This window comes from Mycobacteroides immunogenum (assembly GCF_001605725.1).
Lineage (GTDB): Bacteria > Actinomycetota > Actinomycetes > Mycobacteriales > Mycobacteriaceae > Mycobacterium > Mycobacterium immunogenum.
The window spans coordinates 568450-1029822 of the sequence record NZ_CP011530.1 but is presented as its reverse complement, the minus strand read 5'-3'; the positions used below and the strand labels follow the sequence as shown (position 1 = coordinate 1029822).

At 64.6% G+C, this 461373-nt stretch carries 434 protein-coding genes, 7 tRNA genes, 6 pseudogenes and 3 riboswitches (2 of these 450 cut by a window edge); of the genes and pseudogenes, 191 read left to right on the top strand and 256 right to left on the bottom strand.

Annotated elements, in window-relative coordinates; genetic code table 11:
* On the bottom strand, positions 1-887 hold the 5' portion of the coding sequence (locus ABG82_RS05135; RefSeq protein ID WP_043078865.1) for an MBL fold metallo-hydrolase. 214 nt of this gene lie to the left of the window's left edge; the window shows 887 of its 1101 coding nt (coding positions 1-887); the start codon lies at positions 885-887; its stop codon lies off the left edge, out of view.
* Positions 888-889: 2 nt separating this feature from the next.
* Positions 890-1621, bottom strand: coding sequence for an enoyl-CoA hydratase (locus tag ABG82_RS05130; RefSeq protein WP_043078866.1), 732 nt, complete (start codon positions 1619-1621; stop codon positions 890-892).
* A gap of 15 nt (positions 1622-1636) precedes the next feature.
* On the opposite strand from ABG82_RS05130, the gene ABG82_RS05125 reads away from it, so the two are divergent.
* Complete coding sequence (locus ABG82_RS05125; RefSeq protein ID WP_043078867.1) at positions 1637-2737, top strand: NAD(P)-binding domain-containing protein; 1101 nt, start codon at positions 1637-1639, stop codon at positions 2735-2737.
* A gap of 3 nt (positions 2738-2740) precedes the next feature.
* Here the strand turns inward: ABG82_RS05125 and ABG82_RS05120 are convergent, their stop codons facing one another.
* Entirely contained in the window at positions 2741-3232 is a 492-nt protein-coding gene (locus tag ABG82_RS05120; RefSeq protein WP_174544350.1) for a hypothetical protein, read from the bottom strand.
* 255 nt (positions 3233-3487) lie between these two features.
* Between ABG82_RS05120 and ABG82_RS05115 the strand changes: the two genes are divergently transcribed.
* Both ABG82_RS05115 and ABG82_RS05110 read left to right on the top strand, forming a co-directional pair.
* A complete protein-coding gene (locus ABG82_RS05115; RefSeq protein ID WP_078343550.1) occupies positions 3488-4189 on the top strand; it encodes a response regulator transcription factor in 702 nt (233 codons plus the stop codon).
* 105 nt (positions 4190-4294) lie between these two features.
* A complete protein-coding gene (locus tag ABG82_RS05110) occupies positions 4295-5608 on the top strand; it encodes a sensor histidine kinase (protein ID WP_043078916.1) in 1314 nt (437 codons plus the stop codon).
* A 13-nt stretch (positions 5609-5621) separates the two neighbouring features.
* Here ABG82_RS05110 and ABG82_RS05105 read toward each other — a convergent pair whose 3' ends face one another.
* The 4 genes from ABG82_RS05105 to ABG82_RS05090 are packed head-to-tail and all read right to left on the bottom strand — an operon-like array spanning position 5622 to position 8639.
* The gene (locus ABG82_RS05105; protein ID WP_043078869.1) at positions 5622-5981 is read right to left on the bottom strand and encodes an FKBP-type peptidyl-prolyl cis-trans isomerase; all 360 of its coding nucleotides are present in this window, start codon (positions 5979-5981) and stop codon (positions 5622-5624) included.
* Positions 5978-6799, bottom strand: a complete 822-nt coding sequence (locus ABG82_RS05100; RefSeq protein ID WP_043078870.1) for a GntR family transcriptional regulator — start codon at positions 6797-6799, stop codon at positions 5978-5980. The genes ABG82_RS05105 and ABG82_RS05100 overlap by 4 nt, the downstream gene beginning before the upstream one ends.
* Before the next feature lie 25 nt (positions 6800-6824).
* On the bottom strand, positions 6825-7601 hold the full coding sequence (gene fabG, locus ABG82_RS05095; protein WP_043078917.1) for a 3-oxoacyl-ACP reductase FabG: 777 nt from the start codon (positions 7599-7601) through the stop codon (positions 6825-6827).
* A 21-nt stretch (positions 7602-7622) separates the two neighbouring features.
* Positions 7623-8639: a phosphotransferase enzyme family protein gene (locus tag ABG82_RS05090; RefSeq protein ID WP_043078918.1), complete on the bottom strand. Its 1017-nt coding sequence runs from the start codon at positions 8637-8639 to the stop codon at positions 7623-7625.
* Positions 8640-8897: 258 nt separating this feature from the next.
* Here ABG82_RS05090 and ABG82_RS05085 point away from each other — a divergent pair, with 258 nt between their 5' ends.
* Genes ABG82_RS05085 through ABG82_RS05075 form a run of 3 tightly spaced genes read left to right on the top strand, consistent with a single transcriptional unit; the run spans position 8898 to position 13269 of the window.
* Positions 8898-10457, top strand: coding sequence for an APC family permease (locus ABG82_RS05085; RefSeq protein ID WP_043078871.1), 1560 nt, complete (start codon positions 8898-8900; stop codon positions 10455-10457).
* Positions 10454-11773: an aspartate aminotransferase family protein gene (locus ABG82_RS05080; RefSeq protein WP_043078872.1), complete on the top strand. Its 1320-nt coding sequence runs from the start codon at positions 10454-10456 to the stop codon at positions 11771-11773. The genes ABG82_RS05085 and ABG82_RS05080 overlap by 4 nt, the downstream gene beginning before the upstream one ends.
* Before the next feature lie 26 nt (positions 11774-11799).
* Positions 11800-13269 (top strand): phytoene desaturase family protein, encoded by a 1470-nt coding sequence (locus tag ABG82_RS05075; protein WP_043078873.1) that lies wholly within the window; start codon positions 11800-11802, stop codon positions 13267-13269.
* Positions 13270-13276: 7 nt separating this feature from the next.
* Here the strand turns inward: ABG82_RS05075 and ABG82_RS05070 are convergent, their stop codons facing one another.
* The 8 genes from ABG82_RS05070 to ABG82_RS05035 all read right to left on the bottom strand — a co-directional run bounded on the left by ABG82_RS05070 (position 13277) and on the right by ABG82_RS05035 (position 32172).
* The gene (locus tag ABG82_RS05070; protein ID WP_043078874.1) at positions 13277-13702 is read right to left on the bottom strand and encodes a MarR family winged helix-turn-helix transcriptional regulator; all 426 of its coding nucleotides are present in this window, start codon (positions 13700-13702) and stop codon (positions 13277-13279) included.
* Positions 13692-15104, bottom strand: a complete 1413-nt coding sequence (locus tag ABG82_RS05065; RefSeq protein WP_043078875.1) for an MFS transporter — start codon at positions 15102-15104, stop codon at positions 13692-13694. Before ABG82_RS05065 ends, ABG82_RS05070 begins: the two co-directional genes overlap by 11 nt.
* Before the next feature lie 87 nt (positions 15105-15191).
* Positions 15192-16475: a citrate synthase gene (locus tag ABG82_RS05060; protein ID WP_162269186.1), complete on the bottom strand. Its 1284-nt coding sequence runs from the start codon at positions 16473-16475 to the stop codon at positions 15192-15194.
* Between the two features lie 72 nt (positions 16476-16547).
* Positions 16548-17315, bottom strand: coding sequence for a DJ-1/PfpI family protein (locus ABG82_RS05055; RefSeq protein ID WP_043078876.1), 768 nt, complete (start codon positions 17313-17315; stop codon positions 16548-16550).
* Complete coding sequence (locus ABG82_RS05050; RefSeq protein WP_078343521.1) at positions 17312-18289, bottom strand: GlxA family transcriptional regulator; 978 nt, start codon at positions 18287-18289, stop codon at positions 17312-17314. The genes ABG82_RS05055 and ABG82_RS05050 overlap by 4 nt, the downstream gene beginning before the upstream one ends.
* A gap of 62 nt (positions 18290-18351) precedes the next feature.
* Complete coding sequence (locus ABG82_RS05045) at positions 18352-19728, bottom strand: DUF2252 domain-containing protein (RefSeq protein WP_043078877.1); 1377 nt, start codon at positions 19726-19728, stop codon at positions 18352-18354.
* A gap of 9 nt (positions 19729-19737) precedes the next feature.
* On the bottom strand, positions 19738-20943 hold the full coding sequence (locus ABG82_RS05040; protein WP_234708052.1) for an MFS transporter: 1206 nt from the start codon (positions 20941-20943) through the stop codon (positions 19738-19740).
* Between the two features lie 150 nt (positions 20944-21093).
* Positions 21094-32172: a type I polyketide synthase gene (locus ABG82_RS05035; RefSeq protein ID WP_043078879.1), complete on the bottom strand. Its 11079-nt coding sequence runs from the start codon at positions 32170-32172 to the stop codon at positions 21094-21096.
* A gap of 299 nt (positions 32173-32471) precedes the next feature.
* On the opposite strand from ABG82_RS05035, the gene ABG82_RS05030 reads away from it, so the two are divergent.
* From ABG82_RS05030 to ABG82_RS05015, 4 genes are read left to right on the top strand one after another with little or no spacing between them, the layout of a single operon-like run.
* Positions 32472-33893 carry a condensation domain-containing protein gene (locus ABG82_RS05030; RefSeq protein ID WP_062826714.1) on the top strand — a complete coding sequence of 474 codons (1422 nt, stop codon included), beginning with the start codon at positions 32472-32474 and terminating at the stop codon, positions 33891-33893.
* A 33-nt stretch (positions 33894-33926) separates the two neighbouring features.
* A complete protein-coding gene (locus ABG82_RS05025; RefSeq protein WP_043078881.1) occupies positions 33927-36935 on the top strand; it encodes an MMPL/RND family transporter in 3009 nt (1002 codons plus the stop codon).
* A gap of 53 nt (positions 36936-36988) precedes the next feature.
* Positions 36989-38161: an acyltransferase PE gene (gene pe, locus ABG82_RS05020; protein ID WP_043078882.1), complete on the top strand. Its 1173-nt coding sequence runs from the start codon at positions 36989-36991 to the stop codon at positions 38159-38161.
* Positions 38162-38174: 13 nt separating this feature from the next.
* Positions 38175-39926, top strand: coding sequence for an AMP-binding protein (locus ABG82_RS05015; RefSeq protein WP_078343524.1), 1752 nt, complete (start codon positions 38175-38177; stop codon positions 39924-39926).
* 11 nt (positions 39927-39937) lie between these two features.
* Here ABG82_RS05015 and ABG82_RS05010 read toward each other — a convergent pair whose 3' ends face one another.
* A complete protein-coding gene (locus ABG82_RS05010) occupies positions 39938-40591 on the bottom strand; it encodes a GAP family protein (RefSeq protein WP_043078884.1) in 654 nt (217 codons plus the stop codon).
* A 5-nt stretch (positions 40592-40596) separates the two neighbouring features.
* A complete protein-coding gene (gene pdxH / locus ABG82_RS05005) occupies positions 40597-41244 on the bottom strand; it encodes a pyridoxamine 5'-phosphate oxidase (RefSeq protein ID WP_043078885.1) in 648 nt (215 codons plus the stop codon).
* A gap of 110 nt (positions 41245-41354) precedes the next feature.
* Between pdxH and ABG82_RS05000 the strand changes: the two genes are divergently transcribed.
* Both ABG82_RS05000 and ABG82_RS04995 read left to right on the top strand, forming a co-directional pair.
* Positions 41355-42491 (top strand): citrate synthase 2, encoded by a 1137-nt coding sequence (locus tag ABG82_RS05000; RefSeq protein ID WP_043078886.1) that lies wholly within the window; start codon positions 41355-41357, stop codon positions 42489-42491.
* A gap of 73 nt (positions 42492-42564) precedes the next feature.
* Positions 42565-43008 (top strand): VOC family protein, encoded by a 444-nt coding sequence (locus ABG82_RS04995; RefSeq protein WP_162269231.1) that lies wholly within the window; start codon positions 42565-42567, stop codon positions 43006-43008.
* 107 nt (positions 43009-43115) lie between these two features.
* On the opposite strand, the gene ABG82_RS04990 is transcribed toward ABG82_RS04995, so the two are convergent.
* Positions 43116-44795, bottom strand: a complete 1680-nt coding sequence (locus tag ABG82_RS04990) for an FAD-dependent oxidoreductase (protein ID WP_043078888.1) — start codon at positions 44793-44795, stop codon at positions 43116-43118.
* On the bottom strand, positions 44795-45850 hold the full coding sequence (locus ABG82_RS04985; RefSeq protein ID WP_043078889.1) for an AurF N-oxygenase family protein: 1056 nt from the start codon (positions 45848-45850) through the stop codon (positions 44795-44797). Before ABG82_RS04985 ends, ABG82_RS04990 begins: the two co-directional genes overlap by 1 nt.
* A 200-nt stretch (positions 45851-46050) precedes the next feature.
* Between ABG82_RS04985 and serC the strand changes: the two genes are divergently transcribed.
* A complete protein-coding gene (gene serC / locus ABG82_RS04980) occupies positions 46051-47166 on the top strand; it encodes a phosphoserine transaminase (protein ID WP_043078890.1) in 1116 nt (371 codons plus the stop codon).
* Positions 47167-47258: 92 nt separating this feature from the next.
* On the opposite strand, the gene ABG82_RS04975 is transcribed toward serC, so the two are convergent.
* Positions 47259-49151, bottom strand: a complete 1893-nt coding sequence (locus ABG82_RS04975; protein WP_043078891.1) for a glycosyltransferase family 39 protein — start codon at positions 49149-49151, stop codon at positions 47259-47261.
* Positions 49148-50371, bottom strand: coding sequence for a bifunctional glycosyltransferase family 2/GtrA family protein (locus ABG82_RS04970; RefSeq protein ID WP_078343527.1), 1224 nt, complete (start codon positions 50369-50371; stop codon positions 49148-49150). Before ABG82_RS04970 ends, ABG82_RS04975 begins: the two co-directional genes overlap by 4 nt.
* Positions 50372-50496: 125 nt before the next feature.
* Between ABG82_RS04970 and ABG82_RS04965 the strand changes: the two genes are divergently transcribed.
* From ABG82_RS04965 to ABG82_RS04950, 4 genes are all read left to right on the top strand, one after another.
* Positions 50497-50943: a MarR family winged helix-turn-helix transcriptional regulator gene (locus tag ABG82_RS04965; protein ID WP_043078922.1), complete on the top strand. Its 447-nt coding sequence runs from the start codon at positions 50497-50499 to the stop codon at positions 50941-50943.
* Positions 50940-51362, top strand: a complete 423-nt coding sequence (locus tag ABG82_RS04960) for an organic hydroperoxide resistance protein (protein ID WP_043078892.1) — start codon at positions 50940-50942, stop codon at positions 51360-51362. The genes ABG82_RS04965 and ABG82_RS04960 overlap by 4 nt, the downstream gene beginning before the upstream one ends.
* A gap of 97 nt (positions 51363-51459) precedes the next feature.
* On the top strand, positions 51460-52464 hold the full coding sequence (locus ABG82_RS04955) for an alpha/beta hydrolase family protein (RefSeq protein WP_043078923.1): 1005 nt from the start codon (positions 51460-51462) through the stop codon (positions 52462-52464).
* Between the two features lie 5 nt (positions 52465-52469).
* Positions 52470-52853 (top strand): hypothetical protein, encoded by a 384-nt coding sequence (locus tag ABG82_RS04950; RefSeq protein ID WP_043078893.1) that lies wholly within the window; start codon positions 52470-52472, stop codon positions 52851-52853.
* Here the strand turns inward: ABG82_RS04950 and ABG82_RS04945 are convergent.
* Both ABG82_RS04945 and ABG82_RS04940 read right to left on the bottom strand, forming a co-directional pair.
* Positions 52846-53706, bottom strand: coding sequence for a PaaX family transcriptional regulator C-terminal domain-containing protein (locus ABG82_RS04945; protein ID WP_043078894.1), 861 nt, complete (start codon positions 53704-53706; stop codon positions 52846-52848). The two genes, ABG82_RS04950 and ABG82_RS04945, sit on opposite strands and share 8 nt — an antisense overlap.
* A gap of 72 nt (positions 53707-53778) precedes the next feature.
* Complete coding sequence (locus ABG82_RS04940) at positions 53779-55008, bottom strand: saccharopine dehydrogenase family protein (RefSeq protein ID WP_043078895.1); 1230 nt, start codon at positions 55006-55008, stop codon at positions 53779-53781.
* A gap of 189 nt (positions 55009-55197) precedes the next feature.
* Here ABG82_RS04940 and ABG82_RS04935 point away from each other — a divergent pair, with 189 nt between their 5' ends.
* The 5 genes from ABG82_RS04935 (at position 55198) to sepH (ending at position 57948) form a co-directional block, all read left to right on the top strand.
* Positions 55198-55542, top strand: a complete 345-nt coding sequence (locus tag ABG82_RS04935) for a YidH family protein (protein ID WP_043078924.1) — start codon at positions 55198-55200, stop codon at positions 55540-55542.
* Positions 55539-55844: a DUF202 domain-containing protein gene (locus tag ABG82_RS04930; protein ID WP_043078896.1), complete on the top strand. Its 306-nt coding sequence runs from the start codon at positions 55539-55541 to the stop codon at positions 55842-55844. The genes ABG82_RS04935 and ABG82_RS04930 overlap by 4 nt, the downstream gene beginning before the upstream one ends.
* Positions 55845-55933: 89 nt before the next feature.
* Positions 55934-56410, top strand: a complete 477-nt coding sequence (locus ABG82_RS04925; RefSeq protein WP_043078897.1) for a lipoprotein LpqH — start codon at positions 55934-55936, stop codon at positions 56408-56410.
* A 79-nt stretch (positions 56411-56489) separates the two neighbouring features.
* Positions 56490-56984, top strand: a complete 495-nt coding sequence (locus ABG82_RS04920; protein ID WP_043078898.1) for a lipoprotein LpqH — start codon at positions 56490-56492, stop codon at positions 56982-56984.
* 151 nt (positions 56985-57135) lie between these two features.
* Complete coding sequence (sepH, locus tag ABG82_RS04915; RefSeq protein ID WP_043078899.1) at positions 57136-57948, top strand: septation protein SepH; 813 nt, start codon at positions 57136-57138, stop codon at positions 57946-57948.
* Positions 57949-57960: 12 nt separating this feature from the next.
* Here sepH and ABG82_RS04910 read toward each other — a convergent pair whose 3' ends face one another.
* The 4 genes from ABG82_RS04910 to ABG82_RS04895 are packed head-to-tail and all read right to left on the bottom strand — an operon-like array spanning position 57961 to position 60831.
* On the bottom strand, positions 57961-58233 hold the full coding sequence (locus tag ABG82_RS04910; RefSeq protein WP_043078900.1) for a DUF2537 domain-containing protein: 273 nt from the start codon (positions 58231-58233) through the stop codon (positions 57961-57963).
* On the bottom strand, positions 58230-59042 hold the full coding sequence (locus ABG82_RS04905; protein WP_043078901.1) for a TrmH family RNA methyltransferase: 813 nt from the start codon (positions 59040-59042) through the stop codon (positions 58230-58232). The genes ABG82_RS04910 and ABG82_RS04905 overlap by 4 nt, the downstream gene beginning before the upstream one ends.
* A complete protein-coding gene (locus ABG82_RS04900) occupies positions 59043-60365 on the bottom strand; it encodes an MFS transporter (protein ID WP_043078902.1) in 1323 nt (440 codons plus the stop codon).
* Between the two features lie 34 nt (positions 60366-60399).
* On the bottom strand, positions 60400-60831 hold the full coding sequence (locus ABG82_RS04895) for an Rv0880 family HTH-type transcriptional regulator (protein WP_043078903.1): 432 nt from the start codon (positions 60829-60831) through the stop codon (positions 60400-60402).
* 93 nt (positions 60832-60924) lie between these two features.
* On the opposite strand from ABG82_RS04895, the gene ABG82_RS04890 reads away from it, so the two are divergent.
* Both ABG82_RS04890 and ABG82_RS04885 read left to right on the top strand, forming a co-directional pair.
* Complete coding sequence (locus tag ABG82_RS04890) at positions 60925-61170, top strand: DUF2530 domain-containing protein (protein WP_043078904.1); 246 nt, start codon at positions 60925-60927, stop codon at positions 61168-61170.
* Between the two features lie 42 nt (positions 61171-61212).
* Positions 61213-61674 (top strand): SRPBCC family protein, encoded by a 462-nt coding sequence (locus ABG82_RS04885; protein WP_043078905.1) that lies wholly within the window; start codon positions 61213-61215, stop codon positions 61672-61674.
* Positions 61675-61737: 63 nt separating this feature from the next.
* On the opposite strand, the gene ABG82_RS04880 is transcribed toward ABG82_RS04885, so the two are convergent.
* Positions 61738-62475, bottom strand: coding sequence for a DUF3027 domain-containing protein (locus ABG82_RS04880; RefSeq protein WP_043078906.1), 738 nt, complete (start codon positions 62473-62475; stop codon positions 61738-61740).
* A 139-nt stretch (positions 62476-62614) separates the two neighbouring features.
* Here ABG82_RS04880 and ABG82_RS04875 point away from each other — a divergent pair, with 139 nt between their 5' ends.
* The 5 genes from ABG82_RS04875 to ABG82_RS28135 all read left to right on the top strand — a co-directional run bounded on the left by ABG82_RS04875 (position 62615) and on the right by ABG82_RS28135 (position 67702).
* Positions 62615-64147, top strand: a complete 1533-nt coding sequence (locus ABG82_RS04875; protein ID WP_043078925.1) for an MFS transporter — start codon at positions 62615-62617, stop codon at positions 64145-64147.
* Positions 64144-64656 (top strand): DUF2771 family protein, encoded by a 513-nt coding sequence (locus ABG82_RS04870; protein WP_043078907.1) that lies wholly within the window; start codon positions 64144-64146, stop codon positions 64654-64656. Before ABG82_RS04875 ends, ABG82_RS04870 begins: the two co-directional genes overlap by 4 nt.
* A 272-nt stretch (positions 64657-64928) precedes the next feature.
* A complete protein-coding gene (locus ABG82_RS04865; RefSeq protein ID WP_054173157.1) occupies positions 64929-65480 on the top strand; it encodes a hypothetical protein in 552 nt (183 codons plus the stop codon).
* Positions 65481-65511: 31 nt separating this feature from the next.
* The gene (locus tag ABG82_RS04860; RefSeq protein WP_131676279.1) at positions 65512-66039 is read left to right on the top strand and encodes a hypothetical protein; all 528 of its coding nucleotides are present in this window, start codon (positions 65512-65514) and stop codon (positions 66037-66039) included.
* Between the two features lie 427 nt (positions 66040-66466).
* Positions 66467-67702, top strand: a complete 1236-nt coding sequence (locus ABG82_RS28135; RefSeq protein WP_131676281.1) for a hypothetical protein — start codon at positions 66467-66469, stop codon at positions 67700-67702.
* Between the two features lie 44 nt (positions 67703-67746).
* Here ABG82_RS28135 and ABG82_RS04850 read toward each other — a convergent pair whose 3' ends face one another.
* Together ABG82_RS04850 and ABG82_RS04845 are read right to left on the bottom strand one after the other, a co-directional pair.
* On the bottom strand, positions 67747-68442 hold the full coding sequence (locus ABG82_RS04850; protein ID WP_043078926.1) for a DNA alkylation repair protein: 696 nt from the start codon (positions 68440-68442) through the stop codon (positions 67747-67749).
* A gap of 25 nt (positions 68443-68467) precedes the next feature.
* Positions 68468-68881 (bottom strand): cold-shock protein, encoded by a 414-nt coding sequence (locus ABG82_RS04845; RefSeq protein ID WP_005063636.1) that lies wholly within the window; start codon positions 68879-68881, stop codon positions 68468-68470.
* 92 nt (positions 68882-68973) lie between these two features.
* Here ABG82_RS04845 and moaA point away from each other — a divergent pair, with 92 nt between their 5' ends.
* The 4 genes and pseudogenes from moaA to ABG82_RS04825 all read left to right on the top strand — a co-directional run bounded on the left by moaA (position 68974) and on the right by ABG82_RS04825 (position 72615).
* Positions 68974-69966, top strand: coding sequence for a GTP 3',8-cyclase MoaA (moaA, locus tag ABG82_RS04840; RefSeq protein WP_043078911.1), 993 nt, complete (start codon positions 68974-68976; stop codon positions 69964-69966).
* A gap of 6 nt (positions 69967-69972) precedes the next feature.
* A complete protein-coding gene (locus ABG82_RS04835) occupies positions 69973-70227 on the top strand; it encodes a MoaD/ThiS family protein (RefSeq protein ID WP_043078912.1) in 255 nt (84 codons plus the stop codon).
* Positions 70228-70518: 291 nt separating this feature from the next.
* Positions 70519-70698, top strand: a riboswitch (cyclic di-AMP (ydaO/yuaA leader).
* Positions 70699-70708: 10 nt separating this feature from the next.
* A pseudogene (locus tag ABG82_RS29200) lies at positions 70709-71718 on the top strand (transglycosylase family protein).
* A 189-nt stretch (positions 71719-71907) separates the two neighbouring features.
* Entirely contained in the window at positions 71908-72615 is a 708-nt protein-coding gene (locus ABG82_RS04825; protein ID WP_043079186.1) for a class I SAM-dependent methyltransferase, read from the top strand.
* A gap of 26 nt (positions 72616-72641) precedes the next feature.
* Here ABG82_RS04825 and ABG82_RS04820 read toward each other — a convergent pair whose 3' ends face one another.
* The 4 genes from ABG82_RS04820 to ABG82_RS28545 are packed head-to-tail and all read right to left on the bottom strand — an operon-like array spanning position 72642 to position 74188.
* A complete protein-coding gene (locus tag ABG82_RS04820) occupies positions 72642-73070 on the bottom strand; it encodes a molybdenum cofactor biosynthesis protein MoaE (protein ID WP_043079187.1) in 429 nt (142 codons plus the stop codon).
* Complete coding sequence (locus ABG82_RS04815; RefSeq protein WP_043079188.1) at positions 73067-73546, bottom strand: MogA/MoaB family molybdenum cofactor biosynthesis protein; 480 nt, start codon at positions 73544-73546, stop codon at positions 73067-73069. The genes ABG82_RS04820 and ABG82_RS04815 overlap by 4 nt, the downstream gene beginning before the upstream one ends.
* The gene (gene moaC / locus ABG82_RS04810) at positions 73531-74010 is read right to left on the bottom strand and encodes a cyclic pyranopterin monophosphate synthase MoaC (RefSeq protein WP_264031018.1); all 480 of its coding nucleotides are present in this window, start codon (positions 74008-74010) and stop codon (positions 73531-73533) included. The genes ABG82_RS04815 and moaC overlap by 16 nt, the downstream gene beginning before the upstream one ends.
* A 4-nt stretch (positions 74011-74014) precedes the next feature.
* Complete coding sequence (locus ABG82_RS28545) at positions 74015-74188, bottom strand: hypothetical protein (RefSeq protein WP_052511072.1); 174 nt, start codon at positions 74186-74188, stop codon at positions 74015-74017.
* 63 nt (positions 74189-74251) lie between these two features.
* On the opposite strand from ABG82_RS28545, the gene ABG82_RS04800 reads away from it, so the two are divergent.
* Positions 74252-76477 carry a helicase-associated domain-containing protein gene (locus ABG82_RS04800; RefSeq protein WP_043079190.1) on the top strand — a complete coding sequence of 742 codons (2226 nt, stop codon included), beginning with the start codon at positions 74252-74254 and terminating at the stop codon, positions 76475-76477.
* 118 nt (positions 76478-76595) lie between these two features.
* On the top strand, positions 76596-78248 hold the full coding sequence (locus ABG82_RS04795) for a DNA repair helicase XPB (RefSeq protein WP_043079252.1): 1653 nt from the start codon (positions 76596-76598) through the stop codon (positions 78246-78248).
* On the opposite strand, the gene ABG82_RS04790 is transcribed toward ABG82_RS04795, so the two are convergent.
* From ABG82_RS04790 to ABG82_RS04770, 5 genes are read right to left on the bottom strand one after another with little or no spacing between them, the layout of a single operon-like run.
* Complete coding sequence (locus ABG82_RS04790) at positions 78245-79360, bottom strand: acyltransferase family protein (protein ID WP_052511073.1); 1116 nt, start codon at positions 79358-79360, stop codon at positions 78245-78247. The two genes, ABG82_RS04795 and ABG82_RS04790, sit on opposite strands and share 4 nt — an antisense overlap.
* A 27-nt stretch (positions 79361-79387) precedes the next feature.
* Positions 79388-80740, bottom strand: coding sequence for a PA14 domain-containing protein (locus ABG82_RS04785; RefSeq protein ID WP_052511074.1), 1353 nt, complete (start codon positions 80738-80740; stop codon positions 79388-79390).
* 23 nt (positions 80741-80763) lie between these two features.
* Positions 80764-81249, bottom strand: a complete 486-nt coding sequence (locus ABG82_RS04780) for an SRPBCC family protein (protein WP_043079191.1) — start codon at positions 81247-81249, stop codon at positions 80764-80766.
* Positions 81250-81290: 41 nt separating this feature from the next.
* A complete protein-coding gene (locus ABG82_RS04775) occupies positions 81291-82286 on the bottom strand; it encodes an LLM class F420-dependent oxidoreductase (protein ID WP_078343531.1) in 996 nt (331 codons plus the stop codon).
* A 1-nt stretch (position 82287) separates the two neighbouring features.
* A complete protein-coding gene (locus tag ABG82_RS04770) occupies positions 82288-83757 on the bottom strand; it encodes an FAD-dependent monooxygenase (protein ID WP_043079192.1) in 1470 nt (489 codons plus the stop codon).
* Positions 83758-83822: 65 nt separating this feature from the next.
* On the opposite strand from ABG82_RS04770, the gene ABG82_RS04765 reads away from it, so the two are divergent.
* A complete protein-coding gene (locus tag ABG82_RS04765) occupies positions 83823-84494 on the top strand; it encodes a TetR/AcrR family transcriptional regulator C-terminal domain-containing protein (RefSeq protein WP_043079193.1) in 672 nt (223 codons plus the stop codon).
* On the opposite strand, the gene ABG82_RS04760 is transcribed toward ABG82_RS04765, so the two are convergent.
* The 6 genes from ABG82_RS04760 to ABG82_RS04735 all read right to left on the bottom strand — a co-directional run bounded on the left by ABG82_RS04760 (position 84418) and on the right by ABG82_RS04735 (position 95446).
* The gene (locus tag ABG82_RS04760; protein ID WP_043079194.1) at positions 84418-87552 is read right to left on the bottom strand and encodes an MMPL/RND family transporter; all 3135 of its coding nucleotides are present in this window, start codon (positions 87550-87552) and stop codon (positions 84418-84420) included. The two genes, ABG82_RS04765 and ABG82_RS04760, sit on opposite strands and share 77 nt — an antisense overlap.
* Before the next feature lie 2 nt (positions 87553-87554).
* The gene (locus ABG82_RS04755) at positions 87555-88919 is read right to left on the bottom strand and encodes a hypothetical protein (RefSeq protein ID WP_043079195.1); all 1365 of its coding nucleotides are present in this window, start codon (positions 88917-88919) and stop codon (positions 87555-87557) included.
* Positions 88916-90115, bottom strand: coding sequence for a serine hydrolase domain-containing protein (locus ABG82_RS04750; RefSeq protein ID WP_043079196.1), 1200 nt, complete (start codon positions 90113-90115; stop codon positions 88916-88918). Before ABG82_RS04750 ends, ABG82_RS04755 begins: the two co-directional genes overlap by 4 nt.
* A gap of 51 nt (positions 90116-90166) precedes the next feature.
* Positions 90167-91558 (bottom strand): condensation domain-containing protein, encoded by a 1392-nt coding sequence (locus ABG82_RS04745; RefSeq protein ID WP_043079197.1) that lies wholly within the window; start codon positions 91556-91558, stop codon positions 90167-90169.
* Between the two features lie 500 nt (positions 91559-92058).
* The gene (locus ABG82_RS04740; RefSeq protein WP_043079198.1) at positions 92059-94218 is read right to left on the bottom strand and encodes a 3-hydroxyacyl-CoA dehydrogenase NAD-binding domain-containing protein; all 2160 of its coding nucleotides are present in this window, start codon (positions 94216-94218) and stop codon (positions 92059-92061) included.
* Between the two features lie 19 nt (positions 94219-94237).
* Complete coding sequence (locus ABG82_RS04735) at positions 94238-95446, bottom strand: acetyl-CoA C-acetyltransferase (RefSeq protein WP_043079199.1); 1209 nt, start codon at positions 95444-95446, stop codon at positions 94238-94240.
* A 381-nt stretch (positions 95447-95827) separates the two neighbouring features.
* Between ABG82_RS04735 and ABG82_RS04730 the strand changes: the two genes are divergently transcribed.
* Together ABG82_RS04730 and ABG82_RS04725 are read left to right on the top strand one after the other, a co-directional pair.
* Positions 95828-96235, top strand: a complete 408-nt coding sequence (locus tag ABG82_RS04730; RefSeq protein WP_043079200.1) for a hypothetical protein — start codon at positions 95828-95830, stop codon at positions 96233-96235.
* 54 nt (positions 96236-96289) lie between these two features.
* The gene (locus ABG82_RS04725; protein ID WP_043079201.1) at positions 96290-97459 is read left to right on the top strand and encodes a pyridoxal phosphate-dependent aminotransferase; all 1170 of its coding nucleotides are present in this window, start codon (positions 96290-96292) and stop codon (positions 97457-97459) included.
* On the opposite strand, the gene ABG82_RS04720 is transcribed toward ABG82_RS04725, so the two are convergent.
* The 6 genes from ABG82_RS04720 to ABG82_RS04695 all read right to left on the bottom strand — a co-directional run bounded on the left by ABG82_RS04720 (position 97448) and on the right by ABG82_RS04695 (position 103563).
* The gene (locus ABG82_RS04720; protein WP_043079202.1) at positions 97448-98518 is read right to left on the bottom strand and encodes an alpha/beta hydrolase; all 1071 of its coding nucleotides are present in this window, start codon (positions 98516-98518) and stop codon (positions 97448-97450) included. The genes ABG82_RS04725 and ABG82_RS04720 overlap by 12 nt on opposite strands.
* Before the next feature lie 69 nt (positions 98519-98587).
* The gene (locus ABG82_RS04715) at positions 98588-99679 is read right to left on the bottom strand and encodes a CaiB/BaiF CoA transferase family protein (RefSeq protein WP_043079203.1); all 1092 of its coding nucleotides are present in this window, start codon (positions 99677-99679) and stop codon (positions 98588-98590) included.
* Positions 99680-99721: 42 nt separating this feature from the next.
* Complete coding sequence (locus ABG82_RS04710; RefSeq protein WP_043079204.1) at positions 99722-100759, bottom strand: hypothetical protein; 1038 nt, start codon at positions 100757-100759, stop codon at positions 99722-99724.
* A complete protein-coding gene (locus ABG82_RS04705) occupies positions 100756-101550 on the bottom strand; it encodes a hypothetical protein (protein ID WP_043079205.1) in 795 nt (264 codons plus the stop codon). Before ABG82_RS04705 ends, ABG82_RS04710 begins: the two co-directional genes overlap by 4 nt.
* On the bottom strand, positions 101532-102578 hold the full coding sequence (locus ABG82_RS04700; protein ID WP_043079206.1) for a hypothetical protein: 1047 nt from the start codon (positions 102576-102578) through the stop codon (positions 101532-101534). The genes ABG82_RS04705 and ABG82_RS04700 overlap by 19 nt, the downstream gene beginning before the upstream one ends.
* Positions 102568-103563: a hypothetical protein gene (locus tag ABG82_RS04695; RefSeq protein ID WP_043079207.1), complete on the bottom strand. Its 996-nt coding sequence runs from the start codon at positions 103561-103563 to the stop codon at positions 102568-102570. The genes ABG82_RS04700 and ABG82_RS04695 overlap by 11 nt, the downstream gene beginning before the upstream one ends.
* 239 nt (positions 103564-103802) lie before the next feature.
* Between ABG82_RS04695 and ABG82_RS04690 the strand changes: the two genes are divergently transcribed.
* From ABG82_RS04690 to ABG82_RS04660, 7 genes are all read left to right on the top strand, one after another.
* Entirely contained in the window at positions 103803-104768 is a 966-nt protein-coding gene (locus ABG82_RS04690) for an ABC transporter substrate-binding protein (protein ID WP_054173201.1), read from the top strand.
* Between the two features lie 140 nt (positions 104769-104908).
* Positions 104909-105364, top strand: a complete 456-nt coding sequence (locus tag ABG82_RS04685) for a PhlB family protein (protein ID WP_043079208.1) — start codon at positions 104909-104911, stop codon at positions 105362-105364.
* Positions 105361-105837, top strand: coding sequence for a Zn-ribbon domain-containing OB-fold protein (locus ABG82_RS04680; protein WP_043079209.1), 477 nt, complete (start codon positions 105361-105363; stop codon positions 105835-105837). Before ABG82_RS04685 ends, ABG82_RS04680 begins: the two co-directional genes overlap by 4 nt.
* Positions 105830-106900, top strand: a complete 1071-nt coding sequence (locus ABG82_RS04675) for a thiolase domain-containing protein (protein ID WP_043079210.1) — start codon at positions 105830-105832, stop codon at positions 106898-106900. Before ABG82_RS04680 ends, ABG82_RS04675 begins: the two co-directional genes overlap by 8 nt.
* Entirely contained in the window at positions 106897-108051 is a 1155-nt protein-coding gene (locus tag ABG82_RS04670) for a thiolase domain-containing protein (protein WP_043079211.1), read from the top strand. The genes ABG82_RS04675 and ABG82_RS04670 overlap by 4 nt, the downstream gene beginning before the upstream one ends.
* Positions 108048-108833 (top strand): enoyl-CoA hydratase-related protein, encoded by a 786-nt coding sequence (locus tag ABG82_RS04665; protein ID WP_043079212.1) that lies wholly within the window; start codon positions 108048-108050, stop codon positions 108831-108833. The genes ABG82_RS04670 and ABG82_RS04665 overlap by 4 nt, the downstream gene beginning before the upstream one ends.
* A complete protein-coding gene (locus tag ABG82_RS04660; protein WP_043079213.1) occupies positions 108830-109474 on the top strand; it encodes a TetR/AcrR family transcriptional regulator in 645 nt (214 codons plus the stop codon). Before ABG82_RS04665 ends, ABG82_RS04660 begins: the two co-directional genes overlap by 4 nt.
* On the opposite strand, the gene ABG82_RS04655 is transcribed toward ABG82_RS04660, so the two are convergent.
* The 5 genes from ABG82_RS04655 to ABG82_RS04635 form a co-directional block, all read right to left on the bottom strand.
* Positions 109471-110283, bottom strand: a complete 813-nt coding sequence (locus ABG82_RS04655) for an enoyl-CoA hydratase/isomerase family protein (protein WP_043079214.1) — start codon at positions 110281-110283, stop codon at positions 109471-109473. The genes ABG82_RS04660 and ABG82_RS04655 overlap by 4 nt on opposite strands.
* A complete protein-coding gene (locus tag ABG82_RS04650; protein WP_043079215.1) occupies positions 110280-111050 on the bottom strand; it encodes an SDR family NAD(P)-dependent oxidoreductase in 771 nt (256 codons plus the stop codon). Before ABG82_RS04650 ends, ABG82_RS04655 begins: the two co-directional genes overlap by 4 nt.
* Before the next feature lie 13 nt (positions 111051-111063).
* Entirely contained in the window at positions 111064-111645 is a 582-nt protein-coding gene (locus tag ABG82_RS04645) for a TetR/AcrR family transcriptional regulator (protein ID WP_043079216.1), read from the bottom strand.
* A 68-nt stretch (positions 111646-111713) separates the two neighbouring features.
* Positions 111714-112151 (bottom strand): SRPBCC family protein, encoded by a 438-nt coding sequence (locus tag ABG82_RS04640; RefSeq protein ID WP_043079217.1) that lies wholly within the window; start codon positions 112149-112151, stop codon positions 111714-111716.
* Between the two features lie 28 nt (positions 112152-112179).
* Complete coding sequence (locus tag ABG82_RS04635; RefSeq protein ID WP_043079218.1) at positions 112180-112923, bottom strand: SDR family NAD(P)-dependent oxidoreductase; 744 nt, start codon at positions 112921-112923, stop codon at positions 112180-112182.
* A 106-nt stretch (positions 112924-113029) separates the two neighbouring features.
* Between ABG82_RS04635 and ABG82_RS04630 the strand changes: the two genes are divergently transcribed.
* A complete protein-coding gene (locus ABG82_RS04630) occupies positions 113030-113920 on the top strand; it encodes an alpha/beta hydrolase (protein WP_043079219.1) in 891 nt (296 codons plus the stop codon).
* Positions 113921-113947: 27 nt separating this feature from the next.
* Here ABG82_RS04630 and ABG82_RS04625 read toward each other — a convergent pair whose 3' ends face one another.
* The 5 genes from ABG82_RS04625 to gabT are packed head-to-tail and all read right to left on the bottom strand — an operon-like array spanning position 113948 to position 120684.
* The gene (locus ABG82_RS04625; RefSeq protein ID WP_043079220.1) at positions 113948-115468 is read right to left on the bottom strand and encodes a PucR family transcriptional regulator; all 1521 of its coding nucleotides are present in this window, start codon (positions 115466-115468) and stop codon (positions 113948-113950) included.
* An 18-nt stretch (positions 115469-115486) separates the two neighbouring features.
* Positions 115487-116602 (bottom strand): CaiB/BaiF CoA transferase family protein, encoded by a 1116-nt coding sequence (locus tag ABG82_RS04620; protein WP_043079221.1) that lies wholly within the window; start codon positions 116600-116602, stop codon positions 115487-115489.
* Positions 116599-118065, bottom strand: coding sequence for an aldehyde dehydrogenase family protein (locus ABG82_RS04615; RefSeq protein WP_043079257.1), 1467 nt, complete (start codon positions 118063-118065; stop codon positions 116599-116601). The genes ABG82_RS04620 and ABG82_RS04615 overlap by 4 nt, the downstream gene beginning before the upstream one ends.
* A 29-nt stretch (positions 118066-118094) precedes the next feature.
* Entirely contained in the window at positions 118095-119288 is a 1194-nt protein-coding gene (locus tag ABG82_RS04610; protein ID WP_043079222.1) for an acyl-CoA dehydrogenase family protein, read from the bottom strand.
* Between the two features lie 37 nt (positions 119289-119325).
* A complete protein-coding gene (gene gabT / locus ABG82_RS04605; protein WP_078343532.1) occupies positions 119326-120684 on the bottom strand; it encodes a 4-aminobutyrate--2-oxoglutarate transaminase in 1359 nt (452 codons plus the stop codon).
* Positions 120685-120850: 166 nt separating this feature from the next.
* Here gabT and ABG82_RS04600 point away from each other — a divergent pair, with 166 nt between their 5' ends.
* Positions 120851-123955, top strand: a complete 3105-nt coding sequence (locus tag ABG82_RS04600) for an NAD-glutamate dehydrogenase domain-containing protein (protein ID WP_043079223.1) — start codon at positions 120851-120853, stop codon at positions 123953-123955.
* Here ABG82_RS04600 and ABG82_RS04595 read toward each other — a convergent pair.
* From ABG82_RS04595 to ABG82_RS04575, 5 genes are read right to left on the bottom strand one after another with little or no spacing between them, the layout of a single operon-like run.
* On the bottom strand, positions 123952-124752 hold the full coding sequence (locus tag ABG82_RS04595) for a carbon-nitrogen hydrolase family protein (RefSeq protein ID WP_043079224.1): 801 nt from the start codon (positions 124750-124752) through the stop codon (positions 123952-123954). The genes ABG82_RS04600 and ABG82_RS04595 overlap by 4 nt on opposite strands.
* Complete coding sequence (locus ABG82_RS04590; protein ID WP_043079225.1) at positions 124749-126431, bottom strand: flavin monoamine oxidase family protein; 1683 nt, start codon at positions 126429-126431, stop codon at positions 124749-124751. Before ABG82_RS04590 ends, ABG82_RS04595 begins: the two co-directional genes overlap by 4 nt.
* 58 nt (positions 126432-126489) lie before the next feature.
* On the bottom strand, positions 126490-127842 hold the full coding sequence (locus ABG82_RS04585) for an aldehyde dehydrogenase family protein (protein ID WP_043079226.1): 1353 nt from the start codon (positions 127840-127842) through the stop codon (positions 126490-126492).
* Between the two features lies 1 nt (position 127843).
* Positions 127844-129361 carry a GMC family oxidoreductase gene (locus ABG82_RS04580; protein ID WP_043079227.1) on the bottom strand — a complete coding sequence of 506 codons (1518 nt, stop codon included), beginning with the start codon at positions 129359-129361 and terminating at the stop codon, positions 127844-127846.
* Complete coding sequence (locus ABG82_RS04575; protein ID WP_043079228.1) at positions 129354-130934, bottom strand: APC family permease; 1581 nt, start codon at positions 130932-130934, stop codon at positions 129354-129356. Before ABG82_RS04575 ends, ABG82_RS04580 begins: the two co-directional genes overlap by 8 nt.
* Before the next feature lie 103 nt (positions 130935-131037).
* Here ABG82_RS04575 and ABG82_RS04570 point away from each other — a divergent pair, with 103 nt between their 5' ends.
* The gene (locus ABG82_RS04570; RefSeq protein WP_043079229.1) at positions 131038-131829 is read left to right on the top strand and encodes an IclR family transcriptional regulator domain-containing protein; all 792 of its coding nucleotides are present in this window, start codon (positions 131038-131040) and stop codon (positions 131827-131829) included.
* Here ABG82_RS04570 and ABG82_RS04565 read toward each other — a convergent pair.
* Together ABG82_RS04565 and ABG82_RS04560 are read right to left on the bottom strand one after the other, a co-directional pair.
* Positions 131768-132520, bottom strand: a complete 753-nt coding sequence (locus ABG82_RS04565; RefSeq protein WP_043079230.1) for an IclR family transcriptional regulator — start codon at positions 132518-132520, stop codon at positions 131768-131770. The two genes, ABG82_RS04570 and ABG82_RS04565, sit on opposite strands and share 62 nt — an antisense overlap.
* 30 nt (positions 132521-132550) lie before the next feature.
* The gene (locus tag ABG82_RS04560; protein ID WP_043079231.1) at positions 132551-133450 is read right to left on the bottom strand and encodes a DMT family transporter; all 900 of its coding nucleotides are present in this window, start codon (positions 133448-133450) and stop codon (positions 132551-132553) included.
* On the opposite strand from ABG82_RS04560, the gene ABG82_RS04555 reads away from it, so the two are divergent.
* The 3 genes from ABG82_RS04555 to ABG82_RS04545 all read left to right on the top strand — a co-directional run bounded on the left by ABG82_RS04555 (position 133449) and on the right by ABG82_RS04545 (position 139143).
* Complete coding sequence (locus ABG82_RS04555; protein ID WP_043079232.1) at positions 133449-134894, top strand: aminotransferase-like domain-containing protein; 1446 nt, start codon at positions 133449-133451, stop codon at positions 134892-134894. The two genes, ABG82_RS04560 and ABG82_RS04555, sit on opposite strands and share 2 nt — an antisense overlap.
* Positions 134895-134994: 100 nt before the next feature.
* Positions 134995-136449: a PPE family protein gene (locus tag ABG82_RS04550; protein WP_043079233.1), complete on the top strand. Its 1455-nt coding sequence runs from the start codon at positions 134995-134997 to the stop codon at positions 136447-136449.
* Positions 136450-136848: 399 nt separating this feature from the next.
* Positions 136849-139143, top strand: a complete 2295-nt coding sequence (locus tag ABG82_RS04545; protein WP_043079259.1) for an FdhF/YdeP family oxidoreductase — start codon at positions 136849-136851, stop codon at positions 139141-139143.
* Positions 139144-139223: 80 nt separating this feature from the next.
* Here the strand turns inward: ABG82_RS04545 and ABG82_RS04540 are convergent.
* The 4 genes from ABG82_RS04540 to ABG82_RS28130 form a co-directional block, all read right to left on the bottom strand.
* Positions 139224-139294, bottom strand: a tRNA-Phe gene (locus ABG82_RS04540).
* A gap of 61 nt (positions 139295-139355) precedes the next feature.
* Positions 139356-139835 carry a hypothetical protein gene (locus ABG82_RS04535; RefSeq protein WP_043079234.1) on the bottom strand — a complete coding sequence of 160 codons (480 nt, stop codon included), beginning with the start codon at positions 139833-139835 and terminating at the stop codon, positions 139356-139358.
* Positions 139836-139931: 96 nt separating this feature from the next.
* The gene (locus ABG82_RS04530; RefSeq protein ID WP_052511076.1) at positions 139932-140537 is read right to left on the bottom strand and encodes a hypothetical protein; all 606 of its coding nucleotides are present in this window, start codon (positions 140535-140537) and stop codon (positions 139932-139934) included.
* Positions 140538-142373 carry a hypothetical protein gene (locus tag ABG82_RS28130; RefSeq protein ID WP_131676291.1) on the bottom strand — a complete coding sequence of 612 codons (1836 nt, stop codon included), beginning with the start codon at positions 142371-142373 and terminating at the stop codon, positions 140538-140540.
* A 581-nt stretch (positions 142374-142954) separates the two neighbouring features.
* Here ABG82_RS28130 and ABG82_RS27490 point away from each other — a divergent pair.
* Positions 142955-143215: pseudogene (locus tag ABG82_RS27490) on the top strand (tyrosine-type recombinase/integrase); the annotation flags it as partial.
* A gap of 38 nt (positions 143216-143253) precedes the next feature.
* Here the strand turns inward: ABG82_RS27490 and ABG82_RS04510 are convergent.
* The 3 genes from ABG82_RS04510 to ABG82_RS04500 all read right to left on the bottom strand — a co-directional run bounded on the left by ABG82_RS04510 (position 143254) and on the right by ABG82_RS04500 (position 143546).
* Positions 143254-143330: transfer RNA gene (locus ABG82_RS04510), tRNA-Phe, on the bottom strand.
* 37 nt (positions 143331-143367) lie between these two features.
* Positions 143368-143444 (bottom strand) — tRNA-Asp (locus ABG82_RS04505).
* A 29-nt stretch (positions 143445-143473) separates the two neighbouring features.
* Positions 143474-143546, bottom strand: a tRNA-Glu gene (locus ABG82_RS04500).
* A 139-nt stretch (positions 143547-143685) separates the two neighbouring features.
* Between ABG82_RS04500 and ABG82_RS04495 the strand changes: the two genes are divergently transcribed.
* Together ABG82_RS04495 and ABG82_RS04490 are read left to right on the top strand one after the other, a co-directional pair.
* Positions 143686-143761, top strand: a tRNA-Lys gene (locus ABG82_RS04495).
* 69 nt (positions 143762-143830) lie between these two features.
* Positions 143831-145111, top strand: coding sequence for an MFS transporter (locus ABG82_RS04490; RefSeq protein ID WP_043079238.1), 1281 nt, complete (start codon positions 143831-143833; stop codon positions 145109-145111).
* A gap of 53 nt (positions 145112-145164) precedes the next feature.
* Here the strand turns inward: ABG82_RS04490 and ABG82_RS04485 are convergent, their stop codons facing one another.
* Positions 145165-145857: an alpha/beta hydrolase gene (locus tag ABG82_RS04485; protein WP_043079239.1), complete on the bottom strand. Its 693-nt coding sequence runs from the start codon at positions 145855-145857 to the stop codon at positions 145165-145167.
* 111 nt (positions 145858-145968) lie between these two features.
* Here ABG82_RS04485 and ABG82_RS04480 point away from each other — a divergent pair, with 111 nt between their 5' ends.
* On the top strand, positions 145969-146886 hold the full coding sequence (locus ABG82_RS04480) for an AraC family transcriptional regulator (protein WP_043079240.1): 918 nt from the start codon (positions 145969-145971) through the stop codon (positions 146884-146886).
* 7 nt (positions 146887-146893) lie between these two features.
* Here the strand turns inward: ABG82_RS04480 and ABG82_RS04475 are convergent, their stop codons facing one another.
* On the bottom strand, positions 146894-147796 hold the full coding sequence (locus tag ABG82_RS04475; protein ID WP_043079241.1) for a DMT family transporter: 903 nt from the start codon (positions 147794-147796) through the stop codon (positions 146894-146896).
* A gap of 54 nt (positions 147797-147850) precedes the next feature.
* Complete coding sequence (locus ABG82_RS04470) at positions 147851-148309, bottom strand: DUF2269 family protein (protein ID WP_043079242.1); 459 nt, start codon at positions 148307-148309, stop codon at positions 147851-147853.
* Positions 148310-148412: 103 nt separating this feature from the next.
* Between ABG82_RS04470 and ABG82_RS04465 the strand changes: the two genes are divergently transcribed.
* Complete coding sequence (locus ABG82_RS04465) at positions 148413-148910, top strand: DUF1772 domain-containing protein (protein ID WP_043079243.1); 498 nt, start codon at positions 148413-148415, stop codon at positions 148908-148910.
* A gap of 39 nt (positions 148911-148949) precedes the next feature.
* The gene (locus ABG82_RS04460; protein WP_043079244.1) at positions 148950-149807 is read left to right on the top strand and encodes an SDR family NAD(P)-dependent oxidoreductase; all 858 of its coding nucleotides are present in this window, start codon (positions 148950-148952) and stop codon (positions 149805-149807) included.
* Here ABG82_RS04460 and ABG82_RS04455 read toward each other — a convergent pair.
* The gene (locus ABG82_RS04455; RefSeq protein WP_043079261.1) at positions 149804-150952 is read right to left on the bottom strand and encodes a PucR family transcriptional regulator; all 1149 of its coding nucleotides are present in this window, start codon (positions 150950-150952) and stop codon (positions 149804-149806) included. The genes ABG82_RS04460 and ABG82_RS04455 overlap by 4 nt on opposite strands.
* Positions 150953-151228: 276 nt before the next feature.
* Here ABG82_RS04455 and ABG82_RS04450 point away from each other — a divergent pair, with 276 nt between their 5' ends.
* From ABG82_RS04450 to ABG82_RS04440, 3 genes are read left to right on the top strand one after another with little or no spacing between them, the layout of a single operon-like run.
* Positions 151229-152122, top strand: a complete 894-nt coding sequence (locus ABG82_RS04450) for a 3-hydroxyacyl-CoA dehydrogenase NAD-binding domain-containing protein (protein ID WP_043079245.1) — start codon at positions 151229-151231, stop codon at positions 152120-152122.
* A gap of 28 nt (positions 152123-152150) precedes the next feature.
* Positions 152151-153071, top strand: coding sequence for an SMP-30/gluconolactonase/LRE family protein (locus tag ABG82_RS04445; protein ID WP_043079262.1), 921 nt, complete (start codon positions 152151-152153; stop codon positions 153069-153071).
* A gap of 40 nt (positions 153072-153111) precedes the next feature.
* Positions 153112-153996, top strand: a complete 885-nt coding sequence (locus ABG82_RS04440) for a 3-hydroxyacyl-CoA dehydrogenase family protein (RefSeq protein ID WP_043079246.1) — start codon at positions 153112-153114, stop codon at positions 153994-153996.
* A gap of 8 nt (positions 153997-154004) precedes the next feature.
* Here ABG82_RS04440 and ABG82_RS04435 read toward each other — a convergent pair whose 3' ends face one another.
* Positions 154005-154679, bottom strand: coding sequence for a GAP family protein (locus ABG82_RS04435; RefSeq protein WP_043079247.1), 675 nt, complete (start codon positions 154677-154679; stop codon positions 154005-154007).
* A 55-nt stretch (positions 154680-154734) separates the two neighbouring features.
* On the bottom strand, positions 154735-155739 hold the full coding sequence (locus ABG82_RS04430; protein ID WP_234708066.1) for an oxygenase MpaB family protein: 1005 nt from the start codon (positions 155737-155739) through the stop codon (positions 154735-154737).
* Positions 155740-155825: 86 nt separating this feature from the next.
* On the opposite strand from ABG82_RS04430, the gene ABG82_RS04425 reads away from it, so the two are divergent.
* Complete coding sequence (locus tag ABG82_RS04425) at positions 155826-156458, top strand: TetR/AcrR family transcriptional regulator (RefSeq protein WP_043079249.1); 633 nt, start codon at positions 155826-155828, stop codon at positions 156456-156458.
* Here ABG82_RS04425 and ABG82_RS28420 read toward each other — a convergent pair.
* Positions 156415-156762, bottom strand: coding sequence for a hypothetical protein (locus ABG82_RS28420; protein WP_043079250.1), 348 nt, complete (start codon positions 156760-156762; stop codon positions 156415-156417). The two genes, ABG82_RS04425 and ABG82_RS28420, sit on opposite strands and share 44 nt — an antisense overlap.
* 213 nt (positions 156763-156975) lie before the next feature.
* Here ABG82_RS28420 and ABG82_RS04415 point away from each other — a divergent pair, with 213 nt between their 5' ends.
* The 4 genes from ABG82_RS04415 to phoU all read left to right on the top strand — a co-directional run bounded on the left by ABG82_RS04415 (position 156976) and on the right by phoU (position 162414).
* Positions 156976-157983, top strand: coding sequence for an acyl-ACP desaturase (locus tag ABG82_RS04415; protein WP_054175751.1), 1008 nt, complete (start codon positions 156976-156978; stop codon positions 157981-157983).
* A gap of 6 nt (positions 157984-157989) precedes the next feature.
* A complete protein-coding gene (gene dusB / locus ABG82_RS04410) occupies positions 157990-159165 on the top strand; it encodes a tRNA dihydrouridine synthase DusB (protein WP_078343536.1) in 1176 nt (391 codons plus the stop codon).
* A gap of 148 nt (positions 159166-159313) precedes the next feature.
* Complete coding sequence (locus tag ABG82_RS04405; RefSeq protein WP_043080449.1) at positions 159314-161623, top strand: LCP family glycopolymer transferase; 2310 nt, start codon at positions 159314-159316, stop codon at positions 161621-161623.
* A gap of 113 nt (positions 161624-161736) precedes the next feature.
* On the top strand, positions 161737-162414 hold the full coding sequence (phoU, locus tag ABG82_RS04400; protein WP_005064270.1) for a phosphate signaling complex protein PhoU: 678 nt from the start codon (positions 161737-161739) through the stop codon (positions 162412-162414).
* A 5-nt stretch (positions 162415-162419) separates the two neighbouring features.
* On the opposite strand, the gene ABG82_RS04395 is transcribed toward phoU, so the two are convergent.
* From ABG82_RS04395 to ABG82_RS04365, 7 genes are all read right to left on the bottom strand, one after another.
* Positions 162420-163346 (bottom strand): NADP-dependent oxidoreductase, encoded by a 927-nt coding sequence (locus tag ABG82_RS04395; protein ID WP_043080450.1) that lies wholly within the window; start codon positions 163344-163346, stop codon positions 162420-162422.
* A 38-nt stretch (positions 163347-163384) separates the two neighbouring features.
* Positions 163385-164161: a phosphate ABC transporter ATP-binding protein PstB gene (pstB, locus tag ABG82_RS04390; protein ID WP_043080451.1), complete on the bottom strand. Its 777-nt coding sequence runs from the start codon at positions 164159-164161 to the stop codon at positions 163385-163387.
* A 10-nt stretch (positions 164162-164171) separates the two neighbouring features.
* The gene (pstA, locus tag ABG82_RS04385; protein ID WP_043080452.1) at positions 164172-165080 is read right to left on the bottom strand and encodes a phosphate ABC transporter permease PstA; all 909 of its coding nucleotides are present in this window, start codon (positions 165078-165080) and stop codon (positions 164172-164174) included.
* The gene (gene pstC / locus ABG82_RS04380; protein ID WP_043080453.1) at positions 165077-166141 is read right to left on the bottom strand and encodes a phosphate ABC transporter permease subunit PstC; all 1065 of its coding nucleotides are present in this window, start codon (positions 166139-166141) and stop codon (positions 165077-165079) included. The genes pstA and pstC overlap by 4 nt, the downstream gene beginning before the upstream one ends.
* Positions 166142-166219: 78 nt before the next feature.
* A complete protein-coding gene (gene pstS / locus ABG82_RS04375; RefSeq protein WP_043080454.1) occupies positions 166220-167350 on the bottom strand; it encodes a phosphate ABC transporter substrate-binding protein PstS in 1131 nt (376 codons plus the stop codon).
* Positions 167351-167515: 165 nt separating this feature from the next.
* Positions 167516-168406 (bottom strand): mycothiol synthase, encoded by an 891-nt coding sequence (mshD, locus tag ABG82_RS04370; RefSeq protein WP_043080455.1) that lies wholly within the window; start codon positions 168404-168406, stop codon positions 167516-167518.
* Positions 168407-168428: 22 nt separating this feature from the next.
* The gene (locus ABG82_RS04365; protein ID WP_043080472.1) at positions 168429-169223 is read right to left on the bottom strand and encodes a winged helix-turn-helix transcriptional regulator; all 795 of its coding nucleotides are present in this window, start codon (positions 169221-169223) and stop codon (positions 168429-168431) included.
* 176 nt (positions 169224-169399) lie between these two features.
* Between ABG82_RS04365 and lmeA the strand changes: the two genes are divergently transcribed.
* The 6 genes from lmeA (at position 169400) to ABG82_RS04340 (ending at position 172480) form a co-directional block, all read left to right on the top strand.
* The gene (lmeA, locus tag ABG82_RS04360) at positions 169400-170203 is read left to right on the top strand and encodes a mannan chain length control protein LmeA (RefSeq protein ID WP_162269228.1); all 804 of its coding nucleotides are present in this window, start codon (positions 169400-169402) and stop codon (positions 170201-170203) included.
* A gap of 44 nt (positions 170204-170247) precedes the next feature.
* On the top strand, positions 170248-170667 hold the full coding sequence (locus ABG82_RS04355; protein ID WP_162269227.1) for a thioredoxin family protein: 420 nt from the start codon (positions 170248-170250) through the stop codon (positions 170665-170667).
* A gap of 10 nt (positions 170668-170677) precedes the next feature.
* Entirely contained in the window at positions 170678-170767 is a 90-nt protein-coding gene (locus ABG82_RS29300; RefSeq protein WP_354535866.1) for an Ms5788A family Cys-rich leader peptide, read from the top strand.
* A gap of 69 nt (positions 170768-170836) precedes the next feature.
* Positions 170837-171310, top strand: a complete 474-nt coding sequence (locus ABG82_RS04350; protein WP_043080457.1) for a DUF4395 domain-containing protein — start codon at positions 170837-170839, stop codon at positions 171308-171310.
* Between the two features lie 28 nt (positions 171311-171338).
* The gene (locus ABG82_RS04345; RefSeq protein WP_043080458.1) at positions 171339-172172 is read left to right on the top strand and encodes a sulfurtransferase; all 834 of its coding nucleotides are present in this window, start codon (positions 171339-171341) and stop codon (positions 172170-172172) included.
* Positions 172173-172174: 2 nt separating this feature from the next.
* Positions 172175-172480 (top strand): DUF1416 domain-containing protein, encoded by a 306-nt coding sequence (locus ABG82_RS04340; protein ID WP_005064245.1) that lies wholly within the window; start codon positions 172175-172177, stop codon positions 172478-172480.
* 86 nt (positions 172481-172566) lie between these two features.
* Here ABG82_RS04340 and ABG82_RS04335 read toward each other — a convergent pair whose 3' ends face one another.
* From ABG82_RS04335 to ABG82_RS04320, 4 genes are all read right to left on the bottom strand, one after another.
* Positions 172567-173136, bottom strand: a complete 570-nt coding sequence (locus ABG82_RS04335) for a hypothetical protein (protein ID WP_043080459.1) — start codon at positions 173134-173136, stop codon at positions 172567-172569.
* 35 nt (positions 173137-173171) lie between these two features.
* The gene (locus ABG82_RS04330; RefSeq protein WP_043080460.1) at positions 173172-173744 is read right to left on the bottom strand and encodes a hypothetical protein; all 573 of its coding nucleotides are present in this window, start codon (positions 173742-173744) and stop codon (positions 173172-173174) included.
* A gap of 18 nt (positions 173745-173762) precedes the next feature.
* Positions 173763-174419, bottom strand: coding sequence for an MspA family porin (locus ABG82_RS04325; protein ID WP_016341812.1), 657 nt, complete (start codon positions 174417-174419; stop codon positions 173763-173765).
* Positions 174420-174612: 193 nt separating this feature from the next.
* Positions 174613-175047, bottom strand: a complete 435-nt coding sequence (locus ABG82_RS04320) for a hypothetical protein (protein WP_162269226.1) — start codon at positions 175045-175047, stop codon at positions 174613-174615.
* Positions 175048-175334: 287 nt separating this feature from the next.
* Between ABG82_RS04320 and ABG82_RS04315 the strand changes: the two genes are divergently transcribed.
* On the top strand, positions 175335-175952 hold the full coding sequence (locus ABG82_RS04315) for an FABP family protein (RefSeq protein WP_043080462.1): 618 nt from the start codon (positions 175335-175337) through the stop codon (positions 175950-175952).
* 330 nt (positions 175953-176282) lie between these two features.
* Here the strand turns inward: ABG82_RS04315 and ABG82_RS04310 are convergent, their stop codons facing one another.
* Entirely contained in the window at positions 176283-177137 is an 855-nt protein-coding gene (locus ABG82_RS04310) for an aminodeoxychorismate lyase (protein ID WP_043080463.1), read from the bottom strand.
* Between the two features lie 69 nt (positions 177138-177206).
* Between ABG82_RS04310 and ygfZ the strand changes: the two genes are divergently transcribed.
* Complete coding sequence (gene ygfZ / locus ABG82_RS04305) at positions 177207-178313, top strand: CAF17-like 4Fe-4S cluster assembly/insertion protein YgfZ (RefSeq protein ID WP_043080464.1); 1107 nt, start codon at positions 177207-177209, stop codon at positions 178311-178313.
* Positions 178314-178428: 115 nt separating this feature from the next.
* A complete protein-coding gene (locus tag ABG82_RS04300) occupies positions 178429-178608 on the top strand; it encodes a DUF3073 domain-containing protein (RefSeq protein WP_005064225.1) in 180 nt (59 codons plus the stop codon).
* Positions 178609-178639: 31 nt separating this feature from the next.
* On the opposite strand, the gene purM is transcribed toward ABG82_RS04300, so the two are convergent.
* Positions 178640-179719 carry a phosphoribosylformylglycinamidine cyclo-ligase gene (gene purM / locus ABG82_RS04295; protein ID WP_043080465.1) on the bottom strand — a complete coding sequence of 360 codons (1080 nt, stop codon included), beginning with the start codon at positions 179717-179719 and terminating at the stop codon, positions 178640-178642.
* Between the two features lie 57 nt (positions 179720-179776).
* A complete protein-coding gene (locus ABG82_RS04290) occupies positions 179777-180394 on the bottom strand; it encodes a TetR/AcrR family transcriptional regulator (RefSeq protein WP_052511144.1) in 618 nt (205 codons plus the stop codon).
* A gap of 89 nt (positions 180395-180483) precedes the next feature.
* Between ABG82_RS04290 and ABG82_RS04285 the strand changes: the two genes are divergently transcribed.
* Entirely contained in the window at positions 180484-181368 is an 885-nt protein-coding gene (locus tag ABG82_RS04285) for an oxygenase MpaB family protein (RefSeq protein WP_234708120.1), read from the top strand.
* 4 nt (positions 181369-181372) lie between these two features.
* On the opposite strand, the gene ABG82_RS04280 is transcribed toward ABG82_RS04285, so the two are convergent.
* Positions 181373-182446, bottom strand: coding sequence for an NAD(P)H-dependent amine dehydrogenase family protein (locus tag ABG82_RS04280; RefSeq protein WP_078343538.1), 1074 nt, complete (start codon positions 182444-182446; stop codon positions 181373-181375).
* On the bottom strand, positions 182443-183441 hold the full coding sequence (locus ABG82_RS04275) for a Rieske 2Fe-2S domain-containing protein (protein WP_043080469.1): 999 nt from the start codon (positions 183439-183441) through the stop codon (positions 182443-182445). Before ABG82_RS04275 ends, ABG82_RS04280 begins: the two co-directional genes overlap by 4 nt.
* Before the next feature lie 92 nt (positions 183442-183533).
* Between ABG82_RS04275 and ABG82_RS04270 the strand changes: the two genes are divergently transcribed.
* A complete protein-coding gene (locus ABG82_RS04270; RefSeq protein WP_054417050.1) occupies positions 183534-184169 on the top strand; it encodes a TetR/AcrR family transcriptional regulator in 636 nt (211 codons plus the stop codon).
* Positions 184170-184171: 2 nt separating this feature from the next.
* Here ABG82_RS04270 and ABG82_RS04265 read toward each other — a convergent pair whose 3' ends face one another.
* A complete protein-coding gene (locus ABG82_RS04265; RefSeq protein WP_043080596.1) occupies positions 184172-185410 on the bottom strand; it encodes an ISL3 family transposase in 1239 nt (412 codons plus the stop codon).
* A gap of 141 nt (positions 185411-185551) precedes the next feature.
* On the opposite strand from ABG82_RS04265, the gene ABG82_RS04260 reads away from it, so the two are divergent.
* Both ABG82_RS04260 and ABG82_RS04255 read left to right on the top strand, forming a co-directional pair.
* Entirely contained in the window at positions 185552-186958 is a 1407-nt protein-coding gene (locus ABG82_RS04260) for an amidase (protein ID WP_043079928.1), read from the top strand.
* 96 nt (positions 186959-187054) lie between these two features.
* On the top strand, positions 187055-189049 hold the full coding sequence (locus ABG82_RS04255; protein WP_043079929.1) for an esterase/lipase family protein: 1995 nt from the start codon (positions 187055-187057) through the stop codon (positions 189047-189049).
* Here the strand turns inward: ABG82_RS04255 and ABG82_RS04250 are convergent.
* Genes ABG82_RS04250 through ABG82_RS04235 form a run of 4 tightly spaced genes read right to left on the bottom strand, consistent with a single transcriptional unit; the run spans position 189046 to position 194178 of the window.
* Entirely contained in the window at positions 189046-190692 is a 1647-nt protein-coding gene (locus tag ABG82_RS04250) for a dipeptide ABC transporter ATP-binding protein (protein WP_043079930.1), read from the bottom strand. The two genes, ABG82_RS04255 and ABG82_RS04250, sit on opposite strands and share 4 nt — an antisense overlap.
* Positions 190689-191630 carry an ABC transporter permease gene (locus tag ABG82_RS04245; RefSeq protein WP_043079931.1) on the bottom strand — a complete coding sequence of 314 codons (942 nt, stop codon included), beginning with the start codon at positions 191628-191630 and terminating at the stop codon, positions 190689-190691. Before ABG82_RS04245 ends, ABG82_RS04250 begins: the two co-directional genes overlap by 4 nt.
* Entirely contained in the window at positions 191630-192655 is a 1026-nt protein-coding gene (locus tag ABG82_RS04240; RefSeq protein ID WP_043079932.1) for an ABC transporter permease, read from the bottom strand. The genes ABG82_RS04245 and ABG82_RS04240 overlap by 1 nt, the downstream gene beginning before the upstream one ends.
* Complete coding sequence (locus tag ABG82_RS04235; RefSeq protein WP_043079971.1) at positions 192652-194178, bottom strand: ABC transporter substrate-binding protein; 1527 nt, start codon at positions 194176-194178, stop codon at positions 192652-192654. Before ABG82_RS04235 ends, ABG82_RS04240 begins: the two co-directional genes overlap by 4 nt.
* A gap of 239 nt (positions 194179-194417) precedes the next feature.
* Here ABG82_RS04235 and ABG82_RS04230 point away from each other — a divergent pair, with 239 nt between their 5' ends.
* The gene (locus ABG82_RS04230) at positions 194418-195389 is read left to right on the top strand and encodes an NAD-dependent epimerase/dehydratase family protein (RefSeq protein WP_043079933.1); all 972 of its coding nucleotides are present in this window, start codon (positions 194418-194420) and stop codon (positions 195387-195389) included.
* On the opposite strand, the gene ABG82_RS04225 is transcribed toward ABG82_RS04230, so the two are convergent.
* Positions 195386-196276, bottom strand: coding sequence for an SDR family NAD(P)-dependent oxidoreductase (locus ABG82_RS04225; protein WP_043079934.1), 891 nt, complete (start codon positions 196274-196276; stop codon positions 195386-195388). The two genes, ABG82_RS04230 and ABG82_RS04225, sit on opposite strands and share 4 nt — an antisense overlap.
* A gap of 72 nt (positions 196277-196348) precedes the next feature.
* Between ABG82_RS04225 and ABG82_RS04220 the strand changes: the two genes are divergently transcribed.
* From ABG82_RS04220 to ABG82_RS04210, 3 genes are all read left to right on the top strand, one after another.
* On the top strand, positions 196349-196816 hold the full coding sequence (locus ABG82_RS04220; RefSeq protein WP_043079935.1) for a MarR family winged helix-turn-helix transcriptional regulator: 468 nt from the start codon (positions 196349-196351) through the stop codon (positions 196814-196816).
* A gap of 55 nt (positions 196817-196871) precedes the next feature.
* Positions 196872-197885 carry an AraC family transcriptional regulator gene (locus tag ABG82_RS04215; RefSeq protein ID WP_043079936.1) on the top strand — a complete coding sequence of 338 codons (1014 nt, stop codon included), beginning with the start codon at positions 196872-196874 and terminating at the stop codon, positions 197883-197885.
* Positions 197886-197959: 74 nt separating this feature from the next.
* Positions 197960-198475, top strand: coding sequence for a hypothetical protein (locus ABG82_RS04210; RefSeq protein WP_043079937.1), 516 nt, complete (start codon positions 197960-197962; stop codon positions 198473-198475).
* Here the strand turns inward: ABG82_RS04210 and purF are convergent.
* Positions 198472-199986: an amidophosphoribosyltransferase gene (gene purF / locus ABG82_RS04205; protein ID WP_043079972.1), complete on the bottom strand. Its 1515-nt coding sequence runs from the start codon at positions 199984-199986 to the stop codon at positions 198472-198474. The genes ABG82_RS04210 and purF overlap by 4 nt on opposite strands.
* A 114-nt stretch (positions 199987-200100) precedes the next feature.
* On the opposite strand from purF, the gene ABG82_RS04200 reads away from it, so the two are divergent.
* A complete protein-coding gene (locus tag ABG82_RS04200) occupies positions 200101-201417 on the top strand; it encodes a hypothetical protein (protein ID WP_043079938.1) in 1317 nt (438 codons plus the stop codon).
* Here ABG82_RS04200 and ABG82_RS04195 read toward each other — a convergent pair.
* From ABG82_RS04195 to ABG82_RS04170, 6 genes are all read right to left on the bottom strand, one after another.
* Entirely contained in the window at positions 201414-201800 is a 387-nt protein-coding gene (locus tag ABG82_RS04195) for a sterol carrier family protein (RefSeq protein WP_043079939.1), read from the bottom strand. The genes ABG82_RS04200 and ABG82_RS04195 overlap by 4 nt on opposite strands.
* 31 nt (positions 201801-201831) lie before the next feature.
* Positions 201832-202434 (bottom strand): hypothetical protein, encoded by a 603-nt coding sequence (locus tag ABG82_RS04190; protein ID WP_043079940.1) that lies wholly within the window; start codon positions 202432-202434, stop codon positions 201832-201834.
* A 35-nt stretch (positions 202435-202469) separates the two neighbouring features.
* A complete protein-coding gene (locus ABG82_RS04185; RefSeq protein ID WP_078343943.1) occupies positions 202470-203111 on the bottom strand; it encodes an Rv0804 family intramembrane glutamic endopeptidase in 642 nt (213 codons plus the stop codon).
* The gene (locus tag ABG82_RS04180; RefSeq protein WP_043079941.1) at positions 203111-204913 is read right to left on the bottom strand and encodes an alpha/beta hydrolase; all 1803 of its coding nucleotides are present in this window, start codon (positions 204911-204913) and stop codon (positions 203111-203113) included. Before ABG82_RS04180 ends, ABG82_RS04185 begins: the two co-directional genes overlap by 1 nt.
* Positions 204910-207195 (bottom strand): phosphoribosylformylglycinamidine synthase subunit PurL, encoded by a 2286-nt coding sequence (gene purL / locus ABG82_RS04175; RefSeq protein WP_043079942.1) that lies wholly within the window; start codon positions 207193-207195, stop codon positions 204910-204912. Before purL ends, ABG82_RS04180 begins: the two co-directional genes overlap by 4 nt.
* A gap of 107 nt (positions 207196-207302) precedes the next feature.
* Positions 207303-207722 (bottom strand): DoxX family protein, encoded by a 420-nt coding sequence (locus ABG82_RS04170; protein ID WP_043079943.1) that lies wholly within the window; start codon positions 207720-207722, stop codon positions 207303-207305.
* 85 nt (positions 207723-207807) lie between these two features.
* Between ABG82_RS04170 and ABG82_RS04165 the strand changes: the two genes are divergently transcribed.
* Both ABG82_RS04165 and ABG82_RS04160 read left to right on the top strand, forming a co-directional pair.
* Entirely contained in the window at positions 207808-208821 is a 1014-nt protein-coding gene (locus tag ABG82_RS04165; RefSeq protein ID WP_043079944.1) for a hypothetical protein, read from the top strand.
* Between the two features lie 18 nt (positions 208822-208839).
* The gene (locus tag ABG82_RS04160) at positions 208840-209658 is read left to right on the top strand and encodes a maleylpyruvate isomerase family mycothiol-dependent enzyme (protein WP_043079945.1); all 819 of its coding nucleotides are present in this window, start codon (positions 208840-208842) and stop codon (positions 209656-209658) included.
* Here the strand turns inward: ABG82_RS04160 and ABG82_RS04155 are convergent.
* Positions 209648-210916 (bottom strand): M18 family aminopeptidase, encoded by a 1269-nt coding sequence (locus tag ABG82_RS04155; RefSeq protein WP_043079974.1) that lies wholly within the window; start codon positions 210914-210916, stop codon positions 209648-209650. The genes ABG82_RS04160 and ABG82_RS04155 overlap by 11 nt on opposite strands.
* 42 nt (positions 210917-210958) lie before the next feature.
* On the opposite strand from ABG82_RS04155, the gene ABG82_RS04150 reads away from it, so the two are divergent.
* Positions 210959-211966 carry a Dyp-type peroxidase gene (locus ABG82_RS04150; protein ID WP_043079946.1) on the top strand — a complete coding sequence of 336 codons (1008 nt, stop codon included), beginning with the start codon at positions 210959-210961 and terminating at the stop codon, positions 211964-211966.
* Positions 211963-212763: a family 1 encapsulin nanocompartment shell protein gene (locus ABG82_RS04145; protein WP_043079947.1), complete on the top strand. Its 801-nt coding sequence runs from the start codon at positions 211963-211965 to the stop codon at positions 212761-212763. The genes ABG82_RS04150 and ABG82_RS04145 overlap by 4 nt, the downstream gene beginning before the upstream one ends.
* A gap of 80 nt (positions 212764-212843) precedes the next feature.
* Here the strand turns inward: ABG82_RS04145 and purQ are convergent, their stop codons facing one another.
* Positions 212844-213518, bottom strand: a complete 675-nt coding sequence (purQ, locus tag ABG82_RS04140) for a phosphoribosylformylglycinamidine synthase subunit PurQ (protein WP_043079948.1) — start codon at positions 213516-213518, stop codon at positions 212844-212846.
* Entirely contained in the window at positions 213515-213754 is a 240-nt protein-coding gene (gene purS, locus ABG82_RS04135) for a phosphoribosylformylglycinamidine synthase subunit PurS (RefSeq protein ID WP_005064165.1), read from the bottom strand. The genes purQ and purS overlap by 4 nt, the downstream gene beginning before the upstream one ends.
* Positions 213755-213804: 50 nt before the next feature.
* Here purS and ABG82_RS04130 point away from each other — a divergent pair, with 50 nt between their 5' ends.
* A complete protein-coding gene (locus ABG82_RS04130) occupies positions 213805-214443 on the top strand; it encodes an MBL fold metallo-hydrolase (RefSeq protein ID WP_043079949.1) in 639 nt (212 codons plus the stop codon).
* Here ABG82_RS04130 and ABG82_RS04125 read toward each other — a convergent pair.
* The 3 genes from ABG82_RS04125 to ABG82_RS04115 form a co-directional block, all read right to left on the bottom strand.
* Positions 214440-216098 carry an FAD-binding dehydrogenase gene (locus ABG82_RS04125; RefSeq protein WP_043079975.1) on the bottom strand — a complete coding sequence of 553 codons (1659 nt, stop codon included), beginning with the start codon at positions 216096-216098 and terminating at the stop codon, positions 214440-214442. The genes ABG82_RS04130 and ABG82_RS04125 overlap by 4 nt on opposite strands.
* Before the next feature lie 115 nt (positions 216099-216213).
* A complete protein-coding gene (locus tag ABG82_RS04120) occupies positions 216214-216918 on the bottom strand; it encodes a DUF2334 domain-containing protein (protein WP_043079950.1) in 705 nt (234 codons plus the stop codon).
* Positions 216919-216989: 71 nt separating this feature from the next.
* Entirely contained in the window at positions 216990-217478 is a 489-nt protein-coding gene (locus ABG82_RS04115; protein WP_043079976.1) for a glutathione peroxidase, read from the bottom strand.
* Between the two features lie 68 nt (positions 217479-217546).
* Between ABG82_RS04115 and ABG82_RS04110 the strand changes: the two genes are divergently transcribed.
* Positions 217547-218950, top strand: a complete 1404-nt coding sequence (locus tag ABG82_RS04110; protein ID WP_043079951.1) for a sugar porter family MFS transporter — start codon at positions 217547-217549, stop codon at positions 218948-218950.
* Here the strand turns inward: ABG82_RS04110 and ABG82_RS04105 are convergent.
* Genes ABG82_RS04105 through ABG82_RS04095 form a run of 3 tightly spaced genes read right to left on the bottom strand, consistent with a single transcriptional unit; the run spans position 218943 to position 222779 of the window.
* Positions 218943-219764: an SDR family oxidoreductase gene (locus ABG82_RS04105; RefSeq protein ID WP_043079952.1), complete on the bottom strand. Its 822-nt coding sequence runs from the start codon at positions 219762-219764 to the stop codon at positions 218943-218945. The genes ABG82_RS04110 and ABG82_RS04105 overlap by 8 nt on opposite strands.
* Positions 219765-219771: 7 nt before the next feature.
* Positions 219772-221889, bottom strand: coding sequence for a S9 family peptidase (locus ABG82_RS04100; protein WP_043079953.1), 2118 nt, complete (start codon positions 221887-221889; stop codon positions 219772-219774).
* Positions 221886-222779: a phosphoribosylaminoimidazolesuccinocarboxamide synthase gene (locus ABG82_RS04095; RefSeq protein ID WP_043079954.1), complete on the bottom strand. Its 894-nt coding sequence runs from the start codon at positions 222777-222779 to the stop codon at positions 221886-221888. Before ABG82_RS04095 ends, ABG82_RS04100 begins: the two co-directional genes overlap by 4 nt.
* Before the next feature lie 115 nt (positions 222780-222894).
* Between ABG82_RS04095 and ABG82_RS04090 the strand changes: the two genes are divergently transcribed.
* Positions 222895-223755: a DUF559 domain-containing protein gene (locus ABG82_RS04090; RefSeq protein ID WP_043079977.1), complete on the top strand. Its 861-nt coding sequence runs from the start codon at positions 222895-222897 to the stop codon at positions 223753-223755.
* A 45-nt stretch (positions 223756-223800) separates the two neighbouring features.
* Positions 223801-224427 (top strand): hypothetical protein, encoded by a 627-nt coding sequence (locus ABG82_RS04085; protein WP_043079955.1) that lies wholly within the window; start codon positions 223801-223803, stop codon positions 224425-224427.
* A 164-nt stretch (positions 224428-224591) separates the two neighbouring features.
* Here the strand turns inward: ABG82_RS04085 and purB are convergent, their stop codons facing one another.
* The 3 genes from purB to ABG82_RS04070 form a co-directional block, all read right to left on the bottom strand.
* The gene (purB, locus tag ABG82_RS04080) at positions 224592-226010 is read right to left on the bottom strand and encodes an adenylosuccinate lyase (RefSeq protein ID WP_043079956.1); all 1419 of its coding nucleotides are present in this window, start codon (positions 226008-226010) and stop codon (positions 224592-224594) included.
* Positions 226011-226019: 9 nt separating this feature from the next.
* On the bottom strand, positions 226020-226691 hold the full coding sequence (locus tag ABG82_RS04075; RefSeq protein WP_078343929.1) for a TetR/AcrR family transcriptional regulator: 672 nt from the start codon (positions 226689-226691) through the stop codon (positions 226020-226022).
* 70 nt (positions 226692-226761) lie between these two features.
* Positions 226762-227877, bottom strand: a complete 1116-nt coding sequence (locus ABG82_RS04070; protein WP_078343942.1) for a pyridoxal phosphate-dependent aminotransferase — start codon at positions 227875-227877, stop codon at positions 226762-226764.
* Positions 227878-227976: 99 nt separating this feature from the next.
* Here ABG82_RS04070 and ABG82_RS04065 point away from each other — a divergent pair, with 99 nt between their 5' ends.
* Together ABG82_RS04065 and ABG82_RS04060 are read left to right on the top strand one after the other, a co-directional pair.
* Positions 227977-228792, top strand: coding sequence for an alpha/beta hydrolase (locus tag ABG82_RS04065; protein ID WP_078343941.1), 816 nt, complete (start codon positions 227977-227979; stop codon positions 228790-228792).
* A 52-nt stretch (positions 228793-228844) separates the two neighbouring features.
* Entirely contained in the window at positions 228845-229642 is a 798-nt protein-coding gene (locus tag ABG82_RS04060; RefSeq protein ID WP_162269225.1) for an alpha/beta hydrolase family protein, read from the top strand.
* Here the strand turns inward: ABG82_RS04060 and purD are convergent.
* Both purD and ABG82_RS04050 read right to left on the bottom strand, forming a co-directional pair.
* The gene (gene purD, locus ABG82_RS04055; protein ID WP_043079959.1) at positions 229639-230898 is read right to left on the bottom strand and encodes a phosphoribosylamine--glycine ligase; all 1260 of its coding nucleotides are present in this window, start codon (positions 230896-230898) and stop codon (positions 229639-229641) included. The genes ABG82_RS04060 and purD overlap by 4 nt on opposite strands.
* Positions 230899-230942: 44 nt before the next feature.
* Positions 230943-231572 (bottom strand): TetR/AcrR family transcriptional regulator, encoded by a 630-nt coding sequence (locus ABG82_RS04050; RefSeq protein ID WP_043079960.1) that lies wholly within the window; start codon positions 231570-231572, stop codon positions 230943-230945.
* Between the two features lie 65 nt (positions 231573-231637).
* On the opposite strand from ABG82_RS04050, the gene ABG82_RS04045 reads away from it, so the two are divergent.
* On the top strand, positions 231638-233410 hold the full coding sequence (locus ABG82_RS04045; RefSeq protein WP_043079961.1) for an N-acyl-D-amino-acid deacylase family protein: 1773 nt from the start codon (positions 231638-231640) through the stop codon (positions 233408-233410).
* Positions 233407-234252, top strand: a complete 846-nt coding sequence (locus tag ABG82_RS04040; protein ID WP_043079962.1) for an alpha/beta fold hydrolase — start codon at positions 233407-233409, stop codon at positions 234250-234252. Before ABG82_RS04045 ends, ABG82_RS04040 begins: the two co-directional genes overlap by 4 nt.
* A 3-nt stretch (positions 234253-234255) precedes the next feature.
* On the opposite strand, the gene ABG82_RS04035 is transcribed toward ABG82_RS04040, so the two are convergent.
* Complete coding sequence (locus ABG82_RS04035; protein WP_043079963.1) at positions 234256-235149, bottom strand: LysR family transcriptional regulator; 894 nt, start codon at positions 235147-235149, stop codon at positions 234256-234258.
* A gap of 72 nt (positions 235150-235221) precedes the next feature.
* Between ABG82_RS04035 and ABG82_RS04030 the strand changes: the two genes are divergently transcribed.
* Together ABG82_RS04030 and ABG82_RS04025 are read left to right on the top strand one after the other, a co-directional pair.
* Positions 235222-236199, top strand: a complete 978-nt coding sequence (locus ABG82_RS04030; protein WP_043079964.1) for an EamA family transporter — start codon at positions 235222-235224, stop codon at positions 236197-236199.
* Between the two features lie 9 nt (positions 236200-236208).
* Entirely contained in the window at positions 236209-236613 is a 405-nt protein-coding gene (locus ABG82_RS04025) for an HIT family protein (protein WP_043079965.1), read from the top strand.
* Here the strand turns inward: ABG82_RS04025 and ABG82_RS04020 are convergent.
* Both ABG82_RS04020 and ABG82_RS04015 read right to left on the bottom strand, forming a co-directional pair.
* Positions 236585-238099 carry a sensor histidine kinase gene (locus ABG82_RS04020; protein WP_174544327.1) on the bottom strand — a complete coding sequence of 505 codons (1515 nt, stop codon included), beginning with the start codon at positions 238097-238099 and terminating at the stop codon, positions 236585-236587. The two genes, ABG82_RS04025 and ABG82_RS04020, sit on opposite strands and share 29 nt — an antisense overlap.
* Positions 238100-238130: 31 nt before the next feature.
* Entirely contained in the window at positions 238131-238871 is a 741-nt protein-coding gene (locus tag ABG82_RS04015; RefSeq protein WP_109475921.1) for a response regulator transcription factor, read from the bottom strand.
* 116 nt (positions 238872-238987) lie between these two features.
* Here ABG82_RS04015 and ABG82_RS04010 point away from each other — a divergent pair, with 116 nt between their 5' ends.
* Entirely contained in the window at positions 238988-239737 is a 750-nt protein-coding gene (locus ABG82_RS04010) for a hypothetical protein (RefSeq protein WP_043079967.1), read from the top strand.
* Between the two features lie 9 nt (positions 239738-239746).
* Here the strand turns inward: ABG82_RS04010 and ABG82_RS27480 are convergent.
* The 5 genes and pseudogenes from ABG82_RS27480 to ABG82_RS03990 all read right to left on the bottom strand — a co-directional run bounded on the left by ABG82_RS27480 (position 239747) and on the right by ABG82_RS03990 (position 243269).
* A pseudogene (locus ABG82_RS27480) lies at positions 239747-240152 on the bottom strand (HNH endonuclease).
* Between the two features lie 44 nt (positions 240153-240196).
* A tRNA-Thr gene (locus ABG82_RS04005) sits at positions 240197-240268 on the bottom strand.
* Positions 240269-240329: 61 nt separating this feature from the next.
* On the bottom strand, positions 240330-240677 hold the full coding sequence (locus ABG82_RS04000) for a YidH family protein (RefSeq protein ID WP_043079968.1): 348 nt from the start codon (positions 240675-240677) through the stop codon (positions 240330-240332).
* Positions 240674-241711 carry an NAD(P)/FAD-dependent oxidoreductase gene (locus tag ABG82_RS03995; RefSeq protein ID WP_043079981.1) on the bottom strand — a complete coding sequence of 346 codons (1038 nt, stop codon included), beginning with the start codon at positions 241709-241711 and terminating at the stop codon, positions 240674-240676. The genes ABG82_RS04000 and ABG82_RS03995 overlap by 4 nt, the downstream gene beginning before the upstream one ends.
* 145 nt (positions 241712-241856) lie before the next feature.
* Positions 241857-243269, bottom strand: coding sequence for a PPE domain-containing protein (locus tag ABG82_RS03990; RefSeq protein ID WP_078343928.1), 1413 nt, complete (start codon positions 243267-243269; stop codon positions 241857-241859).
* A gap of 167 nt (positions 243270-243436) precedes the next feature.
* On the opposite strand from ABG82_RS03990, the gene ABG82_RS03985 reads away from it, so the two are divergent.
* A complete protein-coding gene (locus tag ABG82_RS03985) occupies positions 243437-244243 on the top strand; it encodes a class I SAM-dependent methyltransferase (protein ID WP_043079982.1) in 807 nt (268 codons plus the stop codon).
* A gap of 36 nt (positions 244244-244279) precedes the next feature.
* Here the strand turns inward: ABG82_RS03985 and ABG82_RS03980 are convergent, their stop codons facing one another.
* The 16 genes from ABG82_RS03980 to ABG82_RS03905 form a co-directional block, all read right to left on the bottom strand.
* Positions 244280-244504 carry a heavy-metal-associated domain-containing protein gene (locus tag ABG82_RS03980; RefSeq protein ID WP_043079970.1) on the bottom strand — a complete coding sequence of 75 codons (225 nt, stop codon included), beginning with the start codon at positions 244502-244504 and terminating at the stop codon, positions 244280-244282.
* A 58-nt stretch (positions 244505-244562) separates the two neighbouring features.
* Positions 244563-244853, bottom strand: coding sequence for a WXG100 family type VII secretion target (locus ABG82_RS03975; RefSeq protein ID WP_043080603.1), 291 nt, complete (start codon positions 244851-244853; stop codon positions 244563-244565).
* Between the two features lie 24 nt (positions 244854-244877).
* The gene (locus tag ABG82_RS03970; RefSeq protein WP_062826675.1) at positions 244878-245168 is read right to left on the bottom strand and encodes a hypothetical protein; all 291 of its coding nucleotides are present in this window, start codon (positions 245166-245168) and stop codon (positions 244878-244880) included.
* Between the two features lie 39 nt (positions 245169-245207).
* On the bottom strand, positions 245208-245516 hold the full coding sequence (locus ABG82_RS03965) for a PE family protein (protein WP_043080191.1): 309 nt from the start codon (positions 245514-245516) through the stop codon (positions 245208-245210).
* A gap of 33 nt (positions 245517-245549) precedes the next feature.
* Positions 245550-249713 (bottom strand): AMP-binding protein, encoded by a 4164-nt coding sequence (locus tag ABG82_RS03960; protein WP_043080192.1) that lies wholly within the window; start codon positions 249711-249713, stop codon positions 245550-245552.
* Positions 249710-249961 carry an acyl carrier protein gene (locus tag ABG82_RS03955; RefSeq protein WP_043080193.1) on the bottom strand — a complete coding sequence of 84 codons (252 nt, stop codon included), beginning with the start codon at positions 249959-249961 and terminating at the stop codon, positions 249710-249712. Before ABG82_RS03955 ends, ABG82_RS03960 begins: the two co-directional genes overlap by 4 nt.
* Positions 249954-251462, bottom strand: a complete 1509-nt coding sequence (locus ABG82_RS03950) for an AMP-binding protein (RefSeq protein ID WP_043080194.1) — start codon at positions 251460-251462, stop codon at positions 249954-249956. Before ABG82_RS03950 ends, ABG82_RS03955 begins: the two co-directional genes overlap by 8 nt.
* Positions 251463-251491: 29 nt before the next feature.
* Entirely contained in the window at positions 251492-252046 is a 555-nt protein-coding gene (locus tag ABG82_RS03945) for an FcoT family thioesterase (protein WP_043080195.1), read from the bottom strand.
* Complete coding sequence (gene scoE, locus ABG82_RS03940) at positions 252043-252912, bottom strand: (3R)-3-[(carboxymethyl)amino]fatty acid oxygenase/decarboxylase (protein WP_043080196.1); 870 nt, start codon at positions 252910-252912, stop codon at positions 252043-252045. The genes ABG82_RS03945 and scoE overlap by 4 nt, the downstream gene beginning before the upstream one ends.
* Before the next feature lie 205 nt (positions 252913-253117).
* The gene (locus ABG82_RS03935; RefSeq protein ID WP_043080197.1) at positions 253118-254074 is read right to left on the bottom strand and encodes a tetratricopeptide repeat protein; all 957 of its coding nucleotides are present in this window, start codon (positions 254072-254074) and stop codon (positions 253118-253120) included.
* Complete coding sequence (locus ABG82_RS03930) at positions 254071-255123, bottom strand: vWA domain-containing protein (RefSeq protein ID WP_043080198.1); 1053 nt, start codon at positions 255121-255123, stop codon at positions 254071-254073. The genes ABG82_RS03935 and ABG82_RS03930 overlap by 4 nt, the downstream gene beginning before the upstream one ends.
* Positions 255120-256184 (bottom strand): hypothetical protein, encoded by a 1065-nt coding sequence (locus ABG82_RS03925; protein WP_043080199.1) that lies wholly within the window; start codon positions 256182-256184, stop codon positions 255120-255122. The genes ABG82_RS03930 and ABG82_RS03925 overlap by 4 nt, the downstream gene beginning before the upstream one ends.
* Positions 256175-256648, bottom strand: coding sequence for a hypothetical protein (locus ABG82_RS03920; RefSeq protein ID WP_043080200.1), 474 nt, complete (start codon positions 256646-256648; stop codon positions 256175-256177). The genes ABG82_RS03925 and ABG82_RS03920 overlap by 10 nt, the downstream gene beginning before the upstream one ends.
* Positions 256638-257537 (bottom strand): DUF58 domain-containing protein, encoded by a 900-nt coding sequence (locus tag ABG82_RS03915; RefSeq protein ID WP_043080201.1) that lies wholly within the window; start codon positions 257535-257537, stop codon positions 256638-256640. The genes ABG82_RS03920 and ABG82_RS03915 overlap by 11 nt, the downstream gene beginning before the upstream one ends.
* 6 nt (positions 257538-257543) lie before the next feature.
* Positions 257544-258545, bottom strand: coding sequence for an AAA family ATPase (locus ABG82_RS03910; RefSeq protein ID WP_043080223.1), 1002 nt, complete (start codon positions 258543-258545; stop codon positions 257544-257546).
* Positions 258542-259774: a DUF4878 domain-containing protein gene (locus ABG82_RS03905; RefSeq protein WP_043080202.1), complete on the bottom strand. Its 1233-nt coding sequence runs from the start codon at positions 259772-259774 to the stop codon at positions 258542-258544. The genes ABG82_RS03910 and ABG82_RS03905 overlap by 4 nt, the downstream gene beginning before the upstream one ends.
* 203 nt (positions 259775-259977) lie before the next feature.
* Between ABG82_RS03905 and ABG82_RS03900 the strand changes: the two genes are divergently transcribed.
* Positions 259978-260850: a DUF2189 domain-containing protein gene (locus ABG82_RS03900; protein ID WP_062826681.1), complete on the top strand. Its 873-nt coding sequence runs from the start codon at positions 259978-259980 to the stop codon at positions 260848-260850.
* Between the two features lie 137 nt (positions 260851-260987).
* Here ABG82_RS03900 and groL read toward each other — a convergent pair whose 3' ends face one another.
* Positions 260988-262613, bottom strand: coding sequence for a chaperonin GroEL (gene groL, locus ABG82_RS03895; RefSeq protein ID WP_043080204.1), 1626 nt, complete (start codon positions 262611-262613; stop codon positions 260988-260990).
* 290 nt (positions 262614-262903) lie between these two features.
* Between groL and ABG82_RS03890 the strand changes: the two genes are divergently transcribed.
* Entirely contained in the window at positions 262904-264079 is a 1176-nt protein-coding gene (locus ABG82_RS03890) for an FAD-dependent monooxygenase (RefSeq protein ID WP_043080224.1), read from the top strand.
* Here the strand turns inward: ABG82_RS03890 and ABG82_RS03885 are convergent.
* The gene (locus ABG82_RS03885; protein WP_043080205.1) at positions 264070-265137 is read right to left on the bottom strand and encodes a hypothetical protein; all 1068 of its coding nucleotides are present in this window, start codon (positions 265135-265137) and stop codon (positions 264070-264072) included. The two genes, ABG82_RS03890 and ABG82_RS03885, sit on opposite strands and share 10 nt — an antisense overlap.
* 46 nt (positions 265138-265183) lie before the next feature.
* Positions 265184-265747 carry a TetR/AcrR family transcriptional regulator gene (locus tag ABG82_RS03880; protein ID WP_043080206.1) on the bottom strand — a complete coding sequence of 188 codons (564 nt, stop codon included), beginning with the start codon at positions 265745-265747 and terminating at the stop codon, positions 265184-265186.
* A 101-nt stretch (positions 265748-265848) separates the two neighbouring features.
* Here ABG82_RS03880 and ABG82_RS03875 point away from each other — a divergent pair, with 101 nt between their 5' ends.
* The 3 genes from ABG82_RS03875 to ABG82_RS03865 all read left to right on the top strand — a co-directional run bounded on the left by ABG82_RS03875 (position 265849) and on the right by ABG82_RS03865 (position 269111).
* A complete protein-coding gene (locus tag ABG82_RS03875) occupies positions 265849-266760 on the top strand; it encodes an SDR family NAD(P)-dependent oxidoreductase (RefSeq protein WP_043080207.1) in 912 nt (303 codons plus the stop codon).
* Positions 266761-266896: 136 nt separating this feature from the next.
* The gene (locus ABG82_RS03870) at positions 266897-268591 is read left to right on the top strand and encodes a DEAD/DEAH box helicase (RefSeq protein WP_043080208.1); all 1695 of its coding nucleotides are present in this window, start codon (positions 266897-266899) and stop codon (positions 268589-268591) included.
* Positions 268592-268610: 19 nt separating this feature from the next.
* On the top strand, positions 268611-269111 hold the full coding sequence (locus ABG82_RS03865; protein WP_043080209.1) for a cupin domain-containing protein: 501 nt from the start codon (positions 268611-268613) through the stop codon (positions 269109-269111).
* Here the strand turns inward: ABG82_RS03865 and ABG82_RS03860 are convergent.
* Positions 269108-270022, bottom strand: coding sequence for an SDR family NAD(P)-dependent oxidoreductase (locus ABG82_RS03860; RefSeq protein ID WP_078343938.1), 915 nt, complete (start codon positions 270020-270022; stop codon positions 269108-269110). The two genes, ABG82_RS03865 and ABG82_RS03860, sit on opposite strands and share 4 nt — an antisense overlap.
* Before the next feature lie 182 nt (positions 270023-270204).
* On the opposite strand from ABG82_RS03860, the gene ABG82_RS03855 reads away from it, so the two are divergent.
* Both ABG82_RS03855 and ABG82_RS03850 read left to right on the top strand, forming a co-directional pair.
* The gene (locus ABG82_RS03855; protein WP_052511135.1) at positions 270205-270807 is read left to right on the top strand and encodes an MspA family porin; all 603 of its coding nucleotides are present in this window, start codon (positions 270205-270207) and stop codon (positions 270805-270807) included.
* Positions 270804-271169: a hypothetical protein gene (locus ABG82_RS03850; protein WP_043080212.1), complete on the top strand. Its 366-nt coding sequence runs from the start codon at positions 270804-270806 to the stop codon at positions 271167-271169. Before ABG82_RS03855 ends, ABG82_RS03850 begins: the two co-directional genes overlap by 4 nt.
* Here the strand turns inward: ABG82_RS03850 and ABG82_RS03845 are convergent.
* Complete coding sequence (locus tag ABG82_RS03845; RefSeq protein ID WP_043080225.1) at positions 271166-271555, bottom strand: VOC family protein; 390 nt, start codon at positions 271553-271555, stop codon at positions 271166-271168. The genes ABG82_RS03850 and ABG82_RS03845 overlap by 4 nt on opposite strands.
* A gap of 361 nt (positions 271556-271916) precedes the next feature.
* Here ABG82_RS03845 and ABG82_RS03840 point away from each other — a divergent pair, with 361 nt between their 5' ends.
* On the top strand, positions 271917-272567 hold the full coding sequence (locus ABG82_RS03840) for an MspA family porin (RefSeq protein ID WP_043080213.1): 651 nt from the start codon (positions 271917-271919) through the stop codon (positions 272565-272567).
* Between the two features lie 11 nt (positions 272568-272578).
* Entirely contained in the window at positions 272579-273400 is an 822-nt protein-coding gene (locus ABG82_RS03835; protein WP_131676351.1) for a hypothetical protein, read from the top strand.
* 46 nt (positions 273401-273446) lie between these two features.
* Here the strand turns inward: ABG82_RS03835 and ABG82_RS03830 are convergent, their stop codons facing one another.
* Positions 273447-274247: an HAD-IIA family hydrolase gene (locus ABG82_RS03830; protein WP_043080214.1), complete on the bottom strand. Its 801-nt coding sequence runs from the start codon at positions 274245-274247 to the stop codon at positions 273447-273449.
* A 116-nt stretch (positions 274248-274363) separates the two neighbouring features.
* On the opposite strand from ABG82_RS03830, the gene moeA reads away from it, so the two are divergent.
* The 10 genes from moeA to mnhG all read left to right on the top strand — a co-directional run bounded on the left by moeA (position 274364) and on the right by mnhG (position 285603).
* Positions 274364-275557: a molybdopterin molybdotransferase MoeA gene (moeA, locus tag ABG82_RS03825; RefSeq protein ID WP_043080227.1), complete on the top strand. Its 1194-nt coding sequence runs from the start codon at positions 274364-274366 to the stop codon at positions 275555-275557.
* Between the two features lie 69 nt (positions 275558-275626).
* Positions 275627-276340 (top strand): phosphatidylserine decarboxylase, encoded by a 714-nt coding sequence (locus tag ABG82_RS03820; protein ID WP_043080215.1) that lies wholly within the window; start codon positions 275627-275629, stop codon positions 276338-276340.
* Positions 276337-277224 carry a CDP-diacylglycerol--serine O-phosphatidyltransferase gene (gene pssA / locus ABG82_RS03815; protein WP_043080216.1) on the top strand — a complete coding sequence of 296 codons (888 nt, stop codon included), beginning with the start codon at positions 276337-276339 and terminating at the stop codon, positions 277222-277224. Before ABG82_RS03820 ends, pssA begins: the two co-directional genes overlap by 4 nt.
* A gap of 6 nt (positions 277225-277230) precedes the next feature.
* Positions 277231-279420: an AAA family ATPase gene (locus tag ABG82_RS03810; RefSeq protein ID WP_043080217.1), complete on the top strand. Its 2190-nt coding sequence runs from the start codon at positions 277231-277233 to the stop codon at positions 279418-279420.
* An 86-nt stretch (positions 279421-279506) separates the two neighbouring features.
* Positions 279507-282356, top strand: coding sequence for a Na+/H+ antiporter subunit A (locus ABG82_RS03805; RefSeq protein ID WP_043080228.1), 2850 nt, complete (start codon positions 279507-279509; stop codon positions 282354-282356).
* Positions 282353-282817 (top strand): Na(+)/H(+) antiporter subunit C, encoded by a 465-nt coding sequence (locus tag ABG82_RS03800; RefSeq protein ID WP_043080218.1) that lies wholly within the window; start codon positions 282353-282355, stop codon positions 282815-282817. The genes ABG82_RS03805 and ABG82_RS03800 overlap by 4 nt, the downstream gene beginning before the upstream one ends.
* Positions 282818-282822: 5 nt before the next feature.
* Positions 282823-284415 carry a Na+/H+ antiporter subunit D gene (locus tag ABG82_RS03795; protein WP_043080229.1) on the top strand — a complete coding sequence of 531 codons (1593 nt, stop codon included), beginning with the start codon at positions 282823-282825 and terminating at the stop codon, positions 284413-284415.
* Positions 284412-284990 carry a Na+/H+ antiporter subunit E gene (locus ABG82_RS03790; protein WP_043080219.1) on the top strand — a complete coding sequence of 193 codons (579 nt, stop codon included), beginning with the start codon at positions 284412-284414 and terminating at the stop codon, positions 284988-284990. The genes ABG82_RS03795 and ABG82_RS03790 overlap by 4 nt, the downstream gene beginning before the upstream one ends.
* A complete protein-coding gene (locus tag ABG82_RS03785; protein WP_043080220.1) occupies positions 284987-285280 on the top strand; it encodes a monovalent cation/H+ antiporter complex subunit F in 294 nt (97 codons plus the stop codon). The genes ABG82_RS03790 and ABG82_RS03785 overlap by 4 nt, the downstream gene beginning before the upstream one ends.
* A complete protein-coding gene (gene mnhG / locus ABG82_RS03780; protein ID WP_043080221.1) occupies positions 285277-285603 on the top strand; it encodes a monovalent cation/H(+) antiporter subunit G in 327 nt (108 codons plus the stop codon). Before ABG82_RS03785 ends, mnhG begins: the two co-directional genes overlap by 4 nt.
* Here the strand turns inward: mnhG and ABG82_RS03775 are convergent.
* The 7 genes from ABG82_RS03775 to ABG82_RS03745 all read right to left on the bottom strand — a co-directional run bounded on the left by ABG82_RS03775 (position 285600) and on the right by ABG82_RS03745 (position 295541).
* A complete protein-coding gene (locus ABG82_RS03775; protein WP_043080222.1) occupies positions 285600-287501 on the bottom strand; it encodes a MinD/ParA family ATP-binding protein in 1902 nt (633 codons plus the stop codon). The two genes, mnhG and ABG82_RS03775, sit on opposite strands and share 4 nt — an antisense overlap.
* 6 nt (positions 287502-287507) lie before the next feature.
* A complete protein-coding gene (locus ABG82_RS28540; RefSeq protein WP_052511134.1) occupies positions 287508-287657 on the bottom strand; it encodes a hypothetical protein in 150 nt (49 codons plus the stop codon).
* Positions 287658-287680: 23 nt separating this feature from the next.
* Positions 287681-290788, bottom strand: a complete 3108-nt coding sequence (locus tag ABG82_RS28415; protein ID WP_054417027.1) for a MinD/ParA family ATP-binding protein — start codon at positions 290786-290788, stop codon at positions 287681-287683.
* A gap of 394 nt (positions 290789-291182) precedes the next feature.
* Complete coding sequence (gene dmpG, locus ABG82_RS03760) at positions 291183-292259, bottom strand: 4-hydroxy-2-oxovalerate aldolase (protein WP_078343925.1); 1077 nt, start codon at positions 292257-292259, stop codon at positions 291183-291185.
* Between the two features lies 1 nt (position 292260).
* Positions 292261-293169 carry an acetaldehyde dehydrogenase (acetylating) gene (locus tag ABG82_RS03755; RefSeq protein ID WP_043079736.1) on the bottom strand — a complete coding sequence of 303 codons (909 nt, stop codon included), beginning with the start codon at positions 293167-293169 and terminating at the stop codon, positions 292261-292263.
* A gap of 10 nt (positions 293170-293179) precedes the next feature.
* Positions 293180-293965 carry a 2-keto-4-pentenoate hydratase gene (locus tag ABG82_RS03750; protein WP_043079737.1) on the bottom strand — a complete coding sequence of 262 codons (786 nt, stop codon included), beginning with the start codon at positions 293963-293965 and terminating at the stop codon, positions 293180-293182.
* The gene (locus ABG82_RS03745; RefSeq protein ID WP_043079795.1) at positions 293958-295541 is read right to left on the bottom strand and encodes an FAD-binding protein; all 1584 of its coding nucleotides are present in this window, start codon (positions 295539-295541) and stop codon (positions 293958-293960) included. Before ABG82_RS03745 ends, ABG82_RS03750 begins: the two co-directional genes overlap by 8 nt.
* Before the next feature lie 145 nt (positions 295542-295686).
* Here ABG82_RS03745 and kstD point away from each other — a divergent pair, with 145 nt between their 5' ends.
* Positions 295687-297375, top strand: coding sequence for a 3-oxosteroid 1-dehydrogenase (gene kstD / locus ABG82_RS03740; RefSeq protein WP_043079796.1), 1689 nt, complete (start codon positions 295687-295689; stop codon positions 297373-297375).
* A 9-nt stretch (positions 297376-297384) separates the two neighbouring features.
* On the top strand, positions 297385-298242 hold the full coding sequence (locus tag ABG82_RS03735; protein WP_043079738.1) for a MaoC/PaaZ C-terminal domain-containing protein: 858 nt from the start codon (positions 297385-297387) through the stop codon (positions 298240-298242).
* Between the two features lie 5 nt (positions 298243-298247).
* On the opposite strand, the gene ABG82_RS03730 is transcribed toward ABG82_RS03735, so the two are convergent.
* Complete coding sequence (locus tag ABG82_RS03730; RefSeq protein ID WP_043079739.1) at positions 298248-299006, bottom strand: hypothetical protein; 759 nt, start codon at positions 299004-299006, stop codon at positions 298248-298250.
* 221 nt (positions 299007-299227) lie between these two features.
* On the opposite strand from ABG82_RS03730, the gene ABG82_RS03725 reads away from it, so the two are divergent.
* Positions 299228-299911: an Rv3717 family N-acetylmuramoyl-L-alanine amidase gene (locus tag ABG82_RS03725; RefSeq protein WP_043079797.1), complete on the top strand. Its 684-nt coding sequence runs from the start codon at positions 299228-299230 to the stop codon at positions 299909-299911.
* 5 nt (positions 299912-299916) lie between these two features.
* On the opposite strand, the gene ABG82_RS03720 is transcribed toward ABG82_RS03725, so the two are convergent.
* Genes ABG82_RS03720 through ABG82_RS03695 form a run of 6 tightly spaced genes read right to left on the bottom strand, consistent with a single transcriptional unit; the run spans position 299917 to position 305957 of the window.
* Positions 299917-301080, bottom strand: a complete 1164-nt coding sequence (locus ABG82_RS03720; RefSeq protein WP_043079740.1) for a lipid-transfer protein — start codon at positions 301078-301080, stop codon at positions 299917-299919.
* Positions 301077-301493, bottom strand: coding sequence for a MaoC family dehydratase (locus ABG82_RS03715; RefSeq protein ID WP_043079741.1), 417 nt, complete (start codon positions 301491-301493; stop codon positions 301077-301079). The genes ABG82_RS03720 and ABG82_RS03715 overlap by 4 nt, the downstream gene beginning before the upstream one ends.
* Positions 301463-302413: a bifunctional MaoC family dehydratase N-terminal/OB-fold nucleic acid binding domain-containing protein gene (locus ABG82_RS03710; RefSeq protein ID WP_043079742.1), complete on the bottom strand. Its 951-nt coding sequence runs from the start codon at positions 302411-302413 to the stop codon at positions 301463-301465. Before ABG82_RS03710 ends, ABG82_RS03715 begins: the two co-directional genes overlap by 31 nt.
* Positions 302414-302441: 28 nt before the next feature.
* On the bottom strand, positions 302442-303605 hold the full coding sequence (fadE29, locus tag ABG82_RS03705) for an acyl-CoA dehydrogenase FadE29 (RefSeq protein ID WP_043079743.1): 1164 nt from the start codon (positions 303603-303605) through the stop codon (positions 302442-302444).
* Positions 303606-303614: 9 nt separating this feature from the next.
* A complete protein-coding gene (locus ABG82_RS03700) occupies positions 303615-304676 on the bottom strand; it encodes an acyl-CoA dehydrogenase family protein (RefSeq protein WP_043079744.1) in 1062 nt (353 codons plus the stop codon).
* Between the two features lie 21 nt (positions 304677-304697).
* Entirely contained in the window at positions 304698-305957 is a 1260-nt protein-coding gene (locus tag ABG82_RS03695; protein WP_043079745.1) for a cytochrome P450, read from the bottom strand.
* 217 nt (positions 305958-306174) lie between these two features.
* Here ABG82_RS03695 and ABG82_RS03690 point away from each other — a divergent pair, with 217 nt between their 5' ends.
* The gene (locus ABG82_RS03690) at positions 306175-307335 is read left to right on the top strand and encodes a steroid 3-ketoacyl-CoA thiolase (protein WP_043079746.1); all 1161 of its coding nucleotides are present in this window, start codon (positions 306175-306177) and stop codon (positions 307333-307335) included.
* Between the two features lie 46 nt (positions 307336-307381).
* Here the strand turns inward: ABG82_RS03690 and ABG82_RS03685 are convergent, their stop codons facing one another.
* Positions 307382-308635, bottom strand: coding sequence for a cytochrome P450 (locus tag ABG82_RS03685; RefSeq protein ID WP_043079747.1), 1254 nt, complete (start codon positions 308633-308635; stop codon positions 307382-307384).
* A gap of 115 nt (positions 308636-308750) precedes the next feature.
* Positions 308751-309137 (bottom strand): hypothetical protein, encoded by a 387-nt coding sequence (locus ABG82_RS03680; RefSeq protein WP_043079748.1) that lies wholly within the window; start codon positions 309135-309137, stop codon positions 308751-308753.
* A gap of 17 nt (positions 309138-309154) precedes the next feature.
* On the opposite strand from ABG82_RS03680, the gene ABG82_RS03675 reads away from it, so the two are divergent.
* Positions 309155-309655, top strand: a complete 501-nt coding sequence (locus ABG82_RS03675; RefSeq protein WP_043079749.1) for a nitroreductase family deazaflavin-dependent oxidoreductase — start codon at positions 309155-309157, stop codon at positions 309653-309655.
* A gap of 27 nt (positions 309656-309682) precedes the next feature.
* Here ABG82_RS03675 and ABG82_RS03670 read toward each other — a convergent pair whose 3' ends face one another.
* Both ABG82_RS03670 and ABG82_RS03665 read right to left on the bottom strand, forming a co-directional pair.
* Complete coding sequence (locus tag ABG82_RS03670; RefSeq protein WP_043079750.1) at positions 309683-310594, bottom strand: SDR family oxidoreductase; 912 nt, start codon at positions 310592-310594, stop codon at positions 309683-309685.
* A 3-nt stretch (positions 310595-310597) separates the two neighbouring features.
* Complete coding sequence (locus tag ABG82_RS03665) at positions 310598-311380, bottom strand: SDR family oxidoreductase (RefSeq protein ID WP_043079751.1); 783 nt, start codon at positions 311378-311380, stop codon at positions 310598-310600.
* A gap of 94 nt (positions 311381-311474) precedes the next feature.
* On the opposite strand from ABG82_RS03665, the gene ABG82_RS03660 reads away from it, so the two are divergent.
* The 4 genes from ABG82_RS03660 to ipdC are packed head-to-tail and all read left to right on the top strand — an operon-like array spanning position 311475 to position 314934.
* Positions 311475-312233 carry an enoyl-CoA hydratase family protein gene (locus ABG82_RS03660; RefSeq protein WP_043079752.1) on the top strand — a complete coding sequence of 253 codons (759 nt, stop codon included), beginning with the start codon at positions 311475-311477 and terminating at the stop codon, positions 312231-312233.
* A 3-nt stretch (positions 312234-312236) separates the two neighbouring features.
* Positions 312237-313118 carry a cholesterol ring-cleaving hydrolase subunit IpdA gene (ipdA, locus tag ABG82_RS03655; RefSeq protein ID WP_043079753.1) on the top strand — a complete coding sequence of 294 codons (882 nt, stop codon included), beginning with the start codon at positions 312237-312239 and terminating at the stop codon, positions 313116-313118.
* Positions 313115-313864 carry a CoA-transferase subunit beta gene (locus tag ABG82_RS03650; protein ID WP_043079754.1) on the top strand — a complete coding sequence of 250 codons (750 nt, stop codon included), beginning with the start codon at positions 313115-313117 and terminating at the stop codon, positions 313862-313864. Before ipdA ends, ABG82_RS03650 begins: the two co-directional genes overlap by 4 nt.
* On the top strand, positions 313861-314934 hold the full coding sequence (gene ipdC, locus ABG82_RS03645) for a (3aS,4S,5R,7aS)-5-hydroxy-7a-methyl-1-oxo-octahydro-1H-indene-4-carboxyl-CoA dehydrogenase (protein WP_043079755.1): 1074 nt from the start codon (positions 313861-313863) through the stop codon (positions 314932-314934). Before ABG82_RS03650 ends, ipdC begins: the two co-directional genes overlap by 4 nt.
* Positions 314935-314949: 15 nt before the next feature.
* On the opposite strand, the gene ABG82_RS03640 is transcribed toward ipdC, so the two are convergent.
* Positions 314950-315852, bottom strand: coding sequence for an endonuclease domain-containing protein (locus ABG82_RS03640; protein WP_043079756.1), 903 nt, complete (start codon positions 315850-315852; stop codon positions 314950-314952).
* Positions 315853-315993: 141 nt separating this feature from the next.
* On the opposite strand from ABG82_RS03640, the gene ABG82_RS03635 reads away from it, so the two are divergent.
* Positions 315994-316332, top strand: a complete 339-nt coding sequence (locus ABG82_RS03635) for a hypothetical protein (protein WP_043079757.1) — start codon at positions 315994-315996, stop codon at positions 316330-316332.
* On the opposite strand, the gene ABG82_RS03630 is transcribed toward ABG82_RS03635, so the two are convergent.
* Genes ABG82_RS03630 through ipdE1 form a run of 5 tightly spaced genes read right to left on the bottom strand, consistent with a single transcriptional unit; the run spans position 316329 to position 320464 of the window.
* Complete coding sequence (locus tag ABG82_RS03630; protein WP_043079758.1) at positions 316329-316631, bottom strand: hypothetical protein; 303 nt, start codon at positions 316629-316631, stop codon at positions 316329-316331. The genes ABG82_RS03635 and ABG82_RS03630 overlap by 4 nt on opposite strands.
* A gap of 25 nt (positions 316632-316656) precedes the next feature.
* Positions 316657-317805, bottom strand: a complete 1149-nt coding sequence (gene fadA6, locus ABG82_RS03625) for a steroid 3-ketoacyl-CoA thiolase FadA6 (protein WP_043079759.1) — start codon at positions 317803-317805, stop codon at positions 316657-316659.
* Between the two features lie 11 nt (positions 317806-317816).
* Positions 317817-318464, bottom strand: a complete 648-nt coding sequence (locus ABG82_RS03620; protein WP_264031442.1) for a TetR/AcrR family transcriptional regulator — start codon at positions 318462-318464, stop codon at positions 317817-317819.
* Between the two features lie 59 nt (positions 318465-318523).
* Positions 318524-319312 (bottom strand): (5R,7aS)-5-hydroxy-7a-methyl-1-oxo-2,3,5,6,7,7a-hexahydro-1H-indene-carboxyl-CoA reductase, encoded by a 789-nt coding sequence (gene ipdF / locus ABG82_RS03615; protein WP_043079761.1) that lies wholly within the window; start codon positions 319310-319312, stop codon positions 318524-318526.
* Positions 319313-320464, bottom strand: coding sequence for an acyl-CoA dehydrogenase IpdE1 (gene ipdE1 / locus ABG82_RS03610; protein ID WP_043079762.1), 1152 nt, complete (start codon positions 320462-320464; stop codon positions 319313-319315).
* A gap of 78 nt (positions 320465-320542) precedes the next feature.
* On the opposite strand from ipdE1, the gene ABG82_RS03605 reads away from it, so the two are divergent.
* The 5 genes from ABG82_RS03605 to ABG82_RS03585 are packed head-to-tail and all read left to right on the top strand — an operon-like array spanning position 320543 to position 325577.
* On the top strand, positions 320543-322117 hold the full coding sequence (locus ABG82_RS03605) for a FadD3 family acyl-CoA ligase (protein WP_043079763.1): 1575 nt from the start codon (positions 320543-320545) through the stop codon (positions 322115-322117).
* Positions 322117-323268 (top strand): acyl-CoA dehydrogenase family protein, encoded by a 1152-nt coding sequence (locus ABG82_RS03600; protein WP_043079764.1) that lies wholly within the window; start codon positions 322117-322119, stop codon positions 323266-323268. Before ABG82_RS03605 ends, ABG82_RS03600 begins: the two co-directional genes overlap by 1 nt.
* A complete protein-coding gene (locus tag ABG82_RS03595) occupies positions 323265-324230 on the top strand; it encodes an acyl-CoA dehydrogenase family protein (protein WP_043079765.1) in 966 nt (321 codons plus the stop codon). The genes ABG82_RS03600 and ABG82_RS03595 overlap by 4 nt, the downstream gene beginning before the upstream one ends.
* Entirely contained in the window at positions 324227-325180 is a 954-nt protein-coding gene (ipdE2, locus tag ABG82_RS03590) for an acyl-CoA dehydrogenase IpdE2 (protein ID WP_078343923.1), read from the top strand. Before ABG82_RS03595 ends, ipdE2 begins: the two co-directional genes overlap by 4 nt.
* 22 nt (positions 325181-325202) lie before the next feature.
* Positions 325203-325577: a DoxX family protein gene (locus ABG82_RS03585; RefSeq protein WP_043079766.1), complete on the top strand. Its 375-nt coding sequence runs from the start codon at positions 325203-325205 to the stop codon at positions 325575-325577.
* A gap of 26 nt (positions 325578-325603) precedes the next feature.
* Here the strand turns inward: ABG82_RS03585 and arr are convergent, their stop codons facing one another.
* A complete protein-coding gene (gene arr, locus ABG82_RS03580) occupies positions 325604-326029 on the bottom strand; it encodes an NAD(+)--rifampin ADP-ribosyltransferase (RefSeq protein ID WP_043079767.1) in 426 nt (141 codons plus the stop codon).
* A gap of 144 nt (positions 326030-326173) precedes the next feature.
* Between arr and ABG82_RS03575 the strand changes: the two genes are divergently transcribed.
* Both ABG82_RS03575 and ABG82_RS03570 read left to right on the top strand, forming a co-directional pair.
* Positions 326174-327445 carry a hypothetical protein gene (locus ABG82_RS03575; RefSeq protein ID WP_043079768.1) on the top strand — a complete coding sequence of 424 codons (1272 nt, stop codon included), beginning with the start codon at positions 326174-326176 and terminating at the stop codon, positions 327443-327445.
* A 59-nt stretch (positions 327446-327504) separates the two neighbouring features.
* Complete coding sequence (locus tag ABG82_RS03570) at positions 327505-328617, top strand: agmatine deiminase family protein (RefSeq protein WP_043079769.1); 1113 nt, start codon at positions 327505-327507, stop codon at positions 328615-328617.
* Positions 328618-328621: 4 nt separating this feature from the next.
* Here ABG82_RS03570 and fmdA read toward each other — a convergent pair whose 3' ends face one another.
* The 5 genes from fmdA to hsaA form a co-directional block, all read right to left on the bottom strand.
* A complete protein-coding gene (gene fmdA / locus ABG82_RS03565) occupies positions 328622-329878 on the bottom strand; it encodes a formamidase (RefSeq protein WP_043079770.1) in 1257 nt (418 codons plus the stop codon).
* A gap of 14 nt (positions 329879-329892) precedes the next feature.
* A complete protein-coding gene (locus ABG82_RS28120) occupies positions 329893-330177 on the bottom strand; it encodes an FmdB family zinc ribbon protein (protein ID WP_109475910.1) in 285 nt (94 codons plus the stop codon).
* An 85-nt stretch (positions 330178-330262) separates the two neighbouring features.
* Positions 330263-330829: a 3-hydroxy-9,10-secoandrosta-1,3,5(10)-triene-9,17-dione monooxygenase reductase subunit gene (gene hsaB, locus ABG82_RS03555; RefSeq protein WP_043079772.1), complete on the bottom strand. Its 567-nt coding sequence runs from the start codon at positions 330827-330829 to the stop codon at positions 330263-330265.
* Positions 330826-331737: an iron-dependent extradiol dioxygenase HsaC gene (gene hsaC, locus ABG82_RS03550; RefSeq protein ID WP_043079773.1), complete on the bottom strand. Its 912-nt coding sequence runs from the start codon at positions 331735-331737 to the stop codon at positions 330826-330828. The genes hsaB and hsaC overlap by 4 nt, the downstream gene beginning before the upstream one ends.
* Positions 331738-331764: 27 nt before the next feature.
* Entirely contained in the window at positions 331765-332958 is a 1194-nt protein-coding gene (gene hsaA / locus ABG82_RS03545) for a 3-hydroxy-9,10-secoandrosta-1,3,5(10)-triene-9,17-dione monooxygenase oxygenase subunit (protein ID WP_043079774.1), read from the bottom strand.
* A gap of 277 nt (positions 332959-333235) precedes the next feature.
* On the opposite strand from hsaA, the gene ABG82_RS03540 reads away from it, so the two are divergent.
* Positions 333236-334288: a ferredoxin--NADP reductase gene (locus ABG82_RS03540; RefSeq protein WP_043079775.1), complete on the top strand. Its 1053-nt coding sequence runs from the start codon at positions 333236-333238 to the stop codon at positions 334286-334288.
* 8 nt (positions 334289-334296) lie between these two features.
* Positions 334297-334833 (top strand): hypothetical protein, encoded by a 537-nt coding sequence (locus ABG82_RS03535; RefSeq protein WP_043079776.1) that lies wholly within the window; start codon positions 334297-334299, stop codon positions 334831-334833.
* An 82-nt stretch (positions 334834-334915) separates the two neighbouring features.
* Here the strand turns inward: ABG82_RS03535 and ABG82_RS03530 are convergent, their stop codons facing one another.
* Positions 334916-337063, bottom strand: coding sequence for an acyl-CoA dehydrogenase (locus ABG82_RS03530; protein WP_043079799.1), 2148 nt, complete (start codon positions 337061-337063; stop codon positions 334916-334918).
* A 207-nt stretch (positions 337064-337270) separates the two neighbouring features.
* On the opposite strand from ABG82_RS03530, the gene kstR reads away from it, so the two are divergent.
* From kstR to ABG82_RS03500, 6 genes are all read left to right on the top strand, one after another.
* Positions 337271-337948 (top strand): cholesterol catabolism transcriptional regulator KstR, encoded by a 678-nt coding sequence (gene kstR, locus ABG82_RS03525; RefSeq protein ID WP_043079777.1) that lies wholly within the window; start codon positions 337271-337273, stop codon positions 337946-337948.
* 59 nt (positions 337949-338007) lie between these two features.
* Positions 338008-340542, top strand: coding sequence for a trehalose-phosphatase (gene otsB / locus ABG82_RS03520; RefSeq protein ID WP_043079800.1), 2535 nt, complete (start codon positions 338008-338010; stop codon positions 340540-340542).
* Between the two features lie 98 nt (positions 340543-340640).
* Positions 340641-341519 carry a metal ABC transporter solute-binding protein, Zn/Mn family gene (locus ABG82_RS03515; protein WP_043079778.1) on the top strand — a complete coding sequence of 293 codons (879 nt, stop codon included), beginning with the start codon at positions 340641-340643 and terminating at the stop codon, positions 341517-341519.
* 36 nt (positions 341520-341555) lie between these two features.
* On the top strand, positions 341556-342341 hold the full coding sequence (locus ABG82_RS03510; RefSeq protein ID WP_043079779.1) for a metal ABC transporter ATP-binding protein: 786 nt from the start codon (positions 341556-341558) through the stop codon (positions 342339-342341).
* Entirely contained in the window at positions 342334-343164 is an 831-nt protein-coding gene (locus tag ABG82_RS03505; RefSeq protein ID WP_043079780.1) for a metal ABC transporter permease, read from the top strand. The genes ABG82_RS03510 and ABG82_RS03505 overlap by 8 nt, the downstream gene beginning before the upstream one ends.
* An 18-nt stretch (positions 343165-343182) precedes the next feature.
* The gene (locus tag ABG82_RS03500) at positions 343183-343899 is read left to right on the top strand and encodes a LamB/YcsF family protein (RefSeq protein WP_043079781.1); all 717 of its coding nucleotides are present in this window, start codon (positions 343183-343185) and stop codon (positions 343897-343899) included.
* On the opposite strand, the gene ABG82_RS03495 is transcribed toward ABG82_RS03500, so the two are convergent.
* From ABG82_RS03495 to ABG82_RS03470, 6 genes are all read right to left on the bottom strand, one after another.
* Positions 343896-344894 (bottom strand): glycerophosphodiester phosphodiesterase family protein, encoded by a 999-nt coding sequence (locus ABG82_RS03495; RefSeq protein WP_043079782.1) that lies wholly within the window; start codon positions 344892-344894, stop codon positions 343896-343898. The two genes, ABG82_RS03500 and ABG82_RS03495, sit on opposite strands and share 4 nt — an antisense overlap.
* Before the next feature lie 84 nt (positions 344895-344978).
* On the bottom strand, positions 344979-345926 hold the full coding sequence (rlmB, locus tag ABG82_RS03490) for a 23S rRNA (guanosine(2251)-2'-O)-methyltransferase RlmB (protein ID WP_043079783.1): 948 nt from the start codon (positions 345924-345926) through the stop codon (positions 344979-344981).
* A 2-nt stretch (positions 345927-345928) separates the two neighbouring features.
* The gene (gene cysS / locus ABG82_RS03485) at positions 345929-347341 is read right to left on the bottom strand and encodes a cysteine--tRNA ligase (protein ID WP_043079784.1); all 1413 of its coding nucleotides are present in this window, start codon (positions 347339-347341) and stop codon (positions 345929-345931) included.
* Positions 347342-347352: 11 nt separating this feature from the next.
* Complete coding sequence (gene ispF / locus ABG82_RS03480) at positions 347353-347829, bottom strand: 2-C-methyl-D-erythritol 2,4-cyclodiphosphate synthase (RefSeq protein WP_043079785.1); 477 nt, start codon at positions 347827-347829, stop codon at positions 347353-347355.
* Entirely contained in the window at positions 347826-348503 is a 678-nt protein-coding gene (gene ispD, locus ABG82_RS03475; protein WP_165589760.1) for a 2-C-methyl-D-erythritol 4-phosphate cytidylyltransferase, read from the bottom strand. The genes ispF and ispD overlap by 4 nt, the downstream gene beginning before the upstream one ends.
* Positions 348493-348981 carry a CarD family transcriptional regulator gene (locus ABG82_RS03470; protein WP_005064991.1) on the bottom strand — a complete coding sequence of 163 codons (489 nt, stop codon included), beginning with the start codon at positions 348979-348981 and terminating at the stop codon, positions 348493-348495. The genes ispD and ABG82_RS03470 overlap by 11 nt, the downstream gene beginning before the upstream one ends.
* 380 nt (positions 348982-349361) lie before the next feature.
* Between ABG82_RS03470 and ABG82_RS03465 the strand changes: the two genes are divergently transcribed.
* The 4 genes from ABG82_RS03465 to radA all read left to right on the top strand — a co-directional run bounded on the left by ABG82_RS03465 (position 349362) and on the right by radA (position 352512).
* Positions 349362-350054, top strand: coding sequence for a hypothetical protein (locus ABG82_RS03465; protein ID WP_043079787.1), 693 nt, complete (start codon positions 349362-349364; stop codon positions 350052-350054).
* A gap of 77 nt (positions 350055-350131) precedes the next feature.
* Positions 350132-350587, top strand: a complete 456-nt coding sequence (locus tag ABG82_RS03460; RefSeq protein ID WP_043079788.1) for an MmpS family transport accessory protein — start codon at positions 350132-350134, stop codon at positions 350585-350587.
* A gap of 82 nt (positions 350588-350669) precedes the next feature.
* Positions 350670-351035, top strand: a complete 366-nt coding sequence (locus ABG82_RS03455; protein WP_043079789.1) for an MmpS family transport accessory protein — start codon at positions 350670-350672, stop codon at positions 351033-351035.
* A gap of 55 nt (positions 351036-351090) precedes the next feature.
* Positions 351091-352512 carry a DNA repair protein RadA gene (gene radA, locus ABG82_RS03450; RefSeq protein ID WP_043079790.1) on the top strand — a complete coding sequence of 474 codons (1422 nt, stop codon included), beginning with the start codon at positions 351091-351093 and terminating at the stop codon, positions 352510-352512.
* On the opposite strand, the gene ABG82_RS03445 is transcribed toward radA, so the two are convergent.
* Positions 352502-353017, bottom strand: coding sequence for a PaaI family thioesterase (locus ABG82_RS03445; protein ID WP_078343920.1), 516 nt, complete (start codon positions 353015-353017; stop codon positions 352502-352504). The genes radA and ABG82_RS03445 overlap by 11 nt on opposite strands.
* Positions 353018-353067: 50 nt before the next feature.
* Here ABG82_RS03445 and disA point away from each other — a divergent pair, with 50 nt between their 5' ends.
* Positions 353068-354153, top strand: coding sequence for a DNA integrity scanning diadenylate cyclase DisA (disA, locus tag ABG82_RS03440; RefSeq protein ID WP_043079791.1), 1086 nt, complete (start codon positions 353068-353070; stop codon positions 354151-354153).
* Here disA and ABG82_RS03435 read toward each other — a convergent pair.
* The 3 genes from ABG82_RS03435 to ABG82_RS03425 form a co-directional block, all read right to left on the bottom strand.
* The gene (locus ABG82_RS03435) at positions 354150-354893 is read right to left on the bottom strand and encodes a hypothetical protein (RefSeq protein ID WP_043079792.1); all 744 of its coding nucleotides are present in this window, start codon (positions 354891-354893) and stop codon (positions 354150-354152) included. The genes disA and ABG82_RS03435 overlap by 4 nt on opposite strands.
* A 125-nt stretch (positions 354894-355018) precedes the next feature.
* Positions 355019-356563 (bottom strand): LCP family protein, encoded by a 1545-nt coding sequence (locus ABG82_RS03430; protein WP_043079793.1) that lies wholly within the window; start codon positions 356561-356563, stop codon positions 355019-355021.
* Positions 356564-356714: 151 nt separating this feature from the next.
* Complete coding sequence (locus tag ABG82_RS03425) at positions 356715-357329, bottom strand: carbonic anhydrase (protein WP_054173205.1); 615 nt, start codon at positions 357327-357329, stop codon at positions 356715-356717.
* A gap of 26 nt (positions 357330-357355) precedes the next feature.
* On the opposite strand from ABG82_RS03425, the gene ABG82_RS03420 reads away from it, so the two are divergent.
* Positions 357356-358198, top strand: coding sequence for an HhH-GPD family protein (locus tag ABG82_RS03420; RefSeq protein WP_078343918.1), 843 nt, complete (start codon positions 357356-357358; stop codon positions 358196-358198).
* Here ABG82_RS03420 and ABG82_RS03415 read toward each other — a convergent pair.
* Positions 358195-359151, bottom strand: a complete 957-nt coding sequence (locus tag ABG82_RS03415) for a helix-turn-helix domain-containing protein (RefSeq protein WP_043080495.1) — start codon at positions 359149-359151, stop codon at positions 358195-358197. The genes ABG82_RS03420 and ABG82_RS03415 overlap by 4 nt on opposite strands.
* A 71-nt stretch (positions 359152-359222) precedes the next feature.
* Between ABG82_RS03415 and ABG82_RS03410 the strand changes: the two genes are divergently transcribed.
* Entirely contained in the window at positions 359223-359420 is a 198-nt protein-coding gene (locus ABG82_RS03410) for a hypothetical protein (protein WP_043080496.1), read from the top strand.
* Here ABG82_RS03410 and ABG82_RS03405 read toward each other — a convergent pair.
* Both ABG82_RS03405 and ABG82_RS03400 read right to left on the bottom strand, forming a co-directional pair.
* On the bottom strand, positions 359417-360844 hold the full coding sequence (locus ABG82_RS03405) for an alkaline phosphatase family protein (protein ID WP_043080497.1): 1428 nt from the start codon (positions 360842-360844) through the stop codon (positions 359417-359419). The genes ABG82_RS03410 and ABG82_RS03405 overlap by 4 nt on opposite strands.
* 4 nt (positions 360845-360848) lie before the next feature.
* Positions 360849-361640 carry an alpha/beta fold hydrolase gene (locus ABG82_RS03400; protein WP_043080515.1) on the bottom strand — a complete coding sequence of 264 codons (792 nt, stop codon included), beginning with the start codon at positions 361638-361640 and terminating at the stop codon, positions 360849-360851.
* A gap of 52 nt (positions 361641-361692) precedes the next feature.
* On the opposite strand from ABG82_RS03400, the gene mhuD reads away from it, so the two are divergent.
* Both mhuD and ABG82_RS03390 read left to right on the top strand, forming a co-directional pair.
* Positions 361693-362010, top strand: a complete 318-nt coding sequence (gene mhuD / locus ABG82_RS03395; RefSeq protein ID WP_043080498.1) for a mycobilin-forming heme oxygenase MhuD — start codon at positions 361693-361695, stop codon at positions 362008-362010.
* Positions 362007-363347, top strand: coding sequence for a serine hydrolase (locus ABG82_RS03390; protein ID WP_043080499.1), 1341 nt, complete (start codon positions 362007-362009; stop codon positions 363345-363347). Before mhuD ends, ABG82_RS03390 begins: the two co-directional genes overlap by 4 nt.
* Before the next feature lie 68 nt (positions 363348-363415).
* Here ABG82_RS03390 and ABG82_RS03385 read toward each other — a convergent pair whose 3' ends face one another.
* Complete coding sequence (locus tag ABG82_RS03385) at positions 363416-364216, bottom strand: CbtA family protein (protein ID WP_043080500.1); 801 nt, start codon at positions 364214-364216, stop codon at positions 363416-363418.
* A gap of 15 nt (positions 364217-364231) precedes the next feature.
* The gene (locus ABG82_RS03380; RefSeq protein ID WP_043080501.1) at positions 364232-364438 is read right to left on the bottom strand and encodes a CbtB domain-containing protein; all 207 of its coding nucleotides are present in this window, start codon (positions 364436-364438) and stop codon (positions 364232-364234) included.
* A 156-nt stretch (positions 364439-364594) separates the two neighbouring features.
* A riboswitch (cobalamin riboswitch) is annotated at positions 364595-364816 on the top strand.
* A 97-nt stretch (positions 364817-364913) separates the two neighbouring features.
* Here ABG82_RS03380 and ABG82_RS03375 point away from each other — a divergent pair.
* Genes ABG82_RS03375 through ABG82_RS03360 form a run of 4 tightly spaced genes read left to right on the top strand, consistent with a single transcriptional unit; the run spans position 364914 to position 368633 of the window.
* On the top strand, positions 364914-365972 hold the full coding sequence (locus tag ABG82_RS03375; protein ID WP_043080502.1) for a FecCD family ABC transporter permease: 1059 nt from the start codon (positions 364914-364916) through the stop codon (positions 365970-365972).
* Complete coding sequence (locus tag ABG82_RS03370; protein ID WP_043080503.1) at positions 365972-366751, top strand: ABC transporter ATP-binding protein; 780 nt, start codon at positions 365972-365974, stop codon at positions 366749-366751. The genes ABG82_RS03375 and ABG82_RS03370 overlap by 1 nt, the downstream gene beginning before the upstream one ends.
* A complete protein-coding gene (locus tag ABG82_RS03365) occupies positions 366748-367740 on the top strand; it encodes an ABC transporter substrate-binding protein (RefSeq protein ID WP_043080504.1) in 993 nt (330 codons plus the stop codon). Before ABG82_RS03370 ends, ABG82_RS03365 begins: the two co-directional genes overlap by 4 nt.
* A gap of 26 nt (positions 367741-367766) precedes the next feature.
* The gene (locus ABG82_RS03360; RefSeq protein WP_043080505.1) at positions 367767-368633 is read left to right on the top strand and encodes an LLM class flavin-dependent oxidoreductase; all 867 of its coding nucleotides are present in this window, start codon (positions 367767-367769) and stop codon (positions 368631-368633) included.
* Here the strand turns inward: ABG82_RS03360 and ABG82_RS03355 are convergent.
* From ABG82_RS03355 to ABG82_RS03270, 18 genes and pseudogenes are all read right to left on the bottom strand, one after another.
* Positions 368611-369780 carry a DUF2306 domain-containing protein gene (locus ABG82_RS03355; RefSeq protein ID WP_078343917.1) on the bottom strand — a complete coding sequence of 390 codons (1170 nt, stop codon included), beginning with the start codon at positions 369778-369780 and terminating at the stop codon, positions 368611-368613. The genes ABG82_RS03360 and ABG82_RS03355 overlap by 23 nt on opposite strands.
* Entirely contained in the window at positions 369773-370285 is a 513-nt protein-coding gene (locus tag ABG82_RS03350; protein ID WP_052511149.1) for a nitroreductase/quinone reductase family protein, read from the bottom strand. The genes ABG82_RS03355 and ABG82_RS03350 overlap by 8 nt, the downstream gene beginning before the upstream one ends.
* A gap of 29 nt (positions 370286-370314) precedes the next feature.
* Positions 370315-370947, bottom strand: a complete 633-nt coding sequence (locus tag ABG82_RS03345) for a TetR/AcrR family transcriptional regulator (RefSeq protein ID WP_052511150.1) — start codon at positions 370945-370947, stop codon at positions 370315-370317.
* Positions 370948-371031: 84 nt separating this feature from the next.
* Positions 371032-373329, bottom strand: a pseudogene (locus ABG82_RS03340) (ATP-dependent Clp protease ATP-binding subunit); the annotation flags it as partial.
* A 292-nt stretch (positions 373330-373621) separates the two neighbouring features.
* Positions 373622-373966 (bottom strand): histone-like nucleoid-structuring protein Lsr2, encoded by a 345-nt coding sequence (gene lsr2, locus ABG82_RS03335; RefSeq protein WP_043080508.1) that lies wholly within the window; start codon positions 373964-373966, stop codon positions 373622-373624.
* A 161-nt stretch (positions 373967-374127) separates the two neighbouring features.
* Positions 374128-375630, bottom strand: a complete 1503-nt coding sequence (gene lysS, locus ABG82_RS03330) for a lysine--tRNA ligase (RefSeq protein ID WP_043080509.1) — start codon at positions 375628-375630, stop codon at positions 374128-374130.
* Between the two features lie 65 nt (positions 375631-375695).
* A complete protein-coding gene (locus ABG82_RS03325; RefSeq protein WP_043080510.1) occupies positions 375696-376511 on the bottom strand; it encodes a type III pantothenate kinase in 816 nt (271 codons plus the stop codon).
* Between the two features lie 2 nt (positions 376512-376513).
* The gene (gene panD, locus ABG82_RS03320; RefSeq protein WP_043080511.1) at positions 376514-376936 is read right to left on the bottom strand and encodes an aspartate 1-decarboxylase; all 423 of its coding nucleotides are present in this window, start codon (positions 376934-376936) and stop codon (positions 376514-376516) included.
* Positions 376937-376948: 12 nt separating this feature from the next.
* A complete protein-coding gene (gene panC, locus ABG82_RS03315; RefSeq protein WP_043080512.1) occupies positions 376949-377893 on the bottom strand; it encodes a pantoate--beta-alanine ligase in 945 nt (314 codons plus the stop codon).
* Positions 377894-377902: 9 nt separating this feature from the next.
* Positions 377903-378844, bottom strand: a complete 942-nt coding sequence (locus ABG82_RS03310; protein ID WP_043080513.1) for a Rossmann-like and DUF2520 domain-containing protein — start codon at positions 378842-378844, stop codon at positions 377903-377905.
* Between the two features lie 89 nt (positions 378845-378933).
* Positions 378934-380469: a DUF6779 domain-containing protein gene (locus ABG82_RS03305; RefSeq protein ID WP_235631180.1), complete on the bottom strand. Its 1536-nt coding sequence runs from the start codon at positions 380467-380469 to the stop codon at positions 378934-378936.
* 70 nt (positions 380470-380539) lie between these two features.
* Entirely contained in the window at positions 380540-381007 is a 468-nt protein-coding gene (locus ABG82_RS03300; protein WP_043079530.1) for a DUF3180 domain-containing protein, read from the bottom strand.
* Positions 381007-381519, bottom strand: coding sequence for a 2-amino-4-hydroxy-6-hydroxymethyldihydropteridine diphosphokinase (gene folK, locus ABG82_RS03295; RefSeq protein WP_162269184.1), 513 nt, complete (start codon positions 381517-381519; stop codon positions 381007-381009). Before folK ends, ABG82_RS03300 begins: the two co-directional genes overlap by 1 nt.
* Positions 381520-381530: 11 nt before the next feature.
* Positions 381531-381911 carry a dihydroneopterin aldolase gene (folB, locus tag ABG82_RS03290; RefSeq protein WP_043079528.1) on the bottom strand — a complete coding sequence of 127 codons (381 nt, stop codon included), beginning with the start codon at positions 381909-381911 and terminating at the stop codon, positions 381531-381533.
* A complete protein-coding gene (gene folP, locus ABG82_RS03285) occupies positions 381908-382960 on the bottom strand; it encodes a dihydropteroate synthase (protein WP_043079527.1) in 1053 nt (350 codons plus the stop codon). The genes folB and folP overlap by 4 nt, the downstream gene beginning before the upstream one ends.
* Positions 382957-383571 (bottom strand): GTP cyclohydrolase I FolE, encoded by a 615-nt coding sequence (gene folE / locus ABG82_RS03280; RefSeq protein ID WP_043079526.1) that lies wholly within the window; start codon positions 383569-383571, stop codon positions 382957-382959. Before folE ends, folP begins: the two co-directional genes overlap by 4 nt.
* Position 383572: 1 nt before the next feature.
* On the bottom strand, positions 383573-385825 hold the full coding sequence (gene ftsH, locus ABG82_RS03275; RefSeq protein WP_043079525.1) for an ATP-dependent zinc metalloprotease FtsH: 2253 nt from the start codon (positions 385823-385825) through the stop codon (positions 383573-383575).
* A gap of 173 nt (positions 385826-385998) precedes the next feature.
* Complete coding sequence (locus tag ABG82_RS03270; RefSeq protein ID WP_043079524.1) at positions 385999-386424, bottom strand: hypothetical protein; 426 nt, start codon at positions 386422-386424, stop codon at positions 385999-386001.
* Between the two features lie 130 nt (positions 386425-386554).
* Between ABG82_RS03270 and ABG82_RS03265 the strand changes: the two genes are divergently transcribed.
* On the top strand, positions 386555-388204 hold the full coding sequence (locus tag ABG82_RS03265; RefSeq protein WP_043079523.1) for a substrate-binding domain-containing protein: 1650 nt from the start codon (positions 386555-386557) through the stop codon (positions 388202-388204).
* On the opposite strand, the gene ABG82_RS03260 is transcribed toward ABG82_RS03265, so the two are convergent.
* A complete protein-coding gene (locus ABG82_RS03260) occupies positions 388201-388863 on the bottom strand; it encodes a TetR/AcrR family transcriptional regulator (RefSeq protein ID WP_043079522.1) in 663 nt (220 codons plus the stop codon). The two genes, ABG82_RS03265 and ABG82_RS03260, sit on opposite strands and share 4 nt — an antisense overlap.
* 62 nt (positions 388864-388925) lie before the next feature.
* Between ABG82_RS03260 and ABG82_RS03255 the strand changes: the two are divergent.
* A pseudogene (locus ABG82_RS03255) lies at positions 388926-389366 on the top strand (Coq4 family protein); the annotation flags it as partial.
* 19 nt (positions 389367-389385) lie between these two features.
* Here the strand turns inward: ABG82_RS03255 and ABG82_RS03250 are convergent.
* Positions 389386-390624: an ISL3 family transposase gene (locus ABG82_RS03250; RefSeq protein ID WP_043080596.1), complete on the bottom strand. Its 1239-nt coding sequence runs from the start codon at positions 390622-390624 to the stop codon at positions 389386-389388.
* A gap of 125 nt (positions 390625-390749) precedes the next feature.
* On the opposite strand from ABG82_RS03250, the pseudogene ABG82_RS03245 reads away from it, so the two are divergent.
* Positions 390750-391142, top strand: a pseudogene (locus ABG82_RS03245) (Coq4 family protein); the annotation flags it as partial.
* A 460-nt stretch (positions 391143-391602) separates the two neighbouring features.
* Here the strand turns inward: ABG82_RS03245 and ABG82_RS03235 are convergent.
* Positions 391603-392949 (bottom strand): amidase, encoded by a 1347-nt coding sequence (locus tag ABG82_RS03235; RefSeq protein ID WP_043079539.1) that lies wholly within the window; start codon positions 392947-392949, stop codon positions 391603-391605.
* Between the two features lie 119 nt (positions 392950-393068).
* Here ABG82_RS03235 and ABG82_RS03230 point away from each other — a divergent pair, with 119 nt between their 5' ends.
* From ABG82_RS03230 to ABG82_RS03210, 5 genes are read left to right on the top strand one after another with little or no spacing between them, the layout of a single operon-like run.
* Positions 393069-394034: an alpha/beta fold hydrolase gene (locus ABG82_RS03230; RefSeq protein WP_043079519.1), complete on the top strand. Its 966-nt coding sequence runs from the start codon at positions 393069-393071 to the stop codon at positions 394032-394034.
* The gene (locus tag ABG82_RS03225; RefSeq protein ID WP_043079518.1) at positions 394034-395236 is read left to right on the top strand and encodes an LLM class flavin-dependent oxidoreductase; all 1203 of its coding nucleotides are present in this window, start codon (positions 394034-394036) and stop codon (positions 395234-395236) included. The genes ABG82_RS03230 and ABG82_RS03225 overlap by 1 nt, the downstream gene beginning before the upstream one ends.
* Positions 395236-396267 carry a zinc-binding dehydrogenase gene (locus ABG82_RS03220; RefSeq protein WP_043079517.1) on the top strand — a complete coding sequence of 344 codons (1032 nt, stop codon included), beginning with the start codon at positions 395236-395238 and terminating at the stop codon, positions 396265-396267. The genes ABG82_RS03225 and ABG82_RS03220 overlap by 1 nt, the downstream gene beginning before the upstream one ends.
* A 28-nt stretch (positions 396268-396295) precedes the next feature.
* Positions 396296-397045 carry an SIMPL domain-containing protein gene (locus ABG82_RS03215; RefSeq protein WP_043079516.1) on the top strand — a complete coding sequence of 250 codons (750 nt, stop codon included), beginning with the start codon at positions 396296-396298 and terminating at the stop codon, positions 397043-397045.
* 3 nt (positions 397046-397048) lie between these two features.
* Entirely contained in the window at positions 397049-397657 is a 609-nt protein-coding gene (locus tag ABG82_RS03210; protein WP_043079515.1) for an SIMPL domain-containing protein, read from the top strand.
* Here ABG82_RS03210 and hpt read toward each other — a convergent pair.
* Entirely contained in the window at positions 397654-398235 is a 582-nt protein-coding gene (gene hpt / locus ABG82_RS03205) for a hypoxanthine phosphoribosyltransferase (RefSeq protein ID WP_043079538.1), read from the bottom strand. The two genes, ABG82_RS03210 and hpt, sit on opposite strands and share 4 nt — an antisense overlap.
* An 89-nt stretch (positions 398236-398324) precedes the next feature.
* Here hpt and ABG82_RS03200 point away from each other — a divergent pair, with 89 nt between their 5' ends.
* Positions 398325-399821, top strand: coding sequence for a flavin-containing monooxygenase (locus tag ABG82_RS03200; protein WP_052511084.1), 1497 nt, complete (start codon positions 398325-398327; stop codon positions 399819-399821).
* Here the strand turns inward: ABG82_RS03200 and tilS are convergent.
* The 3 genes from tilS to dacB are packed head-to-tail and all read right to left on the bottom strand — an operon-like array spanning position 399814 to position 403210.
* Positions 399814-400695 (bottom strand): tRNA lysidine(34) synthetase TilS, encoded by an 882-nt coding sequence (gene tilS, locus ABG82_RS03195; protein WP_043079514.1) that lies wholly within the window; start codon positions 400693-400695, stop codon positions 399814-399816. The two genes, ABG82_RS03200 and tilS, sit on opposite strands and share 8 nt — an antisense overlap.
* Before the next feature lie 56 nt (positions 400696-400751).
* Positions 400752-401813 (bottom strand): zinc-dependent metalloprotease, encoded by a 1062-nt coding sequence (locus ABG82_RS03190; protein WP_043079513.1) that lies wholly within the window; start codon positions 401811-401813, stop codon positions 400752-400754.
* On the bottom strand, positions 401813-403210 hold the full coding sequence (dacB, locus tag ABG82_RS03185) for a D-alanyl-D-alanine carboxypeptidase/D-alanyl-D-alanine endopeptidase (RefSeq protein ID WP_043079512.1): 1398 nt from the start codon (positions 403208-403210) through the stop codon (positions 401813-401815). Before dacB ends, ABG82_RS03190 begins: the two co-directional genes overlap by 1 nt.
* Positions 403211-403301: 91 nt before the next feature.
* Between dacB and ABG82_RS03180 the strand changes: the two genes are divergently transcribed.
* On the top strand, positions 403302-403790 hold the full coding sequence (locus ABG82_RS03180; RefSeq protein ID WP_043079511.1) for an inorganic diphosphatase: 489 nt from the start codon (positions 403302-403304) through the stop codon (positions 403788-403790).
* On the opposite strand, the gene ABG82_RS03175 is transcribed toward ABG82_RS03180, so the two are convergent.
* Complete coding sequence (locus ABG82_RS03175) at positions 403787-404473, bottom strand: MmpS family transport accessory protein (RefSeq protein ID WP_043079510.1); 687 nt, start codon at positions 404471-404473, stop codon at positions 403787-403789. The genes ABG82_RS03180 and ABG82_RS03175 overlap by 4 nt on opposite strands.
* A gap of 114 nt (positions 404474-404587) precedes the next feature.
* Between ABG82_RS03175 and ABG82_RS03170 the strand changes: the two genes are divergently transcribed.
* Complete coding sequence (locus tag ABG82_RS03170; protein WP_043079509.1) at positions 404588-405109, top strand: 2-oxo-4-hydroxy-4-carboxy-5-ureidoimidazoline decarboxylase; 522 nt, start codon at positions 404588-404590, stop codon at positions 405107-405109.
* Positions 405110-405129: 20 nt separating this feature from the next.
* On the opposite strand, the gene ABG82_RS03165 is transcribed toward ABG82_RS03170, so the two are convergent.
* From ABG82_RS03165 to ABG82_RS03155, 3 genes are all read right to left on the bottom strand, one after another.
* The gene (locus ABG82_RS03165; RefSeq protein WP_043079508.1) at positions 405130-405549 is read right to left on the bottom strand and encodes a hypothetical protein; all 420 of its coding nucleotides are present in this window, start codon (positions 405547-405549) and stop codon (positions 405130-405132) included.
* A gap of 92 nt (positions 405550-405641) precedes the next feature.
* Positions 405642-407231, bottom strand: a complete 1590-nt coding sequence (locus ABG82_RS03160; RefSeq protein ID WP_043079507.1) for a flavin-containing monooxygenase — start codon at positions 407229-407231, stop codon at positions 405642-405644.
* A gap of 83 nt (positions 407232-407314) precedes the next feature.
* A complete protein-coding gene (locus ABG82_RS03155; RefSeq protein WP_043079506.1) occupies positions 407315-408610 on the bottom strand; it encodes an aminotransferase class V-fold PLP-dependent enzyme in 1296 nt (431 codons plus the stop codon).
* Positions 408611-408642: 32 nt separating this feature from the next.
* Positions 408643-408787: riboswitch (SAM riboswitch) on the bottom strand.
* 255 nt (positions 408788-409042) lie between these two features.
* Here ABG82_RS03155 and ABG82_RS03150 point away from each other — a divergent pair.
* The 4 genes from ABG82_RS03150 (at position 409043) to ABG82_RS03135 (ending at position 416760) form a co-directional block, all read left to right on the top strand.
* Entirely contained in the window at positions 409043-410008 is a 966-nt protein-coding gene (locus ABG82_RS03150; protein ID WP_043079536.1) for a TerC family protein, read from the top strand.
* An 85-nt stretch (positions 410009-410093) separates the two neighbouring features.
* Positions 410094-414122, top strand: a complete 4029-nt coding sequence (locus ABG82_RS03145) for a Pls/PosA family non-ribosomal peptide synthetase (RefSeq protein WP_043079505.1) — start codon at positions 410094-410096, stop codon at positions 414120-414122.
* Positions 414119-415471, top strand: a complete 1353-nt coding sequence (locus ABG82_RS03140) for a M1 family metallopeptidase (protein WP_043079504.1) — start codon at positions 414119-414121, stop codon at positions 415469-415471. The genes ABG82_RS03145 and ABG82_RS03140 overlap by 4 nt, the downstream gene beginning before the upstream one ends.
* A complete protein-coding gene (locus tag ABG82_RS03135; protein ID WP_043079503.1) occupies positions 415468-416760 on the top strand; it encodes a polysaccharide biosynthesis protein in 1293 nt (430 codons plus the stop codon). The genes ABG82_RS03140 and ABG82_RS03135 overlap by 4 nt, the downstream gene beginning before the upstream one ends.
* Positions 416761-416767: 7 nt before the next feature.
* On the opposite strand, the gene ABG82_RS03130 is transcribed toward ABG82_RS03135, so the two are convergent.
* Both ABG82_RS03130 and ABG82_RS03125 read right to left on the bottom strand, forming a co-directional pair.
* Positions 416768-418153, bottom strand: coding sequence for a WS/DGAT/MGAT family O-acyltransferase (locus ABG82_RS03130; RefSeq protein ID WP_043079502.1), 1386 nt, complete (start codon positions 418151-418153; stop codon positions 416768-416770).
* A gap of 69 nt (positions 418154-418222) precedes the next feature.
* On the bottom strand, positions 418223-418630 hold the full coding sequence (locus ABG82_RS03125) for a DUF2628 domain-containing protein (protein ID WP_043079501.1): 408 nt from the start codon (positions 418628-418630) through the stop codon (positions 418223-418225).
* A 67-nt stretch (positions 418631-418697) separates the two neighbouring features.
* Here ABG82_RS03125 and ABG82_RS03120 point away from each other — a divergent pair, with 67 nt between their 5' ends.
* Positions 418698-419396, top strand: coding sequence for a glycosyltransferase family 2 protein (locus tag ABG82_RS03120; RefSeq protein ID WP_043079500.1), 699 nt, complete (start codon positions 418698-418700; stop codon positions 419394-419396).
* Complete coding sequence (locus ABG82_RS03115) at positions 419393-419761, top strand: DUF2304 domain-containing protein (protein WP_043079499.1); 369 nt, start codon at positions 419393-419395, stop codon at positions 419759-419761. Before ABG82_RS03120 ends, ABG82_RS03115 begins: the two co-directional genes overlap by 4 nt.
* Here ABG82_RS03115 and ABG82_RS03110 read toward each other — a convergent pair.
* Positions 419705-420649: an NAD-dependent epimerase/dehydratase family protein gene (locus ABG82_RS03110; RefSeq protein WP_043079498.1), complete on the bottom strand. Its 945-nt coding sequence runs from the start codon at positions 420647-420649 to the stop codon at positions 419705-419707. The two genes, ABG82_RS03115 and ABG82_RS03110, sit on opposite strands and share 57 nt — an antisense overlap.
* Positions 420650-420719: 70 nt before the next feature.
* Here ABG82_RS03110 and ABG82_RS03105 point away from each other — a divergent pair, with 70 nt between their 5' ends.
* From ABG82_RS03105 to ABG82_RS03095, 3 genes are read left to right on the top strand one after another with little or no spacing between them, the layout of a single operon-like run.
* Positions 420720-422510, top strand: a complete 1791-nt coding sequence (locus tag ABG82_RS03105) for a hypothetical protein (protein WP_078343784.1) — start codon at positions 420720-420722, stop codon at positions 422508-422510.
* A 10-nt stretch (positions 422511-422520) separates the two neighbouring features.
* Positions 422521-424167: a CocE/NonD family hydrolase gene (locus ABG82_RS03100; protein WP_043079534.1), complete on the top strand. Its 1647-nt coding sequence runs from the start codon at positions 422521-422523 to the stop codon at positions 424165-424167.
* Positions 424164-424727, top strand: a complete 564-nt coding sequence (locus ABG82_RS03095) for a DUF4352 domain-containing protein (protein ID WP_043079497.1) — start codon at positions 424164-424166, stop codon at positions 424725-424727. The genes ABG82_RS03100 and ABG82_RS03095 overlap by 4 nt, the downstream gene beginning before the upstream one ends.
* Here ABG82_RS03095 and ABG82_RS03090 read toward each other — a convergent pair.
* Positions 424724-425284 (bottom strand): TetR/AcrR family transcriptional regulator, encoded by a 561-nt coding sequence (locus ABG82_RS03090; protein WP_043079496.1) that lies wholly within the window; start codon positions 425282-425284, stop codon positions 424724-424726. The genes ABG82_RS03095 and ABG82_RS03090 overlap by 4 nt on opposite strands.
* A gap of 82 nt (positions 425285-425366) precedes the next feature.
* On the opposite strand from ABG82_RS03090, the gene ABG82_RS03085 reads away from it, so the two are divergent.
* A complete protein-coding gene (locus tag ABG82_RS03085) occupies positions 425367-425801 on the top strand; it encodes a DoxX family protein (RefSeq protein WP_043079495.1) in 435 nt (144 codons plus the stop codon).
* Here ABG82_RS03085 and ABG82_RS03080 read toward each other — a convergent pair.
* Positions 425798-426493: a CPBP family intramembrane glutamic endopeptidase gene (locus ABG82_RS03080; RefSeq protein WP_162269221.1), complete on the bottom strand. Its 696-nt coding sequence runs from the start codon at positions 426491-426493 to the stop codon at positions 425798-425800. The genes ABG82_RS03085 and ABG82_RS03080 overlap by 4 nt on opposite strands.
* Before the next feature lie 216 nt (positions 426494-426709).
* On the opposite strand from ABG82_RS03080, the gene ABG82_RS03075 reads away from it, so the two are divergent.
* Positions 426710-427402 carry a GAP family protein gene (locus ABG82_RS03075; protein ID WP_078343783.1) on the top strand — a complete coding sequence of 231 codons (693 nt, stop codon included), beginning with the start codon at positions 426710-426712 and terminating at the stop codon, positions 427400-427402.
* A 262-nt stretch (positions 427403-427664) separates the two neighbouring features.
* Positions 427665-428087 carry a helix-turn-helix transcriptional regulator gene (locus ABG82_RS03070; protein ID WP_043079492.1) on the top strand — a complete coding sequence of 141 codons (423 nt, stop codon included), beginning with the start codon at positions 427665-427667 and terminating at the stop codon, positions 428085-428087.
* 1090 nt (positions 428088-429177) lie between these two features.
* Here the strand turns inward: ABG82_RS03070 and ABG82_RS03060 are convergent.
* From ABG82_RS03060 to ABG82_RS03045, 4 genes are all read right to left on the bottom strand, one after another.
* Positions 429178-430302, bottom strand: a complete 1125-nt coding sequence (locus ABG82_RS03060) for a hypothetical protein (RefSeq protein WP_234708078.1) — start codon at positions 430300-430302, stop codon at positions 429178-429180.
* A gap of 23 nt (positions 430303-430325) precedes the next feature.
* Positions 430326-430847, bottom strand: coding sequence for a hypothetical protein (locus ABG82_RS03055; protein ID WP_043079490.1), 522 nt, complete (start codon positions 430845-430847; stop codon positions 430326-430328).
* A gap of 279 nt (positions 430848-431126) precedes the next feature.
* A tRNA-Thr gene (locus tag ABG82_RS03050) sits at positions 431127-431202 on the bottom strand.
* A gap of 57 nt (positions 431203-431259) precedes the next feature.
* Positions 431260-432465, bottom strand: a complete 1206-nt coding sequence (locus ABG82_RS03045) for a DNA polymerase III subunit delta' (protein ID WP_043079489.1) — start codon at positions 432463-432465, stop codon at positions 431260-431262.
* Between the two features lie 161 nt (positions 432466-432626).
* Here ABG82_RS03045 and ABG82_RS03040 point away from each other — a divergent pair, with 161 nt between their 5' ends.
* Positions 432627-434117, top strand: coding sequence for an adenylate/guanylate cyclase domain-containing protein (locus tag ABG82_RS03040; protein ID WP_043079488.1), 1491 nt, complete (start codon positions 432627-432629; stop codon positions 434115-434117).
* Between the two features lie 63 nt (positions 434118-434180).
* On the opposite strand, the gene topA is transcribed toward ABG82_RS03040, so the two are convergent.
* The 3 genes from topA to ABG82_RS03025 all read right to left on the bottom strand — a co-directional run bounded on the left by topA (position 434181) and on the right by ABG82_RS03025 (position 438079).
* The gene (topA, locus tag ABG82_RS03035) at positions 434181-436946 is read right to left on the bottom strand and encodes a type I DNA topoisomerase (RefSeq protein ID WP_043079487.1); all 2766 of its coding nucleotides are present in this window, start codon (positions 436944-436946) and stop codon (positions 434181-434183) included.
* Positions 436947-437131: 185 nt separating this feature from the next.
* Positions 437132-437719, bottom strand: a complete 588-nt coding sequence (locus ABG82_RS03030) for a hypothetical protein (protein ID WP_043079486.1) — start codon at positions 437717-437719, stop codon at positions 437132-437134.
* Between the two features lie 156 nt (positions 437720-437875).
* Entirely contained in the window at positions 437876-438079 is a 204-nt protein-coding gene (locus ABG82_RS03025) for a cold-shock protein (protein WP_005064941.1), read from the bottom strand.
* 341 nt (positions 438080-438420) lie between these two features.
* Here ABG82_RS03025 and ABG82_RS03020 point away from each other — a divergent pair, with 341 nt between their 5' ends.
* Positions 438421-440730: a DEAD/DEAH box helicase gene (locus ABG82_RS03020; RefSeq protein WP_043079485.1), complete on the top strand. Its 2310-nt coding sequence runs from the start codon at positions 438421-438423 to the stop codon at positions 440728-440730.
* Here ABG82_RS03020 and ABG82_RS03015 read toward each other — a convergent pair.
* The 3 genes from ABG82_RS03015 to ABG82_RS03005 form a co-directional block, all read right to left on the bottom strand.
* Positions 440727-441830, bottom strand: coding sequence for an NADH:flavin oxidoreductase/NADH oxidase (locus ABG82_RS03015; RefSeq protein ID WP_043079484.1), 1104 nt, complete (start codon positions 441828-441830; stop codon positions 440727-440729). The genes ABG82_RS03020 and ABG82_RS03015 overlap by 4 nt on opposite strands.
* A 92-nt stretch (positions 441831-441922) precedes the next feature.
* Positions 441923-442882: an alpha/beta hydrolase gene (locus ABG82_RS03010; RefSeq protein ID WP_043079483.1), complete on the bottom strand. Its 960-nt coding sequence runs from the start codon at positions 442880-442882 to the stop codon at positions 441923-441925.
* 41 nt (positions 442883-442923) lie between these two features.
* A complete protein-coding gene (locus ABG82_RS03005; protein ID WP_043079482.1) occupies positions 442924-443823 on the bottom strand; it encodes an acetoacetate decarboxylase family protein in 900 nt (299 codons plus the stop codon).
* 209 nt (positions 443824-444032) lie between these two features.
* On the opposite strand from ABG82_RS03005, the gene ABG82_RS03000 reads away from it, so the two are divergent.
* On the top strand, positions 444033-444473 hold the full coding sequence (locus ABG82_RS03000; protein ID WP_043079481.1) for a nitroreductase/quinone reductase family protein: 441 nt from the start codon (positions 444033-444035) through the stop codon (positions 444471-444473).
* A gap of 2 nt (positions 444474-444475) precedes the next feature.
* Here the strand turns inward: ABG82_RS03000 and ABG82_RS02995 are convergent, their stop codons facing one another.
* Entirely contained in the window at positions 444476-445063 is a 588-nt protein-coding gene (locus ABG82_RS02995) for a TetR/AcrR family transcriptional regulator (RefSeq protein WP_043079480.1), read from the bottom strand.
* Positions 445064-445164: 101 nt separating this feature from the next.
* Between ABG82_RS02995 and ABG82_RS02990 the strand changes: the two genes are divergently transcribed.
* From ABG82_RS02990 to ABG82_RS02975, 4 genes are read left to right on the top strand one after another with little or no spacing between them, the layout of a single operon-like run.
* A complete protein-coding gene (locus ABG82_RS02990) occupies positions 445165-446439 on the top strand; it encodes an NADH:flavin oxidoreductase/NADH oxidase family protein (protein WP_043079479.1) in 1275 nt (424 codons plus the stop codon).
* Positions 446432-447067 carry a TetR/AcrR family transcriptional regulator gene (locus ABG82_RS02985; protein WP_043079478.1) on the top strand — a complete coding sequence of 212 codons (636 nt, stop codon included), beginning with the start codon at positions 446432-446434 and terminating at the stop codon, positions 447065-447067. The genes ABG82_RS02990 and ABG82_RS02985 overlap by 8 nt, the downstream gene beginning before the upstream one ends.
* Before the next feature lie 40 nt (positions 447068-447107).
* Complete coding sequence (locus tag ABG82_RS02980; RefSeq protein ID WP_043079477.1) at positions 447108-448028, top strand: carbon-nitrogen hydrolase family protein; 921 nt, start codon at positions 447108-447110, stop codon at positions 448026-448028.
* Positions 448025-448393, top strand: a complete 369-nt coding sequence (locus tag ABG82_RS02975; RefSeq protein ID WP_043079476.1) for a hypothetical protein — start codon at positions 448025-448027, stop codon at positions 448391-448393. The genes ABG82_RS02980 and ABG82_RS02975 overlap by 4 nt, the downstream gene beginning before the upstream one ends.
* A gap of 103 nt (positions 448394-448496) precedes the next feature.
* Here ABG82_RS02975 and ABG82_RS02970 read toward each other — a convergent pair whose 3' ends face one another.
* From ABG82_RS02970 to ABG82_RS02950, 5 genes are all read right to left on the bottom strand, one after another.
* Positions 448497-449339, bottom strand: coding sequence for a class I SAM-dependent methyltransferase (locus ABG82_RS02970; RefSeq protein WP_043079475.1), 843 nt, complete (start codon positions 449337-449339; stop codon positions 448497-448499).
* Between the two features lie 81 nt (positions 449340-449420).
* Positions 449421-450515: an NmrA family NAD(P)-binding protein gene (locus ABG82_RS02965; protein WP_043079532.1), complete on the bottom strand. Its 1095-nt coding sequence runs from the start codon at positions 450513-450515 to the stop codon at positions 449421-449423.
* Between the two features lie 66 nt (positions 450516-450581).
* Complete coding sequence (locus ABG82_RS02960) at positions 450582-451022, bottom strand: MarR family winged helix-turn-helix transcriptional regulator (protein WP_043079474.1); 441 nt, start codon at positions 451020-451022, stop codon at positions 450582-450584.
* Between the two features lie 116 nt (positions 451023-451138).
* Positions 451139-454066 carry an MMPL/RND family transporter gene (locus ABG82_RS02955; protein WP_054173177.1) on the bottom strand — a complete coding sequence of 976 codons (2928 nt, stop codon included), beginning with the start codon at positions 454064-454066 and terminating at the stop codon, positions 451139-451141.
* Positions 454063-454524 carry an MmpS family transport accessory protein gene (locus ABG82_RS02950; RefSeq protein WP_234708126.1) on the bottom strand — a complete coding sequence of 154 codons (462 nt, stop codon included), beginning with the start codon at positions 454522-454524 and terminating at the stop codon, positions 454063-454065. Before ABG82_RS02950 ends, ABG82_RS02955 begins: the two co-directional genes overlap by 4 nt.
* A gap of 206 nt (positions 454525-454730) precedes the next feature.
* Here ABG82_RS02950 and ABG82_RS02945 point away from each other — a divergent pair, with 206 nt between their 5' ends.
* Positions 454731-455363: a TetR/AcrR family transcriptional regulator gene (locus ABG82_RS02945; RefSeq protein WP_043080568.1), complete on the top strand. Its 633-nt coding sequence runs from the start codon at positions 454731-454733 to the stop codon at positions 455361-455363.
* 12 nt (positions 455364-455375) lie between these two features.
* Here ABG82_RS02945 and ABG82_RS02940 read toward each other — a convergent pair whose 3' ends face one another.
* The 5 genes from ABG82_RS02940 to ABG82_RS02920 form a co-directional block, all read right to left on the bottom strand.
* On the bottom strand, positions 455376-455765 hold the full coding sequence (locus tag ABG82_RS02940) for an Rv3654c family TadE-like protein (RefSeq protein ID WP_078343781.1): 390 nt from the start codon (positions 455763-455765) through the stop codon (positions 455376-455378).
* The gene (locus tag ABG82_RS02935) at positions 455719-456021 is read right to left on the bottom strand and encodes a TadE family type IV pilus minor pilin (protein ID WP_179948709.1); all 303 of its coding nucleotides are present in this window, start codon (positions 456019-456021) and stop codon (positions 455719-455721) included. Before ABG82_RS02935 ends, ABG82_RS02940 begins: the two co-directional genes overlap by 47 nt.
* Before the next feature lie 23 nt (positions 456022-456044).
* Complete coding sequence (locus ABG82_RS02930; protein WP_162269182.1) at positions 456045-456212, bottom strand: DUF4244 domain-containing protein; 168 nt, start codon at positions 456210-456212, stop codon at positions 456045-456047.
* Between the two features lie 75 nt (positions 456213-456287).
* Positions 456288-456872, bottom strand: coding sequence for a type II secretion system F family protein (locus ABG82_RS02925; protein WP_043080567.1), 585 nt, complete (start codon positions 456870-456872; stop codon positions 456288-456290).
* On the bottom strand, positions 456869-457627 hold the full coding sequence (locus ABG82_RS02920) for a type II secretion system F family protein (RefSeq protein ID WP_078343790.1): 759 nt from the start codon (positions 457625-457627) through the stop codon (positions 456869-456871). Before ABG82_RS02920 ends, ABG82_RS02925 begins: the two co-directional genes overlap by 4 nt.
* Positions 457628-457985: 358 nt before the next feature.
* On the opposite strand from ABG82_RS02920, the gene ABG82_RS02915 reads away from it, so the two are divergent.
* The 4 genes in view from ABG82_RS02915 to ABG82_RS02900 are tightly spaced (at most 58 nt apart) and all read left to right on the top strand, a layout consistent with a single transcriptional unit that may run on beyond the window.
* Positions 457986-458753 (top strand): hypothetical protein, encoded by a 768-nt coding sequence (locus tag ABG82_RS02915; RefSeq protein WP_043079362.1) that lies wholly within the window; start codon positions 457986-457988, stop codon positions 458751-458753.
* A gap of 58 nt (positions 458754-458811) precedes the next feature.
* Positions 458812-460014, top strand: coding sequence for an ImmA/IrrE family metallo-endopeptidase (locus tag ABG82_RS02910; RefSeq protein ID WP_043079361.1), 1203 nt, complete (start codon positions 458812-458814; stop codon positions 460012-460014).
* A gap of 16 nt (positions 460015-460030) precedes the next feature.
* Positions 460031-461239 carry a tyrosine-type recombinase/integrase gene (locus ABG82_RS02905; RefSeq protein WP_043079391.1) on the top strand — a complete coding sequence of 403 codons (1209 nt, stop codon included), beginning with the start codon at positions 460031-460033 and terminating at the stop codon, positions 461237-461239.
* Positions 461226-461373, top strand: the 5' portion of a protein-coding gene (locus tag ABG82_RS02900) for a tyrosine-type recombinase/integrase (RefSeq protein WP_043079360.1). 2108 nt of this gene lie beyond the right edge of the window; 148 of the gene's 2256 nt are visible here — the first part of the coding sequence; it begins with the start codon at positions 461226-461228; its stop codon lies beyond the right edge, outside the window. The genes ABG82_RS02905 and ABG82_RS02900 overlap by 14 nt, the downstream gene beginning before the upstream one ends.

Here is a 461373-nt window from a genome sequence, read left to right as displayed (position 1 = left end):
ACTGCCTCTTCCGGATTCATGTGAATATCGGCCCACGACGTGTTGTAGGCGCCGACCGGCAGCAAGGTGAGATCGAACGGGCCGTAGGTATCACCAATCACTTTGAACGCCTTGGTGTATCCGGTGTCGCCGCCGAAGAAGACCTTGTGGCGGGGGCCGGTGAAGGCCCAGGACGCCCACAGGGTGGTGTTGCGCGTGATCGACCTACCGGAAAAGTGGCGGGCCTGTGTGCAGGTCAGGGTCAGCTTTCCGAGCTGATGACTCTGATCCCAGTCGAGCTCGACGACCCGCGCCGGTGAGACGCCCCAGCCGCGCAGGTGCGCCCCCACGCCCAGCGGCACCACGAACACCGCGTTCTGGCTCCGGGTCAGGGCGATGATCGAATCCATATCCAGGTGGTCGTAGTGGTCATGGCTGATCACCACCGCGTCCAGCGCGGGCAGTGCCGCCAGCTCCACGGGCACCGGGTGCTGCCGGTGCGGGCCGACGACCCGCGAAGGCGAGCATCTATCGCTCCACACCGGATCGGTGAGCACGCGGTAGCCATCAATCTCGACCAGCACACTGGAATGCCCAAACCAGGTGGCCGCCAAATCGGCAGGCGGGCCGGACAGTTCCGGCAGCGCCAGCGGCACATCACCTTTCGGAGAGCCCGCGCTGCGGCGGGTGAGCACATCCCACACCACCGTGCCGGCCTCGGCATCGGGAGAGAACTGCCGCGCCGGTTCGGCGTTGTGGAAGGTGCCGCCCCGGTACTGCGGGGATCCCTCGGCGACCTCGGCGATGCGCTCCTTGCTGGCACCCAGCGTCTGCGGAACGTCGCGCAGGGCGCGCCCGATCCACGTCGACGCGATCGCCGCGCCGGCACCAACCCAGAGCGCCCGCACGCTCAGGCTCCCTGGAAGTTGGGCGGACGCTTCTGGATTCGCGCGACCTGGGCCTCGATGATGTCCTGACTGCCCCAGGCCTTGTCGAACAGCTCCTTATGCTCGGGCCACTGGTCTTCGAAGGCTCCGTCATCGTTGAGCACACGCTTTGCGTGCTTGAGCGCCAGCGGCGCGAATCCGGCGAGTTCGGCGGCCCAGGCCTGCGCGTCCGCAAGCTCGCCGATGCGGTTAGCCATTCCGGTCTGGAACGCGGTCTGCGCGTCGAGCGGTTCGGCGGCCAGCAGCATGGCACGCGCGCGCCCGTACCCGACCAGCGAGGAGAGCCGCCGAATGCTCCAGTTATCCAGGGCGATACCGTATTTGGCGACCGGGAACTGGAAGCGTGCGGTCTCGGAAACCACCCGCAGATCCGCGACCATCGCGAGCATGACGCCGGCACCGATGGCGGGCCCGTTGACGGCGGCGATCACCGGAACGTCTGCGGCATCGACGCTCTTGATCGAGTGCTGCCAGGCATCGGCGAACTTATCGGGATCAGGAGCGCCGCTGGACAGGTCGGCACCGGCGCAGAACGAGGTGCCCTGTCCGGTGATGACGATGGCACGCGCTGTTTCCGCGGCCTTCCTGACCTCCTCGGCGAAGGCGAGCGCAAGCTCATAGGTCACCGCGTTACGCCGTTCGGGGCGCTGCAGCTCAATGGTGGTGACGGGACCGTCGCTAGTTACACCGATCATGGCAACCACCCTAATATGACGACCATGACTACCGTCGCCGTGATTGGTGGCGGGCAGGCCGGGATCGCGGCGGGGTACTTCCTCCGGCGCCGCGGACTCGAGCCGCTGCCCCGGCGACGCCCCGCCGATGACGCACCCGGGCACGGTTTCGTCATCCTGGATCACGCGCCCAGCCCGGGCGGTGCCTGGCAGTTCCGCTGGCCGACGCTGACGCTCGACAACACCAATCGCATCTATCAGCTGCCCGGGATGCCCTTCGACGAGACAGGAACCATCAGGGCCTCCACGGCGATGCCCCGATACTTCGGCGAGTACGAGCACCGCTATGACCTTGACGTCCGCCGGCCCGTACACGTGCGGGCGGTGCGGCCGGCACCGGATGGGTTCACGGTGGAAACCTCCGCAGGCGCGTTCGGTGTCGACGGACTCATCAACGCGACGGGGACCTGGGACAAACCGTTCGTGCCCTTCGTGCCGGGCGCGGGCACTTTCCGGGGACGTCAGCTACACACGCGCGACTACCAGCGCCCGGAGGAGTTCGCGGGTCAGCATGTACTCGTGGTGGGCGGCGGGATCTCGGCCGTGCAACTGCTCATGGAAATCTCCGGGATCGCCTCCGCCACCACCTCCTGGGTCACCCGGCGCGAGCCGGTGTTCGTCACCGATCTCACCGTCGACCGGCTGCGGGCCGCGGTGGCGGGTGTCGATGAACGATCGCGGCGCGGCGAACCACAGCGATCCGTGGTCTCGGCAACGGGACTGCCGTGGACCGCGCAGACCGCCGACGCGTCGCGGCGCGGGATCCTGGCCCGGCGCCCCATGTTCAGCCGCATCACCCCCACCGGGGTCGCCTGGCCCGACGGCAGCTCGCTGGATGTCGACGTGATCCTGTGGTGCACCGGGTTTCGGCACGCGCTGGATCACCTGGCACCACTGCACCTGCGCAACGGCCGGGGCGGCATCACGATGACCGGCCGGCTACTCACCCAGGTCGCCGGTCAACCCGCCATCCATCTGCTGGGTTACGGCTCATCGGCCAGCACCATCGGGGCCAACCGGGCATCCCGGGCCGCCGTCGTCGAGCTGCTGGACTATTTAGAAGGCGGTGCTTCCTGAGGGTTAGAAGGCGGTGCTTCCTGAGGGCTGCAGCACGAAGCCGTGCTTCTGATCGCCCGTCGTCACCTGGCACGCGGTCACGCTGCCCGCGCCGACCGCGCATGTGACGTTGCCGTAGGTGAGCTTCTGCCCGACGTTGAGCTGCGGCGCCTCGGGTTTGGTGCCACAGGACCAGGCACCCTTGCTGATCTCGAAGGCGCCGTCACCCTTCTGCGCGACGGTGCCCATCGGACACGTGCCGATACCCGGGAGGTTGACGCCGCCCAGTCCGGGCACATTCGCGCTCGCACCACCGATACCGGGCACGTTCGGGGCGTTCGGGGCGTCCCCGGGAATCCCGGGAACCGCGCCATCGCAGCTGAGACGCTGACGCGAGGTGGGCGTCATATTGGGCGACGCACGGAACATGCAACCGATCCCGTCGGGGGTGGAAAAGTGGATCGACCGCACCGAGGAGTTCTCGTTGGTGACGAAGAATCCGTCGGGCGGCACCACGGCGAACCCGCTCAAATCGGGGAACGCGGGATCGGCGTGCGCAACGGTCACACCCCCGGAAAGCAGCCCCACGCCCAGCGCAGCGCAAACGCCAGCAACGTAAGAAACTAGTTTTACAGGTACTGATGTTGACATGCGCAAGCTTTCGGTATGGGACGCCGGATTATCAGCTTTCATGATACTGGCGACTCACGGCACAGCACCGGCGGCGATAGTTCGAACGTTTTACCCATCTCATCGGGCAAGATGGCAGACATGGTTGATGGCCCAGGCTCCCCGCGCGTACTGGTGGTGGACGACGACGCCGACGTGCTCGCCTCGCTGGAACGCGGCCTGCGTCTGTCCGGGTTCGAGGTGAACACCGCCAGCGATGGCGCCGAAGCACTGCGCTGCGCCACCGAGCATCGGCCGGATGCGATCGTGCTCGATATCAACATGCCCGTGCTGGACGGCGTCAGTGTGGTGACCGCGCTGCGGGCCATGGACAACGACGTGCCCGTCTGTGTGCTGTCCGCCCGTACCTCGGTCGATGACAGGGTCGCCGGCCTGGAGGCCGGGGCCGACGATTACCTGACCAAACCCTTCGTACTCGCCGAGCTGGTGGCCCGGGTGAAGGCGCTGCTGCGCCGCCGCGGCGCGGTGGCCACCTCGTCGACAGAGACCATCGCTGTCGGGCCGCTTGAGGTGGAGATCCCCGGCCGCCGCGCCCGCATCAACGGTGTCGAGGTGGACCTCACCAAGCGTGAATTCGACCTGCTGGCGGTGTTGGCGGAACACAAGACCGCGGTGCTGTCTCGCGCCCAGCTCCTAGAGCTGGTGTGGGGCTACGACTTTGCCGCCGACACCAATGTCGTCGACGTGTTCATCGGCTACCTGCGCCGCAAGCTAGAGGCGGGCGGCGCACCCCGTCTGTTACACACCGTGCGCGGTGTCGGGTTCGTGCTGCGTTCGCAGTAACGACGGATGAGCAGCTTGCACGAGAATCAACCAGTCATGGGCCGCCCGAGTAAGCACCGCAGCCAACGGATCACCGATCTGTCCTACCGGTTACTGGAAAAGCCCATGCGAATCTTCTCGCTCCGCACCCTGGTCGCCATCGCCGCGCTGGGAGTGATGGTGCTGGTGGTGACGCTGGGTACCTGGGTGTGGCTAGGCGTCGAAGAAGACCAGTACAGCCAGCTGGATCGGCGGCTGGATTCGGTGTCCAGTCTCGGTGCCGTCTCGGATCTCCTGAAATCCGTGATCAACTCGGACACCAAGCTCAACAGTCCCGACGGTTTGGTGCTCACCGCGCGCGTCGCCGGCCTGGCCAAATCCATTCCGGCCGACACCGAACTTCCGCTGCTGGAGCCCGGGTACGCCAACACCAAGATCAACGGCGTCGAGTACCGCGTCCGGTCATTCGTCGCTCCGGGGAACATTCCCGTCGCGGTCGGTGCGCCGGTCGCGGAGACGCAGCGCCAGATCGACCGCTATCACCTGCGCATCCTGGCAATCTGCGGCGGCGTGCTGATCGGCACCGTGATCGTCGGCTGGGTCATCTCGCTCATCGTGGTGAGCCCATTCCGGCTGTTGGCACAGCAGGCCCGGCTGATCAACGCACAGTCCAACCCCGACGACGTGAACGTTCGTGGTGTGCGCGAGGCGGTCGAGATCTCCGAGGCCGTCGAAGGGATGCTCGAACGCATCAACACCGAGCAGGAAAAGACAAAGGCGGCACTGGAATCCGCGCGTGACTTCGCGGCAGTCGCCTCGCATGAGTTACGCACCCCGCTCACCGCGATGCGCACCAACCTCGAGGTGCTCTCCACCCTCAATCTGAGCGATGACCAACGCGAGGAAATCATCGAGGAGACCATCCGTACCCAAAGCCGGGTAGAGGCAACACTTTCCGCGCTTGAGCGGCTCGCCCAGGGCCAGCTGACCACCGAGGACGACCACGTACCCGTCGACATCACCGAGCTGCTGGACCGGGCCGCCCACGACGCTGACCGCAGCTACCCCAATCTCGAGATCTCGCTGGTGCCGTCGTCCACGATTCTGATGCTGGGGCTGCCCGCGGGGCTACGGCTGGTGATCGACAACGCGATCAAGAACGCGGTGAAACACGGAGGCGCGACCAAGATCCGCCTCTCGGCGACCAGCACGGTGAACGGGGTGGAAATCGCGGTCGACGACAACGGCAGCGGCATTCCCGAGGCCGAACGCGTGCAGGTGTTCGAGCGGTTCTCGCGAGGCTCCACCGCCTCGCATTCGGGCTCCGGCCTGGGCCTGGCGCTGGTCGCCCAGCAGGCCGAACTCCATGGCGGCACAGCCGCTTTGGAGTCGAGCCCGTTGGGAGGCGCACGGCTGGTGCTGCGCCTCCCCGGGCATTGATCCTGGCGAAGCCCTAGCGAGCGCCCAGCAGGTCGATCACGAACACCAGCGTCTTACCCGACAGCTGATGTCCGGCACCGGCCTCACCGTAGGCCTGCGCGGGCGGCACGGTCAGCTGACGACGGCCGCCGACCTTCATACCGGGGATACCGTCCTGCCAGCCCTGGATGAGCGCCTGGAGCGGGAACTCGATGGACTCACCGCGGTTCCACGAGCTGTCGAACTCCTCGCCGCTCTCGAATTCGACACCGACGTAATGCACGTCAACGACCGATCCGGGCGTGGCCTCGGCACCGTCACCGACGGTGATGTCCTTGATGACCAGTTCGGTGGGCGGCGGGCCTGGCTGAAAGTCGATCTCGGGTTTCGTCATGCCAGCAGCGTATCGTCCGGCCGCCGGTGGGCCGCCAGTCTGCTCACCACACGTTCCACCTTCCCGTCCACACCACGGCTTTCCTGGGCGACGGCCGATGACATGGTGGCCGTCAGCCGCACCCGGTCCGCGCGGAACAGGTCATAACTGAATTCGAAGGGCCGGCCGTCGGTGTGACGGGTCACCCGGGTGATGGCCAGCAGCGGTCTGCGATGGGGCACATCGAGCCACTCGGCCTCACGCGGATTGGCGCTCACCACTTCGATCGTCTCGGTCGATGAGTCCGCGATCAGGCCGTACCGCACCTGACACAGCTCGTACAGGGAGCCGCCGAGCGGTTGCTCCAGCAGATCCGGCACCAACTCGGCAGGAAAATACGCGGTGTCGACCGATAACGGCACACCATCGGCGTAGCGAAGCCGCCGTACATCGAAAACCTCTGCCCCCTCCCCAATCTCCAGCGCAGACCGCTCGGCCGCAGTGGCGGGCCGCCGGGAGGTACCGAGCACCCGGGTATCGCTGGTGTGGCCCCCGATGTGCAGCCGGGTGGGCAGACCGACGAGCTCGGCGACGTTGCGCTGTACCACGTCGGCGCGTACGAAGGTGCCGCCGCCGCGGCCGGTCTGCCGCTCCAGGATGCCGGCCCGGCTCAACGGCACCAAGGCGCTGCGCACCGTCGCACGCGACACCGCGAACCGCTCCGCCATCTCACGCTCGGACCCCAAGCGTGAGCCCGGATGCAGGGTGCCCTGGGCGAGCATAGACAGGATCCGCCGCCGCACGTCCTCGGCTACCGGGCCGCCTTCCGACTCCTCCATCTGCTCAGTATCGCCGCAAGCGCACTTACGGGCTGACCGCGTCCGGCGATTCGGGCAACACCTGCCCGCCGTCGACCACGATGGCCTGGCCGGTGATGTACCCGGCCTCATCCGTGGCCAGGAAGGCCGCCAGATGCCCGATGTCGATGGGGCTGCCCAGCATGCCCAGGGGAATCGAGCGCGCCATCCCGCTGATGTATTCCTCACCCATGTCCACCAAGCCTTCAGTGAGAATGTTGCCGGGCAGTATCGCGTTGACGGTCACCCGGCGCGGGGCCAGCTCGATCGCGGCCGTGCGCATGAAGCCCAACTGGGCCGCCTTGGACGCTCCGTAATGCGACCAGCCGGGATATCCGGTGACCGGCCCGGTGATCGACGAGGTGAGGATGACCCGGCCGCGCCCTGACGCGGTGAGCGACTCCAGGCATGCCTGCACCGTGTAGACGGTGCCCTTGACGTTGACGTCCAATACTTCGGAGAGCTGCTCGGCGGTCATGGTGTCCAGCCGTGCCTCAGGGAAGATCCCGGCGTTGGCGCACACCACGTCCAGGCCGCCGAACGCGCCGGCCACGGTCCGCACGGCATCCGTGCACGAGCCCGGATCGGACACATCCAGTTGCACACCGATGACATTGCCCTCCCCCAAGTCATCCAATTCAGTGGCCACCTCCGCTATCTCACGCGAAGATCGTGCCGCCACAGCCACATTGGCACCCGCGCGCGCGAACACCGTGGCGATGCCGCGGCCGATTCCCTTGGTACCCCCGGTCACCAGTACTGATCTGGTGGACAAGTCGAACATCACAACTTCCTCTCTGCCGGCTCAGCCGACTCGACGACCGAAAACTGCCTCCCGCAACCAGGTCTGGTCGGTGAGGTAACGCTGCGCGAGCCGGGCCGTGCGCGCCCCGAACCCGTCACTGACCCTGATCGCCGCATCGGCATCGGCATGTGAGGCGATCCAGGCGGTGAGCATGACCCGCCGCAGCATCACGAAAACCGGGATCATCGCGAGGTGTTCATCGGAGAGACGACACACCCGTCGGTAACCCTCAAGCCAATCCGCGACGGCCACCTCGGCCTCCGGAGTGTCTTCCACCCACGACACCACGGCGCCGAGGTCGGCCATGAACCAGGACCACCCGCAGTCGTCGAAGTCGATGACCGTGATGTCAGAGCCCGGCCGGCCGGGGTCGACCATGAGGTTGGACAACCTCATGTCGGCATGTATCAGACCGAATCGGTCAGGGCCGTAACCGTATTCGGTGATCCGGCCAATGATGTCCCGCACCGCGGCATCGACCGTCGCACGATCCTGGTCGGTCATGCCGGGCGCCTGCCGCCAGTCGCCCCAGCGCGCCCGCGGACCGAACATCGATTCCAAGTCCCACCGAAACCGGGTGAACTCCTGCGGCACGCGCCAGCGCTGGGCGTGGTCATGCATGTGCGCGGTCAGTTGACCGAGCTTTCCGTAGCCGACCACACCGGAGGTTTCTTCGGCCGTACAACCGGGCACGAAACCCATGCCGTCGACGTGCAACGTGACCCCGTCGACCTCGACACCGAGCACATCTGACCCGTCCCGCGCCCGCACGAGTTCCGGTGTGATGACGGGGGTTTCGGTCCGGAGCGCGCGCATCCAGGTCAACTCCGAGCGGATCGCCGGCAACGAGTGGTACCCGGGCCGATGTACCCGCAGCACCATGGGCCGCTCATCGTCCACCAGATAGGTGGCGTTCTCGGAGAGGCTCAACAGTCGCAGCGGCGCATCCGGATCGCGGCCATAACTCGAGAGAGCGGCGTGCGCGAACGCGCTGTGATTCGGCGGTAATCCCGGCATGGGTCTGAGTGTGCACCACGCGAGGCCCTCAAGCGGACCAAATCGGACCATTTAACGTCAACGAACCCTAAACGACCAAGATCGAAACTTTCCCGAAACCCACCGGGGCGAATTCCCTGATTTCCTTTCAACCTGGGCACTAAGCCAGGTATAAATGACCGCGTCGCACCCAAACAGCACCACCGGAGCCGACCAGCAGACTTGGCCGGCCGCGGAGAACCAATCAAAACCAGACCAAATACGGAGAAGGGATCTTCCGTGAGCGACACCATCGACCCACCCACCACCGTCACCGAAGCCGGCAGCATGCAGCGACTCAAACCCAATGCCGTCGGCTTGATCGGGGTCCTGTTCATGGCGGTCGCCACCGCCGCGCCGATCACCGCGATGGTCGGCAATGTGCCGATGGCGGTGGGATTCGGCAACGGCGCCTACGCCCCCGCCGGGTATCTGGTGGCCACCATCGTGCTGACACTCTTCGCCATCGGTTATGCGGCGATGTCCAGGCATATCGTCGCTACCGGCGCGTTCTACGGCTACATATCGCACGGCCTCGGCCGCATCGTCGGGCTGGGCTCAGGATTTCTGATCACCTTGGCCTACATGGTCTTCGAGGCATCCCTGGTAGGAATCTTCTCCTTCTTCGCGAACGATCTGTTTCACACCTTCTTCCACCTGGATGTGCCATGGGTGGTCTTCGCGCTGGTCATGCTGGCCACCAATGCGGTACTCACCTACTTCGACCTCAACCTGGCAGCGCGGGTGCTGGGGGTCTTCCTGGTGACCGAAATTGTCATGCTGTCACTGCTGGCGCTCTCGGTGCTGTTCACGGGCGGCGGGCCACAGGGCTGGTCCTGGGGATCGCTGAATCCACTCAACGGCTTTCACGATCTCAGCGGCGTGGTTCATGGTCCGGCGGGTCCGCTCGCGGTTGCGGGTTCGGCCGGTGTGGGCCTGTTCTTCGCGTTCTGGTCCTGGGTCGGATTCGAATCCAGCGCGATGTATGCCGAGGAATCCAAGAACCCCAAGAAGATCATCCCCATCGCGATAGTGACCTCGGTGGTGGGCGTCGGGCTCTTCTACGTGCTCGTCTCCTGGCTCGCCATCGTGGGTACCGGGCCCGATAATGCCGTTGCGCTGGCTCAGGATTCGGCGACGGCGGGCAACATCTTCTTCGGCCCGGTCCAGAGCCATTTCGGAGTGTGGGCCGTCGATCTGTTCAAGGTGCTGCTGATGACGGGATCGTTCGCCTGCGGCATGGCCTTCCACAACTGCGCCGCACGCTACCTGTACGCGATCGGCCGCGAGAACGTCATTCCGGGCATGCGTAAGACGATCGGCGCTACCCATTCCGCCCATGGCTCTCCGCACGTGGCGGGCTTTGTGCAGACAGTCTTCGCCACGGCGGTGGTGCTGTTTTTCGCAGCCACCGGCCGCGACCCGTACACCGGGTTGTACGGACTGATGGCGCTGCTCGGTACGACCGCGATCTTGATCGTCCAGGCGCTCACCGCTTTCGCGGTGATCTCGTACTTCCACGTGCTGCGCAACCATCCCGAAACCGCACACTGGTTCCGCACTTTGGTCGCACCGCTGCTGGGTGGGCTGGGCATGGTCTACGTGGTCTACCTGCTGGCCAAGCACGCCTCGTTCGCGGCAGGAACCGCCGCCAGTGACTGGATCTTCTCGGCGATTCCGTGGGTGGTCGCCGCCGCCGGATTAGGCGGTGTCGCACTGGCTCTCACCCTGAAATACACCGCTCCCAACCGCTACGACGACCTTGGTAGAACAGTGCTCGAGGAGGCACACGAACGATGAGCTTTTCCAACATCATGGATTCGAACAGTTACGCCGGAGAACTCGACGACCCGGCCACCGAGTCACTCATCACCGCCCGGGAGCGAGTCCTCGGACCGTCCTATCGGCTGTTCTACGAGAGACCCGTGCATCTGGTGCGCGGACAGGGCAGCCATCTGTTCGACGCCGAGGGCAATCGCTATCTGGATGCCTATAACAACGTGGCCAGCGTGGGCCACTGCCACCCGCACGTCGTCGACGCGGTGACCCGGCAGATGTCTACCCTCAACACCCACACCCGGTATCTGCACGAGGGCATTGTCGGCTACTCCGAGCGCCTCCTGGCGACCATGCCCAGCTCCATCGATCAGGTGATGTACGCATGCACCGGTTCCGAGGCCAACGACTTGGCGCTGCGGGTGGCCCAGATGTACACCGGCCATAAGGGAATCATCGTGACCAGCGATGCCTACCACGGCAACACCGAGGCGGTCACGGCGATATCCCCGTCACTCGGCGGGAACTCGCTGGGGCCGCACGTCCGTACCGTACCGGCGCCCGACAGCTACCGAACTCCGCCGGGCCAGCTAGCCGCGCGCTTTGCCTCCGACGTATCGCGGGCCATCGACGAACTCTGCGCCGCGGGTTACGGATTCAGCTGCCTGGTAGTCGACACGATCTTCTCCTCGGACGGAATCTATCCCGACGCCTCCGTGCTGGAACCGACAGCCGAGGTGGTGCGCTCGGCCGGCGGTGTGCTGATCGCCGACGAAGTGCAGCCCGGATTTGGGCGCACCGGTGAAGCCATGTGGGGATTCCTCCGCCACGGCGTGGTGCCCGACCTGGTGACCATGGGAAAGCCGATGGCCAATGGCATTCCGGTTTCGGCGCTGGCGGCCACCTCCGAGGTTCTTACCCCGTTCTCGCTGGATGTGCCGTATTTCAACACCTTCGGGGGCAACCCCGTCTCCATGGCCGCGGCCGCGGCCGTGATGGATGTGATCGAGGACGAGAAGTTGCAGCTGCATGCCGCGGAGGTCGGCGCGATGCTGCGTACCGAGTTGCGGGCCCTTGCCGCCGACCACGTCAGGCTGGGCGATATCCGCGGTACCGGCCTCTACACCGGGGTGGAGGTGGTCGACGACCCCGCCGCCCGCACCCCCGACCGCGCCGGTGCGCTACACATCGTGAACGAGCTGCGTAATCGGCGAGTGCTGATCTCGGTCTGCGGACAAGACGGCAATGTTCTGAAAGTTCGTCCCCCACTGGTTTTCTCGCGGTCAGATGTGGATTGGTTCTGCACCGAGCTCGAGGACGTACTGAAAAACACCGACTGATCGCGCCCAGGCCGTACAGTCCTTTCATGGGCGTCATAGCATCCGATAGTTTTGACACGGTCATTGTCGGCGGTGGACACAACGCGCTGACCGCCGCCGCATACCTGTCCCGCGCGGGCCAGCGTGTGCTGCTGCTGGAGCGCCTCGATGTGCTTGGCGGTGCGGCTATCTCGGCGCCCGCCTTCGCGGGGGTCGAGGCGCGATTGTCCCGGTACTCGTATCTGGTGAGCTTGCTGCCGCGCCAGATCATCGATGACCTGGCGCTGGACGTGCGGTTGGCGCGCCGCACGTTCGCCTCGTACACACCCGACCCGGCCGACGGCGGTCGCAGCGGATTTCTCGCCAGCACCCATGATTTCGCGGAGTTCGGGGCGCTGTGCGATTCGGTCACCCGGCCGATATGGGATTCGATGCTCAAGCCGCTGCGCCGGCGCAGCGCCGCGCGGACCGGGGCGTGGGAGCAGTTCATCGAGACACCCATCGGCGAGGTGATCCGTGCGGCCACCCCCGATGACCTGCGACGCGGGGTGCTGCTGACGGACGCACTCATCGGAACCTTCGCGAGTGCCGATGACCCTTCCCTGCAACAGAACATCTGTTTCCTGTACCACCAGATGAATCCCTGGGACGTCCCGATCGGTGGCATGGGTGCCGTGACCGGTTCGCTGGAGGCCTCCGCCCGGCGACATGGCGCCGAACTACGCACCGGCGCGGAGGTTCTTTCGGTATCACCCGATGGAGAGGTGCGATACCGCACCGGCAGCGGCGAACACACCGTGGCGGGTGCCAGGGTTCTCAGCGGTGTCAGCCCCACGGTGCTGGCCGGCCTGCTCGGGGAAGCCCCACCCGCGGGCCAGCCGGGCGCACAGGTGAAGGTGAATCTCCTGCTGAACCGGCTCCCCCGGCTCCGCGATGAAAGTGTCACGCCTGAGCAGGCTTTCGGCGGAACGTTTCACGTCAACGAGACCTACACCCAGCTGGAGAGCGCGTATCGGCAGGCATCCAGCGACCGGATTCCGCAACCGTTACCCTGCGAGATCTATTGCCACTCCCTGGCCGACTCGAGCATCCTGTCACCGGAGTTGCGCGCGTCGGGGGCGCAGACGTTGACGGTCTTCGGCCTGCACACGCCGCATGGGCTGGGCGCAAGCGCCGAACAGCTTCAGCACGCGGTGCTCGCTTCACTGAATTCCGTACTCGCCGAGCCGATCACCGATGTGGTGGCCACCGACGCAGACGGCCGGCCGTGTATTGAGACCAAGACCACCGTCGACCTGGAGGATGCGCTCGGCATGACGGCAGGCAACATCTTCCACGGCGGGCTGCAGTGGCCGTTCGCCGAAGACGATGAACAGTTGGAGACCGCCGCACAACGCTGGGGCGTGGCCACCGATCATGACCGGATACTGCTGTGCGGATCGGGTTCTCGCCGAGGTGGTGGAGTATCCGGACTGGGCGGCTATCACGCCGCGATGGCGGTGCTGGACGCGGACTAGGCGCCGTTCACGAACGACCGCCCAGCGCCTTCCGCAAGAGGGCGTGCAGAGAATTCAGATCCGTCTCGTCCAGCGCGGTCAGTGCGGCCGGTGCCGGGTCGTCCAGATCAGCGATAGCTTCCACCAACTCTCTGCCCTCGTCGGTGAGCGACACCCGTTTACAGCGGCGGTTCTCCGGGTCGACGCGGCGTACCACCAATCCCCGCCGCTCCAGATCACTCACTGCCACCGTGGCCGCGGGTGCGTCCAGCGCGGTCGCTTCGGCGATCCCTTTCATCGTCATGGACTGCCGGGCAAGCCTTCTCAGAATGCGGACCCGGCTGAAGGGCAGCCCGGTCATTTCCACGACGGTGCGGCGCCAGCCGTCGCGGTTGTCGAGCACCAGGCTGGCCATGGTGCGCCACACCTCGTCCGCGAGCGGTCTATCCGGCATGCGAGACCTCCCGCGGCGCGGTGCCCTCGATCAACGGGGCGAGTCGTTGCGCGGACCGCACCGCGACCGGTGACGTGGACACGATTCCCAGGGTAGCGATGAGCAGACCCAGCGCCGCGCACATGTACCAGAGAACGGGCGCACCGATCGAACCGCACAGCGCCACACCGATACTCACCCCGACCTGACGACTGGTGGAAGTGACCGCGGAGGCGGCACCCGCGCGGTCCAGCGGCATTCCGCTGACGGCGGCGTTGGTGATCGGCGCATTCACCATGGCGAACCCGGCGCCGAAGATCGCGAAGGTCACCAGTAGCTCCCATACCGGCGTCGCTGCCGTGACTCTGGTCAGCAGCATTGCGGCGGTGAAAAACATGCCGCCCGCGGCCAACAGTGATGGCCGGGCACCGAACCGGCCCACCATACGGCCCGATATCGGCGAGAAGACCACCGCCCCAACGGCAATCGGGAGATAGATCAACCCGGTGTGCATCGCCGAGAAGTGCCGCTGCCCCTGTAGATACAGCGACATGGTGAACAGGAACGCACTCCAGGCCATGCACGCGCATATCGCGGTGAGCGTGGCCGAAGCGAATGGGATGCTGCGAAAAAAGCGCAGATCGATGAAGGGATGCCTGCGCCTCGACTCGTACCTGAGGAACACCGCGAACGCCACCAGCGCGGCGGCCAACACGGTGATCAATCCGGGCGTCGCCCATCCCAGGGACGGTCCTTCGATGAGGGTGAACACGATGCCGAACAAGAACAGCACCGCGAGCACCTGGCCGATCGGATCGATGTCACGCATGGTGGCCGATTTGGTCTCCGGCACGAAGACCGCCGTCAGCACGAAAGCGAGCACGCACACTGGCAGATTGATCCAGAAGACGGCGCGCCAGCCCACCCATTCGATCAGCAGCCCGCCGGCGATCGGACCCAGCGCCATCGATATTCCCACCACGGCGCCCCAGAATCCTAGGGCTCGCGCACGTTCCACCCGGCCGGTGAACACCTGCGAAATGATCGACAGCGCAACCGGATTCAGCATCGAGCCGCCCACCGCCTGCAGCAAGCGCGCGGCGATGAGCAACCCGACGGTGGGTGCCAGGCTGCACAGTAGCGAGCCGATCGCGAAGATCGACAGCCCGATGTGGAAGACCTTGCGGCGACCCAGCCGGTCGCCCGCGGCGCCCGAGAGCATCAGCAGCGAGGCCAGCCCGAGGGTGTAGATGTCGATGACCCACTGCAGCTGCGAGGTGGTGGCCCCGAAATCTGCCCGGATGGTCGGCAGCGCGACGTTCACGATGGTGGAGTCCATCGACACGATGAGCAGACTCAGGCAGCAGGATCCCAGGATAACGATCTTGCGGCGCTCACTGAGTACACCCACGGTCGCGTCCACACAACCATTGTGAAACTACAACTGTTAGCGATGCAAAAAGATTTGCGTCACACTGTCAGCTATCGGCCGAAACGCCATCGGCCGAGATCAGGGGTACTGGCGCTCCCCGTAGCCGGTGTAGATCTGCCGCGGGCGGCCGATCTTGCCGGGCTCCGAATGCATTTCACGCCAGTGCGCGATCCATCCCGGTAGGCGGCCCAACGCGAACAACACGGTGAACATGCGTGTCGGGAAGCCCATGGCCCGGTAGATGACGCCGGTGTAGTAGTCGACATTCGGGTAGAGCTTGCGCTCGATGAAGAACTCGTCGGTGAGCGCGATCTCCTCGAGTGCCTTGGCGATATCGAGCAGCTGGTCGTCGCCGCCGAGCTTGCCGAGGATCTTGTCGGCCTGCTCCTTGACGATGCGCGCACGGGGATCGTAGTTCTTGTAGACGCGGTGCCCGAAGCCCATGAGCTTCACGCCGTCTTCGCGGTTCTTGACCCGCCGCACGAAGTCGTGGGCGTCGCCGCCCTCGGCACGGATGCGCTCCAGCATCTCCAGCACCGCCTGGTTGGCACCGCCGTGCAGCGGGCCCCAGAGCGCATTGATGCCACCGGAAATCGAGGTGAAGAGGTTGGCGTCCGAGGAGCCGACCAGGCGCACCGTCGAGGTGGAGCAGTTCTGCTCGTGATCGGCGTGCAGGATCAGCAGCATGTCGAGGGCCCGCACGATCTCCGGGTCCACCTCGTACGGCTCCGCGGGCAGACCGAAGGTCATCCGCAGGAAGTTCTCGACGAGGCTCAGCGTGTTGTCCGGGTACAGGAACGGCTGCCCGACCGACTTCTTGTAGGCGTAGGCCGCGATCGTCGGCAGCTTGGCCAGCAAGCGGATCGTAGACAGCTCGACCTGCGCCTCGTCATGCGGGTCCAGCGAGTCCTGGTAGTACGCGCTCAGCGCGTTCGCGGCGCTGGAGAGCACCGGCATGGGGTGCGCGTTACGCGGGAAGCCGTCGAAGAACCGCTTGAGGTCCTCGTGCAACAGCGTGTGGCGCTGGATCTTGGTGGTGAAGTCCGCCAGCTGCTGCGGGGTGGGCAGCTCGCCGTAGATGAGCAAGTAGCTCACCTCGATGAAGGTGGACTTGTCGGCCAGCTGCTCAATCGGGTACCCGCGGTAGCGCAGGATGCCCGCGTCGCCGTCGATGTAGGTGATGGCGCTCTTCGTCGAGGCGGTGTTGACGAAGCCCGCGTCGAAGGTGGTGTAGCCGGTATCAGCCAGCAGCTTGCCCAGCGCGAAACCGTCGGCACCTTCGGTCGCACGGACGATGTCCAGCTTGGTTTCGCCTCCGGGGTACTGGAGAGTAGCGAAATCATTGTTGTCGGCCACAGGCATCCCTTCTGAGGTTGAGCGGCTCGTTGAGAACGTTCATAGAGAAGGTAGTCGCTCCCTCTATGCGGCGCCTGGTCAGGGTCGAGAACGCAGACCAAACAGGCGCCGGCCGTCCCGCCGGGTGCGCACCGTGCCGAGCGCGCGGTCCCATGCGAGCAGCGCCGCGGCGGCCATCACCGTCGGCCGGAACGTGTCCCTGGCCAGCGATGCCGTCGCCTTCGCCTTGGTGGCGGCGCTGGCCTTGGACATGTGCCCGGAGTCGAACGGCGGCTGCGGGTCGTATTCGATGCTCAGCTGAATCGCCTTGGCCTCCTCCTCGCCCGCGATCTGACCGGCCAGCCACAAACCCAGATCAATGCCGGCGGACACTCCGGCCGCGGTCACCACACCCGCATTCCCGGTGCGCACGATGCGTTCGTCGCCGACCGGCGTGGCCCCGAATGCCTTGAGCGCGGGCAACGTCGACCAGTGCGAGGTGGCTCGCTGCCCCTCGAGCAGGCCGGCCGCCGCCAGCACCAGCGAACCGCTGCACACCGAGGTGGTCCAGCTCGCCGTGGGGTGCACCCGGCGCAACCACTCCAGTAGCTCCTGATCGCGTGCGGCCATGGTCGTTCCCGGGCCGCCGGGCACCAGCACCACGTCGGGTGCGGGAGTCTCGTCGAACGAGTGCGTGGCGCCGATCACCAGCACCCCGGAATCGGCGGTGACGGGACCTGGCTTGTGCCAGACGAATCGGACCTCGGTGTTGGGCATGAAGCGCAGCACCTCATAAGGGCCGATGAAATCCAGCGCGGTGAAGTCCGGGTACAGCACGATCGCGATTTGCGTCGGGTGTGAAGTCATAGGGAGGCCCTTTCGGTTCGCTGGAAGGTTTTGCGGTACTGGTCGGGCGATACGCCCATACGACGAACAAAGTTGCGGCGCAAGGACTCTGCGGAACCGAATCCGCAGCGATCGGCGATCACCACCATGGTGTCGTCGGTCTCCTCGAGCTGTCGGCGCGCGGCCTCGGACCGGATGCGCTCCACGTAAGCCGACGGCGCCTCGCCCACCTCCGCGGTGAACAGCCGGGTGAAATGCCGCGGGCTCATCGCCGCCAGCCGGGCCAACTCCGGCACCCGGTGTGAGCCGCCGGGCGCCGCCTCGATGGCCTCCTGCACATCCCGAATCGGCATCCTCTTGGCACGCGGCATCCATACCGGCGCCGCGAATTGAGACTGCCCGCCGGGCCTGCGCAGATACAGCACCAGCATGCGCGCCACCATCTGAGCGACTTCCCCGCCATAGTCGTCCTCGACCAATGCCAGGGACAGGTCGATACCCGCGGTCACGCCCGCCGCGGTCCACACCTTGGCCGAGCTTCGCAGAAATATCGGATCGGGATCCACGGTGACGCTGGGGAATTCGTTAGCGAGCAGCTCCGCCATGGCCCAATGCGTGGTGGCCCGGCACCCGTCCAGTAGGCCCGCCTCGGCGGCCAGAAACGCGCCGTTGCACACACTCACCACTCGCCGAGCGGAACGCGCGGCGAGTCGAATCCAGTCCATCAGGGCGGCATCGCGTTGCACCGCGGGCACGCCACGACCGCCGGGCAGCAGCAACGTGTCACATCCCGCACGCGGATCGGGCAATGGGCGGGTAACCAGCCCGAGCCCCGAGCCGGTAGCGATCGGGACGCCGTCGGCCGACACCAGGGATACCTCGTAGCCGTCTTGCCCGGTCACATAGTCGGACGCATGCGCGAACACCTCATACGGCCCCACCAGATCCAGGGCTTGTACTCCCGGAAATCCCAGGATCACCACCGAGCGCGTCACGCCTCTCAGTGTTCGCCACCTGGGCAATGGCGTCCAGGTCGGGTATCCCACAAATTAGGACATCAAGATCCCGGCAACCACTGCTGATCGGTGGCCGCGAGCAACCGCTCGTGGTCCTCGCGATTGAGCCGCGCATACGCCTCGGCGAAATCGGCGAACGCGGCATCGGCGGCGTTGGGATCGGTGCCGGCACCCAGGTAACCAGCGATCACCCCCGGCACACCCGATTGAGCATGGGCACGGGCCAGCGCGACGGCGCACAGTGCGCCATAGAGCGCCAGGTCGTCGGGATTTGTCAGGCTGGTGATGTCCACTGAGCCCTTCATGTCCCGGAACTGCCGGACGTAGAAACTGCCGCGCCGAGTGGACGTCACGTAACCGAGGAAGGGGTCACCGCTGGCCTGCATGATGCGTTGGCCCGACACCACGCGCCGGCCGTGCTCCAGGCGCAGTTCCTGAGGAAAGTACGTCTCGATCACCGACGCCGACGCCTCCTTCATCTGCAGGAACAGCGGCGAACCGTCAGCGTCGGTCAGCAACGCGAGATAACAGCGGGTGCCCACGCTTCCGACACCGACCACGCGCACCACGGCGTCCTGGAATTGGTGGCAGGCCAGCAGGGCGACCACATCCTCGGGCACGGAACCGAAGTACTCGTCGACCATCGCGGCAGCCTCGGACAAACCCATCTCCGGGACACGGACCGCGATGTCCTGCTGCTCCACAATGCGGTAATGACCGTCGACGGTGGTCGTGGTGAGCTTGCGTAGTGCCCGATGCGAGGTGTTGCGGGAGGCCTTGGACACCGTCTCGGTGGCCAACTTGGACGCACTCTTGGATAGCCGGGAAACCAGATCCAGCACCTCGAGTGCGGTCGTCTTGAGGTAGTACCGCTCCAGCGCCGACATCTGTGCCAACTCATTGATCCGGGCACGGTAGGCAGCCGCTGTCTTGACGGCCGTCTGGCGCACGGCATCGTCGGGCATCCCGAACTCGTGACCGAGGATGGCCATGCTGGTGACGAGACGTTTGACATCCCACTCCCACGGACCCACCGCGGTTTCATCAAAATCGTTGACGTCGAACAGCAATGCGCGTTCGCGGGAGGCAAAGAGTCCGAAATTGGACAGGTGCGCGTCGCCGCAGATCTGTATCAGGACTCCGGTCGTCGCCGTACCGTCGAGGTCGGCCGCCATGACCGCGGCCGCACCGCGATAAAACGCGAACGGCGACTCCGACATGCGCTCCCGGCGCACCGGGACGAGCGACGGAATCCTGGTTTTGTTCTGCGCCGCCAGCACCGCGATCGAGTCTCGCCGCGGCGCGTCGGAGAGTTCGGCGAGGCTCCGCCGCGGCATGCGATCACGTAGTCCACGGCCGAACGCCAGCTGTTTGTCTCGCGAAAACCGTCGCAGGTCCTCGGTCGTCGGCGTATCCATACGAAGAATCTATTGCGGGTCGAGTTGGGCTTCAGTAGAAGTCCGGAACCGCACGAACACCGGCACCAGCAGCGCCGCCACGATCACCCCGACCACCACGAGGGCGCCACCGCCGGCAGCGGCCGCGGTCGTCCCCACCGCGGCGGCGGCCGTGCCGTGCGCGAAGTCCGCCACCCGCGGTCCCCCGGCCACCACCACCGTGAACACCCCCTGCAGGCGGCCCCGCACATCGTCGGTCGCGACCGACTGCAGGATCGTGGTCCGGAAGGCCGCCGACACCATGTCGGCGATGCCACCGATCACCAGGAAGAACAGTGTCAGCCACAGCAGTGGCGCGTGTGCGGTGAGACCGAACCCCACCATCGCCAGCCCCCACACCACAATGCTGACCACCACCGCCAGCCCCTGACGATCTATTCGGTGGAACCAGCCGGAGAACACCCCGCCGATCACCGCACCCACCGATATCGCGGCCGACAACAGCGCGATCACGGTGCCACCGTCGGCGGGATCACCGAATCCCTCGTGTGCGATCTGCGGAAACAGGATGCGGGGCATCCCGAAGATCATGGCGATGAGATCCACCACAAAGGACATCAGCACTATCTTGTGCCCGGCCAGATACCGAAAGCCGTCCAACACGTCTTGGAAGCCGGAGGCCTTGGCGCGCACCTCCTCTGACAGTCCGATCGGCGGCATCTTGTGCAGCCGCACGGTCGCCCAGATCGGCGCCGCACACGCGATCGCGTCAATCAGGTACAGCGTGGACAGATCCACCCATTTGAGCAGCACACCCGCCAGCAGCGGACCGGCGATGAAGCCGAACTGCTGCACCGTCATATTGAGCGCATTCGCCGCCGGCAGCTGATCGAGCGGCAGCATCCGTGGAATGGCCGCGGCACGTGTCGGCGAGTTGACCGCGAAAAAACCCTGCTGCACCGAGAGCAGGCTCAGCACCATCCACACGTTGTTGACCGACAAGGCGGCCTGCAACCACAGCAGCACCGAGGAAATCGCCAGTCCGCTCGCGGTGATGATCAGCAGCGTCCGCCGGTCCATCCGGTCCGCCAGGGCGCCGCCCCACAGGCCGAACACCACCAGCGGTACCAGCCCGAAAACACCCGTCAGTCCCACGTACGCCGAGCTCTGGGTGAGGGCGTAGATCTGCACCGGGACCGCGAACAGCGTCAGCCCTGCTCCGATGACCGTGACCACTCCGGCCAGCCACAGCCGCCGGAAGTCGGCGTTACGAAGAGGCGTGATGTCTGCGAAGAAACGTCTCAGACCGCACCTGCTCCACTCGTTGCCGGCTTATCAGGCACCCGCGGTGCCCCGGGTGGCTAACTTACCCGGGGCACCGCCGGTTCACTCCTTCGCCTCGGCTAGTGCGTCAGATGGCGCGGGTGTGGCGTCCGGCGCAGCCTCGGCGGGTTGGGCCTCCTGCGAGGCCGACTCGGACTCGGCGTCGGGCAACTGAGCCACCAAGTACTCGGCGAGCCCGCCGATGGTCGGGTAGTCGAATACCGCGGTCGCGTTGATGGTGAACTTGCCGCCGAACTGGCTGTGCAGGCGGTTGCGCAGTTCGATCGCCATCAACGAGTCCGTGCCCAGGTCCAAGAACCGGCTGGTGGCGGCCGGCGGCTGCGCCAGGCGCAGGAAGTTCTGCACCTCACGCTGCAGGAACTCGGTCACGAAGCCCGCCCGCTGCGGCACCGGAATCTCCATGAGCTGCTTGAGCAGCTCACTGTCACCGGTCACCTCACCGACGGCACTGGGCAACACCAGATCCAGGATCGGTGGACGAGAGCTGCCCAGCACCTTGGCGGCACGCTGCCAGTTCGCCTTCAGGATGGTCGCCTGTCCGGTGCCATTGGCCACCACCTCGGCCAGTGCCGCGAGCGCCGCCGACGGATCCAGCGGAATCAGGCCCTGGGCACTGATATTCGCGGTCGCCGCTTCCGACGACGCCATGCCTCCCTGACCCCACGGACCGAAGTTGATACCCGTGGCAGGCAGACCCTGCGCCCTGCGCTGCGCGATCAAACCATCGAGCAACGCATTGGCCGTCGCGTAGTTGGACTGTCCGGGCGAACCGAACAGGCTGGACACCGAGGACGACACGATGAAGAAGTCCAGATCGTCACCCTTGGTCAACCTGTCCAGATACTCCGCACCGAAGGCCTTGGGCGCCAACGTTGTCCGGAACCGCTCCACGCTCTGCTGACCGAGCAGCGCATCATCGAGCACACCGGCCAGATGTGCCACACCCGCCAGCGGCGGCAGTTCCGCCCGGATCCGGTCCAGGAGCCCCGCAACCTCGGCCTGGACGCCGACGTCGGCGGTGAACACGTGGATGCGCGTCTTGGAGCGCTCGGTGATCTCCTCGATCAAGCGTTGCGCATCGGTGTCGGGCGCGCGCCTGCTCGTCAACACGATGTCTCCGGCACCCAGCTGAGCCAGATAGGACGCGGTGTGCAGGCCGATCGCACCGAGACCACCGGTGATCAGATACGTCCGATCCGGCCGCGGTGCAAGCGGATTCGGCATCTGGCAGACAATCTTGCCGATATGCCGCGCCTGCTGCATGCGGCGGAACGCCGACCTGGCCTCCGTGAGCGGGTAGATCTCGGCGGGCAGTGGCGTCCACTCCCCCTTGGCCAACCCCTCCGACACCTCGGTGAGCAAGGTGCGGATGCGGTCGGGCTCGGTGAACATCACCGTGTCCAACGCGACGATCTCGTACGCGATATCGGGTCGGGCCTGCGCCATCTGCTCCGTGCTCCAGATATCGCGCTTGGCGATCTCGGCGAAGCGGCCGTTCTTGGCGGTAGCGCGCAGAGTCGCCTCGATGAAGCCCTCACTGGTGAGGCTGTTGAGCACCACGTCCACACCGGCACCATCGGTGTCCGCCAAGATCTGATCAGCGAAATCGGTTGTACGCGAGTCGTATACATACTTCACGCCGAGCTTGCGCAGTGTCGCCCGCTTGAAGGTACTGGCGGTGGCGAACACCTCGGCCCCGAACTGCTGGGCCATCTGAATGGCCGCCAGACCCACACCACCGCTGGCGGCGTGAATCAGCACCTTGTCACCCGGCTTGAGCTGCGCCCAGTCGAACGACAGCCGAACCGTGAGCGCGGCGGCGGGAATCGTGGCGGCCTCGACCCCACTGATCCCGTCCGGAATCGGTGCCAGGAACTGGGCCGGCACGTTGAACCGGCTGCCGAAGGCACCCTGCATGGAGCCATAGACCCGCTGGCCCACCTCGACTCCGGTGGCACCCTCGCCCAATTGGGTGACGATGCCGGCGAAGTCACCGCCGATCGGTCCCGGGTCACCCGGATACAGACCCAGCACGTTGAGCACGTCGCGGAAGTTGAGACCGGCGGCCTCCACCCGCACCTGCACGTAGCCCTCGTCCGGTGCCGGCACCTCCTTCTCGGTGATCCGCAGGTTGTCGATGGCGCCACGCTCGGTGGGCGCCAAGACGTAATCGCTACCTCGAGGCACCGTCAGATGCCCGGTGCGCGACCACGGCAACAACCGGGAAGCCAGCAATTTACCTTGCCGCACCGCGATTTCCGGCTCCTCCACCGGTGCGACCAACAGCCTCGCCAGCGCCTGCACGGCCTCCGGTGACCCGTCGCCATCGACGAGCTTGGCGCGTAGCGCCGGTTCCTCGTTGATGGTGGTACGCCCGAATCCCCAGAGCGCTGCCTGCACCGGGTCCACCGGCTCGCCGGACTCGGTGGCCACCGCACGCTCGGTGACGATCCACAGCCCGCCAGGGAGTTTCACACCGTTCTGGGCACTGTTCTGCACCGTGTGCACGGCGCTGAGCAGGTTGGCGATCTCGCCCTCGAGGCGTGCGGTGCTCTCGGCGGTCGATTCCTGCGCACCCGGTCCGGCGGCGCGCCAAACGACACCGGAGAACGGCACGCCGCGCTCCTTGGCCGCCACCAGCACCTCGCCCAGCAGTTCCGGATCAGTCTCCCGGTTCAGCGGGATGCAGCCCGGCACCTTCGCGGCGAGCTCATCGAATCCGGCGATCAGCCAGGTACCGACCGATGACTCCTCGCCCTCATCCGCGACGGGTGGCACCGGAACCTCGTGCCAGCCAAGGGTGTACAGCAGCCGGGTGGCGTCGCCGCCGAGCCCGCGCAGCAGCGCCTCGCGCGGTGCGCGCTTGACGGTGAACTCACGAATCCCGCCCAGGTGACGGCCATCCCGATCCAGGTAGTCGAGATCGAAGACCTGCGTCTCGCTATCCAGCGGGCTCTCATGCCACCGCGCACGGCAGTAGAAGCGCCGGGGCATCTTCTCCTTCAACGTCACCTGTCCGTACCGCAGCGGCAGGAACAGATCGTTGACGCCTTGCTCGGCGGCGAGCAGCGCGGGGAACGCCGGGAAGGCGACACCGGTGCACAGGTCCATCAGGACCGGGTGCATCGGTTCGGCGCCCAGCTGTTCGGCCAGCTCTTCACCCACCAGGACGTCACCGATGGCCTCACCCTCGCCCAGCCACAGCGACTTCAGCGAACCGGACCAGGTTGGGCCCCAGGCCAATTCCAGATCGGCGAAGATCTCGAAGAGCTCCATCGGACGCATGCGCTCCATCCGTTCGATGGCGGCGTCGACCGGCTCCGCCGGTTCGGCGGACTCGGGCGCCGGCTCCGCGTCGTCCCCGATCCCGGTGACGACTGTGCCCTCGGCGTTCAGCGACCAGTCGACGTCGCGTTCACCGTAGGGACGGCTGTGCACCTGGAACTTCGATCCGCTGCCATCTTCCAGCGGATGCAGTGTCAGCTGTACCTCGCGAGAACTCTTCTCAGGCAGGATGATCGGCTCGTAGAAGAACACGTCCTTGGCACGCGCCGGGGTGCCGACGGCGGCCAGGGCCATCGCGGCATAGGTCGCGCCGGGGACGACGACGGTGCCGTAGATGACGTGGTCGGACAGCCACGGCTGCGACCGCACCGACAGCCTGCTGATGTACACCGAATCGCCGGAGGCCAGATCCTCGCCCCTGCCCAGGATGCCCGAGGGCAATCCGCCTCCGCCTTCGATAGCGGTTCCGGACGACTTCGGCCAGAAGCGACGGCGCTGGAACGGGTACGTCGGCAGCTCCACCGTTCGGTGTGGGTGGTGTTGCAGTGCGGCGAAATTGGGCCGGTGACCACTGACGTAGGCCGAGGCGAGCGCGTCGGCAATCTGCCGCCTGTCGTCAACGCCCTTGCGCAACGAGACGATTGCCCGCGGTGCCGCCAGGTGCTCGGGCCAGACCTGCACCGCGGCGCCTGTCAGCACCGGCTGCGGACCGATCTCCATCAACACCGAGCAGCCGAGCGCCGCCACCGTGCGCACGCTCTCGGCGAACTGCACCGGCTGGCGCGAATGCCGCCGCCAGTACTGAGCGTCGATCGGGGTCTGCGCCGTCAGCACCGCACCCGTGCGGTTGCACACCAGCGGCAGTGTCGGTGCGGCGAACCGCACTTGCGCCGCATACGACTCGAATTCGTCGAGGACGGGGTCCAGCAATTCCGAGTGGAAGGCATGGCTGGTCTCCAGCCAGGTGCAACGGATTCCCTCTTCCTGGAATCGGGCGACCGCCTGCTCCAGGTCCTCACCCGGGCCCGAGAGCACGGTGTTGGGGCCGTTGTAGGCACCCACCGATACCCGCGGGTACTCCCCGGCGATCTGCTCGACATGCTTGGCGTCACTGAACACGGCAACCATGCGCCCGCCCGCGGGCAGGCTGCCGAACAGCCGGCCGCGCTCGGCGATGAGCCGTGCGCCGTCCTCCAGGCTGAACACTCCCGCCACGCACGCGGCCGCGTACTGGCCGACGCTGTGCCCCAGCACCACATCGGGCTCGATACCCCATGACTGCCAGAGCCGGGCCAGACCCATCTCGACGGCGAACAGCGCTGGTTGGGCGAACGAGGTGTGCCGCAACGCTTCTCCGGCCTTACCGCCGGTTTCGCGATCGGTGGCGAACATGACCTCCAGTAGCGGGCGCGTCACGATGTCCTTGACCGCTTCCGCGCAGCGCGTCACCGTCTCGGCGAACACCGGCTCGGCGTCGAACAATTCACGCGCCATACCGGGGTACTGGCTGCCCTGACCGGTGAACAGCCACGCCGTTGTCGGGTGATTGGTGTGTTCACCACGAACAACACCCGGACGCAGACGGTTCTGTGCCAGCTCAAGCAGTCCCTCGCGTGCGGTCTGCACCGTATCCACCACCAGGGCGGCGCGATGCTCGAAGTGCGACCGACCGCGCCCCGCGGTCAGGCACACATCTGCCAGATCCACATCCGGGTGGGCTGCCAACCAGGATTCGTAGCGCTGGGCCACCGCAGCCAGTGCCTCGGGAGAGCGCGCGGAGAGCGGGAGCACGTTCACCGGTGCGGCCTGCGGTGCCGACGTGTCGTCCGCCTCCGGCGCGGCCTGCGGCTGCGGCGCCTCTTCGATCAGCACATGCGCGTTGGTCCCGGTGAACCCGAAGGAACTCACTCCGGCACGCCGTGGCCTGCCGTTGGGCTCCCACGGAATCGCCTTGTCCACCACCTGCACCGGCAACGAGTCCCACGGGATGTGCGGTGACGGGTTGTCGAAGTGCAGGCTCTGCGGCAGCACCCCGTTCTGCAACGACAGCACCACCTTGATGAGACCCGCCGCACCGGAGGCCGATTCGGTGTGGCCGATGTTGGACTTCACCGATCCCATGAGCAGCGGCCGGTCCGCCTGGCGCGAACCGCCGTAGGCCGCCGCGGCGGCCTGCACCTCGATCGGATCACCGAGCGGGGTGCCTGTCCCGTGCGCCTCCAGGTAGTCGACATCGCCGCCCACCAGGCCGGCGCGCGCCAGCACTGTACCGATAAGACGTTGCTGTGCACCACCATTGGGGACGGTCAGTCCGCTGGAAGCACCGTCTTGGTTCACCGCGCTGCCGGGGATCACGGCAAGAACCCGATCCCCATCACGCTCGGCATCGCTCAACCTCTTGAGCACCAGAATGCCGCAGCCTTCGCTGCGCACGTATCCGTCGGCGGAAGCGTCGAAGGTCTTGCAGCGACCGACGGGTGACAGCATCCTGGCCCGCGAGGCCGCGATGACCGTCACCGGGCTCAGCAGCACGTTCACTCCACCGGCAACTGCCAGGTCGCAGTCACCGGAATGCAGGGCCTGGACGGCCTGATGCACGGCCACCAGGGCCGAACTGCAGGCGGTGTCCACCGCGACCGCCGGTCCCTCGAAGCCCAGCGCGAAGGCCACCCGGCCGGAGATCGCGTTGAGCGCGTTACCGGTGATGAAGTACGGCTCGATCTTGTCGATCGACTCCGAGGACAGCAGATGCGCGTACTCGTTGGCACCGACACCGGCGAAGATTCCGGTTCGGCTGCCACGCAACGCGGCCGGCGAGTATCCGGCTCTTTCCAGCCCCTCCCATACGGTTTCGAGCATGAGCCGCTGCTGCGGCTCGATCCAGACGGCCTCGCGCGGCGAGATGCCGAAGAACTCCGGATCGAACCCGTCGATACCGTCCAAGAACCCACCGAAACGCGTGTACGTCTTGCCCGCGGTCTCCGGATCCGGATCGTAGAACTCGTCGATGTCGAAGCGGTCTTCGGGCACTTCCCGGATCGCATCCACACCGCCGGCCAGCACATCCCAGAAGGCCTCGGGATTGGGCGCGCCCGGGAAGCGGCAGGACACCGAGACAATCGCGATCGGTTCGTCGGTGCGATCCGTCACGGCCGAGGCCAGCTGGGCCGCCGGCTTGGCTTGCTCGCTCAGGCCCAGCACCTCGCCCAGCAGGTAGTCGGCGACATCGGAGATGCGCGGATGATCCATCACCAGGGTGACCGGAATCTCCTTGCCCACACCCTGTTCCATGCGGCGGCGCAATTCGACGGCCATCAGCGAATCCATACCCAGATCGAAGAATCCCGCGTCCTCGCGGATCTCCGACACGTCAACGCGAGTCACCTCGGCCACCGCGTCACGCAGGTAATCGGTGAGCAGCTTCTTACGCTGCTGCACCGGAGCGTTCGCAAGCCGTTCGACGAGTTGCGTCGTACCCGATTGGGCACCGGCTGCCGCCCCGGCGAGGTGCGAGGGCACCTCACGATCCAGCTCTGCCAGGAACGCCCGCCTGCCCGCCTGCTGATACAGCGGCAGGAACCGGGCCCAGTCGATACGCGCGATGACTCCCTGTGCGGCGTTCGAACCGGAAGCCGCCACCACGTCGGCCAAACCGGCCAGCGCGTCGGCGGGAGACAACGTCTTGATGCCGCGTTGTTCCAGTCGCGCACGCGATTCCGCGTCGGCCATACCGGCCGACCAGGGGCCGAAATTGACACTCGTCCCGGCGATGCCCTGCGCGCGCAAACGCCAGGCCAATCCGTCCAGGAAAGCGTTCGCCGCGCTGTACGCGGTTTGCCCGAAGCCACCCCACACCGAGGCGATGGACGAGGTGTTGATGAAGAAGTCGAGCTTCAGGCCGGCGGCGGCTTCGCTCAGATGCCATGCGCCCCAGACCTTACCGGCGAAAACGCGATCCACTTCGGCATCTTCGAGGTCGCCCAGCGGCGTGGTGCCGATCTCACCGGCGGCATGGACGATGCCCGCCAGCTCCGGCAGCTCGGCCCGCACACTGGCCAGCAAGCGGGCGACGTCGTGCGCGTCGGCGACATCGGCGGTGACCACCCGGACATCGCAGCCCTGCGCACTCAAGAGGTCGATGCGCTGCTGCGCGGACTCACTGGGCTCGCGCCGACTCGTCAGCACCAGATGCTTGGCACCGCGGCCAGCAAGATACCCGGCGATCTCAAGACCGATGGACCCCAGCCCGCCGGTTACCAGATACGTTGCGTCACTGCGTACTTCCAGCGGCTTACCGCTGGGCGCCTCCTGCCGGCGAACCAGCCGGGGAACATAGACCGCCTGGCCGCGCAGCGCGAACTGGTCTTCCCTGGCGGACGCCTCGCCCGTCACGGAGACCCGGCCGATGAACTGCGACCATTCGTCGGCGCCGGCATCGGACAGATCGGCGAGCCCGCCCCACACCTGCGGAAGTTCCAGTGCCGCGGCGCGGCCGAATCCCCACAAGGCACTCTGCTCGGGTGCCACGGCGTCCGATTCGATGGCGTGCTGCGCGCCCCGGGTGACCACCCAGATGGGAGCACGTAGTTCCGCGGCGGCAGCGGCGCGGAAGAGCCGACGGGTTCCGCCCAGGATCTGGTGCTGGATCCGCAGCAACGACTGCGCCGAAGAACTTCCCGCACCCGCGTCGAGCCCCGCGACATGCACGATGCGCAGCGCCGGGCCCTCGGCCGCCGCGGCCCGCAGCGTCTCCACGAGCTGAGCCTCGTCCGCGTCCGATACCGGTAGCGCGAGCGTTCGATGCTGCTGGCCACGCGCGGTGAGCGCCTCGACCAAGGGCTGAGCAGCCCCTGCGGTGTCCCCAATCAGCAGCCAGGTGACGTTGCCCGCCGCGTCCGAACCGGACAGCGGAGTGGGCGACTTCTCCCAACGGAATTGGTAGCGGTCGTCCGCGATGGTCTGCGTCGAGCGCTGCTGGTTGTGCTGCGCCGCAAGCTTTGTCAGCACGGACAGGGTCTGCTGGTCGGCCTCGGCACCACCGAGCAGGTTCGCCAGCTCCTCGATCTTGCCGTCTTCGAGCAGACGGACGGCCTCGGTCCGCGGCCCGGCGGTGTTCTGCTGCCGGTTCGCGGTGCTGTCGGCGTCGCGCTTGTCGCTGAACCAGTACTGGCGGCGCTCGAACGGATAAGTGGGGAGATCGAGCTTGCGGGCGTGTCCATGCTGAAACGCGCCGAAGTCGGGCAGGTGGCCCAGCACGTAGGCGTCGGCGGCGGCCTCGGTGATCTGCCGGTGATCCGCGGTGTTACGGCGCAGGGATGCGATCGCACGCGGGGCGGTGGCCGGATCCGGCCATGCCCGCAAGGCCGCGGCGGTGAGCACCGGCTGCGGGCCGATCTCAAGCAGCACCTTGCAGTTCATATCGGCAAGCGTGCGTACGCTCTTGGCGAATTCGACCGGCTGCCGGGCGTGTCGGCGCCAGTAGGCACCGTCGAGTTTCACGCTTCGGCCCAGCGCGGTACCCGTCCGATTGTCGATCAGAATCCGTTGCGGGGTCTTGTAGTTGAACTGATTGGCGTATGCCTCGAACTCGTCGAGGATCGGGTCGAGCAGTGCCGAGTGGAACGCATGGCTGGTCTCCAGGAAGTCGCAGCGGACCCCTTCGGCCACCAGGCCCGCAATGGCCTTCTCCAAATCCTGTGCGGGACCTGACAGTACGGTGTTGGCCCCGTTGTAGGCCGCCACCGAAAGGCTGGGAAATTCGTCGGTCAGACTCTCGACTCGCGCGGCGTCGGTGAACACCGCGGCCATCCGGCCACCCTCGGGCAGGCTGCCGAACAGCCGGCCCCGCTCGGCGATCAGCCGGGCGCCGTCTTCGAGGCTGAACACGTCGGCAACGCAGGCCGCCGAGTACTGGCCGACACTGTGGCCCAGCACGACATCGGGCTCAAAGCCCCACGATTGCCAGAGCCGGGCCAGACCCATCTCCACCGCGTACAGCGCGGGCTGGGCGTAGGACGTCTGCCGCAGCGTGTCCTCAGCTTCCGGACCGTCGACATCGAAGATGACATCCAGCAAAGGCTTTTCGAGAACGTCGGCCACCGCGGCAGCGCAGCGGTCCAGCGTCTCAGCGAACACCGGCTCGGTGTCGTACAGCTCCCGGGCCATACCGGGGTACTGACTGCCCTGACCGGTGAAGAGCCACGCGGTCTTGGGCGTGTCGTGAGATTCGCCGCGGCCCAGACCGGGCGCGGGGCGATCATCCGCGACGGCTCCGAGCAGCTCGACAGCAGCTTCTCGCGAATTGACCACCAGCGCGGCGCGGTGCTCCAGGTGCGCTCGCCCGACACCGGCGGTGAGGGACAGATCGGCCAGCGTGGCCTCGGGGTGCTCATTCAGCCAGGCACGGTACTGATCGGCGACCTGCACCAACGCCGCAGGCGTGCGCGCCGAGAGCGGCACGATGCTGAATTTCTTGTCCCCGGCGGGCACGGGCGTGTCGGCCGTTTCCGGCGCTGTGGACGGCGCTTCCTCCAGGATGACGTGCGCGTTGGTCCCGGCGAATCCGAACGAACTGATACCCGCGATACGCGGCCGCCCGTTACGTTCCCAGGGAGTCGCCTCCTTGACGACCTTGACCGGGAGCCGGTCCCACGGAATGTGCGGCGACGGGTTCTGGAAGTTGCGGTGCTGCGGCAGCAGCTCGTTCTCGAGCGACAGGATGACCTTGATGACGCCCGCGATACCCGCGGCCGCCTCCAGGTGCCCGATGTTCGTCTTCGCCGAGCCGATCAACAGCGGATCGGCGGCGTCGCGGCCGATGCCGTAGGCCGCACCTGCCGCTTGGGCCTCGATCGGATCGCCAAGCGAGGTGCCGGTGCCGTGCGCCTCCAGGTATCCGACCTCGCTGGGCGCGACGCCCGCGCGCTTGAGCGCATCGGCGATAACACGCTGCTGAGCAACACCGTTCGGTACCGTCAACCCGCCCGAAGCACCATCCTGGTTAATGGCACTACCGCGAATCACGGCCCGGACCCGGTCGCCGTCGCGGAGCGCGTCCTCAAGACGCTTGATGACGATGACGCCCGAACCCTCACCGCGTACGTAGCCGTCGGCGGCCGCGTCGAAGGTCTTGCACTTACCGTCGGGCGCGAGCATGTGAGCGTGCGAGAAGGTGATCATCGTGGCCGGCGTCAACAGCACATTCGCACCGCCCGCCAGCGCGAGATCGCACTCCCCCAGCTGAAGCGCTTGGCACGCTTGATGAATTGCTACCAACGACGAACTGCACGCCGTGTCCACGGCAACCGAGGGGCCTTGCAGACCCAGCCGGTAGCTGATCCGGCCGGCCGCCGCCGCATTGGAGGTGCCGATGGCCATGTAGGCCTCGATCTCGGGAAAGGTCAGCTCGTCGGATGCCATCCCCAGGTAGTCGTGGGTGGCCAAGCCGACGAATACGCCGCTATTAGTCTCAGCCAAATCCGTTGGGGCGATACCGGAATGCTCCACCGCACGCCACGCCGTTTCCAGCAAAAGTCGGTGCTGCGGGTCCATCAATCTGACCTCGCGCGTCGACATACCGAAGAACGGCGCGTCAAATCCCGTCACATCATCGACAAAGCCCGCACGCCGCGTGACGACCTTGCCGGGAGCGCCCGGTTCCGGGTCGAAGAACTCCTCGGCATCCCACCGATCGGCGGGTACCTCGGATATCGCATCGCGGCCTTCCCGCAACACATCCCAGAATTCGTCCGCGCCTGCGGCCCCGGGAAAACGCGCTGCATAACCGATGATGGCAAAGCGTGGGGTTGATTCGGTCTGATTTTCAGCGGATTCCATGCGGTGGCCTCCTTGCGTCGGCGGGTGAGAGAGTGGGCCTCGACGTCGTCGGGCGAGAATGTGACTCGGGACATCGACGTGTGCGAACGCGACTCTAGCCGAACAAGTATCGTGCGCACTGTTGTTCCCAAACTTCATAGTTACCCGGACAGTAAGTTCTAGTTATTACTGGTATGCCGTGTGGCGCATGGGGTTTCCAGGTTTCGGTTGACCGGCGGCTGCGCCACCAAACCGAGGGTATGTTGGGCCAGCGATGAGAGATGCCGGAACGGGGCCGGCCGAGCGAGAGGGACGGCGTTTTGCGCATTGGCACGATAACGGTTGGCGCACTTGATGAATGGACGTTGAGTCCAGGGTCGGTGACGTCCTGGCACCCCACGCCCGCTGCCGCCGAGAAGGCCCGGCAGGCACCTGTGAGTTCAGTGCCAGTCAGCTACATGCAGACACAGCATCTTCACAATTACTACGAGCGCAACAGTGCCGGACTCAACTTTTCCCGGCAGATCATCGCCAGCTGTGATGTTCCTGGGAATTGTGACATCGCCGCCATGGACCACGCCCTCAACGCGTACTTGCGCAGGCATGACACCTTCCGCAGCTGGTTCGAGCGCACCGAAAACGGCGAGTTCATCAGGCATTCGATCAGCGATCCGGCCGACATCGAATTCGCCCCTGTAACGCAGGGGCATATGTCTGTCGATGAGATACGTAGCCATGTCATCGATATCCCGAGTCCGCTGGAATGGGGGTGCTTCACCTTTGGAATCATCCAGGGCGAAAACCACTTCACATTCTTCGCTGCCATGGATCACGTACATGGGGATGCCACCCTGATCGGCACCACCATGATGGAAGCCAATGGCATGTACTCCGCACTGAGCAGTGGCGGTGCGGCACTTACCCTTCCGGATGCCGGCAGCTTCGACGACTTCTGCACTCGCGAGCGCGAATTCACCTCCCAGTTGACCCTTGAATCACCAGGGGTTCAGGCGTGGATCGACTTTGCCGAGAACAACAATGGGACCTTCCCCGAGTTCCCGCTTCCACTCGGTAATCCGTCGGAAGCCACCAACAGCACGATGACCTCGCTGTTGTTGCTAAACCCCGAACAGACCGATCGCTTCGACTCCGCGTGCGGAGCATCCGGCGCCCGGTTCGTCGGCGGTCTGTTCGCCTGCCTGGGTCTGGTCGAGCACGAATTCACCGGTGCCGTCACGTATTACGGTCTGACCCCGCGAGATTCCCGCACAGCTAGCGACAACTTCATGACGCAAGGCTGGTTCACCGGGCTGATCCCGATCACTGTCCCCATCGCGGCAACCTCGTTCAACGATGCCGCCTACGCGGCGCAAACCGCATTCGATTCGAGTCTGGACATGTCCCGGGTGCCGTACTACCGGGTGCTGGAACTGGCGCCGTGGTTGAAGTGGCCGCAGCCGAACTTTCCGGTGTCGAACTTCTTCCACGGTGGCGCCGCGCCGCTCAACGCGATCCTCGCGGCGGGCGAGCTGGGCCTTGCCAACAACATCGGCATCTACCCTGATGGCCGGTTCTCCTACCAGCTGACCATCTACATATTCCGGTACGGCGAGGGCACCGCGATGGCGATCATGCATCCCGACAATCCGATCGCCGAGAAATCAGCCCTGCGCTACATGGAAGCCATGAAATCGGTGTGCGTCCGCGTCGCGGACACCGGGCACTGGGGACGCGTCGCGTAGCTTGGGCGACATCAGAGTGAGGGTGAGGATTTTATGCGGCGGCTAGCCGATCTCGTGGTGCGATGGCCATGGGTGGTGATAGGCGCCTGGGTCGCATTGGCCGTCGCGCTGCCCTTGACCTTCCCCTCACTGACCGAGATGGCGGAGAAGCATCCGCTGGCGATTCTGCCGGCGGATGCACCGTCGAGTGTCACGGCCAAGAAGATGACCGAGGCGTTCCACGAATCCAGCAATGACGACCTCCTCTTGGTCGTGTTCATCAACGAGAACGGGCTGGACAAGAACGACTCCGCCACCTACCGCAAGGTGGTCGACGCGCTGCGGCACGATCTGACCGATGTCGTGTCGGTGCAGGACTTCATCGGCACACCCGAATTGCGCAAGTTCCTGACAAGTCAGGACAACAAGACATGGGTGCTGCCGGTTGGCCTGGCCGGCGAGCTGGGCACACCCAAGGCCTTCGACTCGTACAACAAGGTCACCAGCCTCATCCAGCACAGCATCGACGGCAGTCCGACCACCGTGCACATCACGGGTCCGGCCGCCACCGTCGCGGATCTGACCGTCGCGGGCCAGCAGGACCGGCTCCCGATCGAGATCGCGATCGCCGTGCTGGTGTTGGCCGTGCTGCTGCTGGTCTATCGCAGTGCACTGACAATGATGCTTCCGCTGGTGACCATCGGCTCATCGCTGGTCATCGCGCAGTCGGTGGTGGCGGCGTATTCACAGCTGACCGGCGCGGGCGTCTCGAACCAGTCGATTGTGTTCTTGAGCGCGATCCTGGCCGGCGCCGGAACGGACTACGCCGTCTTCCTCATCAGCCGTTATCACGACTATCTGCGCTCGGGTAAGACCTACGACCAAGCGGTCCGGGCCGCGATGATGTCGATCGGCAAGGTGATCACCGCGTCCGCGACGACGGTGGGTCTCACCTTCCTGCTATTGAGCTTCGCCAAGATGGGCGTCTTCCAGACGGTCGGCGTGTCGTCGGCGATCGGGATCGGCGTCGCCTACCTGTCCGGAATGACCCTGCTGCCCGCGATCCTGGTGCTGGCCGGGCCGCGCGGTTGGGTCAAGCCGCGGCGGGAACTGACCGCTCAGTTCTGGCGCCGCTCGGGTATCCGCATCGTGCGCCGGCCGATTCCGCATCTGGTGGCCAGCGTCCTGGTGCTGGCGCTGTTGGGCAGCTGCGCGCTGCTCGCCCGCTACAACTACGACGACCGCAAGGCAGTTTCGCCGTCGGCACCCAGCTCGGTCGGATACGCGGCGCTGGAACGCCACTTCCCGCTGAGTCAGTCCATCCCCGAATACATCCTTATTCAGTCGCCACGTGACCTGCGTACGCCGCAGGCCCTCGCCGACCTGGAACAGATGGCCTCGCGTATCGCGCAGCTGCCCGATGTGGGCCTGGTCAGCGGTGTCACCCGACCTCTCGGTGAGGTGCCACCCGAGTTCCGGGCCACCTATCAGGCCGGGCTGGTCGGCACCAGACTTGCCGACGGCTCCAACCAGATCAACCAGCGCAGCAGTGACCTCAACCGGCTCACCTCCGGAGCCAACACCCTGGCCGGCAGCCTCACCGATCTGCGCAATCAGCTCAGCAAGATCACCCCCGGTCTGCAGAGTCTGCTGGAGGCGTCGAACTCACTGAAGACCAAGTCCGGCGGCGACGAGCTGGTGCGCAATGTGGACAACGCCGCCAAGCTCGTCGACGAAATCAACGCATTGGCCAACGACATGGGCTGGAACTTCTCCGCCGCGAAGGAAATGTTCGGCTGGATCAATCCGGTGCTGGCGGCCCTCGAAGGCAATCCGGTCTGCGATGCCGACACCTCCTGCAGCAACACCCGCGGCCAGTTCGAGCGGCTCGTCGGCGAACGCAACAGCGGCCGCCTCGACGAGATCGAGCGGCTTGCCCATCAGCTGGGGAATTCCCCCGGCAACAAGGCGACCCTCTCCACGACGGTGACCAAACTGAACGCCTCGCTGTTGAGCGTCGTCAACGGGCTGCATGCCATGGGACTGGACAAGCCCGGTGGCCCGCAGGCCGGGCTCAACCAGTTGCGCCAGGGCGCCGACCGTCTGGCCGGCGGCAGCCAGCAGGTGGCAGGCGGTGTGGATCAGCTTGTCGGGCAGATCAAGGTGATCGTCAACGGCCTCAATCAGGCCTCGAGCTTCCTGCTGACGATGAAGACCAACGCCGCCGATCCCTCGCAGGCGGGCTTCAACATTCCCGCCGAGGTGCTCAACAATCCGGACTTCCAGCGAGCCGCCCACGCGTTCATCTCGCCGGACGGCCACGCCGTGCGTTACCTGGTTCAGACGAAGCTGAACCCCTTCAGCCCCGAGGCGATGGACCAGGTCAACCAGATCAGCGATATCGCCAAGGGCGCTCAGCCCAACACCACGCTGGCGGACGCGACGATCTCGATGGGCGGTTTCCCCACGGCGCTGCGGGACACCCGTGACTACTACCAGCACGACATTCAATTCATCATCGCGGCGACGCTCATTGTCGTTCTGCTGACCCTGATGGTGTTGCTCCGCGCGATCGTCGCACCCTTGTATCTGGTCGGTTCCGTGGTGCTCTCGTACTTCGCGGCCATCGGTATCGGCGTGTTGACATTCCAGTTCCTGCTCGGCGAACAGTTGCACTGGACCGTGCCACCGTTGGCCTTCGTGGTGCTGGTGGCGGTGGGCGCCGACTACAACATGCTGTTCGTGTCGCGCATGCGGGACGAGTCGGCGAGCAGCGTGCGTTACGGCATCATCCGTGCCCTGAATTCCACCGGTGGCGTCATCACCGCGGCCGGGCTGATCTTCGCCGCCTCGGTGGGTGGTCTGCTCTTCTCTAGCATCGGCATCGTGGTCCAGGGCGGGTTCGTGATCGGCGTGGGCATTCTGCTGGACACCTTCGTGGTCCGGACCATCACGGTGCCCGCCATCGCGGCATTGGTCGGCAAGGCGAACTGGTGGCCATCGCAGGTCATCGCCGGTCAGAAGTCGTCGGCAAAACCCGCGGCCGCCACGCCGGCAAGTTAGCAAGCACCCGTTATGTATGTGAGACTGAAATTGAAGTTGAGTCAGGAGCACGGATGAGAAACCTCCTCGCGGGAACAGCGGTGCTGGTAGTCGCCTGCGTAACAGGATGTTTCGGCATCCCTTCCGCGGTCGCCGACGACCCGCGGGTTCCTGGCCCACCCATCCCCGGGATCGCGCCGGACGGGACGGTCAGGGCCGCGCCTCCGTCGCCGGATCGCACCGCGTATGCCCTGGGTGGCGCGCACGTGCTCGGCATCCCCTACGACGAGTACATCCGGATGACCGGCAAGGACTGGTTCCCCGACATGAAGCGGGAAAACGTCTGGTATCCGGCCGGTCAGGTCCAGGGCCACACGCTGGGACGCTTCTTCCCCGGCATCGGCCCGATCGGCGAGAAGATTCTGCCCGGGCTGGGCCTGGACGGCACCAGCATCGGCGAATCGGTCGACATCGGAGAGCCCAACCTCGAGAACGCCATTCGCGCGGGCGGTCCGGGGACCGCGATGGGGTTGTCCGAGGGCGCGCTGGTACTCACCGCCGTCAAGAACGCGCTGGCCACGGACCCGACCGCACCGCCGCCGGATTCACTGACCTTCGCGACGTTCGGCGACCCGGTTGCGAAGAGTCCCTTCAGCGAGAGCTTCCTGACCCAGAATTTCGCTCCCGGCTCCGTGGTGCCTTTCATGGACTACCCGGTGCCCGCCCGCGTGGACAGCCAGTACCACACCGATCAGTTCATCTCGGCCTATGACAGCATCGCCGACTGGCCGGACCGGCCGGACAACCTGTTCGCGCTCGCCAATGCCATCGCGGGCCTGGCCACCGGCCACACCGCGGTGGCCTTCACCAACCCGAAGATGGTTCCGGCACGCAACATCGTGACCGAGACGAACTCCCGGGGCGCCACGACCACGACGTACTTCATCCCCGAGCAGCACCTGCCGCTGGTGATGGGCTTCAAGTACCTCGGGGTGCCGGAGGACACGCTGAATCGGCTCGACGCGATTCTGCAGCCTCGGGTGGATGCGGGCTATTCGCGCAATGACGATCCGGCGACTGCCCCCATCACTGTCGACCACAGCGGCTTCGATCCCGCGGAAGTGACGGCGCCTGCCTCCCAGGCGACATTCGGTGGCGGATCCGATCCGATTTCTCAGATCACCAGCGGCGCGATGGCCGTGCTCGGCGGCGGTTCCCGACCGACGCCGGCCACCCCGCCCAAGTAACGACGGATTAAATATGACACCTTCAACTCAGTCATCCATCCTGTCGATGTTGCACGGACGTGCCAGCCTGCGACCGGACGACATCGCGTTCACCTTCACCGACTACACCAACAGCCCTGCCGGTGTCGTTGAAAACCTCACCTGGTCGCAGCTGTCTCGCCGCACCTTCAACGTGGCCCGCGAGCTCAGTGAGCACGCGTCGCCCGGCGACAGGGCGCTGATCCTGGCCCCGCAGAGTCTCGAATACATCCTGGCGTTCCTGGGCTCCATGCAGGCCGGCCTGATCGCGGTGCCGCTGCCCTTGCCGCATCGCGGCTCAAGCTTTGACCGGGTCAGTGCCGTCTTCGACGACACCTCACCGTCGGTGGTGCTCACGACGTCGGCGGTGGTGTCGGACGTCGGCGATTACGTCGATCAGTCGCGTCTGGAGATCGCGCCCAAGCTCATCGAGATCGACACGCTGCCCCTCGATATCGATGCCGGCCCCAGTGTGGTGCCCGCCGACGTACCCAACATCGCGTACCTGCAGTACAGCTCGGGTTCCACCCGCACGCCCACCGGCGTCATGCTCTCGCACCGCAACCTTCAGGTGAACTTCGAGCAGTTGATGCGCAGCTTCTTCGTGGATACCGGCTCCACCATCCCGTCGAACGCCACGATCGTCTCCTGGCTGCCCTTCTACCACGACATGGGCTTGGTACTGGGTGTTTGCGCACCCATCCTGGGCGGCTATCGCGCCGACCTGACCAGCCCACTGGCCTTCCTGGAGAACCCCTCACGCTGGGTGCGGGCACTGGCCACGAATCCGCACGCGTGGTCGTCCGCGCCCAACTTCGCGTTCGATCTGGCGGCCCGCAAAACAACCGACGCCGACCTGGCGGGGCTGGATCTCGGTGGTGTGCTCGGCATCATCAGCGGCGCCGAGCGGGTCGAGCAAGCCACCCTGCAGCGCTTCGTCGATCGTTTCGCCCATTTCAATTTCCGCGACTCCATGATGCGCCCGTCCTATGGGCTGGCAGAGGCGACGGTGTTCGTGGCCTCGGGCACCTGGAGCGAATCGGCGCCCGCCGCACACTTCGACGTGGAAGAGCTCTCCGCGGGCCGCGTGCGGCGTTGCGCGGCCGGGGCCGGAACCGCATTGATCAAATACAAGGTGCCGCAATCGCCCGTGCTGCGGATCATCGACAGCGACACCCATCGGGAGTGCCTGCCGGACGTGGTCGGTGAGATTTGGGTGCACGGCGACAACGTCGCGTCCGGCTACTGGCGTAAGTCTCCGGAGGAGCAGCGGTGCTTCGGCGCGAAGATCACCGACCCGTCGTCCGGTACCCCGGAGGGCCCCTGGCTCAGGACCGGCGACCTCGGATTCGTCTCCGAGGGTGAGCTGTTCATCGTCGGCCGCATCAAGGACCTGCTGATCATCCGCGGGCGTAACTACTACCCCGAGGACATCGAGGCGACGGTTCAGGAAATCGCGCGCGGCCGCGTCGCGGCGATATCGGTTCCGTTCGACAGCACCGAAAAGCTGGTCACCATCATCGAATTCAAGAAGCGCAGCGATTCCGACATCGAGGCCATCAAGAGCGAGATCACCTCGGCGATCTCCAATGCGCACGGCGTCAACGTCGGCGACGTGGTGCTGGTGCCGCCCGGATCGTTGCCCACGACCACCAGCGGCAAGATCCGGCGCCGCTCATGCGTCGAGCAGTATCTGCAGAATCAGTTCACTCGGCTGGAAGCAGACTCCCCGGTCGGCGTCGCCTGACCCCTGTGGTCTCAGAGACTGGCGAGCCCGACGGCCAGTAGCACGCATCCGACGACAGCCAGCACCAGTGCGATGTTGCGGCGGCGGTTGGACTGGATCCAGCTGTTGAGCCTGGCCATCGCCGCGGCGGTGCGTTCCGGCGCCACCGCATGAGCCAGGAACGGAATCTCCACCAGCGCAAAGGCGATGACGTTGAACATCAGCAACGCGCTGACCTGCGTGGCAGGCGGAGAGCCCGAGGCGACGATCACGGCCAGTGCCGCCAGGAAGTCCACCGACGGCAACGCGATGCCCAGTCCCGCGACCCCGGCCACCCAGAGCGAGCCACCCGTCGCGATCGACTGAATACGCGCCGACACCTTGTCCAGCTGCGCGTTGGAGGCCGGCCCCCGCAGGCGCGAGGCCAGTAGCGCGGCAACCAGCAGTGCCGCCACCCCAATGCCGATTTGTACCCGCGGCAAGGTGAAATGCGCCGAACCGGTCGAGACGTTCCGGAAGGCGAACAGCACCACCAGACCCACCGCCATGCCCATCACAAATCCACCGGACAGAAAAGCGAGCAGCTGCAGCATCGGGCGCGGCCGATTCAGCATCAGCACAGTCATGCCCAACCGGAAAGGTTCGAAGCTGACGGCAATGGCCATCACCAGCAGGGTGATCCACATAGAGGTCAGGGCTGCAGCCGCTGGATCCGGCCGTCACTGACGACGATCCGGTTGTGTACGCGGTTCTCCCGCCCCTGCCAGAATTCGACGGTCTCGGGCGCGATCACGTAGCCGCCCCACTGCGGGGGCACCGGTACCTGATCCAGCCCAGCGAACCGCTGGGTGACGTCATCGAGCTGGGCCAGCAGCGCCGCGCGCGACTCGATGGGCGCGGACTGCTGGGAAGCCCATGCGCCCAGCTGTGAGCCACGCGGCCGATTGGTCCAGTAGTCGGCGGTCTGCGCCGGGTCGACCTTGGTCACCCGGCCGCGCACATGCACCTGGCGTCCCAGCGCGTACCAGGGGAAAGTGACGCTCGCATACGGGTCCGCGTCGAGCTGGCGGCCCTTGGCCGAGTCATAGTTTGAGAAGAACGTCACACCCGCCGAGTCGAACCCCTTGCACAGCACGGTGCGGGTCACCGGCCGGCCCTTGTCGACGGTAGCGAGCACCATCGCGTTCGGCTCGGGGATAGCCGATGCCACGGCAAGGTCAAACCATCTGTGCAACAACGGAAGCCAGCCATCGGCGAGCCAGTCGACGTCAAGATCGCCGCTGCCGTCCTTTTCTCCGGGGCGGTAGTCAGAGCGCAGCCATTCGGTCACAAAAAGCACGCTACAGGCGCCCGGATAAGGAACGGGGAGGTGACTAAGAAGCACCCTTAATTGCGAGTGCAAGAATCGCCTTTACCGAGTTGTTACCCACAGGTAGGGAGTCGAGAATCATGACGGTTGCAGCGCCGCTACCAGCGGATTTCGCACCTGGACTGGAGGGCGTAACCGCCTTCGCCACCGAAATCGCCGAGCCCGACAAGGACGGCGGCGCACTGCGCTACCGCGGTGTCGATATCGAGGATCTGGTCGCCCAGCGGGTGAGCTTCGGTGATGTGTGGGCACTGTTGGTCGACGGTAAGTTCGGCCAGGGACTCCCGCCCGCCGAGCCCTTCCCCATCCCGGTGCACACCGGCGATGTTCGGGTGGACGTGCAGGCCGGACTGGCCATGCTGGCACCCATCTGGGGCTTCGAGCCGCTGCTGGACACCGAGGACTCCATCGCGCGCCATCAACTCGCCCGCGCCTCGGTGATGGCGCTGTCTTACGTGGCACAGTCAGCGCGCGGCAACGCGCAGCCTGCCGTCCCGCAAAAAATCATCGACGAATGCTCAACCGTCACATCACGTTTCATGACCCGCTGGCAGGGTGACCCGGACCCCAAGCATGTCGAGGCCATCGACGCGTATTGGGTCTCGGCCGCCGAACACGGTATGAACGCCTCCACGTTCACCGCCCGGGTCATCGCCTCCACAGGTGCCGATGTGGCCGCCGCACTCTCGGGTGCGGTCGGCGCGATGAGCGGCCCGCTGCATGGCGGCGCACCCGCTCGCGTGTTGCCGATGATCGAACAGGCCGAGAAGACCGGCGATCCCCGCGGCGTCATCAAGGGCATCCTGGACCGCCGCGAGAAGCTCATGGGCTTCGGCCACCGGGTGTACCGCGCCGAAGACCCGCGTGCGCGCGTGTTGCGCAGCACCGCCAAGCGCCTGGGCGCCGCCCGCTACGAGGTGGCCGCGGCCCTGGAGCAGGCCGCCCTGACCGAGCTGCGGGAACGCCGCCCCGATCGCATCATCGAGACCAATGTCGAGTTCTGGGCAGCGGTCATCCTCGACTTCGCCCAGGTGCCGACGCGGATGATGCCCGCGATGTTCACCTGCGCCCGCACCGCGGGCTGGAGCGCGCACATCATGGAACAGAAGCGCCTGGGCAAGCTGGTACGCCCGGCCGCGCTGTATGTGGGACCCGGACCGCGTCCCATCGAATCCGTCGAGGGATTCGGGCTGCTGCACTCGCGCGTTGACGCGTAAGTACCCCAACTCCTGGCGTCACGCTGTGTGAGGTGGTTGGGTGAGGCCTATGACCTCTCCCGACCTCCCACCCGTGGAACCCTCCGTTTCTCCGTACATCATCGTCGAGGACTCGCGCGCGGCGATCGAGTTCTATAAGAACGCCTTTGGCGCCGAGGAACTCGGCCTATTGGAGACCCCCGACGGCAAGGTGATGCACGCGGCCGTCAAGATCAACGGCACCACGATCATGATGAACGACGACTTCCCCGAGTACAACGACGGCAAGTCCAGCACTCCCACCGCGCTCGGCGGCACACCGGTCACCATTCACCTCACGGTGCCCAATGTCGACGACTGGTTCAGTCGCGCCGTCGGCGCCGGCGCGACCGTCGAGATGCCACTAGAAGACCAGTTCTGGGGTGACCGCTTCGGCGTCATCAAGGACCCGTTCGGACATCTGTGGTCGCTGGGGCAACCGGTCAAGATCGTCAACCCCGAAGACCTCAAGAAGTACGTGGCGGGTGGCGGTGAGTAAGTCCGCCGACACTCCGGTTTCTGATGCAAACGCCGAGACGCGCACGCGAAACACGGCGTGTCGAGCTTTGTGGTGGGCTGGGGACGCCGCGGGCGGCCAGTAGGCCGCTACCGCAGCAGGTCCTCCAGCACCGAACCGCGAATCGCCTTGCGCCACAACGGTGGTTGCGGGACATTCGCGGCAACACGCAGCATCTCCGACACCGAGACGAACTTGTCACGCGGACGGCCCTCACCCTGACCGCGCGCGATTTCCGCACGGTCGATGGCCAGCCAGCCCTCGTGATCGATGATCGTCGGCTGGCGCCGCTGAATCAGCTTGGACAGGCCCGACAGCCTTTGCGCCGGATCGGCGAGCAGCCCATTGTTGTAGTCCTCCACCAGCGAGGTGACGGTCTGCTGCGAGCACGACTTGTTGGTCCCGATGAACCCGGTCGGGCCACGCTTGATCCAGCCCGCCACGTAGGTACCGGGAAAGGCCTTACCGGTGGATGAATCCGTCACGCGCCCTTGCTCGTTCGGGATCGTTCCACGCTGGTTGTCGAACGGCACATCCGGCATCGGGACGCCGCGATAACCGATCGAGGTCAGGAACAGGCCCGCCTTGATGGTGTCGGTGGCCTCGCCATGCTGGAACTCGATGCCTTCCACGCGGTCCGCGCCCAACACCTTCGCCGGGGTGCGGTTGTACGCGAAGCGGATGATCTTGCCACCCGGCTCCCGTGCCTCACGCGGGCAAGTGCTGAGCACTTCCAGCTTCTGCCTGACCAGCGGTTCCAGATGCGTCTGCAGTGCCTCATCGACCAGATCCGCGGTCTCTTGGTCGATGACCACCGTCATATCGGGCAACCCGACCAGCCCGAGAAGCTCGGGCAGGGTGAACGCCGAATGCTCGGGACCGCGGCGGCCGACGATGACCACCTCGCGCAGCTTGCTGTTGCGCAGCGCGGTGAGCGCGGTGTCCGAAATATCGGTGCGTGCCAGACGCTCGACATCTCCGGTAAGCACCCGGGCGACGTCCAGTGCCACGTTTCCGTTGCCGATGACGACCGCACGTTCGTGATCGAGATCGACCTGGAAGTCGGCGTAGTCGGGGTGCGCGTTGATCCAGGCGACCACCTGGGTGGCAGTGGCGTTGCCTGGCAGCTCGATCCCCGCGATGTCCAGACGGCGGTCCGAGGAGGCGCCGACCGAGTAGATCACGGCGTGGTGATGCGCCAGCAGTTCCTCGTGGGTGACGTCCTTGCCCACCTCGACGTTCAAAAAGAACTCAAAGTTGGGCTGCTCGGCCATCGTGTCGAACAACTTGGTGACCCGCTTGGTCTGCTGGTGATCGGGGGCCACCCCGGCACGCACCAAACCGTATGGAGCAGGCAACCTTTCGAACATGTTGACCTTCACGTTCGGCTGGGTCAACAGCTCGTCGGCGGCGTACATAGCCGCCGGACCGGAGCCCACGATGGCCACCTTCAGCGCGGCGTTGCCGCGAACGGGCGGCGCCTGAATGACCGGAGCCAAACTGGCACGAGGGATTTCACGCGGATAGAACTCGGAGTTGATCCGCAGGAAGGGCAGCTGCTCTTCCTTCAGGATCGAGTCCGGCTTGATGGCATCGACCGGGCAGGCGGCGACGCAGGCCCCGCAATCGACGCAAGCGGAGGCGTCGATATGCAACATCTCCGCCTTGAGGAAATCGGGCTCATCAGGCGTGGGGTGAATGCAGTTCACCGGGCATGCGTAAACGCACGAACCCTCGTTACAGCAGGCCTGGGTGACGACGTGCGGCATCAGGCGGGAACAGCGCTGGGCGAATCAGACACTGCGGCCTCGGGGGCCGAGTAGTTCACCAGCGGGCCGCGCTGCGGCTCACTGCGGTAGCGGGCGGCGCGACCATCGATGTGCAGCACCCGCCACACCAGCTTGGCGATCGGGTTCATCATGCCGACACCCCGGCACAGCATCCGGACGTCGGAGAACACTTCGCTCATCGTCTGGCGCGAGGCCGGGCTCTGCCAGAAGATCTCCTTGCGGACATCGTCCGGAATGCCGAACTTCTTGAAGAAGCTGCGCGGCGGCGTCATGATCGCGCCCATCAGCACGCGCATGATGATCGGGGTGCTGATGGAAAGCACGAACCGGTTGAACCAGTGCATCGTCGGGACGCGCTTGTGCAGGTACTCGTGCGCGAACGAGATGTGCCGGGCCTCCTCGGCGACATGGATCTCCATGACGCGGCGCATGATCGGGTGCAGATTGTCACCCTCGCGCAGCACGTTCTTCTGGGTGTGGTCAATGGGTTCTTCCCCGGCGAGCACACCGATGAAGAAGGTCTCGGGCGCGACGGTGGAAGCCAGCGGAATGAACGGGGACAGCCAGCGCAGCAGACGCGGCATGCCCGGCACGTCGACACCGAGGCGGTTCACCATCTCCTGGAACATCAGGGTGTGGTTGCACTCTTCGATGGATTCGTGGTTGAGGTAGCGGAACTCCGGGGAGCCATTGGGCACGCTGAAGGCGTACTGGATCAGGCCACGGATCAGGATGCTCTCGAAGTGCAGGCCCACCTTGGCGACGTTGGCCTGGCGCCACATGCCGATCTCGATCTGCTTCTCCAGCGGCTGCGACTGGTACCAGGGGTGCCGGCCGAGCGGATCGGTGCGGTGCGGGAGAACCCAGCGGGTGTCATTGGGGACGACGGCGTACTCGGGCGAGTCCCAGTCGATGTCGATGAACGGATCGAAGTTCCGGTTCGTCGATCCGTGCGACAGGGTCTCCAGCACCTGGACGTACTTGGCGTCGCCTCGCACTTCCTTCTTCGCGCGCAACTTCTCGCGGAGGGACATGCCTATCTCCTTTGATTAGGTAACGGACCTGCAAACTTTTACGTTCTGGGGCTACTTGAAAGTCTACAAGCTCTGGGCGAGTGTAAACAGGGCGAGAAGGCCCTATCTAGGTTTGGGACGAAACGTCCCATGTGACGTTCCCGGCGGGGTTTGTTTCATGTGATGCAGGTCTCATTAGGTCACCGTTTAGGCTGGTAGCCGTGGCTGAATTGACCATCCCCGCTGACCTCCTGCCCGCCGACGGACGCTTTGGCTGCGGCCCCTCCAAGGTGCGCCCCGAACAGCTGCAATCGCTCGTGACGGCCGGCGCTTCCCTCTTCGGTACCTCGCACCGGCAAGCACCCGTCAAGAACCTCGTAGGCCGCGTCCGCGAGGGCCTCAAGGAGCTGTTCTCCGCTCCCGACGGCTACGAGGTGATCCTCGGCAATGGCGGCTCGACCCTGTTCTGGGACGCGGCCGCGTTCGGCCTGATCCGCGAGAAGTCGCTGCATCTGACCTTCGGCGAGTTCAGCGCCAAATTCGCGTCCTGCGTGGCCAAGAACCCATTCGTCGGTGACCCGATCAAGGTGGTCGCGGATCCGGGCGGCGCTCCGGCTCCTGTCTCGGATCCCTCGGCCGATGTGATCGCCTGGGCCCACAACGAAACCTCGACCGGTGTCATGGTTCCGGTGCAGCGTCCCGCCGGTTCGGAGAACGCACTGGTGCTCATCGACGCCACCTCCGGCGCCGGCGGACTGCCGGTGGATCTGTCCGAGGTGGACGCGTACTACTTCGCGCCGCAGAAGAACTTCGCCGGCGACGGCGGACTGTGGCTGTCATTGATGAGCCCCGCCGCGCTGGAGCGGGTGGCGGAGATCGGCGGCAGCGGACGCTGGGTGCCGGACATCCTGTCGCTGCCGATCGCGGTGGAGAACAGCCTCAAGAACCAGACGTACAACACCCCCGCCATCGGCACCCTGCTGCTGCTGGCCGATCAGATCGACTGGCTGCTGAGCAATGGCGGCCTGGACTGGGCCACCAAGCGCACCGCCGATTCGGCATCGCGGCTGTACTCCTGGGCCGAGGCGACGTCGTACACCACCCCGTTCGTGGCAGACCCGGCGCAGCGCTCGCAGGTGGTGGGCACCATCGACTTCAACGACGACGTGGATGCCGCCGCTGTCGCCAAGGTGTTGCGCGCCAACGGTGTGGTGGACACCGAGCCGTACCGCAAGCTGGGCCGCAACCAGCTGCGGGTGGCCATGTTCGCCGCCATCGACCCCGAGGACATCTCCAAGCTGACGCAGTGCGTCGACTGGGTCGTCGAGCGCCTCTGAGCCCCACCCCCTCTCGCCGAGTGTGAACGCTAGCGTTCACACTCGGCGAATTTGGCGCCCTGACACTCACACTCGGCGACGACCGTCAGGGGCTAGTGCGCCGTGAGATCGTAGATATCGACGTCGTCGATGGTCTGCTTGTCAAAGGTCTTCTCGACCCAGTCCTGGATGGACTTCGAGGTTTCACTGCCCGGCGCACCGAACCCCCCACCGCCGTGATTCCCCGCTATGAAGTAGTGGATCTGCCCGTCGGCGACATACTGCTGGAACTGCGCCAGGGTGGGCGATGGATCGGTTCCGTTGAATCCACCGATGGGCATCACCGGCCGGCGAGTGGCCAGCTGATATCCGGATGCCTGATTCGAGCCGATCGCCGCCGCTACCCAGGTATAGCGATCCGCGTTGTCGTTGAGGGCGGCAACGATATTGGGACCGGGATCGCTACCGTCCAGCAGACTGCCACCGCGCTTGGATCCCGCTTCGAATTCGGGACGATGCTTACGTTCGGGCATATCCGGGAACTGTGCATCCGGAAAGCCGGGGAAGCCGTCGCCCTTCACCTCCGGCCCGGCCGAGGGCAGCGCCCCGCTGTGCGGGGTGGCGATGGTCTGCACGGAGTATGCGACAGGTCCTGCCAGTGCCACGATGAGCGCGGCGGCCACCACCGCCTTCGGGTATCTACGCACCGCGAGACCGATCAGTCCCAGCACGGCGAGAGTCACAATCACCCAGCGCAGCCACGGCTGGAATTCCGGCGAACGCCCCAAAAGCAGCCACGCCATCGCGGCGGTGAGCACCAGCAGAGCCGCGAGACAAGCTCGCACCCAAGGTTTTTCACGTTCCTGCCAGCCCAGTACCGAACCGGCACCGACCAGCGCGGCGACCGCGGGGGTCAGTGCCATCGAATAATAGGGGTGGAAGATGCCCTGCATGTAGCTGAACACAATGCCCGTGGTGAGCACCCATACGCCGAACACGATGAGCACGGCTCGCCGCGCGTCACTACGGGAGTTCTTGCGCAACAGCACTATCCCCAGAACCGCCAGCAGCAGCGCGGTAGGCAGCAGCCAGGCGATCTGTCCGCCGAGCGCGGGCTGGAACAGCCTGCCGATTCCGGGTTCGCTCCCGAAGTGCCCCCCGAAGCCGTACATCCCCTCGCGAGGACCCGAGGCGCTTCCCGTCTCGTTCCCGTTGATGCGGCCCAAGCCGTTGTAGCCCAGGGTGAGCTCGAGAATCGAGTTGTCGGGAGATCCGCCGATCCACGGCCGCGAACCCGGCGGCCACAACTCGACCGCGATGATCCACCATCCCGCCGAAACCACCGCTGCCGCAGCCGATGCGGCCAGCTGAGCCAGCCGTTTCCCGATGCGCACGGGCCCGGCAATCGCGTACGTGACGGCAATGGGCGGGATGACCAGCAGGACCTGTAGCTGTTTGGTCAGGAACCCCAATCCGACGAACACCCCGACCAGCAGCAGCCATCGCGTGCGCCCGTCTTCGATGCCGCGCATCATCGCCCATACGGCGGCGATCATCAGGAACACCAGTAGGGCATCAGGGTTGTTGAATCGGAACATCAACACTGCCACCGGCGTAACGGCCAGCACCAGCCCGGCCAGCAGAGCCGCGCCGTGACCGAAGTATCGACGAACGGTCACATACAGCAGGCCGACGGATGCCACGCCCAGCAGCACCTGCGGCACCAGGATGCTCCAGCTGCTCAGCCCGAATACGCGCACGGACAGTTCCATGAGCCAGAGCGAGGCGGGCGGTTTGTCTACGGTGATTGAGTTGGCAGCGTCGGAAGATCCGAAGAAACCGGCCTTCCAAGACACCGAACCTGCTTGTACCGCAGCCGAATAGAACGAGTTGGCCCACCCGTTGGAGCTCAGGTTGATCAGGTAGGCCACGGCCGTGCCGACCAGCAGCAGGGTGACCGAAAGCGGCTCGCGGGCGAACCCGCGAGCCGTCGGGGAGGTACTCATCGGCTATGCGAGCTTCGGAATACCCAGCGCAGTCCGATAAATCGGATCAAGGTGGCAACGAGATTGGCCACGGTCAGCACAATCAGCAGCAGGTGTTTCGACGCGTCGGGCACCAGGTGGTGCATCGCGACGAGCGACCCGCTGGTGAGTGCCAGCCCTATGCCGAAGATGACGAGCCCCTGGAACTGGTGCTTGGCGACATTGCGCCGCCCCCGCACCCCGAAGGTGAAGAACCGGTTGGCCGAGGTGTTGAGCACGGCGGTGATCAACAGCGCCAGGAAGTTGGCCACCTGATCGCCAACCATGCCATGTAGCACCAGGAACAGCATCGCGTAAGCCAATGTGCTTGCCACACCGATGATTCCGAACCGCACCAGCTGGCCGACCATGCCCGGCGGCACGCCCTCCACGAGCGGCTCGCGGCCCAGGCTGTGCCGGAGCTCCTCCAGCGGCAGTGTGCCGAGCATCAATGCCCGGCCTAACCGCCAGATGCCCAGCAGGTCCTTGCGCACGGTGTCGACGATGTCGACCCGGCTGTCGGGGTCATCCACCCAGTCGACCGGCACCTCATGAATCCGCAGGCCGACCCGCTCGGCAAGCACCAGCAGTTCGGTGTCGAAGAACCATTCCTTGTCCTCGACCAGCGGCAGCAGCTGACGCGCCACGTCGGTACGAATGGCCTTGAACCCGCACTGCGCATCGGAGAACCGGACCTGCAGCGAGGCATGCAGAATCAGGTTGTACGTCCGCGAGATGAACTCCCGCTTGGGGCCGCGTACCACCCGGGAGTTTCGGTTGAGCCGTGAGCCGTAGGCGACATCCGAGTGTCCGGAGATCAGTGGTGCGACGAGCGGCATCAGCGCGTTGAGGTCGGTGGACAGGTCCACATCGCAGTAGGCCACCACCTCGGCGTCCGAGGACAGCCACGCCGCAGCCAGTGCCCGTCCGCGCCCCTTCTCCTCCAGGTGCAGCACATCGACTCCATCGAGCTCGCTGGACAACCTATGCGCGATCGCCAGCGTGCCGTCGGTGCTGGCGTTGTCGGCGATGGTGATGCGCGCCGAGTAAGGAACCTCATTGGCCAGGAATGCGTGCAGCCGCCGTACACACGGCTCCAGGTCGTGCTCCTCGTTGTACACGGGGATCACGATGTCGAGGGTCGTCGCGCGGATTGCGGTCGGTGCCGTCGGGGTGTCGATCGGCTGCATCACACTGGTCACGAGAATCACAATGGTCGGCGCGGCTCTGTTGTCACTGGGTCGCCACTGTGAGTTACCTGTGAACGAAAGTGTGTCAGATTCGCAAATTAGTTGTGCACAATTGAATTGTGAGCTACCGTATCATCATGACCGCGCCCGGACTGGACCATCAGTTGTGCTTCGCCCTGTACTCGGCGTCGCGTGCGATGACCGCGGTGTACCGCCCGATCCTGACCGAACTGAACCTGACCTATCCCCAGTACCTAGTCCTCTTGGCGCTATGGGAAGAGGACCGCGCCACCGTCGGCAGACTCGGCGAGCGACTACACCTGGACTCCGGCACCCTCTCCCCGCTGCTGAAGCGATTGGAGACCAACGGACTCATCCGGCGCGAACGATCCGCCTCCGACGAGCGCCTGGTCGAGGTCACGCTTACCCCGGACGGGCGGCGCCTGGAGCAGAAAGCTCAATGCATTCCCGAAAAGCTCGCCCTCGCCACCGGCATCGCCGAGCGAGAGGCCACGGACCTGCGCGACGCAGTCCGTCAACTCACCGATGCCCTACAGGCATCACTACGAAAGGAATCCGCGTGAGCACTCTCTACACCGCCGAGGCATTGGTCACCGGGGAAGGCCGAGACGGCAAGGGCCGCACCTCCGATGGCCGACTCGACCTCGACCTCGCCATCCCCAAGGAGATGGGCGGCAGCGGCAATGGCACCAACCCCGAACAGCTCTTCGCGATCGGCTACGCCGCCTGCTTCCATTCCGCATTGCGGATGATCGGCCGCCAGGAAAAGGCCGACATCACGGACTCGTCAGTGGGAGCCCGAGTCTCACTGGGGCCCACCGATAACGGCGGCTTCGCCCTCGCCGTCGAGCTCGAAGTCGCCCTGCCCAACCTTGACCATGACGCAGCGCAGCAGCTGACCGAGAAGGCGCATCAGGTCTGCCCGTACTCCAACGCAACGCGCGGGAACATCGACGTCACGCTCGTGGTCACCGACGACTGAACGGGCTCGGCGCCGGAGCACGGCCTTGCTTATCTATCAAAACTGATACGCTCGTGCCGTGTTCAATAGTTTCACTCCGGGTAGAACAACCCGGCGCCTGCTCGTCGCGGCCGCATGCGTGATCGCTCTTGTCCTCGGTACCGGTGGCTGGATTGTCTACGCCAACGACTTCGCCATCCGCGAAGAACAGCTGACCATCCCCGGCTCGGTTCAGCCGCTCCGGGCGACGCTGGCGCTGCCCAAGGACGGCAACGGCCCCTTCGGTCTGGTGGTTTTCATCCACGGAGACGGGCCTGCCGATGCGACCAGAGATGGCTTCTACAAACCGATCTGGGAATCGTTCGCAAAGGCCGGCTACGCCTCCCTGTCCTGGAATAAGCCCGGAATCGATGGGGCTGCGGGCAATTGGCTGGACCAGAGCATGCACGATCGTGCCGCCGAAGCCGAGGCAGCAATCAAGTGGGCCCGCGGACGCGCCGATATAGACCCCCGACGCATCGGGATGTGGGGTATCAGCCAGGGCGGTTGGGTGGTACCGGAGGTAGCGGCGCATACACCCGATCTGCAATTTGTCATTCTGGTGGGTGCGGCGGTCAACTGGCTGCGTCAGGGCGAGTTCAATACGCGCGCCAAGCTCACGCATCAAGGCGCGTCCGAATCCGAGATGGCGGCGGCCCTGGATAGCCACAACGCGACCCTAGAGCCGCTGCGTGACAATGCGACGTACGAGCAATACCTTGCGACTCAACATGATTCCGATCCGATGTCGGCCGATCGCTGGACCTTCGTACGTAAGAACTATCTGTCGGATGTGACCGGCATACTGCCGCAGGTCAAGGCACCGGTGCTGCTCGCGCTGGGCGACGATGATCTCAACGTCGATGTCAACGAGACGGAGCGGGTTTACCGCCAAATACTGCCGCCGCAACAGTTGACGGTGCAGCGGTATCCGGATGCCTCGCACAATATCGTGAAGGCTGATCTCGACAATGATCAAGACTGGCGCTCGACGCTGGTTGCTGTGTTTTCTCCCCGATCACTCTATGCCCCTGGTTATTTGGAGAACATGCGGCTCTACGCCGCGTCACAACCCGTACGCTGACCGCGATGAGTAGGCAACGCATCACTCGTCGGCTCGCATGCTGCGAAGCGGGCGGTGCGGTACTCCTCGCAGCGGTGACCGTGCCCTTCACGGCCCCGTGGGCCGATGCACCGCCAGTGTGGGCACAGCTGATCGGCCTGACTTTTCTGCTCATCGTGCTCGCCGGCAAGGTGTTCGCCGTGCGCCGGCTCGGCCCGACTGTGACGCTTGCCAGCCTCAACGACGTACTGCACCTCCGCCTGACCATCGGCGTGTACGTCGTGACGGTCTTTGTACTTTTCCCGCTGCCACCATCATGGGGATGGTTCTGGTTCACCCTGACGGTTCTCGGCGCCGTACTGGGCGGCGCGGGACTGGCGCGCACGCTGCGCAGCGATCCGTTCAGATGAGTTGCTGAACGGCGTCGCCGTACCAACCGAATAGCCGGATGGGTTGGTCAGCCTCGGTTTTCGCGAGTTCTGCCCAACAGGCCGCGACGGCCGCCCGGGCGGCCGCGCCGATCCACGGCTGCGGAAGTAGCTGCGGAGGCAAGAGCGGATCTGGCTCGACCGCCCCCGTGAACTCCGCCGCCAGTGTGATGGCCAGGGTAAGCAATTCGGTTCGCGATGCGGTACGTAATGCGAGAAGCACCCCTTCGGCCACCGCCAGCAGCCGGCGATGACGTTCGGCGATCGTGTCGATCGGCCACAGCCGCTCGGCCAGTTCACGCGCCCCGGACACGCCGCCGAGTGCGAGGTCGGTCGTGGTGAACGTCGTGACATGCTCGGCCACGCCCAACCGTTGCGCGGCCGCCCCGATCCTCGGCTCCCAGGAATTGGCGCATACATACAGGCCGCCCTGGATGGGTGCGGCGCCCAGCCGCATCACCTCTTCACGCATCGCATCGCGGGTCGCGCGCGCCGACTCGGGTATCGCGAAGCCGACGAGGTGCCAGCGGCCATCCCATCCGGCCAATCCACGATCCTGCTCGTACATGAAACGGACGAACTCCAGATCAGGCTCGAGCGTGTTCCTGGTTGTACCGGTGGCCCGCAGGATGGCCTTACGGCCCCGCCCTTCCTGGGTAAAACGGCCCTCCGCGACAAGGCGTTTGATACACAGGCGAACCTGTTGGTCGCTCATGCCGAGGATATTGGCAACGTCGTAGAGCTCGCCGGTGGCGATGGTGGCATCCTGACGGATCATGCTCTCCACCAGGCTGCGGGTGGAGATACCGGAGTTCAGGACGTGCTGGATGTCCAAGCAATCACCTCACGAAGCAGCCACATGCGAATTGTGTTCAATCATCCTACGTTCGGTGCGGCAGCGATCGAATCAAGACAACGCCTCCTGCTCGATCACATACGGCGAGACCCCGCGATCACACCCCAGCACCACTCCGAAATCGGTAAAGAACCGCTCGGGTTCGATGACCGCCTCGGGCGGGTGAACTCCCGGACGGCGTGCCGACCCATCGATCACCTGCGCCATCCCCATTGCCAGTGGCACACCCGTGATCAGAGCCATATCACGCAATGCGCTTCTGATCGGATCCGCCTGCGGTCCATCCAGATTCAGGCGGGACAGCACGGAACGGCGGTATCCATCGCGCTCACCGGTGACGGCGGCGAAAAACGGCGGTAAGGTTCCCGGACCTCGTAGGCGAAGCGCCACCCACGCGGAACGTGCCACGCGGCGCAGGGCAGGGACCGCGAATGCCTCCGCCGCCTGCTCCCGGCTGAGCAGCCCGGCATCCATATCACGCCGCAGCGTATCGAGATAGGCCACCGTCCAGGGCTTTATGACCATGAGGTTCAGCGCATCGCCGCCCGGTTTCAGGGTGCGCTGCAACGTGATCGGCTCCGGATGCCCAATCGAATAGGCCGTACCGCAGTGCCCTGCCGGCAAGTTCAGCGAAATCGGACTCAGCGGACTTCTCTTGACAAGCTGCCCACCACTGACCCCGGTGATCGTGCCGCTGGCCTGTTCCATCCAATGCACTGCCGCAGCGGACGGGCGCCCATCGGGACCCAACAGTTGAGACTTCCCTTCAGTGTCTTGACCGCTGCCGCCGACATCCACCGGCCATGCGGTGTAGACATCTTGTACCGCATCAAGTTCCGCCGCGGCGGTGGCGGCGAGTAGGTTACTGATTCCCGGACTGGCACCCATACCGATCACCGCACAGACACCCTGCTCACGCGCCGCCGCATCCAGGCCGAGCATCTGCAGGGTGGGCTCCCAGTCATCACAGATGTCGAGGTAGTGCGTTCGCGTCTCGATCGCCGCACGGAGCACCGTCAATCCGAAACGAAAGTAGGGACCAACGGTGTTCAGCACGAGATCGACTGATTCAAGTGCTGTCCGCAGCATCGCCTGGTCGGTCACATCAACCCTGACAGCGCGAACCCGGATGTCCCCCTTCCCCGATCGTTGCGCCAGGTCCTCGGCCGCACCGAAATCACGGTCGGCAATGACGATCTCATCGACGCCAGGCACGCCGAGCGCGGTACGTACGGCTACCGCGCCCATAGCGCCCGCGCCACCCAAAGCCAGTATCTTCACACCGCCATAGTACCTATCAAATCAAACACGGTCGTATAGCTTTTGATAGTATTTAGGTGTTCGGGCAATCTATGGTTGCCCTCGGTCCAGGAGGTCCCCGACCGACTCGGATATTCCGCCCGGCGGTGTTTACCCAGGCATACACCCGTTGGCGCGGTGTTCCGCCGAGTGCGCGGTAAGTTCGGCGACGTGACGGAATCGCCCGAAGATCAGGAGATCGACTATCGATTCACCCTGGCCAATGAGCGCACGTTCCTGTCGTGGATTCGCACCGCGCTAGGACTGCTTGCCGGCGGTGTCGCGGTCCAAACCCTCGTCCAGCCGTTTCACCACGCCGGTGTCCGGCACGTGCTGGCGGCTTCCTGTCTGGCACTCGCTGTCGTGGTATCGATTGGCGCGTACGTACATTGGCGCGACGTCAAGGACCGGATGGACCGGGCACAGCCACTCAAGGGCACCCTGCTGGTCCCCCTGCTCGCGATCAGCATCGGACTGGTGGCGGTTCTGGCCTCCATCGCGGTCTTCTACCGATGAGACCCCACGACACCTATGCGGTCGAACGCACGGCGCTGGCCTGGCGTCGTACCGGGCTGACGGCCGCCGGAACAGCCGCGGTGCTCATGACCCACGCACTCATCCATAAACACACCACCGGCGCCTCATTGATCGCCGCCGCCGTCGTGCTGGGACTCGTCGCGATCAGCACGGCCCGCCACCACTCGCTGGCGCGTGGCAAGTGGGCGCAGGACGGCAAGGTCATCGCGCTGACGACCGTGACGATGGTCGCGGTGATCGTGCTGTCCGCCGGCATCTACCTATCAAATCTGGGTACGTAGGTATACCCGCGTTCTGCGGACCGCGGCCCGTTACCGTCCCATACTTTGTCCTGTTCGGCTCCACCCCCATCACATATAAGGAGAACGCTATGAAGCGTGGGCTTGTGGTCGCCATTGGCGGCGCGGCGATTGTCGCCGCAGGTCTGGTCGGCTGTTCGAGCGATAAGGACAAGTCCGAGGCCAAGGGCACCACCGTGAGCAACGGCGCCGGCGCGGTAGCGACCAACAGCACCGCCAAGGTCAGCATCGACGGCAAGGAACAGAAGATCGAAGGCGCGGTCGTCTGCCAGTCCTCGAACGGCAACGTCAACATCGTCATCGGCAGCGGAGCTCAAGGCTTCGGTGCGGTGGTGACGGAAGGCGATTCTCCGACAGTGAAGTCCGCGGGCCTCGGCAGCCTCAACGGACAGTCGTTGGCATTCTCCGAGGGCACCCCGGGCGCCAGCGCCAAGGCGACCAAGGATGGCAAGACGTACCACATCGAAGGCACCGCCATCGCTGTGGACATGGCCAACCCGACGCAGCCTTCCAACAAGCCATTCGAAATCGAGGTGACCTGCCCATAGCGGCAAGAAATCGCGATCTAGCCGGGCAGCACCGTCGTGTTGCCCGGCTAGTCTGTATCGGAACAACAAGGGGGGCAAAATGAAACGAGTATGGGCCGTCGTCGGCGGCGTGGCCATGTTGGCTGCCACCCAGTCCGGCTGCGCCACCAGCACGCGGATCACGAAGATCGCCGATCCCCCCACCTATGTCGCCACCAGCCCGGCCAAGCCGGGACAGTCCAGCACGCCGGAAGGTGGCACCGCGACGATGACGCTCGGCGCTCTGCCTGTGGTTGCCGGGGCCCCCGTCAAATGCGACACATATGAGCAACGGACGTTCATCAGCGTCGCCAAAGACCCCGATGCTCGCGGGCTGACCCTCACGGGAGACCCACCCGCAATCGAGACCGTCAACCTGGGGGAGGTCAACGGCCTCACATTCATGTACTACGACCTACTCAAGAAAGATGGCGAGAGCGCCACCCTGACCAAGGACGGTAAGCACTACACCGTCAAGGGCAGCGTGCGGGGAAGCGATAGCCAGGGAAAGGACGACGTGATTAAACCGTTCCAGGTCGACGTCACATGCCCCTGACCGCAAACAACACCTGCCACACGGGTCACATAGCGCGAACCCGCCGTAAAAGCAAGTAGCCCAGCCCTGGGCGTGTCAGCTAAGGAACTGCCAGCTACCTGCACTAAGGTCCCCAAGAACTGGGTTATCCAGTCCAGGCGAGGAGGTCAGCATGCGCGAACTGAAAGTCATCGGCTTGTCAGCCGACGGCAAGCGAGTGATCTGCCAGGACGCCAACGGCACCGACAAGTTCGCGATCGACGCCGACGACAGACTCCGTGCGGCCGCTCGCGGCGATCTGTCCCGGCTAGGCCAGATCCAGATTGAAATGGAGAGCTCGTTGCGACCCCGGGAAATTCAGGCCCGCATCCGCGCCGGTGCCACCGTGCAGCAAGTTGCCACCGCCGCCGGCGTAGATGTCTCACGGATCGAGCGGTTCGCCCACCCGGTGCTGCTGGAGCGCCAGCGCGCGGCCGAGATGGCCTCGGCGGCACACCCCGTCCGCAACGACGGCCCGGCTGTCAGCACTCTCGCCGATACCGTTGCGGGCGCGATGTTCGCGCGCGGCGGTGACCCTGATGCCATCGAATGGGATGCCTGGAAGGTCGAGGATGGCCGCTGGACCGTGCAACTGCAGTGGCGTGCCGGACGGTCCGATAACAAGGCGCACTTCCGATACACGCCCGGAGCCCATGGCGGCACGGTAGCCGCGCTCGATGATTCCGCACGCGAACTCATCGACCCGACATTCACCCGCAGCCTGCGCCCTGTCGCGGTCGTGGCGCCACTCCCCGAGCCTGAACCCGAGCTGTTCGCCGAACGACCCGCCCCACTGCCCGAACCGGAGCAGGAACCCGAGGTGGTGGCACAGGAGCACACCGAGACCCAGCAGGCACCCGCACCTCGCCGCGGACGACGCAGCAAGCCGACGGTGCCAACGTGGGAAGACGTGCTGCTGGGCGTTCGTTCCAGCGGCCAGAATTAACCGCGCCCGGCTCTAGGTGATCAGCGCGGTCACCACGGCGGCAATCCACCCGCCGGCCACACCGATCGCGACACCCAGCACAAACCAGCGCAGTACCGGCCGATTTCTCCAACTCCACAGTGTTGGCGAAAGACCGCCCACGGCAACGATGTTCAGCAGAATCGCCCACATCGGATGCACATGCGCCAACCCCAGGCTCAGTACCACCACACCGACCGCGACCACCACTGCCACGCATACGGCCGTGATGATGCCCTCCACCCACGGGGTATCGGAGTCGGTCATGGCGCGAGCCTAGCGCGCTCATAGAACGCCAGCGCCGCGGCAGTCGCGACGTTCAACGAGTCGGTGCCGTTGGCCATGGGGATCCGCACCCGCAGATCGCTGGCGCGCAGGGCGACATCGGTCAGTCCTGGCCCCTCGGCGCCCACCATCAGCGCCACTTTTTCGTCCCGCAGTGCCGGGATTGCGTCGGCCAGCGCCCTCGAGTCACCGGCGGGAGTCATCGCCAGCAACCGGAATCCGTTGTCGCGCAGCCGGTACAACGACTTTGGCCACTCCGGAAGACGTGCGAACGGCACCAGCAGCGCGTGGCCCATCGATACCCGCACAGCCCTGCGATACAGCGGGTCGGCGCATCCGCTACCGAAAAGCACGGCATCCACCCCCATGCCTGCGGCGTTGCGGAAGATCGAACCCAAGTTCTCGTGATCGTTGACGCCCTCGAGCACCGCCACGGTGCGCGCGTTCTGCATCAACGTGACCGCCGACAACTCCTCGGGGCGACGCGACGCCGCGAGCACTCCACGATTGAGGTGAAAGCCGACGACTTCCGCCATCACCTCGGCGCTGGCCCGGTAGTACGGCACCTCCACTGATTCGAGATCATCTGCCAGCTCCGCCAATCGACGGTCGGTACCCAGCAGGGCGAGCGGCGCGAAGCGCGAGGCCAGCATGCGCTGCACAACCAGCACACCTTCGGCGATCACCAGACCCTTGCCGCTGGGTAGATCGGGCCGGCGGTCAACACTGTTGAGGTCGCGGAAGCTGTCCAAGCGCGGATCGGCCGGGTTGTCCACGTCAATGACCAACATCTAGGTCCGCCTCCCCAGCGGGGTAGGTTCACACACCGGGGTTGCGGCGGGAGCGGGAGAAACCGGACCGGTCAACGAATCATCCTCCTGTGAAATCCCCGCGGCGACTACCGGACACGGGTGCCGCCGCAGATATGCCGCGCAGGCCAATCCAGCGCCCACCGAGACAAGTCCGCCGATCAGCAGCGGCATGCGCCCGCCGTGAAGATTCGCCAACCAACCCACCAACGGGCTACCCAGCGGAGTGCCGCCCAGGAATGCCACCATGTAGATGCCCATCACCCTTCCCCGCAGCTGCGAATCCACGGACAACTGAATGATATTCATCGCCGACGTGGTGAACGTCAGCGCCAGCAGACCTGCCGGGACAAGCGCGGCGGCGACGGTCAGATAGGTGGGCATCGCACTGACAATCGCCTCGGATACCCCGAAAGCCACTGCCGCGCTATAGAACAACGTCATACGAACTCGCTTGGTACGACGCGCCGCGAGGGTTGCGCCAAGCAGCGTGCCGATCGCCAGCGCCGTCGACAGCAGACCATAGGACTCCGCGCCGCGACCGAACGTCTGCCTCGCCAGCACCGCGAGCGTCAGCGAGAAATTCAGCCCGAACGTCGAGACCAAGAACACCGTCAACATGACCATGAACAGGTCACGCCGATGCCAGACATATGAGAAACCTTGGCGCAGTTGCCCCTTGGCCGCAGGTACGGGATCACTCGAATACAGCTCGTCCGGGCGCATCCGCCACAGCGCGATGCCCACGCCCACGAAGCTCACGAAGTTCAGCAGGAACACCCAACCCGTGCCGACCAGCCCGATCAGCACACCGGAGATGGCAGGCCCAATGATGCCGGCGAGGTTGAACACCATGGAATTGAGCCCGACAGCGTTGGGCAGATGCTCCGGACCCACCATCTCGATGGTGAACGACTGGCGGGTGGGCCCCTCGATCGCCGCCGCGCATCCCATCGCGAAGGCCACCGCCATCACGTGCCAGATCCGCACCAGTCCGGTGACCTGTAGCAGACCCACGGTCAATGCGAACATCGCCATCAGCGCCTGGGTAAGCATGAGCATCCGGCGCTTGTCGTAGCGGTCGGCCAGCATCCCGCCCCACACCGAAAGAAACAGCGTCGGCCCGAATTGCAGGGCCATCACCACGCCGAGCAGGAAAGCGTTGCCGTGCGACAGATCCAGCACCAGCCAGTCCTGCGCCACCCGCTGCATCCAGGTACCGACGAGCGACACCATCTGGCCGCTGATCCACAGCCGGTAGTTACGTGTGCGCAGCGATACGAAGATCCCGCCGCGGTCAGCCACGGGAAGTCATTTTAGAGACTAACGAGATTGTCAGCTAACCGTTTTCATTGACCAGTGCCGACAACAGGTCGGTTGCCTGCCGCAGGATCGCCCGTTGGTCCGGTGTGAAATCGGCGAGGTGCTCTCGCAGCCATTCCTCGCGGGCGCTGCGGTCGGCCTGCACGATGTCGGCTCCGGCCTCGGACAGCGAGACGACCACCTGGCGCCCGTCCGTCGGATGAGCCGAACGCTCCACCAGCCCGAGTTCGGCCAAGGAGGCAATCACCCGCGTCATCGACGGCGGCTGCACGCGCTCGCGGGCGGCCAGCGCGCCCGGCGTCATGGCCCCCTCGTTCAGCAATGTCGCCAGCGCCGACAACTGCGTCAGGGACACGGGGGAATCGGCACGACGGAATCGCAGATGCCGGGCCAGTCTGATCACAACAAGCGACAGATCGCTGGCCAACCGGGCATCTGGGTCGCTCACGGCCCAAACCTTACGGCACGTCCAGGGCTTTCACAGGGACTGAGCCGACTAAGCGGCCGTCCGGTGTCGTCGCCCGCGTATGCTCCGCATCTAGTGGATACTCCCGCGCCTCAACCGCCCCCGCTGCCGGCCGCACTGCTCAATCCGTGGCCGGTCGTCGTCGCAGGCACCGTGCTGTGGCTGATTGCCAACATCCTGGCCTTCACCGTCCCCGCGTGTGAAAGCTGGCGGCCCGTCACCCTTGCCGGCCTGGGTACCGGTGCGCTGGGCACCACCATCGTGCTGTTACAGGTGCGGGCCGCACGGCGCGGTTCGCGCGGCGCGCAAACCGGCCTGTAGCCGAACCAAACCCACAACACCCGGAAAAAGAGGAGCTATCTCATGCCCAACGCGTCCCTACTGGAAGCCGCCGTCGAGATCAATGCGCCCGTGGAAAAGGTGTGGGGTCTGCTCTCCGACCTGGACAACATGCCGCGATGGAGCCCGCAGACGCGCAAGATGTTCGTGCGCGGCCCCGTGCAGGCCGGCACCAACGTCATCAACTACAACCGCAAGGGCTGGAAGGTCTGGCCCACCCGTGCCGTGCTGACGGCCGTCGAGCCCAACAAGCGCCTGGCATGGCACGTCAAGGACAACCTGAGCGAGTGGAGCTACGACCTCGAGCCCACCGCCGCGGGCGGTACCCGGGTCACCGAGCGCCGCGTGCTGGGCGAGAAACGATCGGCCATCTCCACCAACCTGCAGAACCTGATGTTCGGCGGCACCGAGGTGTTCGATGAGGTTCTACTCGAAGGCATGCGCACTTCGCTGTCCAAGATCAAGGACGCCGCGGAAGGCGTCTAAGCCCCGCGAGCCTCACGTGGATTTCCATCCGGTTTTCCGCGTGAGGCTCGCACTCGTTGCGGCTCAGTCCGCGAGATCGAGGACGCCGTCGTCGAACGGCTCGTACAACGGCATCGCGGAGTTGACTGGCTGCGGCGTATCGGAATGCGCGCCGCAGCCGTATTCGATGTGCACGACGCGGCCGTCGGCCGACATCGAGTTGGCGCACACCCCAAACGCGACGCCCAATGATCCGGCCAGCGGCAGGTAAAAACCACAGGACCGGCACACCCGGCGGGTGGCGCGCGCCATCTCCGTGTCGGGTCCCCAGTCGCCGTCGAACCAGCGTTGTGCGGCATCGACGCGTCCGGTCAGGCTCAGCACCTGCTTACGGCCCAGCCCGATCTCGCCCGCGGTCTCGGTGACCTCTGGATCTCCGCTGTCGGTGTATCCGGGCACCAGCCGGGGGTCATTGGGCGGCGGCGCGAGTAGATCGCCGGGGCCCAAATCGCCCGGGCGAATCCGCTCCTCCCACGGAATCCAGTTCGGCGCCCGTAACGCCTCGGTGCCGGGCACGAGCACCACTTCGCTGACGGTCGCAACGGTGGCACCCGGTGCCGCCGCCATCACCACCTCCCAATGCCACCCGCGGTATCCCGGCAGGTCGGCCTCGAAACGGTGGGTCAGCGCGTGCAGATCGCTGCACTCGGAGGAGGCCCCGAGGTACTTGCCCACGGTCTCCCCACTGAACTCGACAATGGCCGTACGAGCCTGATCAATACAGGTGTACAGGGCGTCGCGGCCGGAGATAGTGATGTCCATCGCTGACCATCTTCTCACCGTGAGGGACAATCGATGCGTGCGGGACGACTACGCGCGGTTCGGGAACCGCCACAGCAGTAGCGACTCCTCGTCTCGCCGCCGCGGCCAGGATCCGCGCGACGCCAATTCGCACCCCGGTATGGCCAACTATCCGACCGGCTCGTCGAACCGCTATCTACCCCCACTGGGCGAGGAGCGCCGTGAGCGCGTGCGGCGGGAGCCGCCGCCCGAGCCGGACAATCCACAAAAGCTGACGGTCACCCGGGTTGCCGCGATGCGCAGCCGCGAGATGGGCTCCCGGATGTACGGGCTGTTCCAGAAGGCCGCGACCGCCGACGGTGCCGACAAGTCGGGCCTGACCGCCCTCACCTATCCGGTCATGGCCAACTTCGCGGTGGACGCCGCCATGGCGGTGGCCCTGGCCAACACCCTCTTCTTCGCCGCTGCCACCGCGGAATCCAAGAGCAAGGTGGCGCTGTATCTGCTCATCACGATCGCGCCGTTCGCCGTGATCGCCCCGCTCATCGGACCGGCACTGGACCGCCTGCAGCACGGGCGCAGGGCCGCACTGGCCGCTTCCTTTGGACTGCGCACCTTGTTAGCCGTGATTATGATCGCCAACTACGACGGCGCCACCGGCAGCTTCCCGCCCTGGGTGTTGTACCCGTGTGCGCTGTCAATGCTGGTGCTGTCCAAGTCCTTCGGCGTGCTACGCGGCGCCGTGACGCCACGTGTGCTGCCCCCGACCATCGACCTGGTGCGGGTCAACTCACGGCTCACCACCTTCGGCCTGGTCGGCGGCACCATTGTCGGCGGTGCCATCGCTGCCGGCTGTGAACTCGCATTCACTCGGCTATTGCATTTGCCGGGAGCACTTTTTGTGGTCATCGCGGTCACCGCGGTGGGCGCCTGGGCATCCATGCGCATCCCGAAGTGGGTGGAGGTGACCGCCGGTGAGGTGCCCACCACCTTCGGCTATCACGGCGACGACGGCGAGCACCCGACGATCCTGTTGCGGCGCTCGCACAAGCAGCAAGAGAAGGTACGGCAGCCGCTGGGCCGCAACATCATCACCTCGCTGTGGGGCAACAGCACCATCAAGGTGATGGTCGGATTCCTCACCTTGTACCCGGCATTCGTGGCCAAATCCCATGATGCGCACGGCTTCCAACAGCTCGCGATGCTGGGCATGGTGGGTGCTGCCGCCGGCATCGGCAACTTCGCGGGCAACGCCACCAGCGCCAGGCTCAAGCTCGGGCGGCCTGCCCTGCTGGTGGTCCGTTGCGCCAGCGCGGTGACGGTGGTGGCGCTGGCAGCGGCGATCGCCGGCGTCCTGGCGGTGGTGGTGTTCGCAACCCTGGTGACGTCGGCGGTCAGCGCGATCGCGAAGGCCTCCCTGGACGCCTCGCTACAGGACGATCTGCCCGAGGAATCCCGCGCCTCGGCGTTCGGGCGATCCGAGGCGCTGCTGCAGCTGTCCTGGGTGCTCGGCGGCGCGATCGGCGTGATGATCTACACCGACCTGTGGGTCGGGTTCACAGTGATCTCGGCCGTGCTCATTCTCGGCTTGGCGCAGACGCTGGCCAGCTTCCGCGGCGCTTCCCTGGTTCCGGGCCTGGGCGGTAACCGCCCGGTGATGGCCGAACAAGAAGGTGGCAAGGTACACGCGTGAAAGCGAAACTGGCGGCACTGGCCGTTGTCCTGGTGCTGACGGCTGCCGGCATGGTCGGGTTCATCGCCTGGCAGCTGCGCGAGCATCGCGAAGGCCCCGCGGAACGGCCAGAGATCAGTGCGTTCACCCATGGCTCCGTGATCCATGCCGCGCCCTACCAGTACTGCGACAAGAACAAGTTGGACCAGTGCGACCCGCTTGGGCACACCGTCCAGCTGGTCGTCAATGCCCATGAGCCCGTGCAACTTTCGGTTGACGGCCGGATCGCCAAGGCGCCATGGATGCTGTCCCGGGTCTACGCGCCGGTAGGCGACGCCGACCACAAACGGGCCGAGTCGAGTGTGTACCGCGACCACCGCACGGCGGTGACCATCCCCACGGTCGACGGCGAGGGGCGACGGCTACTGGGGCTGGAGATCAAGCTGCCCACGGTGGTTCAGACCGAGACCGGCGATCTGCTGGAGGTCACCCACGCCGTCTGGTCGGTGGCGACGGTCTGGAAGGACTAGTGCCGAGCTCGATACTCCGCACGTGTCTGGTCTAGCAAGTAACCCCAAAGCTTGTCGGAGGTCAGTGAGACACTCAACGCCAAGGCTGCGAGACTGAGCTGGTGGCGCCCAAGGCGTCCGAACGATGCACGGGATATCCAACGCCCTAAAAACAAGCCTGGACTGCGAGTAAGCTCCCTAACAGACACTCTGCCTATGCTATGTTTCGATCAATTACTCCGACCGAGCTGACATTCTATGTATTCTATTTCTATCAATCGGAGGCGGCAGCCGTGACTAATATTTCTACTGGCGATCTAGAGGTCGATGACGCCATTGTCTTACTGCTCGGAGCGCCAAGCTCCCCTCAGCTTAATGGCGAGATTCAAGGAATTACGCGGTTAGAGAAATTGATATTTCTACTCGAAAGAGAAACGTCGGCAGACAGCTGGATGACAGAATCCGCCGATTTTAAGCCATACAATTACGGACCTTTCTCCGCCAAGGTGTACAGAGCAGTGGATATGCTGGAAGCGGCCGGCCTTTTAGTGGATTCGGCAAGAGATTCCAAATCAGGTGAAGATTCCTGGGAAAAAGGAAACGCTATATACGACAGCGCAGACATTGACCCCTACACCACACGTGACTTTAAACTAACGACGCTGGGTTGGCGATATTATGAAAAACTCGAGAACGCGCTGACGCGCGACCAGAGGGATGATCTATCCAAATTCAAGTCTCAATTCGCATCAATCCCTCTTCGACAACTTGTTCGCTACGTGTATGAACGCTACGACACCTTCACTGAAAAGTCACTAATCCGCGAGGATGTTCTGACCGACTAATACCACTATGGATAACCTCGCTGTAGCGGGCGTGAGTGCCGCCGTAATATTTCCTGCGATTGCCATTCTATTCAAGGCTTCCTCGCTGCGCGGAGATCTACATGAGAAATGGCATACTCGGAGCAACTTATGCGCGGCAGCACTTGGAGAGTTGGCGAATCATAAGATCGAAATCCTTCGGGATGAGGCAATTCGCATGTTGGGCGAAGCGGATTCTCCATTTAACCCAGCTAGAAGCCTGTCCGATCCTGAACAATTGAGAACATGCGTCACTGAATTTCAAACCGCGCTGGAGTATCGCACCAATCTTAAAAAATGGCTCACGATGATGCTGATATTTGCAGGCATCGCACCCTGGGCCATGTTGTCCTATATTACGGGGGCGGCAGCAACGACAGCCTATTTTATGAATATATCGAAGCAAGCTTTCATACTTTACATCGGGATCTCTTTGGTGAGCTTAGGATTTATAATGGGAGCAATTCTCGCGATTGTCCACTTCTATTGTGATCGAAAATTGTCATCGGCGGAGATATTTAGCAATCAGGGGGGAGCGTGACATCATCAATCGTGCCGCTGATGACTGGAGAGCGCACGCTGGAGGTACCATTGGTACGATTTCTAATGGCATCCAGCAGAGTTCGACATGATTCAGTCGTCGTACACGAGCTTGCATGGAATGGACGTCACGTAGATATCTCCACATTGACAAATAGCGGCGTCCTGTCAGCATACGAACTAAAAATGGGAAACACCGGCCGCGCGATTGAGCAGGCGATTTACAATTCCATGAGCTTTGACCGCTCATGGATTGTGATGGATCGTAAGGTGACCCCTAGTAACGAGAATCTCTGCGCGCTACATCGAATTGGCATAATAATAGTCAGTGAACATCGAACTTATATTCAGCGGGCAGCAGCTTTGAACCAAGCTGAGCGAGGTATCAGAAGACGTCTTACAAATGCAATCCTGCAGGGGGGAAAATCGTGACGAGGTTTCAGCACTATTTAAGCTACGGATCGACAGATCAAGTTACCGCGAGAGATTTACGTAAACTGTACGACGGTCTTCTGGTTCCTGGAACGGTAGCCGCCTTCCAAGCGGACGGGACGAAAGGATTTGTCCTGACGCTGTCCGCTTCAACGGAATCGAAGAACTATATAATCGACCCACGTTTTCCACTTTTTCAGAATTCACTTGCAACTCCCAAGAGATCCCACCAAGACCTAGCCGACGTTGTATTTGAAGATCCCGAGCTAATTCACCGCAGCGATTCCCCACAGCCGTCCAATTTCAGTAAAGAGCGCTGCCAAAAACTAGCTGAACGTTGGATAGATTTTAACATGGGCTACACCTCGGTCAGCTCCAAACACTTCCAGAAGTACGCAGAGCGACTTGGGCAAGATGTCTTTCCGAGCAAAAGTCGACTACCCACCTTGATTCTAGCGCCGTATTTTATGTCAGCAAGCAAGGATGACCCCTGGTGGGCCACCTCAAAAGAGTTGTTTGACTTCTCGTACCAAACCGCCAAAGACCGTGGTGAAGCACAGAGGCTGAGGAGAGTAATCGCTGCGGCGCACCCTTCCGCATTGCCGAATCTAATTGATGATATTCCTGATAAAAATGCGGCAGTATGGGTTAACGACCTCAGCGAGATTAATTCCACGGTTGATGATCTCGTTGCCTACGGGAAAGGCATACGACATGCGCATGAACAAGGACGAGGGTTGTTTGCTTTGTATGGCGGCTACTTCTCTGTAGTGCTTGGGCGATTCGGGCTATTAGGGTCATCTCACGGGATCGGGTACGGAGAACATCGGCAATGGGTCGAGCTTCGATCTACCGGGCCCGCACCTGCGCGCTACTACGTCCGCAGGCTGCATCGATACGTCAGTATCGAACTTGCAAGTTACCTGTGGCAGCACGCTAGACATCTCATCGACCCACCGGGCACTGAACCGCCATCGCGCGACCCCCTCAGCCTCAGCAATGAGTATCACGATCTTATGAAGCATTCCGTGGAGTGCAGAAAACTAGAAATCGATGTTTGCGGAACACAGAACCCCACCGACATCTCTACGGAACTTCGGACTACGGCTAACGACTACGAAACTACCCTAGAAACTCTTGCTGTCCCCGGGACTCTCCGCAATCGTGCCGTCGATTCGTACAGTCACCTCACACGATGGGCCGATGCGATCGACCGAATCGCGGCGGCCTGAGCCAGCTGCGCGAATCACCGCGCTCCATCGACGGTCTGGAAGGACTAGCGCAGCGCGCGATACCGCGCACGCGCCTCGGCGTCCAGATGTTCAGTGGCATAGCTGAGCGCGGTGCGGCCCATTGCAGCGGCGTGCTCATTCAGATAGCCGACAAGCACCTCTGTACCGCAACGCTTTCCGGCTTCGCGCAGCATCCAGCCGTAGGCCTTCTGGATGAGGTCGCGGCGGTCTTCGATAACCAGCGGCGCCACCGCGCGCAGCGGTGCGACCTCCCCGCGCGTGATGAACGCGTAGGTGCCGATGATGCCCACCCGCCGGGGCCATAGGCCGTCCTCGGCCGCCAGCTCCAACAGTAGCGAATAGTCTTGCCCCACAAGCCATTCACCGACGATCTGGGCCGCCGAGGAATCAACCAGGTCCCAGTTGTTCACCCGGCCGGCGCGCACCTGCCGTAGATACATCTCTACCCAGGCAGCGCGCTCGGCACCCTCCGCGTGCTCGAACTCCCAGACCGCCAGGATGAGCGCGGTCAGGCGATGCTCGTGCACGTCACTGGCGAGCAAGCGCGTCACCTCATCGCGGCCGATGCCACGGAACTGCCGCGCGAGCTTACGTTGATCCGGCACCGAGACGCCGATGAAGACGTCACCCTCGCCATACTCGCCGGGTCCGGTCTTGAAGAATCGCGCCGACTTCTGAGCACGATCCGAATCGCCGGCAGCGTCGAGCGCTGCCCTCACATCCTCGGCGCGGATGAATGTCAGGTCAGGCGTCCAGCTCGCTGGCGACGGCGCGGACAACCTCGGACACCTTGCGGGCGATCTTGCGGTCGGGGTAACGCCCCTTGCGCAGCTCGGTCTGCACCGTGCCCTCCAGCAGAGTGATCATGTCCTCGATCATTCCGTGTAGCTCGTCGGTGGTGTGCTTGTGATTGACCGGCCCACTGCTTTCGCGGCGCGTCTTCTGCACCGACGGCGGGGCGTCGATCAGCTTGAGGCTCAGTGCCTGCGGCCCACGACGACCGGCAGCCATACCGAACTCGACCTTTTGTCCGGCCTTGAGTCCCTCAACGCCAGCAGGCAGCGCCGAGGACCGGACGTACACGTCCTCGCCGTCCTCTTGCGACAGGAAGCCGAAGCCCTTCTCGGCGTCGTACCACTTGACCTTGCCGGTTGGCACTGCACTCACCTCACATGATTAACGCGCCCCAATTAGGACGCGGTGACTGGTCATCCTACTCGGCTCACGCAAGTGGTCGCTACGCTGGACTTATGACCCCGTTGATTGATTCGTTCGGCCGCATCGCGACCGACTTGCGGGTGTCATTGACCGACCGGTGCAATCTGCGCTGCACGTACTGCATGCCGGCAGAGGGGCTGGACTGGCTGCGCAGCGAGACACTCCTCACCACCGATGAATACATCCGGCTGATCGGTATCGCGGTGACCGAACTGGGCATCGACAGCGTCCGCTTCACCGGCGGCGAGCCCTTGATCTTCAAGGATCTGGAGAAACTCATCGCCGCGGTCGCCGCGCTGTCACCGCGTCCGGACATCGCTCTCACCACCAACGGCATCGGCCTGGACCACAAAGCCGCCACACTGCGGGACGCCGGGCTGGACCGCATCAACGTGTCACTGGACACCCTGGACGCGCCCCGCTTCGCCGCGATCACCCGCCGTGACCGGCTGCCCGATGTCCTCCGGGGCCTGGAGGCGGCGGGAGCCGCCGGTCTCGCGCCAATAAAGATCAATGCGGTGCTAACACCCGAGCAGTACAAAGAGGATGCCGTCGCACTCCTTCATTTCTGCCTGGAGCACGGATACGAACTGCGCATAATCGAGCAGATGCCCCTGGACGCCGGGCACGGCTGGAGGCGGGAACGCATGGTGACCGCCGATGAGATCCACGCCGCCCTCAGCCGGGAGTTCTCCCTGAGCGAGGATCCGGCACCCCGCGGCAGCGCCCCAGCGCAACGCTGGCTGGTGAACGGAGGGCCGGCGACGGTCGGAATCATCGCGTCGGTATCCCGGCCGTTCTGCGGGGATTGCGATCGCACCCGGCTGACCGCAGACGGACAGGTGCGCAGCTGCCTGTTCGCCACCACCGAGACGGATCTGCGCGGACTGCTGCGGTCGGGTGCCACCGACGCGGCGGTGGCGTCGGCATGGCAGGCGGCGATGTGGGGCAAGAAGGCCGGGCACGGCATCAACGATCCGTCGTTCCTGCAACCCGACCGCCCCATGAGCGCGATCGGCGGCTAGATCGGCATGCTTGCGAACATCACCGTCAGATACTTCGCGGCCGCGGCCGCGGCGGCCGGACGGCAGGAGGAGACCGTCGAGCTCCCCGCGGGAGCCTCATTCGACGATTTGACCCGTCATCTGGCCGCGCGGGGGCCGGAACTAGAACGCGTATTGGCGCGTTGTTCCTTTCTCTATGACGGTGTCGCCGTCCGTGATCGCTCCCACCGGCCCGAATCCGGCTCTGTGGTGGATGTTCTGCCTCCGTTCGCTGGTGGATAAAAGTCCGCAGGCCCACCCGTTTATTAAGGGAGCTCTAAGGCATCTCTGAGAGTTGTATATAGAGATCCCCAGATAATTTCGTGATCTACGACACATATGACAAGGTCACGATAAGGTCACGGCGTGGACACGAGACGGTGGAGCTAGCCAATAACCTGCGCAGACCCCACCCCTGGCGGGAATAGACCCACCCCGTCGTGGACGAAACACCGTGAAATGTCCAACATGACGAGACGCGCATCGACACGTACCGTCATCCGGAGTCCATACCCGCGCACCGAGCTCCGTCCCTCGGGTATGGCACCTCGTCGGTAAACCAAGGGACGGAGGCGGGGGACCCATCCGCCGGAGATCCACCGATCTCCAGCACGAACCTTCATGGTTCTTGGGGTGAAGCCCGGGCAACCGGGCCGAGCGACCTCTCGTTCGAACCCGACAGCTGACCTCGCAGGTGCGTCACAGAGAGGAATACGACGGATATATGAGCGGACGGCACGGTAAGCCCAGCAAGGCTGGCGCCAAGGCGGCCAAGGTCGCGGTAGCAGGCGCAGGTCTTGTCGGCGGAGGCCTGATGATGGCCGCGACGGCTGCAGCAGCCACCGACGGTGAATGGGATCAGGTCGCACGCTGCGAGTCGGGCGGCAACTGGGCCATCAACACCGGCAACGGATACCAGGGCGGCCTGCAGTTCTCGCCCAGCACCTGGATCAACAGCGGTGGCGGGCAGTACGCCCCGTCCGCTCACCTGGCCACCAAGGACCAGCAGATCGCGGTCGCCGAGAAGGTGCTCGCAGGGCAGGGCCGTGGCGCCTGGCCGGTCTGCGGCCGTGGTCTCTCCGGTTCCACCCCCCGTACCGCTCCCGCGGCCAACATCACTCAGGCCGCCCACCACGAAGAGCAGGCCGCCGAGCCGGCTCCGGCCCCGGCTCCTGAGCCCGCCGACGAGGGCGATGAGCAGTTCGTCGCCGAGGCCCCCGAGGCTCCGGTTCTCGAGGACGCTCCCGCCCCCGAAGAGGCGCCCGCTCCCGAGGCCCAGGACGTCGACTTCCAGTCCGGCCCTGCCCCCGCCGAGCCCGCCCCGGCCCCCGAGCCTGCCGATGAGGCTCCCGCTCCCGAGGTGATCGCCGCTCCCGCCTCGGGGCTGGTCGGGATGCCGTTGGACGCGACCGGACCGGCGTCGAACGCGGCCTTGCCGGCGCTCCCGAGATCCCGATGCCCGCGGGCGTTCCGGATGCCGCGAGCATCGGGTTCAGCGCCGGCAAGGCCGCGTTCGACGCCGGTCCGGTCGCGTCCAACGGCATCCCGACCAGCCCCGAGGCGGTCGCCGGTGTGGTCCGCCACCTGCCCGACCCGGACAACCTGCCTCCCGGCACCACCGATGTGGCGCCCGGCGACAGCCGCGGAGTGTCCTACCTCAAGGACATCGTCTTCGCGATGCAGACGCAGGATGTCAAGGCCAGCGACGCGATCCTGGCTCTGGCGCAGCGCTAACACACGCTCTCGTCAATCGCCCCGGCTGTCATAGCCGGGGCGATTGTCGTTGTGGGGTAGGCCTTTCTAGGGCCAGCCTGGGCTACTTGTCAAGGGGGTTGACGTGCCAGATTCGGGGCGTACCTTGGTGACCATGACGGCATGATCCCGTGCCCTCCTTCAACATCGTCGCGGAAAGAGGCCAAGCGTATGAGTGCACCCACCCAGAACATCTTCGAGGACCTCTATCGCGAGAGCACCCAAGAGGGCGGCCCTATCGTTCCGTGGGATTCCAAGGACGCCAAACCCCGCATCAAAGAGCTAGCCCTGCTCGGCGCGATCCGCGGCGAGGTACTCGATATCGGTTGCGGCCTCGGCGATAATGCCATTTACCTTGCCCAACAGGGATTTAACGTCACCGGCCTCGATTTCGCACCCTCGGCGATCGAACAAGCCAAGGGCCGCGCGGCAGCCGCCGGCGCCGCCGTCAACTTCCACGTCGCCGACGCGACCAAGCTCGACGGCTGGGACGGAAAGTTCGACACCGTGATCGACAGCGGCGTCTACCACTGCTTCGACGGCGAGGGCAGCACGCGGTACGCGAGCGCCTTGCACCGCGCCACCCGCCCCGGAGCGCGTTGGTACATCTGGTGTTTCGCGCAAGGCGGGGTGCACGGTGTGCCCACGCCGTTCCAAAATGCGCAGCGAGCCGAGGAGATCGAGCAGGTGCTGAGCTCTACCGGGTGGTCTGTCCTGCAGATAAACCCGACCACGATGAGCGCGCCAAAAGCCGATTTTCTCAACGCAATTCGTGGCTCTTACCGCGGAGATCCCGCCGTACTGGACCGGCTGGACAAGGATGTCACCGATCCGCTACTCCACGTGCCGGTATACACGGTGATCGCCGAGCGGGCCTAGCGGGTAACCGGGTAGCGGCCTGATTATCAGGCCGAGCCCACCCATTCATCGCTGCCGTTGGCGAAGAACTGATGTTTCCACACCGGCAGCGCCGCCTTCACCTCGTCGACGAGGCGCTGGCAGGTGCCGAAGGCCTGACGGCGGTGGTCAGCACTCACCGCCACCACAAAGGCCGCTTCCCCCACCGTCAGCGCACCGACGCGATGGCTCACCGCGACGGCCCGTACCCCGTCTGCCTCTGCCGCGATGCGCCGCACCACATCGGTGAGCACCTGCTGCGCCGACGGGTGCGCCGAATACTCGAGCCGCAGCACCGTCTTGCCGCCGTCATGATCGCGTACATTGCCGACAAATCCGACTGTGGCACCGGCAGATTCATGATCGACCAACCGCTCGTGTTCGATCAGCGAGATGGATTCCTCGGTCAGCAGGGCGCGAGTGACGGTGGCACTCACCGGTGATCACCTCCGGCGATCTGATCCAGCGCGTGGTCAAGCACGCCGCCGAGCACCGCAAGCCCGTCGCGCACCCCGCCGGTCGAGCCGGGCAGATTGACCACCAGAGTGCGCCCGGCGACCCCGCAGACGCCGCGGGACAGGATGCTGGTCGGCACGGCGGGCAGGCCGGAGCGCCGGATGGCGTCGGACAGGCCGGGAATCTGGTAGTCCAGCAGCGCGGTGGTCTGTTCGGGGGTGGCATCTGTGGGTGACAGACCGGTGCCACCGGTGGTGATGACGAGCGACACCCCGAGCGCGGCACGTATCGCGTCACCCACCGCGTCGCCGTCGGGCACCACAGCCAGTTCTTCCACACGAAATCCTTGTGCACCAAGCCATTCGGCGATGACGGGCCCGGTCTTATCGGGATACTGGCCGGATGCCGCCCGAGTGGACGCCACAATCACCCGCGCTGATCTCAGGGTCGGATCCATGTTCCGGTCTTACCGCCCTCTTTGCGCAGCACTCTGACATCGTCGATACGTGAAGCGGGATCGACGGCCTTGACCATGTCGTGCAGGGTCAGCCCGGCGACCGTCACCGCGGTCAGCGCCTCCATCTCGACGCCGGTGCGGTCCTTGGTGCGGGCGGTGGCAGTGATCTGGATGGATGCCGTGTCAGCGTCGATCTCGAAGTCCACGTCGATACCGGTGAGCGGTATCTGGTGGCACAGCGGGATGAGCTCGCTGGTGCGTTTGGCGGCCATGATGGCGGCCAAACGTGCGGTGGCGATGGCGTCGCCCTTGGGCAACGTGCCGTCCGACAGGAGTTTCAGGACTTCCGCAGTGGTGACGAAGCGCCCCGCCGCAACGGCCTCACGCGCGGTGGCCTGCTTGGCCGACACGTCGACCATGTGCGCAGACCCGTGCTCATCGATATGAGAAAGGCCGTCAGGCACCGCTCTACTTATTGATAACGGTGACGGGGTGCACGTAGGGCACGGACGCCACCGGGAACTCGAGGTCACCGAACGGTGAGAGTGCTCCGGTGCGGTCGGCCGCCAGCTCCGAGACGGCGTGCTCGCCATCCACATGCGCGGGCCAGCCGTTGTCGACATATTGCTCTTTGTCAGCCACGCAGCCATTGTGGCAGGCCGAGAGGCCGACGGCGAACCCAACCCGCCTCTACGCTGGTGATCGATGAGTGATGATGCGGCGTTGGCTACCTGGCTGCGCCAGCTGCCAGATGAACAGTTGGTACAGCTAGTACGGCTGCGGCCCGATTTGGCTTCGCCGCCTCCGGGTTCGCTGGCCGCGCTGGCCGGGCGGGCGCTGTCGCGCCAGTCGGTACGTGCGGCCACCGACAACCTGGACTTTTTGACCCTGGCGGTGCTGGACGCGCTGTTGGTGGCGCGCGCCGACGTCGTCGGCATCTCGATCGCTGACGTGCTCGCCCAAGTCGATGGGCGAGCCACCGAGCTGCAGATACGCGCCACGCTTGACCGACTGCGCGAGCTGGCGCTGGTGTGGGGCGATCGCACGCTGCATCTGGCGGGAGAGGCACGATTCGGCCTGCCCTGGGTGGTCGGGCAGGTGATCAGCGAGCACACGCCCGATTCCTACGACGCGGCGCGCGCGGCGTTGGAGGCGACCGACGATCGCGGCATGGAGCTGCTGCGAGCTCTCCTGACCGGGTCCCCCATCGGCCGCACCCGGGACGCGGCGCCCGACGCCCCGCCGGACCGTCCGGTGCAGCAGCTGCTGGCCGCCGGCCTGCTGCAGCGCATCGATGACGAGACGGTGCTGCTGCCCCGCTTCGTGGCGCAGCTTGTCCGTGATGAGGAACCCGATCGGCTGCAGCCTCCGGTGGTGGAGACAACGTCGGCGACCCAAAGCGAGGCCGACGCGGCCGCCGCGGGCGCGGCCCTGGATCTGCTGCGCGAGGTGGGCTCGCTGCTCGACGAGCTCGGGGTCAATCCGGCGCCCCAGCTGCGCAGCGGCGGCCTGGGCGTGCGCGAGGTCAAGCGGCTGGCCAAGGCGACGGGCATCGAGGACAACCGCATGGGGCTACTGCTGGAGGTACTGGCGGCCGCCGAGCTCATCGCCGTCGGCGACCCCGACATCGAGACCGATGCCGAAGGCTGGCATTGGGCGCCGACCACGCAGGCCGACCGTTTCGCCGAGCTGCCAACCGCAGCCCGCTGGTTCCGGCTGGTGTCGGCGTGGCTGATGCTCGCGGCTCGCCCCGACCTGATCGGCAAGCGCACCAGCGATGACAAACCGATTGCGGCCCTTTCAGATTCATTGCGTTCCACGGCAGCACCGCATGATCGCAAGCTGATGCTGGAGATTCTCGGCGAGCTGAAACCCGGGCATGGACTACGGGCCGACCAGCTGTCCCGGGTGATGCGATGGCGCCGTCCGCGCTGGGGCGCCCGACTAGGTGTCGAACCGGTGACCGCCCTGCTGTTCGAGGCGACGACGCTGGGCGTGATCGGTCGCGGCGCGTTGACGACTCATGTGCGCACTTTCCTGGACAGCACCGGCGACGAGGCGGCGACGCTGGCCGCGATGGAAAAGGCGCTCCCCGCCCCCATCGACCATTTCCTGGTGCAGGCCGACCTGACCGTCGTCGCACCCGGGCCGCTCACACGTGAGGTCGAGCTGGATCTGGCCGCCGTGGCAGACCTGGAATCGGCGGGGGCCGCCAGCGTCTTTCGGGTCAGCGAGGCAACCATCCGGCGTGCGCTGGATTCGGGGAAGACCGCCACCTCGCTGCACACCTTCTTCGGATCACGCTCGAAAACCCCTGTCCCCCAGTCGCTGACATATCTGATCGACGATGTTGCCCGCCGGCACGGTCAGCTGCGGGCCGGGGTGGCCACCTCGTTCCTGCGCTGTGATGACGTGGCCCTGCTGGCGCAGGTGATGGTCTCGGTGCTGGCGGAGGATTTGGGGCTGCGGCTGCTGGCCCCCACCGTCGCGGTGTCGCTGGCCCCGCTGGCCGAGCTGGTGGCCGGACTGCGCTCGGCAGGCTTCGCCCCCGCTGCCGAGGATGCCACCGGCACGATCGTGGAACTGCGGGCGCACCGGGCGCGGGTGACCCCGCAACCGCATCGGATGGGGTGGACACCACCGGTGCTCAGCGAGCCCGCCGCCGCGGCGGTCGTGAAGGCTCTGCGCGCGGCGGGCGATCATGACGGGGTTCGCATCGAACCATCACAAGCGGTGGCACTGTTGCAGCAGTCGGCCAAGGCCCAGACCAGCGTGTTGATCGGGTACGTGGACCCGGCCGGGATCGCGTCCTCGCGGGTGGTGAACCCGATCAGCGTGCGCGGTGGGCAGCTGTCGGCCTTCGACACCGCGGCCGGGCGCATCCGGGACTTCGCGATTCACCGCATCACCGCGGTGTCTCCGCCGGGCTGACCTCCGACACCCCGCCTTATGGCGGATTCGCGTCGCACATGTCCGCCACAAACGGGCGTGTCGGCGAAGCGGGTCTGCCCGGGCACCCATGTCACCGGGGGTCACTATCCTGGATCGAATGACCGATGGACCGCTGATCGTCCAATCCGATAAGACCGTGCTGCTGGAGGTCGACCACGACCAGGCAGACGCGGCGCGCCAGGCTATCGCCCCGTTCGCCGAGCTGGAACGCGCGCCCGAGCATGTGCACACCTACCGCATCACCCCGCTGGCGCTGTGGAACGCCCGCGCCGCCGGGCACGACGCCGAACAGGTGGTCGACGCGCTCGTCACCTTCTCCCGCTATGCGGTACCGCAGCCGCTGCTGGTGGACATCGTCGACACCATGGCCCGCTATGGGCGCCTGCAGCTGGTCAAGCATCCGGCGCACGGCCTCACCCTGGTGAGCCTGGACCGCGCCGTGCTCGAAGAGGTGTTGCGACACAAGAAGATCGCCCCCATGTTCGGTACCCGCATCGACGACGACACCATCCAGGTGCACCCCAGCGAGCGCGGACGCATCAAGCAGATGCTGCTCAAGATCGGCTGGCCCGCCGAGGATCTGGCCGGATACGTGGACGGCGAGGCCCATCCGATCACCCTGGCGCAGGACGGCTGGGAGCTGCGCGACTATCAGCAGATGGCGGCCGACTCCTTCTGGGCGGGCGGCTCGGGTGTCGTAGTGCTGCCCTGCGGCGCCGGTAAGACGCTGGTGGGCGCCGCCGCGATGGCCAAGGCGCAGGCGACCACCCTCATCCTGGTCACCAACACCGTCGCCGGACGGCAGTGGAAACGTGAGCTCATCGCACGCACCTCGCTGACGGAAGACGAGATCGGCGAATACTCCGGCGAGCGCAAGGAGATTCGCCCGGTCACCATCGCCACCTACCAGGTGATCACCCGGCGTACCAAGGGCGAGTACCGGCATCTGGAGCTGTTCGACAGCCGGGACTGGGGCCTGATCGTCTACGACGAGGTGCACCTACTGCCCGCGCCGGTGTTCCGGATGACGGCGGACCTGCAATCACGGCGCCGCCTCGGCCTCACTGCCACCCTCATCCGGGAGGACGGCCGCGAGGGCGACGTGTTCAGCCTCATCGGCCCCAAACGCTATGACGCGCCATGGAAAGACATTGAGGCACAGGGCTGGATCGCCCCCGCCGAATGCATCGAGGTGCGTGTCACGCTGACCGACAACGAGCGGATGATCTACGCGACCGCCGAGGCCGACGAGCGATACAAGCTGTGTTCCACGGCGCACACGAAGATCAACGTGGTGAAGTCGATCCTGGCCCGTCACCCCGGGGTTCCGACGCTGGTGATCGGTGCGTACCTGGATCAGCTGGACGAACTGGGCACCGAGCTGGGCGCGCCGGTGATCCAGGGCTCCACCAAGAACGCCGAACGCGAGGCGCTTTTTGACGCGTTCCGGAAAGGCGAGATCGGCACCCTGGTGGTGTCCAAGGTCGCCAACTTCTCCATTGACCTACCGGAAGCGGCTGTGGCCGTGCAGGTTTCGGGGACATTTGGGTCGCGCCAAGAGGAGGCGCAGCGTCTTGGGCGACTGCTGCGCCCCAAGGCCGACGGCGGCCAGGCGTACTTCTATTCGGTGGTATCCCGAGACACGCTCGACTCCGAGTACGCCGCGCACCGGCAGCGGTTCTTGGCCGAGCAGGGCTACGGCTACCGGATCACCGATGCGGACGACCTGCTGGGCCCGACGATCGGTTAGACGCTCGGGGCCCGGGACAGTTCGTCCGCGTCCCGCTGCGCAGGCGACTCGAAACGGCGCTTGATCCGCAGTAGGGGCGTTTCGAAGTACCGGAAGCTGACGTACGCCACGGCGATGACGAGGACGGTCGTCCCCGCGCACAATGCCAGGCCCTGATCCTCGTGTACGACGCGGCGAACAACGTTGGCGCACAACATGTGCATCAGGTAGATGCCATAGCTGATCACACCGATGAAGGCCAGCGGCCGCCAGCACAGCACCGGATGCATCAGGGTGTTCTCGCGCAGGGTCACCGCGGCGACGGCGAGGACCATGACGACCTGTATCAACCACGACGGGGCGCCGAACCACAGCGCGGTAGCCAACGCCACGAACACCGCCGGGGCCGACCACCACCAACCAAGCAGCGCGGCAGCTCCGGCGTAGCCGCGGCGGGTGTTCACGACAATCGCCACGGCCGCCCCGAGCAAGATTGGTAATGACAGGCTCGCCAAGATGCGCCAGGGCAGCATCCGGGTATCGAAGAAGATGCCCACGCCCACCGATACCGCGGCCAGCGCACCAAGCACGGCAAGCGGGGCCCACACCTTGCCCCTGCTCAGCAGCAGTGCTCCCACCAACAGCGGTGGCCACAACAGGTAGAACTGTTCCTCCGTGGACAGCGACCACGAGAAGTAAAACGGCACCGACGTTCCCGAGGTCAGGTCCACGAACCAGTTGACGGTGTAGGTGAGGAACGCCGGCAGATTGTGAAAGAACTGCTCGCCCTTCGCGGTCCCGCGCTCGGTGGCGAAAACCAACAGCACGTACAGCGCCAGCACCGCGTAATACAGCGGGAAGATGCGCAATGCCCTGCGCGTGTAGAAGTTCCGCAATGAGATATCTGTGGTGCGATCGCGTTCACGGATCAGCAGGGTGGTGATGAGGAAGCCGCTGATGGCGAAGAAGAAGTCGACGCCCATGAATCCGCTGTGCGAGATGCGCGGGCCGGGAGTCCCCGAGGTGTGGTGCCAGATGACGGCCAGCACACTGAGCGCACGTAGTCCGTCAAGAGCCCCGAACTTCTTCGTGGCAAGAAAAGACTCGTATGCGGCCAGGACCCGTCGCGACACCGAAAGAAGGGTATCAGCGTTACCAGATTAGCGCTGCTGCCGGCAGACACCTTCCGAGGCGGTATCCAGCTGTATCTCGGTGGAACCAAGCGCCGGGGTCAGGAACCGCAGATGCCCGATGAGCTCCCGGGGCAGGTCATCGATGTGAGTCGGGTACTGGGTGCCGTCGATAACGCTGCGCGCCGTCAGCGCGAAGGTCTTGGCGACATCGGCGTCAAAGGCCCCGTACCGCTGCAATGCCGTCGCGACCATTCGCTGGAACGGAGTCAGATTGAGCGTTCGCAGATCCAGCGAGGGATCGAGCTGAATGCGTATCCCCTCCGGCACCCCACCCGGAATCGTGCCGTCCGAGCGCGTGCCCGGGTAGACGTAGGTGGGCGCGTTGATCGGGATGGCAAACCGCAGCGCATGATCGATCACCCCCGCGCGCACATCCTCCGGTGTGATCAGCCCGGCCAGATAGGACAGCTCGCCCCCGGAGTGCGCCGGACCGCTGACATGACCGCCGGATCCGGTGTCCACGCGATAGGTGGCCTGAGCGATAGCCGACATGGACTCGGGTTTGAAGGACTGAAACTCGTACTCACATCCATTGGCGTCGTCGATGATCGCAATATGCGCGTCCGAGTCCTGGGTGGGCCGGAAGTGCGGCAGATACGGGACATCTATCGACTTACGGCTGTTGCGGACGGCAACGGTTTGCGTGGGAGTGCCCGCGGGAGCGTGATAAACGGCAGTGGTCCAGATGTCCTCGTTGACGTCGATGCCCTTCACATCGGGGTGATGGAGAAGTGCGGCAACCCAATTCGCCGAACGCGGATCGACGGCCGCGTTCGGCGGGACCGGCTGGTTCAGGAATGAGTTGGCAGCGAAGAAGTTGCCGTTCGTCGATGCCGGCCCCAGCGCGGCCTGCGACACCGAGAACTCTTCTACCGCAGGGCCGTTCGCGCTGGAGAAACTGACCCGTACCGTATGCACTCCGGCTTCGACGGCGCGGGCGGCCAGATTTGCACCCCAGTCCCGGGTGTCGGCATGATCGAAGATCTGCTCGTCATCCAGCCACACCCGCGCGACCACGCCGCCGCTCATCGAGGCGATCTGATACTGGCCCGACACCGGAAACCGTAGTGCGCCGACGGCATCGACCGAGAATCCGTCCGCCCGCACACCGGGCGCCGGTGATCCGGTGAAGTTTCCGCCCACCGAGTACTCGCACCGAGCCAGCACCGCGTTGCCGGAATGATCGGTGTTGTTGTAATAACGCGTCCAGTACTGGCCCACATCGCAGGGGTTGAGCGAGACCGCATCATCCGTCTGACGGGCCGGAGCACAGCCGGCCGCCAATACCATCACCGACAACAGGAGGGCCGTACCGCGCACAGCCCCACTGTACGGGCGCTTAGCTAGACCCTCGCCGCGGCGAGCTTGTCGAAGTGCGCCTTGGTGCGCTTCATCGAGAAACCGACGATCGCATCCACCGCGGGGGTGGCGTTACGGATAGGACCGGTGCCATCGATCGCCCAGGTCCAGGTGAAGTCGGCGCCACGGTCGGTCGGTTTCACCACGTAGTCCTCGGCGAAGGCCCGTATACCCGGGATGGGCACCGGCAGGCTGGTCACGTAGAACGCCTTGCGCCTGCCTTCCTCCCACAGGAAGTAGTGCTCGTTGACCTTGGGCCCCACGACGGGCCCGATCTTGCGGACCGCCCCGACCCCGGCGCGCGGGGTACCCCAGACGACCCTGATGCCCGGGGCCAACCAGCGCAACGTGGTGTCGTTGGTCAGCTCGCGCCACACCGTATCGGCGGATACCGGCACGGAGATGGTGTGGCTCGCTCGCACCGGAGCGCTGGACAGAAAGGCTTCATCGACTGCGTCAAGCGAAGGCATTCCCGTAACTTACGGTATCGGTTAGGCCGTAAACAATGGGGCTAGACCCCAATGACTTCGCGTGCGAACAAGTCGATACCGGAACGGTCGTAGGCCGCCTCCGGAAAGTTGCAGATCGCATAGCCCAGGCCCAGTCCACGGAACTCGGCCAGCCGCTCGGCGATCTGTTCCGGAGTGCCCGCGGTTGTCGCCAGGTTCGCCACCGTGCCCTCGGCGACGTCCTCGCCGATGACCGGGACCAGCCGCGCCTTGATCGCCGCCAGCCGATCGGCCACCTCGGCGGCGTCGGCCCCGATCACAATGTTCATGTTGGCGCTGCGCACAATGGCATCGAAGTCAGTGCCAATGTCCTTGCAATGGGCCGCAAGCACTTTCGACTTGTGTGCAAACTCCTGCGCCGTCTGGCCGAAGTTGGTGTACTGCGCGTATCGTGCCGCGATCCGCAACGTCACCTTCTCACCGCCGCCTGCAATCCACAGTGGAATGCCGTTGGCCTGCAACGGTTTGGGAGCCACGATGGCGTCGTCCACCTGGTAATAGGTGCCGTCCAGGCTCACCCGCCCGTCGCGCCAGGCGTCGCGCATGATGCGCACCCCTTCACGCAACCTGCCCAGACGTTCTGCCGCGTCGGGAAATCCGTAGCCGTAGGCGCGCCATTCGTGCTCATACCAGCCGCCGCCGATACCCATCTGAGTGCGGCCACCCGAAATGATGTCCACGGTGGCGGCAATCTTGGCTAGGTACACCGGGTTTCGGTATCCTATCGCCGTACACATCTGACCCAGCTTGATTCGCGAAGTCACCGCGGCGAAGGCCGACATCAGCGTCCACGCCTCGTGGGTCGCCTCGTCGGTGGGCACTGGCACCGTGTGAAAGTGGTCGTAGACCCACACCGAATCCCATGGACCGCTCTCCGCGTAGTGCACAAGGTCGCGCATAACGTCCCATTGACGGTCGGGTGCGATGCCTACCAGATCCAGGCGCCAACCCTGCGGGATAAAGACTCCGAACTCCAATGTCTGGGCCACCCGCGCCACACTACGCCGGAGAAGGTGATCCCACCCAGCGGGTCAGTGCGTCACGAAGCCCGTCATCGGAGCCCTCACCCACCCAGGCCACATACCCGTCGGGCCGCACCAGCACCGCCTCCGGCGCTGCTACCTCACCCAACAGCGGAAGTTCCCACGTGCCTGAATATTTGGCGTCGACTAGGTGTACCCGAGCTGTCCACCCATCGACGCTCAGGCTCCGCGAATCGCAGAAGTTGAACAGCACCGGGCGCGCGGCATGTAGGTACCGATAAACCCGCTCGGGCCCGTTCGCTGTCACCACGTCGAGATCGGGCATCCGGCGCCCCAATAGGGGATGTCCATCGCCCAGCGCGTAATGGATGTCCAGGGCGCTCATCATGCCGGCGATGCGCTTACGCGGCTCATCCATGGCCAGCAGGTCGGCCATGATGTCGCGCAGCGCGTCTATCCGCGGACCCGCTTCGGACAGCGGCGTTTGAGCCATCGTGTTGTGCAACACCCGCTCTGCCACGGGGTGACGTTCCACCTGATAGGTGTCCAAGAGCGCATCCGGGGCCTCACCCTTGATCACCGCGGCGAGCTTCCAGCCCAGGTTCACCGCGTCCTGAATACCCGTGTTGAGTCCCTGCCCGCCGAAGGGGAAGTGGATGTGCGCGGCATCGCCGGCCAAGAACACTCGACGATCACGATATCTGTCGGCCTGACGGGTCATATCGGAGAAGCGGGACATCCAGCGCGGACTATGCAGCCCGAAATCCGTTCCCGCAATTGCCCTTAACGCTTCCTTCGCCTCGTCCAATGTCGGTTCGGTACCGAGTCGGTCCAGATCCGTGCTGAAGACCAGGCGGCACCAGCCCTCCTCGAAGGGCAAGATGCCCAGGAAGGCCTGCCCGGGTTTACGCAACAGACCGAACTCGAGCGGCTGTTCGGTGATTTCGGCATCGACCAACATCGCCGAACAGGACGGGTCATGGCCGGGAAAGCCGATCCCAGCGGTCTTGCGGATGATGCTGCGCCCGCCATCGCATCCGATGAGGTACTGCGCGCGCATGGCGCGTCCATCCGCAAGCGCGACATCCACTCCAGCCTCATCCTGGACGAAGCCGGTGGCCTCGGTGTTGTAGTAGATGGGCACCCCCAGCTCCGAGATCCAGGCTGCCAGTGTCTTTTCGGTGTAATGCTGGAGTAAGCCCAGCGCATACGGGTGCCGGGTCGGGAAATCCTCAATGCTCATGAAAATCCCCGAAAAGTGGGTGCCCTGCAAGGTCCGCCCCTGCGCGAGGAACCTCTCGGCGATCCCGCGCTGATCGAAGACCTCGATGGTGCGCGAATGCATCCCCGCCGCACGCGATCCCACTTCCTCATGGCTGCCGCGCCGCTCCAGAACCGCGACGTCGATACCGGCCAGAGCCAACTCACCGGCCAGCATCAGTCCGGTTGGGCCGCCACCCGCGATAACAACTGCATGCTCAGTCATAGTTCTCCTTAACATCGTTATCGGAATTAATCTAATAATGGCTTTAACACTGTTAAGCTGTCAACGTGATTTTGAATAGGCAGACGATCGCACGCGCCGGCCTGGCCTTACTGGACGAGAAGGGCAGCGACGGGCTCACCATGCGGGCACTCGCCGCCTCTCTCGGCGTGCAGGCACCGGCCCTCTACTGGCACGTGAAGAACCGCCGCGAGCTCGTCGACCTCATGGGCGAGGAGATCTTCCGCGACGCACTCGACGCCGTCGGCGACACCGCGGTACCGTGGGACACCTTTCTCATCAACGTATCTCGCGCATTGCGCCAGGCCATGCTGCGCTATCACCAAGGCGCGAGAATCCTGGCGGGAACCTTCGTGACCAGTGCGGTCGAGCTGGTGGAGCCCATGCTGAACGCCATGACCGCGGCGGGGTTCACCGTGCGCGAGGCTGCTCGATTCTCCCCTGTGGTCCACCACTACACAATCGGATTTACCATCGAACAGCAAGCCCGCGACGGTTCGGAGTACCCGGGCCCAAATCCCTACGCCGACGAGAACTTGCGTGCCAAGCTCGACTTACACAGGTTTCCCGCGCAGTCCGAGGTGTTCGCGGAGCTCTACCAGCCCGACTTCGATGCCGACTTCGAAGACGGCCTGGCGATCATCATCGACGGCCTGCGAGCTCGACTTCGCGCGAAAGGGAAATCGGCTGATCCTCGGGCGGCGGCGCCTCCCCGTTAGCCGCCTCGAGATCGCCTGCCTCTGCGGAATTCTCTTCCTGCGCGCCGGACTGCGATCGCGAGAACCTTTGACGGAACCAGGATTCCACACTGGCCGAAGGCCACCAGTTGGCCTGCCCGCACAGCACCACCAGGGCGGGGATGGTGATGGTGCGCACCAGGAAGGTGTCCAGTAGCAGGCCCATGCCGATGATGAAGCCAGCCTCCACCATGGACTGCAAATTACCGATCAACAGACCGAACATCGACGCGGCGAAAATGACGCCGGCAGAGGTGATCACGCCACCGGTGGATTTGACCGTCTTGATCACACCGGACCGAATACCATCCGGCGACTCGTCGCGGATCCGCGAGATGAACAGCAGGTTGTAGTCGGCACCCACCGCCACCAGCACGATGAAAGCCATGCCGGGCACACTCCAGCTCAGCGGCTGGCCGCCGATGAATTGGAAGGCGATCACCCCGATACCCACCGCCGAGGCATACGAGATGATCACCGAGCCAATGAGATACAGCGGCGCGACGATCGCTCGCAACAGTGCGACCAGAATCAGCAACACCACGATGACAGTGAGCACGATGATGAATCGCAGATCGTGGTTGTAGTAGTTGCGAATGTCGTTGTACATCGCCGACAGTCCGGCCATCGAGATGGACGCGTCCGACAGCGTGGTGTTGGGTTGCGCGCTGCGGGCGGCATCCTGAATGGCTCGGACCTGGTCCATCGCCTCCGGGCTGAACGGATTCAGATTGCTCTGCACCAGGTAACGCACCGCATGCCCGTCTGCCGAAACGAACGCCGCGGCAGCGGTTTTGAAGGAGTCCTGGGTGAGCACCTGTTGCGGGATATAAAAGCCGGACATCGATCCGGGCGCCGCATCACGCTTGGCCGCCACCAACAGCGTTGAAGCGTCACCCAGCTGCCCGCCCATCTGTTTGGTCTGATCCACCAACATCTGGACGCCCTCGGCCAGCTGTGCGCTGCCGTCGGCCAACGAATTGACGCCGGTCAGAACCTCGGCGAACTTCTTCTGGATGCCATACGAGTCCGACAGGCCCAGTCGCCGCAGATTCGTGTCGATGGAATTCAGCGCGGTACGCAGCCGCGCGATGGTGGAGCTGATCTGCTTGTCGTTGTCCACCGACTTCAGCTCACGGCCCAGCTCGACGATCTTGTCCCTGGTGCCATCTTGTTTGGTGTCCAGGAACTTGTTCATCTCGTCCCGCGAGGAGCGGCACCCGGGATCCATATCGCAGGCTGGGTTGCCCACCAACACCCGTGCGACGGGTTCGATCCAGCCGTACACCTCACTGGCGCTCTGGGCGTTGGCCTCGATGGCATCACCCAGGGAATGCATGCTGGTGACCAGCTTGTCCACCGAGTCCAGGTCGGCCAGGGTGCCTGTCTTACCGCTGCCGCGCAGCTGGGCCAGGACCTCCACCAGGGCGCGCGCGGTACCCAACGAATTCTTCACCGAATCGCGAACCTGGCCGAGCTTGTCCGCCAGGGTGTGCCCGCCCGTCGCCAACTTGTCCAGGTCCCTGGTCCGGGCATCGATCAGATTCGAGGCATCGCCCAACTTCCCACCGACCTCACCGGCCTGATACGACAGCTTGGCTTCCTCGAGCGGTTCGCCCGTGGGACGCGTGATGCCGCGGACCTTGTCCACACCGGGGACCTGGCTCACCCGGGCCGCCATCTGCTCCAGATCGGCCAGCCCACGCGGGGTACGCAGGTCATGGGTCGATTTGATGTAGAGGTATTGCGGCAGCGTCGAATTGACCGGAAAGTGCTTTTCGATTGCCGCATAGCCCTGGTTGCTGTCGGCCCAGGGCGGCAGGTTCTTACGGTCGTCGTATCCGAATTTCACCATCGCGCCGCAGGTCGCCAGGATGATCAGCACCACCAGACTGACCGCCAGGTGCGCACCGGGCCGCTTGACGATGTTGATGCCCGAGCGGTGCCAAATCTTGTTGGCGTACGCCTTTCGCGGCTTGACCCAGCCTCGCCGGCCTACCAGGACCAGCACCGCGGGCAGGAAGGTCACCGATGCCACGAAGGCGATCAAGATGGACACGCTCAACGCCGGACCGACGGTGGACAGAATGCCCAACTTCGTGAATCCCATGCCGAGGAAGGTCACGGCCACCGTCGCTGCGGAGGCGGCGACCACCTTGCCGATGGACTCCAGCGCGGCGGCCACCGCGCTGTCCGAATCCATACCCTGCTTGATGTATTCGTGATACCGGCTGATGAGAAAGACCGCGTAGTCCACGCCCGCACCCATCATCATCGCGGTCATGAACGTCAGCGTCTGGTTCGAGATGCTCAGGCCCAGCTGCGCCAATCCCCCGACGGCGGCCTGTGCGATACCCAGCGAGACGCCGACCACGATGAGCGGCAGCATCATCGTCACCGGGTTGCGGTAGACGATCAGCAAGATGAGCAGAACCAAGGCGGCCGTCGTGATTTCGACCTTGTGCAGGTCACGCTCGCCTACCACCGTCAGGTCCCCCACGGTGGCCGTCGGCCCGGTCGTGAAGGCCTTCAAGGTGGTGCCGGCGGTGGCGTCCTTGATGATCTTCAGCGCACCCACATAGGCCTTACCGGATTCCGGGGTGGCCAGTTCACCCTGCAGGCCCACCGGCAGATACCAGGCCTTGCCGTCGGTGCTCGACATCATCTCGCGCAGCATCGGTTTGGTGATGAAGTCCTGCACCATGCTCACGTCACGGGTGTCCTCGCGCATGCGCGCGGCGAGAATCCGGTACGTCTGCTCGTCCGCCGGGGTCAGCCCGTTCTCATTGGTGAGGACGATCAACAGGATGTTCTGCGCGCCCGACTCCTGGAACGATTCGACCATCTGCCGGGTGGTCTCCATGACGGGAGCGTCCTTGGGCAACAGGTCGACAGGATGATCCTCGATGGCCTTCTGCAGTGAGGGCGCGGTCAGGGCCAGCACCGCGGCCAGGCCGATCCACACTCCGATCACGGCGACAGGGGTCCGCCGGACGATCCGTGCGATCAGTCCGTAGATGCCACCTGTGTTCTCCGCCATGACTACTCGATCACGGCGTGCAGGCCGAAGTCGTCGAGCGTTTCGGACAGCAGGTTGGTCAGGTCAGCGCGTGATTCGATCACGCCGGGTTGGTGTGCGACAACAGCCAGGAAGACTCTGTGATTGGCCCGTCCGGATGCCAGGAACAACTGCCCATAGGTGCTCAATACCTTGTCGGGCCGCACCCGTTGCTCGGCCAGTTTGCAGAAGATGTAGTCGGCGTCTGTCCCATCGGGACGATTCACCGCCGCGGGCAGCGGCCCGACATTCGAACAGCCGACGGGATAGTCGTTGTACTCCAACGCCACATCGGCAAGCCGGCGCGCCGCCGCCTTCGGGATGAACGGCGTCAACGGCAACAGCGCCCACTTCTCATCGGGCGCGTCACGCAGCCCGGACAGCACCTGTTTGGTGGCGCTCCTGATGCCGCTCAGATCGGTGGTCAGGTCCGCGGGATCGACCGCGAACATCACCGAGGTCATGGCGTTGGCACGATGATCGCCCTCGGTGCGCTCGTTGACCGGCATGGAGAGAGTCACCTGCCCATCCCGGCCGAGCCGCCCTGCTTTGGCTGCCAACTGAGCCGCGAAGGCGCCCACCAATGAATTACTGGTCCCACCGCGGCCGTGTGCATGTGTATCCCAATGATTTTCATCCACATACACGGTGGCCGCCGCGACCCGGTCGACATGCGCCGTGATGGTGGGCAGGGCGGCATGCTTGATGTCCTGGCGCCGCGAACTCAACAGCTTGGTGGCCTTGCGCAGGGCCCGTGCGGTTTCCGGCAAGTCGCCTCTGGTGCGCCGCAGGTCCTCACCTATGCTCCGAAAACGCTTGCGCGACTGTGGCCCCGCATACCCGAGCGGCAATTCAGCATCGTTGACCGCGTCGGCGATGCCCTGACACAGTCCGACACCGTCGGCGACGCTGTGCGACACCACCAGGCTGACCGCGGTGGCACCATCGGTGAACCGGGTGACACCCAGCCTCCAGGACGGGCCGTGCTCGGGGTCGATCGGCAGCTGCGCGTGGCGGTGCACCCAGTCCTGCAGTTCGGCCCTCGGCAGCGGAGCCAGCTCCACATCGATGGGATGACATGCCGGATCGAGTACCCAGCGATGCCGGCCAAACGGCAAACGGGAACGCTCGATTCGCCGCCCGAACAGCCCACGGCCGAGGTTGGCGTGGAACCTGCGCAACCGGTCGGTGTCGACATCGCGTTCGTAGATCCAGACCATCTGGCTCAACGTGGACATCTCGGTGGCGCGCAACCCGAGGAAGGACGCCTGATCGACAAAGTCCAGATGGTCGATCGCCGGCCGCGCGACAACCGCTTCGGCCCGAATCTCCGGGATCGTGGCTGTCACAGCGACTCTCCCGCCGGCGCCACCCCCAACGTGGTGTAGAGCTCGTTGATCAGCCGCACACTGCGCGGATCGGCGTCCGCCTTGGTCACGTCGAATTGGTTCATCACGTACGAGTAGCCGATGCGGTGCTCCAGGTCGACAAACGCGTAGGAACCGCCGGATCCACCGTGCCCGAAAGTCTTCTGGTTGGGTCCGGCGTAGCAGCGCTGATTGAGCATGTAGCCCAGGCCCCACCCATGGTTGGCCACCCGCGGACCCAGCACCACGTCGGGATCGAACCCGCCCTGCGACACGCGCACCAGGTCCATGTGGTCGTGGCTGAGCAGCTTGCCGAGCGCCATCGCGTTGTAGAAGGTGGCCATGCCGAGCGCCGAGACATGCGCGTTGGTGCCGGGGAACTCCAGTGCCCGCCACAACGCGATGTCCCTGCGGGCAATCTCGTCGTCGGGGATGAAATCACCCGAGATGAGCGGGCCCGCCAGCGGGTGATCGCTCATGCACTCGAATTCGCTAGGCGCGCCGCGGAATACGTCACGCAGGTACGGCTTGTTGACCAGTTCGGCGCAGCGGTGGTGCTCGTCGTGCGGCAGTCCCACATGCACGTCCAGCCCGTACGGTTCGGCGATCTCGGTGCGCAGGAACTGCCCGAGCGTCCTACCCGTGGTGCGGCGAACAACCTCGCCGAGGATGAACCCCCACGTCGCCATGTGGTAGCCCTGCGCGGTTCCGGGCTCCCACCATGGGGTCGCCCGCGCGATGTGCTCGCACACCTCGTCCCAGTTGGCCGCCTGTTCCGGCGTCAGGCGGGCGCGCGGCCCGATCACGCCCGAACGGTGCCCGAGCACCATAGCCAGCGTGATGGATTCCTTACCGGCCTGGCCGAATTCGGGCCAATAGCGCGCCACCGGCGCGTGCAGGTCCAGCACACCGCGCTCGACGAGCATGTGCACGCACGTGCTCATCAGCCCCTTGGTGCCCGAATACACCGGCGCCAGCGTGTCTTCGGTCCACGGGCGGGTGCGCGCCTCATCGGCCCAACCAGCCCACAAGTTGACGACGAGCTCTCCATCAACCCAGATCGCCACGGCGGCACCGAGTTCATCGTTCTCCAGAAAGTTCAACGCGAACGCGCGCCGCACGTTGTCGAAATCCGGTGAGCTGGTGCCGTTCACCGCCACATCAAGGCTTGTGCTCATGACAATGCCAACCTTTCACTGCTGCTCAAGTGCGGCGCCTGTGCCGCGGATTCAGGAAACGAACTGTGACTGCGCTACACGCTGGTAAACCAGGCGTGCTATTTCGAAATAGCGCGACACAGATTCACGGGCGACGGCATTGTCGGGGAACGAGATCGTCAGGTTTGTTTCGTTCTCAAACCTGTTGACCCACATACAGACCTGGTCGGAAGAACGGCTGTCCCCGTAGATTCCACCATTGATGCGATCCCATTCAGCACTGACCGGGATCTTGCGTGCGTCCAGGAAGGACACCATCGGAACCACATACTCCGGAGCGCTCAGCCCCGAATCCGGACCTACAAGTTCCAGCGCCCGCTCGAACGGCACCTTGGCCAGGGGCTGGCATTCGTCGAAAGACTTCTGCGCGGACCGTGCCACGGTGGCGAAGGAGTCATCCGACATGTCGACGATAAAGGGAATGAAGCTCGCGTACCACCCGACAGACATCTGCTCCTCGGCACCGCTGCGGGTGTCGTACGGAGTAATGCCGTAGAAGGAATCCGCTCCGGTGAGCTCACGGTCGATCAGCGCGGTGCATGCGAACACCCCGCCACTGAATCGCACACCCGCTTGTTCACACGCCTTTTCGAAAGCCACGGTCTCCTCGGCGTCCAGCAGCGGTATGGCGACCATCGCACCCACGTTGGGCTCGGACCGGTCGCCGAGCGGCAACGCGAAGTCCGGCAGGGTGCCACCGTTGTCCCGCGCATACCGCAGCCAGGTCTGTACCTCGAACGAATCGAGGGTCATCGCCTGGTTATGCGCCAACTCGCGTGCGGAGAAGTCCAGATACCCGGCAGGCGGCGGAAGTTGCAGTGCCGAACCGTGCAGCAGGCTGGCATACATCAGCTGGATTTCGATGTACAGGATTCCGGTCGACATGCCATCGGTATGCAGGTGGTCGACGCTGATGTAGACCGTGAAGTGGTCTGCGCGCTGAATCACGCCGAAGGTGAAGCAGTCCCAGGACAGCGGGGTGCCGGAGGTCCGCAGCAGGTGGGCCCGGATCTCGTCCGGCCCCTGCAACCCATGGTCCTGGGGCACGAAGTCGATGCCTTCCGGATCGTCGATCACATGCCGCACGATGGTGTCGGCCGGGTCGAACTCGAACCATGAGTGATAGGTGTCGTGGCGGCGCAAATGAGCATTGATGGCCGCCGTCATGGCGTCGACGTCGCACGTACCGGGAACGTCCCAGGAGCCGATGCCGAGCCGGGCCATCTCACGGTCCTGCCGGGCGAGATCGCGATACGAACGCAGATGCTGAGCTTGCTGATAGCTGGGAGGAATCGCGCTGGTGGGCGCCTGCGCCGCGACTTCACGGGCACGCGGTGAAGCGCTCCATGAGATGACGGTCCCGGGCTTCGGGCGCCAGTCGTGGATCGTGCCAAGTGCAACCATCGTCCCTATCCCTGTACAGCGATCTTGAAAATAAGCCGAACCAAACTCGGTTCACCCGCCACATTGCAAGTGGCAAAGAGATTACCCGTCGCGGGCAGCGTAGCGAATAAATATCGCGCAAAGGTACGTTACGTCAAAGAAATAGCTAATGAACTGTGCGTAACACAGCGTAAAGTTGATTTCTAGCAACTTCCCGAAAGACTTACCGTAACCTAATTCCAGCAAATATAACTTTAGTGCGGAAATACCGTATGACCTGGCTGTTCACCTCTGGTCACGCGAAGTCCCAACAACTATGTCCGTAGTGCCCTCAGAGAACCTACGACATCCGCGCGACATTTTGTGGGCCACGTCCCGCAACGCGCGGCACTGTGGCCTGGGCCACGCCCCTGGGCGCTCCGGGCCCCGTCATGCGTTGCTCGGCAGGACAGAATCGGCCCTGAAACGGCCTCAGCCGCCCACCCCGAAGGGTGAGCGGCTGAGGGCTTGTTGCGAGCCTGTTACGCGTCCAGGAGCGACGCAGGCGGGTTGAAGCGGTCACCGTAGGCGGCGGCCAATTCCTTTGCACGAGCAACGAAACCGGCCTTACCCTTTCCGGCCGGCCCGTCGTATCCGAGGATGTACTGGTGCACACCGCCGGTCCAGGCCGGGAAGCCGATGCCGAAGATCGAACCGATGTTGGCGTCGGCGGTCGAGGTCAGCACGCCCTCGTCGAAGCACTTCTGCGTCTCGATGGCCTCGGCGAACAGCATGCGCTCGATGAGATCCTGCAGTGGCGGGTTCGCCGGGTCATTACCCGCACGGGTCTTGAACGTCGTGCGCAGACCGGGCCACAGCTCGGTGCGCTTGCCGTCCACGTAGTCGTAGAAACCGGCACCGCCCAGACGGCCCGGACGGCCCGCCTCAACCAGGGTGTCGATGACACGGCCCGCCGGATCGTCCGGCAGTTCCTTGCCCTCGGCCTTGGCGGCTTCCACAGTCTCCTTGCGGATCTTCTGCATCAGCGTCAGGTTCAGCTCATCGGAGAGCTGCAGCGGCGGAGCCGGGTATCCGGCCTGGCTGCCGGCCTGCTCGATGGTCGCGGGCTCGACGCCCTCGGCCAGCATGGCGACGGCCTCGTTGACGAAGGTGCCGATCACGCGGCTGGTGAAGAAACCACGACTGTCGTTGACGACGATCGGGGTCTTCTTGATGGCCAGCACGTAGTCGAACACCCGGGCCAGCGCCTCGTCCGAGGTCTTTTCACCACGGATGATCTCCACCAGCGGCATCTTGTCGACGGGCGAGAAGAAGTGGATACCGATGAAGTCTTCCTGGCGCTTCACACCCGCGGCCAGCCCGGTGATGGGCAAGGTCGACGTGTTGGAGCCGAGGAGCGCGTTGGGCTCGACGATGTCCTCGATCTCCTGGAACACCTTGTGCTTGAGCTCGGTGTTCTCGAAGACCGCCTCGATCACGAAGTCGACACCGGCCAGATCGGCGGGGTCGGCCGTCGGGGTGATCTTGGCAAGCAGCGCCGCCGACTTCTCAGCGGTGGTCTTGCCACGCGAAAGAGCCTTCTCTTCAAGCTTTTCCGAGTAGGCCTTGCCCTTGGCTGCGGCCTCGGCGCTGACGTCCTTGAGCACGACGTCGTAACCGGCCTTGGCCGAGACGTAGGCGATACCGGCGCCCATCATGCCCGCGCCCAGCACACCGATCTTCTTGATGTCCTGCTTGGCGATGCCGTCCGGACGTGAACCACCGCCGTTGATGTGCTGCAGGTCGAAGAAGAACGCCTGCGTCATGTTCTTGGCGACCTGGCCGGTGGCCAGGCTGGTGAAGTAGCGGCTCTCGATGCGGCTGGCCGTGTCGAAGTCCACCTGCGCGCCCTCGACCGCGGCGGCCAGGATGGCCCGCGGGGCGGGCATCGGCGCACCCTTGAGCTGCTTCTTCAGGTTCGACGGGAACGACGGCAGGATGGCCGCCAGTGCCGGGGTCGACGGGGTGCCACCAGGGATCTTGTAGCCCTTGACATCCCAGCGCTGCACGGCCTCCGGGTTGGCCTTGATCCACGCCTTGGCCGCGGGGATCAGTTCGTCGACCGAGCCGACCAGCTCATCGATCAGGCCGACTTCCTTGGCCTTGGTCGGGTTGAAGCGGGTGCCCTGCGCCAGCACGGTCACGAAGCCGTTCTGGATACCGAGCATGCGGGTAACCCGGGTGACGCCGCCGCCGCCGGGCAGCAGGCCCAGCGATACCTCGGGCAGACCGATCTGAGATCCCTTGACGTCGGCCGCAATCCGGTGATGGGTGGCCAGCGCGATCTCCAGGCCACCGCCGAGTGCCGCGCCATTGATGGCGGCAACGACCGGACGACCGAAGGTCTCCAGCGTACGCAGGTCGGCCTTGATCTCCTCGACCTCGTTGAAGGCCTCCTGAGCGTTCTCCGGCTGGATCTGGATGATCTTGGTCAGGTCACCACCGGCAAAGAAGGTCTTCTTGGCGCTGGTGATCACCACGCCGGTGATCGAATCCTTCTCTTCCACAAGGCGCTTGACGGTCGCGGCCATCGACTGCTTGTAGTCGTCGTTCATCACGTTGGCCGAGCCGTTGGGGTCGTCCAGGGTGAGGGTGACGATGCCGTCGGCGTCCTTTTCCCACTGAATTGTGTTTGCAGACATAAGTTCTCGCTCCCTTAGCTCAGACTCGCTCGATGATGGTGGCTACACCCATGCCGCCGCCGACGCACAGGGTGATAAGGGCACGCTTGAGGCCGCGACGCTCCAGCTCGTCGACCATGGTGCCGGTGATCATGGCGCCGGTGGCGCCCAGCGGGTGGCCCATCGCGATGGCGCCACCGTTGACGTTGAGCTTCTCGTCCGGGATGTTGAGGTCCTTCTGGAACTTCAGGACGACCGAGGCGAAGGCCTCGTTGAGCTCGAACAGGTCGATGTCGTCCACGGTCAGTCCGGCGCGGTCGAGCACCTTCTTGCTGGCCGGGGTGGGGCCGGTCAGCATGATGAGCGGCTCGCTGCCGGAGGTGGCGGTGGCCACGATGCGGGCGCGGGGGGTCAGACCCTGCGACTTGCCGGCCTCTTCGGAGCCGATCAGCACCAGGGCGGCGCCGTCGACGATGCCCGAGCTGTTGCCGCCGGTGTGGACGTGGTTGATCTTCTCGACGTAGTGGTACTTGATGCGCGCCACGTCGTCGAAGCCGCCGAGCGCGGCCAGGCCCTCGAACGCGGGCTTGAGCTTGCCCAGGTCGGCAGCGGTGGTACCGGGGCGCATGTGCTCGTCGTGGTCGAGAACGAGCAAGCCGTTCTGATCCTTAACCGGCACAACGGACTTGGCGAAGTAACCACCGGACCATGCGGCTGCGGCGCGCTCCTGCGAGCGGGCGGCGTAGGCGTCGACATCGTCACGGGTGAAGCCCTCGATGGTGGCGATCAGGTCGGCACCGATGCCCTGCGGAACGAAGGACACGTCGTAGTTGGTGGCCGGGTCGGACGCCCAGGCGCCGCCGTCGCTGCCCATCGGCACGCGCGACATCGACTCCACACCACCGGCGAGCACCAGGTCGTCCCAGCCGGAACGCACCTTCTGCGCACCGATGTTGATGGCTTCCAGGCCGGAGGCACAGAACCGGTTGAGCTGCACACCACCGGTGGTGTCGGGCAGGCCGGCAGCCAGCACCGCGGTGCGGGCGATGTCGCCACCCTGGTCGCCGACCGGGGATACGACGCCCAGCACGACGTCGCTGATCAGGTTCTCGTCCAGGTCGGGGTGGCGGTGCCGGATCTCCTCGATCAGGCCGACCACCAGGTTCAGCGGCTTGACCTCGTTGAGAGCGCCGCCGCGCTGCTTACCGCGAGGCGTACGGACGGCCTCGTAGATGAATGCTTCAGTCATGGGTATACGTCCTTATCGGGGTGCGTATGGGGGCATGTGGTGCGGGCGACCCGGCCCTGGATCCGGATTGACTCCGGGTCAGTTTCGCCGAGACAGCCCTACGTTAGACCAGGGAGGTGGCCCCATGGTAAGCAGCCCTCCCAACCCGTTGGTTGGGAACGGCGCGCACCCGCGTCCCGTGTGCGCTGTGGACCCATCGCGGCCACCAAGACCGGTGTTCATCGGGCCTGCCCCGATTCGTGCCATGTTCGCGGCGCGGGAAGGGTGCAACGGGGCCGCGGCCTGGGGTGCGCCCCAAGGCGGACGCCTGGTTTGCGGTGCTTTTCGACGAGATTTCACCGAAACCTCCCGCTGTCGCACGGCTACCGCGAATCTGCGGGGATGCTGACACGCTTCTGCGCGGCACCGGCCATCATGGCTGTCGTCGCGGCCGGCTGCCCACCGCTGGCGCTGGCCGAGCCGGATCCGCTCACCGCTGATATGGCGTTCGAACAGCGGGCGCCGCTGCAGTCCTGCGGCCGGCTACGCATGTTGCCGCCATCGCACGACATACCGCCGGATTACCTGAACTGCATGCGCCGCGCCCGCGCGAGCGGCACCGGGGCCGAGCTGGTGACCACGGTCGCCAATTTCTTCCTGGAGGACACCACTACCTATTACCGCGTGTACGACGCCAACCGCGACGTGGAGGTGTTCGTGGACAGCCATGACCGGGGCAATCCCGGCGTCAGCCATTACTTCTGCGCAATCCCGGATACCGACCTGTCCTTCGAGCCGCCCAGCTGTTAGTTCCGGCGGTAGGCTGCCCGGCATGAAGCCGGCGCACACCGAACCCGGGCCAGCGTGAATCAGAGAACCGTCGAGCGGTTGCGCCCTTTCGGCGCAACGATCTTCGCCGAGATGTCGGCCTTGGCCGTCCGGCACGACGCGATCAATCTGGGCCAGGGCTTCCCCGATGAGGACGGGCCCGCATCCATGCTCGATGCGGCACAGCAGGCCATCCGTTCCGGTCTCAATCAGTACCCACCCGGGTTGGGCGTTCCCGAGCTGCGCCGGGCCATCACCGCCGATCGGCTTGCCCGCTACGGCGAGGAGCTTGACCCGGACACGCAGGTGCTCGTCACGGTCGGCGCCACCGAGGCCATCGCGGGCGCCCTGCTCGGGCTCGTCGAGCCAGGGGCCGAGGTCATCTTGATCGAGCCGTACTACGACTCGTACGCGGCGGTGGTGGCGATGGCGGGCGCGATCCGCGTACCGGTGCCCCTGGTTCCCGACGGCGCGGGCTTCGTGTTGGACACCGATGCGCTGGCCGCGGCGATCACACCGCGGACGGCGGCGGTGGTCATCAACTCGCCGCACAACCCGACGGGCAAGGTGTTCACCGATGCCGAGCTGGCCGCGGTGGCCGAGCTCGCGGTGCGACACGACCTACTGGTCATCTCCGATGAAGTGTACGAACGACTGCTCTTCGACGGCCGTACGCAGACTCCGATGGCTAGCCTGCCCGGGATGGCGGAACGCACCGTGACGATCTCCAGCGCCGCCAAGACGTTCAATTGCACCGGCTGGAAAATCGGCTGGGCTTGCGGCACAACGGAGTTGGTTGCGGGCGTGCGGGCCGCCAAGCAATTCCTCTCGTATGTCGGCGGCGGCCCGTTTCAGCCCGCGGTGGCGGTGGCGCTGGATACCGAGCAGGCGTGGGTCAAGAACCTCAGAGAGTCGTTGCAGCGCAGACGCGATCGGCTCTCCACAGCACTGGCCGGCTTGGGGTTCGAGGTGCACAGCAGCCAGGGTGGGTACTTTGTCTGCGCCGACCCGCGACCACTGGGATTCGGCGACAGCGCGGAACTCTGCCGGCGCCTACCCGAAACCGTTGGTGTAGCAGCAGTTCCGGTAAGCGCATTCTGCGACAGGTACGCCGACCAATGGAATCACCTGGTGCGGTTCACCTTCGCCAAACGCGACGCGGTGATCGATGAGGCAATCGCCCGCCTGGCGCGGCTAGGAGCCTAGTTCGGCCGTTGCCTCTCCGGGACGGTGCCGGGCCTTGGCCAGACCCGGCAGGATTTTGATGAACTCGGTGATCTCCCCGACCGCCCGCCGCGCGTCCGGGTTGGTCATCGCGAATACCTGGAACACGTGGATGGCACGGTCAAAGATCTGAAGACGCACCGGAACACCCGCTGCGACAAGGCGTTCGGCGAGTAGCTCGGAATCAGGACGCAGCGCTTCCTGCGAGCCCACCTGCAACAGGAACGGGCCCAGGCCCGACAGGTCGGCATCGGCTGGGCATGGCCCCGGCTCCCGTGCCCCGTTGCGCAGCAGGAAGACCTCGTTGATCATCCGCAGGAAGTCCACCGGGAACATGGCGTCGCCAACACGCTTGCCGACAGCGTATTTGGGCTCCATGTCGTTACTGGTCGCCGCAGAGATCAGCACGCAGCCCGCGGGCGGCGTCAGCCCCTGATCACGCACGGCGACGGCGGTCATCGCCGCCAGGAAACCACCGGCCGAATCGCCCGCGAGCACGATGTTGTCGGGATCGACGCCCTGGCTCAGCACGTAGCGGTACGCGTCGACGCCGTCGGCGACGGCGTCTTCCACCAGATTGCGTGGGCACAACCGGTAACCCACACTCAATGCCCGCGCGCCGGAGTCACGCGCGATGTGGCTGACCAGCGGCCGATGACTGTTGATACCCAAGGCAATGAACGCCGACCCGTGGAAGTAGATGACCACCGGTGCGTCCGGCTCCGGCTCGTTCTTGACGTTCCACGTCCATTCCGCCGGGCAGTTCGCGAGTTCAACACGCTCCGTACGGGTCCCGGATACGCCCGGGACCCAGCCCATGAAGCGCTCGAGCCCGTCGTATCGCCGGTTCAGCAGCGCATCGGGGAACCGGCGATTGATCGCCAGCATCAGCCGGGTCAACGCGTAGAGACCCGGCTTGCCCAGCGCCTTGAACAGGTAGGTCTCAGCCACCGAGTGCCAATTGGCCTTACCCATCCACTCCGGTCCGGCATAGGTCACCTCGGCCAACCGGGAATCGGCGGCATGTCGGGCACTGGTCATCGAGCCTCCTCATAGCGTCATTGCCTAGGGTGAGATTACCAGTACCTAGTACTGATAATCCCGGCTAAATTACCAGCCGATATCGGAGAGCTCCGTCGTGTCCTTCGGCGGCGCCTCGATGGGCCCGCTCGGGGTCCGCGAGAACCGCGGCGCCGGCGCGGCCTGCGTCACGCCGTTGACGTCGACGATGGTGCCACGGTCACGCAGATGATCGTTCTCCTTGGCCTCACCCCAGGTGAGCACCGGCGAGACGCAGGCATCGGTGCCGATGAAGATCTCGGTCCACTCGTCGCGCGTCTTGGTCTTGAAGGCATCGTCGAACATCTTGCGCATCTCGGGGTAGCGCGCCTTGTCCAGCTGGAACGGAACGCTCTCCGGATCCAGTCCCAAACCCTGCACCAGGATCGCGAAGAATTGCGGCTCAATCGATCCCACCGCCATGTACTTGCCGTCGGAGGTCTCGTAGGTGCCGTAGAACGGCGAGCCGCCGTCGAGCAGTCCGGCCTCGCGCTCGTCGAACAGCAGACCGTTGTTGTACATCGTCCACTGCATCTGAGCCAACTGGCTCACACCGTCCACCATCGCACCATCGATGACCTGCCCCTTGCCCGACTTCTCGCGCTCGTACAAGGCTGCCAAGATGCCCTGCACCAAAAGCATTGAGCCACCACCGAAGTCCGCGACCAGGTTCATCGGGGGCATCGGCGGGCGGTCCTTGTAGCCCATCGACCCCAGGGCGCCGGTCAACGACAGGTAATTGATGTCGTGCCCGGCACGCTCAGCCATCGGGCCGTTCTGGCCCCAGCCGGTCATCCGGGCGAAGATCAGCCGCGGGTTCCGCTTGGCGCACTCCTGGGGCCCGATCCCGATCCGCTCGCACACCCCGGGACGGAATGGGTCCAACAGCACATCCGCCTTGTCGACCAGGGCCAACAGCGCCTCGGGGTCCTTCTTGACGTCCAGGTTGACCAGACGCTTACCCCGGTGGAACAGATCGCGCTCCTCCGCGGGGATCGCGAGTCCACCCGGTCGCCGCACCCGGATGACGTCTGCACCCAAGTCCGACAACATCATCGCCGCATGAGGACCAGGTCCGATGCCACCGAGTTCGATCACCTTTACGCCCGCGAGAGGGCCTGTCTTGACGCCAGTGTCAGCCATGGGGCCACCCTAGCCAGTCAACCCGTTGGTTGGGAAGTGCGGCTACAGCGACGACGAGATCGCGGGTGACGAGGTTTGCGCGGGCGCCGGTGCGGGAGTCGGGGTGGGGAAATTGGGTATCACCGGTCGCGACGTGCTGGGGGCCGAGGGCACATCCGACGCAGGTGGCGGGGCAGGCGGCGGGGTGTACTCGTAGACCGGCAGCGGCGCGGGTGGTGGATGGTCGTCGTCCTCCCGCCAGTGCGTCGACTCGAACAGGTCGATCACCTTGCCGAGATCGTGCAGACGCAGCGCCGGCGGGCGCCCCCCGCGCGCATCCCGGATGCGCTGCGCCTCCCAGGCGACGAGGCATTGCGCCGTGGGGGTGTTGTACAGACTTTCCAGGAAGGGAGTCAACGCCTTTGCGAGATCACCCTCGGCCTTGAGGACATCGTTCCGGTACGGGCCGTAGTACGGAAGAATCGCCTCGAGAACACGCACCATGATGGTCTGGAACCGGGTGACAAACTGGTCAATCATCCACGGATGCCGGGACAATAGCGGGGAGATCCGGGCCAGCACCGGACCCATCATCTTCAGGATCGGTTCGTAGGCGGTGGCCGGGGCGAATGCCTCCGAGGAGAACACACCCGCCGCCGGCGCCACATCGATGAGTGAGGCCAATCCACCCTGCTCATCCGGACCGGGGGCCGGCCAGCCGAAAGGGCAAGGCTGAGCGACGGATATCGGCAGACCGCGATCAGTCACCGAGGGCAGCGCGCCAAATGGTCCAGCCGCGACCGGACCCGGCGGATGCGACGGTGGCTGAGGACGAGGCAGCGGCGCCACCAACTGCGGCCCCGGCGGCGGCACCGGGATCGGAATCGCACCTTCGGGAATCGAACCGTCGCGATTCACAATCTGATAGCCGACGATGGGTGCACGCGGCGGCGAATACGACAACTGAGTGATGGCAGCGACACTGCCGATCACCGTCACCGCCGCGAATGCCCGGACGGCGATGGCGAATACACGTTCCCGCGACGGCTTCCTGATCGCCGCGGTGATCGGCGCCGTCTCTTCGGCGGGAGTTTCGCTCATCGTTCCTTCACCACACCTTCGAGATGCCACACCCCCGTGAAGCTGTTGAACGGTCCGCCGACGATGAGACTTGTCCAGTCAAGGGTGAACTTCTTGGTCTCCTTGTCGTACGTCCCTGTAGCCTTTGGGCTTTCGCCGTCTACGGAGTCGTGTCCCACCCACCGTCCGGCAACGAACTCCCAGACCTGCTTGGCACGTGCCTCGCCGGGAATCTGGGCCTGTTCCTTGGCTTTCGGCTTGGGGGCGCCCTGGTTGAACTCCTGCCGGTTCCAGGAAGCGGCCCACGCCGACAGGTCCGCCACGATCGTGTCCCCCGAGATCGTCGCGGTGGGCGCCAATAGCTCACGCTGGGTCTGCGGGTCAATTTTGTTGGTAGATATGCCGAATTCGATGTTGAAGAACTTCGTGGGCTGCGTCACCCGCGACGCCAGCGAATAGCCGGTGGCCTCATCGAACGCGGGGTCAGGCTCACCCTGGTAGTCACCCAACACCAGCCCACCATCGGTACCGGGCGCGAGGAGTGTTGCGGCTCCCTGCGGGACCGGGGAATTGGCGTTGGGCATGAACGGACCCTCTTGCGGGTTTCCGCCCGGTTGCACCATCTTGAACCACGTGCCGCTGAGCTTGTTGCCCTCTATTTTTCCGGGTTCCAGCGCCAGCAGCCCTTTCAGTGCGGACTCGGCGGGCTTCTCCGAACCGCAGGCGGGCGCCGTCGCCAATACCGTGGCTGCCAGCGTCATCCCGATCGCACAACGCAGCATCGTTTTCGCCGTCACTTTGTGTTGGGCCATCGAAGCACCCCTTTCGAGTCGAGGGCGACCACCGCCGCCAGCACACCGGGCACCAGAAAGAACCACCCGAAGTAGTTGAATGACCGGAATCCGAATGGGGCGGTGATCCGATCGAGCGCCACCACCCTGCCGAAGTTGTCCACGTTGTCGGCCATCACTCCGATCAGTGAGGCGAAATCGGCTGTCATAGGCTGCCATTGGGATACGAATGCGTCAATGCCCGGTACCGCACGGGCCGGGTCTTGCCGCCGCAGATCGCCCAGGAACTGGGTATCCAACTCCCCCTCCGCGGCGACCAGCACCACGAAATGCTGCTGCACCGCCGCCACTCGCTCGTGGGTCATGATCGGAGTAAAGGCGTCGATGAGCTGAGCACCCGCGGGGGCCCGGGTGAAGAGTCCATCCGCGAACGGAACCACGATAAGTACAGCTGCCGCCAGAACGGCAAGAATCCGTGCACCCAAAGCTTTCTCATTGTCACGCGTACGCCGAAGCCCCCACACTCCGGCGCCGATCAGGACCAGACCCGGTACCGCCAAGAGAAATGGCAGTACGTCGAACGGGCCCACGGCGCGCAACTGCTCGTAGTTGTGCACCTGGCCGCCCACCGCGTCCAGCAGACCATTCATATCGTTTCGGATTGACGGATATTGCGTGACAAAGGAATCCAGCCGCTCGTAGTGTCCGCCCGCAGTCGCCCGGGTTGCCTGCACATCGGTGCGCGCGGCATCGACGGTATCCAGGTAGCCGCGGAACTTGGCAAGCACCTCGGCGGAGACGAAGGGACGAAATTCGGTAAGCAACTGCTGACCGCCGGCGGCCCGGGTGAACATGCCGGTGAGCACCGGCAGCGCGAACAGCAGCACCCCGAACACGATCAGCACAATGAACGGCCACCGGGCTTTTGGCACCGGACCCGCCTCGGCGGCGACGGCCTGCTCGCCCACGATGTCGGCATACGTGGGCAGGGCCGGCGTGGGACCGGCCGGCTGAGAGTCGGCCCCACGCGCGAGAGCCTCAGCGCCCACGACCGAAGATCCGCTCCCCCACCACAAACAGGATGCCGCCACCAATGGCCACGAAGACCAGCAGCGCGATGACCCACGGCGGCGTCACCGTACGGGGATTATCGTCCACGGGTAGCGCGATCAGCTGCTGGCCTGCCGACAACGGTGGCGGCGAGGCGAACTGCTGCCCCGCCTGAACCACCACCTGGCCCGGAACAGGCGCCACCGGTGCCACGGCGGGCGGCGGAGCCTCGGCGGCGGGTGGTGGCGGCGCACCCGGCGCGGGAGCGGGCGGTGGTGCGACGGCCGCGCCACCGGGCGCACCCCCGACCTTGCCGACCAGATGCCACAGCCCGGTGAAGTCGTTGAACGGGCCTCCCACGATCTGGCTGGTCCATTCGAGGATGAAGGCACCGGAGTTTCGGTCGTAGGTGCCTGTCACCGCAGTGGTCTTACCGGGAAGTGCACCACCAGGTTTCGGCGCTCCCTGATTGAACACCTGGTTGTTCCAGGTCACCCCGAAGGCACTGAGATCGCCGCCGAGCTTGTCGCCGCTTACCGTGATCTGTGGGGTAGAGGTGCCTTGGCCGGTCTGCGGGTCCGTCTGGTTGGACGCGGTCGCAAAGCCGACGCCATAGAACTTGACAGGTTGAGTAATGCTGCCGGACACCGCATTTCCGCTTCCGTCGAATGCGCTGGCGGGCTGCGGCTGATACTCACCCGACTTCAGGCCGCCGTCGCTACCCGGTGCCAGCAGGGTGACGGTGTTATCCGAGCATGTCGAATCGCCGTTGGCCAGGTAGGGACCGGAGGCATCTCCGGCAGGCAGAATCATGCGGAAGTAGGACCCGGTGGCGCGCCCCTCCGCGCAGCTGCCGGGTGCCAAGGCAAAGAGGCCGTTCAGCGGGGTGGCGGTATCGGCCATGGCAGGATAGGCGGCAGGCGACATCGCCGCGGCTGCCACGACGAGGGCGACCGTCGCGCGGCGGGTGAGATGCTTAATCATCGGTGTCCTATTGCAGGCTTATTGCACTGTTGCTCTGACCCGTAGCACGAGCTGGGAACGGCGCAAACGTATGAAGGTCCCAAGAGTGCGTCAACGGTCATACCCAGCTACCGGTATCCGGCCTGGCGACGTTCCCGCAGGTGGTAGGCGTGCAACCCGATGGCCGGTCGTTCGATTCACCCCGAGCCGATTCGGGTCACATTCGTTTATCGCCGCTGACCGGTGGTAGTTTGCTCGGCATGGCAACAGCCGGGTGGCGCATGATTGCCGCGCTACTGATGCTGCTGGCGCTGGCCGGGTGCTCCCGCGAGCAACGTCCGTCGGCTGCCCCGACACCAACCCAAAGTCCGGACGGCTTTCCGCTCAGCATCCCGCATCGGTACGGCGGCGCATTCCTGCCGACGCGACCCAACCGCATCGTGACACTGGGGTGGAACGATGCGGATCTCGTGCAATCACTGGGCACCAAGCCCGACGGGGTCCGGTCCACGCTGCCGGAATACCCCATGTATCCCTGGGTGGTTCCCGAGGTCTCGCATCCGCCCGTCGTTTCCGGTGCGCAGCTGGACTTCGACGCCATCGCGGCCGCCAAACCCGATGTCATCCTGGCCATCGGCGCCGATATCGACAGACCCAGCTACGACCGGCTTAGCCAGATCGCACCGACCGTGGTCTCCGAAGACCGTGTCGATCGGGCCGAAACTCCCTGGTACACACAACTCTTCACGATTGGGCGGGCGATAGGAAAGTCCGAGCAGGCACGCATGCGATCGGAAGAGGTCGGGACTCGGTACAACCAGATACGCACCGGGCACCAGTACTGGGTCAACCGCACCGCGGTTGTCGACTGGGTTGCCGACGGACAAGGCAGCTTTCTGATCGGTTTCCGCGATCCGCGCCGGGCCGTCTTTGACGGTCTGGGATTCCTGAGCCAGCGCTACGCGGGGCCCGTACCCGATAACGAATTGAAGGCCAAGGCAGATCAGGATCTGTTGGTCGTGGTGGGCGCGACCGAACAACAGGCCAAATCCATGAGCGGCCTGGCGGATCTGCGCGCTGTCACCGAGGGGCGTGCCATCTACATTCCGGCGGACAGCCCCGTGGTGAGTGCCCTGCGGCTCGGGGGGCCGCTGGCCCGGATCTATGCCCTGGAACAACTGACACCGCAGCTGGAAAGGGCTTTGAAGCCACCGCCGCCGCGTTAGTCGGCCGTCGCTCTTCACCACGCATCCACTCCCGCACGCGGGCTGCCCTACGTGAGGTAAGTCTGTGGCGCCAATCATCCACGTGCTACGGTCCTATCGCTTGATTTAATCAGTCGATAGAAACCTTCCCTGGGAGGGCAGTGACCGACCAAACCGCCGAATCTCTGCGCGCTCCGTACACGATCGAGTTCGGATTCGAACGGACCGTTGGCCCCAAGATCGGCGCCTTCCTCGGGGGTCTGCGCGATGCCCGGCTGTTCGGAGTGCGCACCGCCAGCGGCCAGGTGCTGTGCCCGGCGCTCGAATTCGATCCCGCGGACGGCAGCGCCACCGGAGCACTGGTCGAGCTCGAACCGAGGGGTGTTGTCCTGCAATGGACCTGGGTGCCACCGCGGCCCGCGGATGAGCTGGAGACCAGCTTCGCGTGGGCCCTGATCCGCATCAAGGGAACTTCCAACTCGCTGTTCCACGCGGTCGATGTCGGAGGCAATCCCCAGGCGATGAAGACGGGACTGACGGTCGCCCCCCGCTGGCGCCCGGACCGCGTCGGTGCCATTACCGACATCATCTGCTTCCAGCCCGCCGGTGCGCAGTGACCGCACTACCCGAGCCCGTCTCCTCAATCAGCAGCCCATTCCGTATGGACTACACATACATCGCGGGTTCGGGCCGCTCGATATTCTTGCGGGGACTGGCGCGGCGACTCCTGCTGGCACGCCGATGCCCGAGTTGCACGCGCACGTACTGCCCTGCGCCACAGTTCTGTTCGGGATGCCTGACCGAACTCGGCGACCCGTTCCCGCTCGCCGGAACGGGCACCGTAGAGACCTTCTGCATTGTCAGCTTCCCCTTTCCGGGGCAAGTCTTCACGCCGCCCTACCCGGTGGCCCACATCCGACTACACGGTGCCGACACCCGACTCATGCACATGATCGGCGACACCGAGCCGAGCACGGTGTCCATCGGCATGACGGTCGAACCAGTCTGGGTGGGCGACGACGATCTTGCGGCCACCATGCAAAGCATCCGGTACTTCCGCCCGTCATCGAGCGAGGCCGCCCATGCGTGACGTCGCCGTGGTCTCCTTTGCCCAATCGCCCTGCAGTCCCGCGAATCTGCGTGATGATATGGCCGAGATACTGCTGCCGGTGGTCCGTGAGGCCCTCGCACAGGTGGACCTGCGCCGCGAGGATATCGACTTCTACGCCTCGGGCAGTCATGACTTCTTCGAGGGCCGCACGTTCGCATACATCGAATCCCTCGACGCCATCGGTGCCTGGCCCCCGATTTCAGAATCGCACGTCGAAATGGATGCCGCCTGGGCCTGTTACGAGGCGTGGGCCTGGCTCCAATTGGGGCACGGCGATATCGCGCTGGTGTACGGAGTAGGACGGGGTGCGCTATCGATCGACCTCGACCAGGTGTTGCCCTCCACGCTGGATCCGTACTACCTGACTCCATTGCACCCGCATCGTCATGCGATAGCCGGACTGCAGGCGGCCGCCACCATCGAGGCCGGTATCACCACGGAGCGTGAGATGGCCGACGTGGTCAATCAGTCGCTGACCGATGCGCTGTCAAACCCCTTCGCGCTCAGGGCAGGTGCGCCGGGAGTCGAGGCCCTGCTGGACGAACCGTACATCGCCTCACCGCTACGCCAACACGACGCGGCTCCCATCGGTGACGGTGCCGCGGTGTTGATCCTGGCCACCGAGCGCGTCGCACGGCGCCTGACCCGCCGTCCCGCGTGGATACGGGCGATCGATCACCGGATGGACACGCACTACCCGGGATCGCGCGATCTGGCGGTACTCGAGTCGGCCCGAATCGCCGCCGAGAAGGCAGCCGTCATGGCCGGGTTCTCTGCGGCACACGTGGAGGTCGCCGAACTTCACACCGAATACAGCTACGCCGAACCGTTGCTCACCAAGACCTTCGGCATCGAGAACGCGCTCGTCAACCCATCGGGCGGGCCGCTGGCGGGCGCGCCCACCACCGCTACGGGATTGATCCGCATCGGTGAGTCCGCCCGCACCATCATGCAGGGACGCGCTACCCGTGCGCTCGCACATGCCACTAATGGTCCTGCACTGCAACAGAATTTGGTCTGTCTACTGGAGACAAGCGGATGAGCCGCAGCGTTGCCGTGATCGGTGTCGGACAAAGCAAGCAAGCCAAGAAGCGCGAGGTGAGTATCGCGGCGCTGGTCCGCGAGGCGGTGGACGGCGCACTCGCCGATGCCGAATTGACGTTCGGCGACATCGACGCGATCGTGCTCGCCAAGACTCCGGATCTCTTTGACGGGGTGATGAACCCCGAGCTGTATCTCGCCGATGCGATCGGGGCGCGCGGCCTGCCGGTCACCCGGGTGTTCACCGGAGGCAGCGTGGGTGGACACGCTGCCATCTACGCCGCGCATCTCATCCAGGCCAGACTCGCAGGGCGGGTGCTGGTAGTCGCGTACTCCAAAGAATCCGAAGGCAACTTCACCTGGGCGCTGTCACGGCCGCTACCGTTCAGCGCTCAGCTGGGTGCCGGCGCCGGCGGCCACTTCGCGCCGGTCATCCGGGAATACATCCGCCGCACCCAGGCGCCGGAACATATCGGCTGGCAGGTGGCAGTGAATCACCGTCTCAATGCCATCCGAAATCCCTATGCGCACATTCACAAGCCCGACATCACCGTCGAAGAGGTACGCGACTCACCCATGTTGTGGGACCCGATCCGGTTTCTGGAATCGTGCCCGTCATCGGACGGCTCGTGTGCCGTCGTCATCTCCTCGGAGGTCCACGCGCGGCTGGCTCCACGCCCGCCGGCCTGGGTTCATGGCACCGGATGGCGCACCGAGACAGGGCATTTGGCGGGCCGGGATGAGGTGAACCCCATCGCCGGCCGGGAGTGCGCCGCCGCCGCGTATCGGGAGGCCGGCATCACCGATCCGGCCACCCAGGTGGACGTCTCCGAGCTCTACATCCCGTACAGCTGGTACGAACCCATGTGGATGGAAAACATCGGGCTGGCACCGGAGGGGTGGGGCTGGCGTGCCGTCGACCAGGGCCACACCACATTCGGTGGTAGACATCCCATCAATCCGTCCGGCGGTGTGCTTTCGGGTAATCCCACCGGGGCCACGGGTCTGCTCCGATTCGCCGAGGCCGCCCTACAGGTGCGGGGGCTGGCCGGAGAACACCAGGTCGACGGCGCCAGACGCGCGATAGGTCACGCCATGGGCGGTGCGTCGCAGTTCCACGCGTTGTGGGTGGTGGGACGTGAGAAGCCATGAACGAAGCGCCAGAGTTGCTTGTCGAGCGGGACGGGCCCATCGTCATCTTGACCATGAATCGACCGCATCGCCGAAACGCACTATCCACCAACATGATCGGGCAGTTCGCACAGGCCTGGGATGAAATCGACCGCGATGACGACATTCGGGCCGCCATCCTTACGGGTGCCGGCTCCGCCTACTGCGTAGGGGGCGATCTGAGTGACGGCTGGATGGTCCGCGACGGCTCGGCGCCACCACTGGATCCGGCTGTCATCGGCAAGGGCCTGCTGCTCACGCATACGCTGACCAAACCACTCATCGCGGCGGTCAACGGCGCTTGTCTCGGCGGTGGCTGTGAGATGTTGCAACAGACCGATATTCGGGTGTCGGACGAGAACGCGACCTTTGGCTTTCCCGAGGTACAGCGCGGCCTGGTGCCCGGGGCCGGTTCGATGGTCCGACTCAAGCGCCAGATTCCCTACACCAAGGCCATGGAGATGATTCTCACCGGCGAGCCGCTGACCGCCCACGAGGCATACCATTTCGGGCTGGTGGGACATGTGGTGCCCGCGGGTACCGCGCTGGAAAAGGCACGCGCCCTGGCCCAGCGGGTCGTGCGGAATGGCCCGCTGGCCGTGCGCAACGCCAAGGAGGCGATTGTGCGCAGCGGATGGATCGCCGAGGAAGACGCGCGCGCCATAGAGGCCCGACTCACCCGCCAGGTGATCACCTCGGCAGACGCGCGCGAGGGGTTGACCGCGTTCAAGGAAAAGCGAGAGGCACGGTTCACCGGAAAATGACCAGCACCGCGGCCGAGCACCCGGGATTCGCACATGATCCCACCGACCAACGGCTACTCAATGCCGCCGAACGCCTGTTCGCCGAACGCGGCGTGGATGCGGTGTCGCTGCGCGCCATCATGGCGGCGGCCGGCACCAATGTGGCCTCGGTGCACTATCACTTCGGATCCAAAGAGCGGCTCGTCGAGGCCCTGCTCGACAGGTATCTGGATCAGATCGAGCAGCGACGATTCGCCCTCCTGGATGTCGCCGAGACCGCTGGAACGCTGCGCGCCATCGCCGAAGCAATTGTCATTCCATTGGCCGAAATCGGCGAAGAAGGCGCTACGGCATGGCTTTCCACGCTCGGCAAGCTCATGATCAGCGGCCATGCCGCATTGATACCCATGAGTGTGAGCTTCCAGCCACAGGCCGCGCGACTGCAAGAGCTCATCTTGCGATTGCGGCCGGACGCACCGCTGCCGTCCATCCGGTTCGGGGTCACCCAGGCGGTGACGCTGACCTGTGTGGTACTCGGCGATATCGCACACACCAATCGTCTGATGTCGCTGAGCGGAACCTATCTGGACGACAAGCAGATGAACGCACAGCTGATCGACATGGTGACGGCGATTTTGGCGGGTCCTCCCGAAGAGGGCTAACCGTGTCCGTCCCGGAAGGAGTCGAAGGATCGGCGCAGTTCTCCCGTGGCGGTGCACATCACCTGGGTCCGGTTCTCCAGGTCCAGCGCGTGGCGCAGGCTGGGCGCATCCACCGTCTGCCACATCGTCTCCTTGGTCATCCAGACCGCCAGTGGCGAGTGTGCGGCGATCTCCGCCGCCTTGGCCAGCGCCGCCTCGAGAAGAGCCTCGGCGGGCACCACATCGAAGACCAGGCCGATGCGGTGCGCTTCCTCGGCACCAAACATGCGACCCGTCAACATCAGCTCGGCCGCGCGCGCCGCGCCCACCAGACGCGGCAGGTGATAACTGGTACCCATATCGCAGTTAGACACGCCGTGACGAATGAATACGGCCCCGAAAGCCGCTTCCGGACAAGCGAACCGGATATCACAGGCGAGCGCCAACGCGAATCCCCCACCGACCGCATGGCCGTTGACGGCCGCGATGACCGGTTGACGCATCCGGTGAATCCGTTCGAACAGCGATGCCATCAACTCCTGGGCAGCGAGGGTACGCACCAGCTCGGAGTCAGTAGCGCCGAGCAGCGCCGCCGTTGAAGTGGCCGCGGTATTGGTGAAATCGCTTGGTAGCGACTTCAGATCGGCCCCGGCACAAAACGACGCGCCTTCGGCGGTGAGAACCACCACGCGGATCTGGGGATCACCGTCAATCTTGTCGATCACCGAATGCAGCTCGGCCACCGTCTGCGGGTCCAACGCGTTGCGGCGCTCGGGGCGATCGATGGTGACCACCAGAATTCCGTTGTCGTGCTGCCCAGTACGAATCATCGGGCCACCAGCCCGCCGTCGGCAATGATGGTCTGCCCCGTGATGTAGCTGCCCGCGTCGGAAGCGAGGAGAAGTGCGGTACCCACCATCTCATCGGGCAGCCCCAGCCGTTTGAGGTGATTGGCGCCGGCCATGCGTTCCACTTCCGCGGGTGGCGTCTTGCGCACCATGTCGGTATCGATCGCGCCGGGCGCGAGCGCGTTGACACGGATACCGCGTGGGGCAAGCTCCGCCGCGGCCGAGCGGGTGTATGAGACGAGGGCGGCCTTGGCTGCCGAGTACATGGAAACGCCCTGTCCGAACATGAAGGCGCCCACCGAGACCACGTTCAGCACTGCCGCGTTGCGGCTCGCCGCCAGGTGCGGTAGCGCGGCCTGTACGAGAAACACCGGTCCACGCAGGTTCACACCGAATGACTTATCCCACCCGTCGGAGGTGAAGGCGCCGACAGGTTCTGCGAGGGCGTTGGCGGCGTTGTTCACCACGATGTCAATACCGCCGAACTCGTCGGCGGTGGCCTGCACCAGCTGTTCGAGGGACTCGATGTCACCGGTGTGCGTCGGTACCCCCAAGGCCTGCGCGCCCAGGGCGCGCAGATGCTCGACTGTCTCGACACATGCCTCTGGTTTACGGCTTGCCACAACGACATTGGCACCCGCGCAGGCGTACCCCTCGGCAATGGCCCGTCCGATCCCGCGGGTGCCTCCGGTCACAATGGCAGTGCGTCCCGTGAGGTCGAACAGACTGGAGAAGGTTTCTCGATTCATCGCTTCCTAACTTTCACTCATCCACGAAACTCGCGGCGTGCACTACGTCCAGAATCTGTTCGATGAGCGCATCGTCTGCGGTTCCGCGCAGCACGCCGTGGTAGACCGCCATGCCAACAATGGTGTCGAAGAGCGCATCCGCCCCCGGCCGGGCCGCGCATCGCCCGGCGTCCACGGCCCCTGCATGAGCAGCCCGGAATGCTTCGCGCAGCGGCATTTCGGTGCGTTCCACCAGGCCCGCGTACTGGCTCGGTTCACGGTAGTACTCGACCAAGAGACCCGGCATCGCCGCACGGGTGGCCGGGTCGGCGAAGTACTCGACGACAGCGCGTACCAAAGTTGGTAGATAGTCCCGAAATTCGACGTGCGCGGCCAGTGCCTCGGGCCACGGCCGGTCTGCGATCGCACTTTCCACCATTGCGGCCTGAGTGGGCCAGCGACGGTAGATCGTGGGTGCCCCGATTCCGGCGGCGCGCGCCACCGCGGGAATGGTGGTGCCTTGATAACCATCGGTGGCCAGCATTCGGCGCACCGTCTCGCGCACCGCGTCATCCTTGTCGGGATCGCGGGGCCGCCCGCCCTGGTTTCTGTCCATCGGCTGACCATCCCACTAGTTTCGATATTTGAAATAACGATACTAGTGGGAGATGCCGGAGGAAAGCCTTATCGATAGGTGGCGAGCACCTGCTTGCGCAGTCCGTCTGTCGCGGTTTCCATGGCACCCTTGATGGCCCGCTTCAGTACGAATCCGGGAAGCGGGATCAGCGGATCGACGGTCAGCTCAAACTTGACATGTGTCTTATCGCCCTTGGGCGTGAACGTGTATTTCCCGTCCTGACGGCGCTGTTGGCTGGCCTTGACCAACGTCCAGCTCACTGTATTGGCGCCCCAGGTGTAGGACACGGTCTGTTCGTCGGTGATGCCCGCCGTCTTCACCTTCATCTTCACCTCATGCGGGCGCCCGTCCTCACCCGTCGTCAACACCGTGGAACTCTGATGCGCCGACGACCACGCGGGCAGCACGTCAAAGTCGGCGATCACATCCATGATCTGCTCGGGGGTCGCTTCGATGACAATTTCCCGGGTGTCACTAGTGGCCATGCGTCTGACCCTAGCGACCCGCCGCGCCCTAGACGGTAAATCCCCCGTCGATATTGATCGCCGTTCCCGTGATGTACCAGGCCTCATCCGAGACCAGGTAGCTGACCAGGCTCGCGACATCGCGCGGCTGACCGTAACGCCCGACCGCGATGTTGGGGCGCAGAATCTCGGCCAGCTGGCCGTCCTCGGGATTCATATCGGTGGCCACGGGACCCGGCTGCACGTTGTTGATCGTGATACCGCGAGGCCCGAGCTCGCGCGCCAGGCCGCGGGTGAGGCCGGCCACGGCGGCCTTCGACATCGAGTACAACGACGCATTGGCGGTCGGCGAGCGGTCACCGTTGATACTGCCGATGGTGACGATTCGGCCGCCCTCCTTCAAATGGGGGGAGGCCGCCTTGATGGCGGCGAAGACCGCCCGCACGTTGACCGCCACGATCTCGTCGAAGTCCGCCAACGTGGCGGTGTCGACATCACCGAAGGATGCGATACCCGCGTTGTTGACCAGGATATCCAGTCCCCCAAGCTGTTCCACCGCCTCGCCGATTGCCGCCGCGAGCTGGTCCGGATCGGATACATCTGCCTTGACGGCCCGCGCCCACCCCCCGTCCTCCTCGATGTCACCCACCACGTCCGCGGCGGGTTGCGGTGAACTCGAGTATGTGAAGACGACACGGGCGCCGTCTTCGGCAAGTCTGCGCACAATGCCCGCGCCGATTCCCCGGGATCCCCCGGTGACGAATGCGCGACGGCCCTTCAGTGGTGGTGTCATGGTGGTCCTTCCTTGGCTACCCAGGAGACAAGTGGCCCCAGGTACGAAACATTCCCCGTGACACCAAACCGCCCCGGCGGGTGCGCGCCACGGGCATACTCGCTATGTGTCGTCTCCTGACATTCATCCCGATCTCCGCATGGCAGCCAGGGTATTTCCGAGACAGGTCGGACTGCCGCGAACACTCTGGCTGCTACGTGCGAGCATCCACGTCACCGATCTGCTCCCGCGATTCGGGGTGCGGAACATCGCCATCAACGACGATGTGACCATCCGCGCGTGCCTGCCCAAGAACCTCACAGAGCCGTCGCCGGCCCTGTTGTGGATTCACGGGGGCGGCTACGTGCTGGGCACCGCACGTCAAGACGACTTCTTCTGCCGCAACGTGATGCACGAGACCGGTATCCCCGTCGTGTCCGTCGACTATCGGCTGGCGCCCGAGCATCCCTACCCCACGCCCCTCGAGGACTGCTACGCCGCGCTGCGCTGGTTGTCCGTGCAGGGATGGGTCGATCCCACGCGTATCGCCATCGGCGGTGCCAGCGCCGGCGGCGGGCTGGCGGCAGCACTGGCGATCCTGGCACGCGACCGCGCCGAGGTCGCGCCCGCCGCGCAGCTGCTGATCTACCCGATGCTCGACGACCGGACGAGTGACCGCACCGACATCGATGAGACCAACCTGCGGGTATGGAGTGGGGCAAGCAACCGCTTCGGCTGGGACTCGTACCTTGGCGACGCGGACCGCGATATCGCCGTACCCGGCCGCCGCCTCGATCTGGCGGGATTGGCGCCCGCATGGCTGGGTATCGGGACGGCCGATCTGTTCCATGACGAGGATCTGGCCTACGCCGAACGCCTGAGCGCCGCCGGAGTCCCATGCGAGCTTGAGGTAGTGCCCGGCGCCTTCCATGGTTTCGACAAACTCGCGCCGTGGGCGGGTGTGTCCAAAGATTTCGTGAGCAAGGCGTGCCGGAGCCTGAAGGACGCGTTGACCTGATCCGGTTCGGTTCCCGGCGCTACAACATCACTGCAACAAGGCACGCGCGCGGATGGCGATCCACAGCGCGGCGCGCGTGTCCGCGGACTGCAGGTCGCAATCGAGCAAGGCCGTGATCCGTGCGATCCGATTTCTCATGGTGTGTCGATGGACACCGAGATTCATTGCGGCCGTTTCCATCTGGCCGTTACAGGCCAAGAAGGACCGCAGGGTGTCCAAAAGCGTGGTATCCGAATCCTCGCCGATCAGCGGGACCAAGGACTGCGCCAGCAGCGCGAGTTCGCCGGACTCCCGTCCACCGAGCAGAACGCTGTACAGATCCAGCTCGTCAAACTCCGTGATCCGGCCATCGGCATGGGCACGCGCGGCCGACCGCGCCTGATGAAGCCCCAGCGGAACCTGATCCAGCCGGGATCGCCGGCTGACACCCGCGCATATCGCGCGCCCCGCCGTGGTACTCAACGTTCGATGAAGCTCCACCACCCGGCCCGCGTTCTTCACCCCCAACACCACCACGATCTCGCCGGAGACCGAGGCCATGAGAAAGGGGGCTCCCCCGGTCAGCTGCCGGCTGACGTGCTGCTGGGCCGGCAGCACCGAGCCGACATTGGACAGCACCACCACAACGACTTCCGCATCCGGGTCAAAACCGAAATAGCGCAATACACTTCGATCCGCAGCGGCAGGATTTGTCAGCAGCGCACCCGTTACCGCACTGCGAAGGCGCTGTTCCGCGTCGGCCACCCGCGCCGGCTTCTCAAGCTCAATGGCGATCAACGCCATGGCATGCGATATGAGCAGACGCTGCGGTGCGGTCAACGCGTCGTCCGACCGCACCGCGAGGTACCCACGGTCAGCCTTCCCGGCACGAACCGTCTGAATCGTGCAGTAGCCGTCCCGGTCGGCGACCACCCGGCTGGCATGCCTGCGGCCGTCATTCGGAAACGCACCGCGTGCCACCTCGACCAGACGCTGTGTGTCATGCCCCGACTCGGCAAGAAGTGTTCCGTCCGTTGCCATCACGATGACAGTCGCGGCGAGTGCGCGACTCAGCGCGGACACCACACCGGGTGCGCCGTCACGAAGCGTGGCGCGCACCAGCACATCTTGCTGGTCCACCACCCGCTGCACCGTGCGTAATTCATCCGCCGTCAACTCATCGATCACTGTTCTGGTGATCGCGATGAACGGTGTACGAACCGGCACCTGCAGAATCGGCAGGCCCAGGTCGTCACCCGCGGCGAGAATGCCTGACGGCACCTCGCTGAAGGTGGTACCGGTGTCGAATGCCAGCGCGGCAACGTTCTTCTCGGACAGCCTCGCCACATAGTCGTACTGCTCGGCATGACTGCGCCCCACCGTGAGACCGGTGGTCATCACCAGTTCGCCGCCAAACAAGTACGGGGTCGGATCGTTCAGTTCGATCGCGTGCGCCCACCTGATGGTCCTCGAAGCGCCCGCCTCGCCGGCGGACAGCACCAGCCCCAGATCAGCTCTCTGAGTCAGGTCCCTGACGGTGATCGGCACGGTTAGACGGTACTCGGCCATGCCCCACCAATGGCCTCATCACCCGGACGACTGCCCCAACCGTGGCGGTCCGTTGCGATACACGACGGGCGTCTCGGACATCGAGATCGGGTTGGCCACCTGTGGTTCCGGGCTGCCGGGCACCCGCACCGCGACATCGAGCCCGATACGTTCGGCGAACCGGAAGGCTTCCGCGATGTCATTGATGGGACCTGCCGGGACGCCGTTCTCGGTCAAGGCGTCATACCATTGGTCGGCAGTCTTCTCCCTCAGCCGCTGCTCCAATACCTGGACCAGCGCCTCACGGTGCTGGACCCGTAAGGGATTGGTGGTGAATCGTTCGTCGTCCGCCAACCGCGGTATGTCCAGCGCCTGTGCGAGCAGCCGGAACTGCTTGTCGTTACCCACCGCGATCGCGATCGGACGGTCCGCGGTCTCGAATGTCTGATAGGGCGCGATACTGGGGTGCCGGTTTCCGAGCGCAGCGGGCACCACCCCAGCACCGAGGTAGCCCGATGCCTGATTGACCAACGAAGACAACAACACCGACATCAGATCGGTGTCGACGCGCTGTCCTTGCCCGGTGCGATCCCGATACGACAGCGCGGCGAGTATCCCCGACAGCGCGTGCAGCGCGGTCAACACATCAACCAGTGCCACACCGACTTTCGACGGATGCTCAGGGCCGGGTCCGGTGACGCTCATGAGGCCACCGACCGCCTGCACCAGCAGGTCGTAGCCGGGTAGATCCGCGCCCCCTTGGCGCCCGAATCCCGTGATGGCGCAATAGACCAAGCCCGGGTTGAGCTGCCTGAGATTCTCGTACCCCAGGCCGAACTTCTCCATGGTGCCCGCCCGGAAATTCTCGACCACCACGTCGGCGCCGCCGGCCAACTCCCGCGCCCGGCGCTGACCATCGGGGCTCGTCAGATCCAGGACCACCGATTGCTTGTTCCGGTTGACCGAGTTGAAATAGGTGGCCTGCCCGTCCGAGTCGTACGGCGGCCCCCATTGCCGGGTATCGTCTCCCAGCACCGGCCTCTCGATCTTGATCACCTTAGCGCCGAAGTCGCCCAGCATCATGGTCGCGTATGGACCCGCAAGTACCCGGCTGAAGTCGACCACCACCAGCCCATCCAGGGCCGCGGTCGTCACACCGCCTCCCCACCGCGCAGGTACACCGTGGTGGTGTGGGTGAAGAACTCTCGTGCGGCGCGTCCCTGTTCCTTCGGACCCAGCCCACTCTTTTTCGCACCACCGAAGGGAACATGCGGGTCGGCACCCGCCGATTCCGAGTTCACATGCAAGATACCCACGTCAAGGTGGTCCACCGCACGCAACGCTTGAGTCAGGTCTTTCGTGAAAATTGCTGCAGATAAACCGAATTCACTGTCGTTGGCCAATCGGAACGCCTCCTCGGTATCTGCGGCACGCCGCACCGCCAAAACCGGGCCGAACAATTCCTCGATCCAGAGGTCTTCGGCTCCCGTACCGAGTTCCATGATGGTGGGTGCGATGAAGTAGCCGGTAGCCAGGGGTCCCTCCGCATAGCCATGCCCGCCTGCGATGGTGGTCGCACCCTGCGCGACTGCCCTACTTATCCCCGCGGAGATCGTGCCGAATGCAGACTCGCTGACCACCGGACCCATCTGCGTGTCGTCCATCGTGGGATCTCCGACGATCAGGGCATCCGCGCGCTCCGTCAACCGCGACAGGAAGGTATCCGCGATGCCTTCGGTGAGTACCAGTCGTGACGTCGCCGTGCACTTTTGGCCTGTGGATCGGAACGCTCCCAGCAGTACCTGTGCTACCGCGAGGTCAATGTCGGCATCGTCAAGGACCACAGCGGCGTTCTTGCCACCCATTTCGGCCTGTACCGGTATCCCCCGCGCCGCACCGGCTGCCGCGATGCGCCGGCCCACACCCGTCGATCCCGTGAACGTGATGGCGTCTACTCGGGTGTCGCCGACCATCGCATCACCGATGCCCGAGTCGCCGACAATGAGGTTCAGGACCCCCGCCGGTAACCCGGCGGCGTCGAATGCCTGGGCAAGACGCATCGCCAGCAGCGGGACCGTACCGGCCGGCTTCCACAGCACCGCGTTGCCGTACACCAAGGCAGGGCCGATCTTCCAGGCCGGTATGGCGATGGGGAAGTTGAACGGAGTGATAACCCCCACCACACCAAGGGGTTTGCGAGTCACCAAGATGTGCTCGCCGCGCCGCGGCGAGCTGAACATCTCTCCGCTCTGACGGTCGCCCTCATTGCCGTAGTACCGCAGGATCTGCGCGGCCCGCTGCACCTCGCCGATGCCCTCGGCCTTGGTCTTGCCTTCTTCCGCAGCCAGTTCCACGCCCCATGCCTGGGCATTGCTGTCGAGGACCGCCGCGGCTCGCGAGAGAACCGCGCCCCGCTCATGCAACGCCAGCGCGGCCCAGCGCGGCTGCGCCGCACGTGCCGCGGCGGCGGCCTCATCGAGCTCAGCGAGCCCGGCGGCGGGTCCTTGGGCGACGACGCGGTCGGGCGCCGCGGGGCACACGCTGGTCACCACGCTCCCGGTTCCGGTGACCCATCGGCCATCGATGAAACTCTGAATCTGGCTGTACTCCAACAACATGTCCATCTCCGTCTTGGTTGTGCGCGGGCTCAGCGGAAGGCGGCCTGGCCGGTGAGCGCCCGACCGATCGAGAGCAGATGCATCTCGGAGGTGCCCTCGTAGGTGAGCACCGATTCAAGGTTGTTGGCGTGCCGCAGCGGCGAGTACTCAAGGGTGATTCCGCTTGCGCCCAGCAGAGTTCGGCACTCACGTGCAATGCTGAGAGCCTCGCGCACGTTGTTGAGCTTGCCCAGGCTGACCTGCTCAGGACGCAACCCGACCGAGTCCTTGATGCGGCCGAGATGCAGCGCCAAGAGCATTCCCATACCCAGCTGCACCGTCATGTTAGCGAGCTTCTCCTGGCTGAGCTGATAGCTCGACAGTGGACGCCCGAACACATCACGCGTACGCGTGTAGTCGAGGGCGGTCTGCAAGCTGTCGCGCGCCGCACCCAATGCGCCGAAGATGATCCCGAACCGGGCTTCATTGAGACACGAGAGCGGGGCCGAGAGGCCGCGGGCCCCGGGCAACTCCGCCGACGCCGGCAGCCGCACACCGTCGAGGACAAGCTCGGAGGTCACCGACGCCCGTAGCGACAACTTCTTGTGAATCACATTGGCGCTGAATCCCCGAGTATCTGTGGGCACCACAAAACCACGGACACCCTCGTCGGTCTGCGCCCACACGGTCGCCACGTCGGCCAGGTTTCCGTTGGTGATCCACATCTTGGTTCCGTCGAGCACCCAGTCCTTGCCGTCCCGGCGCGCGCGGGTGCGCATCCCCGCCGGGTTGGATCCGAAGTCGGGCTCGGTGAGACCGAAGCAACCAATGGCATGTCCGGATGCCAACCGTGGCAACCACTCCTGCTTCTGCTCTTCCGAGCCGTACCGATGGATCGAGAACATTGACAGCGATCCCTGCACAGAAACAAAGCTGCGCAGCCCACTATCGCCTGCTTCGAGCTCCAGACAAGCCAATCCGTAGCTCACGGCGTTGGTGCCCGCGCACCCGTATCCGTCGAGGTGCATGCCGAGTACCCCCAATTCGCCGAATTGGCGCGCCAGTTCACGGGGAAGGGTGGCCGATTCAAACCAATCCGCGATGTTCGGCCGCAGCTTGGTGTCGACGAACTTGCGGACCGTGGCCGCGATATCGCGCTCGTCCTGGTCCAGCCGGCGATCGGTATCGAATAGTTCCAGTGGTGTCGAACAAGTTTCTGGCGATGGCGCTACTGAGGTGGACATATCGAAACTCCTTGGGGTCTGGTTTATTCACGAAGTCTTAGAGCGCACGGAAGGCCTCGCGCAACACCACGAGTGCCTCGCGCAGCAGGTCGTCCGGCATGGATAGCGGCGGCAAGAACCGCAGTACGTTGCCATATGTTCCGGCCGACAGCACCAGCACACCGTTGTCCTGGCAGTACTTCAAGATCTGCGCCACAGCTTCACGATTCGGCGCATCGGTGCCCGGTATCACCAACTCGGCGGCAATCATGGCACCGCGGCCACGGATGTCTCCGATGATGCCGCTCTCTGCCGAGATGCTCTGCAGCTCGGCGAGTAACACCTCACCGATATCGGCGGCCCGCTTCAGCAGGTCGTGTGTCTCGATCTCCTCGAAGACACCCAGCGCCGCCGCGCAGGAAAGCGGGTTGCCGCTGAAGGTTCCACCGATCCCACCCGGATGTGCGGCATCCATGACATCAGCACGACCTGTCACGGCGGCCAACGGCAGTCCGCCCGCTAGCCCCTTCGCCGTGGTGATGAGGTCCGGCACCAACTGCTCATGCTCGGAGGCAAACCACGCACCGGTGCGGGCTATTCCGGTCTGAACCTCGTCGGCGACCAACAAGATGCCCCGCGTCCGGCAGAAGTCGGCAACCATCGCCAGGAATCCCGGTGCGGGGACGATGAAGCCGCCTTCGCCCTGGATCGGCTCTACCACCACGCAGGCCACCGCTTCCGCGCCGATCTGGTTGTCCACCAGAGATGCGAACTGGTGGAACGCATCTGCGGCACAGTTCTCGGTTCCCGATGGCCAGCGGTACGGATGAGCCATGGGCGCCCGGTACACCTCCGGGGCGAATGGCCCAAAACCACGCCGGTAGGGGGCTTGCTTGGCGGTCATGGTCATGGTCATCAGTGACCGGCCGTGGAATGCGTGATCGAACACCACGACAGCCGGCCGACCCGTGGCCACCCTGGCGTACTTGACCGCGTTCTCCACCGCTTCGGCACCGGTATTGAACAGTGCCGTGCGCTTTTCGTGGTCGCCCGGGGTAATCCGATTGAGCACCTCGGCGACCTCGAGATACTGCTCGTAGGGCGTCGCGAGGAAGCATGTGTGCGTGAATCGCTGGGCCTGTGCGGCGACACGGGTGACCACCGACGGCGCACTGTTACCCACCGTCGTGACCGCGATACCGCTGCCCAGATCCAGGAAGCTGTTGCCGTCGACATCTACCAGCACACCGCCACCCGCCGCAGCGGCGTACACACCGGCGCCGCTCACCAATCCCGCGGGTAGGGCCGCGGCGCGACGCGTCGCGAGCTCGCGCGAGCGTGGCCCAGGTACTTCCGTCGCCATTCGTCGCACCTGGGCCACTGCCGGCCCTCCCTGGAGGCTATCCACCGAGGTCATCAGGTCTCCTTCCGATCGATGTCCTCCCGAGCGTAGGAGCAGCCCCGCGGCGACACGAATATCCAAATAGGACAGAGATCCGGATAGGAGTGTCCGCATCGTATATCTGTGACGCGTATCGCAGACGGCCAGACTGAGCTCATACCGGAAGGAAGCGGAGGGCAACATGACGGTCATCGAGCCGGCGGTATTGACATCCCCATCAGGAGTCCAGGACATCGCCGAACGCCTGATGCGGTCGGCAGAGGGCACCGTACGTATCGAGTTCCTCGACAACTTCGGGGATGGGACGGTACGCGCGGTGGTCGTGTGGCCCACCGCGAACACCGCGCTGTCCGATATCTGCGCGCTCTTCGAAAGTTTCGGCCTCCGGCTGCATAGGCAATTGCCCCTGGAAGAAGCGGTCGACGGTGCGTATCTCTACGAATTCACCATGATCGGGGTGCCGACGGCGGACAGTCTGCGCAATGTCGCCGCCGCCGTCGAGGCGCACGGCAGCGGGCACTTCTCGATCGACCCATTCGCCGCCCTCGTCCTCGCCGTCAACATCGGATGGCGGGACGCGGTCTTGCTGCGGGCCGCCGCGCGGTTCCTCAAGCAGGCCGGGCTCGGCATGTCCCAGGGATACGTGATCGACAACCTTGTACAACGGCCGCAGTTCGTCGCCGCACTACTGGATTACTTCAACGCCCGATTCGATCCGGCGACCACGGAGCGAGCCGACGCCATCGCCGATACCAGCCGCACCCTTGAGAACCATGTCGAAGCCGCGACCACTGTCGACGAAGACCGGGTGCTGCGCGCATTCGCCACATGTTTCGACGCATTGGTTCGTACCAGTTGGTTTCAGGTCACCGCTGACGGCGACCACAAGGCGCACCAAGCCTTCATGTTCGACTCCGCACGGCTGTCACTGCACGGGCCGGTGATCCCCTATCGGGAGATTTTCGTCGATTCAGACGATGTGGAGGGTCTGCATGTCCGCAGCGGTGCGATCGCACGCGGCGGGCTACGGTTCTCCGACCGTCCCGAGGATTACCGCACCGAAGTGTTGGGACTGATGAAGACCCAAACCGTCAAGAACTCCCCGATCGTCCCCACCGGCGCCAAGGGGGTATTCATTCGCAAGAACCCGAATATCCCTGTGTCCCAGGCATACAGCGTGTTCATCAATGGGCTCCTGGACGTCACCGACAACATCGTGGACGGCGAAACTGTGCATCCACCCCGCACGGTGACCCACGGCGCGGACAGTAGTTACCTGGTGGTAGCGGCCGACAAGGGCACGGCAGCCTTCTCGGACATCGCGAACAACATTGCCGCACAGCGCGGATTCTGGCTGGGCGATGCGTTCGCCGCGGGCGGCATTACCGGGTACGACCACAAACAGATGGGCATTACCGCACGTGGTGCATGGGTCTCGGTGCGCGACCACCTCACCGAGATCGGGATAGACGTCAGCACCGACCCGGTCACGGTGGCCGGCATCGGCGACTGCTCCGGTGATGTGTTTGGCAATGGCATGCTGCACTCGGACAACCTGCGGTTGGTGGCCGCCTTCGACCACCGGCACATCTTCATCGACCCAGATCCAGACCCAGTGGCCAGCCATGCCGAGCGTCGCCGGCTGTATACCCAACCCGGCAGCAGCTGGGCCGATTACGACCCGAGTCTGCTTTCCGAGGGCGGCGGCGTCTGGCCGCGGTCGGCCAAGAGCATCGTGTTGCCCGACCGGGCACGTCAACTCCTGTGCGTCGACCGGCAGACCGTCACACCCGACGAACTGGTCCGGGCGGTGCTGCAGGCGAATGTCGACCTGCTCTGGAACGGCGGCATCGGCACCTATGTCAAGTCCCATCGCGAATCTCATGTGGATGCCGCGGATCCCGCTAATGACAGCGTGCGGGTCGATGCCGGGCAACTGCGAGCCAAGGTCATCGGGGAAGGCGGAAACCTCGGCCTCACGCAACGCGCTCGTGTGGACTTCGCATTGCGCGGCGGCCGGATCAACGCCGACTTCATCGACAACGCGGCCGGTGTGGCCACCTCTGACCGCGAAGTGAATCTGAAGATCGCGCTGGAGTCCGCCTGCCGCAGTGGACGGCTCACCGAACAGCAGCGCAACGATATGATGGCCGCCGCCCAAGACGATGTCGCCGCTACCGTGTTATCGGGTTGCCACAATCAGGTGTTGGCACTCGGCCTCGCTGAGGCCCACGCCGCGCGGCTCCTCAATCGTCACGAAAGGCTCATCGAGAGTCTGGAGCGCCACAATGGCCTCAACCGATCAGCCGAGGGGCTACCGTCCGAAACCGAACTCGCGGCTCGCGCGCAGTCCGCCCAAGGGCTAACCCGGCCGGAAATCGCTATCTTGCTTGCCTATTCAAAGAATGTGGTGTGTCAAGAACTGCTTCAGTCCAGCGTCCCAGATGATCCCGCGTTCGTTCCGGCGCTGTCGGCATACTTCCCCTCCTCGTGGCAGGACAGACTGCCCATCGACGGCCCTGCCGAACACCGGCTGGCCCGCGAGATCATCGCCACCCAAATTGCCGATGACCTCATCAACCATGTGGGCCCTGGACTGATCTACCGGCTTGAGGAACGGCTAGGTGTACGCAGCCCGGAGGTGGCGGCCGCCTATACGGTCACCCGAAAACTGTTCGGAGTAGACAGCTTGTGGGAACACGCCCGGCGCGGCGGTACCATTGGCGCCCAGGGCCGTTGGAATGGTTTGTCTAACGTACAACAGTTCATCGAGCACACGGCGGGCCGATTGTTGCGACATGCCAACGGCCGAATCGATATCACTCAGACAGTGGATCGGTACGCCGCACACATTGACGTACTGCGGAGTCATCTGCAAAAGAACGCCCCGGACTCCTGGCTGCGGCTGCGCAGTGAGGCCGTCGACTTGAGCGAGACCGCTGTTCGGCTAGGTCTCGATGTTCGGGTAGTGGCGCAGACCTATCTGGTGCTGGACGACGCCCTCGGGATCAACTGGGTGATCAATGCACTCGAAGCGCATAACCCGGCGAACTGGTGGGAAGCGATGGCGGCTGCCGCGCTGCGTGATGACATCACCGACGCACTCCATCAACTGACCGCACGCCTGCCTCACATCGATGGCTGGCAATCCACTGCCCATCAGGGCATTTCGCGCGTGAAAGGGGTGGTGGCACGGTTGCGCAGGGATGGGTTCGTGGATGTGCCACGCGCCGCGACCATCAGCGCCGAACTGTCCGGGCTGGGCCGCTGGATCAGCGGTGGTTAGGGCGAAATCGCCCTAACCACCCGGTCTTCGAGAAAACACTGTTGAGAACGTGATCGGTCGATTTCCGCCCGGTCCACGTCGGCGATCAGAAGCCCAGCACCCTCGTCCGCTTGCGCCAGGACGACGCCATCGGGGCCGACGATGGAACTTCCCCCGCAATACGCGAGGCCGTCATGATCGCCGTAGTAGTTGGCGTACGCCACGTACAGCTGGTTTTCGTAAGCTCTTGCCGGAACCACGGTTTCACACACCGCGAGATACGGCTTCATATTGGCCGTCGGTACCACGACGAGGTCGGCCCTGGCCATGGCCAATGCCCGAACATTCTCCGGAAACTCCACGTCGTAACAGATGAGCAGGCCAATAGATACACCGCGCACCACAACCAGCGGCAGTTGAGGGCCCGGGCGCGCAAAGACCTTCTTCTCCGCATCACCGAAGAGGTGAGACTTTCGGTAGTTCAGCACAACCCGCCCCTGCGGATCGCAGATGAGCGCCGAGTTATAGATCTGACCGTCAGCGGCACGTTCGGGGTACCCCACGCAAATGTGCACATCCGCATCACAGGCCGCCTGCCGGATGAACTGTATCGCGGGACCGTCCTGAGGTTCGGCCAGTTCACGGATATCCCATTCGCCGATGTTGTATCCCGTGAGGTACATCTCGGGGAACACGACCAGCTGAGCGCCATGCACGGCCGCGGCGTGGACTGTCTCGGCGAGCCTGGCCAGGTTGGCTTGTACGTCAGCCGCCATCGATGAGCACTGCACCACTGCCAGCCGGAGCCGCCCGGTCATTCGGGCAACTTCAGCGGGCCGATCTCCGCGAAGACATCCCCGGGTCCCGGGTTCTGCGCGCTTGACCCACCCCCGAAATGAGTCATGATGCCCCACACCGCATTCAGGGCAGTCTGAACCGCGCCTTCGGCCCATGCCGGCGTCCAGGAGACATCATCGCCGGCCAGGAAGATTCCCTTGTGCTCGGGCGCATACTCGCCCTGCATGAAGTGCGAGTACATCCGGTGGTTGTACCGGTAATGGCCGGGCAACGCACCCTTGAACGCGCCAAGGAAGTTCCGGTCCGCCTCCCACGAGACCGTGATCGGCTCCCCGACGATGTGCTGATTGATGTCGACGTTCGGGTAAATCCTCTTGAGTGCGTTGATGGCCATTTCCGCACGGTCTTGTGCCGAGTAAGGAAGCACCTTCATCGCATCACTCATCCAGGAGTAGGTCAGGCAGATGACCGCCGGGGCGTCGTCCCCATTATCGAAAAGATAAGTACCTCTGGTCATCCTGTCGGTGAGCGTCATGCTCATGGTGTCCCGGCCCGTCACCGGGTCGAGGTCCTTCCAAAATGGCCTATCGACCAGAACGAAGGTTTTGGACGATTGCATGTACCGGGTGCGGTCCAGGGCGGTCCACACCTTTTGCGGGAACAGCGATTCGTCACAATCGATCTCGGTGGTCAGCAGCCAGGATTGGCAGGTTGCCAGGACCGCGGGGTAATCACGGGTGACACCCCACTGATCCGTCACCGATAATTGTCCGTGCGGACCGCGCGCGATGCGTTTCACTCGGGCACGGGTGACACCGCCGTGCAGCTTCGCCAGGGTGGTGCCCTGCTCCCAGTGGGACATTCGATCTGGAGCGTGGTTCCACAGGCCGCGCGGAATCTGCTCGGCACCACCGACGATGAGTTGTTGGTCTTCGTCGCAGTTGGTCATCACCACCCTGAGAATCTCCAGCATGGAGTTGGGGAAATCCGAATCCCAGCCGCCGGTGCCGAAACCAACCTGCCCGAAGACCTCACGATGGTGAAAAGACAATTTGGAGAAAGCTTTTGAGCTCGCTACAAAGTCGTAGAAGGTGCGATCGTCCCACTCCGTGATGAGCTGATTCCACAACGATTTCAGCGTGGCCACATCGCGCGCGCGAATGGCGTCCTGAACCGGAGTGAAACTGACTTCTTCCAGTGCCTCTGCCCAGGCGTCGGCGACTTCCCGGAAGATCGTCGGCAGGTCGCCAACCTCGCGAGCGTGATGTGTCACCCCCTCGATATCGATCACGGTGCTCCCGGCGGCGGGAGTAAGTGGGTTGGGAAACGGCTTGGCAGTCAGGCCCAGCATGTCGACATAGTGGAAGAACGAAAACGACGACGAGGGAAAACGCATCCCGCCCAGTTCCGCGATGACACCCTCCGGCGCACCGTCGAACTGTTCCGAGCGCAGTCGGCCACCCATCCGCGCCGATTCGTAGAGCACCGGCCGCAGCCCCAGCTTCATGAGTTCATAGGCAGCCACCATGCCGGCAATCCCGGCGCCGATGATGGCGACCTCCTGTCCCCGCGCAGTTTCCGGTATCTCGCCCAGCCCGTCCGGATGACTGATCCATGTGTCGAACCCAAACGGGAAGTCAGGCCCGAAGATCGACACGGGCTTGATGGCATCTTCGGCTCCTGGCAGGAGGCTTGTCATTCGTGTTCCTCGTACGTCGCGATGATTACTGGTGATGCGGTGGCGCAACGCGCCACTACTAGAGGGATCCGGTCATGATGTGCTTGATCCGTGAATAGTTCTCAAGCGCGACAGGTGAGAGATCCTTGCCGTAGCCGGAAGACTTGAAGCCGCCGAAAGGCATTTCGGTGGCGTAGACGCCATGGGTATTGATCCACACGGTGCCGGCATCGATCCGCTGCGACAGCGTGACCGCCGATGAGTGATCTCTCGTCCAAATCGACGCCGCCAGGCCATATTCGGTCCCGTTGGCCAAGGCTACCGCCTCATCCACGTCCGTAAACTGCTGCACGGTGACCACCGGACCGAATATCTCATCGGCAACTATCTCGTCAAGTTGCGCGACCTTGGTCACCACAGTGGGTTCCACATACAGGCCGGGTACCTCGGCACGCCGACCCCCGCATTCCACCTGCGCGGTCTTGGGCAGCCTTGCCAGCAACCCGGTGACCCTGGCCAAATGCTCGGGGGTGGCCAGCGGCACCGTCTGGGTCGCCATGAACTCCCGCGTGAGGGCCGCGGTGAATTCGTGCGCCACCTCGGCGGCGACAATCAACCGGGTAGCCGCCGTGCAATCCTGGCCCGCGTTGTACAGGGCGGCCTCGGTGATCTCGCGCGCGACCGCCTCCACGTCGACATCCTTGAGAACAATGACAGGACAGTTTCCCCCGAGTTCCAAGTGCAACACCTTAAGCCCAGCGGCCCGTGCGATGTCCTGTCCCGCACGCACACTGCCCGTCAACGAAATCAAGGCCGGAATGTGATGACTCACCATGTATTCGCCCGTCTCGCGACCACCGAACACAGCGTTGACCACACCTGAGGGAAGGGTTTCGTGGGCAATCTCCAACAGCGCCCGGACACTGCACGGCGTGGGGGCCGCCGGTTTGAGTACCGACGTGTTGCCCATCGCCAACGCCGGAGCGAGCTTCGAGATTGCCGATGCCAGTGGATAGTTCCACGGCAGAATCTGGGCGCACACGCCGAGCGGTTCCCGCGATGCCATCGACGTGGTACCAGCTACATACCGGCCCGCCAGCGGCCCCTGCAACGCGCGCTGCGCCCCAGCCATGAAACGCATCTCATCGAGAGCCCCCGCCAGCTCGTCACCGGCCTGCTCGCGGGTCTTTCCGGTGTTACGTTGTTCAATCTCGATCAGCTGGTCCGATTCGGACTCAACGGCATCGACGAATCCCAGCAGCGCGGTGTGCCGTTCCGCGGGAGTCGTCTCCCGCCAGTTTCGCCATCCGTCATGCGCAGCCGCGAAGGTCGCGTCGACCTCACCGTTGGTGGAATCCGGCTGAAAGTCATAGATCTCGCCCGTGCTCGGGTCGACGATTTCGGTGCCGGGTCCGTGTAGAGCCTTGTCCATCTCAGTTGTCCTCCAACAAGAAGCTTGCGATACGTTCGCCGACCACAGTGGTCGGTAGGGCGGTCGTCCCCCGTGGAATATCGGGGAATACCGAGGCGTCAGCGACATACAGGCCTTCGATTCCATGCACCGCACCCCGATGGTCGACAACCCCGCCGGCGGCGGGTATGCCCATCTTGCAGGTGCCTACCGGGTGCCAGTAGTGCCGATGATTGGCGGCTATCCAATCCGTGGTGAGGCCCTCCATCGGATTCAGCCGTGGGCCAAGGTATCTGGAGAACTCCGAGATACCCCCGTTGATGATCTCCTCTGCCCATTCCATGCCGTGGCGAATGGCGTTCAGATCACGGGGATCGGCAAGGTAGGCATGATTCACTGCCGTGCTCAGTTCCCCGCCCTCCAGTTTGAGCGTCAGAGTCCCGCGCGAGCGTGGCTTGACCAGACCGATCGGTATCACACATCGCCAACCATGCGGGCTTGCCGGATCGCGTTCCGTCCACGGGTAGACGTGCAGATCGAACGGCGCGTCCTCAGCCTCTGGTGACTTCACCTTGGCGATCGCCTGTTCGTCCGGAAGCCATTGCTTGGCGCCGAACTCTGCTAGGGCACTGGCAAGCTCCGGCGTACCGGCGTACTCGAGTTGAAGTGACGGATGATCTTGCAGACCCTTCCCGACGCCCGGAAGGTCGTTCTGCACCGGAACTCCGACTCGGGCCAGCTCGTCCGCGGGGCCGATACCCGATCGCAAGAGAAGCTCCGGGGTGCCATAGGCTCCCGCGCTCAGTATCACCGAATCGGCGTAAACCAGAGCGGGTTCCACCACAGCTCGGCCGGGCGTATCGACATACACGCCGACCGCGCGGCCATGTTCCAGGTGGATGCCGGTGACCTCGACATCACCCAGGACTGTCAGTCTTCCCGACTGGCGCAGATCATCAAGATAGGCAAACGCGGTGTTGTAGCGCGTGCCGTCGTCGGTGATGCTGACGGGTGAATACCCGACGCTCGCACCACCGTTCAAGGACATGAAATCGTTGCGCACCGGCAATCCTTGATCGGCAGCCGCGTCTACGAAGGCAGTTTGAAACGGTTGGAGCTGTTCTTCCCGGTAGTTCCGCAGGTTCAGCGCTTTCCCCGCGAGCTCGAAGAACGGTTCCAGATCCGATGAGCTCCATCCCGTCAGTCCCGTTGCTGCCCAACGGTCGTAGTCCCCTCCCCAGCCCACGTTCTGGGTTGCTCCGTTATGAGTCGAACACCCTCCAATAGCCCGGCAGCGTTCAAATTCCAGCTGTTGCCCACCCGCCCCGGTTCCGCGGTAACCCCAATCATGCGAACTGGGGATGGTCGCGGCCGACAGCAGATCCGCAGGCCAGCGGCCGGATGCCGCGTGTCCATAGTCGGGGCCCGCCTCCAGTACGAGCACCTTTCGGCCACCGCCTGCGAGTCGTGCGGCCACGGCACATCCAGCGGTACCGCCGCCGACAACAATGACGTCAAACCTGTTGAGCACGTTACGCACCGATACTTTCCTTTTCGTTACTGAGGCCCGGGCCATCAACCGCGGGCGTAGAGATGTTTGGGCTATTCGCTCTCAGACGCCTACCGAACGAACCGAGCACATACAGGCAACTGGCCATCACCAACACACCCGCCATCGGGACCAGCTGACTCAGCGTGTACTCAACGCGGTGCCCCTCAAAACCCTTGGGTAGTAATAAGTCCGCGTCATCCCCCGAGCCTGTCCAGCCGACTCCGATCCCCGGCCAGAACAGTGATATGACGGTGAACAGCATCGTCCCGACCGTCAACACCGTGACGATCCATCCGCCGGCCTTGCCACCGAAAACCTGGAAGGGACGACGAGTATCCGGAAACTTATGCCGTAGGCGCATGAAGGACGAGAACGTCAGAATGTAGGAGATCGCGGTGGCAGAAACCACCAAACCGATTGCCGCCGAGAAGTATTTCTCGGCGTTTCCATGGGCGAAGATCATCGCCGCCGCCATCACGATGGTCGACACCACTGCCGACATGATGTTGACCCTGGCCGGTGAACCGTTGGCGGAGAACTTCCCCAGCCATGCCGGCCCCGCACCGTCCGTGAAGGCCACGGCCTGCGCCCGGCTCACTCCCATGGCCCAGGCCGTACCGCTGGTGAACAGCCCGATGATCAGGCCCGCGGCTGCGATCTGGGCGGCCACTTGCCCCAGCCCGTGCAGCTCCGCGGTTCCGTCCGGCGCGATACTCCCGCCGTACACCGTGAACACCGCACGACAGGCGTCGACGAAACCCGTGACGGTCCCGAGCTGATTCTTGGGCAGTACCAACAGAATCCCCAAAACCGGGATTCCGTAGAGGAGGGTGGCGGTGAGCCCGCCACGCAACACCGTCAGCGGGACGTCCTTCTGCGGATTGACCATTTCCTCGGCCGCATTCGAGGGCACCTCGAAACCCAGGAAGTTGAACACAATCACCGGGATCACCGCGACGAAACCCGCGTAGGTCCACGAGAAGTCGCTGGCATGCAGCGGCTGAATGCCGTTCTCGCATGCGAACACGATCACCGAGGTGATGAACAGCCCCAGCAGGGCAAGGCGTGCCGCGGCACCTACCAGAAAGATCCATCGTCCGAGCCGGACACTGGCGCCGATCACCAATGCCGAACCCCAGACGAATACGGCGCCGCCCACCCATTTCCAGACCCCGGGCAACGGGAAGAAGAACTCTTCGAAGGTGACCACCGCGACGATGCACAGCGTGCCGCCGATCCATACCGGATTGGAGATCCAGTAGAAGAATTGGTTGATGCCGGCGGCGAATTTCCCGTAGGCAAGCTTGGTCCACACGTACGGTCCGCCCTCTTGCGGGAATGCCGACCCCAGCTCGGCGGTGAGCAACCCGTAGGGCAAGAAGAAGACCACAGCGACCAGCGCCATCCACAAAAGCCCTTGCGGCCCATAGGCGCTGACCGCACCAAGGGTGTCAACGCCTACCAATGCGCAGACCAATACGGCGAACACATCCAACCGCCCAAGAGTCGGACTTAGTTCGTGCCCTGACTCGGGCGGGGCTGACTGAGTGCTGGTCGTCATCGATCCTCCGTGTGCCGTAGATCACCTGCGCGGCCCAGTGTGGCCGCTATCGTTCATAATTGTCAAGCGTTGTTGTTTATTACGAACGCGCTATTCTTTTGCTGTGGCCACGACCGTCGACAAAGGGTTGTTGCTGCTGCAGGCACTGGCCGCGGAGGAAGCACGTGCGGGCGCACCGGTGACCAATACCTGGCTGGCCGAACAGCTGAGCCTTGACCAGGCACAGGTGTCACGGATGCTCAGCGCGCTGGCGGCCGCCGGCCTGGCCGAACGAGAGCCCGACTCGCGGGGATACCGCGTCGGACCCAAGTATTTCGATATCGGTGCCTCCGCAATGCACACCGAAGCGCTGGCGAAAGCCCGCCCCGTGGTCCGGGGACTACTACATGCCTGGCACGAACCCGCGTGGCTGTCGGTCTTGTCGCGGACGCAGGTGCTCACCGTCCAAGCAGAGCCGAGCCAATGGTTCCCCTACTTTCCCGTCAAAGTCGGGGCAATGACGCCGGTTTGGTGTAGCGGGCCCGGTCGTGCGCTCACCCAAGACTTTTCTCGCGAAGAGTTGGCGACATTGCTTCGCGACGAAACATTCGTTGGTGGCGGACCCGGCGCGGTGCGCGACCCTCTGGAACTTTTCGAGCGAAACCTCAATTCCACCAAGATGACTGCGGTGGTCGCCGATAGCGAGTTCGAACACGATGTCGTCGAGTTCTCGGCCCCGGCCCGGTGCGATCAGCTGGACATGACGGTGGCCATCAGCGTCGCGGTGCCCAAACACCGAATCGCGGACAGGGCGTCGGCCATCGCCACGTCGGTGGCCGACGCCGCCCAGCGGATCAGGTCGCTGTTGTCGAGCGCCAGCCCAATCGTTCCGAAAGCCGGTCGGCCAGCTCCCTGATCGTCGGGCCGAGCGCCTGCGCGCGCGTCGCGAGCGTATCGGTGGGGCCCTCAATATGCAGCGCACACCGCACCGTCCCGGTGAAATCCCTTACCGGAGCCGCGATCGCGTACACACCGGGCTGAGATTCCCCGTCCACCAAGGAGTATCCGGCTTCACGTGAGTGAGCCAGCCGCCGATAGAAATCCTCCGCCGATGTCGGCGTTGTCGGCGAATACCGCACAAAATCGGTATCCCGGAAGATGAGCTCGACCTCGTCACGCCCGCAATCCCACAACAACGCCTGTCCCGCATCATCGCAATACAGCGGAAAGGACCGGCCCACCCAGGACACCCCGGAGACCAACCGCTCCAGAACGGCGACCGAGCTGTCGCCGCGAACCTCGGCGATGAACGCACTTTCCCCCGTCGCCTCGACGGTCTGGCGCAGCGCCTCGGCTCCGAAGATCCGCAACCGGGCCGCCGCAATCTGCGCCGATACGCCGAAAACCCTCGGGCTGGGCGTATACCGGCGGTCACCGTCCCGTTCGAGAAATCCCGCCGACTCCAGACTGTGCAGGGTGCGAGCGATCTGCACGCGGTCGCGGCCAAGCTGATCGGCCACCATGGTGGCGGACAGCGAGATATCGGAATCCGCGACCGCGCGCAAGACATCGAGAGCCCGCGCAAGGCTCTTGACCTCGACCACCACAGGCAGACGGTACCCGACCGTCTGTCAGTTCTAGGTTCGCGCGCGCTGAGTGACGACAATGCACGTGAGCACCACCGCTGCGGTCACGGGGACTGCCGGGCTGAACCGCTCACCGAGCAACAGGACCGCCCAGACCAAGGTCAGCAGCGGCTGGGCCAGCTGAAGCTGGCTCGCACGCGCCACCCCGATCAGGCCCATGCCCCGGTACCAGACCACAAAACCGCCGAACTGCGAGATCGCGGCCAGATATGCCATACCGATCAACGCGTGCGCATTGAGGTGAACCGGCTCATGCGGCACTGCCCACAGGGTGACAAGCAGATTCACCGGCGCGGCCAACACCACACCCCAGGCGATGACCTGCCAACCGGGCATACGGGCAGATAGCCTGCCGCCCTCGGCGTAACCTGCCGCGCAGACCAACAGCGCGGCGAAAAGGTAAAGATCGGCGAGTGTGGGGCGCCCGTGGTTCTGGGCGAGAGTGAAGACAATGACCGTCAGCGCGCCGACGGAGGCTGCCGCCCAGAAGGTTCCCGAGTGGCGCGCTCCGGTGCGCACTGCCGCGATCGCCGCGGTCGCCATGGGCAAGGCGCCGATGACGACCGCGGAGTGCGCGGTCGATGACGTCTGTAAGGCCAAGGTGGTCAGCAGCGGGAAGCCGACCGCGCAACCCAACGCCACGACCGCCAATGCACCCCAGTCCGAACGGGCGGGTAGCGCGCCGCGGGCAAGGACGAGGGCAAGAACCGCGATGACAGCGGCGGCGGTGCCCCGTATACCGGTGGCACTCCACGGGCCAAAGCCTTCCAGCGCCCATACGGTCGCCGGGAAGCTGAGCGAGAAGCTCAGTACGCCGAGGGCAGCCAGCGCAGTCCCCTTGGACAGTGGCGGTGTTATTGTGTCGACAGTAGCGCTACTGTTGTCTCTCATGAATTATGGTAGCAGTTACCGCCAGGTGGCTCAGCAGGTGCGAGACGAGATCCTGGCGCTATCACCAGGTAGCCGCATCGCCAGCCACCGGGAGCTAGTGCGGCGCTTTAGGGTCAGCGCGAGTACTGTCGCCGACGCGCTATCGCTGCTGGCGCAACAGGGCCTGATCGAATCGAGGCCTGGAGCCGGGTCCTTCCGCACCGAGAACCGCCCGGTTCCCCGGCCGGGAGACACCTCGTGGCAAGAGACAGCGCTGGAACTCGGCCCACAGGAAGAATCCCCACACGGGATCCGGCGCGTGTTCGATGCCCCGGGACTGCTGAGCACCTTGGCACCCAGCGCCGCCGACGTCGTCGATCTCAACGGCGGGTACCTGCATCCGGACCTACAACCGTTGTCGATGCTTACCGCGTCGCTGGCCCGCGCCGCGCGCCGGCCAGAGGCCTGGGACCGCCCTCCTCCCGGCGGACTTCCTGAGCTCCGCGATTGGTTCGCCGCCGAACTCGGCGGAGGGCTCGGCCGCCAGGACATTCTGATCTGCGGCGCGGGCCAGAGTGCGCTGTCCACCTCCTTGCGTGCACTGTGCCAGCCGGGTGACCCGGTGCTACTGGAGTCGCCGTGCTATCCGGGCGCGACAGCCGCGGCACGCGCGGCGGGGCTGCGGCCCATCGCTATTCCGTTGGACATCAACGGTATTCGCCCCGACCGACTCGACGAGGCGCTGACGCACACCTGCGCTCGCGCCCTCATCGTGCAGCCCGTCTTCCAAAACCCGACAGGTGCCAGCCTCACTCCGCAGCGCCGGGACGAGATTCGGGAAATAGCCCGACGGCACGGGGCATTTCTCATCGAGGACGACTTCGCCCGGTACATGGCCCACGACGACTCCAAACCACTTGTGCCGCCGCTCATCTCCGATGACCCCGACGGCACGGTGGTCCACATACGATCGGTAACCAAGGTCACCTCACCCAACTTGCGGGTCGGGGCCATCGCCGCACGCGGGCCCGTGATGGCCCGGCTACGCGCCGCGTCGGTCATCGACACCATGCTGGTACCCGCGCCGCTGCAATACACAACACTGGAGGTGGTGACCTCGTCGTCATGGCGACGCGGTCTGGCAAGCCTGGGAAAGACCCTCAAACACCGGCGGATGACCGCCCGCGACGCGATCACCGCGGCATTCCCGACCGACGCGCTCGCCATCCATCCACGCGGCGGCTATCACCTCTGGGTATCGCTGCCCGCGCAGTCCGATAGCCGCCAGTTCGCCGCGGACGCACTCACTCTGGGGGTCGCGGTCACCCCGGGCGACAACTACATCACCGGTGGTAGCGGCACCGCGCACATCCGGATCAGTTATGTCGCCGCACCGTCGCCTGCCGATGTTTCCGATGGGATACGGCGGCTGGCACGGCTGCTTACCCCCGATCCGAACCTGTGAATGAGGTGCCTGAAAGCTGTGCGATCGCTGCCGCTAATGTAAATGAAGATCGTTTTCATTATCATTAGCGAGAGGGCATACGTTGGCTGCTCCGGTATGGATGGCATCGCCGCCCGAGGTGCATTCAGCGCTTCTCAGCGGCGGCCCGGGCCCCGGCCATTTACTCGCGGCCGCCGCCGAATGGTCGTCATTGGGCGCGCACTACGCCGCGATCGCCCAGGAACTCCGGGCCATTCTGGGCACCACTCACACCGGCGCGTGGCAAGGCCCGAGCGCGGAACTGTATGTGGCCGCGCATCTTCCATACCTGGAATGGCTGAACCAGGGTGCCATCGAGAGCAATGCCCGGGCCACCCAGCACGGCGTGGCAGCCGGGGCCTATAGCGCTGCCCTGGCAACGATGCCCACCCTGGCCGAGCTGGCCGCCAATCACGCCACCCACGCGGCGCTGGTGGCCACGAACTTCTTCGGAATCAACACAATTCCGATCCTGGCCACCGAGGCCGACTACATCCGCATGTGGGTGCAGGCAGCCTCCACGATGGCCGCGTACCAATCGGCATCCGAAATGGCCTTGGCATCCACGCCGCCCTCGACACCGCCACCGCCGATCCTGCACGCTCATGACCACGCGCACGATGACCACGAGCACGGCCACGACGACGATCACGGGCATGGCGACCTGGATCCCACCGATCCGGAATGGTGGGTGCATGTGGCCGGCGAGATGCTCGAACATTTCGAACTGCTGCTGAACAACCTGCTGACCGATCCCGCCGCGCTACTCACCAACCTGCCGATGGTGTTGGCCGATGTGGCCTTTCACGCCGCCCAACTGGCTTCGACGATCGGGCAATTCGCCCCCGCGCTGATACAACCCGCGCTGGCGTTGGCCATCGCCAACCTGGGCTGGGCGGCCGGATTCGCAGGCCTGGCCGGTATCCAGCCAACACCGGAAATCGTTGCCGCGGAACCGGCCCCGACGCAAGACGCGCCCATGGGTGCTTCGTCCGGTACGGCCCCAACCACCAGTCCTTCCGCCTCGGCGCCGGCGCCTGCTCCGGCGAATGCTTCGGCACCCACCGCTCCCAGCACCGCGCCGGCACCATCGTCTCCCCCACCCGTCGGCGACCCGGGCTTTTCGTTTCCGTATGCGGTGGGCGGCGGACCACGCATCGGCACCACCGTGGCGCTGGCGAGCCGGGCGCGCAGGGGAACCAGTGCGGCAGTGCGTTCCTCAGCGCGAGAGGATGCCGCCGCGGCCGCGACGGCAGCGGCGCGGCAGGCACGCCGGCGCCGCGATCGAAGCAAGCAAGAAGGGCGTGCCGTCGAGTACATGGACATGAACGCGACCCCGGCGGCCGACGGGTACGCGCGCACGGCCACTGCCTCACACCGGGGCGCCGGACCCATGGGGTTCATCGGCACGGCGTCCCGGACTGAGGTAACGGCGACAGGATTGGCGAGACTTACCGGCGAAGGCGACTTCAGCGACACAGCACGTGCTCCGATGGTGCCGAACACCTGGGACCCGGAGGGCGGCGCGGAAAGCTAGCACCGTCGCGGATGGGCGTATGACCCTTTCCGTCATAAACGACGAAGACGGAAACACCGAAACCTCGCCACACCAAGAGGATTAGCGGTGCTCGCAGCCACCGCCCGCTGAACGTCATGGGTGGGCACGGATCGTCGCAGGCGGCCGCCGTCAAGCACTGCGGGATTACCCGAAAAGCTTCATCATGGGGGTGTAGCTTCGCGGTATGGGCCAGATAGCTCGGCACGACCGGCTGTGCGCCGGGAAGGGTCACGCTGTCATGCATGCGCCCCGACCGTCGCCGACGACACATCACGGGTGAGGGCGTACCCAGCGCCCATCCGTTCACCGACAGGAGAAACGGACATGACCACCGATCACCAGCCCGACGCCGCCGTCGACGCCCATGTCCCCGGCTTGATGCCCAACGTGCCCCGGCAGGGCGGCTTCGGCCCCGCCTCCGAGGGCGCGTGGTCGAGCACGCCCTACCACCACGCGGCGGCCTCCTGGGGTGCCGCGAAGTCGGTGGGCTCCATCCTTTTCAAGCAACGCGAGCTGGTGCGCGGCACGCACGCGATGTTTGTGATGAATCATCCAGACGGCTACGACTGCCCTGGCTGCGCGTGGCCGGACGATACGAAGCTCACCCTGGATTTCTGTGAGAACGGCGTCAAACACGTCACCTGGGAGATGACGCCCAAGCGCGTCGGGCGGGATTTCTTCTCCCAGTACACCGTGGCAGAGCTGGCCGACTGGACCGATTTCGATCTGGAGAACCAGGGCCGCCTGACCGAGCCGATGGTCTATGACGCCGACTCGGACCACTACGTCCCGATCTCCTGGGACGACGCCTTCGCGCTCATCGGTTCCGAGCTGCGCGCCTTGTCCTCCCCACACCAGGCGGCGTTCTATACCTCGGGCCGCCTCAACAACGAAGCCACCTTCCTGTACCAGCTGATGGCTCGCGAATTCGGCACCAACAACCTGCCCGACTGTTCCAACATGTGCCACGAAGCGTCTGGACGCGCGCTGCAGGCGTCCATCGGAACCGGTAAGGGCACCTGCGATCTGGCCGACTGGGAAGAGGCCGATGCCCTGTTCGTGATGGGTGTCAATGCGGCCTCGAACGCTCCGCGCATGCTCACGGCGCTGGCCGATGCGACCCGCCGTGGCGCCCAGGTGGTGCACATCAATCCGCTCGTCGAGATCGGCTCCACCAAGACAATCGTCCCGCACGAGATGGTGGACATGGCGCTATTCAAGTCAACCTCGGTGTCGGACATGAATATTCAGGTACGCCCCGGCGGCGACTTGGCCTTGTTACGCGGCATGGCCAAGGTGGTGTTCGAGGCCGCCGAGTCCGATCCCACCGTGCTCGACCAGGCATTCCTGGTCGAGCACACCGCACAGTTCGAGGCCTACCGCGATATGGTGGCCGCCACCAGTTGGGCTGAAATCACCGAGCAGGCCGGACTTCCCGAGTCGGAAATCCGCCGCGCGGGCGGCATCTACTTGGCCGCCAAGCGAACCGTCATCTCGTGGTGCCTGGGCGTTACCCAGCACGAGCACGGTGTGGACTCCGCCCGCGAGATCGTGAATCTGCTGCTGCTGCGCGGCAATATCGGCCGGCCCGGGGCGGGACCGTCACCGGTGCGCGGACACAGCAACGTGCAGGGCAATCGCACCTGCGGCATCGACCACCGCCCAACCGCCGACTTCCTGGACAAGCTCGACGAGGTGTGCGGCATCACCTCGCCGCGCGAACATGGACTCGACACCGTCACCACCATCGAGGGGATGCACGCCGGCAGCGTGCAGGTATTCGTCGGAATGGGCGGCAATTTCGTGCTGGCCGCGCCCGACACTGCCTACACGGCAGCTGGTCTGCGCAAGTGCGCGCTGACCGTGCAGGTGAGTACCAAGCTGAACCGCAGCCATCTGGTGCACGGACGCAAGGCTGTCATCTTGCCGTGCCTGGGCCGCACCGAAAAGGACGTACAGACGGCGGGCACCCAGGGTGTCACGGTCGAGGACGCCATGAGCATGGTGCACATCTCGTACGGAAAGCGCCGGCCCGCATCACCCGAACTGCGATCCGAGCCCGCCGTCATCGCCGGTATCGCGGCCGCGACGCTGCCCGAGAGCCGCACGCCATGGCACTGGTACGTCGAGGACTACGACCGGATCCGGGAGGTGATGGCCAAGGTGCTGCCCGGTTTCACCGGCTTCAACCAACTGATCCAGCAGCCGGGTGGCTTCCGCATACCGCAACCCGCCCGCGAGCGGGTGTTCCAGACGCCGTCCGGCCGCGCCGAGTTCTCGCTGGCGCCCATGCCCAACGTCATCCCCGAGGACAGCGAGACCCTGGTGCTGCAGACCATGCGCTCGCACGATCAATGGAACACCACGATCTACTCGAGTAACGACCGGTACCGCGGCGTCAAGAACCTGCGGGAGCTGATCTTCCTGAACGCGGCCGATATGGCAGCACGTGGCCTCGCCGAAGGCGACTTCGTGGACATCACCTCGACATCGCGCGACGGTTCGGTCCGCACCCTGCCCCGGTTCCGGGCGCTTCGCTACGACCTGCCCCCGGGCAGCGCGGCCGGATACATGCCGGAGATGAATGCATTAATCGGGATCGCCGACTACAGCACCCAGAGCGATCAGCCGTTGATGAAGAACGTGCAGGTGCGGGTGAGGAAGTCGGTGTAGTGAGCTCGGCCCGGCCGTGATCTCCGCACGTGCGCGCCCCCCACAAACCTAAAAAGCCCGCCGTCGCCGGCGGGTAATCATGGTGGCCAGGGCCGGGATCGAACCGGCGACCTTCCGCTTTTCAGGTGGATAAAATAGCCCAAGTTTTGCTGCACAGTTGACACGAGCCGTCGCTAAAACTGTCACCTGATCTGATCGTGCAGCGGACCCAGTTAGTCCTCATCTGCATTATCGCGAACAATTACGGTGCCGTTAGCCGATACTACGAGGCCACCAGCGGCGATGACTGTTGCACCATCAGCGGTTGTGGTGATTGCACCGGTACCACCGAACGCGGCATCGACAGCGACCACTGCGGCTTGTGCGGCTTGGGGTCCATCCAGGCTCAGGGCGCTGATGACCTCGGCGATCACCCCCGCACGTTCCGAACTTTCCGGACACGACTTCAGCTTTTCGCCCAACTCACGGGCAAGTTTAAATACCTGGGCGTCGAGTTCTTGCCAGCGCCGCTGCAAGCACAGTTCTTCGGCCGCGTACTGGGCGGTGCGCGCCTCAAGACGTTCCTGACGACGAACTAGATGCTCAGCGTGCGCGTTGTAATCCAGCGCCTCCCGATTGCGGGCCGAGATCCGGGCATTAAGCTCGACCTGCCGAGCGACCAATGCCTCGGCATCATCACCAGCACCAGCCACACTGACAGTATTCAAAGGGACCACAGCATCGATAGTTGACGCTCTAAGACCCCGCGGTACTGACTTGCTCATGATCCTACAATGACCCCATTAGAACTAATCCCAATTTTCTGCCGCGTGGTTAAATAATCCCCAGCAGAATCCTGCCGCATAGTCGCGGTTGATGCCACGCTCATCGGTCCAGTGGAATTGATGTTCTTCATAGGCAGGCAAAACCTTGTAGAAGATCGGGTGCCGGAGAGCACAATTGAGAGGCCCGAAGATTTCGGAGAATTCCTCCAGATCCATACTCCAGGTCGGTACATCTCTCGGAGAATCAAACTGTGGGCGCCCAGCGGACTTTCGAGTGTGCCAATACCGCGCAGACTGGAGTTGCCCTGCGCTGTCTGTGGTGGCCTTGAAATCGAATTCGGGCCACAGCACACTAGCGAAACCCACCTGCTGGTAATCAGTGTTGACACCGAGGAAGGTTCTCAGGTTCGTAAAGAATGAATTTTCATCGACAAGAGTTGCCGTCATCTGATCGTAGATACGTTCACCATCAGCAACACTGAGACTATGCTCAGCCAGCTTATTTTGCAGTCGAAGTTTCTTAACAGGATCACTGGTTAGCGATAGCCTCAATTTCATGGTCATCAGCACATAGACCTCGAAATCGAATACCGCAGAACCTTGGGCAGGATTCACTTCCACTGTCTTCATCTAGATCGCTGTCAATAGCAGTTCGGGGATGCTCACGCCGCGCAGAACCGTAACAGCACCATCGGGCAGCACTGCTATCACATCCTTTAGTAATGAGTTGGTTGGTAGCACGATCATTCTGCCGTCTCGGAGTGTGGCAATTCCAGCAGTTTCCCCGAATGCTGTTTTAGAAGCAGCGTTGGCAGCTTGCGCGGCTTCTTGTTGGGGGAGTTTGATGGCGTTAATGGCCTCGACCATAACATCAGCGCGACCACCTCTAGACAACGGCTCAAGTGCTTCGCCAAGGCCGTTGGCAAACTCTGCGGTACGGGCGCTGAGCTCTCTATCGGCTTGTTGAAGCCGTATTCCTTCGGCGAGGTTTTCATCGGCGCGGGCGTTGATGCTTGCTTGCTGACTGTTGAGTTGAGCTGCCTCAATGTTGTATTTCAGTTTCGCCTGAGTGTTCGCTGTTATCCGCGCGTTCAATGCGGCTTGCCGCACCGCTAACGCGGCCGCTTCCGCATTCGATCCACCACCGGCCGCCACGGCAGCGTTGTGCGCCAGAATCTCGGCGGTCAGTGCCGCGTTATCGCGTGCTAAAGCCGCATCGTCAGCGTTCACTGTCGCCAAGTTCTTGTTGTGCTTCTCTAGATCGGCCTCTAACTTCTGCCGCTCCACGGTCAAGGCATCATGCTTTTCCCGCAAGGCAGTGCTATCGGCCACCAGCTTAGCCCGGTCAGCACCCAACTGGGTGGCCTTGCCCACGAACTCATCACGCACTGCGGCCAACTGCGCGGCAGCATCATCAGCAGCCCCGGCAACGCTGCTGGTATCACGTGCCACACGAACGCGCGGAGTGCTCTCGGGGTCGTGCGCGGCAGCAGCGGCTACCCCGGCCAGGGCTTCGGTGCTCGTCAATGTGCTGCCGTCATCAGCGCCTAGGGACGCTGTGGTGCTGGCCGCGTTCTGCACACGCAGCGCTTGTGCGGTGTTGTCGGGTTCTTGCGTGACGGTGTCTCCGCTGCCCTCACCACGTTTGCGCACATCAGCCAACGCTGAGGTGATAGAGGCTGTTGCTCCGCCCGGAGCCGTAGGGGCATTCGCGGGCACCACCGGAACCGGCGCAACGGGGGCCGGAGCAGGTGCTGCCGGGGCCGTCACCGCCGCGACGGCAACCGTTTTCGGTGCCGCACTCGTTTCCGTTGTGGCAGTAGAGCTTTGATGTGTCGGGATCTGCACCGTGGTCAGATGCTCGGGCACCTTTACATCGGTGACGGTGGAGGTTGCCGGGGAACTCTGCTCGATACGCACCGTCGAGGTAACAGCCCTATCCGTGACAGTACTGGCACTCAATGATCCAGAGGTATCCGTCGCCTTGGCCCCAACATCTGGAGTGACGTGCGAGGCTGAACGGTTCGGTTCACGGCCCGGCGACTGGGCGTCTACTCGCTTGGCTTGTCCTGTATCGCCGGTCAGCGCCGACGGTGCAGAGGAAGGCGACGCGTTGTCGTGTGTCGCGTTGGGCTGCAACGGTTTTAGATCAGAGAGCTGCGTCTGGTCGGCTTTAACGTCGCCTTTAGCCCCACGTGCAGCCACCGACGCCGTGTTGTGTTCAGATTGCACAGCACCTGCACCGGCACTCGTCTCACTGACGGCCTTGCCGCCCGAGAGCTGCTCCTTTGCCTTGGCCCCAGCCACCTCGGCTACACCGGCAACCGTTGACGCTGCGGGCTTATCGGTCGCCACTGATGTGCCCAAGACACCCGACGTACTGGGTTTAGGGTCGGTGAGCGCCCGTGTCTTTGTCACCGCCTTGGCGCCGCTGCCACTATTGCGGCCATCGCCTGAAGCCGCCACGTCGCCCGATGGTGTCGCCTTGGGTTTTGCCGCTACCGAATGGCCCGCCATCTGCCCGTCCGCCGATGCCTGAGCCCCACCACTGTTGCTAACAGTGTTGCCGGAGTCTGCTGCACCGTGAGCTGATGAGACCCTGCCCGAGGCCGAAGACCCGGGCGCTGCCGAAGTTCCAGCCGTCTTGGTCTGGGGCGACTGGGTAACGCCCGCCGATTCCGAAGACCCCGAACCGGCTGAATGCCGCGCGCTTTCCCCACCGCCATTACCAGCGTGTGATTGGCTCGAATCATGCGAACCGGATTCATGTGAACCGCCACTAGATGGTTCAGCTGCCGCCGTCGCTACCAACCCCGACAATGCAGCAGAACCGGCCGCTGCCAAAAACCCTGCCGCCACCACGTGCACGCACAACCGATACCCGCTCACAGCACGCCGCCCTCCACGCCATAGACGATCAACCAGTAGTTGAAGACTCTCGCCGGACAGTAGTTGGTGGCCATTGAAATTGGTGCCGTCCGTTCCCAAGTCTGGACAAAATGCACATGAACAACCCAGGAAGTCGCACGGGATCACGCCTAGAGCCCAAGGCCCTGAAGAAGACCAACTCAGCTCCGCTGACGATCCACGGCCTTCGGCATACCTACGCAAGCCTGGCCCGGAAATCGGGCGCCGACCTTCGCTACGTCCAGAAAACGATGGGTCACTCGACGCCTACCGTCACCGCGAACATCTAAAGCGACCTGTACGCGGACGAGCTGGACTAGGTGGCAACGAACCTCGATCAGCTTCACGCGACCGAGATTCATACACCGAAGATCGGACAAGAACCGGACAAAGAAAACTGACAACCGAGTGCAAGATCCGTGTCAATGCAGGTAAAGAATGGTGGCCAGGGCCGGGATCGAACCGGCGACCTTCCGCTTTTCAGGCGGACGCTCGTACCAACTGAGCTACCTGGCCGGACGGCAGGACCCAACTACTTACTGCCTCGCCGTACTGGCGACCCTGACGGGACTCGAACCCGCGACCTCCGCCGTGACAGGGCGGCGCGCTAACCAACTGCGCCACAGGGCCTTACTCTGCTCCCAGTATGACTGGTTGCGTACCCCCAACGGGATTCGAACCCGTGCTACCGCCGTGAAAGGGCGGCGTCCTAGGCCACTAGACGATGGGGGCCCATTCCGAATCTCTCCGGGGTACCCACAACGCTTGTCGCGTTGGGAGCTTGCATAGCTTAGGACACAACAGCCTCAGAACCCAAACCGGATAACCTCAGTGCTCGCGCGGCCACCCGACCAGTATTCTGTCTCGGCACGCCCCTCTAGCTCAGTTGGTAGAGCTACGGACTTTTAATCCGCAGGTCGTAGGTTCGAGCCCTACGGGGGGCACCAGATCATCCGTTGCAATCAGCGGGAGCAGGAGCCTTACCAGGCCACGGACCAGCTCATAGCGTTCGGCCAATGACCTCCACGGCCGAGAACACCGGGACCCACCGGGCTGAATCCCGCCCCGTGACGTTCAGACAGGCGCTCTTCGTCGCGGTGACGGCGGGCCTGGGGTACGGCTTCGATTCGTACGCCGTGAACATCTACGGCCTGGTGCTGCCGGAGATCAAGAGCACACTGCACATCACCGAGGCCCAGGCCGGGTATATCGGTTCGGTCTTCCTGCTCGGCTACACCATTGGCACCATCGGATTCGGCCTGGCGGCAGACCGCTGGGGCCGCAAGACCACACTCGGGGCCTCGATCCTGCTGTACGGCGTCACCACCGCGCTGGCCGGGCTCACCACAAACGTGGCCGCGTTCACCGGTCTGCGGTTCCTGACGGGTGTCGGCGGCGCCGGTGAGCTCGCGGTCGGCGCGCCCTACACCGCCGAGGTGTGGCCGGCCAAGACCCGCGCCATAGGCGTTGGCGGCGTGATCTTTTCGCTCTTCTCCCTGGGTTACGTCCTGGCCGCCGGGGTCGCGCTGGTGCTGGTTCCACGCTTCGGCTGGCAGGCCGCATTCATCGTTGCGATCGTGCCCGCGGTGGTGCTTTTCCTTGCCCGGCAGGGCATCAGGGAATCACACCGCTACACCCAGGCCAAGGCAAGGATCGAGCGCACCGCCGCACCAAAGCTGTGGCAGGTGCCCGGGGTACGGCGACGGCTTGTGGTCGGCTGGCTGGTCTACACCGCCAACGCGGTCGGCTACTGGGGCATGACGCTGTTCCTGACCACCTACATCGTCAAGAAGTTCCATGCCAGCTCGATCGATGCGATCCGCTACGCCCTCATCTTCTTTCTGTTGCAGGCGGTCTTCGTCTTCGTCGGGACGGCGCTGGCCGACCGGTTCGGGCGGCGCCCCTCGGCCATCCTTGGCGCATTGATCGAAATAGCTTCCACCGCACTAGGAGCCACCTCAGACACCCTGCCCGAGTACCTGGTGTTCGGCGCCATCTCCATCGCGACGCTGGGCTGGCTGTGGGGCGTCGGCGACACCTATGTCGCCGAACTCTTCCCGACCGTACTGCGCGGCACCGGATTCGGCATCGCGGTCGGCGGCGGCCGCGTCGTCTCCATCGCGGCACCGGCCCTGGTGGGCTGGGCCATCACTCGATACGGAATCCAGACGCCGTATCTGGCACTGAGCGGGCTGTGGATCTTGACAATCGCCGGATACCTGCTGGGACCGGAAACCAAGGGCAAGGAGCTGGAAGATCTTGCCGACGAGGCCTTTACCGACGACCTCGCTACCTAGCGCGGTCCCGTGGGACACCGGCGAACTACCACCGACGCCCCACGGAACTTCATCTACGCGAGGTCCCCGGCGGCCTCGACGATCAGATCGGCGATGGCAACCGGCTGAGACGCCAATGACGCGTGGCTGGCGTCCAGTTCGATGGTCTTGCGGGGGTTGATCCGCTGCGCCATCTTGCGTTCGTTATCGGGGTTGATCATCCGGTCTTGCGTGGACACCTGGTACCAGGAGGGCTTGACCTTCCATGCGGGCGCCGTGATGGCATCGCCGAATGTCGATGCCAGCGGCGCCTTTTGCGTTACAGCCATAACAAGCGCGGCATCCTCGGACAGATCCTGCGCGAAACTCTCACGGAACTTGTCCTGCTTGATCCATAGGTAACCGTCACTATCCGGAGCCAAGTTGGCCGCAGCGGCGGGCGGCAGCTGCTCCGTCAGCTGACCGGGACTCTCCCCCGCATCGGGCGCGAACGCCGCCACATAGACCAGACCCGCGACATTCGGCAGGTCGCCCGCCTCCGTGATCACCGCCCCGCCATAGGAGTGGCCCACAAGAAGCACCGGTCCGTCGATCTGCTGGACCATCTGCCGGGTACGCGCGGCGTCATCGGCCAATGACGTCAAGGGGTTCTCCACCGCATGAAGATCCCCGAAGCCCCGCCGGTGCAGCTCAACGATCACGTTCCCCCAGTGCGCGGCGCCACCCCAGAATCCGTGCACCAGAACGATAGCCGGTTTGCTGGACATATCTTCCTCTCAGTAGATGTCGGATGACTGCACCCTGCGGTGCCCACGGACGGCGGCACTGTTGACTTCCAGGGGCCCCACCCAACATATTTGGGTGATGAGGCAACTGGTATGACCCGTAGTCCAGATTATTTTGCCGATCATCCAGAATCGCTCAGCTGGTCCTCCGGACCGCCGGATATCGACGCCTTTTCCGGCATCTTGTCCGCCATTCGGCTGCGCGGTGAGTCCGCGGCGCGTTGCTCTGCCACGCCGCCGTTCGATATCCCCGTACCGGCAAGCGAACGCGTGCTACACATCGCCGAGACCCCTGGGCTACGTGTGCACATCGACGGCGACCCGGTACGCACCCTTGCCGCCGGTGACATGGTGCTGCTGGCGCGCGGTACGGCTCATCGCGTCTGCGCCGGCGAGCAGAGCCGCAAGCCCGAGACCGCGCGGTGGGTCAGCGGCAGATTTACGGCGGAAAGAACGGCCGCCGACCCCCTGCTTTCGGTGCTACCGCCCGCCATCGTCATCCACGCCGCGCGGCCCGGTCACGAATGGTTGCCGCTTTCCCTACAGCTCATCCTGGCCGAGATCGTCACACCCAGCCCCGGTTCGTGGGTGATGATCTCGCGGATACTGGATCTGCTGTTCATCCACGCACTGCGTGAATGGTCAAGCTCCAATGACACCGAACCCGGATGGCTGACGGCCGCAATGGATCCACGACTGGCACCGGTACTCACCGCGATACACAACAACCTGGAACATCCTTGGTCCATAAACGAACTCGCCCAACACGCCCGGCAATCGCGGTCGGCCTTCGCGCAGAGATTCACCGAGCTCTTGGGGCAGCCACCCGCCGGCTACATCGCCGAGCGGCGACTCGACCGCGCGGCCCACTTGCTGCGCTCGTCCAACGACGCGGTGAGCCAGGTCGGCCGGGCCGTCGGATACACCTCCGATGCCGCGTTCAGCCGTGCCTTCCAGCGCCGGTTCGGTGAACCGCCGTTGCGCTGGCGCGCCCTACAGCGGCCTAGTTGACCCAGACTCAGCGACTGCCCCTACGGCTCAACACAATTCCCGCGATCACTATCGCCCCGCCCAGCGGCTCGTGCCAACCGATGTGCTCGCCCAGCAGCAATGCCCCGAGCAGCACTCCGATCACCGGAGTCAGGTAGGTGACCGATGACGCCGCGGTGGCACCCCATCCGTTGATGATCTGGGTGTTCCAGATGTACGCCAAACCCGTACCCAGGACCCCGAGCGCCAACATGCTCAGCAGCACCGCGGGCGTTACGACCATCCGGTGCGGGTCGACAACGGCCACGACGATGGTCATCAACAGCGCCCCCAAGCCTACCTGGATGCCCGCTACCGTCAGCGCGGGCAAGCCCAGTGGCGTGATGTACTTGCGCATGTACACGAAACCGATTCCATAGCTCAAAGTTGCTCCTAAGCAGGCGAATTGAGCCAACAACGGTCCGCCATGACCTATCAGCTGCCACGGGGCCAGCACCACGCAGACTCCCCCGAACCCCAACCCCAGTCCGGCCAGTTGCATCCGGCTCGGCCGCTCGGCACGCAAGGCAGTAAGCGTCACCAAGGTGGTCATCAGCGGCGTCGCGGCGTTGTAGATACTTGCCAAACCGGAGTCGATGCTCTGCTCAGCCCACGGATACAGCACGAAGGGTATGACGCACGACGTCAACGACACGACGGCGATATGAGCCCACACTGTGAGTCCGCGCGGCACGGAAGACCGCAGCAGCACGATCAGAGAGATCAGAGTGAGGGCGCCGAAATCCAGCCGCACCGCAGCCACCTGCAGCGCGGACAACCCTTCGAGTCCAACCTTGATGAAGAGGAAGCTCGCACCCCACACCAGGGCAAGAGCCGCGAACTGAACGGGCAGCCAGCGGCTACGGGCCGGAGCGGCGGTCGCGGTATCCACCGGACAATTGCACAGGACCACTGGTGGCGGGCGCTAGCGGATTTCGGCCGTTGCCTACACGCCCGTACTGGAACCGGGGCGCACGATCATCAGTACCGTCACCACCGCCCAGAGCATGTTGAAGATGCCGGTGAACATCGCCAGCCGCGCGAACACCCGCGCATCGACTGACGCGCCATCACCCAGCAGGGCCACGACGCGCCGCTGCCGCGGCAGCACCACGAACACCAGCACGGCCGCTGCCACACCTGTCAGCAGTAGCGATGCGATCAGCCAGGGGCTACCCAGCACACCCATCAGATCCGCCAGCGGCAGCCCGAACATCGGCACCGCAATCCCAACACCCGCGTACACCCGGCACACCCGATGCAATGTGCGCAGACTCCCCAGCTCCGCACCACCGTCGGCCGCGGCCCGGCGCGCGAAGGCCGGAAACATGCTGGCCGCCACGGCGATCGGCCCTACCGCGAGAATCACGGCCAAGACGTGGATCGAGAGCAATACCTTGGTCACGCGCAGACGGTATCGGGCGTGGCACCGCAGCCGAAAGCCCGCTGCTGGCCATATTTCGACGACTTTTGGCCGTATCGGGCCACAACCTTGGGAGTATGAGCCCATGGGCCGTCGAATACTGATGTATTTCACCGTGTTCGGGACAGCGATGTGGTTCTTCGGAAATCTGTACGAGGCCATCGTCATCGGACCCAACATCGCCGGCGACAGTAAGGAGCAACTGAAGGCATTCCAGCAGTTCACCGAGGTGACAAACCCGGTGTACTACTACGTGCCACTTACCTTGATCGCGGCGATCACACTGCTCGTGTGGTTCTTCCGGACTCGGTGGCGAGCCCCGGAGAAGCTGTCCTTGGCGCTGTCGGCAGTAGCTCAGATCGCGGGCATCGCCTTGTCCGGCTACATCGTCGCCAAGCTCAACATGACACTGTTCTTCGGCGCACTCGGGGAAACTCCCCACGAGTTGCATCAGCTGGCCCTGCGATGGAACGTACTCAACCTCATGCGCTTGGCGCTGGCCGCGGTCGCTGCGGCCTCCGCGATGAATGCGCTGCGCCTGGTGTGGCAGTCCAGCGGTCGACAACCGACCACCACCGTGTGAAGCTTCCCCTGGTCCGGACGTCTCAACGAGGAGATCTGTATGCCCAGCAACCCGAGAACGGTGGTCATCACCGGCGCCAACGCCGGAATCGGCCTGGCCTCCGCGCAGCGGCTGGCCGCACAGGGGCACTCCATCGTCATGGGCTGCCGCAATCAGCAGAAAGCTCAATCGGCGCGGCAACAGATCCTCGCCGAAACGCCCGGAGCACAGGTCGACATCATGTCGCTCGATCTGGCTTCCTTCGAGCACATCCGGCGCTTCGCCGGTGAACTCTCCGCCCAGCACCCTCAGATCGACGTGCTGATCAACAATGCGGGCGCGTCTCCCATGCGCCAGTCCACCACCGAGGACGGCTTCGAACTGCAGTGGGGTGCCAACTATCTGGGTCCCTTTCTGCTGACACACCTGCTACTCCCGCAACTGCGGGCCGCGCGCACCGGCGATGCCCGCGTCATTCACCTGGCTTCCGTTGCGCACAGCACCGGAAGGATCAACGAAAAGACCTGGCATGGCAGGCGCTTCTACTTCACTTACGCGGCATATGCGCAATCGAAAATGGGGAACCTCATGTTCAGCAATGCGCTCGCCCGCCGTCTTCCCAGCGGAGTCACGTCGAACGCGCTACATCCCGGCAACGTCAAGTCCGACATCTGGCGCGAGATACCGCAGCCCGTGCGGTCTTTGGTGATGTTGGCGCTCATCACAACGGATCGTCCCAGCAGGCTGATCGCGGACATGGCGGTCTCGGATGAGTACCACGGGCGCAGCGGGGAATACCTGGCCGCGCAAAGGCCAAGCCCAGTCCGGCCCTATACGAGAAACCTAGCGGCACAAGATGATCTGTATACCAAGAGCTGCGCACTCGTGGGCGTCGAGCCGCTTCTCCCCCGCGGCTAGGTGGCGTTCAGCCTGAGATCGGCTTCGATGGCGAGATGAAGCTCAGCGATATCGCGGGGGCGGGCGATATCGCGCCCGGTCAATTGCTTCAGCCTGCGCAGCCGGTATCGCACGGTGTTCGGATGGCAGAACAAGGCGTCCGCCGTCGCGGGAATGGAGCCATCGCAAACCACCCACTGCTGAAAGGTGCTCACGAGCAATTGCCGGTCTGCGGCGCCAATCTCGGCAAGGCCGCCCAATACCAAGTCCCGGTACCGTTCCATGGTCTGCGGATCGGTAATCGCCGCAACGGCATAGGGATTGGCATCGAACGCCACAACCGGATCATCCTCGGTGGCCGCGAGCAGGGCCGCCTTCGCGTAGTTGAGGGGCGAACCCGGCGGCGGGTAGCCGTCATACACCGGGCTGACGCCGATTCGACGCACACCAAGACCACGCAAAGCCTCGCCCAGCTCCTCGAGCCGCGAACGCGCGACGAGGGCAACCACGCCCACCTGCATATCGGGTTCAACCCGCCACGCGGAGGCGAAGCCGTGATCGCGCAGCGTCTTCTCCGCGCTCTGCAGCGCCCGGTAGTCGAGCGGCCCCGAATCGATAGCCACCACGACGAAGCATCCAGACTCCGGGAGCCCCAGCAGGTGCGCGGCGTCCCACGCGGTTACACCCGCCGGAAAGCGGCCGTCAATGAGCCCACCCACCAACGCGGAACGCTCCTGGTCCCGGCGGATGAGCTGCTCGACAACGACTTCGCGATATCCGTCAGCCATGGCATCGGTGTACCTGTCATGGTTCTGCCACGCCTGCGATGCCGCGGCCCTCAGCTCCTGCCCCGACAGCCCGGCCGCGTCAATCGCCCGCGAAAGTTGGTCCCACAGAAACTGGCCGCCGGCCCGGTACGCCGACATCACGTCCGCCAGGGGCACACCCTGTTCCGCGCGCAGCCTGCCTACCCGGCCCGCCACACTCGCATCGGGCGTACCCGAGCCCATTGCCTCCAACACGTACACCATCTGGTCGCGTCCGGCAGCGAACAAATCCTCATCGGGGACCAGCACCGGATCTCGATACACGGCGACGCGTTCACGAATGATCCGGCACTGCTCGGCGCAGAGCTCGTCCACCCGGCCGAGCAGCTGGCCGCCGATCGCTTTCAGATTTGCTCCCGCATTGTCCGGAGATGTCTCGCCCACGGTCGCCAGGGTACAGCTTTCTGTTCACACTGAATTGTTCAATTGAACAATTGCCGAGACGGCAATATTGGCTCTGATGCCATCGACGTGCGGTAAAGAAGCCGATATGTTGTTCATATAGCCAGTACGTGTCCTCGCAGCGCGGCGAGTGACCATCTGCCTGCCGAGCATCACCATCGGGCAGGAGATCCGGAACGGACATTGCTGACACCACACAGGAGGAGTAACACAATGAGCGATCGGCAGCGGACCATGGCTGTGGTGGGCGCCGGAGTCATCGGGCTCTCGTGGGCACGACTGGCCCGCGACCATGGGTGGCGCGTCGGGATAACCGACCCCCGTGACGATCTCGAAGCGATCGTGGAAGCGGCCTTCGGCACGGACGACCCCGATGTATTCACGAGCCACACGCTGGCCGATGTGGTCGCGGAAGCCGACCTGGTCCAGGAGAACGGCCCCGAGCGCCTGACCATCAAACACGAACTGTTCGGCCAGATTCTGGAATCGGCCCCCGCGCACGCCATCTTGGCCACCTCGAGTTCTTCGATCGGGGCGACCCTCATCGCCGACGGCCTCAGCGCCGGCGACCGGGTCATCGTGGGCCACCCGTTCAATCCGCCCGAGCTGATGCCACTCGTGGAGGTGGTTCCGGGCGCACAGACAAGTGATGCCACGCTGAAGACCGCTGTCGAGCTGTACCGGGCACTGGGCCGGGCGCCGATTGTGATCCGCAAGGAGATCCCCGGGTTTGTCGCCAACCGGCTGCAGGTAGCGCTGACACGCGAAGCCCAGTATCTCGTCGAATCGGGCGTGGTCAGTGTGGCGGACCTCGATACCGCGCTGCAGAACTCACTTGGCTTGCGCTGGGCCGCGACGGGACTGTTCGAAGGAAACACGCTGGGCGGCGGCCCCGAGGGCGCACGGCACCTCTACGAGGGAATCGGCGCCGAGGTGGGAAAAATCACGATAGGGACCCCGTCGTCAGATCCGCAGGTGATCGAGAAACTCATCGAAGACATCGACGCCACTTACGGTACGGGACAAGAGAACTACGAACGGCTACTCACCCGGCGCAACGAACGCACCCTGGCGGTCTTGGCGGCACTACGCCAGCTCGACGCCTAACCACGTGTTACACCACAAGGAGAACAACATGTTTCGATACTTGCTGGTCCTGAACCAGATCAAAAGGTCCATCCTGAAGTTCCCCATTTCCGGGGAAGAGCACACCGAACTTGTACCGGGCCTGGACCAATTGCCCGACGGGATTGTCGTCGACCCCGCGCGGAAGACCATTTATTGGACGAACATGGGCGTGCCCACACTGGTCAACCCCGATGAACCGCCCGCCGAGCACAATCTCGACTTCTACGGCCAGACCGGCTCCATCGAGCAAGCCGCCATCGACGGCAGCGGGCGGTCCTACTTACTGCCGCCGGGGAGTTTTGTTACCGGAAAACAGCTTTCGGCCGCATGGTCACTGGGCCGCCTGTACTGGTCCGATCGCGAGGGCGCGGCAATCCGCAGCGTGCGGCTGGACGGCAGTGATCTGCGCGACGAGGTGCTGGTCGCGCTCGACGACGACGAGCGCCACGTCGTGCGCAATCAATGCGTGGGAATAGCCGTCGACGAACAGAACGGCTTGTTGTACTGGACCCAGAAGGGTCCGTCCAAGGGCGGCGATGGCCGAATCTTCCGGACTTCCCTGCAGATTCCCGCCGGGCACACCCCGGCAAGCCGCGATATCGAGGTGCTGTGGTCGCAGCTGCCCGAGCCGATCGACATCGAACTCGACCTTGCGGCCGGAGTGATCTATTGGACCGACCGCGGCGCCCCACCTCTGGGAAATACCTTGAACAAGGCTCAGATTCCCGCCCCGGGGCAACAGGGAGGTGAGGTTACCGTGCTCGCGTCGGGTTTCGCGGAAGCGATCGGCCTGGCAGTGGACAAGGCGGCGGGCGTCGCCTACGTAAGCGATATGGCGGGCGAGATCCGCGCGGTGAACCTCGACGGCAGCGGCGAACGCCTCTTCGCGAAGGTCGACGGGAATTTCACCGGAATCATCGGTATCTGAACGTAATTCACCTTTCACCAAGATAGCTAAGGACTGGACAATGACCTATTCACCCCCGACAGATATCGCCCATCGTCCGGTCGCCGTGTTGGGCGCGGGAACACTCGGGCGCCGTATCGCCCTCACCTTCGCCACGCGTGGCGGTGTGGTGCATCTCTATGACGTCTCCGAGGACTCCCTGCGGTCGGCCCGGGAATTCCTCGAGCAGCGCATCCCCGAACTGGTCAAGGCCCGCGCCGATCAGGGCGCTCAGCCCGCGACCATCGAGTACTTCACCGACCTGCCCAGCGCGGTGAAAAATGCTTGGTACGTGGTCGAATCGGTTCCCGAGGTGCAGGCGCTCAAGATCGACATCCTGGGCCAGCTGGAGGAGATCGCCGAGCCCGACGCCATTATCGGCACCAACTCGTCGTCCTTCATGAGCAGCGAACTCATCGGCAAGGTCAAGCATCCGGAGCGGGTTCTGAACACCCACTACGGGCAGCCACCCGAGGCACCACAGGCCGAACTGGTCACCGACGGGCATACCGATGAGCGGATCTTCGACATTCTCAGCGAAGAACTGCCCAAGCACGGTTTCGTCACCGCCGTCGCACGCAAGGAAAGTGTCGGCTTCATCATCAACCGAGTGTGGGCGGCCGTTAAGCGTGAAGCCCTAGCCGTTGTCGCCGAGGGAGTTTCGACACCCGCCGAGTTCGACCGCATCTGGGTCGCCTCCGGCATGGGCCCCGTGGGCGTATTCCGCGCCATCGATCGAGTCGGGCTCGACGTCGCACTAGACATCGAGGACAACTACATCAAGCACTTCCCGTACATACCCGCCAAGTCACGCGACCTTCTGCAGCGATACGTCGACGAGGGCAAGCTGGGCGTGAAGTCCGGTGCGGGTTTCTATGACGACTACCCACAGCCATCACACGGCTGAGCGCGCACTCACCGCAGGGCATCGATCCCGTTGTACAGCACCATGACACCGATGACGACCAGGATCGCGGCCATCAACCCGGCGTTGTTCTTCTCCATCCAGTCCTTGAGCCGTCGCATCTCGTCGTCGAGGCGGTGGCCCGCAGCGGCATAGGCCAATATCGGTACGGCAACCGAAGACGCGGCGACCACGATGAAGAAGACAGCGGCCGTCCAGCGATCCGCTTCGTCGAGCCCACTGGCGCCGATCGCCAATCCGGCGGGGATGCAGATAAAGAGGACATCGGGACGAAGCGCCACGAGCGCAGTCCCGGTGATAGCGGCCCGGATTGGGGTGATGGTGGCGAACGATCGCATCCAGCCCGGTGAGTCGGTGTGGCGGTGCCGGGTCAGCCATCGGTAGATACCGAACAGGATGAGCGACGACCCTAGGGCCACCCGCAGCCAGGAGGCCCAGGTCGGTGCCGACCTATGTGGCCCACCAAGTAGCCCGGTCGCCGCCACACACACCGTCGTCAGTACAGCCAGGCCCAGCACCCAGCCGGCAAGAAAGGCAAGGCCGCTCGGCCGCGGCCGGGGCGCCTGCAACACCAGGACCGCCGGAATGACGGTGATCGGCGAGAGTGCGACAACCAGACCGAGCGGGACGAGCCCGGTGAGGACGGAACCCCAACTTCCTGCCATGGGCAGCAATCATGTCACCACGGACCTGTCGCCACCGCCGAAATCCACACCGCGGCTAGGAAACCTTGGGGTTGTAGTGATTGGGGCTGCCCCAGGTGTCCAACGGCGGCAGGTTGCGGTCCGGGGTCTGCGGCAACGGAGCGTCGGCGGGGATGCGCCCGCGCGCACGATCCCATCCGGCACGCGCGCGTGGGTGCCGACGGAACCGCTCGGGAACAAACCTGAAGACCACATTGACCAGCTGCCCGAATTTGCGATGCATCCACTCATCTCTACGGGACCAGCTGTAACCCAACCTCTTTCGAACGGCAGGGTCATAAAGACCCACCGTGAACCACACAAAGAACGGCGACAACATGCGCCGCTGCAACGCCCACAACCACGCGGGGATCCAGGGCGCAAAGGGCGGTACCGCCAAGGTGGTCAGATCCAGCACATCGCGAGTTGCCTTATTGTCCTCTAAAACATTGGTGCACATGTGATCCCAGTACTCCTGGAATTCCTCCCAGGTCTTGGGCACCGGCCGCATGCTCATGCCGTACATCTGATACCAGGTGATGTGCTCATCGAAGAGCTGGCGCTTGTCGGCCTCGGTGATTCCCCCGCAGAAACGCTCCGCCACGATGATCGTGCCCATGAAGAAAGTGGCGTGCGCCCAATAGAAGACGTCCGGGTTGAGTGCGCTGTAGCGACGTCCCTGATCGTCGACTCCCTTGATATCGACGTGATAGTCGCGCACTTCGGCGCCCGTCATCGGCGCCCTGTCGCCGTCGAATACCACCCCGCCGATCGGGTATAGCGAGCGCAGGAGCCGCTGCCAGCGCTCCCGGAAGAACTGCGAATGCTGCTCCACCGCCGCACCCAGCTGCGGGTGCATGTTTTGCATGGAGCCGGCATAGGGCCCCTGCAGCATGCCGCGCCAGTCACCGAAGTACTTCCACGTCAACGATTCCGGGCCCAGCGGTACCGGCATGGCCTTACCCGTTCCGTGACTCACCGGACAGCCCGACGTAAACGCGCCGGATTCAGCCGCGGGCTGCACGTGAGCCAGCTCGGACATATCGTTGACCATTCGGAACGCTCCATTGCGGTTCGACGTATAGTGACAATCAATGTTGTCAACTTTGATATCAGATTAGGAGACCCGTGGCGAACGGTCAAGCGCAGCGACGTAGCTGGGCGGGTGTCTCACCGGCCGAGCGCGCCGATGAGCGGCGACGCGAACTCATGGCCGCGGGCGTGCGACTACTAGGCCAGCGCCCCCGCCCCGCAGTCACCGTGCGCGCCGTATGCCGATCCGCGGGCATAACCGAGCGGTACTTCTACGAGAACTTCGCAGACCGCGACACGTTTGTGAGGGCCGTATACGACCACGTGGGATTCCGTGCGATCGAGGCGCTCAGCGGCGCGCGGTCCGCGCATGAAGGCGTCGACGCGTTTGTCCGGCTCATGGTGGACGAACCGACTATGGGCCGAGTCTTGCTGATAGCACCGACCTTTGAGCCGACGCTCTCGGAATCCGGATATGACTGGCTGCCACGATTCGTGGCGTTATTACAAGGGAAGCTCAGCACCAACCTCACCGACGAGGTTCAGCAGCAACTCGTGGCCACAAGCCTGGTGGGCGCGCTGACAAGCCTCTTTCGGGCATACCTCAATGAAGAACTCACCGTGGACCGGCAGCGATTCGTGGACTATTGCGTGCAGATACTGCTACAGGGCGCTCACTCGACGGTTACGTCGAGGCCGACTTCGCCTTCTCCTCAGCAGCCTTCTTAGCCGCCGCGACCTCCGCCTTGTAGCAGCGCAGGGTCACGTGGACCATCTTGCCGCGGTCGTCCTGCCCCTTCTTGACGGTGAAGGCTTCCTGATGCGAGACGAGGCAATTGTCCAAGCCCACCTGATCACCGGAACGACCCGCGACGACGACCGTGTAGCCCTCGCCCTTGAGCGTCGACGAAGCATCGCCGTAGAACTGCCCGGTGGTATCGGTGGGGCCGCCCGCATGGGCCAACCCAGCCATCGCCAACGAGAAACCCGCACCCGCAACCGCGACAATGGTCGCGTTTACTACCGACTTCACTGGTTAGACCTCCACCTTGGGTTGCCAGCCAGCATACTGCGGGTGTAGAGGCCTCGCAGCTTGAGCGAGAAATGCATTAATCCGCACGTCGGAAGGCACGCGGAAGGGTGGGTGTGTGCCACGGCCCGTCCACTTGTATGCAACCGCCGTTTACAGATATATTGACTGCAACTACCGGATACAGATAACTCTGTCGAACCCGAGGATCGCTTCATGCCGCAGAAGGAATTCACCGATCTTGAGCTACTGCATGAGCTCGAACCTGTGGTCGAGGAGAATGTTCACCGTCACCTCGGTGTCACCAAGGACTGGAATCCGCACGATTACGTGCCGTGGGCCGAGGGCAAGAACTACAAGGCCCTGGGTGGGCAGGACTGGGATCCCGAGCAGTCCAAGCTCTCCGAGGTCGCCAAGGTCGCGATGATCACCAACCTGCTGACCGAGGACAACCTGCCGTCGTACCACCGCGAGATCGCGATGAACTTCACCATGGACGGCCCCTGGGGCACCTGGGTCAATCGTTGGACCGCCGAGGAAAACCGGCACGGCATCGCCATCCGCGACTATCTCGTCGTCACCCGCTCGGTCGATCCGGTGGAGCTGGAGAAACTGCGCGTAGAGCAGATGACCCGCGGCTTCTCCCCCGGCCAGAACCGCCAAGGCGGCGACGAACTGTTCGCCGAGAGTCTGTTCGACTCAGTCGTGTACGTGACCTTCCAGGAGTTGGCCACCCGCGTCTCGCATCGCAACACCGGCAAGGCCTGCGCCGAGCCCGTCGCCGATGAGCTGCTCAAGCGCATCTCCACCGACGAGAACCTGCACATGATCTTCTACCGCAACCTCGTCGAGGCGGGCATGCAGATTGCCCCCGACCAGGCCCTGAAGTCGATCCACAAGGTGCTCGACAACTTCAAGATGCCCGGCTACACGATTCCGGGATTCCGCCGCAACGCCGTCACCATCGCCACCGGCGGCGTCTACGACCCACAGTCGCACCTCGACGAGGTGGTGATGCCGGTGCTGCGCAAGTGGCGCATCTTTGAACGCGACGACATCAGCGGCGACGCCGAGTGGTACCGCGAGGACCTCGACCGCATCATCGGCGATCTCAAGAAGACGTCGGCGGACTTCGAAGAGGTCAAGGCCAAGTACCTCGACCGTCAGGCCAAGCGCGCCGAACGCCAGGCCGCGAAGGCCGCCAAGGAAACGGTCAGCGTCTAGCCGCCCGTGACCGCATCTGTCGACCTACCAGAGGCCCGATCACGCACACTGCGGATCGGGTCTCTGGCATTGCCAAGCCCGGTGGTGCTGGCCCCGATGGCCGGTGTCACCAACGTCGCGTTCCGCACCCTGTGCCGCGAGCTGGAACTGGCCACCACGGGAACCGTCAGCGGGTTGTACGTCTGCGAGATGGTGACCGCCCGCGCACTCGCCGAGCGACACCCCGTCACGCTGCACATGACGACCTTCTCCCCCGAGGAATCGCCACGATCCCTCCAGCTGTATTCGGTCGATCCGGAGACCACCTACCGCGCCGCCAAGATGGTGGTCGACGACAACCTCGCCGACCACATCGATATGAACTTCGGCTGCCCGGTCCCGAAAGTCACCCGCAACGGTGGCGGCGCCGCGCTCCCTTACAAGCGGCGACTGTTCGGGCAGATCGTCGCCGCCGCCGTGCGCGCCACGGAGGGCACCGACATCCCCGTGACGGTCAAGTTCCGCATCGGCATCGACGACGACCATCACACCCATCTGGATGCCGGCGCCATCGCCGAGTCAGAGGGAGCAGCGGCCGTCGCCCTGCACGCGCGCACCGCCTCGCAGCGCTACTCGGGCACCGCCGACTGGAGCCAGATCACCGCGCTCAAGAACCACGTGACATCCATCCCGGTCCTGGGGAACGGCGATATCTTCGACGCCGCCGATGCCATCGCGATGATGGAACAGACCGGTTGCGATGGGGTCGTCATTGGCCGCGGATGCCTTGGGCGGCCGTGGCTGTTCACCGAGCTGAGTGCCGTTTTCAACGGTCAGACGATTCCCGAGCCGCCAAATCTCGGACAGGTAACGGACATCATGCGACGCCACGCGGAGTTGCTCGTCGATCATTTTGGCGAGGACAAGGCGTTGCGCGACATGCGCAAGCACATCGCCTGGTATCTGCACGGCTTCCCCGCCGGCGGCGACATCCGGCGCGCGCTCGCACTCGTGCACACCCGCGCCGAGCTGGACACCCTCCTCAAACAGCTCGATCACGCCGCCCCCTTCCCCGAAGGTGGAAACGGGCCGCGCGGGCGCCAGGGGTCACCCGCGAAGGTGTCGCTGCCCGATGGCTGGCTCAATGACCCCGACGATTGCACGGTTCCCTCAGCCGCCGATGTCATGCACTCTGGTGGGTGACATGGGGTCACATCTCGGTCACCGGGCATGGTGATCTGCGGCAATGCTCAGTAGCATGTGACGACGACCGTGCCCCGGGCACGGCGTTATCTGCTGCCGGTGTGCCGTGTACTTGCAACTGTCCAGACGTTTTTAAGCGAGGTTGAACATGGGTGATGGCCCAAACGCCACTCCTGCCCAACCACGCGCGTACGGCTCGGCCCCGTGGGAACGCGCCATCGAACCCGTTGGAAGTCATCCTGACATCGACGTAGCGCCGGAGCCGTCCAACACACCGTGGACACCGCCGCCCGCTCTGAATCACTCGCTGCCTGACCCCACCGATGACGAGTGGACACGGCGCCTGCAGATCGAACAATCGCTGCGCGAAACGCCCCAGGCCCTTCCCGAGGCGCCGCCACCCCGCGCCAACTCACGGCCCGCCGCGCGGCCCCCCAGGCCCGTATCCAATGGATCGGCCCCCAAACCCTCCCCGGCGCCGGTGCAATCCGCGCACGAGACCGGGTCCCACTCGCTCTCGGTCGCCGATCTGCTGGCCCGCGAGGGCGCCAACGGTGGCCGCCGTTCCCGCCGGCACGCGCGCACCCAAGATCCGGACGACTACGCAGAGGAGCCTGCTCCAGCGTCGTTCGCCGACGACAGCCATTTCGAAAGCCATACCGACGTCCTCCCGCAGGTGCCCGAATCCGCGCCCGAGTTCGATCGGCCTGCCGACGAGCACCCGGACTACGTGGACTACCCGGACGATGCTCCCCTCTACGACAAGGCCGCCGCGCGGCGCGTCCGGGCTTCGAATCTGGACGACAACATCGATACCCGCGCCATCCCGATCCGGGTGGGCAACACCGAAGCCGTTATGCGGGAAGAAGAACCCAAACGCTCACGGCGGCCCGTCTATCTCGGGCGCTCCATCGCCGCCGTCGTCGCGGTGTGCTCGCTCACCCTGACCGGCGGGGCCTGGCAGTGGAGCAACGTCAAGAACAGCAGACTCAACCGCGTTGAAGCGCTGGATCCGAACTCCCGCGACATCCGCGACCCGAATGGCCAGTACGGCGACGAGAACTTCCTCATCATCGGCGTCGACACCCGCGCGGGCGCCAACAGCGCTATGGGCGCCGGCGATACCTCCGATGCCGAGGGCACCCGCTCGGACACCATCATGTTGGTCAACATTCCTGCCAACAGGAAGCGCGTCGCCGTGGTGTCCTTTCCCCGCGATCTGGCCATCCAGCCCACGCTGTGCGAGGTGTGGAACGAAGACACCAAATCCTACGGGCCCGACAAGGCCTACACCGAGACAAAGCTCAACTCGGCGTTCGCCTTCGGTGGCCCCAAGTGTCTGGTCAAGGTCATCCAGAAACTGTCGGGGCTGAACATCAACCGCTTCCTCGGAGTGGATTTCGCCGGATTCTCCAAGATCGTCGACGCCGTCGGCGGGGTCGAGGTGTGCTCCCCCACGCCCATCGAGGACTACGAGCTCGGCACCGTGCTGCAAAACGCCGGACGCCAAACCATCGACGGTCACACCGCCCTGCAGTACGTGCGCGCACGGCAGGTCACCACCGAATACAACGGCGACTACGGGCGCATCAAACGCCAGCAGCTGTTCCTGTCCTCACTGCTGCGTTCGATGATTTCGCACAACACGTTCTTCTCGCTGAGCAAGCTCAACAACGTGGTGAACACCTTCATCGACGACTCCTACGTCGACAACATCAGAACGAAAGACCTTGTGGACCTTGGCCAGTCGCTCCAGGACGTGAAGGCCGGCCGGATCACCTTCCTGACGGTACCCACCGACGGCACCGACTCAGAGGGCAACGAGACCCCGCGCACCACGGATATCCGAAAGATCTTCGACGCCATCATCAATGACGATCCGCTGCCCGGCGAACTGCAGCCCGACGGCACCCGCGTCCCGATGCCCGGCACCACCGCCCAGGACACCACCTTGGCCTCCAGCGAACACGGGGTCGCGAGTGAGCTTGGTGAAACATCAACTGCCACACCAACTCCCGAGGCTATGCCGAGCGAGCAGGTTGACCTGGTCACCACCGATCCCAGCGAGATCAACGTGCACGTGTCCAACAGCACGGGCCAAACCGGCCTGGCCGCATCGGCGGCCAGCCAGCTGACCAGGTACGGATTCGGCATCACCACCACCGACGACTACCCGTCGTCGCTGCCCACCACGACCGTCTTCTTCTCACCGGGCCATGAGCAGCAGGCCGCGACGGTTGCCGCCTCGTTCGGCGGCGCCAAACTGCAGCGCATCACCGGCGCGCAGACCACGGTGCGGGTGGTGCTCGGCACCGACTACGCCTCCACCGCCAACCTGCAGGCTCCACCCGCCGCCGGTTCGACCGTCCCGCTGCAGCTGTCCTCGGGCGCGATGGCCCCCGCCGAGCTTCCGGTCGACCTCACCGTCGTCAACGCCGGCGACACTAGCTGCGGATAGTCCGGCCTATTTAGACGCCGCTCGCAGTTTCGTCCACGGAACCTGTAGTGGCATTCACTCGCCGTTCACACCAGGTCCATGACTCGACGGCGACGGGTCCGTAGGCTTGATCCATGCGTACCGCGTTTCAGGAGCAGCTGTCCTCATTGTCGGCACAGCTGGGGGAGATGTGTGGGTTGGCCGGAGCCGCCATGGAGCGGGCCACTCGTGCATTGCTACAGGCCGATCTCGTCCTCGCCGAGCAAGTGATCACGGACCACGAGCAGATCACCGCGATGAGTGCCGCCGCCGAGGAAAGCGCGTTCGCCATTCTGGCCCTGCAAGCACCGGTGGCCGGTGACCTGCGTGAGGTCGTCAGCAGCATCCAGATCGTCGCCGACGTGGACCGGATGGGCGCCCTGGCGCTGCACGTCGCCAAGATCGCCCGGCGGCGTCACCCGCAGCACGCCCTGCCCGAAGAGGTCAACGGATACTTCGCCGAGATGGGCCGTGTCGCAGTCGATTTGGGCAACAGCGCACAAGAGGTGCTGTTGACTCGCGATCCGGAGAAGGCCGCCCGGATCAACGAAGAAGACGACGCGATGGACGACCTGCACCGGCACCTCTTCACCGTGCTGATGGACCGGGAATGGAAGCACGGCGTCGCGGCCGCCGTCGACGTGACGCTGCTGGGCCGCTTCTACGAGCGATTCGCCGATCACGCCGTCGAGGTGGCCCGCCGGGTCATCTTCCAGGTGACGGGAAGCCTGCCCCCGGAGGGGCAGGGCCACGACCACCTCACTGCGATCTAGCGCGGCTAGGGCACCAGGACGATCTTTCCGCGGGTGTGCTGGCGCTCCAGCAGCTCGTACGCGCTACGCACCTCATCGAGCGGAAATGTCTGCGCGACAATCACATCCAGCTTGCCGCCGACAATCAGCGCGGCCAGCTCGGAAAGAACCTGTGCCGAGGCGCCTTCGGCGTTGCCCACGCTTTGCACGCCGTATCGCTCGATCGCCGCGAAGTCGATGATGGTGTCGATCCGCCGCAGATCCACTCCGAGCTCATGCAGCGCCAACTCCACGTAACCACCGCCGAAGAAGTCGAGAAAGGCATCGACCCGCCCCTCGGGTGCTGCCGCCTTGATGCGATCGGCCAGCCCGTCGCCGTAGTTGACCGGGATGACGCCATGCGCGGTGAGCCACTCGTCGTTGCCCGGGCCCGCGATACCGAGCACGGTCGCGCCCGCGGCCTTGGCGAGCTGTACGGCAATGGTGCCCACTCCCCCCGCCGCCCCGGAGACGGCCACCACATCGCCCGGGGCCAGCGCAACGGAGCCGACTGCGGCATATGCCGTGGTACCCGCGACGAAGAGGCTGCCTGCCACTTCCCAGGACAAGCTCTCGGGTTTGGTGACCAACTGGCTGGCCGGGACGGCGACGAACTCCGCGTGACTGGCCCGATTGTCGGTGTAGCCGAACACCTCGTCCCCCGGCGCAAAACGTGCCACCCCGTGACCGGCCTGCACCACGACACCCGCCAGGTCACTGCCCTGGCCGGATGGGAAGGTCGCCGGGAATCTGTCGTGCAGCATCCCGGTGCGGATCTTGGCCTCGCCCGGGTTGATCCCCGCGGCACGCACCTGCACCAACACCTCGTCGGCCCCGGGAACCGGGCGCGGCACATCGCGCACCTGCAGGACGTCGATACCGCCGTACTGATCGAACTGCACTGCCTTAGTCATACCGTCTAGGACAGTCGCGGTGCCGAGACTATTCCGAATCAGCCGAATCGGCCGGAGATGTAATCCTCGGTGGCCTTCTGCGTGGGATTGGAGAAGATCTTCTCGGTGTCGTCGATCTCCACCAGCATGCCCGGCTTGCCCGCGGCCTCCAGGTTGAAGAACGCGGTCTGATCGCTCACCCGCGCGGCCTGCTGCATGTTGTGCGTGACGATGACGATGGTGAACTCCTGCTTGAGCTCGGAGATCAGATCCTCGATGGCCAGCGTGGAAATGGGGTCCAGGGCCGAGCACGGCTCGTCCATCAGCAGCACATCGGGTTGCACCGCGATGGCCCGGGCGATGCACAGACGCTGCTGCTGGCCACCGGAGAGGCCGCCGCCGGGGCGGTCGAGGCGGTCCTTAACCTCGTTCCACAGGTTGGCGCCCTGCAGCGAACGTTCGGCGACCTCGTCGAGAGTCTTCTTGCTGCGCACCCCCTGCAGCCGCAGGCCGGCGACCACATTGTCACGAATAGACATGGTGGGAAACGGGTTTGGCCGCTGGAACACCATGCCGATGGTCTTACGTACCGATACCGGGTCGACTCCGGAACCATAGATGTCGGCGCCGTCAAGTAGCACCGAACCCTCAACGCGGGCACCGGGAGTCACCTCGTGCATGCGGTTGAGGGTGCGCAGCACCGTGGACTTACCGCAGCCGGACGGGCCGATGAAGGCCGTCACACTGCGAGGCGGAACCGACAGCGCGACATCCTGAACGGCATGGAACTTGCCGTAAAAGATGTTCACGTCCTTGAGATCGAGGCGCTTGGCCATAACTACCTTCCTAGACCTTTTTCGGCGCGAAGAAACGCGAAATGAGCTTGGCGACGACATTGAGAACCGCGACCAACACGATGAGGGTGAGGGCGGCGCCCCACAGCCGGGACTCGGCGAGCCCCACCACCGAACCGCTGCGCTGATCGAGCATCATGCCGGGCAGCGAGGCCATCTCACCGCCGAACATGTCGTAGTTGATCAGCTTGCTGTAACCGACCAGCACCAGCAGTGGCGCGGTTTCACCCATCACGCGGGCCAGCGCCAGCATCACACCAGTCACCACACCCGAGAGCGCGGTGGGCAGCACGATGTGGGAGATGGTCTTCCATTTGGGTACACCCAGCGCGAAGGAGGCCTCGCGCAGATCGTTCGGAACGATCTTGAGCATTTCCTCGGAGGACCGCACCACCACCGGAATCATCAACAGCACCAGGGCAAGTGAGACCGCCAGGCCCGAGCGCGGCAACCCCAGGGTGGCCACCCACAGCGCGTAGATAAACAGCGCCGCGACGATCGACGGCACACCGGTGAGGATGTCGACCATGAAGGTGGTGAGCTTGGCCAGCCGGGAGTTGCGGCCGTACTCGACGAGGTAGATGGCCACAAAGATACCGATGGGCACCGAGATGATCGCGCAGAAAAGCCCTTGGAAAAGCGTCCCGACGATGGCGTGATAGGCACCGCCGCCCGCGATCCGGTTGGTCATCATGTTCTGCGACTTGAACCACCAGTCGGCGCTGAGGATGGCGGACAAACCGCGATCGAGCACCGTGTAGAGCACCCACACCAGCGGAACCAGGGCGATCAGCACCGCACTGGACACCAGCACCGTGGCAATGGCATTGGTGGCCTTGCGCCGGCCCGAAAGAGGATGGAAGGCGGGTTCTTTCACCGGCCTGTCAAGAGTCGCGGTCATGCCCGGCCCTTTCCGCCGACGACGGCGCGCGCCGCCGAGTTCACCAGGAATGTCAGCACAAAGAGCACCAAGCCGGCCGCGATGTAGGCCCCGGCTTCCAACTCGTTGTTGAATTCCGACGCGTTGGACGCGATGTGGGTCGCGAAGGTGCTCCCGCTGTCGAACAGCGACCAGCCGAATGCCACCGAGGTACCCGAGAGAATCAGCATCAGCGCGATGGTCTCGCCCAGCGCGCGGCCCAGCCCCAGCATGGAACCACTGATGTATCCGGAGGTGCCGAACGGAATGATGGTGGTGCGCACCACTTCCCATTTGGTGGCGCCCAGAGCCAGCGCGGCCTCGATCTGGCCCTTGGGAGTCTGAATGAACACCTCACGGGTGACCGCCGCGATGATCGGCAGGATCATCACCGCCAACACGATGCCACCGGTGAACAGGTTGCCGCCGCCGGCGATGTTCACGGGGCTGTCCGCGAACAGTGGGATGAATCCAAGGTTTCTGTTGAGCCACAACGCAACCGGCGCAATGGTCGGCGCGAGTACGTAGATGCCCCACAGGCCGTAGACGATCGAGGGCACCGCGGCCAGCAGGTCGATGACGTAGGCTAGCGGCCCGCGGACCCGGGCGGGCGCGTACTCGGTGAGGTAGATCGCGATTCCCAGCGCCACGGGCATGGCCAGTAGCAGCGCGAAGATCGAGACGAAAACCGTGACCGAGAACAGGTCGAGCACACCGAAGTGCATGTGTGCCGTGTCATCGGTGCGCCACGGACCGTTGTAGAGGAAGAAGTTCTCCTCATCGTTGTTCAGCGCCGGCACGGCCCGCAGGATCAGGAACAGCGCCACCAGCCCGATCAGCGCGACAACGAAGACGCCCGATCCCGTCGCGAGCCCGGAGAAGACGCGGTCACCGGGGCGAGTGACCGCCCTGGTGGATTTGACGGGTGGCTGATGGTCGCCCTCATCGCTCATGGGTTGTGGCTTCTCCTCGAAGACCGTTCCGTCAAGATCCGCCGGACGGGCTACCCCCACGGGATCGATCCCGCTGGTCTGGCTGCTCATTGAACTCGCTGTCTATGTCGTTGATGGTACGTCCCCACCCGGGTTGCCCAAGCCCACCGGGTGGGGACGTAACCGTTGCTAAGAGAGCGCCTTGATGGCCGTCTCGAGGCGGGACTTGAACTGTGTGGGCAGCGGGGCGTAGCCGACATCGGCCAGGCCCTTCTGCCCCTGGTTCACCGCAACCGTCAGGAACGACTTCACCGCGGAGGCGACGTCGGCATCCTTGTATCCCTTGGAGCAGACAATCTCGTAGGTGGCCAGCACGATCGGGTAGGCACCCGCGGTCTTGGTCCCGTAGATCGAGGCCAGGTCCAGCTTGAGGTCGTTGCCCTCACCGGCGAACTTGGCGGTCTCCACCGACGCCGCGGCGGTCTCCGGGGTCAGCGCCACCGCGCCGGCGCCGCTGTCGATCTGAACGTACGGCAGCTTGACGTCGTCGGCGTAGCCCTTCTCCACGTAGGTGATGGCGCCGGGCAGAGCCTTGACCTTCTCGGCGACACCGGAGGACTTCTCGGCGCTCTCGCCGGCGCCACCCTCCCAGCTGCCGCTGCTGCCCTTGGTCCAGCTCTCCGGAGCCGCGGTGGTGAGGTACTTGCCGAAGTTCTCGCTGGTTCCGGACTTGTCCTTGCGGTAGACCGGGGTGACCTTGGTGTCCGGCAGCGTCGCGCCCGGGTTCAGGGCGGCGATGGCGGGGTCGTTCCAGGTGGTGATGGCTCCGGTGAAGATCTTGGCCGCGGTGTCCGCGTTCAGGACCAGCTTGTCAACGCCGGGCACGTTGTACGCCAAGGCAATAGGACCGAAGACGACGGGCAGGTTCCACGCCTCGTTGCCGCCGCAGCGCTCCTTGGCCTTGCCCGCCTCTTCCTCCGACAGAGCCGAGTCCGAGCCACCGAGGTCGACCTGTCCGGCGATGAAGTTGTCGCGGCCCTTGCCCGAGCCGGTGGGGTTGTAGTTGATCGACTTGCCGGGGCATGCGGTCGAGTACTCGTTGGCGAAGATGTCGAACGCGTTCTTCTGTGCCGAGGAGCCCTCGGCGCTCAGCTTGGTCTTGCCCGCGCAGTCGCCCGATGCGGAAGCGGAGCTGGAGGAGGAAGCTCCGGTGGTGTTGTCGCTGCCACAGGCGGCGACACCGGCCGTCAGGGCGACGGCGGCGGCCGCCGCGAAGATCGTGGTGCCGGTGTTCTTAAGATTCACGGCCTTGAGGTTCACGGCTCTCGCTTTCTCGCATGTGTGATGGAAGACGATGACGGAGTGGATCTTCTACGCGCACCCCGGAAACTAAAGGCAGTCGATGGACGGGCACCCGCCCGCAGATGAACGGAAAGTGAACTCACAGACTTGACAGTCCGGTCGTTATCGCAGGTAAACGCCCTGTCAGGCGCGACCATAGGCGGCATCGGTGAGCGCCACCGCAAATCCCAGCCGCTCGTACGTGCGCAATGCCGCCTGGTTGTCCGATTCGACGTACAGCAACACGGTCCGCAGTCCGAGGCCCGCCAGATGATGCAACCCCACCAAGGTCAGTAGCCGGCCCAGCCCACGTCCCTGCGCCTCCGGGTCAACCCCCACGACGTACACCTCACCCATCCCGGGCTTGTCCAAATGCCTTTTGGTCCAGTGGAATCCGAGCAAGTCCCCGCTCTGCGCGTCATGCGCCAGGAACAACCCGCGGGGATCGAACCACGGTTCGGCGAACCGGACCGCGAGGTCGTCCTGGGTCCAGCCGCCCTGCTCGGGATGCCACGAGAACGCCGCGTTGTTGACGCGCAGCAGGTCCGAATCATCCTGGGGCCCAGAGTAATAACGGATAACAACGCTGGGGTCGGCGGACAGGGCGGGCAGCTCGGCAAGCGGTCTGCGCATCTGGTGCAGCCGCCGCAGCGCGACCAGTCCCAGCTTGGCGGCCACCGCTTGCGCGGCGGGCAGGTCGCCATGCGCCCAGATGCGAGTGCCCGCACCGCCCTCATCGAGCGCTTGCCGAATCATCTCCGAACCGATCCCACGCCGACGCGCCTTCGGCGCGACCACCAATTCGGCCATCGCCGTGGCGTTCTCGGAGGCGTCCTGATCGGGCAGCGCCAAATTGAGGAAGGCGGCTACGTCGTCCCCATCCTCGGCAATCAGGTGCTTGGCCTCGGTGCCGCGCAGCTCACGCACCACCTGCTCCCCCACGGGAGCAATGCCGTCGGCGCGAGTGGCCTCGACAATCAATTCGCGTATCTGCAGCTGACGCTGACTATCGAGGAGCGGGACCCATTCGGTCATACCGCCAACGCTAGTCGGAGAATCACCCCGCGTTGATCGCCCCTGGCTCGGCACCGATGTCGTCACCGCTGCCATCGTCGTCCAGATCGTCGATATCGGATTCGCTGTCCTCGACCGAATCCGCCGCCGGACCGGGGTCGCCCTTCGCCCGCGGCGGGCGGACCGCCTTGTAGCCGACATTGCGCACCGTGCCGATCAACGATTCGTACTCGCCGCCCAGCTTTGCGCGCAGTCGCCGCACGTGCACATCCACGGTGCGGGTGCCGCCGAAGAAGTCATATCCCCATACTTCTTGGAGCAGTTGAGCCCTGGTGAAAACGCGACCGGCATGCTGTGCCAGGTACTTCAGCAGTTCAAATTCCTTATAGGTGAGGTCAAGCGGGCGGCCACGCAATCTGGCGGTGTAGGTGCCCTCGTCGATCACCAATTCACCGAGCACGACCTTGCTGGCGTTCTCCACGTTGACCGCACCCGCGCGACGGCCCACCAGCAGACGCAGCCGCGCGTCGATCTCAGCGGGGCCCGTTCCGGGCAGCAGGATGTCGTCCAGCCCCCAGTCGACGTTGACTGCCACCAGGCTGCCCTCGTTGACCACGGCAACCACCGGAACCGAGGATCCGGCCGCACCGAGCAGCCGGCACAGTCCGCGCGCGGAAGCCAGATCGGTGCGCGCATCGACTATCGCCACATCGGCAGCGCCCGCCTCCAACAGCGAAGACACCTCATTGGGCACCGGCCGCACGGTATGGGCGAGCAGCGACAGGGACGGCAGCACCGCATCGGGGTTTGGGTCAGCGGTCAACAGCAACAGGTCCAACGAGCCCTCCAACACCCGGGTGCTTCGGTCTCCAGGTGTTCCATAATGTACCGCGCCACCTGCTGGTAAGCGTGGATGAGCCGCTCGCGTGAGGCCCGCACGCGTTCGATGAGCACGTGGCGTGACTGCCCACCAGGCCCGTCGGGAACAGCGGCTCCGTGGCAATACGCCAGAATATGCAGATGCGCAAACCCCTGATCGCCGCCATTGCGGCGGTGTCCGCATTGGCGATCATGGCCACCGGCACCGATTTCGGATTTGCGATTTTCGCCGAATACCGGCTGTCCCGGACGCTGCGCACCGAGGCCAACCTGAGCTCCGATCCGTCGGTGGCGATCCTGGTGTTTCCGTTCATTCCGCAGGCCCTGCGGCACCGGTACAAGGAAATCGAGATCAAGGCGCACGGCGTCGACCACGCCGAGACGGGCAAGGCGACGCTGGAAGGCACCCTGCATGGCATCGACGTCTCCCAGGCATCCTGGCTGATCCGCCCGGATTCGCCGTTGCGGGTGGACCGCTTGGAGAGCCGGATCATCATCGACTCCAATCACCTGGGCCGCTTCATGGGAATCAATGACCTTGCCGTCGAGCCACCACCCAAGGAGCAGAACGACGCGACCGGCGGTACCACCGAGTCCGGTATCTCGACGGGAACGGGTCTGCTCTTCACCGGGACACCCAAGACGGGTGAGTTTCAGCACAAGGTGACCGTCTCTGTCGACGTGTCCGTCGGCGGGCCGGACAAGACGGACTTACAACTCGTCGCGACATCGGTGGTCACGGGCCCAGGAACCGCCGATCGCGATGTGCCCGAGGAGCAGCAGGCCGGTGTGTTCGCCGCCTTCACCAAAGTGGTTCCCCGGCAGAAGCTGCCCTTCGCCATCGAACCAACCACGGTCGGCGCACGTGGATCAGATGTGATCATCGAAGGTATCGCCGAGGGAGTAACGATCTCTCTGGACGCGTTCAAGCAGTCATGACGTCAGATTTGTCCGCTCTGCACGCGAGCGGGTCGTCGCCACTGGTGACCGCGGTCATTGCGATCGCGGTCGCACTGCTGGCGTCGAGCCTCATCGCGGTGGCCATCAAGAGCAGGTCCGGCAAGCTGCGCGAAGGCCCTGGCGGATCCGATGAGGTGCAGGCCCCGCCCGGCATCGAACTCTCGGCGACCGGACCCACGATCGTGCATTTCAGCGCGGTGTGGTGTGGACCGTGTGCGGCGGTGCGCCGCGTTGTCGACCAGGTGTCGGCCGACCAGCCCGGCGTCGCGCATATAGAGGTGGATATCGACGCGAACCCCGACGCCGCCCGGGCGTTGTCGGTGCTTTCGCTGCCGACAACCTTCATCTTTGATGCCACCGGACGGCAGGCGTATCGAGTCTCGGGGGTACCCAAGGCCGCGGACCTGCGCACTGCGCTGCAGGGCATGACGCAGCCGGGGTAAACTCGTCGCCGTGCAAGCCCGCCTTGAGCCGATGCTCACCAAACGACGCGCTGTCGATCTGTGCCGCGTCGCGGGCTGCTGCTGTTGTTGTTGCTGCTAATCGCGGCCACCTTTGCGTGTGCCGAAACAGGTGTAGCCATGCCCGCCACCCTTAGGAGCACAACATCTCATGACCACTGCCAACACAACGCCCGCAATCAGTCAGGTTGACGTCCGCGGCCCCCGCTTTTCCGCCTGGGTCACCACCACCGTTCTCATCGTCACGCTTGCCGTGTCGGCGGTATCGCCGGTGGCGGCCGCGGTGATCCTGGGCCTCCAAGCTGTGGTGTTCGCGATCGGCGCGCTGCTGGGGCCGCATCGTGCCCCCTACGGCGTGATCTTCCGGACGCTGATCCAGCCACGGCTGAGCCCGGTGACCGAGCGTGAGCCCATCCCGCCGCTGCAGTTCGCGCAGCTACTGGGCTTCACCTTCGCCGCGATCGGCACCGTCGGATTTGCCACCGGTGTCACCTTGCTCGGCGTGATCGCCACCGCGCTCGCGCTCGGCGCGGCCTTCCTCAACGCCGCGTTCGGCATCTGCCTGGGTTGCCAGATCTATCCGCTCGTCACCCGGTTCCGCCGCACTCAGCCGTCTGCTCAGTAATCAACAAACACGGAAGGAAATCCTCTATATGGCCCGCTCTGACGTACTGGTCTCCGCCCAATGGGCGCAAGACAATCTTTCCGCTCCCAACACGGTGTTCGTGGAGGTGGACGAGGACACCAGCGCGTACGACGTCGGCCACATCGAGGGCGCCGTCAGGCTGGATTGGAAGACCGATCTGCAGGACGCCGTCAAGCGTGACTTCGTGGACCAGCAGCAGTTCTCGAAACTGCTGTCCGACAAGGGCATCGGCAACGACGACACCGTGGTTCTGTACGGCGGCAACAACAACTGGTTCGCGGCCTACGCGTACTGGTACTTCAAGCTGTACGGGCACCAGGACGTGAAGCTGCTCGACGGCGGCCGCAAGAAGTGGGAGCTGGATGGCCGCCCGCTGTCCACCGACACGGTCTCGCGTCCGGCGACCTCGTACCAGGCTGCCGCTCCCGACAACACCATCCGCGCGTTCCGCGACGAGGTGATTGCCGCCATCGGTGCAAAGAACCTCGTAGACGTGCGCTCGCCCGATGAGTTCTCCGGCAAGATCCTGGCTCCCGCGCACCTGCCGCAGGAGCAGAGCCAGCGCCCCGGGCACGTCCCCGGCGCCATCAACGTTCCCTGGAGCAAGGCTGCCGCCGAGGACGGCACCTTCAAGTCGGATGAAGAGCTGGCCAAGCTCTACGCCGACGCCGGGCTGGACGGCCAGAAGGAAACCATCGCGTACTGCCGCATCGGTGAGCGTTCGTCGCACACCTGGTTCGTGTTGCAGGAGCTCCTGGGACACCAGAACGTGAAGAACTACGACGGCAGTTGGACCGAATACGGCTCTCTCGTGGGAGCCCCGATCGAGTTGGGAAGCTAGTTATGTGCAGTGCACCGAAGCAGGGCCTGGCCATTCCGGCGGGCGTCGACGTTGAGAAGGAAACCGTGATCACCGGCCGCGTGGTCGATGGCAACGGCCAGACGGTGGGCGGCGCCTTCGTGCGGCTGCTGGATTCCTCGGATGAATTCACCGCCGAGGTGGTGGCGTCTGCGACCGGCGACTTCCGGTTCTTCGCCGCTCCGGGCGACTGGACGCTGCGGGCGTTGTCGTCGGCCGGCAACGGCACCGCGACGGTGAGCCCCACCGGCGCCGGCATCCACGAGGTCGACATCAAGATCGAAAGCTGAGTGGCCTAGGCCTCTTCGCCGAGCGCGCACTCAGGTGTCGGAATCCTCCGGCTACCTGGGTGCGCGTTCGTCGTTTGTGATGGAGCTCAGTTCGCGGTGTCCGGTGCGGCCGCCGCACTCCGAACCGGCTGCCTGGCCTCGAGGCCCGGCATCGGCTGATCGGGTGGATTCCCAGTCGGAGAAGGATCCTCCAGACCCATGGGCTGTCCGGTGGGGATGTTCTGCCTGCCGGTAGCGGCCGTCGCCCCCGGGGCCGTACCTCCGGCGGTCTCCGGCACTGCGGTCCGCTGCATGGGTGACGACGGGCGGGCTCCGAACACCTGACCGAGCGGACCGGCTTCATGCGGTTTGACGGTGACATGTTTCAGCTGCACACCCAGGCGATCGCCCGGCATCCCGACATGGGCGGACTCGGGGTCGGCGTTGGTCATGGCCCGTGTGCCGCCCGCGTCGCGTACCCGCGGCGGCGGGGTTAGCGACCAAATGGATTGCAGCCCATAGACACCCGGGTAGTACCCGATGTAACCGGGTGGGGTGTAGATCTGTCCGGTCGGGTCTCCCGGGACCGATGGGTCGGCGGTCGCGCTGGGCGCGCCGAGTAGGCCGGCGATGGCGAACGCCGCGATGACACCGGCCCGCCAGGTACAAAATCTCATGCAGATTCCTTGGTCTTATTGCGGCTCTGGATAATTCAGTGCGAGGCGGCAGGATCCGGGCCGCTGTTCAGCGAGCCGGGCCCGATGGTTCCGTTGGCCTTCGGTTGGACGGATTCACTGTCCGTTTCCGGCGGTGGCTGATGCGTGCCCGGTACCGGGTCTTCCAGACCGCCGGGAGCCGCGCCGGGCATGCTGGCCCCGGGCACCACGCCACCGGCAGGATCGGGCGCTCCGATCGAGTCCATCGGCGACTCCGGGCGCACGCCCGGCGCGACCCCCAGCGTCGAGTTCCGCAGCGGTTCGACGCCCAATTCAGAGCCGGGCATCCCATATTCGGCCGACGCGGAATCGGTGTTGCTCATGGCGCTGGTGCCTGCCGCGTCGAGCACCCGCCGCGGCCGCATCCAGAAGCCGAGGATGTACGTATAGGCGCCGGGTTGGTGCCCGATCCGGCCGGGCATGTTGTGGTACGGCAGCCCGTCGTATCCGGGCGGCGGACCGGGAGGAACCGGCGGCGACGGCGCCGCGAGCGCACCCGGCGCCAGCAAGACACTGGCGCCGAGAACGGCGGCGAGCAGTCCGGCGCCCTTACTGATAGGTGATGTCATGTGCGCGGCCACCCCTGTCTAGATCTTGATCGGCTCGCCATAGATGGCGTACGAGGAGTGGGCACCGGTAGTCGAGATGCGCAGGTACGCGTAAGAGCGGATGGTGACATCGCCACCACAGGCATCCACCTTGACGTGCAGATTCGTGATGTCCAGCGTCGCCCTACCCGACGGGTTCAGCGCCATGTTGGACATCGGCAGATCGACGATGACACCGGGTTCCAGGTCGGTCTGCACGTAGCCGGTGGCGCCGCCGCCGACCGATCCCCCGATCGAGTTGCTCGAACCCAAAGACCCAGTCCCGCTGACACCGCCGGAGACCGCACCACCCAGCTGCAGTCCGCTCGACACATCGGACTGGCAGCCCAGCTGATAACCCATGATGAAGAGGCTGTCCAGGATCGATCCTTGTCCGCCGGTGACCGCCGCCGAGGAGTACAGGTTGACGAAGGCCTCGCGGGAATTACTCGCGTTGGCGAGGTTCGGGATCGAGTTGACGACCTCGTTGTAACTGTTCAGATGGATATGCCAACCGTCCGGGGTGACCTGATCCAGGTCCTCTGGCTGCATGGTCACCGGCTCTGCGAAGACGGGGGGAGCTTGCAGTACGGCAACACCAACGACCACTGCCGCGAAACACGCACTGCGGATGCATCGAATGAACGTTCCTGCCATGTCGGCCTTCCACGTGAGTGCTGAAAAGCCGTAGCAGCGGTTCTGCCCGGTCAGTTCAGCCCGAACTGAGCGGGTTATTTCTAGCCAGCGCGCAGTTAACTCCGATCCGAGTCCCGGTGAACGCTGGTTGAACGCGAACAAGGTGGGGTTTACCGCCATATGGAGGTACGGCTATCCCCCACCGGGCGACGAATCAGTAGGACCAGCTACCCGAGGGCTGCACGACGAAGCCGTGTTCGCCGTAGTGCCGATCCGGCGGGTCCTGGGTGTCCTTGGGCCAAGAATCGGGTTTCTTGGCCCGGCAGGCCAGGGCGTCATCGGCAAGGACCGCGCAGACGACGCCGTTGCCGGGCGCGATCTTCGAACCGGTGGGCAGCAACGGATACGAGTGGTCGTCGGGGTTCTGCTCGTACCGCGCGATGAGGCCGGGCTTGGTGAGCGACACCGCCACGGAGTTCATGTCCGTGCCGGCACCAGCGATCGTCCCGGCGCAGGAGACGCCCAGGTCGGCGATCATATTGCTCTGGCACTTGAGGCCACCGGGCGTGCTGAAGACCCAGCCCGACATGCTCGGGTGAGCCCCTATGACCTGGTATTCGGCGAGGTCGACGGCCGGATAGGAGTCCACGTCCGGGAACTTCGGTGGCTGCGCATTCGCTACAGGTGCCACGGCGCCCGCCACCAAGACGGTCGCAGCCATGAAATACGCAGATAAAGGTCGTCCCGACAAGATCACCACACCTCTACATCGCGGTAGCTGAGATCGGCGTTACCCGGCGAGTTGTGGGTCACACCGTTATCCCAGGTAAGCTCCCTTTCCGTGGTGCTCTTCTTCGAGATCATGTTGGTGGCCGCGGTGCTCGTCATCACCTGGTTCGCGCTGTACGCGTTGTACCGGCTGATCACCGACGAGTCGTGACGGAACCGGATCCGACAGCCGCCGAGCAGCGGCCATCGGTGGGGAGGAATCTCCCCACCTTTCACGACCTTCCCATCCCCGCCGATACCGCGAACCTGCGCGAAGGCGCGGAGCTCAACGCGGCGATGCTGGCGCTGTTACCCCTGGTCGGAGTGTGGCGCGGCGAGGGCGAGGGCCGCGATGCCGACGGCGACTACCGCTTCGGACAGCAGATCGTGGTGGCACACGACGGCAGCGACTACCTGACCTGGGACGCGCGCTCATGGCGGCTGGACGCCGACGGCCAGTTCGAGCGGCTGACCTTGCGCGAGAGCGGATTCTGGCGGTTCGCGCCCGACCCCAATGATCCCGACGAGAACCAGGCGATTGAGCTGGTGCTGGCGCATGCCGCGGGATTTGTCGAACTGTTCTACGGTCAGCCGCTCAACGCCTCGTCCTGGGAGCTGGTGACCGATGCGCTGGCCCGCAGCAAGTCCGGCGCCCTGATCGGCGGGGCCAAGCGCCTGTACGGCATTGTCGACGGTGGCGATCTGGCCTATGTCGAGGAACGGGTCGGCGCCGACGGCGGTCTGGAGCCGCATCTGTCGGCGCGGTTATCACGCTTCGCGGGCTAGCTCTTCTGCCGAGCATGCCCATATGTGCCGGAAACGGCGCGAAAAGCGCACTTTTGAGCATGTTCGCCTTGCTTAGCCGCCGCCCCTGAGAAAGGGGCGGCCCCCGAACCGTTCGGCTCGATCGGACTCATCGAGGGTTCGGGGGCCGGGTGGCTGCCGTGGATTTGCCCACCGCAGCGCATGGCTGCAGCTAGCGAGCAGCCACCTCACATGTCCCGTAAGCAATCAATTTGTCGGACCACCTCCTTCCTTGTGTACCAACGACGGTACGACGCAATGAGGTGTGCCACAACCGATTTATTCTGCGGCGATCGGAACTGGCCATCGGAACTACAGCGCGATGGCCTTGTCGACCAGCTCGGGCAGCCGTGCCGCAAGCGGCCCGGCAGGGCGCGCCACGCCGTCCAGCGTATGCACGCGAGCCGCGAGCGTGATGCTCGCCAACATCCAAACATCCTGCGCGGCAATTAGATCAGCGGGTTTGACGGCCTCGTACCGGCACGCAATCCCCTCGGCCGTGGCCACCTCGAACAACGCACGCTGAGTGGTCCCGTGCAGGATCCCGTGTTCAGGGAAGGGGGTCACCAGGGCATCGCCGGTATCCACGATCACCGTCGAGCGCGGCCCCTCCAACACGAATCCGTCCGAACTGACGAAAATGACGTCTTGGGCCCCTTGAGTTTCGGCGTACCGCAGGGCGGACATGTTGATCGCGTAAGACAGCGTCTTGGCCCCCGACAGCAGCCACGGCAGCGGTTCGGCCGGTTGCGCGGGCAACCCGCGGTCCAGGGTGATCACCGAGACGCCGTCGCGCCGTGCCGTCAACGACCGCGCCGGAACCGGCGCAATGGTCAGGTATGCCGTTGCACCCCCACCGCTTTCACGCCCCCGGGTGTACACTAGGCGCAGCATCGCATCCCCGCCCGAGAGCGAATTCCATTGCCCTACCCCGATCTCGACGGCGGAGCGCCAGGCCGCCCGGTCGGGCTCGGCGAGATCCATCGACGCCGCCGAGACGGCCATCCGGTCCAGGTGGGCTTCCAGCTTGCAGACGGAGCCGCCGCGCACCAGCGCCGTCTCGAACGCGCCGTCACCACGTACCGCCGCAAGCTCATCGGCATGCAACAGCGGCACCGCGGGGTCGTGCACTTCACCGTCGAGTGTGACCACTACCGCTACCGCCATGGGCAATGAGATTAGCGGTCGTAGAGTTGAAACTGTGATGAGCCGCTTGCGCGAAGAAGTTAGGCACCGATGACGGCTGTTTACGTACCCGAAGACAATCCGGACACCGGTGCGGTGTGGCACTACGGCGACCCGCTCGGAGAGCAACGCGCCGCACTGATCGGCGCCGTCCTCGTCGATCGATCCACGCGCCCTGTGCTCACCCTCTCCGGAGCCGAGCGGCTGAGCTGGCTGCACACCATCTCCAGCCAGCACGTCGCCGATCTACGGGACGGCCAAACGCGCGAGAACCTCAATCTCGACGGACAGGGGCGTGTCGAAGACCACTGGGTGCAAACCGATCTGGGCGGCATCACGTATCTGGACACCGAGCCGTGGCGCGGCCAGGCGCTCAAAGACTTCCTCACCAAGATGGTGTTCTGGTCCAAGGTCGAAGTCGCCGCCTCCGATCTGAAGGTCTTCACCCTGCTCGGGCCCGGCACCGTGGAGCTGGCCGGGAAATTGGGAATCGCGGCACTCCCCGAGTTCGACCACGCGGTCGAGCTGCCCGGCGGCGGCCTCATCCGGCGTATGCCGTGGCCGCTGCAGGACGCGACCTACGACCTGCTCGTCCCGTCAGGCGACGGCCTGGCGGAGCGTCTGGGGGTGCGCCAGGCCGGTCTGTGGGCCTTTGAAGCGCTCCGGGTCGCAGCCGCGCGGCCGCGGCTCACCGTGGACACCGATGAACGCACCATCCCCCACGAGGTGGCATGGATCGGCGGTGTCGTGCCGGACGACGACGATCCGCGAGCAGTGCATCTGGCCAAGGGCTGCTATCGCGGGCAGGAGACGGTGGCCCGGGTGCACAATCTGGGCAAGCCGCCCCGGGTGCTGGTGTTGCTGCATCTGGATGGCTCGGCCGATCGCCCCGTGACCGGGGACGAGGTGAGCGCCGCCGGCCGCGCAGTGGGCCGGGTGGGTTCTGTCATCGACCACGTCGACCTGGGCCCGATCGCGCTGGCACTGGTCAAACGATCGGTCGTCGAGGCCCTCGCGGGCGGTAATCCGGCACCCCTGACGGCGGGTCCGGCGGCGGCCGCCATCGACCTCGATCTCGTGCCCGACCTGCAGACGGAGCAGCGTGGACGGGAGGCCGTGAACCGCCTGCGGCAGGGGTCCGGCCAACCGGGTGGTTAGGGCGTGCAGCAGTTGGTCGATCGGCACGCTAAACTATCGTCAGGATCGATAAACAAACTCCACCGGAGCCGCCCTGGAATTGGGCCGCTCCGCTATTGCGCGAGGGGGTTCCCCCATGGGCCGCGGCCGGGCAAAGGCAAAGCAGACCAAGGTTGCTCGCGAGCTGAAGTACAGCTCTCCTCACACGGATCTTGAGCAGCTCCGCCGTGAACTTTCGGGTGCTCCGGTATCTCAGCCGGACGACGACCGCACCAGCGACCGCTGGGCGGACGACGAGGACGCCTGGCGCCGCTAAAACGGCACTGCGGTAACCCCACCCGAGGTTCTTAGAACCTCGGGTGCTGTCCCACGAGTAGGGCACTCTCGCTGCCTGAATCCTTGCCCGACTTCTTGATGGTGCCGAGGGTCCAGCAGTCGATGTGCCGTGCCGTCAGAACCGCGAGCGCCCTGTCGACGTCTTCGGGCGCGACCACGGCCACCATGCCGACACCCATGTTGAAGGTCTTCTCCATCTCGGCGCGCTCGATGCGGCCACGCTGCGCGATCATCGCGAAGATCGGTCCCGGGGTCCAGCTGCCCCGATCGAGTTCTGCGACCAGGCCCTCCGGGATCACGCGGGCCAGGTTGCCGGCGAGACCGCCGCCGGTGACGTGGCAGAAAGTGCGCACCTCGGTCTCCGCGGCCAGTGCCAGGCAGTCCTTGGCGTAGATCCGGGTGGGCTCCAGCAGCTCCTCACCCAGGGTGCGGCCAAACTCTTCGACCTGTCCGAACAGATCCATCCGGTCGATCTCCAGCAGCACGTGCCGGGCCAGCGAGTAACCGTTGGAATGCAGGCCCGAGGAGCCCATCGCGATCACGACGTCGCCGGGACGAACCCGGTCCGGCCCCAGCACGCGGTCTGCTTCCACGATGCCCACACCGGTGGCCGACAGGTCGAAGTCATCAGGTGCCATCAAACCGGGGTGTTCGGCGGTCTCGCCACCGAGCAGCGCGCAGCCGGCGATGGCACAGCCCTCGGCGATACCGGCGACCAGCTCGCTGACGCGCTCGGGTACCACCTTGCCGACGGCGATGTAGTCCTGCAGGAAGAGAGGCTCGGCGCCGCACACCACAAGGTCGTCGACGACCATGGCCACCAGGTCCAGGCCGACGGTGTCGCGCTTGTCCATGGCCTGGGCGACGGCGATCTTGGTGCCGACGCCGTCGGTGGAGGCTGCCAGCACCGGCTCGCGGTAGCCGCCCTTGAGGGCGAACAGCCCGGCGAAACCGCCGATACCGCCCAGCACCTCGGGTCGATGCGTCTTGGCGACGGATTTTTTGAATAGTTCGACCGCCCGGTCGCCGGCTTCGATATCCACCCCGGCCGCGGCGTACGAATTACTGGGTTTGTCGGCTCGCTCGCTCATAACGGGCCTTAGGCTACCCGTCCCAGCTGGCAGAGGTGCCCGCACAGCCCGTCATCGTCAGTTGATCGGCACGGTATGCCCGCCGGCGATCGACAGAAGAGCCGCGAAGTTGGTCCGCACATACTCGGCTAGTTCTTCGGCTGTCCTGAGAACTGGGGGCGCATCAGGGAAAACCACCAACGAATGGACCAGCCGAACGGTCAGGCCGGCCAACGTTTGTTCCTCCACCGGCGCGGCGTACCCGTTCAATCGCGCACGCTGAATTTCAGCCACGACGAAGGCATTCGCCGCGTTCATGATCGCCGGAGTCACGTCGGCGATAGCCAACAATGCGGCGGCTCTGTCTACCTCCAAAGCACGCACCAGGATCGGATGATTGCGCATCCGTTGCACGGTGCCGACAAAAGCACGCTCAAAACGCTCCGACAGCTCATCGAAGGGTTCGATATCGGCCCGGATCTGATCCACGAGGCGCTGTCCCTCCAAGGCCAACGCGGCCGACGTCACGGCTTGCAGGTCCCCCACGCGCCGGTAGATCGTGCCGCGGTCAACGCTTGCGCGACGCGCGATATCGGTCAAGGAGGTCCGTGACACCCCGAGCACCGCGAACTGCTCCAGAGCCGCTTGCAAGATGCGTGTGACGGCCGGATCAAGAGAGTGCGGCCCAGCTGTCATCAGCTCAGGATACGCACTCTAGCTGCGAAGACCGTCAACATCCGTCACGCATGCAACACTTCAACGTTATTTGTTGTAATGTTGCATGCGTGACGGATGTCGAGCACTCACCCGCAGAATTGACTCCCGCTACAGAGCCGGGAACACCTCGCAACTCGGCGATTGGACCCGGCTCATTGGTGTGGCGCATTTTCGGACAGCGCACGTTGTGGTTGCTGGCTCCCTACACGGGAACATTGCAGAACATGCATCCCGCGGTAGGGCAGTCCCTGCAACAGGTTTCGAACTTCTTGGACGATCCGATGGACCGATTCCTCCGCTCGATTCCGCCGATCATGGGCGTCATATATGACGACCCAGAATCGCGGACCGGGCAGCTCGTCCGTGATTTCCACCGGGAAGTAAAGGGAGAGCTTCCCGATGGGAGCCGGTACCACGCACTCGACCCCGACACCTTCTGGTGGACACACGCCACCTTCATCGACGCCGTGATCTCGCTTGAGGAGTTCTTCGGTACGCCCCTGACCTGCGCCCAAAAGGACCAGATGATTCGGGAAGGGGTCACTTGGTGGCAGCAATACGGGCTCTCGATGCGACCCGTCATCGACAACTACGCAGACTTCCGCGCGTACTGGGATCACATGCACGATCACGTTCTCGAGTCCAACAAGACAACCGAATTCGCGGTCGGTCGGCTTGGAAAGATAGCTATTCCCAAGACCTTCCCCGTACCCATCCCCGAACCCGCGTGGAACCTACTTATCGAACCGCTCGCACGAAGGATGACGCCCTGGCTGATGTCCGCAATGATGACGCCCCGCGGACGCGAGATTCTGGACCTTTCGTGGTCACGTCGAGATCAGCGCCTCTTTTCCCTCCTTCAGGCGATCGTCCGCACCGCGTGGCCGCGTGTCCCCCGGCGGCTCAAATACTTCCCCCGGGCCTACGCCGGTATCCAGCGGTTGGGTCTGTGACGAATCATTTGAACCGGCCCGCGAATCCGCGCAGTGGCAGATCAGCCGAGGTGAGGATGCCCGGCGGGGCATCGATGACGCTGCGGATGGCGTTGAGCGCGGGCAGGCCGGTGACAGTCATCCCGACGGACGCGAAGGCGGCGGGGTCGGAGAAGTCGGTGCCGGGCTTCGGTATGACCATGTGCTTGCTGTAGACGCAGGGATCGCCCTGAATCTTCGTGATGTAGCAGCCCTTGACGTTCCAGTGCGGCTGCGTCTTCGGGGTCATCTGCCATTCGACGTGCACCTCGACCTTGGGTACCCCATCGACGATCCCTTGATATTTCAGGTAATTGGCTCCCAGCGAGCCCTTGGGCAACCGATACCAACCGAGATCGACGTCCTCGGTGCACGCGCCCAACTCATAGGAGAACGTGACGTCGTCGAGTTCCAGGCCGAAGCAGTCGGCCATCAGATACACCCCGTCGGCGAAGACCCGGGTGCCCTTCTCCAGAAGTGCCGGGATCTCCGGGTCTTCGATGGGGCGCCCGTATCCGACCATCTCCCAGGAGTCCACCGAGTGATGACAGGACACATCCACCGATTCGATGACGGTCACGTTCTCGATCTCGGCCACATCACAGGAGTGGATGACCCCCAAGATCTGAGTCAGTCCCGGGTTCATCCCGGTGCCGTAGAAGGTCGATCCACCGCGTTCGCACGCCTGCCGCAGCACCTCGGTGGTGGGCCGGCCCGACGGGTGTGGGTGGTTCTGGTCGCGGTGATGCCCGGTGATCCAGTCGGCAGTGGTGACGATGTCGATACCCGCCTCGAGCACCGTGACGTAGAGGTCCTCGTCGGGAAACACACCGTGGAACGTCAGCACATCGGGTTGGGCGGCGATGATCTCCTCGACGGTGCCGGTGGCGATCACCCCGTTCGCGGCCAATCCCACCAACTCCCCGGCGTCGCGGCCGATCTTCTCCGGTGAGTAGCAGTGCAATCCGGCCAGTTCCAGATCGGGATGCGCGGCAATGCGCTTGATCATCTCGGCGCCCACGTTGCCGGTGGCGACCTGAAAAACCCTGATCGCGCTCACGCCCTGATCTCCTCCGGATAGAACTGGGTGGCCCATTTACGCAGGGCGATGAAGCCCTCGTACTCGGCGCGTACCAACGCGGGCGGATCCGAATACCGCTGATGCGACCAGATGTGGATATCGGCAAGGAATTGGTCGACGATGGCCCGCGCGAACGTCTGCGCGGCCGGCGGCGGTTCGGGGGAATCTTCGCCGGGTTGTCTGCCGATGAATACGGTGAATCGCACATCGCAGGTCTCGTCATCGACCGGCGTCACCGCCGAGACGGTGCGGTTGTCGAGCATTCCCCAGCTCTTGGTGATGGCGACACCCAGCCCGCCGTTGATGGCCTGCACACCGCTTTTAATGTCGTCGGCGGACATGCCAGGTATCTCGTCGAACGCGATGGTGAAGTCCACGTACGAGATCGGATCCTCGAACTCCTGCCGGGTGAACTTGGGGATGAAGGGCGTCTTGTGCACGTATTTGAAATGCGCGAAGTCCACCCCGTTCTCCAGCACGTACTGCGGATGCAGTTGCAGCCGTTCGCGATACAGCGTGCTGTACGGGTACCCCGGGTAGTAGTCCTGGGCACTGCTGCCATCGCCGAATCCAGTGAAGACATCCGGGACATCGAAGTACGGTGCGCGGCCGTCGATGTCGTGCCAGATGTAGACAGCCTCATTGCGTTCGATCACCGGGTAGCTCCGGATGCGCCGCAACGGGTTTGGCCGTTTCTCGTAGGGGATACACACGTTCCTGCCGTCACGGTTCCACTCCCAGCCGTGGAACGGGCACACAATGCGGTCGCCCTCGACATGACCGCCATGGCCCAGATGCGCACCGAGGTGCTCGCAATAGGCGTCCAGCACCGCCAGCACGCCCGACTGCGCGCGCCAGGCCACCATCTCCCGCCCGAAGTAGGTCATCCGGTGCACGGCACCGACGGTGATCTCCGCGGACCAGGCAACCTGGAACCACCCAGTGGGCCTCATCGACAACGGCGGTTTCGGCATCGGAACCCTCCTCAAGCGGCGACACTAATCCACCGTGGCCACTTTTCACAGAGACTTCTGTGACAATTTCTCCGCGCGCTAGCATCATCCCGATGAGCGAAGTGGCGGCAGAGGGGCGGCGAGCGAATCGTCGCGGGCTGGCAACCCGCGAGAGCATGCTCGAGGCCGCCCTGCGCGTGCTCGCCTCCGGTGATCCGGCGGCCGTGTCGGCCAACAGGATCGCCAAGGAATGTGGCGCCACCTGGGGCGCGGTGAAGTATCAGTTCGGCGATATCGACGGGCTGTGGGCAGCCGTGCTGCAACGCACCGCGGAACGCCGCGGTGAACAGCCCTGGCGCAGCGATCCCGTGGGACCTCTGAGCCAGCGGGTCGGCGCTATCGTCGAGACCCTCTATCGGGGCCTGACTGCCCCGGATTCCCGAGCGATCGAGAACCTGCGCCGGGCATTGCCACCCGAATCCACCGAGCTCGAGCGGCTATACCCCCAGACGGCGGCCGAATTGGCCTCGTGGAAACATCGATGGGCGCGGGCGTGCCAGCAGGCGTTCGACGGCCTGGAGGTGGATCCCGTCCGGGTGCGCGAGGTGGCGGCCTTTATCCCGGGCGCCATGCGGGGACTTGTTTCGGAAAAGCAGCTGGGTACGTATTCGGATCTGGATGAGGCCCGGCGCGGGCTCACCAACGCGATCGTCGCCTACTTAGGGCTCTATTGCCATGAATGTGGATGACCTCATGTGTGGTATGGGAGTTCGAGGGTCACCGGTCCGCAGACGAGCATGATCATGGCGAGCGCGTTCTCGGCGTTGTGGAAGCCGTAGGCCCTGCGGATGATCAACCGGACCTTGTTGTTGAGCCCTTCGTGGCGGCCGTTGGCCAGTCCGCGCTCCACCGCGGCTTGGATGCCATCGAGGTGTTTGTTGATGGTTCGGCCGACCTTGACGAACTGCGGGATCCGGCACCGCTGCGCCCATGAGCACCATTTCCCGAGCATGTCGGTGACGGTGTCGGCGTCAAGATCCCCGGCGAACACCGCCCGCAGCGATTCCTTCAGTTCGTAGGCGCGGACCAGTGCGCCGCCCTCGCGTTTGAGCTGGGCGAGGGTGGCTTTCTGTGTGTCGGTGAGGGATTCGGGGTTCTTCAGCAGCGCCCAGCGGGCTCCCTTGTAGGTTTTGGCGATCTGCTTGTCCGACAGTTTGCGCGCGGACTGCCATACCTGACGGCGAACGTCGTCGAGGGCGTCGGTGGCTAGTTTGACGACATGGAACGGATCGAAGCAGATCACCGCCTGCGGGGCATGTGCGCGAACGGATTTCGCGAATGCCGGCCCGAGGTCCATCGACACGGCCTCGATCTTCTTCGCGCCATCGGCGGGTAGGGCCGCGGTGAAGAACGCGTCGAGAGTGGCTGCCTTCTTGCCCGGCGCACCCCACACGATTGTGCCGGTGTCGTGGTCGGACACCAAAGTCAAATACTTGTGGTGCTTGCGCCAGGAGATCTCATCGACGCCGATGTCGACCAGCCCGGCCAGCCGGTCGGGGTCCAGTTTCTCGGCCACGACGCGCGAACACATCGCCCCGACGGTGCGCCACGTGACGCGGCAGAACGTCGACACCGTCTTCTTGTCACACTTGGCGGCCAGCCAGACCGCAAGGTCCTCGAAGTCGCGGGTGAACCCCGATCCCGGCCGCGCGAACGGCACTGACTCGGCCAGGACACCGTGCTCGGGGCAGCGCAACCGACGTCGCCGCAGTTTGAGCACACATACCCGCCCACTGAGGTCCAGGTGCCGCCACGCCGAATCCACCATCCGTGTGTCGTAGCGGTGCCGGGTACGGAAATCGCAATGCGGACAGGACATCACCCGCTGTTGCGGGCGCACCCACACCGTCACCTTGTCGCCGCACTCGACGTCGCGGACCGTGGTCTTCGGCAGGTCGAGGACACGGTTGAGTAAAGTGGTCGCGCGCACGGGCAAGCTCCTTGGTACGAGGTGTAGGAGCTTTCGAACCTATGAGCTACCCGTGCGCCCAGACCACTCCGCCACGCGAGACATAGCACACCCCACCCGACCCACATTCATGGCAATAGAGCCCTACTTAGGAGGCCATGCATGACCCGCATCCACGCATTCACCGAGGACGCGCTGGGCGACCTGGATGCCACCGGCGTCGCCGAGCGGATCGCGTCCGGCGAAGTCACCGCGGCCGAGTGCGCCGATGCCGCCATCGTCCGCTTGGAACGGGTCAATCCGACCCTCAATGCGGTGGAATTCAAGGACTTTCCCCGGGCCCGTGAGCGCGCGGAGCTGTCGGACGGCGCCTCCGGTCTTTTTCAGGGCGTGCCCACCGCGACGAAATGCAACATCCATGTGGCCGGTATGCCGCTGACGGAGGGCTCCGCGGCGATCGCACCGAACCTGCAGACCGTCGATGGCCCGTTCACCCAACAACTTCTCAGCACCGGGCTTATCCCCATTGCGTCCACGACCATGCCCGAGTACGGCTGGTCCGCGAGTACGGAACGCTCGGGCGGCTCGGTGACCCGTAATCCGTGGCATACGGACTTCTCCGCGGGAGGCTCTTCCGGGGGTTCGGCGGCCCTGGTGGCCGCCGGCGTGGTGCCTATCGCGCACGGTAACGACGGCGGCGGCTCCATCCGGATCCCCGCGGCGGCCTGCGGCCTGGTAGGCCTCAAGCCCAGTCGGGGAAGACTTTTGGGCGACCCGTCGAGTGGCTCGGCGCCGGTGAAGATCGTCGCCGACGGGGTGTTGGTGCGCAGCGTCCGAGACTGTGCCCGCTTCTTTGAGGCAGCCGAACTGCACTACCGCAATCCGAAGCTGACACCGATCGGCAGAGTGGATCGCCCGGTGCAGCGCCGACTGCGCATCGGCCTGTGCATGGACTCCCCCTTCACCCCGGCCACTGATAACCCGACCCGGCAGGCGGTGAACTCGGTCGCGGAACTGCTTGAGTCCCTTGGCCACACCGTCGAGCCGTACGCACCCGCCGTGCTGCCGTCGTTCAAGGTCGACTTCGAGGACTATTGGTCCTTCTTGGCGTTCGCCGTCGCCAAGGGCGGCTCCCGGTTGTTCGAGGGATTCGACGCCTCCCGGCTGGACCCACTGACGCTGGGGCTGAGCCGCAGATTTGTTAAGCGGTCATACCGCACACCACTGTTCTTGACTCGCCTGGCGGCCTCCGCACGGGTATACGAACGCGGCTTCACCACCGGTATCGATGTGGTGCTCACCCCGGTGCTCACCCACACCACGCCACGTATCGGGTACCTCACGCCCGATCAGGATCCACACGCACTGTTGGACAAGCTCAGCTCATACGTGGGATTCACTCCGGTACACAATGCCTCAGGCGCTCCCGCGATATCGCTGCCTCTCGGCCAAGATCCCGACGGCCTACCCATCGGTGTGATGTTCAGCGGGTGCCGCGGCAGCGAGCGGACACTGCTCGAGCTGGCGCTGCAGCTCGAGGAGGCGCAGCCTTTCGCACGCCTCGGCTAGCACACAGCCGTGACGCCAGTCACAAATCGTCAGTGTTGCAACAAAATTAGGCCGCTCGACATGCGCCCTACCGATCGAGCACCTACCGTCTAATTCATGCCGACGGCATCGCACCGGGCACGCGGTGCCTTACGGAATCCCCAGTCACAGCATCCCCGTACCGCCAGAATGCGCGTCCTGCTGGCCGCCTCACTGGTCGCGTCGTTGGTGGTGACGGACGGAGCGCCTACCGTTCTTCACACGATCTCGAAGAATCCGCTCGCCGGGCCGGTGACGTTGACGGTGGAGTCCGGGTTCATTTCGCTGACCTCAAGCTCGACGCCGCTGGGGGCGGAGGGCTCGGCCCCCGATTCCTCACCCACCCTGACGATCACCCGACGGGCCACGGTCTCCTTGAATCCAGCCGAGAACGGCCGCGGCGTCGATGCCGTCATCACATCCGAATCCCTCGGCACTCCTTCGCAATCCAGCAAGCCAGCATCCGGCAACATCCCGGTCGTGCTGGTGCACGGCACCGCCGAGAATCAGAAGTACTGGGACGCGATGAAGACAAGCCTGCACGACGCCGGGATGAAGGCATTCACCTTCGAATACGGCCAGACCGGCTTCCAGGGCCTGATCGGGTCGATCGGGGAAAAGATCGGACTGCGCGGATTCGGTGATGTCGAGGTGTCCACGCGGCAGCTCGCCGACGAAGTCGCGACGGTCCTGGACCACACCGGGGCGGGGAAGGTCGATCTCGTCGGCCATTCCCAGGGCGGCCTGCTCATCAAGAACTTCGTGGCACAGGACAAGTCCGACAGGGTGGCCAACGTGGTACAGCTGGCACCGTCGAGCCACGGCACCACCTTCAATGGACTCGCTGATTTCATTGGCCCAGTGGGTAACTCGGTCAACATCAATGGCTGGAAACCCGTCAAAGACGCGATCTACGCGGCCGGCAGCACGCTGGCCTGGCCATCTCTGGCGCAACAAACCGTGGGCAGCCGCTTCCTCGACAAACTCAACAAACTGCCCGACACCAAACCCGGCGTCGACTACCTGGTGGTGGGCACCAAGGATGATGTGGTTGCCACCCCGTACAAATCCCAATTCATCACCGCAGCACCGGGTTCCACCGCCGTCAACATCGAAGCACATGCGCTGCCGGGCGTGCCGCGCGACGGCGCGGTCGGCCACGGGCTGAACAGCGGAGAAGTCATCTCGGCGGTGACCAACTACCTGAAGTCCAGCCAGTCGGCACAGCGCTCACCCGAGCAGGTCATGGCCAATCCCGGCACCACGCTCACCAGGGATGGCAACAGCACGACCGTATCCGAGGGCAAGAAGGTGGTCGCGACCATCGACGACAGCCCCGGCACTACACAGCAGAACGCCGACAAGCAATCTCGCGAATCAATCAGCAAGACCGCGAAAGCGACAACGGTCACCACCCCGTCCGGAGCTACCCTCGAGGTCGCAGGACGCGATGTCACGTTGAAGCGCAATGGCCAGTCCGTGTCGATCAGCGAAACGCACGGCGTGACGGTCGCCAACACCGAGGCCGAGAAGACGGCGAACACCAAGAATTCCCCGCAGCCCGAACATCTCGCCACAGCCAAGCCGAACGACAGCACCGCCACCAAGCCCGGCACTGAGACAAAGCCGAAGGAGTCACCGGGCAAGCCGGATCCCGATAAGAAGCCGGCGACGCACCAAAGCACTGCGCTCACACCGAAGATCGGTATCGGCGCCAACGGGATAAGCCGCGAGGGAAAGACAGCGGGGAGCAGAGTGCCCGACCACTCGGCCGGCGCGGCGGCAGATTCGGGTCCGGCGCAGACCTCGAAGACATCGACCACGACCAAGACGAACGGCGCCTCTGTCACAAAGCCCGAGATCGCCACACACGCCCATGACACTGCGGCACGGCCCGGTACATCGAACGGCGCCGGCGCGCAGTCGGCGTCCGGCCCGAACACTTCCGGCTCAACCTCGGCGGCCGCCGAGGGCAAGACAGCGCATACGGAGGCCGGAGCCGGCTCAGGTTCCGGTGATCACAAGAAGCCCGAGGGCGCGCCCGCCCACGAGCACTCAGCGGGCGGCTCCTAAAGAACGCTGCGCCGCGCGCGCTGCTGCACCGGATCCGGCACCGGCACCGCGGCCACCAACGTGCGGGTGTACTCGGTCGACGGGTTATGCAGAATCTCGCCGCGTGATCCCAGCTCTTCGAGAACGCCACGGCGCAGCACCGCCACCTCATCGGCCAGCCGATCCACGACGGCAAGATCGTGACTGATAAACAGGCAGGCGAACTGCCACTGCTGCTGCAGTTCTTCGAACAGATCCAGCACGGCCGCCTGCACGGACACATCGAGCGCACTCGTGGGTTCATCGGCGACCAGCAGGTCCGGCCCCAGCGCCAGCGCGCGCGCCAGGTTGGCACGCTGCCGCTGCCCGCCCGAAAGCTCATGTGGATAACGTCTTTCGGTTCCAGCCGGTAGCTGCACCGCATTGATCAACTCGGCTACCCGACCGAAGATCTTGGCCCGGTCGCCGTATCGGTGCACCCACATGGGTTCGGCGATGCAATCGCCGACCCGCATCTTCGGGTTCAGCGAGGTAGCCGGATCCTGGAACACGAAGCCGAACTTGGCCCTCAGCGGACGCAACTTACGTTGGCTCAGCCCCACGATCTCCTGACCCAACACCCGTACCGATCCCGCGGCGGGCTGTTGCAACGCGGCCACACACCTGCCAATGGTCGACTTGCCGGAGCCCGACTCACCCACCAGCCCAAGAGTTTTCCCGCGCCCGATGCTGAAGCTCACCTCATCGACGGCGCGGAAGGAGGCGCGGCCCAGCAGTCCAGGAAATTCCACCACGAGGTTGGACACCGCCAACACCGGTTCGTCAGACGCCTCGCTCTGCGCGAGCCCGTGTTCGGGGTCCCCCTGCCCCAGATGCGGAACCGCCGCCAGCAGAGCCCGGGTATACGGTTCCGCCGGCTCGGCGAAAAGCCGCTCGACCGGCGCTATTTCGACCACCTTGCCTTGCTTCATCACGACCACGCGGTCCGCGATATCGGCGACCACACCCATGTTGTGGGTTATCAGAACGATGGCGCTGCCGGTCCTGTCCCTCAGGTCACGCAGCAGATCCAAGATCTCGGCCTGCACCGTCACGTCCAGGGCAGTCGTGGGTTCGTCGGCGATGATCACCTTCGGGTCGCACGCGATGGCGATGGCGATCACCACACGCTGCTTCTGGCCACCCGAGAGCTGATGCGGGTAACAGTCGTAGCGGCGCTCGGGATCGGGCAGCTGAACGAGCTTGAGCAGCTCGATGACGCGCGCCCGGGCCTGGTGGCGGTCCATATCCGAGTGCGCCCGAACTGCCTCGGCAACTTGGTATCCGATGGTGAACAGGGGGTCAAGCGCGGCTCCCGGCTCCTGGAACACCATGGCGATGTCCTTGCCGCGCATAGCGGTCAGCTCACGGCCCGACAAGGTGGTGACGTCACGTCCGTCGAGCAAGACCGAACCGGTGATGCGTGCGGTGTCCGGCAGCAGCCGGATCGCGGTACGCGAGGATACCGACTTACCCGAACCCGACTCTCCGACGACGGCCAGCACCTCCCCCGGCTCGACATCGAATGTCACATCCTCGACGGCGGCCACCGGGCCACTGTCGGTACTGAATGTCACCGACAGGGAACGGAAGGAGAGAGCCGGGGGCACACCTGTTGTGCTCATGCGTCACCTCGCCGGGTCCGTAACAGTGGGTTGATGACCTCGTTGAGGGTCTCACCCACCAACGTCATGCCCAGCACCACCAGGACGATGGCAGTACCGGGGAAGACTCCTGTCCACCAAATACCGTTGGCCACATCCGACAACGCCTTGTTCAGGTCGTATCCCCATTCGGCGGCCTGAGTGGGCTCGATACCGAAACCGAGAAAGCCCAGCCCCGCCAGCGTCAGGATGGCCTCTGCCCCATTGAGGGTGATGATCACCGGTAGCGAGGAAGTGACATTGGAAAGTATGTGCCGGAATAAGATTCGCGAGGTACTGGCACCGGTAACCCGCGCGGCGTCGACAAACGGCTCCTGTTTGACTCCCACGGTGGCGTTGCGCACCACCCGGAAGTATTGCGGCACGAATACGGCCATAATCGCGATGGCAGCCGCGAGTATGCCTCCCCCGGTACTGGAACGCCCGCCGGTGACAGCGATCGACACCACGATGGCCAGTAACAGCGAGGGCATGGCGTACAGCGCGTCCATGACCAAGACCAACGCCCGATCCAGCCAGCCGCCCAGGTACCCGGAGGTCAAGCCCAACACCACGCCCGCGGGTAGTGACACCACCAGCGAGGTCACGATGACCAGCAGCGCGGTGCGCGCGCCGAACAGCACCCGCGAGAAGACATCTTCCCCGCGCACCGAGGTACCGAACCAGTGCTGCCAGGAGGGTGCCTGTTGCCGCACGAAGTCGACGCCGTCCGCGGCGGTTTGCGAGAACCCGTAGGGGGCCAGCACCGGCGCCAGTATCGCGACGGCGACGAATCCCACGACGAGAACCAGTCCGGCGACAAGCGTGACCCGCTGCAACCCGTGGGTGCCGCGCAACAACTCAACGCCCGGCAGCCCGCGCAGCCGGTCCCCGAGGGGTTCGCGCACCGATACCGTCATCAGAACCTCACCCTCGGATCGATGAACGCGACCACCACGTCGATGACGAAACTCATCACCGCCACGATGACGGCAATAACGGTAACGATGCCCTGCACCGCTATGAAGTCACGCGCGGAAAGGTAGTGCGCCAGCTGTGAACCCAGACCATTCCATTCAAACGCCGTCTCGGTCAGCACGGCGCCGGCGAGCAACATCGCGATCTGCATGCCCATCACCGTCACCACCGGCACGAGCGAATTACGGAACGCGTGCCGCCCCACCACGACTCGCTCGGGCAGCCCGCGCGCCCTGGCCGCATCCACATACCCGGCGCGCAGCGTCTGGAGCAAGTTGACACGCACCAGTCGCAGAAACACCCCGGCCGTCAGCAACCCGAGGGCCAGCACCGGCAGCACGAGATGCTTGAGCGCGTCCATGAAATACGCGCTGTCGCCGTACAACACGGTGTCCACCAGCAGCAGGTGAGTCCGGTGCGGCATGGCATCCAGGGCGATCTCGGTACCCACGGTGCTGCGCCCCGACGCCGGCAACCACCCCAGTTTCACCGAGAAGAACAGCTTGAGCAGAATCGCGACGAAGAACACCGGGGCGGCATAGAAGAACACCGCGGCCAGCCGCAGGAACACATCGGTGACTTTGTCGCGATGGGTTGCGGCCAGCCGCCCCAACGGAATCCCCACCAGAAGCGCCACGGCGATGGCGCCGATGGCCAGTTCCAGTGTCGCGGCACCGTTCACCACGATGATGTCGGTGATCGATCGCTTATCGGTCAGCGTGGTGCCCAGATCGCCATGCAGCAGTCCGGTGAGGTATTCCCAGTACTGGACCCAGATCGGGCGGTCGAATCCCGCCTCGGCCTTGCGTTTAGCGATCTCGGCCGGGGTGAGCCTGCCACCGGCCTGCGCCGTGATGGGGTCGCCGATGCCACGCATGAGCACGAACACGAGCGTCATCAGGATCCACGCCGTCGGAATGATGAGCGCCAGCCGCACCCCGAGGTAGCGCAGCAATGTGGTGCTCATGCGGTGTCGCCCGTCTTCTTCAGCGGTGTGAACTGAAACTTGAACGAGGGCCCGAGCTTGATGCCTTCGACGTTCTTCACCGAAACCGCGATTTGTTTTCCGGTGAGCAACGGCAGCGTCGAAATATAGTCGCGCGCCATCAGATCCTGCAGCTGTCCGATGATGCGCAGACGCTTCGCCTTGTCCGGCTCGGTGGCTTCCGCGATGATGAGCCGGGTGATGGTGTCGTTCTCAAAGTGGTTCACCAACATGTTGTCCGGCATGAAGAACGGTGTCAGATAGTTGTCCGGGTCCGCGAAATCGGGAAACCAGCCGAACTGATACACCGGATATGAATCCGACGAACGCCGCTCCTGATAGGCAACCCACTCGGTGGACTGCAAGTCCACCGAGAACAAGCCCGATGCTTCGAGCTGGCCCTTGACCGCCGCGTACTCCTCCGATGAATTGCCTCCGTAGTGATCCGGGTTGTATTGCAGGTTAAGTAGCACCGGGGTACTGATCTGGGCGTCCGACAAGAACTTTCGGGCAAGCTCCGCATTGGGCTTGGCGCCGTACAGCGTCTTGAAAGACTCCCGCGCGCCCTCCATCGAGTCGGGCACCACGGAGTAGGCGGGGGTGTAGATACCCTTGTACACGTCGCGAGACAAGGCTTCCCGATCAACCAGCGACGCGACCGCCTTTCGGATGGCCAGCTTCTGCGCGTCGGTACTTCCGGGCATGGTCTTGAGATTGAAGACGATGTACCTGAGCTCGCCGCCGGGTCCTTCATGCACGGAAAGCCGCGGATTGACCCGCAACGTTTCGATGTCGTTGGGCGACAGGCTCCGGTACGCGACGTCGATGGCGCGGTTCTCAATGTCGATCTTGAGGTTCTCGCCGCCGGTGTAGTACTTGATGCCGATCAGCTCCCACTGCGGCTTACCCAGCCCGCCAACGTATTCAGGGTTGGCGCGCAGGCCGATCAACTGATTCTTGGTGTGGGAGGTAATGGTGTACGGCCCCGCGAACGGCTCCGCCTTCGCAATAGCGTCATCGTCCAGCAGCCTGTCCGGCGGAAACACCTCTTCATCGATGATGGGCCCCGCGTTGGTGGCCAGTACCTGCGGGAAGGTCTGATCGTTGGGAAGCTTGAGCCGGAAGTCGACGGTCAGGTCATCGGGAGTCTCAACGCGATCCAGGTTGGCCAGCAGCGACTGTGGCCCGTTCGGATCGTTGATCACTCGCTCGCGGTCGTAGGAGAACTTCACATCCGATGAGGTGAGTTTGTGTCCGTTCGCGAACACCGAGCCCGGCTTGAGCGTGCAGCTGTACAGCGTCGGGGTCTTGAATCCACAAGCGGCGGCCAGATCGGGTTTGAGATCACCGGTGCCCGGGGTGAAGTTCATCAGGAAGGGGTAGATCTGATTCTCGACCTGGAAGGACCCGTTGTCGTACGCGCCCGCCGGATCGAGGGTGGACACGCGATCCGTGGTGCCGACCGTGAGGTATTCACCATCGACGGCTCCGGGTGGCCGCCCCACCCCGCATCCGGCGGCAAGCAACACGGATACGGCCACAGCGAGTTTGCGCGAGCACGGTTCTCGGTCTTTGCCCAAGAGCCTCATCCGGAGAGTATGGCAACACTTGCCCCACCTTGCTGGGATGCGATGCAATACATGTCACAAAGCCGACCAAGCGAGCGTTAGGTAGGTTGGTGGCGATGCCGCCGTCCATGCCAGCACCCGGCGGCTATGACACCCGAGCCATATAAGGGACAAAGATGAAGACTGCCGTCACCGGAGCCGCCGGCTTCATTGGTACCAATCTAGTCAATCTCCTCGTGGAGAACGGACATGAAGTCGTCGCGATCGACCGTGTGGTGCCCGGCACACCGGACACCCGCGAGGCTGTGACCTGGGTTTCTGGCGATGTTCTCGATCTGAGCTCGATGACGAAGGCCCTCGAAGGCGTCGAGGTGGTCTATCACCTAGTGGCCGTCATCACCCTCAAGCACGAGGACGAGCTGTGCTGGCGGATCAACACCGAGGGCGCCCGCACCGTCGCGCAAGCCGCCCTCGCCGCGGGCGTGCGCCGCATGGTGCACTGCAGCTCGGTCGACTCCTACTCCAACAGCGTGGCCACCCTCGACGAGAACTCACCCCGCTCGACGGGTGCCGACCTGCCCGTCTATCAGCGCTCCAAGTGGGGTGGCGAGGTAGCCGTGCGCGAGCTGATCGAGTCCGGGCTGGATGCCGTCATCGGCAACCCCACCGGCGTCTACGGCCCGGTGGATCTGCCCAATCTGTCCCGCATCAACCAGCTGCTGTTCGACAGTGCCCGCGGACGGCTGCCCGCCATGGTCAACAGCCAGTACGACCTGGTCGACGCCCGCGATGTGGCCGCCGGGCTGTACCTGGCCGGCGAGAAGGGCCGCACCGGCGAGAACTACCTGTTCGGCGGCCACATGGGCAGCCTGTTGCAGGTGTGCCGCCTGGCCGCACAGCGTGCCGGCAAGCGCGGCCCGTTGTTCGCCTTGCCCATGGGCCTGCTCAACGCTGCCATCCCGGTGATCGAACCCATCGGCAAGCTACTGAAGAACGACGCCCTGAGCCGGGCCGCGTTCAACAAGCTGACGGTGTCGCCCACCGCGAACATCACGAAGGCACGCACCGAACTGGGTTACGACCCGCGGTCTACCGAGACCACCGTCAACGACTTCGTGGACTTCCTCGTCGATTCCGGCCGGCTTTAGATCCCGACCATCGCGGCGCTGTCGCGCCAGAGTCCGTCGGCCGCTCGGTCATCCAGCGCCAGCGGAGCCGGATCCGGGAAGGTCAGCCGTCCCTGCACGAGTGACGCGTACAAACGGCCCGCCGGCGGCTCGACCGCGCCAATAGCCAGGTCCGCCAACGTCTCTCCCGCCGTTTCCACCCGTCCGGGGTGGAACGCGGGCCGCACTGTCGACACCAACCGCAGCACCGGCCGCAGCATCCCGGTGGCAACCCGGCCCGACATCGACTCCCCCGCCAGGTTGGTCCCCAGGGTAAGGCCCGGGTTGTAGGCAACCACCTCAATTCGCCTGCGTGCGACCTCATCGGAGGCGGCGAAAGACCGCGCGGTCAGCAGATTGCACAGCTTGGACGACGCGTAGGCGCGAAGACCTCCGATGGCCCCGGCCGATTCCGGGTGCGCCAGGCGTGCCGGATCCAGTGCGCGCGGCCCGAACGGGATGATCTTCGGGTCGTGTGTGTCGCTCGTCGTGATAACCAATCGGCCGCCGTCGGCAATGCTGGGAAGCAGTAGGCGCGCCAAGAGGTAGTGAGCCAGGTGATTGACCGCGAAGGTCGTCTCGAAACCATCGACGGTGCGATGATCGGTGTCCCGGAACTGGATACCCGCATTCAGCACCAAAACATCGATCGGGGTCTCGCCCAGTTCCCGCCTCACGTCCTCGGCGAACTGCCTGACACTGTCCAGCGAGGCCAGGTCCAACGGCAGCACCTGCGCGCCGGGAACTGCGCGACCGCTGCCCCTCGCACCGACAATCAGACGTGTATCGGGGTGTTCGACAAGGAGTTTGACGGCGTAAGCGCCCAGTCCGGCAGTTGCGCCGGTCATGACGATGATGGATTCGGTCACGATAACCTCCCACGAGGTCTAAGATGATGGATAACGTATCTTCCGTAATATTATCAATTGTTAAGATTGGTCATGTCAAGCACAACAAAGCGCGAACTCCTCTTTGCCCTGCTCAAGGTGTCCAAGGCGGCCACCCAGTGGACCAAATCGAACATCCCCACCACCGGCGGGATGACCGTGCCGCGCGCGACAGTGCTTGTCGGCCTGTCCGTCCGTACCGAGCCGGCCGGTATGAGCGAGTTGGGCGAGTTTCTCGGCATGTCCCCGCGCAACATGACGGTATTGATCGACGGCCTGGAGAAAGAGAATCTGGTCCGCCGCGTGCCGCATGAACGCGACCGAAGGATTACCTGTGTCGAAATTACGGACGCAGGAAGGGAAATCACCCAGGCCCAACTCGGCCCCTCGGAGCTGGCCTCGGCCGCGCTCTTCGACGATCTGGCCACCAGAGAACAGGCCGAGCTGCTGCGGCTGCTCACCAAAGTGGCAGATTCCTTGCGCGCACGCGGGATTGACATACCGCACTACCACGGTAGTTGAAACTGGCAACAATCTATACCAAGATCACCTCTCGAATCTTGATTCAGGAGGTGACGTGGAACTGCTGTCCATCCCGCCGCGCTGGGGCACCCTGGTGTCGGAATTGGCACGACAGCAGGGCATGGATGCGGCGAAAATGCTGATAGATGCCCAGGTTTCACCGCGGTTCCTCGCCGGAGAACCCACCGTGATCAGCCCAGAACAGGTTCGTGCCGTCACCCGCGAGGTTCTGGCCCGCACGGGTGACCTGTCATTCGGCGGCTACCCGGCCCCCATCCCACCAGAAACACTCCAGCTGCTGATGTTCAGCCTCGCTACATCCGAGACCGCCGGTGCCGCATTCGCCCGCTGGGCGGCGTTCCGCGACGCCATGCCGCTGGTGCCCAGCATGACCGTGGCCAGATCCGGCGACTTCGCCACCGTGGTGCTGGAGACATCGACCCTCAAGTTGCCCGATGCCACGTTCACGGAGTGGACCATGGCTCTGACGATCCGGATCTGGAGCTGGTTGATCATGCGGTCGATCCACGTGGAGCGGATTCTGCTCCCGCAGGCCCGCCCGGCCGGACGATCCGAGCGCAGCAACATGCTCAACGCTCCGGTCGAATTCGGCAGCGATTCGGCCGCAATGATCCTGGACGCCAAGCTTCTCGATACCCCGATCCTGCGGACCGAAGAGGAGGTCACCTCCCTGCTCGATCATCCCGAACAGATCTGGTTCGACGTCGGCGGCTACCACCGGGAGCTACCGGATCGCGTCCAGCGGATCGTCAGATCGAGTATCGGCGAGGGGATTCCGTCGGTAAGCGATATCGCCATCGCACTGAACATGGCGCCCTCGGCGCTTCAGCGAGCACTGCGCAACGAGTTCGGGACGTCCATTCGGCAGATCCGAGACTCCGCGCTGCGGGCGGAAGCCATCAAAAGCCTTCGGGGCGGCACGGAGTCGCTCAACGATCTATCCATCCGTCTCGGCTTCTCTGAACTGAGTGCCTTCACGCGCGCCTTCCGGCGCTGGACGGGGGCATCTCCCGCCCAGTATCGGGACGGAACACATTCGGTCAAGTAATTCGCCCAATTCGGTCATCGCACGTTGCCCGCCCATCACATAGCCTCGGGCCAACAAGATCTGAGGGGGAAAGTTTGCTATCGGCTGAACGGCGCTTTCAGTTCCCCCGCAGCCTGGAAGAAATATCCGCGGTGGCCGACTTTGAACTGCCGCCAGGGGACGACATCGAACCCGGCAATCAGGCACCCCTCGTCTTCGCCGACAAGCCCCTTCGTCTCGATGCGCTGAGCGTCGGCGACAAATTCACCACCCAGATCGGAATCGCTGGGCTGATGACCCCGATCGAATGGTCCGTCGTCGAAATCACCCATACGACAAAACTTCTCACCGAGCGCAGGGGGCGCTACCAGGTAGCGTCCAAAGGACTGCAGGGCGCCAGCGCCACCGTCGTGCTCAACGTCTATGAGCAGCCACCCTCCGTGATCGCCGAGCTGTTCGTACTGATCGACGAAGTGATCTTGACCGGGGAACTTCAGCAGTCCTTCATGGCAGCTCTCGAAGGCATGATCGACACCCACATCGACCTCATCAAGGCCGGCTTTCCGGGGCTACGCGACGTGATCGTCGATGAGAAGTACCCGCCTCGCTAACGCGCCTGGACGGATTCCGAGCTCTCGCTTGACGTCTCCCGAGCGGTGGCCGCGAGCATGTGCTCAACCACATTCTTGCCGAGCGCCGTCTCCTTGGGCAGCTCGATCGGATAGTTGCCGTCAAAGCATGCGCAGCACAGGCGAGAGCGCGGTTCTTGAGTGGCCGCCACCATGCCCTCGGCCGAGATATAACCCAGGCTGTCGGCGCCGATCGCGGTGCGGACGGCATCGAGCATCCCGTCGTCCGATTCCACAGCATTGGCGATAAGTTCTGCGGGAGAGGCGAAGTCGATGCCGTAGAAGCATGGCCAGCGGACCGGCGGCGATGCGATGCGCACGTGCACCTCGGCCGCCCCTGCCTCACGCAACATCCGCACCAGGGCCCGCTGGGTATTGCCACGGACGATGGAGTCGTCCACCACCACCAGCCGCTTGCCGCGAATGACCTCGCGAAGGGGGTTGAGCTTCAATCGGATACCGAGCTGACGGATGGTCTGCGACGGCTGGATGAAGGTGCGGCCCACATAGGCGTTCTTCATCAGTCCCTGCCCGTACGGGATGCCCGAACCCTGGGCGTAACCGACCGCCGCCGGAGTACCGGACTCGGGAACCCCGATCACCAGGTCGGCGTCCACGGAGTGTTCGGCGGCAAGGCGGCGCCCGATCTCGACGCGGGTGGAGTGCACAGAACGTCCGTCGAGCATGCTGTCGGGACGGGCGAGGTACACGTACTCGAAGACACAGGTCTTAGGCGTGGCGTTGGCGAATCGGCTGGAGCGCACTCCGTCGGCGTCGATGGCGAGTAGCTCTCCGGGCTCGATGTCCCGCACGAAGGAGGCACCCACGATGTCCAGGGCCGCCGTCTCCGACGCGACCACCCAGCCGGTGTCGAGGCGACCCAGGCACAGCGGCCGGACCCCGTGCGGATCGCGGGCCGCGTACAGCGTGTTCTCGTCGGCGAAAACCAGGCAGAAGGCGCCGCGCACCGTGGGCAACAGCGCCATGGCGGCCTGCTCCAGGGTGGCATCGGCGGCACCGTGCGCCAACAACGCACCCATGATGTCCGAGTCGGTGGTGGCCATGCCCGGGGTCTTCGAATTGATCAGACCGGCATCGCGCGCACGTTCGGTGAGCTCGGCGGTGTTGACCAGGTTTCCGTTGTGTCCCAGCGCGACTCCCGTGCCCGCGGCGGTGGTGCGGAACACCGGCTGAGCGTTCTCCCACGTGACGGAGCCGGTGGTGGAGTAACGGCAGTGGCCCACCGCTACATGCCCCCGCATGGCGGCAAGCGTCTGTTCGTCAAAAACCTGGCTGACCAGGCCGAGATCCTTGAACACCACGATCTGTGAGCCGTCGGCGACGGCGATGCCGGCGGCCTCCTGGCCGCGGTGCTGCAGCGCGTACAGGCCGTAATAGGTGAGTTTTGCTACCTCTTCGCCCGGCGCCCAGACGCCGAACACGCCGCATTCTTCACGTGGGTCGTTTTCCAGCTCGATCGGCTGTGCGGTCACGGTGTGGCTCCCTGGGGCTGCGTCCTGCGTGGAGGTGGGTGACAGCACCAGTTTACGGGGAAGGTTGCTGATCGGGGAATCGGCTGGCCCGGACACATCAGTACCATCGCAAAAGTGACCCAGGCCACTGCATCTTGGCGCCCATCGACCCGCGTCGCGTTCCGGTTCTGCGTCATCTATTTCGGCCTGTTCTGCGTGCTCCTGACGCAGATCCCGTTCGCACTGCTGGGTGTGGCCGGACGGATGATCGGCGGGCAATTCGCGCTGTCGGTGATGTCGCTGCTGAACCCGCTCACCGGATGGGTGGGCAGAACCCTGTTCGGTGTGAACGCCGTCTTGCACGACGACTCCGGAAGCGGTGATCAAGCCGCCATCTGGGTGCTGGTGTTCTGCGTTCTGGTCGTCGCCACCGCGGCGACGACACTGTGGACACTGCTTGATCGCCGCACCGCCTATCCACGGCTGCTGGCCTGGTTCACTCTCTTCGCTCGGGTGTGCCTGGGTGGGCAGATGCTCTTCTACGGATTCGCCAAACTCATCCCCACGCAAATGCCCGGACCGACGCTGGCGCAGCTGCTACAGCCGTACGGCTCGCTGAGCCCCGCCTCGGTGCTGTGGCTGCAGGTGGGCAGCTCTCACCCCTACGAGATGGCCCTGGGAGCGGTGGAAGTCATTGCCGGGCTGCTGCTGTTCGTCCCACGGACCGCGGTGCTGGGCGCGGTACTGAGCCTGGCGAGCATGGCCCAGGTCTTCCTGATGAATATGACGTTCGACGTGCCCGTCAAACTGTTGTCCTTTCATCTGCTCCTACTCGGCCTTGTCCTGCTCGCCCCGTACCTGGGTAGCTTGCTCAATGTCTTTGTGCGGCAACGTGCGATCGAGCCGTTGACCCAGCCGCCGCTGTTCACCGATAACCGCAGAAACCGTCTCGCGGCGTGGGTCCAGGTGGCAGTCGGTATCTGGGTGGCGCTGGGCGGCGTCTACGACGGCTGGGCCACCTGGCATCAGTACGGGGGCGGTAGCCCACGGTCCGAACTCCATGGCATCTGGGCGGTGCAGGCGTTCTTCGTCGACGGAACGTACGTCCCGCCGTTGACTACCGACAGGAATCGTTGGCAAATAATCGTTTTCGACCAGCCCGGGGCCGCGACCTATCAGCGCATGAACGGCAACCTCGTGATAGCCCTCGCCGAGTTCCACGACGGTCACCTCAAGCTCACCGATACCTCGGACACCACCGGCGAAAAGGTCGGCGGGAAAGCGCCCTTCGCCGATCTGACCTACAGCCAGCCGAACGCCGACGCACTGCTGCTGGGCGGAAGGATGTACGACAAGCCCGTCACGATCATGCTGAAACGTGTGGACCCAGACAGCTTCCCGCTGCGTAGCCGTGGATTCCACTGGGTGCAGGAGTACCCGTACTTTCGCTAGCTCAGCGGCACCAACGGCAACCACCCGGCAATCTCGGCGGCGCGCGATCCGGACGCGGAGACAGTGCGGTCGGCGACGGCCCGCTCCAGCGTCAGCAGTCCCGTCACGAGCAACAGCCATGTTCGCGGGGTCGTCTCCACCACATTGGGCGGGGTGCCCCGAGTATGGCGCGGCCCCGAGATGCACTGCACCGCAACGAAAGGAGGCACTCGCACCTCTACGGAGGCGCCGGGCGCGTCGGCGGCGAGGGTGCGGGCGGTGAACCGGACGGCGTCGGCAAGGGCGGCCCGCGGCGGCTCCGGTGCCTGCTCGTCGCGCAACCATTCGGCTACCGCGAGCACGGCGGCCCTGGTCGAGGCGGCATCGGGCGCGCGAGCTGGCATGTCTACCAGCCTATCTGGCAGACTCGGGCCCCTATGCCCCGTCGCAGATCCCCGAGTCGCGAATGGTGTTTCCGTAAACGGTCGCCGTCGCGATGTTGGCGTTGATCACCCCGGATGGCAGCTGTTGTTTGATCTTGTCGCTGATCTGGGTGAACTGGAACCACAGGTGATAGAACGAGTCACCGTTGTACAGCGGCGAGTACTGACTCTGATCCGGGTAGTTGGTGATGTACAGCGTGTGCACCCGGGGATCCAGGAACGCGGCCGACTGATCCAGATTCGCGGTCACCACGTTGCCGACGGTGTCCGAACCCGAAGCAGCCCAGACATCGTGGTGATCGCGCAGGTAGTTCTGAAATCCGTACACCGATCCCATCAAGGTGTCGTACTGCGCGTTGAACCACTGGCAGGAATCCCGTAGCGCGGTGAATTGCTCATCGTTCACCCGGTTCTGCCACAGGTTGTACGGGTACACCGAGGTGTCCGGCGCCCAGTCCGAGGGATGCGGAACGAATACGGGCAACGACGCGCCCTGTCCGGAGTCAGCGCCGGCGGGTGCGGCCAGTGCTATTCCGGCGGCAATGGTCATCCCTGCCAGCGCTACACCGGCCCTGCTTGTCCAGTTCGAGGCCATCTGTGCAGTATTCCGTCGAATGTCGACTTTTGGTATCAGTTGCTCGCACTTTCTCGCGACAAGTCGACATTGGGCCGGGCGACGCACAGGGTTGCTACCGCGCCGGCCTCGTTGAGCGCCAGGTGAGCCAGCATCGGTGCCGCCACGCTGCCTGAGCGCTCTCGCAGCCAGCCCAGCAGCCCGCCGAATAGTCCCGTGACCAGTACCGTCCCCGCAATGGAATCGCCCGCGGCGCGGGCGGGACGGATGTGAGCAAGCCCGAACGTCACTGCCTGGATCACGGCGCCCGGCCTGCTCCCGAAGGCTTCCACGGCCAGCGGTTGCAGCACCCCCCGAAAGGCAAGTTCCTCGGTCCACACCGTGCCCACCGGGATGTGCAGGCCCAGCCACACCGCTGGATGCAGGTCGATCTCACGCCCCCGCATCGAGGAGCGCACCGGCCGCAGCGCGGGTGAAGCACCCACGACAGTGGCGACGGCCAACGCGACGGCCCCGCCGAGGCGCAACCCCGACCCCAACCGGGGCGGCCTCAGCCCGAGCGGAGTACCCGCCGCGACCACCAGTGCGGTGCTGGCGCCCGCGCCGATCAGTGGGCGCCAGCGTTGCGGGAAGCGCTCCAAAAACCCCGGCCATACCGCAAGTGCAACCGCCAGCACGAGCACACGGATGCGGGAAATCACGTGTCGGGGCCGTCGAGCGACGCGGTGTCGACGAGTGCCTTCCGGATGCGTTCGGTGTCCTGCGGAGTCCAGCCCGGCGGTGGGGCGATCGCCGCCCAGCCGTTGACCGACGAGATGCCGTAGTTGTGCCCGTGTCCGTCGGGCACCCCAACAGCGTTGGCCAGGTCGGCGGCCACCTGCCAGAAGGTGACGATCGGGTACCAGCGCATGGCAGCCGTCCGGTCGCCCACTGGCGCCTCTTTGAGCCAATCCGGTTCGCTGAACAACAGATCGGTGGACCACCAGGTCACCGGGTCCGACGGATGCTGCACGAAGAGCACCCTCGGGTTCTGCCATGCCGGTTTGGCCAGGGCGTCGATATCGGGGCCGATCGCGAAACGCGCGGTGAATCCGCTGTCGTACACCGGCACTGCTTCCAGTGTGCCCCGGTCGCGCTTGGACACCAGTTCATTCCAGATATGACTGAAGTTCGGCGGCCCGGTCCACAACACACCGTTGACCCCGGCCGCCCGGATATCACCGAGGCCACCGAACGCGCCTTGTCCCGCAAAAGATCCCAGGCTTTCGCCGTAGATGAGCAGCTTGGGCCGGTGCCCCTCGGGCTGTTGCGCCCAGCGCTTCTGGATGGTGTCCACCAGCAGCTTGCCGGAGGCCAAGGCCTTCTCTTTGTCGGCCAGGAAGGAGATCCAGCTGGGCAGGAACGAGTACTGGGTGGCGACGATCGCGGTGTCGCCGTTGTACATCAGCTCGACACCACGGGCCGCGCCGGGCGTCACCCAGCCGGTGCCGGTGGTCGGCACGATGACCAATACCTGCCGATCGAAAGCCTTGGTGCGCTCCAGTTCCCGCACCAGGATGTCTGCGCGCTCCTCTGCGGTGCCCGCGGTCTCCAGACCCGCGTACACGCGGATGGGCTCCTTGGCCGGACGGCCGTTGACCCTGGTGAGCACATCGGCGTGCAGGCCGCCGGAGACGAAGTTGCGGCCCTCGTATCCGAGGCTGTCCCAGGAGGACAGCGACGCCGGGCTGCCGGAACGCTCAGGTTGGGTCGGTTGATGCACCCCGGCCCTGGTGGTGTCGTTGTGCGGGCCAAACGAAGCGTTGGCGGCGGCGAAGAATCCGCGCACCAGCACGCCGTTGAACAACATGATCGTCAACACCGCCACGATGGCGGTACCGATGAGCAGCGACACTTCCTGGCTCAGACGCAGCCTGCGGATGAGGAACCTGGCCAGCAGCCGGACCAGGTCACGCAGAATCCGGGCTATCGAAATAAAAACTGCACCAACGGCAATGGAGACGAGGAACGACTTGGAGTACTCCGTTGTCGTCGGCCCCTGAGTGTCCATGAGGGCGGCGATCTGGCGCTGCCAACGAGCGGCCGGCACGATCATGGCCAGCGAGCACACCCCGCTGAGGACCACCACCCCGAGCTTGACCGTCACCATCACCCGGTCACGCAGCGGCCACCATTTCTGGTGGCGCAACCAAAAACGCAGCACCAGTTTGGAGAGGGCGACACCGATGCCATAGCCGATGGCCGCGGTGGCGCCACCGATGAGGCCCTGGAACAACCAGGTGCGCGGCATCAGGGAGGGAGTCAACGACAGGCAGAAGAACAACGCGCCAAAGGCGATTCCGCAAAAGTCCAGTCGCAGCAGGTTCCACGCCCAGGCCACCAACGGGTGCCGGTGTTCGACGTGCTCCTCAAGTTCCTGGAATGCCAGCCAGCTGCGGCCGATCCAATCATCGGGATCGACGGTGCTTGTGGTGACCGGGACTCCAGGAGTCTCGCTCATCCGAATAATCCGGGCAGCACGCCTTCGTGTACCTCGCGCAATTCGGTCAGCGCGACCGAGAACTGTCCTTGCACCTCAACGGAATCCGAACCCTGATCGACCACACCGATGCGTACGGCGGGCAGCTGTCGCGCCTCGCACATCGACATGAATCTGCTCTCCTCGGTACGCGGGACCGCGACCAGCACCCGCCCCGCAGACTCGGAGAACAGTGCCACGAAGGGGTCAGCACCTTCGGGAAGCAGTATGCGGCAGCCAGTTTCACCAGCCAATGCGGATTCGACGACGGCCTGGATGAGCCCACCCTCGGACAGGTCGTGAGCGGCCGACACCAGTCCATCACGCGAAGCCGCGGTCAGAACCTGCGCCAACAGCTGCTCACGGGCCAGATCGACCTGCGGGGGTGTGCCGCCCAGGTGATCATGTGCCACCTGCGCCCAAATCGAGCCGTCGAACTCATCGGCGGTGTCACCGAGCAGGATCAGTGTCTCGCCGGGCTCGGTTCCGAATCCCGTGGGGATGCGCCGATTCACGTTGTCGATCACGCCCAGCACGCCGACCACCGGAGTGGGCAGAATCGGGGTGGTACCGGTCTGGTTGTAGAAGCTGACATTGCCTCCGGTTACCGGGATGCCCAGCGTCACACAGCCATCGGCGAGGCCGCGGACCGCTTCGGAGAACTGCCACATGACACCCGGGTCCTCCGGCGAGCCGAAGTTCAGGCAGTTGGTCACCGCGACCGGCGTTGCCCCCGACGCGGCCACGTTGCGATATGCCTCCGCCAGTGCCAGCTGGGCGCCGCGGTACGGGTCCAGGACCGTGTAGCGACCGGAAGCGTCAGTCGCCAAGGCGATTCCACGTCCGGTCTGTTCGTCCACCCGGATCACGCCGGAATCGGCATGTTCGGCGAGGACGGTGTTTCCGCGCACGTACCGGTCGTATTGCTCGGTGATGAACGCGCGGCTGCACAGGTGCGGGCTACCGAGCATGTCCAGCAGCGTCTGCCGCAGCTCCGCGGCGGTGGCCGGGCGCGCCAGTCCCGCGGCGGTATCGGCGATCAGCGCGTCCTGGGTATCTGGGCGAGCCACCGGACGCTCGTAGACGGGGCCCTCGTGTGCCACGGTCCGTGGCGGCACATCGACGACGGGCTCGCCGTGCCAGGTGATGCGCAGCCGGTCACCGTCGGTGACCTCACCGATCACTGTGGCCAGCACATCCCACTTGCGGCACACAGCCATGAAGGCATCCACGTTCTCCGGTGTCACCACGGCGCACATGCGCTCCTGCGACTCACTGGAGAGCACCTCGGCCGGCGTCATTCCGGTGGCGCGCAGCGGCACCTTGTCCAGGTCGATGTGCATGCCACCGTCGCCGGCGGATGCGAGTTCCGATGTCGCGCAGGAGAGCCCAGCACCGCCGAGGTCCTGAATGCCGACCACCAGATGAGCCGCATACAGCTCCAGACAGCACTCGATGAGCACCTTCTCGGTGAATGGATCGCCCACCTGGACGCTGGGCAGCTTCTTACGGGAGGCGCCGTCGGCCTCGTCGCCACCGAATGTCTCCGACGCCAACACCGAAACACCGCCGATGCCGTCGAGCCCGGTGCGCGCCCCGAACAGGATGATCTTGTTGCCGGCGCCGGAGGCGAAGGCCAGATGCAGATCTTCCTTGCGCAACACCCCGGCACACAGTGCGTTCACCAACGGGTTTCCGGCGTAGGACGCGTCGAACACCGTCTCGCCGCCGATGTTCGGCAGGCCCAGCGAGTTGCCGTAACCGCCGATACCGCGCACCACGCCGTCGAAGACGCGACGGGTATCGGGGGCGTCGGCGGCGCCGAAACGCAGCTGATCCATGACGGCGATGGGCCGGGCACCCATGGCCATGATGTCGCGCACGATGCCGCCCACGCCCGTGGCCGCACCCTGGTAGGGCTCGACGTACGACGGGTGGTTGTGCGATTCGACCTTGAAGGTGACCGCCCATCCGTCACCGATGTCCACCACGCCCGCGTTCTCACCGATGCCGGCGAGCATCGCCGAGCGCATCTCCTCGGTGGTGGTCTGCCCGAAGTAGCGCAGATGCACCTTCGAGGACTTGTAGGAGCAGTGCTCGCTCCACATCACCGAGTACATGGCCAGCTCGGCATCGGTGGGGCGGCGGCCGAGTATCTCGCGGATGCGCGCGTACTCGTCGTCCTTGAGCCCAAGTTCAGCGAATGGCTGCGGGTGATCGGGAGTGGCTGCTGCGTTATCGACCGTGTCAACCCGTGAAGTCACGACAAGATTCTAACGTTGCGCCGGTGCAGGTCGAACTGCGACAGCGATTGGCGCGATGCGGAGCCTGAAGACACCCCAATAATCGGCAGATGGGTGAGGTGCCCGCGTTAGCCGATCAGCACCTTCCCCAGTTCACGCCGGCGCAGCACCAAGGCCGCCCAGATCAACAATCCGAAGCCGATCGCGAAGATGACGGGGAACCACGCCTCCTCGTGCATGTCGATGGTGACCGCACCACCCAGGTAAGCCGTCAGCCCGACAGCGCCGAGCACCGCGGTACGCGGGATGGCGAACACGACAGTGCACACCAACAGCACCCAGCCGATCAGCGCTGTCTGATACGGCGGGAAGCCCAGCGCCTCCGTCGCGGTACGCGCGAACTGCGCCCCGAAGATCTTCGGTACGGCGTCGGCCAACAGGAACAGCACGATGATCGCGGTGAGCGCGAGACCAATCTTCTCCGGTGGCGTCCGGGCCGCGAATGCGGCGTTAACGCTCGACACAAAACTCTTGGTCTCGGCCATCACGGGTCCCTTCTCATATCGACCCTCCAACAGTATTGATGCCGACCGACAAGGGCACCGAGGCGCACCGAGGCGCCATACTCCACCCATGGGAATGTTCGGCCAGCGCGGCGGCGCGCTTGGCGTTCTGGTGCTCGGCGTCGCATCCTTGGTCGCCGGCTGCGATTTCACCGGCTCGCGGACCGCCGACCGAATCGATGACACGTTGCGAACCCTTGCGGGGGTGTCGTCGGTGTCACACACCATCAGCCACAGCGGCGGCCCCGCTCCGGCCAGTGCCACCTTCGACGTCTACGTCCGCGGCGAAGCGTCCGCCGATCAGCTCTCCGCACTGACGCGCGTCTTCACCGGCCAGATCCACGATTCCCGCACGTTCCGCTCCTGGGCGGCGACCCTCAACGTAAGACGCTGGCCGGAGGGCAATCACCTGTTTTCCACGATGTATGTCGAACTGCGGCCCTCGGCTGCCACCCCGGAGCCACCGTGGCAGGACTGGCTGAAGCTTTCCCGGGGCGAATACGGCTACCAGATCACCGGGCGGGTGCGGCCGTCCGACTACGACCGGCCCGCCGGCACCAGCTTTGATGTCACGATGTTCGACGGCAAGGATCGACGGCCGGACAATATCGGCGCCACCGAATTCGCCACGGCAGTGCGCAGGCTCGGCACCGACTTCCCCGGCTCCACCAGCGACTGGGTAATCACCAACTCCTTGATCTACGCCAACGATCCACCCAGCATCCGATCCGGCCACGGTCTGCCGACTGCGGCGCAACTGGACTTGTGGGAGGCCCTGGACACCATCGCGCCCGTCGACGGCGACTTCAATCGGGGCCCGCTACCAGGCAACCGTGACCAGCCTGACCGCAACAGCATCCAGCTCACCAAGCTGACCGGCCGGAACATGGATCACGTTGCGGAAGAACAGCTTCAGCTGATCAAGAAGTCAGGAACGGCAACCGTGTACACCGTGGAGGACGCCCAGATCACCGTGCGACCCGGACGCTGCTCCACGGGCGTGTGGGAGCCGCAGCCCAGTACCGCCCCCGATGTGGCCCTACAAGGCGAGCTGCGCGCTCAATTCGAAACCTGCCCGCACTGACTCTCGTAGGCTCGCACCATGACCGTCACGATCGTCGCCAAAGAGCCCGTCGTCGCCGCATTGGCCGCGGAGTGGACCGCGCTGGGCGAGTTGGGCGACAGCCTGAACGATGAGCAATGGGCCGCGCCCTCCGTCTTGCCGGGGTGGACCGTCAAGGACGTCGTCGCGCATGTGGTCGGTACCGAACGCTTACTCTCGGGCGACCCACTGCCCAGCACCGATGAGGCCGTGGCCGGTCTGCCGCACGTGCACAATCCCGTCGGGGTCCTCAACGAACGGTGGCTCACCTACTACCGCAAGCTCCCGCCGGTCGCGGTGATGAATGACCTGCACACCGTTACCAGCGCTCGCCTGGCCGTGCTGGAGGGCCTGACTCAAGAGCAGTTCAATGCCGAGACCGTCACCCCGGTGGGGCCGGAAAGCTATGGCCGATTCATGCAGATCCGCGACTTCGACTGTTGGATGCACGAATTGGATGTACGTGACAGCCTGGGGCTGCCCAGTCCGACGGACCCTGTCGCGGCGGCGCCCGCGCTCAACGAACTGGTCAACGCGCTGCCCTTCCTGATCGGCAAACGCGCGGGAGCGCCCCAGGGAAGCCGGATCCGATTCGTGCTCACCGGAATCGGCGCGCAGAAGGTCGACATCGAAATCCCGGACCGAGCACGCATCGTGGCGGCGCTCTCCGATGCCCCACATGTGACGCTCACCGCCGACACCTGCGAGTTCGCCCGCCATCTGGGTGGGCGCGCCAGCGCCAACCGCAACGGGTTCAGCCTCAGCGGCGACCCGGACCTGGGCTGGAAGATCGTCGCCAATCTGCGCTTCACGATGTAGCGGGTAGCTCCAGAAACGCTTGCAGCGCATCGGCATACATCGGCACGTCGTGCGCGCCCATCAGCTCACGCGCCGAGTGCATGGCCAGTGTCGCGGCCCCCACGTCCACGGTGACGATGCCGGTGTGTGATGCCGCGAACGGCCCGATGGTGGATCCGCACTGCATATCCGCCCGGTGTTCGTACCGCTGCACGGGGACTCCGGCCCGTTCACAGGCGAGGACGAAGGCGGCCGTACCGCGTCCGTCGGTGGCGTAGCGGACGTTGGGATGGATCTTGATCACCGGTCCGGCGTTGACGGCGATCTGGTGTCCCGGTTCATGCCGATCCGGATAGTTGGGGTGGGTCGCGTGGGCCATATCGGCCGAGACCATTAGCGAGGCGGCCGCACGCCGCAGAAAGTCTTCACGCGTTCCATTGCTGGACAACACAATCCGCTCCAGCACTGTCGACAGCAGATCCGAGTGGGCGCCGTGGTCGGAGACCGAACCGATCTCCTCATGGTCGAAGAGCGCCAGCACCGTCGTCGAGCTGGATTCCGCGGCCAAGAAAGCCTCTAGACCGGCATAGCAGCTGGCTTGGTTGTCCAAGCGCGGCGCACTGACCAGGCTCTCATCGGGTCCCACCAACGCCGCCCCGGTCAGATCGTGCGTCATCAGATCCCGCCCCAGGACATCGGCGGGGGTTACTCCCAGCTGTTCGGCGATGTACTCCGCAAAGCTGCGTTCACCACTCCACACCGAGTTCACATGCCATTGCGGGTCGATCACCCATTTCTTGCGTTCCTCGGCGCTGACCATGTGAATCGCCAGGTTCGGCACCCGCAGAATCGGCTGGTCGATGCGAATCAGGGTGGACCGCACCGAATCTCCGTCACGCACCAGTACCCGGCCGGACAAGCCCAAATCGCGATCCAGCCAGGTCTGCACCCAGGCGCCCCCGTAGGGCTCCAGGGCGACCATCGGCCAACCGGCCTGTACGCGATCGGCGTTGGCCTTCACCCGCAGGTTCGGGCTGTCGGTGTGTGCGCCGATCACCCGGAACGCGGCGTTCTCATCTTCCATGTCGACACCACGCCAGGCCACAATCGAACCCGACCGCACCACGAAGTAGTCGCCCGCGTGGCCCGGCCAGCGTTGTGCCTCGAACAGCTCAGTGAAGCCCTCCCGTCGCAGACGATGCGCAACCGTGTCCACGGCGTGAAACGGGGACGGTGAGGCGTCGATGAATTGGCAAAGTCCTACGGCGGTGGCGGTCACGCTTCCCATGATGGCTGACCGGATTCGGTCTAGGGTCGAAGCGTGCCCGATCCCGTGCCGCAAGCCGTCCTAGACCCACTGTCCTCGTCCGCCATCTTCCTGGTGGTGACGATCAACGAGGGCGCCGAACAGGCTGTTCATGACGCCCTGCCCGAGCTGTCCGGCCTGGCGAGGGCCATCGGCTTCCGCGACCCCTCGCGGCGATTGTCGCTGGTCACTGCCATCGGTTCCGCTGCCTGGGACCGGCTCTTCTCCGGTTCGCGCCCCGCCCGGTTATGGCCGTTCCAGGAGGTGCGCGGCGAACGCCATGTGGCCCCGGCCACTGCCGGCGATCTGCTGTTCCATATCCGCGCCTCGACCATGGACCGCTGTTTTGAGCTGGCCACCCGGATCACCAACGTGCTGGCGGGTGCGGTGACCGTTGCCGACGAGGTGCACGGTTTTCAATACTTCGACAACCGCGACCTGCTGGGGTTCGTGGACGGCACCGAGAATCCCGACGGCGCCGAGGCGGCTTCGGCCGCTCTTGTCGGTGCCGAGGATCCCGATTTTGTGGGTGGCAGCTATGTACATGTGCAGAAGTACCTGCACAACATGGCCGCCTGGAGCGCCCTGACCGTCGATGAGCAGGAGAAGGTGATCGGGCGCACCAAGCTCGACGACATCGAATTCGACGACGCCGTCAAGCCGCCGAATTCACATGTGGCGCTCAATGTCATCGAGGACGAAGAGGGCAACGAGCTGCAGATCCTGCGGCGCAACATGCCCTTCGGCGAGCTCGGAACATCCGAGTTCGGAACGTATTACATCGCCTACTCACGCACCCCGGACGTCACGGAACGCATGCTGCGCAACATGTTTATCGGGGATCCACCGGGCAACACCGACCGCATTCTGGATTTCTCGACCGCGGTCACCGGTGGGCTCTTCTTCGCCCCGGCTGGCGACTTCCTCGACGCTCCCCCACCGTTGCCCGTCGTGGCGGTGACCAAATCCGTTGAATACCAAGGTTCTCTTTCGATCGGCAGCCTGAAAGGATCGTTGTCATGAACAACCTGTACCGCGAACTCGCACCCATCACCGACGAGGCGTGGGCGGAGATCGAGACCGAGGCCGCCCGCACTTTCAAGCGCCATATCGCCGGACGCCGGGTGGTCGACGTCAGCGAGCCGGGCGGCCCCTCCAGCGCGGCGGTAAGCACCGGACACCTGCTGAACGTGCAGGCACCTGCCGACGGCGTGCAGGCCCATCTGCGGGAGAGCAAACCGCTTGTACGACTGCGCGTTCCCTTCACCATCAGCCGGGTGGCCATCGACGACGTGGAGCGCGGCGCCCAGGACTCCGATTGGGATCCGGTCAAGGAGGCGGCCAAGAAGCTGGCGTTCGCCGAGGACCGCGCGATCTTCGAGGGATACCCGGCCGCCTCGATCGTCGGCATCCGCGAGTCCAGCTCCAACCCCGAACTCAAGCTGCCCGAGGATGTCCGCGAGTACCCCGATATCGTCGCCCAGGCGCTTTCGGAACTGCGGCTGGCCGGTGTCGACGGTCCCTACTCGGTGCTGCTGTCGGCCGAGGAGTACACGAAGGTCAGCGAGGCCTCCGATCGGGGCTATCCCATCCGCGAGCACCTTCGCCGGCTGGTGGCCGACGGGGACATTCTGTGGGCACCGGCGATCGACGGTGCGTTCGTGCTGAGCTGCCGTGGCGGCGACTTCGACCTGCAGCTGGGTACCGACGTCACCATCGGATATCTGTCGCACGACGCCGAGAGTGTGCAGCTGTATCTGCAGGAGACTCTGACGTTCCTGAACTACACCGCGGAGGCCTCGGTCGCGCTGCTGCCGTAGCCCCTTCTCTCGTCGAATATCGACTTTCGGAGCGCTTTACTCGCACTTCTTAACAGAAAGTCGACATTCGGCGAGGACTATCAGGCAGTGAGCACGGCGTCGAGCGCCGAGTAGAAAATGCCGAGCCCGTCGTCGCTGGGACCGGTCAGGGCCTCGGTGGCGTGCTCCGGGTGCGGCATGAGCCCGACCACACGGCCGTTGGCCGAGGAGATGCCGGCGATGTCGCGCATCGACCCGTTGGGGTTCTCGCGGTAGCGGAAGACCACCCGGCCCTCACCCTCAAGCTCGTCGAGCACCTCGTCGGAAGCCACGTACCGTCCCTCCCCGGACTTCAGCGGCACCAGGATGTCGGCGCCCTGCTCGTACCGGGAAGACCACGCGGTGTTGTTGGCGTCGACACCCAGCCACACATCGCGGCACACGAAGTGCAGACCGGCATTGCGGGTCAGCGCACCGGGCAACAGTCCCGCCTCGCACAGCACCTGGAAGCCATTGCAGATGCCCAGAATTGGCAAGCCCTGCGCGGCAGCATCGACCACCGACCGCATCACCGGGGCGAACCGTGCGATGGCGCCGGCGCGCAGGTAGTCGCCGTAGGAGAAACCACCGGGCACGATCACCGCGTCGACAGACTTCAGGTCGGCATCGTCATGCCACAGCGAGACCGCCTCGGCACCGGAGAGCCGGGCCGCGCGGGCCGCGTCGACGTCATCGAGGGTGCCCGGGAAGGTGATGACACCGATGCGAGGAGTCATTCGGACTCCCGCACGATTTCCCAGTCCTCGATGACGGTGTTGGCGAGCAATGCTTCGGCGATCGACTCCAGGTCGGAGTCGCTGATCTCACCGTCGAACTCCAACTCAAAGCGCTTGCCCTGCCGGACGTCTGCCACGCCGGCATAGCCAAGGCGGGACAGCGCACCCACGATCGCTTGTCCCTGCGGGTCCAGGATCTCGGGTTTCGGCATGACGTTTACGACGACTCGGGCCACGGCCTGACTTTACCGTGTGGGCCCGGACACATCCCGCCTAGACTCCCCTCATGCAGCTGACCCACTTCGGGCATTCGTGCCTGCTGGCTGATTTCGGCAACACCACCCTGCTGTTCGATCCGGGCAACTTCTCGCACGGATTCGAGGGGATCACCGGCCTGTCGGCCATCCTGATCACCCATCAGCATCCTGACCACGTGGATCTGCAGCGACTGCCCGCGCTGGTCGAGGCCAACCCGGGGGCGGCGCTCTATGCCGATCCGATGACCGCGGCACAGCTGGGTGAACCCTGGCAGCCGGTGCACGCCGGTGACAGCTTCACCGTCGCGGATCTCACCGTGCGTGGGGTCGGCGGCCAGCACGCGGTGATCCATCCGGAGATCCCGCTCATCGACAACACGTCGTATCTGATCGGCGACGGTGACCATGCCGCGCGTCTGATGCATCCCGGCGACGCACTGTTCGTGCCCAGCGAGGAGGTCGACGTGCTGGCGCTGCCCGCCGCCGCGCCGTGGATGAAGGTGTCCGAGGCAATCGAGTACCTGCGTGCGGTCAACCCGGCCCGGGCGGTGCCGATCCATCAGGGGATCTTGCAGGAGGCCGCATACCCGTTCTTCTACACGCGTTTTCGCGAGATGTCCGACGCCGATTTCCAGGTGCTGCCGCACGAGGACGCGGTCTCCTTCTAGCCGATGTCCTCGGCCGCGCCCCGGCCCGCGGCGCGTCCACTGAAGATGCAGCCACCCAGGAAGGTGCCTTCCAGCGCCCGGTAGCCATGCACACCGCCGCCACCGAACCCGGCGACCTCGCCCGCCGCATACAGGCCGTCGAAACAGCTGCCGTCGGCGCGCAGAACACGCGAATCGAGATCGGTTTCCAAGCCGCCCAGGGTCTTTCGGGTCAGAATATGTAGCTTCACCGCGATGAGCGGGCCCGCCTTCGGGTCGGTGAGCCGGTGCGGAGCCACCACCCGGGTGAACCGGTCGGCCAGGTAGCCGCGCGCGGCGCGGATCGCGGCGATCTGCGGGTCCTTACCGAAGGGGTTGGCCACCTCACGGTCCCGCGCCGTCACCTGCTGGGCGATGGTCGCGTAGTCCAGGGGTGTGACATCCGGCAGCGCGTTCATCTTGGCGACCAGGTCAGGCAGATTCGATGCACTGACGAAGTCGACGCCCTTATCGATGAATGCCTGCACCGGTGCGGGCGCACCCGCCTTTCCCCGCCGCAGCACCCCCCGCACATCCTTGCCCGTGAGGTCCGGGTTCTGTTCCTGACCCGACAGCGCGAACTCTTTGGCAATAATTCGCGCGTTGAGAATGAACCACGAATAGTCATGCCCGCTGCGGCAGATGTGCTCCAAGGTACCCAGCGTGTCGAAGCCGGGGAACAACGGCGCCGGAATTCGAGATCCGTTGGCATCCAACCACAACGATGACGGCCCGGGCAGGATCCGAATACCATGGCCGGGCCAGATCGGGTCGTAGTTGGTGATGCCCTCGGTGTAATGCCACATGCGGTCCCGGTTGATCAGGTGCGCCCCCGCCGCGACCGAGATCCCGAGCATGCGGCCGTCCACGTGGGCGGGCACACCCGTAAGCAGCTGAGAAGGAACGCGCCCCAGCCGCTCGGGCCAGTTGGCACGCACCAGATCATGATTGCCGCCGATGCCGCCGCTGGTGACGATGACGGCCTGTGCGCGGAACTCAAACTCTCCCAGGGCGGTTCGCGACGACGTGACACCCCGCGCGCTGTTCGATGGCTCCAGCACCGTCCCCCGGACGCCCACCGCGGCACCCTGATCGACAATCAGCTCGTCGACCTGGTGCCGGTAGGCGATGCGCACCTGCCCGCGATCCACCGCGGCGAGTACGCGCCGGGCGAAGATCTCCACCAGCCCGGGACCGGTACCCCACGTGATGTGAAACCGCGGCACCGAATTGCCCGGCCCCAGCGCATCCTTGCCACCGCGCTCGGCCCACGAGACCACAGGAAATGTCTGCAAACCCCTGGCCCGCAACCAGCTTCGCTTCTCTCCTGCGGCGAAATCGACGTATGCGTGCGCCCATTGGCGCGGCCAGTGATCCTCGGGCCGGTCAAATCCGGCGGTACCGAGCCAGTCCTGCAGCGCCAACTCGTGGGAATCCTTGATCCCCAGGCGGCGCTGTTCGGGACTGTTGACGAAGAAGAGACCCCCGAAAGACCAATACGCCTGCCCACCCAGACTGGCGGAGTTCTCCTGCTCGACGACGATGACGCTCTTGCCCCGGTCCACCAATTCACAGGTCGCCACCAAGCCCGCCAGGCCCGCGCCTACGACGATGACATCGGTACTCGTGTCACTCACCGGTTCACCGTAGCGGGGACGATTGATGATGGAAAGGTCCAACTTCCTTGCGGTGAAAGCACAAAGCCATCACTGTGACACCGGGGACCAGTGCCTATACGGCAAACGATGAACTTTATGCCACGCTGTGCAATACCTGCTTGGGCAACCACTCGTAGACACCTGGCACGGAACCGTGCAGCAACGCGAGGTCGATGGCGTCGATCATCGCCTGACGCGGCCCCGGCTTGCGTAGGTGCTTGGCCGAGATGGCGACTCGCACCACGCCGTCGCGGCGGGCCGTGCGCGCCGCGGACAGCACCAGCATCCGGCACCACCACGGCTCGGAGAGGAAGCCCTCGCCGATGCCCAGCACCCGGGACCGCACCGAAGTCCCGTGCACCAGATCGGTGATCTCGGAAAGTCCAATGTTCAGGCGGAAACCATTGCGCGGCAGCATCTCTACGGCTCCCGCTGAGGCCATCCAGCCCGGCGCGGCAAAGAGCCGCGTCCGCAGGCCGGTCTGCTCCATCACACGATCGGCGGCCATCAGGCGCAGATTGGCCTCGTGCGCAGGCAATGCCGCGAACTCGTCGCGACGCTTCTTGGTTGCCGCCTGGTCGTATCCGTGCAGCACGATGGCGTCACCGCGTGACCGGCGCGCCGCCAGCCAGTCAACCGTCGGCTGGTCCTCCACCAAGCGGTACTTGCCCTTCAACCGAGGGGCCACCAAGAAGGACAGCGGGATCGTCCGCCTGTCCATCTCCTCAGTAAATGCAGCAATCTCGTCGAGAGTGCGATCGCAGATTCCCGACACCGATACCAGCAGCTGTCCTGCCATGCCGCCAGTCTGGCAACTCCAGATGTACGCAAGGTGTCAGACACCCCGCATCGAAAAGAACGCTCTGGGAGCTACCCCAGAGCGTTCTCGATGGCCTCGATCACCTCGGGGGCGTCGGGCACCGTCGTCGGCCGGAATCTCTTGACCACCGAGCCATCCCGTGCGATCAAGAACTTCTCGAAGTTCCACTGCACGTCCCCGGCGGCACCTTCGGCGTCGGCGATCTTGGTGAGCTCTGCGTACAGCGGATGCCGGCCGTCCCCGTTCACGTCGGACTTCTCCAGCAGCGGAAAGCTCACCCCGTAAGTGGTGGAACAGAACGTCTGGATCTCTTCCGCCGTTCCCGGTTCCTGGCCCATGAACTGGTTACAGGGCACCCCAAGCACCGTCAGACCGCGATCGGCGTAATCGGAGGCCAGCTTCTCCAGCGCCGCGTATTGCGGGGTGAGCCCGCATTTGGATGCCACATTGACCACCAGTACGGCGTTATCGCCGAAATCGGCCAGCGACAGCTTCGAACCGTCCAGTGCGGTCAACGGAATGGAGGCGAGATCGGTCATGCCTCCCACCGTACCGGGGTTGCGATGGTTGACTGTTCGCACACTAAGCAAATTTGCGGAGGTCATGTATGAGCGAGGAGGGCGAAGTCTCCTCGGGCCACAGTGCCCTGCGGATCGCGTCGGTAGCCGCCCTGGGCGGGCTCCTCTTCGGATACGACAGCGCCGTCATCAACGGCGCGGTGCAGGCGATTCAGGACGCGTTCACCATCCGTGACGCCGAACTCGGGTTCGCGGTCGCCTCGGCGCTGCTCGGCGCGGCGCTGGGCGCCATGACGGCGGGCCGCATCGCCGACCGGATAGGGCGGGTGGCCGTCATGAAGATTGCCGCCGCCCTGTTCCTGCTGAGCGCGGTGGGCGCCGGTCTCGCGCCGAACATCGAGCTGCTCGTCATCTTCCGAGTGATCGGCGGGGTCGGGGTCGGCGTCGCATCTCTGATCGCGCCCGCCTACATCGCCGAAACCTCGCCGTCGCACATCCGTGGGCGATTAGGTTCACTGCAACAATTGGCGATCGTTACCGGGATCTTCTTGTCCCTCACCATCGATTGGCTGTTGGCGCATCTCGCGGGCAGTTCTCGCGACATCCTGTGGCTCGGCCTGCCCGCATGGCGCTGGATGTTCCTCGCGATGGCGCTGCCGGCACTGGTGTACGGCACGCTGGCCTTCACCATCCCGGAGTCTCCCCGCTATCTCGTTGCCACGCACCGTATCCCCGAGGCGCGCAGCGTGCTGGCGACCCTGCTCGGCGAAAAGAACCTCGACATCACGATCGGCCGCATCCAAGAGACACTCGATCAAAACACCTCGTCGTCGTGGCGCGATCTGCGCAAGCCCACCGGCGGTCTGTATGCCATCGTGTGGATTGGGATGGCGCTGGCGGTGTTTCAGCAGTTGGTGGGCATCAACGTGATCTTCTACTACTCGAACGTGCTGTGGCAGGCGGTCGGCTTCGGCGAGACCTCCTCCTTCACGATCACGGTCATCACCTCGATCACGAACATCGTCACCACGCTGATAGCGATCGCGCTCATCGACCGGGTGGGCCGCAAGCCTCTTCTACTCATCGGCTCGGCGGGTATGGCCGCGACGCTCGGCACCATGGCGATCGTCTTCAGTTCGGCCACCATGGTGGACGGCAAACCACACCTGGGACCCGTCGCCGGGCCTGTCGCGCTGGTTGCCGCCAATCTGTTTGTCGTCGCGTTCGGAATGTCCTGGGGCCCGGTGGTCTGGGTGCTGCTGGGTGAGATCTTCCCCAACCGGATCAGGGCAGCGGCCATGGGTTTGGCCACCGCGGGCAACTGGGCGGCCAACTGGCTGGTGACGGTGACGTTCCCGGCGTTACGAGACGCCCTGGGCATCGCCTACGGGCTCTACGCGTTGTGCGCGGTGTTGTCCTTGGTGTTCGTGGCGCGCTGGGTGCAGGAGACCAAGGGGCGATCGTTGGAGGATATGGATTCGGCAATCAGCTGAACAGCTGACCGGACCGCACCGCCGCGATGACCCCGCCGTCGACCAACAAATCTGTGCCCGTGATGTAGGACGATTCGGGCCCCAGTAGGAATGCCGCCGCCGCCGCGATGTCATCGGACGTACCGATACGCCCGGAGGCCGAGCCGTCGATCATGGCCTTCGTGATCGCGCCCGTCGGCGAAGCGAGCTCGTGGTGCCCCATCGTGGTAGACACCACTCCCGGACTGATCGAGTTGATGCGGGCTCCGCGTGAACCCCACTGACGAGCCGCCGAACGAACACGAATGCGATTGGCACGCTTGGATAATTGGTAGGCCACGGCAGGGTATTCGATGCTCTGAACATAGGGCAGAGCCAACAATTCCTCCGCGACTGTGGCACCGAGTTCGTGTTCCTGCTCGGCGGTGAGCTCGAATGGCATGTGGCCGGCCATGCTGGCAATCACCACACCCGCACCGCCGGAGGCGATGACGTTGCCGAACTCCTCCACCACCAGGGCCACCCCCACCAGATCGACGGCCAGGATGGCTGCCGTCGGCGACTGCGCCGGTGAGAGGCCGGCGGTGTGCGCGACCTGCGTGACCCGCCCCAGTGCCGCGGCGGCCCCCGCGAGCGCCGATACCCCCGCGCGCGAGGAGACGTCGACCGGCTCTCCGACGACGTGATGACCATCGGACGTCAGTTCATCGACGACGCGCCGGAGTGCCTGCTCATTGTGGTCGGCGATCAGCAGCGTTTTGCCGATGCCCTGACGACGGGCGATGACCCTGCCCATGCCGCCGACACCGATGACGACGACGACCTCGTCAGACATTGGCGAATTACCCCTGTGCCCCAAGGACATCGAGTATCCACGCGAGCTGGAAGGCACTCTCTTTCCAGCGCTCGTAGCGCCCGCTGATCCCACCGTGTCCTGCTGTCATCTCGGTACGCATCAAGATGGGACGTTCACCGGTGGTGGTGTGGCGCAACTCCGCCACCCACTTGGCCGGTTCCACGTACAGCACCCGGGAGTCATGCAAGGACGTCATCGCAAGAATGCTGGGGTACTCCGCGGCCCGGATGTTCTCGTAGGGCGAATACGACTTGATGTAGTCATAAACATCCCTATTTTCCAGGGGATTTCCCCACTCATCCCACTCGGTGACGGTCAGCGGCAGCGACGGATCGCAGATGGTGGTGACGGGATCGACAAAGGGCACCTGTGCGAGCACACCGGCGAACAGCTCGGGCGCCAGATTCACCGCGGCACCCACCAGCAGTCCGCCGGCACTGCCACCCCAGGCCACCAGCCGATCGGGCAACGCGACGCCGGTGTCGATCAGATGCCTTGCCGCTGAGACAAAGTCGGTGAAACTGTGCCTCTTGCGCAGCATCTTGCCGTCCTCGTACCAGAGGCGGCCCATTTCACCACCACCACGCACGTGGGCGATGACAAACACCACTCCCCGGTCCAACAAGGAGAGTCGGCCGATACTGAACTGCGGATCCTCACACATCTCGTATGCGCCGTATCCGTACAGCACGGTGGGACACGGTGACTGAACATCGCTGCGGTGGACCACCGACAGCGGAATCCGGGTGCCATCTTCGGCGAGCGCCCATTCGCGCCGCTCCACATAGTCCTCGCGGCGATAGCCGCCGAGAACGGGCTGCTCCTTGAGGAGCGTGCGCTCCCCCGTGTGCACATCGAGGTCGTAGACACGGGTCGGGGTGATGAAGGACGCGCAACCCACCCGCAGCAGCGGCGAATTCCATTCGGGGTTGTCGCCCAGTCCCGAGAGCATGAGCTCGGAGTCGAACGCGACTTCCTGCGGTGCGCCATATCCATCGGCCGTCACCGGCCAGACCTGGATGCGCGGCAGTGCTTCTCGCCGATATCCGATCACGAACCGTTCGGCAAATGCCTCCACACCGTCCAGCCGAACATCATCGCGGTGGTCGATCAGCGTGCGCGCCAACGCGGGGGCGACCGGTCCGTCGGCCAGCGCGGCGACCGGCAGCTCCGCCAGCGCGAAGTTCACGGCCCCGTCGTTGTGCAGGATCAGCAGCCGGTCCTCGCCGCCGACCACAATGTGTTCGACGGTGTACTCGACACCCGTGCGGCGCAGCCACACCGGCGAAAAAGCCGTAGCCGGATCCTCGGCGTCGCCGATCAGAATCTCGGACGTCACCGACGAATGCACGCTGATCGCGACAAAGCGATCACTGCGAGTACGGCCGACACCAATCCAGAATCGCTCGTCCGGTTCGGAGAACACCTCGGTGGGCTCGGCGCCGCTGCCCAACTCGTACCGGCGAATGGCATAGGGCCGGAAGGCTTCATCGATCACGGGGTAGTACAGGGTGCGGCTGTCCATGGCCCAGGTCGCGCCCGCACCGATATCGGCGATCTCATCCGCGTACATCGCACCGGTACGCAGGTCTTTGAACCGCAGCGTGTACATCTCATGGCCGACGACGTCGACCGAGTAGGCCAACGTGTTCCCGTCCGGGCTGACGGTGGCCGCGCCCAGGGAGAAGAAGTCGTGACCCTCGGCTTCGGCATTGCCGTCGAGCAGGATCTGTTCGCCCGGCACATCGTGGTCCAGCGCCGGAGGCGTCCAGTCGTCGGGATCGCCTATCGGACAACGGCAGTGGACTCCGTACTGCTTGCCCTCGAAGCTGCGGGCGTAGTACCACCACTGGCCCATGCGGGTGGGAATGGAGAGGTCGGTCTCCTTGGTGCGCGACTTGATCTCACCGAAGATGCTGGTGCGCAGCTCTTCCAGATGCCCCAGCTGGTCATCGACATAGGCGTTCTCCGCCTCCAGATGCGCGATGACCTCTGGACTTTCCTTCTCACGCATCCATTCGTACGGATCAACAAAGGTGTCACCGTGATACTCGCGCAGAGTGTCGATACGGTTGGCGACGGGCGGCTTCACCGGCCCGCTCACGCTGACGGACCGATCCAATCGGCGAAGCTCAGCCCCGAAATGCGCTCATATGCCTCGATATAACGTTCACGTGTGGCCACTGCCACCTCATCCGGCAGGGGTGGCGGCGGAGTGTCCGACGCACGATCCCAACCCGACTCGGGGCCGGTGAGCCAGTTGCGGACGAACTGCTTGTCAAAGCTGTCCTGCACCACGCCGGGCCGATAGTTGGCAGCATCCCAGTAGCGCGAGGAGTCCGGGGTGAACACCTCGTCGGCCAGCACCAAGGTGCCCTCAATATCGACGCCGAATTCAAACTTGGTGTCGGCCAAGATGATTCCCTTGTGCAGGGCATGGGCCGCGGCGCGGGTATAGACCTTGATGGTCTCGTCGCGCAGCTGGTTGGCGCGCACTCCGCCAACCAGATCCACCACCGCGGCGAAGTCGACATTCATATCGTGCTCACCGATATCGGCCTTGGTCGCCGGGGTGAACAACGGCGGATCCAGACGGCTGGCTTCCTCAAGGCCCTGCGGCAACACATGGCCGCACACCGCGCCGGTGCGCTGATAGTCCAGCAGCCCGGACCCGGTGAGGTATCCGCGGGCCACACATTCCACCGGAAGCATGTCGAGGCGCCGCACCAACAGCGCCCGGCCCAGCACTTCCTCGGGGATGCGCGGATCGTCGGGCGGCCCGGCCAGATGGTTCGGCACGGTCAGCAGCCCGAAGAAGAAAACGCTCATCGCGGTGAGGATGCGGCCCTTATCGGGTATCGGCGTATCGAGGATGAAATCGAACGCGGAAATCCGGTCGGTGGCGACGAATAACAGGTGCTCATCGTCGACTCGGTACAGCTCACGGACCTTGCCGCTGGCCACATGCTGGTAATCGGACAGCGAAGGACGCATCGTGACATCCTAACCACCCGCGATTTCGGTGCATTTTGGTGCGCTGGACGCCCCCTTTTGCACACAAGTCATGTTGGCCGGAACCAGCGTCACTCACCCCGTCGTCGTATCCGACATGCTGAACGACCTGCTGCGCCACCAGGACGGCGTCGTCACTCTCGAACAGGCCTGCCGGGCCGGCGTGTCGGTCGATGCGATCAAGCGCAAAGTGCGCAGTGGACAGTGGCGTGCCTGTTTCGCCGGCGTCTACTTCGCCGACGATCGTCCATTCACGCCTGCCGCGCGGGTGCGGGCGGCGGTGTGGTCGTGCGGAACACGAAGCGTCGCGAGTGGGCCGACGGCAGCGTGGTGGCTCGGCCTCACCACCGATCCCCCCGAGGTCGTCGACGTCACGGTGCCCCGGCATGCAAACGGGCGAGCGGCCCCGGGCATCCGCATCCGCCGTCGGGACCTCGCCGCGATCGACATCGTCCAGGAACGGCGACTGCGCGTGACTGCCTTACCGCTGACAGTCCTCGAAGCGGCGGCGACCCGGGGCGGCGGCAGCGCAATCATGGACCGCGCACTCCAGCGTCACCTCGAATTGCCGGCGCTGTGGAGCGCCCATCTGCGCAACAAGGGAAGGTATGGCGCACCCGCGGCCCGCAGGCTGCTTCAATCGGCGGGCAGCGGTGCCCGATCCGAGGCCGAGCGTCTTCTTATACGTCTACTTCAGGCGTCTCGTATCGAGGGGTGGATCGCCAATCACCCGGTGGCGGGTTACGTGGTTGATGTTGCGTTCCCAGTTCAGCGCGTGGCGATCGAGGTCGACGGGTGGGCATTCCACAGCGCTCAGGCCGCGTTTCAGCGTGATCGAATACGCCAGAACGCCATCGCCCTCAGCGGGTGGCAGGTGCTCCGGTTCACCTGGGTCGACCTCACCGAGCACCCGCAAAGGGTTATCTCGATAATCCGCAAAGCGATTTCGGTGCAATAGGGTGCGGTGAGCACCCGAAAATGCACCGAAATCGTGGGAGATCCAATGCGGTACGTGCCCTATTCGACCCGGCCGGGACGGTTGCTCGGTCAGCTGTTCAGTGATGTGGCGGTCGCGATCTGGACCACAGTCTGGGTGTTCGTCGGACTCGCTGTGCATGCGGCGGTGGCAGCGATCGCCGAGGTTGGCCGCCAGGTCAAGGACGGCGCCGACGGTATCTCAGACAATCTGAACTCAGCGGGCGACAGCGCGCACCGCATTCCGTTGGTTGGTGACAAGGTCGGCGGCCCGCTGCGGGCGGCGAGCGAAGCGGCCGCGAATCTGGCCGGCGCCGGACACAATTTGGACACCACCGCGACCTGGTTGGCTGTGGTTTTGGCAATCGCCGTCGCGGCGCCGCCCGTGCTGGCCTTCGCCGGACCATGGATCTTTCTGCGGATCAGGTTCTTTCGCCGCAAGTTGATCGCGGTGCAGCTCGCGGCCACGCCAGCCGGTGAGCAGCTGCTGGCCCTGCGAGCGCTCGCGAACCGACCTCTGAAGAAGTTGGCGGTGATCACCCCAGACCCGGTAGCCGCGTGGCGCACCCAAGACGCCACCGCGATACGTGGCTTGGCCGCCGTCGAACTGAAGGCGGCGGGCATCAGCGCGCCGAAGCAATGGCGCGCCCCGTAACTCTCCCCCGTTCCCGTCGACACGCCGTGTTCTGCGGCGACACGCCACGATTCGCAACAAAAGACGGCGTGTCGACGGGAAGGGGAGCGACCGCCCGTCCCTGGGTCACCGGATCACGCAGCGCCTCAGAGGTTTCCGCGTAGGTTGCCGCCGACCAGAAACGCCTACAAAATTGCGCCCGGGCTGTACACGGCGGCATCGGGGTACTCGGCCGCCAGTGCCTCCACCTCGGCGACCACACGATCCACCTGATCGGCGGCGGCGCCGGTGAATGAGGCCCTGTCGGCAAGCGCCGCTTCGAGCGCGGCCCGATCCAGGGGCAGCCTCGAGTCATCGGCCAGCAAGCCCAAAAGGTCTGGCTCGGCACCCTTTTCGCGCATGGCCAGCGCCGTCGCGACGGCATGCTCCTTGATGACCTCGTGGGCCTCCTCGCGGCCCACCCCGGCGCGCACCGCCGCCATCAACACCTTGGTGGTCGCCAAGAACGGCAGATAGCGACGTAGCTCACGGTCGATGACCGCCGGATACGCGCCGAACTCGTCGAGCACCGTCAAGAAGGTCTCGATCATCCCGTCGATGGCGAAGAAGGCGTCGGGCAGCGCGACACGGCGCACCACCGAACAGAACACGTCGCCTTCATTCCATTGCGCGCCAGCCAATTCCGCTGCCATCGAGCCGTACCCGCGCAGGATCACCTGCAGGCCGTTGACACGTTCGCAGCTGCGGGTGTTCATCTTGTGCGGCATCGCCGAACTGCCCACCTGCCCGGGCGCGAAGCCCTCGGTGACCAACTCGTGCCCGGCCATCAGACGGATGGTGTGCGCCAGTGACGACGGGCCGGCGCCGAGCTGGACCAGCGCCGACACCACCTCATGGTCCAGTGAGCGCGGGTACACCTGGCCGACGCTCGTCAGGGTCGTAGAGAACCCAAGGAAGCTCGCAACACGCTCCTCCAGCTCGGCCAGCTTCTCGGCATCACCGTCGAACAGGTCCAGCATGTCCTGCCCGGTGCCCATCGGGCCTTTGATCCCGCGCAGCGGGTATCTGTCGAGAAGCTCCTGGAGCCGGTCCAGCGCGATCAGCATCTCGTCCGCGGCCGAGGCGAATCGCTTGCCCAGGGTGGTTGCCTGCGCGGCCACGTTATGGCTGCGTCCGGCCATCACCACGTCGCGGTACTCGACGGCATGGTGCGCAAGCCTCGCCACCACCGCGACACCGTGCGCGTGCACGTACTCCAGTGAGCGGCGGATCTGCAGTTGTTCCACGTTCTCGGTGAGATCGCGGCTCGTCATGCCCTTGTGGATGTGCTCATGTCCGGCGAGCGCATTGAACTCCTCGATGCGGGCCTTCACATCGTGGCGGGTCACCCGCTCGCGCGCCGAAATCGAGTCAAGATCGACGTTCTCGATCACACGCTCGTAGTCGTCGATGACACCGTCGGGAACATCGATGCCCAGCTCGCGTTGTGCGCGCAGCACAGCGATCCACAACTGGCGCTCCAGCACCACCTTTGATTGCGGCGACCACAGCTGCACCATGGCGTCGCTCGCGTACCGGGATGCTAGAACGTTAGGGATTTGCACAATCAGAGTCTAAATCGACTCGGCCAGCTGCTCTGCTTCCAGTGGGGCCAGCACGTCGATGACGTCGACCAGCATCGCCGTGGCGGTTGCCGTCGGACTGAGCGCAGCCTCGGTCAGCGCCCCCACCATGGCCCCGTCCACTGTCGAAATCAGCACCGCGACATGGTCGTTGTCTATGGATCGGCCGGACCGGCGGACCACCTGCGCCACGGCGTCGTCGCGCTGCCCCCGCAATCGCTGCTGCACCTCACGCAGTTCCGGATGACGACTGCACGCGAGCTCACGCTCGTAGCGTGAGACCAGCTGCTCTCCGCCGCCGAAGCCCGGCGTACCGAACAACAGCTCCACCACGGCCTCGGCCGTGGCGGCAGCGCCACGGCGCCGGTACTGCACCAGCGATAGGCGTTCCTGGATCTGTTCCAACTCGTTGGTCCCGGCATGCTCGACGGCCCGGGCGATGAGGTCTTCCAGCGAGGAGAAGTAGTACGTGGTGGATGCCAGCGGCAAGCCGGCACGTTGCGCCACCGCACGGTGTCGCACCGCATCAATACCATTGTCTCGCAATAGGTCAGCGGCAGCACTGATCAATGCGCGCCGCCGCCGCTCACCCTTGGGGGTGGCTTGCGGACGGTGCGCGATGTTCCCGTCCGGGAACACCTCCGTCTGCTGCCTGACTGTCACGCCATGTCATGCTGCCAGCAGCGACGCATCCCCACGGGCGTTTTGCGCTATCTCATGCAAGCGGCTGAGGTCAGCCCCGGCCCAGCCGCTCCAACGCCTCTGCGATCTCCCCCGAACTACCCGCGAAGCTCAACCGGATTGTCCGGTGGCCAGCCACGGTGTCGAAGTCGATACCGGGCGCGATCGCTACCCCCGTGCGCGCCAACAAGTCCGCACACCACCGCTGGGCGTTATCGGTCAGGTGTTCAATATCGGCGTACGCGTAGAACGCGCCGTCGGGCGGGGCGATCTTGGTGATGCCCGTGGCGGCAAGGCCGTCGATGAGCAAGGTCCTGTTGATCGCGTACCGGCGTACATGCGCGTCGAGTTCGGCGCGGGCTTCGGAACTGAACGCCGCGAGCGCTCCGTACTGCGAGACGGCTGGCGGGCAGATCGTGAAATTGGAGGACAATCTATCGACGGCCCGCAAGAATCTACGCGGCACCAGCATCCAGCCCAGCCGCCAACCGGTCATCGAGAAGTATTTGGACACCGAGCCCATCACTACCGATTCTCGGCTGAATTCCCATGCACTGGAGGTCTTTTGATCTCCATAGGAAAGTCCGTGGTAGATCTCGTCGGAGATCAACAGGGTGCCGTTTGCCTCGCACCACAGCGCGATGGCCTCCAGCTCGGTCGCATCGATGATGGTGCCGGTGGGGTTGGCGGGACTGGCGACGATCAGGCCGGCAGGCGCCCTGCCGTCCGCCTGCGCAACGGCCTCCAGCATCGCCACCGTCGGCTGATATCGCGTCTCGGGGCCACAATCGATCTCGGCGACCCGACAGCCCAGCGCGGCAAGACAATTGCGATAGGCAGGATACCCAGGCCGGGTCATCACCACGGTGTCCCCCGCATCGAAGGCGGCCAGGAACAGCAGCGTGAATCCGCCCGAGGAACCGGTGGTGACGACGACGTCGTCCGCGGTGACCTCGATTCCGGAACGCTCATGGTGGTATCCGGCGATCGCGTCGCGCAGTTCCGGCAGACCGAGCGTCTCGGTGTAGCCCAGCACACGGGTACCGAGCGCCTCCCGCACCGCGTCCAGTACCACCGCGGGCGCACCCGTCGACGGCTGCCCGGCCGCCAGGGAGATCATGTCGCCGTGCGTGCGCTGACGCGCGGCCGCCGCCGTGAGCACATCCATGACGTAGAACGGCGGAACGTCCGAACGCTGCGAGAGACCGGCCACGGCTGCGACGCTATCGAATGTCTGGATCCGAACAGAACCGGCATGATGGTCGACATGCGTGACCTGTCCCGACGCTCATTACTCAAGCTCGGCGCGGCTACTGGTGCCGGTGCCGCGCTCGCCGCTCTCCCCGGCCCCGGCGCCCTCCCGGCCCGCGCCGACGGTGCCATTACCGCCGGCTCGTTCGTCTCCGCGGCGCGCGGCGGCGTCGGCACCGAATGGCGTATCGCCAGGCCACCGGGGGTCACCGGACCCATCCGGCCCATCATCGCGCTGCATGGCAAGGGCCAGACGGCCGCCGGCGTGATGGAAGGCGGCGTGGAGAACATGCTGGCGCAGGCGGTGGCCTCGGGCGCCAAACCTTTCGCCCTCGCCAGTGTCGACGGCGGCGGCGGGTACTGGCACAAGCGCGCCTCGGGCGAAGATTCCGGCGCCATGGTGCTCAACGAATTCATCCCGCTGCTGGCACAACAGGGGCTGGATACCTCGCGGGTGGCATTCCTCGGTTGGTCCATGGGCGGATACGGCGCCATGCTGCTGGGTTCGCGCCTCGGCGCCGGCCGCACCGCGGCCATCACCGCCGTCAGCCCGGCGCTGTGGACATCCTCGGGTGCGACGGCACCGGGCGCTTTCGACGGCGCTGAGGACTACGCCGCCAATTCGGTGTGGGGCCTGGCCGCGCTGAACTCCATCCCCCTGCGCATCGACTGTGGTGACAGCGATCCGTTCTACAGCGCCACCAAGCAGTTCATTGCCCAGCTTCCGACGCCTCCCGCGGGCGGCTTCAGCCCCGGCGGCCACGACGGCGCATTCTGGAGTTCGCAGATCGGCGCCGAAATGGCCTGGATGGCGCCGCTGCTCACCGCCTAGCGCGGCCGATTAGGCCTCGACGGGTTTGCCATCCGCTGGCATCATGGCGGAGGTGTCACCCCTGTCCCGTCGTCAGCTGCTGCGGGCCGGCGCCGCGCTCGGAGCCGGTGCGGCGCTGCTCCCGACCCTCGCACCCCCGGCACAGGCATTCGGTGAGGTCACCACCGGCTCATTCGTGTCGGCGGCCCGCGGCGGTGTCGAAACGGGGTACAAGATTGCCCGGCCGCCGGGAGCCGACGGTCCGCTGCGCCCGGTGATCTTGCTGCACGGCCGCGACGAGACGGCCGACCGCATGATCGGCTGGGGATTCGAGAACATCGTCGGAGGAGCCGGCGGTGCTGCCGTCGCGGTCGCCGCCATCGACGGGGGCAACAGCTACTGGCATCCGCACGAGTCCGGTGACGACCCCGGCGCCATGATCATCAACGAGTTCCTGCCGCTGCTCGCCGACGAGGGGATGGATACCTCGCGCGTCGCCTTTCTGGGGTGGTCGGCCGGTGGCTACGGCGCCCTACTCAACGGCGCGCGCCTCGGCGGGCCGCGAACGGCCGCCATCGCCGCGGTGGGCCCGGCGTTGTGGACCACATACGATGCGGCCACCCCGGATGCCTTCGATGGCCCGAAGAACTGGTCCGACTACTCGGTCTTCAATCTTCCGCAGCTCGACACCATTCCGTTGTGGGTGTCCTGCGGCACCGAGGACCGGTTCTATGAAGCCGCCAAACTGTTTGCGTCCGAACGTAAAACGCCGCCCGCCGGCAGTTTCGGCCCGGGCGGGCATGACGGCGATTACTGGGATACCCAGGTATCTCCCGCGCTGAGCTGGATTGCGCCCATTCTGGCCGGCTAGATGCTGATACGCCCTTCGGCAGCAGCCAGCCCGATATCGCTGCGAAAATGGCTGCCGGGCAACCGAATTGCCTCAATCTTCGCGTACGCATCGGCGCGCGCGGCCCGCAGGTCGGCGCCGGTGCCCACCACCGCCAACACACGACCGCCCGAAGACACCACGGCGCCATCCTCACGACGAGTCGTTCCGGCGTGGAGCACACCGTCCGCCTCGGAACCGGCAATCACGTCGCCGGTGCGCGGCCGCAACGGGTAGTTCTCGGCGGCAAGCACCACGGTGACGGCGCTACCGTCCTGCCAGCGCAGCGGTCCGAAGTCAGCAAGGGTTCCGGTCGCGGCCGCATTCAACAGCTGACCCAGCGGCGATTCGAGCAGTGCGAGTACCGCCTGAGTCTCGGGATCGCCGAAACGGCAGTTAAATTCGACGACCGACGGGCCGTTCGAGGTGATCGCCAACCCGGCGTACAGGACTCCAGTGAACGTGCTGTCGCGCTTAACAAGCTCGGCGGCAACAGGTTTGACGATGGTGTCGACTATCTCGGCGACCATTTCGGCGGGCAGCCAGGGCAGCGGGGTGTAGGCCCCCATACCACCGGTGTTGGGGCCGGTATCGCCGTCGCCCACTCGCTTGTGGTCCTGAGCGGGCAGCAGCGGCACCACCGTCTCGCCGTCCACGATGCACAGCAGGGACACCTCGGGCCCGTCGAGGAAGGACTCCAACAGCACCGGGTGCCCGTCGTCGAGCAGGCTCGCGGCATGGGCACGGGCCGCCGCGCGATCATCGGTGACCACCACGCCCTTGCCCGCGGCCAGTCCGTCATCCTTGACCACCCAGGCCGGCTCGCCGGCGAACCGATCCAGGGCGGCATCCAGATGCGCTGGGTTGTCGACGATTTCACTGCGCGCGGTGCGCACACCGGCAGCCGTCATGACGTCTTTGGCGAACGCCTTGGAACCCTCGATCCGCGCGGCGGCCGCCGAGGGGCCGAAGCAGGCGATACCCGCGGCACGCACGGCGTCGGCGACGCCCAGCACCAATGGCACCTCGGGGCCGATGACCACGAGATCAGCGCTCAGCTTGGTGGCCAAGGCCGCGACCTCGGCACCCGAACTGATGTCGACGGCATGCTGTTCGGCCGCAGCCGCGGTGCCCGCGTTACCCGGCGCTATCGCCAGATAGTCCACCTGTGGGTCTCGCTTGAGTGCGATCGCCAACGCGTGTTCACGACCACCGGATCCAATAATGAGGACGCGCATGCACGAGACCCTATCGGTCGGGGCAGCCCCCGCAACGGGGCAGGCTAGGCATCCGAGCGGTATCCCCGCAACAACTTGGCCAGTAACTCGTCGCGCCCGGCAACCAACTCGGGGTACGGACGCAGCGTCTTCACCAGCGCCTCACCGTCGAACATGTCGGTGATCATGAAGACCAGCGTGATGAGCTCGGCCTCGGACAACCGGTCCGTGCCCGGGACGGATCGCGCCAACTCGACCATCTGGGCGCCGTACTCGGCCACCGCGACCTGCAGAGTCTCCCGCAGCTGAGCGTCGGTGCGCGCCGCAACCATGAGCTCGTACAGCACGGCATTGATGGGCTCCTCCTTGAGCGAGCGCATCACCACCATCACATCCTCGAATTCGGTGAGGCGATCTCCCGCCCGGTCGAACTGGGCCCGCACCGTGGCCAGCTGACGGCGCAACGTCTCGCGCGCCACCTCGGCCATGAAGTCACCGACCGTCGGGAAGTGCCGGAACAGCGCCCCGTAGGACAGCCCGGCATTGCGCGCGATCTTCTGCACCGACGCGCGTGAATATCCCAGTTTGGCGATGGTGTCGATACCGGAATCGAGCAGCTTCGCGATGGTTGATTCACGGCGCTCGGCCTGGGTGGGACTCACAAGGTCACCGTAGATCACGTTGGACCATGTCACTAAGGATTGTGATCGGTTGCCATCTTTTCTAGACTGGGCCTATCACCCAACGAAGGGCAGCCCCCATGTTCGACCTCATCATTCGTGACGGCCTCTGGTTCGACGGAACCAACTCCGAGCCACGTAAGGCCAATCTCGGCATCAAAGAGGGGCGGGTAGCCACCGTCTCCACCACCGCGCTCGACGAGACCGATTGCCCCGAGGTGATCGACGCCGGCGGCAAGTGGGTGCTACCCGGGTTCATCGACATCCACACCCACTACGACGCCGAGGTGCTGCTCAACCCCGGACTGGACGAGTCGGTGCGGCACGGCGTCACCACCATCGTGCTGGGCTGCTGCTCCATGTCCACGGTCTACGCCAAGCCCGAGGATGCCGCCGACCTCTTCAGCCGGGTGGAGGCGGTGCCGCGCAAGCACGTGATCGGCGCCCTCAACGAGTTCCAGGACTGGACCGATCCGGAGAGCTACGTCAAGAAGATCGATGCGCTGCCGCTCGGGCCGAATGTGACGTCCTTCCTTGGGCATTCAGATCTGCGGGCTTCCGTCATGGGATTGGGCCGGGCCACCAACAACTGGTCCTTCCCCACCCGCAAGGAACTCGACCGCATGGCCGACATGCTCGACAAGGCGCTCGACGCCGGGCTGCTGGGCATGTCCGGCATGGATGCCCCCATCGACAAACTGGACGGTGACCGCTACCGCTCACGCGCCCTGCCGTCCACGTACGCGTGGTGGCATGAGCGCTGGCGCCTGATCAACGTGCTGCGCAAGCGGGACCGGGTGCTGCAGAGCGCACCCAACATCAACAACCCGCTCACCGCGGTGTTGTTCTTCCTGTCCACGGGAACCCGTTTCTTCAAGCGCCGCAAGGCCGTTCCGGTGAGCCTGCTGGTGGCAGCCGACTCCAAGAGCATCAAGGGCGCCAATGTGTTCTTCAGCGCCGCCGCCCGGATCGGCAACAGGATCTTCAAATCCAATGTGAAGTTCCAGCACATGCCGCTGCCGTTCACGCTGTACTCCGACGGTATCGACCTGCCGGTGTTCGAGGAGTTCGGCGCCGGCACCGCCGCCCTGCACATCCGCGAGCAGCTGGAGCGCAACAAGTTGATGGCCGACGAGGGATACCGTCGCAAGTTCCGGCGCGAGTTCGCCATCAAACGTCACAAGCCTGGCCTGTGGCACAAGGACTTCTACGACGCCGTCATCGTCGAATGCCCCGACGTCTCGCTGGTCGGCAAGACCTTCGGCCAGATCGGTGACGAACGCGGTATTCAGCCGCTGGACGCCTTCCTCGACGTCCTGGTCGAGAACGGCGAGAAGAACGTCCGCTGGACCACTACCGTCGGAAACCACCGCCCCAAGGTGCTCGATGAGATGGCCAAGGACCCCAACTTCCAGATGGGCTTCTCCGATGCCGGTGCGCACCTGCGCAACATGGCGTTCTACAACTTCTCGCTGCGCTTCCTCAAGCGCATGAATGACGCGCAGAAGGCCGGAAAGACCATTCTGCCCCTGGGGCAAGCGGTGCATCGCCTCACCGGAGAGCTGGCGACGTGGTTCGGCCTGGATGCGGGCTACCTGCGCGAGGGCGACCGTGCCGATTTCGTCATCGTGGATCCGGAGAAGCTCGACGGCGCCGTCGACGCCTACAACGAGGCGCAGGCACCGTTCTTCGATAACCTCTCGCGCATGGTGAACCGCAACGATGAGACCGTGGTGGCGACCGCGGTCAGCGGCAAGGTCGTGTTCCGCCTCGGCGAATTCATCGAGGGATACGGGCACGACCTGCAAACCGGCCGGTACCTGAAAGCCGGTGAAAAGCTCGCCGTCCGATGAGCAGGCTAACCACCTTCACCAATGACGGACTGACCTTCGACGTCATCGATGAGGGTCCGCTCGATGGCCCGGTCATCGTTGCGCTGCATGGTTTTCCCGAACGCGCGACCATGTGGGAAGAGGTCATCCCCACGCTGACCGAGGCCGGGTTCCGGGTGTTGGCTCCCAATCAGCGGGGCTACTCCCCCGGCGCCCGCCCCGTCGGCGCCCGAAATTACGCCCTGGACAAGCTCGAAGGCGACATCATCGCGCTCGCCGATCAGGCCGAAGTCTCCACATTCCATGTGCTGGCACATGACTGGGGCGCGGCGGTGGCCTGGCAGCTCGCCGGAAACCACAGCGACCGGGTGCGCACCTTGTCCGTACTGTCGGTCCCGCACCCACGCGCATTCCAGGACGCGATGCTGCGTGGCCAGATTCTGCATTCCTGGTACATGCTGCTGTTCCAAATCCCCCGACTTCCCGAATGGCTCTTCAGCTTCAACGAGAAGGAGTCGTTCAAGAAATTCGGCAAGTCGTGGATGAAGGTCTCCGACCGGCTGGCCGAGCGCATACGTGAACTGTTCAGCGAACCCGGCGCCACCACCGCAACAGTGAATTGGTATCGGGCAATGCGTTATTCGCTGCGGTCGCCGGCGCGGTCTTCCCGGGTGCCCACCCTGTTCATCTGGAGCGATGAGGATTCGGCCGTCACTCGCGCGGCTGCCGACGCCACCCCCAAGTATGTCGACGCGCCCTATCGCTTCGAGATCTTCGAAGGGGTATCCCATTGGATCGCCGAAGAGCGGCCCGCTGAGACCTCGGCGCTGGTCCTCGAGCACATCGCCGAGCACTCCGCGTAACGCCTACCGGGATTCCAAAACCGCCGCCGCGTCCCGCAGCCCCCGAATGGTCGCTGCGATGGCCGGACGGTGCTGCGCGCCGGGCCGGGCCAGCACCTCATAGAGCCGCGCGGCGCGCACCTCGCGGATGACCACCCTGGCCACCCGCGGGCTCCTGCTCACGTATCGCGGCATCAGCGCGACCCCATGCCCATGGGCCACCATGTCCTCGACGATCTGAAAATCCTTGAACCGAAACCGGACTCGCGGGCGGATTCCGGTGGAAACCCCCAGCGAGACCAGCACGTCGTCAACCGGGAAACCTTCCGGGACACTGATCCATGTCTCATCGGCAAGCTCGGCCGGTGTCACCGAGTCACGTGTCGCCAACGGGTGATCCCGGTGCACCAGCAGATCGATGGGCTCACGCAGCAACGTCGTCGACCACACCCGGGGCGACTGCATGGCCGCGGCCCGCTCGTCGCGGTGTGTGATGACGACGTCGTATTCGGTGAGCAGTCCGGGCGCCTCGCTGTAGGTGACGTCCTCATCGCTCGGGCGCACGTCCACCGCACCGTGTACCGCTGCCACCACCCTGGGCAGCAGCAGGCCCGCACCGGACGGGAACGACGCCACCCGCACCACTGGCTGCGTGCCCTCGCGGTACGTCACCATCTCCTCGGCCGCACGGTCGACGGCGGCGATCACCTCGTCAGCACGTAGCACCAGCGCACGGCCCGCCTCGGTAAGCGCGATACCCCGGCCGTCTTGCCGCAGCAGGGCCACGCCTGCCTCGCGCGCGAGCACCTTCAGCTGCTGTGAAACCGCCGAGGGCGTGAGACGCATCGCGTCCGCCACCTCGCCAACGGTGCCGCGATCGGCAAATTCGCGCAGAATCCGCAGGCGGCGCACATCCATGAAGTAAAACTACATGAATAGTGCACATTAATTAGATTGTGCTGAATCGATCCACTACGCAGGATCAACGCCATGACAACCCGGCACCGTCTTCTCGGATTGACCGTCGCAGTGCTGTGGGGACTGAATTTCCTGGCCATTCACGTCGGACTGAATCACTTCCCGCCGTTGTTCTTCGCCGGACTGCGGTTCGCCGTGCTGGCACTGCCGGTGATCCTCTTCGTACCCTGGCCGCGGGTGCCGGTGCGATGGCTCCTGCTATACGGGCTGGGGTTCGGCACAGTGCAGTTCGCCTTCCTGTTCCTGGCCATGGCCAACGGAATGCCGACAGGCCTGGCCTCCCTGGTCCTGCAGGCCTCCGCGCCCTTCACCGCGATCCTCGGTGTGTTGCTGCTCGGCGAACGGATGTCGGGCCTGCAGGTCGCCGGAATCTCACTGGCTGTCGCCGGCATGGCACTCATCGCAGCCGACCGCGCGATACACGGCGCGTCGGCAGCCGTGGTGCCGGTGATCTTGACGCTGATCGGCGCCCTGGGTTGGGCCTTTGGCAACATCGCGAGCCGAAAGGCCATGCAACACAACACCGATCCGCGCACACCGCTGAGACTCACCCTGTGGATGTCAGTGGTGCCGCCGATCCCACTGTTCACCCTGTCCGCGTTCATCGAGGGGCCGGATGCCGGATGGAAGGCGCTGACCTCCATCGGGACGCACAACGGGCTGATCGCGGTGGGTGGCCTCGTCTACATCGTGGTGCTGGCCACCATCGTCGGCCTGGGTCTGTGGACGTATCTGATGGGCCGGTACCCGGCCAGCCGGGTGGCGCCGTTCTCGCTGCTGGCACCGGTCGTGGGTATCACCGCATCATGGCTTGCCTTGGGAGAACAACCAACCGCCCTCGAACTTGTCGGAGCGGTGGTGGTTATCTCCGGCTGTCTCATCGGGATGACCGCACGCCCCGCATCCGCTCACACGGCCGGGCACCGCGGCACGCCCGAGCCGGAACCCCGTGAGCTGTCTGCCGCCGGTGCCACCCCCGCGGGCCACTAACCTGTTGGCATGTCGAGTGTGTTCACGAAGATCATCAACGGAGAGCTGCCCGGTCGGTTCGTCTACGAGGACGACGACGTCGTCGCGTTTCTGACCATCGCCCCCATCAGTCAGGGCCATACCCTGGTGGTGCCGCGCGCCGAGATCGACCAGTGGCAGGACATCGACGCTGCGCTCTTCGCGAAGGTGAACGTGGTGGCGCAGCGCATCGGCCGCGCCATCCGCAAGGCCTTCGACGCCCCGCGCGCCGGGTACATCATCGCGGGCATGGAAGTACCGCACCTGCACGTGCACGTATTCCCGGGGTACCAGCTGACCGATTTCAGCTTCGATAACGCCGACCCCAACGCCTCTGCCGAGTCTCTCGATGAGGCGCAGGCCAAGATCAAGGCTGCGCTGGCTCAGATCGACTAACCCGCACAATCTTTGGCTCCGAATCGGAGGAGCCGCGCTCCTCCGATTCGTTGATGTCGGGCTCATCGGCGTCGTCATCGGTCATATCGGCACGCGGTAGTCGTACCTCGAATCGGCAGCCTTGCCCGGGGGCGGTGTGCACCGTGACCGTGCCACCGTGCGCGGCGGTCAGCGCATCGACGATCGAGAGCCCCAGCCCGGTGCCGCCGCTGCTGCGGGTGCGTGAAGAATCCGCGCGATAGAACCGTTCGAAGACCCGCTCGGCGTCGGTCTTCGTCATACCCGGTCCGCCGTCGATCACCTCCAGGACGGCATCGTCTCCTTCGGTGCCGACCCGGACCCGCACGGCCGCGGTGGTGTGTCCCAGCGCGTTACTGACCAAATTGCCGAGTACTTGCCGCAATCGGAGTTCGTCGCCGATGACCTCCGGGGTGCCCGGGCCGTCGAAGACCTCCAGCTCGACATCGCGTTCGGGCGCAGTGGCCTTCGCATCGTGAACGGCGTCGGTGGCCAGCACCAGCAGATCGACCAGCCGCTGTTCCATGGGCCGATGCGCATCCAGCCGGGCGAGCAGCAGTAGATCCTCTACGAGCTGTCCCATACGGGTTGATTCCCCTTCGATGCGCCCCAGCACCAGTTCGGTGTCGGTCGCCGCACCCTGCCGGTACAACTCGGCATAGCCCCGGATGGTGGTCAAGGGGGTGCGCAGTTCATGGCTGGCATCGGTAATGAAGCGGCGCATGCGTTCCTCGGAGGTGCGGGCCGCCTTGGCGGACTTCTCCGAATCGGCCACCGCACGCTGAATCTGCGCGAGCATTCCATTGAGCGCCAACGACAATCGGCCCACCTCGGTACGCGGATCACGTTCGGGCACTCGGCGATCGAGATGACCCGCGGCAATATCGGCCGCTGTCGCTTCCACCTCGCCCAGTGGCCGCAGACTCCGGTGCACCAACCAATATCCCGCCACGCCAAGCACAGTCAGCACAGCGATACCGATCGCCACTTGCAACCACAGCAGATCCCGGACCGTAGTACGGACATCGGTGATATCGCGCGCGACCGTCGTGTAGCCACCCATCGCGTCATGCCGGGACACCGCACGCCATTCGGTGCCACCGTCCGACGATCGCACCGTCACCGGCCGGCCGCCCACATCGTTATCGGGCGGCAGGTCCGGATCGGCACGGGCGCGGTCGTTGAGCATGATGACCACCCGCCCGCGATCATCGGTGGTGCGGATGAAGAACAGCGAGGGGGGCCGATGACGAGTGGTCTCGAAGGCCGGCGGCGGGGGTGGCGGCCTATTGGCCCACCCGTTCGCGGCGTCGATCAGCTCACGATCGGCGCGGTTCATCATGGTGCGCTGCATGGTGGTGGTCACCGCGATACCGGATGCCACCAGCCCCAGCGCGACCAGAACCAGAGTTCCGACCACAAGGCTCACCCGCAGCGGTACACCCCGACGAACGCCGGGAACTGCCACTAGCGGCGCCTACTGCTCTTCGCGCAGGCACTCATCGCGGCTCGCGTAATACGTATCCCACACCACGAAGCGTATGTAACAAACGCTTCTCACCGTTGTCGATCTTGCGGCGCAGATATGAGACATAGGACTCGACAACGTTCACGTCGCCACCAAAGTCATACCGCCACACATGGTCGAGGATCTTGGGCTTACTGAGCACCGTGCCCGCGTTGATCATGAAATAGCGCAGCAGCGTGAACTCGGTGGGCGAGAGCGCGACCGGCTCACCGGCCTTCCACACCTCGTGGGTGTCCTCGTCGAGTTCGATATCGGCGAAGCTGAGCCGCGACTTACGAGCGGGCTCGGAACCCATGCCCGATCGACGCAGGATCACCCGCAGCCGTGCAACCACCTCTTCCAGGCTGAAGGGTTTGGTCACATAGTCGTCGGCGCCGAGCGTCAAGCCCGCGATCTTGTCCTGCAAGCCATCACGTGCCGTAAGGAACAACGTCGGCGCATCGATGCCATCGGCCCGCAGCCGGCGCAGCACACCGAAACCGTCCATCCCCGGCATCATCACGTCGAGAATCACCGCATCCGGGCGAACCGTGCGGGCCAAATCCAGCGCGGCAGCACCGCTATCGGCGGTATAGACATCGAAACCCTGGAATTTGAGACTGACCGAGAGCAGCTCGACGATGTTCGATTCATCGTCGACCACCAGCACCTTGGCGGGAGTGGTGCCGTTAGCGGAGAAAGTTCCTTGATGTGTCTCTGTCGTGATGCTCACCGTACACAATCTTCCCCCTGAAAATTTCAGTGTGCTGGATCTTCGCTGTGAGCTTCCTGTGAGTTCTTCACAGGAGATTGTCAGCCAACCGCGTGAAGTCGCCCTAGAGTTATGCCATGAAGCTGGTGTCGCTGATCACCGCGCCTCTCAAGATTTCGCTGGCCGTTGCCGACACCGGCCTGGCCGTGGCATCCAAGGCCATCGATACCGGACGCCAGATCCTCGCCGAACTGCCCGACGGACAGCCACACGAGGGGCGGACAGACACGGCCGGGGCGGGCCTGGTGGGCACCGTTGAATCCCTGATGGGGATGGCCGGGCGCAAAAGCCCCCTGCACTCCGCGATGAAGGTCGCCGAACTCATGGAAGAGGACAAACCGCTGGGCCGGGCGCTGCGACCGGGCGGACCGGTGGAGCGCGTCATGGCACCCGGCGGGCTTGCTGACCGTCTCACCGAACCCGGTGGCGTCCTGGACCGTTTGTTCGCTAAGGATGGACCGGTAGATCGACTGACTTCACAGGATGGCGCGCTGGACCGCGCCCTGGCCCCCGGCGGTCTGGTCGACCAGCTGCTTGCCCAGGACGGAATCCTGGAAAGGTTGATGCGGGAAGAGGGCGTGCTGGACAAGTTCACTGCCACCGACGGCCCCCTGCAGCAGCTGGCCAATCTATCCGAGGTACTGACCAAGGCCGCACCGAGCATCGACGCGCTGACCCCTACCGTCGAGCTGCTGACCGATACCGTCTCGGCCCTGAGTTCGGTGATGAGTCCGCTGGGCGGATTCCTGCCGCGCCGGCGTCCTTCGCGGCCGTCGAGTTCACCGCGGCCGGTGCGGTCCGAACGGGTCATCGACGGGGAGGCATAGCGGCCTGCGCTAATACGACTTCCCGTCGGCGTAGCGGCGCCGACGGGAACTGCGGCCATTGCCGCGGTTGCGGCTCTTGTAGGTCGGCAGTTGTGAGTCGCAGTTAGGGCAGACGAGACGCAGGTTGTCGCGACAAATTGTTGGCCGGATTTCCGTCGATATGGTCCAGGACGAGGACGAGTGGAGAGTCCTGCCAGATGCTCGCTCCACTACAGATCGCGCAGCGGCCCGATTGAGCATCTGCGAGAAAGAGCCGGATGAAGTGGCCCTGCTCGCTGCGCACCCGGGCATCGCCGGACTCGAGCCACAGTCTGGTACTCGCATCGCGACGGGCTGACGCCTGACAAGCGTTGCCGCAATAGATCTTCTGGCTTCGCCTGGAAAGCAGTGCGTCACAACCAAGGCACCGCCTCATGGGCTGAAACTACGTGACGGCACCGACATGCCGAGATTGCGTTGAGCCCCCTGTCAGGATTGAACTGACGACCTTCGCTTTACAAGAGCGGTGCTCTACCACTGAGCTAAGGAGGCAATCGAACGTGCAACAGCTTAGCGGTCTTCACGGACGGCCTCGCAAGGGTCTCCCCGTGCCTCAGCCCTTGAGCAGCAGCGCCACCAACAGCACCACCATCCCCAACAGCAGCACACTGAGGAAGGTCGGCATGTGACTCGGTGGCAGCGCCAGATCCCGGCGCATGGCCTCCTGCACCCGGCGGCGCCTTCGCGCGGCCGCCATGGCCAGCAGACCGCCCGTCACCACCAGAGCAATGCTCGCCACATGCCGGGCGCCCGGGATTCCGAACTCCGGCACGAACTGCATGAGCGCGACGCCGCTGGCGATCAATGCCAGCGACGTGCGCACCCAGGCCAAGTAGGTCCGTTCATTGGCGAGCGTGAATCGGTAGTCGGGCTCGGTGCCCGCGATCTCGTCGGTGATCACGAGCCGTACTTCAGCCACAGCGGCAGAGTCTTGTTGAGGCGGTCCATGAATTTCTGCAGCCCCACCCGGTACTCGCCGAATCCCATCGGGTCAATTCGGTACTCCGGGAACGCAATTCCAATACCGAACAGGCCAGGTGCGATAATTCCGTTGGCCGCATTACATTCCAGGCGCCCCCACTGCGGTGCGGCGGGAATGGATCGGGGACTGAATCCGACCGTGTACACCGCGTAGTCGCAACTCTGCAGCAGCTCCGGGAATTCGGGGCTGTCGACGAGGCACCGTTGCAGCCGGTCCGGCAGCACACCGTCGATGTTCTCGCGAGCCCAGCGTGCGGCCTCGCCCTTGAGCCCGGTGTCGTCAAACAGTGTCCAGTCACCCATGTCCACCGCATAGCGCAGCGGCCCACGGTAGAAGTTGATGACCTTGGCAGCCGGACCCGCCAACAAGTTCGGCAGCGCGATCATGCTGGAGTGCGATGAGCCGAACACGGCAACGGTAGCGCCCTCCAACGGCTGCTCGGCCAGCTTCGCCGGATCCAGCGCCACCTCGATCGGAATCTCATTCAGCCATGGGTAATCGAGCGTCTTGGGAGTGGACCCGATGGCCAAAATCACGTTCTTCGAGGCGATCTCGCCCAGTTCGGTCTGTACCGTCCACCGGCCGCCGTGCAACGACAGCCCTGTCGCACTGGTGCGCAAGGCACTCACCTGCCCGCACAGCTGCCCGGTGACCCACACCAGCGGGTCCGCGACCTCACCGAGCCGGCAGGTGTCCATGGGCGCCAGATCGTTCAGTGCGAAATGCGGTGCGTGGGCGAATCGGAAGGACTCCGCACCCGTGAGGTAGTTGATGAACAGCTTCACCGACGTATTGCTCGGCACCGCACGCCATTTGGCACCCAGGTCGCCTACTGCGAACTCCGGATCGATCCAGGCGATTGATGCCGGCTCCACCCCGTGATCAATGAGCTTTCCCACTGCCGCAATTCCTGCGGGTCCTGCTCCGATCACTGTCCATCGGTACTCGCTCACCGTTGCGCCCTTCTCTGCGAAATCCAAGAACACCGTCGCTGTTGCTTGCGGTGCTGTCTTCGATTGTTCGGCGCGAAGAGGACCCCGAGTAGAGGCCAATCCGGGAGCAGCTTCTAAGATTTACTTATATACGCAGGTAGTTGACCTAAGACTCGTCAGCTCTCTCGGCCTCCCAGGTGCTCGGCAGCATGGGAACAACCTGCCTGCTGTCATCGGAAGAAAGCCTGACCGTTCCGGCCGCCCGGGCGTCGGCTCTGGCCGAGGCAGTGCCCGCGAACCCGAGAGAACCTGCGCCCCGGCTGGTCGCGACATGCTGCGGAACCTCAGCGGTGGGCGCTAGATCCATCTTGCTGGTTTCTTCTAAGTACTCGTGACGCCGACCGCCCGCCCTGGCCTTGTTCTTGGCACGCGATCTGCGCCGGGCCTGCGCCACCACCGCAGCGCTCAACGCGGCGGCGGCATCAACGGTGTCGACAGCGGGCTCGGAGGATTTGTCCGTGCTCCTGGGGCCGAAGCTCACTGCCGGCGGCACCAAACCCGGTATCGCATAGCTGATTCCCGCTGATGGCGCGGGCGCCGCCGATCCCGCCTGCGCGGGTGCGCTGGGTGCGGGCGCGGGCGCCGAGGAACCTCCCGACGGTACGACGGACGAGATGGAGATCGGCACCGCAGCAAGATTCGCGCCGGCGTGTGAGTGTGAAAGAGAGCGGGGCACGGGCCGGTTCTCCACCGGCGCCACCGGCGCGGATACCGGCGCGGGCTCCGGCCGCAGATGCATCAGCGCAGCCAGGCCGCTCAGCCCGCTCAGCGCCGGAATGAGGAAGGGCAACAGGTACGACGCGTAGTACGGGTACCACAGCAGGTCATAGAGAAACAGCATGATCACGGCGAGTATCGCTGACGTCGCCGGATTGAATCCCATCTTCTCGAACCACTGCTGAAAGCCCTGCAGCATCTGCATGATCTGCTCCGGCGAACCCAGGGGAGGATTCGATTGGTCACTACTGGCCTCACCCCCGGGACTGAGTATCGAGGGGGCCTGCTGGGTCGGCGGGATCGCCGATGTCGTGGCCTCTGCGGTCGCCTGATAGGCACTCATGGTCGCAGCTGCCTGCACCCACATGCGGACATAGTCGGCCTCGTTGAGCGCGATGGGAATGGTGTTGATCCCAAAGAAATTCGTACCGACGAGGACCCCATGCGTGACGTGGTTGGCGGCCAGCTCAGCGAGCGTGGGCATGGCCGCGAGTGCGCTTCCATAGGCAGCTGCGGTTGTTTCATGTTGGGTAGCAATGACACTGCTCTCGGCGGCGGCCTGTTCCAGCCAGGCCAGATAGGGCAGATGGGCCGTCACGTACTCGGCGGCACTTGGGCCCTGCCAACTACTCGCCTGCACCCCGGCCAGCACCTGAGCCAGCTCCACGGCGGTGCTGGCATAGTTGCTTCCCATCTCCTGCCACTGTGCGGCAGCGGCCAGCACAGCACCCGGGCCGGGACCGGCACTCAACAACGCCGAATGCACCTCCGGAGGCTCCGCCATCCATATCGGTGCCGTCACGCGCCGCCTCCCTGCCGAATGGACGCAAACTTTTTCACGTCTCCGTGGGAGTAGTCGGTCTGGTCATCAAAAAGTTCCCGGGTAATCAGAATCAGCGTCCGGAATCACATTTCTCGTTGTGCGCCATGAATTCCCACCTGGTGTTGCCGTCCCGTACAGTCGGGCTCATGTCAGTCATCGATGTTCGCCACCTCGACGGCGTATCCGAGACAGCACTGCTGACCTTGCATCAGCGGGCAACTGAGGCGGCACGACCGAACGGCATCATCGATGACCCGGTGGCCGTCGCGCTGCGCGCCAGCGTCGACTACGACTTCGCGCACTTCGGCCGCACCCACCAGGCGACGGCCTTGCGTGCCTTGATATTCGACAAGGCCACCCGGAATTACCTGGATCGCCGTCCGCGTGCCACCGTGGTGGCATTGGCCGAGGGGCTGCAGACAAGCTTCTGGCGTGTCGACAACGGCGAGCTGACGTGGCTGTCCGTCGACCTCGAGCCCATCGTGCGGCTACGGCAGCAGCTACTCCCCCGATCGGACCGGTTGCATTACTGCGCGCAATCCGCTCTGGATTACTCCTGGATGGATCGGGTAGACGACTCCGAGGGGGTGCTGATCACTGCCGAGGGTCTGTTTCAGTACCTGGAGCGCGATCAGGTGTTCGACCTGATATCTGCTTGTGCGCAGCGCTTTCCCGGCGGCACTCTGGTGTTTGACTCCGTGCCCAAGTTTCTGAGCACACATTCACAGCGCGGCATGCGGCTCAGCGAAAATTACGTTGTGCCGCCAATGCCGTTCTCGTTCACCGCGAACCAGTACGGCGAGCTACGCGCCATCCCCGGCATCCGCAGCGTTCATGAACTACGGATGCCGGCTGGACGCGGCAAGATACTGCGATGGGCCCCTCCATTGCTGTACGCGATCCCCGGCCTTGACCGGTGGCGCGCACCTCATACCGTTGTTGAATTCGGCTGAGGTATCGGCGATTCGGGCTCGTCTGCGCCAGTTGGACTATCCGGCGGCGACGGCGAAATCGCCTCCGGCACGCACCAGCGTGTCATGTACTTCTTCGACAGACAGCATGCTGTCGGTCAGCACACGCACCGTCGAGGCACCCTTGGGGTCCAGGTCTACCGAAACCTCACGCACCGGTTCCAGCGCCGTCAGCGCCTCCGTCACGCCCATCACACACGAGTTGCAGTGCATGCCACTGATGGCGAAGATCTGCTCGGACATATTCGTTTCCTCCTAAATTACTTATTCACAACAGATTTGATAAGAGCACCCGGAGTGGCTATGCGCCCCACTTGGCTCCTTCGGCCATGTCGCGGGCGTTCATGGACAGGGTGTTGGTTTCGTGGGTGGAGCCCATGGCGCGGTAGGAGCGGATGAGTTCTTCCATGGCGGTGTTCCATTGGGCCTGCCAGGCGGCCTGGCTCATGGAGGTATCACCGTGCCAGACGGCCTGCAGGGAGGCCTGCTGGGCGGCCAGGTCCGCGCCCAGGGCGGTCAGCACACCGGCATAGGTGTTCATCTCACCGGCGTGGGCCAGCATCGCGGGGTAGTTGAAGGTGATCTGCGACATGCGTGTATCTCCCTAAGTTGGTTTCTAGACGCCGTAGCGGCTGGCGGCGGCGACATCCTCGGCCACGTAGGTGGCCGCGGCATCTCCGAGGTTGATCTGTGCGATATCGAGTAGCGCGTTGACCTTGGCGGCCACTTCCACGAACCGGGCATGGGCGGCCTGGAAGGCCACCGAGGACTCACCGACATGGAACGCCTGGGCCGACAACGCCGCCGACTCCGCCTGCGAAATCGTCGAACGCATCAACGCGGTCTTGGCACCGAACGTGCCCTCCGAAGCCACCAGGGCCGGAATATGTGCATCAAGCAAACTCATGAGATTTCCCTTCTTCGATGGTGGTGGGTGTGCCGGGAACTACGCGATTCCCGGCATATACGTTGCGGCCGCGCTCATATCGCCGACCGTGTAACTTGTCGCCGCCTCGGTAACCCCGATACCGGCCCGTCCGAGCTCAAAGGCGGCGGCATTGCCTGCGCCGGTGCGCTCGATGCCGTGGGCACTGAACAGTGCCGCACTCTGGATCGAGACCGGGTCGGCGGCCGGCGGCATCACCGCACCGATCACCGGTGCGGCGGCCGCCTGTACCGCCGCGAGCCGTGCGGTCAGCGCCTCCACCGCAGCGCTGGCCGCGGCCAAACCTTCGGGAACGACGTTAAGAATCATCGGCACTTTCCTCCTTATTAGGCTGTCTGACGGTCATCGAGAACGTCCCTGTACCAGCAGATCCCGGATTGATGCGGGTATCGCGGACAGCTCGGTCACCGAAGCCGTATCGAGCGATAGGGTCCGGTGTTTCGCGAGATAGTCGGCGTAAGTGAGCGATCCGAGCCGCAATCCCAAACCGGCCCAAGCATCGATTACCGACCAACGGCGTGGATTGCGTTCAGCCCAGTCGCTGCGGTCCAGCTGACGTTTCCATTCCTCCAGCCCCAGCTTCTCCAGGCCGAAGCCATGAAGGAAATCGGCGTAGACGACGGGCAGACCGCGCATCACCGTCACTCCCCGGCCCAGCGTTGACTGTCCCGCTGCCATCCCCAGGATGGACCGGGCCGCGGTAACACCGGTGGTCACTTCCTCGGTCAACGCGACGGAAGGGTAGGCCTGCAACGCAATACACGCGTCAACGACCGACACCAGAATATCGGCGCCGGCGCCCAACTGGCCGGCTTCACCGAGCACCCTGGGTAGCCGCACCAGCGTGAAGTCGAGCTCGCTCGGCGAGGCCGCGACAACCAGTTCGGCCAGCGCCTTGGACGCCGCGTACGGGTACACGGCCTCACGCGGATCGGTGACCCGCGCTTCCGCGGCCTCGACATTGACCACGAAGGTCGACATGTGGATCAGCCGCGCACCCGCCGTCATGCTGGCATCTACGGCAGCAGATACCCATTCCACGTTGGCATCTCGAATATCGCGATAGGGGGCCAGCACATTGGTGTTCCCTATGCAGTTGACCAGCGTGCTGGCACCGGATGCCCGCAGCAATTCGTCCAGCATCCCAGGATGAAACTCGGCCCCGAGACGGGCAATCCTGACGCCACTCATGCCCTCGAGCAGCGGCCAAGGTCCACCGTCCGGCAGCTCTGATCTCGTGACCAAGATGACCTCAGGGCGCAGCGAGCCTTCGCGTTTGAGTTCCAGCGTCGCACGCGCGAAGCCGGTGCCGACAATCCCGGAAGCCCCGAGCACGACGATGGGCCCATCATCAACAACCTGCGAGTCATTGCCGCACCACGTCGGGGCGGGCCGGGCGTTCATCATCCGTTCTAGATCGGCGGCAATATCGGCGGCAAAATCCAGGGCTGCCAGCTCGTCCACTGTCGCGCCCGCCGCGGCGAGATATGCGGCGCTGTCCGCGCTGATGAGATCCAACACGGACAGTTCACGGCCAAGGTGCTGGCGTGTGGCCGGCAGGATTCGGATCAGGTCGAGCGAGCCGACTCCCTCGGCCAGAAGCGAGGACTCCGCACCGATCTGCCGCCCCAGCAGGCCGCTCCAGATCCGGGCGAGCCCAGCCGCCACCTCGTCGGCACCTGCCGCGTCCGGAACCGCTTCCACAAACTGCGGCAGGGTGCGCAGACCGTCTTTGTCCACCTTGCCATTCGGCTTTCGCGGGATGCTCGGCACACCGACAACGAAGAAGGAGCCAACACCCAGGCCTACCAGCTGGCGTCTGATCCGCGCCGCAGATTCGGTGCCGTCCGAGCCCTCGCGCGCCTGGAACCACACGGCCAGCGCGCCGTTGTGTTCTGCCACATCGACATCGGCCACTGCGGGGTCTTCGGCTAGGCGCCCGATGATCGCCGCGGTGTCAATCCGCCTCCCCGCAATCTTCACAATGGCATCGCGGCGCCCTGCGAACGACGGAAATCCGTCCTCATCGAATACGACACGATCCGCTGTCGCGAAGGCCCGCAGCGGTGCTCCACCGCCGGTGCTGACCACGCCGAAGCTCTCACTGCGCATGCCCAGATAGCCAGCCGAGACCGCGGCACCCGTGATAACGATTTCGCCGAAGGCGACAAAAACCGTGTTCGGTACCACCGGCGAACCCACACGGAGCCAGTCGGAGCCGTCCCCCGCTGTGATGGGTAAGTGGGTGACCACCACCGTAGTCTCGGTGGGTCCATAGCTTGAGATGATCGAAATATTGCTGCTATGAGGGCATTTCAGCCATTGTTCCACAGCGCGGGTACGGATTGCTTCGCCACCGACAATCACCTGGCGCACACCGGAGCAACCGATCGCGGCCAAGGTCTCGTCGTCCTCGCACAACAGATGCCACACCGCCGTAGGCAGATCGATCAGGGTTGGCCGGAGCACCCGGATATCGCGCACCAAGGCACCGACGTCTCCGGACTTCATTGCCGCCGAACGGACGACCTCCGCACCGCATATCGCGGCGGCGAAGATTTCTTCGACACTGATATCCGATGTCAGCGGGGCGCATTGCAGAATGCGGTCCTGCGGGCGCCAACCGTACGCGCGGCAGGCAGCGTGGGCGAAGAGCGCAAGAGCACCATGGGAGACCGGCACCAGCTTGGGTTGTCCCGTCGATCCCGAGGTCGCCATGATGTACGCCGTCTTGTCGGCCAGGTCACCGTCCCGCGTAACCTGATCCATCCGCTCGGCAACGTTCGCCCGTAACGATGCGTCCGGCGCCGCGGGCGTGGTGGCGGCGACATCGATCACATGCGCGGTGATACCGGCTGAGTGCTCCACAATCGAATCAGCGCGTACGGCAAGCTCGGTCTCGCTTTCGCACACGCTGTAGCCGCAGCCGGCGAGGTGGCATGCGATCAACAGGTCCACAGTCTTGTCGGTGTCGTCATCGACACAGACGACGATGTCGCCGGGGGCGACATCGTCGGCAATCAGCCACGCGATCCATGGCTCGACAAATCGCCGCCCCCGCAGAGATTGTGCCGCAACGGATTCGATGTTCAGGAACCAGGCGCGTGCCGCCACGGGGGATGGGCCCGCAGGGTCATCGCCTCGGCGACGGGCGCCGTCCGGGCCGATCCCGAACCACTCATTGACCGCCATGGCTATCGGCATATGCCACATGGCCGTCATCGAACCCAATGCCGCGGCGATCCTCTCGGCAACCCATGGGTGCGCGCTTGTGCTCGGCACATCGTTCCGGTGCCAGATCGACAACGTGAGAGTACGCCGGTCCTCGTCCGCGACGCAGGACACGGTCATACCCTCTACCGGGCCGATATCCGTCACGTAGGGCGCAGCCGAGAGATACGGGCGCAGCGCGGGCGCGCATGTCTCACGGATGAAGTTGAAAGTCAGCGCTTCGACATGCGCAGTCCTGTTGATCGCCAGATACATTCGGCGGTATTGCTCTTCACGGAGCCACCGTCGCCTGGAAGCCTTCACATACTCGCGATCCAGGGATCGCGCAACATCCTCTACCGAGGCAAAGACAGGAAACCGGACCGGGTGTGCGACGGAGTTGACCAGACAGGTGGCCACGTCCAGGCCGGGCTCGCCAAACCTGTTGTCCACCGCGTGAATCAACAGCGTCTGAGCGCTCTGCCGCAAGCTCGCGTCCACCGCGACGGCCGCCGCGGCCACCAGAATATTCAGGGGTATCTGTTTGGTCTCGGCGAGCGCGTCAATCGCGTCGAATGCCTTGCCGGATAACGTGACGGTCTCCAGCAACACTCCTTTGGCGGCACCCACCGTTGTGCCGCCAGAACCTTGTCCGTACCCGCGGTGCCGGGCCGCCTCGGAGAGTTCACTCTGAATCGCCGCTCCGAAGCGTCGCAGTGATTCCGCCGCCTTGGCGGACTCTCGACTATGCGCCGCCACGATCCTGGCCAATCCTTCACCGACACCGGCTGGTTCGCCATCTTCCGGTTGCGATAGTCGCCGACCGAGATCGGCCTCGATCACACCGATGGCGCCCCCATCGAACAGCAGGTGATGCGCCTGAATATCCAGGCCGACCACCTGTCCGTCTGGCCCGGTACGCACGGTGTACCGCACAAGCGGTTTCGTGGTGAGGTCATCGGACCACAGAATCACCAGTTGCTCCGCGGTCCGTGCGGTCAGATCATCCTGATCCGGGGCGACCGTCGCGATGTCGCTGAACTGCAAGCGTCGTACCAGTTCTGGATGTCCGGCACCCTCCTGCGCGGGCTCCAGCACGCACAGCTGTAGAGGATTGGCGGCTACGGCCGCTTCCAGCGCTGATAGGAATGCGGATAATTCGATCGGATGAAGCCGAAAGCTCTTCCCGATCAGGTACAGCCCCGGGTCGCCGGCCTGCACCGCACCGTTGTACATGTTCTGCTGGGAGCGACTCATCGGCACGCGGTCTACCTGCGGCTCCACGGCGACCGTCATGTGACGCCCTCCGATTGCCCGAGCTCCAGCATCTGGGTCCACCCCGCGACGGAAAGGTCTGCAACCAAACGCTTCTGCAGATCCGAGCCGCGGGTCACGTCCAGTTTCTTCATCAGCAGCACGAATCGGACCGAATCCAGCCCCAGTTCTCGAAGATCGGTCGAGTCGCCGTCGAAGAGCTCGGATTCCGAGATGTACAGCACCTCGCACACCGCCGCCAGAATCCGGTCTCTCGTGGTGTCAGACACGCGTGTCTGCCCTGTTCAGCGTGGCGGACAATGACGACCGCATCACCTTGCCGGACTTGGTCCGTGGGATGTCGTCAACAATGAGGATCGTCGACGGCCTGGCCATCGACTCCGACTCCGCCCGGTATCGGGCGGCGATCCGTCGCTTCAGCTCGGCCGTACCCGTGCTGTCGAGATCGGTGGCGGACACTACCGCCAACCCCACCCGCGCTCCGAACTCCTCGTCCGGTATCTCGTAGCACGCCGCTTCACGGACCCCCGAGATGTTTTCAGCGATTCGATCGACCTCGTCCGGTATCACGTTGACACCGCCGGAAATGATCATTTCCGAAGAGCGGCCCCGGATGTAGAAGAACCCGTCGTCGCGCTGTTCCACCAGATCCCCGGTGTTCACCCAGCCGTCGGCCAGCACCTCCCGGGTGCGATCGGGATTGCCCCAATAGCCGAGCATGTTGGCCGGCGATTTGATCCACAAAGTGCCGTAGGAAGCAGACTCCGCGCCTGCTCGCGGCCCGGCGGACCCTTCGCCGGAGAGGAAGGTCTGCACACCCGGGTAGGGGCGCCCCACCGCACCTTCCTCAATCCGGGCAATCGACTCGCCGTCACTCGGCAGACACAGTGCGGTACAACCTGTTTCACTCAACCCGTAGACCTGTGCCGTCCGCACTCCGGCGGCTTCGATGAATCGCACGTCGGCAGGAATCGCCCGCGAGCCGCCGTAGGCGATGAAGCGCAATGCGGGAATATCGCCACCGGTGAGCTTGAGTTCCGACACAAGTCTGGTCAGCAGGGTCGGCACCAGACATGCGGTGGCCACACCATTGTCGACGAGCAATTCCAGCAGCGAGGCCCCGCCCTCACCCCCGGTGACGCACGAAGCGCCGTGCATCAGCCCGTTGAGAATCCACCACAGTCCACCGATGTGTGTCGCGGGCAGTGGCGAATAGGTCGTCTCCCCCGCCACCCAATCAATCCAGCCCAGTGCGTGTGTACGCAGGATGTCCGGGATGGCGAAGAACGTCCGGTTGGGCAGCAGCACGGCCTTCGGTTCACCGGTGGTTCCGCTGGTGAAGATCATGGCGAGTGCGTCGTCGGCCCCGCTGCCGAGGTGCGCTGTCAGGTCATCCGTTTCGCCACCCGAGGCCCGAACTTCGGCGTCGCCACCCGCGATGATCGCAGCGGGATCGGTTACCTCGCAGAACCGCGCGACGGTCGCCGCCGGGAGGGCGTCGTCGACCATGACCGCGATAGCCCCGAGTCGCGCACAGGCCAACACCGACAGGTATGTCTGGGGCCCGTTGTCGGAGAGGATCACGACACGAGAACCTTGGTTGACCGAGTGGGCGCGAAGGCTCTCCGCAAGGGCTTCGGCAGCACCGATCAGCTCGCCGTAACTGATGACACCACTGCCATCGCTGCGGCACAAAGCAATTGACTCGGGCCGCGAGTGAGCCTGCTCGACGATCCGTTCCCACACGGTGGGCGGCGGTGACTGGGACATGACGGTGGGGATGGCTTCCTGTCAGAGGGCTACGGAATGTTGAGAACCGCGATGTCGAACTCTCCGGCCGCGGATCCACCGTTCTGGTCCCAGAATTCGATGGTGCTGTGGAACTGGAGGTAGCGCCACGACCGGTCGACGATATGGAAGTCCCGTGCCTGCAGGCGCGCGGAGAACTGCCGTGGATTGACCAGCCTGCGAAACCGCGACGATGTGCTCTTGATCAACATGCCGGAGAGCTGGTTCTCGCAATAGTCATCGATCGACCAGCCCCGGAATGCCCAGATATCGTCGTTGATAACCCCCTGCGCGAAGGCGCTATAGGCCAACTGGTTGAAACACAGCACCAGCTCCACCGCGTTGAAGTGGCCGGTGCTGCGGATGTAGGCGGACTCGTCGATCGAGAAATTTCCCTGCGCGTGCACCGCGTCAGAAGTGATTCCGTATTCGGCATCGTTGAGGTAGCGGCATCCCTTGTACGAATACGGTTCCAGGACTCTGCTGAGCAGCGCCTCGGACATCGGTGCCATGCCCGCCGAAGGCAGCCCGGTCTGTACCGACAGTGTCGCGGCTACCGCGCTCATGCCGCGAATCCCGGCGCCTCGAGGCCGTCCAGCATGGTCAGACGGTACGTCGTCAGGGTGCCCGAGACCGTCCCGTGTTTGGCGCGATGCACCAGAGAGCGATTGTCCCACAACACGATATCCCCCACTTCGTAGTGCTGCGCATGGATGAAATCGGACGCATAATCGGAGTCGAGCTGGCCTGATGCCTCCAGGAGCTGCTGCAGCAACTCGGCATCCTGAATGCGACCGGCTTCGTCCTCGATGGTCTCGGTACCGGCTTCGCAGATGTAGAGGATCTCTTCCCCGGTCTTCGGGTGCTTAATCACCGTGGGCCACTTCTGCGGAGGCGTGGTTCGCTCGATCTCGGCCAGGATCTCCCCGATCGGACGGTAGACGTCGCTGGGGCGAATCTTGATGTAGCGGCGCGGAGTGTGTGTGCTGAACGTCCCCCGAGCTGCCTCCTTTGTATTTGCAGGCAGCGATTCCCACACCTTGCTCAGGTCGATGAAGTAGGTTCCGCGGTCGTGCCCCGGCACCGCCAACGGCAACACCATGGAGAACGCGAACGGTTTCGGCATGAACATGTAGTCCACGTGCCAGAACGCGCCGGTTCGCGGAACTCCTTGGCCCTCTTCGGTAGAAGACACAAAGATCTCGGGGTGATCCTGATGATGATAGACGGGCTCGTAGTAGGGCACGATCTCGCCGATCAGCCGCCCGAGTTGGATAAATTGCTCGGGCGTGGGGTGCACACCCTTGAGGACGACGAGCTTATGCCGATAGACGAGTTCGCGGATCTCCTCGGTGGTGATGCCATCCAGCTTGCCTGGATCAATTCCGGTGACCTGCGCCCCCAGCCCCTCGCCCTTCACGTTGAGCGTCATCGACTCCCTAACCTTCTCGCGGATTTGACTGACTAATGCGACTAAGGGAGCAGTCGATCAACGCGGGCAAAAAGTTCCCACTGAACCGAAGATCGGTGGCGCGCCGGGGGGAAATCGTTGGAAAACAATGTCGTTAGTGGTCGACATCACGCCTGGAGTGAATCGCCGGCCACCTCACCACAGGCCAGACCCATGGATGTCGGGACTATTCGGTGTCGGTACCCGAGGCCGTCGAATTCTCCAACGATCGCCTGAGCGCCTCTGACGGATCGCCCTGATTGGGATGAAGCTCGTTTCCGCCGCCGCCGGCGTTGGTGGGAATCCGATCAGGTCCAATCGGATTCGGCGCCTGGGTGGGCTGACCCGGGCTTTGGCTCTCCTGAGTCGGTTCACCCGGTTGCTGATTGGGCTCACCGTTCTGGTCGCTGCCACCCTGGCCACTACCGCCGCTCTGATCGGTGCCGCCGCCATTTTGGTCGCCGCCATTTTGGTCGTTGCCACCGCCACCGCCACCGCCGCCACCATCAGACGGAGAAGGCGGCGGAGAGGGGGACGTCGTGGGGGTAGGTGAGGTCGACGTCGCGGGTGGGTCCTTCAGTTTGTCGAGCAGTCGCCGTTCAGTTTCGTTGAGATGCTTGCGCACCTCGCCGTCGGGTTCGCTCGTGGTGTCGAAGCATCCCGCAGGTGCCTCTCGAGTGACGACGAGCGCTTCTTCCCAGAACTTCTTGGCTTCATCCCGCTTGCGATCGGCAGACTTGAGGTCGCCGCGTGTTTCCAGCACCACTTCCAAGTTGATCCGCACCGGACAAGACTTCCCGGGATCCACTCGTTCGAGAGACTGCTTGAATTCGGTCTCCGCTTCTGCCAGCTTGCCCTCGAGAACGTACCGGTCACCTTCTGTGAAGTAGGCCTTGTACGAGTCGATGATGTTCCACGACTTGAGAAGTCGCACATCGTCCCGAAGCGAGTACGAGTCATAGCCCAGGTAATGCGACTGTGCGGCATACCCGGTGCTCACCATGACAACGAGCTTCAGCGCGAGCCCCAGTAACAACAGCGCGGGCACTACCGAAAGGGCCACCAACTTGCGTCGCAGCACCTTTCGGCGCGGTCCTTCGGTGAAGAACCGTCGCACGAAAGCAAGAATCGCCCGCGGGGTCACGTGGGCCTCACCTTCGTGATGCGTGACATGCGATATTCACGCACCATCGCAAACAGCTCGTAGAACATCAGGGCCATCGCGATGCCCGTGAAAACCCAGTAGAACTCTGTTCTGCTGCCGGGAAGCGATACCGAGCGCTGCTCGCGTGTGGTTGCCGACGGATCCAGTGCCGGAATCACTGGGGCAATCGAATCCCCCTGTATTCGATGGACATACCGCACGTGCAGCTGGTCGGCGATGTCCTTGAGGGATCGTTCGTCGAGGATCGACAGAAAAGGCCCGGTACCACCAGCATTCTGGAAGTAGGTCTTGTCTCCGTTGGCCGCGAGCTGACTGGCCACCCGGCCACCCTCGGGGGTTCCGTAACCGAGTACCGCGCCTCCGTCGACGAGATCGCCCGGGATATCGAACCTCGTGACGGGCTGGCGTGACGCACCGGCGCCCTCGCCAAGGTAGAACACGATATTGCTTGAACCGGGGTACTGCTGACGAGCCAGTTCGAGTTGCCTCTTGAGCTCGTCGCCGGCAGCCGCCACCTGGACGCGGTACACCGAGTCGGGTTCCGCCACGTACGCCGAGTAACCCTTCAACAACGCCCTCAGGCTCCAAATATCTTCAGAAAGAGGCCAATCCACCCGTGCGCCGGTCGCGAACGAGGTGATGGAAAAGCGGCCTTGCGGATACTGATTGACGATCGCATCCATATCCGCGCGAATACCCGCCATGCGGAACTGTCCGCTTCCGTAGTCTTCGGCCCGAGAATTGATGGACCGATCGACAACGAAGAAGACATTGACATTGCTATTGGCTGCCGCGACGGCATTCGATTCGGTAAGCACATGCCGCGTCGGCTCGATCCCCGGCCGTGCCGCCGCCGCGAAGACGCACACAATCGCGAGTGTCAACAGACTCCAGCGCAACACCACCTTGCGTTGGCTGCCCCCGCCCACCACCACCAACACCCGATACAGGGTGTACATGCGCAGCACGACAATGACGACCGCGAGCACGATGAATATCCACCAGGGCAGTACGGGCTGGAAGGTCATCGCCGCACCCCCGCCAAGGCGGTTGCGAAGACCACGGCGATCCCCAAGGCGATAACCAGGATCACGTTCGGCCGATCCTGCACCTTCTGCACGTAGATCGTGCCGTCGGACTGGGTTATCGCCGGGGGGTTGGCACGAATCTCATCGAGGTGACCCCGGAAGGTCTTGTCGATCCCGGCCAGTTCGGCCGCGCTGGCGGTCTTCGCGCCTTGCAGGTAGGTGATGAATCGGCCACCGGTCCCCTCGGCCAGCCGTTTCACCGCACCACCTTCCTCGGCAGCGGTGGGCGTCAGAACATTCAGCTGTATCTGCGCGGTCCTGGCCAACTCGGCCAGCCTGTCATCGGTGTAAATAGGCCGCGCTTGTCGTTGCTCGGCGGTCGGTCCCAGGAAGATCACCGAACGACGGTGATCGCTGGGCTTGGTGAATCCCGGAAATCCGGTCATACACAAGGCCAGAGCATCATTGACTGTGCGGGCGTAGTCGGTGTAGGCCACTCCCCTGGAGAATTCCAGCCGCCCTCGCTGCAACGCCTTGGTGTCCTCAGACCCCGGTTTTTCCTTACCCGCCAAGGCGTTGAGCCCACCGAAATAGCCGAGCCGGTCCTGCAGATACGAACTGTCCGCAGTCATGGGGATGACCCGAAGTGTGGCAGAGGTCAGGGCCAGTCGTTGCGTATCGAAGGCCTTTGCCTGATCCCGGAAATAGTTCAGCGTTTCCGAAACATCATGAGCAGCCGGGTCGTATGCGATACAGAGGTTGATGTCTTCCGGGTGGGCCCGGTTGATCTGCGCGGCCGTTGCTGCGCTACTCACGGGCCGCGCGGTAGCGATGATCGCGGCCAGAAGAAATGCCACGGTAGCTATAGCGATGGCGGCCAACATGATCCGATATCGACGGTAGGCCCGCACATACTCGGGAAGGACGGTCAGCCGTTGCACCCACGCCAGCGGGCGAAGACTACGCGGCCGCTGGCGTGTGGGCCAGAAGGAAGCGGCCAGCACGATGGCCAACAGCAGGACCAACCCGCCGATGACAACAAACCACCATCTCAACTCCATGACTGGATCACACCCCGCACCGCTGCGGCCGTCGCCGCGACGTTGACGTCATCCGCAGTCTCGAACTGTCCGGAATACAGTTGTGCCACTACCGGAGCGGCCCCTGCCGCGCCGCTGTGCGCGACTTCACCCAGAGACATATACGGAGCCCGCACACCGGTACGCAGGTAAATAAAGGTCCGCAACACCCGGCTCATCGCGCCGTGGGCCTGTCGTGAATCTAGTTTTCCCGCATCATGATCCGCACGCACCTTGTCGATGGCCGCACTGAACTTACGGCGCAGCACCCACGCACTGATATCCCGAATCACCGGTATGGTGCGCAGCTTCTCCACGGGCAACGTCCAGACGAAGATTCCCGCACACCATCCGATCACCAAGAGCACCAGGATGACCCCCAGCACCAGCCACAGCACCGAGTACGGCAAGGGCGCCACTATCCATCTCAGATAGTCATTTGGCACGGCTGGCCTTCTTCAGCATCGTGGTGATCGCCTTGACCAGGTCGCGGCTACCGTCAACCCGTGCACACGGGATGGCCGACGAATTCACGTACTCGTCGAAAGCCGCCTCCCGTCGCGCCTCGGCACGTCGATAAGCCTCGATCACCCGGCCCCCGAGTATCTCTTCTCGCAGAATCGAGCGGCCCGAATCGACGTCGTATCCCTCACCGCCGAGTTCTGGAACCCCAACCAACGGAGCGTCTTTGATGGTGATCCAGTACACGCTGTGACGCGCCGCCAGCCGACGGAACTCAGCGTCGAGCTCGTCGGACAAATCAGGCTCATCAGAGATGACGAACACGATGTGCCGGTGTCGATAGTTCCGCTCGACAAAGCGCAGCTGCGCGGCGATGCTGCTGCGGCCGCTGGTGGTGATATCGCGGCTGTTGATCCTTTCGAGCATGTGTTCCAAGTGCGGCTCGCCGCGGCGATTCGGCATGCGCCCCGACGCATGCTCATCGCCATAGACCAGTCCCATCTCATCGCCCTTGCTGTTGGCGATGAGACCCACCACGCCAACCGCGTTCACCGCGACCCGTTGCTTCGACTCGCCGTCGGCCGCACGGGCAAGCATGTTGCGGCCGATGTCGGCGACCATCAGGATCCGCTGCTGCCGGTACGACACAAAGCGTTTCACCAGTACCGAGGTGGATCGGGCCGAGGCGCGCCAATCGATGTCGCGGACGTCGTCGCCAAGGATGTAAGGCCGCAGATCATCGAATTCCAGGCTGCGGCCGTGGAACATCGAACGGTGCTCACCTTCGAGCAGCCCGCGTGACAGTCCGGTCGGGCCCGTCAGGCGATTGTTGGTCAGCGTCTCCGCCTTGACCTGTTGAAGTAGCACTCCCATGACAGGCTAAGGGGTTCGAACGGCCTGAATAATGTTGTCTATCAGCACTTCCGCTGTGACGTTCTCAGCAACCGCCTCGAATCCAAGGATCAGCCGGTGCCGCAGAATCCGGTGTGCCAGCGTCTTGATGTCGTCGGGAAGCACGTGATTGCGATCGGACAACAGCGCCAGCGCGCGCGCCGACTTACAGAATGCGATGGTCGCACGGGGGCTGGCACCGTATTCGATGAGCCGGGCCAGATTAGCCGGCAGGTACTGCTTGGGGTTGCGGGTGACATTCACAATCTGGGTGACGTAATGCACGATCGCGGGATCGACGTAGATACGTCGGACCACATCTTGGATGTAAAGGATGTCCTGGATTGAGGCCACCGGTGCGCCTTGGTGATTCGCATACACCCCGGCATCGATCCTGAACACGACCTCGGCCTCCTCCGCGGGGTTCGGATAGGTCAAGATCTCCTTGAACATGAACCGGTCCATCTGCGCCTCCGGCAGCGGATACGTTCCTTCCTGGTCAACCGGATTCTGCGTGGCCAGCACCAGGAATGGCTCTGGGATCTTGTAAATCTCTCCCGCGATGCTGGTCTGCCGCTCCTCCATCGCCTCGAGCATGGCGCTCTGCGTCTTCGCACTGGAGCGGTTGATCTCATCCAGCAGCACAATGTTGGCGTGCACCGGCCCCAATTGCGTCTTGAACGTGCCCTTTGAGGCGTCGAAGATCTGCGTGCCGATGATGTCACTGGGCAGCAGGTCTGGGGTGCACTGGATGCGGCGGAACTGCGCTTGAATGGCATCGGCGATTGCCCGGGCCGCAGTGGTTTTGGCCAGACCCGGGACACTCTCCAGCAGCACATGGCCGCCGGTGAGCAGACCGATCAGCAGCGACTGCTGAAGTCCGGACTGTCCCACCACCTTGATCGAGAACGCCTGCGCGACAGCCTGGATGACCGCGCGTGCCTGATCGAGCTCCTGTCGCGACGGCTGCACCTGTGTAGCGGCGGTCACCGTCCGAACCACTTCACTACCAACGGATCCTGTGTCATGTCGATCTGTCCCATCGTCGGCACAATCGCCCTCCCTTGCACGCTGCTGCCGTTGGTGGATTGCACTGTCAGCATCCACGTTGTGACACCGGTGGTCCGCACGTTCAGATCAAACGCGGTAAAGGTGTATTGCACCTTGTCCACATCCGACGGCGGCTCCCAGTGGGCCGTCCCGTCGACATATGCCGGATTACGCAGTGCCTGAGGGCATCCGGGTGGCGCCAAGGACGTCGATTTCGCACACTCGGCGATGTTGTCGGCCACGGCCTTCTTCACCGCCGCGGCGCCCTCATCGCTCATCCGCATCTCTACCCCCGGAAAGACCGGAGCACCCTGCACCAAGATCCCGTTCAGCAGCACGGGACGGGCCGAAACCGCCGTCAGATTCTTATTGGAGGATCCAATGTCGAGCCAGCCCGGAAAGACGTATGCGACAGACATATTCGAGGCGGGCTTACCGAAAAGAGACAGGGTGCGAAGGGCACCGGCCAGAATGCCGTTCTGATCCAGCGACAGCTTGACCGCCGCGGTGCTCAGCTTCCAGGATCCGTCGGTCTTCTTGACAAGAATTGTCTCGTCGGAGGTTTGATCACCGAAGTTGGCGGCCACGTGCACGCGGGCCATCACACCGCCCATGTCCTCGGAATTGAGGATGCGAATGTTCCCTATCGGCCACTTCGCGATCTGCTTCTTCAGGATGTCGTCGGTGAGAAACTCCTTGGACGCCGGCTGGTCCGACGAAAAGGATAGGGCCGCTTCGGCATCGCCCTTGGACAACGCCTCCAGGTATCCCTTCACCGCGGCCTCTGCGGTGGCCGCGCCCCCGGCCGGGCTCGTCTCACCATCGCCGCCGCCGGAGAAGGACACGATTCCGACCACGATGGCCACCACCAGCAGCACCACGCCGGTCGCCACCCCGGTGACCACCAGGGCCCGCCGATTCTTCTGCGGCGCACCCGGTGGCGGTCCGAATTGCTGATACTGCGGCGGCTGCCCACCAAACTGGTTGGGCCAGCCCGGCTGCTGTGGAGGCGGCCCAAAGTTCGGCGGCGGCCCGTAGGCCGCGGGATCAGGCTGCGGCACACCCACCGGCGCCGGTCCCCCGAATTGCGGTCCGCCGTGCTGCGGTGCGGGATTGCCCGGTCCGTCAATAGGATTTGGTCCGCCAAACTGCGACGGCGGCTGCGTCACGCCCGTGCCCCATCTTCGCGATAGCCGAACACCAACCGCCCCCTCTCCAGCAAGCAAGATCCGCCCTGGCGAACCGAGACTATCACCGCATTCTGCGAGGCACCGCAACTAGACCTGGCGGTGCGACACCCCGGAGCCGCACACCCTTACGACACTTCCCGCATTCAATGTTTAGCAAACTTCTCTGTTGCTAACCTTGCCACGTGACCTATCCACCACAGGAGCCGCCTGCTTCGGGCGATCCGTCTGCGTACAACCCGAATCAGCCCCCTCCGGGATATGCGAATCAGCCGCCGCCGGGATATCAACCGCCGCCACAGGCCCCGTGGCCACCGCAGGGACCGTTCAATGCCGGCGAGTCATGGAATTGGTCCTGGGCGCAAGTCACCAAGCGCTTCGGGACATTCATTCCCCCGTATCTGGTCTGGTTCCTCGCCATCGGCCTGCCGGTCGGGATCGTCTACTTCATCGCCGTGGGCGCGATGATGGCTACCACCGGAAGCGGAACCTACGACGAAGACTCGGCGTCCTACTCCTACGAAAGCTCCTCAAGCCTGGGCGCAGGCGCATCCGTGCTGATGTTCATCGTGGGCATCGCTGTCGCTGCGGTCGGGCTCTACATGGCCGCATCCATCACGACCGCCAATCTTGATGTCGCCGATGGCAAACCGATCAGCTTCGGTACCTTCTTCAGGGCCCGCAGCTTCGGCGCGTTTGTCGGCACCGCATTGCTGGTCGGCCTCGGCACCGTGATCGGGTTCTTCCTCTTGATCATCCCGGGCATCGTCTTTGCGTTCTTTGCGCAGTACGCGGTGTTCTTCACCGTCGATCGCGGACTGGGCCCAGTCGACGCGATCAAGGCGAGTTTCCAGATCGTGAAGGACAATCTTGGCCCAGTCTTCTTGGTCTACCTCATCGCGGCCTTGATCAGCTTCGCCGCAAGCATGGCTGCGTCCATCACATGTGGTTTCGGAGGTTTGATCACCATCCCGATGCAGCTGGCGCTCACCGGGCTGATCCACGTCTACACCTATCGGCGTCTCACCGGAGGGGTCATCGCGCCCGCGCCGGTGTAACAACCCCGAGTGGGAATCTCGCGAGGGAATCGCGCCAATTTCCCGCGCCAGATTCCCACTCGGCGCTGAATCAACAACGAAAAAGGCCCGGTCTGCACTGGATTTCTCCAGGCAGGCCGGGCCTTTTCGTTGGGGACTTAGAAGTCCATGCCACCCATGCCACCGGTCGGGTCGCCCGCAGGTGCGGCGGCCTTCTCCGGCTTGTCGGCAACGACGGCCTCAGTGGTGAGGAACAGCGCCGCGATGGACGCCGCGTTCTGCAGCGCCGAGCGGGTCACCTTCACGGGGTCGGCAACGCCGGCCGCGAGCAGGTCCTCGTACACGTTGGTCGCCGCGTTCAGGCCGTGACCCGCAGGAAGGTTCGCGACCTTCTCTGCGACGACACCCGGCTCCAGTCCACCGTTGAAGGCGATCTGCTTCAGCGGAGCCGACAGCCCCACACGCACGATGTTGGCACCAGTGGCCTCGTCACCCTCGAGCGAGAGCGAGTCCAGCGCGGGGGCAGCCTGCAGCAGGGCGACGCCACCACCGGCGACGATGCCCTCTTCGACGGCGGCCTTCGCGTTGCGAACGGCGTCCTCGATGCGGTGCTTGCGCTCCTTGAGCTCCACCTCGGTGGCAGCTCCGGCCTTGATCACCGCAACACCGCCGGCCAGCTTGGCCAGGCGCTCCTGCAGCTTCTCGCGGTCGTAGTCGGAATCGCTGTTCTCGATCTCGGCACGAATCTGGGCGACACGGCCCTGGATCGCGTCGGCATCGCCTGCACCCTCGATGACGGTGGTCTCGTCCTTGGTGACGACGACCTTGCGGGCAGTGCCGAGCAGCTCGACGCCGGCGGTCTCCAGGGAGAGGCCGACCTCTTCGCTGATGACCTGTCCGCCGGTGAGGATCGCGATGTCCTGCAGCATGGCCTTGCGGCGGTCGCCGAAGCCCGGGGCCTTGACGGCGACGGACTTGAAGGTGCCACGGATCTTGTTGACGACCAGGGTCGAAAGTGCTTCGCCCTCAACGTCTTCAGCGATGATCAGCAGCGGCTTGCCGGCCTGGATGACCTTCTCCAGCAAGGGCAGCAGGTCCTTGACGGTCGACACCTTGGAGCTGACCAGCAGGATGTAGGGATCCTCCAGGACGGCTTCCTGACGCTCGGCGTCGGTCACGAAGTAACCCGAGATGTAGCCCTTGTCGAAGCGCATGCCTTCGGTGAGCTCCAGCTGCAGGCCGAAGGTGTTGGACTCCTCGACGGTGATGACACCCTCGTTGCCAACCTTGTCCATGGCCTCGGCGATCAGATCGCCGATGGACTGGTCACCAGCGGAGATGCCCGCGGTGGCCGCGATCTGCTCCTTGGTGTCGATCTCCTTGGCGGAAGCCAGCAGGGCACTGGTAACAGCCTCCACGGCCTTCTCGATGCCGCGCTTCAGGCCGAGCGGGTTGGCGCCGGCGGCGACGTTACGCAGGCCTTCCTTGACCAAGGCCTGAGCGAGCACGGTGGCGGTAGTAGTGCCGTCACCCGCGACGTCATCGGTCTTCTTGGCAACTTCCTTGACCAGCTCGGCGCCGATCTTCTCGTACGGATCCTCCAGCTCGATCTCCTTGGCGATGGAAACACCATCGTTGGTGATCGTGGGGGCGCCCCACTTCTTCTCCAAGACGACGTTGCGACCCTTGGGGCCCAGCGTCACCTTGACCGCGTCAGCGAGGGCGTTGAGGCCCCGCTCCAGGCCGCGGCGGGCCTCTTCGTCATACGCAATTGTCTTGGCCATTGCGAAGTGATTCCTCCGTATAGGGGGTTGCACGTTCTGGGCCGGGCGCAGTGCCCGCGACGGACGGACGCAGCTGTGTGGGCTGCGGCCTCACCGTCCCGGCCTAGCACTCACCGGTCGTGAGTGCCAATGCCATTTTTAGCACTCGGACATGGCGAGTGCAAGGGCGATTAGAGGTCTTCTCGACCAATAAATACGACGTCGGCGCCCCGGACGGAGCTGCCGGCGACATCAGCGTGGGCGTGGAGATGCCCCACCAGTCATTCAGGAACGGGGTCTACCGTGGCGACATGTCGCTCGAGATCCTGATCAGCGGTGGCGGTATCGCGGGCCCCGCGTTGGCGTACTGGCTTGCGCAAGAAGGGCACTCCGTCACGATCGTGGAACGTGCCACGGCCTTGAGGAGCGGCGGTCAGGCTGTCGACTTTCGCGGCCCATCGATCGATGTGCTGAACAAAATGGGTCTGCTCGATGCGGTGCGGGCACAGGCCACACATATGGGGTCCATGGTGATGGTCGACACCCGCGGCAGGGAAATCGCCCGGCTTCCCCCGGAGGTCATCAGCGGCGAACTGGAAATCCTGTGGGGAGATCTCGCCCAGATCCTGCATGACGCGGTGCGCGACCGTGTCTCATTTCGGTTCGGCGATTGGCTTACCGACGTGCGCCAGGATGGTGACGAGGTCGCCGTTGCTTTCGCGCGATCGGCGCGGGCCAGCTTTGATCTCGTGGTGGGTGCCGACGGCGTGCATTCGGGTCTTCGCGCGTTGGCCTTTGGGCCAGAGAGCGCATATGTCACCCCACTAGGCCAGTACTTCACTTTCTTCGCGATGGGCAATCACCTCGGGCTGGACCACCAGACGGTGACCTATCGGGAAGGGTCGCGGGGCGTTGGCATCCAGGCAACCGCGCCCGACGCCCCCGCGCGGGGGTCGCTCTCGTTCTCCGACGACCATCTCGACTTCGACTACCGGGACATCGAAGGCAACAAACAATTGTTCCTGGAACGGTTCGCCGACTTCGGCTGGGAGACCCCCGCTGTTCTGCGTGCGCTATCCGCGACCGACGAACCCTACTTCGACTCGTTGTGCCAGGTGCATCTGGACGGATATTCGCGTGGGCGAGTGTGCCTGCTCGGCGACGCGGCCTGGTGCGCCTCTCCCCGCTCGGGCATGGGCACGAGCCTGGCGATCGTCGGCGCATTCATACTTGCCCATGAATTGCGTTCCGCGCAGGGCGATTTCAGCACAGCCTTCGCCCGATTTCATGCGCTGATGGCCCCCTATGCCGCACGCTGTCAACAGCTCGCCCTGGATGCCCTGAAGATCGGCGAATCCAACTCGGCGTGGGCGACTCAGCTCCGCAGGCTCGGCCTGTGGTCCCTGCGGCTACCCGGTGTTCGTCAGCTCGTGGCGCGCCAAGCGCTCAAGGTAGGGCGATCGTTCGCGCTACCCGTCTACGACTGACCAAACTTCTTGCTCGCGGCCACCGCAGCCGCTGTGATGTCGTCACACGACGAGGTCCCGTGCAACACGGCACCGGGCACGCGGACATCCCCCGGGCGTGATGTCCCGGGCACGAAGTAGGTCGGCAGATATTCCTTTCCCAGGAATCCGTAGACCTCGCAGTACGGCTTGTCGTACGTCCGGGTCACGGTGCTGACGTGCAATTCGACACCGTCACGCCGCTCGACGACTGAATGCCGCTGCTCCCCGTAAGAGGAGGTGTCCGGCGCATGCGGGTCGAGCGGCCGCAGGGTCAGCCGCACCCCCTTGGCCTTGTTATCCCCGGGCGGCCCCGCGCTGAACCAGCACCCGTACAGATCGGTCCGTATTCCACCGTCTCCGCTGGGCCGGTAGCTGGCGAAATCATGCAGGTCCGCGAGGAGCGAACACGGATCGGGCCAGCCGGATTTCAGCGGCAGCCGGTTCGATCTGATTCGCGCGGCCCCCGTCGCGATCGCGACCGCCTCCGCGCAGGGATAAACCGGATCCCCCGGTCCGGGATCCCGGGAAAGAGAGGCAACCACACTGACCCTGACCCGCTTCATCAGGTCGGCGGCACCGTCACGCAAGGGCGCCTCCGCGGGATCGGCCGCGCCGAGGTTGAAGACGTAGCGGCACCACCCGCGATTACTCGTCGGCCCCAGTTCGTGTGTCACGGCTATTCCGTTGACCGCGAGCGAGTCCACGGCAGGCTCGACCCGCTCGGGAGCCAGGTCGAAGCCGATGGTCGCCGAGACATCGCTGGAAAAACCGCCGTCGAAGGCACCCAGCTGCAGGGTGCATCGGTCAAAGCCTTCGGTATATCCGTAGGAGATCGCGTGGGGGATCTTGGCCTTGATCGACTTCGCGTCGACGAATCCGCATAGATCGATATCACGCAGAGTGGCCTCGACTGCCCGCTCCACGGGGTCCATATCCGTATGGGTGCGCCAGTCATCTCGCTGTCCGGAGCCGAAAAACGAGCAGCCGGTTACCATCAACAGCGCTACTGCCAGCACCGGCCAATGGCGAATAGACATTTGCTACCTCCGATTTGTTCAAGGTAGCGAAGCTAACCGCCCCTGACTAGCGGCGCGGCCGCAGCCCGTCGAACACGACATCGGTCACCTGCTGCGAGACGTCCTTGTTGTAGCTCTGCATGGCCTGACAACCGACCAGCAGTGCCTTCACCTCATGCACGCCCACATCGGAGCGCACCGTGCCGGCCTGTTGTGCCGCCCGCAGCAGATCACCCAGCAGGGCATAGAAGGATTCCTCGATCTGCGGAATGAGCGCCTGAACATCGATACCCGCGCCCGACAAGGCGTCTACCAGCCCTTGGTCGGTGCCACCCCAGTCCATCATCGAACGCAGAAATTCGAACAACGCCTCGCCCGGGTCGACGGCCTCCAGCAGTTCGCGGCCCTTGGTCACCACGCTGCCCATGCGATCTTCGGCGATCGCGCGATACAGGTCCTCCTTGGCGGGAAAGTGCCGGTATACGGTCCCGGCGCCCACGCCCGCACGTCGCGCGATCTCATCGATAGGAACACCAAGTCCCTCTTCGGCGAATGTCTGGTAGGCGACTTCCAGCACCCGCGCACGGTTGCGGGCAGCATCGGCCCGCAGGGGACGGGCGGGTTGATCCATCTCACACTCCTTGACGCCTTGACAAAACGGGGCGCACGTTCCGTATATTCGTAAACGGAGTAACCGCCCCGGTTACTAGAGATCCTACTCAAGGAGTCCCCATGACCACATGGAACACCACCGACATCCCCGATCAGAGCGGCCGCGTCGCCATCGTCACCGGCGCCAACACCGGACTCGGCCTGGAGACCGCCAAGGCCCTCGCCGCACACGGCGCCCATGTCGTCCTCGCGGTACGAAACGCCGAAAAAGGACAGGCCGCGGCCGACGCGATCACTGCCGCCCACTCAAACGCCGACGTCAGGCTGCAGTCACTGGACCTGTCCGCGCTGGAGTCGATCCGGCGGGCCAGCGATGAACTCAAGTCGCGCTACGACAAAATCGACCTGTTGATCAACAACGCCGGCGTCATGTGGACGGAAAAGTCCACCACCGCCGACGGCTTCGAGCTGCAGTTCGGCACCAATCACCTGGGTCACTACGCGTTCACCGGCCTGCTCTTGGACCACCTACTGCCTGTCGAGGGCTCGCGCGTGGTGACCGTCAGCAGCATCGGGCACCGCATCCGCGCCGCCATCCACTTCGACGATTTGCAATGGGAACGCAACTACGACCGCGTCGCCGCCTACGGGCAGTCCAAGCTGGCCAACTTGCTGTTCACCTACGAGCTGCAGCGCCGCCTGGCGGGCACCAACACCGCCGCTCTGGCCGCACACCCCGGCGGCTCCAACACCGAGCTGGCCCGCAATTCCCCCCTGTGGGTCCGGGCCGTCTTCAATGTCGTGGCGCCGTTGCTGGTCCAGGGCGCGGACATGGGCGCGCTGCCCACGCTGCGGGCCGCCACCGACCCGGCCGCCCTGGGCGGCCAGTACTACGGCCCCGACGGATTCATGGAACAACGCGGTAACCCCAAGGTCGTCGCGTCGAGCGAGCAGTCCTATGACCTCGATTTGCAGCGTCGACTCTGGTCGGTATCCGAAGAACTCACCGACGTGGTCTTCCCGGTGAAGTGAGCTGAACGGAAAGTGGCGGGCACTGTGCGGATTGTCGCTTTGCCGACACGACACGCGGTGCTCGCCACGCCCGTCGGGATGCACTCCCGTAATCCGTTGCGCTAGTCTGCAGTCCGATCAGTTAGGAGTCCATCGGGTGCGGGCTGTAGAAGCGCCCAGCACCCATACCTTGCGGGGCTGGCAGCGCAGGGCATTGGTGCGGTATCTGGCCGCCAAACCCCGGGACTTCCTCGCCGTCGCAACCCCGGGATCAGGCAAAACGAGATTTGCCCTGCGGATTGCTACCGAGCTATTGGCCGACGGCACCGTCGACAAGATCACCGTGGTGGTGCCGACAGAACACCTGAAGGTGCAGTGGGCCGAGTCCGCCACCTCCTTCGGCCTGTCCCTTGACCCACGATTCAGCAACTCCGATTCGCAGACCTCCTCGGAGTTTCACGGCGTCGTTGTCACCTACGCACAGATAGCCAGCCACCCCACCCGGCACCGCGTGCGCACCGAGAACCACCGGACGCTGGTCATCTTCGATGAGATCCACCACGCCGGCGACGCCAAGAGCTGGGGCGAGGCCGTTCGCGAAGCGTTCGACGACGCCACCCGGCGCCTTTCGTTGACCGGGACGCCGTTCCGCAGTGACGACAGCCCTATCCCGTTCATCAACTACGAACCCGACGGCGCCGGATACCAGCGCTCTCAGGCCGATCACACCTATGGCTACTCCGAAGCACTGGCCGACGGCGTGGTGCGCCCCGTGGTCTTCATGGCGTACTCGGGCGAGGCGCGCTGGCGTGACAGCGCCGGTGAGGAACACGCCGCCCGCCTCGGCGAACCGTTGAGCGCCGAGCAGACCGCACGTGCCTGGCGCACGACCCTGGATCCCAACGGCGATTGGATACCCGCCGTCCTGCGCGCCGCCCACGCGCGGCTGCTACAGAAGCGCAAGGGCGGCATGACCGACGCGGGCGCCATGATCATCGCCTCCGATCAGAAGGCCGCACGTGCCTACGCGAAGCTGCTGACCACGATCACCGGCAGCGAACCCACCGTGGTGCTCTCGGACGACCCGAAGTCCTCGGATCGCATCGCGCAGTTCTCCAAGAGCACCAGCGAGTGGATGGTCGCGGTGCGCATGGTGTCCGAGGGCGTCGACGTGCCGCGGCTGGCAGTCGGTGTCTACGCGACGAGCGCCTCCACACCCTTGTTCTTCGCTCAGGCGATCGGACGTTACGTGCGGTCACGGGCGCCCGGTGAGACGGCCAGCATCTTCCTGCCCTCGGTACCCACCCTCCTGGAGCTCGCCAGCCTGCTGGAGGAACAGCGCAACCACGTGCTCGGCAAGCCGCATCGCGAACCCATGGGTGACGAAGAACCGGTGGAACGCAAGCGCACCGAGCCTGGCGAGGAAGAGAAGGGCTTCGAATCACTCAGTGCCAGCGCCGAGCTGGATCAGGTGATCTTTGACGGCGCGTCGTTCGGCACCGCAACTCCGGCGGGCAGCGACGAAGAGGCCGAGTATCTCGGCATTCCCGGGTTGCTCGATCCGAATCAGATGCGAGACCTGTTGCGGCGCAGGCAAGAAGAGCAGATCACCAAGCGCACCGCATCGGGTGAGGTGCCGCCGGAGATCACCTCGACACACGGCCAGCTGCGCGAGCTGCGGCGCGAACTGAACGCGCTGGTATCGGCCACGCACTTCAAATCAGGCAAACCGCACGGCTGGATTCACAACGAACTGCGACGGCGTTGTGGCGGACCGCCCGTGGCGGCGGCCACGCGTGATCAACTCAAGGAACGCATCGACGCGGTCCGCACCCTTCACCGGGAGTTCTAACGCGCGTAGCGTGACATGCATGTCACTGATCGTTTCTGGATACCCCGAGCCTCGGTATCACGGCGACACCGGCGAGATCAGCGCGACGTTCAGACCCGCCACCGATCCACCCGACTACGCCCCCGACAACGGCAACGTCCAGTACACCTATCTGGCCACCCAGCAGTCGACATCCGGCGACTACGGGCTGTACCGCATCGATGCCGGACCGGCCAAAGGTTTTGGTGCCGCAACGCATTTCCACAAGGCCATGTCCGAGGCATTCTTCGTACTCTCCGGGAGCTGGCGGCTGTACAACGGGGAAAGCTGGGTCGACGCGACCGCGGGCGACTTCTTGTTCGTGCCGCCCGGCGGTCTACACGCGTTCCACAAGGATTCGGATGAGGCGGCTTCCATGCTGATGCTGTTCGCGCCGGGAGCGCCCCGGCAGAAGTACTTCGAAGGCTTCGGCGCACTCGCCGATATGACCGATGAACAGCGTACCCAGTGGTTCATCGACCACGACAACTTCTTTGTCTAAAGAGGGAAATCCACCCCGGTCAGCTCCTCCGACACTGACCAAAGTCGTTGTTGCAGAGCAACATCGTGGGACTGCTTGCTCGATCTGACAACCTTCGGATACCCACGAAACTCTCCGAAACCCGACGGCCCGTAGTACTGGCCTCCTATCGCGGCCGGGTCGGTGGCGGCCCGCAGACTGGGCAACGCTCCCATCGCGGGGCTCTGCGCGATTTTCAGCGCCGCCTCGGTGAAGGCCTCGGGCCCGAATGTGATGTGGCGCATCAGCTCGGTGCCGGACGCGCCGGGATGCGAGGCCAGCGCCGCGGTCTCGGCCCCCGCCGCCACCAGTCGTCTCTGCAGCTCGTAGGTGAACAGCAGATTCGCCAGTTTGGACTGCGCGTAGGCCCCCACCCTGCTGTACCCACGATCCCACTGAAGATCATCGAAATGTATTGCGGCCCTGAATTTATGACCGTTGCTGCTCACGGTGACAATGCGCGATCCGCGCACGGCGGTGAGATTCTCCAGCAGTAGCCCCGTGAGCGCGAAATGGCCCAGGTGGTTGGTGCCGAACTGCAGCTCAAACCCATCGGCCGTGGTGCTCTTCGGCGGATACATCACACCCGCGTTATTGATGAGCAGATCGATCCGCGGGTAGTCGCTGCCCAGCTGTCGGGCGGCGGCACGAATGTCCGCGAGGGACGACAGGTCCAGCCGCTGCAGCGCCACGTTACCGCCCGGCACAGTTTTCGTGATCTCGTCAACGGCGGCAGCACCCTTGTCGAGATCACGCACAGCGAGAACAACCTGAGCTCCCGCGGCTGCCAGCGCACGAGCCGTCTCCAGGCCGAGGCCCGTATTGGCTCCGGTGATGACGGCAACGCGTCCGGTCTGGTCAGGAATATCGGCTGTGGTCCAGTGCACGGTCACGCTTGCATACTGCCCCAGATCCAGCTCGCTGCCCACCCCGCGCATTCACAGTTCTCCCGGTGTTCGACGCCAGCGATCTCACAGCCCAGGTCAATATGCTCGCTGCCGGATAACTGAGCGTGGCCACCCATTCCAGCTAAGGCGGGTTCGTGCACAAATTTACTTCTGTTGCAGCCCTTGCTATTTCCCTCCTTTTTCTCAGCGCCGGGGTGGCCGCCGCGGATCCGCTACCGGTGGCCGATGTGACGCAGTCCGCGGTTACCGACGACGGCTGGCACCTGAGCGCATCGCTGACGCGAATGGCAATCAACTCGGTGCCGAACATGGCCGCCACGGCATTCACCCGGGAAGGTTTCGTCACCGGGAAGGCCGCGGCCAGCATCGACGGCAACGGGGCCATCCCCGTCAACACGGGCAGCCTGGTCATGGGGCTGCAGCTGGGTTGTCAGATCGATCTCAGCGAGGGCGGCAGCGTGGATGTTGGGGCCGATGCCGGCATCAATCCCGGCTTCTCCGGCAGCAGCAACCTACTCGGCATGATCGGCCCGTACGCCGAGGTGAACGGGAGCATCTCGGTCAATCTCCTCCCGGGAACGATCAAGAACATCGTGCTGGGCAAGAAGACACTCAAGGGACGCACCGGTGAGATCGTGGTCCACGACGCTCACGTCAAGGTGGACGCCTGTGGCGGCCCCGTCTCAATCCGGTTCTTCACGACGGCCATGATCGACACGGACAAATCCGATGACAGCGTGAACGTGTACGGGGACATCCTGAACCTATGAGCGCCCCACGTACACCTCGCCCGATTGCGAAGTTGATCGCGGTCGCCATACTGAGTGCGCTTCTGGTCGCCGCGCCCGCTTCCCTGGCGCAGGCCGACAACTGCAGCCCGGGCGACTTCGGCGCGGCACAGGGATGCGCTCCCCCCGCCGCGGCCGGGGGCGACAAGGCCGAAAGCTGGCCGCCGACAGATGTGGATTGGCCGCCCAGTGCGGATTCGGATGCAGACGGCGGGGCGTCCAGTCAGCATGACGCCGCGGCCGTGCCGATCGTCATGCCTGAAAGCGCGGGGCCCGCCAAGCATCCGCCGTTATCCGAAAAGTCAACTGTCACAACGGCACCGATCGTCACCCCTGGATCCTAGGCGGGCGTCGCTCCATGAAACACCGCCTCGAGGTTGTTACCATCGGGGTCACGCACAAAGGCTCCGTAGTACCCGGGGTGATATTCAGGCCACAACCGCGGCGCGTGTAACACCTCGGCCCCTTCGCCCGTCGCCGTCGCGAAGAACTCATCAACCTTCGCGGAGCTCACAGCCGAAAAGGCCAGATGGACTTCACGATTGGCTCCCATAGCGGCTCGCACACCGTCACCCCCACCAATCCAAAACTGGGCGTGGCCGTCCGTGCCATATCCGATGGCGACGCCGAAATCCATCTGTCGCGTGAATCCCAGAACGCCGAGCACCTTGTCGTAGAACGCTGCCGCCACAGCCAGATCCGCACAATTGATACCGAAGTGATCGATCATGCCGGCAATTGTCACCTACCGGTACGACAGGTTTGAGCAAGGCGATCAAACCCACGTCTCAAGATTTGCCAGTATGCTGCTGCGCCGCAATCGAGATCATCGGACCCTTCCTGCAAGGAAACATCGCCAAGATCCATATCAACAGATGCGAATATCGCAATAGCATTAGCTTTATCATCATGTCAACTCCCAGAAATCAACTAATTCCTCGACTTGACATGGCATGCGACAGCGGCAATAGTCTGGTCACGCTTGTTATCCGAATTACCCACAGGGTAATAATCGCGATCTGCCGCAGGCGCTCCAGTTAACGTTAAGCAAAGGAAAATCGAATGAAGAACGTGCCTATGCTTCGCCGAGGATGCTTGCTGTGAGGCGCGCACCAGCGACAGTCACGGCCGCTCTGGCCTCGGCCGCTGTCGCCGCTGCCCCTCTTGCGTGCGCAGATCCCCAAGTCATGCCGGACAAGGAGCAGCAGGTCGTCACCGCAACCGGATGGATCGTCAACGTATTGACGACCAACGAGATCATCGACCACATCGACAACCTCGCGGGTGCGTCCAATTCATGGCAGGCACGCGTCACCTTGACGTCCGAAGCCCGGATCACCGGGCAGGGCAACTCCCCCATCCAAGACGCGCAGCTGGAAACCGGCTACTTCGTGGGCTGCCGCACCGACTCCTCACCCGGTGTCGAGCTAGGCGGCGGCATCGGAGGCACTGCCGGAGGCGTAGGAGGCGGCGGCTGGGGTTCCGCCTTTGGCTACGGAGACTTGCAGGGCAGCCTCGGCGGCAGCATCCGGGTTCTGCTCAAACCCGGTGGACTCACACAGATTCCTTTGGACCGCATCAACTTTCGAGAGAAGTCGGCAATTTCTGAGGTCACCAACGTGAACATAGAGGCCGACGGGTGCGGAGGACAGGTGAAGATCCAGTCCTACGCCACGGTCAAGATCCGGACCGATCGCGGCAACAACACCCAGGTCATCTACGGCGAACCCAAGGACCTATGACCATGGCCGAGATGACATCCCGCAGAAAACTCACCATCACCGTCGGCACCGCAATGCTGGCCATGGTCCTGGCGACAACGCCCGCCCAGGCCGATCCGCTGGCCCCCGGGCCACTGCCCAATCCTTGGCCGGTCAGCGGCTCACAGTTTCCGGACCCGACGACGCAGAGCAGCGGCCAACCGCTGCCCGCGGTGCCTCAACAACAGCCTGGCGGCGCCATGCCAGCGGACACCCCACGCGTCAACCCCATTGGTGGAGCAAGAATTTCCGCGTCAGTCCCACAAGGACTCGGTGATGGGCTGGGCCCCAAACTAGTAGCGGCAGAACAGCGCAACAGCGTCACACTGCCGAACTTCGCGCGCAACGGAATCTTTGTTCCGACGCGCGGTGGCGGCACCGCGATACTGCACCTACCTGCCGAGATTGCCTTGCAACCGGCGACGTGGCGCGAGGACGGCAGCGCGTTCTATCCGGGCAAGGACAACGATTTCGCCGTCAAGCCGGTGGACGGCGGTGTCGACATCACCGCGTACCGCACCAATTTGATCGGGCCCAGCTCATACGCGTTGGGGGTGCGGCTACCTGACAACGCCCGGCTGGAGGACCGTGGCGATGTCATCGAAGTGAAGGCGCCGTCCGCGCAGGGCCCCGACGAGACCGTCGGCGTGTTCACCAAGTCGGTCGCGATCGACACCAAGGGCATCAAACCCTCGGTGACCACCTACATCGCGCCCGGTTCGCAACATCAGACGAACATCGTCACCGACCTCGGGCCCGCCGACCCGTTCGCGCTTCCGGTCGAGATCACCATGCACTACCGACCCACCATGTGAGCGAGATTGCCTGCGGCCCAACGTCGTGCCGCAGGCAACCTCACGCTCACGGCAGGGCGGACAGCAGGTCCGGTAGGTCGGCGATCGAGTCGATGACATACGCGGGCTGCATGGCGTATTGATCAGCGGCCCACCTGTCGAGGATGTCCTGGCGGAACTTTCCGGTACGCACCAGCACCCCCGTCATGCCGACAACCTGGGCGGCCAGCACATCGACATGCAGGTCGTCCCCGACCATCACCACCTGGTCCGGCTCGCACCCCATGCGCTCGGCCGCGAGCTGGAATCCCGCGGGTGCAGGTTTACCGACGGCCACCGCCTTGCGCCCCGAAACTTGCTCCATCCCAGCCAGATACACGCCGGTGTCGACCCGCAATCCTTCACGCGTGCTCCACACCGCATTACGGTGCATCGCGACAATCGGAACTCCCTGCGCCATCAGTTCGTACACGCGGCTCAGCGCGACATGATCGAACTGCGGGCCGGCCCCGCCCAGGATGATCACATCGGGGTCTTCGGAAAGGGATTCGACGAAGTCGACGCCCGGCATGTCGGCGGTGATGTCACCGTCATTCAGCAGATAGCACCGCGCGCCCGGGTGTTGGGCAATCACATGATCGGCCGTCAACATGGCCGCGGTGATCACCTCATCAGCGGGAACCGCCAGCCCGGCCGCGGAGAGCAGTTCCGCGATCTGCACGCGCGTCCGTGACGTGGTGTTAGTCAAGAAACATCGACGAACATCGTCACTCTCCAGTGCGCGCAGCGCCTGGGTGGCGCCGGCGATCGGCTCCCACGAGGTCACCAGGACCCCGTCGATATCGAAGAGCACTCCGCCGACGGTCATGGCGCCATTTTCCCGCGATGGGGTGGACACCGCACGTCGAGGGCCTACCGGGTACCCCGAACTCGGCTAAAACCCCTGCGTGCGGCATGCGCTCGGCCCCGGGCAATAATGATCCGATGCGTTCCGTCGCCGAGCACCAGCAAGTCGTCGCGGAGTTGATCCGGGCGCCCGCACCGGTACGGATACCGGTCGGCGCGGCCGAGCGACTGGTACTGGCGGCAGACGTCATCGCACCGCTGAATCTGCCGGTGTTCGACAACTCGGCAATGGACGGCTACGCGGTTCGATACCAGGACGTGGCCGGGGCGAGCCCCGCCGACCCGGTAGTCCTGCCGGTTACCGAGGACATTCCCGCCGGGCGCACCGATGAATTGATCCTCGAACCGGGAACCGCCCATCGGATCATGACGGGCGCACCGATTCCCGCCGCCGCCAGCGCTGTGGTGCCTGTCGAGGCTACCGACGGCGGTACCGAGACAGTGACCATCACCCAGGCCGCCACTGCCGGACAACATGTCCGAAGTGCGGGAGAAGATGTGCGGGCCGGCGACACCGTGTTGACCGCCGGCACCCGCCTCAATGCGCCCGCGCTGGGTCTTGCCGCCGCGCTGGGCCTGGAAGAGCTGACCGTGCGTCCCCGCCTGCGAGTAGTGATCGCCTCAACCGGCAGCGAGCTGGTGCCGAGCGGCACCCCGTTGCGGCCAGGACAGATCTACGAGTCGAACGCGGTCATGCTCGCCGCTGCGGTTCAGGAGGCCGGAGCCGATGCGGTGGTGGCACCGACGGTCGCCGATGACGTCGGTCAATTTCTTTCCGTACTTGAAGAATTCGGTGCGCAGGCCGACCTCGTGATCACCACCGGCGGCGTCAGCGCGGGCGCCTACGAGGTGGTCAAAGACGCGCTCAGCGACGCCGGCGTCACATTCGTATCGGTGGCCATGCAACCCGGCAAGCCGCAGGGAGCCGGGCACGTCAACGGTGTCCCGGTGCTCACCCTGCCCGGCAACCCCGTCAGCGCGCTGGTGTCATTCGAGGTGTTCGTACGCGAACCGCTGCGTGCCGCGATGGGTTTGGCCCCCGCACGGGCGCGCCACGAGGCGATCCTCACCGACGCCATCTCGGCTCCTTCCGGCAAACGGCAGTTCCGGCGGGGCTGCTGGGATGCCGACGCGGGAACGGTGACAGCGGTCGGGCCTCCCGCATCACATCACCTGCGCTGGCTGGCGGTATCGAACTGCCTGCTAGATATCCCTGAAGACGTCACAGAGCTGGCCGCGGGCACTCGGGTCGACGTGTGGAACCTGACCTGACCGCAGCGCACGATTGGTTTTGCCATCAGTGTGTACCCGCCTGACTGACCACATCACTAGGATGGTCCGGTGGCAAGACGCCCCCGCCCCGTAGGTTCAGAGCCGGATTCCGGCATTCCGCATATCGTTGAGCTCATCCGCTCGACGATCCCACCGGTGCATCCGGCAGGTCTTCCGTTCATCGCCGGCGGGCTGGGACTCGCGGCACTTGGGTTCAAGAACCGCTGGATTCGCGGTACCGGGCTGGCGCTGGCCGGCGCGTGCGCCGGATTCTTCCGGCATCCCCCGCGCGTTCCCCCCAACCGCTCCGATGTGGTGGTGGCCGCCGCCGACGGACAGATCTGCCTCGTGGACCGGGCGGTGCCACCGCCGGAACTCGGACTGCCCGCCGAACCGCTCCCACGCATCAGCATCTTCCTGTCGGTGTTCGACGTCCATGTGCAGCGAGTTCCGGTGGCCGGTGAGGCAATCGCCGTCATCCATCGCAGCGGACAGTTCCTGTCCGCCGACCGTGCCGAGGCGAGCGTGGCCAACGAGCGCAACAGCGTGCAGATCCGCACCCGCGCCGGCCACGAGGTGATCGTGGTGCAAATCGCTGGGCTCATCGCGCGCCGCATCATCTGCCATGCCAAGGTGAGCGACCAGCTGTCCATCGGCGACACCTACGGGCTGATCCGGTTCGGTTCGCGCGTGGACACCTATCTGCCCGAGGGTTCGAAAATTCTTGTCCAGCAGGGACAGCGGGCCGTTGGTGCCGAGACTGTGCTGGCCGAGCTGCCATGATCAGTAGCCCAGTACCGAAGCGCCCGGTTCATATCCGCATTCTGCCGAGTGTCATGACGGTGCTGGCGATCTGCGGTGGCCTGTCGTCGATCAAATTCGCGTTCGACGGCAAGCCGTACATCTCGCTCACATTGATCGCCGCGGCGGCGATCCTGGACGGCCTGGACGGCAGGATCGCCCGGCTGCTGGACGCCACGTCTCGGATGGGCGCGGAAATCGACTCCCTGGCCGACGCGGTGAACTTCGGCGTCGCCCCCGCGGTGGTGCTGTACATCTCCATGCTCTCGGATACGCCGACGGCATGGGTCTTTTCCCTTCTCTACGCGGTCTGCATCGTGCTGCGGCTGGCCCGCTTCAACACCCTGCTCGACGACGACACCGCACCCGCGTTCACCAAGGAGTACTTCGTCGGAGTGCCCTCCCCCGCTGGAGCCCTGATGGTGCTGGCGCCGCTGGCCGCATACCTGCAGTTCGGCGACGGCTGGTGGTCATCGGTATGGACGATCTGCGGATGGATGGTGTTTGTGTCCATGCTCATCGTCAGCCAAATACCCACCGCCGCCATGAAATCCGTCTCGGTACCGCCCCGCATGGTGGTGCTGTTGCTAGCGCTGGTCACGGTGGCCGCGGCTCTGCTGCTGCAGTACCCATACGTGCTGTTGCTGGTGCTGATCGTCGTCTACCTGGCACATATCCCGTTCGCCTGGCGCGGCCAGCGCTGGGTGGCGGCCCGGCCGGAATCCTGGGATGCCAAACCAAAGGAACGCCGCGACCTGCGTCGTGATCAGCGCCGTGACCAGCGCCGCGCCTTCCGGCAGGCCGCACTTCCCAAGCGCCGCACTGCCGAACGCCTAGGTCTGCGTCGTCCCGGTAGGCCGCGCTAGAGCCCCATGAGCTCCCTTACTCTCACCGCGCGGTTGAACACGTCGGCTGTCGACTCACGGCGCGGTGTGGTCCGGCTACATCCGGAGGCGATCGCTGCCCTCGGAATCCGGGAGTGGGATGCGATCTCGCTGACCGGCTCGCGGACGACGGCCGCGGTGGTCGGCGTTGCCCCGCGCTCGATTCCGGCCGGAACCGCTCTGCTCGACGACGTCACGCTGTCGAATGCGGGGTTGCGTGAGGATGCTTCGGTCATCATCGCGGCGGTCACCGTGTACGGCGCGCGATCTGTCACCGTGAGCGGATCCTCGCTTGCCACCCAGTCGGTTTCGTCGGCGACGCTCCGCCTGGCGCTCTTGGGCAAGGTGATGACCGTTGGCGACACCGTCTCGCTGCTGCCGCGCGACCTCGGACCCGGCACATCAACATCGGAGGCGACATCGGCGTTGGCCCGTTCGGTGGGCATCACCTGGACTTCCGAGCTGCTCACGGTCACCGCGGTCGATCCCGGTGGTCCGGTGAGCGTGCAACCCAATTCGCTGGTCAGTTGGCAAGGTTCGGCCCCATCGACTTCCGGCGCACCGCCGGCCCCGGCATCTCCCGCGCAGGTCACCACCGCGGTCGGCCCATCTCCGGTACCGCCCACGGCCATATCCGTAGAGGACCTCAAGGGCTCGCAGACACAGGCCGCACGTCTGACGGAATGGCTCAAACTGGCGCTCGACGAGCCCGAACTACTGAAAACATTGGGGGCACAACCCAATTTGGGCGTGCTGATATCGGGGCCTGCCGGCGTCGGGAAGGCGACACTGGCGCGTGCCGTCTGTGCGTCGCGCACGCTCATCGAACTCGACGGGCCGGAGGCGGGTGCCACGACCGCGGACGGGCGACTCGCCGCCATCCGTGCCGCGGTGGGCAGGGTGAGGCAGTCCGGAGGCGTTCTGCTGATATCCGATGTAGACGCATTGCTGCCCGCGGCCGCGGAGCCGGTCGCAACACTCATACTCGCCGAATTGCGTGCCGCGGTGGCTACTTCCGGCGTTGCGTTCATCGCAACCACCGCACATCCCGACGCACTCGACGCAAGGTTGCGCGGCCCCGAACTGTGCGATCGCGAGCTCGGCCTGAGCCTGCCGGACGCCGCCACCCGTAAATCGCTGCTCGAAGTTCTCTTGACGAAAGTCCCCTCGCAGGATCTGCAACTCGATGAGATCGCCTCACGCACACCCGGTTTCGTGGTGGCCGATCTTGCCGCACTGGTACGCGAGGCCGCGTTGCGCGCCGCCGCGCGGGCCAGCGAGAAGGCCAGCGCCCCGGCGCTCGACCAGCAGGATCTGATCGGCGCGCTGTCGGTGATCCGTCCACTGTCCCGATCCACCACCGAGGAGGTGGCCGTCGGGTCGATCACCCTCGACGATGTCGGCGATATGGTCGCGACCAAACAGGCTCTGACAGAAGCGGTTCTGTGGCCGTTGCAGCATCCGGACACCTTCCAGCGTCTGGGCGTCGATCCGCCCCGGGGCGTCCTGCTCTACGGGCCCCCCGGCTGCGGCAAGACCTTTGTGGTGCGCGCGCTGGCGAGCTCTGGGCGGCTGTCGGTGCACGCAGTCAAGGGTGCCGAACTGATGGATAAATGGGTCGGGTCCTCCGAGCAGGCGGTCCGCGACCTGTTTCGGCGGGCACGCGACTCCGCACCGTCCCTGGTGTTCCTCGACGAGGTGGACGCGCTGGCGCCGCGGCGCGGACAGAGCTTTGACTCCGGGGTTACCGACCGGGTGGTCGCCGCCCTGCTCACCGAGCTGGATGGGGTGGAGCCGCTGCGCGATGTGGTGGTGCTCGGCGCCACCAACCGGCCAGAACTCATCGACCCCGCGCTGCTTCGTCCCGGGCGGATGGAACGTCTGGTGTTCGTCGAACCCCCGGATGCCCAGGCCCGCAAAGACATCCTCACGACGGCGGCGCGCTCGGTTCCGCTGGACGCCGATGTGGATCTGGACGCACTCGCCGCCGAACTCGACGGTTTCTCGGCCGCGGACTGCACGGCGCTGTTACGTGAGGCCGCGATGGCGGCGATGCGCCGGTCCATCGATGCCGCCGACGTCACCGCCGCCGATGTCGAAACCGCGCGGACAGTGGTACGCCCGTCGCTGGATCCCCTGCAGGTGGCATCGCTGCGCGCGTTTGCCGACAACCGCTGAAAAGGGTTGCGTCGCGCCGAACGTGGAGCGCCCCGTAAACTAGACATCACGACACCCCGCCCAACAACCGATAGACGGGAGTGCCTTTGCTTGCAATTCTACTGGCCCATGCCGTGGCAGCCGCGGTGGCGCCGCTACTTGTGGCGCGCATCGGCCGACTGGCTTTCTATCCTCTTGCACTGGTTCCGCTAGGTTCGCTGAGCTGGGTATTGGCAAGTTGGCCGGGCGACGGTCCGGGCATTCGCATCGACATTCCGTGGGTTCCCGAGCTAGCGATGGACATCGCACTGCGCTTCGATTCGCTGGCAGCGATCATGAGCGTGCTCGTACTGGGTATCGGCGCGCTGGTGCTGTTCTATTGCGCGAGCTACTTCCGGCACCGCGACGGGCATACCGAACCACGGCTGCCAAGTTTTGCTGCCGAGTTGGTGGCGTTCTCCGGCGCCATGTTCGGCCTGGTGATCAGCGACAACCTGCTGCTGCTCTACATCTTCTGGGAGCTGACAACGGTGCTGTCCTTCCTGCTGGTGGGGCACTACGCCGAACGGCTGGCCAGTCGGCGCGCCGCGGTACAGGCACTGCTGGTCACCACCGCCGGTGGTCTGGCCATGCTCGTCGGGATCATCGTGCTCGGCCACGTAGGTGGCAGCTTCCTGCTCTCCGACCTCATCGCAAACCCGCCCACGGGTATGGCCGCCAATGTCGGCCTGGTACTGGTGTTGATCGGCGCCTTGAGCAAGTCCGCCATTGTGCCCCTGCACTTTTGGCTGCCCGGTGCCATGGCAGCCCCCACCCCGGTCAGCGCCTACCTTCACGCCGCGGCCATGGTGAAGGCCGGTATCTACCTGTTGGCGCGCATGTCTCCGGGATTCGCCGAGGCTACGCCGTGGCGGCCGGTGGTGCTGGTCCTGGGTATCGCGACGATGATCCTGGCGGGCTGGCGCGCGCTACGTGAATACGACCTCAAACTGATCCTGGCGTTCGGCACGGTCAGCCAGCTCGGATTTCTGGTGGTGCTCACCGGAACCGGCGACCCCGACATTCTGCTGGCAGGGCTTGTCATGCTCTGTGCGCACGCCCTGTTCAAGGCCGCACTGTTCATGGTGGTCGGAATCATCGACCACACCGTCGGGACCCGAGATATCCGCAAGCTGGCCTGGCTCGGCAATCGCCAACCGACGCTACTGGTGATCGCCGGTATAGCGGCGGCGAGTATGGCGGGTGTGCCGCTGACCCTCGGCTTCGTGGGCAAGGAACTGGCCTTCGCCACCGTGCTGCATAGCCAGGTACTCGGTTCGGCGGCGCCCTGGGTGCTCACCGGAATTGTCATCGGTTCGATGTTCACCATCACCTACAGCATGCGGTTCATGTGGGGCGCCTTCGCACGCAAGGGTTTACCCGAACCCAGCGCACGCGTACAGGGCATACACGCCCCGGACACCGCCTTCCTCGTGGCGCCCGCACTGCTGTCGGTGGCAAGTGTGGCGGCCGGTGTCCTGCCCGACTGGCTCAACTGGGCACTGGGTAGCTACGCCAATCCCGTCGACGCCCATATCGCCATCTGGGAAGGCTTCGGAGTTCCCCTCCTGCTCACCGCTATCGCCTTCGCCGTAGGCATTCTGGCGTTCTTCTCGCGCGGACGTCTGCGCCGGGCACGCCTGGCCGTCAACCCCTTGGGCAATGCCGACCGCGGATACGACGCGGTGTTGCGCGGCGCCGATGTGCTATCGCAGCGGCTGACGGCGCTGACCCAACGAGGCTCAATCCCATTCACTCAGGCCACCATTCTGGTGACCCTGGTATCACTGCCGACGATCGTCCTCGCGCTCGGCGAGCGCGACCGGGCGGATTTGCGTCTCTGGGATTCTCCGCTGCAGGGTGTCGTCGGCCTGCTGATACTCGCCGCGGCAGTCGGCACCATCGTCATGCGCAACCGGTTGGCAGCGGTGTTGTTGGTCGGTATCACCGGCTACGGCACCGGAACCATCTTCGCGTTGCACGGCGCACCGGATCTCGCGCTGACCCAATTCCTGGTCGAAACCCTCACGCTGGTGATATTCGTCTTGGTACTGCGCGCGCTGCCCGCCGAATCGGATATACGGCAAGCCAACCGGTTTCGCTTACCTCGCGCCGTCCTTGCCATCGCGGTCGGCTGCACCGTCACCGCACTCGGGGTGTACGCGATGGCCGCGCGGCGCGACCGGCCGATCGCCGACCTGCTACCGCAAGCGGCGTATCAGCGTGGCCATGGCGCCAATACTGTCAACGTCCTGTTGGTCGACGTTCGAGCTTGGGACACCCTGGGCGAGATCTCGGTGCTGCTGGTCGCCGCGACAGGTGTCGCCTCGTTGATGTTCCGGCACCGGCGATTTGGCAGAGCTCCCCGAGTCGGAGATGCGGCAGGCCAACCCGATGTGGTGGTCGCATCCGGAATCTGGCTGCGCGGCAGCGAGCTACGTGATCCCAAGCACCGATCGCTGGTGCTCGAAGTCGCGACGCGGCTCATCTTCCCACTCGTGATGGTGCTGTCCTTCTACTTCTTCTTCGCCGGTCACAATGTTCCCGGTGGAGGTTTCGCCGGGGGGCTGACCGCCGGCTTGGCGCTGGTACTCCGCTATCTCGCGGGCGGGCGCTACGAGCTGGGTGAGACACTGCCCTTCGACGCGGGCAAGATCCTGGGCCTGGGCCTGGCGTTCTCGGGCGGTACGGCTTTGGCCTCGATGCTGTTCGGCGCACCCGTATTGTCCTCGGCAACAATCCAATTCGACATGCTCGGATTTGGGCATGTCAAAATAGTGACAGCAATCTTCTTTGATCTCGGCGTGTATCTTGTCGTCGTCGGGCTGGTGCTCGACGTGCTACGCAGCCTGGGGGCGCGCCTCGACGTCGAGCTCGAGGAGTCTCCGCGGGTGCGTGGAGGGGTGGGTGCACCGTGACCAATCTCGGACTACTGATCATCATCGGCGCGCTTACCGCGTGCGGCGTCTACCTCATGCTGGAACGCAATCTGACCCGCATGGTGCTGGGTCTGCTTCTTGTCGGCAATGCGGTGAACCTGCTGATCCTGACGCTGGGCGGGCCCTCCGGTAATCCGCCGATCATCGGCAGGCAGTCGGCTGGCCGTACCTCGGTGGCAGATCCCCTGGCGCAGGGGATGATCCTCACCGCAATCGTCATCACCATGGGTGTCGCCGCATTCACTCTGGCCCTGATCTATCGCATGTTCACGCTGGAGGCCGACGATGTCGTGGACGACGACGCCGAGGACGCGCGCGTGGCCCAGGAGCCCCCCGAGCCGGTCACCGACGGCAACGACGAACACCGAGAAGCGTCTGCACCGCTCGACGAAGACTCGCCCGCCGAGCTCGACGCGCTACCTGCTGGTGAGAAGTCATGAACGTCATGTCTGTGCTGACTCCGCTGCCGGTTCTCATCCCGCTGACCGCGGCCGCGCTGACCCTCATCGCAGGCAGACGGCCCCGGCTGCAGCTACTGATCACCGTCACGGCATTGACCACGGTGCTGGGGGTTTGCGCCGCACTGCTGTATCTGACGGATCGTGACGGGACCTTTGCCCTGGCTGTCGGTGGCTGGGGACCAACCGCGGAGAAGTTAGGGCCTCTTGGGATAACCCTTGTGGTGGATCGTCTTTCGGCGTTGATGCTGGTGGTTTCGGCCATCGTGCTGTTGGCGGTGGTGCTCTATGCGGCGGCTCAGGGTATCCGTGACGGTGACGAACGTCAGCCGGTGTCGATCTTCATGCCCACCTACCTGGCGTTGTCGGCCGGTGTGTGCAACGCGTTCCTGGCCGGTGACCTTTTCAACCTCTACGTCGGATTCGAGGTGCTGTTGGTCGCGAGCTTCGTCCTGCTGACCATCGGTGCCAGCGCCGACCGGGTGCGGGCGGGCATCTCGTATGTGATGGTCTCCATGATGTCCTCGGTGGTCTTCCTGCTGGGCATCGCCTTCGTCTACGCGGCGACCGGGACCCTCAACATGGCCGAGATCGCAGTCCGCGCAGACGGTATTCCATCGGGTACCCGGATGGCGATCTTCGCGGTGCTGCTGGTGGGCTTTGCCATCAAGGCGGCGGTATTCCCGCTGTCGACATGGCTCCCCGACTCCTACCCCACCGCGCCTGCCCCCGTCACCGCGGTCTTCGCGGGCTTGCTCACCAAAGTGGGCGTGTACGCGATCATTCGCGCGCATTCTCTGCTGTTCCCCGGTGGCGGCCTGAACACGGTGCTGCTGGTGGCCGCGTTACTCACCATGATCGTCGGCATCTTGGGCGCGATCGCGCAGAGTGATATCAAGCGACTGCTCTCCTTCACCCTGGTCAGCCATATCGGGTACATGATCTTCGGCATCGCGCTGTCCAACGAGCTCGGCATGTCCGGTGCCATCTACTACGTGGCGCATCACATCATCGTGCAAACGACGCTGTTCCTTGTGGTGGGCCTCATCGAGCGCCAAGCCGGGGCATCATCCCTGAATCGCCTGGGTGGGCTCGCCGCGGCGAGCCCGGTTCTGGCCTTCGTATTCGTGGTACCCGCACTGAATCTGGCTGGTATACCGCCGTTCTCGGGTTTCATCGGCAAAGTCGCGTTGTTGGAGGCCGGATCGCTGCAGGGCTCGGTGCTGGCCTGGGTCCTGGTGGCCGGCGGCACGATCACCAGTCTGCTCACCCTTTACGCGGTGGCGCGTGTCTGGACCAAGGCGTTCTGGCGTCCGCGCGCCGACGCACCGGAAGGTGATTTGGCCGCGGCGGCACCGACCGCGTTGCTTGACGATGCCGAGGATGTCGCGTTCGTGGACCGCGCGGATGTGGGCAGGATGCCGGCGGGCATGCTGGCACCGACGCTGGGCCTGATCGCCGTCGGGGTCGCCCTGACCGTCTTCGCCGGGCCCATCATCGGAATCAGCGAGCGCGCCGCGGCCGAGGTCCGTGATCGCACGGTGTATATCAGCGCGGTCCTCGGGGGTGGGCCCCGATGAAGCGCTTAGCGAGGTATGGGCCACGCGAAATCGCGCTGCGGGCTTGGACATTGGTGTGGCTCATGCTGGTGTGGACCATGCTCTGGGGCAACTTCTCAGTGGCCAACACCATCAACGGGCTGTTGGTGGCGTTGGTCATCACGGTCTTGCTGCCCATGCCACGGCTGCCGGTCGAAGGCCGCGTTCACGTGGCGTCCATGATCCGGCTGGCATTCACGGTCGGCTGGTACATGGTGCTGTCCAGCCTGCAGGTCGCCTGGTGGGCGATCAGACCTGGGCCTCCGCCGTTGAGTGCCGTACTGCGGGCACAGCTTTCGGTGAAATCGGACCTAGTGATGGCGCTGCTGATGAACACCTTGACCATCATTCCGGGATCGGTGGTCCTGGAGATCGACCAGGAGCGCCGACTGGCCTACGTGCATGTGCTGGATGTTGGCTCACCCAAGGCTGTGGCGAGCTTCTACGCCCAATTACGGCAATTGGAGCGACTTTTCATCTCGGCGTTCGAGCGCGATATCGATTGGCATCCCGACCGTGGCTCGTTCGACGAGTCCGAGACGAGGGAGGAAGTATGAGCGTCGTATGGCACATCGCCGCGGTGCTGCTCATTGCCGCGGCCAGCATCACGACATACCGGTTGCTCGCCGGACCCAATACGCTGGACCGGCTGGTCGCCGTCGACACCCTGGTGGCGGTCACCATGTGCGGACTCGCCGCGTGGGCTGCCTACAGCCTGGATTCCACCGTGCTTTACGGAATGGTCGCGCTGTCCCTGATCAGCTTCCTGGGCTCGGTGAGCGTGACGCGTTTCCGCGTGCCCGACACCGCAATAGATCCCCACGACAGCCGCGGCAGGCAGCGATGAACGCCTTCCTCGACGGAATCTCCGGTGCGCTGGTGCTATTGGGTTCGCTGCTGGCCCTAACCGCGGCGCTGGGCGTGGTGCGATTCCCGGACACCCTGGCACGCATGCATGCCGCGTCCAAGCCGCAGGTGTTGGGACTGCTGCTGGTTCTGGCGGGTGCGGCATTGCGACTTCGGGGGTACACCGATGTCAGCATGATCGTGCTCACCGGGCTGTTCACGCTCATCACTGCTCCGGTGGTGGCTCACCGGGTTGCGCGCCTCGCCTATCGCGAGCGCAGCGTCCGTGATGACCTCATGACGACCGACGAGCTCGAACGCTAACCCCAACTCGTCTGCCGAGTGTTTCCACCCTCGTAGAATCCGTCCGCCACCGAGGCGGCGAGTTCCATGAACGCCATCCGGGTCTTCCTGCCCATCAAGTCCAGGGAGATCTCCGACCCCTCCGACAAATGGTTGTCGAACGGGATGATGTGCACAGCCCTCGCACGAGTCAGGAAGTGCCGGCTGAGCTGTTCGAGGTCGATCGAGGACGCCCCCGGCCGCGAAGAGCTGATGGCCACCACCGACTGGCGCACCAGGTGCGAATAACCATGGTGGTCAAGCCAGTCCAGGGTCGCCAGCGCGCTACGCGCGCCATCGATGGCCGGTGACGTCACCAGGACGATCGCATTGGCCTCGCCCAGCACACCAGCCATCGCCGAGTGCATGAGTCCGGTACCGCAGTCGGTCAGGATGATGTTGTAGAACCGCTGCAGGATGCGCATCACCGCGAGGTAGTCAGCCTCGGAGAACAGCTCCGAGGCCGCCGGATCGCGTTCCGACGCCAGCACCTCCAAGCGGCTGGCACTCTGCGAGGTGTGCCGGCGCACATCGGAGTATCGGTGAATATCTGGGTCGCGCAACAAATCTCGTGCGGTGGATCGAGTCTCGTCGGGGCCGCGTTGAGCCAGCGTTCCGAAGTCTGGGTTGGCATCGACAGCGATCACACGATCACCGCGCAACGACGCGAAGGTGGCGCCCAGCGAGAACGTGGTGGTGGTCTTACCCACACCGCCCTTGAGGGACAGCACCGCGATGCGGTAGTCACCGCGGACGGGCAGGTTGATCCGGTCGATCAACTCGGTGCGATGCGATTCCTCAGACGATTCGCCGGGGTTGATCGCTCCGCCGGAGAGCCGGTGCACGGCCTTACGCCACCCGCTTCTCGGCAGTGGCTTGACCGACCTGATGAGACCCAGCTGGTCATGGCTCGGCCCCTGCGGACGCGCCGGCTGCTGAGGCTGCGGCGCCGGCCGGTACACGGGGGCTTCCGGCCGGGCGGCGGTGAACGGAGTCTGGCCCGGAACGAAGGGAGCCCGCGGCGGAGCCGCCGGAGTGCTCCAGTCGGCGCGGGGAAACGCCTGCGGCGGTACGGCCGCAGCCGGCGGCTGGGGCGGTGGAGCCCATGTTGGTGCGGGTGGCGTTGGCGCGGGCGGCATTTGAGGCGCCTGGCCGCCCCACGGTGTCAGACCCTCCGGAATCATGGAGGAGGCATCGTCGGCCCGGATCTGTGGTGCGGGCGCTGGTGCCACCGGTACAGGTGGCGGCACCTCGACCGGCGGCTGCTCCCGGGGCGCCTCGTCCCGCTCTTCGCGTACCGGAGGTGCTTCGACAGGGGGCGCTGGTGCGGGCGGCTCCGGAGCCGGGGGCTCGGGTACCACCGCGGATGCGGGCCAAGCGGGCAGCGGACTCGCCTGCGGCGGGGGCCCGATAGGTGCGACGGGTTCCACCGGTGCAACGGGCGCCGGGGCCTGGTCGGGCGGCGGGCCGTAGTAATTCTGCGGTGGCGCGTAATAGTTCTGCGGCGGCGGCTGGTAATTCGGCGGCGGTTGCTGAACCGGTGCACCGTACCCCTGTGGCGGTGCCGGTGGTGCGGGATTCTGTTGCTGCGGCATGCCGTACGCGCTCAGCGGATCCGGTTCCCAGATCGGGTTCATCGGGCGCTGATGGTTGCGCTGTCGCCGCGACAGCTTGGGGGTCTTCGGCAGCGGGGGCGGCGGTTTGAGCGTCGGCTGCGGGAAGTAGTCAGCGCTAGGCGGTACGAATTCCTGGTTGGAGTTCTTGGAACGGCGGAATGGACTGCCCTTGGTATCTCCGCCACCCAATCCATCGGCGATGGGCTCGCGCCACGGGCCGCTGGGCGGTGGCGAATCTGGTGCGTTGTCTTGGGAATCAGCCATGCCGAATCACTTCACCATCATTGCGGGCAAGTTCCCGGGCCGCTTCCGCCCGCACTGATCGACGGCATCGCGGCCCGTTGCCGGACCGCCAATCGGAATACCGAGCGAGAACACACCGGCGTCAACGAGCCGCTGGGTGTCTCTAGCGTCAATCATCTTGCTGTCCCGCCTCTTTTGTATTATCGCTGCTCGTCGCCGCGCATGCGAAGTCGTGGGAAACTCTCGGAAATCGCGCCGGCCAACTTCAGGTACGCCACATTCGTATCAGCGTTGAGTAGGTTGAAGTCGACATCGGCACCCTCGGCGAGATGCGGATCGAACGGGATCATGTGTATCGACCGGCAACGCGCCTGGAAGTGTTCGTAGACCTTGTCGAGCTTGATCCCCGCGGATCCCGGGCGCGACGCACTCAAGACCACATGGGCTTCCCGCACCAGCGCCGAGTGTCCATGCTGCATAAGCCAATCGAGAGTCGCTGAGGCGCTGCGCGCGGAGTCCATCGCGGGCGAGCTCACCAAGACGATGGTGTGGGCGAGATCGAGCACCCCCGCCATCGCCGAGTGCATGATCCCGGTGCCGCAGTCGGTCAAGATGATGTTGTAGTACCGCTGCAGGATGTCGATGGTGTTGCGATAATCGATCTCTCCGAACGCCTCAGATACCGCTGGATCCTGCTCGCTTGCAAGCACTTCCAAGCGGCTGGTGGCCATACGGGTGTGATTGCGCACGTCCGCGTAACTTCTGATGTTCCGATCGTTGAGCAGGTCCCGAACGGTGGACTGTGTCGAATGATCGCGCACGCGTTCGGCCAGGGTTCCACGGTCGGGGTTGGCGTCGACGGCGATGATCCGGTCGGTGCGGATTGTCGCGAACGCCGAGCCCAATCCCAAAGTGGTGGTTGTCTTTCCGACACCACCCTTAATGGACAGCACCGCAATGCGGTAGTCGCCCAGGATCGGCTGACGGATGCTTGCCAGCAGCTGGTCCCGATCGCGATCTTTCCGCGAGTCTCCTGGATTGACGCGGCCACCGGTAGATCTGTGCACGGCCTTGCGCCAGCCGGAACGCGGCGCATAGCGGCCCCGGTTGATGACCTCGGCTTCGTCGAGTGAGGGCGGCATCCGGTACGCCTGCGGCGCACGATAATTGGCGGGAGGAACAGCGCCTTGGGGTGGTGGCACGTATCCGGCGGGCGGCTCTTGCTGCACAGGGTGCTGGGGCTCCTGCGGCACCCATTGCCATTGACCCTGGACACTTGTGGGCTGAGGAGGCGGCTGCGACGGGAACTGTTGCCCGCCATACGGTTGCGGCCCCTGAGGTACGCCCTGCTGCCACTCGGGGTGAGGCGGCGGCGGACCCCAGCCCGGCGAAACCTGCGCGGCGGGCTCCTGGGCGGGCAGTCCTTGCGTGTCGGGTTGCTGGGGCGCGACGGGCGGCACGTAATACGCGGGCTGCGCCGGCGGCTCTACCGGAGCGGCAGCCTGCCACGGCGACGGCTCGGGCGCCTGCGGTTCGGGCGCCGCCGCCGATTCTGCGGGCTCCGGCGGGGCGGCCGCGGGCGCCTCGGAAGCCTCCGCCACCGGCTCCGATGCCACGTCGGCGGCCTCATCCTGGGGCTCCGGATCGGCCGTCGGCACCGCGTCTAGAGGTTCAGACTCCGCTGCCACGTGATCCGCGGCGTCATCAACAGCGGCGTCCACGTGCGCGACATCCTCGTCGTAAGCGGGATCGGCGGGTACCTCGTCGTACACCGCCGGAGCGGAAATCACGATGTCCTCGTCGACCAGTGGGGCGAAGCCCTCGAGCTCAGGGTCGCCGCCTGCGGCTGCTCCGGATTCGGGCGTGGCGCCGGCTTCATCGGCCGATTCGGCCGGGTAGGGCTCAGGTGAACGTACCGGCTCGGGCACCGAGGCCCACGGTGCCACCATCGGCACGAACGGAGCCGGTTCCGGTTCGGCGGCCTGCGCCTCGGCGGCGTCATGCGCGGCCAATTCCTGGTCCAGCTCGGCGCGCTTGGCCTCGATGCGCTGCAGCAGTGCGGCCGCTCTGGCATCGGCGTCGTCAACCTCAACCGAGGGCTCGGCCGCCGGAGTCTCCTCGGCATCCTCGGCGACCGGATGTTCGTCGGCAGGGACCTCGGGAACAAGCTGCCCGCTGAGATCGGGGCTCTCCTCAGGCTCAGGGTGAGCCGATTCGGCGTCCTGTCCGGCAGGAGCCGGCTCGGGGTCGTCCGGAGTCGGGCCTGACGTGGCCACGACGGGCTCGGGCGCCTCGGGTGCGGTAACAGCCTCCTGCGCGGCTACGGGAGCGTCGCCTGCTGACTCTGGCGGCGTGAAACCGCTCGTGGGCACTGAAACCGGCACTGAAACCGGCTCCGCCGGCGGCTCAGTGGCGGCTTGCTCCGCCTCGAACGCCTCCGCGGCAGGCTCGGGGGCGATATCAACGGCTTCCGGCGGTGTGAAGCTGAGAGGACCCGCGGTCGCGGCGACCGGTTCAGGCCTGGGCATCGCATGGCGTCGGTGACGCTCGAGCTCATCGTCGGTGATGCTCTCGTCCAGGCTCATCTGGCGCAGTTGCGCCTCGAGCAAGCTGAATCGCGAGAACGGATCCGCGTCCGACGATTCGCCAAACACCTGTTCCACACCGATGACGGGTTGCTCGAAGCCGGGCACGAGCGGGCTCACCCGCTCGGCCGGCGGAGCAGTCTCGACGGGAGGCTCCGGCTCGACGGGGGCGGGCGGGGCGGCAGCAGCGGTCTCGGGGGCCACGGACTCCGCCTCGGGGATTGCCGGGGACTCAACGGGCGGAGGTGATGAGAGTTGCTCGACCTGCGGTATTGGCTGCGATTCCGGTACAACCTCGGGAAGTGGGCTCCTGACGATTCGCGGGGCCTGCGCGTCAGGCTCCGGAACCGGATCCGGCTCACGATCGTGCGCCGCTTCCGGCCCCCGGGCTGCCAGAGGTTCGTCGGACGGCTCGGGCGCACGTGGTGGCGTGTAGTACTTGGACACGTGGGGCAGCGCCTGGTCGCTGTCGGCGTCTTCCTCAGCAGGTGTGGCGGTAGGACTCCCTGGCACAGGAGAGGTCACCGTTTCAGTGATGGGCTCCTGTATGCCAGTCTTGGATGTCGCGGGGCGCTCAGTCTCGTGGGTTAACGAATCCTCGTTGGTCTCGTCCTCGTCGGGGTTGCGCTTTTTACGCCTCAACGAGCGAAGAAAGCCTCGTTGTTCGTCTTCTTCGGGCAGCCACGGGGGACGGGGCGGTGCACCACGATCCTGCTTGGGCAACGTCCCCCTCCCCTTCCTCAATCGCTAAATCACCGTAGAGTTCGATGGTACTCAGTAGCTAGCGCACGGGTATCAAGACTGGTTACCCAACCGAATAAACCCCCACACTCAACCAGCAGCTTAAGGGAGATGGCGATGTCCCCGCAGCGTTCGGTGCGATCCCGTAGCGAGTCGATCCGCAGAGTCGGGTACGTCCACCACTCTTCGCCTCGACCAGCGCGGACTGGCTAAGCCACACAGGGGCTTAGCGGCGTACGCACCGCCCGCGCAGGCCATCGCCCGGCCGCGGCTCGGAACGCTGGGGTCAATGCTACGCCGGACGCCACCGCGCCCAGATCCCCCGTCGGCGTCCGGCCCGGGCGCGGCCGGCTAAATCATCGATCTGTGGATGCGGTTACGCCTTCGCGGCGTTCTCCCGCTGGATCTCCAGCGCAATGTCGATGAGCTGATCTTCCTGACCCCCGATGAGCTTGCGTTCACCGGCGCGGTGCAGCAGCTGATGTGCGGGTACTCCGTACCGCTCCCCTTGCCGGATGGCGTGCTTGAGGAAACTGGAGTACACCCCGCTGTACCCCATGATCAGCGCGTTGCGATCCAGCAGACACTCCGTCGGCATCGCGGGGGCGACGACCTCTTCGGCGGCATCGGCGATATCGAAGAAATCGATTCCCGTCTTCACACCGATCTTGTCGAAGACCCCGATCAGCGCCTCGACCGGAGCATTCCCGGCACCCGCACCAAAACGCCTTGTACTGCCGTCGATCTGCTTGGCGCCGGCGCGCACAGCCTCGATGGAGTTGGCCACACCCAGACCCAGGTTCTCGTGCCCATGAAAACCGACCTGCGCATCGCTACCGAGCTCGGCTACCACCGCGGCGACGCGATCCGCCACGCCGTCCAGCACCAAGGCGCCCGCCGAGTCCACCACATATACGCACTGACATCCCGCGTCCGCCATGATGCGCGCCTGCTTGGCCAGCTTCTCCGGCGCAATGGTGTGCGACATCATCAGGAAGCCAACGGTTTCCAACCCACGCTCGCGTGCCAGCCCGAAATGCTGAATCGAGACGTCGGCCTCGGTGCAGTGGGTGGCAATGCGGCAGATCGATCCTCCGTTGCCCTGCGCCTCGATGATGTCTTCCTTGGTGCCCACACCCGGCAGCATCAGGAAGGCGATCTTGGCGTTGGTCGCGGTCTGGGCGGCGAGCTTGATCAGCTCCTGCTCAGGGGTTTTCGAGAATCCGTAGTTGAAGGATGAACCGCCCAGCCCGTCACCGTGAGTCACTTCGATGACGGGAACACCGGCGCCGTCCAATGCGGCGACGATGGCCCGTACCTCGTCGGCGGTGAACTGATGCCGCTTGTGGTGCGAGCCGTCACGCAGCGACGTATCGGTGATCCGCACGTCCCACGCGGCGTCGAAGAAGATCCCGTCGGTGCCCAAGAGCTGAGTGCTGGTGTCCGAACCCATTTCACGAAACCTTTGCAGATAGAAGTTCTTTGGCGATTTCCTCGCCGACCTTGGTCGCGGCCGCGGTCATGATGTCCAGGTTTCCGGCGTACGGCGGCAGGAAGTCGCCCGCACCCTCGACCTCGACGAAGGTGGTGACAACGTGGTTGCCGCCGTTGACCACCGACGGCTCGTCGAATTGCGGCTCGTTGAGCAGCCGGTATCCGGGCACATACTGCTGAACCTGGCTCACCACGTCGTGAATCGACGCGGCAATCGCATCGCGGTCCGCGTCCTCCGGAATGGCGCAGAATATGGTGTCGCGCATGATCATCGGCGGATCGGCCGGATTCAGGATGATGATCGCCTTGCCACGCTTGGCGCCACCGATCACCTCAACACCTCTGGAGGTGGTCTTGGTGAACTCGTCGATGTTGGCGCGAGTGCCCGGTCCTGCCGACACCGATGCGACCGAGGCGACGATCTCGGCATAGGGCACCTCGACCACACGTGACACCGCGTACACGATCGGAATCGTCGCCTGGCCGCCGCAGGTGATCATGTTGACGTTCGGGGCATCGAGGTGGGCGCGCAGGTTCGCGGGCGGCACGACCGCCGGGCCCACTGCCGCGGGGGTCAAGTCGATGGCCCGGATACCAGCTTCTTCGTAGCGTGGCGCGGCCGCCTTGTGTACGTATGCCGACGTCGCCTCGAACACCAGGTTCGGCTTCTCGTCCTGTGCCAGTAGCCAATCCACACCCTCATGCGAGGTTTCCAGACCGAAGCCGCGGGCACGCTTGAGACCTTCGGACTCGGGGTCGATGCCGATCATCCACCGTGGCTCCAGCCACTCCGAACGTTGCAGCTTGTACAACAGATCGGTGCTGATGTTCCCCGAACCGACAATCGCCACAGATGCCTTAGACGCCACAATCTCTCCTCTACTCGAAAGCCAGCCGAACCGAACCAAGCCCGGCGAACTCGGCTAAAAACTCATCCCCGGGATGCGCGTCGAATGCCCGCGTGCACGAACCCGGCAGCACCACGTCACCGGCCCGCAGGCGCACCCCGAATGAGGCCACCTTGCGTGCCAGCCACGCCACCGATGTCACCGGATTACCCAGCACCGCATCGCTTCTGCCCTCGGCCAGCTTCTCGCCGTTGCAGGTGAGCACCGCATCGATTGACTTGATGTCGATGTCCTTCGGCGAAACCCGTTGCTTCCCAATGACAAACCCCGCCGAAGACGCGTTATCGGCGATGGTGTCACAAATCTTGATCTGCCAGTTGGTGATCCGGCTATCCACCACCTCGATGGATGGCACGTACGCCGCGGTGGCCGCCAGTACGTCGTCCTCGGTGCAGTCTTCACCCGGCAGGTCGGCGGCCAGGATGAATCCGACCTCCACCTCCACCCTCGGGAACAGGAACTTGGACGCCGAGGCCGCGACATCCTCGAACAGCTCCATATCGGCCAGCAGGTGCCCATAATCCGGCTCGTGGACACCCATCATCTTCTGCATCGCCTCGGAAGATAGGCCCACCTTGTGCCCCACGACCTTGGCTCCGTCCGCTAGGCGGGAGCGAATATTCATGAGCTGGATCTCGTAGGCGTCGGTGACGTCGAAATCCGGATGCGTATCGGTGGGCGGCACGATGGCCACCCTGGTCCGTTCGGCCTCGGCCAGATCCGCGGCGATGGCCCCACGAACTTCGGAACTAAGCATCTACGTGCCTTCCAGTCTCGGTCCCGGCCCGGCGTCCAGAGAAGACGCAGTCGGCCAGGGACAATCCGCTCACATACGAATTGGAGCAGATACCCACCGCCGCACGCCCGGCGGCATAGAGGCCCGGGATCGCGGCACCCGATGTGGTCTGCACGGCACCAGTCTCCTCGTCGACGACCAGCCCGCCAAGAGTCAGCATCGGACACGGATTGAGCATGTTGGTCTTGATGGACACGTCGAACAGATAGAACGGCCCCTGCTGGATCGGCACCCTGATGTCGTCGGGCTTCCCCCATGGGTCCGGGGTGCCGTCGGCGATGGCCCGGTTGTGTTCAGACACGGTGCGCGCAAGCGCATCCGGGTCGATGCCCGCCTTGGCCGCCAGTTCCTCGATGGATCCGGCCTTCCGGCGGCCCACGTTGAGGAACGCCTCGGCCTGAATCCGCTGGAACCACAGCGTCTGCGAGCCCAACTGGCGGCGGGCCCGCTTGACCAAAGGTTTGTCGGCCACCAGGTATCCCATGCCGCCGGCCGTACGCACGATTTCCTTACCCAGCGCGGCACCATAGCGCGACTCATCAATCATCCGCTGCCCCTTGGTATCCACCAGTAGCGAACCCAGGAAGGCAGCGGGCGGCACAATGAAGCGCCACGCCGAGATCTCATCCAGATGCCCGGTCGCCGCATCCAACGGCTCGGCCAGCTTCAGCGCGGTGCCGTCATCGCCGGCGGTACCGAGCTCCAGCCCGTCCAGGTATGCCGGGGCATACCGGCGTACCAGCTCGCGATTGGCGATGAACCCGCCGGACGACAGAATCACTCCGTCATGGGCCCTGATCTCAAACGGCGTGGCGAACCGGCGCTCCAACGCGTACGCGGGAGCTTCCAAGGCCCTTCGCATCGGCGGGTAATAGATGCCCGGCTTGGTCGCATAGCGGGTCAGGCGCGAGTACGTCCGCCGCACCCAGGCCGGCGCGTCCTTCAGGGTGACCCCACGCACCCCGACAACACACCCGTCCTCGACGATCAGCCCGGTGACCCTGGTCTGCCGCCACACATCGGCCCCCAAGCGCTCCGCGGAGTGGGCCAACGGCGCGAACAATGCCTTTCCCGACACGCCCCGGCCGAACGCGCGGTGTCCGCGCTGGCGGGGTGTGGTGGCGGCACGGCCCATGCCAGAGGATTCACTGCCAGAAAAGTAGAGGTAGTAGTCGTTGGTGGGGTACGACGTCTTGAAAGGAGCCAGCGAACCTTCGAACGGAACTCCGTAACCTTGGAGCCAATCCAGCGTGTCCACGCTGCCGTCGACGAATCTCCGTAGTGTCTCGGGTTTCACCGCATCCCCGACCTCAAGCCGCAGGTACTCCAACATCAGCTCCGGGGTGTCTTCCACACCCGCGTCGCGCTGGATGTTGGTGCCGCCGCCCGCGTAGTAAATGCCCCCTGAAATGGCCGAAGCCCCGCCGCCGTCGAATCGCTCGAGGATGAGAACGGATGCCCCACGCTCCAGCGCCGCCAGCGCGGCAGACGCTCCCGCCACCCCGTATCCGACGATGACAACATCGGCCGACGGCATGTCCGAACGACCCGGCACGGGGCCTCCCTCATCGTCTTGTAGTCAAAACAGCAACGTGTTTCTGTTTTCGCCGCAACGTCACGATGTCCAGGCGATGAAACCACAGGCCAGCGTCGGTAGCGCCGGGCCGCCTCAATTCTATAACGTGTTCTACATGACTGAGCAGGAGTACGACGTCGTCGTCGTCGGGAGTGGTGGCGCCGGCATGGTCGCGGCGCTCACCGCGGCACATAACGGGCTGAGCACCGTGCTGATCGAAAAGGCCCCTCACTTCGGTGGATCGACCGCCCGTTCCGGTGGTGGCGTATGGATCCCCAACAACGAGGTCCTCAAGAAGGCTCGCCAGACCGATACGCCGGAGGCGGCCCGCGAGTACCTCTACAACATCATCGGCGACGTCGTTCCGCGCGAGAAGATCGATACCTACCTCGATCGCGGGCCGGAGATGCTCTCGTTCGTCCTCGCGAACTCCCCACTGAAGCTCGACTGGGTGCCCAACTACTCCGACTACTACCCGGAGGCCCCGGGCGGGCGCGCCGCCGGCCGCTCGGTCGAGCCAAAACCCTTCGACGCTAAGAAGCTTGGTGACGAGCTGCCCAACCTGGAGCCGCCGTACGGCAAGGTTCCGCTGAATGTCGTCGTGCGCCAGCAGGATTACGTGCGACTGAACCAGCTCAAGCGCCACCCGCGTGGTGTGCTGCGCAGCCTGCGGGTAGGCGTGCGCACCTTCTGGGCGCAAGGCACCGGCAAGAAGCTGGTCGGCATGGGGCGCGCGCTCTCGGCAGCGCTGCGGATCGGTTTGCGTGACGCTGGAGTGCCGGTCAAGCTCAACACCGCGCTGACCGACCTGTACATCGAGAACGGCTCCGTCAAGGGTGTCTACGTGCGCGAGAGTGGGGCCCCGGAGGCCTCCGAACCGACCCTCATCCGGGGGCGTCGCGGCGTAATTCTGGCCTCCGGCGGCTTCGAACACAACGAGCAGATGCGCGTGAAGTACCAGCGCGCCCCCATCACCACCGAGTGGACCGTGGGCACCAAGGCCAACACCGGTGACGGCATCCTGGCCGCCGAAAAACTGGGCGCGGCACTTGAATTCATGGAGGACTCGTGGTGGGGACCCACGGTTCCGCTGGTCGGGCGGCCGTGGTTCGCACTCTCCGAGCGCAACTCGCCCGGATCGATCATCGTCAACTCGTCCGGCAAGCGCTTCATGAACGAGTCGCTTCCCTACGTCGAGGCCACCCACCGGATGTATGGCGGCCAGTACGGCCAGGGCCCCGGCCCGGGCGAGAACCTGCCCGCCTGGCTCATCTTCGATCAGGAATACCGCAACCGGTACATCTTCGCCGGATTGCAGCCGGGACAAAAGATTCCGAGCAAGTGGATCGAATCTGGCGTCGTCGTCAAGGCCGACACCATCGAGGCGCTCGCGGAACTCACGAACCTCCCCGTCGACGGGTTGGCACAGACCATTGAGCGGTTCAACGGCTTCGCCCGCAGCGGCGTGGACGAGGACTTCGGCCGTGGCAAGAGCGCGTACGACCGCTACTACGGTGACCCCACCAACAAGCCGAACCCCAACCTTGGCGCACTGGCCAAGGCTCCGTTCTACGCGGCCAAGATGGTGCCGGGTGACCTGGGTACCAAGGGCGGTGTGCGTACCGACGTCAAGGGCCGGGTTCTGCGCGACGACAACAGCATCATCGAAGGTCTTTACGCCGCAGGCAATGTCAGCACTCCGGTGATGGGTCACACCTATGCCGGTCCCGGCGCCACCATTGGGCCGGCCATGACGTGGGGTTACCTCGCCGCGCTCGATATCGCCGGGAAGTAGGGTCCAGACATGCCTATCAATGTCGATATCGCGCTGGGCGCGGCCACCGAACCTGCCGAATTCTCCTGGACCGCATCCGATGTGCAGCTGTATCACCTGGCAATCGGCGCCGGCGCCGATCCGGTGAGCGAAACGGAGCTGCGCTACCTGCAGGACAAGACCCCGCAGGTGCTGCCGACGTTCGCGACCGTCGCCTCGGGCTTCCACGCGGTGGAGCCGCCCAAGGTGTCGTTCCCGGGGATCGAGATCGACCTGGCCAAAATCCTGCACGGCACCGAGCAGGTGACCGCACACCGGCCGCTACCGCCGTCGGGCTCCGCCCGCTCCGAGGGCAAGGTCGTGGAAATCTGGGACAAGGGCAAGGCTGCCGTCATCGTCACGGAGACAACGACATCCGACGATCAAGGGCCACTGTGGACCATTCGCCGTTCGATCTTTGCCCGCGGTGAGGGTGGCTTCGGCGGGGAACGCGGTCCCTCCGCTGCCGGCGGCGTTCCGGAGCGGGCACCGGACCTCGAAGTGTCGACGCACATCCTGCCTCAGCAGGCGCTGCTCTATCGGTTGTGCGGTGATCGCAACCCGCTGCACTCGGACCCTGGCTTCGCTGCCGCGGCCGGGTTCCCCCGCCCGATCCTGCATGGTCTGTGCAGCTATGGCGTGGTATGCAAGGCCGCGGTCGACGCGGCACTCGGCGGCGATGCCGCGCGCGTGACCTCCTATGCCGCGAAGTTCGCGGGTGTGGTGTTCCCGGGCGAAACGCTCAAGACACGCATCTGGAAGGAAGACGGCACGCTGCGGATCTCGGCGGTCGTTGCCGAACGCGAGGACGCCCCCGCGCTGGCCGATGTGGAGCTGCTGTACACATAACCCGGCTAGTACCACCGTAGACCGCGGTAGCGATGCACACCCAACGCGAGCACGGTGCCGACAGTCCACACCGCGATGCCCAAGCCGAGCTCCAGTAGGGAGCGCTCGGTGAGTGGCATGGAATGGAAAACGTTGCGCCCGAATATCGCTCGCGGAATGCCGCCCACCGGTGCCACCAGGTAGTAGACGCCGTACGGCAGGGCCAGGTAGAGGAGCCATCGCGTGGTGGCCAGCAGGTCGCCACGTTGCCGCCAACGTTCACTCAGCGGCCGGGCCACCATAGGAAGCAGCACCGACACCAGATTGCCCAAGCCCAACCAGCTCACGATGTGCACGGCGACATCGGGCACCGTGATCGCGGTCTGAGTTGCCTGCTGCCGGTGAATGGTCAGGTAGGCAGTCAACACAAGCGTCGACAGTCCCGCGACGAGGAACAGTGCGATGTTCTTGACCAGCATGACGTGCAGAAGAGACCGATGCCCTTGCAGCGCGTGCCTGACTCGATCGGCATCCAGACCCAGCATGTTGGTCACCGACACATCGGCGAAGATGAACATGGCGAAGTACGTGCCGACCAGCAGCGCCCAGTCGCGCGTGCGCCCGTGTTGGGTGATTGGCTGCCAGATGATCAGGTAGGCGATCGACAGCGCGAGGTTCAGCCCCAACCCCTCCAGCCATCGCCGTGGCGGCCGGAAGGTCTCGGCGAGGTCCCTGAGCAGACGGGTAGACACGCCTGACGCGGTCGCCGTCTCCCGATACGTCATTGGCCAAGCATCGCCGCGCTTTCTGTCAGAAAGCTGTGACTGCGATACGGTTTCGTCTCGGTCACAGTTCAACCGAGCCACATGTCTGAGACTGGTAACCCAGGTTCGGGGCATACCGTTCCCGCGTGCAGACCTCCCCGTGCGGTCCCGCCAAGCGGTCCCGCTGCCTCTCGCGACGCGATGTCCTCAAATACGCCTCGAGCGTGCCCGTCCTGCTGAGCATGCCGGCCATGCTTTCCACCGCCGTACCGGCCCACGCATCCCCCATCGCGGGCAAGATCGTCTTCCTCGATCCCGGCCACAACGGCGCCAACGATGGCTCGATCACCCGGCAGGTCAGCGACGGCCGGGGACGTACCAAAGACTGCCAGACCAGCGGCACCGCAACCGATGCCGGCTTTCCCGAGCACACCTTCAACTGGAACGTGGTGTTGCATATCCGCCAGGCTCTCACCGTGGCCGGGGTTCGCACGGCGCTCTCACGCGGTAACGACAACGCGCTCGGCCCCTGCATCGATCAGCGTGCCGCGACCGGCAACTCCTTCAAGCCCGACGCGATTGTCAGCATCCATGCCGACGGCGGCCCCCGCGACGGCCGGGGATTTCATGTCAACTACTCGAATCCACCGATCAACGAGGCGCAGGGGGCTCCGACGCTGCGCCTGGCCAGCACGATGCGCGACCAGCTCAAGGCCTCGGGATTCCAGCCGTCGACCTATCGCGGAAACGACGGCCTCTACGGACGTTCCGACCTCGCCGGGCTCAACCTGGCCCAGTACCCGGCAATCCTCATCGAGTGCGGAAACATGAAGAACAGCGACGACGCCGCCATGCTGTCCAGTTCCGATGGCCAGGCGCGACTGGCATCAGCGATCGCGCAGGGCATCGCCAGGTTCCTGACCTGAGTCGATTACCCCAGGATGAGGCCGGACGTCGGCACTCCGGTGCCCGCGGTGACGAGCACATGCTCGACGTTGGGTACCTGGTTGACCGATGTGCCGCGCAACTGACGCACACCCTCGGCGATGCCGTTCATACCGTGGATGTAAGCCTCGCCGAGCTGACCACCATGCGTGTTGATCGGCAGCTTGCCGCCCAGCTCGATGGCGCCGTGGGCGATGAAGTCCTTGGCCTCGCCCTTACCGCAGAAGCCCAGCTCTTCTAGCTGCAGCAGCGTGTACGGGGTGAAGTGGTCGTACAGGATCGCGGTCTGAATGTCATTGGGCGTCAGGCCCGATTGACCCCAGAGTTGCCGACCGACCAGACCCATCTCCGGCAGGCCGAGCTCGTCGCGGTAGTACGAGTACATGGTGAACTGGTCTTCGCCCGAACCCTGCGCGGCGGCTTCGATGACCACCGGCCGATTCTTGAGGTCCTTGGCGCGCTCTGGAGTCGTCACCACAATCGCCACCCCGCCGTCGCTTTCCTGGCAGCAGTCCAGCAGCCGCACCGGATCGGCGATCATCCGCGAATTCTGGTGGTCCTCAATGGTGATCGGCTTGCCGTAGAAGAAAGCCTTCGGGTTAGTCGCGGCGTGCTTGCGGTCCGCCACCGAAACGGCACCGAAATCCGCACTCGTAGCGCCGTACTCGTGCATGTACCGGCGAGCGACCATCGCCACCGAGGCCGCCGGCGTGCTCAGCCCGTGCGGGTACGACCAGCTGTACTCCACGCCCCGAGAATCGGCGGTCGAGCTCAGCCCGGTCATCACCTGGCCGAACCGGAACTCCGAGCGCTCGTTGAAAGCGCGATACGCGACAACGACTTCCGCGACACCCGCGGCTACCGCCAATGCGGCCTGCTGCACCGTCGCGGCCGCGGCCCCACCGCCGTATCCGATCTGGCTGAAGAACTTCAGCTCACCGATGCCGGTGGCACGCGCGACCGCCGTCTCGAGATTCGAGTCCATGGTGAAAGTCACCAGGCCGTCGACATCCGACGGAGACAGCCCCGCATCGTCGAGCGCGTCGAGCACAGCTTCGGCGGCCAGTCTCAGCTCGGATCGTCCCGACTTCTTTGAGAAGTCGGTGGCGCCGATACCGGCTATCGCGCTGCGCCCAGATATCCCGCTCATTCGGCCCCGATCGTCAGCGTGACCTTGGCGGTGACATGCGCACCAAGGCTGTTGTTGCCCACCACATCCACTGCCACGACCCCGTCCTCGACGGACACCACCTCGCCGGTGAAGACCGTGGTGTCGTAGGCGTACCACGGCACACCCAGGCGCAACGCAATCGATTTCACGCGGGCAGAAGGTCCGGCCCAGTCGGTGACGAAACGCTCCACCAGGCCGGTGTCGGACAGGATGTTGATGAAGATGTCTTTGGATCCCTTGGCCTGCGCCAGATCCCGATCGTGGTGCACATCCTGGAAATCGCGGGTCGCGAGCGCCGTCGACACGATGAACGTCGGAGTGCCTTCGAGTTTCAGCTCGGGCAGCTTCTCGCCAACGGTGGTCACTTTGCCTCCCAGGCGTACAGGGTCCATGCCGGGCTATCGCCCTCGGCGGGGAAGTCCAGATACGTCACCTGAACCGGCAATCCGATCTGCACATCGTCGGGCGATACCCCGCGCAACTCACCGAGCATCCGGACACCCTCTTCGAGCTCCACCAGCGCGATCACGAAAGGCAGTGTGCGACCGGGCACCTGAGGGGCGTGATGCACCACGTAGCTGTACACCGTGCCGTGGCCGCTGGCCACCTGATACTCGATGGGAGCGTCTTTGTCCTGCCACACAGCAGGAACGGGCGGATGCTGGAGCGAACCGTCGGGGCGCCGCTGCAGTCGCAGCTCATGCGCCGCGACGCCCTCCCAGAAGTACGCGCTGTCTCGCGACCAGGACGGGCGCATCAGTTTCGACGGATCCAGATCGTCCGGCACGTTGGCCGGCTTTTTGGCACCCGGCCGGAACTTCATGATGCGCCAGTTCATCTCGTTGACCAGCTCGTCGCCCACATGCCATTCGGCGTGGATGTTGATGAACCAGCTCTCGCCCAGCGCCGTCTGCTTGGGCCCGAAGACCTCGGTCACCTCATTGGTGGTGGTGACCTGCTCGCCCAGCCGCAGATAGCGGTGATAGATCTGCTCATAGTTGGTGGCGACCACCGACTCGTAACCCGCCGCGTCGAGAAGCGCCATCACCCGGCCCAGCGGGTCATCGCCGGACCGCTCGCCGTACAGCCCCGCCATGGTCCATACCTGCGCCATGGCGGGCGGGGCGACGATGCCCGGGTGCCCGGCGGTCTTCGCCGCCTGCTCGTCGACATAGATGGGATTGCGATCACCCATCGCCTCGACCCAGTTGTTGATCATGGCCTGGTTCACCGGATCCCGCGCCAGACGGGGCGCGCTGGGGCCGTCGTCCTTGATCTTGGCGAAGCCCTCCTGGATATCCACTACGGTCATGATTGTCCGTTCTTCGCGCAAGCGCTCATCACCGCGGAACCCTTGGAGTACCGAGCCCTGCCGTTGCCACCATCTCCCGCATCACCTCATTCACGCCGCCACCAAAGGTGATCACCAGGTGGCGCTTGGTTTGTGCGTCAAGCCATTCCAATGTCTCGGCGGTGTTCGCGTCGGCGGGGTCGCCGTAGCGGCCCACAACGCCTTCACTCAGCCGGCCAAGCTTCTGAATCCATTCGGTCGCAAGGATCTTCGTCGCCGCGGCATCGGCCATGCTGATGTCATCGCCCGACGAGGCCACCTGCCAGTTGAGCAGCTCGTTGAGCCGCCAGACCGCCTTCATCTCACCGAGTACCCGTCGCACGTCCTCATGCGACAGTGGTGCCACGCCATCGGGCCCCGGCTTGGCGGCCCATTCATAGACGCGGTCGTACATGCCCGCGATCCGCCCGGCCGGGCCGAGTGACACCCGCTCATGATTCAGCTGGGTGGTAATCAGCTTCCAGCCCAAGTTCTCTTCGCCCACCAGCATTTCCACCGGAACCCGAACATCGGAGTAGTAGGTCGCATTGGTGTGGTGCGCACCATCATTGGTGATGATCGGCGTCCAGGAGTAGCCCGGGTCCTTGGTGTCGACGATCAGAATGGAGATGCCCTTGTGCTTGGGGGCGCTGGGGTCGGTGCGGCACGCCAGCCAGATGTACTGGGCCTGGTGCGCCCCGGTGGTGAAGATCTTCTGCCCGTTGACGACGTAATGGTCGCCATCGCGCACCGCGGTGGTACGCAAGGACGCCAGGTCGGTCCCCGCCTCCGGTTCGGTGTATCCAATGGCGAAATGGATTTCACCGGCCAGGATTCCGGGCAGAAACTTCTTCTTCTGCTCCTCGGTGCCGTACTTCTGCAGGGTCGGCCCCACGGTCTGCAGCGTCACCAGAGGCATCGGCACATCGGCACGGATGACCTCGTTCATGAAGATCTGCTGCTCCAGCGGACCGAATCCATGGCCGCCGTACTCCTTGGGCCAGCCGACACCGAGCCAGCCGTCCCGCCCCATCCGGCGCACCACGGCCTCATAGGACGAGCTGTGCCGGTCGACCATCATGTCGCGGGTCTCATCGGCGGTGACGAGGTTCGAGAAGTACTGTCGCAGCTCGCTTTGTAGCTTCGCCTGTTCCGGCGTGAGGTCAATCAGCATCGCTTGCTCCTAACCCTGCGCCGCGGCAAGAACATCCAGGCGCTCGGAAGACCCGCCGACCAGACGGCTCAGGTCCTTGATCGTCGAGTAGTAACGGTTCATCGGGTACGTGATGTCCACACCGAGACCACCGTGCAGATGGTGGCAGATCTGCATCACCCGCTGAGCCTCCGCGGCCATCCAGAACGCCACAACATCCAGGTCCTCGGTGGCGTCCAACCGCTCAGACAGGCGCCAAACAGCAGAAGTGACACCAAGGTTCAGCGTCCGTGAGACCACATAGACGTCCGCGAGTTGCTGCGATACCGCCTGGAAGGTGGCCAACGGCTTGCCGAACTGCACCCGGTTGGACACGTGGTCGGCGGTCAGGCGCAACGCACCCGACACCAGTCCGTCGGCGTATGAGCCGATCGCGGCCAGGGCGAACTCATTGAGGCGCGTCACCGAACCATCGAGGATGTCCTGCGCAGGAACCGCGACATCAGAGAAGGTCACGGCGTACTCGGCGGCCTTACTGGCCGTGGGTGTCCGGGCGATCGTCACACCCGGGGTGTTAGGTGCCACCACAACGACGCCATTGTCGGTGGTGACAAGTATCCAGTTTGCCTCGGCGGCATGAAGAACGCCGATCTTTCGGCCATTCAATATCAGCGTGGACCCGTCGTTCACCGCGGAGACAGCAGGCGCCGACGGAAGGGCACGACCCGGCTCATCCAGGGCCGCCGTCAAGATCGCACCCTCGCCGACACCGGCGAGATACCTGTCCTGCTGCTCGTCAGAGGCGAGCACCAACAGCGGCACCACGCCGAAGCCGAGCGTGGCCAGCGCCGGGGTCAACGCACCGCGCTTGCCGAGAACCCGCAGCGCGACCGACACCTCGGCCAGCCCCAGGCCATCGCCGCCCAGCCGTTCCGGCAGCGGCAGGCTCAGGACACCGTTGTCCGCGAGCACCTTCCACAGCGTCTCGTCGTATCCGATCTCTGGCACCACACCGACGAATGCACGATCGGCAAGCACCGCTTCAACCACGTCAGAGACAGCCTGCTGCTCTTCCGCGAAAGCGAAATCCATTATGCTCGTTTCCTTTTGAAACTACTGCAGGACCGGGCAGCCACTGGCGCCGGTGAAATCAACCTGCCAGTGCTTGATGCCGTTGAGCCAACCGGACTGCAGCCGCTTCGGGTCACCCACCGGCGCCAGGTTAGGCATGTGGTCGGCAATGGCGTTGAACATCAGGTTGATGGTCAACCGGGCCAGGTTGGCGCCGATGCAGTAGTGCGCACCACTCCCGCCGAAGCCCATGTGCGGATTCGGGTTACGCATGATGTTGAAGCTGAACGGGTCTTCGAAGACCTCTTCGTCGAAGTTAGCCGAGCGGTACATCATGACGACGCGCTGCCCCTTCTTGATCTGCACGCCGTCGAGCTCGGTGTCCTCCAGCGCGGTCCGCTGGAAGGAAGTCACGGGGGTGGCCCAGCGCACGATCTCGTCGGCCGCCGTCTCCGGGCGCTCCTTCTTGTACAGCTCCCACTGCTCCGGGAACTGAGTGAAGGCCATCATGCCCTGGGTGATCGAGTTGCGTGAGGTCTCGTTGCCGGCCACCGCAAGCATGATCACGAAGAAGCCGAACTCATCGTCGGAGAGCTTGCCTTCACCCTCGACCTCGGCGTTGATGAGCGTGGTCACGATGTCCTCGCCCGGGTTCACAGTCTTCTGCTTGGCCATCTCCATCGAGTACGCCAGGATCTCCATCGACGAGGCCGCCGGATCGATATCGGCGTACTCGGGATCGTCGTACGAGGTCATCTCGTTGGACCAGTTGAACAGCTTGCCGCGGTCCTCGATGGGCACCCCGAGCAAGCCAGCAATGGCCTGCAGCGGCAACTCACACGAGACCTTCTCGACGAAGTCGCCGGTACCCTCTGCGGCCGCGGCCTTGGCGATCTCTTGCGCACGCTCGTTCAGCTCGTCACGCAGACGACCAATAGCGCGCGGGGTGAAACCGCGGGAAATGATCTTGCGCAGCCGGGTGTGGTGCGGCGCGTCCATGTTGAGCATGACGTAGCGCTGCAGCTCGATGGCCTCTCGCGTCATATCGTCGCTGAACCGCGGGATCGCGGTGTTTTCCCAGCTGGAGAAGACATCGCTGCGCAGCGACACCTCCTTGACGTCCTTGTGCTTGGAGACGACCCAATACCCGCCGTCGTTGAAGCCGCCGACGCCATCGGGCTGCTCCTGCCACCAAATCGGAGCCGTCTTCCGTAGCTCCTTGAGCTCCTCGACGGGGAGCCGTTCTGCGTAAACCTCCGGGTCGGTGAAGTCGAATCCGGCGGGAAGGCTGGGGTGCACCACGTTGAACTCCTATGGCCTTTCGGGGCGTCTTTCAGGGACGATCTGGTTAGAGCATCTAGTGAGAGCCGAGTGAGCTACGACACTCTCTAGCCCCATTGAAGCACACGATCAGCGCAGACAAAACGTGGTGCACGGGACGAGAACACGTTCTCATTGCTTCCAGACTGGAACGTGTTCTACCGTGAGGTCAACGTTCAGAGCGCAAAGGAGCAGCTCCATGGGTAATCCGGTCATCGTCGAAGCGACGCGCAGCCCCATCGGCAAACGTGGTGGATGGCTCGCGGGCCTACATCCCGCCGAGCTGCTGGGCGGCATCCAGAAGTCGGTGATCGCGCGCGCGGGCCTGGATCCCCACGAGGTCGAGCAAGTCATCGGTGGCTGCGTGACCCAATTCGGCGAGCAGGGCGGACACATCACCCGGCAGGCATGGTTGCATGCCGGACTGCCCGAAGCCGCCGGCGCCACCACCATCGACTGCCAGTGCGGCAGCGCACAGCAGGCCAACCATCTCATCGCGGGCCTGATCTATTCGGGTGCCATCGACACCGGCATCGCCTGCGGTATCGAGTCGATGAGCCGCGTACCACTCGGCGCCAACGTCGGCGGCACCGGCATTCCGCGCCCCGCCTCCTGGGATATCGACATGCCGAACCAGTTCGAAGCCGCCGAGCGCATCGCCAAGCGCCGCGGCATCACCCGCGCCGACGTGGATGGCCTGGGCGTGCGCTCGCAGGCACTGGCCAAGCAAGCCTGGGCCGAGGGCCGCTTCGATCGCGAGATCACTCCGCTTGACGCGCCGCAGGTGGACAAGGAAGGCAATCCGACCGGCGAGACACTGACGGTCAACCGCGATCAGGGCCTGCGTGATACCACCCTGGAATCGCTGGGCAACCTCAAACCTGTTATGCCGGAGGGTATTCACACCGCCGGTACGTCGTCGCAGATCTCCGATGGTGCGGCCGCGGTGCTGCTCATGGACGAGGACAAGGCCCGTGCCCTTGGCCTGAAACCACGCGCCCGCATCGTGTCTCAAGCCTTGGTCGGCGCCGAGCCCTACTACCACCTGGACGGCCCGGTGCAGTCCACGCAGCGTGTGCTGGACCGCGCCGGCATGAAAATCGGCGATATCGACGTTGTCGAGATCAACGAGGCCTTTGCCTCCGTCGTGCTGTCCTGGGCCTCGGTCCACAAGCCCGACTTCGATCGCGTGAATGTCAACGGTGGCGCGATCGCCCTGGGGCATCCGGTGGGCAGCACCGGCAGCCGCTTGATCACCACCGCCCTGCACGAGCTCGAGCGCACCGACAAGTCAACGGCTTTGATCACCATGTGCGCGGGTGGCGCACTGTCCACCGGCACCATCATCGAACGGATCTAGCACCTTCGCGAAGACCCCCGGCGCCCCGGCACCGGGGGTCTTTCCGTCAGCTCGCCCGCCCGTAGCCGGCTGGGCAGAAGTCGACCTCCCAATGCTTGACGCCGTTGAGCCAGCCCGAACGGAGCCGGTCCGGCTCTCCGGCCGACGTGAGATTTGGCATGTGGTCGGCAATGGCGTTGAACATCAGGTTGATGGTCATCCGCGCCAGGTTCGCCCCCACACAATGATGCTCGCCGTTGCCACCAAAACCCACGTGCGGGTTGGGGTTCCGCATGATGTCGAAGCCGAAGGGGTTCTCGAAGACCTCTTCGTCGAAGTTGGCGCTGCGGTACATCATCACCACGCGCTGCCCCTTCTCGATCTGCACCCCGCCCAGCTCGGTGTCCTCCAACGCCGTCCGTTGAAATGACGTGACCGGCGTCGCCCAGCGCACAATCTCGTCGGCCGCCGACTCGGGTCGCGTCTTCTTGTACAGCTCCCACTGGTCGGGGAACTGAGTGAAGGCGTGCATCCCATGCGTGATCGAGTTACGCGTCGTCTCGTTGCCCGCAACAGCCAAAAGCATGACAAAGAAACCGAACTCGTCGTCGGATAGCTTCTGCCCGTCGATATCGGCATTCACCAGATCGGTACAGATATCGGTGCCGGGCTCAGCGGACTTTCGGGCCGCGACACCCATCGCGTACATCAGCAGCTCGGCGCTCGCGATCGCGCTGTCGTCCTCGCCATCAGAGGAACCCACCAGCCTGTTGGACCAATCGAAGAGCTGTTCGCGCTCCTCCAATGGAGTGCCCATCAAGCCCGCGATGGCTTGTAACGGGAGCTCGCAGGCAACCTGTTCCACAAAATCACCATGCCGCGCCTGCGCTGCCGCTTTCGCGATGGCCTGCGCGCGAGCGTTGAGATCGTCGCGCAGCCGACTGACCGCCCGAGGGGTGAACCCCCGGCTGATGATGTGCCGCAACCTACTGTGCCGGGGTGGGTCCATGTTGAGCATGATCAGCCGGGTGGCGTCAATCCGCTCGCGCGGCGTGGTGGGCAGATAGCGCGGGATCGCGGTGTTCTGCTCACTGGAGAAGACCTCGCAACGCAGCGAAACCTCTTTGACATCTTTGTGTTTCGACACCACCCAAAAGCCGTCGTCGTCGAATCCGGCAACCCCGCGTGCCGTCTGGTTCCACCAGATCGGTTCGGTGTGGCGCAATTCCGCCAGCTCGCGTTCGGGGATGCCATGCACGAAAAGCTCGGGATCGGTGAAGTCGATACCGTCCGGCAAATGGGGGTGTTGGGTCTGTACCACGCTGTACCTCCCGGCCTGTGATGCATTTCACTACTGGCTCTAGTCGCAGTGAAGCACAGAAATCGACCCCGGGACAAGGGTGCGCGGCAGAAAAACCGCAGATCTAGAACGTGTTCTAGGCGCGCGAGAGCTTCGGGACGAAGATCGCCCGAATGTGGTGGATACGGGGGTCAGCGGCCGGGATTTTGAACGTCTCGTCCACTTTCGCGACAACGCGCCACCCGGCAGCCTTCGCCTTGGTTTCGATGACGAAACTGGCGACGACATTGTCGCCCTCGACACGGAACTGCCGGTTGGACGCGGCGGCGATCAGCCGGAACTGCGGACCATTGTTTAGGCTGCGCCGCAAGTGATCTCCGGAAAATCCGGTCTTGACACCCTGCTCGATCCGCACACATTCCGGAGTGAACGGCACCGCGTCCGCCTGGTGCGTGACGAGGGCTTCGATGTAGGCATTCGCGGCGGCAATACGTGCTTCGTCTGAGGCTTGGGGTGTTGACACACTCGTAGCATAGGGCCATGTCTGATGGTCGTCCCGCGAGCGGCGCAACCGCCAACGCACCCGCGCAGCTCAACTCCGAATTCGCCGGCACGCTGATCAAATGGATGACCACGGCCAACGTGTGGCTGTATCGGCGGACCGACGGCCGACTCGGCGGAAAATGGCGTGTGGGAGCGGCTTTCCCGTGGGGCATACCGGTACTTCTGCTCACCACCATCGGCCGTAAGACCGCACAGCAGCGGCTCAGCGCACTGATCTATCTGCCCGATGGCGACAAGGTGATCCTGGTCGCCTCACAGGGCGGGCGCGGCACGAATCCCGCGTGGTATCTCAATCTGACGGCGAATTCTGAAGTAACCGTTCAGATAAAGGGCGATATCCGCACCATGACGGCACGCACCGCGACGGACGAAGAACGCGCGTACTACTGGCCCAAGCTGGTCGAGCTGTACGCCGACTTCGACAAGTACCAGTCGTACACGACACGCAAGATCCCCGTCGTCGTCCTGGAGCCATGAGTCCCGCCGGCTCCCGACGACACGCAGCTACGACTGGCTGCCGTACACCGGGACCGGTGTGCGCGCCTTGTCGAGCAGGCCGCTGACCACTGGACCCAATTCGCTTGGGTCCCAGCGAGCCCCCTTGTCCACCTGAGGGCCGTGTGCCCAGCCCTCGGCGACGCGAATGATGCCGGCTTCGACCTCGAACACCTTGCCGGTGACCTCACGCGACTCGGGGCTGCCCAGCCACACCACCAACGGTGAGACGTTCTCGGGTGCCATCGCGTCGAACGCGCCATCTTCGGGCTTGGCCATGGTCTCGGCGAAAACCGCCTCGGTCATCCGGGTGCGGGCGGCCGGGGCGATGGCGTTCACGGTGATGCCGTAGCGGCCCATCTCGGCGGCCGCCTGCAGTGTCAGGGTGGCGATACCGGCCTTGGCCGCGGCGTAATTTCCTTGGCCGACACTGCCTTGCAACCCGGCGGCCGAGCTGGTGTTGATGATGCGGGCATCCACGGCGTTACCCGCCTTGAACTCGTCACGCCAGTACGCGGCGGCGTGCCGCAGCGGCGCGAAGTGCCCCTTGAGGTGCACACGGATCACCGCGTCCCACTCGTCCTCGCTCATATTGGCCAGCATCCGGTCCCGCAGGAATCCGGCATTGTTCACCAGAACATCCAGGCGTCCAAAGGAATTGACAGCAGTATCAATGAGGTTCTTGGCGCCATTCCAATCGGCGACGTCATCCCCGTTGGTGACGGCCTCACCGCCGGAGGCCCTGATCTCCTCGACAACCTCCTGCGCGGGGCTGGTGCCCGCCGATCCATCCAGGCCCACACCGATGTCGTTGACCACGACGCGGGCACCTTCCGCGGCGAACGCCAGCGCGTGCGCGCGGCCGATGCCCCGGCCCGCGCCCGTGATGATGACGACCCGACCGTCGAGTAAACCTGGCATGTTCTATTCCTTTTCGCCGTTCCCGTTGCTGTTGACATTGGCCGCGTCGAGAAACGCGGGGCGCTCCCCTCCGCCATGAACCGTGAGGACCGAACCGGTCACATACGAAGACAGTGGTGAAGCAAGAAATGCTGCGGTCCAGCCGATCTCATCGGGGTTGGCCAGACGCCCCAATGGCACGGTGGCACCCACCGCCGCGATGCCGTCCTCGTCCCCGTAATGCATCTCCGACAGTTCGGTGCGAATCATGCCCGCGGCGAGCGCGTTCACCCGCACCTTCGGTGCCCATTCCACGGCCAGGCTGCGCGTCAGACTCTCCAGTCCGGCCTTGGCGGCGCCGTACGCCGCGGTGCCCGGCGAGGGACGGCTCGCGCTCACGCTGGTGATGTTGACGATCGTGCCGCCGCTGTCCTGCCGCTGCATCACGGCGTTGGCGCGCTGCGAAACGAGCAAGGCGGACAGCAGGTTCAATTCGATGATCTTGCGATGGAAGTTATGGCTGGCATCGGCAGCGAGCGCGAAAGGAGCTCCCCCGGCGTTATTCACCACGGCGTCCAGGCGCCCGTGGGTGGTGACGATGACCTCGATGAGCGCATCTACCGACTCTTCGTCGCGAACATCGCAGGAGTGGAACTCGTACGGCGTCTCACCGGGACGGCGCGCGCAGGTCACCACCGTCGCACCCTGATCGGCGAAAACCTGACTGATCCCGGCACCGACGCCACGAACACCTCCGGTGACCAGAACGACGCGACCTTCGAGGCCGAGGTCATAAGGGGTTCGCACGTGGCTCCTTGCCGTGTTCTTGCTGTTTGTCCAGCGCTTTCGAGCCATGGTAGCGTACCAAGCAAGTGCTTGTTTCGGTACCTTGAGGAGTCTCATGGGCATCACCACCGCGACGGTTGAACCGGGCATCGTCACCGTCACCGTCGACTATCCGAAGGTCAACGCCATCCCCTCGCGTGGATGGTTTGAGCTGGCCGACGCCATCCTGACCGCGGGCAACGATCCGTCCACGCACGTGGTGATCCTGCGGGCCGAGGGCCGTGGGTTCAACGCGGGCGCCGACATCAAAGAGATGCAAGCGACAGACGGTTTCACCGCGCTGATCGACACCAACCGGGGCTGCTTCGAAGCCTTCAGCGCGGTGTACCGCTGCAAGGTTCCCGTCGTCGCCGCCGTCAACGGCTTCTGCCTCGGTGGCGGAATCGGCCTGGTGGGCAACGCCGATGTGATCGTCGCCTCCGACGACGCCGTGTTCAGCGTGCCCGAGGTGGATCGCGGCGCCCTGGGCACCGCCACTCACTTGCAACGGCTGGTCCCCCAGCATGTGATGCGCCGGATGTTTTACACGGCGGCCAAGATCGACGCAAAGACGTTGCACCACTACGGATCCATCCACGAAGTCGTGCCCCGCGAAGAGCTGGACGAGGCCGCGCTGCGGGTCGCCCGTGACATCGCCGCCAAGGACACCCGCGTCATCCGCGCCGCCAAGGAAGCCATCAACTTCATCGACCCGCAGGATGTGGAGTCGAGTTACCGCATGGAGCAGGGCTTCACGTTTGAACTCAACCTTGCCGGTGTCGCCGACGAACATCGCGATGCGTTCGTCGAGACCGGAAAGCCGAAGGGGAACTAACTCATGGGAGACAAGCGCACCACGCTGGACGAGGTCGTCGCCGAGCTTCGCAGCGGGATGACCATCGGCCTGGGCGGCTGGGGTTCACGCCGCAAGCCGATGGCCTTCGTGCGGGCCATTCTGCGTTCGGACATCAAGGATCTGACGGTCGTCACGTACGGCGGACCGGACCTGGGCCTGTTGTGTTCGGCGGGCAAGGTCAAGAAGGCCTACTACGGATTCGTCTCACTGGATTCGCCGCCGTTCTACGACCCGTGGTTCGCCAAGGCACGCACCACCGGCGCCATCGAATCCCGCGAGATGGACGAGGGCATGGTCAAGTGCGGATTGGAAGCCGCCGCCGCACGGTTGCCGTTCCTGCCCATCCGGGCCGGACTGGGATCCGACGTCATGAACTTCTGGGGCGACGAACTCAAAACCGTCACGTCGCCGTACGCCGATAACTCGGGCGGGTTCGAAACCCTGGTCGCCATGCCCGCCCTGAACCTGGACGCCGCCTTTGTGCACCTGAACCTGGGCGATGCCACCGGCAATGCCGCCTACACCGGCGTCGACCCCTACTTCGACGACCTGTACTGCATGGCCGCGGAACGCCGCTACCTCTCGGTGGAGAAGGTGGTCCCCACCGAGGAGCTGGTGAAGTCCGTACCGCTGCAATCACTTCTGTTGAACCGGATGATGGTCGACAAGGTGGTCGAGGCACCCGGTGGAGCTCACTTCACGATCGGTGCGGCCGACTACGGCCGTGACGAGAAGTTCCAGCGCCACTACGCCGAGGCGGCCGGTGACCCGGAGACCTGGCAGACGTTCGTCGACACCTACCTGTCGGGTTCCGAAGAGGATTACCAGGCAGCCGTCAAGAAGTTCCAGGAGGCACAGGCATGAGCGAGGCAACCCGCGCCGAGGTGTGCGCCGTCGCGTGCGCCGAATTGTTCAGGGACGCAGGCGAGATCATGGCCTCCGCGATGTCGACCATGTCCACTGTCGGCGCCCGACTGGCCCGTCTGACCTTCTCCCCCGACCTGGTGCTCTCCGACGGTGAGGCCTTGCTGATGGCCGAAACACCGGCCATCGGAAAAACCTCGCCGATCGAGGGATGGATGCCGTTCCGCAAGGTGTTCGATGTGGTGGCCTCCGGTCGACGGCATGTTGTCATGGGCGCCAACCAGATTGACCGCTACGGCAACCAGAACCTCTCGGCGTTCGGGCCGCTGCAGCACCCCACCCGGCAGATGTTCGGGGTGCGCGGCGCCCCGGGTAACACCATCAACCACGCCACCTCCTACTGGGTGGGTAACCACTCGGCACGCGTGTTCGGGAACTCGGTCGACGTAATCTCCGGTGTCGGCTACGACAAGGTCGATCCGGCGAACCCGGCGTACAAGTACCTCAATGTCTTCCGGGTGGTCTCGAACCTGGGCGTGTTCGACTTCAACGGCCCCGACCATCAGATGCGCGCACTGTCGCTGCACCCCGGTGTGACGGCCGAGGACGTCGCGTCCAACACCGCCTTTGAGGTGCACGGGCTGGCCAACGCCGGCGAAAGCCGCCTGCCGACCGACGAGGAGCTACGGATCATCCGTGAGGTCATCGATCCGAAGTCATTCCGGGACAAAGAGGTAAAGCAGTGACCCGGGTGCTCACCACAGCGTTGACCGAGCTGGTCGGCATCGAGCATCCCGTTGTGCAGACGGGTATGGGCTGGGTGGCCGGGCCGCGGCTGGTGGCCGCCACCTCCAACGCCGGCGGCCTGGGCATCCTGGCCTCGGCGACGATGACCCTGGAAGAGCTGGTCACCGCCGTCGCCAAGACGAAGTCGCTGACCGACAAGCCCTTCGGCGTGAACATCCGCGCTGACGCCGGTGATGCCACCGAGCGCATCGACCTGTTGATCCGGGAAAAGGTCAAAGTCGCGTCCTTCGCGCTGGCACCCAAGCAGGACTTGATTGCCAAGCTGAAAGACAATGGCGTCGTGGTGGTTCCGTCGATCGGTGCGGCCAAGCACGCCAAGAAGGTCGCGGCCTGGGGCGCCGATGCGGTAATCGTGCAGGGCGGCGAGGGCGGCGGCCACACCGGTCCCGTCGCCACCACCCTGCTGCTGCCCTCGGTGCTCGACGCCGTGAAGGACTCCGGGATGCCGGTCATCGCCGCCGGCGGTTTCTTCGATGGCCGTGGCCTAGCTGCCGCGTTGTCCTATGGTGCAGCTGGAGTTGCGATGGGGACCCGGTTCCTGCTGACTTCCGACAGCAGCGTCCCGGACGCCGTCAAGCAGCGTTACCTGGCTTCGGATCTGAGCGGCACCGTGGTCTCTACCCGTGTCGACGGTATGCCGCACCGGGTGCTGCGCACCGAACTCGTCGAGAAGCTGGAAAGTGGTTCGCGGGTGCGCGGTTTCACCGCCGCGGTGCGCAACGCCGCCAAGTTCAAGAAGATGACGGGCATGTCGTGGGCATCGATGGTCAAGGACGGTCTGGCGATGCGACACGGCAAGGAGCTCACCTGGTCACAGGTGCTCATGGCCGCAAACACTCCCATGCTGCTGAAGGCGGGCCTCGTCGAGGGCAATACGAACGCGGGTGTCCTCGCCTCCGGTCAGGTCGCGGGCATCCTCGATGATCTGCCGAGCTGCCAGGAGCTAATCGACGCGATCGTGACCGACGCGGTCACGCACCTGAAAACAGCCAACGCCGCCATCCTCTAGCTGCGATTGGGAATCTCACGAGGCAAAACGACCAGAATCCCTCGCAAGGTTCCCACTCGACATGGCTGCTCGAAACGCCTCGTCGACTCGTGCCACGATCGTGCCCGCCCGGTGCCTCAGCATCTCTGATGTCACGCGGATGATGGTCCATCCCTCCGCTGCCAGACCTGCTGAACGATCGACATCGAGCGAGCGTTGACGCGGATCTGTCCAGTGTTGGGCGCCGTCGAACTCGACGCCGATCTTAAGACCCTCCCACCCCATATCGATCCTGGCCACAAACTCCCCATACCGGGTATAGACACGAATTTGTGTCTGCGGCTTGGGGAATCCAGACCTCACAAGAAGCATTCGCGTGCGAGTTTCTTGGGGCGACTCCGCGCCGCCGTCGAGCAACTCAAGCGCCCTGCCCAAGGTCACGAGTCCCCGTGCCCCGGGATGCGCATCCGCGACCGCCCGTATCGCCGCAAGACTGACACCGGTCGCGGCCAGCAGAGCATCTAGACGCTCAACGGCACCATCGAGCCGCAACCACCGGCCGAGATCGAATGCCGTCCGCGCCGCGGAAGTGACTGCAAGACCGTCAATCTCGCCAACCTCATCTGCCAACAACGACTCTCTGTGCACTCTCAAACCCCGCGGGGCCTTGTGATTGCGATAGATCAGTTCTGCGTCGGCCGTACCGTCCACCCACTTGGCACCGAGCATTGCCGATGCCGACAGTCCGGCGACCACCCCGTCGCGCCGCGACCACAGCCACGCCGCCCGCGCTCGTTGTGTGGCCGTGATACTCGATCCGCGCGGCACGTACACCGACGGGTACACCTGTTCGTATCGGCGCCGGATCGTGTGCTCAGAGGCCACACCGGAGGCGATCGCCTCGGTAGATCGAAAAGGCCATGGAATCGTCTCCCCCATTTCGGGAGCATCGCACTCGCCACCGACACATCCCGAGTGGGAATCTCACGAGGTAATACCCTCGAAATGCCACGCCAGATTCCCACTCAGCCTGAAGTTAAACTCCAGGCGATTCACAGACTCGGAGAGAATCCTGGAGATGTGATTCACCGAATGTTCACCTTCTGGACTGCTGCCTGTTGTTGTGCTGCCGCCACCGCGGTCGTGTTATCCCCGATCGCCGCGGCAGACTCCGACCAGCCGTCTACCCCCAACCACGGTATTCACACCCCGGCACAAGGTTCCATGGAACTACCGACCGACCGTGGCCGCCGTCATGTGCTGCGCCAAGATCAGGGCGTGGGCGGCGCGAATCCCGACGTGCCGTATGGAACCGATCCCTACGTCCCGGATCACGCAAACGATATCGGCGGCGCTAATCCAGACACGCCGCTGGGCACCGATCCCGATGTGCCGTACGGAACCTGGGCCCAGAACTAGTCGCCGGGCGCTGGGGGCGGCGGTACCTCTGGAGCCGGGGTGTCGTAGATATCGATACTGTCCCGCCGATTCCATCCACCCCAGGACTGGTCGCCCCAGCCGCCCGGATATTGCGAAATCTGCGGCGGCAGATCGCCCATCGACTGCGGCAGCATGTTGAGCACGCCGCTGGGCACGCCCGGAATTGCCGGGACGTAACAAATCTCCGGCGGACACGGCTCAGCCTGTGCCGGGGCACCACTCGCGAGGACGCCCAGCGATGCCACGGCCACTGTGCCGATCAAGATTCCAGCGCGCATACTCCTCAGGCTACGCCCGCGAACGTCAGAGACGTTCGATGATGGTGACGTTGGCGGTGCCGCCACCCTCACACATCGTCTGCAGGCCGTAGCGCCCGCCGGTGCGCTCCAACTCGTTGAGCATGGTGGCGAACAGCTTGGCGCCGGTGGCACCCAGCGGGTGCCCCAAGGCCATCGCACCGCCATTCGGGTTGACCTTCTTCAGGTCGACGTCCAACTCCTTGGCCCAGGCCAGCACGACGGGGGCGAAGGCCTCGTTGATCTCGACAACGTCGATATCGTCCATGGTCAGACCGGTCTTCTCCAGCGCGTACCGGGTGGCCGGGATCGGTCCGGTCAGCATGAACACCGGGTCGTCACCGCGGGCGCTGATGTGGTGGACACGCGCACGCGGCGTCAGGCCGTGTGCCTTCACCGCACCCTCGGAGGCCACCAATGTGGCGCTACCGCCGTCGGAGATCTGGCTGGCGAGCGCCGCGGTGAGGCGGCCGCCCTCGACCAGAGGCTTCAAGCTCGCCAACTTCTCCAGAGTGGATTCGCGCGGTCCCTCGTCGACGCGGAAGTCGCCAACCGGGATGATCTCGTTGTCGAAGTGCCCGTTGCGGATCGCGGCGAATGCCTTCTCGTGGCTGGAGAGCGCGAAAAGCTCCATCTCCTCGCGGCTGATGTCCCACTTCTCGGCGATCATCTCGGCGCCGCGGAACTGGGAGATCTCCTGATCGCCGTAGCGGTGCAGCCACCCCTCCGATTCTGCTGTGGGCGAGGTGAATCCGTACTCCTTGCCGACGAGCATCGCGGCCGAGATCGGGATCTGGCTCATGTTCTGGAAACCACCGGCAACGATCAGGTCGGCGGTTCCGGACATAACAGCCTGCGCGGCAAAGGAAATGGCCTGCTGGCTCGATCCACACTGACGATCGACAGTGGCGCCCGGTACTTCTTCCGGGTATCCACCGGCCAGCCAGGCCAGTCGTCCGGCGTTGCCGGCCTGTCCGCCGATGGCGTCCAGCACGCCCATGTACACGTCGTCGATGGCGTCGGGGTCGACGTCGACGCGATCGAACAACCCCTTGAACGTGGCGGCACCGAGATCAAGCGGGTGCACCTTGGAGAGCGAGCCGTTGCGCTTACCGACAGCGGTACGCACAGCATCGATGATGTACGCCTCAGGCATGGTGAATCTCCTTATTTTTCAGGGCTATTCGAGGACAACCCGACGGTGATCCCGCCGAGAACGATCGAGAGATACTGTTCGGCGACTTCCTGCGCGGTACGTGAGCCGCCGGGGCGGAACCAGCGCACCGACACCCACGTCGCGTCACGGATAAAGCGATACACCAAGGTCACGTCAAGATCGGGTCGGAACTGCCCCTGGGCGATACCGTCACGAAGCACGTCGAGCCACAGCTCGCGCTGCTCGGTGTTGAGCTCGTTGAGGTAGGCGAACCGTTCCTGGGAGAGCAGGCGCGGCGCCTCGGACTGATAGATCGCAACCTGCGCGTGCTTGGTCTCGATGGCCTCGAAGGTCGCCATGAAAAAACCCTTGAGGCGCTCCAGCGGATTCAACTCCGCAGCGGCGATTTCGCGGTAACGCGTGAATAGACCGTCCAGCAGGTCGCGCAGCAGCTCGTCGACAATCGCCTCTTTGGAATCGAAGTGGTGATAGAGGCTGCCCGACAGGATTCCGGCGGCATCGGCGATATCGCGCACGGTGGTGGCGCGCAGACCACGCTCGGCGAACATCTCGGCGGCCAGGCTCAGCAGCTCATCACGCCGCGATGGCTGCGATGCGCCGCCCGCGCGCAGAGCGTCCGGTTGACGCACCTCTGTCACCTTGTCCACCTCCCCACTGTATCAACCAAGCGCTTGTTTGGTCGAATACGTATCCGGCGTCACGCCCGCTGGCTGGATACCGAGATGACCTCACCGGTCAGGTAGCTCGAATAGTCGCTGGCCAAGAAGGCGATGGTGGCCGCGACCTCCCACGGCTCGGCGGCACGGCCGAACGCCTCATCGGAGGACAGTTTGTCCAACAGGTCCGACGAAGTCACCTTGTCCAGGAATTTGTGCCGGGCAATGCTCGGCGCCACCGCGTTGATGCGCACCCCATGCTCGACGGCCTCGATGGCACTGCACCGGGTCAGCGCCATGACGCCGGCCTTGGCCGCGGCGTAGTGCGACTGCCCGTACTGGGCGCGCCAGCCCAGCACGCTCGCATTGTTGACGATGACGCCGCCGTGCCCCACTTCCCGGAAATAACGCAGGGCCGCACGGGTCGCGCGGAAGGTGGAGGTGAGGGTCACATCGAGCACCCGGTCCCACTGGTCATCGGTCATATCGGCGACTGGGGTCTCACCGCCCAGGCCCGCGTTGTTCACCAATACGTCGATACGGCCCAGGGCCGCAACGGAATCGGCGATCAGTGCGTCGACGGCTTCGGTGGAGGTGACATCGCACACCACCGCGGCAACCTTGCCCAATCCCAGTGCGGCGAGCTCGTCCCGCGTCTCGGAAAGGCGGCGCTCGTGATAGTCGGAGACGACGACATCGGCCCCCTCGGCCAGCGCCCGGCGCGCGGTCGACGAACCGATGCCGGTACCGGCCGCCGCGGTCACGACGACGGCCTTGCCCTTCAGGAGGCCGTGTCCCTCAATCTCTTTCGGCGCCACTGCCAGGTTCATTTAGCGAGCCTCTCTGGGTAGACCGAGCACCCGCTCGGAGATGATGTTGCGTTGAATCTCGTTCGAGCCGCCGTAGATGGTGTCGGCGCGCGAAAACAGGAACAGCCGCTGCCACTCGTCCATCTCGCCGTCATCGGTCAACAGGGTCGACTTCCCGATGATCTCCATGGCCAACTCACCCAGATCGCGGTGCCAGTTGGCCCACAAAAGCTTTGACACGTTGTCCTGGCCGGGACGCTCTTCGTCCATGGTTGCCAGCGCGTATGCGCGCATGGTGCGCAGACCTACATAGGCCTGCGCGAGCCGCTCCCGGATCGCCGGGTCGTCCGCCGAACCGTTGGCCTTGGCCAGCCCGGACAGGCGGGAAAGCTCACGGGCATAGGTGATCTGGTTGCCGAGCGTCGAGACACCGCGCTCAAAGGTCAACGTGCCCATGGCCACCCGCCAGCCGTCACCCGGCTCCCCCACCACCAGGTCGGCAGCGGTGCGCGCGTTGTCGAAGAACACCTCGTTGAACTCCGAGGTGCCGGTCAGCTGGATGATCGGCCGAATCTCGACGCCCGGCTGATCCAGGGGTACAAGCAGATACGACAGACCCTTGTGACGCGAGGAACCGGGCTCGGTGCGCGCGACGACGAAACACCACTGCGACTGCAGGGCCAGCGAGGTCCACACCTTCTGGCCGTTGATCACCCACGCGTCTCCGTCCAGCACCGCGGAGGTGGACACGTTGGCCAGGTCTGAACCGGCGCCCGGTTCGGAATAGCCCTGGCACCACAACTCGGTGACGTCGCGGATGGTGGGCAGAAAGCGCTGTTGCTGCTCGGGAGTGCCGTACGCGATGAGCGTCGGTCCGAGCAGCTCTTCCCCCAGATGGTTGACCTTGTGCGGGGCCTCAGCCCGGGCGTACTCCTCGTAGAAGATGACGCGCTGGCTCACCGTGGCCCCACGGCCGCCGTGCTCCACCGGCCAGCCCAGGCAGGTCCAGCCCGCCGCGGCCAGATGACGATTCCAGGCGAGCCGCTCATCGAAGGCCTCGTGCTCGCTGCCCGGACCGCCCAGCCCCTTCAACTCTGCGAACTCACCGACGAGGTTCTCGGCCAGCCATTCCCGGATTTCGGCGCGCACCTGATCATCAGAGATCTCCGACATCGGTGCTTGGTGCTCAACCACTCCAGTAGGCTAACCTACCAAGCACTTGCTTGTTATTGGAAGGTGGGTCGGACGCGTATGGAATCGGCGCAGCAGACACCCGAACTCACCATTCCGGCAGCGTTAGACCAGGCAGCAGCACGTTTCGGCGAGCGTGACGCCCTCTACGCGGACGGTTCCTGGTTCACATTTTCCGAGCTGCGCGCCCGCGCCCGGCGCTTCGCCGCCGCGTTGATCGCGCTCGGCATCGAACACGGAGAACGGGTCGCCATCTGGTCGCCCAACTCGTGGCATTGGCCCATCGCCTGTCTGGGCGGGCAATACGCCGGAGCCGCCATCGTCCCCATGAACACGCGGTACACCGTCGATGAGGCGACAGACATCCTGCAGCGCAGCCACGCTCGGGTGCTGGTGTCCGTCGGAACATTCCTCGGCTCGGATCGCATCGCACAACTGGATACGTCGGCGCTGCCCGATCTGCGACACATCGTGAGAGTTGCGGTGGAATCCGGCGACGAATCCAGCTGGGACGCGTTCGTCGCACACGGAGATGACATCAGCGACGAGACCATCGACAAGCGCAAGGCCACGGTGAGCTCCGAGGACATCAGCGACATCCTCTTCACCTCCGGAACCACCGGCCGCAGCAAGGGTGTGCTGTGCATGCACCGCCAACCATTGGCGGCCTCGCTGGCCTGGGCCACCTACGGCGAGTTCACCGAAAACGATCGCTACCTCTGCGTCAATCCGTTCTTCCACAACTTCGGTTACAAGGCGGGCATCCTCGCCTGCCTTCAGACCGGTGCCGCACTCATGCCACAGCTGACCTTCGACCCCGAAAAAGCAATGGCCGCAGTCCAAGAGCACAAGATCACCGTGCTACCGGGCGCACCCACCATCTTCCAGATGCTGCTTGACCACCCCGCGCGCAAAAACTACGACCTGACCTCGTTGCGGTACTCCGTGACCGGCGCGGCCGTGGTGCCGGTGGTGCTGATCGAACGCATGCAATCCGAGCTGGACTTCGATCTGGTACTCACCGCGTACGGTCTCACCGAGACACAGGGCTTCGCCACGATCTGCCGCTCCGACGACGACGCCGTCACCGTCGCCACCACCTGCGGGCGGCCGATGATCGGCTACGAACTACGCATCGACGGGGCCGAAAAGCCCGGCGACGAAGGGGAAGTGCTGCTGCGCAGCGCCAATGTGATGAAGGGCTACCTCGACGATCCGGCGGCCACCGCCGAGACCATCGACAGCGAAGGTTGGCTACACACCGGCGACATTGGCAAGCTCGACGCACGTGGGAATCTGACGATCACCGACCGGCTCAAGGACATGTACATCTGCGGTGGGTTCAACGTCTACCCCGCCGAAATCGAGCAGGTGCTGATGCGTCTCGATGGCGTGACAGATGCCGCCGTCATCGGGGTGCCCGACGCGCGACTCGGCGAGGTCGGTAAGGCGTACATCGTGCTCAGGTCCGGCGCGACCCTGCGCCCCGAGGACGTAATCGAGTACAGCGCAAAGCATGTGGCGAACTTCAAGAAACCGCGGTTTGTCGAGTTCCTCGACGAGCTTCCCCGCAACTTGGGCGGCAAGGTGGTCAAACCCACTCTGCGGGCCATGCACCAAGAGGAGAGTAGCTAGTGGACCTACTTCTTGACGACGAGACCGAGGCATTCCGGGCCGAGGTACGCGAATTCCTCGCGGCTAATGTCCCGAACCCGCCTCTGCCCTCCTATGATTCACCGGAAGGTGCGGTGGCACACCGGCAATGGGAGCGCACGCTATACGACGCGGGATTCTCCGCGGTGTCCTGGCCCAAGGAGTACGGCGGCCGCGACGTCACCCTGCTGCAGTGGGTGATCTTCGAGGAGGAGTACTTCCGGGCCGGCGCACCGGCGCGCATCAGCCAGAACGGCATGTTCCTGCTGGGGCCGACGCTGTTCGCGCATGGCAGCAAGGATCAGCTGGATCGTGTTCTCCCGAAGATGGCCAACGGTGAGGAGACCTGGGCGCAGGCATGGTCTGAGCCCGAGTCCGGGAGCGACCTGGCATCGCTGCGCTCGCCCGCCCGCAAGGTAGACGGGGGCTGGCGACTGTCCGGGCAGAAGATCTGGAGCTCACGAGCACCCTTCGCGGACAGGGCATTCGGATTGTTCCGCTCTGATCCCGACGCGCAGCGCCATCAGGGTCTGACGTACTTCATGTTTGATTTGAAGGCCGAGGGCATCACCGTGCGCCCCATCCCGCAGCTGGATGGCGATCCCGGCTTCGCGGAGATCTTCCTGGACGACGTGTTCGTACCCGACGAAGACGTCATCGGCGCGGTACACGACGGTTGGCGCGTGGCCATGAGTACATCGAGCAACGAGCGCGGCATGTCACTGCGCAGCCCCGGCCGCTTCCTGGCCACCGCGGATCGGCTGGTCGATCTGTGGAAATCGGTTCCGGAGAACGGGTTCGCATCCGAACGCGTCGCCGACGCCTGGATCGCGGCGCAGGCCTACCGGCTGCACACCTTCGGCACCGTGACCCGGCTGGCCGGCGGCGGAGAGCTGGGTGCCGAATCCTCGATCACCAAGGTGTTCTGGTCTGAGCTGGATGTCGCCCTGCACGAGACCGCGATCGATCTGCGGGGCGCCGACGGCGAGCTGACCAACCAGTGGACGGACGGATACCTGTTCTCACTCGGCGGCCCGATCTATGCGGGCACCAACGAGATTCAGCGCAATATCATCGCCGAGCGCATCCTGGGCCTGCCCAAGGAGAGCGCTCGAACCGGAGGTGCCAAGTGAAGTTCGATCTGGACACTCAACAGCGCGACTTCGCCGCCAGCATCGACGCGGCGCTGTCGGCGGCCGACGTTCCGGCGGCGGCCCGCGCCTGGGCCGCGGGTAATCACGAACCCGGTCTGGCCGTGTGGTCCACGCTCGCCGAGCTGGGCGTGACCGCCCTCGCGGTCTCCGAGAAATACGACGGCATCGGGGCTCACCCCGTCGACCTGGTTGTCGCCCTTGAGGGTTTGGGAAAGTGGGCCGTCCCCGGCCCCGTCGTCGAGTCGGTCGCGGTGGCCCCGCTCCTGCTGTCCAGCCACGAAGACGGCGCCGAGCCGTCCACCCGTATCGCCTCCGGCGAACTGATCGCCACGGTCGCCGCGCCGCCCATCACTCCCCGCGCCCTCGACGCCGATGTCGCCGGGCTGGTGCTCATCGCCGATGACATCGGCGTGCGCGAGGCGCAGGCGGGCACCCAGCACGAATCGATCGATGCCACCCGCCGGGTGTTCGACGTGATACCGGCCGGCGGCGGCATCTCTCTCGACACCAGCTACGCCATCAACCATGGCGTACTTGCCATCTCGGCACAGCTGATCGGCGCCGGACAGGCCCTGCTGGATCGGGCCGTGGAGTACGCCAAGCAACGTTCGCAGTTCGGGCGGCCAATCGGCTCGTACCAGGCCGTCAAGCACAAACTGGCCGACGTGCACATCGCGCTGGAGTTGGCCCGCCCACTGGTGTACGGCGCGGCACTCTCCATCGCCGACGAGTCCCCCACCGCCGCACGCGATGTGAGCGCCGCGAAGGTCGCCGCCGGCAAGGCCGCATATCTCGCCGCGCGCTCATCGCTGCAGACTCACGGCGCTATCGGCTTCACCGCCGAATACGACCTGTCCCTGTGGATCCTCAAGGTGCGCGCCCTGATGTCGGCGTGGGGTACGCCGGAGTGGCACCGTGCCCGGGTGTTGGAGGCACTGTGAGCGCTTCCGTGAACGCCGAAAGGCAGATGCTGCGCGACACTGTCCGCTCGCTGGTGACCAAGCGGGCCGATTCCGCCGCGGTCCGCACGGCCATGGAATCCGAACGCGGCTACGACGCGAGCCTGTGGACCGTCCTGTGCGAACAGGTAGGCGCCGCGGCGCTGCTGATACCCGAGGAATTAGGCGGTGCCGGAGGCGAACTCGCCGATGCCGCCATCGTGATGGAAGAGCTTGGCCGCGGGCTCGTACCCAGTCCGCTGATGGGCACGCTGTGGGCCGAGCTTGCGCTGCTCGATTCCGGATACCGCGGTGAGCTCCTGGAGATGTTGGCCGCCGGCGAATCGATCGGTGCGGTCGCCTTCGATCCGGGATATGTCGTCAACGGAGACATCGCCGACATCGTGCTCACTGTGGAAGGCGATGCGGTGAGCCTGGCGGAAAGCGTCACGACATCGCCGCTGGCCACCATGGACCCCACCCGTCGGCTGGCCGCCGTCGCCGTCGGCGCGGCCGAGCCCATCGGAACCGCCCCGGGATTGATCGACAAGGCCGGGTTACTGCTGGCCGCCGAGCAGGTGGGCGCCGCCGCACGCGCACTGGATCTCACCGTCGAGTACACCAAGACACGGGTGCAGTTCGGGCGCGCCATCGGCAGCTTCCAGGCCCTCAAGCACCGGATGGCAGACCTGTACGTCCTCGTCGAATCCGCGCGCGCCACCGTCTACCAGGGGATTGCGGACCTGACTCCCGAGGCCGCCACAGTGGCGAGAATCAAAGCCAGCGAGGTACTTTCGGCGGTATCCGGTGACGCGATCCAGCTGCATGGCGGCATCGCCATCACCTGGGAGCACGACGCACACCTGTACTTCAAGCGTGCGCACGGCAGCGCATTGCTGCTGGGCACGCCGCGCCAGCTGCTGCCAAATCTGGAGACCGCTGCAGGACTCTGATCCGTCTGCCTAGACTCCGAGCATGGAGACCAAAGCCAGCCCCTGGCCCGCCTACCGACTGGCCGCGATGCTGCTCGGCGTCGGCGTGGTGCATTTCGTCGCGCCGAAACCGTTCGACGACATCGTGCCCGCGGAACTCCCCGGCGATGCCCGGTTCTATACCTACGCCTCCGGTGTTGCCGAGCTCGGCACCGGCGCGTTGCTGCTGGCACCCAAGACGCGCAGGCTAGGCGCCACGCTGGCCGCGCTGCTGTTCATTGCCGTCTTCCCCGCCAACATCAACATGGTGCGGCTGTGGTGGGACAAACCGCTGCCGCTCAAGCTCGGCGCCATCGCCCGGCTCCCGTTGCAGATCCCGATGATCACCGAAGCTCTGAAGGTCCGCCGTACGGCATAGCCGGGCCTGGCCGTCCCTAGGCAGCCCTAGTCATAGATGACGGCATTGCCCTCGCGCTTGAGATCGGACAGCCCCGCCCGGAAGGTTTCCATGAATTCCGGCGGGGGCCCTTCCCAGTCCAGTACTTCGCCCACGATGCGCACCGGTTCCCGGGACCGGTACGAGTGAGTGGGGTTCCCCGGAAACTTCTTGTCCGTCACGTTCGGGTCGTCTTCCAAGGTGCCCTCCGGCTCCACGATGTACACGTGGCCCCGGCCCTCACCCTTGGCCATCATGGCCGCCAATCCCGCGCCGATCAACGTCCTGGTCACGTAGATGTGGTTCATCACGCGGCCCTCTTCGTAGTTCGACAGATGACCCGGCGTCAACAGATCACCTATCGCCAGGTCGGCCTTGGTGCCGTGGAAGTACGCGCCAGATTCGTGCGCCTCGAAAAAGTCCGGGATCGTCATACCAGCTCCCATCAGTCGAAGTTCGTGGTCGCAGGATTGTGCGCCACGGTGGGGGCCTTGCCGCAAGCCCCCCTTCATGCCATATTTTGAAAGGAGAGAAGCCAAAAGGTTGACCGGTCCAACTCTCAGTGGTCGAGTTGGGGCATGCCGCTGCAGATATCCGACCGAGAACGCGACGCGCTGGCTCAGGTCACCCAGTTCCCGTTATTGGCAGCGATCAGCGGCCGCCGGTCACGGCGCTTCCCCACCGGGGGCCACATACCCGACGGCCCATTGGCCTACACCAGCACAGAACCTGTCACCCCGATATCGGAAGTTGAACGGGCACTGATTCTTTCGGTGGTCGGCGGGGTAACCGGGTGGCACTACGGCATCACCTATCACCCCGGATACGCCCCCGCATTCCCCAACTACTCCGGCAGCGCCACCGGTCGCACCTTTCCCTCCGCCGCCGGATTTCACACCAGCCAACTCTTCTTCACCGACGACACCGGGATCTACCTACTGCCCACCCGGGACGAACCGCCGCGGGAGTTCTCAACGATCGAGGACTGGATCACCCACACCGCCGACTCGTACGTCCAGATCTCGGACACACGTCTGGAGCTGCCCCGCGAAGAGCCATATATGGAGGGTCACAACATCTGGATCGGAAACCATCCAGGCAGCCTGCTGGCCTTCCCGGTCGCCGATCTGGCCGAACACCTGATCGCGAACCTGTCCTTCTTCGCCGCGAACGGCTATCTCATCTACGACGACGTCAACAACCGGAGCATCCCCGGCACCGAAAAATTCGGGAGCCTGCGCAACTACGGGGACCCGATTCCGCTGTCCTTCGTCGAGCAGTACACGCTCACCGAGGCCAGCGCCGAGCTGGCCACCGCGACACACAACGGAGTACTGCTCCTGCAAGCGCTCGGCCTGGGCGGCTGGATGTTCGACGGCCTCGACCGGCTGTCGGTACTGGGCGGATCCGGCGACCCACGCGCGCCCGGTATCGGATTCAGGTCCGACAGCGACGAGCGGTGGCCGTTCCCCAACGCCACCGGCTTGCCGGGATTCTTCGAAACCCTCAGCCCGCCACATGTGCCGACGGTCGCGGACGGCGTCGCGAAATACATCGATCGCAAATACGGTCCAGGAGGCCCTTTCCACCCCGACACCCCGGGCGCCTGGGCAGATTCACGCAAGGTTCGTTCGGCCGCGCTGCCCGCCGAAGCGATCCAGGAGATCGTCACCGTCGAGGCCTCCTACATCTATGACGCCTTCGGAAAGATTCCCGGCACCGTTCCCACCGTGCACGCGCTGATGTACCTGCAGGCACAGAACATCGACCTGGGCTTCTACGACACACACTTCGGCCCGGGCGCCTATCTGCCCACACACGCCGAACATGCCCGGCGCTGGTACGGCTAGCGGGCCGGGCGTCGTGCTCTGGTCTCGCTCAATAGCTCGAATTGGTCGACACTGAGATAATGCAGCGACGAAATCTGTTGAAGCTCGGTGCGGCGACCGCAGGTGCCGTCATGCTGGCCGCCTGCGCTGATAGACCGGGTGGCGACGACGATACTGAGGTCGTGGACGACAACACCTCCTGGCACATGCCCGATGAGGGCGAGCCGCATCTGCGAACCTGGATGGCCTTCGGTGCCAGTGCCGAGATCTGGGGACGGCGACTCCACCGAAAGGTTCAGCAGAATCTCGGCGCCATCGCACAGGCCATTGCACAGTTCGAACCGGTGTCCATGCTGGTGCGCCCGGACGAGACCGAGCTGGCTCGCCAATGGGCGGGCCCCAACGTGGAGTTGGTGCCGGCCCCGCTGGACGACCTATGGATTCGGGACAGCGGACCCGTGTTTGTCCGTAACGAAAGTGGCAGGGCTGCCATTGATTTCAACTTCAACGGCTGGGGAGACAAGCAAGAGCACGAATCCGATGCCAGGGTCGCCGGTGAGGTGGCCAAACGCGCAGGAGTTCCGATCCTGCACACCAGCCTGATCCTGGAAGGCGGTGGCATCGAAGTCGATGGCCAGGGCACCGCGATCATCACCGAGAGCTGTGTGCTCAACGACAACCGCAACCGCGGCCGCTCCAAGACTGATGTGGAAGCTGAACTGCGGCGTCTACTGGGCCTGCAGAAGATCATCTGGCTGCCCGGTATCGCGGGTATGGATATCACCGACGGGCATACAGATTTCTACGCACGGTTCGCCGGGCCGGGGGTCGTCGTAGCCGGTCTGGACAATGACCCCGATTCCTTCGACTACGACGTGACCCGCCGTCACCTCGACATCCTCAACAAGGCCACAGATGCGGCCGGGCGCCCCCTGCGCGTGGAGGTACTCGAAGCCCCCGAACAGGGACGAGACGATTTCGAATCCGAGGATTTCGCCGCGGGATACATCAACTTCTATGTGTGCAACGGCGGCGTCATCGCACCCGAATTCGGTGATCCGCATGCCGATACAGAAGCCAAGTCCACCCTGGAACGGTTATTCCCGGGCCGCCGGGTGATTCAGCTGGATATCGACGGCGTCGCCGCCGGCGGCGGCGGTATCCATTGCGCCACACAGCAAGAGCCCCGATAGCTCCTCAGCGCGCAACCGAACGGGGCGCTCCCGGTCCGGCATCGATGCGGACCGGTCCGGCGGCCGAGGGCGTCACCGAAAAATCGAAAATGGCAGTCGGGATGTACACAGTGGCACAGGAATTCGGAATATCGACCACACCGGATAGGCGGCCCTCGATGGGCGCGGCACCCAACAGCAGGTAGGCCTGTTCCGGGCTGTAACCGAACTTGGTCAGGTAGTCGATGGCGTGCAGGCAGGCACGCTGATACGCCAAATGCGAGTCCAGGTATCGCTGTTCATCATCGAGGGTCACCGACGTTCCGGAGAACGCCAGCCATTGCGAGTACTGCGGATCGGTATTGCCCGGCATGAAGATCGCGTTCTCGGACACCCCGTATGTGTCCATGCCGCCCTTGATCACGTCCACATGCAGGTCGATGAAGCCGCCCATCTCGATGGCACCGCAGAAGGTGATCTCACCGTCTCCCTGCGAGAAATGCAGGTCACCGACCGACAGCTTGCCGCCCGGCACGAACACCGGGTAGAACACGCGACTGCCCTTGGTCAGGTTCTTGATGTCCTGATTGCCGCCGTTTTCCCGCGGAGGTGCGGTGCGGGCCGCCTCGGCCGCCGCCTTCTCAAAGGATGCGCCGCTGAGGGCACCCAATACCGCGTCCCGGGGTTCCGGGGGAAGTGCCAGCGCGGGAACACGGTTGGGGTCGGTGGCGATCAGCGCACCCTCACGGGCATTCCATCTCGCCAACAACTCCGCGGACGGCGCCGTTCCCATCAGACCCGGGTGCACGATCCCGGTGAAACTGACGCCCGGGACATGCCGGGAGGTCGCCGTCTGTCCGGAGAAATCCCAGATTGCCTTGTACGCGTCGGGGAACTGCTCGGTAAGAAAACCGCCACCGTTCACCGTCGGGAAGATGCCGGTGTAACCCCACCCCTGACCGGCCAGCGGGCCTGAGTCTTCCTGCGGTATCGGGCCCACATCCAGAATGTCCACGATCAGCAGGTCGCCCGGTTGCGCCCCTTCTACCGAGAAGGGGCCGGACAACGCGTGCACCGTGGTCAGCGGGGCATCGCGGATGTCGTCGGCGGAGTCGTCGTTGTGGATTGCGCCGTCAAACCATTCGCGGCAATGCACCCGGAATGACGTACCCGGTTTGACGACGGCGGCCGGCGGAATGTCGGGGTGCCATCTGTTGTGCCCGATGATCTGTTGCTCGGTGAATTTCCTGTTCGAATCCAGCGGGAACAACACCTCGGGCATGGCATTCCTTCCGATTATGGGCGGGGTAGTTTGCGGTGCAAGGGATTTGATGTCACAGGCGCCGATCGACGCATGGTGGGCGGCAGTGCGGAAACCACCGCGGGTTCGCTGGCGCTGCGCGCGGTGGCGTCGAGCAGGCGCATGCGCGCAGAAGAACCGCGGCTCATTCCCGCGATACCAAAAACCCGGCGTGCCGGTTCAGGGCAGCCGGGGCAGGGAACGGTGTTCGGAGCGGTGGCGACGGCGAAGTTGCGCGCGGTATCGCCACAGCTTGTACACCGATACTGATACAACGCCATGACCCGCCCTCACCGAGGTAGCACTTGGATCTGAGACGTTACGCCGGATTGGCCAGGCCCGCAGTGGAAACGAGTGGCAGCCCGGTTACAGCCAGGTGTCCTCGGTGGTGGCGGTGAGGAACGCCTCCAGGTCATTGCGCCAATCGGCGGGCGTGGTCTTGTCCGGCTCGATACCGGTGTACTGCCCGCGGTAGAACAACAGCGGACGAGTAGCGGTCGGCTTCTCCGGGATCTCGCTGAGTTCCTTGACCGATCCAAACACCACCCAATGATCTCCGCCGTCGTGGACGGTAGCGACCTCGCAGTCGATGTGCGCCAATGAACCATTGATGATCGGCGACCCAAGTCCCGATGGGCGCCAGTCGATTCCAGCGAACTTGTCCGGCTCGCGCGAACCAAATCGGGCGGACACCTCACGCTGATTCTCAGCCAGCACGTTCACGCAGAACTTGCCTGACGCCTCGATAGCCGCCCAGGAACGCGACTGCTTGGTGGGACAGAACAACACCAGCGGGGGTTCCAGCGACAGCGCGGCGAAGGACTGGCAGGCAAAACCCACCGGCGTGTCCTCGTGCGTCGTGGTAATGATGGTGACGCCGGTACAGAACTGCCCCAGCACATTCCGGAACGTGCGCGGATCGATATCCGTCACTGGTTCAGCTTCGCACCGATGGTGAAGTCGTGGCCCCACAGGCTGACCGCGGTGCTCTCCCGCGCGATCCAGGAGTCATCTTCGACCTGCCTTCCCTCGCAGCCGAATTCGATGTCGAATCCGCCCGGCGTCTTCATATAGAAGGACAGCATCAAATCGTTGACATGCCGGCCCAGGCTGGCCGACATGGGCACCTTGCGGCGCAGCGCGCGATCCAGGCACAGACCCACATCGTCGGAGTTCTCCACCTCGACCATCAGGTGCACGATGCCGCTCGGCGTAGGCATGGGCAGGAACGCCAGGCTGTGGTGCCTCGGGTTGCAACCGAAGAAGCGCAACCAGGCCGGCTCACCGTCCGCGGGGCGCCCCACCATCTGCGGCGGAAGCCGCATGGAGTCACGCAGCCTGAATCCCAGCACATCTCGGTAGAAATGCAGCGATTCGGCATCGTTCTTGGTGGACAGCACCACGTGGCCCAGGCCCTGGTCTTCGGTGACGAACTTGTGCCCGTACGGGCTCACCACCCGGCGATGCTCCAGCGCAACGCCGTGGAACACCTCTTGGATGTTGCCCGACGGATCCTCGAAAACAATCAGCTCGTCGACCCGGCGTTCGGCCTTCTCCTGCGCGGTGCCCTCCTTGTAGGGCGTGCCGTTGGCCTCAAGCGCTTCACGGACCTGTTGCAGCCCAGCGGCGTTGGCCGCCTCCCAACCGGTGACCGAAAGACGGTCGTGCTGACCGGGGACGATGACCAGACGTGCGGGGAAATCGTCCATGCGCAGGTAGAGCGCACCGTCAACGGTGCCCTTGCCCTCGACCATGCCGAGGATCTTGAGCCCGTACTCACGCCAGGCCGCCATGTCGGTGGCCTCGATGCGCATGTATCCCAGTGAGCGGATGGCGTCCATTCTCGGATTCCTCCTAAATACCCGGCGTTAAACCATTGTGTCGGTGGCGGGCAGCTCGAAGGCGTGGTTACCCCAGATTTGGTACGCCCGCTCGGCGTCGTTGGCGGCGTGCACACGACCTGCGTGGGCATCACGCCAGAAACGCTGCACCGGAGCGTCGTTGGACAGCGCGGTGGCGCCGGAGTTCTCGAACAACAGGTCGATCGACGCGATCGCCCGGCCGGTGGCACGCACCTGGTCGCGGCGCGCGGCAGCACGCAGCTCGAAGGGAACCTCCTGACCCGCCGAGATGAGAGCGAACTCGTCGCCCACATTCCCGATCAGCTGACGCCACCCGGCGTCGATGTCACTGGCGGCCTCGGCCACGCGCACCTTGGTGAACGGGTCATCCTTGGCCTTCTCACCAGCGTAGGCGGCGCGCACGCGCTTGCCCTGAGCCTCGACATGTGCGTCGTACGCGCCATAGGCCATACCCATGATGGGCGCGGTGATAGTGGTGGGGTGCATTGTGCCCCAAGGCATCTTGTAGACGGCAGCGGTGTTGGTCTCGTATCCACCGGCGGTCTGGTCGTTCATCTTCTTGTAGGACAGGAACCGGTGCTTGGGCACGAAGACGTCCTTGACCACGACGGTGTTGCTACCGGTGCCACGCAGGCCGACCACATTCCACACGTCGTCGATGCGGTACTCGGTGCGCGGGATCAGGAAGCTGCCGAAGTCGACGGGACGGCCATCCTTGATGACGGGCCCGCCGAGGAACGCCCAGGTGGCGTGGTCACAGCCCGAAGACCAGTTCCACGAGCCGTTGACGAGGTAGCCGTCACCGGCTTCGGTCACCACACCGGCACCCATCGGGGCATACGAGGAGGACACGCGCACATTGGTGTCATCTCCCCAGACCTCCTCTTGCGCCTTCTGGTCGAACAGCGCGAGGTGCCAGTTGTGCACACCGATGATCGAGGCGACCCAGCCCGTGGAGCCGCACGCGCTACCCAAACGGCGCACCGCTTCGTAGAAGGTGGTGGGAGCGGTCTCGTATCCACCCCACTGCGACGGCTGCAGCAGCTTGAAGAAGCCGATCTCCTGCAGTTCGGAGACGGTGGCATCGGGCAGACGCCGCAGGTCCTCGGTCTCCTGGGCACGCTTGCGCAGGCTCGGCAGCAGGTCGTCAATTCCCGCGAGAACCGCCTGAACTTCGTCCCGCTGTTCGGTCGTCGTCACTGTTCATCCTTCCGCGTTCCGCCGATACTTGTCGTTAGCATCAGTCGGCACAAACTAGGGCTAGTAGTTCGCGACACCCGCTGTACACCCTCGGTGGTAGCGCGCGTTCACTGCTGAGACTAGAACACGTTTCGATCTGTGTCGACATCGCCTTGCCCACCCCGGGAAGGCGGGCTCATCTGGAACGAAGCGCCGACGGTGTTGTAGGGCCAAAGGTCAATTCTGTAACCTGTTCTAGTTCGGCCGCTCGCCGACGACGACTGACGGAGGAAATGACGTGACGGACGTTCCGCTCGGGAAGCACGTCCTTGAGGTGCGCATCGCCGAGGTGATCGACGAGACCGCCGACTCCCGGTCCCTGGTCTTCGAGATTCCCGAAGAGGCCGCCGACAAATTCGCGTACACGCCCGGTCAGTACCTCACGCTGCGCATTCCGTCCGACCGCACCGGGTCGGTGGCACGCTGCTACTCCCTGTCCAGCTCCCCGCATATCGACGACCGGTTGACGGTCACGGTCAAGCGCACCGCGGACGGATACGGGTCCAACTGGATTTGCGACAACGCACACGCCGGCATGCACATGCATGTGCTGGCGCCGTCCGGGGTTTTCGTCCCCCGAGACTTGAGCCGAGATCTCCTCCTTGTCGCCGGCGGCAGCGGCATCACCCCGATGATGGCCATCTGCAAGTCCGCACTCTCGCAGGGCAGCGGCAAGGTGGTGCTCATCTACGCCAATCGCGATGAGCAATCCGTGATCTTCGGGGCGGCGCTGCGCGCGCTGGCGGCCGAATACGCGGACCGGCTGACCGTCATCCATTGGCTCGAATCCGTGCAGGGGCTGCCGTCGCAGCAGCAGCTGGCCACGCTGGCCGCACCTTTCGCCGATCACGAGGCCTTCATCTGTGGCCCAGGACCATTCATGGATGCCTCGGAGGCCGCGCTCAAGGGCAACGGCATGACCGACGATCGCGTACATATCGAGGTATTCCGGTCTCTGGAGAGCGACCCCTTCGCGGAGGTTGTCCTTGCCGAACCGTCGGATGACGATGAACCACCGGCCACCGCCACCGTGGAACTCGACGGTGAGACCCACGAGGTCAGTTGGCCGCGCAGCACCGTGCTGCTGGACGTGCTACTCGCCAAAGGGCTGGACGCACCGTTCTCCTGCCGCGAAGGGCACTGCATGACCTGCGCCTGCATCCTCAAGGATGGCAAGGTGCGCATGCTGGTCAACGACGCGTTGTCCCAGAACGACATCGACGACGGATACATCCTGGCGTGCCAGGCGGTACCGGAGACCGACGAAGTCAACGTAACCTTCGACGAGTGAGAGACCCCATGGCTCGCCTCGTAAGCGCCGCCGTACTGCTGATGGCCGCCACCAATCTGATGACCCCAGCGACGGCACACGCCGAAGTCAAGACGGCCGATGTGAGCACGCCGGTCGACGACGCCCGGCAACTCGAGGTCCACGCGACCGCGGATTGCCGCAAGGCCGAGCGGCAGTGCTACTACACCGCCACCGTCAATCTGCGCGGGCCTAACGGAATCGAAGGATTTCCCGGAGATCTGTGGGCCAGACAGACCACCGAACTGCGCACCTCCGACCGGCTGAACTACCTATGGGTGCAGTGGGCCGACAACCCCAACACCGTCGAGCACAACGGCGGCAGCACCTGGACCCTGACCACCGTGTACATCGGCGGGGGCACGCCCGACCGGTTCCAGATCTCCGGAACCACGCAACCCACCGACTGGGCCACCGGACAACCCAAGCTCGACGCCGACTACATCGTCTGCAGTCGCGTGGAGGCCAATTTTGATGGCCGCTATGTGATTTCACCCGATGCCTGCGCGGTGGCGCGCTTCAGCTGAGCTCTCTCACCGACACGCCGTGTTGTGTGTGCGCCACTCGCGAAACGCGTCAAAAACCGTAGTCTCGACGCGATTCTTGCCGCTAACGCGGCAAGCCGAGTAGCCGCTCACCCGCCACACTGAGCAGGATCTGGGTGGTGCCGCCGGCGATGGACAGGCACCGATCCCGCATGAACAACCACATCTCGCGCGACTCCACCGCGCCGTGGGTGTCCACGTAGTCGAGGATGTGCTCCGAGAGCCCCTGCCGGTGCCGAACACCGACGAGCTTGCGCACGCTCGAAGCCGCACCCGGGTCCTGCCCGCCGATGGCGCGCACCGCCGTGCGCAGATCCAGCAGCGCGCCGGTTTGCGCTGAGCACACGAATACTCCGAGCGTATCGAGTTGTGCCGCATCTAATTCCGCATCACCAATGAGCGCGAGCAGCGATTCCATGGCCTCGTCGAGGGTGCCGCCGCCGGCCATCGCCACTCGCTCGTTGGCCAAAGTGGTACGGGCCAGGCGCCAGCCGTCATCAACCGAGCCCACTACGTTCTCGTCCGGAACGACGACACCGTCAAGGAATACCTCGTTGAACATCTCCTCGCCCGTGATTTCGCGCAGCGGCCGCACGGTGATGCCGGGGGTCTTCATGTCCAGCAGGAAGTAGGTGATGCCCTTGTGCTTGGGAACATCAGGATTCGTGCGGGCCAGGCAGATCGCCCAGTCCGCGATCTGCGCCTTGGAGTTCCACACCTTCTGTCCGTCCAGCTTCCAACCGCCGTCGACCCGGGTTGCCTTGGTGCGCAACGCCGCAAGATCGCTGCCGGCACCGGGCTCGGAGAACAGCTGGCACCACTCGATCTCACCGCGCAGGGTGGGCGCGACGAATTGTGTTATCTGCTCCGGTGTTCCGTGCTCGAGAATGGTCGGAGCAGCCCACCAGCCAATTACCAGGTCTGGACGGGCAACGCCCGCCGCATGCAGCTCCTGGTCGATGAGCAACTGCTGCGCGGCGCCGGCACCCAGCCCATACGGCGCCGGCCAATGCGGGGCCAAGAAGCCCGTCTCGGCCAGCCGGACTTGATGCTCATGCTGTGGCGCCGAGGCGATTTCCGCCACCGTCGCCGCAACGGTCGCACGCTGGGCCTCCACCTCACCAAGGTCGATCGTCAGCGACCGGCGGGTGCCGTCAAGGGTGAGCGCGGCCGCCTTACGCCGCCATACCGCGGGCTTACCCAGGAACGATTGCAGGGCGTAGGCCCGGCGCAGGTACAGGTGCGCGTCGTGCTCCCAGGTGAATCCGATACCGCCGAGGATCTGGATGCAATCCTTGGTGTTGGCCACCGCGGCGTCCACGGCCACCGCCGCCGCGACCGCCGCGGCAATCGAAAGCTGTGGGGAATCACCGCTATTCGCAAGGACATCCTGCGCACACCCGGCGGCGTCCCAGACGGCGACATCGGCCTGCTCGACCCGGCACAACATCTCCGCACACATGTGCTTGATGGCCTGGAAGCTGCCGATCTGCTTACCGAACTGCTCGCGCACCTTGGCGTACTCGACGGCGGTCTGCAATGCCCATCGCGCCACACCCACCGCCTCCGCCGAGAGCGTCACCGCGGACAGATCGGCGACCACCGCGGCGGGCAGGCCCACCGGATGCGCCACGGCGCCGTTCAGCGTGATCTCGGCCCACGGGCGGGAGAAGTCCGTCGCCTTCTTGACCGCTACCGCGGCACCGGTATCCGCACAGTCCACGAGCACCCACCCGTCGGGCCCCGGGGCCAACAGCAGTCCGTCGGCAGTGCCGCCCAGCACCGCCGGCAACACGCCGGAGGCACGCCCCCCGTCGACGGTCAGATTCCCGGCGAGTGCCAGGCCCGCCGTCCGCTCCCCGGCGGCCAGTGCCGGGACGAATTCCTCGTGCCCGTCAACGGCGAGGACCACCGCGGCCAGCGCGCTGGTGGCCACCGGACCCGGCACCAATGCTGCCGCGGCCTCATCGACCATGGCGATCATGTCGTCGAATCCGGCGCCCGATCCACCGGCGGCTTCGGGCACCGCGACACCGAAAATGCCCAGCTCAGCTAGCCCTGCGTAGGCAGAACCCCACCCGTTGGACTCCGATTCCATCTTCCGGACCGACTCAATGACCGCCGCGCTCTTGGCCCACTGACGGACCGCGTCCCGCGCGGCTTCCTGTACTTCGGATGAGCCGCTCGCGCGAAGACCGGACGGTACCGACACAGTTTCCTCCTGCTGTTTTTCGACACAAATCACACTAGAACGTGTTCTAATATCGTGATTGGGTTCAGTGTAGTAGGAACGCATTCAGGCTGTACAGAGCGCTACCGACGAGCCAGGGAGACCTGATTCGGCCGACAGGCATCCGTATAGTTGTGCGCTGGAACCGTCGCGTGCAGACGCGAGATTGAGGGCAGGGAGTACAGACGCATGGCAACGCCTCGGACATCTAGCGCATCGGAAACCGTGCAATCAGGTGACGCAGACACCGACGCGACAAGCCAGCCTGCCGCCGTCTCCGCGCTGTCCGACGACGACCTCGGTTCCAGTGCGCAGCGCGAACGCCGCAAGCGCATCCTGGACGCCACGCTGGCCATCGCCTCCAAGGGCGGCTACGAAGCGGTGCAGATGCGCACCGTCGCCGAACGTGCGGATGTCGCCGTCGGCACCCTGTACCGCTACTTCCCGTCCAAGGTGCATCTGCTGGTGTCGGCGCTGGAGCGCGAATTCGAGCAGATCGACGCGCGGTCCGATCGCAACACCGTCAGCGGCGGCACACCCTACGAGCGACTGCACACGGCGATCACCCGACTCAACCGCAACATGCAGCGCAATCCATTGCTCACCGAAGCGATGACGCGTGCGCTGGTCTTCGCCGACGCTTCCGCCGCCGGTGAGGTTGATCACGTGGGCCGATTGATGGACGGCATCTTCGCTCGGGCGATGGCCGGCGACGACGACCCGACCGACGCGCAGTTTCACATCGCCCGCGTCATCTCAGACGTCTGGACCTCCAACATGATTGCCTGGTTGACGCGGCGGGCCTCCGCGACCGACGTGAGCCATCGGCTCGATCGCACCGTCCGGCTGTTACTCGGCATCACCTAGCCGCGACGCTCGGCCTAACCTGCCCCACGCAGGTAGCGGACGTAGACTCGGGACCCGTGGTGAGTGCCCAAGATCTGCCCGTGGAATTGCGCCGGGCTCTTTCCGAGGTCGCCCGTACACCCCGTCTGCTGGTGGCCTCCGACTATGACGGAACGATCGCCCCGCTGGTCAACAATCCCGACGATGCCCGCCCGCATCCCGAATCGACCACGGCCCTGCGGGCTTTGGCCGGGCTGCCATCGACCACCTCCGCGTTGATCTCCGGCCGCGCGCTGCGCGACCTGGCGACCCTGTCGCGGCTGCCCGCCGAGGTGCATCTGGTCGGTAGTCACGGTTCGGAGTTCGACGCCGGCTTCGTGCATGCCATCGACGGGGACGCCAAGGCGCTGCTCAAGACCATCGCCACCAAGCTGTCGGCCATCGCCGCCGAATACCCGGGCGTAGCCATCGAACTGAAACCCGCGAGCGTCGCGCTGCACGTACGCAATGCCTCCGACGCGGACGCCGATGCCGCACTGAGTCAAGCACTCTCGGTGGCGAACGGCTGGGGTGCGCAAGTCACCGAAGGTAAGAAGGTTCTGGAGTTCGCCGTCATACCCACGGACAAAGGCCAGGCCCTCGACATCCTGCGCCATCAGGAGGGCGCGACCGCCGCGGTGTTCTTCGGCGACGATGTCACCGACGAAAAGGCCTTCAAACGGCTGCACGGCCCAGACCTTGGCGTCAAAGTGGGCAATGGCGAGACACTTGCCGGATATCGCATCCCGGACACCGAATCCGTAGGCACCGCACTGGCTTTCCTGCTCGAAGAGCGCCGCACCTGGTTACTCGGCGGTCATGCCACCCCGATCGAGCGTCTCACCATGCTCGCCAATTCGCGCACCATCGCACTGGTGACTCCCACCGGCGATATCACCTGGATGTGTCACCCCGAACCCGATTCCGCGGCGGTCTTCGCACACCTCCTCGGCGGAGACGAGGCCGGACACTTCACCATCGGTCCCGCGCGCGCGGCCCTGCCGCTCGGCCAAAAATACATCGACAGCACTATGACAGTCGAAACACGTTGGGCCAGCCTGCAAGTAACCGACTATCTGGCCCATGACGAGATCCCGGGCCGCACCGACCTGATTCGGGTGGTCACCGGCGAGGCCGAGGCGGTGGTGACCTTCGCCCCGCGCCCCGAGTTCGGCCAGGCCCCCGTACAACTGGTGGCCGAGGGTGACGGCCTACGCGTGCTGGGCACCAACGATCCGATCGTGCTGCGCGCGCCCGGCGTCACCTGGACAATTGGGGCCGACGATCAGACCGCAACAGCGACCATCAGCCCAGCCAATGGACCCGTGGTTCTCGAACTGCGTTGTGGTACTGAGGATCTCGGCGAGAATCCAATCCCCGAGGCCGAGCTGCGGGAACGTGCCGAGTCGTACTGGCGCGACTGGGCGCAGACCCTGACGCTGCCCGATCGCAAGCCCGGTCTGATGAAACGCTCGGCACTGACATTGCGCGGACTGGTGCACGCGGAGTCGGGCGCGATCATGGCGGCGGCCACCACATCGCTTCCCGAAGACATCGGCGGCATTCGCAACTGGGACTACCGGTACTGCTGGCTGCGTGACGCGTCGATGACCGCCTCGGCACTGGTGGCGCTGGGCTCGCTCGGCGAGGCAGAGGGCCTACTGGGCTGGCTGCACCGGGTACTCGAGCATCTGCCCGGACCCGATCGCCTACACCCGCTGTACACGCTGGCCGGAACGGTGCTGCCACCCGAAGCGGTCATCGACTCACTGCCCGGGTATGCCGGCTCCCGGCCGGTTCGTGTTGGTAACGCCGCCAATTCACAAGTGCAGCTGGACGTCTTCGGCCCGGTGGTGGAACTGATCCACGACCTGACCCACGCACGCAAGCGGCTCGGGCATACCGACCCGCTGACCGATGCCGACTGGAACCTGGTGTCCGACATGGTTCTTGCCGTCGAACGTCGTTGGTACGAGCCCGATCACGGCATCTGGGAGATCCGCGGCAATCCCCGGCATCACGTCTACTCCAAGGTGATGTGCTGGGTCACGGTGGACCGCGCGGTGAAATTGGCCGACGAGTTCGGCCGCCAGGCCCCACCGTCATGGGCCGCGCTGCGCGACGAGATCGCCGCCGAGGTTGTGGAGAAGGGCTGGAACGAGTCGGTCAACTCCTATACCGCCGCCTATGACGGCACCGATCTGGACGCCGCCACCTTGTATATCGGGCTATCTGGACTGATCGACCCCGCCGATCCCCGCTTCACCGCGACGGTGATTGCCACCGAGGCAGAACTGCGCAGCGGCGCGACGGTGTACCGCTATCACCGCGACGACGGCTTACCCGGCGGCGAGGGCGGATTCCATTTGTGTGCGGCCTGGCTCGTCGAGGCCTATCTGCTCATCGGGGCGCGGTCACAGGCCGAGCTGCTGTTCGACCAGCTGGTCAAGGCCACCGGCCCCACCGGCTTGCTGTCCGAAGAGTACGACCCCGTGGCCGAACGCTCGCTGGGCAATCATCCGCAGGCCTATAGCCACATCGGGCTGCTGCGCTGCGCCGCGCTGCTGTCCTCATAGCGGCAACAGCTCAGCGAATCCTGCCAGGTTTTGCACAGGTGCCACTCCATACGCCATAATGAAAACCGTTTTCATTACTAGATGGCTGGAGGTCTGCGATGCCCACTCGCGTGGCTTTTTTGGCTGTGGCGATGGCAACCGCCGGAGCGCTCGCACTGGCGGGCTGCGGCCAGCCCCACCAGCAGACCGGTGAGCCCACGATCGTGGCCTCCACGGACGCGTGGGCCTCGGTGGCCCAGGCCGTTGCCGGGGATCATGCCAAGGTGAGTGCGCTGGTCAGCGGCGCCAACACCGACCCGCATTCCTTCGAAGTGACGCCCGCGGCGGCCGCTCAGGTCCAAGACGCCACCCTGGTTGTCTACAACGGAGACGGATACGACCCATTCATCGACAAGCTGCTCAAGGATGGCGAGCCGCGGGTCAACGCCTACCAGCTTCTTCCCACCGACTCCGCCGACAAGAACGAGCACGTGTTCTACAGCCTGCGCACCGCTCAACAGGTGGCCAACAACGTCGCGGACGACCTTTCCAAGTCCGACCCGGACAATGCCGATTCCTACCGTACGAACGCGAAACAGTTTGAACAGCAGCTTGATTCAATCGCCAGCCGGCAAAAAGACATCGCCGACAAGTATCGGGGCAAGGCGATTCTGGCGACCGAACCTGTGGCCAGCCATCTGGTCTCCAATTGCGGGCTGGTGGACGCCACCCCGCACGACTTCGCCGAGGCAGCCGAGCAAGGGCGGGACCCTTCCCCCGCGGATGTTGCCACCGCGTTGGATCTGATCAGTACCAAACAGGTTGCGGCCCTTCTATTCAACCCACAAACTGCGGGATCGGTCACCAATCGGATCAAGCAGGCCGCCGAATCTCACGGTGTCCCGGTGGTGACGGTGACCGAAACCCTGCCCGAAGGAACCGACTACATCACCTGGCAACGACGTACCACCGAGCAGCTCGCCGCGGCCCTGGGATGAGCCGGTGCGCGAAGACCAGTAGCGGATAATGACCGCATGAGTGCCGCGACGCTGCGCGATGCATCGATGAATCGCGGTGGACGCACCCTTTGGCAGGACCTGGACCTCACCGTGGAACCGGGCGAATTCATCGCCGTATTGGGCCCCAACGGTTCCGGAAAAACCTCGCTACTGCGTCTACTGCTGGGCCAGGTGCCACTGACCCGGGGCACCATGACCGTGACCGACGACCTCGGATACGTGCCTCAACACCGTCTTGCCGACAACGCACTGATCTTGCGCGCAGAAGACCTCGTGGGCCTCGGAATCGACGGACATCGTTGGGGTTTGGCGGCGATCAACCGCACCCGCCGGGCACGCCATCGCGAGGCAGTCGCCCTCGCGCTGGAGCAGGTGGACGCGAGCCATCTGGCAACCAAGGCTGTTTCGTCACTGTCCGGTGGCGAACTGCAGCGGGTGCGTATCGCGCAGGCACTTGCCGGCGACCCCGCGCTGCTGCTCTGCGACGAGCCGCTCCTGAACTTGGATCCGGCAAGCGCACAGCAGATTTGCGCTCTGATTGACAAGCGGCGGCGCAGCGCGCAGACAGCCGTGCTATTCGTGACGCACGAGATCAATCCGATCCTGCCGTACGCGGACCGGATCCTGTACCTGGTGGACGGGCGCTTCCAGATCGGCACCGTCGACGAGGTGATGACAACGGAGACACTGTCGGAGCTGTACCGCGCCCAGATCGACGTGGTCAAGGTGCGCGGGCAGTACGTGGTGGTCGGCGAAGACCGGCAGATCACCGAAGAATGTGCCGAGCACGCCCATGAATAACTTCTTCGACCTCTCCCTCACCGCCGATCTTTTGGGGCGCGACTTCGTGCAGCAGGCCATTCTGGCCGCCGCTCTGCTCGGACTGCTGGCGGGGCTCATCGGGCCGTTCGTGGTCATGCGGCAGATGTCCTTCGCCGTCCACGGGTCCAGCGAGCTGTCCTTGACGGGTGCGGCCGCCGCATTGCTGGCTGGGGCCAATGTCGGCACCGGCGCGCTCCTCGGGAGTGTGGTGGCGGCAATACTTTTCGGTGTTCTCGGACAGCGGACCAAGGATCGCGATTCTTCGATCGGTGTGGTCATGGCGTTCGGGCTGGGCCTGGCGGTGTTGTTCATTCACCTGTATCCAGGGCGCACCGGCACCAACTTCGCACTGCTCACCGGGCAGATCGTGGGCGTCGGATACAGCGGGCTGCTGATGTTGGTGGTGGTGAGCATCGTGGTCGGCGCGGTGCTGGCCTTCACCTACCGGCCGATGCTGTTCGCCACCGTCGATCCGGATGTCGCCGAGGCACGTGGAGTCCCGGTGCGGGCCTTGGGGATTGTCTTCGCCGCCCTCGTCGGCCTCACCGCGGCACAGGGCGTGCAAATCGTGGGCGCCCTGCTGGTGATGTCGCTACTCATCACACCGGCTGCCGCCGCGGCCCGCATCACGTCGTCTCCGGCCCGCGCCATCGCACTATCGATCGTCTTCGCCGAGGTCGCCGCCATCGGCGGCATTGTGCTGTCGCTGGCTCCGGGGGTGCCGATCTCGGTGTTCGTGACCATGATCGCCGTCGGGATCTACCTGCTCTGCCGCCTGATCGGCCGGTATCGGCACGCTTAGGCGCGATACGCTGGCCGGGTGGCACGCATCGACCTCAATGCCGACCTGGGTGAGGGTTTCGGTGCCTGGCGCCTCGGCGACGACGAGGCCATGCTCGACCTCGTCACCAGCGCCAACCTCGCCTGTGGCTTCCACGCGGGCGATCCGGCGACACTGCACCGCACCTGCCATGCCGCGGCCGCGCGGGATATCCGCATCGGCGCGCAGGTGGGCTACCGCGATCTCGCCGGATTCGGCCGCCGATTCATCGATATCGCGGCAGAGGATTTGTATGCCGACGTGGCGTATCAGATCGGTGCGCTTGACGCGCTCGCCCGCATCGCCGGATCATCGGTGACCTATGTGAAACCACATGGCGCGCTCTACAACACGATCATCCAGCACGAAGCACAGGCAGATGCGGTGGCGCGTGCGGTGCGCGACGTGAACGCCGATTTGCCGGTACTGACCCTGCCCCGGGGTGTCTTCGGGGACCGTGCACGTGAATTGGGCCTGCGCGTGGTTACCGAGGCCTTCGCGGACCGTGCCTACCGCGAGGACGGCACATTGGTGCCGCGCGGCGAACCCGGCGCGGTGCTGCACGATCCCGCCGTGGTGGCAGCGCGCATTCCCGCCCTCAGCCGCACCGCCGAATCGATATGTGTGCATGGTGATTCACCGGGTGCGGTCACGCTAGCGCGGGCCGTCCGCGATGCGTTGGCCGCCAATGACATCGAACTGGCCCCGTTCGTCTAACGGTGATACGCCGGTGGCAACGGCAGGCCCTTCTCGGCCATCACCCTCCGTAGAGTGGTCGGGTAGTCGCTGATGATCCCGTCGGCACCGGCATCGATCTGTGCCTTCATGGTCTCGGCATCGTTGATGGTCCAGGGAATGACCTTGAGCCCCAGACCGTGTGCCTTGTCGATAAATTTCTTGTCGGCCACCAAGGCGAAACCGGGATCACCGGCCTTGCCTCCATACGGCACGGTGTAACCGGGCGACAAGATGGTGGCGCCGATCTGCTTGGCCCCGTCAATCGGATCCGGTACCACCGCGGGGTCCACCCCGCCCAGCCACGGAGAGCCTGGGTACCACGTGGTTTCGTCCCACAGCGCCACCAGGGGGATGTTCGGCTCGGCCCGTTTGGTCATCGGCAGCGTGCGCCAGTCAAAGCTCTGAATTTCCACCTTGTCGAGCTTGCCCGCCGCGCGGATCGTGTCGAGGATGATGTCGACGAACACCTGCGGTTCCGCCGATTTCTGGGGTTCGGCGGCCTCCACCTTGGTCTCGATGTTGTAGCGCACCGCAGCGTGATAGGTGTCGGCGAGGGCGAAAACGTCTGACAACAAAGCGATCTTGTCGTTCTTGACCACCTCGGCTTGCGGGAAGTCCTTGAGCATCTTGCCGCAGTCCAGGGTGTGCAACTGCTCGGAGGTCAGGTCTTTCACCAGCTTTCCGACGTACGGGAACTGTGCGTCACCGGGCACCACCGGGGCCGTATCAGAGCATTTCGCGGGATCGATCACCGGATCGTGCCAGACCATCGGCTTGCGATCCTTGGAGATGACGATGTCGAGTTCGAGGGTGCTGACCCCCAGCTCAAGCGCTTTGGTAAAGGCACGCAAGGATTCTTCGGTGGTCTCGCCGCGTCCACCGCGATGTGCCTGTAGGTCGAAGGATGCCGGCTCCTTATCGCCGCAGGAGGCCAGGGCCAGGGTGGCGGCGAGGACCGCAGCTACGCGCTTCATGGCTGCACATTGTGCCCGAGATGACATAGATGTGGGTGAAACGCCAGAAGACACCCACATGAATGTCCAATCGGCAAAGAGCGATCAGCGACGCTGGCGGGCAATCTCCGCCAGCACCACACCGGCGGCCACCGAAGCGTTCAACGATTCGACGGGTCCGGCCATCGGAATCGAGACCACCGCATCGCAGGTCTTGCGGACCAGCTGCGACAATCCCTTGCCCTCCGAACCGACGACCACAGCGATATCGCCAGCACCGTCGAGGCTGTCGAGCTCGGTGTCGCCGCCCGCGTCAAGCCCAACGATGGTGATGCCCTTGTCCTGCCAATCCTTCAGGGTGCGCGTCAGATTCGTGGCCCGGGCGACGGGGAGGCGCGCCGCCGCGCCCGCGCTGGTGCGCCACGCGACGGCGGTTACCGACGCACTACGGCGCTGCGGAATGACGACGCCATGCCCACCGAAGGCGGCGACGGAACGCACGATGGCACCCAGGTTGCGCGGGTCCGAAATGTTGTCCAGGGCCACCAGTAACGCGGGCTGCGCCTCGGCACGAGCGCGCGCGAGCAGATCATCGGGGTGCGCATACTTGTACGGCGGGATCTGCAGCGCGAGCCCCTGATGCAGTCCGTTGGTGCTCATGCGGTCCAGATCGGGGCGCGGCACCTCCAAGATCGCGATCCCGGCGTCGGCCGCCAGAGACACCGATTCGGTGAGCCGCTCGTCGTTGTCGGCGCCGACCGCCACGTACAGCGCGGTCGCCGGCACACCGGTGCGCAGGCATTCCAGCACCGGGTTACGACCCAGCACCATCTCGGCCTCGTCCCCCTGCTTAAGCCGGCGCTGCTTGGCGTCCGCGATCTTCCGTTGCACAGCAGCACGTTTGGCGGCGGGATGCTTCGTCCGCTGCTCCGCGGGAGGCGTCGCGCCCTTGGCCTCCAGGCCGCGCCGGCGCACCCCGCCGGAACCGACGGTGGGCCCCTTCTTGCTGCCGGGCTTACGTACCGCGCCGCGGCGCTGAGAATTACCTGCCATTGCTACTGCTCTTCGTCGTTACTGGTTAGGGTCCATTGCGGGCCGTCCGAGGTGTCGGTGATCTCCAGACCCGCCCGCTTGAGCCGGTCTCTGATCTCATCGGCCAGTGCCCAATTCTTTTCTGTCCGCGCCGTTTCGCGGCGCTGCAGCTCCGCGGTCACCAACACATCGACAGCATTCAGCGCGGCCGAGGTCTCGTCGCGGGTCTCCCAGCGCTCATTGAGCGGGTCGCATCCGAGGATCGACATCATGGCGCGCACGCTGGCCGCCGCCGACAGTGCGCCCTCGTGGTCACCGGCATCCAGCGCGCGATTGCCGTTGGCGCGTGCGGAGTGCACCTCGGCGAGCGCGATCGGCACCGACAGGTCGTCATCGAGCGCGGCCGCGAACCCCGGAGTCCAGGTGCCCACTGGCACCTCGCCGACCCGGACACGCACCCGGTGCAGGAAGTCCTCGATGCCGCAGTACGCCTTGACCGCATCCGCGAGCGCGGTCTCGGAGTATTCGAGCATCGAACGGTAGTGCGCGCTACCGAGGTAGTAGCGTAGTTCGACGGCCCGGACACGTTGCAACACAGCCGGAATGGACAACACATTGCCCAGCGACTTGCTCATCTTCTCGCCACCCATGGTGACCCAGCCGTTGTGCAGCCAATACCTGGCGAAGCCGTCACCGGCAGCACGGCCCTGCGCGATCTCGTTTTCGTGATGCGGAAAGACCAGATCCATTCCGCCGGCATGGATATCGAACTCCGGCCCCAGATATGCCTCGCACATCGCGACGCATTCAGTGTGCCAACCCGGACGTCCCGGCCCCCATGGCGTCGGCCACGACGGCTCACCGGGCTTGGCGCCCTTCCAGAGGGTGAAGTCGCGCGGATCGCGCTTACCGGTCGCCACCCCTTCGCCCTGATGCACGTCGTCGATCTTGTGCCCGGACAACTGCCCATACTCCGGGTAGCTCAACACGTCGAAGTAGACGTCGCCAGCGCTGGCGTAGGCATGCCCGGTGTCGATGAGCCGCTCGATCAGCTCGATCATCTGGGTGATGTGCCCCGTCGCGCGCGGGGAGACCGAAGGCGGCAGCACGCCAAGGGCGTCGTAGGCCTCGTCGAAGGCGCGCTCATACGTCGCCGCCCACTCCCACCACGGACGACCGGCGTCAGCGGCCTTATTGAGGATCTTGTCGTCGATATCGGTGACGTTGCGGACAAACAGGACGTCATAGGCGCGGGCACTGAGCCAGCGGCGCAATACGTCGAAAGCCACACCGCTGCGCACATGCCCGATATGGGGCAGACCTTGCACGGTTGCCCCGCACAGATAGATGGAGACGGATCCGGGCCGTAGCGGCACGAAGTCACGCACGGCACCCACACGGGTGTCGTAAAGCCGAAGCGGAGCGTGACCGGTCACGACCAGCGAGCTTACCGCGCTGCGACGAGCGCCGTTGCCACCGCGGCCAAGCCTTCGCCGCGACCGGTCAGGCCCAAGCCGTCGGTCGTGGTCGCCGACACCGAAACCGGCGCTCCAACAAGGCCCGACAGCAGCTGCTGGGCCTCGGCCCGGCGCGGACCGACCTTCGGCCGATTACCGATGACCTGTACCGCGGCATTGCCGATCTGGAAGCCATTGTCGTGCAGTAGCTCCCGCACATGGGTCAACATCTTGGCGCCGCTGACATTCGTCCACTCGGGCCTGCCTGTGCCGAACACCGCACCCACGTCGCCGAGCCCGGCAGCCGACAGCAGGGCATCACAGAGCGCGTGCGCGGCAACATCTCCGTCCGAATGCCCCTCGCATCCGTTCTCGCCGGGAAAGAGCAGCCCGAGCAGCCAGCAGGGCTTGCCCTCCTCGATGGGATGCACGTCGGTGCCGATGCCCACGCGGGGCAATGCGCTCATGTGGGTAATCCCTCCCTGCTCAGAATCGCCTCCGCCAAAGTCATGTCGAGCGCCGTGGTGATCTTGAACGCCAGCCGGTCGCCCTCCACCACATGCACATGCTCACCGATTTTCTCGACCAGCGCGGCATCGTCCGTGGCGATATCACCGGCAGCCGCGTACGCACGCCTGAGCACGTCGGCCGCGAAGCCTTGCGGGGTCTGCACGGCGCGCAGGCTGGCCCGATCCGGGGTCCCAGTCACCTCACCGCGCGCGTTAATCGATTTGATGGTGTCCGCCACCGCGATCGCCGGGATTACCGCACCGCGGCCTCCCTGCAGTTCGGCGACGATGCGGGCAATCATGTCCGGCGGGGTCAACGGACGCGCCGCATCGTGAACCAGAATCCAGTCGGCCGTACCCACGGCGGCCAAACCAGCTCGCACCGAGTCGGTGCGCTCAGCACCACCCGGCACCACCCTGGCAGCGGGGCCTACCAAGGTCGTGGCCGTCTCAAGCTGGTCGGCGCCGACCACGACCACGACCTCATCGACCGCTCCCGAAGAGAGCAGGCCGTCAACACAACGTTCAAGCATGGTCCGACCGCCGACACTCACGAAGGCTTTCGGAATCTTCGCGCCCAGCCGCACACCAAGACCGGCGGCCGGAACTATCGCCGCCGTCCTACGAGGCAGCTGCGAGCACCTCGTCGAGGATGGTGTCGGCCTTGGCCGCGTTGGTGTTCTCCGCCAGCGCGAGCTCGCCGACCAGGATCTGACGGGCCTTGGCCAGCATGCGCTTCTCGCCTGCCGACAGACCACGCTCCTGCTCGCGACGCCACAGGTCACGCACAACCTCGGCAACCTTCTTCACATCACCGGAAGCCAGCTTCTCCTGGTTGGCCTTGAATCGGCGCGACCAGTTGGTGGGCTCTTCGGTGTGCGGTGCGCGCAGCACCTGGAAGACCGTGTCCAGGCCCTCACGCCCCACTACGTCACGGACACCGACGTATTCGGCGTTTTCCGCGGGGACACGGACCGTCAAATCGCCTTGGGCAACCTTCAGGACGAGATACTCTTTCTGCTCGCCTTTGATGGTTCGGGTCTCGATCGCTTCGATCAGCGCTGCACCGTGATGTGGATAGACAACGGTGTCTCCGACCTTAAATATCATCTTGTTTCGTGCCCCTTTCGATACCCAATTCTAACACGGCGTATCTCGACGTGCCCACCAACGATGCAGGTCAGGGGCACTGCAGATGAACCCCCGGGGTTGACACGGTGACTTTTTCGTGCATCCGGCAACCCTCGTGAGCACATCCGACCGGCCCATAAACCAGCCCTCACGAGCGGTAATCCAGGTCACATCGGCTGCCCGGCGGCTGGCCCGGACACCGCCGGCCGCCGTTTCCGGACCGTCCGCAAGCATGTCGCCCATCGCAGGCGCCCCACCGTTTCAGTCCGCGCGGGCCACCTACTACTGTCTATAGGAGATATCGGCCGCAGGTGGATTCCGGACCCTTCCGGAGCCGCTTTCGAATCAGGGAGACGCCTGTGTTTCGCACTCGGTCCCGGCGCAGCAGCGCCCGCGTTACGACACTCGTTGGCGCCGCCGTTCTCGCTACGGCCCTGACCGGCTGCGGTGCCGGACAGATCTCACAGACCGCAAACCAGTCGTCGGCGATCAACGGCGGCAGCGCCAATATCGGCAAGCTGGCGCTGCGCAACATCCACCTCGTCGGCAACTCCGACCCGGTGAAGCAGCGCGCCGGACAGAAGGCCGAGCTGGTTCTGGTCATCGCGAATGAATCCGCCGATGTCAGTGACCGGCTCACCGCCATCTCCTCGCCCGATGACATCGGCAAGGTCACGCTCAGCGGTGACAGCGACATCCCCGCCACCGGGCGCCTGTTCGTCGGCTCGGCCGAAGGCCAGGAGCCGCCCGCTGAGGCCAAGGCACCCGAGACGGCCGCGCCCGAAGTCAGCGGCACCGAGACCACCTCTGCCGCCATCCCCACGCCAGAAGCCAAGCCCCAGGCCTCTTCTGACCCGACGATCAAGCACGGCAAGGCACAGCTGGCGCTGTCCAAGGATCTGGCCGACGGCCTGACCTACCGCTTCACCTTCACCTTCGAGAAGGCCGGACAGGTCACCGTGGCGGTGCCGATCGACGCCGGTCCCAGCGCACCCCGTCAGCACACCGGCAACGCCGGCCACGAGGGCGGCCACGAGGGCGGCGAGCACTAACCACAGTCCTGTTGCGAGGGCCTGGAGCGGCGATCTGCCGATCCGGGCCCTCGCTTTTTTCGTGCTAGCTTGCGCCCATGAAACGGCTCTTCACCTGCGTGGCGGCAGTCGCCATGCTCGGTGCGCTACTCAGCGCCCCGATCGCCCACGCGGTGCCCCGCACCGTGACGTATCGGGTGTGGGCGGAGTATGGCCCGCTGGTTGCGGCAACCCTCGGCTACAACGACGCCGACGGGGCACGCCGCGGCGCGATAAATCCTCAGCTGCCCTGGGGCAAGGACATCACGTGGACCGATGACACCAAACATCCGCTCATCAACGTGACCGGCTACAACACCGGAGACGGGCCGCGTATCTTCTGCCAGATCCTCATCGACGGGCAGGTGGTCGACGAGGACGATCGGGTGGAGCTGGCCACCTGCAGCTACGCCACCGATGGCGTGCCACGCCAGCACTGCTTGCGCGGCAACTCCGGCTCCAAGGTCGGCACCCGCGACCAACGGGACGGCGACCCGTGCAGCCGCAATCCGTGACGCCCGCGGTGTGACGATTCGGCCCTTTGCCCACCGCCTCCGTGATAGCTTCCGGCCCAAAGCTGAGAACCGGGAGGACACCGTGAAGCGAACGTTGGCGGCGGCAACTGCGGCGACCGCGGTCGCCGGTCTGTTCTTTCCCGCGACCGCGCAGGCCGCGCCGCCCAAGGTGACCTACCTGGTCTGGGCAGCGGGCAAGACCCCCGCAGCCGGCACCATCAGCTACGGGGACTACTCCGGGACACCGCAGGCCATCAACGACGTCACGTTGCCCTGGTCGGTGACGGTGGCCTGGCCCTACAAGGACGCCGTCAAGCAGGTGACGGCCATCTGGGGTTCCGGCCATATCTACTGCCGGATTCTGGTGGACGGACAGACCGTGCTGTCCAACGACGGCGAAAGAACCGTGAACTGTCAGGACCGGATCGTCCCGCTGCCACCCGACTAAGCGCGGGCGGACCCGCTTGCCTGGTTTTGTCACACCCGGCGGCTAACGTCGCGGTGTGGCCAAACCCCGCGCGCAATACCGCTGTTCGGAATGCCAGCACACCACCGCCAAATGGGTGGGCCGCTGCCCCGACTGCGGCACCTGGGGCAGCGTGAGCGAAACCGCGGTGCTGTCCTCCATCGGGGGACTCGGCGCGGTTCGCGCGGTCGCACCGGCCTCGGCGGCGGTACCGATCACCAGCATCGCCACCGACACCACCCGGCACCAACCCACCGGTGTTTCCGAGCTCGACAGGGTGCTCGGCGGCGGCGTCATCCGCGGCTCGGTCAACTTGCTCGCCGGCGAGCCGGGGGTCGGTAAATCGACCCTGCTGTTGAAGGTGGTCCACCAATGGGCACTCTCCGGCGGCCGCGCCCTCTACATCAGCGGTGAGGAATCCGCGGCCCAGGTGCGGCTGCGGGCCGAACGCACCGGCTGCGTTCACGACGAGGTATACCTCGCCTCGGAGTCGGACCTGCATAGCGTGCTCGGGCACATCGAGGCCGTCAAACCCACACTGACGATCATCGATTCGGTCCAAACCATGTCCACAACCGACGCCGACGGAGTCACCGGCGGCGTGACACAGGTCCGTGCGGTGACGACGGCGCTGACCATGGCGGCCAAATCGTCCGGGGTGGCGATGGTGCTGGTCGGCCATGTCACCAAGGACGGCGCGATCGCCGGGCCACGCTCGCTGGAGCATCTCGTCGATGTGGTGCTGCATTTCGAAGGCGACAAACACTCGGCATTGCGGATGGTGCGCGGCATCAAGAACCGGTTCGGGGCGGCAGACGAAGTTGGATGTTTTCAGTTGCGCGACAAAGGAATCGATTGCGTTTCCGACCCCTCGGGATTGTTCCTCGAACATCGCGAGAAGGCGGCGGCCGGGACCGCGGTGACCGTCACGCTCGACGGTAAGCGGCCGCTGCTCGGCGAGGTGCAATCACTTGTCACCACCTCCACCAACCCGTCGCCACGGCGAGCGGTGAGCGGCCTGGATCACGCGCGCTCGGCAATGGTCACCGCCGTGCTTGAGCGGCACGGGCGACTTCCCTTGGGCAACAATGATATTTACATGGCGACGGTGGGCGGTATGCGCATGACCGATCCATCCGCGGATTTGGCCATCCTGATGGCGGTGGCCTCGGCATACACGGACATAGCATTGCCGGCCAACATGGTGTTCATCGGCGAGGTGGGGCTGGCCGGCGATATCCGGCGCACCGCCGCCGTCGGCAAGCGCATCGCCGAGGCCGCCCGTCTCGGATACACCCATGCGGTGATTCCGCCCGAAGGTGACGATCTACATCCCGCCGGCATGCACCTGCTGCGCTGCCCGACGGTGGGCAGGGCGCTGGAAGTGCTCTCCGAAGCACGCAAGATCGAACCGGAAAAGCGCCCGAATTTGCGCCTGGCCCAGAAGTTTACGGACTGATGCCCAGCGTTCGTGACGCACCTTCGCCGTAGTGGGCGTCCGGGTCAATGACCACAAAGATGCCCTGCGAACCGGCCACCAATTGACCATCGATCCGCGCACTCGCCGTGGTGTAGAGCTTGCGCCCGATCCGGCCCTCGACGGTGGCGGTCAGGTCCACGGTCGCGCCGACGGGAATGGGCTTGCGATAGTCGATCTCCAAATGCGCTGTGACAGCCACCAATTGTGTGACGATCCCCAAGATTCCCTGTAGCTCGTCGAAAATGGCAGCCATCACACCACCGTGGATGACGCCGGGCCCGCCCTCAAGTTCGGGCAGGACCTCGAATTGGCCGGTCACACTGGCGCCGTCGCCGGCGTAAAACCGCGTCCCCCACAGGTCCTCGTCGGCACCCGGATAACTGAATCTGCGAGGCCAGCCCGGGTTCAGTTCGGCGCCCGAAGCGGGAGCTTCCGGGCCGCGGCTAACCGGCTCAAGCCCCTCAGGCAACGTCCACGTCGACATGACCACGTAATCTAACTGCGGCAAGCCGAGCCTGGAGAGGGAGGTGCGCGATGGACAACGCGGAAGCCAACGCAAGAATGCGGGAAACGCTGGCCCGATTGGCGCCTGGCACACCCCTGCGCGACGGCCTGGAGCGCATTCTTCGTGGTCGCACCGGGGCACTGATCGTCCTCGGCTACGACGACAAGGTCGAGAGCATCTGCGACGGCGGCTTCTCCCTCGATGTCGCATTCGCCCCCACACGGCTTCGCGAGCTCTCCAAGATGGACGGCGCCGTGGTGCTGTCCACGGACGGCTCCCGCATTGTGCGCGCCAACGTGCAACTGGTGCCGGACCCGTCCATTCCGACGGATGAGTCCGGCACCCGGCACCGCTCCGCGGAGCGCACCGCCATTCAAACCGATTATCCCGTTGTGTCGGTTAGCCATTCAATGAACATCGTGAGCGTGTACACCGCCGGAATCCGGCACGTTGTCATGGATTCGGCCACCGTCATGTCCAGGGTGAACCAGGCGGTGTCCACCCTGGAGCGCTACAAGACCCGACTCGACGAGGTGACGTCGTCACTGGCCACCGCCGAGATCGAGGACTTCGTGACGCTGCGGGACGTCATGACGGTGGCACAGCGTCTGGAGCTGGTGCGACGGATCAGCCAGGACATCGAGCTCGATGTCATCGAACTCGGCACCGACGGACGCCAGCTCAAGCTGCAGATCGGCGAGCTGGTCGGCGATAACGACACCGAGCGCGAGCTACTGGTCAGGGACTATCACGCGAACCCCGAACCACCGACGCAGGCACAGATCGCCTCGACGTTGGAGGATCTGGACGCGCTCTCGGACACCGATCTGCTGGACCTCACGGTGCTCTCCCGTACGTTCGGATACCCGTCCACCGTCGAGGCCCAGGACACCGCGATGAGTTCCCGGGGCTACCGGGCCATGACACACATTCCCCGGCTTCAGTTCGCGCACATCGACAGACTGGTCCGCGCATTCGGCTCCCTGCAGGGGCTACTGGCCGCCAGCGCGACGGACCTGCAGTCGGTGGAAGGAATCGGCGCGATGTGGGCCCGCCATATCCGGGAGGGCCTGTCGCGGCTGGCCGAATCGACGCTTACCGAGCAGACCGGCTAGGCCGGGGGCGCCGCGGGCGCCGGTGCGTCCGCGGGCTTCTCGCCAATGATGAACGGCACCGGCGCACTGCGCAGATCACCGAGCTGCACCACCAGCGAGTAGGTGCCCGGGCCGATGGCCGGACGCGGCAGCGGGCAGTTGGGCGCAGAACCCATTCCGGTCCAGGTGACCTCGGTGGTCACCTGCTCGCCAGGGTTGAAGGTCTTGATCGCCGATTCCTGGGACGGAGCACAGTCCAGATTCGCCCAGATCCGCTTGTTGTCCAGGCTGAACACCGACGCCGCCAGCACCGCGGCGCCCACGTCGCGCTTGCATTGCACCAGGCCGATATTGGTGACCACCATGGTGAACTTGGGCTGTTCCCCGGCCAGGTAGCTGGGCTTGTCGGTAGAGGCCTTCACCGCGAGTGTCGCGTCCGGGCAGTCGTCTCCCGGGTTCATCGCCACCGGGGGCACCAACTCGGGCTTGGCGATGGGCGGCCCGTCGTGCACCGGGGCTTCTACGGGTTTGTCGGCAGGCTTGTTGATCTCATTGGGCGGCAAGATGACGGGCTTACCTGCCGGGGCGGCAGTGTCGGCGGGCTTATCCGCAGCCTTCGTGTCGGCCCCAGCGCTGCCGCCGACCAACGCGAAGACCACCGCCGCGACAATGGCGACCAGGACCACCGCCACGCCGATCGCGAGGGCGCGGCGCCGCCAATAGATCTCAGAAGGCAGCGGGCCGGAAGGGTGCATGTCCATCACGATTCAACGGTAAGCGCAGGTCACTTTGGGATGGCCGACCTCGCTCGGCGTGTCGGCGAGCTGCACAGACTTCACAGTGCTATTTGGGGGCGATTTGGGGCTCTTGGGCGGTTTGTTTCGGATCAGTTCACACAGGGCACGCCGCTGCTGCTACTGACCACCGGCTTACCCGAGTCCGGCGGTGCGTAGTCTCCGTACGATCCCGAGCTCGACGAACTGGACATCGAGCTTGCCGTTCCGCTGTCCTCGGCGCTCATGACATCGCTGGGTGCGGAGTATCCGGTGCCCAGCATGACGCGAATTCGTCCGGGCGCCAACGTCGGATCAGCGATGGGTTCCGTCTCGATGCCCAACATGGTGGACATCGCCTTGGCATCGGCGTCGGCACCGACGCCGTAATCGATGCCGGTGCCTGTCGATTCGCCGCTGAGCGGATCCCGCACGTCGCCCCTGGTGTAACCGCGGCTGACCAGTGCGGACGAAATCGTCGATGCCAGGCCGGATGTCGAAGTCGCATTCACGACATCGACGGTGCTGGTGGGTGTCGTCGCCGCGGATGCGGGCGCGGCATCCTCACCCTTGAAGGCGGCAGCCACCTTGGCGCGAATAGCGACGGGGTCCACGATGTTGACGTCCGCGCCGTCGATGTTGTCGTATCGCACCACGGGCAGCGTCTGGAAGTTCACATTGCCGTCAGCGATCTGCCCAAGGCGCTGGAATTGCTTCTCCGTCCAGCCCTTTGACAGCACCACATCCTTGTGGACGACCTTCATCAAGCCGTTCAGTTTGGTGATGTCGGTGAGCGTGCCGGCATTGCGCAGCTGCTGCATCACCGAGATCAGGAACGCCTGCTGACGGTGCGTGCGGTCGAGGTCGCCGTTTTCCAGCCCGTGGCGTTGGCGCACGAAGGCCAGTGCCTGTGAAGCGTTGAGGGTTTGTTCTCCGGCGGGGAAATTGGCACCCGAGTAGCTGTCATAGACGGCACTGTTCAGGCAGACGGTGATGCCGCCCAGCTCGGAGGCCAGGTCGTAGAAACCGACCAGGTTGACCTCGGCGAAGTAATCGATGGGCTGACCGGTCAGCCGGTGCACGGCGTTCAGGGTCGCGCGCCGACCGGCCTCGCGGCTCTGTTGCTCCAGTGTCGCCTGATCGGTGATGCCCTCGTTGACGAGCTTGTCCGCCTCATTCGCCTTGGTCAGGCCGTAGGCTTCCTTGATCTTGATGTGCTTGTAGCCCGGAATGCCTTCCGCGGGCACCCAGTCGTCACGGGGGATGGAGAAAGCAGTGACCTTGTTGTCGGCACCGACGTGCACCAGGATCAGGGTGTTGGTGTTGTATCCGCCGGCATCTGAGTCGCCGGCGTGCAACTGATTCAGGACGGCCCGGGGCAGGTCGTTTCCGTCCTGGTCCTTCCGCGAGTCCAGACCGATCAACAGCATGTTCATGGAGCCGTCGTTCGACTTGCCGCCTTCGGCCTCCGCACCCGAGGTGGGCACGTGGCTGAACGCCTTGTAGAAGACCTGCCAGCCCGCTCCGGTTACCACCAAACTGCCGCAGGCCAGCAGCGCGAAGATGACGCGTCCCGCCGCAGTTTTACTGACTGACCAGCGCTTATTTGATTTGGGCAGTGCGTGCTTGGGCTGCCTACGACCCGTGTCGCGGCTCATCTGTCGCCACCCCCGTATGGCAGCAACGTACACACCGAACTACCCATCCCTCCCCCAGAGAAATCTGCATTCGTTCTAATTCTCCCATTACCGGCATCAAGATGCCATGTGATGTTTGCCGAATGCAGCATGACCTGGGGTTTTCTACTTGCTACTCGCCGATATCGCCGACGTGGCCGTGTAGGACAACGCGGCCGTCGGCCAGTTTGTAGGTCAGATACACAAGGGCCAGCTTGTTGGCCTTGACAGCATCGGCCACCACCTGCGAACGCTGCAACAACTTGGTGCCGGTTTCCTCAACATGACGAGCCTCGAACTCATCGATCCGCGACAACCCATCCTTGCGCCCACCCAAGATCGACGGCATCACCCGCACCACCAAATCCCGGATATACCCACTGGGCACCTCACCGGTATCCAGCGCCGCCACCGTGGCCCCCACCGCACCACAAGAGTCATGGCCCAAGATCGCGATCAACGGCACACCCAACACCGCCACCGCATACTCAATCGAGCCCAACACCGCCGAGTCGATCACCTGACCGGCAGTACGCACGATGAACATATCCCCCAGGCCCTGATCAAAAATGATCTCCGCCGCCACCCGGCTATCGGAACACCCGAACAACAACACATTGGGGTGCTGACCGTTCGCCAACTCCGCGCGCCGCGCAATGCTCTGGCTCGGATGCTGCGGAAAACCACCAACAAAACGCTGGTTACCCTCTTTGAGTGCCTTCCAGGCGGACCTCGGATCAGCTGTCATACCCGACATTGTGCCCTGACGAACTTTTGAGCTGGTTCGATACCGCCGAACGGGATCTCCCCTGGCGCCACCCCGAGGCCACACCGTGGCACATCCTCATCAGCGAGGTGATGCTGCAGCAGACGCCGGTGTCCCGGGTCGAGCCGGTGTGGCGTGATTGGGTGGCACGCTGGCCGGTTCCGTCCGCGATGGCGAAAACCTCTGTGGCAGAAGTATTGCGGGCATGGGGCAAGCTCGGTTATCCGCGGCGTGCCATGCGTCTGCACGAGTGCGCGACGGTACTGGCGCGCGACTACGACGACCGGGTGCCGGACGACGTGGAAACCCTGCTGACGCTGCCCGGCGTCGGGGCGTACACGGCCCGCGCCATCGCCTGCTTCGGGTACGGACAGCGAGTCCCGGTGGTGGACACCAATGTCCGCCGCGTCATCGCACGCGTGGTGCACGGCGTCGCCGATTCGGCGCCGTCGGCACGGGACCTGCGCGACGCGGAGGCGCTGCTGCCGGTGGAGAACGGCGCCCGGTTCTCGGCGGCGCTCATGGAACTGGGTGCCCTGGTGTGCACTGCCCGCGCACCGCAGTGCCCGATATGTCCGTTGAGCTCCTGCACATGGCGCGAAGCGGGCCGTCCCGAGCTGGACACCCCGGCCCGGCCCGTCCAGAAGTACGCCGGCACCGATCGCCAGGTACGAGGGCGGCTACTGGATGTTCTGCGCGGCAGCAGCATTCCGGTGACAAGAGCCCAGCTCGACGTGGTGTGGCTCTCCGATATCGCGCAGCGTGACCGGGCGCTGGATTCGCTTCTGGTCGACGGGCTGGTGGAACAGACGGCGGACGGCCGGTTCGCGCTCGCCGGTGAGGGCGGCTAGCTCGCCGCGACCGCGAAGGCCTTGCGGTAATCGGTGGGTGTGATGCCCACGCCACGGCGGAAGTGGTGGCGCAGCAGGATGGCAGTGCCGAATCCGCTACGGGCCGCGACGGCATCGACATCCAGGTCCGTCTCCTCCAGGAGGCGCCGGGCCAGCAGCACCCGTTGATCGATGATCCAACGCATCGGCGTCACGCCGGTCTGATCGGCGAACTTGCGCGCAAAGGTACGAGTCGACATGTGAACGCGTGCGGCAAGGTCGGCCACCGTGTGACTCTGATCGATGTTTTCGATCAGCCAGTCGAAGAGGCCACCAAAGCCGTCGGCGGCGACATCGGGAACCGGTTGCGGGATGAACTGACGCTGACCACCGGTGCGCTGAGGCGGCACCACCATGCGCCGTGCGATCTTGTTGGTGATCTCGCTGCCGAGTTCGCGGCGCACCAGGTGCAGGCACGCGTCGATTCCGGCGGCGGTCCCGGCGCTGGTGATCAGGTCGCCGTCGTCAACGAACAACACGTCCCGGTCCACCGTCGCCGTCGGGTACCGGCGGGCCAACTCATCGGTGTACATCCAGTGCGTGGTGCAGCGACGGCCATCCAGCAGCCCTGCCGCGCCCGCGATGAAGACACCCGAGCAGACGGTGAGCACGGTGGCACCCCGCTCCCACGCGGCCCGTACCGCCTCCAGCGCCTCGGGCGGGTAACCCTTGGTGAACGGTCGCGCCGGAAGTGCCACCAGGTCGGCATCAGCGAGTCCGTCAAGCCCGTGTTCGGGGATGAGCGACACACCGACCGTGGTCCGCAAGGGCACGCCGGGTTCCTCCCCGCATACCCGGAAATCGAAGTTGGGAACACCGTCGCGAGTACGATCCAGCCCGAAGACCTCGCAGATGACCCCGAACTCGAACACGGCGACCTGGTCCAGCACCAGGGCGGCAACCGAACGCAACATGGCTGAATATTATCGAAGGTCGTCAATTCCGCCACTGTTGGCGCGATGTTTATCTGAACACAATTAGCGCCATGGCCATCCTCGCCGCCACCCTCGTCTTGTTATCGCCTTTTGCCCTGACACTCGCACTCAGCTGGATAGCCAGGCGGAACAACAACTTCCGAATCCACCTCGATCAGTTCCGGGTCGCGGCACCGCTGGGCGGCACCTTCGCCGAAGATCCGCGACCGCGGCGGCGCGACATGGAAACCATCCTGACGCGCGATTAGCGGCGCGGGCGCGATCCCGGCTCTTGCACCGGGGCGCGCTGCGGCGCGGGCGGCAACGCCGGCGGCGGCAAGGTGTCCGTGTGATCGGCCGCCGCGACCACCGCCGCGGTATCGGGCAGCCCCGGCGCCGACCGCGTCGGGCCATCAAAACCAAAGGCCGAGAACATGTTTCCGAACGTCTTGCGCCGCCATGCCGAGATGTTCGGCTCACGCACACCCGTGAACTCTTCAAGAAAGCGCAGCACCGAGGTGTGGTCGAACGGTTCGCTGGCCACCCAGCCCCCGACCGACCACGGCGAAATCACAATGGCCGGCACCCGGAACCCGCCACCAATCGGCAGATCCTTGACCCACTCGCCCGGGGTACCGGGCGGCGGGGTCGGCGGCACCACATGATCGAACAACCCGTCATTTTCGTCGTAATTCAGGATGAACACCGTCTTGGCCCACACCTCGGGATTGGCGGCAATCGCGTCGATCTTGCTGGCGACGTAGGCCGCGCCATCGGCAGGCCGATACGCGGGATGCTCACTGGCGGTACTGGTCATCACGATCCAGGACACCGCCGGCAGTGTTCCCGCCCGGGCGTCCTCCTCGAACCGTGTCGCACTCACCGGGGCTATTCCCTTGTCATACAAGGGCTCTCCCGGCCCACTCTGCTGAAATCGACTGAAGAGCTTGAGCACGTTGCAGCCGCCGAAATCGTCTTCTTCGGCATACACCCGCCAACTCACCCCCGCCGCTTCCAGGCGCTCGGCGTAGGTGGTCCAGCGATACCCACCGGGCACCGGGGTATTCCAGGTGATGGGGCCGCCATGCGCGGCATCGGGATCGATGGTGCCGGTCATCCACATCATCCGGTTGGGCCAGGTCGGTCCCATCACCGAAGAATGAAAGTTGTCGCAGACCGTGAACGCCTCGGCGAGCGCGAAATGAAATGGGATGTCCGCGCGCTCGTAGTAGCCCATCACATACGGGTAGTTCTCACCGTCGGGCTTGCGATGTGCGGCCATCCAGTTGTCCATTTTCCCGTGGTTCCACGAGTCGTGCTGCACCGACCAGGCATGGCTGGTGGTCGGGATCTTCTGCACGCTGTTCACCGAGGTGTCCAGGTGGAAGGGCAGCAGATAGCCGTCGGGGTTGCGCGAATCGGGCTGATGGAAGACCGACTTCCCGGTCGAGAGAGTGACCGCGGTCGGGTCATCGAAGCCCCGGACACCGGACAGGGTGCCGAAGTAGTGGTCAAAAGACCGGTTCTCCATCATGAGGACGACGACGTGTTCGACGTCCTTGAGCGAGCCGGTTCGGGGTGCCGGCTGGGCCAGGACGCGCTGGACGTTCGTGGGCATGAGCGCGGCGGCCGCGCTGAATGCCGCGGCGCCCGCCGCCGAGGTGAGAAGGCGACGGCGGGATAGCGGACTCATCGCTTCAGGCTACGACCGGCGGCCGCGGCACACCCGTCGCCACGAGGAAGTCGCAGACGGCGCCGCGGTAAAGGTCCGGTGAATCGTCATGCATCAAATGCCCCGACCCATTGATCTTGAAATACGTTGTTCGCCGCCCTATTTCGGCCATCTTCTGCATCTGGCCCGCCGGCGTCACCGTGTCGTCCGCTTCCAGCAACAGCGCCGGACAGCGGACCGCCCGCCACTGACCCCAAAAGTCGCGGACGCCCCATTCGGCTGCCGTCGATATCCATTTGTCGATGGGTCCGTGCAGTCGCCAGCCGTCCTCGGTGCGGTCGAATGCCTCCCGGAAGTATCGGCCGGCGACGTCGCCGAATCGCGTGGTGAATTCGCCGACCGAGGTGAACACCTCTGGCCATGAATACAGCCAGGGTTCCCACGGACCCGTCGTGCCACCGACGAAATCGGGCGCCATATCCTCCACGACCAGGGCAGACACCAGCTCCGGGTGCTGCGCGGCCAGGCACCAGGAATGCAGCCCACCCATCGAGTGCCCGATGAGCACCACGGGAGAGCCCACCGACCGCACCGCGCCGGCCAGCGCGTCCACGTAGCGCTCCGTCGAAACGGGTTGTACGTCAAGAACATCGCGGCCCCGATGCCACGGTGCGTCATAGGTATAGACCCGGCCGTGCTCGCGCAGCCACGGCAACTGCCGCGACCAGGTACTGCCCCGGCCCATGAGCCCGTGCACCAGCACCAGCGCGGGGCCCCCGGAACGCCCGCCGTGATCGGTGATGTGGTCGCCGTGCATGCCACTCATGATGCCCGCCCCTGTCATTTCCCCCGACCGGTAGCCTTGTCCCATGTCCGTGGTGAAGATCAACGCAATCGAGATCCCCGAAGGTGCAGGTCCGGAGCTGGAGAAGCGGTTCGCTCACCGGGCCGGAGCCGTGGAGAACCAGCCCGGGTTCCTGGGCTTTCAGCTACTTCGTCCCGTGAAGGGCGAGGACCGATACTTCGTGGTCACCCAGTGGGAGTCCGAGGAGGCCTTCCAGGCCTGGGCCACCGGCCCGGCGGTCGAAGCACATGCCGGTCAGCAGACCAAACCCGTGGCTACTGGCGCTCACCTGTTGGAGTTCGAGGTTGTGCTCGACGTGACCGGGGCCGCCGCCAAGGCGTGAACGAGGGTTCGCTACGTGCGCGCGTGACGCGCGCCGTTTCCGTATGCGCGGTGGCCGCGGTGACTCTGTCGCTGGGCAGCACGGCGGGATGCGGTATCAAGCTGCGGCAGGTGCCGCATGGTGATGTCGATACCAGCACGCCGCCCGGGCTTCGGTCGCAACAGTTGATCGACATGCTCAACTCCAACTGGCCCATCGGCAAGCAGGGTGTGGCGACCATGGCCGCCGCCAATAAGGTCGACGACTACACCGAGATCATGACCAAACTGTGGGTGGACCGCCCGTACAAGGTCAGCTCGGTGGACCTTGGCGCGAACAGCTCCACCGTCCACCTGATCGCGCCGTACGGCGCGAACGTGGACATCGGGCTCCGCACCAACGACAAGGGCGATGTCGACAGGCTGGTTCCGTACCAGCAGCCACCGACCATTGCCGATTGGTCCGACGTGGACGCCGCGTTGTCGGCCTCGGGCGGCCGATACTCGTACCGGGCCTCCAAGATCGTCGACGGCCAGTGCCAGCAGATCGCCGGGACCAACACGTCCGTATCCATGCCGCTGGCTTCGGTTTTCAAGCTTTACGTGTTGTTGGCCACCGGCACCGCGATCAACGCGGGCACCCTCAAGTGGGATGACCAGCTCACCGTCACCGACCGCGGCAAAGCGCTCGGCAGCTCGATGGACAAGCTGCCGACGGGCTCGACGGTGTCGGTGCGCACCGCCGCCCAGAAGATGATCTCGGTGAGCGACAACATGGGCACCGACATGTTGATCAACCGCCTGGGCCGGCACGCGATCGAGAAGGCGCTCGCCGATGCGGGGCATCATGACCCGGCATCGATGACGCCGTTCCCCACCATGCATGAGCTGTTCAATATCGGCTGGGGCAAACCGGATGTGCGCCAGCAGTGGAAAGACACCACGACACCCGAGCAGCGCGGTCAGATGATGGCCGAGGCCGACACCCACGACTACGACCTGGACCCGGACCGCACCACCACGCCCGCGTCCAAATACGGCATCGAGTGGTACGGCAACGCCGAGGACATCTGCCGCGTCCACGCCGCACTGCAAAAAGTCGCTGTCGGGCCCGCGGCACCGGTGCGCGCCATCCTTGCTGCCGAGCCCGGAATCGATCTGCACAGCGAAAACTGGCGCTATATCGCGGCCAAGGGCGGCAATCTTCCCGGCGACCTCACGTTCAGTTGGTACGCCGAAGACCGCAAGCATCAGCCGTATGTGGTGAGCTTCCAACTGAACTGGGATCGCGCATTCGGCCCCGGCGCGGCCGGCTGGGTCATCGGCTTGGCCAAGGGCGTCTTCAAGAAGCTGGGTTAAGAGACGAGTCTGCGTCTCACGACGGATTCTGGGCAGAAAACGTCGTGAGACGCAGACTCGGCGGCTAGCTAGACGGCAGCCTCGGCATCGACGGGCTTGCGTTCGATCACCGTGGCGAAGCCGATAGCGATCGTTGCCCACAGAATGGCCTGTGCGATAAGCGAGTACAGCCTGAACAGGTAAAGATCCTGCGCCGGGAAGCTGGGGAACACGATGTTCCCCGCCGCGTCGAGCAACGGCCCCGGCGTCTCGGCGATGTTCGGCAAGACCAACATGATCAGCACCGTCACGACGATGTAGGCCCCACCCGCGATGATGTTGGCCGTCCAGTTCCCGTACCGGTCCGCCAGTCTGCGGCTCAGCCATACCGCGGCGACCAGGGCGACTATCGAGACCACGACCATCAGCAAGTACAAACCGGTGCGTTCCTTAATGGTCTCCTCCGCGCTCGCCGCCGGCGGGTTCGGTGGGTACTTCAGGAACGGTGTCACGTAGAAGGCCAAGAACATGCCGCCGGAGACCACCAGGGCAAGATTTCGCGCCGTCAGGTTGCCCAGGCGGCCGATGGCCACCGTGTACACCACCGCGAACAGCGCACCCATGGCCAGCCCGAACAGCAGCATCCCGAAGAACAGGCCCACGTTCTCCTGCACGGTCCGGGTGAACAGCTCGGCACCCTCATGGCCGTGGTGGTGCACACCGGCGGCCTCATCGAGTGTGTGCTGGGCCTCGCCACGTCCCTCTTCGTATTCGATGGCCCGATTGATGACCGGTTCGACCGCGATCCGGCCGAACACGAAAGCCAGTACACCGCCCAGGGCACCGAAGCCCAGGGCACGCAAAATGATCGACCCTATTGACTTGTTCATTGAGTGCGGGCCGACTCAGTGGCAGGGGAAGCCGAGGAAGTGACGGGCATCGTGCACGAACTCATGCACGTGCATGTCGCTCCCGAAGACCGATACGGCGCCTTGGTCGACGCCGACGAAGTAGTAGGTCAGCAGCGCGAGGAACGCGGTAATGCTGAGCCAGAGTGCCGCCTGGGGCAAAGAGACCGCAACCGGACGGCTGACGGAAGAAACCTGGGCCATGATGCTCCTTTCGGGATACCGCGTCCCGATCTGTTCTTCTCGACAGCAGGGTCTGACTTTCACAGTGGCGCGACCGTCCTGGAATCACACCAGGTTCCCGTCCTGTCGAAGGACGGATTGAGCTTAGTCGACCCGGCTGGTCTGCGCGTTCGAGTGATAGTTTTGGCCCGCGTTGGTTTCCCCGAGGCACCAAGGAATGCTGCCGGGGATCGCAAGAGGGAATCCGGTGTGAATCCGGAGCTGCCCCGCAGCGGTAAGTGGAAACGACGGTGGCACGTACTGCACTGGGCGATGGCCCCGGGAAGCAGCCGCCGATAGGTGAGGCGTCCATGCCTCGTGTCCGCGAGCCCGAAGACCTGCCAGCGCGGCCGCACCAGCCGGTGCGGTCATTCGCCGGTGCCGAGGGACTGCATGGCGGGTAGCGCCATAACGCGTATCCGTCATGCCTTCGTGCCGGCAGCCCGACGAAGCAGGAATGTCGATGCCCGCCGCACAGCATGGACGGTCGCTGATCCTTGCGATGGTCGGCGGCCTGGTGACGCTGGTGCTGCTCTCGGTGACCGCGCTTGCCTTCGGCACCGCCGACGTGCCCTGGGGTGACTGCCTGCGCTTCCTGTGGGCCGGCGCTACCGGCGGCCCGGTGACCGCCATCGACGCCGCGAACTACCGAATCGTCGTCGAATCGCGGCTGCCTCGGGTGATCCTGGCGATCCTTGTGGGCGCGGGGCTCAGCGTGGTGGGCGTGATCGTGCAGGCGATGGTGCGCAACGCGCTCGCCGATCCATACGTTCTCGGTATTTCGTCGGGAGCATCAGTGGGGGCCACCGCGGTGGTCGTCTATGGGGTGCTCGGCAGCCTGGGCGCATACGCGCTATCACTGTCCGCGTCGTTGGGTGCTCTCGCCGCGACCGCGCTGGTGTACCAGATCGCACGTACTCCACAGGGTTTGATGCCACTGCGGCTGGTCTTGGTGGGTACGGCGGTGGGTTATGGCTTGTCCGCGGTGACCACGGTCCTGGTTTTCCTGGCGCCCAACGGGGAGGCGGCGCGCAGCGTCATGTTCTGGCTACTGGGCAGCCTCGGCGCGTCGTCGTGGGACAAGGTTCCGGTGGCGCTCGCCGCGACCGCGATCGGGATCTTCTGCGTCGCGGCACTTGCCCGCCAGCTCAACGCGCTCGCCATGGGCGATGAGGTGAGCGCGTCACTGGGTCTGCACGCCGGCCGGTTCCGGGTGGCACTGTTCGTATTGTCAGCGGTCATGACCGGGTGCTTCGTATCCATTTGCGGCGCGGTCGGATTCGTGGGACTGGTCATTCCGCACGCCGCGCGGCTGGTGGTCGGCGCGGATCATCGGCGCGTGCTGATGGTGGCCCCGGTGCTGGGCGCCTGCTTCCTGGTCGCCGCTGACCTCGTTGCGCGGATAGCCATTCCACCACAGGAGCTGCCGCTTGGCGCCATCACCGCCGCGGTCGGGGTGCCCGTCTTCGTGGGGTTGATGCGTCGCCGCGCGATGTCGGCGGGAGCGGTCGGCTGATGGACGTCAGTTATCGCGGCGTGTCGGTGAGCATTGCGGGCGCACGGATCATTTCGGATATCGATATGGACGTCGTGGCCGGCGGATTCGTCGGCATAGTCGGCCCCAATGGCAGCGGCAAGTCGACAACCCTGCGCTGCCTGTACCGCGCACTCACTCCCGATACCGGGGAGGTCGCCGTCGACGGTGTTTCGGTACGGGCAATCAGCATGCGGGAGAACGCCCGCCAGGTGGCGGCGCTGACTCAGGACATGTCATTGGACTTCGACTTCACCGCCGGAGAAGTCATCTCCACCGGCCGGCTCCCGCACGGCACCGCACTGCGCGGCACCTCCGATCTGGACAGAAGAATCTGCCTGCAGGCCACCGAGACGGCCGATGTGGTGGCACTCACCGGCCGCAAGTTCAGCTCACTGTCCGGTGGCGAGCGCCAGCGGGTTCTGATCGCCCGTGCCCTCGCGCAACAGCCGCGCGTCTTGGTGCTCGACGAGCCGACCAACCATCTGGACGTACGCCACCAGTACTCGATACTGAGTTCCGCTCGCTCGCTGGGCATCACCATCATCGCCGCACTGCACGACCTCAATCTCGCGGCACAGTACTGCGACACGATTCACGTCATGGCCGATGGCCGTGTGGTGCTGTCCGGATCACCGCACGAGGTGATCACCGCGGCGTCCGTCGGCCGATGGTTTGGCATCGACTGCCATGTCATCGCCCATCCGCGCAGCGGGGTACCGCAGATCATCTTCGACGCCGGAGGACAGGAGAAGGAATGAAGGCACTCATAGGCGTGGCGGCGGTGCTATCGCTGCTTGCGGCGAGCTGCGCGACCATCGAGGAGAAGAGCCCCGGAACCCAGCGTGCGTCCGTGGACAATTGCGGCGCACCCCTAGAGGTTCCGGTGCCGGTGACCCGGGCCGTCACCAACGACACCGGGGTCACCGAAATGCTGTTCGCACTCGGCCTGCAGGATCAGATGGCGGGCTATTTCCTGGACTCCGGGCAGGACCGAGACGTCGCCACGTCGCCGTGGAAGGCGCAATTCGAGTCGACCACGAACCTGGGGCAGGGATTCACACGCGAAGCCGTGCAGGCCGCGCGCCCCGATCTCGTCTTCGCCGGATGGAGTTACGGATTCAGCGAAACCTCGGGGTTAACCCCGGATTGGGTGCGGACCATCGGGGCGAAGCCCTATCAGCTCACCGAGGCATGCCGACAGCCCGGAACAGCGCGGCGCGGCATCAAGGCGCCCCTAGACGCCCTGTATGAAGACCTCACCAACCTGGGCACCATCTTCGGGGTATCGGACCGTGCCCGGGAGCTGATCGCCGGCTATCGCAAGACCATCGAGGACGTGCAGACCCATGCTCCGCACGAGCAGGCGCCCGTACGCGTATTCCTGTACGACAGCGGGGAGGCCGAGCCGTTCACATCCGGCAATACCGCCGCGCCCCAACAGATCATCGAGAAGGCCGGTGGCCGCAACATATTCTCCGACCTCGGCGACAGCTGGACCACCAGCGCCTGGGAAACCGCGGCTCAGCGAGACCCGCAGGTGATCATCATCTGCGACTACGGAGTGGGGCCCAACAACACCGCCGAAGCCAAGATCAACCTGCTCAAGTCGCAACCGCTGATGAAGCACACCCGCGCGGTGCGGGACGGGAACTTCATCGTGCTGCCGTACGCCGCACTCGTCGAGGGACCACGCAACCCGGCTGCCATCGTCACCCTGGCGAACTACCTGCGCAGCAAGGGATTCTGAATGCAGCCTACGCCTAGGCTGGCGGCATGAGCTCACCCACTTCCCTTGGCCTGATGGTGCCGCCCTCCCTGCCTCCGGAACGGCTGCCCGACGTGGCCCGCGCGGCCGACGCCGCCGGGCTGGACTATCTGTGGGTCTGCGAGGACTGTTTCGCCACGACCTCCATCGCGTATGCCTCGCTGGCTCTGGCGGTCACCGACCGGATCAGTGTGGGTACCGGATTCCTCTCCACGCCGGTACGCAATGTGGTGACAGCGGCAATGGATTTCAGCATCTTGGCCCGTAACTTCCCGGGCAGGGTCATACCGGGGGTCGGACACGGCTGGCAGCCACACATGGCACAGATTGGCGCCAAGGTCACCTCGCCGCTGACCCTTCTCGAAGAATACGTCACGGCATTGCGAAACCTGTTCGCAGGCAAGGAAATCAGTGTCACGGGACGATACATCACGCTCGACCGGGTGCGACTGGACTGGACTCCCCCGGCACCGCTGCCCATCATGATCGGCGCGAACGGCCCGAATTCGCTGCGCCTCGCGGGCCAACTCGGCGACGGCACATTGCTCACGAGCATGGTGAGCAGCGGCGCCATTGCCGGATACTGCGCACTGATAACGCCACAGCCCGGTCACCGGATCTTCCTGAGCCGCACGATCAGCGTCGGTGCCCAAGCCGCCGAACTCATCGCGGCGGATCCGGGCCACTATCCCGGAATCTCATTCGACGCCTCGACGAGCATTGGCGGTAGCGCCGCCGAAGTCGCCGACACGCTATCTGAAATACGAGATCTGGGCGTCACCGACTTCATCGCATCCCCCACCGGCAATGAGCCTGATCTGCTGGGCTACATCCATGCGCTCGGGCAGGAAGTCAGGCCGCTGCTGCAGTCGTGACGTTGTCCCGCTGCGCTGTGCGCGCTGTCGGCCCCGATATCCGGCGCGCGGCGTTATGCACGATCAGAGCGAAGGCGACGGTGATGGGTCCGGGCGCGCCCACCATGCCGCCGGCGATGACGGCGTCCGATGCGGAGTAGACGGGCGCGCTGACCACCACGGTGGCGCAGGCGGCGATAGGTGCGATCGCCAGACCCCACATCAGCCAGCGCCAACGTTGTTCGCGCACACCCTGACCGCGCGCACGCGCCCGCCAGGCACCCGCGATTGAGATCGCCAGCGCGATCCACAGCGGCACCAGGTGGTAGGCCGCCAGGGAACGTGGGATGTACTCCGGCAGACGCAGTGCCAGCGCCGCGTACCCGATGGACCCCGACAGAGCCAGTCCCGCACTCAGTACATAGCTCGCAACGGAGTACCGCCGCACCGGCGCCCTGCCTGCCGGTTGAACCATCACGAAGGCGGCGGCCGCACCGAACGGGGCCATCACGCCGAGCACGATGGCACTGGCCCCGAGATTGGTCAGGAGATCATGCTGCGGCACGATCGGCTGAATTCCGATCCACAGCACCCGCAGCAGCGGCGCGGTCATCATCAGCGCCACGCTGTAGGTCATCCAGGCACGATGGGTGATCACATCGCGATTCCGAATGGCGTACAGAGCGAACCACGCGCTGCCGAGGGTGCCCAGAGCCAGCGCCCACAGCTGTAGATCAAATGCGCGCCCGATGAAATGGCCAACGTATGGAGCCGCGGCCAGGAAGATGATTGCCGTCAACATGCTCACGGTCATGAGCGCCAAATAGGCCCTGCCCATCCATCGATGCACGGCGGGGTGACGGGAACGCATTCGGCCGGAGAACTGAAACATGGCGAGCCCCAGCGCGATTGCCCCCAGCGTGGTGTGCACGGCCATCACGGCGCGATGCTCGGAGTAGTCACTGTGCCGAACCGCCTCCACCGAGCCTTCCCCCACGGCGTATGCGGAGCCGTTGATGAGGGTGTTCAGCCCATCCTGCAGCCGGGGCGTTCCGGGGAAGAAAAGCGGCCAGGTGTAATTCATCGCCAGCGGAAGGTACAGAAACGCCACCGCGGCGGCCGCGGCGTAGCACACCCGAGTTATCGAAACCCGTTTCAGTTCAGACATTTTGACTCAACCGGATAATCGGGATGCGGCGACCGAGCGCGGCCGCACGCACACGATAATCGGCGAACAGCGGATAGACCCTGTCCGCCGATCCCCAGAGCCTGTCCCGTTCGGCCGCCTCGGCCACCTCGACGGCCGTCATCTGCTGCCCGTCCCCGATCGTGACGCGGGGATTGGCCTTCGGGTTGTAGTACCAGGCGGGGTGGCTGTCCCTGCCATAACTGGACGCGATGACGATGACATCGTCGCCGTCATGGAAGTACAGCACCGCGTTGGTGCGCGGCTGGCCGGTCCTGGCCCCGATGGTGGTGATCAGCGTGGACGGCAGCATCAACGCCATGCCGAGGCGCCCGCGTGAAATCTTCAGTAACCAGGGGTCGATCTTGGGGGCGATGTTGATTGCCGTCCAACGTCCGGCACGGGTACCCAGAAATGCGACATATGAGCGGCGCAGCAGGTCGTCCTGCGCACCGGGATCAACCCTGCGCAGCGTTGTGGGCGTCATGCCCGAGAAGTTTAGAGTCAGACTCTAATTTAATCAATGGGGGTAATACCCCAGGTCAAAAGGTCGCGCGCCTGTATCAGACACTGTTCGACCTCTTCTGCGGTGAGACGCGCGCCGTCGTCACGCAATGCGAGGGCAGCCACCCCACTCCACGAACCGAACAGGAAGTAGGAGAGCAATCGGCTGTCCACCGGCCGGATCTCACCGTCATCGACCGCCGCCTGAATACGTTCCTCGAACGCCACCCGGAGCACGTCCAGGCGCTCGGCCACGACCTCATCGAACGGGTTGGCGGGTCCGCCGATGGCGTTCACCGCGACGTACCGCGTCAAAGCCGGGTGATCGATCAACAGCCTCATGTAGGCCAGTCCCGCCTGCCGCACCTGCTCGAACGCCGTTCCCTCACTGGAATACGCGGCCGTCAGCTCCACCATCGATATCTCCAACAGGCGTTGCATCACCGCCGACACCAACGCGTCCTTGGTCCCGAAATGGACATACACCGAAGCCGCAGACATGCCCGCCAGCTCAGCGACATCCTCCATGCGGACCGCGTCCGCGGAGTGCCGCGACAACAATCGCTCCGCGGCATCCAACAAGGCTGTGCGCGTGCGCATCCGGCGACGCTCGCCCCTCGCCGCCGCTTCCGAGCTGGTTTCCATGCCCAGACCCTACGCAGCGGGCCCGGAAACGCCGAACGCCCGGCTGCCGCGCAATGCGGCAACCGGGCGTTCGATCAGAACCGACTACTCAGAGGCAGAGGCGGCCAGGTCGGCGGCCGGCTCCTCACCAGTGACCAGCGCGGGCTTCGGACGGCCGACGAAGGTGAACTTCGCGTCCTCGCCGGCGCCCTCGCCATCCCAGCCTTCGACGTCGACCGTGACCAGCTCGCCGGGGCCAACCTCGTTGAAGAGGATCTTCTCCGAGAGGGTGTCCTCGATCTCGCGCTGGATGGTCCGGCGCAGCGGCCGCGCGCCCAGCACCGGGTCGAACCCGCGCTTGGCGAGCAGCGCCTTGGCCTTGTCGGAGAGTTCCATCTCCATGTCCTTGGCCTTGAGCTGCTTGCCCACCCGGCCGATCATCAGGTCGACCATCTCGATGATCTGTTCCTGCGTCAACTGCTCGAAGACGATGATGTCGTCGATGCGGTTGAGGAATTCCGGACGGAAGTGCTTCTTGAGCTCGTCGTGGACCTTCTGCTTCATCCGCTCGTAGTTCGAACCGGCAGCACCCTCGGAGAATCCGAGGCCCACGGCCTTCGAGATATCCGATGTGCCCAGGTTCGAGGTGAAGATCAGCACGGTGTTCTTGAAATCGACTGTGCGACCCTGGCCGTCGGTGAGACGCCCGTCCTCGAGAACCTGCAACAGGGTGTTGTAGATCTCCTGGTGTGCCTTCTCGATCTCGTCGAACAACACGACGCTGAACGGCTTGCGACGCACCTTCTCGGTGAGCTGGCCGCCCTCCTCGTAGCCGACGTATCCCGGAGGAGCGCCGAAAAGCCTTGAGGCGGTGAAGCGGTCGTGGAACTCACCCATGTCGATCTGGATGAGGGCGTCGTCGTCGCCGAACAGGAAGTTGGCCAGCGCCTTGGACAGCTCGGTCTTACCCACACCGGACGGGCCGGCGAAGATGAACGAGCCCGAGGGACGCCGCGGGTCCTTCAGACCGGCGCGGGTACGGCGGATGGCCTTGGAGACTGCCTTGACGGCATCCTCTTGGCCGATGATCCGCTTGTGCAGCTCATCTTCCATACGCAGCAGCCGAGTTGTCTCCTCCTCGGTGAGCTTGAACACGGGGATACCGGTCCAGTTGCCCAGCACCTCGGCGATCTGCTCATCATCGACTTCCGCAACCACGTCCAGATCACCTGAACGCCACTGCTTTTCGCGATCGGCACGCTGCGCGACCAGCTGCTTCTCGGAGTCGCGCAAGCGCGCGGCCTTCTCGAAGTCCTGGGCGTCGATGGCCGATTCCTTCTCCCGGCGCGCGTCGGCGATCTTCTCGTCGAACTCGCGCAGGTCTGGCGGAGCGGTCATCCGGCGGATGCGCATCCGGGCACCGGCCTCATCGATCAGGTCGATTGCCTTGTCGGGCAAGAACCTGTCGTTGATGTACCGGTCGGCCAGGGTGGCCGCCGCGACCAGCGCGCCGTCGGTGATGGACACCCGGTGGTGTGCCTCGTAGCGATCGCGCAGACCCTTGAGGATCTCGATGGTGTGCTCGACCGTCGGCTCGCCCACCTGCACCGGCTGGAACCGGCGCTCCAGGGCGGCGTCCTTCTCGATGTACTTGCGGTACTCGTCGAGAGTGGTCGCACCGATGGTCTGCAGCTCGCCACGAGCCAGCTTCGGCTTCAGGATCGACGCGGCGTCGATCGCGCCCTCGGCCGCGCCCGCACCCACCAGCGTGTGCAGCTCGTCGATGAACAGGATGATGTCGCCGCGGGTGTTGATCTCCTTGAGCACCTTCTTGAGGCGCTCCTCGAAATCACCGCGGTACCGGCTGCCGGCCACCAGGGACCCCAGGTCCAGGGTGTACAGCTGCTTGTTCTTCAGCGTCTCGGGCACCTCGCCATGCACGATGGCCTGCGCCAGTCCCTCGACCACGGCGGTCTTACCGACACCGGGCTCACCGATCAGCACCGGGTTGTTCTTGGTGCGACGGCTCAGCACCTGCATGACCCGCTCGATTTCCTTCTCGCGGCCGATGACCGGATCGAGCTTGCCTTCCATGGCGGCGGCAGTCAGGTTGCGGCCGAACTGGTCAAGCACCAGCGAGGTCGACGGTGTGCCTGCTTCGCCACCGCGGCCGCTGGTGCCGGACTCGGCGGTCTCCTTGCCCTGGTAGCCGCTCAGCAGCTGGATGACCTGCTGACGCACCCGGGTCAGCTCAGCGCCCAGCTTCACCAGCACCTGCGCCGCGACGCCTTCACCCTCACGGATGAGGCCCAGCAGGATGTGCTCGGTGCCGATGTAGTTGTGGTTGAGCATGCGGGCCTCTTCTTGGGCCAGCACAACCACCCGCCTTGCGCGGTCAGTGAATCTTTCGAACATCGGTCTCCCTCGCTTCCTCGTCCGGCCTTTGCGCAAGCGGTTCATGTTGCCGCTCGGGGCTCCCCCCAAACGGCTCATCCCCGCTGGCACTAGGACCTAATCGCCACTCTAGTGGTCGGCCGTAGTCGGCGCGGTGTTCGCATACCTGGAGATGGCCCCACTTACACGAAATCACCGCACCCGGCGGTGCTTGTTAGGCAACCGAACAACGCCAGATGCGGTGAAAACGTTTCCGATATTGACCCGGCTTCGCCGTAAGCGAAATTGCCCGGGAGACGTACTAGTTGGCCGCGTTGAAGGCGTCGACAACTTCCGCGGGAATGCGGCCGCGCGACGAGACATTGTGCCCGTTCTTACGTGCCCACTCACGGATCGCCGCGCTCTGCTCGCGATCGATGCTGGCACGCCCGCGACTTGTACCCGAACTCCCCCGCCCGCGACGACGCCCACTCACGCGACGCGCGTGCTCCACCCATGCAGAGAGCTGATTACGCAGCTTCTCCGCATTCTTGGAAGAAAGGTCGATCTCGTAAGTCACACCGTCAATCCCGAATTCAACGGTCTCATCGGCGGGCGCTTCGCCATCGACGTCGTCGACAAGCGTGACCGTGACCTTCTTAGCCATTCCTTTTCCTTCCAAAAGCGGAACCCCCGTTGGTCCACTTCAAACATGCCATGGATTGCCGCAAAGTTCAACATACGCGCAAGGCTGCGCGTGTTCCGCTCAAGGCAAGCGTTTCACTACACTCATAGTTGAAAAGTGTGACAAAAATTCGGACGCGTGGATCAGAGCGTCGGCCTCACAATCGGGAACAAGATCGTTTCCCGAATTCCCAATCCGGTAAGAGCCATCAACAACCGGTCGATCCCCATCCCGGTTCCTGCGGCAGGTGGCATCGCATGTTCCATCGCACCGAGGAAATCCTCGTCAAGACTCATCGCCTCGTCATCACCGGCGGCCGCCAATCGTGCCTGGTCAGCGAATCTTTCGCGCTGAATGACGGGGTCGATCAACTCCGAGTATCCGGTGGCCAATTCAAAGCCCCGAACATACAAGTCCCACTTCTCGGTGACACCCGCAATACTCCGGTGCTGACGAGTAAGCGGGGATGTCTCAACTGGGAAATCCCTGACAAAAGTCGGCGCGTACATTTTATCGCCAACCTGATGTTCCCACAGTTCCTCGACGAGTTTCCCGTGTCCGTAACCGCGGTCGGTGGGAATCTCGGCGCCCACCCGATCTGCGATCTTCCATAGCTCGGCAACCGGCGTATCGGGCGTGATCGCCTCCCCCAGCGCTTCTGACAACGACGGATACATTTCCAGCGTCGTCCACTCACCGTCCAAGTCGTAGATGGACCCATCGGGCAACGTCACTTGCCGGGTGCCCATTGCATCGTCGGCTACTTCTTGGATGAGCTCCCGGATCATTGTCGCGGCGGTATCGTATGTGCCGTACGTCTCGTATGTTTCCAACATCACGAATTCGGGTGAATGTGTGGAATCCGCGCCCTCATTTCGGAATACCCGATTGAGTTCAAAAATCTTGTCGAAGCCACCCACCAGTGCCTTTTTCAGGAAAAGTTCCGGCGCAATACGCAGATACAGGTCCATATCGAGTGCGTTTGAATGCGTAATGAACGGGCGAGCCGCGGCACCTCCGGCGAGAGTCTGCAAGATCGGCGTCTCCAACTCCAAGAATCCGCGACGGTGCAGGGCGTCACGAATAGCGCGCATCACCGCGACACGCTGCCGTGCGATCTGCCGCGCCTCCGGCCGCACGATCAGGTCCACGTAACGCTGGCGCACTCTGGTCTCTTCGGACATCTCCTTGTGAGCAACGGGGAGCGGCCGCAGGGACTTCGACGCCATCTGCCAGCCGTCCGCCATGACGCTCAGCTCGCCACGGCGTGAACTGATGACCTCGCCGTGCACAAACACAATGTCGCCGAGGTCGACGTCGTTCTTCCAGTCCGCGAGCGACTGCTCACCGACACTGGCAAGGCTGATCATCACCTGCAAGGAGGTGCCGTCACCCTCCTGAAGCGTCGCGAAGCAGAGCTTGCCGGTATTACGGGAGAAGATGACCCGCCCCGCCACACCCACCTGATCGCCGGTACTGGTGTCGGTGTCCAGATCCGGGTAAGCCTCTCGAATCTGCTTGAGGCTATGGGTCCGAGGCACCTCCACCGGATACGGCTGGGTACCTTCGGCGAGCAGCTTCTCGCGCTTGGCCTGCCGGATACGAAATTGTTCCGGCAAGCTGGTCTGCGCGTCAGGATCAGTCACGTCTCGGCAGCTTAGCGGTAGTGCCGCGTGCCGGAACTACGCCGCCGATTCTGTTGTGTCCATATCTATCGGGTCGCGCGCGCCTTGCCGCGCTGGTCAGCCCGGTTCCGTTCGTACACCAGCCGCAAGCCGTCGAGTGTGAGGTGTTCCTCATAACGGTCGACGGTGTGGGTCTCGGGCAGGATCAGCGGCGCGGTGTGTCCGGTGGCCACCACCGTGACTCCGGCGCCACCAAAGCCCTCGATATCGCGGCGCACCCGCTCCACCAGCCCATCCACCAGGCCGGCGAAGCCGAAGACCGCGCCCGACTGCATGCACTCCACCGTGTTCTTTCCCACGACGGAACGTGGGCGGGTCAGCTCAACTCTGCGCAGCGCGGCACTGCGGGCCGCGGCGGCATCGGAGGACACCTGCACGCCGGGTGCGATGGCCCCGCCGAGAAATTCCCCCTTGGCGGACACCACATCCACACAGATCGAAGACCCGAAATCCACCACGATGCACGCCGAACCAAATCTGTGATGTGCGGCAAGGCAATTGACGATGCGATCGGCGCCGACCTCTTTGGGGTTGTCGACCAACAGCGGCAGCCCCGTGCGCACGCCGGGCTCGATCAACACCTGCGGAACCGAGGACCAGTACTGATCGAACATCCCGCGCATCTCGTGCAGAACAGAGGGCACGGTGGAAAGCGCGGCGACTCCGGTGAGGGTCTCGCTATCGTCGCCGATCAGCCCGTCGATGGTCAGTGCCAGCTCGTCGGCGGTGATCTCGGCCTCGGTACGAATCCGCCAATGCTGAGAAACCTTGGCGTGCTCACCCGTACCGGAGACGAGGCCCAGCACGGTGTGGGTATTGCGTACGTCGATCGCCAGCAGCATGGCTACACCAGACCGCGTGGTGACACCAGGCCGAAGTTCTCAGGCACGTAGGCCGGATCACCGGCGTGCTCGCCCAGCTCCACCTTCTTATTGTCCGAGTCCACGAACACCACCCGCGGAGTGAAGGTCCGGGCCTCCTCGTCGCTCATCACGCCGTAGGCGATGATGATCACCAGGTCCCCCGGGTGTACCAAGTGTGCTGCGGCCCCATTGATCCCGATGACACCGCTACCGCGCGTGCCGGTAATCGCGTAGGTCTCCAGCCGGGCACCGTTGTCGATATCGACAATGGTGACCTGCTCGCCTTCCAGTAGATCCGCGGCCTCCATGAGATCGGGGTCGATGGTGACCGAGCCGACGTAGTGCAGATCGGCATGCGTCACGGTGGCGCGATGGATCTTCGACTTCATCATCGTGCGGAACATCAGGTCCTCCAGTTAGTTTCGCCAGGGCAGTTCGTGGTCAGGGTCCGCAGCACCGGGGGTACCGATTCCGCCGCCTATTTCCAGGGGCACGTTGTCCAACAACCGGGTGCTCCCCAACTTGGCCGCCACCACCATGCGACCGGGTCCCTGCGCGGGCGCGGGCCCCAGGTCGGCGCCGCGCACCTCCAAATAATCGACCTCGATCGCCGGAACCTCGTCGAGCACGGCGCGGGCCGCGTCCAGCGCCGCGTCGCAACCCCCGGAGGCGGAATAGATTCCGGCCAGCAGAGCCGCCGACAAGGCGCCCGCTTGCTCGCGGTGCTCTTCGCTGAGATACACATTGCGCGAGGACATCGCCAGTCCGTCCGCCTCGCGGACGATCGGTATCGGGACGATACGCGTCTTGATGTTGAGATCGGCCACCATCTGCCTGATCAGCACCAGCTGCTGGTAGTCCTTCTCGCCGAAGTAGGCGCGGTCGGGTGCCACGATCTGCAAGAGCTTGAGGACAACCGTCAGCATTCCTGCGAAATGTGTTGGACGCGAAGCACCCTCAAGCTCCGCACCCAGCGGTCCGGGCTGCACCGTGGTGCGCTGACCATGGGGATACATGGCCTCCGCGTTCGGGGCGAACACCAGCTCGACGCCCTCCTCACGCAACTTCTCGACATCGGAGTCCAGCGTGCGCGGATAGGCCTCAAGGTCCTCACCTGGACCGAACTGCAGAGGGTTGACGAAGATGGAAACCACCACGACGGCACCCGGCACCTTCCGGGCGTGCCGCACCAGCGTCAGATGGCCCTCGTGCAGTGCACCCATGGTCGGTACCAAGACGATCCGCCTGCCGGTGTGCCGCAAGGCTTTCGACACGTCATACATCGTGTCGGGATCATGATGAACGGTCAGTTCCCCTTGCAGATAGCCCTTGGGACCCTTCGGCCCATACAAACTCGTCATCACGGTGCCTTATCTCGTCCGGGGTTCCAGTGCGGCGAAAACTGATCGGGGGGCGTGTGCGCGCTGCGCGGTCCTCCGCGCGTCGGCGCGGTATGCCTCGGCCAATGCGGGATCTGCCTCGACCAGCGCGTCGAGGTGACGCCCGACGGCTGCGCCGTCACCCCGCGCCACCGGTCCCGTCAGCGCCGCCTGCCCGCGGTCCAGTGCGTTGTTGACGGCCGCGCGCACCAACGGCGCCAACACCCGTTCCGGCAGCCCGCCCGGCGCGTCACCAATTATCTCCTGCCCCAACAACTCCTGACCCCAGAGCGCGGAACGTAACGCCTCGACCGCATCCAGCACCAACGTCACCACATGATTGCTGCCATGCGCCAAGGCTGCGTGATAGAGAGTGCGGGCATCCTCGCGCACCCGGACCGGCTCACCGCCGATCTCCAGTACCAGGGCCGTGCCGATGGCGTAGCCGGTCTCATCGGCGGCGGTGATTCCAAAGCAGGAGTTGGGCAATCGCTCAATATCTTCATCGCCGCCGGCGAATGTCATGGCCGGATGAATCGCCAGCGGCATGCATCCGAGGGCGGTCAGTGGCTCCAGGATCGCCACGCCATTGGCGCCCGAGGTATGAACCACGATCGTTCCGGGCCGCACCGATTCGGTCGCGGCGAGCCCCGAGACGAGTGCCGATAACTCGTGATCCGGCACCGCCAGAATCAGCAGTTCGGCGCGCAGTGCAACTTCGTGCGCGGGCAGAATCTGACTTTCCGGCAGGCGCTGTTCGGCACGTCGCCGTGAGGCGTCGGACACGGCACTGCAGGCGACGACGGGGTGACCGGCAGCCTCCAGCGCGACGCCCATGGCAGTTCCCACTCGACCGGCGGAAATGATTCCGATGGCCAGGCGCGCGGGGCGAAAGCCGTCTATGGGGCCATCGACAGTGAAAGCCTCAGGCATGCTGAACGAGACACCTCGCAGACTAGATACGTTCCAGTCCTGCTCCACAGGTACCGGACGGTCACCAGCAGAGTAATCCCCTGGCTGCGCTATCGGCAGAGGCCTGCGCCGTTAGATTGCTCACTTTCACGCACGATGACGAAATCGGCCGGATCAGTCCTCGCGGCGGCGGCGCCGGCCCCCACCGGACTCCGGAGAATCGCTCTGGATGCGTCCCAGCAGATCAGCAACCGAAAAGCCGCCGGTGTCCTCCGCGCGGCGCCGGCCGTGCGTTTCTTCGGGGTCCTCAGGTTCCGGAGCCCGGCGCTTTCCACGCTTCTCCTCCGGCTCCGGTTCCGGGGCCCGGTGCCCGCCCGAGCCCTCCGGATAGCTCTGTGGCTCGGGTGCCGACGGCGGCGCGTAGGACGGCTCGGGGGCCCAGTGTCCACCGCCGGTGGTCTCGGGTGCGGCCGGTGCTTGATGCCGTGAGGCAGATCCGGAGTGACGTCCCGCGACCGGCGGTTCGCCCTGATACTGGCTCGGTGGCGCGGCGGGCTCGTTGGAAGCCCAATTGCTACCCGCGGTTCCGGGCGGTAACCACTGGCCTTCCGCGGGTAGCAATTGGGCTTCCAACGAGCCCGCCGCGCCACCGAGCCAGTATCAGGGCGAACCGCCGGTCGCGGGACGTCACTCCGGATCTGCCTCACGGCATCAAGCACCGGCCGCACCCGAGACCACCGGCGGTGGACACTGGGCCCCCGAGCCGTCCTACGCGCCGCCCAATACGGTTGCTGAGACGGTTCGGGGACCGGCGGGAACTGTTGCGCCGGGCCTGGCACCGGCGGCTGCGCCACATGCGGTTCGGGCTGGGGACGCCAATGCGTCCCGGATGACACCGGCTGCTGATACGGCTCGGGCTCGTGAGGCTGAGCAGCTCCGTAATAGGCCGGCGCCGGATAGGGCGGTGTCGGAGGCGCCGCGTCCTCGTCCACGTGGTGAGGATCCTCGGCGACGTCAATGATCGGATACTCCGAGGTCCGGCCATCCTCTTCGACCGCGGTGACGTCCTGGTACTCGGCGGCGGGCGCGGGTTCCTGCTCACGCACGGAATGCGTGAACGCGGCCGCGTTGGTGCTGGCGACGGGCTGCGGTTCCGCCCCGGGCCAGGGCCCCAGGGCGCGAATCGGATCGTGTTCGATCGCGGGGCGATCACTGAGGTCGGTGTTGAAGAGGATCTCCAGATTAGTGCGCAGGGCAGCGAGTTCGGCCCTCAGCGTTGCGATTTCGTCGGCTGCCTGCGCCTCGATCTCACCGGCCAGCTGCTGTCGCAGCCTGCTCTCCACCGTCAGCTCGTACTCACGGCGCGCCGAGATCTCCCGGTCCAGCTGCAGGTCGTAGACGAGTTTCTGATCGCGCACCTTGGCCTGATCGGTATCGCTCTGCCGCCGGTAGGTCAGCGCGGCGAACGACGCGATGACCGCCGCCCACAGCGCCAGCAACAAGCCGACGCGTAAATAGATGGCCTTATCGGTGAAAACCAGCGCAATTCCGGACCCGATCGCCAGCACCAGCAACGCGGTCAGCAACGCCCATCCGGGACGTCGGCTGCCGCGCCGGGGCTTAGCCGCTCGGGTGGGCATGGTCATGGAGGTGACTGTACCTGGACAGTGCAGTGTGCTGGCCGACCTCGAATCGGCGATTCGACATGCGGGGGTGCTATCTCGCGGGAGTCGCGGGCGGGTCCGGCGGCGACTTACAGCAATGCTGGAGCCCCAGTCCGGCGACGACAAGTGCCAGCGCGCATCCGGTCGCGATCAGCACGCCGAGGGTGTCCGCCGCGGCCGCGGCGAGATGCGCGCGCCGCGGCAGGACGTAGACAAGCATGGCCATCCACCATCCGGTCATCAGCGTGCCGAGCCACGCAGAGGCCTTCGCGACCACAACCGAACGCGCCACGACCAACGCGGGCAAAAGCCCGGTGCCAACGCCGATCTGACCGTCATTGACCTTGTTGCGGACATAGAACGCCCAAACCCCCTCCGCGATCGCCAGCACCAGCAAGGAGACGCCGGCGAGCAAAGGAATCGGCGGCAGCGAGCCGTAGGCAGCCGACACAAAGAAGTAACCAAGGATCGCCGTGACAATCCCCGCGACCAGCAGATCGCGGATTCGGGTGCTTCCCACTACGTCACCGGATCGCTCAAGGTGACATCCACCCGTCGCGCGCTCTCGCGTTCGGATCTGTCGAGCCCGGCCACCAAGTCTGCAACCGGACGAATCTCGCCCTCGACGGTCAGCACCGCATCAGGCTGCAACGCCAGCCACGGCACCAGCACAAAGGCGCGTAGGTGCGCACGTGGATGAGGCAACGTCAGATCCGGATCATCGGAGAGAATTTCGCCGTTGGCGCCAATCTCCCGGCAACTGATCACATCGACGTCGAGGGTGCGAGGCCCCCACCGCTGCGTGCGCACGCGCTGGGCGGCCTGTTCCAGTCGATGCGCCGTCGCGAGCCACCCCAGGGGCTCACGCCCGTCGGCGATAACGATGACGTTGAGGAAATCAGGCTGCGGAACCGATCCCCACGGAGCGGTCTGATACACCGGGGAAATCCCCACAACATCCGTGCCCAGCGCGTCGACCACCGCTTGCAGGTGCGCGAGCCTTTCGCCCAGATTCGATCCGATCGACAGCACGGCGCGCACCGCTACTGCGCCCCGGCTCGAGATCGCCGGGAACGCCGGGCCACCACCGCCACATCGCTGAATGTCAACGGAATGGGCGCATTGGGCTTGTGCACCACTGCCTCCACCGCGTGCACACGCGAATCTGTCATCACATCGTCGGCGATGGCACCCGCCACCGATTCGATGAGATTGCGCGGTGGCCCGGCCACGATCGCGGCCGCGCGCTGAGCCAGGTCGCCGTAGTCAAGCGTGTCGGTCAGCTGGTCCGTGGCTGCCGCGGTGTCCAGATCGATCCACACGGTGACATCCACCGAGAACTCCTGGCCATCGCGACGCTCGTGATCGAAAACTCCGTGGTAACCAAAGACTTTCAGTCCGCACAGCTCGATACGGTCGGTCATTTCTTTGCCCCCTTCGCACCACGCTGCGCAACCTCGCGGCGCCACTTGCCACCGGCGGTCTTGCTGGGCTCGGGCCGGGTCGTGCGCACCGTCACCTCGGTGGTCACCTCATCCGGCGCGGTGACCACCGGCGCGGATTCCGGTGCGGGCAGCGGTTCCGGCGAGGCTGTCTCGAGAACTTCTTCCTCGTCCTCTTCGATGGTTTCGGCCCCGCCGGTTTCCCAGGCCCGCACCACCTTCAGCGCGTCCATGGAAGCACGCACGTCATGGACCCGCACGCCCCATACCTCGTGCAACGCCCCGAGCGCGGTGATGACAGCCGTCGCGGTTTCTCGGCCGTCGGGCGGTCGTTCCACGCCGTTGAGATCGGTGAGTAGCGCACCCAGGAACCGCTTGCGGGACGCGCCGATCAAGATCGGGTATCCCAGCTCTTGCAGGTCGGGGATCGCTTGCAACAGCAGCCAATTGTGGTGCGCGGTCTTCGCGAAGCCAAGACCTGGGTCAAGGATGAGCTTCTCCGGCGCGACCCCTGCGGTCACCGCGACCTGTACCGACTCCATCAGCTCGCGCGACACATCGGCAACCACGTCACGGTAATTTCGGGCGGCCGGCGTATGGATGAAGTCCTTTGAACGCCAGTGCATCAGGATCCAGGGCACGCCCCGTTCGGCGATCAACGGCGCCATCTCCGGATCGGACCGGCCACCCGAGACATCGTTGACCATGTTCGCGCCGGCATCGATCGCGGCGGCGGCGACCTCCGCGCGCATGGTGTCAACACTGACGTTGATGCCATGACTGGCAAGCTCTTTGATCACCGGGATGACGCGCTGCATCTCGATCTTCTGCCTGATCGACGCCGCACCCGGACGGGTCGACTGGCCGCCGACATCGATGATGTCCGCGCCGGCGGACGCGAGCGCCAAACCGTGCGCCACCGCATCCGATTGCCTGACGAATTGCCCACCGTCAGAGAAGGAGTCGTCGGTAACGTTGACGACTCCCAGGATATGAGTCAATGCGGGAGTATCCGTCACGCCGGCGATCATGCCCTCATCATCAGATCGAGCACCTCGGACCGCGACGCGGCATCACGTTTGAACTGCCCCCGCACGGCCGACGTGGTGGTCGTCGCACCCGGTTTGCGCACACCCCGCATAGCCATACACAGATGCTCGGCTTCGACTACGACAATCACTCCGCGTGGCTCCAGCTTGCGCACCAAGGCATCGGCGATCTGCGCCGTCAAGCGCTCCTGCACCTGCGGCCGCTTCGCGTAAAGGTCAACCAGGCGAGCGATTTTCGACAACCCGGTGACACGGCCGTGCTCACCGGGGATGTATCCGACGTGGGCGACGCCGTGGAACGACACCAGGTGATGTTCGCATGTCGAATACATCGGTATCGACTTCACCAGCACCAGCTCGTCGTGCTGTTCATCGAAAGTCGTGTTCAGCACGGTGTCCGGGTCGGTGTACAGCCCGGCGAATATCTCCCGATAGGCGCGTGCCACCCGGGCCGGGGTATCCGCCAGCCCCTGCCGGTCTGGGTCTTCACCGACCGCGTAGAGCAGTTCACGGACCGCGGCCTCGGCGCGCGCCTGGTCGAAGACGTGGCCGGTCGGATGGCCGTTGTACTCGGCCGTCTCGGGCGAGTTCATATCAGCTCTTGCTCTCGCTGCCCTCATCCGGAACCGATCCCGGCTGCTGATGCGGTGTCGGCACCGGATAGGGATAAGGCTGGGGCGGATAAGGCTGATAGCCCGGCTGCGGGTAGGGAGCCTGTCCCGGCGGTGGCCAGCCAGGCGCATACCATCCGGCTGGCGCACCGTAGTTCGTTCCTGGCGGAATCGGCTGCCCGGCTTGGCCGTTGGGCACGTGTCCATGCGGGGCGACCGGCGCTTGCGGCGCACCGTTGGCCGGCGCCGCAGCGGCCGCCTGCTCGGCGATGGCCTTTTTGAACGCGGGCTCGGGAACCGGCGGGGGCCAGGGTTCGCCGCGTTCGATCGCAAGCTCACCGGGTGTCTTGATGGGGGGCTTATCCGACGGAATACGGCCACCGAAGTCGTCGAACATCGTCAACCGCGGGCGGCGCTGCACGCCGGAGAAGATTTCCTCGAGTTCCTTGCGGACCACGGTTTCCTTCTCCAGCAGTGCACCGGCCAGCGTGTCCAACACATCCCGGTACTCGGTAAGGATGGCCCAGGCCTCGGTGTGCGCTGCCTCGATGAGATTACGTACCTCCTCATCGATCTCGCGGGCAACCTCATGTGAGTAGTCGGCCTGCGTGCCCATCGTGCGGCCCAGGAACGGGTCGCCGTGCTCGGTGCCGTAGCGCACCGCACCAAGCTTGGCGCTCATGCCGAACTCGGTGACCATGGCGCGGGCCTTCTTGGTGGCCTGCTCGATATCGGAGACCGCACCGGTGGTCGGCTCCCGGAATACGAGTTCCTCGGCCGCCCGGCCGCCCATCGCGAAGACCAGCTGCGCGATCATCTCCGACCTGGTGGCCAGCCCCTTGTCGTCTTCGGGGACGGCGATGGCGTGCCCGCCGGTACGGCCACGCGCCAAGATGGTGACCTTGTAGACACGCTCGATATCGGGCATGGCCCAGGCGGCCAGCGTGTGCCCGGCCTCGTGGTACGCGGTGATCTTCTTCTCGTGCTCGCTGATGATGCGGCCCTTACGACGCGGACCGCCCACCACCCTGTCGACCGATTCCTCGAGCGCGGCAGCCGTGATCACGGTGCCGTTCTCGCGAGCGGTGAGCAACGCGGCCTCGTTAATAACATTGGCGAGGTCGGCGCCGGACATACCGACAGTGCGCTTGGCCAGACCGTCGAAGTCGACATCGGGCCCGAAAGGCTTGCCCGCCGAATGAACCTTGAGCACCGCCTTACGGCCGGCCAGGTCGGGGCTGGAGACGGGGATCTGCCGGTCAAAACGGCCGGGGCGCAACAGCGCTGGATCCAGGATGTCAGGGCGGTTGGTGGCCGCGATCAGGATGACGCCCTGACGATCACCGAAACCGTCCATCTCCACCAGCAGCTGGTTCAAGGTCTGCTCGCGCTCGTCGTGTCCGCCGCCCAGGCCGGCGCCGCGCTGGCGGCCGACGGCGTCGATCTCGTCCACGAAAATGATGCAGGGGCTGTTCTGCTTGGCCTGCTCGAACAGGTCACGCACGCGTGAAGCACCAACGCCCACAAACATTTCCACGAAATCAGAGCCAGAGATGGTGAAGAACGGCACTCCTGCCTCACCGGCGACAGCGCGGGCCAGCAGGGTCTTACCCGTGCCCGGAGGACCGTAGAGCAGCACACCGCGCGGGATCTTGGCGCCGAGCGCCTGGTACCGCGACGGGTTCTGCAGGAAGTCCTTGATCTCGTAGAGCTCCTCGACCGCCTCATCGACCCCAGCCACATCGGCAAAGGTGGTCTTGGGCATGTCCTTGGACAGCTGCTTGGCGCGCGATTTACCGAAACCGAAGCCCATGCCCCGGCCACCGGACTGCATGCGACTGAAGGCGAAGAACAGCACCACCAACAGGATCACCGGCAGCAGGTACAGCAGCAGCGATCCCAGGATGCTGCCCTGGTTCACTGTGGTGCTGACTGTCGCGCCCTTGCCGTTCAGCTTTTCCAGCAGCGGCACTCCGTACCCCGTGGGGTACTTGGTGATGACCTTGTCTTTACCCTCGGTATCGCCGTTGGCAGCCTTCAGGTCCAACCGCAGCTGTTGCTCGCGGTCGTCGATGCGGGCGCTCTTGACGTTGTCGGTGTCGATCTGCTTGATCGCGACCGTGGTGTCCACGGGCTTGTAACCGCGGGTGTCGTCGCTGAAGTAGAAGAACGACCACCCCAGTAGCAGCACCACCACGATGACGCCCAGGGTGCGAAACACGTTTGTCCGGTTCATACAGCGTCGGCCGCGGTCAGCGGCCCGGTCCTTCCGTAGTCATGGGGCAGGCGATAGGAAGCCATATAGGTATTCATCAAGAACCCTCAGGCTACCTCACCTGCATGTTCGCTTCTGTGGCGCGCACTACGCCCAGGGTGAAAACGAAGGTAGGCCCCGGACGGTACGCACAGTCACGTGGTGAACAGGTTGATGTGCAGGTAAACCTCCTCGGGCGACCTGGTGTCCTGAACGATGTCGCGGTACACCCACGGATTCTCGACATGATCTTGTGCCTGCTTCACGTTGGTGGCACTCGACATCGGCGGACCTGCGATGACCATCAGAGTGGAGGGATCCGGCACCGGCCGGAATGGTGCGGTGAACACCGAATTCCGCAGCATCGTCCGCACATCTGACTCATTGGCGCGCAGCACGACCCGATATGAGGTGTCGATACCGTGATCCATCCGCACCCTGAGCACCTGCACTCCGGTGGGAATGCCTATCCGGCCGAATGCCTCGGCTTCCGCCACCGGCACCTCCACCCCCGTCGGGCCGAAATCGAGCGAACACCCAGCTAACAGCGCGCACAGCACCAGCCCCACCAGTGCCCGCATAGATCCCCCTTGATGAACGCCAACTGCCTGCTCAGGCCTCCAGACAGTGATCTTGTTCACGGTACTATCGCCCGAGCCTCACGACGCGGGCACCAGGTCTGCGTGCCCCCGAGAACGAAGAGGTCTAGTCATGCCTGGTCGCCACAGTGAACGCAATCGCCGAAAACAACAACGCTCGGCTGGGTCACGTCTGCCCAGATGGGTCACATTGGTAGTCGTCGCCCTCCTCCTGCTCGGCGGAGCCGGTTTTTTCGCCTACAAGAAGCTGTCCGAACGATGCGGGGACGTCGAGACCTTCACCGTTGCCGCCGACCCGACCATCGCGCCCGCGATAGCGGCAGCGATCGACGGCGCCAGCGCCAAAGAACTCGGTTGCGCGAAATTCACCGTGACGCCGAAGCCCTCCGCCGCAACGGCCGCGACCATCGGCAAGCCCGGTGCAGCACCGGCACTGTGGCTGCCCGATTCGTCGGTGTGGCTGGCCAGACAGCTGCGTGCCACCGGGTCCGCGCTGGATTCGGCAAGCCAGTCGGTGGCCCGCACTCCGGTCGTGGTGGTGGCCAGGCAAGGTGAGGCACCGGTATTGGACTCGTGGCTGGCCGTGCTGAAACAGCCAGGCCTGCGGATCGGCAATCCGCTGGAGGACTCCGTCTCGGCCGCTCCCGTGCTGGGCGCGCTCGCCGAGGCCGAGCAGGGGAAGAGCGATCCCAGCGCGATCACCGCGGCGCTCGTTCCCATCGCACAGGCACAGCTGACCAACACCAAGCAGGGCAGCGCCGAGGAACGCCTGGGCGAGGTCGCCAAAACCGGCGGCCTGGCGGTCTCGACCGAACAACAGCTGGTGGACTACAACGCCAAACATCTGGATACCAAGCTCACCGCCGTGGTCCCCACAACGGGCGCACCGACCCTGAACTATCCGATCGCGGTAACCGAATCGGCCAACGACCGGCATGCCGACGCCAAACGCGCGGGCGAGGTACTCGCCGAACGCCTCTCCGGTGACGACGGCAAGGAAGCCCTGGCGCACACGGGATTCCGCGGACCGGACTTCGCCCCGTTGCCGGGTGCCGGAGTAGGCGTGGTGGACACCCTCACCGTCAACGACCTGACGGCATTCGACGCGGCGATGCGCCGATACGCGGTGCTGGCCTTGCCGTCCCGGATGCTTGCCGTGCTGGATGTGTCAGGCTCAATGAAGTTCTCCGCCGGGCCGACCACCCGGGTCGGCCTGCTGAGCCAGGCCATCGACAACGGTTTGCCGCTGTTCCCCGAGAACGCGCAGATAGGCCTGTGGGCTTTCTCCATCGACAAGGGCGGCCCGGGCCAGGACTGGAAGGAGTTACTGCCGATCCGCACGCTCAGCGAGAAGGTGGGCGATAAGGCCCAACGTCAGCTGCTGGCCGATGAAGGCCACGGCCTGGACGCACTCGTCGGCGGCGGGACGGGTCTGTACGACACCACGCTCGCGGCATTCCGCAAGGTGCAGTCGACGTACGACCCGCACTACATCAACAGCGTGGTGATCATCACCGACGGATCCAACGAAAAACCCAACGGCCTGACGCTGGACCAGCTGCTCGCGACATTGAAGAAGGAACAGGACCCGGCACGCCCTGTCGTCCTGATCACCCTCGGTATCACCGATGACGCCGATGCCGCTGTGCTCAAACAGATTTCGGATGCCACGCCGGGCGCGGGCAGCCGAGTCGCACGCAACGCGGACGAGATCCCCAACATCGTGATCGACCTCATCAAGGCGAGGACCGCGGCCCGCTAGACGAAGACCGCTTCCGGCTCCGGCGGGTTCGCCAGCAGGGTGGGCAGCACGAAAACCCTTACATAGCGCCGAACCTGCTCGGGATTGTCGGTGCCCGGTATCAGTCCGAGCAGCAGGGACAGTGCGACGGATAGCACGTAGCGCGCCGCGTCCTCGGGCCGAACACCCTGACGTACCTCGGTTATCCTGGTACTGAAGACGCCCGCGTACAAGGACGTCAATAGATCAATAAGGTTGGGGGCATTGACAATTAGTGAGGCTACCGTGCCGTGATCATCGCGGTCGGCAAGCACCCGCAAAAGCGGATTGGCGCCGACCTCCACCGAAACGATCACCATTGATTCGGGAATGATCTCGGCCAGGCCGTTCAGAGCCATCAGGCGTCCGATCATGTTGCTGATCTCGCTCATCGTCGCGCGAACCACCAGGGCATCCATCAAATCGTCGCGGTTCCGGAAGTGCCGATACACCACGGCCCGGCTGTACCCAGCTTCCCGCGCAATGGCTTCCATCGTGGACGCGCCGTATCCGCGTGCGATGAACAGGCGCTCCGCGGCATCGAGCAGCTGCGCCTGCGCCTGTTGTGCGGTATTCCCACCGCCCGGTGGCCTGCCACGGCCACGGGGAGCCTTGCCCTCGCCCTCACTCTTGCGAGCCATCCCCTCACTGCCTCCTCAAACAATATATTGACACTTTGTTTGATGTGTCTATTATTAGCCGTATGCCTACCAACCTGGCCAAATACTCTAATCCCGACGGCGTGGTACCCGACCGTGCGACGTGGACCCCATGGCTGCGGGCCTGGCGCATGCTGATCGACGCCAAACACCACGGCGATATCTACGAGGCGTTTCTCGGCATGGAAGCACCCGTCTTCGCACGGGCCTACTACCAGGTGCGGTCCCACCCGAACGGCCGGAAGCTGTTCAAGCACAAACCGGATCTGCTCTCCGTACTGAACGACGTGGAGTACCTGGGCTCGCTGCCGTTCGGCAGCCTGGGGCACGCATATCTCTCGTTCCTGAACACCAACAAGCTGGACGCCGGCGTGTTCGGCGAATCGAGCATCATCAGACCCATTGCCGAAAAGAACAACTGGGACGACGACTTCTACTACATGATCATTCGGGGTACCGCGCTGCACGACATGTTCGGCTCTATTGCCATGAATGTGGATGACCTCATGTGTGGTATGGGAGTTCGAGGGTCACCGGTCCGCAGACGAGCATGATCATGGCGAGCGCGTTCTCGGCGTTGTGGAAGCCGTAGGCCCTGCGGATGATCAACCGGACCTTGTTGTTGAGCCCTTCGTGGCGGCCGTTGGCCAGTCCGCGCTCCACCGCGGCTTGGATGCCATCGAGGTGTTTGTTGATGGTTCGGCCGACCTTGACGAACTGCGGGATCCGGCACCGCTGCGCCCATGAGCACCATTTCCCGAGCATGTCGGTGACGGTGTCGGCGTCAAGATCCCCGGCGAACACCGCCCGCAGCGATTCCTTCAGTTCGTAGGCGCGGACCAGTGCGCCGCCCTCGCGTTTGAGCTGGGCGAGGGTGGCTTTCTGTGTGTCGGTGAGGGATTCGGGGTTCTTCAGCAGCGCCCAGCGGGCTCCCTTGTAGGTTTTGGCGATCTGCTTGTCCGACAGTTTGCGCGCGGACTGCCATACCTGACGGCGAACGTCGTCGAGGGCGTCGGTGGCTAGTTTGACGACATGGAACGGATCGAAGCAGATCACCGCCTGCGGGGCATGTGCGCGAACGGATTTCGCGAATGCCGGCCCGAGGTCCATCGACACGGCCTCGATCTTCTTCGCGCCATCGGCGGGTAGGGCCGCGGTGAAGAACGCGTCGAGAGTGGCTGCCTTCTTGCCCGGCGCACCCCACACGATTGTGCCGGTGTCGTGGTCGGACACCAAAGTCAAATACTTGTGGTGCTTGCGCCAGGAGATCTCATCGACGCCGATGTCGACCAGCCCGGCCAGCCGGTCGGGGTCCAGTTTCTCGGCCACGACGCGCGAACACATCGCCCCGACGGTGCGCCACGTGACGCGGCAGAACGTCGACACCGTCTTCTTGTCACACTTGGCGGCCAGCCAGACCGCAAGGTCCTCGAAGTCGCGGGTGAACCCCGATCCCGGCCGCGCGAACGGCACTGACTCGGCCAGGACACCGTGCTCGGGGCAGCGCAACCGACGTCGCCGCAGTTTGAGCACACATACCCGCCCACTGAGGTCCAGGTGCCGCCACGCCGAATCCACCATCCGTGTGTCGTAGCGGTGCCGGGTACGGAAATCGCAATGCGGACAGGACATCACCCGCTGTTGCGGGCGCACCCACACCGTCACCTTGTCGCCGCACTCGACGTCGCGGACCGTGGTCTTCGGCAGGTCGAGGACACGGTTGAGTAAAGTGGTCGCGCGCACGGGCAAGCTCCTTGGTACGAGGTGTAGGAGCTTTCGAACCTATGAGCTACCCGTGCGCCCAGACCACTCCGCCACGCGAGACATAGCACACCCCACCCGACCCACATTCATGGCAATAGAGCCACATGTTCCACACCATCGGCGGCTACGGCCCGGATATCGCGGGCGAAATGGCCAATATCGGATTCCATTGCGGACAAATGGAGCCGGCGGGCCCCTTGGAGAAGCTCGGGCTGTTCGGAGCCCTCACCTTGCCCGGCGCCGCGGTGCCATTCAAACTCCGCTACTACCGCCAGGCAGTCGAGCGCGGCCGTCGCGCCGATCTGCTGATGGCCGCCCCTTGGGAAGAGCTACTTGAACTTCCCTACCGGGAGGCACAATCGATTCTCGGCGTCAGCCCCGTCGAGGTGGCTCACCCGCAGGGCAGGTGGACCACCGAGTGGACGCCTCCATCCATCAAGCCGCCCACCCCCTGGAACTACGAACGGATCCTTGTCGGCGGCCCGGTTGCGGCCTGAATACTCACCACTTCAACACAATTCGACCGCGCAGGCCACCTGCCTCGAGCAGCCGCTGCGCCTCAAGGTGTCGGACGGATTCACACCCGAGTACCGCACCTGCACCCGTATCTGGCCAGGTCCGGCTTCCTCGTCCGGAAGGTCGAGCTCCCGAAGCACGTCGGGATCACCAAACCGGGTAAAACCAACGGCTTTCACACTGCCGCGGAACTTCACGAAGCAGCCGGAAATTCCGGGTTTCGCGGGCGCCGCGCCGAAAAACTCCGTCGTTGACAAGTTTATCGGAGTGTCTAATATTCTGATTACGAACGTTCGCAACATAATCAAACGTGGTGTGCGGACCCCTCGACATCTCACTCGCACACCACGTGAACCGGGTGGTCATCCCCTGACCCCTGCCCGGTGCAGGGCGCCACCGCCGCCACGGACGGTGGCGCTCTGTTTGTCTGCCCGACGGTGTCTACGTGTAACGCGCGGGCCTGCGCGCCCAGGGCCGGTGCCGTTCCAGCTGACCCGCGAGCGCGAGTAGCAGCGCCTCGCCACCGGGCCGCGCGGCACATTGAACACCCACTGGGGTTCCCGAGATGGGATGGATACCTGCCGGAATAGTGACGGCCGGCCAGCCTGCCATGCTCCAGAACGGGGTATAGGTGGTCGACATCGACGCGGCTGCCACATTCGCCAGCCAGCCGCGCTGCGACCAGGCGACGGCCTTCACCGGCATTCGCGGCGAAGTGGGGGTCATCACGACATCGGCGGCGTGATCGTCGAAGAACTGCTCCGCCTGCCGCGCGGCCTCCGCGATCTGTTCACCCGACACCCGGTTCCGCAGCCGCCGCCCCAACCGCAGATGCCGAATGTTCCGGCGCTGCAAGGCCTGGGGGTCCGCCACCGACGCTTCGACGTCGGCCGCCGGAGTGCTGAACCAACGCGCGAAGACGGGCATCAGGTTACGCGGATAGGGCAAGCGCGCAGCCGTCGTGAAGTGTCCGACATCCGTCAACGTCTCGCGCACGGCCACTACCGCCCTGCGCGCGGCATCATCGGCCCACACATGCGGAACCGGCTCGTTGTCGGGTAACACCACACGCAGTGAGCGCGGTACGTCCACCACCGCGAGCCGGGGATCATCGGCCAGTACCGAGAACAATAGAGCGGTGTCGGCGACAGTCGCCGCAATCGGGCCGTTGACCCCGACGCCACCCCAGGATGTCGCGCCCAGCTCCGCGGGGACTACTCCGATCCCCGGCTTGAGCGCCACCAGCCCACAGCAGGCCGCCGGTACCCGCAGGGAACCGAATCCATCCGATCCGACGGCTACGGGCACCATCGCGGCCGCGACGGCGGCGGCGGAGCCACCCGAAGAACCGCCCGCGGTTCGCCCGGTTGCCCACGGGTTCTTGGTGATTCCATGTGCACCGTCCGTGGTGGGCCACAACGACAACTCCGGTACCGCGGTGAGCCCCAGGATGATGGCTCCCGCCTGCCGCAGCCTGGTGATCAGCGGGTGATCATGCGACCGCGGCTCTGCCGAGGTGGCCGCTGAACCGATCCGCATGGGCTCGCCGGCGACCGGGATCACGTCCTTGATCGCGACCGGCACACCCGCCATGGGCAATCGGGCTAAATCATCCCGACCCGCCAGCTGCTGCGCCTCACGCATGGCGGCATCGACCCTTACCCTGACAAATGCGCAAATCTCTTTGTCCCGCTCAGCAATTCGGGCAAGCGACTGCTTTACCACGGCAACCGGGTCCAGCACACCAGCACGCACCGCCGCCGCGATCTCGGTGGCGGTGAATTCCATGGCCTCAGTGTGGCCGACGATCACAGTCTCTAGTCGGCGATTGCGCGTTGTGGTTTAGTGGCAAGCACAACGCGCGACGACAAGGCTGTTGACCACCCTCGGAAGGTGAGAATGCGCTCATGACCGATGCTGCTGTGGATATCCGGGAACGTGACATCGCCACAAACGGCGTGCACCTGCGCATAGTCGAGGCAGGTGAACCCGGACAGCCGGCAGTCGTTCTGTCCCACGGTTTCCCCGAGCTGGCATATTCCTGGCGCCACCAGATCCCGGCGCTGGCAGCTGCCGGATACCACGTCATCGCCCCCGATCAACGGGGTTACGGCAGATCGAGCGTGCCCGCGCATATCGATGACTACAACATCGAGGCGCTCTCCGACGATCTGCTCGGAATCCTCGACGAAGTGGGCGCCGGGAAGGCGACATTCGTCGGGCACGACTGGGGCGCCGTCGTCACCTGGCACACCGCGCTCGCGGTCCCCGAACGTGTCAGCGGAGTTGTCGGCCTGTCGGTGCCCTTCACCCGGCGCAGCCAGGTACCTCCCACCCAGGCATGGCACAAATTGTTTGGCGAGAACTTCTTCTACATCCTGTACTTCCAGGAGCCAGGAGTCGCCGACGCCGACCTCAACCGCGATCCGGCCGCCACCATACGTCGCATGATGGCGGGCATGGCCCGCATTGACGGCGCCGCGATGATCGCACCCGGGCCCGCCGGATTCGTAGAGCGCATGCCCAACCCCAACGAGCTTCCCGACTGGCTAAGCCAGGCCGAATTGGACCACTACATCGCAGAATTCACCCGCACCGGCTTCACCGGCGGCCTGAATTGGTACCGGAACTTCGACCGCAACTGGGCCCTCACCGAGCGTCTCGCGGGTGCGCAGGTGGTAGTGCCCTCCCTGTTCATCGCGGGTGCCGCCGATCCGGTACTCGGATTCACCGACCATGCCGGCAGCGTGAAATACCGCACCGACAACCGGGGAGATCTCCTCATCGAAGGTGCCGGGCACTGGATTCAGCAAGAACGTCCGAACGAGGTCAATACCGCGCTGCTGGAATTCCTTCGGGAGGTCGCGCACTGATGTCCACGGCACCCCTGCGCTTTGGCGCTTTCATCACGCCGTTTCATCCTGTCGGCCAAAACCCAACCACCGCATTGGAATACGACCTAGATCGAGTAGTTGCGCTGGACCGCCTCGGGTACCACGAGGCCTGGTTCGGCGAACACCACTCCGGCGGATACGAATTGATTTCCTGCCCGGAGGTTTTCATAGCCACCGCGGCCGAGCGCACCAAACACATCAGGCTGGGCACCGGCGTGGTGTCACTGCCGTATCACCACCCGCTGATGGTGGTAGATCGCTGGATTCTGTTGGACCACATCACCAGGGGCCGCGTCATATTCGGCACCGGACCGGGTGCGCTGCCCACCGACGCGTACATGATGGGGATCGATCCGGTAGACCAGCGACAGATGCAGGAAGAGTCTCTGGAGGCGATCCTGGCACTGCTGCGCGCGGCACCGGAGGAACGCATCAGCCGCGAAACATCCTGGTTCACGCTCCGGGACGCGCAACTACAACTACGTCCCTATACCCACCCATATCCGGAAATCCTTACCGCAGCCATGTTCTCACCCTCCGGGCCGCGATTGGCCGGCAAGCTGGGCGCCGGACTGCTGTCCTTGTCGGCGTCCATCCCGGGCGGATTCGCCGCCCTGGAGAACGCATGGGAAGTGGTCCGAGAGCAGGCGGAGATCCACGGTCACCCCGAACCGGACCGATCCAGCTGGCGAGTGCTCGGCATCATGCACCTGGCCGAGACACGCGAACAGGCCATCGCGGACTGCACCTACGGACTGCCCGACTACGCGCACTACTTCGGGGCGGTTGGGGTGCTGCCGCTGGCCAACAGTACGGACGGCGCCGACGGCACCGTCGACCCGTACGAATTCGTCAAGGCCTATGTGGATGAAGGGAACTGCTGTATCGGAACACCCGATGACGCCATCGAGTACATCCAGGACCTGCTCGACAAGTCCGGCGGATTCGGCACCTTCCTCATGCTGGGCCACGATTGGGCATCACCGGAAGCCACCTACAAGTCCTATGAACTGTTCGCACGCAAGGTGATTCCACACTTCAGCGGTCAGCTCACCGCCGCCCGGGCCTCTCACGACTGGGCCCAGGCCAAGCGGGGTGAGCTGCTGGGGCGTGCGAGCGACGCGGTCGCCAAGGCCATCGGCGAACATCAGCACGACCGGGCACAGAAGGCCTCGAGCTGATGCGGGCATCGGTGTTGCGCAACGGCGCCATGGTCTATCGCGACGACCTACCCGAGCCGGTGCCCGGTGCGGGTCAGGTGCTGGTCAAGGTATCCGCATGCGGCATCTGCGGATCCGATCTGCATTTCGCCAAACACGGCGCACAGGCCATCGAACTGTCCAAACAGATGGCGGGTATGCCCAGCCTCACCGACGGCGTCGACTTGGCTGCCGACGTCTTCATGGGGCATGAGTTCGCGGCCGAGGTGATCGAGGCCGGCCCTGATACGCAGGCACCGGCCCCCGGCACCGCGGTGACCTCGATTCCAATCCTGTTGTCCGCCAAAGGCCTCAAACCCATCGTCTATAGCAACAGCACCCTCGGCGGCTATGCCGAACATATGCTGCTGAGCGCGCCATTGCTGCTGCCCATCCCCAACGGCCTCGATCCGCGGCTCGCCGCCCTCACCGAACCAATGGCGGTCGGCCTGCATGCCGTCAACAAGTCGGCGATCCAGCCGGGCACCGGAGCGATCGTCATCGGATGTGGCCCCGTCGGCATCGCCGTGATCGCGGCCCTGCACAACCTGGGTATCGAGCCGATCGTCGCCGCCGATTACTCCCCCGCCCGGCGCGATCTGGCGCGGCGCATGGGCGCGCACCAGGTTGTCGACCCCAAGATCGAGCCGACCTTCGAAGCCTGGTCCCGGGTCGGCACGGGTGCGCCGGTGATCTTCGAGGCCGTCGGGGTACCGGGCATCCTCAACGAGGTGTTGCGCGACGCTCCACACAGCGCACGCGTGGTGGTAGTGGGCGTCTGTATGGAGCCCGATGCCATCACCCCCTATTTCGGGATCGCCAAGGAAGTTGCGGTGCAATTCGTGCTCGCCTACGACCCAGCCGAGTTCTCCGAAACACTGCGGCGAATCGCACACGGTGAGATCGACGTTGCGCCACTCGTCACCGGTGAGGTAGGTCTGGAAGACGTTGGATCGGCATTTGCCGATCTCGGTGATCCAGAACGCCACTGCAAGATCTTGGTGGTGCCATGAAAGGTCGGGGAGGACAGGAAGTGACCACATGCGAGCGTTAACACGAAAAGCGCTGACCCGGACAACCGCCATCGCCGGCGCCGCGGCCATGGCGGTACTGCTCGCCGGTTGCGGTGACGATTCCACCGGCAGCCCGGAATCGACGCGCAACGTGACCGTCGTCGGCAAGGGCGAAGTCAAGGGCGCACCGGATGTGCTCCGCGCCGACGTCGGCGTATCGGTGACCGCCAAGGACGTATCCGGCGCGCTGTCACAGGCGAGCGAGAAGGCACAAGCCGTGATCGACGCTGTGGTCGGGGCCGGGGTCGCCCGCGAGGATGTGCAGACCAACGAGCTGTCCATCCAGCCCGAGCAGACGTACCCGCAGGGCGGACCCGCCCGCATCACCGGCTACAACGCCACCAACTCGGTACGCATCAACGTCCGTGATCTCAAGAAGGCCTCAGAGGTTCTGGACAAGGCCGTGCAGGCCGGCGGCGATGCCGCCAGGCTGTCCAGCGTCAGCTTCGATCTCGACAACGACGCCGACCTGATGAAGGGTGCGCGCGAACGTGCCTTCAACGACGCCAAGGCCCGTGCCGAGCAGTACGCAGGCCTGTCGGGCTCCACGTTGGGCAAGGTGCTGCGTATCGACGAATCCCATGGCTCGGTGCCTCCGCCCGCACCGATGATGGGCAAGCGGGCCCCGATGCAGGCGGACGCCTCGTTCGCGCCGCCGCTGGAGCCGGGACAGCAGACGGTGACCTTCCAGGTGAGCGTCATCTGGGAGCTGAACTAGGCCATGGGTGACGTCACCGTTGTCGGCCAGGGTGAGGCCAGCGGCAGCCCCGACGTGTTCATGGCGACCGTCGGGGTATCGGTGCGGTCGCGCCGCATTGCCGGAGTGATGGGTGAGGTGAAGGCGAAGGCGCGCGCGGTCATCGACGCGGTGCTCGACGCCGGGGTGGCGGCCGAGGATGTCCGCACCGCGTGGATGTCGGTGCACCCGCAGTTCGATGGCAACCGGATCACCGGCTATGCGGCCGACAACTCGGTGCGGATCACCGTCCGCGACCTCTCGAAGGTCTCCGATGTCCTGGACAAGGCGGTGACCGCGGGCGGCGAGGCGGCCCAGCTGTCCGGCGTGAGCTTCGATCTACAGGACAGCAGCGACCTCGCCACGCAGGCCAGAGAGCGGGCGTTCGCGGACGCGAGGACCAGGGCGGAGCAGTATGCCGCGCTCGCGGGCGAAACTCTGGGCAAGGTGCTGCGTATCGATGAGACCGTTGGTGGCGCCGCTGCGCATCCGCGGGCCGAATTCGCGATGTTGCGGGCCGCCGGCGGGCCGCCCGTCGAGGCCGGTCAGCAGACCGTCAGCGCGCAGATCACCGTGGTGTGGGAGCTGACCTAGTCGGTGTAGACGCGTGGGTGCAGGGTGCCGATGAAGGGCAGATCGCGGTAACGCTCGCCGTAGTCGAGTCCGTAACCGACGACGAACTCATTGGGAATCTCGAATCCGACGAGGGCCACGTCGATGTCGACCTTCTTGGCCTCGGGCTTGCGCAGCAGCGAGACGACGTTGAGCGAGCGCGGCCCGCGTGAGGCGAGGTTGCGCATGAGCCAACTCAGGGTCAGCCCGGAATCAATGATGTCCTCCACGATCAGAACATCGAGGTTCTGGATGTCCCGATCCAGGTCCTTCAGGATGCGCACCACCCCGGACGACGAGGTTGCCGAGCCGTACGAGCTGACGGCCATGAACTCCATCTGGGTGGGGATCGGAATGGCGCGGGCCAGATCCGAGACAAACATGACGGCACCCTTGAGCACGGTCACCAGCAGCAGGTCACCCGGGATGTCCCGATACTTCTCGCCGATGGCGGCGCCGAGCTCCAGCGTCTTGGCACGAATCTGCTCCTCGGTGAGCAGCACCGACTTCACGTCGCCGCAATATTGCTCGCCGCATGCCTGATCCTGTTCGCAGGTCACGACGGACAGCGTGCCATGGACGACACGGGCAATCCAAGCCGGTGACATCGGCTAGTGACTTTGTTTACGAAATAGGTCACTATGGAAACGTGAGCAATGGCGCTTACGAGGCAGTCGATAAGACACAACCCCGCGACATCCGTGTGGTGGTGATCGGCGCGGGCATGTCGGGCCTGTGCATGGCCTCCACTCTCCGACACCGGGGTATCACCAACTTCACCGTCTACGAGAAGGCCGACGAGGTAGGCGGCACCTGGCGGGACAACACCTATCCCGGCCTGCAATGTGATGTGCCCTCGCGCTACTACTCGTACTCGTTCGCCCCGAACCCCGGTTGGAGCAAGGGATTCTCGCCGGGTTCGGAGATTCACCAATACTTCGTCAGATTCACCGACAAGCAGGATCTGCGTGGCAACATCCGCTTTGGCACGGCGGTAACGCGCGCCGAATGGGCCGACGGGCCCGGCCAATCACACTGGGAGCTGGAACTTTCCGACGGCAGTCGTGATACCGCCGACGTCGTGGTCAGCGCCACCGGGGTGCTGCACCTGCCACGCCTTCCCGAGATCGAGGGTTTGGGGAGCTTCGCCGGTCCGTGCTTTCACTCCGCGCGCTGGGATCATGCGGTGCCCTACGCCGGGAAACGGGTTGGGCTCATCGGCACCGGGTCCTCGGGGGTGCAGATCATCAGCGCACTCGCCGATCAAGTTCAGCACCTGTCGGTCTTCCAGCGCTCCGCGCAGTGGGTCGCCCCGGTTCCCAATTTCACCTACTCGGGGCTGTCCAAATCCATCTGGTCACGCGTACCCGTACTCAACAGATTCTCTTATCGCTTGTGGCGCTTCTATTTCGAACGAGGAGTGGGGGGTTCGGTGGTGAGCCCGGGCGCACGCCGCAAGCTCATCCAGGGGTTCGTGCGGGCATCACACCGACTGCTCATCCGCGACCCGGCGCTGCGCGAGAAGTTGCATCCCGACTACGAACCGCTATGTCGGCGGCTGGTGATGTCGGTGCCGTTCTTCAAGGCGGTGCAACGGCCCAATGTCGCGGTACTCACCGGGGGAATCGATCGCATTGTGCCGCAGGGCGTCATCACCAAGGACGGGCTTCTACACGAGCTCGATATTTTGGTGTGTGCCACCGGTTTTGACGCGCATTCATATCTGCGCCCCATGGAGGTCATCGGGCGCGACGGCATCAAGCTCAGTGATGAGTGGAGCGACGGGCCGCGCGCCTATCGCGCCGTGGGACTCGCCGGATTTCCCAACTTCTTCCTCTTGATCGGGCCCAACAGCCCGATCGGCAACAACTCGCTCATCTCGATCGCCGAGACGCAGGTCAAATTCGCGATGCATTGGATCGACGAAATCCGTTTTGGCCGAGTGCGATCGGTTGCACCAACCGCTCATGCCGCAGAGACATTCAATGCCGAGATGCGTCGGGCCATGCCCAACACGGTGTGGTCTACCGGTTGTGACAGCTGGTATCTGGGGGCCGACGGAGTCCCCGAGCTGTGGCCCTGGCCGCCGGTTGACTACCGGCGCACGCTCACCACACCGATACCCGGGGATTTCGCGATCACCTAGCGACGTCGTGGACCGACAGCACCAGCTCGTCTCCTGCCCTGGACGCCACCAAACGCTGGTATGGCAGATCGGCGCCCACGGCAACGCCGCCCTGCCCGCGCCAGCGGGTGACGAGCGCATCCACGCCGCGAATCTGATTGTCATTCAAGTCCTGTGCACCCCCCGCCAGCAGCCACAGCCTGATCACCCGGCGGCGGATGGCAGGCGCCAAGCCCCGTAGATCCGAGATCGCCAGGCTCCGCGTATCGGTAAAGACCGTGGCCGCCTGCGCGTCGAGCGCTTCCCCGTCTTCCCGCACCGACACCGCGGTGCGGGCCAGGGCCTCGGCGACACCGCCGCCAAGTACCTGCTCCAGCAGCGGCAGCACTTCGTGCCGCAGGCGCACCCGCACAAAGCGAGAGTCCACGTTGTGCGGGTCTTCCCATGGAGTGATCCCTAATTCGGTGCATGACGAACGTGTTTCGGCTCGGCGCCGGTCCAATAGGGGCCGGCCCCATGGGTCATCCCAGGGGCGCATGCCGGCGATGGAGCGCGCACCGGACCCGCGTCCCAGCCCCAACAGCACCGTTTCGGCTTGATCGTCGAGCGTGTGCGCGAGGAGCACCGGCTTTCTGCCTCTCGCCTGCCTCAGTGCCGCGTACCTGGCGCTGCGCGCCGCCGCCTCAAGGCCACCCACCCCATCGACGGTCACCGCAAGCACCACGGCGTCGCGGCAACCCAGGGCCAACGCCTGCTCGTGCGCCTGGGCGGCGACCTGCACCGAGCCCGGCTGCAGGCCGTGGTCCACGATGAGCGCCGTCACCGCCCAGCCCTGGGCAACGGCAGCCGCGGCAAGCGCCAACGAATCCGCACCACCCGATAAGGCCACCGCCACTTCAGATACACCAGAAAGGTACTGTGCACCAAATGCTTTGACCGCTCCTCGCAGAGCTAGAGAACCCGGGTGATCCATTGGTCCGGATCCTCGATCTCGGCAGGCTTGGGCAGGGTTTCCGCGTCCCGCCAGATGGTGTTGAAGCGTTCCATGCCCACCGTGGCCACCACGTGGTCGACAAACCTCTTGCCCCGCGTGTACTGACGCATCTTGGCGTCCATCCCGATCAGTGCGCGGATGATCCGCTGCAGTGGGGGCTGTTTGCGTGAACGCCGAGCCTCAAAGCGGGCTCTGATGGACGACACCGACGGGACCACCGCCGGCCCCACCGCATCCATGACGTGATCGGCATGCCCCTCCAGGAGGGTGCCCAGCACCAACAGGCGGTCCAGCGCATCCCTGCCGCTCTCGGACTGCATGGCGCGCAACAGATCGACTATTCCGTTCTCGCCCTGGCTCTTCGGTGCGCGAACGAAATCGGCCAGCCTGCCCAGCATGCCGGCGACGTCCTCTTCCTGCTCGTGCGCCAGGGTGGCCAGGGTTCCGGACATGTAGTCGGCCAGCCACGGGTTGGCCGAGAATTGCACGCGGTGGGTCACCTCGTGCAGACATACCCACATCCGGAAATCGCTTGGCAATACCCGAAGTTGACGTTCCACGGCAATGACGTTCGGATACACCAGCAGGAGCGCACCGGCACCGTCAGCGGTAAACGGGTCGTACTGACCCAGGATTCCCGACGAGACGAAGGCCAACACCGCGCCCGTCTGCGCGCCGGTGACACGTCCGGACAGGAACCCGGTGGCGCTCCCGCCACCGCCTGCCATCAGTCGCATGGACTCCGCGGCAGCCGCGATCCAGCTGGGGCGATCGATGATCCGGGCCTCCGGCACAAGCAGCCCATCCGCCAATCCGGTGACCTCACGCACCGGCGCCTCCGCCCGGCGCGCCGCATCCGCCAATTCGGCGATGGCCTGCTGGCGGGTGTACTCGGTGGTGGGTGGTGCCGGCCGCGCCAACTTGGCGCCGACGGTCGCGGCGAATTCCCAGTTGACCATGCGGCCAACCGTCAACTCCGGACTCGTGGTTCCGGTCGCCGCGTCACCCGACTCAGCCATCAGCTACATCCGCAGGACCGCAGCACGGCTGCCAGGTTGTCCACCGCGTTGCGCGCGGTGGGCGCGGTCGCGTGGTTCTGCATCAGTGAGAAGGTCAGCACTCGCCCGCTGCTGTCGGTGACCACGCCGGCCAACGTGTTCACGCCGGTGAGCGATCCTGTCTTGGCCCGTAACCAACCTGCCGAGGCCTGATTCTGGGTGACAAAACGCTCCGAGAGCGTTCCGCTGCCACCCGCGATGGGCAACACATCCAGAAGCGGGCGCAGCTTCGGTTTGTCGGTGCCGGCGGCGGCTCCGATGACCTCATCGAGTGTGCGCGCGGTGACCCGATCGTCTACCGAAAGCCCACTGGAGTCACGCAACGTCAGGTCTGTGAGATCGATTCCCGCGCTGCGTAATTGGCCCGTCACGGCATCGACGGTGCCAGTGAAGGTCTGCGAGCGGCCCGTGGCCAGCGCCACCTCGCGGCCGATGGTTTCCGCCATGACGTTGTCGGAGGCGTTCATCATCTCCCGCAGCCGCTCCATCAACGGCGCCGACTGAACGGACGCAATGGATTTCGCTGCCGGTGGCGCGGCGTCCAAGCGCACCGCGTCCGGATCGACCCCGAGCGCCGTGGCCAGCGCGCGCCCCGCGTCCAGCGCGGGCGTGACGGAACGCCGCGAGTCGTAATCGGTCGGCTGGGTGCGCCCGGCATCCAGCATCACGGCCTGGATGGGCGCGACATCGCCGCCGTCGATATCGGCGGGGTCCCATCCGGGCGCCATCGACGGCCCACCGAATCGGCTGATATCGACGGTGATTGACGTGACAGTGACCCCCGACTTGCGCACCTGATCTGCCAGATCGCTGATGCGCGCGGCATCGCGATACCAGGTGTCAGTGCCCGCCGGTGCCGCACTAACAATCGGGTCGCCCCCGCCCACCAGCGTCACCAACCCGCGCTGCCCGGCAGTGTCGGCCACCACCGAGGTGGTCAGCTTGGCGTCGCGCTCCAGGGTGAGCAGCGCCGCCGCGGCGGTCAGCACCTTGTTGGTAGAGGCCGGCACCATCGGCACCGTGGAGCCCTGCTGCCACAGCTCACGCCCGGTCAGCGCGTCGGTTACCCGACCGGTGAACATGCCCAGCGCCGGATCGGCCAGTGCCTTCTCCAGTGCTTGGGCCAGACCATCGGCCGTCGGGATCGGTGCCGAATCGGAAACCGGAACCACACCGGGTTTCGGGGTGACCAGCGCCGGTTCCGGGTTGGCGTTCTGCAACTGGCGCGCGGTAGAGGCGCCGGTGGTCAGCGAGGCCAGCAGCACCAGCGCGGCAATCGCCAACACCACAGCGACGGCGAGCAGAACGTGAGTAGAGCGCCGCCAATGACGCGGATCAAGTGCCCTGGCGGTGACCATGCTCTGCAGGGTATCGCTATCCTGGTGCGCGCTGGATGAGCGCTTACGCGAAGACCAACTGCTAAGTACCACCGACATTCAAGGAGCGGGTGTGGAGTTCGACGTCACCATCGAGATCCCCAAGGGTCAGCGCAACAAGTATGAGGTCGATCACGAGACCGGCCGAGTGCGCCTGGACCGCTTCCTCTACACCCCCATGGCGTACCCCACCGACTATGGGTTCATCGAGAACACGCTGGGCGAGGACGGCGATCCGCTGGACGCGCTGTTGTTGCTGCCTCAGCCCGTCTTCCCGGGCGTGATCGTCGAGGCCCGGCCCGTCGGCATGTTCAAGATGGTCGACGACGGTGGTGGCGACGACAAGGTGCTGTGCGTGCCTGCCGGAGACCCGCGCTGGGACCACATTCAGGACATCGGCGATGTCTCCACCTTCGAGCTGGACGCCATCAAGCACTTCTTCGTGCACTACAAGGATCTGGAGCCGGGCAAATTCGTCGAGGCCGCCGATTGGGTGGGCCGCGCCGAGGCCGAGGCCGAGGTTCTCGCGTCGTTCGAGCGTCTCAAGACCCAGGGGCACTAGCCCGGCATAGGTGCCTGGCACACGACGGCGAACACTTCGGTGCTGCTTTGGGAGACAATCACCCCATCAACGCTGATCGAGCAGCTGATGGTTCCTTCGCCGACCATGGTGACATTCATGGTTAGCGGAACGTCTCGGCGCGTGACCGTCACCGAGACGGCCCAGGGCTGCGAAACATTCGACACACGCACATAGTCGCTATCGGTCATGTAGGCGACATTGACCCCGCCGCCCGAGCCTCCCACGCTGTAGGTCACGCTCTTGCCGCCCTGCCCCGAGCCGCCCGGACCCTGGCCCGTCGTCGGCACCGGCTTGGGCGCCTCGGTCGTGGTGGGCACCGGTGGTGCCTCGGTGGTCGTTGGTGTCGTCTCCACTCCGGTGCTGGTGTTCGGTGGGGGTGGTGACGGCGGAGGCGGCTCCGTGGTCGTTATGGACGGCAGCGGGACGTCATTGGGCCCGGTCCAAGTGGTCGACGGGGTGACGGTGACCGTGCTCGGCGCCGCCACTTCGGTGCGGCGGGTAATGACCCAAACGGAGGTCAGCGCAATCACCAGCACCGCCAGCACACTGACGCCGGCGACTATCCAGGGCCATTTCGGCGGCTTGGGATCTTCCGGGTAAGGAACGGGCTCACCGCCGGGCCACTGCTCCTGCGGGTATTCCTGCCAGGCCGGATCCGTCACTGTCCCCCACTCCTTCCCCAACACTGCCGACTGCAATGTTACGTCGCGTTAAGCTCCTGCAAAATCAACCGTCACCCTCTAGCGAACCGCGGCAGCCCGCCGAATCATGGTCATATGTTGATGCATCAGGGCATCGGCCGCGACATCTTCAACCAGATGCCCGACACCAAGGCGGTCCACGCGCTGTACGAGTGTTGTGGCAGCGTGACCTGGGCCAGGAAGATCGCCGCGACACGTCCATTCGCCGATCACGATGCGCTGTTCCGGTGCGCGGACAACGAGCTGTTCGCGCTGTCAGAAGAATCTCTGGACGAGATGCTGACCGCCTATCCCCCGCTGGGCAAACGGCCGGGAAGCGTGCGATCACATGCCGAGCAGTGTGCGATACGCGATGAGACGCCGGGAATGATGGCCGCGCTGCGTGCCGCTGCCCATCGCTACGAACATCACTTCGGCCATCGCTTCGTCATGCATTTGTGTGGTCAGGACGGCGCCTCGGTGCTGCGCGCGATCTCTGATCGAATGCATCACGACGCGGATACCGAACGCAAAGTAACCCGCAACGAGCTCGCGAAGATCAATCGCACGCGGCTGGAGCGCATGCTCGGGCCCGAAGGCGGCTACGACAACTGGTGAGCGGCCTCCACCGGCGCCTGCTAGGCGGCTAGCGGTATCCGCTGCGGCAGCAACGCGAACACCCGGCGAGCGGCGCAATCGATGTCTGTGGTCGGCGATACCGGAATCAAGGTGACCCCGTCGGCCACCCCGGCCAGATAGATGTCGGCGATCAGGCCCGCCAGTCCCTCGGGAGTCCCCGCGTACGAGACCGCCGCCGGCACCCGCAGACTGGCGAAATGTTTACGGGCCGATCGTGAATCGGCCTCAATGTGCACGTACACGTCCAGGATCACGGCGACAGCGTCCTTGCGCGAGGTTCGCAGGGAATGCCTGGCCCGCTGCGCCTGCTTGAGATCGGGAGCGTTGACGCGCGCGGTGACACCCGTTCCGTTGGTCAGTTCCTGCCATCCGGCAGCGCCGTCGGTGAAGACCCGAAACGTTTCCTGTTGTGTCGACACAAACGCAACGGTACCTGCGAGAACCCGTGAGGGCCATCGTTGAATTCCTGATGAGCGGATCAACCCCGATCAGGCCGGCGGGGCCAACAGTCTCATCCCACGACTTCTTTGTTGCGCTTGCGCCGGCGCGCTGCTTTCGCAACAGGCGTGACCGTCTCGGTGCCATAGCTGTAGTTGTCCAGCCGGAAGTACTTGTTGTGGAAGTACATCTCGCCGAAACCGCCCGGACGGAAGGGGGAATCGCCGTGGTTGTCGATGTAGTAGGTATTGGCCGTTGAGCATGCGGGGGAAAGCCACAGATGATTCTTGTTGCGCTCATGCATCTTGTGGAAGTACGCGTCATGCACTTCCGGCTTCACCTCTGCGGTGGTTGCCCCTCGTTTCTTAGTCTCTGCGATGACGCGGGCCGCGTGCGTCGTGGTCGACTCGATGAGCATGTGATACGGGCCGAACACATACCCGTAGGGACCCAGCACCAGAAAGAAGTTCGGGTAATCGGGAATCGAGACACCCTGATATGCCTGGTAGCGATTCTCCTGAAAGAACCGCTTGAGGTCCTTGCCACGCCGTCCCGTGGTCGGGAAAGCCGGCATGTGATCCCAGATGGCGAACCCGGTGGCGCAGATCAGCACGTCTACTTCGTGCTCGGTCCCGTCCGCTGTCAGCAATCCCTTCTCCGTGATGCGCTCGATCGGCTCGGTCACCAAGGCCACATTTGGGCGGTTGAAGGTCTTGAGATAGGTGTTGGAGAACGAGGGGCGCTTGCAGCCGAATCCGTAGTAGGGCAATAGCTTCTCCCGGGTTACCGGGTCGTCCACTTGGGTGCGCATCCAAGACCGAATCCTGTTGGCCAGGGCCATCGAGGCGGATTCGGCGTACTTGGAATCGATCCTGAAGACGGCATCCGGGATGTACGCGGTACTGAGGTTGATGGCATACCGGATGCCCTTGGCCACCCCCGGGAACCCGAAAAGCGCCCGCCAGAAGCTGTTGTACTTCCAGTCGGGTTTGGGCCCCACATAGATGGGGGTGCGCTGAAACACGGTGAGATGGCCGACTTCTGGAGCGATTTCCGGAACCATCTGCAGTGAGGTGGCGCCGGTTCCGATTACAGCCACCCGCTTGCCGGCGAGCTGAACATCCTTGTCCCAGAGCGCGGTATGCATCAAAACTCCCTTGTAGGAGTCGATCCCGTCAATCTCGGGGAGCTTGGGTTGCTCGAGCCCGCCGGTCGCGGCTATTACATGCCGACCGGTGATGACACTGTCGTCCTCCAGCGTGAGTACCCAAATATTTTGGGACTCATCAAATTCCTGACGTACGACGCGTGTGTTGAATCGGATTCTGTCGCGCAGCTCATGCTTATCGACGAGTTCATTGGCGTACTGCTCGAGCTCGTCGCCCGGGGTGAAGAACTTGGACCAGGTGGTCTTCTGATCGTAGGAGAAGCTGTAAATGAAGGTCGGGATGTCGACCGCCACCCCCGGGTATTTGTTGGCGTGCCAGGTACCACCGGCAGCACCCCACTTTTCCAGGATCACGAAGTCGTGGATTCCTCTTTTGATCAGTTCCACCGCGGCTCCGATGCCCCCGAAACCGGCCCCGATGATCACGACCTCATGGTCGGGCACACCCGGTCCGGGCTGGTTGGCCACTCCACCTTGCACACGCGCACTAGTCATACGACGTCCTTGTCAGTCCGACCCGTTATGTGTCGGACTGAAAGTAACACGTATTAATAGTTACGGATATGCGGAATGCGCAATCATGCCGCCAGGAAGTCCGGCAGTGGGCGCGGATCGTCCAGCGGCCCGACCTGCCCGTCGCGCTCGGTGTAGGTCAGGGCCGGCCCGCGCTCGACAAGCTCGGTGATCGCGCCGATGAGGCGGGTGATGTCGCCGGCGGTGGTTCCCAGCCCGATGCTGGCGCGCAGCGCACCACCCGGCGCGCCCAGCCTGGCCAACAGCGGGTGCGCGCAGAATCGCCCGTCACGCAGCCCGATACCGTGCTCAGCCGACAGATAGGCGGCGACCACCGACGGCGTATAGCCGGCGACGGTAAAGGACACGATGCCCAGCCCGTCACGATCACCCTCCCAAATGCGCAGAGTGTCAACGCCTTCAATCCCACCGAGCCCTTCTCGCAGCTGTGCCGTGAGCGCTTCCTCGGCCTGTCCCACATCGCCGAGGGCGGTCAACGCCTCACACGCAGCGGCCACCGCGGCCACGCCAACCACATTGGGGGTACCCGCCTCATGCCGCTGCGGGCCGGTGAACCAATCGGCCCCATCGATATCCACATCGCGGACCGCGCCGCCCCCCGCGAGATAGGGCGTGGCGGCATCGAGCCAATCGGCCTGCCCCACGAGGACTCCGGCGCCGAACGGCGCGTAGAGCTTGTGCCCGGAAAACGCCAGATAGTCGATTCCGTCAGCGGCAAGATCTATTCGGCGGTGGGGTGCCAGCTGCGCCCCGTCCACGGCGATCCGCGCCCCGTTGCGGTGGGCCACGGCCGCCAGTTCGGCTAGCGGCAGCACCTCACCGGTGACATTGGAGGCACCGGTGACCGCCAAGAGTGCGGCGGGCCGCCGCGCCAACTCCTGGTCCAGCGCGGCCACGGTGTCCGCGACGGTAGCTCGATGCGCCACCACGCGAGCGCCATATCGCTGCCAGGTCAACAGGTTTGCGTGGTGCTCGATATCGAGCACCACCACCTCTCCCGGTACGGCAGACGCCAGCAGATTGAGTGAATCGGTGGTGTTGCGCGTGAAGATCACGTGCTGGCCGTCTGCGGCACCAACGAAACGCGCGACGGTTTCCCGAGCGCCCTCGTAGAGCTTCGTGCACACGCGTGAGGCATAGCCCGCACCCCGATGCACGCTGGCGTAGTACGGCAGCAACGCGGTGACGCGGGCCGCGACATCACTGAGCGCGGGCGCGCTGGCGGCGTAATCGAAATTGGCATACCGAATCCAGCCGCCTTGGGCCAGTGGAACTTTGGTATCGGCTCCCACTACCTGCGCGGCCGGCTGCTCAAACCCTGATTGTGCGGACACTGACATGTGACATCCCATCTCACCGGACCCGCCCGGCGAGTCCACGCTTGCCGCGCACGGTCGCGCGCGGCCAGGTCGTCACCTGGAGCACCCCGCCGTGGATGCGCCGCTCGCGTGCAGGCGAACGGCATGGAGGAGGGTTGCCGACCAGCTAGCCAGGGCTTATCGCTGGTTCTCATGACCTGAGCGCAGTGTGCCCGCGGGCCGCCGCCAGCGTCAAGCGCATTGCGCACGGTGATTGAAATGCTCGGCGCCAGGTTGGCGACCTGTCTCGATTTCCGGTCGCGGTGCCCATAGGGCACACTGGGCAACGGAGGGGAGTATTCCTTCGCTGCGGTGTCGTCATCACATCGGCCAATGATGGTCCGGTCGGTGCCGCGGGCCGGTGACCTGCCGGCGGAAGAGACCTCCGGCGTTTTGGCGACCGGAGGTTCAGTAATGCAGGTATCTCAGCTCGAGTGGATCATCACGCTGGCCGTCACGGTCGCGATCCTGCTGATCGACGTCGTGGTGATCGGCCGACGGCCCCACGAGCCCTCGACCCGTGAAACCGCCATCGCACTCAGCATCTATGTGGGACTGGCACTGGCCTTCGGGCTGTGGGTATGGCTCTTCCACGGCGGCCAATACGGGCTGGAGTTCTATGCGGGCTGGCTCACCGAATACAGCCTGTCGGTAGACAACCTGTTCATCTTCTTGATCATCATGGCCAGCTTCAAAGTGCCGAGGGTCTATCAGCAAGAGGCCCTGCTGGTCGGCATCATCCTGGCTCTGATCTTCCGCGGTATTTTCATCGCGCTGGGCGCCGTCGCCATCGAGCAGTTCACCTGGATCTTTTACCTTTTCGGGGCGTTCCTGGTGTACACCGCGATCAATCTGGCCCGCGATACCGAACACGACGACGATGCCGACAACGCCGTGGTGCAATTCGCCCGCAAGCACCTGCGCACCACCGACAAGTGGGACGGGCTGCGGCTGTGGGTCCGGGAAAACGGAAAGCGGCTGATGACGCCGATGTTCCTGGTGATCGTCGCGCTGGGCACCACCGACCTGCTGTTCGCCCTCGACTCGATCCCGGCCATCTACGGACTCACCAAAGAGCCCTACCTGGTATTCACTGCCAATGTCTTCGCCCTGATGGGGCTGCGTCAGCTGTACTTCCTGCTCGGCGACATGCTCAAGCGCTTGGTGTACCTATCGCAGGGATTGGCGTTCATCCTGTTCTTCATCGGCATCAAACTGATCCTGCACGCCCTGCATGAGAACGAACTGCCCTTCATCAATGGCGGCGAACCGGTGCACGTGCCCGAGATCCCCACACTGGCAAGTCTCGGGGTGATCGTGGTGACGCTGCTCATCACCACCGTTGCCAGCCTGTACAAGACCAGGCGCGCGGCCCCATAGCCGCGCGGCAACGAGCCGCGCCGCAGCCGGACCGATAGGCTTCGCTGCGGCAGCCCATCCGATCGCGGAAATTACGAGGAGCAGCGTGACCGGCCCCGACGAGTCACCCACGAGCCGCGCGCACGAGGAGGCACCGGACCCGGCGCCTCAGCACGCGCCTCAACCCGTCGTCCAGGAAGCCCCGGGCCACCCGGTACCTCCGCAATATCTCCTCGGTAGGTCGGCGCCACCTGCGCGCACCCTGATCGACATCCTCTACTCGACTGCCGCGGAGCATCCCGACGCACCGGCCATCGACGACGGCACCATTCAGCTCACCTATTCCGAGCTGATTGTCGACGTGGAAGCCAGCGTGGAGTGGCTGGGCAGCCGCGGTATCGGCCGGGGCGATCGTGTCGGCATCCGGATGCCCTCGGGCAGCTACTCGCTATACGTGGCGATCCTCGCCACCCTGGCGGCGGGGGCGGCATACGTTCCCGTCGACGCCGACGACCCCGACGAGCGCGCCGCGCTGGTGTTCGGCGAGGCGCAGGTCGCGGCCGTGATAACTCCCGGTGGGCTGGTGCGCGGCCCCGGCTCGTCGCGAGGCTGGCGGGCCACCAAACCGACGCCCCGCGATGACGCGTGGATCATCTTCACCTCGGGTTCCACCGGTACGCCCAAGGGCGTCGCGGTGACGCACCGTAACGCCGCCGCGTTTGTCGACGCCGAGGCACAAATGTTCTTGCAGGACAACCCGATCGGGCCGGATGATCGAGTGCTCGCCGGACTATCGGTGGCTTTCGACGCTTCCTGCGAAGAGATGTGGCTGGCATGGCGGTATGGAGCCTGCCTGGTACCGGCACCGCGCTCGCTGGTGCGTAGCGGCATGGATCTGGGGCCGTGGCTGGTCTCGCGCGATGTCACCGTGGTCTCCACGGTGCCCACCCTGGCCGCGTTGTGGCCCGCGGAGGCGCTGGAAGCGGTACGGCTGCTGATTTTCGGCGGTGAGGCATGCCCGCCCGACCTGGCCGAACGGCTGGCCACCGGCGAAGACGGCGCGGCGCGCGAGGTGTGGAACACCTATGGTCCCACCGAGGCGACGGTGGTGGCATGCGCGGCCCGACTCGACGGAGTGAGTCCCGTCAGCATCGGACTGCCGCTACCCGGGTGGGATCTGGCGGTCGTGGACGCGCAGGGCAACCAGGTCGGTTACGGCGAGGCCGGCGAGTTGGTCATCGGCGGTGTCGGCCTGGCCCGGTATCTGGATCCCGAGAAGGACGCCGAAAAATACGCTCCCCTTGACACTTTGGGTTGGTCACGGGCCTATCGAAGCGGCGACCTGGTCCGCTTGGAACCCGACGGGTTGTACTTCCAGGGCCGCGCCGACGACCAGGTGAAGGTGGGCGGGCGCCGCATCGAGCTGGGCGAGGTGGACGCCGCCCTGGTCAACCTGCCCGGCGTGAGCGGGGGTGCGGCCGCGGTGCGCAAGACCGCCAGCGGCACCCCGCTGCTGGTGGGCTACATCGCCAGCGCCGACCCCAACTTCGACATTGCCGCGGCCCGTGCGAGCCTGGCCGAATCGCTTCCCGCCGCACTGGTACCCCGACTGGTCAAATTGGATGAATTGCCCACGCGCACATCCGGAAAGGTCGACCGTAACGCGCTACCCTGGCCACCGCCGGGGGCCGGCGCCGATGACGACGCACCCGAACTGGGCGGCACCATGGGCTGGCTCGCCGACCTGTGGCGGGACATCCTGGCCGCACCGATCGACGGCCCCGAAGCCGACTTCTTCGCGCTCGGCGGTGGATCGCTCTCCGCGGCCCAGCTGGTCGCGGCGCTGCGGCAACGCTATCCGCAGGTGACCGTCGCCAACCTGTACGACCAACCGAGGCTCGGCTCATTGGCCACGTTCCTGGACGAGCTGGCTCCCCCCGCCGAGGTAGAACCCCGAGTCGTCAAACCGGTGCCGCGCCTTACCGAATTGGCCCAGTTGCTCGCCACTGTTCCGCTCACCACCCTGACGGGTCTGCAGTGGGCGACATGGCTTGCCCTGGCCAACAACGTGTTCGCGATGTTCAGCAAGGTGCCCTGGCTGGTGACGGTCAATTGGTGGGTCCTGCTGGCGGCCTTCATCTTGTTCATCACTCCGCTGGGCCGGATGAGCATCACCGTCCTCGGCGCCCGGCTGCTGCTGTCCGGCGTCAAGCCCGGCACTTATGAGCGCGGCGGCAGCGTGCACCTGCGGGTCTGGATCGCGGACCGGCTCGCCACCGCCAGCGGCGCCGAGAACCTTTCCGGCGCACCGTGGATGGTCTACTACGCCAGAGCGCTGGGTGCACGCGTGGGCAATGGCGTGGACCTGCATTCCTCGCCACCGGTCACCGGCTGGCTGGAGCTGGGCGACCGCAGTTCGGTCGAACCAGAGGTGGACCTCTCCGGGCACTGGGTTGACGGCGACAAATTCCACGTCGGCCCCATCGTCATCGGCGACGACGCCACCGTCGGCGCCCGCACCACTCTGCTTCCGGGAGCGGTCGTCGGCAAGAATGCCGATGTCGCACCAGCTTCGGGCGTGGTCGGCCGGGTCAAGAACGGCCAGTACTGGAAGGGCTCGCCGGCCGTCAAATCCGGTAAGGCCCGCCACCCCTGGCCCGACTACCGCCCGCCCCGTGCCGGACAGTGGGTCCCGATCTATGGGCTGACATCGATTCTGCTGGGCGGGCTTCCGCTGCTGGCACTGGCGGCCGGGCTGGCCGTGGTCGCCTATGGCATCCGGGACGCCGCCACCATCTGTGCGGCCGTAGTGCCCGCGCTTGTCTGGACGCCGGCGGCGGCGCTGGTCAGCGTGATCGTCTACGCCACCATCACGGTCGTGCTGGTGCGGCTGTTATCGCTCGGCGTACACGAGGGCTACCACCCCGTGCGCAGCCGGCAGGGGTGGCAGCTCTGGGCCACCGAGCGTCTGATGGACGCCGCCCGCAACTATCTGTTCCCGATCTACGCCAGCCAGCTGACCCCGTGGTGGCTGCGCATCCTGGGCGCGAAAATCGGTAAGGACACCGAGATCTCGACGGCGCTACTGGTGCCGAAGTTCACCGAGGTCGACGACGGCGCGTTCCTGGCCGACGACACGATGGTCGCGTCCTACGAGTTGGGTGGCGGCTGGATCCACATCGCCAAGGCCCGGATCGGCAAACGCGCATTCCTCGGGAACTCCGGGATCACCCAGCCGGGGCGCAAGGTGCCCAACGACGCACTGGTCGCGGTCCTCTCCGCCACCCCGCACAAGGCCAAGTCGGGATCTTCGTGGATCGGTAGTCCACCGAAGCGGTTGCGCCGCAAGGCCGATGGCGCGGATTCCGCCCTCACCTTCGAGCCGCCGTTCCGGCTCAAGGTCATGCGCGGCATCGTGGAGACCTGCCGCATCATCCCGATCATCGTGACCTTCGGGATTGGCGTCGGGGTGCTACTGAGCCTGCAGACCATCGCCATCAGGTTCAACTTCTTGGTGGCCGGTGCGTTGAGCGGCCTGGTGCTGCTGGTTGCCGGCGCGGTGGCCGGTGTTGTCAGCGTGGTGGCCAAGTGGCTGGTGGTGGGCCGTACCAAGGCGGTCGAGAAGCCCCTCTGGTCTTCGTTCGTCTGGCGCAATGAAGTCGCCGACACATTCGTGGAAACCGTTGCCGCCGTCTGGTTCGCACGCGCCGCGTCGGGAACGATCATGCAGAACTGGTGGCTGCGCGGTCTGGGCGCCACCATCGGGCGCGGCGTGTGGTGCGAGACGTACTGGCTACCCGAGGCCGATCTGGTGACCCTGGGCAAGGGTGCGACGGTGAACCGCGGCTGCGTGGTGCAGACACATCTGTTCCACGACCGGATCATGCGGATGGACACCGTAATCCTCGGCGAGGGCGCCACGCTCGGGCCACATTGCGTGGCACTACCGGCCGCCGAGCTGGGCGCCGGAGCCACCGTCGGCCCCGCTTCTCTGGTGGTCCGGGGTGACGTCGTACCTCCGTCAACCAGGTGGCAGGGCAACCCCATCTCGCCATGGGGCAAGCTGGATCCAATGGCACCGAAGAAGACCAAGGGCGGCAAGGCTTCGCCACGTAAGAATTCCGGGGCCGCATGACCAAACCAGGCAAAAAGGCAGCCAAAAGGCTCCCCCCACGGCCTCCGGTCATCGATCCCTACCTGCCCCAAAACGGCAACTACGGGTACCGGGTGTCGCGCTACGAGCTGGACCTGGAATACAAGGTCGCCATCAACCGGCTGACCGGCACCGCGACCATCACCGCGTTCACCTTGGCCACTCTCAAGGAATTCACCCTGGATCTCGCCGATACCCTCGGCGTCTCGAAAGTGACGGTGAATGGGCGGCGTCCAACGCATTTCGGACATCGCGCCGGCAAGATAACCGTCAAGCTGGTATCCGCGATCCCCGCCGGAGCGGCGATGACCGTGGTGGTTCGTTACGGCGGATCACCACGGCCCATCAACAGCATGTGGGGAGATGTCGGATTCGAGGAGCTGTCCAACGGGGTCCTCGTCGCCGGGCAGCCCAATGGCGCGGCATCCTGGTTTCCCTGTGACGACCACCCCAGCTCCAAGGCGAGCTACCGATTCGTCATTACCAGCGACAGCCCATACTGCGTTGTCTCCAATGGAGAGCTGATCTCTCGGCGGGTTCGGGCCGCGCACACCACCTGGACCTACGAACAGCCAGAACCGATGGCGCCATATCTGGCGACATTGCAGATAGGCGATTATCAGCTGATCAAGCTGGCCAAGAATCCCATCTCGATGAGTGCCGCATTGCCATCGCGGCTGCGGGACCGGTTCGAACACGACTTCGGCCGGCAAACCCAGATGATGAGGCTGTTCATCAAACAGTTCGGCCCCTACCCGTTTGCCGCCGGATACACCGTGGTGGTCACCGACGACGATCTCGATATCCCGCTGGAGGCACAGGGGATTTCGGTGTTCGGCGCCAACCATTGCGACGGCTCACGGCACTCCGAACGACTGGTGGCGCACGAGCTGGCACATCAATGGTTCGGCAATAGCGTGACCGCGCGGCGGTGGCGCGATATCTGGCTGCACGAAGGATTTGCCTGTTACGCCGAATGGCTGTGGTCAGAGGAATCCGGAGGGCCGACCGCCGATGCCCGTGCCCGCCACTACCACCAAAAACTGAAAGACCTTCCCCAAGACTTGATTCTGGCCGATCCGGGCCCACAATTGATGTTCGACGATCGCGTGTACAAGCGCGGAGCACTGACATTGCACGCCTTGCGATTACGCCTTGGCGACACAAAATTCTTTGCGTTACTACAAGACTGGACCAGCAGGTACCAGCACAGCACCGTCATTACCGACGACTTCACCGGGCTGGCCGCCGGCTACTCCGATGAATCCCTGCGCCCGCTGTGGACCGCCTGGCTCTACGAGAAGCAACTCCCGCCCTTGGACCGGAAGTGACCGACGCCGGTCCCAGCACCCGTTCCAGCGTCGCACGTATCGGTGCCGCCACCGCCGTCAGCGCGATCTGCGGCTACACCGTGCTGTATCTGGCCGCCCGCGAGCTGGGGCCGGCCTTGTTCTCGGTGTTCGGAGTCTTCTGGGGCGCTTTCGGTTTAGTGACTGGCGCCGCCAACGGCCTGCTGCAGGAGACCACCCGCGAGGTGCGGCTGTCCCTGACCCAGCGAGACCGATCCGCGCTGTCCGCCCCGCTGCCGGACGGTCTGCACCCCAGTGGCTCATCCTTGCCCATCCGGATCGCCTTCGCTTTCGCGATCGCTTCCGCGGTCGGCATCGTCGGCACCGCGCCACTGTGGGCGTCGCATGTGTTCACCGAGTTCCGTTGGCTCAGCGTGGCATTGCTCGCCGGCGGACTGGCCGGATTCTGCATGCACGCGACCACTCTGGGCGCGCTGGCCGGCTCGAGCCGCTGGACGCAGTACGGCATTCTCATGGTCACCGATGCGGGAATCCGCTTGGTGGTTGCCGTCGTCACCTTCGCGGCCACCATCGGACTCGTCGGATACCTGTGGGCGACGGTAGCGGGCTCGATGTCGTGGTTACTGCTGACCTTGGTCTCGAAACCAACCCGCGAGGCACTCAAGGTGCCCGCACTCGTCGACACCATGGAGTTCCTGCGTGGCGCCCGGCATTCGATCGCCGCGGCGGCGGCCAGCGCGGTCCTGGTGATGGGCTTCCCCGTGCTGTTGCAGTCGACAGCGGGCGATCTGGGCACCACCGGCGGCGTGGTGATTCTGGCCGTCACGCTGACCCGTGCACCCTTGCTGGTACCGCTGACAGCATTGCAGGGCAATCTCATCGCTCATTTCGTGGACGAGCGGGAGCGGCGTCTCAGCGCGCTGATCACCCCGGCCGCCATCATCGTCGGAGTCGGCGCGGTGGGGATCGCCCTCGCCGCGTCCATCGGCCCGTGGCTACTGCGCACGGTGTTCGACCCCGCGTACCAGGCCGGCGGACCGCTGCTGGGGTGGCTCACCGCCGGCGCGGTCATGATCGCGTTGTTGACGCTGACCGGCGCGGCTACCGTGGCACACGCCCGTCACCTCGCGTATTCAGCGGGATGGGTTGGTGCGACAGTGGTTTCGGCGCTTCTTCTACTGCTGCCGCTGGACCTGGAGGAACGTACGGTGATCGCGTTGCTCGGCGGCCCGATCGTCGGAATCGTGGTGCATCTGGCCGCACTCGCGTTGTGGCGGGACCCGGAGATCGCCGAGGAGATCATCGACTGAGCTGAGCTCAGATCCCGGCGGCGTGCTCCAGCTCCACCAGCGCGGCCTCTAAACCATCGGCCATCTCGTCGATGTCCGCGGCCACTTCCGGTGTGGTGACAAACCCGAAGTCCATGTGCTCCAGATACGAGAAACAGGTGATGTTCAGCGCCACATCCATTACCGGTGGGCCGAGCGGGATCATCGACTCCAACCGTGCCCCAGCCATGTAGAGCGGGAACGACGGCCCCGGAACGTTGGACAACACCAGGTTGATCGGCGCAAGATTCCGGGACAATCCGCTGGCGGTGTACGCACGCGCCGCCAATTGCAACAACCCCGGCGGCGTCGTATCGGTCAGCCCCATGATCTGATGCGCCGACATGGCACGCGCCATCTCCTTGGCGCCCTGGGTGCCCTCGTAGATCGCCCTGATCCGTTCGGCTGGATCGTCGATATCGGTGGCCAGCGAGACGGTCATCGAACTCACCTGATTCCCCACTACCCCGTCGGTCTCTCCCGTGCGCACCGACACCGGAATCTGCACGATCAGCGGTTTGTCGGGAAGCTCGTCACGCTTGGCCAGATAGTCACGGACGGCACCCGCGACGATGGCCAGCACCACGTCGTTGACCTTCACACCGAACGCGTCCTTGAGCGCCTTGACCCGCGCCAGATCCAGCCGTGCCCCGGATATGCGCCGATGCGGAGATACCGGCGCGTTGAATCGGGTGTGCGGCGCCTCGAAGTATCCCGGTGATTTGCGCTCCATACCGAAGACCGCCAGCTGCTGACGAACCGTCTGCTGGACCAGCCGGACCACCCGATAAGGAGTCTTGACACCGACATTCACCAGCGCGCTCAACAGAATGCGCTCACGGCTCGGCAGCCCGAGCCCCACCAGCGACCCCACCGTGTCGTCCGGTGCGGGCCGCGGCTCGGGTGCGATATCAAGCAGAATCTCGCCCAGCCCCGCACCCGAAACACCGTCGACAATGGCGTGATGCATCTTGGTCAGCGTGGCGACACGTCCGCCCTCGACACCCTCGATGACCCACAGCTCCCATAGCGGCCGCGACCTGTCGAGTTTGTACGACATCAGCCGTCCGGCAAGCTCTTCCAGTTCCTTGCGGCCACCAGGAGCCGGCACGCCGATGCGCCGGATGTGAAAGTCGGGATCGAGCTCCTCGTCTTCGACGAACCATGGCCGGTCCAGCCCCAAGGGAACGTCGGTGACCCGCCAGCGCAGCTGCGGCATTGAGGGCAACCGCTCCACGATGAGCGCACGCACCCGCTCAAAGCTGTAGTCGGGCGCATCGGTGGGGTCGTAGATGGACAGTCCCCCGATGTGCATATGCCAGCCCGCCGTTTCGGCGTGCCAGAACGCCGCATCTACCCCAGACAGCCGTTGCATGGCGGAAACACTAGCCCCGACCGCTTTTCCGCTGTGAGGAATGCGGCGAACCGGTGGATCTTGATCCGGTCAGCGCCGCTTGCCGTAGCCCTCAAACAGATTCCAGGACCGACTGCCCCTGACATAGTGCAGGTAGTACGCGTAATTGGCGATGCTCATGGTCGCCGCGGAGAGCCCGATACCGGCACCCCGGACCGCGCTGTCCGGGAGGTTCAGCAGCACGAGGACCGCAGAGAAAACGACCCATACACCGACGAGCGTGAGACCCTTCTGCCACATGCCCTTGACGAAGAAATAGATCGGGCCGAAGAAGAATGCGGGGAAGTTCGCGGTCAACCGAAACCGGGCTCCGAACGGCATCGCCTTGAAGGCGGCCTTGGATTCGGGGCTGGACGACGGCAGGCCATATCGGTCGAAGAAAGCGAATCGGCGCTGCCAGATCTCGGCTAAACCCTGGCGGTCATGGATGTCAGTCACGCCGGTAAAACCTACACAGGACTCACACAGCGGTCGCACAGGCGGCCCCGGTGCTACCTTGATCCCAGTGAGCAACACCGGCAACACCGACGTCTGGCTGGTCATCCCCGCCTATAACGAGGGACCAGTCATCGCCGACGTCATCGCGGCGGCGCTGGGCACCTTCCCCAACATCGTCTGCGTGGATGACGGCAGCGCCGACCGGACCGCCGCGCTCGCCCATGGTGCCGGTGCGCACGTGGTCCGGCACCCCGTCAACCTCGGGCAGGGCGCGGCCATCCAAACCGGCGTGGAGTACGCCCGCGCCCAACCGGGCGCGCAGATCTTCGTGACGTTCGACGCCGACGGCCAGCACCAGGTCAAGGACGTGGTGGCGATGGTGGACAGGCTGCGGCTGGAACCGCTCGACATCATCGTCGGCACTCGCTTTGGAGCGGGCGCCGCCCCGGGCCATGTACCTCTGATCAAACGTATTGTGCTGAAAACCGTTGTGCTGCTGAGCCCCCGAACTCGCCGCCTCAATCTGACGGATGCCCATAACGGGCTGCGCGTGTTCAATCGGACCGTCGCCAATGGCCTCAACATCACCATGAATGGCATGGGCCACGCCAGCGAGTTCATCGCCATGATCTCCGAGAATCATTGGCGGGTAGCAGAACAGCCTGTCGATATCCTCTACACCGAGTATTCGATGGCCAAGGGCCAGTCGCTGATCAACGGGGTCAACATCATGTTCGACACCGCGTTCCGCCGGAGGTTGCCATGATCACCTGGATACAGCCGCTGCTGATCGTCGCCGTTCTCCTGCTGCTGGTGTACCTGCTGCGTTCACGCGCCACCGCGCAGGCCAAGGCCTGGGTGAAACTCGGGTTCGTGGTGTTTGTGATCGCGGGTATCTACGCCATCCTGCGTCCGAATGACACCACCACCCTGGCGCATTGGCTCGGACTGGGCCGCGGCACGGATTTGATGCTGTACGCGCTGATCATCGCGTTCGCGTTCACCACCTTGAGCACCTATCTGCGCTTCAAGGACCTTGAGCTGCGTTACTCGCGGCTGGCCCGCGCCGTCGCGTTACGCGGCGCCGAGCCCCCGGAAGAACTCGACAGTCCTTCCGATTCCGTCCGCTAACGGCACCTTCGGCTCCCAGCCCAGCACACGCTTGGCCAAGCCGACGTCCAGGCAGGACTGCCGCAGATCGCCGAGCCGGGGCGGATGAAACTCCGGATTATCTGATGCGCCCGCGGCTGCTGCCACCAGCGAATGTAATTGCCGGTCACTGGTCTCCACACCCGTTCCGATGTTGAAGCGCTGCCCGCCGCCATCCGGGCCGGAGGCACGGACGAATGCCTCGACGACGTCGTCGACAAACACATAGTCGCGGGTGTTGCCGCCGTCACCGAACACCTTGGTGGGCCGCCCCGACAGCAGAGCCTGCGCGAAAATAGCGACGACACCCGCCTCACCATGCGGATCCTGGCGCGGCCCATACACATTGGCCGGTGCGATATGCGAGCACTCCAGTCCGTACAGGTGCCGGAAGGTATTGAGGTAGATCTCGCCGGCTACCTTGCCCGCCGCATACGGCGAATGCGGGTCGGTGGGGACGGCCTCGCTGGTGGGGATCTGTTCGGGAGTGCCATAGATCGACCCGCCCGACGAGGTGTGCACGATCTTGCGCACGCCCGCCTTGCGCGCGGCCTCGGCGAGACGGACGGTACCCACCACATTGACCGAGGAGTCGAACCGCGGGTCGGCCACCGAGTGGCGCACGTCGATCTGCGCGGCCAGATGGAAGATGACCTCGGGTGAGTACTCGGCGACCACCGCATCCAGATCGGCCTCGACGATGTCATCCTTGACGAACGAGAACGCGGAGTGTGCCTCGGCAGACTCCAGGTTCGCCACCTTGCCGGTAGCCAGGTTGTCCAGTCCCGTTACCTCGTGCCCGTCCGCCAGCAGACGATCGACCAGTGTCGATCCGATAAATCCTGCGGCTCCGGTAACCATTGCCCGCACGTGGAGACTCCCTCTGTGTTCGCATAGCTCACGGCATTCGGCCCCACCCTACAGATAGGGTCGGGCCCAAATGCCTTCTGTAGTGCGAGCCCGCCTCCCCCACCTGAATCGTGTTGCCGCCACCGCGGCCGCTCTCATCGTGGCGCAGCTGGTGGTCCGCGCCGTGCTGGCGTTTGGGGGCGATTTTTACTGGGATGACCTGATCCTGGTCGGGCGTGCCGGCACCCAGGGCCTGTTCTCACCGTCCTATCTGTTCGACGACCACGACGGACACGTCATGCCCGCGGCCTTTCTGGTGGCCGGCATCATCACCAAGCTCGCCCCCCTGAATTGGTTCTGGCCCGCGCTGAGTCTGGTGGTGCTGCAGGCCCTGGCATCACTGGCGCTGCTGCGGGCGCTGTGGGTGATCGTCGGCTGGCGGCCTGTGCTGCTGGTTCCGCTCACGTTCGCACTGTTCACACCACTGGCCGTGCCCGGCTTCACCTGGTGGTCGGCAGCGTTGAACTCTCTGCCGATGCTCACCGCGATGTGCTGGTTCGTGGCCGACGCGATCTTGTTGGATCGAACCGGGAACCGCAAATACGCCGCGACGGCGCTGGCGGCGTTCCTGGGCGGGCTGTTGTTCTTCGAGAAGTCGGTGGTCATTCCGTTCGTGGCGTTCGCAGTGGTTGCGCTGCTGAGTTATCTGGGTGGTGCCGGCTGGTCGGCAGTGACCCGAACGTGGCGGCGGGGCGTGGTGCTCTGGATCCCGGCGGGGGCGCTCACCGCGGCATGGATCGCGTTGTATCTGGTGGTGGTGAACCAGAAGCGCTGGAGTACCGACCTGTCCATGACGTGGTCGCTGCTGCAACGTTCCTTCACACACGGGGTGCTGCCCGGTTTGGTGGGCGGACCATGGCGTTGGGACCGCTGGGTGCCGAGCTCACCCTGGGCCGAGCCCTCGTCGTTTGTGATCGGGCTGGGCGCGTTCGCGCTGGGCGCGACGATCCTGCTGACCTGCTACCGCAAGCAACGGCTCGGGCTGGTGTGGCTGACGCTCCTCGGCTATCTGGTGGCCAGCGAGGTCCCCATCTATCTCATGCGTTCATCGGCTTTCACCGCGCTGTTGCTCGCGCAGACGCTGCGATATCTTCCTGACCTGGTGGTGGCGGCGGCGCTGCTGGCTGCGGTGGGGCTCACCGCACCGAACCGCCCAGGCAGCCGCTGCCTCGATAGCTCTGCTCGGCGCACCGCGGCGGTGACACTGGTGCTGGCATTGTTCGTAGCGAGCAGCCTGGTCTCGACGGTCACGTATCTGCGCAGCTGGCGCAACAATCCCGCCTCGCCCTACATCGCGAACGTTAAGGCGTCGCTGGCCGCGGTGGCGACCGGGCCCGCGGTGCTCGACCAGGAAGTCGACCCGCTGGTTCTGCAGAATGTGGTGCGGCCGGAGAACCTGCTCAGTCATATGTTCGCCCTGGTCCGTCCCCGGCCAGAGATCGGTTCCACCACAACACAGTTACGGATGCTCGACCGCTACGGCCATCTGCTGGACGCCCAGGTGACGTGGGTGCGTGCCCTCACCGAGGGCCCGGTCCCCGGCTGCGGCTATCTGGTGCAGTCCACCCAAACCCTGCCGCTGAGCGGCCCGTTGCTTCCTGCCGACTGGATCGTCGAGCTGAACTACCTGGCCAACACCGACGGTGCGGTGTGGGCGTCATTCACCAATGGGCCGAGGGTCAGGGTGCCAGTACGCCCCGGACTCAACCGGGTCTTCATCAGGCTCCCAGGTTCAGGGAATTCACTTACCCTGCAACCCATTACCCAATCGCTATCGCTGTGCGTCGCCGTCGGACCAGTGGGTGCGCTCGCGCCCCGGTAGATTGGGCGCCATGCTCGAAGAACTGGCTTTGACGTGGACCGGACGACTGTCTGCACCTGTCCTCGAAAAGCTACTCGATCTGCCCGAACCGCTCACCACCGAAATACAGACGCGGCGGGACATCAAGGTCAGGATGCCCGATGGTGTACAGCTCAGCACTGACCACTTCCGCCCACCCGGACAAGATCCGATGCCGGCCGTCATCTTCCGTACCCCATATGACAAGCGCGGCACGGTAAGCCAGCTGTGGGCAACATTGTTGGCGCGTCAGGGGTTTCAGGTAGTAGTGCAGGACACCCGCGGCCAATTCGCGTCACAGGGCAAATTCGACGCGTTTCGGCAGGAACGCGCGGACGGGCTGGCCACCGCCGCCTGGGTCCGGGAGCAGCCGTGGTGCGATGGCACCCTGGCAACCGCGGGCCCGTCGTACCTCGGACATACCCAATGGGCGGTGGCGCCCTACCTCGAACCGCCACTGGCCGCTATGTGCCCCGCGATCACGACCAGCAATTTCAGGGAGCTGTTCTATCCGGGCGGGTCGTTCAATCTGCATAATCTGCTCACCTGGTCGTCCTCGATCGGCTCACCGGAAACCTCGCAGCTGACCCGGCTGTTGCGTGCCGGAGCCATAGCCAAACGGGTGCGCCGGGCCATGGATCATCTGCCACTGGGTAACGCCGACAACGTCGCCATCGGCAAGCCAGAGCCGTTCTGGCGCACCGTAACCGACCACACCGATGACGGTCACTGGGATGAGATCAACCACACCCCAGGACTCGCAACCCTCAACACACCGGTGAGCATGGTGACCGGCTGGTGGGACCTGCTTCTGGTCGGACAATTGCGCGATTATGCGGAATTGCAGAACAACAACTGCCCGCGGCGGATCACCATTGGTCCGTGGGACCACATGAAGTCGCTTAAAGCAGTTGTCAGCGACAGCTTTTCATGGCTGTCCGCCCACCTTCGTGGTGATGGCGCTGCCACGCACCGAGCTCCGGTACGAATCTATTTACAGAAAGCCGGCCAATGGCTGGACTTCGAGCACTGGCCACCCGCGGACTCGTCGCCGACCAAGCTCTACCTGCAGGCGGACCGCACGCTGGATTGGGAAGCGCCGCGGGACAACAACTCTGCCGATGTCTTTACCTATGACCCGAAAGATCCCACCCCAACGGTCGGCGGGCCGCTCCTGGATACCCGCGCCGCCGGCCAGCGAGACAATTCTTCCGTCGAGAAGCGCCCAGATGTCTTGGTGTTCACCACCGAGCCGCTGAGCGGCGACCTGGATCTCATCGGCCCCATCTCAGCCTCCATTCACGTCACGACCGACACCGGCCAGGGTGATCTGTTCGTCAGGCTCTGCGATGTGGACCGTAACGGCCTGTCTCACAACGTAAGCGACGGAATCGTCACCCTGAACGGTGCATCGGATCAACCGGTGCAGGTCACCATGCATCCCACCGGATATCGCTTCGCCCGGGGACACCGGCTGCGGATTCAGATCAGCGGTGGCGGATTCCCGAACCATGCCCGCAACACCGGCTCGGGAGAGCCGCTGGCCACCGCCACCAGGATTGTCCCCATCCGTTTCGAGGTACACCACGACACGGAGCATCCCTCGTTCGTGACGCTTCCGGTGATGAGCACCTCATGATCACAAAAGTTCTTTTGCCCCTGGGCTTTATCACGTCACTGCTCAGCGCGTGCGGGGGCGGCGGCCCATCGGAAAGCCACCCGACCCTCATCCATGTCGGCGGCACCGGCGGCGGAGCCGAGACCAAGGTGGTGACGGCGCAGGACGGTGAGCCGGGCGCCGTGGGGCAACAGGTGCACGACGGCGATCTCGCGTTCGTCGTCACTCGGGTAAGTGATGCCGGAACCGTGGGGGACGTGGCCAACCCCGCATTGCAGGCGTCCGCGACCGGCACGTTCGTGGTCGTACACCTCGAGGTGCTGAACCTCGGGCAGGGCATGCGCTCATTCCTCGGTGACGAGCAAAAGCTCAAGGACGCGACCGGCAAGGAATACGCACCCGACAGCATGGCGAACATCTTGGCGCGCAACGCCGAACAGCTCGAGCCCGGTGCCGAACTTGGGCCGGGCGCACAGAAACGGTCGGTACTGGTCTACGACGTGCCGCGCGGCACGGTGCCCAAGGAGATCGACCTGCACAGCGACTACAACTCCAAGGGGACCCGGGTCGTCCTGGGTTAGCCGGCCGGCGGAAACAACGCGTAGGCGATCTGCGAGGCGATGCGCACCGGATCGGCACCATCGCGCGAATCAGCAAGCGCCCCACTGGTCCACAACGACACGAAGCCGTGCACCAGCGACCAGGCCGCACGGGCCGCGGTAACGCTGTCGGCCGACGTCTGCTCGGGTTTCAGCGTCGCGATCCCGGCGTCCAACGCAGCGCCCGCGCGATCGCGTGCGGCGGCCAGCCGCGCGTCCGCGGAATCCAGCAGCGCCGGTTCGAACATCACTGAGTAGTGGCCCGGGTTGGACAGCGCGAACTGCACGTAGGCCAGCGCCGCGGCGTGGAAGTCGGGGTGCGCCTGATCGAGCGCGTCCGCGAGCTGAGTGAATCCGTCGGCAGCCAATGCGGTGAACAAGCCCCGGCGGTCACCGAAGTGGTGAGCGGGTGCGGCGTGCGAGACACCCGCCTCTCTGGCCAACTCCCGCAGGGAAAGCTCGGCGGCGCCGCGGCGGGCCACCATGCCGGCAGCGCTGGCGAGTATCGCCGCCCGCAGATCACCGTGGTGATACGACATCGCACCAGCATAACCCCGATCTTGACAGTGACTAGTTACCGAGTACCGTCAATCTAGTCACTGTCAAGATAGGAGAACGCAGATGGCTCCGCTTATCGCCCTGATCGCCGGGACCCTGTTGGCGCGGCTTGCCGGATCCCTGGGGATTCCGGCCCTCAACTCCTGGCCCGCCGCCGTGGCAATTGGTCTCGCCGCACTGTTCACCCTGACCGGCGTCGCGCATTTCGTCCCGAAGATGCGTGACGCGATGATCGCGATCGTGCCACCACGGCTTCCCGCACCCGGGCTGTTGGTGGCGCTCACCGGCGTCCTCGAACTGCTCGGCGCGGCGGGCGTGTTGATTCCGTCGACGAGAGCGTTGGCGGCGGCATGCCTGGCGGCACTCCTGGTCGTGATGTTCCCGGCCAATGTCTACGCGGCGAGTCAGCCGTCCAGCCCGCTATCAACTCCGTTGGGGTGGAGAACCCTGGAACAGCTGTTGTTCCTGGCGGCCACGGCCGTCGTGGCCTGCGGCTAGATCAGGTGCCAGACCAGCACAGCGGCCAGCACGCCCATCCCGTTGAGCGACCAATGCAGCGCGATGGGCGCCAACAAGCTGCCGCTACGCCGGCGCAGCCAGGTGAAGACGAATCCGGCGACGGCAGTGGCCACCACAGCTCCGGCCACACCGGCGACCTGCGCCCAAAGGCCCACGCCGAGAAGCTTGGTCAAGCCCACATTGCCGCTGGTGAGACCCAGCGACGTGGCGATATGCCAGAAGCCGAATAGCAGGGAGCCCGCGGCCGCGACGCCCCGGAAACCCCAGGCCCGAGCCATCGTTCCGTGCAGCACGCCGCGGAAGGCCAGCTCCTCGGGAATCACCGTCTGCAGCGGGATCAGGACAAACGACGCGAGCAGCGCACCGGAAACCGTGGTGGCGTAGCTGCTGTTGAGAAACATCGGGCGGGTGAAGGGCAACAACAGCCCGGCACCGATAACCGCGCCGACGATGACTACGGCAACGGCCGCGTACTTGGCGCCCGAACGCCAGTGATCTCGGCCCAAGCCCAGTTCAGACCAGGAGTGCCCGCGGTAGCGGATCAGCGCGAGCAGTCCGATGGCGGCGATCGGGACGACCACGAAATTAGCCCACGGCGTGGTGAAGTGTGCGATCAGGTTGGTGGCGACCAGAACGGCGACCACGACGGCGATATCGATGTACGTGCGCACATCCCGCAATCCATGCAGGGGCGCCACCGCCGCCGAGCTCTGAGTAGACACCGGTTCAGAGTACCGGCGGTCTCGTTATCCCAGGTCAGACTGTGATCCAGTCGTACGAACCAGACAATGGCGCCGATTCGCACTCCACCGCGCGAGCCACTGTGGCAGTGCCCACAGCGCCGCGTTAGCCGGAACATGATCGGCATTACCGTAAGTTCTGCATTCGTGCTCACCCTGTTGTTGGCGTTCGTGGGATTCGCTTGCCTGGACGCCCTCAACGTGCTCAATATCGGCGTCGCCACCACGATCGTCTACGTGACCCGGCTGGAACGGCGATCGGTGTTCCCCGGTGGCCTGAGCTTCGTCACTGGATTGTTTGTGGCGCTGTTCACGTTTGGATTGGCGACGGTGCTCGGCGTGCGCTCGCTGACCGATGTGGCCGCGGGTTCCGAGATCACTCCATCAACCCGGTACTGGGCCCAGCTGGTCATCGGAGTCCTGCTGATCGCGGTTGCCGCCTTGACCTGGTTCTCCGAGCCGGTGACACCACCGTGGATCCGGAATGTGGCCCGCCGCCATCCGTGGCTACTCGCCCTTGTCGGTCTCGCACTCGGATACGCCGAGGCTCCGACCTCGGTTCCCTACTTGAGCGCGCTGGCGATGCTCGCCTCCCGCCATCCGCTTCCCGCGGCCTGGCCGCTGCTGCTGGTCGGCTACGGGGTGATAGCTATCCTGCCGAGCCTGCTCATCCTGGCGCTCTCCACGCGGCGCTCCCCGCGCGCACGGCGCGTGCAGCGCGGCCTGGTGCGGACCGTGACACGCTACGGCCCCACCGCGATCCGGGTGATCTTTCTGTGCCTCGGAACGATTCTCATTGCCGGCGCGCTCGTGCATCACAGCGCGCTGGGCCTGCGGTAGGGCGGCCACACTTTCCGACAAAATACGGCTGACCCCTCGCTGTGCCCAACCCCACGATGAGCACAACGATTGACCAGCCGACGCGTCCGATCGCGATTAGCCGAACGAACACCTCGGACATTACTGTCAGTAAATAGTACTTGTCAATCACTTACCATCTCGATAAGTAACACTCCCACCAGACACCCCGGAACCTACGATGAGCAGCACAAGATCGGCGTGTATGGTTGAAGTGCAGAATGGAAGTATGTGAGGGGGTGCGATGCCGGACTTTTCGCAGCGATTGAGCCATCTGTTTGCCACGGTGCATCCCGCCGGGCGTGGCCCGTATTCACTGAACGAGGTGGTCGCCGCACTTGGCGAGCGCGGCGTCGAGGTCTCTTCGCCATATCTATCGCTCCTACGCAAGGGCGAGCGGTCGAACCCCGCACCCGAAATCGTGACGGCGCTGGCCGAGTTCTTTCAGGTGAGCCCCGCCTACTTCTATGACGCCAACTACGCCGCATCGGTGAACCGCGACCTCGACTGGCTGGTGCAGCTACGCGACTCGAAGGTGCGTGAAATCGCACAACGCAGCTACGCGCTATCCGAGCACAGCCGACAGGCGATCGCGGACATGGTCGATCATCTGCGCAAGGTCGAGGGCATTCCCGACAAGGAAGCCGGGGCCGCGAAGTCGTCCTGACGCTCTCGATAGGCGTCGGCAATGGCGAGTATCCAGTCATGATCGGCTACACCCGCCGGCGGGCGTAGCCATTCGCAACTGAGTCCCGGAACCGATTGACCGATAAGCCATCCGGCTACTGCCGCGGCCAATTCTGACGGATCCGTAGCCACTGGCTGATCATTTGAGAGTGGCACTTCGCGGGCCTGCGCCACCAAAGTTAGGCCGTCTTGGATATGCGATTGCCATTCGAATACTAAGTCCGACAATCTAATTCGCGATTCTTTCGGCGGGAAAAGCTGCGGGAACAAGCCAGCCATCGAATCGTGCAATGGCCGGAGTCGGTGCTGGTCTCGCAACGCGCGGACCCGCAGCGCTACCGGCGGCCACAGAAAACCCGCCGTGATCAGGATCGCGCCGACACACCCGGCCATGGTTCCAACCCATAACCAGAAAGGGTGGTCCATGACGCCCCCTCCCACACCGAGCGGCCGCAGGACCCCACCGATTACCGTTGCCACGATCTCCAGTACAGATGCGGCAGCGAGTAGTCCTAGACCGGTGCCAACCGGTGTGCAATCCGCATGCCGTAGCCCCACCCACGCGAGCTGAGCGAAGACCACGGACGCGAAACTGCCGCCTAACACCAACGCGGTCCTAGACCAGAAATCGCCGCTCACGGTGAGCGCATTGATAGCAGCATAAATATCGTTTGTTGTGAGCAGCAGCTGGCTTTGGCTTGCCGCAACGGCAACCGCGATCAAGAAGACCGCGGTTGCCGCCAAGGTAGTCGCAAGTCCGCGGCGTATCCGAGCCGGAGATGTATCGCCACGAATACCGATCACAAAGACCTGCAAGCATCCCGCTATCGCGACAGTCCACCAGCCACCCAAACTGACAGCGCGGGCCAGCGGCGGCATGGCCGACCACACCCATTCAGTGAACACTAGTAGCCACAGCCACACGCATATCCCAAAGCTGGTGGCCGCGATCGCCGGAACCGACGTCGGGTACCGCCAAAGTCGCCACAGCCTGTACAGCAGAACCGGTAGGAAACACAGCAGAAATGCGACCCTCGCAATCTGCAGACCCTCTCCTACCGAGTGGCCCATTAGCTACCAGCACCCTTCACATGACTGCCCGCTGGGTCGATCATGAGCTGGCCACCAAAACGGCGATAGCCGTCGGATACCGCAAGCACCCACCGCGCATCGCTGACACCAACGGGAGTCCGCAACCATTCGCAGCTGAACCCAGGAACCGATTGGCCGACAAGCCATTTTGCTACTGTTGCCGCCCGCGCCGAAAGGTCGGCTGCCGCAGGACGATCGGTTTCAAGTGGTACACCGCCCCGCTGCGCCAGCAGAGTCAACCCATCCTGGATATGAGTCGTCCACTCAAACACCAAGTCCGACAATCGCATTTGCGACTCTTCTGGAGGAAACAGCTGCGGGAAGGCGCGTGCCAGACTGTCGTGAAGCGGACGAAGACGTCGACTGTCCCGCCACGCCTGAAGACGTAGCATCACTGGAGGCCAAACAAAACCGGCGATCAACAACGTCACGCCGACGCTACCCGCCAGGCTCTGCAGCATCAGCCCATACCGAACAGACACTAGATCGTGCCCCCGGGTGAGCGGACGCCAGATTCCCCCCAAAGCCACCGCAACAAACTCAAAAGACGAGGCCACCGCCAATATCCCCAATCCGGTACCGACGGGTGTGCGGTCCGCATGACGGAACCCAACCCAAGCCAGCTGGACCAGTGTCACTGCTAGGTATCCATTACCCGCCACCGACCCAATGATCGCGCCGCCGTCGGCACCATCCAGTAGCGCATTGGTCAGCTCATGTAAGTCCTTGGTAGCCAACAGCACCTGGCTCTGGCTCATGGACAGCGAGACCACGACGAGGATCGTCGCTGTTACGACAAGGATTACGCGTAAACCTCGCCGCATGTGCTCCTGAGAAGCGGATGCGCCGATGCCAAGAATAAACACCTGTGCGCATGCCGCCACCGTGGTGACCAACAAGCCACCCATACTGGCGGCGCGGAACTGCGCCGGCATGAGTGACCACACAATGTCGGTGAAAGTGAGCAGCCAAAACCACATGATGACACCGAAACAGGTGACTGCAATCGCCGGAGCGGTTGCCGGGTAACGCCACAACCGCCAAATCCTGTAGAGCAGAACCGGCAGGAAGCACAGCAGAAACGCAAAGCGCGCGGTCTGCATGAGCTGCCACGTCCACGGGCTGATCACCCCAGCGCGTCATCCACGTACGGACTCCACCGCGTGTGGGTGCCGCGCCCGGATCGCATGCGGCGGATCAGCAGGCCCGCGAAACGCTCGGCGGCCAGTTCATCGTCCGGCCAACGATTGTCGTTGTGCACCAAATCCTCACTGCCGCAGCTACGTTGCAGCATGCGAGCAACAAGTTCCGGAGCTACGGCTTCGACGTGTTCCGCCGCAAACTCCGCGACCGGCAGCCCCCGGTGACCCAACACCATATGTCCCAACTCGTGAGCAATGGTGCGGTCTCGGCCGACAACGCCGTGACCGACCTGCACTATGTCGCGGTCCGGAAAGGAGATCCACTGACCAAATACCCCGGCCGCAAGCGGTGCATCCTGGATCTCCATGACCCGGCCGTTCGCATGCGCCCAACTCCGTGCGACCTCGATCACCGATCCCTGCCCACCGCCACTCGCGGCAAGCACCTGGTCCACCGCAGCAACGACCGCGCCATGACTGCTGGCACCGCGTCGCGCAAACCACATGGCCAGTAATGCTAGCGACCTGGCACGTCGTGCACAGCAGAAGGAGCGCCTACGAGACCGGCACCCAGGTGATTTATGTCAAAGGTCCGATCACGCCACAACCGCCCGTTGTTTCCGCGTTACCCATCGGCCGGCCGGTTCAGGCGACGGGGAGCCGACATACGGCATTCCCCCCATACCCCGCGGCGGGCCGCTGAGCTCACGAAGCAGCGTGCCGAATTCGGGCTGGTAAATGCGGTGACGGGCGAAGCCGTCACGAAAGCTGCCGAGTAACCCGCGTGGAGCCACCCAGGGGAATCGAACCCCTGACCTATTCATTACGAGTGAATTGCTCTACCGACTGAGCTAGGGTGGCGCGCCGGGCGAACCCAGCGCCCGAGAGTCTACGGCACCTGTCCCGCGACGCCCAATCTCATTCCGTCGGACGCAGCGCCTGACCTGCCGTCGCTACCAGAGCATCGATCGCGAACTTGGGCTTCACGTTAACCGCCAGCGCTTCTCGACACTCCAGGACCGCCTCAATGCACTTCAGCAGCTGTTCGGGCGGGACCCTGTCCACCATCGGCCCAAGCCGGTCCGCCATATCGGGATGATGCAGGGCCACGTCGCCCTCATCGGCGGCACCGAACGACAGCACCAAGGCGTCTCGGAAGTAGGTCGCCAGGTCGATCAGTGTACGGTCCAGCGCATCACGCGACGCCCGCGTTTGCCGGGATTTCTGTTTCCGCTCAAGATCTTTCAAGACTCCGGCGGATCCGCGCAGCGCTGTCGCCGCACCCTTTCCCGTACCGCCCGCTCCCAGCGCTGTCTTGAGTTCTTCCTCTTCTGCCTCATTACGCGCGGCCGTCAGCTCCTTGGCCTCAGCATCGGCGCTGGTGACCAGCTCCTCGGCCGCCGCATACGCCCGGGTCGGAGTCGCCGCCTCCCGGGCCAGCCCCAACGCCTTGAGCCGACGGGCACGAGCCTGCTCATCGGTCGCCAGCCTGCGGGCCCGGCCCACATGACCGCCACTGACCGATGCCGCCCACTGTGCCTGCTCCGCGTCGATCCCATCGCGGTCCATCAACACCTGGGCGATGGCCGTGACCGAGGGCGTGACGAGCGCCACATGGCGACAGCGCGATCGAAGAGTGATCGAAATGTCCTCGGGATCCACCGACGGCGCACACAACAGGAACACGGTCCGCGGCGGCGGTTCCTCGACAACCTTCAGCAGCACATTGCCGGCGCCCTCGGTCAGTCGGTCGGCATCTTCGATCAACACCACCAACCAGCGCCCGGTACTCGGCCTGCGCCATGCCGCCTGCACGATGGCGCGCATCTCGTCCACACCGATCGACAGGCCCTCGGGCACAACTCTGCGCACGTCAGCATGGGTACCGGCCATCGTTGTCGTACACGGACGGCATACGCCACAACCCGCGGTCTCCTGCGCTTCGCACTGAAGCGCCGCGGCAAAACACAAGGCAGCCACCGACCTGCCCGAACCCGGCGGGCCGGTAAACAACCACGCGTGGGTCATCCGTCCCGCGTCATCACCACGTGCAGCCAATGCCGAGGATGAGAGCGTGGAAACCACCGCTCCCTGATCCACCAGGCGCCCAAAAACCCCGCTCATCGCCTCCAACCCTAGCCGCCGGTACCGACTCCACGAGTGCGCGGACAAGCGTGTGAGGCGCCACCGTCACCGCCGACAGCTACGGTTAACGGGTGACTGGCGCGGAGGGTAGGCCCGATCGGCGCCCACTTGCACGCGCAGCCCGGTACTCCCGGTGGGTCATGCGCACACCGTGGCCTCTCTTCATCATGGGTATCGCCCAGTCGAACCTGGTCGGAGCTCTGTTCGTACTGGGATTCCTGCGGTTCGGCCTGCCGCCGAGCGACCGCGTAGAACTGACCGAACTGGGCCCACAGCGGCTCATCATTCTGGGCGTCTCGCTGTTCATCCTGTTCGTCGTCGGTGCCATCGTCAGCACCTATCTGCTGCTACCAGTGCTGCGCTGGCAGTACCGGTCGCCCGACTTCGAGTCCGAAGGCTCCGAGGCGGTCCGGGTGCGGGCCCTGCAAATGCCCTTTTACCGGACCGTCATCAGTGTCGCGACGTGGCTCGTCGGAGGCGCCATCTTCGTCGCGGTCACCTGGTCGTCCACCCATAGCTCGGTGCTGGTCGCGGCATTCGCAACCGTGCTCGGTGCCACCACCACCAGCATCATCGGGTACCTACAGTCCGAACGCGTCCTGCGCCCGGTGGCCATCCAGGCCTTACGGCGCGGCGTGCCCGAAAATGTCACCGCTCCTGGCGTTATCGTCCGTCAGGTACTCACCTGGGCACTGAGCACCGGTGTTCCGATTCTGGCGATTGTGCTGACCGTCGTGGGACAGCGCGCCGGGTACCTCAAGTCCAACGCCGACAACCTCACCGGATCGATCCTGATCCTGGCGATCATCGCGCTGGCCATCGGACTGATGGGCACCCTGCTGGTGGCGACATCCATCGCCGACCCGCTGCGCCAGCTGCGTTGGGCACTCAGCGAAGTGCAACGTGGCAACTACAACGCTCACGTACCCATCTATGACGCCAGCGAGCTGGGGCTGTTGCAGGCGGGGTTCAACGACATGGTGCGCGATCTCGGCGAGCGGCAACGCCTACGCGACCTGTTCGGCCGCTACGTCGGTGAAGATGTGGCACGCCGCGCACTCGAGTACGGCACCGAGCTCGGCGGGCAGGAACGCAGCGTCGCGGTTCTTTTCGTCGACCTGGTGGGATCCACTCAGCTGGCGTCCACCCGCGGGCCCGCCGTGGTCGTGCGGGTGCTTAACGAGTTCTTCCGAGTCATCGTCGACACCGTCAACAAGCACGGCGGCTTCGTCAACAAGTTCCAGGGTGATGCCGCGCTCGCCATCTTCGGCGCCCCCATCGACCATCCAGATGGTGCCGCCGCAGCCTTGGCCGCCGCGCGCGAACTTTCCGGCGAGCTCACCAATGTGCTGGGCTCCAACGACTTCGGTATCGGCGTCTCCGCCGGGCGAGCCATCGCCGGCCACATCGGCGCCCAGGCCCGGTTTGAGTACACCGTCATCGGCGACCCCGTGAACGAAGCGGCCCGGCTCACCGAGCTGGCCAAGAACGAGCCCGGAAACGTGCTCGCGTCTGCCTCGGCGGTCATGGAAGCCCGCGACGAAGAAGCGCTGCGCTGGGACGTCGGCGAGACCGTTGAGCTGCGCGGCCGCACGGTATCTACGCAAGTGGCACGCCCGCGGCACAGCTAGAGCGGAATGGATCGGGCAGGCCGTGGTTTGACACTGCGACAGTAGCTTTCGATCGCCGCCCGACTACGTCGCCTTCTTCGCAGCCTTTTTCGCGGGCGCCTTCTTGGCCGGAGCCTTCTTGGCGGCCTTCGCCGGAGCCTTCTTCGCCCGCTTCACCGGCCCACGCGCACGGCGATCGGCGAGCAGCTCGGAAGCCCGCTCGTCAGTGATCGATAGCACGTCATCACCCTTGCGCAGGCTGGCGTTCGTCTCACCGTCGGTGACGTAGGGGCCAAAGCGGCCATCTTTGATCACCATCGGCTTACCGGTCGCCGAGTCCGTACCGAGCTCGCGCAGCGGAGCAGCCGAAGCCGATTGTCCACCACGGCGTTTGGGCTCCGAGTAGATCTTCAGCGCCTCGTCGAGAGTAACGGTGAAGATCTGATCCTCGGTGGCCAATGACCGGGAATCCGTGCCGCGCTTCAGGTATGGGCCGTAGCGACCGTTCTGTGCGGTGATCTCCTCGCCGTTGGCGGGGTCGACACCGACCACACGCGGCAACGAGAGCAGCTTCAGCGCGTCCTCAAGCGTCACCGTCTCCAGGGTCATGGACTTGAGCAGCGAGCCGGTACGAGGCTTGGGACCTTCCACCTTCTTGGCTCCCCGCTTCGGCTTCTCAGCCTCAACCGGTTCCGGCGGAGCAGGCAGCACCTCGGTCACGTAGGGACCGAAACGTCCATCCTTAGCGACGATTTCATGCCCAGTCTCCGGATCAACGCCCAGCGAACGACCCTCTTGCGGGATCGCGAACAGCTGCTCGGCCATCTCGACCGTCAGCTCATCGGGGGTGACGCCATCCTTGACGTTGGCACGCTGCGGCGTCGGTTCGCCATCGTCCCCGGTGATGATCCGCTCCAGATACGGTCCGTTCTTGCCAACCCGTACGTAGATGGGACGACCCTGATCGTCGTCGAACAACTTGATGGAGTTGATCTCTCGAGCGTCGATTTCCTCAAGATTCACACCCACCAGACGCTTGAGTCCGCCGGCACGCGCCACCGAACCCTCGACGCCGTGGTCTCCACCAAAGTAGAAGGCGTTCAACCAGTTTGTGCGGCGCTCGTTTCCTGAGGCGATCTCGTCCAGGTCATCTTCCATGGCGGCCGTGAAGTCGTAGTCGACAAGGCGGCCAAAGTGCTGTTCCAAAAGCCCGATCACCGCGAATGCCGTCCACGACGGGACCAAGGCACTGCCCCGCTTGTGCACGTATCCACGATCCTGGATGGTCCGGATGATCGACGAGTAGGTCGACGGACGTCCAATCCCCAGCTCTTCCAACGCCTTGATGAGCGAGGCTTCGGTGTATCGGGCGGGCGGGTTGGTGGTGTGACCATCGGCGGACAGGTCCGCGACGGTGACGCTCTGCCCCTGCTTGAGCTGCGGCAGACGACGTTCTTCATCGTCCGCCTCGCCGCCGCTCAGCTCGTCGACGGTCTCCACGTAGGCAGACAAGAATCCGGGGAACGTGATGGTGCGTCCGCTCGCGGTGAACACCACCTGCTCACCGGAGGTGGCGGTACCGGCCAGCCGCAGGCTCAGCGTGGTGCCACGCGCATCGGCCATCTGCGACGCCACCGTGCGCTGCCAAATCAGCTCGTACAAACGGAATTCGTCGTTATCGAGCGATGAATGCAATTGACCCGGAGTTTTGAATGTCTCACCTGCCGGGCGAATGGCTTCGTGCGCCTCCTGCGCATTTTTCACCTTGCGCGTGTATTGCCGTGGCGAAGGATGCACGTATTCGTTTCCGTACAACTCCGCGGCCTGGCTACGCGCTGCGGTCAATGCCGATTCCGACAGCGTCGTGGAGTCGGTACGCATATAGGTGATGTAACCGTTTTCGTACAGCCGCTGCGCGATGCTCATGGTGCGCTCGGAGGAGAACCGCAGCTTGCGGCCCGCCTCCTGCTGCAGCGTCGACGTCATGAACGGCGGGTACGGCTTGCGCGTGTAGGGCTTCTCCTCGGCGGAGGCAACCGTCAGCGTCGCCTGAGACAGCCCGGCGACCAGGGCGTTCGCACGCACCTCATCGAGGACCAGTACCTCGTCGGCCTTTTTGACCTGGCCCAGCGAGTCGAAATCACGGCCCGAGGCCACCCGCAGGGCATCCACACTGACCAGGCGGGCATTGAATCGCGGCGGTTTCGCCTCGCCGCCCGCGTCCAGCTCGGCGCCCAGATCCCAATAGCCCGCACTGCGGAACGCCATGCGGTCGCGTTCGCGCTGCACGATGATCCGGGTGGCCACCGACTGCACGCGTCCGGCGGACAGGTTACGTCCGACCTTCTTCCACAGCACGGGACTCACCTCGTAGCCGTAGAGCCGGTCCAGGATGCGGCGGGTCTCCTGGGCATCGACGAGGTTGTTATCGAGATCACGGGGGTCCTGAGCGGCCGCGAGGATGGCCTGCTCGGTGATCTCGTGGAAGACCATGCGCCGAACCGGCACCTTGGGCTTGAGAGTCTCCAGCAGGTGCCAGGCGATGGCCTCACCCTCGCGGTCACCGTCCGTTGCGAGATAAAGCTCGTCAACGTCCTTCAACAGGCCCTTGAGCTCGGTGACCGTGCCCTTCTTATCCGGGCTGACGATGTAGAGGGGCTCGAAGTCCTCGTCGACGTTCACCCCGAGGCGGGCCCAGGGTTCGGACTTGTACTTGGCCGGAACATCGGCAGCAGCACGGGGCAGGTCCCGGATGTGGCCACGCGAAGATTCGACGACGTACCCGTCGCCGAGGTAGCCAGCGATCTTGCGGGCCTTCGTCGGTGATTCGACGATGACGAGCCGTCGCAATGCTTCGTCTCCTTACCTGCGCATTCAGCCGCATATGTACGGTGTACGGGCGGTTCACCGTGGTCACAAGATGACACCCCCGCGCCAATTGCGCAAACCTAGCCTTGCATATAGGCGCCGGTATTCCGGATGTCAGGGTGCCCAAAAGTGTGTCCGAGTCTCCGCTCAACCGCTGCTAAACCGTCTCAGACCCGCGGCCAGACACGGAATGCATCGGTATCGCCGGGCGGTTCTCCGATGTTTTCCAATAACCGTCCCAGCCGGCGGCGCCCACTGATCCGTAACGCGGGATTGGCGCCGCGTGTTCCGATCAGCGTCGGGGCAATTCCTACCCGCATGAGCGCGGCCGCCAACGGTGAATGTGTATCGGGGGCGTGTGGGTCCAGCCCCAGCAGGTATCGATCGGCCTCCGGTGAGCCTGCGGCGAGCACCCAGGCGCGCAGCTCGCGCGCGCCTGGTAACCATTGCGCGGGCACGGTTTTCACCGCGCCCCGGGTCCACTCACGCGCAATCGGCAGTATCGAGGGGTCAATCGCGGTACGCACCAGCGGATGGTTCTCGGTGCCGGTCTCGGTGTGACCAACCTCGGCCTGCAGACCGGTTTCGGTGATCATCTCGGCCAGCGCCAGCGCACGCCAGGGCTGGTCCACAACCACCGAGATACGGGCACCGGCGCCGCTGACCACCACCTGACCTGGACCTGCCAGCAGCCCGGCCAGATCGGTGACCTCAGGAGGCACCGATTCGGCGGAGAAAAAGGACAGCTGGCTCACAGTCACAGACAGTACTTTCTCGGGTCCTTACGCGAGCAGACGCAAAAGCACCCATTCACCCGCGTGTCGAGGGACGTGTACGTCTGCTCACGGGTTTCTTAGAGACGAGAAACGCCCCCGGCGCATGGCCGGGGGCGTTCCTACGACGGATGTGGGTCAGACGGCGCGGACGCCGGTAGCCTGCGGGCCCTTGGGGCTCTGGCCTACCTCGAACTCAACCTTCTGGTTCTCTTCCAGGGTACGGAATCCGTTGCCCTGAATCTCCGTGTAGTGGACGAAGACGTCAGCGGAGCCGTCCTCGGGCGCAATGAACCCGAAGCCCTTTTCCGCGTTGAACCACTTCACAGTTCCCTGTGGCATTTCTTGATTTTCCTTCTCTTACACCGGGTGCGACGCGCCGTTCGGTACGTCGGGCCCCGTTCCGACCGCCATACCCCGTGAAGATGACCCTCGCAGGAACCGCGACCGCAACGTCGATCCTGCGAGTGCAAAACACGAACACAGAAGCTGCGACCGCCCTAAGTAGAGCATGTTTGGGGCGTTGGCGATAGCGGTGTGCCACATAATTGATAGGAAGTTCGGTGAACAGTGGCGAAACTTCGGCCACCTTTAGCCCTGCCTTACCCTGGCATTATGGCCATATGCGGTAGCGAAATCAACACCGTTTTGGCACAAGTGTGCAGGTCACAAGGGGTTTTGCGGTGACTGTCGGTTACGGCCGTGAACTGCTGGATCTTATTGTGGCAGGCACCCCGAGCGGTGAGACTCCGGTACGGCATATTTGCGATATTCCTGCCCGGAACGCCGAGGTTGCCAACTGGCCGCACTGGGCTCATCCCGACGCGGTAGCCGCATTCAGCGCCCAAGGCGTGGCAGCGCCGTGGACGCACCAGGTAGCCGCCGCCTCCCTGGCCTTCTCGGGTCGCCACGTGGTGGTAGCCACCGGAACCGCGTCCGGGAAGTCTGTCGCCTACCAGCTGCCGATCCTGACGGCCCTGGCCTCCGAGCCCCGTGCCCGAGCCCTGTACCTGGCACCCACCAAGGCGCTCGGCCACGACCAATTGCGCTCGGTGCGCGAATTAATCACGGGGATTGACAATTTCGACCGGATACTGCCCTGCACATACGACGGCGACAGCTCCAACGAATTGCGGCGGTTCGCGCGCGAAAGCTCTCGCTGGATCTTCACCAATCCCGACATGATGCATGTGTCGCTGCTGCGCAACCACACCCGCTGGTCGGCCTTCCTGCGCGGACTGCGCTACCTCGTGGTCGATGAATGCCATTACTACCGAGGCGTTTTCGGATCAAATGTGGCGCTCGTGCTGCAGCGGCTGCTGCGCTTGTGTGCACGTTACGGCTCGCATCCGACGGTGGTTTTCGCCAGTGCCACCACAGCGAATCCTGGCGCGGCAGCACAGGCCCTGATCGGGCAACCCGTGGAAGAGGTCGTCGCGGACGGATCACCGCACGGGATGCGTACCGTTGCCCTCTGGGAACCGCCGCTGTTGCCGATCACCGGCGAGAACGGGGCTCCTGTGCGCCGCCCGGTCAGTACCGAGACGTCGCGCCTGTTGGCCGATCTGGTCCAGGAGGGCGCACGGACGCTGGCCTTCGTCAGATCGCGGCGCGGCGCGGAGATGACGGCACTGGGCGCCGCCCATCGACTGGCCGAGGTCGACCCCGGCCTGGCGTCACAGGTGGCCGCATATCGGGCCGGATACTTGCCCGAGGATCGTCGCGCCTTGGAGCAGGCGTTGTCCACGGGCACGCTGACCGGCGCGGCCACCACGAATGCCCTTGAGTTGGGCGTGGATATCGCCGGGCTGGATGCCGTCGTGGTGGCCGGCTTCCCGGGCACCGTGGCCTCGTTCTGGCAGCAAGCCGGCCGCTCCGGCAGGCGGGGCCAGGGCTCATTGGTGGTGCTGGTGGCCCGTGATGATCCATTGGACACCTATCTGGTGCACCACCCCGCTGCCCTGTTGGACAAGCCGATCGAAGCGGTGGTGATCGACCCCACCAATCCGCATGTGTTGCGCCCACATCTGCTCTGCGCGGCAACAGAACTCCCCCTGAGTGAAGATGATGTGCACTCCCTCGATGCCGGGCAGGTGGTGTCCGATCTGGTTGACGACGGTCTACTAAGAAAACGGCCAGGCGGATACTTCGCCGCCCCTGGCCTCAATCCGTATGCGGCGGTGGATATTCGCGGCTCGATCGGCGGGCAGGTGATGATCCTGGAGGCCGATACCGGACGGGTATTGGGCACCGTCGATACCGGTCGCGCGCCGGCGACGGTGCATCCGGGCGCGGTCTACCTGCATTCCGGCGAAACCTACGTCGTCGATTCGCTCGACTTTGGCGACGGAATCGCTTTGGTACACAACGACCGTCCCGATTATTCGACCTTTGCTCGCTCTACCATCGATATCGCGATCACCGGCGAAGGAGAGCGCGTCGCCCTGGGTGACGTACACATCGGATTGGTGCCGGTGGATGTGACGCACCAGGTGATCGGCTATCTGCGCAAGCTGGCGACCGGCGAGATCCTCGACTTCGTGGAACTCGATATGCCTTCCTCGACGCTGAGCACCAAAGCGGTGATGTACACGGTCACGCCGGAAGCCTTGTCGGGCATCGATATCGATCCACTGTCGATTCCCGGAGCCCTACATGCCGCCGAGCATGCCGCCATAGGCCTGCTGCCATTGGTGGCCAGCTGCGACCGCGGCGATATCGGCGGCGTGTCCACCGCCCTGCAGCCGGAGACCGGCCTCCCGACGGTGTTCGTATACGACGGCCATCCCGGTGGCGCGGGCTTCGCGGCGCGGGGGTACGAACAGCTGGCAACGTGGCTGGGCGCCACGGCCGATGCCATCGGGGCGTGCGAATGCGAGGCGGGTTGCCCTTCCTGTGTGCAATCACCCAAGTGCGGCAATGGAAATTCCCCGCTGGACAAGGCGGCGGCGATCAAGGTGCTACGGCTGGTGCTATCCCGGCTGCCGCGCTAGAAAGCTCGCGCGTACTGCTTGGGCACCACGGGATTCAGTTCAGCACCCAACTCGCGTGCGGCGCGCCGTGGCCAGTACGGGTCGCGCAGCAACTCGCGGCCCAGCAGTACCGCGGAGGCATCCCCCGCGGCGAGAATGGATTCTGCCTGATGCGATTCGGTAATCATGCCGACCGCCGCTGCGGGAAGCGAAGTTTCGGTCTGCACGCGCCGCGCGAACCTCACCTGGTACCCGGGCCCGGTCGGGATATGTACGTGCGGAACATTGCCCCCCGTCGATACATCGATGAGGTCTACTCCACGGGCCTGCAGCAGCCTGGCCAGCTCGACCGTCTGATCGGGTGTCCAGCTGTCGGCTTCCAGCCCCGGTTCCTCGGATAGCCAGTCGGTGGCCGAGACCCTGACGAAAAGCGGGAGATGTTCGGGCCAGACGCTGCGCACTGCCGTGACGGTATCAAGGGTGAACTTGACCCGCCCCGCGAACGAACCTCCATACTCGTCGGTGCGAGTATTGCTTGCCGGAGAAAGAAATTGGTGCTGAATGTAGCCGTGCGCGGCGTGCACTTCAAGCACCTGGAAACCTGCCCGCACCGCACGTTGCGCGGCACCGACATAGTCTTCGATGATCGCCGTAAGGTCGGCGGTGGCGGCTGATACCGGTGGTACGAAGTCACCGTACGGCGCCTCCGTTGGCCCAATTGTCTGCCAACTCAACGGATCCGAGGGATCCAGCGAATGGTGCCCGTCCCATGGCGCGACGGTGGACGCCTTGCGGCCGGCATGCCCGAGCTGTATCGCCGGAACGGCGCCATACTGCTTGATTCCTTCCACGATGGCGGCCCAGGCGTGCTCCTGGGTGTCATTCCACAGGCCGGTGTCGTACGGAGAGAGCCGGCCCTGCGCGTTCACCGAGGTGGCCTCGGTGAACACCAGTCCAGCACCACCGATGGCGCGGCTGATCAGATGCGTGCGGTGCCAGTCATGCGGTGTCCCAACCAGCGGCCCGGTGGGTTCCGCCGAGTATTGGCACATCGGCGACATCCAGATCCGGTTGGGAATGGTGATGTCACGCAACCGGTACGGCTCGAACAGCTGGCTCATGGTGCGAAGGCTCCTCGCGTTGGGTCTTCGGCCAGCACCGCTGGCCCGGCACAGTCCAACGCCGATGGGCCCAAGATACTTCCCGGGTACCGCTACCCGGCTTGTTCGGTCACCGGCCCCTGCTCAGCGGCGGCCAGCGCCTCACGGATGAAGTCTGCCGAGAGCACCACAGCCTCGGCCGTATCGCGCGAGACGGCGATGGCCGGGAACGCGTGCAGCTGCCACGAGTAGCTGTGCACGTTGACCACCACTCCTGCCGCGGAAAGTTTCTCGGCAAGCTCGATGGCATCCGGTTCCAGGAATTCATCCTGGGCGGTGATGAGCAGGGTGGGCGGGTAGGCCTCGACGGGCACCGAGATCACGCGGCGTTCTCCGGTGAATTCCACTGGCCCCCTATCGAACTTGGGCGCCAGCTTCTTGAGCTTGCTCTTGGGCAGGTAGGCGTCATGACGGCTGGTGCTTTCCGGATTTGCACCCAGGTCCAGATCCAACAACGGCGAATAGCCCACATACGCAACGGGTTTTGGTAGCCCATGGTTATGCGCGTATTCGATGACTTTGCCGCTCAGGTACCCACCGGCCGAATCTCCGACAACGATCACGCGCTCGTAGTCCTGTAACAGCTCGCGGTAGGCCTGCACCGCATCCGCCACCGAGGAACCCACGCCCACCTCCGGTAGCTGCCGGTAGTCCAGCACGTACACGGGGATTCTGAGCTGACGGGCCAGTAGACCGGTGATCTTGCGGTGGGTGGCCGGACCGCATGCGATGAACGCGCCCCCGTGCAGATACAGAATCGCGGTGCTGGAATCCGACGGCGCCGTCCCCGCCGCGATCATCAGGTCCGTGGGCCTGTCGGCCAGGGTCACCCGCGTGCGCTGGATGCCGGGTGCGTCGGGCCCGCGCTGCGCGCCACGATCGAGCCATTTGAGCTGCCGAAGGCCCCCGTCGAAGATCGGGAACAAGATCAGCAGCGGCTTCACGAAAAGCAGCACGAACAAGAAGGACAAGCGTGCCTTGAGACCCGACTTGGGGTGCAGGGTGACGAGCATCAGGTCACGCTACAGCCAGGTGTTTACCGGTTCGGGCGGGGCTAGTGGATCGAGAACGGTACAGGCATGTGCAGGGCCACCTGCGCCTCGGCCATGACCTCGAATTGCACCGTGCGGATCGGCCTGAGCGTCCTCAGATCGCTGGCCAGATGCCCCTGCCCGATCTCCAGGTTGACGTTACGCGGAAGGTACGCCGCACCCGTCGACAGCACATGGGTTTGACTCAACGTCGAATACCACGCGTCACCCATGGTCGTGTAGGAGGTGGACGGGGTGACGCATTGCCCACTCCCATGGGTCCGCTGTCGCGGCGTCGGCGCCGACAACGCCACATCGACGCCGCCCGCGTCATTGGACACACGCACCTCGGTCCGCCGCCGGTCCACATCGACGTCGATCCCGGTGACCCACTTAGGGAACCCGTACCCGTCATGGCCGCGAACCTGAGCGATTTCCGAACTGACGGGCAGCGAAAGTACATAGGAATAAACATCTTTGAACCGCAGCGCGGCAGCCAGGTCGATGAATCCCGGGCCGCGATGCCGGGCCGGCCGAACGGCGACCGCGATGGCGGCCTCGGTGTAAAAGTCGATATCGCATACGTCGTAGCGGAAGAACATCGCCGAAACCAGCCCGATCCCGGGCACCAATTCCAGTGGAGCTAGCTCCGCCGGCAACCGCGTGCGAATCGCCCGGGTGGGCGCCAGCATGACCAACCGGGCCGTCGAAACGCGGTAGTAGAAGTTCGGGGTGAGCGTGGGGCCGAAGGGAGCGTCGACCTCCGTCTTGGGCAAGCGGCGAAAGAACTCGACACCGCTGACGCGCGGATCGCGGGCGACCTCATCGAGATCGGTATCCATCCGAAATCGGTCGTAGAGGCCACCCACAGGAACGGTCACCACACGATTTCCCAAATCCACTTCGACGGTCCCAGCCGGCATCCGAGAGCCCTTTCGATCGATGCGGTGTGTGCAGCGCTTACATCGCAACTTAAGTCCGCATGTAAGCACTGTCAACTCACCGTGCCTAGCGGCCCCAGCAGGCGAATATGCAATGTTGACACCGCTCACTCCGCTGGTATGTTTGCACCGTTAACACGGTTCGGATCGGGACCGTCCCCGAGCGGGCGCATCAGCCCAAGGAGCAGATCATGAGCAAGAACGCGCTGAAAGACCGCGGAGCCAAGTTGATGAATCTCGCGCATCGAGTGGTACTCACCGTTAGCGGCAACCGGTTGCTGTCCGAACCCTTCGGGATGCCGGTAGTGGAGCTGCATACGGTTGGCCGCAAGTCCGGGCTACCGCGGTCCTGCTACCTGACCACCCCGGTCCACGACTCCGGCCGCGTGGTGCTGGTCGCGTCGAAGGGTGGTGACGATCGCAACCCCGAGTGGTATCTGAACCTGCAAGCGCGCCCCGACGCCGAACTGATCCTCAACGGGCGCCGGCACAAAGTGCACGCCCGCACCGCGGACGCGACGGAAAAATCGGAACTCTGGCCGCAGATCGTGGGCGCGTACAGCGGATACGCCGGTTACCAGCGGCGGACCTCACGCGACATCCCAGTAGTGATCTGCGAACTACTCGACTGAAATCACTGCCCGTGGTCGGCGGCCGCGAGCGCCGCGCGCACGGCAGCGCGCACCCGCGCCACCACGGCCTCAGGGGGCTGGGTCTCGAACTTCCCATCCAGGTGCAGGAAGGCCAGCCCATGCACCAGGGCCCACATCGCGTTGGCGGCCGCTTCGGGCTCTGACGCCGGAAATGTCTTGGCGACAATCGATTCGAGATACTCCCCGATCGCCGCCGCGGCGGCGGTCCGTTCCGGGCTGTTCGGATCGCAGGGCTCGGCGAACATCACCCGAAAGAGGCCAGGCCGCTCAATGGCGAACTGCACATAGGCGATCGCGACCGCGGCAAAATCATCGACGGTAGTCGGTTCGGCACTGGCCGCCGCGAGTTCGGCCGCCAACTGCTGGTAGCCGATTGCCGCAACCGCAGACACCAACGCATTGCGATCGGCGAAGTGCCGATACGGGGCAGCGGTCGATACCCCTGCACGCCGTGCGGCAGCGCGCAGCGACAGCTCACTGGCCCCGTTCTCTTCGAGGAGTTCCATGGCCGCACGCAGCAGCGCGCTGGGCAGATCGCCATGGTGATACGTCTCGGACGTGGTGGCCATACCTGAAACCTAACCAGTGTTGACAGTGCTTACATTCGCGCCTACCGTGTCGCTAGGACGTTGTAAGCACTGATTACATTACTGGGCCGGGAGGCATCCGCGTGACAAATGATCTTCGAGCCGATGGCTTGTTCACACCTCTTCAACTGCGCAGCGGCCAAATCCTTCCGTCACGGATAGCGAAGGCAGCCATGGAGGAGGGCATGGCCGGCGCCGGGCAAGTCCCCGACGACCGACTGATCAACCTCTACCGCCGCTGGGGCGCCGGCGGCACCGGGCTACTCATCACCGGGAACGTCATGGTGCATGCCGAAGCATTGACCGGCCCCGGCGGCATTGTGCTCGACTCCAGCGCACCGCTGGATCCCTTTGCGCGCTGGGCGCAAGCGGGAAAGTCCGCGGGCGCACGCATCTGGATGCAGATCAACCACCCCGGCCGCCAGGTTCAGGCGAACATGCCGGGCGTGGTGTGGGGACCGTCCAACATCGCCGTCGACATCGGCAGCCAATCCAAACGATTCGGTAAGCCGGTTGCGATGACCCCACGCATGATTGAGGACACCATCCTGCGTTTCGCGACTACCGCGGAGCGCGCCGAGCAGGCGGGGTTCGACGGGGTAGAAGTACATGCCGCACACGGATATTTACTCTCGCAATTCCTTTCACCGTTGGTGAACAACCGCACCGATCAGTGGGGCGGCTCACTGGAGAATCGCGCCCGGTTGCTGATCGAGATCGTCCGAACGATCCGCACGGTGGTGTCCCCAGAATTCGCCGTCGCCGTCAAGCTGAACTCCGCGGACTTTCAGCGCGGCGGCTTCGACGCCGATGACGCACGCAAGGTGATCGCACTACTGGAACCCGTCGGTGCGGACCTGGTCGAGATCTCCGGCGGGAGTTACGAAAGTCCGGCCATGACCGGCCGCCCCGCCGATGGGCGCACCGCCGCCCGAGAGGCGTACTTTCTGGATCTCGCCACCGAGTTGGCCGCAACCAGTGCCCTGCCCCTGATGCTGACAGGGGGGATTTCCCGGATTGAAACAGCCGATCAGGTGCTGGCCAATCACGTGGCGATGGTGGGTATCGGCACTGCGCTCGCGGTGACCCCGGACCTTGCGCACCGCTGGCGCGAGGGGCTGGGCGCCACCGCGGTACTACGGGCCGTCACATGGAAGAACAAACAATTGGCCGCGGCGGCGAGCATGGCCATGGTCCGGTATCAGCTGCGCCGGATGGCCAAGGGCGACAACCCCGCACCGCGGGTGCCCGCGGCCTGGGCGCTGGCAATGGATCAACGCGTACAGCGCCGCGCATTGCGAAACTACGCACGCTGGTTGGCATCGCGGCAAAAGCCCGTAACCTCGGTGGGTGTCTGAGACCAAGGCCCGGCGTCAAGACCGTCGCACGGCCGTAACAACAGCCGCCATCCTCGACGCAGCCGAAGGACTTTTCGTGGAGCGCGGGTTCCACGTGGTCACGATGGACGCCATTGCCGAGGCCGCAGGCCTCGCGGTGGGTTCCATCTATCACCACTTCAAGAACAAGGAACGCCTCTATCTCGCGCTCGTCGAGCGGGCCTTGCTGGTCAACGAGCAGGCGATGGCCGTGGCATTCGGTCAGGGACGTACTCCCATGGAAGAACTGCGAGCCGCCAGCGACGCGTATTGCGATTTTCATCTACGGAACCCGGGGTACTTCCGCATGATCGCGCTCCGCACCCTTGACGTACCTCCCGGCGATATGGCCGACGAGGTCGAGCGCCGCATTGCCGACAAGGTCGAGGCCTTGGTCGGCGACATCGCCGATGTGCTGCGCCGGGCCGACGCGGCAGGCGAAGTGCACTGTCCCGATCCGGTGCGCACGTCAATCTTCTTGTGGGGTGCGTGGAATGGCGTGCTGTCACTCAACCTGCGCCCCGACCGGCTGCGACTCGAGCCCACCGAAATGCGGCACGTGCTGGCACTGGGCCGCGACATCATCGAGCGCGGACTCGTTCCTCAATAAGTCTTGTAGGACCGTTCAGTTTTGTAGTAGCGTTCAATTTATGGTGCTGGCAGCTGCGATCCAACTCGAGGCGGTCATCGGCGACGTGGCCGCGAATCTGGAAATGTGCTCTCAACTGGCCGAGGAGGCCGGCCGGGCCGGCGCGAAAATCATCGCGCTCCCTGAGTTCTTCACCAGCGGAATCGCGTTCGACCCATCACTCAAGGACGCCGCACTTTCCCCCGACGGAGCGGCCACTTCCCTGCTGTGCACGCTCGCCCAGCGATACGACGCGCTGGTCGGTGGCTCATTCCTCTGCCGCGACAAGGACGGACACGTCCGCAACGCCTATTTCGCCGCCGACTCGACCGGGTTGGTCGGGCGACACGACAAGGACCTACCGACCATGTGGGAGAACTCTTTCTACATCGGCGGCCGCGACGACGGCGTACTTCGTGCCGGCACGCTCGACATCGGCGCGGCGGTATGTTGGGAGCTGATGCGAGCCCGCACGGCCCAACGCATGCGTACTCGCGTCGATCTGGTGCTGACCGGCTCTGGTTGGTGGTCGATACCTCCCTGGCCACCACACGCGATCTTCGGAGCCATGGAACGCCGCAACCACCAAACGGCCCGAGCGGCAGCGGCTACCTTCGCGAAATACGTTGGCGCCCCGGTTGTTCACGCCGCGCATGTCGGCGAGTTCCGGTGTGCCATGCCCTGGATTCCGCTGGAGTACCGAGGCCGGTTCGAAGGGTCCACCCTCATCACCGATAGCGCCGGCCACGTCATCGCCGAGCGCCGTCCCGAAGAAGGACCCGGCGTCATTCTCGGCGATATCGACCTCGGACGCCAATCACCCATGACCGAGATTCCCGACAGATTCTGGCTGCATCCGCGCGGCATATTGCCCACCGCGGCATGGCATTACCAACGGTGGCACGGCCGTCGCTGGTACCGCAGAAACATGGTGACCGCATGAATCTCGTGGTCCGCGTCGGGCTGGCAGAGCTGGCCTTCGGCGCACTCATGGGATGGGTGGTTGCCGCCAACTTCCTTGCCCCACAATTATTCAAGCGCATCGGCGTGACGAACGGGCGCAGGTTCCTACAGGCCCACCTCGACTACATCATCATGGGGATACTTCTGATCGCGGTGGGTCTTGCGGTGCCCAACCTGCCGGGCTGGCTGGTCGCCGTCCTGGTCTACGGCACGCTGCTCAATCCCACCTTGTTCCTCCCGATGGCGTTCAACGCGCACATCACTTCCAACGCCGCTTTCAAGGCCGCCACCTTCACTTCCTTCGCGGCGATGAGCGGCAGCCTGGTACTAGTTGCAGTGCAATAGATTTCAGAGACTTAGCGATCACGCGGAACCGTACAGCGTGGACATCCAAATGTTGTAGAGGACATCGACCGCACGCTCCGAATCGGCGCCCTGTAACCGGTTGTTATGAAGCGGGTTTAGTCGCTTTGATCGTGTACGTCAACGGCATCACACCCGACCTTTCGGTCAGTGCCCATTCACCGTCGGGCCGCAACGTCATCTGACCGGGCAGTGCCTCCCACGGCACGCTGTCATGCTCGGCAAGAAGGTCGATACGAAGCCCACTGGTGATCAGTGCCGTCACGATCTCGCCCAGCGAATGGTTCCACTCGTAGGTCTTGGACGATTGGATGATCTTGTCCGTCGGCACATACGTCTGGCCGTCATCCCATTCGAGCGGTTCGTCGTGCTCAAAGTACGAGTAGCGCAGGCGCGGCTCATCGGTCAGAGACTCGTCCGCCGACCACAAGATGGGGTGGCCTTCACGTATGAACAGCGACCCGCCCGGAACGAGCAGCCCCGACACCACCTGGGCCCAGGCAGCAACACGCGGCAACCAGCACAACGCCCCGATTCCGGTGTACACCAAATCGAAACTATTGCGCGGTAACACCTTTACCGCATCATGGACATCCGCCTGGATGAACGTCACGGTATCTCCAGCCTCTGCGGCCAACGCCCGCGCCTCACGTACGGCACCTTCCGAAAAGTCAAGCCCCGTCACGGTGGCACCCAGACGGGCCAGCGAGATGGTGTCCGTACCAATGTGACACTGCAAATGCACCACGTTCTTGCCCGCGATATCACCCAGCAGCGGCAAGTCGAAACGGACGACCTCGGACAGCAACGCTCGATCCTCGACGAACGTCTGGACCTCGTATCCGGACCCATCGCGGGCCGCATGAATCTGGGCGCGCTCGTCCCAGTTGGCACGATTCGCGTCCAGCCATTCGCCGCTCTCGCTCATGGCCGTCAGCCTATCGGCGCCAACAACCCATTTATGGGCGCTGCATCTGCGGAACCTACAAACCCATCGGGCTCGTGACCATCACAACTTGCCGGTCCGCAGGTCTTGACTACTCTTCAAAATCGCGGCGTCCAGACTCCAGCTTTCCGGCTGGACCCGTTCCCACAGGCCGCCTTTCCCCTGCTCCCTGCCCAGTTGCTCCTCGCGCCGGAACCACTGCTCCGCGGTGCGGATTCGGTTCGGGTGGATCTCATCGAGCAGCGCGTAATCACGTGTCACGATTCCGTCTTTCCACAGATTCCAAAACCCGGTGAAGTTGTCTCGGAATGTCATGGTGCTTGGGTCGCCCGGGTCCGCGTTGTATCCGGCCGGCCTGTCAGCCATGCCGCCAAGTGGGCCCTGCCAGTACGTGTCCAGGTCCGTATCGATGTACTGCGCAGGATGTCCCGTCACCTTCTCGAACGCCCGAGCAAGCTCGCTGTATGGGATGTGGTCGATAGCCACTTCCAGATTCATGCCAGTGGAGCGGCCGGTGTTGTCGAAGAGCCACCGGACGTAATAGCCGCAATCCTCAAGGGAAACATGCGGTACCGCTCCATCACCAAGCGGAACCCGCCAGGTGACGACGCCGTCCTCCACCGTGGGTGCCATGGGAGTCAGTGGCGAGATCGCCATTTCGATATATGGACCCGAGGTGAAAATTGCCGCACCCATCCGTTCGGCATTTGACTGATTTTGCAGCAGAATCCATTCGGCGATGCGCCCCTTACCGTCATAGTGGCCAACGCGGTACCTGGAGTCATACCCCGACTTCTTGAGACCGTAATCGAGGTTTCCGTATACGAAGAACTTGACCCCTTCCTCGATTGCGATCTCATACGCGCGGATCGCCCAGTACATCTCGGTCTTCTCACCGGTGTTGAACCCGTCGATATTGATGAATGCACCGTCGCACCCACGGAACCCCTGTCGCAGAACGCTTTCATCTGCAAACGTGCCTTCAAGGGCCGAGGTGTTTCCCAACTCGAGCAGTGCTCTCGCACGTGCACTCGTGGCATCGCGGGTGAGGAATCGGACGGAGTACTTCTTGTCGGCCACCAGGGCTCGCGTGACAGGAATGCCCTGAGCGCCCGTCGCCCCGATCATGAAGATTCTTGAAGTGGAATGCGATGACATTGCGACTTGCTCCTTATGGTGTATATGCAACATTTGAGGATGGCTAGGGGCGGTTTGCTTCAATCGCTAATCACCAGGCAACAGACCAATATTGGCCGCCAGCGCACGAACGGCTTTGACCCCACCGGCCCCGAGGAGTAGAGCGGCCTCTTCCTGCGCCCGCCGCCATTCAGGCATCACGCTCTGGACCTTTTCACTGCCCGATGGGGTCAGTGCGACCTCGCGCACCCCCTTGGCATCGGAGGAGACCGCCTCCACCCAGCCATGCCTGATCAACAGACCCAGGTTGCGACTCACGGTCGAGCGTTCCAACTGCAACACCTCGCCGATGCGCGCCGGCGAGCAGGGGCCAGCCTTGCCCAGCGCCGCCATGAGGTTGACCTGGGCAATGCTCACCCCTCGACCTTCAAGCGCACGGTCATAAACGCCGGTAACAGCCCTACCCAGCAGCCGAACCCGAACCGCGAGGCAACTACTGGCGATCTCGTCGACGGCGTCGGTAAGCATAGGACCATTGTTGCATATACATCATTTCCAGGCAATGCGATGTCCAACCAGTAGTTGTTCCCGCATCCTCGGCGTCGCGGGCCACTGCTTATTCCGTGGCCCGCGACGCCGAGTCGTCACATCCGCGCGGTCGCCGACTCGCCGTGTTCAGGCTCGTCTCTGAACGCGGCCCGTTTCGGCGAGGGCAGCTTCTGCGGCCACCAGAACCAGGGGCCTAGGATTCTGGCCAGTGGCATTACCAGGAACAGTCGTACGATCATCATGTCGAAGATCAGTCCGATGCAGATGGTGGATCCGGCTTGGCCGATGTTGACCACGTCGCTGGAGAGCATGGCCAGCATGGTGCCGGCCAGTACGAAGGCCGCGGTGACGGCGACGTTTCCAGATCCGGCGATGGTGCGGATCAGGCCGGTGCGGATTCCTGCGTGCAGCTCTTCGCGGTATCGGGACAGCAGCAGCAGGTTGTAGTCGCAGCCCACTCCGACCAGCACGATGAATGCGATGGGCAGTGTGAGCCAATGTAATTCGATGCCGATCAGGGTTTCCCAGATGAATGCCGCCAGCCCGAGTGAGCCCAGGAAGGACAGCACCACGGTGATCAGGACGATCACCGAACCCGCCAGGGTTCGGGTGATGACCATGACGATCAGGAACACCAACCCGAAGGTAGCCAGCATCATCGTCAAGATGTCGTTCATGGAAAACGCCTGCACATCACGATAATTCGCAGATGCTCCGGCCACCAGCAATTGAACATTGGACAACGACGTGCCCTTGATGGCCTCGTGGGCGGCGGCCTGCGCCCGCTGGATCTGATCGATACCTTCCGGGCTCATGGCTTCACCCTCGTGGTAGATCAGGACGCGGGCGCCCTTGCCGTCGGGGGTCATCATGAACTTCAAACCGGTCTGAAAGTCCTTAGTTTTGAAGGACTCCGGTGGCATGAAGAAGAAGTCATCGTTCTTGGCGTTGTCGAAGGCCTTGCCCATATCGACCATCGGATTGATCATGGGTTCGAGTTGAGCAATGGTGGCATGAAACAGGCTCTGCATGGTCAGGGTCAGCTGTTGCATCACCGCCATGTTCTGCACCATCGCATTGAGCTGAGTGATCATTTGCGGAGTGGCCGCATTGACCATGCTCAGGCCATCGACCATCGGCCCCAGTTGTGAAGTCGCCTCGTCAATGTTGTCCACCGATTCGTTCAACGAGCGCATCGCCCAGCAGATGGGGATGTCGAAACAGTGTGGCTCCCAATAGAGGTAGTTACGTATCGGGCGGAAGAAATCGTCGAAGTTGGACAGGTTATCGCGAGTCTTGTCCATCGCGGCCTTCAAACCCTTTGACGCTTCGACGGACATCTCCGTACCCGCGGAGAGCTGACCGGTGATGTCCGCCATCTTCTTACTGGAGTCCATCATGTCGCCCATGCGGGCGGCCATGGTGTCGATATCGGCCACCCGATCCTTCAAGAACCCCAGATTCTGACCGATCTTGGTGCCCATCGACCCCATCGCATACGGCAGTGAGGCGTGTTCCAAGGGCCGTCCGTTGGGCCGGGTGATGCTCTGCACCATCGAAATACCCGGTGTGCGAACGATGTTTTTGGCAATGCGATCCAGGCTGATCATGTCGGTGGTGTTGCGCATATCGTGATCGGCCTTGATATACAACGTGTCGATGGACAGCTGACTCGGCTGGAAGTGGCGATCCGCAGCGTCATACCCACGAGACGACTCCACGCTCTTGGGTGCGTAATCGCGGTCGTTGTAGCTGACCGTGTAATTGGCCAAGTTGGCGATACACAACGGAATCACCAGTGCCGCAACCGCGATCATGGCTACCGGCCACTTCGCAATCGCGGTACCGAGCTTGCGCCAGGCCGGGCTGGTCTTGGCCGGCGCGGACAGCCAGGGCACCTTGCTGCCCAGCGTGAGCAGCGCCGGGCCCAGCGTCAGGGCCGCGATGACCGCCACAACCATGGCCACGAAACACGGCGGCCCCAGAGTTCGGAAGTAATCCAGCGTCGTCAAACTCAGGCACAGGCACGCACCCGAGATGGCGATACCCGACCCCAGAACAACATGGGCCACGCTGCGTACCGAGGTGTAATACGCAGACTCCCGGTCCTCCCCGGCCCGACGGGCCTCCTGAAAACGGCCCAGGTAGAAGATGCCGTAATCGGTGGCAACGCCCAGCACGAGGGATACCGCCATGTTCATCGCGAAGGACGAGATCCCGATGACGTGGTTTTCCACCAGCAGCGACACCACACCGCGCGCGGTGGCCAGCGTGATCAACACACCGAACAGCGGGATGATCGCCCGAGTGATAGAGCGGTAGGCGATGAGCAGCATCGCGATGATCACCACGATGGTGACGATGGTCAGCGTGACCATGCTCTCGTCGGCGGCATTGAGCGTGTCCGAGGCCAGCGGGGCCGGGCCACTCACGTAGACGGTGAGTCCCTCGGGCTTGTCCTTGTCCAGCTTCTCAATAATCCCGCGGATCGCCTTGATGGACCGATTCGAGTCGGCATCGCCCAGGTCTCCGGCGGGCCGCACCGTCAGCGTCGCGGCCTGCGCGTCCGCGCTCTGCTGACCCGACCGAGTCACCGGGTCACCCCACAGATCCATCAGCGACTGCACATGCTCTTTGTCCTCGAGTAGACGACGGACCATCTCGTTGTAGTACTTGTGGTCCTGCTCGCCGAGCTGACGTCCCTCTGCTTCGAGGACAACCACCGCCATGCTGGTGTAATCGGACTCCTTGAAGTCCTGCCCCTGGGTGATGGCCGCAGCCGACGAGGGAGCGTCGCGCGGAATCATCGCCTTGGCGTTGGCGGCTGTTGTTTCTTCCAGGGTGGGCACAAAGATGTTCAGGGCAGCGGCGGCGATGACCCAGAAGATCACCACCGGGATCGCCAGTACACGCAGCAATCGCGCTGGCCCAGGCCGCTTTTCAGCCTTCGCCGTTACCGGCGCGGGCGGCACTAGCACCGGACCCGTGTCCGCATCTTCCTGCGGCTGCTGACCCGATGTCATGCTGCCGTCACCGTGCATGCGACCGCGGCACTGGAATGGTTGACGACCTGTTCCTCACGGACCTCACCATTGACCCGAATGCGGCAACCCAGCGAATCCCCGTCCACCTGCGCGACCAGGCTCAGCGACGCGGCCGAGGACATCGTGGTCTCCGAGACCGACCACGGCAGCGAGGTCAGCACGACGTCGACCGGTTCACTATTGAGGTTGGCATAGGACACTTTCCCGCTAGTTCCCAAGGTGCCGAACACCTCATAGGTGACGTTCTTGGGATTGATCTGAACCACCGTGGCCGGAATCGGGCGGGTAGTCGGCGGGTGGCTGATCGCCAGCGACTTCTCCCGAATCCGATTCACGCCGAAGCCCACGGTCGCGATGACGATGAGCGCCACCAAAGGCATCCACAACGCGCCGAGTGTTCGCCCGATACGACCCCGAGACTGTTTGCGCCGGTTCACCATTGGGTACACCCGGCTAGGACTGCACGGACAGCGAACACGAAATTCTCCTCGTCGCTCGTTACCGGCGCGGGGAGGCATCCCCGCACGCAGAATCCCCCACTCATCGCAGGCTCCTCAGGGTTGACGGCACACATCTCGTTGTTACCTTCGGTAACATAGCTCTTGTTACTCGAAGTAACAAGTCGAAGCTAGAATGTTGGCCCATGGAGACAAGCCCCACACCCGGCGCAGCATCGCGCCAGCCGTGGGCAGAGCGCCACGCACACTTGCTGGACGCCGCCGAGCAGCTGTTCTTCGAGCGTGGATTCGCCGCCGTCTCGTTGAGTGACATTGCCCAGGCCGCGGGCGTTACCAAGCCGATCGCCTACCGCCACTTCAAAACCAAGGACGGCGCATACCTAGCGTGCGCCCGACGTGCTCATGCCGATTTTGCGCAGGCACTGATACAGCGAGCCGATCCCACGCTGGCGGTACGCGAGCAGTTCGCCACTGCGGCAGACCTTTTCTTTGGGCTCTTGGAGACTCATCCCGAACGGTGGGAGCTCATTTACGGCAGTGCCGCCGTGCTACCTGCCGAGTCACGTGAAGAACTATCCGCCCTGCGGCTGGACAATATCGAGACGATCTACGCGCTGATTACCAAGGACCATCCCGACATACCCGAACTTTTTGTCGAAGGACTCTCGCACGCCATGTCCGGGGCAGCGGAACGTCTCGGGCATTGGTGGCGCTCCCGCCCCGACCTGGACCGCCAACACATAGTCAACATCCACGTCGAGATCTTCTACGCCGCGGTGGCTCCGTATCTCGACGCACCCTCGGCAACCAAGCGCTGATCACTGCAGCGGTCACGTGCTTTCGGTGACCGGGCCCGCGCGGGCCGCCGCCCGGGCCGGACCCATGCCGAACCGACCCAACATCACCGGAACAGACACGCCGACAACCACATCGAGATCTTCGACGACACAACTAGCGACGGCAGCGCCCATCCTCCGTGCGATCACACCCACCTCAACACAGGCCGGCGCGGCACCGTAGAGAGCGTGTTGCGCCCCGGCCAGGGCCGCCAGATCAGCCACCGCCTGCGCACGATGTCGGGCCACCACTGCCGAACCCACAGCGGCGCCCCCAGCCGTCAACACCAACAGCACCGCCACCATGGCCACCGCGACAATGGTCGCCGAGCCGCTATCAGCCCTCGGGTTCCATCGCCGAAACAGACTCAGCGGCAATCGCAATGGCAGGCAACAGGCGGCTCCTCGCCGTGACCCGCGCCACCGCATAGCCACCATCGCGGCGAACCTCAACCGCCGCGCCCTGTGGAGCAATCCGGCGAGCCACCGACCGTGCGTCGGCATCGTCACCACGCGCCGCCAGCCGCGCCGCCTCACGCGAGGCATCCACACAGCGCACCTGCATCGATACCGCCTGAATTCCAGCGGCACACATCACCAGCACCGCCACCAACGCCGCAATACCGAACGCGGCCTCCACAGTGACGGCTCCGGCATCGCCGCCTAAACGCTGGTGTTGAGCGCGCGCGTGATGATGTTGGTAAGCGCACTGACTATCGAGTCCCCGGTGACCACCGTATACAGGATCGCCCCGAACGCGGCCGCGGCGATTGTCCCGATGGCGTATTCCACGGTAGACATGCCGTCTTCCGACTCGACGACCACTGTCATCCTCCGGCGCAACTTCGTTACTACTTTGTGTATCAATGGATTCCCTCCCTCTCAGGCCTGCGGATCTTCCACAGGTCACAGCACACCGCTGTCGAACACATCGCGTGCCAGCCCCATCACGACAGGCAGGATGCCCAGGCAGACGAATGAAGGCAGAAAACACAAACCCAGCGGGGCACCGATAAGTACGCCGGCTCGTTCCGCGGTGACCACGGCGGAATCCAGCGCATCCCGGCGGCACTGCAGCGCCAGTGAAGCAATACCGTCCGCCATCATCGCGCCTGAGTCGGCCGATCTCCGCGCCAGTCTGGTGAGCGCCTCGCGCTGTTCGTATCCCGGTTCATCGGATGCGCCGGTGTCCGCCCACGCAGTCGATGCCGGCGCACCGAGCGCGAGCATCTCGCCCGCGCGATGCAACATCCGGGCCAGCTCTCGCGGCGCCGAAGACGCGACTACCAGCGCCGCCCCCGCGACCGGCATCCCCGATCGAAGACACACGCAGAGCATGTCGAGACTGAACGCCATGCCCAGCAAGCCTTTTTCGGCGGAGTCATCCACGATGGGAGCGGACAAACGACCACGCGACATCCTTGCTCGAGCTCGCAACGCCCCGGGCGCGGTCAGGACGGCCGCGGCCAGCATCAGCAGGGCGGCACTCACCGCAGCGCCTTCCCCGTGATCGCATCGGACCACAACAGGCCGATGCATGCCAGCAGCACCCCAACAACCAACAGAGCGCCGCCAACCCCTCCCGAGCACAGCACAGTGAGGGGTCGCGCTCCGATCATTTGGCCCAGTCCGATACCCACCACGGGCAGACCCGTTAGCACCGCCGCGGTCGCGCGTGGGCCGGCCAACCCCGCGTTCACCCGCGCCGCAAACCGCTGCCGTTCTTGTAAATCGGCCCTGCAAGCATCAAGCAGATCGGCAACGGCAAGGCCATGTCGTTGCGCCAGTGACCAACTGCGGGCAATCCGATCCCATTGCGGCGACACTGATCCCGCGGTCGGCACGGCCGGATCCAGATTCACACCCACACGAGCCCGTGCTGCCGTGGCGGCGAACGCCTCGCCTACCTTCCCGCTGAGCTCTGCGGCCGCGACCTCGAACGCCCGCACCGGATGCGCCCCTACCCTCAGTTCACCGACCACAACGTCGAGCCCGGATTCCGTACCACTCAGCTCCTCCGAGTCGGCGCGATACCTACGGCGGCGGCGCCACCGGATGCCGAAAGTCCCTCCCAATACCGCGATCGCCATCACCACCGAAAGCGGAAACAGACACAGCGCCGCCAGGCCCAGCGCACCCAACAATGCGACCACCAGTTTCCCGTTCCTCTGCCCCGAACCGTTTCCGGGGCATCTGAGGCGCCGATGTCGTTGCGGGGCAATGAGTAATGCCACAGCCAACAACAGCAAGGCCGGCGACGTCACGCGATTCTCCCCGCGATCAGCGCATCCAACTGCTCCGCGGCGGGTCCGCGCCCGCCGTCACTACTCCATGCGGGTGTCACCCGCGCGATCCCGTCGTTGCCCTTGCACACGACCGCGATCTCGGCCAGCCGCCGGACATTTGCGAATCGCCTTATATGGCAGATGCATTGGCCCAGTTATCAGTAAAAGAATTGATAGAATTTGATTAATTATGTTGTGCCACAACGCAATTTATGCTTAGTATGCATGTATACTAAGTAGATGAGCCGCGATAATTTTTGTGAAGAGAAAACGGCGTGTACCTATTGCGAAGTAGGTACGTCTATGGAATCCTTCGGGCATGAACCTAGAAGTGCAGGTGGAGTGCGACACTCTGGTGCGCCAGCATCACGAGGCGCTTGCGCAGGTGCGCAAGGATGTGGCCGACGCGGTGTTGAAGACGGCCGAGTTGTGGGAGCCGGTTTTCTCGGACCCTTCCGATATGCATGGCCAGTTGCATTGCACCTCAGTGCGGGGGTTGTTGATCAAGGCGCGCACCGACCGCGAATCCGGTGTGGGTCTGCCCGAGGGGGAGAAACCAGCGAAGGGTTCTTTGACCACTCGCTGCGGTCAGGGCATGTCAGCGATCTTGGACGATGGCCGCGGCGGGGAGGGTATACGGGTGCGCAAGGCGCCCTCGAAAGTGGTGGCCGAGCACGATCGGCTGGTTGTGTATCCCTCCAAGGCGCAGCGAGAGGCGGCGCTGAAGCTGGCCGAAGCCGAGGCGCAGCGTGTGGCCGAGAAGGCCACCACGGAGGCCGACGACGGCGGGTCGCCCGAACCGGAAGTGATCAACGGGCAGTACACCTTTGGTGGCGAGTTCGACCATCTCGAACGCAAGCCCACCGGCTACGACTGGTTCGTGTTGTGGACGTTGAGTCCGGACAGTCTGCATGTCCTGGAGGTGTTTTTGGCTGCGGTGATCGGAATCGACGACAGCACGAACACGGTGATCGTGGCTTCTGCGCCGCTGCCGAAGTTGGTTACCCGGCAAGAAGATACCTCCGACAACGATTTCGAGGACTTCGGCAAGGACAGCGAAGAGGGTACTGGTCCTGCACCAGCGTGACAGGTTTGTCATACCTGTCGGTTAGCGTCACGGGCGTTAGTGTTGAATCGGGATCGCTATGACGAAGACGGTAGAAATTTTTGGTCTGCGGGTGCGCCAGGCCCGCTTGATGAGACGACTGACAGCAAAGGCTGTCATGGAGGCTGTGGGATGGTCCGGTGCGCGTTTGTCGCGGCTGGAGCGGGCAGAGACCGCCCAGGTCCGCGAGGACGAGCTGGCAGCGTTGATGGTCGTATTACGGGTTCCTGCATTGTTTTTCACTTCCATGCCGGTGTGTCGTGTAGAGCCTGATCAGCTGTTATTCCGGGCTCCGAAATCGACGACGGAGACCGAGAAGAACCGGATGGCGCAGTTCATTGCGCTTTCTGGCGACTTTCTGCTGGAGATGAACGGCCGGCACAAGCTGCCTCCGGTTCAGATCAGTGCGGCCCCTGACCCGGACCCTGTCGCGGCGGCTCTGCATGCTCGCCAATGCCTGGGCGTTGATCGTGATGTGCCGATCGGCGATCTGACGCACTTGTTCGAGCGCGGCGGTATCCCGGTAGTGATGCGTTACGAGCGCTTCGGTGGTAGTGCGCCGGAAGACAATTCACGGGGTCGGCTGGAAAAGCATCTGGGTTGTTCGACCTGGGTGGGTGAGTTCCGGGAGCGGCCGCTGATTGTGTTGCGGGAGCTCGATTCCTGGGAACGGACCCGCTGGACACTGGCCCACGAGCTGGGGCATTTGATTCTGCACACCAATGCCGCCGAGTTGACCGATGAGCACGAAGATCAGGCATCGCGGTTCGCTTCGGAGTTCCTGGCGCCGTTCGCCGCGGTATCGCACTCAGTCAAAAGTGCTCCGTCGTTGCTGAATTTGCTTCCTGTCAAGCAGAAGTGGGGTATCTCGGTGGGTGCGTTGCTTCGGCATTTCCATGACTCGGGCGCCCTCGATAACGACCGCTACGACATGCTGCGCACCCAGCTGTACACCCGGATCAACGCTGACACCGGCTTCACCTGGGGACGTACCGAGCCGGGTTGGGATGACCGTAAACCTGAGCGACCCCGGTTGATGAGCAAGTGGATCGAGTTTGCGTTCGGTGTCAGCTCTCCGGAGGCGTTGATGGCACACCGGGTGATGTGGCCGCTGGACATGCTGCAGGAATTTCTGGTCGGTCAGCGTATGGCCGTGCCCGCCTTGAGCACTGCGACACGGCCGGCGCCGCGCGGTTCCAGTGGTGTGGCCGATTTCGCCGCGTACCGGCGGCGGCGGGCCTGAGCGGACGGGGCCTGTGGTGGCGCGGGTGCAGCGGGTGCGTGATGTAGCTGATGGTTCGCGCTGGTACACGGTGGTCGGTGCTGATCACCTGCCGATCGCCCCGGTCGCCGAATACATCGCGTTCCTGCGCGATGATCAGGCCTCCCCGCACACGGTCCGCGCGTACGCCGCCGGCTTGGCGGCGTGGTGGACGCTGCTGGAGCACACCGGGACCGGCTGGACACAGATCTCGACCTCACTGTTCGGCGGTTTCCTGACGTATCTGCGCACCGGGGATCTTCCCGGGACCACACGGGTAGGGCCTGAGGGAAGCTGGCTGGCGGCGGCGACAGTGCAGCAGCGGGCCGCCGCGGTGCTGGCGTTCTACCGCTATCAGGCGCACGCCCACAACCTGGACGTGCCCTATCAGAAGCTCTACGGCTCCCTGGGCAAGCGGGGCCGCTCCCGCTACGTGCCGATGCTGGCCGGGGTCGGGCGGCGACCGCGCCGGGACCGGCCCATCTACCGGGTGCGGGGTGAGAATGCCCGCCGCACACCTATTTTGCTGCCCACGCAGGTACAGCTGATCCTGGATGCGTGCGCCATCCAGGACACCGATGGGCTGTGGTCAGGATCGCAGGCTGGTCTGCGGGACCGGTTGCTGTTCGCCACCTTGGCTGAGACGGGGATGCGTCTGGGCGAAGCATTGTCGTTGCGGCATCAGGATTTCTGTATCGGCGCCGGAGGCACCCCGTGGATCGATGTGGCGGCCCGCCAGGACCACCCGCACGGGGTGCGGGTCAAGGGCCAGCCGCGACGCATCTATGTCGGAGATGATTTAGAGGCCCTGTATTCGGCGTATGTGTGGCAGCTGGTGGACGCCGGCGCGGACCTCGCCGTGCCCGATCTGGACAGCCATTTCGTGTTCGTCAACCGCGCCGCCGGCGCCCTGTTCGCGCCGCTGCGCCCCGAAACCGTGTACGCCAAGGTTCGCTCGATCAACAGGGCCGCCAAAGACCCTCTCCCGGCAGGCTGGTCGCCGCACTGGCTGCGCCACACCCATGCCAGCGCCCTGCTGGCCTGCGGTGTGCCCGCGCATGTGGTGATGCGCCGGCTGGGGCATCTGGATATCCAGACCACCCTGTCCACCTACGGGTGGGTGACCGAAGACATTGCGATGCGCACCGCGGCGCAGTGGAAGAACTACGCCGCCGGATGGAAGGGCCTGCACGATGGCACCCACTGACCCACCACCGACCGGACAGCTCGGCCCCTGCCGCGCCGAGAGTTCTGCGTGGGAGCAGCAGTGGGCGAAAGTGCCTGCGCCGTGGCGCCAGCCGGTGTACCGGATCGATACGGCACCGTTTAGCGAGGTGTTCG

Excerpts from the sequence above, each read along its gene's own strand:
- ABG82_RS05130 (WP_043078866.1), bottom strand. The coding sequence starts at position 1,621 with ATGATCGGTGTAACTAGCGACGGTCCCGTCACCACCATTGAGCTGCAG.
- ABG82_RS05125 (WP_043078867.1), top strand. The coding sequence starts at position 1,637 with ATGACGACCATGACTACCGTCGCCGTGATTGGTGGCGGGCAGGCCGGG.
- ABG82_RS05115 (WP_078343550.1), top strand. The coding sequence starts at position 3,488 with ATGGTTGATGGCCCAGGCTCCCCGCGCGTACTGGTGGTGGACGACGAC.
- ABG82_RS05110 (WP_043078916.1), top strand. The coding sequence starts at position 4,295 with ATGCGAATCTTCTCGCTCCGCACCCTGGTCGCCATCGCCGCGCTGGGA.
- ABG82_RS05105 (WP_043078869.1), bottom strand. The coding sequence starts at position 5,981 with ATGACGAAACCCGAGATCGACTTTCAGCCAGGCCCGCCGCCCACCGAA.
- ABG82_RS05100 (WP_043078870.1), bottom strand. The coding sequence starts at position 6,799 with ATGGAGGAGTCGGAAGGCGGCCCGGTAGCCGAGGACGTGCGGCGGCGG.
- fabG (WP_043078917.1), bottom strand. The coding sequence starts at position 7,601 with ATGTTCGACTTGTCCACCAGATCAGTACTGGTGACCGGGGGTACCAAG.
- ABG82_RS05090 (WP_043078918.1), bottom strand. The coding sequence starts at position 8,639 with ATGCCGGGATTACCGCCGAATCACAGCGCGTTCGCGCACGCCGCTCTC.
- ABG82_RS05080 (WP_043078872.1), top strand. The coding sequence starts at position 10,454 with ATGAGCTTTTCCAACATCATGGATTCGAACAGTTACGCCGGAGAACTC.
- ABG82_RS05075 (WP_043078873.1), top strand. The coding sequence starts at position 11,800 with ATGGGCGTCATAGCATCCGATAGTTTTGACACGGTCATTGTCGGCGGT.
- ABG82_RS05070 (WP_043078874.1), bottom strand. The coding sequence starts at position 13,702 with ATGCCGGATAGACCGCTCGCGGACGAGGTGTGGCGCACCATGGCCAGC.
- ABG82_RS05060 (WP_162269186.1), bottom strand. The coding sequence starts at position 16,475 with ATGCCTGTGGCCGACAACAATGATTTCGCTACTCTCCAGTACCCCGGA.
- ABG82_RS05055 (WP_043078876.1), bottom strand. The coding sequence starts at position 17,315 with ATGACTTCACACCCGACGCAAATCGCGATCGTGCTGTACCCGGACTTC.
- ABG82_RS05045 (WP_043078877.1), bottom strand. The coding sequence starts at position 19,728 with ATGGATACGCCGACGACCGAGGACCTGCGACGGTTTTCGCGAGACAAA.
- ABG82_RS05035 (WP_043078879.1), bottom strand. The coding sequence starts at position 32,172 with ATGGAATCCGCTGAAAATCAGACCGAATCAACCCCACGCTTTGCCATC.
- ABG82_RS05025 (WP_043078881.1), top strand. The coding sequence starts at position 33,927 with ATGCGGCGGCTAGCCGATCTCGTGGTGCGATGGCCATGGGTGGTGATA.
- pe (WP_043078882.1), top strand. The coding sequence starts at position 36,989 with ATGAGAAACCTCCTCGCGGGAACAGCGGTGCTGGTAGTCGCCTGCGTA.
- ABG82_RS05015 (WP_078343524.1), top strand. The coding sequence starts at position 38,175 with ATGACACCTTCAACTCAGTCATCCATCCTGTCGATGTTGCACGGACGT.
- ABG82_RS05010 (WP_043078884.1), bottom strand. The coding sequence starts at position 40,591 with ATGTGGATCACCCTGCTGGTGATGGCCATTGCCGTCAGCTTCGAACCT.
- ABG82_RS05000 (WP_043078886.1), top strand. The coding sequence starts at position 41,355 with ATGACGGTTGCAGCGCCGCTACCAGCGGATTTCGCACCTGGACTGGAG.
- ABG82_RS04990 (WP_043078888.1), bottom strand. The coding sequence starts at position 44,795 with ATGCCGCACGTCGTCACCCAGGCCTGCTGTAACGAGGGTTCGTGCGTT.
- ABG82_RS04985 (WP_043078889.1), bottom strand. The coding sequence starts at position 45,850 with ATGTCCCTCCGCGAGAAGTTGCGCGCGAAGAAGGAAGTGCGAGGCGAC.
- ABG82_RS04975 (WP_043078891.1), bottom strand. The coding sequence starts at position 49,151 with ATGAGTACCTCCCCGACGGCTCGCGGGTTCGCCCGCGAGCCGCTTTCG.
- ABG82_RS04965 (WP_043078922.1), top strand. The coding sequence starts at position 50,497 with ATGACCGCGCCCGGACTGGACCATCAGTTGTGCTTCGCCCTGTACTCG.
- ABG82_RS04950 (WP_043078893.1), top strand. The coding sequence starts at position 52,470 with ATGAGTAGGCAACGCATCACTCGTCGGCTCGCATGCTGCGAAGCGGGC.
- ABG82_RS04930 (WP_043078896.1), top strand. The coding sequence starts at position 55,539 with ATGAGACCCCACGACACCTATGCGGTCGAACGCACGGCGCTGGCCTGG.
- ABG82_RS04925 (WP_043078897.1), top strand. The coding sequence starts at position 55,934 with ATGAAGCGTGGGCTTGTGGTCGCCATTGGCGGCGCGGCGATTGTCGCC.
- ABG82_RS04920 (WP_043078898.1), top strand. The coding sequence starts at position 56,490 with ATGAAACGAGTATGGGCCGTCGTCGGCGGCGTGGCCATGTTGGCTGCC.
- sepH (WP_043078899.1), top strand. The coding sequence starts at position 57,136 with ATGCGCGAACTGAAAGTCATCGGCTTGTCAGCCGACGGCAAGCGAGTG.
- ABG82_RS04910 (WP_043078900.1), bottom strand. The coding sequence starts at position 58,233 with ATGACCGACTCCGATACCCCGTGGGTGGAGGGCATCATCACGGCCGTA.
- ABG82_RS04905 (WP_043078901.1), bottom strand. The coding sequence starts at position 59,042 with ATGTTGGTCATTGACGTGGACAACCCGGCCGATCCGCGCTTGGACAGC.
- ABG82_RS04885 (WP_043078905.1), top strand. The coding sequence starts at position 61,213 with ATGCCCAACGCGTCCCTACTGGAAGCCGCCGTCGAGATCAATGCGCCC.
- ABG82_RS04880 (WP_043078906.1), bottom strand. The coding sequence starts at position 62,475 with ATGGACATCACTATCTCCGGCCGCGACGCCCTGTACACCTGTATTGAT.
- ABG82_RS04875 (WP_043078925.1), top strand. The coding sequence starts at position 62,615 with ATGGCCAACTATCCGACCGGCTCGTCGAACCGCTATCTACCCCCACTG.
- moaA (WP_043078911.1), top strand. The coding sequence starts at position 68,974 with ATGACCCCGTTGATTGATTCGTTCGGCCGCATCGCGACCGACTTGCGG.
- ABG82_RS04835 (WP_043078912.1), top strand. The coding sequence starts at position 69,973 with ATGCTTGCGAACATCACCGTCAGATACTTCGCGGCCGCGGCCGCGGCG.
- ABG82_RS04825 (WP_043079186.1), top strand. The coding sequence starts at position 71,908 with ATGAGTGCACCCACCCAGAACATCTTCGAGGACCTCTATCGCGAGAGC.
- ABG82_RS04815 (WP_043079188.1), bottom strand. The coding sequence starts at position 73,546 with ATGGATCCGACCCTGAGATCAGCGCGGGTGATTGTGGCGTCCACTCGG.
- ABG82_RS04800 (WP_043079190.1), top strand. The coding sequence starts at position 74,252 with ATGAGTGATGATGCGGCGTTGGCTACCTGGCTGCGCCAGCTGCCAGAT.
- ABG82_RS04795 (WP_043079252.1), top strand. The coding sequence starts at position 76,596 with ATGACCGATGGACCGCTGATCGTCCAATCCGATAAGACCGTGCTGCTG.
- ABG82_RS04780 (WP_043079191.1), bottom strand. The coding sequence starts at position 81,249 with ATGCCTTCGCTTGACGCAGTCGATGAAGCCTTTCTGTCCAGCGCTCCG.
- ABG82_RS04770 (WP_043079192.1), bottom strand. The coding sequence starts at position 83,757 with ATGACTGAGCATGCAGTTGTTATCGCGGGTGGCGGCCCAACCGGACTG.
- ABG82_RS04760 (WP_043079194.1), bottom strand. The coding sequence starts at position 87,552 with ATGGCGGAGAACACAGGTGGCATCTACGGACTGATCGCACGGATCGTC.
- ABG82_RS04750 (WP_043079196.1), bottom strand. The coding sequence starts at position 90,115 with ATGAGCACAAGCCTTGATGTGGCGGTGAACGGCACCAGCTCACCGGAT.
- ABG82_RS04745 (WP_043079197.1), bottom strand. The coding sequence starts at position 91,558 with ATGGTTGCACTTGGCACGATCCACGACTGGCGCCCGAAGCCCGGGACC.
- ABG82_RS04740 (WP_043079198.1), bottom strand. The coding sequence starts at position 94,218 with ATGTCTGCAAACACAATTCAGTGGGAAAAGGACGCCGACGGCATCGTC.
- ABG82_RS04735 (WP_043079199.1), bottom strand. The coding sequence starts at position 95,446 with ATGACTGAAGCATTCATCTACGAGGCCGTCCGTACGCCTCGCGGTAAG.
- ABG82_RS04730 (WP_043079200.1), top strand. The coding sequence starts at position 95,828 with ATGCTGACACGCTTCTGCGCGGCACCGGCCATCATGGCTGTCGTCGCG.
- ABG82_RS04720 (WP_043079202.1), bottom strand. The coding sequence starts at position 98,518 with ATGACCAGTGCCCGACATGCCGCCGATTCCCGGTTGGCCGAGGTGACC.
- ABG82_RS04715 (WP_043079203.1), bottom strand. The coding sequence starts at position 99,679 with ATGGCTGACACTGGCGTCAAGACAGGCCCTCTCGCGGGCGTAAAGGTG.
- ABG82_RS04710 (WP_043079204.1), bottom strand. The coding sequence starts at position 100,759 with ATGAGCGAAACTCCCGCCGAAGAGACGGCGCCGATCACCGCGGCGATC.
- ABG82_RS04705 (WP_043079205.1), bottom strand. The coding sequence starts at position 101,550 with ATGGCCCAACACAAAGTGACGGCGAAAACGATGCTGCGTTGTGCGATC.
- ABG82_RS04695 (WP_043079207.1), bottom strand. The coding sequence starts at position 103,563 with ATGATTAAGCATCTCACCCGCCGCGCGACGGTCGCCCTCGTCGTGGCA.
- ABG82_RS04690 (WP_054173201.1), top strand. The coding sequence starts at position 103,803 with ATGGCAACAGCCGGGTGGCGCATGATTGCCGCGCTACTGATGCTGCTG.
- ABG82_RS04675 (WP_043079210.1), top strand. The coding sequence starts at position 105,830 with ATGCGTGACGTCGCCGTGGTCTCCTTTGCCCAATCGCCCTGCAGTCCC.
- ABG82_RS04670 (WP_043079211.1), top strand. The coding sequence starts at position 106,897 with ATGAGCCGCAGCGTTGCCGTGATCGGTGTCGGACAAAGCAAGCAAGCC.
- ABG82_RS04665 (WP_043079212.1), top strand. The coding sequence starts at position 108,048 with ATGAACGAAGCGCCAGAGTTGCTTGTCGAGCGGGACGGGCCCATCGTC.
- ABG82_RS04660 (WP_043079213.1), top strand. The coding sequence starts at position 108,830 with ATGACCAGCACCGCGGCCGAGCACCCGGGATTCGCACATGATCCCACC.
- ABG82_RS04655 (WP_043079214.1), bottom strand. The coding sequence starts at position 110,283 with ATGATTCGTACTGGGCAGCACGACAACGGAATTCTGGTGGTCACCATC.
- ABG82_RS04650 (WP_043079215.1), bottom strand. The coding sequence starts at position 111,050 with ATGAATCGAGAAACCTTCTCCAGTCTGTTCGACCTCACGGGACGCACT.
- ABG82_RS04645 (WP_043079216.1), bottom strand. The coding sequence starts at position 111,645 with ATGGACAGAAACCAGGGCGGGCGGCCCCGCGATCCCGACAAGGATGAC.
- ABG82_RS04640 (WP_043079217.1), bottom strand. The coding sequence starts at position 112,151 with ATGGCCACTAGTGACACCCGGGAAATTGTCATCGAAGCGACCCCCGAG.
- ABG82_RS04635 (WP_043079218.1), bottom strand. The coding sequence starts at position 112,923 with ATGACACCACCACTGAAGGGCCGTCGCGCATTCGTCACCGGGGGATCC.
- ABG82_RS04625 (WP_043079220.1), bottom strand. The coding sequence starts at position 115,468 with ATGGCCGAGTACCGTCTAACCGTGCCGATCACCGTCAGGGACCTGACT.
- ABG82_RS04615 (WP_043079257.1), bottom strand. The coding sequence starts at position 118,065 with ATGTTGTTGGAGTACAGCCAGATTCAGAGTTTCATCGATGGCCGATGG.
- ABG82_RS04610 (WP_043079222.1), bottom strand. The coding sequence starts at position 119,288 with ATGTCCACCTCAGTAGCGCCATCGCCAGAAACTTGTTCGACACCACTG.
- gabT (WP_078343532.1), bottom strand. The coding sequence starts at position 120,684 with ATGACCTCGGTGGATAGCCTCCAGGGAGGGCCGGCAGTGGCCCAGGTG.
- ABG82_RS04600 (WP_043079223.1), top strand. The coding sequence starts at position 120,851 with ATGACGGTCATCGAGCCGGCGGTATTGACATCCCCATCAGGAGTCCAG.
- ABG82_RS04595 (WP_043079224.1), bottom strand. The coding sequence starts at position 124,752 with ATGACCGGGCGGCTCCGGCTGGCAGTGGTGCAGTGCTCATCGATGGCG.
- ABG82_RS04590 (WP_043079225.1), bottom strand. The coding sequence starts at position 126,431 with ATGACAAGCCTCCTGCCAGGAGCCGAAGATGCCATCAAGCCCGTGTCG.
- ABG82_RS04585 (WP_043079226.1), bottom strand. The coding sequence starts at position 127,842 with ATGGACAAGGCTCTACACGGACCCGGCACCGAAATCGTCGACCCGAGC.
- ABG82_RS04575 (WP_043079228.1), bottom strand. The coding sequence starts at position 130,934 with ATGACGACCAGCACTCAGTCAGCCCCGCCCGAGTCAGGGCACGAACTA.
- ABG82_RS04555 (WP_043079232.1), top strand. The coding sequence starts at position 133,449 with ATGAATTATGGTAGCAGTTACCGCCAGGTGGCTCAGCAGGTGCGAGAC.
- ABG82_RS04560 (WP_043079231.1), bottom strand. The coding sequence starts at position 133,450 with ATGAGAGACAACAGTAGCGCTACTGTCGACACAATAACACCGCCACTG.
- ABG82_RS04550 (WP_043079233.1), top strand. The coding sequence starts at position 134,995 with ATGGCATCGCCGCCCGAGGTGCATTCAGCGCTTCTCAGCGGCGGCCCG.
- ABG82_RS04545 (WP_043079259.1), top strand. The coding sequence starts at position 136,849 with ATGCCCAACGTGCCCCGGCAGGGCGGCTTCGGCCCCGCCTCCGAGGGC.
- ABG82_RS04530 (WP_052511076.1), bottom strand. The coding sequence starts at position 140,537 with ATGAAGACAGTGGAAGTGAATCCTGCCCAAGGTTCTGCGGTATTCGAT.
- ABG82_RS04490 (WP_043079238.1), top strand. The coding sequence starts at position 143,831 with ATGACCTCCACGGCCGAGAACACCGGGACCCACCGGGCTGAATCCCGC.
- ABG82_RS04485 (WP_043079239.1), bottom strand. The coding sequence starts at position 145,857 with ATGTCCAGCAAACCGGCTATCGTTCTGGTGCACGGATTCTGGGGTGGC.
- ABG82_RS04480 (WP_043079240.1), top strand. The coding sequence starts at position 145,969 with ATGACCCGTAGTCCAGATTATTTTGCCGATCATCCAGAATCGCTCAGC.
- ABG82_RS04465 (WP_043079243.1), top strand. The coding sequence starts at position 148,413 with ATGGGCCGTCGAATACTGATGTATTTCACCGTGTTCGGGACAGCGATG.
- ABG82_RS04460 (WP_043079244.1), top strand. The coding sequence starts at position 148,950 with ATGCCCAGCAACCCGAGAACGGTGGTCATCACCGGCGCCAACGCCGGA.
- ABG82_RS04450 (WP_043079245.1), top strand. The coding sequence starts at position 151,229 with ATGAGCGATCGGCAGCGGACCATGGCTGTGGTGGGCGCCGGAGTCATC.
- ABG82_RS04445 (WP_043079262.1), top strand. The coding sequence starts at position 152,151 with ATGTTTCGATACTTGCTGGTCCTGAACCAGATCAAAAGGTCCATCCTG.
- ABG82_RS04440 (WP_043079246.1), top strand. The coding sequence starts at position 153,112 with ATGACCTATTCACCCCCGACAGATATCGCCCATCGTCCGGTCGCCGTG.
- ABG82_RS04435 (WP_043079247.1), bottom strand. The coding sequence starts at position 154,679 with ATGGCAGGAAGTTGGGGTTCCGTCCTCACCGGGCTCGTCCCGCTCGGT.
- ABG82_RS04430 (WP_234708066.1), bottom strand. The coding sequence starts at position 155,739 with ATGTCCGAGCTGGCTCACGTGCAGCCCGCGGCTGAATCCGGCGCGTTT.
- ABG82_RS04415 (WP_054175751.1), top strand. The coding sequence starts at position 156,976 with ATGCCGCAGAAGGAATTCACCGATCTTGAGCTACTGCATGAGCTCGAA.
- ABG82_RS04405 (WP_043080449.1), top strand. The coding sequence starts at position 159,314 with ATGGGTGATGGCCCAAACGCCACTCCTGCCCAACCACGCGCGTACGGC.
- phoU (WP_005064270.1), top strand. The coding sequence starts at position 161,737 with ATGCGTACCGCGTTTCAGGAGCAGCTGTCCTCATTGTCGGCACAGCTG.
- ABG82_RS04395 (WP_043080450.1), bottom strand. The coding sequence starts at position 163,346 with ATGACTAAGGCAGTGCAGTTCGATCAGTACGGCGGTATCGACGTCCTG.
- pstB (WP_043080451.1), bottom strand. The coding sequence starts at position 164,161 with ATGGCCAAGCGCCTCGATCTCAAGGACGTGAACATCTTTTACGGCAAG.
- pstA (WP_043080452.1), bottom strand. The coding sequence starts at position 165,080 with ATGACCGCGACTCTTGACAGGCCGGTGAAAGAACCCGCCTTCCATCCT.
- pstC (WP_043080453.1), bottom strand. The coding sequence starts at position 166,141 with ATGAGCAGCCAGACCAGCGGGATCGATCCCGTGGGGGTAGCCCGTCCG.
- mshD (WP_043080455.1), bottom strand. The coding sequence starts at position 168,406 with ATGACCGAATGGGTCCCGCTCCTCGATAGTCAGCGTCAGCTGCAGATA.
- lmeA (WP_162269228.1), top strand. The coding sequence starts at position 169,400 with ATGCAGATGCGCAAACCCCTGATCGCCGCCATTGCGGCGGTGTCCGCA.
- ABG82_RS04350 (WP_043080457.1), top strand. The coding sequence starts at position 170,837 with ATGACCACTGCCAACACAACGCCCGCAATCAGTCAGGTTGACGTCCGC.
- ABG82_RS04345 (WP_043080458.1), top strand. The coding sequence starts at position 171,339 with ATGGCCCGCTCTGACGTACTGGTCTCCGCCCAATGGGCGCAAGACAAT.
- ABG82_RS04340 (WP_005064245.1), top strand. The coding sequence starts at position 172,175 with ATGTGCAGTGCACCGAAGCAGGGCCTGGCCATTCCGGCGGGCGTCGAC.
- ABG82_RS04335 (WP_043080459.1), bottom strand. The coding sequence starts at position 173,136 with ATGAGATTTTGTACCTGGCGGGCCGGTGTCATCGCGGCGTTCGCCATC.
- ABG82_RS04330 (WP_043080460.1), bottom strand. The coding sequence starts at position 173,744 with ATGACATCACCTATCAGTAAGGGCGCCGGACTGCTCGCCGCCGTTCTC.
- ABG82_RS04325 (WP_016341812.1), bottom strand. The coding sequence starts at position 174,419 with ATGGCAGGAACGTTCATTCGATGCATCCGCAGTGCGTGTTTCGCGGCA.
- ABG82_RS04310 (WP_043080463.1), bottom strand. The coding sequence starts at position 177,137 with ATGGCGGTAGCGGTAGTGGTCACACTCGACGGTGAAGTGCACGACCCC.
- ygfZ (WP_043080464.1), top strand. The coding sequence starts at position 177,207 with ATGACGGCTGTTTACGTACCCGAAGACAATCCGGACACCGGTGCGGTG.
- ABG82_RS04300 (WP_005064225.1), top strand. The coding sequence starts at position 178,429 with ATGGGCCGCGGCCGGGCAAAGGCAAAGCAGACCAAGGTTGCTCGCGAG.
- purM (WP_043080465.1), bottom strand. The coding sequence starts at position 179,719 with ATGAGCGAGCGAGCCGACAAACCCAGTAATTCGTACGCCGCGGCCGGG.
- ABG82_RS04290 (WP_052511144.1), bottom strand. The coding sequence starts at position 180,394 with ATGACAGCTGGGCCGCACTCTCTTGATCCGGCCGTCACACGCATCTTG.
- ABG82_RS04275 (WP_043080469.1), bottom strand. The coding sequence starts at position 183,441 with ATGCCGAAACCGCCGTTGTCGATGAGGCCCACTGGGTGGTTCCAGGTT.
- ABG82_RS04270 (WP_054417050.1), top strand. The coding sequence starts at position 183,534 with ATGAGCGAAGTGGCGGCAGAGGGGCGGCGAGCGAATCGTCGCGGGCTG.
- ABG82_RS04260 (WP_043079928.1), top strand. The coding sequence starts at position 185,552 with ATGACCCGCATCCACGCATTCACCGAGGACGCGCTGGGCGACCTGGAT.
- ABG82_RS04255 (WP_043079929.1), top strand. The coding sequence starts at position 187,055 with ATGCCGACGGCATCGCACCGGGCACGCGGTGCCTTACGGAATCCCCAG.
- ABG82_RS04250 (WP_043079930.1), bottom strand. The coding sequence starts at position 190,692 with ATGAGCACAACAGGTGTGCCCCCGGCTCTCTCCTTCCGTTCCCTGTCG.
- ABG82_RS04245 (WP_043079931.1), bottom strand. The coding sequence starts at position 191,630 with ATGACGGTATCGGTGCGCGAACCCCTCGGGGACCGGCTGCGCGGGCTG.
- ABG82_RS04240 (WP_043079932.1), bottom strand. The coding sequence starts at position 192,655 with ATGAGCACCACATTGCTGCGCTACCTCGGGGTGCGGCTGGCGCTCATC.
- ABG82_RS04230 (WP_043079933.1), top strand. The coding sequence starts at position 194,418 with ATGAAGACTGCCGTCACCGGAGCCGCCGGCTTCATTGGTACCAATCTA.
- ABG82_RS04220 (WP_043079935.1), top strand. The coding sequence starts at position 196,349 with ATGTCAAGCACAACAAAGCGCGAACTCCTCTTTGCCCTGCTCAAGGTG.
- ABG82_RS04195 (WP_043079939.1), bottom strand. The coding sequence starts at position 201,800 with ATGCCAGCTCGCGCGCCCGATGCCGCCTCGACCAGGGCCGCCGTGCTC.
- ABG82_RS04190 (WP_043079940.1), bottom strand. The coding sequence starts at position 202,434 with ATGGCCTCGAACTGGACAAGCAGGGCCGGTGTAGCGCTGGCAGGGATG.
- ABG82_RS04180 (WP_043079941.1), bottom strand. The coding sequence starts at position 204,913 with ATGAGCGAGACTCCTGGAGTCCCGGTCACCACAAGCACCGTCGATCCC.
- ABG82_RS04165 (WP_043079944.1), top strand. The coding sequence starts at position 207,808 with ATGGGAATGTTCGGCCAGCGCGGCGGCGCGCTTGGCGTTCTGGTGCTC.
- ABG82_RS04160 (WP_043079945.1), top strand. The coding sequence starts at position 208,840 with ATGACCGTCACGATCGTCGCCAAAGAGCCCGTCGTCGCCGCATTGGCC.
- ABG82_RS04145 (WP_043079947.1), top strand. The coding sequence starts at position 211,963 with ATGAACAACCTGTACCGCGAACTCGCACCCATCACCGACGAGGCGTGG.
- purQ (WP_043079948.1), bottom strand. The coding sequence starts at position 213,518 with ATGACTCCTCGCATCGGTGTCATCACCTTCCCGGGCACCCTCGATGAC.
- ABG82_RS04130 (WP_043079949.1), top strand. The coding sequence starts at position 213,805 with ATGCAGCTGACCCACTTCGGGCATTCGTGCCTGCTGGCTGATTTCGGC.
- ABG82_RS04120 (WP_043079950.1), bottom strand. The coding sequence starts at position 216,918 with ATGGCAGGACAGCTGCTGGTATCGGTGTCGGGAATCTGCGATCGCACT.
- ABG82_RS04115 (WP_043079976.1), bottom strand. The coding sequence starts at position 217,478 with ATGACCGATCTCGCCTCCATTCCGTTGACCGCACTGGACGGTTCGAAG.
- ABG82_RS04110 (WP_043079951.1), top strand. The coding sequence starts at position 217,547 with ATGAGCGAGGAGGGCGAAGTCTCCTCGGGCCACAGTGCCCTGCGGATC.
- ABG82_RS04105 (WP_043079952.1), bottom strand. The coding sequence starts at position 219,764 with ATGTCTGACGAGGTCGTCGTCGTCATCGGTGTCGGCGGCATGGGCAGG.
- ABG82_RS04095 (WP_043079954.1), bottom strand. The coding sequence starts at position 222,779 with ATGCGTCCTTCGCTGTCCGATTACCAGCATGTGGCCAGCGGCAAGGTC.
- ABG82_RS04090 (WP_043079977.1), top strand. The coding sequence starts at position 222,895 with ATGCTGAACGACCTGCTGCGCCACCAGGACGGCGTCGTCACTCTCGAA.
- ABG82_RS04085 (WP_043079955.1), top strand. The coding sequence starts at position 223,801 with ATGCGGTACGTGCCCTATTCGACCCGGCCGGGACGGTTGCTCGGTCAG.
- ABG82_RS04070 (WP_078343942.1), bottom strand. The coding sequence starts at position 227,877 with ATGGATGTGCTCACGGCGGCGGCCGCGCGTCAGCGCACGCACGGCGAC.
- ABG82_RS04065 (WP_078343941.1), top strand. The coding sequence starts at position 227,977 with ATGCGTGACCTGTCCCGACGCTCATTACTCAAGCTCGGCGCGGCTACT.
- purD (WP_043079959.1), bottom strand. The coding sequence starts at position 230,898 with ATGCGCGTCCTCATTATTGGATCCGGTGGTCGTGAACACGCGTTGGCG.
- ABG82_RS04045 (WP_043079961.1), top strand. The coding sequence starts at position 231,638 with ATGTTCGACCTCATCATTCGTGACGGCCTCTGGTTCGACGGAACCAAC.
- ABG82_RS04040 (WP_043079962.1), top strand. The coding sequence starts at position 233,407 with ATGAGCAGGCTAACCACCTTCACCAATGACGGACTGACCTTCGACGTC.
- ABG82_RS04035 (WP_043079963.1), bottom strand. The coding sequence starts at position 235,149 with ATGGATGTGCGCCGCCTGCGGATTCTGCGCGAATTTGCCGATCGCGGC.
- ABG82_RS04030 (WP_043079964.1), top strand. The coding sequence starts at position 235,222 with ATGACAACCCGGCACCGTCTTCTCGGATTGACCGTCGCAGTGCTGTGG.
- ABG82_RS04025 (WP_043079965.1), top strand. The coding sequence starts at position 236,209 with ATGTCGAGTGTGTTCACGAAGATCATCAACGGAGAGCTGCCCGGTCGG.
- ABG82_RS04010 (WP_043079967.1), top strand. The coding sequence starts at position 238,988 with ATGAAGCTGGTGTCGCTGATCACCGCGCCTCTCAAGATTTCGCTGGCC.
- ABG82_RS03985 (WP_043079982.1), top strand. The coding sequence starts at position 243,437 with ATGTCAGTCATCGATGTTCGCCACCTCGACGGCGTATCCGAGACAGCA.
- ABG82_RS03980 (WP_043079970.1), bottom strand. The coding sequence starts at position 244,504 with ATGTCCGAGCAGATCTTCGCCATCAGTGGCATGCACTGCAACTCGTGT.
- ABG82_RS03975 (WP_043080603.1), bottom strand. The coding sequence starts at position 244,853 with ATGTCGCAGATCACCTTCAACTACCCCGCGATGCTGGCCCACGCCGGT.
- ABG82_RS03970 (WP_062826675.1), bottom strand. The coding sequence starts at position 245,168 with ATGAGTTTGCTTGATGCACATATTCCGGCCCTGGTGGCTTCGGAGGGC.
- ABG82_RS03965 (WP_043080191.1), bottom strand. The coding sequence starts at position 245,516 with ATGATTCTTAACGTCGTTCCCGAAGGTTTGGCCGCGGCCAGCGCTGCG.
- ABG82_RS03960 (WP_043080192.1), bottom strand. The coding sequence starts at position 249,713 with ATGACGGTCGCCGTGGAGCCGCAGGTAGACCGCGTGCCGATGAGTCGC.
- ABG82_RS03950 (WP_043080194.1), bottom strand. The coding sequence starts at position 251,462 with ATGTCCCAGTCACCGCCGCCCACCGTGTGGGAACGGATCGTCGAGCAG.
- ABG82_RS03945 (WP_043080195.1), bottom strand. The coding sequence starts at position 252,046 with ATGAGCGCGGTAGCCGCGACACTGTCGGTACAGACCGGGCTGCCTTCG.
- scoE (WP_043080196.1), bottom strand. The coding sequence starts at position 252,912 with ATGACGCTCAACGTGAAGGGCGAGGGGCTGGGGGCGCAGGTCACCGGA.
- ABG82_RS03930 (WP_043080198.1), bottom strand. The coding sequence starts at position 255,123 with ATGACCTTCCAGCCCGTACTGCCCTGGTGGATATTCATCGTGCTCGCG.
- ABG82_RS03925 (WP_043080199.1), bottom strand. The coding sequence starts at position 256,184 with ATGGAGTTGAGATGGTGGTTTGTTGTCATCGGCGGGTTGGTCCTGCTG.
- ABG82_RS03915 (WP_043080201.1), bottom strand. The coding sequence starts at position 257,537 with ATGGGAGTGCTACTTCAACAGGTCAAGGCGGAGACGCTGACCAACAAT.
- groL (WP_043080204.1), bottom strand. The coding sequence starts at position 262,613 with ATGGCCAAGACAATTGCGTATGACGAAGAGGCCCGCCGCGGCCTGGAG.
- ABG82_RS03890 (WP_043080224.1), top strand. The coding sequence starts at position 262,904 with ATGTCGCTCGAGATCCTGATCAGCGGTGGCGGTATCGCGGGCCCCGCG.
- ABG82_RS03885 (WP_043080205.1), bottom strand. The coding sequence starts at position 265,137 with ATGTCTATTCGCCATTGGCCGGTGCTGGCAGTAGCGCTGTTGATGGTA.
- ABG82_RS03880 (WP_043080206.1), bottom strand. The coding sequence starts at position 265,747 with ATGGATCAACCCGCCCGTCCCCTGCGGGCCGATGCTGCCCGCAACCGT.
- ABG82_RS03875 (WP_043080207.1), top strand. The coding sequence starts at position 265,849 with ATGACCACATGGAACACCACCGACATCCCCGATCAGAGCGGCCGCGTC.
- ABG82_RS03865 (WP_043080209.1), top strand. The coding sequence starts at position 268,611 with ATGTCACTGATCGTTTCTGGATACCCCGAGCCTCGGTATCACGGCGAC.
- ABG82_RS03850 (WP_043080212.1), top strand. The coding sequence starts at position 270,804 with ATGAGCGCCCCACGTACACCTCGCCCGATTGCGAAGTTGATCGCGGTC.
- ABG82_RS03845 (WP_043080225.1), bottom strand. The coding sequence starts at position 271,555 with ATGATCGATCACTTCGGTATCAATTGTGCGGATCTGGCTGTGGCGGCA.
- ABG82_RS03840 (WP_043080213.1), top strand. The coding sequence starts at position 271,917 with ATGCTTGCTGTGAGGCGCGCACCAGCGACAGTCACGGCCGCTCTGGCC.
- ABG82_RS03835 (WP_131676351.1), top strand. The coding sequence starts at position 272,579 with ATGACATCCCGCAGAAAACTCACCATCACCGTCGGCACCGCAATGCTG.
- ABG82_RS03830 (WP_043080214.1), bottom strand. The coding sequence starts at position 274,247 with ATGACCGTCGGCGGAGTGCTCTTCGATATCGACGGGGTCCTGGTGACC.
- moeA (WP_043080227.1), top strand. The coding sequence starts at position 274,364 with ATGCGTTCCGTCGCCGAGCACCAGCAAGTCGTCGCGGAGTTGATCCGG.
- pssA (WP_043080216.1), top strand. The coding sequence starts at position 276,337 with ATGATCAGTAGCCCAGTACCGAAGCGCCCGGTTCATATCCGCATTCTG.
- ABG82_RS03810 (WP_043080217.1), top strand. The coding sequence starts at position 277,231 with ATGAGCTCCCTTACTCTCACCGCGCGGTTGAACACGTCGGCTGTCGAC.
- ABG82_RS03795 (WP_043080229.1), top strand. The coding sequence starts at position 282,823 with ATGTCTGTGCTGACTCCGCTGCCGGTTCTCATCCCGCTGACCGCGGCC.
- ABG82_RS03790 (WP_043080219.1), top strand. The coding sequence starts at position 284,412 with ATGAAGCGCTTAGCGAGGTATGGGCCACGCGAAATCGCGCTGCGGGCT.
- ABG82_RS03785 (WP_043080220.1), top strand. The coding sequence starts at position 284,987 with ATGAGCGTCGTATGGCACATCGCCGCGGTGCTGCTCATTGCCGCGGCC.
- mnhG (WP_043080221.1), top strand. The coding sequence starts at position 285,277 with ATGAACGCCTTCCTCGACGGAATCTCCGGTGCGCTGGTGCTATTGGGT.
- ABG82_RS03775 (WP_043080222.1), bottom strand. The coding sequence starts at position 287,501 with ATGGCTGATTCCCAAGACAACGCACCAGATTCGCCACCGCCCAGCGGC.
- ABG82_RS28540 (WP_052511134.1), bottom strand. The coding sequence starts at position 287,657 with ATGATTGACGCTAGAGACACCCAGCGGCTCGTTGACGCCGGTGTGTTC.
- dmpG (WP_078343925.1), bottom strand. The coding sequence starts at position 292,259 with ATGGGTTCGGACACCAGCACTCAGCTCTTGGGCACCGACGGGATCTTC.
- ABG82_RS03750 (WP_043079737.1), bottom strand. The coding sequence starts at position 293,965 with ATGCTTAGTTCCGAAGTTCGTGGGGCCATCGCCGCGGATCTGGCCGAG.
- ABG82_RS03745 (WP_043079795.1), bottom strand. The coding sequence starts at position 295,541 with ATGCCGTCGGCCGATGTTGTCATCGTCGGATACGGGGTGGCGGGAGCG.
- ABG82_RS03735 (WP_043079738.1), top strand. The coding sequence starts at position 297,385 with ATGCCTATCAATGTCGATATCGCGCTGGGCGCGGCCACCGAACCTGCC.
- ABG82_RS03730 (WP_043079739.1), bottom strand. The coding sequence starts at position 299,006 with ATGACGTATCGGGAGACGGCGACCGCGTCAGGCGTGTCTACCCGTCTG.
- ABG82_RS03725 (WP_043079797.1), top strand. The coding sequence starts at position 299,228 with ATGCCGGCCATGCTTTCCACCGCCGTACCGGCCCACGCATCCCCCATC.
- ABG82_RS03720 (WP_043079740.1), bottom strand. The coding sequence starts at position 301,080 with ATGAGCGGGATATCTGGGCGCAGCGCGATAGCCGGTATCGGCGCCACC.
- ABG82_RS03715 (WP_043079741.1), bottom strand. The coding sequence starts at position 301,493 with ATGGACCCTGTACGCCTGGGAGGCAAAGTGACCACCGTTGGCGAGAAG.
- ABG82_RS03710 (WP_043079742.1), bottom strand. The coding sequence starts at position 302,413 with ATGACCGTAGTGGATATCCAGGAGGGCTTCGCCAAGATCAAGGACGAC.
- fadE29 (WP_043079743.1), bottom strand. The coding sequence starts at position 303,605 with ATGCTGATTGACCTCACGCCGGAACAGGCGAAGCTACAAAGCGAGCTG.
- ABG82_RS03700 (WP_043079744.1), bottom strand. The coding sequence starts at position 304,676 with ATGGATTTCGCTTTCGCGGAAGAGCAGCAGGCTGTCTCTGACGTGGTT.
- ABG82_RS03690 (WP_043079746.1), top strand. The coding sequence starts at position 306,175 with ATGGGTAATCCGGTCATCGTCGAAGCGACGCGCAGCCCCATCGGCAAA.
- ABG82_RS03675 (WP_043079749.1), top strand. The coding sequence starts at position 309,155 with ATGTCTGATGGTCGTCCCGCGAGCGGCGCAACCGCCAACGCACCCGCG.
- ABG82_RS03670 (WP_043079750.1), bottom strand. The coding sequence starts at position 310,594 with ATGCCAGGTTTACTCGACGGTCGGGTCGTCATCATCACGGGCGCGGGC.
- ABG82_RS03660 (WP_043079752.1), top strand. The coding sequence starts at position 311,475 with ATGGGCATCACCACCGCGACGGTTGAACCGGGCATCGTCACCGTCACC.
- ipdA (WP_043079753.1), top strand. The coding sequence starts at position 312,237 with ATGGGAGACAAGCGCACCACGCTGGACGAGGTCGTCGCCGAGCTTCGC.
- ABG82_RS03650 (WP_043079754.1), top strand. The coding sequence starts at position 313,115 with ATGAGCGAGGCAACCCGCGCCGAGGTGTGCGCCGTCGCGTGCGCCGAA.
- ABG82_RS03640 (WP_043079756.1), bottom strand. The coding sequence starts at position 315,852 with ATGGGGGAGACGATTCCATGGCCTTTTCGATCTACCGAGGCGATCGCC.
- ABG82_RS03630 (WP_043079758.1), bottom strand. The coding sequence starts at position 316,631 with ATGCGCGCTGGAATCTTGATCGGCACAGTGGCCGTGGCATCGCTGGGC.
- fadA6 (WP_043079759.1), bottom strand. The coding sequence starts at position 317,805 with ATGCCTGAGGCGTACATCATCGATGCTGTGCGTACCGCTGTCGGTAAG.
- ipdF (WP_043079761.1), bottom strand. The coding sequence starts at position 319,312 with ATGAACCTGGCAGTGGCGCCGAAAGAGATTGAGGGACACGGCCTCCTG.
- ipdE1 (WP_043079762.1), bottom strand. The coding sequence starts at position 320,464 with ATGTCGGAGATCTCTGATGATCAGGTGCGCGCCGAAATCCGGGAATGG.
- ABG82_RS03605 (WP_043079763.1), top strand. The coding sequence starts at position 320,543 with ATGGAATCGGCGCAGCAGACACCCGAACTCACCATTCCGGCAGCGTTA.
- ABG82_RS03585 (WP_043079766.1), top strand. The coding sequence starts at position 325,203 with ATGGAGACCAAAGCCAGCCCCTGGCCCGCCTACCGACTGGCCGCGATG.
- arr (WP_043079767.1), bottom strand. The coding sequence starts at position 326,029 with ATGACGATCCCGGACTTTTTCGAGGCGCACGAATCTGGCGCGTACTTC.
- ABG82_RS03575 (WP_043079768.1), top strand. The coding sequence starts at position 326,174 with ATGCCGCTGCAGATATCCGACCGAGAACGCGACGCGCTGGCTCAGGTC.
- ABG82_RS03570 (WP_043079769.1), top strand. The coding sequence starts at position 327,505 with ATGCAGCGACGAAATCTGTTGAAGCTCGGTGCGGCGACCGCAGGTGCC.
- fmdA (WP_043079770.1), bottom strand. The coding sequence starts at position 329,878 with ATGCCCGAGGTGTTGTTCCCGCTGGATTCGAACAGGAAATTCACCGAG.
- ABG82_RS28120 (WP_109475910.1), bottom strand. The coding sequence starts at position 330,177 with ATGGCGTTGTATCAGTATCGGTGTACAAGCTGTGGCGATACCGCGCGC.
- hsaC (WP_043079773.1), bottom strand. The coding sequence starts at position 331,737 with ATGGACGCCATCCGCTCACTGGGATACATGCGCATCGAGGCCACCGAC.
- ABG82_RS03535 (WP_043079776.1), top strand. The coding sequence starts at position 334,297 with ATGGCTCGCCTCGTAAGCGCCGCCGTACTGCTGATGGCCGCCACCAAT.
- kstR (WP_043079777.1), top strand. The coding sequence starts at position 337,271 with ATGGCAACGCCTCGGACATCTAGCGCATCGGAAACCGTGCAATCAGGT.
- ABG82_RS03515 (WP_043079778.1), top strand. The coding sequence starts at position 340,641 with ATGCCCACTCGCGTGGCTTTTTTGGCTGTGGCGATGGCAACCGCCGGA.
- ABG82_RS03510 (WP_043079779.1), top strand. The coding sequence starts at position 341,556 with ATGAGTGCCGCGACGCTGCGCGATGCATCGATGAATCGCGGTGGACGC.
- ABG82_RS03505 (WP_043079780.1), top strand. The coding sequence starts at position 342,334 with ATGAATAACTTCTTCGACCTCTCCCTCACCGCCGATCTTTTGGGGCGC.
- ABG82_RS03495 (WP_043079782.1), bottom strand. The coding sequence starts at position 344,894 with ATGAAGCGCGTAGCTGCGGTCCTCGCCGCCACCCTGGCCCTGGCCTCC.
- rlmB (WP_043079783.1), bottom strand. The coding sequence starts at position 345,926 with ATGGCAGGTAATTCTCAGCGCCGCGGCGCGGTACGTAAGCCCGGCAGC.
- ispF (WP_043079785.1), bottom strand. The coding sequence starts at position 347,829 with ATGAGCGCATTGCCCCGCGTGGGCATCGGCACCGACGTGCATCCCATC.
- ABG82_RS03470 (WP_005064991.1), bottom strand. The coding sequence starts at position 348,981 with ATGATATTTAAGGTCGGAGACACCGTTGTCTATCCACATCACGGTGCA.
- ABG82_RS03460 (WP_043079788.1), top strand. The coding sequence starts at position 350,132 with ATGAAACGGCTCTTCACCTGCGTGGCGGCAGTCGCCATGCTCGGTGCG.
- ABG82_RS03445 (WP_078343920.1), bottom strand. The coding sequence starts at position 353,017 with ATGTCGACGTGGACGTTGCCTGAGGGGCTTGAGCCGGTTAGCCGCGGC.
- disA (WP_043079791.1), top strand. The coding sequence starts at position 353,068 with ATGGACAACGCGGAAGCCAACGCAAGAATGCGGGAAACGCTGGCCCGA.
- ABG82_RS03435 (WP_043079792.1), bottom strand. The coding sequence starts at position 354,893 with ATGGACATGCACCCTTCCGGCCCGCTGCCTTCTGAGATCTATTGGCGG.
- ABG82_RS03430 (WP_043079793.1), bottom strand. The coding sequence starts at position 356,563 with ATGAGCCGCGACACGGGTCGTAGGCAGCCCAAGCACGCACTGCCCAAA.
- ABG82_RS03425 (WP_054173205.1), bottom strand. The coding sequence starts at position 357,329 with ATGACAGCTGATCCGAGGTCCGCCTGGAAGGCACTCAAAGAGGGTAAC.
- ABG82_RS03415 (WP_043080495.1), bottom strand. The coding sequence starts at position 359,151 with ATGTTGCGTTCGGTTGCCGCCCTGGTGCTGGACCAGGTCGCCGTGTTC.
- ABG82_RS03410 (WP_043080496.1), top strand. The coding sequence starts at position 359,223 with ATGGCCATCCTCGCCGCCACCCTCGTCTTGTTATCGCCTTTTGCCCTG.
- ABG82_RS03405 (WP_043080497.1), bottom strand. The coding sequence starts at position 360,844 with ATGAGTCCGCTATCCCGCCGTCGCCTTCTCACCTCGGCGGCGGGCGCC.
- ABG82_RS03400 (WP_043080515.1), bottom strand. The coding sequence starts at position 361,640 with ATGCACGGCGACCACATCACCGATCACGGCGGGCGTTCCGGGGGCCCC.
- mhuD (WP_043080498.1), top strand. The coding sequence starts at position 361,693 with ATGTCCGTGGTGAAGATCAACGCAATCGAGATCCCCGAAGGTGCAGGT.
- ABG82_RS03385 (WP_043080500.1), bottom strand. The coding sequence starts at position 364,216 with ATGAACAAGTCAATAGGGTCGATCATTTTGCGTGCCCTGGGCTTCGGT.
- ABG82_RS03380 (WP_043080501.1), bottom strand. The coding sequence starts at position 364,438 with ATGGCCCAGGTTTCTTCCGTCAGCCGTCCGGTTGCGGTCTCTTTGCCC.
- ABG82_RS03375 (WP_043080502.1), top strand. The coding sequence starts at position 364,914 with ATGTCGATGCCCGCCGCACAGCATGGACGGTCGCTGATCCTTGCGATG.
- ABG82_RS03370 (WP_043080503.1), top strand. The coding sequence starts at position 365,972 with ATGGACGTCAGTTATCGCGGCGTGTCGGTGAGCATTGCGGGCGCACGG.
- ABG82_RS03365 (WP_043080504.1), top strand. The coding sequence starts at position 366,748 with ATGAAGGCACTCATAGGCGTGGCGGCGGTGCTATCGCTGCTTGCGGCG.
- ABG82_RS03360 (WP_043080505.1), top strand. The coding sequence starts at position 367,767 with ATGAGCTCACCCACTTCCCTTGGCCTGATGGTGCCGCCCTCCCTGCCT.
- ABG82_RS03355 (WP_078343917.1), bottom strand. The coding sequence starts at position 369,780 with ATGTCTGAACTGAAACGGGTTTCGATAACTCGGGTGTGCTACGCCGCG.
- ABG82_RS03350 (WP_052511149.1), bottom strand. The coding sequence starts at position 370,285 with ATGACGCCCACAACGCTGCGCAGGGTTGATCCCGGTGCGCAGGACGAC.
- ABG82_RS03345 (WP_052511150.1), bottom strand. The coding sequence starts at position 370,947 with ATGGAAACCAGCTCGGAAGCGGCGGCGAGGGGCGAGCGTCGCCGGATG.
- lsr2 (WP_043080508.1), bottom strand. The coding sequence starts at position 373,966 with ATGGCTAAGAAGGTCACGGTCACGCTTGTCGACGACGTCGATGGCGAA.
- ABG82_RS03325 (WP_043080510.1), bottom strand. The coding sequence starts at position 376,511 with ATGCTGCTGGCGATCGACGTACGCAATACCCACACCGTGCTGGGCCTC.
- panD (WP_043080511.1), bottom strand. The coding sequence starts at position 376,936 with ATGTTCCGCACGATGATGAAGTCGAAGATCCATCGCGCCACCGTGACG.
- panC (WP_043080512.1), bottom strand. The coding sequence starts at position 377,893 with ATGACGAGTTTGTATGGGCCGAAGGGTCCCAAGGGCTATCTGCAAGGG.
- ABG82_RS03310 (WP_043080513.1), bottom strand. The coding sequence starts at position 378,844 with ATGCCTGAGGCTTTCACTGTCGATGGCCCCATAGACGGCTTTCGCCCC.
- ABG82_RS03305 (WP_235631180.1), bottom strand. The coding sequence starts at position 380,469 with ATGACCATGCCCACCCGAGCGGCTAAGCCCCGGCGCGGCAGCCGACGT.
- folB (WP_043079528.1), bottom strand. The coding sequence starts at position 381,911 with ATGACCGACCGTATCGAGCTGTGCGGACTGAAAGTCTTTGGTTACCAC.
- folP (WP_043079527.1), bottom strand. The coding sequence starts at position 382,960 with ATGATCGCCGGCGTGACGGATACTCCCGCATTGACTCATATCCTGGGA.
- folE (WP_043079526.1), bottom strand. The coding sequence starts at position 383,571 with ATGAACTCGCCCGAGACGGCCGAGTACAACGGCCATCCGACCGGCCAC.
- ftsH (WP_043079525.1), bottom strand. The coding sequence starts at position 385,825 with ATGAACCGGACAAACGTGTTTCGCACCCTGGGCGTCATCGTGGTGGTG.
- ABG82_RS03270 (WP_043079524.1), bottom strand. The coding sequence starts at position 386,424 with ATGCGGGCACTGGTGGGGCTGGTGCTGTGCGCGCTGTTAGCTGGGTGT.
- ABG82_RS03265 (WP_043079523.1), top strand. The coding sequence starts at position 386,555 with ATGCCTGGTCGCCACAGTGAACGCAATCGCCGAAAACAACAACGCTCG.
- ABG82_RS03260 (WP_043079522.1), bottom strand. The coding sequence starts at position 388,863 with ATGGCTCGCAAGAGTGAGGGCGAGGGCAAGGCTCCCCGTGGCCGTGGC.
- ABG82_RS03235 (WP_043079539.1), bottom strand. The coding sequence starts at position 392,949 with ATGGAATTCACCGCCACCGAGATCGCGGCGGCGGTGCGTGCTGGTGTG.
- ABG82_RS03230 (WP_043079519.1), top strand. The coding sequence starts at position 393,069 with ATGACCGATGCTGCTGTGGATATCCGGGAACGTGACATCGCCACAAAC.
- ABG82_RS03225 (WP_043079518.1), top strand. The coding sequence starts at position 394,034 with ATGTCCACGGCACCCCTGCGCTTTGGCGCTTTCATCACGCCGTTTCAT.
- ABG82_RS03220 (WP_043079517.1), top strand. The coding sequence starts at position 395,236 with ATGCGGGCATCGGTGTTGCGCAACGGCGCCATGGTCTATCGCGACGAC.
- ABG82_RS03215 (WP_043079516.1), top strand. The coding sequence starts at position 396,296 with ATGCGAGCGTTAACACGAAAAGCGCTGACCCGGACAACCGCCATCGCC.
- ABG82_RS03210 (WP_043079515.1), top strand. The coding sequence starts at position 397,049 with ATGGGTGACGTCACCGTTGTCGGCCAGGGTGAGGCCAGCGGCAGCCCC.
- ABG82_RS03190 (WP_043079513.1), bottom strand. The coding sequence starts at position 401,813 with ATGGCTGAGTCGGGTGACGCGGCGACCGGAACCACGAGTCCGGAGTTG.
- dacB (WP_043079512.1), bottom strand. The coding sequence starts at position 403,210 with ATGGTCACCGCCAGGGCACTTGATCCGCGTCATTGGCGGCGCTCTACT.
- ABG82_RS03170 (WP_043079509.1), top strand. The coding sequence starts at position 404,588 with ATGTTGATGCATCAGGGCATCGGCCGCGACATCTTCAACCAGATGCCC.
- ABG82_RS03160 (WP_043079507.1), bottom strand. The coding sequence starts at position 407,231 with ATGACTAGTGCGCGTGTGCAAGGTGGAGTGGCCAACCAGCCCGGACCG.
- ABG82_RS03155 (WP_043079506.1), bottom strand. The coding sequence starts at position 408,610 with ATGTCAGTGTCCGCACAATCAGGGTTTGAGCAGCCGGCCGCGCAGGTA.
- ABG82_RS03150 (WP_043079536.1), top strand. The coding sequence starts at position 409,043 with ATGCAGGTATCTCAGCTCGAGTGGATCATCACGCTGGCCGTCACGGTC.
- ABG82_RS03140 (WP_043079504.1), top strand. The coding sequence starts at position 414,119 with ATGACCAAACCAGGCAAAAAGGCAGCCAAAAGGCTCCCCCCACGGCCT.
- ABG82_RS03130 (WP_043079502.1), bottom strand. The coding sequence starts at position 418,153 with ATGCAACGGCTGTCTGGGGTAGATGCGGCGTTCTGGCACGCCGAAACG.
- ABG82_RS03115 (WP_043079499.1), top strand. The coding sequence starts at position 419,393 with ATGATCACCTGGATACAGCCGCTGCTGATCGTCGCCGTTCTCCTGCTG.
- ABG82_RS03105 (WP_078343784.1), top strand. The coding sequence starts at position 420,720 with ATGCCTTCTGTAGTGCGAGCCCGCCTCCCCCACCTGAATCGTGTTGCC.
- ABG82_RS03100 (WP_043079534.1), top strand. The coding sequence starts at position 422,521 with ATGCTCGAAGAACTGGCTTTGACGTGGACCGGACGACTGTCTGCACCT.
- ABG82_RS03095 (WP_043079497.1), top strand. The coding sequence starts at position 424,164 with ATGATCACAAAAGTTCTTTTGCCCCTGGGCTTTATCACGTCACTGCTC.
- ABG82_RS03090 (WP_043079496.1), bottom strand. The coding sequence starts at position 425,284 with ATGTCGTATCACCACGGTGATCTGCGGGCGGCGATACTCGCCAGCGCT.
- ABG82_RS03085 (WP_043079495.1), top strand. The coding sequence starts at position 425,367 with ATGGCTCCGCTTATCGCCCTGATCGCCGGGACCCTGTTGGCGCGGCTT.
- ABG82_RS03070 (WP_043079492.1), top strand. The coding sequence starts at position 427,665 with ATGCCGGACTTTTCGCAGCGATTGAGCCATCTGTTTGCCACGGTGCAT.
- ABG82_RS03060 (WP_234708078.1), bottom strand. The coding sequence starts at position 430,302 with ATGCAGACCGCGCGCTTTGCGTTTCTGCTGTGCTTCCTGCCGGTTCTG.
- ABG82_RS03055 (WP_043079490.1), bottom strand. The coding sequence starts at position 430,847 with ATGTGGTTTGCGCGACGCGGTGCCAGCAGTCATGGCGCGGTCGTTGCT.
- ABG82_RS03045 (WP_043079489.1), bottom strand. The coding sequence starts at position 432,465 with ATGAGCGGGGTTTTTGGGCGCCTGGTGGATCAGGGAGCGGTGGTTTCC.
- ABG82_RS03040 (WP_043079488.1), top strand. The coding sequence starts at position 432,627 with ATGCGCACACCGTGGCCTCTCTTCATCATGGGTATCGCCCAGTCGAAC.
- ABG82_RS03025 (WP_005064941.1), bottom strand. The coding sequence starts at position 438,079 with ATGCCACAGGGAACTGTGAAGTGGTTCAACGCGGAAAAGGGCTTCGGG.
- ABG82_RS03015 (WP_043079484.1), bottom strand. The coding sequence starts at position 441,830 with ATGAGCCAGCTGTTCGAGCCGTACCGGTTGCGTGACATCACCATTCCC.
- ABG82_RS03010 (WP_043079483.1), bottom strand. The coding sequence starts at position 442,882 with ATGCTCGTCACCCTGCACCCCAAGTCGGGTCTCAAGGCACGCTTGTCC.
- ABG82_RS03005 (WP_043079482.1), bottom strand. The coding sequence starts at position 443,823 with ATGCCGGCTGGGACCGTCGAAGTGGATTTGGGAAATCGTGTGGTGACC.
- ABG82_RS03000 (WP_043079481.1), top strand. The coding sequence starts at position 444,033 with ATGAGCAAGAACGCGCTGAAAGACCGCGGAGCCAAGTTGATGAATCTC.
- ABG82_RS02995 (WP_043079480.1), bottom strand. The coding sequence starts at position 445,063 with ATGGCCACCACGTCCGAGACGTATCACCATGGCGATCTGCCCAGCGCG.
- ABG82_RS02980 (WP_043079477.1), top strand. The coding sequence starts at position 447,108 with ATGGTGCTGGCAGCTGCGATCCAACTCGAGGCGGTCATCGGCGACGTG.
- ABG82_RS02975 (WP_043079476.1), top strand. The coding sequence starts at position 448,025 with ATGAATCTCGTGGTCCGCGTCGGGCTGGCAGAGCTGGCCTTCGGCGCA.
- ABG82_RS02970 (WP_043079475.1), bottom strand. The coding sequence starts at position 449,339 with ATGAGCGAGAGCGGCGAATGGCTGGACGCGAATCGTGCCAACTGGGAC.
- ABG82_RS02965 (WP_043079532.1), bottom strand. The coding sequence starts at position 450,515 with ATGTCATCGCATTCCACTTCAAGAATCTTCATGATCGGGGCGACGGGC.
- ABG82_RS02960 (WP_043079474.1), bottom strand. The coding sequence starts at position 451,022 with ATGCTTACCGACGCCGTCGACGAGATCGCCAGTAGTTGCCTCGCGGTT.
- ABG82_RS02955 (WP_054173177.1), bottom strand. The coding sequence starts at position 454,066 with ATGACATCGGGTCAGCAGCCGCAGGAAGATGCGGACACGGGTCCGGTG.
- ABG82_RS02945 (WP_043080568.1), top strand. The coding sequence starts at position 454,731 with ATGGAGACAAGCCCCACACCCGGCGCAGCATCGCGCCAGCCGTGGGCA.
- ABG82_RS02930 (WP_162269182.1), bottom strand. The coding sequence starts at position 456,212 with ATGACAGTGGTCGTCGAGTCGGAAGACGGCATGTCTACCGTGGAATAC.
- ABG82_RS02915 (WP_043079362.1), top strand. The coding sequence starts at position 457,986 with ATGAACCTAGAAGTGCAGGTGGAGTGCGACACTCTGGTGCGCCAGCAT.
- ABG82_RS02910 (WP_043079361.1), top strand. The coding sequence starts at position 458,812 with ATGACGAAGACGGTAGAAATTTTTGGTCTGCGGGTGCGCCAGGCCCGC.